This window comes from Winogradskyella schleiferi (genome assembly GCF_013394655.1).
GTDB lineage: Bacteria > Bacteroidota > Bacteroidia > Flavobacteriales > Flavobacteriaceae > Winogradskyella > Winogradskyella schleiferi.
The window spans coordinates 807,402-1,268,774 of record NZ_CP053351.1 but is presented as its reverse complement, the minus strand read 5'-3'; the positions used below and the strand labels follow the sequence as shown (position 1 = coordinate 1,268,774).

General features: G+C 35.0%; 379 protein-coding genes, 1 tRNA gene, 1 other RNA gene and 5 pseudogenes (2 of these 386 running past the window's edge). 192 read left to right on the top strand and 194 right to left on the bottom strand.

Annotated features, from left to right (window positions below; all coding sequences use genetic code 11):
- Positions 1 to 1,812 carry the 5' portion of an alpha-1,4-glucan--maltose-1-phosphate maltosyltransferase gene (locus HM990_RS05465; protein ID WP_178987969.1) on the bottom strand. Its footprint begins 126 nt before the window's first position, so the window shows 1,812 of its 1,938 coding nt (coding positions 1-1,812); it begins with the start codon at positions 1,810 to 1,812; its stop codon lies beyond the left edge, outside the window.
- A gap of 125 nt (positions 1,813 to 1,937) precedes the next feature.
- Entirely contained in the window at positions 1,938 to 3,737 is a 1,800-nt protein-coding gene (locus HM990_RS05460) for a glycoside hydrolase family 15 protein (protein ID WP_178987968.1), read from the bottom strand.
- Positions 3,738 to 4,009: 272 nt separating this feature from the next.
- Here HM990_RS05460 and HM990_RS05455 point away from each other — a divergent pair, with 272 nt between their 5' ends.
- Positions 4,010 to 6,196: a bifunctional alpha,alpha-trehalose-phosphate synthase (UDP-forming)/trehalose-phosphatase gene (locus HM990_RS05455; RefSeq protein WP_178987967.1), complete on the top strand. Its 2,187-nt coding sequence runs from the start codon at positions 4,010 to 4,012 to the stop codon at positions 6,194 to 6,196.
- Positions 6,197 to 6,280: 84 nt separating this feature from the next.
- Here HM990_RS05455 and HM990_RS05450 read toward each other — a convergent pair whose 3' ends face one another.
- The gene (locus tag HM990_RS05450) at positions 6,281 to 7,546 is read right to left on the bottom strand and encodes a glucose-1-phosphate adenylyltransferase (protein ID WP_178987966.1); all 1,266 of its coding nucleotides are present in this window, start codon (positions 7,544 to 7,546) and stop codon (positions 6,281 to 6,283) included.
- Entirely contained in the window at positions 7,543 to 8,754 is a 1,212-nt protein-coding gene (gene glgA, locus HM990_RS05445; RefSeq protein ID WP_178987965.1) for a glycogen synthase, read from the bottom strand. Before glgA ends, HM990_RS05450 begins: the two co-directional genes overlap by 4 nt.
- A gap of 259 nt (positions 8,755 to 9,013) precedes the next feature.
- Between glgA and msrB (HM990_RS05440) the strand changes: the two genes are divergently transcribed.
- Both msrB (HM990_RS05440) and HM990_RS05435 read left to right on the top strand, forming a co-directional pair.
- Positions 9,014 to 9,499, top strand: a complete 486-nt coding sequence (gene msrB, locus HM990_RS05440) for a peptide-methionine (R)-S-oxide reductase MsrB (protein ID WP_178987964.1) — start codon at positions 9,014 to 9,016, stop codon at positions 9,497 to 9,499.
- A gap of 132 nt (positions 9,500 to 9,631) precedes the next feature.
- Positions 9,632 to 10,186, top strand: coding sequence for a DUF1572 family protein (locus HM990_RS05435; protein ID WP_178987963.1), 555 nt, complete (start codon positions 9,632 to 9,634; stop codon positions 10,184 to 10,186).
- A gap of 60 nt (positions 10,187 to 10,246) precedes the next feature.
- On the opposite strand, the gene HM990_RS05430 is transcribed toward HM990_RS05435, so the two are convergent.
- On the bottom strand, positions 10,247 to 10,819 hold the full coding sequence (locus tag HM990_RS05430; RefSeq protein ID WP_178987962.1) for a hypothetical protein: 573 nt from the start codon (positions 10,817 to 10,819) through the stop codon (positions 10,247 to 10,249).
- A gap of 331 nt (positions 10,820 to 11,150) precedes the next feature.
- Here HM990_RS05430 and lpdA point away from each other — a divergent pair, with 331 nt between their 5' ends.
- Complete coding sequence (lpdA, locus tag HM990_RS05425; RefSeq protein WP_178987961.1) at positions 11,151 to 12,527, top strand: dihydrolipoyl dehydrogenase; 1,377 nt, start codon at positions 11,151 to 11,153, stop codon at positions 12,525 to 12,527.
- A gap of 60 nt (positions 12,528 to 12,587) precedes the next feature.
- Here the strand turns inward: lpdA and HM990_RS05420 are convergent, their stop codons facing one another.
- The 3 genes and pseudogenes from HM990_RS05420 to HM990_RS05410 form a co-directional block, all read right to left on the bottom strand.
- A complete protein-coding gene (locus HM990_RS05420; RefSeq protein WP_178987960.1) occupies positions 12,588 to 13,073 on the bottom strand; it encodes an outer membrane beta-barrel protein in 486 nt (161 codons plus the stop codon).
- An 89-nt stretch (positions 13,074 to 13,162) separates the two neighbouring features.
- Positions 13,163 to 13,585: a type II 3-dehydroquinate dehydratase gene (gene aroQ, locus HM990_RS05415; protein WP_178991846.1), complete on the bottom strand. Its 423-nt coding sequence runs from the start codon at positions 13,583 to 13,585 to the stop codon at positions 13,163 to 13,165.
- Between the two features lie 169 nt (positions 13,586 to 13,754).
- Positions 13,755 to 14,381 (bottom strand): annotated as a pseudogene (locus HM990_RS05410) (porin family protein).
- 218 nt (positions 14,382 to 14,599) lie between these two features.
- On the opposite strand from HM990_RS05410, the gene xerA reads away from it, so the two are divergent.
- Complete coding sequence (gene xerA / locus HM990_RS05405) at positions 14,600 to 15,508, top strand: site-specific tyrosine recombinase/integron integrase (protein ID WP_178987959.1); 909 nt, start codon at positions 14,600 to 14,602, stop codon at positions 15,506 to 15,508.
- 70 nt (positions 15,509 to 15,578) lie between these two features.
- Here the strand turns inward: xerA and HM990_RS05400 are convergent, their stop codons facing one another.
- The 6 genes from HM990_RS05400 to HM990_RS05375 form a co-directional block, all read right to left on the bottom strand.
- Entirely contained in the window at positions 15,579 to 16,463 is an 885-nt protein-coding gene (locus HM990_RS05400; RefSeq protein ID WP_178987958.1) for a pentapeptide repeat-containing protein, read from the bottom strand.
- A gap of 95 nt (positions 16,464 to 16,558) precedes the next feature.
- Entirely contained in the window at positions 16,559 to 18,232 is a 1,674-nt protein-coding gene (locus HM990_RS05395) for a C1 family peptidase (RefSeq protein WP_178987957.1), read from the bottom strand.
- Between the two features lie 186 nt (positions 18,233 to 18,418).
- Positions 18,419 to 19,996: a ribonuclease Y gene (gene rny / locus HM990_RS05390; protein ID WP_178987956.1), complete on the bottom strand. Its 1,578-nt coding sequence runs from the start codon at positions 19,994 to 19,996 to the stop codon at positions 18,419 to 18,421.
- 139 nt (positions 19,997 to 20,135) lie between these two features.
- Positions 20,136 to 20,282, bottom strand: a non-coding RNA gene (gene ssrS / locus HM990_RS05385) — 6S RNA.
- A gap of 57 nt (positions 20,283 to 20,339) precedes the next feature.
- Positions 20,340 to 20,627, bottom strand: coding sequence for a cell division protein ZapA (locus HM990_RS05380; protein WP_178987955.1), 288 nt, complete (start codon positions 20,625 to 20,627; stop codon positions 20,340 to 20,342).
- A gap of 21 nt (positions 20,628 to 20,648) precedes the next feature.
- Positions 20,649 to 20,939 carry a hypothetical protein gene (locus HM990_RS05375; RefSeq protein WP_178987954.1) on the bottom strand — a complete coding sequence of 97 codons (291 nt, stop codon included), beginning with the start codon at positions 20,937 to 20,939 and terminating at the stop codon, positions 20,649 to 20,651.
- 454 nt (positions 20,940 to 21,393) lie between these two features.
- On the opposite strand from HM990_RS05375, the gene HM990_RS05370 reads away from it, so the two are divergent.
- The 3 genes from HM990_RS05370 to HM990_RS05360 all read left to right on the top strand — a co-directional run bounded on the left by HM990_RS05370 (position 21,394) and on the right by HM990_RS05360 (position 27,807).
- A complete protein-coding gene (locus tag HM990_RS05370; RefSeq protein WP_178987953.1) occupies positions 21,394 to 23,082 on the top strand; it encodes a M23 family metallopeptidase in 1,689 nt (562 codons plus the stop codon).
- A 244-nt stretch (positions 23,083 to 23,326) separates the two neighbouring features.
- Positions 23,327 to 25,795: a TonB-dependent receptor gene (locus HM990_RS05365; protein ID WP_178987952.1), complete on the top strand. Its 2,469-nt coding sequence runs from the start codon at positions 23,327 to 23,329 to the stop codon at positions 25,793 to 25,795.
- Between the two features lie 158 nt (positions 25,796 to 25,953).
- Positions 25,954 to 27,807, top strand: coding sequence for a T9SS type A sorting domain-containing protein (locus HM990_RS05360; protein ID WP_178987951.1), 1,854 nt, complete (start codon positions 25,954 to 25,956; stop codon positions 27,805 to 27,807).
- Here HM990_RS05360 and HM990_RS05355 read toward each other — a convergent pair.
- Positions 27,797 to 28,942, bottom strand: coding sequence for a cysteine desulfurase family protein (locus HM990_RS05355; RefSeq protein ID WP_178987950.1), 1,146 nt, complete (start codon positions 28,940 to 28,942; stop codon positions 27,797 to 27,799). The genes HM990_RS05360 and HM990_RS05355 overlap by 11 nt on opposite strands.
- Positions 28,943 to 28,992: 50 nt before the next feature.
- Here HM990_RS05355 and HM990_RS05350 point away from each other — a divergent pair, with 50 nt between their 5' ends.
- A complete protein-coding gene (locus tag HM990_RS05350; protein ID WP_178987949.1) occupies positions 28,993 to 30,018 on the top strand; it encodes a hypothetical protein in 1,026 nt (341 codons plus the stop codon).
- On the opposite strand, the gene HM990_RS05345 is transcribed toward HM990_RS05350, so the two are convergent.
- Entirely contained in the window at positions 30,015 to 30,572 is a 558-nt protein-coding gene (locus tag HM990_RS05345; RefSeq protein WP_178987948.1) for a Smr/MutS family protein, read from the bottom strand. The two genes, HM990_RS05350 and HM990_RS05345, sit on opposite strands and share 4 nt — an antisense overlap.
- Positions 30,562 to 30,771, bottom strand: coding sequence for a hypothetical protein (locus tag HM990_RS05340; protein ID WP_229719382.1), 210 nt, complete (start codon positions 30,769 to 30,771; stop codon positions 30,562 to 30,564). The genes HM990_RS05345 and HM990_RS05340 overlap by 11 nt, the downstream gene beginning before the upstream one ends.
- 242 nt (positions 30,772 to 31,013) lie before the next feature.
- On the opposite strand from HM990_RS05340, the gene HM990_RS05335 reads away from it, so the two are divergent.
- Together HM990_RS05335 and HM990_RS05330 are read left to right on the top strand one after the other, a co-directional pair.
- Positions 31,014 to 31,313, top strand: a complete 300-nt coding sequence (locus HM990_RS05335; protein WP_178987946.1) for a DUF2752 domain-containing protein — start codon at positions 31,014 to 31,016, stop codon at positions 31,311 to 31,313.
- Positions 31,314 to 31,325: 12 nt separating this feature from the next.
- A complete protein-coding gene (locus tag HM990_RS05330) occupies positions 31,326 to 31,655 on the top strand; it encodes a CCC motif membrane protein (RefSeq protein ID WP_178987945.1) in 330 nt (109 codons plus the stop codon).
- A gap of 70 nt (positions 31,656 to 31,725) precedes the next feature.
- On the opposite strand, the gene rocD is transcribed toward HM990_RS05330, so the two are convergent.
- The 4 genes from rocD to HM990_RS05310 all read right to left on the bottom strand — a co-directional run bounded on the left by rocD (position 31,726) and on the right by HM990_RS05310 (position 34,734).
- Positions 31,726 to 33,003: an ornithine--oxo-acid transaminase gene (rocD, locus tag HM990_RS05325; protein ID WP_178987944.1), complete on the bottom strand. Its 1,278-nt coding sequence runs from the start codon at positions 33,001 to 33,003 to the stop codon at positions 31,726 to 31,728.
- 226 nt (positions 33,004 to 33,229) lie between these two features.
- A complete protein-coding gene (locus tag HM990_RS05320) occupies positions 33,230 to 33,616 on the bottom strand; it encodes a DUF6768 family protein (RefSeq protein ID WP_178987943.1) in 387 nt (128 codons plus the stop codon).
- Positions 33,617 to 33,678: 62 nt separating this feature from the next.
- The gene (locus HM990_RS05315; RefSeq protein WP_178987942.1) at positions 33,679 to 34,227 is read right to left on the bottom strand and encodes an RNA polymerase sigma factor; all 549 of its coding nucleotides are present in this window, start codon (positions 34,225 to 34,227) and stop codon (positions 33,679 to 33,681) included.
- Positions 34,228 to 34,734: a hypothetical protein gene (locus HM990_RS05310; protein ID WP_178987941.1), complete on the bottom strand. Its 507-nt coding sequence runs from the start codon at positions 34,732 to 34,734 to the stop codon at positions 34,228 to 34,230.
- A gap of 362 nt (positions 34,735 to 35,096) precedes the next feature.
- Here HM990_RS05310 and rlmD point away from each other — a divergent pair, with 362 nt between their 5' ends.
- The 18 genes from rlmD (at position 35,097) to HM990_RS05220 (ending at position 61,735) form a co-directional block, all read left to right on the top strand.
- Positions 35,097 to 36,551, top strand: coding sequence for a 23S rRNA (uracil(1939)-C(5))-methyltransferase RlmD (gene rlmD / locus HM990_RS05305; protein ID WP_178987940.1), 1,455 nt, complete (start codon positions 35,097 to 35,099; stop codon positions 36,549 to 36,551).
- A gap of 108 nt (positions 36,552 to 36,659) precedes the next feature.
- A complete protein-coding gene (locus tag HM990_RS05300) occupies positions 36,660 to 37,232 on the top strand; it encodes a DUF6452 family protein (protein ID WP_178987939.1) in 573 nt (190 codons plus the stop codon).
- Positions 37,198 to 37,956 carry a DUF6048 family protein gene (locus HM990_RS05295; RefSeq protein WP_229719381.1) on the top strand — a complete coding sequence of 253 codons (759 nt, stop codon included), beginning with the start codon at positions 37,198 to 37,200 and terminating at the stop codon, positions 37,954 to 37,956. Before HM990_RS05300 ends, HM990_RS05295 begins: the two co-directional genes overlap by 35 nt.
- A 144-nt stretch (positions 37,957 to 38,100) precedes the next feature.
- Entirely contained in the window at positions 38,101 to 38,646 is a 546-nt protein-coding gene (locus tag HM990_RS05290; RefSeq protein ID WP_178987938.1) for a DinB family protein, read from the top strand.
- Between the two features lie 162 nt (positions 38,647 to 38,808).
- Positions 38,809 to 40,389, top strand: coding sequence for a nuclear transport factor 2 family protein (locus tag HM990_RS05285; RefSeq protein ID WP_178987937.1), 1,581 nt, complete (start codon positions 38,809 to 38,811; stop codon positions 40,387 to 40,389).
- A gap of 385 nt (positions 40,390 to 40,774) precedes the next feature.
- Entirely contained in the window at positions 40,775 to 41,914 is a 1,140-nt protein-coding gene (locus HM990_RS05280; RefSeq protein ID WP_178987936.1) for an FIST signal transduction protein, read from the top strand.
- A gap of 15 nt (positions 41,915 to 41,929) precedes the next feature.
- Positions 41,930 to 42,238: an EthD family reductase gene (locus tag HM990_RS05275; RefSeq protein ID WP_178987935.1), complete on the top strand. Its 309-nt coding sequence runs from the start codon at positions 41,930 to 41,932 to the stop codon at positions 42,236 to 42,238.
- An 11-nt stretch (positions 42,239 to 42,249) separates the two neighbouring features.
- Positions 42,250 to 43,389 (top strand): FIST signal transduction protein, encoded by a 1,140-nt coding sequence (locus HM990_RS05270; protein ID WP_178987934.1) that lies wholly within the window; start codon positions 42,250 to 42,252, stop codon positions 43,387 to 43,389.
- A 13-nt stretch (positions 43,390 to 43,402) separates the two neighbouring features.
- Positions 43,403 to 44,563 (top strand): FIST signal transduction protein, encoded by a 1,161-nt coding sequence (locus HM990_RS05265; RefSeq protein ID WP_178987933.1) that lies wholly within the window; start codon positions 43,403 to 43,405, stop codon positions 44,561 to 44,563.
- Positions 44,560 to 45,606 (top strand): sensor histidine kinase, encoded by a 1,047-nt coding sequence (locus tag HM990_RS05260; RefSeq protein ID WP_178987932.1) that lies wholly within the window; start codon positions 44,560 to 44,562, stop codon positions 45,604 to 45,606. The genes HM990_RS05265 and HM990_RS05260 overlap by 4 nt, the downstream gene beginning before the upstream one ends.
- The gene (locus HM990_RS05255; protein ID WP_178987931.1) at positions 45,603 to 54,860 is read left to right on the top strand and encodes an ATP-binding protein; all 9,258 of its coding nucleotides are present in this window, start codon (positions 45,603 to 45,605) and stop codon (positions 54,858 to 54,860) included. The genes HM990_RS05260 and HM990_RS05255 overlap by 4 nt, the downstream gene beginning before the upstream one ends.
- 4 nt (positions 54,861 to 54,864) lie before the next feature.
- On the top strand, positions 54,865 to 56,214 hold the full coding sequence (locus HM990_RS05250; protein WP_178987930.1) for an ATP-binding protein: 1,350 nt from the start codon (positions 54,865 to 54,867) through the stop codon (positions 56,212 to 56,214).
- Positions 56,211 to 56,585 carry a response regulator gene (locus HM990_RS05245; protein ID WP_178987929.1) on the top strand — a complete coding sequence of 125 codons (375 nt, stop codon included), beginning with the start codon at positions 56,211 to 56,213 and terminating at the stop codon, positions 56,583 to 56,585. The genes HM990_RS05250 and HM990_RS05245 overlap by 4 nt, the downstream gene beginning before the upstream one ends.
- The gene (locus tag HM990_RS05240; RefSeq protein ID WP_229719380.1) at positions 56,582 to 57,625 is read left to right on the top strand and encodes an adenylate/guanylate cyclase domain-containing response regulator; all 1,044 of its coding nucleotides are present in this window, start codon (positions 56,582 to 56,584) and stop codon (positions 57,623 to 57,625) included. Before HM990_RS05245 ends, HM990_RS05240 begins: the two co-directional genes overlap by 4 nt.
- Before the next feature lie 52 nt (positions 57,626 to 57,677).
- On the top strand, positions 57,678 to 58,250 hold the full coding sequence (locus tag HM990_RS05235; RefSeq protein ID WP_178987928.1) for a Pycsar system effector family protein: 573 nt from the start codon (positions 57,678 to 57,680) through the stop codon (positions 58,248 to 58,250).
- Between the two features lie 66 nt (positions 58,251 to 58,316).
- Complete coding sequence (locus HM990_RS05230; RefSeq protein WP_229719379.1) at positions 58,317 to 59,498, top strand: DUF6265 family protein; 1,182 nt, start codon at positions 58,317 to 58,319, stop codon at positions 59,496 to 59,498.
- Between the two features lie 21 nt (positions 59,499 to 59,519).
- Complete coding sequence (locus tag HM990_RS05225; RefSeq protein WP_178987927.1) at positions 59,520 to 61,160, top strand: M1 family metallopeptidase; 1,641 nt, start codon at positions 59,520 to 59,522, stop codon at positions 61,158 to 61,160.
- Complete coding sequence (locus tag HM990_RS05220; protein ID WP_178987926.1) at positions 61,160 to 61,735, top strand: YdeI/OmpD-associated family protein; 576 nt, start codon at positions 61,160 to 61,162, stop codon at positions 61,733 to 61,735. Before HM990_RS05225 ends, HM990_RS05220 begins: the two co-directional genes overlap by 1 nt.
- Before the next feature lie 2 nt (positions 61,736 to 61,737).
- On the opposite strand, the gene HM990_RS05215 is transcribed toward HM990_RS05220, so the two are convergent.
- Both HM990_RS05215 and HM990_RS05210 read right to left on the bottom strand, forming a co-directional pair.
- The gene (locus tag HM990_RS05215; protein WP_178987925.1) at positions 61,738 to 63,195 is read right to left on the bottom strand and encodes a MoxR family ATPase; all 1,458 of its coding nucleotides are present in this window, start codon (positions 63,193 to 63,195) and stop codon (positions 61,738 to 61,740) included.
- A 118-nt stretch (positions 63,196 to 63,313) separates the two neighbouring features.
- Positions 63,314 to 64,450: a vWA domain-containing protein gene (locus HM990_RS05210; RefSeq protein WP_178987924.1), complete on the bottom strand. Its 1,137-nt coding sequence runs from the start codon at positions 64,448 to 64,450 to the stop codon at positions 63,314 to 63,316.
- Positions 64,451 to 64,573: 123 nt separating this feature from the next.
- Here HM990_RS05210 and HM990_RS05205 point away from each other — a divergent pair, with 123 nt between their 5' ends.
- Together HM990_RS05205 and HM990_RS05200 are read left to right on the top strand one after the other, a co-directional pair.
- On the top strand, positions 64,574 to 67,816 hold the full coding sequence (locus HM990_RS05205; protein WP_178987923.1) for a WD40/YVTN/BNR-like repeat-containing protein: 3,243 nt from the start codon (positions 64,574 to 64,576) through the stop codon (positions 67,814 to 67,816).
- Between the two features lie 28 nt (positions 67,817 to 67,844).
- On the top strand, positions 67,845 to 69,791 hold the full coding sequence (locus tag HM990_RS05200; RefSeq protein ID WP_178987922.1) for a S9 family peptidase: 1,947 nt from the start codon (positions 67,845 to 67,847) through the stop codon (positions 69,789 to 69,791).
- Between the two features lie 101 nt (positions 69,792 to 69,892).
- Here HM990_RS05200 and HM990_RS05195 read toward each other — a convergent pair whose 3' ends face one another.
- Positions 69,893 to 70,861, bottom strand: a complete 969-nt coding sequence (locus tag HM990_RS05195; RefSeq protein WP_229719378.1) for an App1 family protein — start codon at positions 70,859 to 70,861, stop codon at positions 69,893 to 69,895.
- Positions 70,862 to 70,925: 64 nt separating this feature from the next.
- Between HM990_RS05195 and HM990_RS05190 the strand changes: the two genes are divergently transcribed.
- A complete protein-coding gene (locus HM990_RS05190; protein WP_178987921.1) occupies positions 70,926 to 71,825 on the top strand; it encodes a diacylglycerol/lipid kinase family protein in 900 nt (299 codons plus the stop codon).
- Here HM990_RS05190 and HM990_RS05185 read toward each other — a convergent pair whose 3' ends face one another.
- Positions 71,826 to 72,461: a Crp/Fnr family transcriptional regulator gene (locus HM990_RS05185; protein ID WP_229719377.1), complete on the bottom strand. Its 636-nt coding sequence runs from the start codon at positions 72,459 to 72,461 to the stop codon at positions 71,826 to 71,828. It abuts the gene before it with no gap.
- 152 nt (positions 72,462 to 72,613) lie between these two features.
- Between HM990_RS05185 and HM990_RS05180 the strand changes: the two genes are divergently transcribed.
- From HM990_RS05180 to HM990_RS05135, 10 genes are all read left to right on the top strand, one after another.
- Positions 72,614 to 74,989 (top strand): heavy metal translocating P-type ATPase, encoded by a 2,376-nt coding sequence (locus HM990_RS05180; protein WP_178991836.1) that lies wholly within the window; start codon positions 72,614 to 72,616, stop codon positions 74,987 to 74,989.
- A gap of 73 nt (positions 74,990 to 75,062) precedes the next feature.
- Positions 75,063 to 75,248 (top strand): cbb3-type cytochrome oxidase assembly protein CcoS, encoded by a 186-nt coding sequence (ccoS, locus tag HM990_RS05175; protein WP_178987919.1) that lies wholly within the window; start codon positions 75,063 to 75,065, stop codon positions 75,246 to 75,248.
- A gap of 10 nt (positions 75,249 to 75,258) precedes the next feature.
- Complete coding sequence (gene ccoN, locus HM990_RS05170; protein ID WP_178987918.1) at positions 75,259 to 77,460, top strand: cytochrome-c oxidase, cbb3-type subunit I; 2,202 nt, start codon at positions 75,259 to 75,261, stop codon at positions 77,458 to 77,460.
- 5 nt (positions 77,461 to 77,465) lie between these two features.
- Entirely contained in the window at positions 77,466 to 77,651 is a 186-nt protein-coding gene (locus HM990_RS05165) for a CcoQ/FixQ family Cbb3-type cytochrome c oxidase assembly chaperone (protein WP_178987917.1), read from the top strand.
- Entirely contained in the window at positions 77,648 to 78,622 is a 975-nt protein-coding gene (locus tag HM990_RS05160) for a cbb3-type cytochrome c oxidase N-terminal domain-containing protein (RefSeq protein WP_178987916.1), read from the top strand. The genes HM990_RS05165 and HM990_RS05160 overlap by 4 nt, the downstream gene beginning before the upstream one ends.
- A gap of 12 nt (positions 78,623 to 78,634) precedes the next feature.
- Positions 78,635 to 80,059 carry a cytochrome c oxidase accessory protein CcoG gene (gene ccoG / locus HM990_RS05155; protein ID WP_178987915.1) on the top strand — a complete coding sequence of 475 codons (1,425 nt, stop codon included), beginning with the start codon at positions 78,635 to 78,637 and terminating at the stop codon, positions 80,057 to 80,059.
- A 146-nt stretch (positions 80,060 to 80,205) separates the two neighbouring features.
- Positions 80,206 to 80,652: a FixH family protein gene (locus HM990_RS05150; RefSeq protein ID WP_178987914.1), complete on the top strand. Its 447-nt coding sequence runs from the start codon at positions 80,206 to 80,208 to the stop codon at positions 80,650 to 80,652.
- Entirely contained in the window at positions 80,653 to 81,354 is a 702-nt protein-coding gene (locus HM990_RS05145) for a sulfite exporter TauE/SafE family protein (RefSeq protein WP_178987913.1), read from the top strand.
- A gap of 75 nt (positions 81,355 to 81,429) precedes the next feature.
- Complete coding sequence (locus tag HM990_RS05140; protein WP_229719376.1) at positions 81,430 to 81,846, top strand: hypothetical protein; 417 nt, start codon at positions 81,430 to 81,432, stop codon at positions 81,844 to 81,846.
- Positions 81,847 to 82,418: 572 nt separating this feature from the next.
- The gene (locus HM990_RS05135; protein WP_178987912.1) at positions 82,419 to 82,910 is read left to right on the top strand and encodes a hypothetical protein; all 492 of its coding nucleotides are present in this window, start codon (positions 82,419 to 82,421) and stop codon (positions 82,908 to 82,910) included.
- A gap of 84 nt (positions 82,911 to 82,994) precedes the next feature.
- Here HM990_RS05135 and HM990_RS05130 read toward each other — a convergent pair whose 3' ends face one another.
- A complete protein-coding gene (locus HM990_RS05130; RefSeq protein WP_178987911.1) occupies positions 82,995 to 83,828 on the bottom strand; it encodes a universal stress protein in 834 nt (277 codons plus the stop codon).
- Positions 83,829 to 83,900: 72 nt separating this feature from the next.
- Positions 83,901 to 85,265 carry an oxygen-independent coproporphyrinogen III oxidase gene (hemN, locus tag HM990_RS05125; RefSeq protein ID WP_178987910.1) on the bottom strand — a complete coding sequence of 455 codons (1,365 nt, stop codon included), beginning with the start codon at positions 85,263 to 85,265 and terminating at the stop codon, positions 83,901 to 83,903.
- Positions 85,266 to 85,517: 252 nt separating this feature from the next.
- Here hemN and HM990_RS05120 point away from each other — a divergent pair, with 252 nt between their 5' ends.
- The 3 genes from HM990_RS05120 to HM990_RS05110 all read left to right on the top strand — a co-directional run bounded on the left by HM990_RS05120 (position 85,518) and on the right by HM990_RS05110 (position 87,527).
- A complete protein-coding gene (locus HM990_RS05120; RefSeq protein ID WP_178987909.1) occupies positions 85,518 to 86,111 on the top strand; it encodes a superoxide dismutase family protein in 594 nt (197 codons plus the stop codon).
- Between the two features lie 89 nt (positions 86,112 to 86,200).
- Positions 86,201 to 86,731 (top strand): RNA polymerase sigma factor, encoded by a 531-nt coding sequence (locus HM990_RS05115; protein WP_178987908.1) that lies wholly within the window; start codon positions 86,201 to 86,203, stop codon positions 86,729 to 86,731.
- Position 86,732: 1 nt separating this feature from the next.
- Positions 86,733 to 87,527 (top strand): anti-sigma factor, encoded by a 795-nt coding sequence (locus tag HM990_RS05110; RefSeq protein ID WP_178987907.1) that lies wholly within the window; start codon positions 86,733 to 86,735, stop codon positions 87,525 to 87,527.
- A gap of 485 nt (positions 87,528 to 88,012) precedes the next feature.
- Here the strand turns inward: HM990_RS05110 and HM990_RS05105 are convergent.
- Positions 88,013 to 90,159 (bottom strand): annotated as a pseudogene (locus tag HM990_RS05105) (S46 family peptidase).
- A gap of 215 nt (positions 90,160 to 90,374) precedes the next feature.
- Here HM990_RS05105 and HM990_RS05100 point away from each other — a divergent pair.
- Complete coding sequence (locus HM990_RS05100) at positions 90,375 to 90,881, top strand: RNA polymerase sigma factor (RefSeq protein ID WP_178987906.1); 507 nt, start codon at positions 90,375 to 90,377, stop codon at positions 90,879 to 90,881.
- Positions 90,882 to 91,271: 390 nt separating this feature from the next.
- On the opposite strand, the gene HM990_RS05095 is transcribed toward HM990_RS05100, so the two are convergent.
- The 3 genes from HM990_RS05095 to HM990_RS19920 all read right to left on the bottom strand — a co-directional run bounded on the left by HM990_RS05095 (position 91,272) and on the right by HM990_RS19920 (position 93,926).
- On the bottom strand, positions 91,272 to 92,555 hold the full coding sequence (locus HM990_RS05095; protein WP_178987905.1) for a tetratricopeptide repeat protein: 1,284 nt from the start codon (positions 92,553 to 92,555) through the stop codon (positions 91,272 to 91,274).
- A gap of 89 nt (positions 92,556 to 92,644) precedes the next feature.
- Positions 92,645 to 93,226 (bottom strand): DUF4331 family protein, encoded by a 582-nt coding sequence (locus HM990_RS19925; RefSeq protein ID WP_178987904.1) that lies wholly within the window; start codon positions 93,224 to 93,226, stop codon positions 92,645 to 92,647.
- A gap of 28 nt (positions 93,227 to 93,254) precedes the next feature.
- Entirely contained in the window at positions 93,255 to 93,926 is a 672-nt protein-coding gene (locus HM990_RS19920; RefSeq protein WP_178987903.1) for a DUF4331 family protein, read from the bottom strand.
- A 146-nt stretch (positions 93,927 to 94,072) separates the two neighbouring features.
- Between HM990_RS19920 and HM990_RS05080 the strand changes: the two genes are divergently transcribed.
- Positions 94,073 to 95,248, top strand: coding sequence for an LETM1-related biofilm-associated protein (locus HM990_RS05080; RefSeq protein WP_178987902.1), 1,176 nt, complete (start codon positions 94,073 to 94,075; stop codon positions 95,246 to 95,248).
- Positions 95,249 to 95,250: 2 nt separating this feature from the next.
- Here the strand turns inward: HM990_RS05080 and HM990_RS19815 are convergent, their stop codons facing one another.
- From HM990_RS19815 to HM990_RS05040, 9 genes are all read right to left on the bottom strand, one after another.
- A complete protein-coding gene (locus HM990_RS19815) occupies positions 95,251 to 95,844 on the bottom strand; it encodes a Fic family protein (protein WP_229719375.1) in 594 nt (197 codons plus the stop codon).
- Entirely contained in the window at positions 95,808 to 96,194 is a 387-nt protein-coding gene (locus HM990_RS19810; RefSeq protein ID WP_229719374.1) for a hypothetical protein, read from the bottom strand. The genes HM990_RS19815 and HM990_RS19810 overlap by 37 nt, the downstream gene beginning before the upstream one ends.
- 54 nt (positions 96,195 to 96,248) lie before the next feature.
- The gene (locus HM990_RS05070; protein ID WP_178987901.1) at positions 96,249 to 97,004 is read right to left on the bottom strand and encodes a LytR/AlgR family response regulator transcription factor; all 756 of its coding nucleotides are present in this window, start codon (positions 97,002 to 97,004) and stop codon (positions 96,249 to 96,251) included.
- A gap of 29 nt (positions 97,005 to 97,033) precedes the next feature.
- Complete coding sequence (locus tag HM990_RS05065; RefSeq protein WP_178987900.1) at positions 97,034 to 97,348, bottom strand: 2TM domain-containing protein; 315 nt, start codon at positions 97,346 to 97,348, stop codon at positions 97,034 to 97,036.
- Between the two features lie 287 nt (positions 97,349 to 97,635).
- The gene (locus HM990_RS05060) at positions 97,636 to 97,974 is read right to left on the bottom strand and encodes a 2TM domain-containing protein (protein WP_178987899.1); all 339 of its coding nucleotides are present in this window, start codon (positions 97,972 to 97,974) and stop codon (positions 97,636 to 97,638) included.
- Positions 97,975 to 97,986: 12 nt separating this feature from the next.
- A complete protein-coding gene (locus tag HM990_RS05055) occupies positions 97,987 to 98,307 on the bottom strand; it encodes a 2TM domain-containing protein (protein ID WP_178987898.1) in 321 nt (106 codons plus the stop codon).
- Positions 98,308 to 98,393: 86 nt separating this feature from the next.
- On the bottom strand, positions 98,394 to 99,746 hold the full coding sequence (locus tag HM990_RS05050; protein ID WP_178987897.1) for a histidine kinase: 1,353 nt from the start codon (positions 99,744 to 99,746) through the stop codon (positions 98,394 to 98,396).
- Between the two features lie 87 nt (positions 99,747 to 99,833).
- Positions 99,834 to 100,457 (bottom strand): tetratricopeptide repeat protein, encoded by a 624-nt coding sequence (locus HM990_RS05045; RefSeq protein ID WP_178987896.1) that lies wholly within the window; start codon positions 100,455 to 100,457, stop codon positions 99,834 to 99,836.
- Positions 100,458 to 100,475: 18 nt separating this feature from the next.
- Positions 100,476 to 100,898 (bottom strand): DUF2141 domain-containing protein, encoded by a 423-nt coding sequence (locus HM990_RS05040; RefSeq protein WP_178987895.1) that lies wholly within the window; start codon positions 100,896 to 100,898, stop codon positions 100,476 to 100,478.
- A gap of 497 nt (positions 100,899 to 101,395) precedes the next feature.
- Here HM990_RS05040 and HM990_RS05035 point away from each other — a divergent pair, with 497 nt between their 5' ends.
- From HM990_RS05035 to HM990_RS05025, 3 genes are all read left to right on the top strand, one after another.
- Positions 101,396 to 103,207, top strand: a complete 1,812-nt coding sequence (locus HM990_RS05035) for a serine hydrolase (protein WP_178987894.1) — start codon at positions 101,396 to 101,398, stop codon at positions 103,205 to 103,207.
- 216 nt (positions 103,208 to 103,423) lie between these two features.
- Positions 103,424 to 103,819, top strand: a complete 396-nt coding sequence (locus tag HM990_RS05030) for a hypothetical protein (RefSeq protein ID WP_178987893.1) — start codon at positions 103,424 to 103,426, stop codon at positions 103,817 to 103,819.
- A 14-nt stretch (positions 103,820 to 103,833) separates the two neighbouring features.
- On the top strand, positions 103,834 to 104,214 hold the full coding sequence (locus HM990_RS05025) for a hypothetical protein (RefSeq protein WP_178987892.1): 381 nt from the start codon (positions 103,834 to 103,836) through the stop codon (positions 104,212 to 104,214).
- A gap of 47 nt (positions 104,215 to 104,261) precedes the next feature.
- Here HM990_RS05025 and HM990_RS19995 read toward each other — a convergent pair.
- The 5 genes and pseudogenes from HM990_RS19995 to HM990_RS05005 form a co-directional block, all read right to left on the bottom strand.
- A pseudogene (locus HM990_RS19995) lies at positions 104,262 to 104,388 on the bottom strand (IS110 family transposase); the annotation flags it as partial.
- Entirely contained in the window at positions 104,387 to 105,085 is a 699-nt protein-coding gene (locus HM990_RS05020; protein ID WP_229719373.1) for a peptidoglycan DD-metalloendopeptidase family protein, read from the bottom strand. The pseudogene HM990_RS19995 and the gene HM990_RS05020, both read right to left, overlap by 2 nt.
- A 96-nt stretch (positions 105,086 to 105,181) precedes the next feature.
- Entirely contained in the window at positions 105,182 to 106,792 is a 1,611-nt protein-coding gene (locus HM990_RS05015; RefSeq protein WP_178987891.1) for a YggN family protein, read from the bottom strand.
- 156 nt (positions 106,793 to 106,948) lie between these two features.
- On the bottom strand, positions 106,949 to 107,518 hold the full coding sequence (locus HM990_RS05010) for a hypothetical protein (RefSeq protein WP_178987890.1): 570 nt from the start codon (positions 107,516 to 107,518) through the stop codon (positions 106,949 to 106,951).
- Positions 107,502 to 107,996 (bottom strand): RNA polymerase sigma factor, encoded by a 495-nt coding sequence (locus HM990_RS05005; RefSeq protein ID WP_229719372.1) that lies wholly within the window; start codon positions 107,994 to 107,996, stop codon positions 107,502 to 107,504. Before HM990_RS05005 ends, HM990_RS05010 begins: the two co-directional genes overlap by 17 nt.
- A 276-nt stretch (positions 107,997 to 108,272) precedes the next feature.
- On the opposite strand from HM990_RS05005, the gene HM990_RS05000 reads away from it, so the two are divergent.
- The 4 genes from HM990_RS05000 to HM990_RS04985 all read left to right on the top strand — a co-directional run bounded on the left by HM990_RS05000 (position 108,273) and on the right by HM990_RS04985 (position 112,116).
- Positions 108,273 to 108,839, top strand: coding sequence for a DUF2911 domain-containing protein (locus tag HM990_RS05000; protein WP_178987889.1), 567 nt, complete (start codon positions 108,273 to 108,275; stop codon positions 108,837 to 108,839).
- Positions 108,840 to 109,176: 337 nt separating this feature from the next.
- Positions 109,177 to 109,893, top strand: coding sequence for a glycosyltransferase (locus tag HM990_RS04995; RefSeq protein ID WP_178987888.1), 717 nt, complete (start codon positions 109,177 to 109,179; stop codon positions 109,891 to 109,893).
- Positions 109,890 to 110,513 (top strand): lipid-A-disaccharide synthase N-terminal domain-containing protein, encoded by a 624-nt coding sequence (locus HM990_RS04990; RefSeq protein ID WP_178987887.1) that lies wholly within the window; start codon positions 109,890 to 109,892, stop codon positions 110,511 to 110,513. Before HM990_RS04995 ends, HM990_RS04990 begins: the two co-directional genes overlap by 4 nt.
- Positions 110,506 to 112,116 (top strand): ArnT family glycosyltransferase, encoded by a 1,611-nt coding sequence (locus HM990_RS04985; RefSeq protein ID WP_178987886.1) that lies wholly within the window; start codon positions 110,506 to 110,508, stop codon positions 112,114 to 112,116. Before HM990_RS04990 ends, HM990_RS04985 begins: the two co-directional genes overlap by 8 nt.
- On the opposite strand, the gene HM990_RS04980 is transcribed toward HM990_RS04985, so the two are convergent.
- From HM990_RS04980 to HM990_RS04960, 5 genes are all read right to left on the bottom strand, one after another.
- A complete protein-coding gene (locus HM990_RS04980; RefSeq protein ID WP_178987885.1) occupies positions 112,103 to 112,672 on the bottom strand; it encodes a phosphatase PAP2 family protein in 570 nt (189 codons plus the stop codon). The genes HM990_RS04985 and HM990_RS04980 overlap by 14 nt on opposite strands.
- A 75-nt stretch (positions 112,673 to 112,747) precedes the next feature.
- Positions 112,748 to 113,338 carry a phosphatase PAP2 family protein gene (locus HM990_RS04975; protein ID WP_178987884.1) on the bottom strand — a complete coding sequence of 197 codons (591 nt, stop codon included), beginning with the start codon at positions 113,336 to 113,338 and terminating at the stop codon, positions 112,748 to 112,750.
- Positions 113,339 to 113,353: 15 nt separating this feature from the next.
- Positions 113,354 to 113,581 (bottom strand): hypothetical protein, encoded by a 228-nt coding sequence (locus HM990_RS04970; protein ID WP_178987883.1) that lies wholly within the window; start codon positions 113,579 to 113,581, stop codon positions 113,354 to 113,356.
- Between the two features lie 209 nt (positions 113,582 to 113,790).
- Positions 113,791 to 115,167, bottom strand: a complete 1,377-nt coding sequence (locus HM990_RS04965; RefSeq protein WP_178991830.1) for an MATE family efflux transporter — start codon at positions 115,165 to 115,167, stop codon at positions 113,791 to 113,793.
- 132 nt (positions 115,168 to 115,299) lie between these two features.
- The gene (locus HM990_RS04960; RefSeq protein WP_178987882.1) at positions 115,300 to 115,818 is read right to left on the bottom strand and encodes a DUF3124 domain-containing protein; all 519 of its coding nucleotides are present in this window, start codon (positions 115,816 to 115,818) and stop codon (positions 115,300 to 115,302) included.
- A 392-nt stretch (positions 115,819 to 116,210) separates the two neighbouring features.
- Here HM990_RS04960 and HM990_RS04955 point away from each other — a divergent pair, with 392 nt between their 5' ends.
- Both HM990_RS04955 and HM990_RS04950 read left to right on the top strand, forming a co-directional pair.
- Positions 116,211 to 117,323: a hypothetical protein gene (locus tag HM990_RS04955; RefSeq protein ID WP_229719371.1), complete on the top strand. Its 1,113-nt coding sequence runs from the start codon at positions 116,211 to 116,213 to the stop codon at positions 117,321 to 117,323.
- Between the two features lie 26 nt (positions 117,324 to 117,349).
- Positions 117,350 to 120,358, top strand: a complete 3,009-nt coding sequence (locus HM990_RS04950; protein ID WP_178987881.1) for an FG-GAP-like repeat-containing protein — start codon at positions 117,350 to 117,352, stop codon at positions 120,356 to 120,358.
- 161 nt (positions 120,359 to 120,519) lie between these two features.
- On the opposite strand, the gene HM990_RS04945 is transcribed toward HM990_RS04950, so the two are convergent.
- Positions 120,520 to 122,337: a glycoside hydrolase family 2 TIM barrel-domain containing protein gene (locus HM990_RS04945; RefSeq protein WP_178987880.1), complete on the bottom strand. Its 1,818-nt coding sequence runs from the start codon at positions 122,335 to 122,337 to the stop codon at positions 120,520 to 120,522.
- A 516-nt stretch (positions 122,338 to 122,853) separates the two neighbouring features.
- Between HM990_RS04945 and HM990_RS04940 the strand changes: the two genes are divergently transcribed.
- On the top strand, positions 122,854 to 123,348 hold the full coding sequence (locus tag HM990_RS04940; protein ID WP_178987879.1) for a hypothetical protein: 495 nt from the start codon (positions 122,854 to 122,856) through the stop codon (positions 123,346 to 123,348).
- A gap of 125 nt (positions 123,349 to 123,473) precedes the next feature.
- Here HM990_RS04940 and HM990_RS04935 read toward each other — a convergent pair whose 3' ends face one another.
- The 5 genes from HM990_RS04935 to HM990_RS04915 all read right to left on the bottom strand — a co-directional run bounded on the left by HM990_RS04935 (position 123,474) and on the right by HM990_RS04915 (position 130,898).
- Positions 123,474 to 125,456, bottom strand: a complete 1,983-nt coding sequence (locus tag HM990_RS04935) for a monovalent cation:proton antiporter family protein (RefSeq protein WP_178987878.1) — start codon at positions 125,454 to 125,456, stop codon at positions 123,474 to 123,476.
- Between the two features lie 501 nt (positions 125,457 to 125,957).
- Positions 125,958 to 126,899 (bottom strand): NAD(P)H-dependent flavin oxidoreductase, encoded by a 942-nt coding sequence (locus tag HM990_RS04930; protein ID WP_178987877.1) that lies wholly within the window; start codon positions 126,897 to 126,899, stop codon positions 125,958 to 125,960.
- Positions 126,900 to 127,101: 202 nt separating this feature from the next.
- Positions 127,102 to 128,718 carry a S8 family serine peptidase gene (locus HM990_RS04925; protein WP_178987876.1) on the bottom strand — a complete coding sequence of 539 codons (1,617 nt, stop codon included), beginning with the start codon at positions 128,716 to 128,718 and terminating at the stop codon, positions 127,102 to 127,104.
- A 21-nt stretch (positions 128,719 to 128,739) separates the two neighbouring features.
- Positions 128,740 to 129,927: a tRNA 2-thiouridine(34) synthase MnmA gene (mnmA, locus tag HM990_RS04920; protein WP_178987875.1), complete on the bottom strand. Its 1,188-nt coding sequence runs from the start codon at positions 129,925 to 129,927 to the stop codon at positions 128,740 to 128,742.
- Between the two features lie 260 nt (positions 129,928 to 130,187).
- Positions 130,188 to 130,898 carry a toxin-antitoxin system YwqK family antitoxin gene (locus HM990_RS04915; RefSeq protein WP_178987874.1) on the bottom strand — a complete coding sequence of 237 codons (711 nt, stop codon included), beginning with the start codon at positions 130,896 to 130,898 and terminating at the stop codon, positions 130,188 to 130,190.
- A gap of 63 nt (positions 130,899 to 130,961) precedes the next feature.
- Here HM990_RS04915 and HM990_RS04910 point away from each other — a divergent pair, with 63 nt between their 5' ends.
- On the top strand, positions 130,962 to 131,963 hold the full coding sequence (locus HM990_RS04910) for a fasciclin domain-containing protein (protein WP_229719370.1): 1,002 nt from the start codon (positions 130,962 to 130,964) through the stop codon (positions 131,961 to 131,963).
- A 393-nt stretch (positions 131,964 to 132,356) separates the two neighbouring features.
- On the opposite strand, the gene yidC is transcribed toward HM990_RS04910, so the two are convergent.
- Both yidC and HM990_RS04900 read right to left on the bottom strand, forming a co-directional pair.
- A complete protein-coding gene (gene yidC / locus HM990_RS04905; RefSeq protein ID WP_178987872.1) occupies positions 132,357 to 134,261 on the bottom strand; it encodes a membrane protein insertase YidC in 1,905 nt (634 codons plus the stop codon).
- Between the two features lie 135 nt (positions 134,262 to 134,396).
- Positions 134,397 to 136,016 carry a CTP synthase gene (locus tag HM990_RS04900; protein WP_178987871.1) on the bottom strand — a complete coding sequence of 540 codons (1,620 nt, stop codon included), beginning with the start codon at positions 136,014 to 136,016 and terminating at the stop codon, positions 134,397 to 134,399.
- 268 nt (positions 136,017 to 136,284) lie between these two features.
- Between HM990_RS04900 and HM990_RS04895 the strand changes: the two genes are divergently transcribed.
- Entirely contained in the window at positions 136,285 to 136,959 is a 675-nt protein-coding gene (locus HM990_RS04895) for a DUF6794 domain-containing protein (RefSeq protein ID WP_178987870.1), read from the top strand.
- Positions 136,934 to 137,434, top strand: a complete 501-nt coding sequence (locus HM990_RS04890; RefSeq protein WP_178987869.1) for a hypothetical protein — start codon at positions 136,934 to 136,936, stop codon at positions 137,432 to 137,434. Before HM990_RS04895 ends, HM990_RS04890 begins: the two co-directional genes overlap by 26 nt.
- A gap of 8 nt (positions 137,435 to 137,442) precedes the next feature.
- Here the strand turns inward: HM990_RS04890 and HM990_RS04885 are convergent, their stop codons facing one another.
- The 7 genes from HM990_RS04885 to guaA form a co-directional block, all read right to left on the bottom strand.
- Complete coding sequence (locus tag HM990_RS04885) at positions 137,443 to 138,093, bottom strand: hypothetical protein (protein ID WP_178987868.1); 651 nt, start codon at positions 138,091 to 138,093, stop codon at positions 137,443 to 137,445.
- A gap of 11 nt (positions 138,094 to 138,104) precedes the next feature.
- Entirely contained in the window at positions 138,105 to 139,022 is a 918-nt protein-coding gene (locus tag HM990_RS04880) for a hypothetical protein (protein WP_178987867.1), read from the bottom strand.
- 186 nt (positions 139,023 to 139,208) lie between these two features.
- Positions 139,209 to 139,805 (bottom strand): hypothetical protein, encoded by a 597-nt coding sequence (locus HM990_RS04875; protein ID WP_178987866.1) that lies wholly within the window; start codon positions 139,803 to 139,805, stop codon positions 139,209 to 139,211.
- Positions 139,806 to 140,034: 229 nt separating this feature from the next.
- Positions 140,035 to 140,262, bottom strand: coding sequence for a DUF3820 family protein (locus tag HM990_RS04870; protein WP_178987865.1), 228 nt, complete (start codon positions 140,260 to 140,262; stop codon positions 140,035 to 140,037).
- Positions 140,263 to 140,336: 74 nt separating this feature from the next.
- Positions 140,337 to 140,873, bottom strand: coding sequence for a DUF922 domain-containing protein (locus tag HM990_RS04865; RefSeq protein ID WP_229719369.1), 537 nt, complete (start codon positions 140,871 to 140,873; stop codon positions 140,337 to 140,339).
- Between the two features lie 108 nt (positions 140,874 to 140,981).
- Entirely contained in the window at positions 140,982 to 142,889 is a 1,908-nt protein-coding gene (locus tag HM990_RS04860) for a LysM peptidoglycan-binding domain-containing protein (RefSeq protein ID WP_178987864.1), read from the bottom strand.
- Positions 142,890 to 143,121: 232 nt separating this feature from the next.
- A complete protein-coding gene (guaA, locus tag HM990_RS04855; protein ID WP_178987863.1) occupies positions 143,122 to 144,657 on the bottom strand; it encodes a glutamine-hydrolyzing GMP synthase in 1,536 nt (511 codons plus the stop codon).
- Positions 144,658 to 144,945: 288 nt separating this feature from the next.
- Between guaA and HM990_RS04850 the strand changes: the two genes are divergently transcribed.
- Entirely contained in the window at positions 144,946 to 146,730 is a 1,785-nt protein-coding gene (locus HM990_RS04850) for a tetratricopeptide repeat protein (RefSeq protein ID WP_229719368.1), read from the top strand.
- A 366-nt stretch (positions 146,731 to 147,096) separates the two neighbouring features.
- On the opposite strand, the gene HM990_RS04845 is transcribed toward HM990_RS04850, so the two are convergent.
- The 5 genes from HM990_RS04845 to HM990_RS04825 all read right to left on the bottom strand — a co-directional run bounded on the left by HM990_RS04845 (position 147,097) and on the right by HM990_RS04825 (position 157,091).
- Entirely contained in the window at positions 147,097 to 147,795 is a 699-nt protein-coding gene (locus HM990_RS04845; protein WP_178987861.1) for a hypothetical protein, read from the bottom strand.
- Entirely contained in the window at positions 147,792 to 153,461 is a 5,670-nt protein-coding gene (locus tag HM990_RS04840; protein WP_178987860.1) for a T9SS type A sorting domain-containing protein, read from the bottom strand. The genes HM990_RS04845 and HM990_RS04840 overlap by 4 nt, the downstream gene beginning before the upstream one ends.
- Positions 153,462 to 153,477: 16 nt before the next feature.
- A complete protein-coding gene (locus HM990_RS04835; RefSeq protein WP_178987859.1) occupies positions 153,478 to 155,781 on the bottom strand; it encodes a hypothetical protein in 2,304 nt (767 codons plus the stop codon).
- Positions 155,782 to 155,812: 31 nt separating this feature from the next.
- Complete coding sequence (locus tag HM990_RS04830; RefSeq protein ID WP_178987858.1) at positions 155,813 to 156,322, bottom strand: T9SS type A sorting domain-containing protein; 510 nt, start codon at positions 156,320 to 156,322, stop codon at positions 155,813 to 155,815.
- 121 nt (positions 156,323 to 156,443) lie between these two features.
- Complete coding sequence (locus HM990_RS04825) at positions 156,444 to 157,091, bottom strand: outer membrane beta-barrel protein (RefSeq protein ID WP_178987857.1); 648 nt, start codon at positions 157,089 to 157,091, stop codon at positions 156,444 to 156,446.
- Positions 157,092 to 157,421: 330 nt separating this feature from the next.
- Between HM990_RS04825 and HM990_RS04820 the strand changes: the two genes are divergently transcribed.
- Positions 157,422 to 159,131: a tetratricopeptide repeat protein gene (locus tag HM990_RS04820; RefSeq protein ID WP_178987856.1), complete on the top strand. Its 1,710-nt coding sequence runs from the start codon at positions 157,422 to 157,424 to the stop codon at positions 159,129 to 159,131.
- Between the two features lie 525 nt (positions 159,132 to 159,656).
- On the opposite strand, the gene HM990_RS04815 is transcribed toward HM990_RS04820, so the two are convergent.
- Entirely contained in the window at positions 159,657 to 161,027 is a 1,371-nt protein-coding gene (locus tag HM990_RS04815) for a pyridoxal phosphate-dependent decarboxylase family protein (protein ID WP_178987855.1), read from the bottom strand.
- A 3-nt stretch (positions 161,028 to 161,030) separates the two neighbouring features.
- The gene (bshC, locus tag HM990_RS04810; protein WP_178987854.1) at positions 161,031 to 162,635 is read right to left on the bottom strand and encodes a bacillithiol biosynthesis cysteine-adding enzyme BshC; all 1,605 of its coding nucleotides are present in this window, start codon (positions 162,633 to 162,635) and stop codon (positions 161,031 to 161,033) included.
- A gap of 300 nt (positions 162,636 to 162,935) precedes the next feature.
- On the opposite strand from bshC, the gene HM990_RS04805 reads away from it, so the two are divergent.
- The 4 genes from HM990_RS04805 to HM990_RS04790 all read left to right on the top strand — a co-directional run bounded on the left by HM990_RS04805 (position 162,936) and on the right by HM990_RS04790 (position 167,498).
- On the top strand, positions 162,936 to 165,425 hold the full coding sequence (locus HM990_RS04805) for a M14 metallopeptidase family protein (RefSeq protein ID WP_178987853.1): 2,490 nt from the start codon (positions 162,936 to 162,938) through the stop codon (positions 165,423 to 165,425).
- 509 nt (positions 165,426 to 165,934) lie between these two features.
- Positions 165,935 to 166,306 carry a VOC family protein gene (locus tag HM990_RS04800; protein ID WP_178987852.1) on the top strand — a complete coding sequence of 124 codons (372 nt, stop codon included), beginning with the start codon at positions 165,935 to 165,937 and terminating at the stop codon, positions 166,304 to 166,306.
- A gap of 29 nt (positions 166,307 to 166,335) precedes the next feature.
- Positions 166,336 to 166,929 (top strand): SET domain-containing protein, encoded by a 594-nt coding sequence (locus tag HM990_RS04795; protein ID WP_178987851.1) that lies wholly within the window; start codon positions 166,336 to 166,338, stop codon positions 166,927 to 166,929.
- Positions 166,930 to 166,955: 26 nt separating this feature from the next.
- A complete protein-coding gene (locus tag HM990_RS04790; protein ID WP_178987850.1) occupies positions 166,956 to 167,498 on the top strand; it encodes a DUF4287 domain-containing protein in 543 nt (180 codons plus the stop codon).
- Positions 167,499 to 167,501: 3 nt separating this feature from the next.
- Here the strand turns inward: HM990_RS04790 and HM990_RS04785 are convergent, their stop codons facing one another.
- Complete coding sequence (locus HM990_RS04785) at positions 167,502 to 168,623, bottom strand: M23 family metallopeptidase (protein ID WP_178987849.1); 1,122 nt, start codon at positions 168,621 to 168,623, stop codon at positions 167,502 to 167,504.
- A gap of 236 nt (positions 168,624 to 168,859) precedes the next feature.
- On the opposite strand from HM990_RS04785, the gene HM990_RS04780 reads away from it, so the two are divergent.
- The 6 genes from HM990_RS04780 to HM990_RS04755 all read left to right on the top strand — a co-directional run bounded on the left by HM990_RS04780 (position 168,860) and on the right by HM990_RS04755 (position 178,491).
- Positions 168,860 to 170,155, top strand: a complete 1,296-nt coding sequence (locus HM990_RS04780; protein ID WP_178987848.1) for a PQQ-dependent sugar dehydrogenase — start codon at positions 168,860 to 168,862, stop codon at positions 170,153 to 170,155.
- A gap of 28 nt (positions 170,156 to 170,183) precedes the next feature.
- Positions 170,184 to 172,475: a TonB-dependent receptor family protein gene (locus HM990_RS04775; RefSeq protein ID WP_178987847.1), complete on the top strand. Its 2,292-nt coding sequence runs from the start codon at positions 170,184 to 170,186 to the stop codon at positions 172,473 to 172,475.
- A 45-nt stretch (positions 172,476 to 172,520) separates the two neighbouring features.
- Positions 172,521 to 173,522, top strand: coding sequence for an alpha/beta fold hydrolase (locus HM990_RS04770; RefSeq protein WP_178987846.1), 1,002 nt, complete (start codon positions 172,521 to 172,523; stop codon positions 173,520 to 173,522).
- Positions 173,523 to 173,587: 65 nt separating this feature from the next.
- Positions 173,588 to 174,430, top strand: coding sequence for an aldo/keto reductase (locus tag HM990_RS04765; protein ID WP_178987845.1), 843 nt, complete (start codon positions 173,588 to 173,590; stop codon positions 174,428 to 174,430).
- A 454-nt stretch (positions 174,431 to 174,884) separates the two neighbouring features.
- Positions 174,885 to 177,308 carry a TonB-dependent receptor gene (locus HM990_RS04760; RefSeq protein WP_178987844.1) on the top strand — a complete coding sequence of 808 codons (2,424 nt, stop codon included), beginning with the start codon at positions 174,885 to 174,887 and terminating at the stop codon, positions 177,306 to 177,308.
- Between the two features lie 58 nt (positions 177,309 to 177,366).
- Positions 177,367 to 178,491, top strand: coding sequence for a PepSY-associated TM helix domain-containing protein (locus tag HM990_RS04755; RefSeq protein ID WP_178987843.1), 1,125 nt, complete (start codon positions 177,367 to 177,369; stop codon positions 178,489 to 178,491).
- Between the two features lie 58 nt (positions 178,492 to 178,549).
- On the opposite strand, the gene rimO is transcribed toward HM990_RS04755, so the two are convergent.
- Positions 178,550 to 179,857 carry a 30S ribosomal protein S12 methylthiotransferase RimO gene (gene rimO / locus HM990_RS04750; protein WP_178987842.1) on the bottom strand — a complete coding sequence of 436 codons (1,308 nt, stop codon included), beginning with the start codon at positions 179,855 to 179,857 and terminating at the stop codon, positions 178,550 to 178,552.
- Positions 179,858 to 179,982: 125 nt separating this feature from the next.
- On the opposite strand from rimO, the gene HM990_RS04745 reads away from it, so the two are divergent.
- Positions 179,983 to 181,062 (top strand): serine hydrolase domain-containing protein, encoded by a 1,080-nt coding sequence (locus tag HM990_RS04745; protein ID WP_178987841.1) that lies wholly within the window; start codon positions 179,983 to 179,985, stop codon positions 181,060 to 181,062.
- On the opposite strand, the gene HM990_RS04740 is transcribed toward HM990_RS04745, so the two are convergent.
- Positions 181,059 to 182,732: an amidase family protein gene (locus HM990_RS04740; protein WP_178987840.1), complete on the bottom strand. Its 1,674-nt coding sequence runs from the start codon at positions 182,730 to 182,732 to the stop codon at positions 181,059 to 181,061. The two genes, HM990_RS04745 and HM990_RS04740, sit on opposite strands and share 4 nt — an antisense overlap.
- A 106-nt stretch (positions 182,733 to 182,838) precedes the next feature.
- On the opposite strand from HM990_RS04740, the gene HM990_RS04735 reads away from it, so the two are divergent.
- Positions 182,839 to 183,522: a DUF6090 family protein gene (locus HM990_RS04735; protein ID WP_178987839.1), complete on the top strand. Its 684-nt coding sequence runs from the start codon at positions 182,839 to 182,841 to the stop codon at positions 183,520 to 183,522.
- A gap of 17 nt (positions 183,523 to 183,539) precedes the next feature.
- Here HM990_RS04735 and ftsY read toward each other — a convergent pair whose 3' ends face one another.
- The 8 genes from ftsY to HM990_RS04695 all read right to left on the bottom strand — a co-directional run bounded on the left by ftsY (position 183,540) and on the right by HM990_RS04695 (position 188,837).
- Positions 183,540 to 184,514: a signal recognition particle-docking protein FtsY gene (gene ftsY / locus HM990_RS04730; protein WP_178987838.1), complete on the bottom strand. Its 975-nt coding sequence runs from the start codon at positions 184,512 to 184,514 to the stop codon at positions 183,540 to 183,542.
- A 288-nt stretch (positions 184,515 to 184,802) separates the two neighbouring features.
- Positions 184,803 to 184,955, bottom strand: a complete 153-nt coding sequence (locus tag HM990_RS04725; protein WP_008271041.1) for a DUF4295 domain-containing protein — start codon at positions 184,953 to 184,955, stop codon at positions 184,803 to 184,805.
- Between the two features lie 9 nt (positions 184,956 to 184,964).
- Entirely contained in the window at positions 184,965 to 185,147 is a 183-nt protein-coding gene (rpmG, locus tag HM990_RS04720) for a 50S ribosomal protein L33 (RefSeq protein ID WP_020896723.1), read from the bottom strand.
- A gap of 27 nt (positions 185,148 to 185,174) precedes the next feature.
- Complete coding sequence (gene rpmB / locus HM990_RS04715) at positions 185,175 to 185,411, bottom strand: 50S ribosomal protein L28 (protein ID WP_178987837.1); 237 nt, start codon at positions 185,409 to 185,411, stop codon at positions 185,175 to 185,177.
- 170 nt (positions 185,412 to 185,581) lie between these two features.
- Complete coding sequence (locus tag HM990_RS04710; RefSeq protein WP_178987836.1) at positions 185,582 to 186,826, bottom strand: competence/damage-inducible protein A; 1,245 nt, start codon at positions 186,824 to 186,826, stop codon at positions 185,582 to 185,584.
- 13 nt (positions 186,827 to 186,839) lie between these two features.
- The gene (locus HM990_RS04705) at positions 186,840 to 187,181 is read right to left on the bottom strand and encodes an Hpt domain-containing protein (protein ID WP_178987835.1); all 342 of its coding nucleotides are present in this window, start codon (positions 187,179 to 187,181) and stop codon (positions 186,840 to 186,842) included.
- Complete coding sequence (locus HM990_RS04700) at positions 187,182 to 187,793, bottom strand: fumarylacetoacetate hydrolase family protein (RefSeq protein WP_178987834.1); 612 nt, start codon at positions 187,791 to 187,793, stop codon at positions 187,182 to 187,184.
- Between the two features lie 267 nt (positions 187,794 to 188,060).
- A complete protein-coding gene (locus HM990_RS04695; RefSeq protein WP_178987833.1) occupies positions 188,061 to 188,837 on the bottom strand; it encodes a 3'-5' exonuclease in 777 nt (258 codons plus the stop codon).
- 188 nt (positions 188,838 to 189,025) lie between these two features.
- On the opposite strand from HM990_RS04695, the gene HM990_RS04690 reads away from it, so the two are divergent.
- The 5 genes from HM990_RS04690 (at position 189,026) to HM990_RS04670 (ending at position 192,361) form a co-directional block, all read left to right on the top strand.
- The gene (locus tag HM990_RS04690; protein ID WP_178987832.1) at positions 189,026 to 189,568 is read left to right on the top strand and encodes an RNA polymerase sigma factor; all 543 of its coding nucleotides are present in this window, start codon (positions 189,026 to 189,028) and stop codon (positions 189,566 to 189,568) included.
- Positions 189,569 to 189,579: 11 nt separating this feature from the next.
- Positions 189,580 to 189,990, top strand: a complete 411-nt coding sequence (locus HM990_RS04685) for a hypothetical protein (RefSeq protein WP_178987831.1) — start codon at positions 189,580 to 189,582, stop codon at positions 189,988 to 189,990.
- Positions 189,971 to 190,222, top strand: coding sequence for a hypothetical protein (locus HM990_RS04680; protein ID WP_178987830.1), 252 nt, complete (start codon positions 189,971 to 189,973; stop codon positions 190,220 to 190,222). The genes HM990_RS04685 and HM990_RS04680 overlap by 20 nt, the downstream gene beginning before the upstream one ends.
- 211 nt (positions 190,223 to 190,433) lie before the next feature.
- Positions 190,434 to 191,075 (top strand): peroxiredoxin, encoded by a 642-nt coding sequence (locus HM990_RS04675; RefSeq protein WP_178987829.1) that lies wholly within the window; start codon positions 190,434 to 190,436, stop codon positions 191,073 to 191,075.
- Positions 191,076 to 191,338: 263 nt separating this feature from the next.
- Entirely contained in the window at positions 191,339 to 192,361 is a 1,023-nt protein-coding gene (locus HM990_RS04670; protein WP_229719367.1) for an NADH:flavin oxidoreductase, read from the top strand.
- A 113-nt stretch (positions 192,362 to 192,474) separates the two neighbouring features.
- Here HM990_RS04670 and HM990_RS04665 read toward each other — a convergent pair whose 3' ends face one another.
- From HM990_RS04665 to recR, 3 genes are all read right to left on the bottom strand, one after another.
- A complete protein-coding gene (locus HM990_RS04665) occupies positions 192,475 to 193,968 on the bottom strand; it encodes a dihydrolipoamide acetyltransferase family protein (RefSeq protein ID WP_178987827.1) in 1,494 nt (497 codons plus the stop codon).
- Between the two features lie 91 nt (positions 193,969 to 194,059).
- Positions 194,060 to 195,160 carry a glycosyltransferase family 2 protein gene (locus HM990_RS04660; protein ID WP_178987826.1) on the bottom strand — a complete coding sequence of 367 codons (1,101 nt, stop codon included), beginning with the start codon at positions 195,158 to 195,160 and terminating at the stop codon, positions 194,060 to 194,062.
- Positions 195,161 to 195,164: 4 nt separating this feature from the next.
- Complete coding sequence (gene recR / locus HM990_RS04655; protein ID WP_178987825.1) at positions 195,165 to 195,782, bottom strand: recombination mediator RecR; 618 nt, start codon at positions 195,780 to 195,782, stop codon at positions 195,165 to 195,167.
- 26 nt (positions 195,783 to 195,808) lie between these two features.
- Here recR and HM990_RS04650 point away from each other — a divergent pair, with 26 nt between their 5' ends.
- Positions 195,809 to 195,961 carry a hypothetical protein gene (locus HM990_RS04650; protein ID WP_178987824.1) on the top strand — a complete coding sequence of 51 codons (153 nt, stop codon included), beginning with the start codon at positions 195,809 to 195,811 and terminating at the stop codon, positions 195,959 to 195,961.
- 69 nt (positions 195,962 to 196,030) lie between these two features.
- Here the strand turns inward: HM990_RS04650 and HM990_RS04645 are convergent, their stop codons facing one another.
- A complete protein-coding gene (locus HM990_RS04645) occupies positions 196,031 to 199,027 on the bottom strand; it encodes a T9SS type A sorting domain-containing protein (protein ID WP_178987823.1) in 2,997 nt (998 codons plus the stop codon).
- A 76-nt stretch (positions 199,028 to 199,103) separates the two neighbouring features.
- On the opposite strand from HM990_RS04645, the gene HM990_RS04640 reads away from it, so the two are divergent.
- Positions 199,104 to 200,633: a sodium:solute symporter gene (locus tag HM990_RS04640; protein WP_178987822.1), complete on the top strand. Its 1,530-nt coding sequence runs from the start codon at positions 199,104 to 199,106 to the stop codon at positions 200,631 to 200,633.
- Positions 200,634 to 201,194: 561 nt separating this feature from the next.
- On the opposite strand, the gene HM990_RS04635 is transcribed toward HM990_RS04640, so the two are convergent.
- Complete coding sequence (locus HM990_RS04635; RefSeq protein ID WP_178987821.1) at positions 201,195 to 201,557, bottom strand: CoA-binding protein; 363 nt, start codon at positions 201,555 to 201,557, stop codon at positions 201,195 to 201,197.
- Positions 201,558 to 201,681: 124 nt separating this feature from the next.
- Here HM990_RS04635 and HM990_RS04630 point away from each other — a divergent pair, with 124 nt between their 5' ends.
- Positions 201,682 to 204,129 carry an outer membrane beta-barrel family protein gene (locus tag HM990_RS04630; protein WP_178987820.1) on the top strand — a complete coding sequence of 816 codons (2,448 nt, stop codon included), beginning with the start codon at positions 201,682 to 201,684 and terminating at the stop codon, positions 204,127 to 204,129.
- A gap of 357 nt (positions 204,130 to 204,486) precedes the next feature.
- On the opposite strand, the gene HM990_RS04625 is transcribed toward HM990_RS04630, so the two are convergent.
- The 5 genes and pseudogenes from HM990_RS04625 to HM990_RS04605 form a co-directional block, all read right to left on the bottom strand.
- The gene (locus HM990_RS04625) at positions 204,487 to 205,242 is read right to left on the bottom strand and encodes a DUF5995 family protein (RefSeq protein WP_178987819.1); all 756 of its coding nucleotides are present in this window, start codon (positions 205,240 to 205,242) and stop codon (positions 204,487 to 204,489) included.
- A gap of 176 nt (positions 205,243 to 205,418) precedes the next feature.
- Positions 205,419 to 205,724, bottom strand: a pseudogene (locus tag HM990_RS04620) (type II toxin-antitoxin system RelE/ParE family toxin).
- On the bottom strand, positions 205,717 to 205,968 hold the full coding sequence (locus HM990_RS04615) for a type II toxin-antitoxin system ParD family antitoxin (protein WP_178987818.1): 252 nt from the start codon (positions 205,966 to 205,968) through the stop codon (positions 205,717 to 205,719). The pseudogene HM990_RS04620 and the gene HM990_RS04615 overlap by 8 nt, the downstream one beginning before the upstream one ends.
- A 472-nt stretch (positions 205,969 to 206,440) precedes the next feature.
- Positions 206,441 to 207,754, bottom strand: a pseudogene (locus HM990_RS04610) (serine hydrolase domain-containing protein).
- Between the two features lie 162 nt (positions 207,755 to 207,916).
- Positions 207,917 to 208,921, bottom strand: a complete 1,005-nt coding sequence (locus tag HM990_RS04605) for a 3-oxoacyl-ACP synthase III family protein (RefSeq protein WP_178987817.1) — start codon at positions 208,919 to 208,921, stop codon at positions 207,917 to 207,919.
- Between the two features lie 278 nt (positions 208,922 to 209,199).
- Here HM990_RS04605 and htpG point away from each other — a divergent pair, with 278 nt between their 5' ends.
- The 6 genes from htpG to HM990_RS04575 all read left to right on the top strand — a co-directional run bounded on the left by htpG (position 209,200) and on the right by HM990_RS04575 (position 216,414).
- Positions 209,200 to 211,110, top strand: a complete 1,911-nt coding sequence (gene htpG / locus HM990_RS04600) for a molecular chaperone HtpG (RefSeq protein WP_178987816.1) — start codon at positions 209,200 to 209,202, stop codon at positions 211,108 to 211,110.
- Positions 211,111 to 211,214: 104 nt separating this feature from the next.
- A complete protein-coding gene (locus tag HM990_RS04595) occupies positions 211,215 to 211,949 on the top strand; it encodes a Tim44 domain-containing protein (protein ID WP_178987815.1) in 735 nt (244 codons plus the stop codon).
- 115 nt (positions 211,950 to 212,064) lie between these two features.
- A complete protein-coding gene (locus HM990_RS04590) occupies positions 212,065 to 213,717 on the top strand; it encodes a serine hydrolase (protein WP_178987814.1) in 1,653 nt (550 codons plus the stop codon).
- A 176-nt stretch (positions 213,718 to 213,893) separates the two neighbouring features.
- The gene (locus HM990_RS04585) at positions 213,894 to 214,571 is read left to right on the top strand and encodes a carboxypeptidase-like regulatory domain-containing protein (protein ID WP_178987813.1); all 678 of its coding nucleotides are present in this window, start codon (positions 213,894 to 213,896) and stop codon (positions 214,569 to 214,571) included.
- 12 nt (positions 214,572 to 214,583) lie between these two features.
- Positions 214,584 to 215,591, top strand: coding sequence for a transglutaminase domain-containing protein (locus HM990_RS04580; protein WP_178987812.1), 1,008 nt, complete (start codon positions 214,584 to 214,586; stop codon positions 215,589 to 215,591).
- A gap of 244 nt (positions 215,592 to 215,835) precedes the next feature.
- Positions 215,836 to 216,414, top strand: coding sequence for a Crp/Fnr family transcriptional regulator (locus HM990_RS04575; RefSeq protein ID WP_178987811.1), 579 nt, complete (start codon positions 215,836 to 215,838; stop codon positions 216,412 to 216,414).
- Between the two features lie 233 nt (positions 216,415 to 216,647).
- Here HM990_RS04575 and HM990_RS04570 read toward each other — a convergent pair whose 3' ends face one another.
- Positions 216,648 to 221,330, bottom strand: a complete 4,683-nt coding sequence (locus HM990_RS04570) for a choice-of-anchor Q domain-containing protein (RefSeq protein WP_178987810.1) — start codon at positions 221,328 to 221,330, stop codon at positions 216,648 to 216,650.
- Between the two features lie 217 nt (positions 221,331 to 221,547).
- Between HM990_RS04570 and HM990_RS04565 the strand changes: the two genes are divergently transcribed.
- The 7 genes from HM990_RS04565 (at position 221,548) to HM990_RS04535 (ending at position 230,545) form a co-directional block, all read left to right on the top strand.
- Entirely contained in the window at positions 221,548 to 222,183 is a 636-nt protein-coding gene (locus HM990_RS04565; RefSeq protein WP_178987809.1) for an MOSC domain-containing protein, read from the top strand.
- 221 nt (positions 222,184 to 222,404) lie between these two features.
- Complete coding sequence (locus tag HM990_RS04560; RefSeq protein WP_178987808.1) at positions 222,405 to 225,857, top strand: pyruvate carboxylase; 3,453 nt, start codon at positions 222,405 to 222,407, stop codon at positions 225,855 to 225,857.
- A gap of 12 nt (positions 225,858 to 225,869) precedes the next feature.
- Positions 225,870 to 226,655, top strand: a complete 786-nt coding sequence (locus HM990_RS04555) for a class I SAM-dependent methyltransferase (protein ID WP_178987807.1) — start codon at positions 225,870 to 225,872, stop codon at positions 226,653 to 226,655.
- 71 nt (positions 226,656 to 226,726) lie between these two features.
- Positions 226,727 to 227,404 carry an META domain-containing protein gene (locus tag HM990_RS04550; protein ID WP_178987806.1) on the top strand — a complete coding sequence of 226 codons (678 nt, stop codon included), beginning with the start codon at positions 226,727 to 226,729 and terminating at the stop codon, positions 227,402 to 227,404.
- 149 nt (positions 227,405 to 227,553) lie between these two features.
- A complete protein-coding gene (locus HM990_RS04545) occupies positions 227,554 to 228,291 on the top strand; it encodes an outer membrane beta-barrel protein (protein ID WP_178987805.1) in 738 nt (245 codons plus the stop codon).
- Positions 228,292 to 228,317: 26 nt separating this feature from the next.
- Positions 228,318 to 229,274 carry a 23S rRNA (adenine(1618)-N(6))-methyltransferase RlmF gene (gene rlmF, locus HM990_RS04540; protein ID WP_317166922.1) on the top strand — a complete coding sequence of 319 codons (957 nt, stop codon included), beginning with the start codon at positions 228,318 to 228,320 and terminating at the stop codon, positions 229,272 to 229,274.
- Between the two features lie 35 nt (positions 229,275 to 229,309).
- The gene (locus HM990_RS04535) at positions 229,310 to 230,545 is read left to right on the top strand and encodes a DEAD/DEAH box helicase (protein WP_178987803.1); all 1,236 of its coding nucleotides are present in this window, start codon (positions 229,310 to 229,312) and stop codon (positions 230,543 to 230,545) included.
- Positions 230,546 to 230,574: 29 nt separating this feature from the next.
- Here the strand turns inward: HM990_RS04535 and HM990_RS04530 are convergent, their stop codons facing one another.
- Together HM990_RS04530 and HM990_RS04525 are read right to left on the bottom strand one after the other, a co-directional pair.
- Positions 230,575 to 230,976, bottom strand: a complete 402-nt coding sequence (locus HM990_RS04530; protein ID WP_178987802.1) for a hypothetical protein — start codon at positions 230,974 to 230,976, stop codon at positions 230,575 to 230,577.
- Positions 230,963 to 231,547, bottom strand: coding sequence for an RNA polymerase sigma factor (locus HM990_RS04525; protein WP_178987801.1), 585 nt, complete (start codon positions 231,545 to 231,547; stop codon positions 230,963 to 230,965). The genes HM990_RS04530 and HM990_RS04525 overlap by 14 nt, the downstream gene beginning before the upstream one ends.
- A gap of 143 nt (positions 231,548 to 231,690) precedes the next feature.
- Between HM990_RS04525 and HM990_RS04520 the strand changes: the two genes are divergently transcribed.
- From HM990_RS04520 to HM990_RS04510, 3 genes are all read left to right on the top strand, one after another.
- Entirely contained in the window at positions 231,691 to 232,035 is a 345-nt protein-coding gene (locus HM990_RS04520; RefSeq protein WP_178987800.1) for a DUF6249 domain-containing protein, read from the top strand.
- A 111-nt stretch (positions 232,036 to 232,146) separates the two neighbouring features.
- Entirely contained in the window at positions 232,147 to 233,124 is a 978-nt protein-coding gene (locus HM990_RS04515) for a peptidase associated/transthyretin-like domain-containing protein (RefSeq protein WP_178987799.1), read from the top strand.
- Complete coding sequence (locus HM990_RS04510; protein ID WP_178987798.1) at positions 233,117 to 233,470, top strand: DoxX family protein; 354 nt, start codon at positions 233,117 to 233,119, stop codon at positions 233,468 to 233,470. The genes HM990_RS04515 and HM990_RS04510 overlap by 8 nt, the downstream gene beginning before the upstream one ends.
- 37 nt (positions 233,471 to 233,507) lie before the next feature.
- On the opposite strand, the gene HM990_RS04505 is transcribed toward HM990_RS04510, so the two are convergent.
- Positions 233,508 to 234,188: a M15 family metallopeptidase gene (locus tag HM990_RS04505; protein ID WP_178987797.1), complete on the bottom strand. Its 681-nt coding sequence runs from the start codon at positions 234,186 to 234,188 to the stop codon at positions 233,508 to 233,510.
- Positions 234,189 to 234,659: 471 nt separating this feature from the next.
- Here HM990_RS04505 and HM990_RS04500 point away from each other — a divergent pair, with 471 nt between their 5' ends.
- The 6 genes from HM990_RS04500 (at position 234,660) to HM990_RS04475 (ending at position 240,269) form a co-directional block, all read left to right on the top strand.
- On the top strand, positions 234,660 to 235,586 hold the full coding sequence (locus HM990_RS04500) for an alpha/beta hydrolase family protein (RefSeq protein ID WP_178987796.1): 927 nt from the start codon (positions 234,660 to 234,662) through the stop codon (positions 235,584 to 235,586).
- A 497-nt stretch (positions 235,587 to 236,083) separates the two neighbouring features.
- Positions 236,084 to 236,944: an SPFH domain-containing protein gene (locus HM990_RS04495; protein WP_178987795.1), complete on the top strand. Its 861-nt coding sequence runs from the start codon at positions 236,084 to 236,086 to the stop codon at positions 236,942 to 236,944.
- 68 nt (positions 236,945 to 237,012) lie between these two features.
- A complete protein-coding gene (locus tag HM990_RS04490; protein ID WP_178987794.1) occupies positions 237,013 to 237,513 on the top strand; it encodes a hypothetical protein in 501 nt (166 codons plus the stop codon).
- A 6-nt stretch (positions 237,514 to 237,519) separates the two neighbouring features.
- On the top strand, positions 237,520 to 237,699 hold the full coding sequence (locus HM990_RS04485; RefSeq protein ID WP_178987793.1) for an Arc family DNA binding domain-containing protein: 180 nt from the start codon (positions 237,520 to 237,522) through the stop codon (positions 237,697 to 237,699).
- Positions 237,700 to 238,256: 557 nt separating this feature from the next.
- Positions 238,257 to 239,471 carry a DUF819 family protein gene (locus tag HM990_RS04480; protein WP_229719431.1) on the top strand — a complete coding sequence of 405 codons (1,215 nt, stop codon included), beginning with the start codon at positions 238,257 to 238,259 and terminating at the stop codon, positions 239,469 to 239,471.
- An 87-nt stretch (positions 239,472 to 239,558) separates the two neighbouring features.
- Complete coding sequence (locus HM990_RS04475; protein WP_178987791.1) at positions 239,559 to 240,269, top strand: DUF4369 domain-containing protein; 711 nt, start codon at positions 239,559 to 239,561, stop codon at positions 240,267 to 240,269.
- Between the two features lie 151 nt (positions 240,270 to 240,420).
- Here HM990_RS04475 and HM990_RS04470 read toward each other — a convergent pair whose 3' ends face one another.
- The 6 genes from HM990_RS04470 to HM990_RS04445 all read right to left on the bottom strand — a co-directional run bounded on the left by HM990_RS04470 (position 240,421) and on the right by HM990_RS04445 (position 261,540).
- A complete protein-coding gene (locus HM990_RS04470) occupies positions 240,421 to 240,687 on the bottom strand; it encodes a hypothetical protein (protein ID WP_178987790.1) in 267 nt (88 codons plus the stop codon).
- 197 nt (positions 240,688 to 240,884) lie between these two features.
- Positions 240,885 to 241,295 (bottom strand): 6-pyruvoyl trahydropterin synthase family protein, encoded by a 411-nt coding sequence (locus HM990_RS04465; RefSeq protein ID WP_178987789.1) that lies wholly within the window; start codon positions 241,293 to 241,295, stop codon positions 240,885 to 240,887.
- Positions 241,296 to 241,297: 2 nt separating this feature from the next.
- Complete coding sequence (gene idi, locus HM990_RS04460; RefSeq protein WP_178987788.1) at positions 241,298 to 241,822, bottom strand: isopentenyl-diphosphate Delta-isomerase; 525 nt, start codon at positions 241,820 to 241,822, stop codon at positions 241,298 to 241,300.
- Positions 241,823 to 241,930: 108 nt separating this feature from the next.
- A complete protein-coding gene (locus HM990_RS04455; RefSeq protein ID WP_178987787.1) occupies positions 241,931 to 243,922 on the bottom strand; it encodes an OmpA family protein in 1,992 nt (663 codons plus the stop codon).
- A gap of 10 nt (positions 243,923 to 243,932) precedes the next feature.
- Positions 243,933 to 244,859 carry a PorP/SprF family type IX secretion system membrane protein gene (locus HM990_RS04450; protein WP_178987786.1) on the bottom strand — a complete coding sequence of 309 codons (927 nt, stop codon included), beginning with the start codon at positions 244,857 to 244,859 and terminating at the stop codon, positions 243,933 to 243,935.
- A gap of 28 nt (positions 244,860 to 244,887) precedes the next feature.
- Positions 244,888 to 261,540 carry a DUF7507 domain-containing protein gene (locus HM990_RS04445; protein ID WP_178987785.1) on the bottom strand — a complete coding sequence of 5,551 codons (16,653 nt, stop codon included), beginning with the start codon at positions 261,538 to 261,540 and terminating at the stop codon, positions 244,888 to 244,890.
- Positions 261,541 to 261,998: 458 nt separating this feature from the next.
- Between HM990_RS04445 and HM990_RS04440 the strand changes: the two genes are divergently transcribed.
- A complete protein-coding gene (locus HM990_RS04440; RefSeq protein ID WP_178987784.1) occupies positions 261,999 to 263,588 on the top strand; it encodes a peptide chain release factor 3 in 1,590 nt (529 codons plus the stop codon).
- A 140-nt stretch (positions 263,589 to 263,728) separates the two neighbouring features.
- On the top strand, positions 263,729 to 263,959 hold the full coding sequence (locus HM990_RS04435) for a (4Fe-4S)-binding protein (protein WP_178987783.1): 231 nt from the start codon (positions 263,729 to 263,731) through the stop codon (positions 263,957 to 263,959).
- 81 nt (positions 263,960 to 264,040) lie between these two features.
- On the opposite strand, the gene HM990_RS04430 is transcribed toward HM990_RS04435, so the two are convergent.
- The 10 genes from HM990_RS04430 to HM990_RS04390 form a co-directional block, all read right to left on the bottom strand.
- Entirely contained in the window at positions 264,041 to 264,196 is a 156-nt protein-coding gene (locus HM990_RS04430) for a hypothetical protein (protein ID WP_178987782.1), read from the bottom strand.
- A gap of 10 nt (positions 264,197 to 264,206) precedes the next feature.
- Positions 264,207 to 264,593, bottom strand: coding sequence for an endonuclease/exonuclease/phosphatase family protein (locus tag HM990_RS19800; protein ID WP_229719366.1), 387 nt, complete (start codon positions 264,591 to 264,593; stop codon positions 264,207 to 264,209).
- Positions 264,594 to 264,617: 24 nt separating this feature from the next.
- Entirely contained in the window at positions 264,618 to 265,001 is a 384-nt protein-coding gene (locus tag HM990_RS19795; protein WP_229719365.1) for an endonuclease/exonuclease/phosphatase family protein, read from the bottom strand.
- A 98-nt stretch (positions 265,002 to 265,099) separates the two neighbouring features.
- Complete coding sequence (locus HM990_RS04420; protein WP_229719364.1) at positions 265,100 to 265,948, bottom strand: glycerophosphodiester phosphodiesterase; 849 nt, start codon at positions 265,946 to 265,948, stop codon at positions 265,100 to 265,102.
- Between the two features lie 84 nt (positions 265,949 to 266,032).
- The gene (locus HM990_RS04415) at positions 266,033 to 267,637 is read right to left on the bottom strand and encodes a RagB/SusD family nutrient uptake outer membrane protein (protein WP_178987781.1); all 1,605 of its coding nucleotides are present in this window, start codon (positions 267,635 to 267,637) and stop codon (positions 266,033 to 266,035) included.
- A 20-nt stretch (positions 267,638 to 267,657) separates the two neighbouring features.
- Positions 267,658 to 270,657, bottom strand: coding sequence for a SusC/RagA family TonB-linked outer membrane protein (locus tag HM990_RS04410; protein ID WP_178987780.1), 3,000 nt, complete (start codon positions 270,655 to 270,657; stop codon positions 267,658 to 267,660).
- 376 nt (positions 270,658 to 271,033) lie between these two features.
- Positions 271,034 to 273,799 (bottom strand): helix-turn-helix domain-containing protein, encoded by a 2,766-nt coding sequence (locus HM990_RS04405; protein ID WP_229719363.1) that lies wholly within the window; start codon positions 273,797 to 273,799, stop codon positions 271,034 to 271,036.
- Between the two features lie 134 nt (positions 273,800 to 273,933).
- Complete coding sequence (locus HM990_RS04400; RefSeq protein WP_178987778.1) at positions 273,934 to 274,662, bottom strand: MIP/aquaporin family protein; 729 nt, start codon at positions 274,660 to 274,662, stop codon at positions 273,934 to 273,936.
- 221 nt (positions 274,663 to 274,883) lie between these two features.
- Complete coding sequence (gene glpK / locus HM990_RS04395) at positions 274,884 to 276,380, bottom strand: glycerol kinase GlpK (protein ID WP_178987777.1); 1,497 nt, start codon at positions 276,378 to 276,380, stop codon at positions 274,884 to 274,886.
- A 54-nt stretch (positions 276,381 to 276,434) separates the two neighbouring features.
- The gene (locus HM990_RS04390; protein WP_178991822.1) at positions 276,435 to 278,015 is read right to left on the bottom strand and encodes a glycerol-3-phosphate dehydrogenase/oxidase; all 1,581 of its coding nucleotides are present in this window, start codon (positions 278,013 to 278,015) and stop codon (positions 276,435 to 276,437) included.
- Between the two features lie 171 nt (positions 278,016 to 278,186).
- Here HM990_RS04390 and HM990_RS04385 point away from each other — a divergent pair, with 171 nt between their 5' ends.
- The gene (locus HM990_RS04385) at positions 278,187 to 278,942 is read left to right on the top strand and encodes a DeoR/GlpR family DNA-binding transcription regulator (RefSeq protein ID WP_178987776.1); all 756 of its coding nucleotides are present in this window, start codon (positions 278,187 to 278,189) and stop codon (positions 278,940 to 278,942) included.
- A 34-nt stretch (positions 278,943 to 278,976) separates the two neighbouring features.
- Entirely contained in the window at positions 278,977 to 280,512 is a 1,536-nt protein-coding gene (locus HM990_RS04380; protein ID WP_178987775.1) for a sulfatase family protein, read from the top strand.
- Between the two features lie 90 nt (positions 280,513 to 280,602).
- Here the strand turns inward: HM990_RS04380 and HM990_RS04375 are convergent, their stop codons facing one another.
- The 5 genes from HM990_RS04375 to HM990_RS04355 all read right to left on the bottom strand — a co-directional run bounded on the left by HM990_RS04375 (position 280,603) and on the right by HM990_RS04355 (position 287,371).
- The gene (locus tag HM990_RS04375) at positions 280,603 to 281,031 is read right to left on the bottom strand and encodes an FKBP-type peptidyl-prolyl cis-trans isomerase (RefSeq protein ID WP_178987774.1); all 429 of its coding nucleotides are present in this window, start codon (positions 281,029 to 281,031) and stop codon (positions 280,603 to 280,605) included.
- A gap of 178 nt (positions 281,032 to 281,209) precedes the next feature.
- Positions 281,210 to 285,265 carry a CheR family methyltransferase gene (locus tag HM990_RS04370; RefSeq protein WP_178987773.1) on the bottom strand — a complete coding sequence of 1,352 codons (4,056 nt, stop codon included), beginning with the start codon at positions 285,263 to 285,265 and terminating at the stop codon, positions 281,210 to 281,212.
- 3 nt (positions 285,266 to 285,268) lie between these two features.
- Entirely contained in the window at positions 285,269 to 286,252 is a 984-nt protein-coding gene (locus HM990_RS04365; protein WP_178987772.1) for a chemotaxis protein CheB, read from the bottom strand.
- Positions 286,253 to 286,349: 97 nt separating this feature from the next.
- Complete coding sequence (locus HM990_RS04360; protein WP_178987771.1) at positions 286,350 to 286,796, bottom strand: response regulator; 447 nt, start codon at positions 286,794 to 286,796, stop codon at positions 286,350 to 286,352.
- A gap of 14 nt (positions 286,797 to 286,810) precedes the next feature.
- Positions 286,811 to 287,371: an AraC family transcriptional regulator gene (locus tag HM990_RS04355; RefSeq protein ID WP_178987770.1), complete on the bottom strand. Its 561-nt coding sequence runs from the start codon at positions 287,369 to 287,371 to the stop codon at positions 286,811 to 286,813.
- 490 nt (positions 287,372 to 287,861) lie between these two features.
- Here HM990_RS04355 and HM990_RS04350 point away from each other — a divergent pair, with 490 nt between their 5' ends.
- The gene (locus tag HM990_RS04350; protein ID WP_178987769.1) at positions 287,862 to 288,788 is read left to right on the top strand and encodes a helix-turn-helix domain-containing protein; all 927 of its coding nucleotides are present in this window, start codon (positions 287,862 to 287,864) and stop codon (positions 288,786 to 288,788) included.
- Between the two features lie 156 nt (positions 288,789 to 288,944).
- The gene (locus tag HM990_RS04345) at positions 288,945 to 289,082 is read left to right on the top strand and encodes a hypothetical protein (RefSeq protein ID WP_178987768.1); all 138 of its coding nucleotides are present in this window, start codon (positions 288,945 to 288,947) and stop codon (positions 289,080 to 289,082) included.
- Positions 289,083 to 289,512: 430 nt separating this feature from the next.
- Here the strand turns inward: HM990_RS04345 and HM990_RS04340 are convergent, their stop codons facing one another.
- Complete coding sequence (locus HM990_RS04340; protein WP_178987767.1) at positions 289,513 to 293,121, bottom strand: metallophosphatase; 3,609 nt, start codon at positions 293,119 to 293,121, stop codon at positions 289,513 to 289,515.
- 197 nt (positions 293,122 to 293,318) lie between these two features.
- Between HM990_RS04340 and HM990_RS04335 the strand changes: the two genes are divergently transcribed.
- The 6 genes from HM990_RS04335 (at position 293,319) to HM990_RS04310 (ending at position 296,390) form a co-directional block, all read left to right on the top strand.
- Complete coding sequence (locus HM990_RS04335; protein ID WP_178987766.1) at positions 293,319 to 293,558, top strand: DUF7218 family protein; 240 nt, start codon at positions 293,319 to 293,321, stop codon at positions 293,556 to 293,558.
- A gap of 73 nt (positions 293,559 to 293,631) precedes the next feature.
- Positions 293,632 to 294,087, top strand: coding sequence for a peptide-methionine (R)-S-oxide reductase MsrB (gene msrB / locus HM990_RS04330; RefSeq protein ID WP_178987765.1), 456 nt, complete (start codon positions 293,632 to 293,634; stop codon positions 294,085 to 294,087).
- On the top strand, positions 294,084 to 294,623 hold the full coding sequence (msrA, locus tag HM990_RS04325) for a peptide-methionine (S)-S-oxide reductase MsrA (RefSeq protein ID WP_178987764.1): 540 nt from the start codon (positions 294,084 to 294,086) through the stop codon (positions 294,621 to 294,623). The genes msrB (HM990_RS04330) and msrA overlap by 4 nt, the downstream gene beginning before the upstream one ends.
- 30 nt (positions 294,624 to 294,653) lie before the next feature.
- On the top strand, positions 294,654 to 295,196 hold the full coding sequence (locus HM990_RS04320; RefSeq protein ID WP_178987763.1) for a peptide-methionine (S)-S-oxide reductase: 543 nt from the start codon (positions 294,654 to 294,656) through the stop codon (positions 295,194 to 295,196).
- A complete protein-coding gene (locus HM990_RS04315) occupies positions 295,189 to 296,145 on the top strand; it encodes an aldo/keto reductase (protein ID WP_178987762.1) in 957 nt (318 codons plus the stop codon). The genes HM990_RS04320 and HM990_RS04315 overlap by 8 nt, the downstream gene beginning before the upstream one ends.
- 2 nt (positions 296,146 to 296,147) lie before the next feature.
- The gene (locus tag HM990_RS04310) at positions 296,148 to 296,390 is read left to right on the top strand and encodes a DUF7672 family protein (protein ID WP_178987761.1); all 243 of its coding nucleotides are present in this window, start codon (positions 296,148 to 296,150) and stop codon (positions 296,388 to 296,390) included.
- Positions 296,391 to 296,467: 77 nt separating this feature from the next.
- Here HM990_RS04310 and HM990_RS04305 read toward each other — a convergent pair whose 3' ends face one another.
- Positions 296,468 to 297,451 carry a DNA topoisomerase IB gene (locus HM990_RS04305; protein ID WP_178987760.1) on the bottom strand — a complete coding sequence of 328 codons (984 nt, stop codon included), beginning with the start codon at positions 297,449 to 297,451 and terminating at the stop codon, positions 296,468 to 296,470.
- 100 nt (positions 297,452 to 297,551) lie between these two features.
- The gene (locus HM990_RS04300) at positions 297,552 to 297,770 is read right to left on the bottom strand and encodes a TolC family protein (protein WP_229719361.1); all 219 of its coding nucleotides are present in this window, start codon (positions 297,768 to 297,770) and stop codon (positions 297,552 to 297,554) included.
- 98 nt (positions 297,771 to 297,868) lie between these two features.
- Here HM990_RS04300 and HM990_RS19790 point away from each other — a divergent pair, with 98 nt between their 5' ends.
- Entirely contained in the window at positions 297,869 to 298,021 is a 153-nt protein-coding gene (locus tag HM990_RS19790) for a hypothetical protein (RefSeq protein ID WP_229719360.1), read from the top strand.
- 5 nt (positions 298,022 to 298,026) lie between these two features.
- Here the strand turns inward: HM990_RS19790 and HM990_RS04290 are convergent, their stop codons facing one another.
- The 5 genes from HM990_RS04290 to HM990_RS04270 all read right to left on the bottom strand — a co-directional run bounded on the left by HM990_RS04290 (position 298,027) and on the right by HM990_RS04270 (position 302,922).
- Positions 298,027 to 300,429, bottom strand: a complete 2,403-nt coding sequence (locus HM990_RS04290) for a protein-disulfide reductase DsbD family protein (protein WP_178987759.1) — start codon at positions 300,427 to 300,429, stop codon at positions 298,027 to 298,029.
- Between the two features lie 309 nt (positions 300,430 to 300,738).
- Positions 300,739 to 301,149, bottom strand: coding sequence for a rhodanese-like domain-containing protein (locus tag HM990_RS04285; RefSeq protein WP_178987758.1), 411 nt, complete (start codon positions 301,147 to 301,149; stop codon positions 300,739 to 300,741).
- Positions 301,150 to 301,242: 93 nt separating this feature from the next.
- Positions 301,243 to 301,560, bottom strand: a complete 318-nt coding sequence (locus HM990_RS04280; protein WP_178987757.1) for a rhodanese-like domain-containing protein — start codon at positions 301,558 to 301,560, stop codon at positions 301,243 to 301,245.
- Between the two features lie 150 nt (positions 301,561 to 301,710).
- Entirely contained in the window at positions 301,711 to 302,313 is a 603-nt protein-coding gene (locus tag HM990_RS04275; protein ID WP_178987756.1) for a thioredoxin family protein, read from the bottom strand.
- Positions 302,314 to 302,355: 42 nt separating this feature from the next.
- Positions 302,356 to 302,922, bottom strand: coding sequence for a TlpA family protein disulfide reductase (locus tag HM990_RS04270; protein ID WP_178987755.1), 567 nt, complete (start codon positions 302,920 to 302,922; stop codon positions 302,356 to 302,358).
- 102 nt (positions 302,923 to 303,024) lie between these two features.
- On the opposite strand from HM990_RS04270, the gene HM990_RS04265 reads away from it, so the two are divergent.
- From HM990_RS04265 to HM990_RS04205, 13 genes are all read left to right on the top strand, one after another.
- Positions 303,025 to 303,483, top strand: coding sequence for a MarR family winged helix-turn-helix transcriptional regulator (locus HM990_RS04265; protein WP_178987754.1), 459 nt, complete (start codon positions 303,025 to 303,027; stop codon positions 303,481 to 303,483).
- Positions 303,484 to 303,485: 2 nt separating this feature from the next.
- Entirely contained in the window at positions 303,486 to 304,055 is a 570-nt protein-coding gene (locus HM990_RS04260) for a YceI family protein (protein WP_178987753.1), read from the top strand.
- Positions 304,056 to 304,387: 332 nt separating this feature from the next.
- The gene (locus HM990_RS04255; protein WP_178987752.1) at positions 304,388 to 305,788 is read left to right on the top strand and encodes an anthranilate synthase component I family protein; all 1,401 of its coding nucleotides are present in this window, start codon (positions 304,388 to 304,390) and stop codon (positions 305,786 to 305,788) included.
- 320 nt (positions 305,789 to 306,108) lie between these two features.
- Positions 306,109 to 306,675, top strand: coding sequence for an anthranilate synthase component II (locus HM990_RS04250; RefSeq protein WP_178987751.1), 567 nt, complete (start codon positions 306,109 to 306,111; stop codon positions 306,673 to 306,675).
- A gap of 115 nt (positions 306,676 to 306,790) precedes the next feature.
- Positions 306,791 to 307,789 carry an anthranilate phosphoribosyltransferase gene (trpD, locus tag HM990_RS04245; protein ID WP_178987750.1) on the top strand — a complete coding sequence of 333 codons (999 nt, stop codon included), beginning with the start codon at positions 306,791 to 306,793 and terminating at the stop codon, positions 307,787 to 307,789.
- Between the two features lie 237 nt (positions 307,790 to 308,026).
- Positions 308,027 to 308,809: an indole-3-glycerol phosphate synthase TrpC gene (gene trpC / locus HM990_RS04240; protein ID WP_178987749.1), complete on the top strand. Its 783-nt coding sequence runs from the start codon at positions 308,027 to 308,029 to the stop codon at positions 308,807 to 308,809.
- Between the two features lie 207 nt (positions 308,810 to 309,016).
- Complete coding sequence (locus HM990_RS04235) at positions 309,017 to 309,631, top strand: phosphoribosylanthranilate isomerase (protein ID WP_178987748.1); 615 nt, start codon at positions 309,017 to 309,019, stop codon at positions 309,629 to 309,631.
- Positions 309,615 to 310,796 carry a tryptophan synthase subunit beta gene (gene trpB, locus HM990_RS04230; protein ID WP_178987747.1) on the top strand — a complete coding sequence of 394 codons (1,182 nt, stop codon included), beginning with the start codon at positions 309,615 to 309,617 and terminating at the stop codon, positions 310,794 to 310,796. The genes HM990_RS04235 and trpB overlap by 17 nt, the downstream gene beginning before the upstream one ends.
- Positions 310,797 to 310,935: 139 nt before the next feature.
- Positions 310,936 to 311,916, top strand: coding sequence for a class I SAM-dependent methyltransferase (locus HM990_RS04225; RefSeq protein WP_178987746.1), 981 nt, complete (start codon positions 310,936 to 310,938; stop codon positions 311,914 to 311,916).
- A gap of 16 nt (positions 311,917 to 311,932) precedes the next feature.
- Positions 311,933 to 312,616 carry a cell division ATP-binding protein FtsE gene (locus HM990_RS04220; RefSeq protein ID WP_178987745.1) on the top strand — a complete coding sequence of 228 codons (684 nt, stop codon included), beginning with the start codon at positions 311,933 to 311,935 and terminating at the stop codon, positions 312,614 to 312,616.
- A gap of 27 nt (positions 312,617 to 312,643) precedes the next feature.
- The gene (locus tag HM990_RS04215; protein ID WP_178987744.1) at positions 312,644 to 313,375 is read left to right on the top strand and encodes a class I SAM-dependent methyltransferase; all 732 of its coding nucleotides are present in this window, start codon (positions 312,644 to 312,646) and stop codon (positions 313,373 to 313,375) included.
- Positions 313,376 to 313,423: 48 nt separating this feature from the next.
- Complete coding sequence (locus HM990_RS04210) at positions 313,424 to 314,320, top strand: glycosyltransferase family 2 protein (protein ID WP_178987743.1); 897 nt, start codon at positions 313,424 to 313,426, stop codon at positions 314,318 to 314,320.
- Positions 314,320 to 315,240: a glycosyltransferase family 2 protein gene (locus tag HM990_RS04205; protein ID WP_178987742.1), complete on the top strand. Its 921-nt coding sequence runs from the start codon at positions 314,320 to 314,322 to the stop codon at positions 315,238 to 315,240. The genes HM990_RS04210 and HM990_RS04205 overlap by 1 nt, the downstream gene beginning before the upstream one ends.
- On the opposite strand, the gene HM990_RS04200 is transcribed toward HM990_RS04205, so the two are convergent.
- Positions 315,231 to 315,632 (bottom strand): sugar 3,4-ketoisomerase, encoded by a 402-nt coding sequence (locus tag HM990_RS04200; RefSeq protein WP_178987741.1) that lies wholly within the window; start codon positions 315,630 to 315,632, stop codon positions 315,231 to 315,233. The two genes, HM990_RS04205 and HM990_RS04200, sit on opposite strands and share 10 nt — an antisense overlap.
- A gap of 9 nt (positions 315,633 to 315,641) precedes the next feature.
- Positions 315,642 to 316,724, bottom strand: a complete 1,083-nt coding sequence (locus HM990_RS04195) for a glycosyltransferase (RefSeq protein ID WP_178987740.1) — start codon at positions 316,722 to 316,724, stop codon at positions 315,642 to 315,644.
- Positions 316,725 to 316,849: 125 nt separating this feature from the next.
- On the opposite strand from HM990_RS04195, the gene HM990_RS04190 reads away from it, so the two are divergent.
- A complete protein-coding gene (locus tag HM990_RS04190) occupies positions 316,850 to 317,983 on the top strand; it encodes a glycosyltransferase (protein WP_178987739.1) in 1,134 nt (377 codons plus the stop codon).
- Here the strand turns inward: HM990_RS04190 and HM990_RS04185 are convergent.
- From HM990_RS04185 to HM990_RS04155, 7 genes are all read right to left on the bottom strand, one after another.
- Positions 317,980 to 318,819, bottom strand: coding sequence for a phytanoyl-CoA dioxygenase (locus HM990_RS04185; RefSeq protein WP_178987738.1), 840 nt, complete (start codon positions 318,817 to 318,819; stop codon positions 317,980 to 317,982). The genes HM990_RS04190 and HM990_RS04185 overlap by 4 nt on opposite strands.
- Positions 318,797 to 320,101, bottom strand: coding sequence for an O-antigen translocase (locus HM990_RS04180; protein WP_178987737.1), 1,305 nt, complete (start codon positions 320,099 to 320,101; stop codon positions 318,797 to 318,799). Before HM990_RS04180 ends, HM990_RS04185 begins: the two co-directional genes overlap by 23 nt.
- A 314-nt stretch (positions 320,102 to 320,415) precedes the next feature.
- Positions 320,416 to 321,726, bottom strand: a complete 1,311-nt coding sequence (locus HM990_RS04175) for an O-antigen translocase (protein WP_178987736.1) — start codon at positions 321,724 to 321,726, stop codon at positions 320,416 to 320,418.
- Positions 321,727 to 322,956, bottom strand: a complete 1,230-nt coding sequence (locus tag HM990_RS04170; RefSeq protein WP_178987735.1) for a DegT/DnrJ/EryC1/StrS family aminotransferase — start codon at positions 322,954 to 322,956, stop codon at positions 321,727 to 321,729.
- Positions 322,953 to 323,930: a GNAT family N-acetyltransferase gene (locus HM990_RS04165; RefSeq protein ID WP_178987734.1), complete on the bottom strand. Its 978-nt coding sequence runs from the start codon at positions 323,928 to 323,930 to the stop codon at positions 322,953 to 322,955. The genes HM990_RS04170 and HM990_RS04165 overlap by 4 nt, the downstream gene beginning before the upstream one ends.
- Before the next feature lie 68 nt (positions 323,931 to 323,998).
- Positions 323,999 to 324,952, bottom strand: coding sequence for a glycosyltransferase family 2 protein (locus tag HM990_RS04160; RefSeq protein WP_178987733.1), 954 nt, complete (start codon positions 324,950 to 324,952; stop codon positions 323,999 to 324,001).
- A gap of 34 nt (positions 324,953 to 324,986) precedes the next feature.
- The gene (locus HM990_RS04155) at positions 324,987 to 326,750 is read right to left on the bottom strand and encodes a hypothetical protein (RefSeq protein ID WP_178987732.1); all 1,764 of its coding nucleotides are present in this window, start codon (positions 326,748 to 326,750) and stop codon (positions 324,987 to 324,989) included.
- 106 nt (positions 326,751 to 326,856) lie between these two features.
- On the opposite strand from HM990_RS04155, the gene HM990_RS04150 reads away from it, so the two are divergent.
- From HM990_RS04150 to HM990_RS04140, 3 genes are read left to right on the top strand one after another with little or no spacing between them, the layout of a single operon-like run.
- Entirely contained in the window at positions 326,857 to 327,480 is a 624-nt protein-coding gene (locus HM990_RS04150; protein WP_178987731.1) for a class I SAM-dependent methyltransferase, read from the top strand.
- An 11-nt stretch (positions 327,481 to 327,491) separates the two neighbouring features.
- Positions 327,492 to 328,793, top strand: coding sequence for a hypothetical protein (locus HM990_RS04145; RefSeq protein ID WP_178987730.1), 1,302 nt, complete (start codon positions 327,492 to 327,494; stop codon positions 328,791 to 328,793).
- The gene (locus HM990_RS04140; protein ID WP_229719359.1) at positions 328,786 to 329,937 is read left to right on the top strand and encodes a glycosyltransferase family 2 protein; all 1,152 of its coding nucleotides are present in this window, start codon (positions 328,786 to 328,788) and stop codon (positions 329,935 to 329,937) included. Before HM990_RS04145 ends, HM990_RS04140 begins: the two co-directional genes overlap by 8 nt.
- A 3-nt stretch (positions 329,938 to 329,940) precedes the next feature.
- On the opposite strand, the gene HM990_RS04135 is transcribed toward HM990_RS04140, so the two are convergent.
- Both HM990_RS04135 and typA read right to left on the bottom strand, forming a co-directional pair.
- Positions 329,941 to 330,495 (bottom strand): class I SAM-dependent methyltransferase, encoded by a 555-nt coding sequence (locus HM990_RS04135; RefSeq protein WP_178987729.1) that lies wholly within the window; start codon positions 330,493 to 330,495, stop codon positions 329,941 to 329,943.
- A gap of 96 nt (positions 330,496 to 330,591) precedes the next feature.
- Entirely contained in the window at positions 330,592 to 332,391 is a 1,800-nt protein-coding gene (typA, locus tag HM990_RS04130; RefSeq protein WP_178987728.1) for a translational GTPase TypA, read from the bottom strand.
- A gap of 210 nt (positions 332,392 to 332,601) precedes the next feature.
- On the opposite strand from typA, the gene HM990_RS04125 reads away from it, so the two are divergent.
- From HM990_RS04125 to HM990_RS04115, 3 genes are all read left to right on the top strand, one after another.
- Positions 332,602 to 332,961 (top strand): hypothetical protein, encoded by a 360-nt coding sequence (locus HM990_RS04125; RefSeq protein WP_178987727.1) that lies wholly within the window; start codon positions 332,602 to 332,604, stop codon positions 332,959 to 332,961.
- A gap of 304 nt (positions 332,962 to 333,265) precedes the next feature.
- The gene (gene kdsA, locus HM990_RS04120; protein ID WP_178991816.1) at positions 333,266 to 334,069 is read left to right on the top strand and encodes a 3-deoxy-8-phosphooctulonate synthase; all 804 of its coding nucleotides are present in this window, start codon (positions 333,266 to 333,268) and stop codon (positions 334,067 to 334,069) included.
- A gap of 12 nt (positions 334,070 to 334,081) precedes the next feature.
- A complete protein-coding gene (locus HM990_RS04115) occupies positions 334,082 to 334,555 on the top strand; it encodes a GNAT family N-acetyltransferase (protein ID WP_178987726.1) in 474 nt (157 codons plus the stop codon).
- Positions 334,556 to 334,597: 42 nt separating this feature from the next.
- Here HM990_RS04115 and HM990_RS04110 read toward each other — a convergent pair whose 3' ends face one another.
- Positions 334,598 to 335,197 (bottom strand): DUF1684 domain-containing protein, encoded by a 600-nt coding sequence (locus tag HM990_RS04110; RefSeq protein ID WP_178987725.1) that lies wholly within the window; start codon positions 335,195 to 335,197, stop codon positions 334,598 to 334,600.
- Between the two features lie 233 nt (positions 335,198 to 335,430).
- Here HM990_RS04110 and HM990_RS04105 point away from each other — a divergent pair, with 233 nt between their 5' ends.
- The 4 genes from HM990_RS04105 to HM990_RS04090 are packed head-to-tail and all read left to right on the top strand — an operon-like array spanning position 335,431 to position 338,503.
- Positions 335,431 to 336,636 carry an MFS transporter gene (locus tag HM990_RS04105; protein ID WP_178987724.1) on the top strand — a complete coding sequence of 402 codons (1,206 nt, stop codon included), beginning with the start codon at positions 335,431 to 335,433 and terminating at the stop codon, positions 336,634 to 336,636.
- Complete coding sequence (locus HM990_RS04100; RefSeq protein ID WP_178987723.1) at positions 336,633 to 337,010, top strand: VOC family protein; 378 nt, start codon at positions 336,633 to 336,635, stop codon at positions 337,008 to 337,010. Before HM990_RS04105 ends, HM990_RS04100 begins: the two co-directional genes overlap by 4 nt.
- A gap of 9 nt (positions 337,011 to 337,019) precedes the next feature.
- Positions 337,020 to 337,994: a YpdA family putative bacillithiol disulfide reductase gene (locus tag HM990_RS04095; RefSeq protein ID WP_178987722.1), complete on the top strand. Its 975-nt coding sequence runs from the start codon at positions 337,020 to 337,022 to the stop codon at positions 337,992 to 337,994.
- Positions 337,995 to 337,996: 2 nt separating this feature from the next.
- Positions 337,997 to 338,503: a hypothetical protein gene (locus HM990_RS04090; protein ID WP_229719358.1), complete on the top strand. Its 507-nt coding sequence runs from the start codon at positions 337,997 to 337,999 to the stop codon at positions 338,501 to 338,503.
- Positions 338,504 to 338,550: 47 nt separating this feature from the next.
- Here the strand turns inward: HM990_RS04090 and HM990_RS04085 are convergent, their stop codons facing one another.
- Entirely contained in the window at positions 338,551 to 338,991 is a 441-nt protein-coding gene (locus HM990_RS04085) for an Lrp/AsnC family transcriptional regulator (protein WP_178987721.1), read from the bottom strand.
- Between the two features lie 117 nt (positions 338,992 to 339,108).
- Between HM990_RS04085 and HM990_RS04080 the strand changes: the two genes are divergently transcribed.
- Complete coding sequence (locus tag HM990_RS04080; protein WP_178987720.1) at positions 339,109 to 339,504, top strand: hypothetical protein; 396 nt, start codon at positions 339,109 to 339,111, stop codon at positions 339,502 to 339,504.
- Between the two features lie 10 nt (positions 339,505 to 339,514).
- On the opposite strand, the gene HM990_RS04075 is transcribed toward HM990_RS04080, so the two are convergent.
- The 3 genes from HM990_RS04075 to HM990_RS04065 all read right to left on the bottom strand — a co-directional run bounded on the left by HM990_RS04075 (position 339,515) and on the right by HM990_RS04065 (position 344,460).
- Positions 339,515 to 339,904, bottom strand: coding sequence for a hypothetical protein (locus tag HM990_RS04075; RefSeq protein WP_178987719.1), 390 nt, complete (start codon positions 339,902 to 339,904; stop codon positions 339,515 to 339,517).
- A 19-nt stretch (positions 339,905 to 339,923) separates the two neighbouring features.
- Complete coding sequence (locus tag HM990_RS04070; RefSeq protein WP_178987718.1) at positions 339,924 to 340,532, bottom strand: DEAD/DEAH box helicase; 609 nt, start codon at positions 340,530 to 340,532, stop codon at positions 339,924 to 339,926.
- A 418-nt stretch (positions 340,533 to 340,950) separates the two neighbouring features.
- On the bottom strand, positions 340,951 to 344,460 hold the full coding sequence (locus tag HM990_RS04065; protein WP_178987717.1) for a methylmalonyl-CoA mutase family protein: 3,510 nt from the start codon (positions 344,458 to 344,460) through the stop codon (positions 340,951 to 340,953).
- Positions 344,461 to 344,605: 145 nt separating this feature from the next.
- Here HM990_RS04065 and purU point away from each other — a divergent pair, with 145 nt between their 5' ends.
- The 3 genes from purU (at position 344,606) to HM990_RS04050 (ending at position 346,596) form a co-directional block, all read left to right on the top strand.
- The gene (gene purU, locus HM990_RS04060) at positions 344,606 to 345,460 is read left to right on the top strand and encodes a formyltetrahydrofolate deformylase (protein ID WP_178987716.1); all 855 of its coding nucleotides are present in this window, start codon (positions 344,606 to 344,608) and stop codon (positions 345,458 to 345,460) included.
- 139 nt (positions 345,461 to 345,599) lie between these two features.
- Entirely contained in the window at positions 345,600 to 346,310 is a 711-nt protein-coding gene (locus HM990_RS04055) for a DUF4197 domain-containing protein (RefSeq protein ID WP_178987715.1), read from the top strand.
- A gap of 88 nt (positions 346,311 to 346,398) precedes the next feature.
- On the top strand, positions 346,399 to 346,596 hold the full coding sequence (locus tag HM990_RS04050) for a Lacal_2735 family protein (RefSeq protein WP_178987714.1): 198 nt from the start codon (positions 346,399 to 346,401) through the stop codon (positions 346,594 to 346,596).
- A gap of 118 nt (positions 346,597 to 346,714) precedes the next feature.
- Here HM990_RS04050 and HM990_RS04045 read toward each other — a convergent pair whose 3' ends face one another.
- From HM990_RS04045 to prfA, 3 genes are all read right to left on the bottom strand, one after another.
- Positions 346,715 to 347,515 (bottom strand): ABC transporter substrate-binding protein, encoded by an 801-nt coding sequence (locus tag HM990_RS04045; protein ID WP_178987713.1) that lies wholly within the window; start codon positions 347,513 to 347,515, stop codon positions 346,715 to 346,717.
- Positions 347,516 to 347,641: 126 nt separating this feature from the next.
- Positions 347,642 to 348,463, bottom strand: coding sequence for an orotidine-5'-phosphate decarboxylase (gene pyrF, locus HM990_RS04040; RefSeq protein WP_178987712.1), 822 nt, complete (start codon positions 348,461 to 348,463; stop codon positions 347,642 to 347,644).
- Between the two features lie 452 nt (positions 348,464 to 348,915).
- Positions 348,916 to 349,995, bottom strand: coding sequence for a peptide chain release factor 1 (gene prfA / locus HM990_RS04035; protein ID WP_178987711.1), 1,080 nt, complete (start codon positions 349,993 to 349,995; stop codon positions 348,916 to 348,918).
- A 318-nt stretch (positions 349,996 to 350,313) separates the two neighbouring features.
- Between prfA and HM990_RS04030 the strand changes: the two genes are divergently transcribed.
- Positions 350,314 to 350,601, top strand: a complete 288-nt coding sequence (locus tag HM990_RS04030; RefSeq protein ID WP_178987710.1) for a hypothetical protein — start codon at positions 350,314 to 350,316, stop codon at positions 350,599 to 350,601.
- A 55-nt stretch (positions 350,602 to 350,656) separates the two neighbouring features.
- Here HM990_RS04030 and HM990_RS04025 read toward each other — a convergent pair whose 3' ends face one another.
- From HM990_RS04025 to HM990_RS04005, 5 genes are all read right to left on the bottom strand, one after another.
- On the bottom strand, positions 350,657 to 351,661 hold the full coding sequence (locus HM990_RS04025; RefSeq protein WP_178987709.1) for a DUF3078 domain-containing protein: 1,005 nt from the start codon (positions 351,659 to 351,661) through the stop codon (positions 350,657 to 350,659).
- 10 nt (positions 351,662 to 351,671) lie between these two features.
- Positions 351,672 to 352,850, bottom strand: coding sequence for an AIR synthase related protein (locus HM990_RS04020; protein WP_178987708.1), 1,179 nt, complete (start codon positions 352,848 to 352,850; stop codon positions 351,672 to 351,674).
- Between the two features lie 43 nt (positions 352,851 to 352,893).
- A complete protein-coding gene (locus tag HM990_RS04015) occupies positions 352,894 to 353,568 on the bottom strand; it encodes a Curli production assembly/transport component CsgG (RefSeq protein ID WP_229719357.1) in 675 nt (224 codons plus the stop codon).
- Positions 353,569 to 353,812: 244 nt separating this feature from the next.
- Positions 353,813 to 353,950 carry a hypothetical protein gene (locus HM990_RS04010; protein ID WP_178987707.1) on the bottom strand — a complete coding sequence of 46 codons (138 nt, stop codon included), beginning with the start codon at positions 353,948 to 353,950 and terminating at the stop codon, positions 353,813 to 353,815.
- 225 nt (positions 353,951 to 354,175) lie between these two features.
- Positions 354,176 to 356,362 (bottom strand): glutamine synthetase III family protein, encoded by a 2,187-nt coding sequence (locus tag HM990_RS04005; protein ID WP_178987706.1) that lies wholly within the window; start codon positions 356,360 to 356,362, stop codon positions 354,176 to 354,178.
- Between the two features lie 179 nt (positions 356,363 to 356,541).
- On the opposite strand from HM990_RS04005, the gene HM990_RS04000 reads away from it, so the two are divergent.
- Entirely contained in the window at positions 356,542 to 357,570 is a 1,029-nt protein-coding gene (locus HM990_RS04000) for a glutamine synthetase beta-grasp domain-containing protein (protein WP_178987705.1), read from the top strand.
- A gap of 57 nt (positions 357,571 to 357,627) precedes the next feature.
- Here HM990_RS04000 and HM990_RS03995 read toward each other — a convergent pair whose 3' ends face one another.
- Positions 357,628 to 358,578 carry a calcium/sodium antiporter gene (locus HM990_RS03995; protein WP_178987704.1) on the bottom strand — a complete coding sequence of 317 codons (951 nt, stop codon included), beginning with the start codon at positions 358,576 to 358,578 and terminating at the stop codon, positions 357,628 to 357,630.
- Positions 358,579 to 358,758: 180 nt separating this feature from the next.
- Positions 358,759 to 360,717, bottom strand: a complete 1,959-nt coding sequence (locus tag HM990_RS03990) for an endonuclease (RefSeq protein ID WP_178987703.1) — start codon at positions 360,715 to 360,717, stop codon at positions 358,759 to 358,761.
- A 586-nt stretch (positions 360,718 to 361,303) separates the two neighbouring features.
- Between HM990_RS03990 and HM990_RS03985 the strand changes: the two genes are divergently transcribed.
- The 5 genes from HM990_RS03985 (at position 361,304) to HM990_RS03965 (ending at position 369,502) form a co-directional block, all read left to right on the top strand.
- On the top strand, positions 361,304 to 361,456 hold the full coding sequence (locus HM990_RS03985; RefSeq protein WP_178987702.1) for an SsrA-binding protein: 153 nt from the start codon (positions 361,304 to 361,306) through the stop codon (positions 361,454 to 361,456).
- 202 nt (positions 361,457 to 361,658) lie between these two features.
- Positions 361,659 to 362,237 carry an RNA polymerase sigma factor gene (locus HM990_RS03980; RefSeq protein WP_178987701.1) on the top strand — a complete coding sequence of 193 codons (579 nt, stop codon included), beginning with the start codon at positions 361,659 to 361,661 and terminating at the stop codon, positions 362,235 to 362,237.
- Between the two features lie 9 nt (positions 362,238 to 362,246).
- Positions 362,247 to 362,984: a tetratricopeptide repeat protein gene (locus HM990_RS03975; RefSeq protein ID WP_178987700.1), complete on the top strand. Its 738-nt coding sequence runs from the start codon at positions 362,247 to 362,249 to the stop codon at positions 362,982 to 362,984.
- Between the two features lie 30 nt (positions 362,985 to 363,014).
- A complete protein-coding gene (locus HM990_RS03970) occupies positions 363,015 to 366,257 on the top strand; it encodes a CHAT domain-containing protein (protein WP_178987699.1) in 3,243 nt (1,080 codons plus the stop codon).
- On the top strand, positions 366,254 to 369,502 hold the full coding sequence (locus tag HM990_RS03965) for a CHAT domain-containing protein (protein WP_178987698.1): 3,249 nt from the start codon (positions 366,254 to 366,256) through the stop codon (positions 369,500 to 369,502). The genes HM990_RS03970 and HM990_RS03965 overlap by 4 nt, the downstream gene beginning before the upstream one ends.
- Positions 369,503 to 369,581: 79 nt before the next feature.
- Here HM990_RS03965 and HM990_RS03960 read toward each other — a convergent pair whose 3' ends face one another.
- The 7 genes from HM990_RS03960 to HM990_RS03935 form a co-directional block, all read right to left on the bottom strand.
- Positions 369,582 to 370,040, bottom strand: coding sequence for an RNA methyltransferase (locus tag HM990_RS03960; protein WP_178987697.1), 459 nt, complete (start codon positions 370,038 to 370,040; stop codon positions 369,582 to 369,584).
- A 363-nt stretch (positions 370,041 to 370,403) separates the two neighbouring features.
- On the bottom strand, positions 370,404 to 371,420 hold the full coding sequence (locus HM990_RS03955) for a helix-turn-helix domain-containing protein (protein ID WP_178987696.1): 1,017 nt from the start codon (positions 371,418 to 371,420) through the stop codon (positions 370,404 to 370,406).
- A gap of 429 nt (positions 371,421 to 371,849) precedes the next feature.
- Positions 371,850 to 371,996 (bottom strand): DUF5670 family protein, encoded by a 147-nt coding sequence (locus HM990_RS19785; protein WP_229719356.1) that lies wholly within the window; start codon positions 371,994 to 371,996, stop codon positions 371,850 to 371,852.
- Positions 371,997 to 372,168: 172 nt separating this feature from the next.
- Positions 372,169 to 373,947 carry a CHASE3 domain-containing protein gene (locus tag HM990_RS03950; protein ID WP_178987695.1) on the bottom strand — a complete coding sequence of 593 codons (1,779 nt, stop codon included), beginning with the start codon at positions 373,945 to 373,947 and terminating at the stop codon, positions 372,169 to 372,171.
- A gap of 3 nt (positions 373,948 to 373,950) precedes the next feature.
- Positions 373,951 to 374,397 carry a response regulator gene (locus tag HM990_RS03945; protein WP_178987694.1) on the bottom strand — a complete coding sequence of 149 codons (447 nt, stop codon included), beginning with the start codon at positions 374,395 to 374,397 and terminating at the stop codon, positions 373,951 to 373,953.
- 14 nt (positions 374,398 to 374,411) lie between these two features.
- Entirely contained in the window at positions 374,412 to 374,972 is a 561-nt protein-coding gene (locus HM990_RS03940; protein WP_178987693.1) for a helix-turn-helix domain-containing protein, read from the bottom strand.
- Positions 374,973 to 375,153: 181 nt separating this feature from the next.
- The gene (locus tag HM990_RS03935) at positions 375,154 to 375,684 is read right to left on the bottom strand and encodes a lipid-binding SYLF domain-containing protein (RefSeq protein ID WP_178987692.1); all 531 of its coding nucleotides are present in this window, start codon (positions 375,682 to 375,684) and stop codon (positions 375,154 to 375,156) included.
- Between the two features lie 282 nt (positions 375,685 to 375,966).
- Here HM990_RS03935 and HM990_RS03930 point away from each other — a divergent pair, with 282 nt between their 5' ends.
- The gene (locus HM990_RS03930) at positions 375,967 to 376,932 is read left to right on the top strand and encodes a Gfo/Idh/MocA family protein (protein ID WP_178987691.1); all 966 of its coding nucleotides are present in this window, start codon (positions 375,967 to 375,969) and stop codon (positions 376,930 to 376,932) included.
- Positions 376,933 to 376,971: 39 nt separating this feature from the next.
- Positions 376,972 to 377,592: a DUF4403 family protein gene (locus HM990_RS03925; RefSeq protein ID WP_178987690.1), complete on the top strand. Its 621-nt coding sequence runs from the start codon at positions 376,972 to 376,974 to the stop codon at positions 377,590 to 377,592.
- Positions 377,593 to 377,699: 107 nt separating this feature from the next.
- Here the strand turns inward: HM990_RS03925 and rpsT are convergent, their stop codons facing one another.
- From rpsT to proS, 3 genes are all read right to left on the bottom strand, one after another.
- Entirely contained in the window at positions 377,700 to 377,951 is a 252-nt protein-coding gene (rpsT, locus tag HM990_RS03920) for a 30S ribosomal protein S20 (RefSeq protein ID WP_178987689.1), read from the bottom strand.
- Between the two features lie 23 nt (positions 377,952 to 377,974).
- Positions 377,975 to 378,046: transfer RNA gene (locus HM990_RS03915), tRNA-Glu, on the bottom strand.
- A 108-nt stretch (positions 378,047 to 378,154) separates the two neighbouring features.
- On the bottom strand, positions 378,155 to 379,633 hold the full coding sequence (gene proS, locus HM990_RS03910; RefSeq protein ID WP_178987688.1) for a proline--tRNA ligase: 1,479 nt from the start codon (positions 379,631 to 379,633) through the stop codon (positions 378,155 to 378,157).
- Positions 379,634 to 379,734: 101 nt separating this feature from the next.
- Here proS and HM990_RS03905 point away from each other — a divergent pair, with 101 nt between their 5' ends.
- Complete coding sequence (locus HM990_RS03905; protein ID WP_178987687.1) at positions 379,735 to 380,781, top strand: hypothetical protein; 1,047 nt, start codon at positions 379,735 to 379,737, stop codon at positions 380,779 to 380,781.
- Between the two features lie 36 nt (positions 380,782 to 380,817).
- Positions 380,818 to 382,326, top strand: coding sequence for an OmpP1/FadL family transporter (locus HM990_RS03900; protein WP_178987686.1), 1,509 nt, complete (start codon positions 380,818 to 380,820; stop codon positions 382,324 to 382,326).
- 465 nt (positions 382,327 to 382,791) lie between these two features.
- Here the strand turns inward: HM990_RS03900 and HM990_RS03895 are convergent, their stop codons facing one another.
- Both HM990_RS03895 and HM990_RS03890 read right to left on the bottom strand, forming a co-directional pair.
- Positions 382,792 to 389,685 (bottom strand): T9SS type B sorting domain-containing protein, encoded by a 6,894-nt coding sequence (locus tag HM990_RS03895; protein WP_178987685.1) that lies wholly within the window; start codon positions 389,683 to 389,685, stop codon positions 382,792 to 382,794.
- 22 nt (positions 389,686 to 389,707) lie between these two features.
- A complete protein-coding gene (locus tag HM990_RS03890) occupies positions 389,708 to 390,169 on the bottom strand; it encodes a hypothetical protein (protein ID WP_178987684.1) in 462 nt (153 codons plus the stop codon).
- A gap of 196 nt (positions 390,170 to 390,365) precedes the next feature.
- Between HM990_RS03890 and folE the strand changes: the two genes are divergently transcribed.
- From folE to HM990_RS03855, 7 genes are all read left to right on the top strand, one after another.
- Positions 390,366 to 391,043 (top strand): GTP cyclohydrolase I FolE, encoded by a 678-nt coding sequence (gene folE / locus HM990_RS03885; protein ID WP_178987683.1) that lies wholly within the window; start codon positions 390,366 to 390,368, stop codon positions 391,041 to 391,043.
- Between the two features lie 56 nt (positions 391,044 to 391,099).
- Complete coding sequence (gene cysS / locus HM990_RS03880) at positions 391,100 to 392,578, top strand: cysteine--tRNA ligase (protein WP_178987682.1); 1,479 nt, start codon at positions 391,100 to 391,102, stop codon at positions 392,576 to 392,578.
- A gap of 342 nt (positions 392,579 to 392,920) precedes the next feature.
- Positions 392,921 to 393,154 carry a membrane protein insertion efficiency factor YidD gene (gene yidD / locus HM990_RS03875; protein ID WP_178991810.1) on the top strand — a complete coding sequence of 78 codons (234 nt, stop codon included), beginning with the start codon at positions 392,921 to 392,923 and terminating at the stop codon, positions 393,152 to 393,154.
- Between the two features lie 65 nt (positions 393,155 to 393,219).
- Positions 393,220 to 394,047: a prolipoprotein diacylglyceryl transferase gene (gene lgt, locus HM990_RS03870; RefSeq protein WP_178987681.1), complete on the top strand. Its 828-nt coding sequence runs from the start codon at positions 393,220 to 393,222 to the stop codon at positions 394,045 to 394,047.
- Positions 394,047 to 394,550 (top strand): DUF192 domain-containing protein, encoded by a 504-nt coding sequence (locus HM990_RS03865; protein WP_178987680.1) that lies wholly within the window; start codon positions 394,047 to 394,049, stop codon positions 394,548 to 394,550. The genes lgt and HM990_RS03865 overlap by 1 nt, the downstream gene beginning before the upstream one ends.
- Positions 394,543 to 395,406: an alpha/beta hydrolase family protein gene (locus HM990_RS03860; RefSeq protein ID WP_178987679.1), complete on the top strand. Its 864-nt coding sequence runs from the start codon at positions 394,543 to 394,545 to the stop codon at positions 395,404 to 395,406. Before HM990_RS03865 ends, HM990_RS03860 begins: the two co-directional genes overlap by 8 nt.
- A 62-nt stretch (positions 395,407 to 395,468) precedes the next feature.
- Positions 395,469 to 395,819 carry a hypothetical protein gene (locus HM990_RS03855; protein WP_178987678.1) on the top strand — a complete coding sequence of 117 codons (351 nt, stop codon included), beginning with the start codon at positions 395,469 to 395,471 and terminating at the stop codon, positions 395,817 to 395,819.
- A 126-nt stretch (positions 395,820 to 395,945) separates the two neighbouring features.
- On the opposite strand, the gene secDF is transcribed toward HM990_RS03855, so the two are convergent.
- The 9 genes from secDF to asnB all read right to left on the bottom strand — a co-directional run bounded on the left by secDF (position 395,946) and on the right by asnB (position 408,614).
- Positions 395,946 to 399,005, bottom strand: a complete 3,060-nt coding sequence (secDF, locus tag HM990_RS03850; protein ID WP_178987677.1) for a protein translocase subunit SecDF — start codon at positions 399,003 to 399,005, stop codon at positions 395,946 to 395,948.
- A 181-nt stretch (positions 399,006 to 399,186) separates the two neighbouring features.
- Complete coding sequence (locus HM990_RS03845; protein ID WP_178987676.1) at positions 399,187 to 399,798, bottom strand: hypothetical protein; 612 nt, start codon at positions 399,796 to 399,798, stop codon at positions 399,187 to 399,189.
- 171 nt (positions 399,799 to 399,969) lie between these two features.
- Entirely contained in the window at positions 399,970 to 400,329 is a 360-nt protein-coding gene (locus tag HM990_RS03840; RefSeq protein ID WP_178987675.1) for a hypothetical protein, read from the bottom strand.
- 109 nt (positions 400,330 to 400,438) lie between these two features.
- On the bottom strand, positions 400,439 to 401,095 hold the full coding sequence (locus tag HM990_RS03835; RefSeq protein WP_178987674.1) for a DUF4412 domain-containing protein: 657 nt from the start codon (positions 401,093 to 401,095) through the stop codon (positions 400,439 to 400,441).
- A gap of 76 nt (positions 401,096 to 401,171) precedes the next feature.
- Positions 401,172 to 402,275 (bottom strand): acyltransferase family protein, encoded by a 1,104-nt coding sequence (locus HM990_RS03830; protein ID WP_178987673.1) that lies wholly within the window; start codon positions 402,273 to 402,275, stop codon positions 401,172 to 401,174.
- Positions 402,276 to 402,385: 110 nt separating this feature from the next.
- Positions 402,386 to 403,312 carry a malate dehydrogenase gene (locus HM990_RS03825; protein ID WP_178987672.1) on the bottom strand — a complete coding sequence of 309 codons (927 nt, stop codon included), beginning with the start codon at positions 403,310 to 403,312 and terminating at the stop codon, positions 402,386 to 402,388.
- A gap of 208 nt (positions 403,313 to 403,520) precedes the next feature.
- A complete protein-coding gene (locus HM990_RS03820) occupies positions 403,521 to 404,537 on the bottom strand; it encodes a DUF6588 family protein (protein WP_178987671.1) in 1,017 nt (338 codons plus the stop codon).
- A gap of 155 nt (positions 404,538 to 404,692) precedes the next feature.
- Positions 404,693 to 406,642 carry a DNA topoisomerase (ATP-hydrolyzing) subunit B gene (gene gyrB, locus HM990_RS03815; RefSeq protein WP_178987670.1) on the bottom strand — a complete coding sequence of 650 codons (1,950 nt, stop codon included), beginning with the start codon at positions 406,640 to 406,642 and terminating at the stop codon, positions 404,693 to 404,695.
- Between the two features lie 307 nt (positions 406,643 to 406,949).
- On the bottom strand, positions 406,950 to 408,614 hold the full coding sequence (gene asnB, locus HM990_RS03810; protein ID WP_178987669.1) for an asparagine synthase B: 1,665 nt from the start codon (positions 408,612 to 408,614) through the stop codon (positions 406,950 to 406,952).
- Between the two features lie 275 nt (positions 408,615 to 408,889).
- Here asnB and HM990_RS03805 point away from each other — a divergent pair, with 275 nt between their 5' ends.
- Complete coding sequence (locus HM990_RS03805; protein WP_178987668.1) at positions 408,890 to 409,441, top strand: DUF2911 domain-containing protein; 552 nt, start codon at positions 408,890 to 408,892, stop codon at positions 409,439 to 409,441.
- A 197-nt stretch (positions 409,442 to 409,638) separates the two neighbouring features.
- Here HM990_RS03805 and HM990_RS03800 read toward each other — a convergent pair whose 3' ends face one another.
- Complete coding sequence (locus HM990_RS03800) at positions 409,639 to 410,271, bottom strand: 7-carboxy-7-deazaguanine synthase QueE (RefSeq protein ID WP_178987667.1); 633 nt, start codon at positions 410,269 to 410,271, stop codon at positions 409,639 to 409,641.
- Between the two features lie 348 nt (positions 410,272 to 410,619).
- Here HM990_RS03800 and ffh point away from each other — a divergent pair, with 348 nt between their 5' ends.
- The 4 genes from ffh to HM990_RS03780 all read left to right on the top strand — a co-directional run bounded on the left by ffh (position 410,620) and on the right by HM990_RS03780 (position 414,155).
- Complete coding sequence (gene ffh, locus HM990_RS03795) at positions 410,620 to 411,951, top strand: signal recognition particle protein (protein WP_178987666.1); 1,332 nt, start codon at positions 410,620 to 410,622, stop codon at positions 411,949 to 411,951.
- Positions 411,952 to 412,029: 78 nt separating this feature from the next.
- Positions 412,030 to 412,401, top strand: coding sequence for a four helix bundle protein (locus HM990_RS03790; protein ID WP_178987665.1), 372 nt, complete (start codon positions 412,030 to 412,032; stop codon positions 412,399 to 412,401).
- A 141-nt stretch (positions 412,402 to 412,542) separates the two neighbouring features.
- The gene (locus HM990_RS03785) at positions 412,543 to 413,430 is read left to right on the top strand and encodes a bifunctional 5,10-methylenetetrahydrofolate dehydrogenase/5,10-methenyltetrahydrofolate cyclohydrolase (protein ID WP_178987664.1); all 888 of its coding nucleotides are present in this window, start codon (positions 412,543 to 412,545) and stop codon (positions 413,428 to 413,430) included.
- 5 nt (positions 413,431 to 413,435) lie between these two features.
- Positions 413,436 to 414,155, top strand: coding sequence for a YwaF family protein (locus HM990_RS03780; protein ID WP_178987663.1), 720 nt, complete (start codon positions 413,436 to 413,438; stop codon positions 414,153 to 414,155).
- Here HM990_RS03780 and HM990_RS03775 read toward each other — a convergent pair.
- From HM990_RS03775 to HM990_RS03740, 8 genes are all read right to left on the bottom strand, one after another.
- Positions 414,148 to 414,570, bottom strand: a complete 423-nt coding sequence (locus tag HM990_RS03775) for a VOC family protein (RefSeq protein WP_178987662.1) — start codon at positions 414,568 to 414,570, stop codon at positions 414,148 to 414,150. The two genes, HM990_RS03780 and HM990_RS03775, sit on opposite strands and share 8 nt — an antisense overlap.
- A gap of 23 nt (positions 414,571 to 414,593) precedes the next feature.
- Positions 414,594 to 415,544, bottom strand: coding sequence for a YybH family protein (locus tag HM990_RS03770; RefSeq protein ID WP_178987661.1), 951 nt, complete (start codon positions 415,542 to 415,544; stop codon positions 414,594 to 414,596).
- A gap of 63 nt (positions 415,545 to 415,607) precedes the next feature.
- Positions 415,608 to 416,375: a 23S rRNA pseudouridine(2604) synthase RluF gene (rluF, locus tag HM990_RS03765; RefSeq protein ID WP_178987660.1), complete on the bottom strand. Its 768-nt coding sequence runs from the start codon at positions 416,373 to 416,375 to the stop codon at positions 415,608 to 415,610.
- A gap of 21 nt (positions 416,376 to 416,396) precedes the next feature.
- Positions 416,397 to 417,224 carry an alpha/beta fold hydrolase gene (locus HM990_RS03760; RefSeq protein WP_178987659.1) on the bottom strand — a complete coding sequence of 276 codons (828 nt, stop codon included), beginning with the start codon at positions 417,222 to 417,224 and terminating at the stop codon, positions 416,397 to 416,399.
- Between the two features lies 1 nt (position 417,225).
- The gene (locus HM990_RS03755; RefSeq protein ID WP_178987658.1) at positions 417,226 to 417,600 is read right to left on the bottom strand and encodes a cupin domain-containing protein; all 375 of its coding nucleotides are present in this window, start codon (positions 417,598 to 417,600) and stop codon (positions 417,226 to 417,228) included.
- A gap of 39 nt (positions 417,601 to 417,639) precedes the next feature.
- Positions 417,640 to 418,197: a hypothetical protein gene (locus HM990_RS03750; RefSeq protein ID WP_178987657.1), complete on the bottom strand. Its 558-nt coding sequence runs from the start codon at positions 418,195 to 418,197 to the stop codon at positions 417,640 to 417,642.
- Between the two features lie 18 nt (positions 418,198 to 418,215).
- Positions 418,216 to 419,754 (bottom strand): helicase HerA-like domain-containing protein, encoded by a 1,539-nt coding sequence (locus HM990_RS03745; protein ID WP_178987656.1) that lies wholly within the window; start codon positions 419,752 to 419,754, stop codon positions 418,216 to 418,218.
- Positions 419,755 to 419,905: 151 nt separating this feature from the next.
- Complete coding sequence (locus tag HM990_RS03740; RefSeq protein WP_178987655.1) at positions 419,906 to 422,176, bottom strand: hypothetical protein; 2,271 nt, start codon at positions 422,174 to 422,176, stop codon at positions 419,906 to 419,908.
- Between the two features lie 104 nt (positions 422,177 to 422,280).
- On the opposite strand from HM990_RS03740, the gene HM990_RS03735 reads away from it, so the two are divergent.
- The 7 genes from HM990_RS03735 (at position 422,281) to HM990_RS03705 (ending at position 429,390) form a co-directional block, all read left to right on the top strand.
- On the top strand, positions 422,281 to 422,796 hold the full coding sequence (locus HM990_RS03735) for an RNA polymerase sigma factor (RefSeq protein WP_178987654.1): 516 nt from the start codon (positions 422,281 to 422,283) through the stop codon (positions 422,794 to 422,796).
- A 193-nt stretch (positions 422,797 to 422,989) separates the two neighbouring features.
- The gene (locus HM990_RS03730; RefSeq protein WP_178987625.1) at positions 422,990 to 423,388 is read left to right on the top strand and encodes a transposase; all 399 of its coding nucleotides are present in this window, start codon (positions 422,990 to 422,992) and stop codon (positions 423,386 to 423,388) included.
- 8 nt (positions 423,389 to 423,396) lie between these two features.
- Positions 423,397 to 424,233 (top strand): IS3 family transposase, encoded by an 837-nt coding sequence (locus HM990_RS03725; protein WP_178987653.1) that lies wholly within the window; start codon positions 423,397 to 423,399, stop codon positions 424,231 to 424,233.
- Positions 424,234 to 424,331: 98 nt separating this feature from the next.
- Positions 424,332 to 425,228 carry a FecR family protein gene (locus tag HM990_RS03720; RefSeq protein WP_178987652.1) on the top strand — a complete coding sequence of 299 codons (897 nt, stop codon included), beginning with the start codon at positions 424,332 to 424,334 and terminating at the stop codon, positions 425,226 to 425,228.
- On the top strand, positions 425,221 to 427,533 hold the full coding sequence (locus HM990_RS03715; RefSeq protein ID WP_178987651.1) for a TonB-dependent receptor domain-containing protein: 2,313 nt from the start codon (positions 425,221 to 425,223) through the stop codon (positions 427,531 to 427,533). The genes HM990_RS03720 and HM990_RS03715 overlap by 8 nt, the downstream gene beginning before the upstream one ends.
- A gap of 31 nt (positions 427,534 to 427,564) precedes the next feature.
- Positions 427,565 to 428,842 (top strand): acyloxyacyl hydrolase, encoded by a 1,278-nt coding sequence (locus HM990_RS03710; RefSeq protein WP_178987650.1) that lies wholly within the window; start codon positions 427,565 to 427,567, stop codon positions 428,840 to 428,842.
- A gap of 2 nt (positions 428,843 to 428,844) precedes the next feature.
- On the top strand, positions 428,845 to 429,390 hold the full coding sequence (locus tag HM990_RS03705; RefSeq protein WP_178987649.1) for a YfiT family bacillithiol transferase: 546 nt from the start codon (positions 428,845 to 428,847) through the stop codon (positions 429,388 to 429,390).
- Positions 429,391 to 429,442: 52 nt separating this feature from the next.
- Here HM990_RS03705 and HM990_RS03700 read toward each other — a convergent pair whose 3' ends face one another.
- Together HM990_RS03700 and argS are read right to left on the bottom strand one after the other, a co-directional pair.
- Positions 429,443 to 430,741, bottom strand: coding sequence for a carboxypeptidase-like regulatory domain-containing protein (locus tag HM990_RS03700; protein WP_178987648.1), 1,299 nt, complete (start codon positions 430,739 to 430,741; stop codon positions 429,443 to 429,445).
- Between the two features lie 300 nt (positions 430,742 to 431,041).
- The gene (gene argS, locus HM990_RS03695) at positions 431,042 to 432,820 is read right to left on the bottom strand and encodes an arginine--tRNA ligase (RefSeq protein ID WP_178987647.1); all 1,779 of its coding nucleotides are present in this window, start codon (positions 432,818 to 432,820) and stop codon (positions 431,042 to 431,044) included.
- 480 nt (positions 432,821 to 433,300) lie between these two features.
- Here argS and HM990_RS03690 point away from each other — a divergent pair, with 480 nt between their 5' ends.
- On the top strand, positions 433,301 to 435,355 hold the full coding sequence (locus HM990_RS03690; RefSeq protein ID WP_178987646.1) for a tetratricopeptide repeat-containing sensor histidine kinase: 2,055 nt from the start codon (positions 433,301 to 433,303) through the stop codon (positions 435,353 to 435,355).
- Between the two features lie 276 nt (positions 435,356 to 435,631).
- Here HM990_RS03690 and ctlX read toward each other — a convergent pair whose 3' ends face one another.
- Both ctlX and HM990_RS03680 read right to left on the bottom strand, forming a co-directional pair.
- Entirely contained in the window at positions 435,632 to 436,564 is a 933-nt protein-coding gene (gene ctlX / locus HM990_RS03685) for a citrulline utilization hydrolase CtlX (RefSeq protein ID WP_178987645.1), read from the bottom strand.
- Positions 436,565 to 436,642: 78 nt separating this feature from the next.
- Positions 436,643 to 437,011, bottom strand: a complete 369-nt coding sequence (locus tag HM990_RS03680; protein WP_178987644.1) for a DUF7793 family protein — start codon at positions 437,009 to 437,011, stop codon at positions 436,643 to 436,645.
- Positions 437,012 to 437,050: 39 nt separating this feature from the next.
- On the opposite strand from HM990_RS03680, the gene HM990_RS03675 reads away from it, so the two are divergent.
- From HM990_RS03675 to HM990_RS03645, 7 genes are all read left to right on the top strand, one after another.
- Positions 437,051 to 438,814 (top strand): M14 family metallopeptidase, encoded by a 1,764-nt coding sequence (locus HM990_RS03675; RefSeq protein ID WP_178987643.1) that lies wholly within the window; start codon positions 437,051 to 437,053, stop codon positions 438,812 to 438,814.
- A 164-nt stretch (positions 438,815 to 438,978) separates the two neighbouring features.
- The gene (locus tag HM990_RS03670; RefSeq protein WP_178987642.1) at positions 438,979 to 440,424 is read left to right on the top strand and encodes an MBOAT family O-acyltransferase; all 1,446 of its coding nucleotides are present in this window, start codon (positions 438,979 to 438,981) and stop codon (positions 440,422 to 440,424) included.
- A gap of 2 nt (positions 440,425 to 440,426) precedes the next feature.
- Entirely contained in the window at positions 440,427 to 441,377 is a 951-nt protein-coding gene (locus HM990_RS03665) for a hypothetical protein (RefSeq protein WP_178987641.1), read from the top strand.
- Positions 441,378 to 441,379: 2 nt separating this feature from the next.
- Entirely contained in the window at positions 441,380 to 442,282 is a 903-nt protein-coding gene (locus HM990_RS03660) for a hypothetical protein (RefSeq protein ID WP_178987640.1), read from the top strand.
- Between the two features lie 215 nt (positions 442,283 to 442,497).
- The gene (locus HM990_RS03655; RefSeq protein WP_178987639.1) at positions 442,498 to 443,943 is read left to right on the top strand and encodes a RimK family protein; all 1,446 of its coding nucleotides are present in this window, start codon (positions 442,498 to 442,500) and stop codon (positions 443,941 to 443,943) included.
- A 2-nt stretch (positions 443,944 to 443,945) separates the two neighbouring features.
- On the top strand, positions 443,946 to 445,172 hold the full coding sequence (locus HM990_RS03650) for a glutamate-cysteine ligase family protein (RefSeq protein WP_178987638.1): 1,227 nt from the start codon (positions 443,946 to 443,948) through the stop codon (positions 445,170 to 445,172).
- Positions 445,169 to 445,855, top strand: coding sequence for an N-formylglutamate amidohydrolase (locus HM990_RS03645; protein WP_178987637.1), 687 nt, complete (start codon positions 445,169 to 445,171; stop codon positions 445,853 to 445,855). Before HM990_RS03650 ends, HM990_RS03645 begins: the two co-directional genes overlap by 4 nt.
- A 118-nt stretch (positions 445,856 to 445,973) precedes the next feature.
- Here the strand turns inward: HM990_RS03645 and HM990_RS03640 are convergent, their stop codons facing one another.
- The gene (locus HM990_RS03640; RefSeq protein ID WP_178987636.1) at positions 445,974 to 446,555 is read right to left on the bottom strand and encodes an NUDIX hydrolase; all 582 of its coding nucleotides are present in this window, start codon (positions 446,553 to 446,555) and stop codon (positions 445,974 to 445,976) included.
- Positions 446,556 to 446,675: 120 nt separating this feature from the next.
- Here HM990_RS03640 and pyrE point away from each other — a divergent pair, with 120 nt between their 5' ends.
- Positions 446,676 to 447,320 carry an orotate phosphoribosyltransferase gene (gene pyrE, locus HM990_RS03635; protein WP_178987635.1) on the top strand — a complete coding sequence of 215 codons (645 nt, stop codon included), beginning with the start codon at positions 446,676 to 446,678 and terminating at the stop codon, positions 447,318 to 447,320.
- A 212-nt stretch (positions 447,321 to 447,532) separates the two neighbouring features.
- Entirely contained in the window at positions 447,533 to 447,928 is a 396-nt protein-coding gene (locus HM990_RS03630) for an SRPBCC family protein (RefSeq protein WP_178987634.1), read from the top strand.
- Here HM990_RS03630 and HM990_RS03625 read toward each other — a convergent pair.
- Positions 447,925 to 448,656, bottom strand: coding sequence for a biotin--[acetyl-CoA-carboxylase] ligase (locus tag HM990_RS03625; protein WP_178987633.1), 732 nt, complete (start codon positions 448,654 to 448,656; stop codon positions 447,925 to 447,927). The genes HM990_RS03630 and HM990_RS03625 overlap by 4 nt on opposite strands.
- A 95-nt stretch (positions 448,657 to 448,751) precedes the next feature.
- Between HM990_RS03625 and rsfS the strand changes: the two genes are divergently transcribed.
- From rsfS to HM990_RS03595, 6 genes are all read left to right on the top strand, one after another.
- The gene (gene rsfS / locus HM990_RS03620) at positions 448,752 to 449,123 is read left to right on the top strand and encodes a ribosome silencing factor (protein WP_178987632.1); all 372 of its coding nucleotides are present in this window, start codon (positions 448,752 to 448,754) and stop codon (positions 449,121 to 449,123) included.
- Between the two features lie 18 nt (positions 449,124 to 449,141).
- On the top strand, positions 449,142 to 451,085 hold the full coding sequence (gene ftsH, locus HM990_RS03615; protein ID WP_178987631.1) for an ATP-dependent zinc metalloprotease FtsH: 1,944 nt from the start codon (positions 449,142 to 449,144) through the stop codon (positions 451,083 to 451,085).
- Between the two features lie 105 nt (positions 451,086 to 451,190).
- The gene (locus HM990_RS03610; RefSeq protein ID WP_178987630.1) at positions 451,191 to 451,799 is read left to right on the top strand and encodes an LUD domain-containing protein; all 609 of its coding nucleotides are present in this window, start codon (positions 451,191 to 451,193) and stop codon (positions 451,797 to 451,799) included.
- Entirely contained in the window at positions 451,799 to 452,620 is an 822-nt protein-coding gene (locus HM990_RS03605) for a phosphatidate cytidylyltransferase (RefSeq protein ID WP_178987629.1), read from the top strand. Before HM990_RS03610 ends, HM990_RS03605 begins: the two co-directional genes overlap by 1 nt.
- Positions 452,610 to 453,263 carry a phosphatidylserine decarboxylase family protein gene (locus tag HM990_RS03600; RefSeq protein WP_178987628.1) on the top strand — a complete coding sequence of 218 codons (654 nt, stop codon included), beginning with the start codon at positions 452,610 to 452,612 and terminating at the stop codon, positions 453,261 to 453,263. The genes HM990_RS03605 and HM990_RS03600 overlap by 11 nt, the downstream gene beginning before the upstream one ends.
- Entirely contained in the window at positions 453,264 to 453,530 is a 267-nt protein-coding gene (locus HM990_RS03595; RefSeq protein WP_178987627.1) for an acyl-CoA-binding protein, read from the top strand.
- 183 nt (positions 453,531 to 453,713) lie between these two features.
- Here HM990_RS03595 and HM990_RS03590 read toward each other — a convergent pair whose 3' ends face one another.
- From HM990_RS03590 to HM990_RS03575, 4 genes are all read right to left on the bottom strand, one after another.
- Positions 453,714 to 454,550: an IS3 family transposase gene (locus HM990_RS03590; RefSeq protein WP_178987626.1), complete on the bottom strand. Its 837-nt coding sequence runs from the start codon at positions 454,548 to 454,550 to the stop codon at positions 453,714 to 453,716.
- 8 nt (positions 454,551 to 454,558) lie between these two features.
- A complete protein-coding gene (locus HM990_RS03585; protein WP_178987625.1) occupies positions 454,559 to 454,957 on the bottom strand; it encodes a transposase in 399 nt (132 codons plus the stop codon).
- Positions 454,958 to 455,071: 114 nt separating this feature from the next.
- On the bottom strand, positions 455,072 to 455,983 hold the full coding sequence (locus HM990_RS03580) for a dimethylarginine dimethylaminohydrolase family protein (protein ID WP_178987624.1): 912 nt from the start codon (positions 455,981 to 455,983) through the stop codon (positions 455,072 to 455,074).
- A gap of 63 nt (positions 455,984 to 456,046) precedes the next feature.
- Positions 456,047 to 457,333 carry a citrate synthase gene (locus tag HM990_RS03575; RefSeq protein ID WP_178987623.1) on the bottom strand — a complete coding sequence of 429 codons (1,287 nt, stop codon included), beginning with the start codon at positions 457,331 to 457,333 and terminating at the stop codon, positions 456,047 to 456,049.
- A gap of 173 nt (positions 457,334 to 457,506) precedes the next feature.
- On the opposite strand from HM990_RS03575, the gene HM990_RS03570 reads away from it, so the two are divergent.
- On the top strand, positions 457,507 to 458,265 hold the full coding sequence (locus HM990_RS03570; RefSeq protein ID WP_178987622.1) for a DUF481 domain-containing protein: 759 nt from the start codon (positions 457,507 to 457,509) through the stop codon (positions 458,263 to 458,265).
- A gap of 127 nt (positions 458,266 to 458,392) precedes the next feature.
- Here HM990_RS03570 and HM990_RS03565 read toward each other — a convergent pair whose 3' ends face one another.
- A complete protein-coding gene (locus HM990_RS03565; protein ID WP_178987621.1) occupies positions 458,393 to 460,705 on the bottom strand; it encodes a DUF7619 domain-containing protein in 2,313 nt (770 codons plus the stop codon).
- Between the two features lie 143 nt (positions 460,706 to 460,848).
- A protein-coding gene (eno, locus tag HM990_RS03560; protein WP_178987620.1) for a phosphopyruvate hydratase crosses the window boundary here: on the bottom strand, positions 460,849 to 461,373 show its final stretch. Its footprint extends 768 nt past the window's final position; 525 of the gene's 1,293 nt are visible here — the last part of the coding sequence; the start codon falls outside the window, past its right edge; it ends in the stop codon at positions 460,849 to 460,851.

The window sequence follows — 461,373 nt, the reverse complement described above, 5'->3', positions numbered from 1 at the left end:
AATTCCTAAATCAGCTAATGGCAATTGTACATGGCCTTGTTGCGGATAATATTGATCCAAACTAATAATGATCAATAGTTCGTTGGTTTTAGAAGCATTCCACTTATAAAAAGCAATTATGTTATCATTCTGAATATTCAAAAACTTAATATTATTGGTTTGCTGCAAAGCTTCATTTTCATGACGAACCGCATTAATTTTTGAAATTAACAACGTCAATTTACTGACTTTAAACCAATCGTAATGTTTTACTTCAAACTTTTCGGACATGTAGTACTCCTCTTTCCCAGGAATAGGGTCATCTATCATTTGTTCAAATACTGGTCCGTAAATACCAATGCTAGAACTTAAAGTCGCGGCTAATGCATATCGTTGTAAATATTTTGCTTCACTTGCACCTTGTAAATGATAAGGATTAATATCGGGTGTGTTTGGCCAGAAATTAGGTTGCATGTATTCGCGCTGCTCGGTTTGGGTTAATTCCGTAAGATATTCTATAAATTCCTGTTTAGAATTCCGCCATGTAAAATAAGTATAAGATTGTGTGTAACCTTGTTTCGCCAATTGCTGCATCACTTTTGGTCTTGTAAAAGCTTCAGCCAAAAACAATACATCTGGATGTTTTTTCTTGACTTCGGCAATGAGCCAATTCCAAAAATAATACGGTTTGGTATGTGGATTATCAACCCTGAAAACTTTCACGCCACAATCTATCCAATAGAGCATCGTATCCAAACACTCTTTCCAAAGATTTTTATAATCTTTACTCTCCCAATAAATCGGTAAAATATCCTGATATTTTTTCGGTGGATTCTCTGCGTATTGAACGGTTCCGTCTGGTCGCCATTTAAACCAATCTGGATGCGATTTTACCCAAGGATGATCTGGTGCTGCTTGTAAGGCATAATCCATGGAGATTTCAATATTATGCTTCTTTGCTTCTTTTATTAAGTTTTTAAAATCTTCAACGGAACCTAATCGTGATTCCAAATCTTTATGACCTCCATGTTTTGAACCAATTCCCCAAGCTGAACCAACGTCGCCTTCTTTAGCTTCGGTGGTGTTATTTTTACCTTTCCGGTTGACTTCCCCAATGGGATGAACCGGTGGAAAATACAGTACATCGAAACCCATTTGCTCTATTCTTGGTAATAATCGTTCGCAATCCTTAAATGTGCCATGCTGTCCTGCTATTTCAGATGCAGACCGTGGAAAGAACTCGTACCATGTACTGAACCTGGCTTTCTTTCTATCGACATAGACCTGAAGTTCTTTGGATTCGTTTGCGAGAAATTTTTCCGGATACTTTATAAAAATGCGCTGCAGTTGTGGACTTATGGCTTCCCTAATGGCATCATCATATTTGACGTCCTGTTTAAAACAATCAATACAATAATTCAAGTAGTCCTTTTCGTCTCTACTTGCTTTTTTAAGCAATGGCTCCAACAAGGTAACCCCTTCTAGCAATTCTGATTTTACGTGTTGGTTATCGTCAATCTTACGACGAATACCATGCTGCCAATTTAAGGCATAATCTACCCAACCTTGAACTTTATAACTGTAAAAGCCTTGTTTTTCAACTGAAAAAGATGCTTTCCATTCGTCGTTTCCAGTTTCGTGCATTCTGACTTCGCTCCATGTTTTGGCATTTTTATATTTAAAAAGCACTGATACAGCGATAATATCGTGCCCATCTCCAAACACATGAGCATCAACATTTACAATTTCATTTATGACACGTTTAATATAAAATTCACCACAATTAATCTGAGGAGATACATAATCTATGACAACACGTTCTTGCTTTTGCATTTTTAATAATAATTTTCTTTAGAATGTCGAATTTAGTAAAATTTAGTGTAATTAGTACTGCGTTATTACGAAATAAACAGTAATAGTCACCTTATTTCTTTACTTTAAAAATAAAGACAACTTTTTTAAGATAAAAAGTCTTTAACTTTTTCATCTTTGGTGATTTTAGAAAGGTTAATCGCCGTTTCTATCAAAGCTAAATGCGAATAAGCTTGCGGAAAATTACCTAACAACCGTTTGGTTTTAAAATCTAAATCTTCACTAAATAGCCCTAAATGATTACTGTAGGATAAGAGTTTTTCAAATTGTTCTACAGCACTTTTTTCTTCTCCTATTTTGAATAGACTATTGATATACCAAAACGTGCAGATGGTAAATGATGATGAAGGCAGTCCAAAATCATCTTTATTTTTATAACGATACAATAACCCATCATTGGATAAGTCTCGACCTATTGCTTTTACGGTACTCACATATTTTGGGTGTTTTGCGTCTATGAAACCATAAGATTCCATCAATAAAACGGAAGCGTCCAAATCTTCTGAACCATAAGACTGAGTAAATGCTTGAGCCTTATCACTCCAAGCATTGACCATAATATCTTCTTTTATGGCTTCCTCTAACAACTGCCAACGCGCAAGTTTGGAAGTTTTACCTAACAATTTAGCTACTTTTATGGCTTTATCCACAGCGGTCCAACATAAGACCTTCGAAAAGGTAAAGTGTTGATCTTCCGATCTAAATTCCCATATTCCTTTATCTGGTTCTTGCCAATGCTTATTAACAACCCAAACGATGCCTTTGGTAATATTCCATAAGGCTTCTCCATCTTCAATGTCATTACTAAAATTAAATATGAGTTGGTAAATCATATCCATCAAGATTCCGAAGATATCATTTTGCTTTTGCTTGTACGCGGCATTTCCTATTCGTACCGGACTAGAACCTTTATAACCTGAAAGATGCTCTAAGAACTCTTCAGTCAACTTCTTTTCACCATTAATGCCGTACATAATTTGAAGTTTCTCATCTTTATCTGGCATTAAATTGATGATAAATTTGAGATAACGTTTGGCCATATTTTTGTGTCCCATGGTTGACATTACTTTGATGACCATAGACGCATCACGGATCCAACAAAAACGATAATCCCAATTGCGCACTTCACCAATAGTTTCTGGCAACGAGGTGGTTATTGCCGCCAAAACAGCTCCTGTTTTATCGTAACTCAATAACTTAAGCGTCATGGCACTGCGTGCTATTTCTTTATTATACCGATTGAATGTCGTTGTACGCTCCATCCAATTGAGCCAATAGACTTTAGTTCTCTCGTATTCTAGTACAACAGTTTCAAGGCTTGGTACAAATAACTTTTCATGATAGCCTACTAAGAAGAACTGGTCTGATGTAATTTCTAACTCTTCACCTGTAACAATTTTATCCTTGTTAAAATCCGTATATAAAAATAAAGTGTCAAAAAGTTCATTATCAGTTAAACTCACCACAAAATCATTCTTCACATATGTTTTTGTGTCTCCTTTAGCATATTCCAGTTTAGGATTGTAATTGATCTTTACAGTAGGTTTACCAGAGATATATTTAATATACCTTATAAATTCTGGTGGCGCATGGTAAGAACCACTCTCCTTATAATACCTTGGCATAAAATCCCTTACCTCAAAAGCATCCAAACCATTACTAAATTTAGTGACCAAAATAACCGTATTCTCAATATATTGCTGAGATATTTGATAACTGTCATCGATTTCAAAAGCAAAGGATCCACCAATTTTGTCATCTAATAGCTTTCCGAAAACTGATGGAGAATCAAACTGAGGTAAACAGCACCAATCTACTGACCCATTTTTTGAAACTAAAGCAGCACTTTTGCAATTACCTATAATACCATAATCTAAATTATCCATATACTATTTGATTTTTAATGTGGAAGATTCTATAATGTGTTGTGGCTTTTGATTCATTTCATCAAATTCACCCTAAACCTAAAGGCAATAAAGAGGGAATTTTTGATTCATTCCCGTCTGTTAGCAGGCTAATTTTGGTTCCGATACTTCAGAAAAGGTAAATAAGCTAAAAATTTCGTCATTTTTGTTACAATTTGTAGCAAAATGCACAACTGTTAATCTATATTTTTTTTAAATTAACAAAATTATATTAGTTAACACAAATTATCCTTATGAATAAAACAATTATCGTCTCAAATCGTTTGCCGCTTCAAGTTTCAATCCATGATAATACTCTCGAAGTTACACCTAGTGTCGGTGGTTTGGCTACAGGTATGAAATCCGTGCATGCTGAAGGCAATGGAATTTGGGTCGGTTGGTCTGGTATTCCAGAAAATGAGCTTAGCCCAGAATTATCTGAGGAAGTACAGCACAAAATACAAAAAGAAAAATGCGTTTCTGTACCTCTCACTAGCGAAGATATTGAAGAATACTATGAAGGTTTTAGTAATAGAGCCCTCTGGCCTTTGTTCCATTATTTTATGGAATACACCGATTTTGAACAAAATGAATGGGAAGCCTACAAACGTGTCAATGAAAAGTTCGCTGAGGTTGTTGTCGAAAATTTGAATGATGGTGATACAGTTTGGGTACATGACTATCAATTGTTATTACTACCTCAACTTATTAAAGATAAGAAGCCCAATATTACTATAGGATTCTTTCTTCATATTCCTTTTCCTTCCTATGAGATTTTTAGAACCTTCCCATGGCGCGAAGAAATTTTGACTGGAATGCTGGGTGCAGACCTTTTAGGTTTTCATACTTATGACTATGAACGTCATTTTTTGAGTTCGGTTAAGCGAATTTTAAGATTAGAAGTTAATTTTAATGTCATAAATTTTGATGATAGAATCGTAAAAGTAGATTCTTTTCCAATGGGAATCGATTATGAAAAATTTTACAACGCAGCTTTGAAGCAACATAGCGATACCTACGAAAAATCAGAATTGAAAACACGATTAGAGGAACATCTCACAGATGATAAAAAATTGATTTTATCAATCGATAGAATGGACTATACCAAAGGAATTCCTAATAGAATAAAAGCTTTTGAATATTTTTTGGATACATATCCGCAATACAAAGAAAAAGTTCGATTGGTGATGTTAGCTGTTCCATCGCGTACCAATGTTCCTCAATATCAGAAATTAAAACGAGATACTGATGAGTTAGTTGGTAGGGTTAATGGCAAATTTGCTACTGTAAGCTGGACACCTGTTTGGTATTTTTACAGATCAATGCCTTTTGAGAACTTAATTGATTTATATATATCATCAGATGTTGCATTGATTACACCAATAAGGGATGGAATGAATCTCGTTGCAAAAGAGTATATCGCCACACGAACTCAAGGCAATGGTGTTCTCATTTTGAGCGAAATGGCCGGAGCGTCCAAAGAGATGAATGAAGCCTTACTCATTAATCCTAATAGTTACGAAGATTTTGCCGCAAGTCTGCATAAGGCATTAACTATGCCTTTAAAAGAACAAGAAACGCGTATAAATTGGCTACAAAAACGTTTGAAACGCTACGATGTGGAAAAATGGGCTACGGAATTCTTAAAAGCGTTAGATAATACCAAAGCCGCCAAAAGTGATATTATTACTAAGAAACTAACCACTGACTACGAAAACGAATTATTGGAGAATTTCAAAACTAAAAATAAAAAACTGTTGCTTTTAGATTATGATGGTACGCTTGTTGGCTTCAAAGACAATCCACAAGACGCTGCACCAGATGAGGAACTCTATAATCTTTTAGATCAACTTAATGAAAAAGCGAATTTAGTTTTAATTAGTGGCCGAGATAAAGAAACTTTTCAGCGATGGTTTGGGCATAAACCCTACAATTTAGTTACCGATCACGGAGTTTGGATATATCAAAATTCTAAATGGACTGAATTAGAGCGTTTGAAAACGGATTGGATGCAAAACATACAGCCAATTTTAGAAACTTTTGTAGATAGAACTCCAGGAACTTTTATAGAAACAAAAAAGTATTCTTTAGCTTGGCATTACAGAACTGCGGATCCAGAACTTGCCAAAATCCGGACTTTAGAGCTAAATACAGTGCTTACTAGCATGGTATCTAATAACGACTTATCTATTTTAGAAGGCAATAAAGTGATAGAGATTAAAAGCAGTAATGTGAATAAAGGACGTGTAGTCAATCGTTTGTTAATGGGAGAAGATTATGACTTTATCACCATAATTGGTGATGATTGGACTGACGAATACATGTTTGAAGAAGCACCAGAATCGGCTTATACCATTAAAGTTGGATTTACAAAGACCAAAGCCAAATATCAAGTGAAAGATTCTGGGCAAGTGCGTAATTTACTTCAAAAATTGATTTAAAAATCAAAGACCAAAATGTTTTCCTTTTGGTCTTTGGTTAAAGCTATAAAATTTCATTACAACCAATTCAACTGTCTCCTATTTTTAAATAATAGTACCAGAAGGAATAGTGGCATCTTTCTTTACCACAACGATACCTTCTTTGATAACATACGTATCTGTTTCGGCATCTTCAAGATGTTTTCCACCATTTATTCTAACGTCATCACCAATGCGACAGTTCTTGTCAATTATAGCATTTTTAATAAAACAACGTTCACCAATTCCCATAAGCACCTCAATCTTTTTAGACTCAATATCCTCTAAAGATTCATAAAGGTCGCTTCCCATCATATATGTATTTATAATTGTAGATTCCTTACCGATCCTAGATCTAATACCAATTACGGATTTTTCAATAGTTGCAGCATGAATAATGCAACCCTCAGCAATGACTGCTCTATTTAAATTGGTTCCAGAGATTTTAGATGTTGGTAATATACGTGCATTTGTATACACACGATTATCCAAATCGTAAAGATTAAACTGTGGTATATCGTCCGTTAAGCCAAGGTTAGCTTCAAAAAATGAATCTATATTTCCGATGTCCGTCCAATAGCCTTCAAATGGATAACTCATCACCTTGCACTTATCAATACTCTGAGGAATGATTTCCTTTCCAAAATCGACCGTACTTTTATCTTCCATTAATTTTACAAGTAAATCCTTGTTGAATATATAAATACCTGTGGACCCTAAATATTCACGTCCATCTCGTTTCATTTCATCACTTACCTCAGATTTCCAATTTACTATTTCTTCCAGTGACGGTTTTTCTGTAAATGATGTGATCTTATTGGTATCGTCTGTTTTTAAAATACCAAATGACGTTCCGTCTTTGGCATTAACAGGATATGTTCCAACTGAAATATCGGCTTTAGCTTCAATATGCGCATCAATCATTTCATTATAATCCATTTGGTATAACTGATCACCAGATAAAATTAAGGCATATTCAAAATCATGTTGTAAAAAGTGATGCATACTTTGGCGTACCGCATCAGCAGTTCCTTGAAACCATTCGCCACTGCTAATAGTTTGTTCAGCAGCCAATACATCCACAAATGCAGAGCTAAAAAAACTAAAGTGATAGGTGTTTTTTATATGTTTATTTAAGGACGCCGAATTAAACTGCGTCAACACGAACATGCGTTTTATTTCCGAATTGATACAATTTGAAATTGGAATATCCACTAATCGATATTTTCCTGCTATAGGTACGGCTGGTTTTGATCGTTTTTCGGTAAGTGGGTATAATCTTGAACCTTGACCACCTCCAAGAATTATACTTAAGACTTTGTCGTTTATCATTTTTTATCTATTAAAGATTTATATATAGCTTCTGTTTGTTTTGCAATGGCTCTCCAATCGAAATAATCTTCGACGCGTTTTCGACCGTTTTTTGCCATTCTATGTTGTAATTCCTTATCGTTAATGACTTTGTTAATTCCTGCTGCTAAATCCTTTGAAAACTGATCTGCGTTTACAGGCTCGAAGGGTGCGGATTTTTGTTGTTCTAATGAAATCAATAATCCGGTTTCTCCTTCAACCACTACCTCTTTTATGCCACCAACAGCACTTGCTACTACTGCTGTTTCACAAGCCATGGCTTCAATGTTTATAATTCCGAACGGCTCATAAATAGAAGGACAACAAAATACATCGGCATGAGAATAAAGTTGGATAACATCTTTTTTGTCGAGCATTTTATCAATCCACACTATATTATCCCTAGTTTTTGACGCTTCTTTTACGGCGTCTTCCATTTCTTTACCAATTTCCGGTGTATCTGGAGCACCAGCACAAAGTATTACCTGAGTGTCTTTATCAATATACTTTATGGCATTTACCAGATGAATGATTCCTTTTTGGCGCGTAATCCTGCCAACGAACAGCACATATGGTTTGTTTTTGTCAATGCCGTATTCCTCTAAAACCGATGTATCGTCAACCACAACATATTGCTCTAAATCTATACCGTTATAAACAACTTTCACTTTATGTTCATCGACATCGAAATGCTTTAGTACGTCTTCTTTGGTTTCTTCAGATACCGCAATTAAACTATCTGCCATTTCAATAGCCGTTTTTTCAATCCAAGACGAGGCGTCATAACCTCTTCCCAATTGTTCTCTTTTCCAAGGACGTAAAGGTTCTAACGAATGTGTTGTCACCACTAATGGCACACCATAACACAATTTCGCCAAAATGCCTGCGAAATGAGAATACCAAGTGTGGCAATGTACAATGTCTGCGTCAATGGGATCTGCACTCATTAACAAATCGGTGCTTAATGTTTTGAATATAGCCTTTAATTTGTCATCGGCATGATCAAAATCTGAATTTTCATAAGGAAGCCCTTTTACACTTAAATTTTTACTAGAACTGTCCTGATCTCCAAAGGCTCGCACTTCAACTTCCATTAATTTTGCCAGTTCTCCTGCTAGATATTCAACATGTACTCCTGCTCCACCATAAACATAAGGTGGAAATTCTCGTGTAAAAAAAAGTGCCTTCATTAAGATTTTATGTAAGTTTTTGGTTGGTTTTAAGACTAACTAAATGTTTAAAACAACATTTTTGTTTAGACTATCAATTTACGATTAAATATTAAAACGTTAATTTAAAAGTTAATTTATTTCCTTAAAAATAAAGATTTACGCCAAATTTTTCAAATTTCTTAAGACATTTAATTATTATCTTTATAAGATAGGAAAAATTACAATAATGTTATATCACAAATAGTTTAAAAATTAATTCAATATCAAAAAAAATACTATGAAAAAGTTAATTCCGATGCTTACAATCTGTTTCCTATTGAGTTGCAATTCGTCTGCTCAAAAAAAAGAGAATGAACAGAAAGAGACTTTTGAAATTACAAAAACGGAAGCGGAATGGAAAGCAGAACTTTCTGACAAAGAATATTATGTGCTAAGGGAAGCTGGTACAGAGCGGCCATTTTCCAGTCCATTAAATAAAAATTACGAAAAAGGGGTTTACCATTGTGCAGCTTGTGACACGCCTTTATTTAAGAGTGAACATAAATTCGATTCTGGAACGGGCTGGCCAAGTTTTGATCGAGAGATTGAGGGCAATGTAGCCTATGGAACTGATACTAAAATTGGGTACACTAGAGATGAAGAACATTGTGCAACTTGCGGTGGCCATTTAGGTCATGTTTTTAATGATGGGCCTAAGGAAACCACGGGAAAGCGTCATTGTATTAATGGTGTGGCTTTGAACTTTGTGCCGGCTCAAGATTAAAAACTTTAATTTTTTAATTGCCTTCGAGATTGGTGAATTAAAATTTGACAATAGCGCTATTAATTCTAACTCTATTTTTTCGTTGTTTTGGAATTTGTATATCGCTATTTTTATCTTCATAAATTACAGGTTATGGAAAATTCATTTTTGACAAGTGTCATAAAACAATTTGAATACTATAAATCCCTTGGCGATAAAACCATTGACCGACTTACGATTGAAGAGTTAAAAAAGGAGTTTGTTAATGATTCCAATTCTATAGCGATAATAGTAAAACATATTACAGGCAACATGCTTAGTCGCTGGACTAATTTTTTAACGGAAGATGGCGAAAAAGAATGGCGACAACGTGATGAAGAATTTATTGAGAATTTCAAATCGAAAGATGACTTATTAGACGCCTGGAATAAAGGTTGGATTTGCTTATTTAACGCTATTAAACCATTAAATTCAGCTGATTTAGAGAATGTTATTTACATTAGAAATCAAGGCCATTCAGTAACCGAAGCCATACATAGACAAATGATGCATTATGCCTACCACGTTGGTCAAATGGTACTTATTGGCAAATTGATTAAAGGTATCAATTGGGAAAGCCTATCCATCGCTAAAGGCCAATCCAAAATTTACAACAAAGATAATTTCGACAAAGACAGAAGCCGAAAACACTTTACCGATGACTTTTAAAAAAAAAGATCATTTGACAGTAGCCAAATGATCGTTTTTCATATCTGTGATTTAGTGAGTTTACTTTTTGTAAACTACATTTGCGTTTTTAACGGCATCGTCAAGATCGTTCATGGTATCGACATAAGTGTAGTTATTGTTAAATGCACGATCCACTTTTTTTCCTACAATGATATGCTTTACATCAAGATCTGGCGCATTTATTTCAACCTGATCTTGGATTCTCATTGTTTTTCCGTCTAAGTCGGTGTCCAACTCTTCTAGTGTGGAAATAACATACAATCTGTTTTGGCTAGCTCTGATTTCCTGAATTTCGATATCATGCTCATTCCCAGAAATCTCAGCTTCTACCGTAATAGAACTTTCCATTTTTTCTTCGCCAGGCATATCAAAATCCAAATAAGGAACTTCAACTTCCTCTTCTTCCATCACAACTACAACTTTTGGAATCTCCACCATTTTGGTTTTGGTTCCGACATCTATATCTGCCCATTCTACATCGTATTCAGGAAGTTCTCCCATGTCTCCATCAACGTCTACGTCTACAGTTGGTAATTCTCCACCTTCTTCTTTATCCATTTTGCAACCTACAGTAAGTAACGCCACAAATAATACTAATACTAATTTTTTCATTATAAAATATATTTGATTTTTAATTGGTTTAGGTTAATAACTTTTATATAACCTGTTCTGATAGCAATATACCATGAAATTACCAGCGTTCTTGACGCAATCAAATTTAACATTTGTTCATTTGCTGATTTAGATAATTGCGATGCATTGGAAATAGAATTTTAGTGTAGGAATTGATATTTCAGAAGTCATTGGTTTCAATTTCAAATTGAAACTTAGAAATGCATTTTACGCTAATCCAATTTATAGATTTGCTTTTTCTAAGGTCATTAATGTGAATTGAATTTCATATTTTTGTAACTTCAAAAATTCAACTAAAAACACCTTATTCATGAGTAAATACGATATTATAGTATTAGGAAGTGGTCCTGGAGGCTACGTAACTGCAATTAGAGCATCACAATTAGGATTTAAAACTGCTGTTGTAGAAAAGGAAAGTCTTGGTGGCGTATGCTTAAATTGGGGTTGTATTCCAACCAAAGCCCTTTTAAAATCTGCTCAAGTTTTTGAATACCTTAAACATGCTGAAGATTACGGGCTAAAAGTGAAAGATCCAGAGTATGATTTTGATGCGATTATAAAGCGTAGTCGTGGTGTGGCAGAAGGTATGAGTGGTGGTGTTAAGTTTTTAATGAAGAAAAATAAAATCGATGTCATAGAAGGTTTCGGAAAATTGAAAACTGGTAAGAAAATTGATGTTGACGGCAAAGAATATTCTGCAGACCATATTATAATAGCGACAGGAGCACGCTCACGTGAATTACCGAGTTTACCGCAAGATGGTAAAAAAGTGATTGGTTACAGAAAAGCCATGAGTTTAGAAACGCAACCAAAGAAAATGATTGTTGTGGGTTCTGGAGCCATTGGTGTTGAATTTGCTTATTTCTATAATTCGTTAGGAACTGAAGTTACAATAGTAGAGTTCTTAGACAAAATTGTGCCTGTTGAAGATGATGAAGTGTCTAAACAATTAGAACGTAGTTTTAAAAAATCTGGAATTAAAATCATGACATCTGCAGAAGTCACATCTGTTGACACCTCTGGAAAAGGAGTAAAAGCTACGGTAAAAACTAAAAAAGGAGAAGAAATACTAGAAGCCGATATTGTATTATCTGCTGTTGGTATTAAATCTAATATCGAAAATATTGGCTTAGAAGATGTTGGTATTGCTGTTGACAGAGATAAAATTTTGGTTAACGATTTTTACCAAACCAACATTCCTGGTTATTATGCCATTGGAGATGTTACACCTGGACAAGCTTTAGCTCACGTGGCTTCTGCTGAAGGAATACTTTGCGTAGAGAAAATTGCAGGTCAACATGTGGAAGCTTTGGATTATGGAAACATTCCAGGTTGTACCTATTGTTCTCCGGAAATTGCTTCAGTCGGTTTAACGGAAGAACAGGCTAAAGCCAAAGGTTTAGATATAAAAGTTGGTAAATTTCCGTTTTCGGCATCTGGAAAAGCAAGTGCTAGTGGCGCAAAAGACGGTTTTGTAAAAGTGATTTTTGACGCTAAATATGGCGAATGGTTAGGTTGCCACATGATTGGTGCTGGTGTTACCGATATGATTGCCGAAGCTGTTTTAGGTCGAAAATTAGAAACCACTGGACATGAAGTCTTAAAAGCAGTACATCCGCATCCAACCATGAGTGAGGCGGTAATGGAAGCTGTTGCTGCGGCTTATGATGAGGTTATACATCTTTAAGCTAGAAGCTAGAAGTAAAATATCAAAAAATGCGATTCAGATTTGGATCGCATTTTTTTATTACAATTTATAGCCCATACCGAGAAATATGCCATTTGGAGAAATCACTTCAAATCCTAAGGTGTATTTCATATGTAAATCTAAACTCGAAGATAGATTATAGGCAAACGCCAAATCTGCTCGTATTTTAAGCTTGACATTAAAAAAATCAAAAAAATAATTCAAACTTGGACCAAGGAGGATATTAAAATTGTGGCTGATATTATACTTTATATATATGGGCGCATTCAAAAAGTCAAAATCGCCAAGACTGATATATAGTAATTCGGGCTGAAAATGCAAATTATTTGTCATTTTAAAATCGACAAAGCAACCTATATAATACCCTGTTTCCACATTTGGATCTTCTCCAAAAATCCCTTCATTAACTTTGAAAAAGGTTAAATTAAGTCCGGCTTTAACACCAAGGTCGGTTGTTTGGGCTTGTGAATTAAATGAGCCGCAAATAGTTATAAGAATCAAAAAAACTTGACTAAATTTCTTCATATTATAATTGACCTATTTACACTTTTATTATTTATCCGAGTAAGAGTTCCTTCCTTAAGTTTGGGCTGAGACCATATGATTTAAGATGACTAGGATGATAAAAAACTTTGAATCGCCAATTCATAACTCTGCAAACCAAAACCCAATATTACGCCTCTAGCATTTGGAGAAATAAATGATTTATGCCTAAATTTTTCTCTTGAAAAGGTATTGGAAATATGAACTTCTACAACAGGGGTTGTAACAGCTTTAACTGCATCACCTATGCCAACAGAAGTATGTGTGTAAGCCGCTGCATTTAGAATAACACCATCATAAGAGAATCCAACTTCTTGGATTTTATCAATAAGCTCCCCTTCGATATTAGACTGAAAATGCTCAAGGGAAACATTCGGATATTTCTTAACTATGGCATCGAAAAACTCCGTAAAAGTTAAATTTCCATATATATTGGTTTCGCGCTTGCCCAATAAGTTGAGATTCGGGCCATTGATGATAATCAGTTTTTTCATGTTTTCGTTTTTAAAGCTTATCAATGCCATGAGCAGTTCGTTCATGAAACATGGGTATAAATATAATGGTTTTGCTTTTCGTTCGGGTCATGTATTAAATGTATTAAAATATGAGCATTAAAAAACCGAAGCGTTTGCCTCGGTTTTTAAATTTTTTATTTACTTAAAGTTAGAACATAAATCCAACTGAAACTTGAATAACGCTGTTTTTATTTTTAAAATCATCTGATCCTTCACCATCATAAATATTTGAAAGCCCCAAGTTATAACGTGCCGCAAAATTTAATCCGCTCTCCATTTTATAACCTAAACCAAATCCAACACCAAAATCAATACCTTTTGTTTCATCTTTAATATCAACTTCTTCAGATTCCGTTTCTCCATTAAAACTAGCCTCTCCATCTACTTTTGCCGATACTAAAACACCTATTTGAGGACCGGCTTCTATACTAAAACCTTCTACTACATATTATTTTGCCATAATAGGCAAACTAATATAATCTAGCTTATAAACTTCTTTAAATTCGACCGTTTCTCCAGCAAAACTTTCAGAATACTCATCTTTAGCTCCTATAGAAGTATATAATAATTCCGGTTGGACTGAAAAGTTTTCAGAAATCATAATTTCTGCTACACCGCCAACATGGAAAGATATTCGTGATTTAACGTCATCTGTCCCGTCTCCAGTAATAGATGCGAAATTAACACCAGCTTTAGCTCCAAATTTAACTTCCTGTGCATTTACGTTCGTAAATGCAAAAACCGCAACTGCGGCACATAATAATAATTTTTTCATAATATTTAAGTTTTAAAATTGATTAATACAAACTAAAGTCTTTTTTTTCAAAAAATAAAATTTTCCTACATAGTTATTAACAATCTTATACACAATTAAATATATAATAATGACTACCAGTACTTTACAATTTAAGTTATTAACAAAAACGCTATACTCTTGAGGAACTGTATTATGTTTCTATCTTTGATTCAACCAATAATTCGTTATTTTTAACCATGAAATGGGCACTAGCATTAGCAGATTATAAACACTATCTTCAAATAGAGCGTGGTTTATCTAAAAACTCCATTGTAAACTATAGCTATGACATCAAAAAACTAATGTTATATGTTGAAGAACATCAAATAAATGCATCTCCCATTTCCATTGATCATACCATTGTTAAAGATTTTATTTATTCAGTTTCCAAATCCATAAATCCAAGGTCACAAGCACGATTGATTTCTGGTTTGCGAAATTTTTTCGACTATCTCATTTTTGAAAACTACAGAACCACTAATCCACTGGATTTAATAGAGTCTCCGAGAATAGGAAGAAAATTACCTGATACATTATCTATAAAGGATATAGACAACTTAATTAATGCTATTGATTTAAGTTACCAATACAACGGTGTGAACCTTGGCGAACGAAACAGAGCTATTATTGAAACCTTATACAGTTGTGGTTTGCGTGTGAGTGAGCTTATAGAACTAAAAATATCGGATTTGTTTTTTGAAGAAGGTTTTATAAAAGTTACAGGCAAAGGAGATAAACAGCGTTTCGTGCCCATTGGAAAATCTACCCAAAACTACATAAAGATCTGGATCGACATTAGAAACCATATAGAAGTGCATCCCGATTCTAAAGATGTTCTTTTCTTAAATTACAAAGGTAAAAAACTGACACGCGCTATGATTTTTACCATCATAAAAACCTTAGTTGACAAAACTGGGCTTAAGAAAACCGTTTCGCCACATACCTTTAGGCATTCATTTGCGACACATTTACTGGAAAACGGTGCAGATCTGAGAGCTATACAAATGATGCTTGGCCATGAAAGCATAACAACAACAGAAATCTATATGCACGTCGATCGTTCTCATTTAAGTGAGGTGTTGAATAAATTTCATCCGAGGAAGTAGTGTTGGGTTAAGTGTACAGTGTTCAGTAAAATTTTTAAAGAAAAGTGCATTGCCTATTGCTGGTTTGGATTTATTTTGAAAACATCAGTTTTTCTGAATCAATATCAATTTTTGGAGTGTCCAACATGAAGTAACTATCCTTTAAACTAAAAGCGGATATAACTTCCAAATTATTAAATCTTACTTTTCCCAAGAATCTACAGTTGTTAAAACTCGTCGTATGGTTCTTTGTGTTGACAAAATCAAAATCCTGAACAAATATAGAATGGCTAAAATCTGCTTTATACCTAAACTCAGTATAATTAAAAAGCACTTTACCTCTGCAGTCAATCAATGCGAAATCAGTGTATTTAAAAAACTTCGCAGCACTGAATTGTAATTCGGAATTAAACAAGCTATTTTGAAAACTGGTGGAGTCATAAAACTCAGCACTCATAAAATTGGCCTTTTGATTAAAAAATGCATTTTGAAACCGCAAGGATCCTTCAAAAATACATTTATTGAAAAATGCATTTTCATGACAATTTAATTCTTCAAAATTAGCACTCTTATCAAACGTTGTTCCTGTAAAATCTATTCTACCGTTAATACTACTTCCTCTAAAATTCACGTCCTCTTCGAAAAAACAATCAATAAAAGTGACGTTTCCCTGAAAAGAAGTTAAGACAATACTTCCATTGTCCATTTTTCTAAAAGCACTTACTGGCTTTTTAAAAACGCATTTTTTAAACGTAACACCCGATTTTATATCGACTTGATAAACACCTTCACTAATTTGATGTGTCTCAAAATACGACGTAAAATCTATGGGCTCATCAATCGTTTTATTCTCAACGTAAACTGGCTCATCTGATAGTATTATTTTTTTTATGCTTTTATCTTCGTTGCTTGAAGAATTTTGGGTTGCGCAAGATAATTGAACCAAAGCAACCAATGCCAAAATGAAATGTTTCATGTGTTTGTATTTAGTATTATTTTAAGATGAAGTTTCTAAGCCTATGCGCAACAAATTATTGTACATAGGCTTGAAACATTCTTTATTATAAAAACTTAATTACCATAGTACTTATCCTTGGTACGTTGGATATGCTCATCAATCTTACTATCAATATTTCCATTTCTCTTTTCCTTTTTGATGAACTCTAAAATTTCCTTTTGGGTATAGGCATTTTTAAAGTTGTCCGTAACCGCAGTTTGACGCTCATTTTTCTTCAGGTTCTGTAGGTTTGGTTCAAGATTGTTAGCAAAATTAAACTGACTGATCTGGCTTCCATCACCTTGTTGGGAAGATGGTCTTGAACTATAACCGTAATCAAAATATTTTGGATCTAACGTCGTATAGAACAGGTTATTCATTTCATCTTGTTCGTTAAATTTATCTTCTGCATCAGCAATAAGTACCAAATAATAATACCCAGATAATTCTGGCATGTAATACGTTCTTATCTGACTTTCCTGTCCCCAAGCTGTTTGTGTAAAACTGTTACCAGAAGGAATATCAAGGTTAAAGACACAATTATCAGCAGTTGGACAATCGTACGTGTTCTGCGCAATTGAGGTGTTAAATTCATCGTAATAAATAACACCATAATCATTAGCGTTGAATGCATTAAAATAAATGTAATAGATAGACCAGTCGTCACTCGCAGAAGCGGTTTGGTTTCCAATATTATAGATATTAAAATCAATCACTCTTTCGGTTGGAATACCACTAAAATTATAATTCGAATAATCCGCAAAAACCCATGGTGCTAAATCAACACCTGTAGTAACAGGATCGACATCATCTGGTGGATTGTTATCGCCACCACCTTCTTGGTCTGATGCTATAAACAAAGGTTTGTCTCCGTTATAACTGGTACAAAATTCATTCATCATATAGTTATAATCTATCCAAATGTATCCAAAATCGCCCCAAGTATCACCCCAAGAATTAATAACTTTAAAGGCACCATTTGCCCCTTTGTTATCATCATAACCAGCAATGACCATGGCATGATAAGCATGCTGTCCGACATTATTATAAGAGGTGCTTGATGATAAAACAACGTCACTATTCCAGCTCATAAAGTTATCTGCTAATTTCGCACCAAGTATAACAGGTACGTTGTTTACCAAATTCTGCTTAATACTCTGAATACTCGCATCTATTTTTCTCCAATACTGTATTTTATTTTGACTCGCCTCAGTTGTCCAACTTGATTGCACATTGCTACTAGAACAGTTTCCTAAATTTGTATAAGGTACCGTTTGTGCAGTAGCAACACCTCTGTTCTGAAGTACGCCAAGCGCTTCTGTAAAATTAGTTCCGTTACAATCTGTACCTTTTTGGCTGTCTGGAATGGCCGTAAATAAGTCTTTAGCACTGAATTGATTGGACGGAGACGCTAATTGGGAAGAAGACAATCCATTACTCATTCCATTTAAAGCGGTTTTAATATTATAACCTACTGCCCACGACACACACGTACCATAACTTCCTTGATTGCCTATTGGCGGAAATTTAGGTACAAGATCTACCGAAGATGGCAAGCTGGAATTTCCGAAACTAAAATTGGTTGATGTAGGAATAGTACCTAAATCATCTTGTCCATTCCATCCTAGTGCGAATTCACTTTGTGGTTGCTCTTCTTCTTCAAAAGGTTCACTGTCTTTGTCACAGCTGACAAAAAAACATAATTGCAATGCTAAAATTGCAGACAAAAAGAAATTAATTTTTTTCATAATAATTGATTTAATAGTTCGATTTAATTGTTCGTATTACACATACATCGACATCTATTAAATATGTCATCATAAAAATTCAGAAAAATTTAACTTTATTTATCCTACCCTCATAATCATTAGAAAATGGCATAAAAAAATCCGGTATAAAACCGGATTTTAGTTATGATAAATATATTCGTTATTTTATTTAGCAATATTAACCGCTCTAGTTTCTCTAATTACCGTAACCTTTACTTGTCCAGGATACGTCATATCGGTTTGAATTTTTTGTGAAATCTCAAAAGATAAGCTGGCTGCTCTGTCATCCGTTACTTTTTCACTTTCTACAATAACTCGCAATTCTCTACCGGCTTGTATGGCATAAGCTTTCTTTACGCCTACAAAACCAAAGGCAACATCTTCCAAATCCTTTAAACGTTGTATGTAAGAATCCAGTACTTGTCGTCTGGCGCCTGGTCGTGCTCCAGAAATAGCATCACACACTTGGATTATTGGTGACAATAATGTTGTCATTTCAATTTCGTCGTGGTGCGCTCCAATCGCATTACAAACTTCTGGTTTTTCACCATGCTTTTCTGCCCATTGCATACCTAAAATAGCGTGAGGTGTTTCTACGTCAGTTTCAGACGATGGTACTTTTCCGATATCGTGCAATAATCCTGCTCGTTTAGCCAACTTAGGGTTTAAGCCTAATTCGGCAGCCATTACACCACAAAGTTTTGCGACTTCACGCGAGTGTTGGAGTAAGTTCTGTCCGTAAGATGAACGGTATTTCATTCGACCGACCATCTTTATTAATTCAGGATGTAAACCATGAATTCCTAAATCGATAACCGTTCGCTTACCAACTTCGATAATTTCTTGTTCTATTTGTTTCTCTGTTTTCCTAACAATCTCTTCAATACGTGCAGGATGTATTCTACCATCGGTTACCAATTTATGTAACGATAATCGCGCGATTTCACGTCGTACGGAATCAAAACAAGACAAGATAATGGCTTCTGGTGTATCATCTACAATAATCTCAACACCTGTTGCCGCTTCAATAGCTCTAATGTTTCTTCCTTCCCTACCGATAATTCTACCTTTAACATCATCAGATTCTATGTTAAAAACAGACACACAGTTATCAACAGCTTCTTCTGTACCGATACGCTGAATGGTATTGATTATAATTTTCTTAGCTTCTTGCTGAGCTGTTAATTTCGCCTCTTCCAAGTGATCTTGTATAAATACTTGAGCATCGGTTTTAGCTTCTTCTTTAAGCGATTCCACTAATTGTTCTTTGGCTTCTTCAGCAGACAAAGACGAAATGACCTCTAATTGCTTTATTTGACTTTTATGCGCTTTCTCTACTTCTTCTTGTTTCTTTTCAAGATGCTCCAACCTAAAGTCATAATCTTTTATTTTAGATTCTAAAGACTGGTTGGATTTTTTCGTCTTATTAAGCTCAGTGGAAACTTGGGATTCTTTGTCCCTAATGCGTTTTTCGGCTTCTGCCATTTTTTTGTCACGAGAAAAAATTACTTTTTCGTGCTCTGCTTTAAGCTCAATAAATTTCTCCTTTGCCTGAAGCATTTTATCTTTCTTGATGGACTCACCATCAGACTTTGCTTGTTTTATAATTGATTTGGATTCGTTTTCTGCATTCGCAATTAATTTAGAAGCCTTTCCTTTTTCTAAAGATTTAGCGATTACATATCCTAGTATTACTCCTACTATTCCGCCTCCAACTATATACATAATTGTGTTAGTGTCCATATTTACTGTTTAGTTTATTGGTGTTAGGTAAAACATTTAAAGTTTCCAACTGAAAGTTGGAATAAGCTCAACTAATTAGTTTTTACCAAAACTAAAGTTGCTATAAAAAAAAAGCCTACATCAGTTATCGGTTTTGTATAAACTCCTTAAAAACAAGTTTAGGGCTAACAAGCTGATCAAAAATCCGCCTGAGATACTTTGGATACTGAAACGAGTTCAGCACAAAGCACTAGCGGCACGATTTTACAACTTAAACTCACCCTTTTTAAAGAATTGATCGTTGAGTTTATCAAAAAATGTAACTAATGTAGGCAGTAACCTTTTATTTTAAAGAACGTACGAGTTAAATATGTGCTTGCAGCAACTCATTTAAAGCTTCTAACTTTTCCTGAACTTCTTCATTCACATACTCTTTATCTATTGACTTTTGCTCTACTTGAGCCGCAAACTGCAAAGCACACATGGCTAAAACATCTTGCTTATCCCTTACAGAGTAATTCTGCTCAAATTGTCCAATCATAGCCTCAATTTTTTTTGTGGCTTTTCGTAAACCTTCCTCTTGGCTCGGATTTATCGTTAATGGATAAACTCTATTGGCAATAGAAAGTTTAATTTTTAATTGTTCTGACATATAACGTCTAAATTTACAACTTTATTCTGATAGTTGCCCAATACAATGGTCAATATCCCTAATAAGTGCATTTATTTTGAGCTTTGTTTCTCGTTTATTTTCGTCACTACCAAGCATTGAATTTGCCATTTTGAGTGTATCATGTTTTTCAATCCAACCAGAAATCTCATCTTGTTGCTCCAGAAGTTTTTGCTGTTGTTGTTCTAATTGGTCTGAGAGTTTAGCGTTGGTCTGTTTTAAAACCTCTTGCTTATGTAAAATCTTACTGATTTTATTCTCTAATGCATCAACAATGTCTTCTATTTTACTCATTAAAACAATTCAATACTATTGAAACAAAGTTAACATACCTAACGACAAAACACAATTCTTTTAAGATTATTTTTTAAATTTTAAAACTAAAATAGTTAACTAAGATGTCAATAATTATAAAAGAACAAATTTAATTCTTTAAGCATCCAACTCTAGCGCTTTGCAAAGCTAAGGCCGTCGTGTTTATCCGCTTTCATTTATATGAAATGTTAGGTCATAGTAAAAAAGTGAAATCAAAGGTGTAGCTCTTAAAATTATTGTTTTAATAGACTTAAAATCAATATTTTCCTTTATATTTAAAATTTAATTTACTGACTATAAGCGCATTACTAGATTCACGTGAGAAAAGAAAACTATTTATTTCAGGTGATATAAATTGTAAGACCAGCGCTTCAAAATTTATAAACTAATTACATTTGCAAATCGATATCGAATTTATATTTTAGCTTATTATATGAAACAATTTTTGCTCTTCTTTTTACTCACATGCTCTGTTTATGGACAATCGGAATATCCGCAGGATTATTTTAGGCATCCATTAGACATTCCATTGGTGCTTGCTGGTTCGTTTGCTGAATTGCGTTCCACTCATTTCCATGGTGGGTTGGATATTAAGACGCAGCAAAGGGAAGGTTTAAAAGTTTATACAGCTGCTGAAGGTTACGTGAGTAGAATCAAAATTTCTGAATTTGGCTACGGAAAGGCACTCTATGTTACGCATCCAAATGGTTACACAACGGTTTATGGTCATCTTCAAAAGTTTTCCAAACGTTTAGAGGATTTTATTAAGGAGTGTCAATATGAAAAAGAAAGTTTTGAAGTTGAAGTTTTCCCTAATTCTGAAGAACTCTTGGTAGAACCCAACGAAGTGATTGGTTATTCTGGCAATACAGGAAGCTCTGGTGGACCGCATTTGCATTTTGAAATCAGGGATAATCAGGAGCGACCAATGAACCCTTTACTTTTTGGTATGCAAGTCAAAGATACCAAAGCACCTTATGTTTCTGCTGTATTTGCCTACCCTAAAGATGGAACTTCCACTATTAATGGTAAAAATGAACGCGTTGAATTACGTCTGATTCCAAAAGATGAAGGCGCATATGACGTTGAAAAAATAACAGCTTATGGCAATATCGGTTTTGGAGTGGTATCTAATGACAAGCAAGATTTAGCCCCAAATAATAATGGCGTCAGTAACATTCAGACCTTTTTTAATGGCAATAAAAGTCTCGAAGTCGATTTTAAACGCTTCAGTTTTGATGAATCCAAACACATCAGACGCTACGTGGATTACGACTATTATAAAAGTAACAAATCCAAAATTCAAAAGTTATTCATTGAACAGAACAATCCATTAAGCCTTTATAAAGATGCTTATGACAATGGTTTTGTTCTAGTGGAAGACAGTACAGCATCCGTTTATAAGATAAAAATAAATGATTACCATAAAAATGAGACTTGGGTTACCATTCCTATAGAGGGAAAACCTGAAACTATAGAGCAAGACGATTTCATAGATACCTCTGAAAAAGCTTTGGTCTACAGCAGTAAAGCAACGACTTTAAATTCTGGACTTATAAATGTAAAATTCTATGAAAATACGTTGTACGATGATACCTATATAAATTTTAGGGTGAATTCTGATACACTATTTCTAGACGAAGATAGAATTCCAATGCAAAAGAATTTTTATATCAATTACGATTTAAGCAACTATAAAAGCGAGCATCAAGAAAAATTATTTGTTGCCAGATATTATGGCAATTATTGGAAACCGTATTATGTATCTAGCTCACGTAAAGGCAATATATTAACAGCTAGGACCAAATCTTTGGGAACCTTTGCACTTGCTACAGATACCGTACCACCAACTATAAAGCCTATTAACTTTCAAGATAAAAAATGGATTAGTAAATATCGTTACTTAAAAGTAAAGATTGATGACGACCTTTCTGGAATAAGTAAATATAGGGCCACTGTGAACGGTAAATGGATTTTAATGGAATACGATTATAAAACCAATACCTTAACACATGATTTTAATGATAACATCGTTAAAGATACCAAGAACGAATTAAAAATAATTGTTACGGATAATGTTGGAAATAGTTCTACATTTGAAGCAACATTTTTTAGAAAATAGGAAATTAAGAATCAAGACCGCTTATGCTTCTAGAACCAAGAACATAGATGCTTATAGATGCTGAAAAATTTAAAGTATAAAATTAGCAAACTAGGAGGTATCTATATTTTGTGTCAGAAATAATGTGGTTATTCTATCCTCAAAATCACTTCGTTAAATTGTCCCCTTGATGGGACTTTAGTGGTGTTTTTTGAAAATAAGAATCTAAATTTCACGTTAACTGAACTAAGAAAAACTAAATTATTTGAAACGCTTACATTTTACTATCCTACTGAGCTTACTTTTTAGTCTGCTTTCCTTTTCACAATCTGCTACCATTAGAGGTGTTATTTTAGACGAAGCCAATATGCCGATTGAAGGCGTTAACATTAAGGCTAATACAGGCGAAGGTACAGCAACCAATAGCAATGGATTTTACGAACTTAAAGTGCCTTTTGATGTTGAAGTAACAGTTGAGTTCACTCATGTTTCCCACAAACGGGTAGAGCAGAAATTTAATTTAAAAAATGGACAGGAAATTGAATACAATCCTGTGATGCTAGTCGAAATAGAACAAATAGCAACCGTTGTTATTAATACGAATACGAGATTAAATGTTGAAGGCGTCGTATCCATTGATCCGTCAACTTTAAGAACTATAAAAGGCGCCCAACCTGGTGTTGAAAACATCTTAAAAACCTTACCAGGTGTTAACATTTCGAATGAATTAAGTACCCAATATTCCGTAAGAGGTGGAAATTTTGATGAAAATTTAGTTTATGTGAACGAAATTGAAGTCTATAGACCATTCCTTATTCGTTCTGGAAACCAAGAAGGTTTGAGTTTTGTGAATACAGATATGGTACATAATGTCGATTTTTCTGCTGGCGGTTTTCAGGCGAAATATGGCGATAAGTTATCATCGGTTTTAGATATTACGTATCGAAATCCTGTAGATTTTGGCATTAGAGCCGATTTAAGTTTGTTGGGCGGAAGCGTTACTGCCGAAACCGTTTCAAAAGATGGAAAATTTTCAGGGATTGCAGGTGTGCGTTATAGAGATAATAGCTTGTTGCTGAATAGCCTCGAAACGGAGGGCAATGTAGAACCCGTTTTTGCTGATGCGCAAACCTATTTGACTTATCGTTTTTCGAGCAAATTCCATTTGAATTTTTTAGGGAATATATCCTTGAACAAATACAATTTTCAACCTGAGAACAGACAGACCAATTTCGGGACTTTAGAAAATCCTGTGGCACTTTTGGTGTTTTATGACGGTCAGGAAAATGACCAATACCAAACCTATTTCGGAGCTTTTAAGGCCAATTATTTCGCTTCAGATGATTTAACGTTAAAACTTATTGCTTCGGCTTACCATACCACTGAACAAGAATATTTCGACATATTGGCACAATATCGATTAGGCGAAGTCAATACCAATATTGGAGATGAAAATTTAGGGGAAGTGGAGTTTAGTGAAGGTATTGGCTCCCAACTCACACACGCTCGAAACGATTTAGATGCATTTATTGTCAATGCAGAGCATCGAGGCGACTACAAAGTTGATGACGAAAGCACCATTGAATGGTCTGTAAAATATACACATGAAGATATTAGAGATCGTTTGGTAGAATACGAAGTCATTGATTCCGCAGGCTTCTCAATAAGACCACCACGATTTAGTGAGCCTAATCCGCAACCTTACGAACAGTTTACAGGACCATTAACGGCGTTTGAAAACATAAGAGCTTTAAATTTTATAAAGATTAACAGACTTCAAGCTTTTGCACAATACAGTAAACAAACGGATTGGAATGGACACGAAGCATTTTTCAATGCAGGTGTAAGAACACATACTTGGAATGTGAGTGGCGATGGAATTTCAGATAGTAAAACACAAACTGTGGTTAGTCCAAGAGCTCAATTTGCCATAAAACCAGATTGGGAAAAAGACATGCTTTTTAGAATCGCAGGTGGCTTATATTACCAACCACCATTTTATAGGGAGCTGAGAGATTCTTCCGGTACAGTGCAACCTAACGTAAAAGCACAACAATCCTTTCATATCGTTGTAGGAAACGAATACAGTTTTGAAATTTGGGAAAGACCTTTTAAATTGGTTACTGAAGCTTATTATAAAGGCATGACGGACGTGAATCCTTATACACTGGAAAACGTTAGAATTCGTTACAGCGCTGACAATAATGCCAAAGCATATGCTTATGGCCTGGACTTAAGACTGAATGGCGAGTTTGTGCCTGGCACAGAATCCTGGTTTAGTTTTGGGTATTTGAAAACTGAAGAAAACATTGACAATCGTGGGTATATTGCCAGACCGACCGACCAACGGTTAAAATTCGGTGCTTTGTTTCAGGATTATGTACCGAATATGCCAGACTTAAAGATGTATTTAAATTTGGTTTACAACACAGGAGTTCCTGGTGGTTCGCCTAGTTATGCAGACCCTTACGTTTATCAACTCCGCTTACGCGATTATCGACGTGCTGATTTAGGAATTTCGTACCAATTGGTCAACCCTGAAAAAGCCTATGATGCCAAATGGAAAAAATCAGTTAAGGAACTCTCCATTGGGTTTGAAATCTATAACATGTTCAACAACCAGAATTCCATAACCAATACTTGGGTAAGGGATGTTTATTCCAAAGCCCAGTATGCCATTCCCAATTATTTAACACCTCGTGTTTTTAATGTACGATTGTCTGCTAGATTCTAAATTTTCTTAAGAATTTGAATATAGTTTCTTGGTTTTTTAGTGGAACTACCAATTTCGACGATTATCGAACGCTCTATGCATTACAATTTCGTTAAGTTTGTAAATCACTAATTCACTTTTAGTTACCCTACTAAACTTTAGTGCAAAAATTTAAGAATATGAAACTTTCTTTCTTTGCCTGTTTAATGCTATTTTTTTCCTTTTCTTTCGCACAATTGAGTGTACGGAATGATGCATTTGTCTTTGTTAACGATGAAGTGCTTTTTGTTAACGACGATGTCAATCTTGAAGAAGCAGATTCAAAAATTTATTTAAGGGATGAATCCCAACTCATTCAAGGGACAGGTACGACTGGAAATTCTGGTGTAGGAGAACTTAGTGTTTATCAGAATAGTGAAGTGAATCAATTTGCTTACCATTATTGGTGTTCTCCAGTTGGAGGCGTACTATCTAATACACTTACAAATAATGCTTTTCAAATTAATCAAGTAGATGATCCTCTTTTAAGCACTTTAGATCCTATTGATAGCAATGATGCTATTTTTACTAGTGCTTATGATGGCTCGTCAAGTCCTTTAACAATTTCCACACGTTGGTTATGGATGTTTGTAACTTCTGATGAGTATAGTGAATGGATTCCAGCTACTAATCCTGGAAATCCAAATATAGATGTTACTACAGGTTTAGGGTTTACAATGAAAGGAATGGGACCTAATGGTGGAACAATTATTCAAAATTACGACTTTAGAGGTAAGCCTAATAATGGTACTATTACAAACTCCATTGCAGCAGAACAGTTTACACTAATTGGCAACCCTTATCCTTCTGCGCTTGATGCTGCAGATTTTTTATGGGATCCACAAAATACCAATTTAGATGAAGTTAATGCACCACCTGCAGGCACAACAGGTGCCATTTATTATTGGGAGCAAGACGTAACGAATTCTAATTCGCACTATTTAGACACTTATGTTGGTGGTTATGCATCATACACTTGTACAGAACCTGATGGCTCCGATAATATTGTAGAATCGTTTGTACCTGCAACCATGATTTTTTATTTAAGTGATGGTTCTCCTGCAGCAACGCCGCCTAATGGCACAGGAGGAAGAGTAGCAAGACGTTATATTCCAGTTGGGCAAGGCTTTATGGTAGAAGGTGCTGAAAGTATCGCACCTGGCTCATTAGTCTATGTAAAAAATAGTCATAGAGATTATGTTAAAGAAACCGCAGCAAACAGTCAGTTTTTTAGAAGTGCCAATGTTAGTACTTCAGATACAGATGCAACTAATCAGTATGATGAAAATGGGAATTTTATAGTACCAGATGATTACAAGAGATTCAGAATGATTGTAAGTTTTAACGAATTATATTCGAGAGAATTACTTGCCAACTTTCATGATTCGGCTTCTGAAGGATTTGATTATGGCTTAGAAGCAAAACGACCTAGTGAGGTTGAATCTGATGCATATTGGATTCAGAATAATGATGCTTATGTTATACAAGCTCATAGTTTTGATGTTAATTTAAAGATTCCATTGGTCCTTGAAGTTGAGGAACAACAACCAATCAGCTTTGGTATTTACGACATACAGAATTTTGATACCAATCAAAACATTTATATCCATGATATTGAAACTGATATTTATGTGAACTTAAATAGCCAGAATTACCATATTAACTTGGATGCTGGCAACTACACAGATCGCTTCGAAATTGTATTTACCACAGAAAGCACTTTGAGTATTGATGAATTAGATATCACATCTTTAACTATTCTTCAAGATAATGGTAAACATCAACTTACGGTTCAAAATCCGAATAGTTTAGATATTAAATCTGTAGAAATTTTTGATGTTGCCGGAAAACAAATCTTGAAAGGTAATTACAATGCTATTGAGGAGCAATACAATTTATCTACATTGAATTTGAGTGATGGCGTGTATGTTGTAAACGTATCTATGTACTCAAACACTAAAGCAAAATCTAAGAAGATCATCGTTAAGAATTAACAAATGTCTTTAAAACATTAATGACATAATCTAATTCTTTTTTAGTATTATAAATACTGAAAGAGAAACGGACAGAAGGCTGCTTTAATTTTTCTTCATTCAAAATTTCAGTCAACACATGCGATTGTTGGTTACTCCCGCTTTGGCACGCACTCCCCTTTGAGCAAGCAATCCCTTTTAAATCGAGTTGGAATTGAAGCATCGCAGCTTTTTCTGGAGCAATGGGCAAACACACATTAACCAAGGTATAAGTGCTATTAATCTCGTCTGAGCAACCGCCATTAAAACTTGCTTTTGGCATATGCGTTTTTAGCTGTTGAATGAAATAAGATTTTAAACCTGAAACATATTGCTTTTCTTTTTCAAGGTTTGCATAAGCAATTTTTAAGGCTTCATCCATACCAACAATATTATGGATGGATTCTGTACCAGCTCTATAGCCTCGCTCCTGTTCGCCACCAAAAATCATTGGTTTCAATCCAGATTCTTTCCTGATAAAACAAAAACCAACCCCTTTTGGCCCATGAAATTTATGAGCGCTTGCTGCTAGAAAATCTATAGGTATCGCTTGTAAGTCTATTTTATAATGACCAACGGATTGTACGGTATCCGTATGGAACATGGCATTGTATTTTTTGCAAAGTTCTGCGACACGCTTAATATCTAAAATATTTCCAACCTCGTTATTAATATGCATTAAACTAACTACAGATTTGTTACCCGATTGTAGTAATTCTTCTAAATGCTCGTAAATAATTACGCCACAGTCGTCAACATTTACAAATTTCAACGTTATGTTATACTCTTTTTGTAATTGTTCCGCTGTATGTAAAACAGCATGATGCTCTATTTTAGAGGTGATGATTTCGGTTACGCCTAAATCTCTAACGGTACTTCGTAGCGCAAGATTATCGGCTTCCGTTCCTCCAGAAGTAAATACAATTTCTGATGCAGCCACATTGAAATATGAAGCTATATTTTTCCGGCATTGTTCCAAAAGTGCTTTAGACGAGCGACCAAAACTGTGCGTAGAGGATGCATTTCCATAGTTATTCTGTAAAACTTTCGTCATACGGTCAATAACTTCTGGTCTTATAGAAGTTGTAGCTGCGTTATCCAAATATACTTGCTTCATATATAACTCGTCTTTGCTGCAAAAATATCGTAAATAAAATTATTTAGATAATGGAGCGTTATAATTTTACAAATCCTTTATTTTTGTTGAAAATTGAAGCTATGATACGTCGTTTTTATATCCTTTTTTGTTTGGTCTTTATGGTCGCCTGTGATGATGGTGATATTCTTACAGTTGAATTAGAATTTGATGAAGAATTGGAAATTTGCGATAATTTTGTAGCGTCATATTTAATTTATAACACAAAATCTGATCCTAATGAATCCTTAACCTTATTGCTTCCAAAGCCAGAATATGAAGATTTATTTTTGTTTCCCACACCAGAAGGAGACCCTGAAATAATACAACTCTCAGATTCGGATGTCCAATTTAATTATCGTTCATATAATATTAATCCCAATGCACTATTATGTGATGTCATTACAAATTCTGAATTAGTAATTACAGAGGATTACCCAGCAGATGCAGGTACCGCTGAGGTAACCGTGACAGTTTTAGATGATGATAATGATGGTGTTCCAAATGAGTTTGAAGGTATTTCAGGAGACCAATATGAAGATGGCATTTATTGGGATTCTCAAGATTGGGATGACGACGGAATCCCTGATTACTTGGATGAGGACGACGATAATGATAATGTATTAACCAAATTCGAACTAAATGACGAAGATGATGATGATGATGACCCAACTACAAATCCACTAAATTCAGACGCAGATGTACCAATAACAGGAGATAATTTTCCGGATTATCTTGACGACGACGATGATGGTGATGGAATTCCTACTTATCTAGAGGATGTAGATGGTGATAAAAATCCACGAAGTGGTTCAGTAGATCAAGTTGTGGATGTAGAAGGAATAAGTGTTTATCGTTATTTATATAATCATGAAGATTATATGGACCCATATCCAGATCCAGGAAAAAGAATTACAACATTCAGTAGAGTAGTAACCACAACATTTGTTGTGCGAGATATTGACTTAGAAGTTCTAAGAACAACATTTATTAGTTTAGGGACTTTGGGCACTTCTTTAACAATTACGCCTGACGTATTTGATGAAGACGAAGACTAAGGCTCAATATTCTGAAAAATCCGAACCTCAGTAGCACCTAAACCATAAGTTTTATAATCTGCATCATAAAACTTTACATTGTTATAACGCCCAAAAAGCGTTTCCAGCTCTTGGCGAAGCACGCCTTCTCCAACACCATGTATAAATACAACTTTAGGAATGCGTTTTCTGATGGCAAACTCCAATTGGCCTCTTGCGGTGTCTAATTGTAAATTGAGTATATCAAAATTAGACATCCCTTTCGAAGATTTTGTTAATTGATGAATATGCAGATCGACTTCAAACTTTGGAGCGTGTCGCTCTTTGGGTTTTACCGTTGGCGTTGATTTTCGTTTTATGGATTCCTTTTCTTTTTTTACTGCTTCAAAATCGGTGTTGTAAACGGCATTTTCAAGCGAATTTCCCGACGACGTCAACATGAGCTCATGAGCTTCAAACTGCAAATCGAAACCGTCGTCAGCCTCAACCGTAATTGTGTTTTCTGAAATCCTCGTTATAATTCCAGTGATATCATCATCAATGGTTTCCACCTTATCGCCTACTTTAAACTTCATCCTCTTTCTCTGTTTTTATGGAAGATTCTTCAGGTTTATCGTGCTTACTTGGAATATTTCTAGAGGTTCTATAAATCCCAAACATTAAAAGTACAATACCACCTATTAATAAATATACATTTTGCTCAGCTTCGGCTTGGGCGTAAAAGGCTACCAATCCGCCAACGATGATGCATATCAAATTTATAATTCTGGACATATTCATTTCAAATGGATTATTAATGAACTTGGTTAGACGTTTTTAATGAGTTATAAAATTGTCCTTTTTCGCCTTAATACAAAAAGTTTAAACAAGTTCACCAACAAAAGTAATATATCAAAGATTAATACATCTTTTTTTCGACAGGAATTACAGGTATTAACACAAATCCATTAAAACGTTCTGTAGATTTTTTCACCTATTTGATTAGAGTATAATATGCAATTTGTTAAATTAGCACTATGCTTATTATTGCTAATGGACTTGAAGATTATATGTTGCCATGCCTAAACAAAAAACTGTTAGGGTTTGAATGTATGGGATGTGGAATGCAACGTTCGATTGCCTTAATATTTAATGGGAAACTGATTGATGCCTTTTTTATGTATCCAGCGATTTATACATTAATCGTCTTTTTTGGGTTTTTAATTGTCAACAGTTTCTGGAATATTAAGAACAGTAATAAAATAATTATTATCTTGGCTTTAACCAACGTGTTTATAATTGTAACCAATTTTATAATCAAACTTTACTTAAAATAAATTTCAAAAATTATGGAACAACAAAAATTAAACCCAGCTATTGTTTATGTATTAGCTATTATTGGATTACTGTGCTGCTGTATTGGAGGCGCTGGAGTTTTCCTTGCAGGACCTGCATTTTTAATTGCCCAAAGTGGTTTAAAAAAAGCGAGCCTGAATCCAGAGGATTATGATCAAAGTAGTGTAAAAGCTATGAATACCGCCAAAATTGTGGCGCTAGTAATCTTAATTATAAATGTGGTTTACTTAATAATGACGGTCTATAGAATATATACTGTTGGTTGGGACGAATTAATGAGACAATCCCAAGAAATGATGGAACAATGGCAACAAAACCAATAGTTTAATCTTAATAACACAAAAAGCGATTTTCTCAATTGAAAATCGCTTTTTTTATGAATTAAATTTTCTATTATTCAAATTCCTCTAAAGTCTTCGTGATTATGGAAACACAATCCAGTAACTGATCTTTGGTCATTACCAAAGGTGGTGCAAATCGAATAATATTACCATGGGTTGGTTTTGCCAATAAACCGTTATCCCTTAACTTTAAGCAAATATTCCAAGCGGTATCACTGTCTTCTGAATCGTTGATTAAAATAGCATTCAACAACCCTTTTCCTCTTACCGCATTAACGATAGAACTCGTTTCAATAAACTTACTAAGTTCACTCCTAAACAATTGTCCTAATTCTTCTGCGTTGTTTGCTAACTCTTCGTCTTTAATGACTTCTAGAGCTGCTATTGCAACTGCCGCTGCCACAGGATTACCACCAAAAGTACTTCCATGGTTTCCTGGTTGAATAACGTTCATTATACTATTATTGGCCAAAACCGCAGACACAGGATATGCACCACCAGACAAGGCTTTTCCTAAGATTAGGATATCTGGTTTAACTTCGGGAGTTCCCGAACAATGTTTATCCGCACAACTGCAATTGCCGCAAGTCGCTAATAAACGACCTGTTCTTGCAATACCTGTTTGTACTTCGTCTGCAATAAACAAAACATTATATTTTTCACACAATGCCTTTGCTTTTGACAAATAACCGTCACTTGGTACAAATACGCCAGCTTCGCCTTGAATAGGCTCAACCAAAAAACCAGAAACATTAGAATTACTTTTCAAGGTATGTTCTAAAGCTTCAAGATTATCGTAGTCAATTTTAATAAAGCCTTTGGTATAAGGTCCAAAGTTTTTACGAGCTACAGGATCGTTACTAAATGAAATGATAGTTGTGGTTCTTCCGTGAAAGTTATTTTCGCATACCACAATTTCGGCTTCATTCTCATCAATCCCTTTGACTTCGTAAGCCCATTTTCTACAGATTTTCAAAGCAGTTTCCACGGCTTCTGCTCCTGTATTCATTGGTAAAAGCTTATCGAACTTAAAGGTTTCAGTTGCATATTTCTCAAACTTACCCAACATGTCATTGTAAAATGCTCTCGATGTTAAGGTCAAGGTTTGTGCTTGGTTTGTCATTGCGTTAACAATCTTAGGATGACAATGTCCTTGGTTTACTGCTGAGTATGCAGAAAGGAAATCATAATATTTTTTTCCTTCCACATCCCATACATGTACACCTTCTCCTCTACTCAAAACTACAGGTAGTGGATGGTAATTGTGCGCACCATATTTGTTTTCTAAATCTATCGCTTGCTGCGATGTTACTTGGTCTAAAACAGCCATTTTAAATAATTTAAGGTTTATGCCTTAGTAAAAGGCACCGTTCAACATTGCTAACAATGCAAACATGAATAATTAAATCTCGCTTAGCGAGTTCCTTATCTACCTTTTTCCTTTCAGCCTTTGCTCACAGTAACTTTAGTGAAGATGTGAAGACTGAAAATTCAGCGTGGGAAAGAAATCATCCTTAGAGGTGTGCAAATTACAAATAATAACGCTGAATAAAAACTTACTCCGAAATTTTTGAAGCCAATGACGACACTTGCAATTCCAATCGCTTTATTTCCCGATGCGTGGCGTTTTTATGCATTTGCATCCATGCATAAATCTTCATCATACTCATGGTAATAAAACAAACAAAAAAACCTGCGATCCAAAGCATTAAATCATTCGTGTTTTCCACTTCCATAGTTTGAATAAGGCAGTATATGGCTAACCCAAATGCGATAATATTTACAATATGCATGACTACCGTGAACCATACATTTTTGCCTTTATATAAACCAGCAATCATGGCGAATACACTTTGTTCTTCAAGCGAATCGTAAAATTTAGCTTCTTCCTTTGTTAAGGTTTCTTTAATTAATTGGTCTATGTCTTCTTTTTTAGTTTTCATTACAAAATTTGTTTTGTAATTCCCACGCCTGCCTGTCTACAGACAGGAACGTGGGAACCTTGTTAATACTTATTTTTATTCTTTAGTTCTGTTTTTAATTTTTCTCTAGCATGAAACAATCTCGATTTTGCTGTTCCTACTGATATATGTAATAAATCACTTATTTGTTTCAAACTATAAGCTTCAATGTAAAAAAGTTGTACGACCATTTTTTGATTATTTGGCAATGCTTTAACTGCTTTCAACAATCGCAGTTTTACCTGATCGCTTTCTGAATAAACGTGGTCTTCACTTTTAATTTCAAATTCATAACCAATACTTTGTTTTTGGTTCTTGGATTGTAACCTTAACCAATCCGTCGCTTTATTACACACAATTCGATAAGCCCAAAACTTGAATTGTTTAGGTTCTTTTAGACTTTCAATTTTACTAATAATAATCGTCCAACTATCTTGTGCAATATCTTTCGCTGCATCTTTATCTTTTACCAACCAATAAGCCTTATCACAAAACAATTTGTGCCAACGTTTTACCAAAGCCGCTAATGCCTTTTTGTCTCCACTTATATAAGCTTCAACTAATTTTTCATCTATACTTCGGTCGGTTTTCAATTAAGCGATTTTAGTTTGTAACGGTTTTCTTTTATAAATTTCTCTCAATAATTTTACCCAAAAATTATATGTTGCTTTCTTTTTAGCTTCAGTAAAGTAATTTTCTACTTTATTAAAAGCATCTTCAATTAAGGCATCATGCAACCATCGAATCACAAAAATCCATAATAAAGAGGTTTCAAACGTTGTTTGAATGTTAATCTCATGTCGGATTTCTGTTTGATTTTCGTTTAATGCTTCAATTTTAAACTCGTGTGTACCCATAAATCCTTCGGGTCTTGAAAATTGAAATTTAATATAATCATCCTCATTAAATTCAATAATAGTATATCTAATGCTGCCGTGACCACCTTTACTTCCAACATTCAATCCTTCTAAAAATTTTATGGCTGGCCAATTTTCGTAAGGCCAAATCAAATCGTTGGTAGTTGCTAAAGTTTTAAATAATTTCGAAACCTTTTCTTTAGGTTGATGGATTCTTCTGGTATGGACATTTGTAACTTTCATACTCTAAAGACGAAAGAATTCTGAAAAGGTTCAATTAATTTAACAAAAAAGAACCTAGACCGCTTACTGAAACAAGTTCAGCACAAGGCGCTTTTAAAATCAAGAGTAAAGACTTCACTCGTAAACATTCAAATTTAATTGAAATTTATAACATATATAAACAGATTGAAAGTCGTGTTAATTCATGAAATATAAACTATTCACTTAGAAAAACTATCAGTAATTACCGAACAGATTAGGGGAAATTAGTGAAAATCGTGTCAAAAAACTTTAATGGCCGAATCAACAATTATAAAAATGCATAGATTTATCTAAATTTAAAAATCAATAAAGATATCTTTGCATCCAAATTAATTGAAAACATGCCAAAAAGAGAACGGAACAAATTTGTAAAACGCGGACAAATCATTGATATCTTAATCGAAGATTACGCTTTTGGCGGCAAAGGCATTGGTCGTATTCGAAACGAACATGGCGAATTTGTGGTTTTTGTACCTAATACTTTACCTGGGCAATTGGTGAAAACCCAAATTAAAAAGACTAGCAAGAAATATGCGGAAGGAAAACTTTTTGAAGTCTTAAAGCCTTCAGAAGATGAAATTGATATGCCATACCAAAGTATTCCTGGCGCGCCTTATATTAATTTACCCATTGAAAAACAGCACCAATATAAAAAGCAAAGTACCTTAGAATTATTTAAACGTATCGGTAAAGTCGCTGATATTGAAGATAAGTTTGACGAGTTTGTAACCTCACCAAACACTTTCCATTACCGAAATAAAATGGAGTATGGTTTTTCTGCCATTGGTTATAACCACGAATTGAAAACTGATGTCGATGAATTTACATTAGGTTTTAAAAAACGTGGCACATGGTGGTGTGGCGATAATCTGAATAAAGATTCAGGCTTATTTGATGCCGAATTTGAAAATCATCTTAAAGACATCAGAGCGTATTGCATAGAAACAGGTTTAGCGCCTTGGCACGCTCCAAAAAAGAAAGGTTTCTTTAGATATTTTGTAGTCCGGAAATCATATAAAACCAATAAACTCTTATTTAATTTGGTAACCACATCTTACGATTTACCAAAATTTGATTTGGATGAATTCGCAAATTTTCTGGTAGAATTATTTGGCGATAGAGTTGCGGGATTATTACATACCATAAATGATGAAATTGGAGACAGAACCATAGCTACCACAGGAAGTATTTCACTAATTTATGGTAATGATAAAATAGTTGAAGAATTACTGGGTTTACATTTTGAAATCAGTATGAAAAGCTTTTTTCAAACCAACCCTAAATGTGCCGAAAAATTATATGCCAAAGTCGTTGATTATGCGTTAGAAAATAAAGATGCTGTTGATAATACCGTTGTTTTAGATTTATTTTGTGGCACAGGAACCATTGGCCAAATCATAGCCAACAAAGCAGACAACACTAAAATTGTTGGTGTAGATATTGTTGCCGCTGCGATTAAGGATGCCAAAGAAAACGCAAAAAGAAACAACATAGAAGGTTTAAAATTCTATGCTGCTGATGTTGGGAAATTTTTAAGTGAACATCCTGAATATACCAACAAAATAAGAACCATCATTTTAGATCCAGCAAGAGCCGGAATTGCGCCCAAAACTCTTAAAAAAATAATAAACCTAAATGCAGAACGTTTGGTTTATGTATCTTGTAATCCTGCGACGCAGGCAAGGGATACGGAGCAATTAATGGAAGCTGGTTATACAATTAAAAAACTCAGTTTGGTCGATCAATTTCCGCATACGGCACATATTGAAACAGTTGTGCTTTTTGAAAAAGAATGAAAGAAGACTTTAAGTATGAATAGAAATTTTTAAATAACCTAAAACTGAAGTCAGAAGACGGATGACCGAAGACTGAAGACTGAAGACTGAAGACTGAAATAAACAAATTTGAAAAGATCACTGATTTTAATAAGTTTTATCACTTTAGCAATAATAAGCTTTAATTGTGAACGCGATGATATTTGCGCGGAAACGACTGCTACTACACCTCGATTAATTATTGAGTTCTATGATGCTGATGATCTGGAAGTATTAAAAAACGTCCCGAGGATTACGGTTTATGGAGACGGTTTAGTAACAGATGAAGATGGTACGTCTATTGAACCCACAGAATCATCAGATGCCACATTACTATATAACGAAAATGCGAATACGGTGGAATTACCTTTAATGATTGGTACTGAAGGAGAAACTAATACTGTTCGTTATATATTTGAAAAAGACACTAACCTACGTGTTGACGAAACAGGAGACTCAAACATTGACGTTTTGGAAATCTCATACAAAACCGATTTTATTTATGTCTCAAGAGCTTGTGGGTACAAAAGCATATTTACAGAATTAAGTATCTCCAGAGAACCCGATGATGCTGAGCCATGGATAGCAAATATAATTATAGAAGAAAGCATTGAAAATACTGTAGAAAATGAAAACACAACACATGTACGCATCTATCACTAGAAGTGTAATTATATTGCTGTTGTTTTCTGCAATGGCTTTTGCGCAAGAGGATAAGAAAACGGTCAAAGACACTTTAATTTACAAGCAAAAGTATGGGCTTAGACTTGGAGCTGATATAAGCAAACTAGCACGAACTTTCCTAGATGATGACTATTCTGGTTTTGAAATCATGGGAGATTATCGTCTTACTAAACGTATCTATATTGCTGGCGAGATTGGTAACGAAGAACGCATCTTAGAAACTGATTATTTAAGTAACACTACAAAAGGCAGCTATTTCAAGGCTGGAGTTGATATGAATTTCTACAAAAACTGGCTCGATATGGAAAACATGATTTATGCAGGTTTCCGGGTTGGTGCAAGTTCCTTTAGCCAAACATTGAATAATTATACCATTTACGATGTTTATAGTCAATATTGGGGAGAGCAATTTACAGTTGACGAAGGTACAGAATATAGTGGACTATCAGCACTTTGGGTAGAGCTTCAAGTGGGATTAAAAGCAGAATTATTCAACAATTTTTTTGCTGGTGTTAACGTACAACTAAAAGTTTTACTTTCGGAAAAAGAGATTGATAATTACGAAAATCTTTATGTTCCCGGATTTAATAGAACTTTCGATAGTAGTGCATTTGGTGGTGGTTTTGGGTTTAATCTATCTTACTTAGTACCAATATTTAAGAAGGATAAGATTGTGATTCAAGAAAAAGAAGTGGAAGAATAAGAACTCAAATCACAAATTAAAAAATCCAAATTCCATTTTAGTAATAGTCTTGATTCTAGATTCTAATCAAAAGAAATAACTTTACTACTCCTCGCCTTTACTTTCAAGAAAAATCCCTATCTTTTCTTTATCAAAATCCTTCATATGCATAAAGACGATATTGCCGATTTAATTGACACTAAACATTCTGAATTGATTTCTTGGTTAGAAAACCAACCAGACGACTCATGGACGCAAGGACCAGAAGGGAAATGGACTACAGGTCAGCAAGTATTGCATTTATTACAAAGTATAGTTCCGCTTAACAATGCATTGAGTATGCCTAAATTTTTGTTGCGTCTTAAATTTGGAAAGGCGAATAGACCAGTAAGAAATTACGATGATATCGTAAAACGTTACCGAGAGCGACTAATAGATGCGAAAGGAAAAACTTATAAAGGTTCTCAAAATATGAAGATTCCGACTTTAGCAGACAAACAATATCTTTTAAACCGATTGCAAACCGAAGAAAAGAAACTACAATACAAAACCAGGCGAATTAGCGATAAGAATCTAGACACCGTAGTTTTGCCACATCCTTTAATGGGAAAAATGCCAGTTCGAGAACTAATTATGTGGACGGCCTATCATGTGGAGCATCATACTGAGATTTTGAAGACTAAATACGGTCAAGTTTCGGTCGCTCATTGAAAAAATGGTTTTATTGATTTAACCCTTTCATATTTTTATCTGTGTCCTCATATAGCGATTTCTTTATGAGTTACTGATTTTTTTTTGCGATACTTCAGCGTTTCAAAAAATTAGTCTCCAAATTATTTATTAAATTTCTATCTTTAAAAAAACTTTTCTTCAATGCGCTATTATTTATTACTTATCTCGTTTTTATTGCCTTTATTGGCTTCCTCGCAATCCTACGACACTGAAATTTTCTTATTTGATATAGAAATCAATAATTCAAAAATCCAAATTAAGAATGGTAAGAATATTTCCAAGAATAAAGGCTATGATAATCAACCTTCATTTTTAGATGATCGTTATATTGTATTCGCATCTGCCAGAGACGGTCAAATTGATATTGCTAAATACGATACACGTTACGATGCTAAAGTTTGGGTGAATTTTACGGAAGGTGGCGAATATTCCCCATTAAAAATCCCTAATCAACAAGAAGTTTCTGCAGTGCGCTTAGATCAAGATGGCAAACAACAATTGTACGCTTACAATTTAAGTAACGGTAATTCCACAGACCTTATTAATAATTTAGTCGTTGCTTATTATACTTGGTTCGATCAAAATACTATTGTATCAGCTGTTATTGAAAATGAAGAACTCAACCTTTATGTTACCAACCTCAAAACCGGTACTAACAAAAAATATGCATCTAATGTAGGTCGTTCTTTTCATAAAATTCCGAATTCGGATTTCGTGAGTTTTATTTCAAAAGCAAATGGCAATCAATGGCAAATAAAAGCCATAAACCCAAAAACCGGTAAGATTAAACTTATTGCAAACACCATAAAAGATGTTGAAGATATGTGCTGGCTTAATAGTAAAACATTGCTTTCAGGAAAGGATAACTTCTTATATAAATTAAGACTTCAACGTGATAACAATTGGAAGAAAATAGCAGATGTGTCCACTAAAGGTATTTTAAAAATCACACGGCTTTCAGCTAATTCCGCTGGCACAAAATTATTGATTGCTGGCGATATTATAGCTACTGAAGTAGAAGAGCCTACGAAAGAAACACCCAAAAATGTCAATGAAGATTTAGCTGCAAAAATTGTACAGAAGCATGTTGAACCTTTTAACAATAGACAATTAGATGAATTTGCAAATGCTTTCGACACCAATATAATTGTAAACCGATTTCCAAGGGCAAAAATGTATTCTGGCCGAACGACTTTAAAAGAACATTACCGACAGTTTTTCAAAAAAAACGAAACAACTAAGGTTAAAATCCTCAACAGAATGACCCTTAAAAACATGGTCGTCGATGAAGAATTGGTAACAATTGACAATACAACGAATAGACAAATTACCATTTATGAAACCGATGAATACAATATCAATACCATGACGTTCATTGAAAACTCTAAAACGGATACTAACCCTGAGTATATAGTGAATGAGCAACTAGAAGCTTATAACAATAGCGATATTAATGGATTTGTAAAAACCTATACGAACGACGTCATGTTATTTACGTTTCCTTATACATTAGATTCAGAAGGACAAGAGCCACTCAGAGCACAATACGATTCGTTTTTTAAGCGCACGCCAGATTTATATGCAGAAATTGTAAATAGAATCGTTTTAGGCAACAAAGTTATTGATAAAGAAAAAGTATTAATAAATGGTGAGACTTTTTATGCCATTGCCATCTACGAAATAAGAAATGGATTGATTTCAAGAGTAACATTTATTCAATAGTGTAACATTTCGATACATTGATGGACATATAACTATATAAGCAGTTATCCACTATTTGTAGTCCATATTTAAACAAACCAAACACAATAGGACTATTTTAGGAGATATAAGACTTCCCAAACTACCAAAGGCATTGTCCAATATCTTACAAAATGTTATTGACAAGTTTATTAGATTGAACTAACTTTAAATAAATTAAAATTGCAAGGCTAGTTTAAGTTTTAGACCTGTAAATTCAATTGCCTAAGGTTTTGATTTCGTTGAAAATAACTTTTAGCTGCTGATTATAAATTTAGCCTTTTTTTTTACTAAATTTAACAATCTCTTACCCTAAATTGATTAATAGCATTTAAACCTAAAATAATGTATTATTATTCATATATAAATGAAATCAAAATCTCTAAAAGGGAAATCCGCAAAGGAAATTCAAGATGCCGTTAAGCAAAGTCTATCTGATGGTTTTAAACCCACTCTGGCTCTAGTTTTTAGTTCTGTAAGTCAAAATTTAGAAGCCATAACAAAATCTCTAGATGAACAGAACATTACTGTTTTTGGAATCACAACCAATGGTGAGTTTATCGATGAAGAAACCGAAAAAGGCTCAGTAGCCATACTCCTGCTCGATATTAACAAAGATTATTTTCAAATTTATCTTGAAGAATATCCTGAGAAGAACTACGAAGAAGTTGCCAAAAAAATTGCTCAAAAAGCAAAAGAGAAGTTTAAAAAACCTGCTTTTTTAATGGGCACAAGCAATTCCGAAACCGATGGAGAAGAAATTTTAAGAGGTTTTGAAAAAATCATTGGTAATAATGTCACTGCATTTGGTGCGAGTGCAGGAGATGATTATCGGTTTGCGGAAACCTTTGTTTTTTCTAATGGAAAAGTAAGTAAAAATGGCTTGTTATGTCTTGCTATTGATGAAGAAAAAATAGCCATAAAAGGTATCGCGACCTGTGGTTGGAATGCGGCAGGAACAGAAAAAACCGTGACCAAAAGCAAGGGCAACCATGTTTATACAATTGATCATATTCCTGCACTCGATATAACCGTAAAATATGGAGGCCTTCAAAATATTACGCCAGAAAATAAAGATGTACTCATGGAACTTGCAGCCAATTTCCCATTACAATTACAACGGGAAAATGGAGACCCAGTAATGCGTCCAGCTCTAGTGGTTGATTGGACAGACAATTCTTTTTACACAAGTGGAACGGTTCCACAAGGCTCCAAAGTACGCTTTTCGCTACCACCAGATTGGGATGTGATGGACAAAGTAATTAAAGGTGTCGAAAAACTAAAGGCCGAAGAAATGCCAGAAGCCGATGCACTGATAGTGTTCAGTTGTGCTGGACGAATACTCTCATTTGGTCCCATGATGACAGATGAAATCGAAGGCATAAAAAATGTTTGGAACGTACCAATGATTGGTATGTTTTCTAATGCAGAACTAGCCAGAGCCACAGGTGGCAATTTAGAAATGCACAACTTAACAACCTGTTGTGTTGCAATAAAAGAAAGATAACAAAGAAAATAAGTCATGAAAAAAATCACAGTGCTCTACAAACATCCAAGCGATGCCGAAAAATTCAAAACCTACTATAAAGAAACCCATTTACCTCTCGTAGATAAAATTGAAGGCTTAGCCAAAGCTGAAATTACAGAGATACAAGGTGAACTGGGAGGCGAACCCTCAGATTATTTTTTAATGGCGGAACTTTATTTTAAGACTGAAGAACAAATGCAAGAGTCAATGGGTTCTACTGAAGGACAAGCGGTTGCGAACGATCTTTCAAACTTCGCCACTGGCGGAGTCACTATTATCATAGGAAATACAGTGAACTGGTAACATCCATCTAAATGAATGCAATCTCAATAAAAGGAAAATCGACCAGCAATATAGCTACGCAATTAGATAAAGTAATTGCTGAAAATTTTCAACCGACATTAGCGATTGTTTTTCTTTCCTTTAAACAAGATTGGAATGCAGTCAGCGAGATATTAAACAAAAAAGGGATTGCCGTTTTTGGAGCAACCACTTCAGGTGAATTCATTGATGGAGACATCGAAGAAGGCAGTATCGTTATGATGCTGCTCGACATAAATCCGGACTATTTCAAATTGATGTTTTTGGAAACAGGAGAACAATCGACCTACGAAAATGCTAAACAACTTGGAATTGAAGGAAAAAAGACCTTCGCCAATCCTGCATTTATTATTGCTTCAGGTTGGTTAAGCAATGAGGGCGAAAATATTATTGATGGCATTACAGAAGGATGCGGTAGTGAAGTCACCATTTTTGGTGGTATGGCTGGTGATGATATGGCTTTAGAAGGGCCAATAGCTTTTACCTACAACAAGAGTAGCGATAAAGGTCTAGTCGGGCTTATAATAGACGAAAATAAAATTGAAATGAATGGCATTGCCACCTGTGGTTGGAAAGCCATAGGAACGACGAAAAGCATAACAAAGAGTGAGGCGAATATCATTTACACCATTGATGACAAACCAGCTTTAGACATGATTATAAAGTACCTTGGAGTGGATTATGATTTTAGTACTGGTAACGAAATTGTTACACAAATTGGTGCTTATTATCCATTACAAATGGAACGCGAAGGTGTAGCACCTGTAAAGCGCACAGCCATGTTAGCAAATAAAGAAGACCGTTCGCTTATTTGTGCCGGAACTGTACCGCAAGGTTCTAAAGTAAAATTTTCACTTCCACCAGATTTTGATGCCATTGAAAAAGTTGTAGAAGAATGCAACGACTTAAAAACCGAAAAGCAACAAGAAGCAGACGCCTTAATCATGTTTTCCTGCATTAGCAGGCATTTATCCTTTGGAATTTTAATGAGTGAAGAAATCAGTCAAGTAAAAGACGTTTGGAACGCACCTTTAGTAGGCTTTTTTAGCTATGGAGAATTTGGAAAATCAAAAACAGGTAAGCATGAATTTCATAATAACACCTGTTGCGTTGTGGCTTTAAAAGAAAAGTAATTAATCATAAAAGATGAAAACAAAATCAATACACGGTTCAACAGTTTCAAACATCTATAAAGCCTTAACCAATGCTTTAGCAGATGGTTTCACACCAACTGTAGCTATAGTTTTTATTTCCGTAAAACAAGACAGAAAAGCTATTTGTAAGCTAATGGATTCAAAAAACATTGAGGTCTTTGGAGCTACTTCATGTGGCGAATTTATTAACGGTCATCAAACTGAAGGAGAAATCGCCATATTGCTTTTAGAGATAGTAAATGAAAATTACACGATTTTGTTCGACGAAATAAAAAATGGGAAGATAGCGGATACAGCATCTAAATTGGCAAATGAGGCTTTAAAAAAATTTACTAATCCTTCGCTAATTCTATGCAGTACAGGCATCAATCTAAAAGGGAATCACTTTGAAGGCGAAAAATTGGTAAAAAGCCTGACACAAAGCCTTGGTCCTGATAAAATATTCTTTGGTGGTATGGCTGGAGACGATTGGAAACTAAATGGAACTTTTGTTTTTACCAATGAAAAAGAAACAGATTGTGGACTTGTGGCGTTAGTACTAAATGGTGATAAAATCGCATTAAAAGGAATGGCAGTTACAGGTTGGAAGCCACTAGGAATTACCAGAACGGTTACTAAATGCAAAGAGAACCTACTCTATGAGATAGATGGTAAATCTGCAGTTGAACTATACCTGAAATATTTGGGACAAGAAGATAAATTAGTTGAAAACGATTTTAAAATATTTGAAGAATTATCAATGGAATATCCATTTATTGTAGAACGTGACGAAAATGAAACGGTACTAAAAACACCAATGAAAATTGATGCTAAGGAAAGTGCATTGGTCATGGATATGGAAATGCCTGAAGGTTCAAAATTTTGGTTTACAAGCCCTCCTGAATTCGACATTGTTGAGGAAGTGATTGACAAGGCAACAAAATATAAAGAAGATTCCAGAGAAGATGCAGATGCCTTATTGATTTTTTCTTGTGCTGGCAGACAACCAATTCTAGGTCCAATGGTAACAGATGAAAACGAAGGCCTCGCCAAAATATGGGATACACCAATGGCTGGTTTTTTTACCTATGGTGAATTTGGTCGTGTTTTAAATGGCAAGCAAAACTTTCATTCAGGAGCCTGTTGCTGGGTAACACTTAAAGAAAACGTATGAATCAACACCTACAACATATTCAAGATTTTATCGAAAGCTCAAACCATCTTTCAGAAAAAGAGAAAACGGATCTATTAAAATATCTAAAAAGTGCTGATAAAGATTTACTCATTTCAGATTTTAAACTAGAACGTACCGAAAAAGTAAAACGTACCACTGCCATTTTACTGGAAGAGACTATTGAGGAACTAGAACAAAAACAAAAAGCCATTGAAGATTCAAACATAGCATTACAAAAATCCATAAAAGAATTAAAAGCCACGCAATCGCAATTAATTCAATCTGAGAAAATGGCAAGTTTAGGAGAATTAACGGCTGGTATTGCACACGAAATCCAAAACCCCTTAAACTTCGTCAATAATTTTTCTGAAGTCAGTAAAGAATTATTGGAAGAAATGCTTGAGGAAATCAAAAATGGCGATATGGAAGAAGTCAACGCTATTGCACAAGATGTCATTCAAAATCTTGAAAAAATAAATCATCATGGCCAACGTGCCGATGGTATTGTAAAAGGCATGTTACAACATAGTCGCAGTAGTTCTGGAGCAAAAGAAGATACCAATATCAACGTTTTGGTCGATGAATACTTACGTCTCGCCTATCATGGTTTACGCGCCAAAGATAAATCCTTTAATGCCGCTTTAGAAACGCGTTTTGATGATACAATTCAGCCTTTAAGTATTGCACCTCAAGATATTGGCCGTGTGGTTCTCAACCTAATCACTAATGCATTTTATGCCGTGAATGAAAAGAAAAAATTACTAATTGAAGGCTATGAACCACAAGTCACTGTTGAAACTAAAAAAGTAAAAGACGCTATTGAAATTTCAGTCAAAGACAACGGAAATGGCATTCCACAGAAAGTATTGGATAAAATTTTTCAGCCATTCTTTACCACTAAACCAACAGGACAAGGAACAGGATTAGGTCTCTCATTAAGTTACGATATTATTAAAGCACATGGTGGAGATATTAAAGTAAACACCAAAGAACAAGAAGGAACAACATTCATCATTTCATTACCAACAACCAACAACGCATGAAACTGACTAAAAAACTAGAAACCGAAATCTGGCAAGTGTATGATACTTGGTTACATAGTTATCTTAATGGTGATGTTGAAACTTATAATTCATATTTAGATGACGACTATCATTTCATTGGTTCTGCAACAAAAGAAGAATTTTTAAACAGAAAGGATACCACTAAATTTTTTGAAGATACAGGCGATCAATTCGCTGGTAAAACCGAAATACGAAATGAATCAAAAATTATTGAACAATTTGGAGAACTTATTTTTATCACACATGTTTTTGATGCTTGGTTTCTTCATGAAAACGAATGGAATTTTTATAGCAGATTCCGTTTTTCTAGTATACTAATAGAAAACAAAGATCGTTGGCGATTTATCTATCAACATTTCTCGATTCCAGACCCAAAAACGGCCGAAGGTGAAACCATAGGTTATGACAAAATAAACGAAGAAAACCAAGAGCTTCGAGAGGCTATTCAGCGTAGAACTACCGAACTAGAGAAAAAAAACCGTGAGCTAGAAGTTGAGACTGCCCTAGAGCGTATTCGTGCGCAAGCAGTCGCCATGAAAGAATCGTCTGATTTGCTTGACATTGTCGTAACCATGCGTAACGAATTCATCAAATTAGGACATGAAGCACACTACTTCTGGCACATGATGTGGTTACCTTCAACATACGAAAAAGCCATGACCTCAGGAGATGGTAGCAAAATTGGTTTTGTGATGGAATTGCCACGACATATACATGGTGATATTCCACTGTTGGCAAAATGGGAAAAGAGTAAAAAAGCAACTGTCGTATATGCCATGAACACTGAAGAAGCTATCGATTATGTAGATAAAATGGTGAATTTGGGTGATTTTAAAAACATAGATCCCCAAGCACCAAGTCATAACGACATAAGACATATTGGTGGCTTAACATTTATCATGGCGCGCACAAGTCATGGAGAAATTGGCTATAGTTTACCAGGAGTAATTAAAAATCCACCAAAAGAAGATGTTGATATATTAGTGAAATTTGCAGGTGCCTTCGATTTGGCACATCAACGTTTCTTAGACTTACAAAAAGCAGAAAAACAAGCAAGAGAAGTTCAGATAGAATTGGCTTTAGAAAAAGTGCGAAGCAGAACTATGGGTATGCAACGAAGTGACGAATTGCGAGACACCGCCTTGCTTTTATTTCAACAAGTGGAAGAATTAGGAATAAATTCCTTCGCCTGTGGTTTTAATATCTGGGATGATGACAAGAAATTTGCTACGGCTTGGATGGCAGGAAAAGATCGACTTCAACCTCCATTTAGAACAAATTCTAATGAAGATGTATATCTACTTTTTCATGAAGCAGAAAAAAGAGGAGACGCTTTATTTGTATTAGAGCAGGAAGGTAAGAAACTAGAAGACCATTATAAGTATATGGTATCAATTCCTGAAGTGAAAGCATTGGCTAAAGCTGGACTTTCGTTTCCAACTTTTCAAATTATACATTGCGCTTATTTCTCTAAAGGTTACCTCATGTTTATTACACATGAACCTGTTCCGGATGCACACGATATTTTTATACGTTTCGCTAAAGTTTTCGAACAAACCTATACCAGATTTTTAGATTTACAAAAAGCAGAAGCGCAAGCCAGAGAATCAGAGATTGAATTGGCATTAGAACGTGTTCGGGCAAGAACCATGGCCATGCAACATAGTGATGAATTACAAGAAGCATCATTCTTACTAGATCAACAAGTAAGAGCCTTAGGTATTAAGACTTGGGGTTGCGCATTTAATATTTACGGAGAAAATGAATCTACGGAATGGTTTGGTAATGAAGCAGGTGTCTTACATACTTACAAAGTGCCACGAGAAGGTATATTTAATGACTATTTCCAAAAAGGTCAGAAAGGAGAATCACTAGTTATAAAAGAATTTAAAGGCAAAGAATGCGTAGCTCATTATGAGTATATGAGTTCGCTTCCTATTATTGGAGATGTATTACAAACTCTTAAGGAAACAAATGATGGATTTCCAACCTACCAAATAGACCACGTGGTGTTTTTTAAATATGGTTACTTATTGTTTATTACAAGAGAATCCGTTCCAGATGCACATGATATTTTCAAACGATTTGCAAAAGTTTTTGAACAAACCTATACACGTTTCCTTGATCTTCAAAAAGCTGAAAAACAAGCCAGAGAATCTGAAATAGAACTAGCATTAGAAAGAGTCAGGGCTCGAACAATGGCCATGCAACATAGTGATGAATTAGCAGAAACAGCAGCATTGCTTTTTCAACAAATTAATGATTTGGGCATTGAAACCTGGACAAGTGGTTTTAATATCTGGAATAAGAACGACACCTCATTTATTGGTTACAATCCAACTCCTTCAGGTGATATTACTGCTCCTTACCATATACCTTCAACCGAAGATTCTTTCTTTAAAAAAATATATGAAGCGAAAAAAAGTGGTGAAGATTTTTTAGTTTTTGAGGCAACTGGTAAATCTCTTGCCAAGACATACAGGTACATGAAAACGCTCCCAGTAGTTAAGGATGTATTGCAAGGAATAGAAGATTCTGGAATGCAATTGCCCAAATCTCAAATTAACCATTGCCCTTTCTTTTCTCATGGGTTTCTATTGTTTATCACGCTTGAGTCTTATCCTGAAGCACACGATATTTTCAAACGATTTGCAAAAGTTTTTGAACAAACCTATACACGTTTCCTTGATCTTCAAAAGGCGGAAGCGCAAGCAAGAGAATCACAAATTGAATTAGGATTAGAACGTGTTAGAGCCAGAGCCATGGCCATGCAACATTCCGATGAATTATCAGATCTTGTGGCTACGGTTCTCAATGAACTGACCAAACTCGATTTCTCATTGACATGGTGCATCATCAATATTATAAATGAAGCTGACCAATCTAATATGGTTTGGGCTACAAATCCCGAAGGTGGAACAGAGCCCGAGTCTTATTATATGAAGTTTGAGGACTATCCTTTTCATCATGCCATGATGAAGGCTTGGAAAGAACAAAAACTAAAATTTGTATATGTTTTAGAAGGAAAGGAAAAGAGAATATATGACGATTATCTATATCATGAAACAGAGTTTAAAAGGTTTTCCAATAAAGTCAAAAAAGCAAATCGTGCTTTAGATAAATATGTAGCGTCCTTTACTTTTTGCAATTTTGGAGGTTTACAAACAGTCGGCAGCGAAGCACTTTCCGATGAAAACCTTGATATTTTAGAACGATTCGGAAAGGTGTTTGATATGACTTATACACGTTTCAATGACCTTCAAAAAGCAGAAGCGCAAGCGCGAGAAGCCCAAATTGAAGCCGCTTTGGAAAAAGTACGTTCACGTTCATTAGCTGTTCATAAAAGTGAAGAGTTTAAAGAAGTAATAAGTATTGTTTTCGAAAAATTAAAAGAATTACAAATACCTGCAACAGCTGTAGGAATCGGTATCAAAATAGAAGGGTCCAAAGACCTTGATGCCTATGTTTGCGGCGAAAATGAAGAAGGTTTAGTTATCACCAATTACCGATTACCCTATTTTAATAATAAAATTTCTAAGGATTTATGCAATGCATATGAAAAGGAAGCCGATGTCTTTGTAGGACATTATACGAAAACAGTAAAAAATAATTTTTATAAATACGTACTCGATAAAACTTCTGAATTTAAAGATTTACCAGAAGATATTTTGGGTATGATCTTTAATAGCACATCTTACACCATCACAATGGTAACCTCAGAATATGTGGTATTCAATATCAATGATTTTGAGGGAAAGAAATTAACAGAACACGAAATAGATATCCTAAAACGATTTTTGAGAGTATTTAACCAAGCTTACATTAGGTTTTTAGACCTACAAAAAGCCGAAGCACAAGCCAGGGAAGCTCAAATTGAAACCGCATTAGAAAGGGTTCGTTCCCGTAGTATGGCAATGCATTCTAGTGAGGAATTAACGGAAGCTGGAGAATTATTATATCAAGAACTCTCAAAACTGGGAATTCAAAACCTAACAACAGGCTATACACTCTTTGATGAAACCGTTACAATGGGTTGGAACTATGGTGTAAACCCTTCTGATGGTAGCATTCGGCATAAACCTGTGGGAATGAACCACACTGAGAACAAGGTTATGAAGGCGATTGCTAAAAGCTGGAAAAAACAAGAACCCTTATTGGTCATACAATTGAACGAGAAGGAAACAATAAAACACCAAACTTTTATTGCAGAGGAAAGTATCGGTTTTCCCATTTCAAAAGAAAAATTACTGGCCATTTCACCAGAACGGTTAGTAGTACATACCTTTAATTTCAGACAAGGGTATTTGCTCATTGTTGGTGGAGAATTGTTAACCGTAGAACAGCAAGAAATGGTTACGCGTTTCGCAAAAGTTTTTCAACAAACCTACACACGTTTTCTAGATTTACAACGTGCTGAAGCGCAAATGCGAGAGGCCCAAATAGAAATGGCCTTAGAAAAAGTACGTTCTCGCACCATGGCCATGCAACATAGCGATGAGTTGCCCGAAGCAGCAAACACTTTGTTCCTGGAGGTACAAGAATTGGGCATTCCAGCATGGAGCTGTGGCTACAATATTCTGTCCGAGGACAAAAAATCGAGTATTTGCAATATGAGTAGCGAAGGCGAACTTCAAGACGCCTTTGTACTGCCATTAACAAAACACAAAAGTTTGAAACCTTGGCATAAAGCCATTTTAAATGAAGAAAAATTCTTTGTCTATGGACAAAAAGGAAAAGATTTGGTGGCCCATTACAAATACATGGAATCGCTTCCAGAACTTAAAGTTACATTTGAACAATTTGAAAACGCAGGCATAAAACTGCCAACACAACAATTCAATCATCTGGTAAGATTCAACGAAGGTTTTTTACTATTCATCACTTATGAAGAAGTCCCTGAAGCACATGATATTTTTAAACGCTTCGGAAAAGTTTTCGAGCAGACCTACACCCGTTTTTTAGACTTAAAAAAAGCAGAAGCACAAGCCAGAGAATCAGAAATTGAATTGGCATTGGAAAGAGTTAGAGCTAGAACCATGGCCATGCAAAAAAGTGAGGAAATTGGTGATGTCGCTTTTATACTCTTTCAACAACTAAAAAGTTTAGGTGGCGAACTCTGGGGTACAGGATTTGGTTTTTGCAAAATCGATTCTGATACTGATGAGTTTTGGTTTGCCAACGAAAAAGGCATCATGCCACAACTCTTAATACCAAACACCATAGATCCTGCTCATAAAGAAATGTACGAAGGTTGGAAGAATAATTTAGAATTTCATTCCATTGAAAAAGGCGGTAAAGACCTCAAAGCGCATTATAAATATATGCTCACGGTTCCAGATGTCCAACCTATTTTTCAAGGCATGTTAGATGACGGAATTGCATTTCCAAAATGGCAAAAGTGGCATGCAGCCTATTTTAAATATGGATACTTGTTGGTTATTACCACTGAAACCTATGAAAATGAAGATATTTTTAAACGTTTCGCTAAAGTTTTCGAACAAACCTATACGCGTTTTTTAGACCTTCAAAAAGCAGAAGAACAAGCTAAGGAAGCACAAATTGAAACGGCTCTTGAGCGCATTCGTTCTAGAAGTATGGCCATGCAAAAAAGTAGTGAACTTTTAGAAGCAGGAGAATTGCTATGGAATGAAATCACAAAATTAGGTATTGACTGTTTCACAAGCGGTTACGTTTTAATGGACGATATGGAAGACATTGGTTGGAATTACACACCGAATCCTTCCACTGGTAAAATTTTAGAGCAAGCTATTGGTATTCCACATAAACAAACACCACCAATGCGAGAGATTGCAGCGAGTTGGAAAAAACAAGAACCGTTGTGTGTTGTTGAACTGACCAGAAAACAAACCATTGCACATCAAACATTTGTAGCAGAAAAAGGCATTAATTTTCCTTTTTCCGCAAAGGAACTCGTAGAAATTTCACCAAAAGAAATAGTCATCCATACCTTCAATTTTAAGCAAGGCTATTTATTGATTATTGGTGGTGAAAAACTAGCCAAAACACAGATTGATGTCATGTTGCGCTTTACTAAAGTGTTTCAACAAACCTATACACGTTTCCTCGACCTTAAAAAAGCAGAAGCGCAAACAAGAGAAGCACAAATAGAAGCGGCTTTAGAACGTACAAGAACCCAAAGTATGTTAATGCAACATTCTAATGAGTTAGACACGACTTCAAAAGTATTTCACAACCAATTGCAATTGCTGGGCATAGATACCGAATTTTCATATGTATGGCTACCAGATGAAGCTAAAAACGAACATAAATTTTGGGTCGCTTGGAATTCAGATAAAAAAAGAAGTCCTGCAATTCACAGTAAAGCGATTGTTTATCCATTAGACAAAACCGAGCCCTATACGGCTGCATGTTTCAAAGATTGGGCGAGTGGTGTTTCTGTGCACATGCATCATATCGAACCTTCGGAAGTTAAAACCTTTTTTACCGCTTGGGAAGAACTGCTAAAAGATGCCAAAAAATTAAATCCGACATATTTTTCAAAGGGACTTTATTATGCCGAAGCTTTTATGAAATATGGTTGTTTCGGGATCAACATAAAAAGACCCATCAGTAATGAAGAACAGCAAATATTACAACGTTTCAGTATAGAATTTGAACGTACCTACACACGTTTCCTTGACCTACAAAAAGCAGAAGCACAGGCTAGAGAGGCACAAATAGAAACTGCTCTAGAACGTATACGTTCTCAATCTATGGGTATGCAAAGTACAGCAGATTTTGGTAATGTGACCACAGAAATGTTTAATCAATTAAGAAGTTTTGGAGAAGAATTATTTGCGACAGGTATTGTATTCTGTGATAAGCACGATGGTCATGTAGAACAATGGCACAGTATACCTGGAGCTGGTATGCTGAGTCCAATGATAGTTCCAGTAGACTTAGACTATATTCATCAGTACCGCTATGATCAGTGGAAAGCTGGGAAAGCGTTGTTCTCTATTGAAATACCAAGCGATTTTATTGAACAGCATTTTGAGGATATCTTTAAGTTACCTTCCGCACAAATTACGTTAAAGGATTTAGAATCCCGAAATGCACCAATGCCAGAACCTCCACCTTGGGAAATAGATTATGGAGCTTCGTTTAATCATGGTTATATACTTGTCTCATCACTTAAACAAATAGAAAACACCGATATCTTACCACGTTTTGCAAAAGTTTTTGAGCAGACTTATACACGCTTTTTAGATCTTCAAAAGGCGGAAGTACAAGCACGTGAAGCACAGATAGAAACAGCATTAGAACGTGTACGCTCTAGAGGTATGGCGATGCATAATAGTGAAGAACTTAAAGGTGTTGTTAAAGAGATCTTTGACCAGATGGCTAACCTTAACATCAATGCCGATCATGCAGGCATTGTTGTAGATTTTGAACCGAAGAACGATTTCCATTTTTGGGTAGCGGATAATCAAGATATTCCATCTAAAATTACAGTTCCCTACCTCGATCTGCCTTGGGATAGACTATTCACAGAAGCAAAAAAGAAGGGCAAGGATTTTTTCAAAATGCAATTAAATTTTGAAGAAAAGAATAGTTTTTATAAAAAACTACTTCCTCACATCAAAGGTCTTACTAAAAAGGCCAAAGATTTTTATCTCAGTTGTCCTGGATTGGCAGCATCAACAGTCTTACAAAAGGATATCGGACTCTATATTGAAAATTTTTCTGGTATATCCTTTTCTGATGAGGAGAATGATATTTTAATGCGCTTTGGAAAGGTATTTCAGCAAGCCTACACACGCTTCCTCGACCTCAAAAAAGCCGAAGAACAAGCCAAAGAAGCGCAGATAGAAATGGCATTAGAAAAAGTTCGATCGCGAACTATGGCGATGCAAAAGTCTGATGAGTTAGCTGAAACTTCAGTCATTGTTTTTAAACAACTCTTAGAATTAGGCATAGCACCTAATCGTTTATTTATAGGTATTGTTAAAGGTAAATCTAGTCAAATTGAATGTTGGGCAACTAATGAAGATGGTAGTAAATTGGCAAATAAATTTATCGCAGATGCGTCACAAAACAAAACTATAAAACGGATGTTAGCCGGTTGGAAAAAGAACAAACAATCGCTAACCATAGACCTAATAGGTAAGGAATTAAAAGATTATTTCGAGTACTTAAGTACAGAAATGAATATTCCTTTTATTCATGGTTTAGAGCAAAAAAGACGTGTGCAAACTGTAGCCTATTTTTCTGGTGGATTTATAGGCATGGCATCACCAGAAGATCAACCCGCAGAAACCACACAATTACTAGAACGATTTGCAAGCGTTTTTAATTTAACATACACACGATTTAACGATTTAAAAGTCGCTGAGGCACAATCTAAAAAAGCTGAGGAAGATTTAATAAAACTACAAGCTGCAAAAAAAAGTGCAGAAAAATCATTATCAGAATTACAGCAAACACAAAAACAACTTATTCAATCCGAAAAAATGGCGTCGCTTGGAGAATTGACAGCTGGTATCGCACACGAGATTCAGAATCCCTTAAACTTTGTTAATAATTTTTCAGAAGTCAGCAAAGAACTTTTGGACGAAATGTTGGAAGAGATTGAGGCAGGAGACATGGAAGAAGTTAGAGCAATTATGGCAGATGTTATTCAAAATCTTGATAAAATTAACCATCATGGAAAACGGGCTGACGGAATCGTAAAAGGGATGTTGCAGCATAGTAGAGCAAGTGGCAATAAAAAAGAAGCTACTGATATCAATTTACTTACAGATGAGTATTTTAGATTGGCTTATCATGGATTGAGAGCCAAAGACAAATCGTTTAATGCTAATCTAGAAACTGACTATGATGAAAACTTAAAAACATTTGACGTTATTCCTCAAGATATTGGACGCGTTATTCTTAACTTGTTTACCAATGCGTTTTATGCGGTGGATGAAAAGTCCTCTTCTGCTAAAGCTTCAGAGGGTAAAAAATATGCACCTACAGTTTCAGTCAGTACTAAAAAATTAAAAGACAAGGTCACCATTTCAGTTAAAGATAATGGCAATGGCATTCCGAAGCATATCATTGATAAAATATTCCAACCTTTTTTCACTACCAAACCAACAGGGAAAGGAACAGGTTTAGGATTATCCATGAGCTATGATATAATTAAAGCACATGAAGGAGACTTAAAAGTTGAAACAAAAGAAGGAGAAGGAACATACTTTATTATTGAATTACCACTAAAAAGTTAAGTAAATGAACGCCATAAAACGACAAGACCTAGAAGATACTTACCAAACTTTAATGGAAGTTTGTTCAAACGTAAATCCTAATGTAGAGGACCTCGACCCTATTTTATTACAGTCTATTGTTGCGTTTGGGACTACTGCTGATGAACGTATATTCTCCAAATCGGATTTCTATGCCTTCATCAAAAGACAAGAAGTGCAAAGCCAAGGTCTTGATATGCAATGGCAAACTTCACCAATTGTCCATAGAGTTTCAAAGGATGAAAATTCAGCAGTATTTATTGACGATTTGATAGTGACCTTATCTATAAATGATCAGCCACATAAATTGGAATTAAGATGCTCTGTTGTGTTTGAATACCAAGAAGGCAAATGGTTTGTCGTTCATATGCACGCATCAAAACCCGAAGAAGCGGAAAGCGAAACTGACACTTTCGGTATAGAACAATGGAAACAAAAAACCAAAGAACTAGAACAGATTGTCGCAGAACGAACGGCAGATTTAATTGATAAAAATAATGAATTGGAAACAGCCATTGCTACCTTAAAATCCACCCAAGCACAACTCATTCAATCAGAAAAAATGGCAAGTTTAGGAGAATTAACTGCAGGCATTGCACACGAGATTCAAAACCCACTCAACTTTGTCAATAATTTCTCTGAAGTAAGTAATGAGTTGATTGATGAAATTCTAGAGGAAAGAGAAAAGAAAAATGAAGAAAGAGATGAAGCACTAGTTGGAGACATTTTGGAAGACATTAAACAAAACCTCGAAAAAATAAACCACCACGGTAAGCGTGCCGATGGTATTGTAAAAGGAATGCTGCAACACAGCCGAAGTAGCTCTGGTAAAAAAGAACTAACTGATATCAACAGTCTAACCGATGAATATCTCAGATTAGCCTACCATGGCTTACGCGCCAAAGACAAATCATTTAATGCTAATTTGGAGACTGACTATGATAATGGCATTACAACCATTGACGTTGTTCCCCAAGATGTCGGTCGCGTTATTCTAAACCTCTTTACTAATGCGTTTTATGCCGTTGATGAAAAAAAATCCCATTCTAAATCCAATAATTATAAACCTACGGTTTCAGTAAGTACAAAGAAATTACAGGATAGAGTTGAAATTTGTGTAAAGGACAATGGTAATGGTATACCTAAAACTATCTTAGATAAAATTTTTCAACCCTTTTTCACTACTAAACCTACGGGTAAAGGGACTGGTTTAGGTCTATCCATGAGTTATGATATCATTCAGGCACATAATGGTGAACTTCAAGTAGAGACTGGAGAAGGCCAATTTACAGCATTCAAAATAATATTACCAATCACAAAAACCACAGTACCATGAAAATATTAGTTGTAGATGATGAACAAGACGTAAAAACGCTTTTTCTTCAAAGATTCAGAAAAGAGATAAGAAAAGACGAACTAGATTTTATGTTCGCGTTTTGTGGTGAAGAAGCTCTCGAAAAACTTAAAACCATGGAGCACGAGGCTGTACTAATTTTATCAGATATCAATATGCCTGGCATGAGTGGTTTACAGCTTTTGGAAATCATTAAGAAAGAATTTTTGGCACCACCTCCTGTAGTCATGATGGTTACGGCTTATGGAGATGAAGATAATTACAACACGGCGAAAGAATTGGGTGCAGACGATTTTTTGACAAAGCCAGTTGATTTTAAACTATTAAAAGAAAAATTAATACAAAGTATATGATGTCAAAAATATTAGTAGTTGATGACGAAGCCGATTTAGAGGTTCTTATAAAACAGAAGTTTCGAAAAAAAATTCGCGATAAGGAATATGAATTTCTTTTTGCGGAAAACGGTCGTCACGCTTTAGAAAAACTAGATAAAGACCCAGATGTCGATATTGTATTAAGTGACATCAACATGCCAGAAATGGATGGACTTACACTATTAACCAAGCTCAACGAGTTGAGCCCGTTAATTAAATCGGTTATTGTTTCAGCATATGGTGATATGGCAAACATAAGAACCGCTATGAATCGCGGTGCTTACGACTTTATTACTAAACCGATCAACTTTGAAGATTTAACGCTTACGATGGAAAAAACCATTAAACATGCACAGCACATTAAAGAAACACTTCAAGCTATAAAGGAGAATAATATTCTAAAAATGTATGTTGATGAAAATGTGCTGAACTTCATGGGTAATCGTGAATATGAATCTACAATAATGGCGAATGAAACCATTGAAGCTACCGTAGTTTTCATTGATATTTGTGGTTTTACTAAAATCAGTGAAAATGCAACAGCGAATACTGTTGTCAAGCTGATAAACACTTATTTTGATGAAATGGTAAAGGAAATCATGCAGCACAAAGGCTATGTAGATAAGTTCATAGGCGATGCTATAATGGCCGTGTTTAGAGGTGATTATCATCTAGATCGCGCTATTGATGCCTCGCTTGCAGTTTGTGAAAAAATTAATAAGCTACCAGCTCTGGATGGTAACTTAGAATTCAAACCAAAAGTTTCGATAGGCATTAAGAGCGGAGAAATGATTTCGGGAAATATTGGATCCGCTAGTTTAAAACGTTTGGATTATACGGTCATTGGAGATACTGTAAACACTGCAGCTCGATTACAAGATGCAGCAAAAGAAAACCAGATTATCATTTCTGAAGATTGCTACAACCAAGTAAAGGAATCTTTTAAATGTGAGAAAGTTGGAAGTATTACGGTAAAGAATAAGGCCGAGCCTTTAACTATTTATGAAGTAAAGGAATAACTTTTGAATGAACAACTCTACGACAATCAATAAAACAACCATTGTATAAATCATGGAAGAACAAAACCCAATTAAAAAACCAGCCTCAAAAAGAATAAGTCAAAGTAGTCATACCGAAGAATTAGTTGATCATTATTGGGGAACCATAAATTATTTAACCGATTTAATTAAGGCTTCTGAACTAAAAGCGGGTTTAATATTGTCCTTTTACGGTATTCTCTTGAATTTCATTTATCAAGGTACAGAAAATTTTTCGGGCCAATTAACCAATGACACCTATCTATATATTCTTATTGGTGCTTGGATATGCTGTACTACGGCTTCCATTTTTTTCTGTATCCGCTGTTTTATTCCAAAGATTGAAGGTAAGTTCTCTAAAAACATGTTTTTTTTTAAGGATATCATTTCAAAATTTGGTGATGTCAAAGAGTTTTCAACGACTTTTTTAACTATGAGCAAAGACGAGGACGCATTGTTTATGCAATTGGGCGAGCAAATATTTATCATTTCAAAAATCTCCGCTTGGAAATTTAAAAATGTAAAACGCGCCATTAGCCTTTTGGCTTTGGGTCTGATTATTTTATTTATCATAGGTTTGTACCACGTTATTTTTATTTTAACTTAGTTTCTTAGGTCACAATTAAATAATTGTAAAAGTTGTCCTATTTAATTAAATGAAAACGTCATAATAATGAACGCATTTAAAATTAAGAGTATGAAAGTATCTATTATGATGGCAATAATGGTTTTCCTAAGCTATACATCATCTTGTAAGGCTCAGAGTGAAAAAACCCTCGAACCCAAACTGGAAAACATTGCATGGCTATCTGGCACATGGCACGGTAAAGCTTTTGGAGGCATTACCGAAGAGATATGGAGTGACCCTTCTGGTGGTTCCATGATGGCAACGTTTAAATTAATTAACGACGGCAATGTCACCTTTTATGAAATTGAGGTGATTAGAGAAATTGAAAACTCATTGATTCTTCAACTCAAACATTTTGGTCCAGATTTAAAAGGGTGGGAAACCAAGGATGAAACGGTTGATTTTCCATTAGTAAAAATCACTGAAAACAAAGTTGTTTTTGAAGGCATGACTTTCTATAAAATCAGTGATTCAGAAATAAATATCTATGTGGACATCAAAGATGATAAGGGTAAAGTTGAGGTTGTAAAGTTCAACTATAAAAAGAAAATAGAGAAACCCATAAATCAATTCATAACGGTAAAAAAGGCAAAAACAAAACCTCTTATCGACGGAAAAGCCGATGACAACATATGGTCTGAGACCAACTGGTTGCCGTTGGATCAATTATGGCTTGGCGAGGCTTATTCTAAAGACGATTTTTCAGGTCGTTATAAATTATCTTGGTCAGAAGATGCCCTTTATCTATTGGCAGAAATACAAGATGATCAATTAATTGACAAGAATTCTGATCCGTTGGTCGCCTGGTGGGACGATGATTGCCTTGAAATTTTTATAGACGAAGACAATAGTGGTGGCGAACACCAATACAATCATAATGCCTTTGCTTATCACATTGCATTAGATGGAAATGTGGTGGATATGTCCACAGAGAAGAAAGGAAAACTTTATAATTCGCACCTAGAATCTAAGCGCATTACTACTGGAAAAACTTCGATATGGGAGGTAAAAATCTCAGTATTCAATGACACCTACAACGAAGTGGGAGAAAATCATCCTGAAAAGCTACAACTTGGGAAAAAGATCGGTTTTGCACTAGCCTATTGCGATAATGATAAAAGCAAGGAACGTGAAAACTTCATAGGTTCAGTGTTTGTTGAAGGCGACGATAAAAACAGAGGTTGGATAGATGCTCATATTTTCGGAACTTTAAAATTGATCGATTAAATAATTCAAGCTAAAAAATAAATGAAATTGAAATATATCCTTATCATAACGTTAGTTGTCTCAATGTTTTCGGTAAATGCGCAATTACTTCAAGATAAAGAATCATTTACACATCAAGATACGCTAAGAGGAAGTATCACTCCTGAACGCGATTGGTGGGATTTAACTTATTATCATTTGGATGTTGAAGTTCAACCTGATGACAAATTCATTTCAGGCAAAAACTTTATACAATATAAAGTTTTGAAACCTCATCAGGTCTTGCAGATTGATTTGCAAGCGCCAATGGAAATTACGTCTGTGCTTCAAAATGGCAAAGAACTTCAGGTTAAACATGATGGTAATGCACATTTTATTACGCTTACCAAAGATCAATATATTGGAGACCTCAATTCTATTGAAGTATATTATAAAGGCAATCCAAGAGAAGCCAAACGCGCACCTTGGGATGGTGGATTTTCATGGAAAAAAGATAAGAACGGAAATCACTTTATAGCGACATCTAATCAAGGTCTTGGCGCAAGCGTATGGTGGCCTAACAAAGACCACATGTACGATGAAGTGGATAGTATGCTTATTAGCGTAACGCATCCTAAAGGCTTAACCAATGTTTCCAATGGTCGATTGAGAGCATTAGTGGAGAATGATAACAACAATACTGTGACGTCACATTGGTTTGTCAATAATCCCATCAATAATTATGGTGTGAATGTAAATATTGGCGATTACGCGAATTTTTCAGAAGTCTATGACGGCGAAAAAGGTAAGTTGGATATGGACTATTGGGTACTTAAACATAACTTAGAAAAAGCGAAAATCCATTTTAAAGATGCACCAAAAATGATGAAAGCATTTGAGCATTGGTTTGGACCATATCCGTTTTATGAAGATAGTTTTAAGCTCGTAGAAGTGCCTTATTTAGGGATGGAACACCAGAGTTCTGTTACCTATGGAAACAAATATATGAATGGCTATTTAGGCACTGATTTATCCCGTACGGGTTGGGGTTTAAAATTCGATTTTATTATTATCCATGAAGCTGGTCATGAGTGGTTCGCCAATAATATCACAAATAAGGATATTGCAGATATGTGGATTCATGAAGGGTTTACAGCCTATTCCGAAAATCTTTTTTTAGATTATTATTACGGCAAGGAAGCTTCAGCCGATTATGTCATTGGCACACGAGCGAATATTCAAAATGACAAACCACTTATTGGACTATATGATGTTAACCATGAAGGCTCTAGTGATATGTATTACAAAGGAGCGAATATGCTTCATACGCTGAGACAGCTTATTGAAGATGATGAAGAATGGCGACAAATACTTCGTGGCTTAAATTCTGAATTCTATCACCAAACAGTAACCACAAAACAGATTGAAGATTACTTAAGCGAACAAACGGGAATTGATTTAACCGAATTTTTTAACCAGTATTTGAGAACTACAAAAATTCCAACACTGGAATATTCAATTAAAAATGGTCAACTGAAGTACCATTGGACTGAAATTGTCGAAGGTTTTGATATGCCAATTCAAATTGAAATTGGTAAAGCCACAGAATGGTTATTTCCAAAAGCGCACTGGCAAACAAAAAACCTCAAAGCTGATGACATCAAAATCGATAGAGATTTTTATGTGAGGTCTAAAAGACTGTAATGATAGAATTACCAGAACTATATTTTAAAACAGACATAGAATGGCGAGAATGGTTGCATAACAACCATAATGCTGCAAAAGGTGTTTATCTCATTTTCTACAAAGTCGCACACGAAAATGATTCCATGCGTTGGGAAGAGGCGGTAAAGATTGCACTTTGTTTTGGTTGGATCGATTCCACTGTGAAAAGTCTTGGAAATGGAAAACGCAGACAATACTTCTGCCCAAGAAAGCCAAAAAGCGTTTGGAGTGCATTGAATAAAACTTACATTAAAGAATTAAAAAAGCAAAACTTGATGCACCAGAGTGGACTTAACACCATTAAAATTGCAAAAGAAAATGGAAGTTGGTCTGCTTTAGATGATGTAGAAAATGGCATTATTCCCGAAGCCCTTCAGAAGGCATTTGACTACAATAAGAATGCATATGATAATTACCTCAACTTTGCGCCGAGTTACAGAAAGAGTTATTTGTATTATTTAAATCAAGCCAAACGGGAATCAACACGACAAAAAAGAATCGCAGAGATTATTGAACTCTGCGATGCTAATATTAAAAGTCGGGATACTAGATAATTCTATAACCCACTAATATAACTTCCATAAGGATCCTTAAACTGCATGCCTTCTGAATAACGATATTTACTCAATTTTTTAAATTGTGTTAAACCCCAAAGAATAAATTCTTTTTCAAAATAGACATCTTTTGAATCTATTTCGGGTTGGTAATCTGCAATTAGAGCGTCTAAAGGTTTTACCTCATCTAGTTTTGCTTTGTAAGTGGCATCGTCAAAATCATCCAACAATTCAAAACCTTCACCATTAAAGAACCAAGAAATTAAATCATCATAAGGGGTTTCTTCGCCTTGTTTTTCTAACTTTTCAACTTTCGGAAAGTATTTTGGAAACAAGGTTTGAATAGCACTATTCATTAATTCATTGGCAACGAAATCTGCGCCTTCTTGTTCGCCTTCGTAAACGAGCTCTACCTTCCCTGTTATTGCTGGAATAACGCCAATAAAATCAGATAAACGCACTGTTGTTTTATCATCACCAGCCAGTAATGCGCGTCGTTCTGCTGTACTTAAAAGATTTTCAAACGCTGTAATACTCATTCTAGCACTTACTCCACTCTTTACATCGACGTACTCACTTTCCCTCGCTTCAAAACTAATTTGCTCTAAAAGGTCTTTTGCTAAATCTGGTACGTAAACGGATTCTGATTGTCGAGCATCTAACTTAGCTTCTTGAGATGTAATCGTTCTCGCTGTATCAATATTTTCTGGGTAGTGGGTTAAAATTTGCGAACCAATTCTATCTTTCAAAGGGGTAACGATGCTTCCTCTGTTGGTATAATCTTCAGGGTTTGCTGTAAACAAGAATTGCATATCCAATGGTAATCGTAATTTAAACCCTCGAATTTGAATATCACCCTCCTGCAAAATATTAAACAAAGCCACTTGAATTCGTGCTTGTAAATCCGGTAATTCATTTATTACAAAAATACAACGATTGGCACGTGGAATCATTCCATAATGAATCACGCGATCATCGGCATAGCTCAATTTCAAATTCGCAGCCTTAATTGGATCTACATCACCAATAATATCAGCAACGGTAACATCTGGTGTGGCTAATTTTTCAGCAAAACGCTCATCTCTGTGTAACCAAGAGATTGGTGTATTATCACCTTTTTCTTTGATCAATTCTTTTGCAAATCTCGAAATTGGGTTCAATGGATCATCATTAATTTCTGAGCCTTCCACTACTGGAATGTATTCGTCCAACAAATTTACCATCATACGTGCTAAACGGGTTTTCGCCTGTCCTCGTAATCCCAATAAATTGATATTATGCCTTGATAATATGGCGCGTTCCAATTCAGGAATTACCGTATGTTCATAACCGTGAATCCCTTCAAATGTCGTCACTTTATTCTTAATATTTTCAATTAAGTTATCTCTCAATTCATCTTTAATAGATTTGGATTCGTAACCTGATTTCTTTAATTCGTCTAGTGTTTTTATGTTTTTCATTTTCCTATCCCTAACCCTTTCCTAAGGAAAGGGAACTGTTATGGGTGTTTAAGTTTAAATTATATATGATTAGCGGTTCACGTTCCGTCTCCTTCCCCTTGGGAAGGTTGGGATGGGATTATCCTCTTATCCGCTTCTTTCTATTATTTTCGTAATCCTCAAAAATCATTTCCCCAAGTCCTTTCAAACCTGTATAAAATGCTTTGCCTCTATTTGCTTGTGTAAATTCCCTAATAAATTGCATCAAGTATGGATCTTCAGCAATCATAAAAGTGGTTATGGGAATATGTAATCGTCTTGCCTGTTGCGCCATAGCGTAACATTTATTCGTTATGTATGGATCCAAACCATTGCTATTCTTATAATATTGACCGTCTGGCATTCGTAAACAACTTGGCTTACCATCCGTAATCATAAAAATCTGCTTGTTGGTATTCCGTTTTCTACGTAACATATCCATAGCTAATTGTAATCCTGCAACGGTGTTGGTATGATACGGTCCAACTTTAAGATAAGGTAATTCTTTAATTTTAATGGGCCATGCATCGTTACCGAATACTAAAATCTCTAAAGTATCTTTGGGATAGCGCGTGGTAATCAATTCGGCCAAAGCCATCGCCACCTTTTTTGCTGGCGTGATTCGATCTTCGCCATATAGTATCATACTATGGCTGATATCAATCATCAAAACCGTACTCATTTGACTTTTATGAAGCGTCTCTTCAACCACCAAATCGTCTTCCGTGAGACTAAAATCACCAATACCACTATTAATCTGGGCGTTTCTAATGCTTTCAGTCATGGACACTTTATCCAAACTATCACCAAATTGATAAGCTCTAAAATCTCCTGTATGCTCATCGCCAAGACCAACACCTTTGCTTTTATGATTCCCAGAACCACTACGTTTTATCTTTCCGAAGATGTGATCTAAAGCTTGCTGACGAATGGCACGTTCTGTTTTTGCGGTAATGGAGATTCCACTTCCGCCCTCGCCTGTCCCATTGGGATCAAGTTCTTCTCTGATGTAACCTTTATTCTTTAAGTCTTCAATAAAGTCATCGATGGTATAATCTGGCGTAGTCAACTTATATTCTTTATCGAGTTGACGTAACCAATCTATGGCTTCATCAAAATCTCCAGAAGTATATGTAATTAACTCCTTAAAAATTTCGAAGAGTTTTTCGAAAGGGGATTGATTTGGAGCTTCATACGTTTTAAAAACGAAACCCGATTTTTTTCTTATATCATTCATAGCTATGTAAAAATAATCAATTTCCGAATTAAAATACTGCTAGAGGGACAACTTAACAACACATTAAGAATTCTATCAATTCTTTTGCTTAATTTTAAGCATCAATCAACCAACATCTAAAAAATGAAGAATTTGTTATTTCTCGTTATACTATTCTGTGTAACGTTACTTTCTGCACAAGAATTTTCAATGAATTTAGTAAAAAACATGGCTCCAAGAAATATTGGTCCTGGTGGCATGTCGGGTCGTGTTACTGCCATTGATGTGGTGACGACAAATCCGGATGTAATGTATGTTGGTACGGCTTCTGGTGGTTTATGGAAATCTAATTCTGGAGGTATTACTTGGGAACCGATTTTTGACAAGGAAGTTACCGCTTCCATTGGAGCGGTTGAAATTCAGCAATCAAACCCAAGCGTCATTTGGGTTGGAACAGGCGAAGGTAATCCTCGAAATTCTTTGAATGGTGGTTATGGTGTTTATAAATCTTTGGATGGTGGGAAAAACTGGATGGCCATGGGACTCGAGAAAACCAGACACATTCATCGTATCATCGTAGATCCTACAAATCCAGATGTGGTATATGTTGGTGCCATTGGTTCGCCTTGGGGAGAACATCCTGAGCGCGGTGTTTTTAAAACTACTGATGGTGGAGACACTTGGAACAAAATTTTATACGAAAATAATAAAACAGGTGTTGCAGACTTAGTCATGGATCCTACCAACCCGAACAAATTAATTGCCACACTTTGGGAACATAAACGTGATCCTTGGTTTTTTAATTCTGGAGGTGAAGGTTCTGGTTTACATATTACCCATGATGGTGGAAAAACTTGGAAAAAAATAACTGAAGACGATGGGTTTCCAAAAGGTGATTTAGGACGAATAGGCGTCGCTATTGCAGCAAACAAACCAAATATCATTTATGCTTTGGTTGAAGCCAAAAAGAATGCACTTTACAAAAGTGAAGATGGTGGTTTTAAGTGGAAAAAAGTCAATGATAAAGATGATATTGGAAATAGACCATTCTACTATTCCGAAATTTATGTCGATCCCCAAAATGAAAACAGAGTTTATTCTGTTTTTACTTATGTGAATGTGTCTCAAGATGGTGGAAAGAATTTTAAACAATTAATGCCAGCATATGGTGTAAGTAACGGTATTCATCCTGATCATCATGCGTGGTGGATTCATCCTGAGAATGGTGATTTTATGATTGATGGTAATGATGGCGGAATGAATATTACCAAAGATGGTGGAAAAACATGGCGCTTTATTGGCAATCTTCCCGTGGCTCAGTTCTATCATATCAATGTCGATAATGAGTTTCCATATAATGTATATGGTGGGATGCAAGATAATGGCTCTTGGCGAGGACCAGCTTATGTTTGGCGAGCACAAGGCATTAGAAATAGTTATTGGCAGGAAATAAGTTTTGGCGATGGTTTTGATGTGATTCCAGATAAAGACGATGCTCGCTATGGCTGGTCCATGAGTCAGCAAGGCTATGTAAGCCGTTACGATTGGCAAACGGGAAATAATTATTTGGTACGGCCAACACATCCAAATCCCGAGGTAAAATTAAGATTCAATTGGAACTCTGCCATTAACATCGAGCCATTTGATAATAGCACCATTTACTTCGGAAGTCAGTTTGTGCATAAATCAACAGATAAAGGTGAAACCTGGGAAGTCATCTCACCAGATTTAACGACCAACAATCCCGAAAAACAAAAACAATCCGACAGTGGAGGATTGACCTTGGATGTAACTGGTGCGGAAAATCATACTACTATTTTGGTCATTGAACCTTCTCCTTTGGAAAAAGATATGTTATGGGTTGGTACTGATGATGGTCGTGTGCATTACACCAAAGATGGTGGACAAAATTGGACAGACGTTTCCGAAATAAAAGGTTTACCAAAAAATAGTTGGATTGCACAAATAAAAGCTTCCAACAAAAATAAAGGAGAAGCGCTTTTAATCGCTAATGATTACAGACGATTCAATTATACACCTTACGCCTTCAGAACAAAAAACTATGGAAAAACTTGGGAACGCATCGTTGATGAGAATGATGTAGAGAGTTATACATTGTCTATTGTTGAAGATATTGAAGAACCTAATCTCATCTTTTTAGGTACTGATGACGGCCTATATATTTCTATTGACGCGGGAAACAAATGGACGAAATGGACCGAAGGCTTTCCAACCACTTCCGTCAAGGATTTAGTGATACAACCAAGGGAACACGATTTAGTCATAGGTACTTTTGGACGTGCGGCATGGATTTTAGATGATATTAGACCTTTGCGGGAACTAGCTAAGAATAAATCGGTGATGTCTTCGAACATCAAATTATTTAATCCACCTACAGCGTATCAAGCATCTTACCAACAACCAACAGGAAGTCGCTTTGGAGCTGATGCCATGTATCATGGCGAAAATCGTGATGGAGGAGCTCGGTTTAGTTATTTTTTCACTAAAAAAGATATGCCAAAAGATGAGAAAAATGATGATGATGATGATGATGATGATGATGATGATGATGATGTCATTCAGAGCGATAGCGAAGAAGCTCTAGAGGATAAAGAAGAAGGAAAAGTCTCCTGGGATTCTTTGACTTTAAAATTATATGATGGCACTCGTTTAATCAGAACTTTAAAGACAAAGGCACCAAAAGAAAACGGTGTGCATAAATGGATCTGGAATATGGATGAAGCTGGAGTTGATAGACCGTCACGAAAAATAAGAAAAGCGAAAATAGAATTTGGAGGTGTCAGAGTAAAACCTGGAATATACAAAGCAATTTTACATTATGGCGACCAAACTTCTGAAACAACTGTAAAAGTTGCATCTGATCCAAGATTAGATATTTCCCAAAAGAACATCGATGAGGTTTATGCGGCTTCAAAAGAATTGGAACAATTACAGCAAACTGCTTTCAATGCCGTAAAACAATTAATAGAAAGTAAAACGATTGCCGAGACATATCAAAAAGATTTAGCCAAACTCGATAAAGAAGCTTATAAAGCACAAATTAAAAACTCAAGAGACATCGTAAAATCAATTGATAGCCTAATCGACAATTATTTGGGTAAAGTCGATAAACGCCAAGGCATTACAAGAAGTCCAGAAGTGACGCCTCTACAACGTTTGTATAAGGCGAGAGGTTATGTCAATGGCAGCCAGACAGGATTAACCGCCACAGAAACCACTTTAATTAAACAGGCTAAAGATGCTTTGAATGCATTATTCTCAGAAACTAACAGCTTCTATAATAAAGACTGGAAAGCATATCAAGAAGAAATGAAACAGGTTCAAATAGATCCCTTTAAAGACATCAAAACTTTTACAATTGACTAGAACCAATTTAACTTTAAAACCAAACCATATGAAAAAATCACTTGTATTACTTTGCGTAAGTACCATTCTGTTTTCTTGTAAAGAGGACAAGGACACTACAGTCGCTCAGCGCGATATTGAGAATTACACTATTGAACAGTTTATGGACAATGAAGCGATAAGTGGAGGAAGTTTCTCCCATGACAATAGTACGCTATTGATTTCTAGCAACCGCTCAGGGATTTATAATGTATATACCATTCCAACCAAAGGTGGTGAAATGACTCCGATTACTGCTTCTGACAGTACCTCTTACTTTGCAAATGCCTATTTTCCAGATGATAACAGAATGTTAATTAGTGCAGATGGAAATGGAGATGAAATCAGTCACTTATACGTTAGGGAATTAGATGGCACCATCACAGATATTACACCTATTGAGGGTGCAAAAGCCGACTTCTATGGCTGGTCTAAAGATGATAAGTATTTGTACTATGGCTCTAATAAACGCAATCCTAAATTTTTCGATGTATATAAAATGTCCATTGACGGTTACACTTCTGAGATGCTTTACCAAAATAATGATGGTATGAATTTTAGCGGTATATCAGAAGATGAAAACTATTTTGCACTTTCTAAAACCGTAAATACAAATGATAGTGACTTGTTTATTTACAACGCTACAACAAAAGAAACCACAAAAATCAATGAGACGCTGAGCAGTAATTCTGCTCAGGACTTTTCTAAGGACAACAATACCTTTTATTATACCACTGATGAAGGTTCTGAATTTTCTTATTTAATGTCCTATAATTTAGACACGAAAGAAAAGAAAAAAGTAGTTGAAAAGTCTTGGGATGTGGTAGGTAGTGGTTTTACTTCTGATGGAAACTATATGGTAGTTTATGTAAACGAAGATGGTAAAAATGCCATTGAAGTTTTAGATACCAAAACAATGAAACCAATAGAATTACCGAATTTTGAAGGTAAAAGTATTACCAGTGTGCGTTTTAGTGATGATGAAAAGTGGATGCGTATGTATGTGGGAGGATCTAATTCGCCGTCAGACTTATACAGCTACAATCTGGAAACAAAAGAGCAGCATAAATTGACCAATGTATTAAATGACGCTATAAATCCAGAAGATTTAGTGACCGCCAAAGTGATACGATATAAATCATTCGATGGCACCGAAATTCCAGCTATTTATTATTTACCTCATCAAGCTTCTGCTGAAAATAAAGTACCTGCAATGGTTTGGGTTCATGGTGGACCTGGTGGACAAACACGTCAGAATTTTAGTTCTTTGATGCAATATATGGTGAATCACGGCTATGCAGTATTGGCAGTTAACAATAGAGGAAGTAGTGGTTATGGAAAAACATTCTTTCAAATGGATAATAAAAACCATGGCGAAAAGGATTTACAAGATTGTGTTGAGGGTAAAAACTGGTTGGCATCACAACCGCAAATTGATGGTGACAAAATCGGAATTATAGGTGGTTCTTATGGTGGTTATATGACCATGGCTGCCTTAACCTATGCACCAGAAGAATTTGATGTTGGTGTCAATCTATTTGGTGTTACCAATTGGATGCGTACATTGAAGAGTATTCCACCGTATTGGGAATCGTTTAGAGAAGCGCTTTATGATGAATTGGGAGACCCATTTTCAGCAGATTCGGTGCGTTTAAAGCGTATTTCGCCATTATTTCATACCGATAAAGTTACTAAACCTTTAATTGTATTACAAGGTGCAAAAGACCCAAGGGTGTTGCAAGTAGAGTCGGATGAAATTGTGGCTGGTGTAAGACAAAATGGTGTTCCTGTGGAATATGTTTTGTTTGATGATGAAGGCCATGGATTTATCAAAAAAGAAAACCAAATAGAAGCTTATAGTCGAATTTTAAAATTCCTTGATACGCATCTCAAAAATGAGAATGCGCCTATTGATGGAGAAACCTCATCTGAAATGATTGAAAGTGAGACGAAATAACTATTGACTCACTTCAACTAAAAAATCCCATACAGTTCTTATAAATGTATGGGATTTTTCAATTTTAAAAGTCTTTTATGCCGACTAAAAGCTTACTTATCCTATATTATTTCTATAGATGCTGAATGTTCAATAGCCTCACGACTATATTCAAAATAACAGGTTTCAACATTGAGACTCGATATATTTAAAAGCACCTTACTTATTTTTTCAGACTTCGTAGAAGCTGTCTGCCGCATGTAAACAGCTTTAATATTTTTAGGAAAAAGTTTGCACACACGCTCATAAATATAGGCATCTTGCTGTGAGTCATCTCCTAATAATACGTAATTTAGATTAGGGTAAAACGAAATTATTTCTTTAATCTTTTCAAATTTATGATCGTGCCCACCTCTACCTGTCAACAAAAAATCAGAAATACCTGCTTTAATTTTTTTCAATTTTATAACCGCCTTTGGTAATTTATGAAGTCGAGCAAAAGCCACAATAAATTCGTACAAATTATATTCGCTACTAGAAACGTAAAAAAATGAGTTGAATGCCAAATCATTAGTTTGTCCCGCTTTACTCAATGCCTCATAATGTTGTACTACATCCGAAAATATTTTCCTTCGATTTACATTTCGAAGCAACATAACATAGAGTTTTTTAAAAAAACTATTACTATGGGAAATTAAAAATGTATCATCAATATCAGAAATGATACCCAATTTACCTATGTATGGTTTCAATATTTCACCACAATTAATAATACCAAATTCACCTATTTTGCATTGCACTTCATAACGATGCCAACCGCTTTCAAGATGGTCTTTATAGGGCAAGCTAAATTTAAAATAACCATCCTTAAGCGTTTTGGTGGTAACTTCTAAGTTCTTAAAACGTAGCGTAACTTCAATATTGGGATAAGGCTTAATTCTGAACATGTGCAGTACAGCAACGGCATGCTTAATTCCCTCACTGTCCAACCGATATTTATCTGGCGCCCACGATTTGAATACGTGACCTGTAACCACAAGTTCTTGGTCATTAACATAGCCTCGGTACAATTTTAAATCTAATTTTGGCACAATACGTTGGATTAAAGTTTATGAACTATAAATTAGTTAAATTTATACATAATTCAAAAAACAGATGTCTAGAAAACCTGAAATATTAGTAATTTTTAATCCTATTTCTGGTGATATCAACAAAAAACCAATACTTAATGATATCGCTTTAGAAGCTGAAATCAAAGGCTTTAACCTGAAAAAATATAAAACCACTGGTAACAATGATCTTGATAAGATAAAAAATATTCTTAATGATACATCTTTTAAACATGTCATCGTCGTAGGTGGCGATGGCACCTTGCAATTAGCTGCCAACGCTATAATGGAAAGAAACCTACCGCTTGGGATTATTCCTGCAGGATCTTCCAATGGATTTGCATCAAATTTAAATTTACCTACTCAACTTAGTGCGCAAATCGCTGTGACTTTTGGTAACCACAGTATTGATGTTGATATGCTATCCGTAAACGGTGATTTATGCCTTCACATATCAGATATTGGAGTTAACGCTGTACTTATTAAAAATTATGAGGATTCCAGAATCAGAGGGAAGCTTGGCTATGCTTTGCAAACCCTTCCTTCGTTGGTAAAATCGGATTATCCATATCAATTTGAAATTACCATCAACAATAAAAAGTTCACAAAAGAAGGTATTATGCTAGCCATTGCAAATGCCAAACAGTTTGGTACAGGTGCCACTATAAATCCTGATGGAGAACTCAATGATGGTCAGTTTGAGATTCTGGTTTTTAAAAAAATGGATGTTATACAAATTCTTCAAACTTTAAAAAATACGCCAAGGATGGATAAGGATTTTGTGGAATGTTTTTCAGCCGACAAAGCCAAAATTACGATACCAAAGCCTATTGAATTTCAAATTGACGGTGAATACTTAGGAAAAGTTTCAGATCTTGACGTCAAAATACTGCCAGAGAAACTCAAAGTTTTGGTGAACGGAAATAAAATGAAATATCTAACTTAATTATTCAATTCGCCTTAGACCTTCATAATCTTCAATTTTAATCCGTTTTCCTGAAGTTGAAATCAAGTCTTCTTTTTTGAATTGTGATAAAATTCTAATAGCAGATTCTGTAGCCGTACCTACCATACTTGCATAATCTTCTCTTGAAAGCACCAAGCTTAAATAACCTTTAGCATCGGCACCAAATGTATCTTGCACATAAACTAAGGCTTCAGCCAAACGTTGTTTTACCGACTTTTGTGCCATGGTAATTAAATCGTCTTCAGCAGATTTTAAATCGGAAGCTAAGTGTTTTAAAACTTCAAACGAAAATTCTTTATTTTTATGAATATTAGATATGATTTGGTCCTTTGGCACATAACATAGCTCAATATCATTAATAGCAACAGCACTAAGATTAGTACGTTCGTCACTTATAATAGAACGTTGGCCAATAAGTTCTCCTTTCCCTAAAAGTTTTACGGTTTGGTCCTTTCCGTTCGCACTTAATTTTGTGAGTTTACAAACACCGTCTCTTACACAGTAAACGCCGTGAAGCGTTTCACCCTCATCAAAAATCACATCTCCTTTTTTGTAAAATCGAGTCGTTTTGCAGGCCGAAACGTTTTTCAACTCTTCTTTAGTCAAAGACCGCATTGAGTTTAACTGTCTTGCAATACACTGTTCACATTTACTCATACCAATTCTATTATCGTCAAATTCAAAGTTAATCAAAACATGACAAATATCATATTTTAAATGTACAAGTTTTGTGACTTTTGCTACAGGTATAAATGAGCAAATTAATAATGGGAAACAACACTTGTTTTCACTGTGGTGATGATTGTGGAAATCATCCAATTACATTTCAAGACAAATCATTTTGTTGTAATGGCTGTAAGACCGTTTTCGAAATATTTAACGAGAACGACTTAACCTGTTATTATGATTTGCAAAATTCACCTGGTGCAATACCCAAGGAAATTGAAGGTAAATACGACTTTTTATCGCAGGAAAATATCATTGAAAAGTTAACGGAATTTAGAAGCGATACTATAGAAATTACGACGCTTTACATTCCTCATATTCATTGCAGTTCTTGTATTTGGATTCTTGAAAACCTCAACAAACTCAATCCAAATATTTCAGATTCGCAAGTTAATTTTGGTAAGAAAACTGTTCGAGTCACCTACGATTCTACAAAAACCAATTTAAAAGCCGTCGTATTATTACTAAGTTCCATTGGTTACGAACCGTATATAAGCTTGGATGATTTTAACTCTGGAGAAAAGCATATCAACAGAACCTTAATTTACAAACTTGGTGTTGCTGCTTTTGGATTTGGTAATATTATGTTTTTGTCTTTTCCCGAGTATTTTGAGGTTAATGAATATTGGCTGGAACAATACAAACCATTATTTCGCTGGTTAATGTTTGCCCTGTCCTTGCCTATTGTTTTTTATGCTGCACAAGATTATTTTATTTCTGCTTACAAAGGTTTAAAAGCAATGATTTTAAATATTGACGTTCCCATTGCTTTAGGCGTTTCTGTCTTGTTTATAAGAAGTACGATTGAAATTATGTTCGATTTAGGTTCGGGATTTTTCGATAGTCTCGCCGGATTGATTTTCTTTCTTTTGGTTGGTAAATTCTTTCAGCAAAAAACATATCAGTTCTTATCCTTTGAGCGCGATTATAAGTCTTATTTCCCTATTGCCATCACCAAAATAAATAAGGAAGGTAATGAAGAAACGATTCAGGTTTATGATATTGAAAAAGGAGACCGGATTTTAATCAGAAATGAAGAGTTAATTCCTGTTGATGGTATTTTAATTAACGGAAAAGCAAAAATAGACTACAGTTTTGTTACTGGAGAATCGCAAACCGTTTCAAAAGCATCAGGCGATAAATTATTTGCTGGTGGAAAACAGACCAATGGCGTTATTGAGATGGAAGCCTTAAAGTCTGTTGAACAGAGCTACCTTACCCAATTGTGGAGCAACGATGTTTTCAGTAAAAACAAAGAAGATGGTTTTACGACGATTACCAATACCATTAGTAAACATTTCACTATTGCTATTTTAACTATTTCTCTAATTGCTACTTCATTCTGGCTATTTGTAGATGCTAGCAAGGCTATGAATGTATTTACAGCTGTACTAATTATTGCTTGCCCTTGCGCCATTGCTTTATCAGCTCCGTTTACATTTGGGAATTTATTGCGCATTTTCGGAAAGTTAAAATTCTATGTAAAAAATGCTAGCGTTATAGAACAACTGGCACAAATAAACACCGTTATTTTTGATAAAACAGGAACGATTACTTCCAATAAACAGAGTCATGCGGAATACGATGGCGCTATATTGTCGGATTCTGAAAGTTTGGTTTTAAAAAACTCCCTTCGTGGTTCTAATCATCCTTTAAGTAGAACATTATATAACATTTTACAGGAAAACAATATTATTACACTAGATGCTTTCGAAGAACACATAGGTAAAGGTATTGAAGCTAAACACGACGCTATAAATATGAAGATTGGTTCTGCCAATTTTGTTGGGAGTACACTAGAAAGTTCAGTTTTAAACACTACAGTTCATATAAGTAGCAATAACATCTACAAAGGAAAATATACCTTTTACAATAGTTATAGAAAGGGGGTTTCAAAATTATTCAATCAATTGAAAAAACATTTTGATTTGGTGATTCTTTCTGGAGATAACGAAGGTGAACGTGAAAATTTAACAAAACTACTTCCAGCCAAAACGAAACTGATTTTCAACCAAAAACCAGAAGATAAATTAGAATTCATAAAATATCACCAATCTGAAGGCGCAAAAGTATTGATGATTGGAGACGGCTTAAACGATGCCGGAGCTTTAGCTCAAAGTAATGTTGGAATTGCCATTTCTGAAGATGTAAATGTCTTCTCGCCTGCTTGTGACGGTATTTTGGATGCCTCAAAATTCAAACAGCTTTATCAATTTATTAAAGCCTCAAAATCGGCTATAAAAATCATTAAATGGAGCTTTGTGCTGTCATTTTTTTATAATATTATTGGATTATATTTTGCTGTAACAGGTCAGTTAGAACCTGTAGTCGCGGCAATTTTAATGCCATTAAGTTCTATTAGTATTGTAGTGTTTACGACGATTGCAACTAACCTTTTGGGACGGAAACTAAAATAAATTAATCAACATGATAAAAGTCATGTTTTAAAACTGGGTTCAATATTATTTTTGACCCATAACTTCAGTAGGTATGAGTGTTATTTATATTTTATTAACGGTAAGCGTTGTTGTTGGCGTGACTTTCTTTGTCATTTTTATAATGGCTGTTAGGTCTGGTCAGTACGATGACGATTATACACCATCGGTACGTATGCTTTTTGAAGACGAACTTGTAAAAGAACAAACCAATACAACTAAACAAACAAAAACTGACTAATTTTTTTAATATGGAAATGCAACAATTCTATTACGATAATAAAATCGTTAAAAAATTCCTTTACGCTACCATTCTCTGGGGAGTTGTTGGGATGCTAGTAGGTCTAATTTTGGCCTTCATGTTTTTATTCCCAAATCTAACTGATGGTGTTTCTTGGCTTAGTTTTGGTCGTTTAAGACCATTACATACAAACGCAGTTATTTTTGCCTTTGTAGGTAATGCTATTTTTGCAGGTGTTTATTACTCACTACAACGATTGCTAAAAGCTAGAATGTTTAGTGATTTATTAAGTAATTTTAATTTTTGGGCATGGCAACTTATCATTGTTGGCGCTGCAATTACATTACCGCTTGGTTATACAACCTCAAAAGAATATGCTGAACTAGAATGGCCTTTTGATATCGCCATTGCTTTAGTTTGGGTGGCTTTTGGTGTAAATATGATTGCAACAATCTTAAAACGTCGTCAACGTCACTTATATGTTGCAATTTGGTTTTATCTGGCTACTTTTGTTACGGTTGCAGTGCTTCATATCTTTAATAGTCTAGAATTACCTGTAAGCGGATTAAAAAGTTATTCTGTTTATGCTGGTGTTCAAGATGCCTTAGTACAATGGTGGTATGGACACAATGCGGTTGCATTTTTCTTAACAACACCATTCTTAGGGTTGATGTATTATTTTGTACCTAAAGCAGCAAATAGACCTGTTTATTCTTATAGACTTTCAATTGTTCACTTTTGGTCGTTGATCTTTATATACATTTGGGCTGGTCCTCACCATTTATTATATACAGCTTTACCAGAATGGGCGCAGCATTTGGGTGTCGCATTCTCAGTGATGTTATTAATGCCTTCTTGGGGTGGAATGATCAACGGATTATTAACCTTGCGAGGCGCATGGGACAAAGTACGAACTGATCCTGTTTTAAAATTTATGGTGGTAGCCATTACAGGTTATGGTATGGCAACCTTTGAAGGTCCAATGTTATCCCTAAAAAATGTTAATGCCATTGCGCATTATACGGATTGGATTATTGCTCACGTTCACGTAGGCGCTTTAGCTTGGAACGGTTTCCTAACTTTTGGTATGGTATATTATCTTATTCCAAAATTATTTAAAACTAGGCTCTATTCTATAGGTTTGGCTAATGTCCATTTCTGGATTGGTACATTAGGAATTATGTTGTATGCTCTACCAATGTATGTTGCCGGTTTTGCACAAGCTAGTATGTGGAAACAATTTAATCCAGATGGTACTTTAGTTTATGGTAACTTTTTAGAAACCGTAACCGAAATTATGCCTATGTATTGGATGCGTGCTATTGGTGGTACACTTTATATTACAGGTATGTTAGTCTTAGTTTACAACGTTATCATGACTGTTGTAAAATCTGACCATAAAGTTACTGACGAGTTAGCAGAAGCTCCTGCCTTAAAGCGTGTATCAAAAGGCCGTATTGCAGGAGAAGGCTGGCACACTTGGTTAGAACGTAAACCTGTACTTTTAACCATATATGCAACTATAGCAATTCTGATTGGTGGTATTGTTCAAATTGTACCAACGATTGTTGTAAAATCAAACATCCCAACTATTAGCAGTGTGAAACCTTATACGCCTTTAGAACTTGAAGGAAGAGATTTGTACATTAGAGAAGGTTGTGTTGGGTGTCATTCTCAAATGGTACGTCCATTTAGATCTGAGGTAGAACGCTATGGAGAATACTCTAAGGCAGGTGAATATGTTTATGATCATCCTTTCCTTTGGGGAAGTAAGCGTACAGGACCAGATTTACATCGTGTTGGTGGAAAATACTCAGATAACTGGCATTTTAATCACATGTATGATCCTCAGACCACATCTACTGGTTCTATTATGCCATCGTATAAATGGCTTATTGTCGGTGAAGGTGCAAAACTGGATAAGTCCTTGACAGAAAAGAAAATGGAAACTATGGTAACGCTAGGTGTTCCATATACAGAAGAAGATATTGCAAATGCGCAAACTTCCATGTTAGAGCAAGGCACACAAATTGAGAAAAACCTTTATGGTGATCCAGATTTTGTAGCCTCTTATGAAGCGGATAAAGCCGCTTCTGGTGAAGGGTTCGTAGAAATGCGAAACAGGGAAATAGTTGCCTTGATCGCTTATTTACAGCGTCTTGGAACCGATATTAAAGTTAAGGATATTATTGAAGAAACTGCTCAAAACTAATTATCATGTTCAAATTTATAAAAGGCCATTTAGAGAGTATCACAGGAATAGAAATTTACCCAATGATATCACTACTAATATTCTTCTTCTTTTTTGTTGTATTATTTTATTGGGTAATCACAGCTAAAAAAGATTATATAACCACTGTTAGCAATATACCATTAGACAACCAAAACGAAACCGAAATATGAGACATTTAATTCCATCATACATAAGAGTTCCTGTCATCTTTTTAGCCATTGCAGGATTTATAGAGTACTTCGTAGATTCAGGAGACAAACCTGCATTTATGGAACAACCTATTATACTACTTTTTCTATTATTGGTATTATTAGTACTAATCGCTATAGAGGGTATTGTGAATTCAATGGATAATATTCTCTATCAGAGTTTAGATGAAGAAGCTAAAATTAGATATGATCTAAAACGAGCTGAATCACCAAAGTTTATACGTTGGATAAATAGAACTTATAACAAACTTTTAGGCTCAAAACCAGTAGAAGAAGAAGGAGAAATTATATTGGACCACAATTACGATGGTATTAGGGAATTGGATAATAATTTACCACCATGGTGGATTTACTCCTTCTACATATCCATTGTTTTTGCAGTTGTTTATATGTTACGATATCATGTTTTTAATGCCGACGATCAATTTGTGGAATATGAAATTGAATATGCTGAAGCCAATAGAGCCATTGAAGAGTACAAAAAAACTGCTAAAGGTTTAGTGGATTTTAATACTGTTGAGATATTAACGGAGTCTGCAGATTTAAATGCTGGTAAGATCATTTTTGAAACTAACTGTGTCGCTTGCCATATGGCTGATGGTGGTGGAGGTATTGGACCAAATCTCACCGATGAAAATTGGATTTTGGGTGGTGGCATTAAAAATGTTTTCAAAACGATTTCAGAAGGTGGACGAGATGGTAAAGGTATGGTTGCTTGGAAACAAAGTCTTAAACCTTTAGAAATGGCTCAGGTTGCAAGCTATGTACTAAAATTTCAAGGTACAACAGCTGCTAATCCTAAAGATCCAGAAGGCGATATTTGGATTGATGCGACCTTAAAAGACATGGATACAGGTGAAGCAGTACATGATGTGGATATTAAAATTGAAGACAACGTTTCTGATTCCTTAGTAAAATCAATAGATTTTTAAATAAACAAATAAATGGAAACGCCAGAAAATGAAGTTTTTAGGGATTCTATTGGCACCATCGATGAAGAAGGTAAACGTAAATGGGTATTTCCTAAAAAACCATCTGGACCCTTATATGATAAGCGAAAACTAGTTAGCTACTTTTTATTAGCATTTTTGCTGGCAGCACCTTTCATAAAAATCAATGGTAATCAGTTTCTATTATTTAATATACTAGAAAGGCGTTTCAACATTTTTGGTTTTCCATTTTGGCCTCAAGATTTCTATCTGTTTGTGATTTCAATGTTGATAGGTGTTATTTTTATAACACTTTTCACCGTAGGATTTGGTCGTGTTTTTTGTGGCTGGATTTGCCCTCAGACCATATTCATGGAAATGGTTTTTAGACGTATTGAATATTGGATTGATGGCGATAGAAATAAACAAATGCGTCTGGCTCGTCAAAAATGGGATGCAGAAAAAATTAGAAAGCGTGTCCTAAAATGGTTTATATTTTTGGTTATTTCTTTCATAATTGCCAATGTTTTCTTGGCCTACTTAATTGGAGGCGATGAGCTTATTAAATATATTGTTGAAGGTCCTTTTGAGCATACAGGTACGCTTATACCGTTACTCATTTTTACAGCAGTTTTCTATTTTGTATTTGCCTGGTTTAGAGAGCAAGTTTGTATAATAGCGTGTCCTTACGGTCGATTACAAGGCGTGCTTTTAGATAATAAGTCTATTGTCGTAGCCTACGACCATAAACGAGGAGAAGCTGAAAATGGCAGAAAAAAATTCAGAAAGAATGAAGATCGTGACGCCTTAGGTTATGGCGACTGTATTGATTGTTTGCAATGTGTTAATGTATGTCCGACTGGTATTGATATAAGAAATGGAACACAACTGGAATGTGTGAACTGTACAGCCTGTATAGATGAATGCAACGACATCATGGAAAAGATCAATCTTCCAAAAGGGTTGATTCGTTTTGCAAGTGAAAATGAAATTGAGAAAAAAGAGCCGTTCAAAATTACGGCTCGTATGAAAGGTTACATTGCTGTACTGACCATTTTGATTGGTATCTTAGCTGGTATGTTGTTACTACGTAGCGATGTTGAAGCTCGTATTTTGCGTTTACCAGGACAATTGTATGAACATAAGGACGACGGTATTATTAGTAATGTTTACACCTTTAAATTAGTGAACAAAACGTCTAAGGATATCGATGACCTCATATTTAAGCTCAGAGGATGGGACGGCACCATAAATGTAGTTTCTACGTCAGAAACCTTTAGTGTCGAATCCCAAGGTATAGCCGAAGGCACATTATTTATTGAATTGAAACAGAGTGATTTGTCTGGCGATAAAAATGAGGTTATGATTGACCTTTACAGTGATGGCGAAATAATTGAAACAACATCTGTTACCTTTATGGGACCACGTAGTTTTAATTAAAGAAAGTTGGCAGTGTTCAGTCTTCAGTAGGCAGTTCACTCGTCCCGACTTAGCAGGTTAAAATAAAAAAAAATAATAATCCTGCAAGGTTTCAGAACCTTGCAGATATAAAAACAGAGATTCCTGCTTTCGCAGGAAGTTGAGAGATGAAAATAAATTGGGGAACAGCAATCGTAATTGCATTTGTATGTTTTATTTCGTTTATCATGTACTTCGTCATTAGTATGAGTACAGATAAGAAATACGACCATGATTTAGTAGTTGAAGATTATTATGGCCAAGAGCTTCAATTTCAAACGGATATTGACCATGAAGAAAACGCCAAAAACTTAAAAACAAATATTAAATGGAAAAAGACCAATGATGGTATCGTTATTCAGTTTCCAGAAGATTTAGATATAAAAAATATTGAAGGAAAAGTGTTCCTATACAGACCATCTAACAAGCAATTAGATTTTGAAACTCCGATTTCACTATCTAACCATAATTTGCTCATACCTGACAAACGCTTGTTGGATGGTCGCTGGAACATTAAAGTAGATTGGAAATATAACACTAATTCTTATCTCTTTAAAACTGAAATCTCATATTAGATGTTAATTTCTGCTCTCATATTAGGCTTATTGGGAAGTTTGCACTGTGTTGGCATGTGTGGCCCAATAGCTTTTATGTTGCCTGTAGATCGTTCTAATTCTTTTAAAAAAGTGAGCCAAATAGGTGTTTACCATTTTGGTCGTCTATTAGCTTACAGTATTATCGGGTTGGTTTTTGGTCTGGTGGGAAAAAGTTTTTCCCTCTTTGGCATACAACAGCAACTTTCTATTATTATTGGGATTTTAATGATTGTTATAGTGCTTTTGCCTCATAAAACTATTGGCAAATACAACCTTTCAAAACCACTTTATAAGATTATTTCCAAAGTAAAATCGGCATTGGGAAAAGCCTTGAAAAAGAAAACCGCAGACACCTTTTTAACTATTGGATTCCTAAATGGCTTTTTACCGTGTGGCTTGGTCTATATGGCTGTATTCGGTTCCATAGCCACTGGCAGCTTGTTTGAAGGCAGTCTATATATGGTGTTATTTGGACTCGGCACCATTCCATTAATGACTTCAGCCATTTACTTAGGTAAATTCTTGAACAGTACGATCAAGCAACGTATCCAAAAGGCGATTCCTGTATTTGTGGTTATCATTGGTGCCTTATTTATTCTTCGTGGTTTGGGTCTTGGGATTCCTTACCTCTCTCCTGCTCCAATTGTAGAAATGGCATCTAGTGCTGTGGAGTGTCATTAATTATAAATCAATTCTTACACTATTATCCTAATTATTGATATATTTATTGCCTCAAATTTTATCAAAACTCAATCAGTGAAAAACATCTTTTTGGCATTACTATTTGGTGCTTCAACTTTAGCAACATTAGCTCAAGATGCTAGTGTAGAAAAATCAACATTTGGATTGCAAACTGGAATTTTAGGAATTTGGGCGCACAACGAAACTAAACTATCCAACTCAATTGCTCTGCGGAGTGAACTAGGTTTAGACGCTGGTCTTTTTAGTGAGAATTTTGAAGATGGTTCATTTTTTCTTTTTATTCCTGCAATTTCACTAGAACCACGATGGTATTATAATCTTAAAAAGAGAGTTAGAAAATCGCGACGAATAGATGGGAATAGCGGAAATTTTATTTCCATCAAAACCACGTATCATCCAGATTTAGTTATTGGTTCTATAGAAGATAATTTGAGTTTTATTAGTGACCTTACCATTATTCCTACTTGGTGAATTCGTCGTAATATTGGTAACCATTTTAATTATGAAACTGGTATTGGTATTGGGTATATTCATTATTTCAATGAAGACAACGTCCTTAATACTTTTGATGATGGCATAGCACTTAACCTTCATTTACGGATTGGATATCGCTTTTAGAAGTAAAACGTATAATTTTCAATAAGGACTTAATTTTCCAATGCATATATTTTAGTCTTTTTTTTAAGTACATGATAAAAATAGAATCAATGATTTTTTTGCCACAAATACACGAATCTTAATTTGCGATAGACTGAAAGTCTACATATTTTTGGAATAAACCACAGGTCTGTTTAATTTGTGACATAGATTGTCAATTATTTAATTGTTATTGTATCAAACGAGTGAATTCGTGTATTCGTGGCAAAATTTATAGCGGTTAAAACGATGTGCTTTATCGTAAATTCCCAAAAAATCCATTCGAAATGATATTATTAACACCTATTCTTTTCCCTTCGGGAAATTGAAAACATACTATACCAAAAAATTTTATCATGTAAACTTTGAGTCTTTTTTTTATACTTTAACAATAATCTTTTTGCTAAATGAACACAACCAATCAACCACAAACAAGTAAAGGTATATTAAGAAATCTGACCATTATTCATATGGCATTTTGTACCTCAATATTTCTATTTGGTATTGTTGTATTGTATGTAACAAAAAATCAGTTCATGAATTTTACCGATACTGAAGACCGTTTATTTTATGTCGTTCCTGTATTGGCAATTGTTGGTCCTTTAGTTAGTCAATATCTATTTAAAAAGACCATATTTAAGGCACATTCCAAATCTTCATTAATGGAAAAATTAATGCATTATCAAAGCTCCAAATTAATACAAATTGCTTTGATAGAAGGTCCTGCCCTTTTAGGAATAGTTGGATTTTTAACGACTTCTAATCAATATTATTTAATTTTTTCTGCTGCACTTTTAATTTATCTTGTAAGTCTTAGACCAACACCTTCGGATATTAGACCCAATCTGAATTTTAACGCAGAACAAGAACGGGAATTCAGGGATTTAACAAGGAAGTAATTTCAAAAAAAAAACGCCAAGGATTTCACTCCTTGACGTTTTCAACTTGATATAGAAACACTAACCAACAAATTACATCAAGTCTTATATTTTAAAGGTCATTACTGGTAATGTAGAATGATTTGCGATATCCTCAGAAACACTGCCTTCAAAAAAATGAGATAAGCCTTTTCTGCCATGTGTGGCGACCGCAATAACATCCGCACCAATAACATTGGAAAAATTTAAAATGCCTTTTTCTATAGAATAATCTGAAACTACATTGACCTTAGACATATTTTTTAGATCACCATCTGCTCTTTTCAAGAAATCAGCTATTTTTTTATCAATCTCTGAAGAACTTTTAAAGTTACCATCTGGAGAGTTCACATAAACTAAATGGATCTTAGCATCAAGTTTATCAAACGTGGCTCTTGCATTGAGATAAGGTTTCACTGCTTCCTCAGAAAAATCACAGGCAAAAACAACATCTTCAAAATCGAATAAAATAGGATTATGTTTAACCACTAACACCGGAATATCAGAATGTCGTACCACCTTTTCGGTGTTAGAACCGACCAGTACTTCTTTTATGCCACTAGCACCATGAGAACCCATTATAATAAGGTCAGCATTGTGCTCTTGGGCAACTTCATTGACCTCGCTCCAAACTTTAAAATGCTTAACAATTGGCGTCACTTTAATATCTTTTAAATAAGGCTTGTCTAAAAAGGTCTCAAATTTTTGCTCTGCTAATTTCAAATAAAAAACGGCTTCCTGGCTCAATGCTTCATGGGTTGAGGTTATAATCGCATTAGATAATTCCAACATATGCAACACGATAAGTTCGGATCCAAATTTTTGCGATAAACTCGCAGCAGCTTCAAGCGCAAATTCTGAATGCTCAGAAAAATCTACGGGTACAATTATTTTTTTCATTTTATTAGTTTATAAATTGTTGATGATGTTTAACTCTAAAATTATTCTTTAAGCCTAAATTGACATAACCACTTATATAGTCATGGAAAACAACTGTGTGTTTGGCTTTTTTCGTTGTAATAACAGATCGAATGCCATACATATATTTCTTATAAAGGGTTTTCCTTTTTCCATGACGGTTACGCCTTTTATTTCAAATTGAAGTAAACCATCAATTTCAAATTCTTTCAATTTCATGAGGACTTCCGGTAATTCTTCAAAGGTTAAACCTTCGTCTTTCCATGAGGTTTCAAAATTACACATCAGATTCAGGATGTGTTTTCTAATTTTTAAATCTTCCGAATTCAGAATATGGCCTTTAAACACAGGAATAATGCCTTCATCGATTAGATGGTAATACTCCTCAATCGACTTCACATTTTGAGCGAAACCATACCAACTATCACTAATTGAAGATACGCCCAAACCGATCATCGCTTGTGTTTTAGAGGCTGTATAACCCATAAAATTACGATGCAAAGTTTTGGTTTCCATGGCCTTGAAAAGTGAATCGGTTTTAAGTGCAAAATGATCCATTCCTATTTCAACATAACCCGCAGCTTCCAATTGTTGTTTTCCTGTTTCGTATTGCAAACGCTTAGATTCGGGAGATGGCAAATCGTTGTCATTAAATCCGCGTTGGCCGTTTCCTTTAATCCAAGGCACATGCGCATAACTGTAGAAGGCGATACGGTCTGGCATTAAAGCATTTGTCTTTCTGATCGTTTCAATAACATCGGTTTCAGTTTGAAATGGCAAACCGAAAATAATATCGTGTCCCACAGAGGTATAACCAATTTTACGAGCCAATTCGGTAACCCGTTTAACGTTTTCAAACGGTTGAATTCTGTGAATCGCAATCTGTACTTTTATGTTATAATCCTGTACACCGAAGCTAACACGTCTAAATCCTAAATCGAATAAAGTCTGTAAATGGGCTTCCGTAGTATTGTTAGGATGGCCCTCAAAACTGAACTCATAGTTTTCTGCTAAATCAGAACCTTTTAACAACTCAGAAATTAAAAAATTCAGATGTTCTGGTGAGAAAAAAGTCGGTGTACCTCCGCCGAGATGCAATTCCTTAATTTTAGGTTTGTGTTCCAATAGTTCACAATACAATTGCCACTCTTTTAAAACCGCTTTTATATAAGGCGACTCTACCTCGTGTCGTTTGGTAATGCGCTTATGGCATCCGCAAAATGTACAGAGACTTTCACAAAACGGTAGATGAATGTATAGACTTAAACCTTCAGAAGTGTTACTTTCTTCAAACGAGCGTTTCAATGACGCTTTCCATTGCGCCAAGGAAAAGGTATCCATATCCCAATACGGCACTGTTGGATAGCTCGTATATCGCGGACCCGCTACATTATACTTATTTATTAACGATTGACTCATACCCATGAATTATAGGTCAAAATTATCATTATAATTTCCCTTAAAATATGATTTTTGTCATGTAGACCATATTATAGTTATTGGATTAAATTATCTAAAGTTCAAAAATCGGAACTTTTATACCATTGGAACTTTTATTTCAAATTCTATTCAGGCTTAACTTAAATCGAAATAATATTATCACAAATACCTCTGTTACTTGCATAACTGCGTATATCTACTTACATTTAGCTAACTGAAAAAAACAATAAAATGAAAACTTTAAAATTATTCGTATTGTCTTGTGCGATACTATCTTTTATAGCGTGCAAAGACAACAAAAAAGACACAGACGCTACAGAAAATACCGAAATGAAGGAGGACATGGATAAAGATATGGACGACTCTTCAATGGAGAAAAAGCTGAGCATTACGCTTTCGCCTAAAAGCGACAGCAATGTAGAGGGCACTATTAACTTCACAGAGAAAAATGGTATGGTTACAATGGTAGGCACCGTTACTGGATTAGAAGAAGGCCAACACGCCATTCATATTCATGAGAAAGCCGACTGTTCTGCTAGCGATGGCACTTCTGCAGGTGGTCATTGGAATCCTACTGCACAACCACATGGTGCTTGGGGAGATGCTAGTGGTTACCATAAAGGAGACATTGGCAACATGACCGCAAATGCCAACGGACGTGCCACTATCACCAAAACTACAGATGAGTGGTGTATTGGATGTGGAGACGAGACTAAAGATATATTAGGCAAGTCCATAATAGTGCACATTGGTGTCGATGATTTAAAATCCCAACCCTCTGGTGCTGCTGGTGCTCGGATTGGTTGCGCAGGTATTATAGAATAACAAATTATAACTTAATAACAATTTAATTGTTAGAACTATTGCAGCAATTCACTTCCCCATTACTGTAAAAAATTCTAAGTGACATTTTTATGGTAAATATAGATACACTAGTGGATCAATTTCAGGCCAAGGACGAGATTGCATTCAAAAAACTCTATGATATGTATAGCAAAAGTATACATGGCGTGGTTTACAATATTGTAAAAGATACTGCAATTGCGGATGAATTGATGCAAGATGTTTTTATAAAGGCTTGGCATAAAGCTGATACTTACTCTTCAAAAAAAGGACGTTTCTTTACGTGGATTCTTAATATAGCACGCAATGCAGCTATTGACAAAACACGATCTAAGGCTTTTAAGCAATCAAAACAAAACCTACACGCCGATTATTTCGTAGATATAATAGCAGGTCATGATAATTTAGATGACAGCACAGATGCCATTGGCATTAAAAAATTTGTAACCCAATTGGGTGAAAAATGTAAAGCGGTTATTGAACTTCTTTACTTTAAGGGTTTTACCCAAAAAGAAGCTTCAGAAGAATTACAAATGCCCATTGGGACGGTGAAAACAAGAAACAGAAACTGTATTAAACAGTTAAGAGATATGGTATTATAACATGGATACAAAAACCTACATAGAATCAGGAATTCTAGAGCTATATGTAGCTGGACGACTGACTGAACAGGAAAATCAGGAGGTCTATGCACTCTTGAAACAATACCCAGAATTGTTACAAGAAGTATTAGAAATAGAAGGTGCTGTAGTAAAATTAACTGCAGCCGTATCGCCAAGAGCGAAGGGTTTTAATGCCATAAGGCCTCAAATAACTAATGACAGTAATGTTGTTGAGCTACCACCAAAAAAGCAAAATAATTGGATAGCCTACACAGGTTGGGCAGCTTCCATTTTATTGGCTGGCGGTTTACTCTGGACACTCAACCAGAAAACGGATTTAGAACAACAATTGAAAACGGCTGATATCGAAAACTTATATCTTGAAACACAAATAGAAGATGCCAGGACCGATTTGGCCGCGACCAAAAATCTATTGAATGTTATTAGAGATAAAGATATTATAGCCGTTCCACTTGGTGGTCAAGGCGATTATGCGTCATCGTTTGCAAAAGTCTATTGGAACAAAGCAGACAACACCATTTATGTTGATGGTGAAGGTTTGCCTAACGCACCAGATGGTAAAGTTTGGCAAGTGTGGTCGTTAACATTAAACCCTTTAACACCAACAAGTTTGGGTACTATTGACGATTTCAATACCGATGACAATAAAATATTTACCATTGCCAATGCGAACGAAAGTCAAGCGTTCGGTATTACTTTGGAACCAGAAGGCGGAAGCGAGTCTCCAACTATGGAACAGCTTTATGCGCTTGGTGTAGTTAGTGCAACTCCGTAGAAGTTAATAATAACGTTATAAAATAATTGAAACCACCTGGTGTAAGCTTGGTGGTTTTTTGTTTTAAGATATCCCAATTTAATTCTAGTTTTTTTCTGCGTATTTTGTATATCGTTTATTGCACACTACGTTCAATACCAGTTTTTTGCGCTTTCCTTTAACTATAATTCGCTCTTAAAGGTTGGAAACATACTATTTCTTGTATAGTCAATGCACTTGCTAGATTGAGAAAAGAAGAGCTGAAAAATTAATTGTTTGACCAAAGTTAAGTAAAAGAATGTGAGAATATACTCTTCATAATTCGGACTCTACTTTATTATACAAAGTTGAACTGATAGCTATAATTGAATAGAAAAAACAAAATGGCAATATATAGCAATATGCCATACTAAAGTCAAATTGAATCCATCTAAAGTACATCCCATAAAAAAAAAGCGACCTAAAAATTTAGGTCGCTTTTTTGATTATTTAAATGCTACGTATAACTACTTGGTAATAATTGTCAATTCATCTACAATATGCTTGGCGTTTGAGTATTTATCTATTAACCAAAGCACGTATCTAATATCTACATTGATGGTACGTTGTAAATCTTTATCAAAAATAACATCGCCAGCCATGGCTTCGATGTTTCCGTCAAAAGCCAATCCAATCAATTCGCCATTTCCATTGACAACAGGAGAACCAGAATTTCCGCCAGTAATGTCATTATCGGTTAAGAAGTTTACAGGCAATTGTCCATGTTCATTGGCATAACGACCATAGTCTTTCTTTTCATAAATATCCAACATACTCTGATCCAAATTAAATTCGCTATCATTTGGCTTATATTTTTTAATCATACCTTGCAAGGTGGTATAATTATTTTCATCGGCATCGTTTCTTTTGTCTGCAGGTAAAGCTCTCACTTTTCCATAAGATAATCTTAAGGTAGAGTTGGCATCAGGATATTGGATATCGCTCAATCCTGATTCGCGCAATCCTTTGACCAATAACCTAAAAGACGCTTCGAAATCATTTTCTGGTTGCACTAAGTCTTCTGGCACTTCTCTATACTTATCCAATAGTTGAGTCGATAATTTTAGTAAGGGATCGTTTTCTAAAAGTGCTTCATCTGGATAGTGTAAAAACGCTAATGCGCCTTCTTTGGAGGTAAAAATGCTCAGGTTAAAAATAGCATTAACATAGGCAGAAAAATCATTGTCATTTTTTTGTCCTACTTCTGCAACCAAATCTGGTAAGGAATAATTGGATTTAGATGCCAATAATCCCAATTGTTTGGCCAAAACTTCCTTTTCCAATGGTAAATAAAAGTCTTTATAAGAATCTTCTACAAAAGCCTCTAATCGTGGTTTCAGATTTTACGCTCCGCTTCTTCTGCACCTGCATATTGTTTAAATGCAGAACCAATTCTGTATGGCAAAACCGAAAACTTACTTGATCTCAACAAGCCTAATAAATAATTAGTCTGCTTTGCTTTTTCGTTGGTTAAATCGTAATAGTTATTGATATTTTCAATGACGTTACCGTATTTGGCTTTGTTATCTTTTTTATTTGCCCATTTTTCAAATTTATTTTCAATCTTGGTCTTTTTTTCAACAGTCTTATGCTCGGTCAGTGCCTTAATCATTCCTGCTCTGTTTTTCCAATAGTTCGCAATACTTGCATAAGATGAGGCGTACATTAGATTTACGGATTCATCCTTGTCCATGTATTTTTTCATAATATCCATGCTTAGCTTTGAGCCTTCTACCCAAGCAGGATATGCATATTTTACATTTTGCTCTACACCTTGGGCAGGCATCCAACGGTTGGTACGACCTGGATATCCTAAAATCATGGCAAAGTCGTTTTCCTCTACACCATCAATATTTACAGGCAAATGGTATTTGGCTTTTAATGGTACGTTGTCTTCAGAATAGGCTGCTGGTTGTCCGTCTTTATCTGCGTAAACCCTGAACAATGAAAAATCACCAGTATGTCTTGGCCATTCCCAGTTGTCTGTGTCTCCGCCATATTTACCAACATTTTCCGGAGGTGTTCCTACTAAACGAACATCCGAGTAATCTTCATAAACAAAATAGTAAAATTCATTGCCTTGGTAAAATGAACGTACGGAAACGGTGTATTTTCCACCTTCGTTATTTTCTTGTTCAATTTTGGCGATTTCTTTGTTAAGAGCCGCTTCCCGTTCTTTTTCGCTCATGTTATCATTAACTTGGGCCAACATTCGTTCAGAAACGTCATCCATACGGACAAAAAAGCGAACATATAGGCTTTCTGGTTTCATTTCTTCTTCCAATGAACCTGCCCAAAATCCATTTTTTAAATGGTTTTGTTCTGCAGTAGATAATTCAGCAATAGCATCGTAACCACAATGATGATTGGTTAATACCAAACCGCTATTGGAAACGATACTTGCAGTACATCCGCCATTGAATTGCACAATAGCATCTTTTAGACTCTGATTGTTAACACTGTAGATTTCCTCAGGCGTTAATTGTAAGCCCATTTTCTGCATATCGCGATAATTCAAGCGCTCAATATGCATTAAAAACCACATACCTTCATTTGCCATTGCTGACGAAAATGAAATTATAAAAGCAATAATTGTAAGGGATATTTTCTTCATGTTTTGTTGTTTTGATTTTAGCGCTAAAAATACTGAAATTTAAACTCTTTTTAGAAATGATAAGTTAAAAGGTTGCATTCATTTCCTACATTAATCTGAACTAAGAAAGTAACTCGTTCAGCATAAGAGTTATACTTATTAAAGTTAATATCTTATTCAATTGAGCAACGGTCAAGTTGGTATCTCAGTTATTTTTAAGTTATATAAAATAGACCATGCAAAACCTTAATAATTTAGTAGAACAATTTCAAAATAAAAATGAAAATGCATTTGAAAAATTATATGAGATGTATTCAGAAAGCATACATGGCGTAATTTTCAATATTGTGAATGATAGAGCTATTGCAGACGAACTTACACAAGACACTTTTATTAAAGCATGGAATAACGCCGCGTCCTATTCAACTGAAAAAGGACGTTTTTTCACCTGGATTCTAAACATTGCACGTAACACAGCCATAGATACATTAGGAACAAAATCTCTACAGCAGTCTGAAACGCATCTCAATTCAGATTCGCTTAAAAACGATTTTTCAAGTCCAGATAATCTTGACCAAAGCACAGATGCTATTGGTATCAAGAAATTTCTACCTAAACTATCTTCAAAACGATGTAAGCTTATTGAACTACTTTTTATAAAAGGCTTTACTCAAAAAGAAGTTTCAGAGCATTTAGATATGCCTATAGGTACTGTAAAAACCAGAAGTAGAGATGGCATTTAAGGGTTTACGACTTATGGATTTGTGAAATCTGATGATTCGTCGTACTAATTACAAACACTTCTCAACTACATTTTAATCATAAAAACACCCACTCTTTCGAGCAGGTGCTTTCCCTAACAAAAAAACTCAAAAAACATCATGAGCAACTCATGATACGATTAATCTTAATCAGAGATTAATCTTTTTTGCTAGTCACCAATCAACTAAACTTAATCTGCTTCCCCACAAATCAAGTGCTGAAAGTTTTTTAAAATCTATAGCTACATTGAATATTTATGCCGTTTCTAAAGACGGAATCAGTTCATTGAGCATTAATCCTTTTATATTTTTGGCAGTAACATTAACAAAGAACAACTCATCACAGAAGTGCTAAAATTTGCGCTGTCATCTTTATAATTGCTTGATTTTAGTTTTCATTAAAGGGCCTAATTCATAAAGACTAGCAATTAATTCTTCCTTTAAAGGCTTTATTTTTTCCGTTTTCCCTGCAGCTTTGTAAATCTCAGCTACATGATATAACACTGCTGGTTCAAAGGTTTTACCATCTACGTATGCTTCGATAATTTGATTTGCTTTTTCAATATTGCCTTGTTTAAAGTAACTCCAAGCCAATAAATCGTAAGATTGTGGTGTTGGTCTGTTCTCTACTTCAATTTTGGCGATTTCCAAAGCCATTTCTGGATTTAATAATTCATCCGTATAAAGTGAGACGTTATAACCATTGTACATATCACCATAGTGCTTATTATTTAATGCCGTTTGATAATTTTGAATAGCATCAGATTTTAAGGTTTCATTATTTTGAAACTCTGCAATTTCAGCTTTTAACAAATCATAATCCGGAGCGTTATAGTATGTGGTGACATGATTCAATATGTTCAAGGCTTCTTCAGGATTGTTCTCATGAGAATACACAATCCATGCAATACCTTTTTTAGCATAGGCGTCATCTGGATCTAATTCTAAAGCTTTTAGAAAATAAGTATATGATTTATCAATATCTCCAGCATGACCGTAAAAGTCTGCTATGTTGGTATAAGACCATTGTCTTAATGATTTGATTTTAGAAGACTCGGCAATTGCCATAGCCTTTTCCATGTTTTGAATAGCTCCATCTAAATTACCATTATGGTCTTCCCATTTTGATAATCGGATTAAATAATCGAAACTAGATTTGTTTTTAATGTCTTTTAAATAGACTTCAGCATATATGTAGTTGCCTAATTCTAAATGTACATCGAAGAGCATTTTTTTAGTGTTATTTAATTTCGCTCCATTTAATTCGGCTTTTTTGAGTAGCTCTAACGCTTCTTTAAAACGGTGTTGAGAAATATAATTTGCAGCTAAACTTCTTAATATGCTTGCCTTGTTGTAATTAGTAGCTTCATTAGCAGCTATAAGGTCTTTTTCGGCTTTTATTAAATAATCGATATTACCGGTTTTACTGAAAACTCCAGTATAAGCACCAGACCGACTTACGTAATAAGGAAACTGATTAGGTGCAGCCTCTATTTTATCTGTCCAAAAATCGACATCAACAAATAATTCTGAACTGTCTATTTGTGTAGTTAAATGACTGCTATAATCTAATGTATTAGTCACATTATCTGAATTGGAATTACAACTCAGTATTGTGGCTATTAATATAACGGGAAGTATGTTTTTGATATGCATGACTAATTGTTTTTTGAGATTTATAAAGTGTTAAAGAATAATCTGAAATGAGATTATATAATCTCATTCCAGAATACTATATCATTCGCCTACCATGGAGACGCTAAGTAAGGAAATGATGATAAAAAGTCTTTATCATTTCCATCTACATTATCAGTTACCAATCCAGGTACTTCAGGATTTGTTAATCCTTCTTCTCCACCGAATATGAGTATCAGTTCTACATCGATAACATCATCTGCTAAGGTTCTACCTGTTAAAGTGGCACCAGAATTCGGGTTAAAGAAAGTTGTTTCACCATCTAAGGAAACCGTAAGTACATCTGTAGCTAATACACCTGCAAATGCCTCAGCCGTAAGACCTAATGCGTTAGCGTCAGTAGGAGTTGCAGGATCATAAGCAGGACTCAAAGCTTCTAATTTGGCCTGAAATGGTCCAGCAAACATTGCTCCCATGTTCGAAGGGATTGTAGTGTTAAAGGCATCTTTCATTCCATCATTAACCAATACCGTATTAATTGCTGGTCTAGCCATTTGATCTTGTGTAACAAATGTTCCGGAAAAATCAGGACCTGTTGGAATGTTTATGCTATCATCGTCATTGTTACAATTAAGAGCTGTCATCGACGCTATAATTGCTACTGCGAATATTTTTATATTGTTAAATTTCATAATTTTTAAATTTTAAAGTTTTTTGAGATTATTGTTTTCTTTTTGTTTCCACCCAAGTATGTATAGAACCTGAACCACCAATCATAGATTTTGGTACTTCGACAACCACAGATAATACATTTGTACCCATAAAGCTGTCAGTACCTGGATCATTGAAACTAGTTGCGTTGCCCATAATGACTTCAGTATATTGACCAAAGTCAAAAAAGAAAGGATCATCTCTTGGTCCTGCAAAATACTTGATTCCACCAGACTCTTCTACAACTGTAGGTTGTCCATATTCTGAGATATCGACCACACCTTGATTTGCAGCAAGAGTATTGATAGTACTATTCAATGTTGTACTTCCAGCTGGATATGGTCCAAAAAAGTACATTTTTCCATCTCTTGGAATTGCTTGAATAACTAAATCCTCAACTGCATCAGCTGGATTGTTAGTATCAATGTTAATTTCGAACATTACATTCTCATCAAAATCAGCATTACCAGTTGTGGAAGGCGTTAAGAATCCTTGCACGTTAGCTACGAATGCTATACTGTTACCTGTTGAGCCTTGAAAGGCATAAAAGTCTGTGATGTCAGATAAACTACTTGTTCCACCACCATCAACTGCAGGCGCATCAATGTGATCTGCTGCAATGGCAACAAATGTCGCAATACCTAATATTGCTGTTGCGATTAAAATTTTTGTTTTTTTCATAATTTTGAGATTTTTTTTAATTAATTTGTGTCTCTGCTCTACTTACGAAAAAATGAAAGGGTCGGTTTTGTTAAAACTTTGTTAACGAAATTATTTCGTGGTTTTTCACTATAAAAAATTAACTTTGTAGCTTCAAACCAAACCTTATGAATCCATCAGCTAATGGCTGGATAAAAAAATTACTCAACCAGGTTTCTGAAACCAAGTATTCTGAGACGGATAACAACGAGTTTTACAATCGCCTAAAACAAGCTGGATTTATTTATGGAAGCAATATCAAGGTGGTTTTAGATATTGTTAAACCTTTCGATTTTACTGAAGAAGAACGCTGCAAAATCAATTTGCTACTTTCGTTTTACTTCATATACGTCAAGGAAAATCCTGATGATGATTTTATCGAGAGTTTAATCCTGTACTATAAAACGATCAGCGACCAAAAGCGCTCGTTTTTTGAAGAGTTATTTGGAAACAAAAAATCTGATTATCTTTTGGAACAGGTGATTCATAAACGTATTCACATTGACGATAATTTTATTTCCAAAAGTTTCAATTATTTCTTGATCAATGCCCTTTTATTCGTTGATATATTGGGATACCATCGTTTTCTAAAAAATGAAAAGGGCGTTAAATCTTATGTTACGAATCTTGAATCTGCCCTAGAAACGATTGTTTTCTCAGTTATAGATAATAAATCCGAAAAATCAGAATATGATGAAAACCTCATCAAATTGTTTGAGAGCTCTATAAGACATAAAAATTCGGAATTGCCCACATACGAAAAAGCAGTATCTTTTATTCATGAACCTTTAGAGAAATTGTATGTTATTGACTTGGTCTGTATGGCGTCTTGGACAGATAAGGTCATTGATATGGAAGAACGCGAATTCCTAGTCCGCTTAAAAGATGATTTGAATCTTGATAGTGCAAGCGTTGCGCAATCCGTTAATGACATCAATTTATTTTATGATGAACATAAAGATGACGTTGCCTTTTTAAGTTCTAAAAATTTAGCACAGAGTTTTTATGACAATAGCAGTAAAATTGTTTCTAAACTTATTACAAGAAACAGTAAACGACTCATTAAAGAATTATCGGAAAGTAAAGAAGCGATGTACCTTTTGGCACAATCCACAACACGAAACCTTACGGATGAAGAGCAAAAGAAAATTCAATCGCAATTAATGGATATTTTTAAGTCCATTCCAAGTTTGGCTATTTTCATGTTACCAGGTGGCATGCTGCTATTACCTCTGTTTGTGAAGTTTATTCCTAAATTATTGCCTTCGGCTTTTGATGAAAATAGAATAGAAGATAAAAAGTAATGTTACTTAGTCTTACCTTCTATATATTCTAAAACAGCCTCCTTAGTGGTGAACCAATTGCGCCCTTCTTTATGAGCATCTATTTTACCTTGGCGAGCCAACAAACTAATGTATTCTTGGCCATAAGGCACCTCTGGCTCTTTAACGATATCAGAAATAACCTGATATTCTTTATCTGCCCCAGGAATGGCACTTAGATAACTATTTAAGGTACGTTCTGCGGCCTGACTCATTAGCAACATCAGTTTTGCATAGTTACCACTATTGGCTTGGCTTAGTGCCGAATAATACTTAGCTCTATCATTAGTAAGGATTATAGCTGGCGGAAAACCAGAACGCATCAATAATAAATTCATTACAAGACGAATGGTACGACCATTGCCATCAAAAAATGGATGAATCCAGACAAACTTATGATGAAAAACAGTAGCGAGCTCTATTGGATTTAACCCTTGCGGATTAGTATTTATATAAGTTATTAAACTATCGAAATACTCCGATACCTTACGAGCATTTGGCGGGACAAAATTAGCACCTGAAATACGAACACCTGCATGTCTTAAACGACCTGCATACTCATCTTCAATAGAACGCAATACCAAACCATGAAGGGGATATCCTTAGCATTTAAGATATAATTTTCATCTACTAAAGTATAAAGTTTATGGATGGCAGTTTCATGGTTTTTAGCTTCAAAATGCTCTCTTAGTGATTTTCCTTTGATAGTAATGCCTTCTTGCAATACCATTTGGGTTTCTCTCAGACTAAGTTTATTACCCTGTATACTATTACTATTGTAAGTCCATTCTATGAGGAGAGCTTCCTTAATATTTTGCAAAACAATATTGGGCAACGGTCTTGCTGTATTTAAAATCTTGACCTTTTCCAATAACCGTAAAAATGTTTGCTCTAAATATTTTCTATATGTTATCTCTACATTCCACATACCACAAAGATGCAATTTTTATCGGGTAATTAAATATTTTAATCTATCCGATATTTATTCTAACCAGTTCTTAAAATCCTTTACACGCTCTCTTGCCACAATAATTTGTTGCTCATTGAAACGGTTCAATTTTATCTCGAGTCTGGAGTTGGTGTAACTTACGATATCCTTAATGGCATTGATATTTACATAGAATTTTCTACTAATCCGGAAGAATACGTCTGGCTCTAATTCATGCTCTAATTGATCTAAGGTTGCATCCAATAGATAATTCCGTCCATCCTTGGTAAAGGCATAGGTACCTTTATTCTCACTGTAGATGCATTCAATATCTTCAATATTAATCAATTTTAAATGCTGTCCGACTTTTACCGAAAAACGTTTTTTATACTCTCGTTCAATTGGGTTTACCAACAAGTTTTTTATGTCATTAAAATCTAAGGTTACGGATTGTTTTTGTGGAGTTCGTCCATTATATTTTTCAACGGCGGTTTTTAGGTCATCATCATCAATCGGTTTTAATAAATAATCAATGCTATTCAGTTTGAAGGCCTGCAGCGCATATTCATCATAAGCGGTTGTGAAAATCACAGCTGATTTAATATCAATCGCTTCAAAGATTTCAAAAGACAATCCATCACTTAACTGAATATCCAAAAAAATCAAATCTGGATGTTCGTTGTTTTGAAACCATTCTATCGATTCTTCAACCGAGTGCAACATAGTTTCAGCATTTATATCAATAGCCTTTAACATGCGCTGCAGTCGTCTTGCGGATGGTTTTTCGTCTTCTATTATAATAACGTTCATTCTATGATTACTTTTTTCTGATTATTAATTTATTCCCAAAAGGTGGTCTTCTCATCTTTCTCTTTCAAAAATTTCTCTACTTTTTTATCCTCCCAACTTTTTTTGAACATTCGCTTTTCATTAAAAATCTTGAATCCGTGCACAATTATAATTACCGTCCAAACACCAATAATACTCAGGTTAAGACTTATAATATTATCCTTATATGGTCCGGAAACAATATATAAATTATACAATAGAAGTGCTACAAAAACAAAATATGCTGCTAAATGAATATAGAAAAGCCTAAGCCGTCTTACTTTCTTTTTTGCATTTTCCAAACACTGTCTTTCGTCATCAGTCATTTTTATAATTATTTGATCTTACGAGAATACTGTTGCTTAAACTTTAAGAGCACTACCAATAGCTGCAATATTTTCTGGTGGAATGCCTTCAATTAGAAGTTAAGTATCTAAATATAAGAGTTTGTGGTATATGGTTTATATTTAAAAGTAAGTAAATTCACTTTAAACTTTACACGGAACACTTTTTACTTTTTACTTATTACTTTACACTTTATAATTCTTACTGAGACTGAGACCCGCCCGAACATCACTTTTCGGTAAGGGCAGGCTGAGACTGAAAACTAAAATCACTCCCAGTGTTCCTTTTCTTTCTTCATGTATTCGTTTATTTTCTTGTTTTCCCAATCCTTTCCAAAAAGAAAATTTGGTCCAAAAACTCCTAAAAAATGAAATATCAATCCTATGCCCCAAAAAATGGCTGTGGCATATGGCCCAAAACCTGTAAAACCGGCATTGACACCTATAAGTATGACTAAGAACAAATTCACAACGACATAAACCGCTAAATGCCAGTAAAATCCAACAATAGCATCTACCTTTTTCTTAGCTCTTAAATACGCCTCTTCTTTTCTATAATCCTTTGAGTCTTTATGCTGATCGTAAGGTTCTATACTATATTTTTCCATTAGACTATTTTTTTAATTGTTTTGTAATTCATCTTCCATGAACTTTTCAATTTTTCGCTCTTCCCAGTCTTCTCCTAAAATCATTGGAAGTCCAAATACTGAAAATGCATGTAAGGCAATTGCAATTCCCCAAATCATCCATGTGATTACAGTGGCAAAATCAAAAAATGCCTCATTAAACGTTTCTCCGTTATTGATGTTATTCATTATCTTAACGGCTGTAATCACAATGTTTATAACCATATAAACCGTTAAGTGAATATAAAAGGCCTTTAACTTTTCAACCTTATGTCGTGCTTTTATAAATTTTAAATTAGAATCCTGTGTTTTCATATTCATCTGTTTTAAATCAAATCAATTAACTCATCGGCATTCAATTTGAGTATGAGTTCCTTCTCTAAGGGAAGGCTAGGAAGGGATTAATTCCATCGCTCTTTTTGATCTTCTTTCTTCATGTATTCTTCAATTTTTCGTTTTTCCCAACCAGCACCTAAAGCACCATCATCCACAAAAACCCGGTAAGCCTGAAAAACCAGACTTAGTCCCCAACCTATCATGGGAAACCAAAACCATTGTATGGTAAAGCTAGAAAATTGATACCATATAAAAATTAGAAACGGTATTACTAAACAGTAAGAAATTAAACTATAGTAAAAGCCTTTTAACTCTTCTACGCGCTTACGAGCTCTTACATAATCGTCATTGAGCCGTGCTTGAGATTTTTGTGTGGTTCTCATGATTGATACTTGTTTTGTGAGCATAGGAATCGCAACCGCAAAATCCTTTTCTCGTTGATTGATGTGTACTTTTCTATTTGAAAGCAGTTGATAACGCTGTTTTATATTTTCCAATCCAACGCCACTACTCTTCTTTACGATTTGCTTGGGCTGAAGATTGTTCATTACAACTAAGTAATCGCCATCCTCATATATTTTAACATGCAATGGTTTGCTCGATGTGACCATATTGTGCTTTACGGCATTTTCTAATAGCAATTGCAAGGATAGTGGTACCACCTTACTCTCAGGGTTTGAGGCATTATCCGGAATTTCGAAAATAATACTATCCTCAAATCTCATTTTCAAGAGCAACATGTAGGTTCTGGCGAAATTCAACTCTTCGTCAACCGTTACCAATTCCTTACTTTTCTGTTCTAAAACATAACGATAAACCTTAGATAGAGAGGTTGTGAACTTCTGTGCATTTTCAGGATTTTCCTCAATTAAGCTGGTCAGTACATTTAGACTGTTAAACAAAAAATGCGGATCCAATTGGTTTTTTAGGGCATCAAATTTGGCACTTGCCGTACCAGCAATAACCTTCTGTTCTTTTATTTTATTCTTTTGATAACGATTGTAGAAATATATGATATGAAAAACAGTTATAATACTTAGTGTAATCCATAACCCAAAAGAATAACCTCTCCAAGATTCTCCAGCAATAAACCTTTCAAATTCTATATCATAAATAACAACAGCCGTGAAAACCCTTAAAAGGAAAAGTCCAATTAACGTAATTGTTGTAGCTCCTATGATTCCGATGATCACACGTTTTATAGTATCTCCAGTTTTCCAATTTTGCTTTTCCATATAATCGAAAAACGCCATATTACTGTAACCTAAAACAAAGGCATAGAGTTGATAAAATCCAAAGTCAATCAAAAAGTCATTTACTGATTTGAATTCAAAACCTTCGAAAAACAGATGTCCTACCAAAAATACAGCGGTTCCAATACCGAAGGTTAGAAAGATTCTCTTTAATGACTTTTTCATGGTTTATAGTTATTGCTTTTTGTTCCGATAGTTAGCGAAAACTAAAGCCTCATTGGCTAATTCATTTCTTTTGAACTTCAATATTGTTTAAGATTTACATTCTTTAGCAACCTGTTCTGCGCGTTCCTTTCCCCAATTTGGATGTAACGCACTCTCTGGCTTAAAGGTATCAAAAAGTTCAATGGATGCTTCTATGTCCTTACAAAATGGTGCTTTATCCTGCCCAAAATATTTGGCGCTTCCCATAGCCCATTCTGCTTTACCTAAAGCTGCTCTCGGATTTGTTGGATCCAATGCTGTAGCTTTTTCATACAGCTCAGCTACTTTTGCACCATATTTCATGCCGTAGGTCATGCCATCAAAAGCCACCCAATTCGTTAAGACTTGTGCTTGCATAACAAGTAATTCAGCATTATTTTCACTGATAAGCATGGCAGCATCCAAATGCTCTTGTGCTTTATCTAGTTGTGCTTTCAAAATCGTTTCGTCTTTTTCTGTCCAGCTCTTTAAGCTGTTAATCTGCGCGATGTAGTAATTAGGCAACCATTCTTTTGGTTCGGCTTTAGCAATGCGCTCAAACATGTTTTCGGCTTCGTCGGTTTTACCATTTTGCCAAAGTTCAAAGGCTTTGGTCATTCCTTTTTCAAAATTCGTTTGTGCTTGTGTCATTCCTGAAAGTAACAGAACAGCGATGATGATTAGATGTCTCATTATAGTGATGGTTTTTAATTAAAGTGTTATCGTTATTGATTTGTTTCCTTTTAATTCGAATTTAGCGTCCTTCCAATCTGGTGGTCCCATAAAACCTGTGGCTCCATTAGAACAACCGTAATCTTCTTTCGGAATTCCAAACATGGCAGTATCAAATTTACCATTGTCATTTTCATCATGAAAAATCGAAACTGCATAAGTTCCTGAAGGGAGATCTTCAAAAGTAATGGCACAAGCCTTATTTCTTATACTGCTTTTTGAAGCTTTAAAGGGTTTGCTTAAAAATCCTGATTCGGAATCATAAAGTGCTATAAATATGTGACCGTTGTTGTTATCGGCTTCTTCAACGTTTACGGTCATTGTAAATGTATCTTGAGCTTGTGTTTGAAAACTAAATAAGCTAATCAAACAAATTAGTGTAATTTTTACGTGTAAATTCATGGTCTATGGTTTTGTTTGATACAAATATCGAATACAAATGCGGCTTTGTAAAATTGAAATTACCGAAATGTATGTTTTTAATGACGAATTGTAATTTATTGAAATTTCTCTAAGTACATGTACAAAACAATAGTGTTTTAAATTTCAAGTTTCCAATGGGAAACGAATTCGTGGTAATTAATTGGTTTCAATTTCCTTGTTGGAATATTTATGTTAATGCATTTCGCTTTAACCACTATCAATTTCGCTACGAATACACTAATTTACTTGTTCTCATAAATACTGGAGTAAAACTGGACTATCCATATCACAAATGAAACAGACTGAAAGTCTGTTAAAAAAATAAATTCTCATTCCATATATAGCTATTTAACCTAACAACATAAAATTCGAGTATTCGTGGCAAAAAAAATTCCGCAAAAAACAGTAACTTAGTAAGCCGTTTCTCTACTAATCTTTGACAATACAATTTTTTCAACCAATAAAAGCCAACCAAAATGAAGCACATTAAATTTATTATTGCGTTAACCTTGCTATCAACCTTAGCCTTTTCGCAAACCGACAAACGATTAAAAGGTATTGAAAAGCAATTCAATTCCGTTTTAGAAAGCACAAAAGCACCAGGTTTTGCCGTAGCTATCGTCGAAGGCGATAAAATTATCTATGCCAAAGGTTTTGGTTATGCGGATTATGAAAACAAAGTTCCTGCTGATGCCAACACCCTTTTTGCCATTGGCTCTACTACCAAAGCCTTTACGTCTGCACTTTTAGGATTGCATCGCGAGAATGATGAATTATCGTTTGATGATAGTCCCAGAAAACACATTAAGGAACTCGAGTTTTTTAATAATGATATGAATAACCAAATCACCATTAAAGATCTGATGAGGCACAGCACAGGTTTGCCAAGACATGATGGCTCATGGTATTTTTTCCCGAGTCATGACAAGGATAGTTTGGTCGCCAAGATAAAATACCACGAACCATTTACTGGTGTACGCCAACAATGGTATTACAACAATTTTGGGTTTTTGTTACAAGGCGTCATTACCGAAAGAATCACGGGAAAAACCTGGGAAGATAATATTGAAAACGAATTCTTTGAGCCGTTGGGCATGAATCGTTCCAATACCACGATTGAAGCCATGAAATCTAGCTCTAATGCCGCTTTAGGCTACAAGCTCGATGCAGAGAGAAACATTGAAAAAACCGATTACTATGATATTGCTGCTATGTCACCTGCAGGAAGCATTAACAGTTCGGTCAATGATATGAGCCAATGGTTGATCACTTGGATTAATAACGGAAAATATAAAGACGAGCAAATTATTCCTGAAAATTATGTAAAAGAAGCGATGAGTTCGCAAATGGTTGTCGCAGCCGGATTGCCTTCAGAGGAATTACCAGAAGCGCAATTCGCCAATTACGGTTATGGTTGGTTTTTGCATTCTTACAAAGGGCATTATATGGTAGAACATGGTGGTAATATCGATGGCTTTTCAGCAAGTGTCGCCTTATATCCATCCGATAGTTTAGGCATTGTGGTCTTGGCCAACCAAAATGGTTCCCAAGTGCCAAAACTTATTAGAAATATTGCGGCCGATTATATGTTGAAAGTAAATAAAACCGAATGGGCGAAAAAGCATAAGGAAGATACCGAAAAAGCTTTGGAAGCATTAGAAGAAGCCAAAGAAGACATGGGAATTTCCAATGTAAAAAACACCAAACCGTCACATACTAAAATAGATTATACAGGCGCCTATGAAAACAAGGGCTATGGGAAATTTGACATTGTAATGGAAAACGATTCCTTGTTCTCTGAACTTAACGAAGACCGACAATACCTCAACCATTTTCATTATGATACGTTTGAATTTATCGATGTGAAAAACGGGAAAGTTGATACCACAGCCATAGGAAGTTCCATAAAAATAAACTTTAGTACCAACACTGCAGGCGATATAGATTATGGCCATATTGATATTGAAGGCCTATTGGATCCCATAGCTTTTAAACGGACACCAAACACCATAGATGTCGATGCCAAAACCTTGGAGCAGTACGTTGGGAAATTTGATTTGATGGGACAGGAAATAAAAGCCTATATAAAGGATGAAAATGTGCTTTATGTTTTTGTGCCAGGCCAACCAGAATATGCCTTAGTACCCACAGCAACGCACAAGTTTAATTTTAAAACTTTAGAAGGTTTTAAGGTTGAGTTTATTGAATCTGATGATAAAAGCATTAACGAAGTTAAATTCATTCAGCCCAATGGGACGTTTGTGGCTAAGCGGAAGGTTGAGGATTAGGAAAACCAAAAGCTTTAGAGCATTGCGTCTTAAAATTAAAAATGTATTTATTTAAAACTTTTTTGTAGTAGATAGAAGTCTTTTTTATGTCAAAGATTTCTAGAAAATTAAAAGATCACTTGACAATTTGTTAAATATGACTAACTTTATAATAGACAACCCAGAAGTATAGACTTAAGCGAAATAACGTTACTTTTATGGCTTAAGTAACGTTATATGGGTGTTGTACACCATTTGAGAAAAACATATCGCATAGAATTAAACGGAGTAAAAATCGGAACAACTGATTTTGAATTTGCGGATACACCAATGGGAGTTATCCACGGAAAAATCAATTTTGATGACGTGGAGTCGCCTTATGAACTTTTTAGAAATCATTGTAAAAAATATAAGGTTCAAATAAACGATGACGAACCGAAATTAAAGTTGATTGATACTGTTGTAATTCCCGAACTGAAAGTTTACTTGGAAAGCGGAACTGAACTGAATGGTTGGGGTGGAGCTATAACTGGAATGGATAACGAAGAATATGAAATCCAGTTTGGCGGAATTACTTCCGAGCTAATGCAAACTGAATTTAAACATCATTATGACGAATATTACGGAACTTAATAAAAAATATAAAAATGAGTTGGGACATTGTGCTTTTTAATTCAAAACAGAAAATAGAATCAGTTACGGAATTGGATGAAAACCAACTCGAATCGACTGATTTTGACGGAATTTTGGAAGCCTCATTTGACCGAATTAATAAAGATGATAATCACAGAGAAATAGTCGGAACTGATTTCACAATTGACTTTATTGTACATAATAAATCTGTGAGCAATACAGTGTTAAGTTTATATGGAGAAAATGGACTTTACGAACTAATTAAATTAGCAAAAAAACATAATTGGCAAATTTTTGACTCTGGAATTGGAGAAATGATTGACTTGGAAAATCCAGAGAAAAACGGATTTGAAAATCACAGAAAATATGTCGAGCAAATATTAAAACGGAAATAAAAACGGTGTACAACAAAGTACTGTGCTAAAAAACAGATAAAACTCCATCAATTTTTCACTAGCGTGCTTTTATATTCATGGTCAAATGTCAATCCTGATTTAGCGATTGCAAAAGCTTGTTTTAAGAGCTTGTTTTAAGAGCTTGTTGCATACTGCAATTAATGCCACTTTTTTACAATTTTAAAAGCAAATTAGGATCAGGACAATTCAATTGATAAAATTCCAAATCCGCTTTATTACAAACACCAGGATAATCTCCTTCATAATCCTGAATATCTTTTAGGATTTGAAAATGTAAATGTGGTGGATAATCGCCATTCACTTCAGCTGTTCCCAATGTTGCTATTTGCTCACCTTGCTTCACCTCTGCTCCGACTTTTATCTGCGTAATAGAATCTAAACTCAAATGACCATACAGGGTGTAAAATGTAAAATTAGAGATATCGTGTTTTAAAATCAGCGCTGGGCCATAATCACCATAATTGGTATTGTTTTTAAAACTATGAATGCTGCCTTCCAAAGGCGCAAAAATTGGGGTTTCAGCCTCTATCCAAAGGTCTAAACCTAAATGAATATTGCGTTCTAGTTCGGTGTTTTGCTGGTTGAAATAAATGCTGCGCTGATAAATGCCGCGTAGTTCTAAATAACCGCCGTAAGCGACTTTTGCATTATGGGCTGTAATGTGTTTCCAAATGAATTGCTCCAAATCATTTGACGATGAAATATTAACAGTCTTTAGTTCGTCATTGTGAATAGATAAATCAAGAGGAGTAAAATTGTTTGCTGTTATAATAAAATCAAACAATGACTCAGCTTGGAGCGATTTTAATAAGTTCTCAAAATTTGAAATAGGCATAAAAAAAATTTCCATAAAAATAGGAAATCTATGTTATGGAAAACAATATAAAAATGAGGCACTGAAAACGGCTAAATTTTTGTGCTAGAAACTGAGGCTTACAAAAGTGCTTTAATTTATAATCACATTACTAAACTTAGCATTAACTATAATATTTCGACTGGAACTTTGTCCTTCAGGATAATTACGAATGGTTTTTTGACCAGTAACTTTATTATTATACTTTGACCGATTGCCTTTAAAATACAAATTGTAATCTACATCTTTTGGCAAATTGATTAACGCATCACTGTTTTCCAAGACCAAATTAAGGTTTTTAAAACTTGCACTTAAATTAGAAATCGTTAAGTCTCCAAAACTACCATCAATAATGGCCGTATCATTCAAGTTTTCTACCGTGATATTAGACGATTTAGAATTGAGCACTAAATTCTGAGCCGTTTTAATCTGTGCCTTATCCACAAAATTTAGATTTAAAGTCCCTAAATTCCATGTATTTACCATAACAGGTGAATAAGACACATTGATGGAAGTGTCACTTCCATCAATGTGTTCTGCTACAAAAAATGAGTGCGAAATATCACCTCGTATTTGATGTATTACTGAGGATATTTTTAATTCTCCATGTCTTATATTAGTTTTCAATTTTGCCTTCTTCGGGATTTTAATTTTTATGACTTTTTTGACTTTATTGGTCTTACCAGATTCTAAACGTTCTACCAATATAGATTCTCTTTTATTTGCCAAACGTTCATGTCGCTTGGCGAGTTCCTCTTGACGCTTCTCCAAAGCTTCTCCCCTTTGTTCCATAGCCTTGGATCGCTGTTCCATTTCTTGACCAAAACGCTCGCCCCAAGCTTCCATTTTCATCTCCCATTCTTTGCCAAAGTTTTCACCAAACTCCTCTCCCCATTTTTCCATATCCGCGCCATACTTTTCGCCGAATTTCTCTCCCCATTTCTCCATATCTTTTGCCCATTTGCCTTCAAAACGTTTACCATATTCTTCTCCCCATTTTTCCATCTTTTCTTGGTAACCTGATTCACCAAATTTTCGAGCCCATTCTTCCATTCGTTTCTGAAGTTCCTTGCCGCCTTTTTTTTCATAGGTTTTACTCCACTCTGCTAAATAGGATTCGCCTTCCTCTTGGTACCTGTCATAATCAAAAGCAATTGTATTGACACCTTTTGGCAATTCTGGTAGCTCAGGCATTTCTGGCATTTCAGGCATTTCAGGCATTTCAGGCATTTCTGCCATGTGTGGCATTGCTGGCATCTCTGGTAGTCTTGGCATTTCTGGTAAATCTGCCAATTCAAATTCTAAATCTTTTAATAAAATGGCATAATCACCGTCGCCATATAAACCTACGGAAGGTCCTCCTGTTGACGAAATTACGACCTTATCTCTAGAGCCTTCCACTTTTAGGTTCCATGCTTCCAAGGCAAACTTCAATTCTTCTTCACTTAATTTATTGCCTTCAATATAGGCTTCCACCTCAACAACATCTTTGTTCCATGTATCTAATTCAATTTCAACATAGCTCGTATTTAATTCTACGACCGCATCCTTAGAGACCTTAATGGATTGTGATGTTTTAGTCATTTTTTTCTGTGCATAACCAAAAGTGGTTATTAGGCTGAGCAATAAAATTAGGATGGTTTTTTTACTCACAGATTTTCTTTTTTCTGTGTTGTGTTCGTGATTTTTCTTTGAAAAGTTCATGTTTTTTGATTTTTAGAAATACCCAGTCTAGCTGAATAAAATCTGTTCGTTTTTTGATTTGACTTTGTTTACCGAAGCCTTAGCTCTGGCAAATTGATTGATTTGATTGTATTAATAATTATATATAGCTTCGATTGGACTACGCATCATAAAGATCTAAACACTTTCTTGTTCAAATGTATCGTCACTAAATGCCGCGAGCTTTTCTTTAAGACGCATCACAAGATTGAGCCTGTATTTTAAATTTTCAATTAAAGCGTCTAAAGTGGCTTCATTCGGCCCGTTTTCGTTGAGCTCAATTATTAATTTTTTGTACTCGTCATTTAACTCTTTAAGCCTCAACACGTAACCATCAAACAACTCCTTGTTTTCTGGTGTGAGCTTTACTTTAGACAATTCCAAATTGATACTTGCCAAATAATAATCTTCCACTTTTTTTAAGTCTGGTGAAATGTCTCCCAATGTTTTTAAATTGGTATCTGCAACTTCAATGGAATCATTGGAGTGGTCAGGAGCTTGAAAAAACTGAAACGCTCCATAACTTAGACCTAACAAAACAACCACGCTTGCAGCAAAATTTAATAACCATGACCTATTCGATTTTTTATGTTCTTCCGGAAACTCTTTTTTCAGTTTTTGAAGAAATCGAGCTTCATGACCTTTAGACATTTTCAAATCTTTATTCTTAGGCTCATTTTCAAATAAATCTTTAATATTTTGTGCCATTTTTTTCTTTTTTTAATGCCAATTGTAATTTTTGCTTTCCTCGCGATAGTTGGGTTCTGGAAGCGACTTCAGTAATATTTAAAATCTCTGCTATTTCCTGATGGTCGTAGCCTTCCATTAAATATAACATCACTACATATTTGTATTTTTCTGGTAATGCTTCTATCGCCAATTTCACCGCTTCAAGTGTAATTCCATCTTCGACTGTCCATTCTTCCTCGTTATCTTCAATCACATTCAAATGATAATCCTCCAATTCCACTAGACGTTGTCGCTTCGATTTTAAAACGTCAATACATCTATTAATAACAATGCGCTTTAACCAAGCTCCAAAACTCACTTCAGCTTTATATTGTTCTAATTTTGAAAACGCTTTTATAAAGGCTTCTTGCACAATATCTTCGGCTTCCAGGGTATCCTTTACAAATCGAAACGCCACCATTAACATGCCATCACAGTACTGATTGTACAATTGCATTTGCGCATGTCGATCATTCTGTTTGCATTTTTCAACAATATGAATTTGAAACGTGCTGATTTTAATTTTGGTTTTTTGATTGGTTCTACTATAAAGACGAGGTAAAATTCTAAGTGTTGCAAAAAATATTAAAAAATTATTCTTTTTATAAGATTTACTTAAAATTAGACGTTAGATTTCTATAAAGTTAGGGATTTCAATTATCTTTAAATCTTGAATATCCATATTTGGTATATTTATTTTTAAATTAAAAATCCTTTAAGGTTATTATCCACTATGTTAAAACGCCTCCTCATTTTCTTGTCTATATTGGCTATAGGCTTACTTTTATATTCTGTATTTGTTGAAAATATTTTTTCCGAACGTTTAAGTCCTAAGGATTCGGCCGAAATCACGCTTAACGATTTAACATTAACGGTGGAATACAACAGACCATCCAAACGCGAACGTGAAATTTTTGGAGCGCTCGTTCCATTTGATAAAGTTTGGCGAACTGGTGCCAATGAAGCTACTACTTTTGAAACCAACAAAGATCTTTCGATAGATGGTCTACGATTAAAAAAAGGAAAATATACCATTTGGACAGTTCCGATGAAAGATACTTGGAAAGTGATGTTCAACTCCAAGCAATATAAATGGGGCGTTGACGAAAAAATGGAACCAATGTGGGATCCTAACTATGATGCGCTTGTACTTGAAGTGCCCACACAACAATTAGAGGAAACGGCAGAAAAATTTACGATCGCCTTTAACAATACTACAGGAAATTTAAAACTAACCATGGCTTGGGACGATACTTTTATTGAAGTTCCCATAAAAGAATATGTGGGAACGAAACCCTAATCTGTTCAATAAGCTTTAGTTAAACATCTGCTTTGCGCAAACGATAAAGAGCTGAACTACAAGCTTAAATTCAATTAGTGGAAGCCGAAAAATAGACATTTTTTGCTGCAGCTAAATATTTATTGTCTTTGTGAGATTTTAATGTTGAATGATGGGTTACAATATTGGAGAAGATATGCTCTTTAACATCAACTCAAATAAAATGGAATTTTCCTTACGGGATCCTGGCCGTTACTATTTTTCCATTTCCGAATTTCATTAATATGAAGGTTAAAGCGATTAAACGCATTGATATCAAAAAAAACAATATTTTTGTGCCGACTAAGTCATCAAAATAATGCCATATAAGTTTACAATCATAGTTCCTGTTTATAATGAGGAAGATAATTTAGAACGTGTGGAAACGGAACTTTCTAACTATCTTAACATAGCGACAGTTTCTACATCAATTCTTTTTGTGAATGATGGTTCTTCTGATAACAGTCAAACCTTAATTGAAGCCATCTGTAAGCGCAACGATGCTTTCGATTACATCTTATTTAAAGTAAACCGAGGTTTGAGTGCTGCTATAAAAGCTGGCTTTGATTATGTGGATTCTGAACTTGTTGGCTATATAGATTCCGATTTACAAACTGCACCAGAAGATTTCAATACACTTTTAGAACATATTGATTCGCACGAGCTGGTAACAGGTGTGCGCTCTAACCGAAAAGATTCATTTGTGAAGAACATGTCCTCAAAAATCGCCAATGGCATCAGACGTGCTTTCACGCATGATGGTATGGACGACACGGGTTGCCCACTTAAAGTAATTAAAACCGATTATGCCAAACGCATTCCCATGTTTAGAGGGTTGCATCGATTTTTACCAGCTATGATAATGTTACAAAACGGTCGTGTGGTACAAATTCCTGTTCAACATTTTCCTCGTATGGCAGGTACTGCAAAATTTGGACTTTGGAATCGGCTTCTTGGACCGCTTATAGATTGTTTTGCTTATTTATGGATGAAGAAAAAGTATATTAATTACGAAGTTTCTAAATCCAGTAAATGAAAGATTGGATCATTTACAGCATCGGATTTTTAGCTCAGATATTATTTTCATCTCGGCTTATTATTCAATGGGTCACGTCGGAAAAACAACGAAAGGTCATTACTCCAAAAACGTTTTGGACATTGAGTTTAATAGCCTCATTCCTCTTATTTATATATGGTTATTTGCGATTGGATTTTGCCATAATGTTAGGTCAGAGTTTAACCTATTTTATTTATATAAGAAATCTACAACTACAAGGGCAATGGCAGAAATTTCCGAAAATTGTGCAATACCTGTTGTTTTTTGTTCCTATTTTTATTGTCGTTTTTTATTTCAATAACAACAAAATAGATGTTGATTTGTTATTTAAAAATGTTGACATCCCAACTTGGTTATTAATTTTAGGTATAGTTGCACAAGTAGTCTTTACGTTACGTTTTGTATATCAATGGCTCCATTCCGAACGCAATAAAGAATCCACGTTGCCTATGGGATTTTGGGTTTTGAGTTTAATTGGAGCAGGTTTAATATTAACGTATGCCATTATCAGAAGAGATCCCGTTTTATTTATAGGCCATTTATTCGGTCTCGTCATTTATGCTCGTAATGCGTATTTAATCAGACAAACCAATGATTAAACTCATAGAAAAATATCCGATTTTAAGTCTCTTACTTTTCGTCATTCTGATGTTAGGATTTACGATAGACGCTATTCCTGTAACGATAATGGAAGCTCGCAATTTTATTTCGGCAAGAGAAATGCTCACGGATAACAATTGGATTTTAACCACAATGAATGGCGATGCTCGTTATGAAAAACCACCATTACCAACATGGATTACGGCAGTTTTCGGTTACTTATTTGGTATAAAATCAGTGTTAGCCTTACGTTGGCCTGCTCTACTCTTTTTAACGAGCATCGGCATATCGACCTATCTATTATCGCTAAAATTAGACCTTAAAAAAGCACACAGCTTAATTAATGGCTTCATAGTATTAACCTCATTTTATTGTATTGGAATCACCATTGAAGCGCCTTGGGATATATACACGCATGGCTTTATGCTCATGGCATTATATCAATTGTTTATTTTATTTAAAAGTGAAAACACTTCAGTTTTAAGAAGTTTGCTATTTGTATTGTTTTTAGCGGGTTCGGTTTTATCAAAAGGGCCTGTTTCGCTTTATGTCCTTTTCTTACCTTTTGTAATAGCTTACGGTTTTGCTTTCAAATTTAAAGGTAAACCAATTCATTTTTTAAAATTGATTAGCCTGTTAGTCTTTGGAATTGTTCTAGGAGGTTGGTGGTATTTTCATGTTAGAGTTGCCGATCCTGAAACATTTTCCAGAATTGCAGAACGTGAAACTTCCAACTGGAGCAGTTATAACGTAAGACCATTTTACTATTATTGGAGTTTCTTTGTACAAAGCGGTTTATGGACCATTCCGGCCATTATTAGTTTGTTGTACCCTTACTTGAAGTCAAGAGTTTCAAATTTGAAGGGGTATCGATTTAGTTTTTTCTGGACGATTTTTGCCGTGATTCTTTTATCCATTATTCCTGAAAAAAAATCACGTTATTTAATGCCTGTATTATTGCCATTAGCCATCAATATTGGATTTTATATCGACTATTTAATTCGTGAATTCAAGAACTTAAAGTCGAAAAAAGAAACAATTCCTGTTTATTTTCAATTTGGTTTAATAGGTGCTATTGGCATTCTTTTTTGGATTTCTGGATTCTTTTTACGGTCATCATTTACAGAATCCGCTTGGGTAAGATTTATTATTTCAAGTTTAGTTTTGGGTACTATAGGCTTTTTTATTTTCAAACATTTAAAGGCTAAAAACATGAAGGTTGTTTTTTATCTCATCATTGCTTTTATGCTCAGCATTGGACTTGTGGCTCTACCATTGGCAAAGTCTCAATCACAAGAGAATTACAAACCATTTTCTGAACTCTCATCAGATGATATTGCGCTTTACACGCTAGATGGTGTGTCACCTGAAACCATTTATAATTATGGCGATAAAATTCCGAGTATTGTTTCAGGAGACGGTATTCTAATTCCTAAGGAAAAACAATTCAGATTATTAACTTCAACATCACATCCTGAAGATATAGCAGAACTAACGAAGCTTTACAATATTGAGTTTATTGATACATATGACTTGAATTTTTCCACCAGAGATTATAAGTCGAGATTGGTAAATCATTTGTATGAGCTTACGCTGAAATAAAACGCTTGATTAAGTACTTGCAGAGCTTGTAAAATCCAAAACCTGAAATAGCTCCAAACGTAAGTCCGCATAAAATATCGAGTGGATAATGTACACCAACATAAATACGACTATAGGCTACAACTAAGCTCCAAATCAATAGAAAATATATTAAATTTTTATAGTAAGGTCGCAACAACAAACCTGCAAAAATAGCTGTGGACATTGAGTTTGACGCATGACCAGAGAAAAATCCATATTTTCCGCAACGTGGCGCAACAAAACGTGTTAAATCTACAATACCTTCGGCTGCGCAAGGTCTAGGACGTTGAAACGCATCTTTAAAAATATTTGTAATTTGATCCGTAAACGCAATCACGCCAGCAAAAAGGATCACAATGAGCAATAAAGCTTTCCATCCAAATTTCCTATAGATTAAAAATAACAAAGTAGCATATAATGGGATTGATGAATATAAATAAGTAATTGCTAACCATAAATTATCCCAAGATTCTGATCCCCAATTATTAAGATATAAAAAGAGATCTTTGTCGTATTGTATAATTTGGTCTAGCATAAATCGTAGTATCTATGAATTTCCCTACTGTAAAAAATCTGTTGTTTGCAGAATATAGTTTTCTTTTTCGCTCACTTAGGCGCCTTGGTCAACTTCCTTGAGGGTAAACCGAGATTGCAAATACTTGTCTAGTTTATAGAACATAAACCCTGAAAGACCACCAAATATCATACCTGACAGTACATCCAGCGGATAGTGTACACCAATATAAACACGACTGTAGCCCATAAAGAGTGCCCAAACAATGAGGATATAGACGAGGTTTTTATATTTATCCTTTAATATCATACCAACGAGAATTGCGACACCCATAGAGTTGCTTGCATGACCTGAAAAATAACCAAAGCGACCACCACACCAATCCCTAACCAAACGCATATATTCTTTTACGCCTTCTTGATGACATGGTCTAAAACGCTCAAAACCATACTTAAATAAATTGGTAATCTGGTCTGTAAAAGTGACCATAAAAATGGCAGTAATCAATGTTAGCACTACCATTTTGGTTCCTAGTCGTCTATATAATAAGTAAAGTAATAAAAGATAAAGCGGAATCCAATGCCACTTTGTAGTATATGCCATCCAAAACCAATCCCAAGTATCAGTACCTAATCCGTTGAGGTATAAAAATAATTCTTTATCAAATTCTATAATTTGTTCTAACATTCAATTCTATTTTTCTTAATCATCATATCTGGCAATTTCTCTATCGTAGAAATCGGTAGCTTGTTGAATATAGTTCTCCATTTCGGATTCCAGTTCCTTTTCATCATGTTGGTCGAATTCTTCAAACCATTCAACTTCATCATTTTCTAGATTTATGATAAAACGTGGAAATTCAGTATGAATTATAAAAATCGCATCTGGATAATCGGTATTGTCGCCTAATATGAATTTTGGTAGTTCCATTCTTTAAGTTAAAAAGTTATAAGTTTAAAGTGCCTTAAGTTATTCTTAAAAGTACTCAAAGTGCCTGAAACTAGAAGTACTGAAAGTTTTTCTTACTGTTGCGCAAAAATAGTAAATCCTATTGAGTTAATAGATATAAGTACTTTTTACTTTAAATACCTTTCACTTCAGAGTGAGAAAAATTTAAGGCACTTTTGATACTTATAACTTTAAGTACTCTTGCTAATCAACTTCTTAGTTAGATAATTAAACCTTATGAAGAGCAATATTGCCGCAACTGTCAATCCTGACAACAATCCTATCCATATACCTAAGCTCCCCATGGCTTCTTCTTTTCCTAAAAAATAACTAATAGGAAAACCAATTACCCAATAGGAAATAAACGTTATTAGTGTTGGCATCTTAACATCCTGTAGTCCACGTAATGCTCCCAGAGCAATAACTTGAAGACTATCGCTAATTTGAAAAACCGCAGCTGCCAACAATAATGTTGCTGCGATTTTTACCACTTCGGCCGTATCAACGGCATTTTTTGGGTCATCCAAATCGACATACAAATTTGGAAGGACGGTATGAAAAATCACAAATAATAAAGCAAAAATCACTGCAAATATAAAGCCGACTAAAAAAATAGATTCCGCAATTCGTTTTAAAGCTTTAAAATCTTTTAAACCTTTTTGGTTTCCAACCCTGACCATAGCTGCCACGCTCAAACCTATAGCGACCATAAATGTCATGGAAGATAAATTTAAGGCTATTTGGTTTGCGGCTTGTGCGTTCGCACCCAAAGTACCACTTAACCAAATGGCTGCCGTAAAAATCCCAACTTCAAAAAACATTTGCATCGCACTGGGCAAGCCTAAATGGCTTAATTTTTTAATGGGTTTCTTTTTTAGTTGAAAAAACTTAATATTAGTTACATATGCTTTAGATTTTTTACGTTTGGCAAGTAGCCACCATAAGTGAGCGACCATGATAAAACGAGATACCAACGTACCAACGGCTGCACCAACAATTCCCATTTCGGGAAATCCAAATTTTCCAAAAATCAATACATAGTTAATTCCCACGTTTAGAACATTGGCTACAATAGTGGCATACATAGGATATTTGGTCAATGACAAACCATCACTAAATTGTTTAAATGCCTGAAAAACTATCAATGGCACTAAAGAGAATGCTACTAAGTCCAAATAAGGAATTGCCAAATCAACCACTTCTTCCGGCTGATCCATAACATACATTAATGGTTTGGCAAATAAAAGCATCCCAAACAATACCAATCCCAAAACCGTACAAAGGAAAAGGCCGTGTTTAAAGACCGACTTCCCTTTTTCGAAGTTTTTCTCAGTATCTGCTTCTGCCACTAAAGGGGTTATGGCTGTAGAAAACCCAATACCTAAAGACATCGCAATAAATATAAAACTGTTACCTAAAGACACGGCTGCAAGTTCTGCTGCTCCCAACTGACCAACCATAACATTATCCACAAAACTCACAAAAGTATGTCCAAGCATGCCTAACATCACAGGCGACGCAAGTTTGAGATTGTATCTAAATTCTTTGGTGTAGTTGCTTAAAACCATGGCGCAAAAGTAGTGCTTAGGTTTAAGTAATTTCAATAATTTATAGATGAAATTTTAGTGTTTGAATTTGTTTTTTATCAATAAAAACAAGACATAATCACTGGTTACAAAAGAACAAGAAATAATGAGATTTTAACGAATCCGTCTAGCATGTGTAATAAATGACAATCCTTGCTGTCCGGCAGTTGATGTCATTACGCCTTCGAAAAGTGGCTCTGGAGACCCTTTTGGCGCTTTCCAATCGAATAGAAAATTAGAACCTGTGCCTCCCGAAGTATCAGCTTCATCGATAACAATTTCAATAGTTTCTAATGGTGCTAAATACACAGGTTTCTTAATATAGCTTCGTAAAAGTGTTCCGTGTGTGTCATAATAATCCACATTGGTTAAGTATATGGTGTCCTTCATACTCACATTTCTTAAACTTACCATTGCCGTAAGATTGTAAGTCTTATGTTGAGAATAACTATAAATCTGTGAATAAATTGACAAATAAGAATGACCTGAATCTAAAGAATCTACGGCAGAAATTGTTGCGACTCTTTTATTCCAATTAACCTGTATAGGATCTTCATCATTACCCAATTTTATTTTGTTTTCACACGCGTAAAAACCAAGAAGTATTGCCGTTAAGATTATTATTTTTTTCATTTCTTTAGAAATTATATGCTGTTGACTTGAGTTCGACCTAGTATCTGTTTTATACTTAAATTAATTTTTATTTAATTCTCAAGTAAATTTCTTAGGGTTCAGCAAATTAAATCCTTTGTCTAACTCAGATTATTACAAAAATAACAGTTTTATATGAAGTAAAATAAATAATTTTAAAACCTGAACTGTTATTATTTATGTGTTTGTGTTTCATAAAAAATTTAAGTTCGTTTGGGTTTTGTTTTATATTTCTCTCGTGCCTTAGAAAAAGCACTTTTCTTAATTTGAATATAAAATAAACCAAGAGGTAGGAAAAATGTAAGCTTATCTGTTCTATTGTAATAGTAACAAACTAATAATCAGTTTAACTGATTGATATTTTTGCTATATTCGTGTTTAAAACAAAACCATATATCATAAAAAAGCTACTATTATTTGCCGTTGCAGCGCTGTTTTTGGCTATTCTTTTTTCGTGTTCAAATGATGAAAGTCCTGCCCATGATGACGACTTCATTCCTGTTTCACAAGTCGTGTTGGACATGGACGCTTTTCCGTTCAACACACTTGCAGAATACAACTTTTTTGAAGGCGAAATGAAAGCTCAAGAGCCTGTTTTAGGTGTCATTCCATATGAACCAATTTCTACTTTATTTACAGACTACGCCAAAAAGAAACGTTTTGTTTGGATGCCAAGTGATGTAAAAGCAAATTATGTATCAGATGATACTTATCTTGATTTTCCCGTTGGAACGTTTCTTATTAAAACCTTCTATTATAATAATGTGCAACCCAGCAATACGACGCGTATCATAGAAACTCGGGTTATGTTAAAAAAATCAGACGATTGGTATTTTGCCGACTACATCTGGAATGATGATCAAACAGAGGCAACCTTTAGCCTTGAAGGCTCGTTTACCAATATTGATTTTCTGGAAAATGGTGTTGCAAAAAGTACTAATTACCGCATCCCATCATTCGTAGAATGTATTACCTGCCATAAGAGCGGAGACAATTCTGTGCCTATTGGCGTAAAACCACAAAATTTAAATAACGTATATTTATATGCTGATGGTTCTCAAAATCAATTGGAAAAATTAATAGCAGAAGGCTATTTAGAACCTAATTTGCCCACCACAGTAAATACAGTTGTAAATTGGAAAGATGAAACACAACCTATTGATTTAAGGGTACGTTCTTACATTGATATTAATTGTGCTCATTGCCATACAGAATTGGCTTATTGTGATTACAGACCTATGCGTTTTGCTTTTGGCAATACTGCTGACCAGACCAATTTAGGGGTTTGTGTTGAACCAGATACGGAAGTTCCTGGAATGACAAAAATTGTTGAACCATCGATAAAAGAACGTTCTGTGCTATATTATAGAATAAATACAGCAGCAGAAGAAATTAGAATGCCTTTGTTAGGACGGAATATTATCCATGAAGACGCCGTTGCGCTAATCGGCGAATGGATCGATGGCTTAACCACTGAATGCGAATAAATACCAACACATTAAAAAATTAACTTATGAAAAAAATCACACTAATTCTAGCCTTACTTCTATCCTATTTTATTGCAGGAGCGCAAACTACAGTAGATTGTTCAGTAGGTCCCGTAAACACAACCTATTGTTATAGTGATAACGATACCACAAGTTTTGTTTTTGTAAGTTCTGATGGATCAGATTTACGCGTGACATTCAATGCTGGTCGCGTAGAAAATACTTATGACGAATTGATTGTTCTAAACACGGATGGCAACGAATTATACAATGGCTATGGAAACAGCGGAGATTTAACTGGTCTTACCTTTCAATCAACTGGTAATATGATCACAGTATCTATAGATTCTGACTTTACAATCAACTGTGCCGAGAATGATTATATCCCATGGGATTTCGATGTCAGCTGTGCTACTTGTTCAAACCCAACGGCAACATATACAGTCGTAGATAATTGTGAAGCAAGTGGCGGTTTTTTGGTGGATGTCAACGTTTCTGATTTAGGCTCAGCGACATCGTTAACAATTTCTGATAATCAATCAAGTTCTACGCAATCATTAAGTGCGACTGGAACCGTTCAATTTGGACCGTATGCAAATGCTACTGCTATTGTTATTAATATTCAAAATGATCAAGATGTCAATTGTGCTATAAATAGTAGCTCAATAACACAAAGTAACTGTCCTCCACCAGGACCGGTTGGCGTTACCTGCGCATCAGGATCTTCATCTTTTATCTTTACTGAAGAGTTTGATTTAGCTTCTGGCTGGACAGGAGATTTAAACAATGGTAATGGAAGTTGGGAAATACCTGACGATTCGACCTCTGATGGCACTGGACCAGACAATGCTTATAGTGGTTCAAGTTATATGAATTTTGAAGCCTCTGGAGACACAACAGACTCAGCTTCTGCAATAAGTCCAGCGATAGATTTATCAACTGCAACAGATGGCGCTGAATTGTCTTTTTACATGCATGCTTATGGCGAAGACATGGGAACTTTAAATGTAAATGTTGGCACATCTGCCAGTGGTCCTTTTACAACACTATTTACTTATACAGGAGAACTACAAACCAGTGGAACTGAAGCTTGGATTCCTATAGGTGTTAATTTAGATGCTTACATAGGACAAGTGATTTATGTAGAATTTAGCCATACAGGAACAGGCACAGGTTTTGAAGGAGATATGTCCATAGACTATATTCGTATTGAAACGTGTGGATCTTTCTGTATTGCACCTTCAAGTATTGAAGTTTCTGCCATAACGCAAACTTCAGCAACGATTTCTTGGACTGCAAACAACGGCGAAGGTACTTGGGAGTATGTGGTGCAACTATCAGGAACAGGTATACCAATAGGAGCAGGAACTTCTGCAAACACAACCACTATAAACGTTTCTGACTTAGAGGCTGGAAGAATCTATGAAGTTTATGTTCGTGCTGTTTGTGGGTCAGATACCAGTCTTTGGAGTGGACCTCTAACATTCGCTACGTTGGCACCTCCTCCACCAGCAACATTTACAACATCAACGGTTTCAGTTACAGGTACCCAGAGAGCTGTTGTAGATATGAATGGTGACTTTTTAGATGATGTGGTTTCTATAGGTAATACCAATGTAAATATCTTCTACCAACAAGCAGGTGGTGGATTAAGTGCTACAGCAACAAACATCACCACAACAAGTGCTGCAAATTCGCCTTCATGGAGTTTGGCAGCTGCCGATTTTGACAGAAACGGATTTACCGATTTACTTTATGGTGGAGGAAGTGGTGTTACCTTTATGAAGGCCAATGCTTCAGGTACAGGGTTTACCCAAGTTTCCGGATCCGAATATGTATTCTCACAACGTTCTAATTTTGCCGATATCAATAATGATGGTCACTTAGATGCCTTTGTATGTCATGATGTAGATGCCAATGTATACTATATGAATGATGGCAGCGGAAATTTATCTTATGGACAAGGAAATTTAGGTCTTGTAAGAGGAAACTATGGATCTGTTTGGATCGATTATGATAATGATCGCGATATTGACATGTTTATTGCCAAATGTGGTGGCGGACCAATCAATCAACTATTCACTAACAATGGCGATGGCACTTATACAGATACTGCACCAGCCCAAGGGCTAGACGATGGTATGCAAACATGGTCTTCGGCTTGGGGTGATTTTGACAATGATGGCGATATGGACACCTATATTGGTGCGAGTTCTGGAACTTCAAAATTATTAAGAAATGATGGTGATGGTGTTTTCGTTGAAGTAACCGATACATCTGGAGTTTTGGAATTAACATCTACAGGAATTGAAAATTGTACCCACGATTTTGACAACGATGGCAATTTGGATATTGCTTCCCACGGAAATATTCTTTTTGGAAATGGTGATTTGACGTTTACACTTTACGAAAATGTTTTACCTTCAAATAACGGTTCTTTTGGAGACATCAATGACGATGGGTTTATTGATGCTGTTTCGGGAAGCACATTATATACAAATGATACGACCGCTAATAATTGGGTTAAAATTACCACGACAGGAGTTCAGAGTAATATTAACGGCATTGGTGCAAGAGTTGAAGTGCATACAGCTTCTGGTGTTCAAATTCGTGACGTGCGTAGTGGAGAAGGATTTCGTTTTATGAGTTCTTTAAACACCCATTTTGGACTTGGAACTGATGATGCCATTACCAATATTATTATATACTGGCCATCTGGTATTATAGATAATATCACAAATCCAGACATTAACACCCATCATATCATTCTTGAAGGGGAAGCATTGAGTGTAGGAGACGAAACGTTAGAAAATATCTCGATACACCCTAATCCTGTTGGAAACGAGATCAATATTAATAGCCCTATTAACTTGGTTGGAAAAATTGCAACGATTTTTAATATTGAAGGAAAACGTGTGATGAACTTAAAACTAGAAGAACATGCCATAGACGTTTCAAGTTTAAGCCAAGGCCATTATATTTTGCGTTTAGAATCTGAAGGAAGAGTGTTTACCCAGAAATTCATTAAACGCTAAAAACTAAAAGCGATTACAATACAAAACTCCGATACTTATTATAGTATCGGAGTTTTTTGTTTTATTTAATAGTTTATAAATTGCTTTTTGATATAGATTCTTTTATGTTTCAATTATCTAAATGAGAATTTTCGTGCCATAGTTTTTATCAAAATGTAAGCCTACTCAAAAACCACATTGTCTATCAAAATAATTTGACTACTTCCATAACTACTCGAAAAAATAGTAAAACCCGATCTAATGCAAGTTAAGTCTAGATTTTTTATATTGATAGCATATTTTTTCCACTTAGTAGTAAGCTTAATTTCTTTAGATTTTTTTGCTGTATCAGGAAAAGGTTTGTCATTACCAATAAGTCCAAAACCAAAAGTGGCTGTCACATTTTTTTTGTTAGCCTTTGCCCAAAAAGAAAATTTCTTAGCCCCTGAAATATTATAACCTCCTAGAATGTCACCCCAATCATTAGCTGGATTTACCAAGCCTAAACCATACCAATCATATTCTTGGTTATAACTAATTTTTAATGCTGCTTTACCTGAATATACATCTCCTTTATACTGCGTATCTACATTCATCACTTTATAATTTCCCATAAATGCTGAAGCAGTAAAAGGATCGTCCTCTCCATCCTTATACACATAAAAAGGTAAGGTTACTTTTGGCACCAAATATTTAATGTTTTTTGCTTCATCATCCAAAACAACAATTCCTGTAGAAGCAATACCAACATTGTTATAACTATCTTTTACAAGAGCATATATTTTTACGGAACCATCTTCTTTAGGCAATTGTATTTCGAAGCCGTTTTTAATATCTCCACGAAACTCCAATTTGTTTATTTGATCACGGCGCTTGCGGCTTCCAGTTCGTTGGTTATAATTAAAACTAATGCTTAAACTATCATTTTCTATGTCTAAAACGTCTAATTTAAGAGGAATCCAAGTACCACTTTCAGCTTTAGCACTAGTCAGCTCAAAGGTTTTGATTTCTGGTACATTATTAATTGGTTTTTTTCCTGTGTAAGCTTCGCGTATGGCCCAATATTGAGGACGTGTCATACTTTCATAATGCGTAAATAACCAAGGACCACTAAAATTGCCGCCGTTGGCATAATGAAAAACGAACACACCTAAATTCGCTGGTTTATTCTGTATCCAATTTACGTAACCATTGGCAATAGCATCGTATTTTTGAGTATCACTCGGTTCAACTTTTACGCCGTTAATTTCTTGTTTTATATCCCACTCACCAGTTACTCCAAACTCAGTCAATATATAAGGTTTATCTATCCCTTTTTTATTAAGTTCATTAGCTAACAGATCAGCTCCGGCTCCATAGCTGTTTAATCCATAAATATCTAGTGAAGGCACATATTTTTGCCACCAATCTAAACCAAATGTCCAAGCTTCAACAGATGTTATAGGGTGATTGGGGTCGTTTCCTTTGATTGTACTACAAATGCGTTCCAATAATTGAGAATATGCCACTTTTTCTTCATCTGTTTCTGTGTTTAAATACACTTCGTTTCCAATTCCCCAAGTAAGAATAGCAGGATGGTTCTTATAAGTCTTAACTACCTCAAGAGCATTTTGGTACATATCTTCTTTTCCTTCGGTATTCTTAAGATAGTTAAAGCTATCATCATCTTCCATTCCAGGTCGCCCATGACGCATCCATATACCAAGCATAACTTTAATACCATTTTCTTGCGCAGCATCTAGTAACGCATTTGTATTATTTCCTGTTGCCCAAGTTCTAATGGTATTTACGCCCAGAAATTTTAAATCTTTAAAATAGGCATCATAATTATCAATATCACTGTCATATCCAAATGTTACGCCTTTGATTTCATATGGTTTTTCATCAACTAGTAATTCCCAATTTCCATTAATTTTTTTAATAGTAGTTTGTGCATAACTAGTGCCAATAGCTATAGAAATAAGAAGAATGAACACTAATCGTATCTGATATTTACTCATATTTTAAATTTTAAATTGAATGCCAACCTTAATAACTTGATGGCGATAAGGGAAATTAGTTTTACAAGTTAAATAATCTCCACCACTATAGAATTACCATTTATTTATAAATAGCATCAAAATGCAACCCTGTTTTGCTTAGCTTCTTCAAACTCATTAACTATATCCTTCAAAAATCTCAGCAACCGATTTCAAATCATGTATCAAACTAGTAATCTGCCCGATTTATAATTCTTCATCGTCTAAATCGCCTTCAAAAATGGCATGTTTTACCTTGGCTCTTCCTAATAATTCAGTTGGACGCTCTGATGTTGGCACTTGCTCATACGACCTTTCAATTTCAAAAAATAATTTAATTTTAAACTGACTTAAAGGTATTCATTTTTTTAAGATCAATTAAGTTAATCACAATATGCATTTTATGGATTAAGTTAGTGATAAAATCATCTGAGACAATATATTAGTCCTAGAAATAATATTTTACATTAAGTTCAAAAATTTAAAAATTAATTAATTATGAAAAAACTATATGTATTAATAATATTATCTGTAATGGTCTTAAGTTGCGATAATGAAAAAAAGGAAATGATGGCTGAATACGATACTGTGGTTAAAAAAAGTGATAGTATAAGAACAGCACACCAAGATATGGAATCGCATCATAGCAAGATGATTGATGAACACAATAAGTTTTCGGAAGAATTACAAGGTATGGAAATTAAGGATTCTACTGTTTTAGAAGATATGAGACAACACGGTATGATGCTAGAACGTCACGATGCGATCTTAAAGAGTCATAAAGAGATTATGGAAGCGCATAAAAATACCGATTCAAATTTCGATGAATTAAGTGCTAACGAAATAAATGAGAAGATTGATAATATGAAAGAATGGCACGAAAGAATGAGGAAGGACCACGAACTGATGAAAAATGAGCATCAAAGAATAATGGAAAAACATAAGTCCCTAAAAGAGCAACTACTTATGGATGCTACAGAAGAAATGAATTAGAAAAATTATCAAACTTGATATTTATAAAACTCCAATATTATTAACTGATTTTGGAGTTTTTTTATATGCCAACTTAATAAAAACTACCCGTTATGGTCTACAAAGCTAATTCTAATTTAGCCGTATTATTTTATTAACTTTTGAAACCGCTCTACATTACTTTGTTCACCTAATATATATAATACATCACCTTGTTTTAAAACATCATCCGGCTGTACACTTTCTAACATTACGTTCTTTCTCTTAATACTCAAGATATTAATACCATATAGAGCTCTTAGGTCCAATTCTCTTATTGGTTTTCCCAAAAACTTATTACTATCAGATCGCACGCGTAAGCACGAAATATTAAAATCAGCCAATTCATTCTTGATGTAGGTTTTTGGGCGTTTTAATTCGCCTTTAAATAATTGATAATTGTCAGATCTTACCTTCTCAACAAATTGTTCAATATCGCCTTCTGGCACCAAGAAGTTGTGCAAAATATGTTCAAAAATCTGAATGGAGGTTTCAAATTCTTCAGGAATCACATCATCTGCACCCAACGCCAAAAGTTCTGATGTTTCTGCTATGTATCGAGTTCTAACCACTAGATATAAAGTATCAGATATAGCACGAATATTTTTAAGTATCGTTTTTGTGGCATGATTACCCGAAATCGCAATCACAGCTGCTCTAGCTCTATAAAGATGTACCGTTTCAAGAATATGGTCTTGTGTAGCGTCTCCAAAAATAATTGGTAATCCTTTTGCTTTTTCCTGTTTCACTATTTCAGCATTCATCTCTATTACAATAAAAGGAATGTTACTAGCTATTGCTGCTTTGGCTAAATTGCTTCCGTTAATTCCATATCCAATAATTACCAAGTGATTTTCTAAGCCAGAATCAATAGTTTCCCCAATATTCAAATCGGAATCCGTTTTATTATTGAACCCTAACTTTTTTGAAACTCCCACAAACCGACCTGCAATAGTCTCTGAGAAAATAATGACAAAAGGTGTTAATATCATGGATACAATAGATACGGATAAGAAATATTGGTTAGTTTCAGGAGTTAATAAATTATACTCTATACCTATTTTCGAAAGTATAAAAGCAAATTCCCCAACTTGAAACAATGACAAACCTGTTAATATCGCGGTTTTTGTTGGGTATTTAAGAACAGCTACTGCAATTGCAGTAATTAACGATTTGACAATTAAAACTATGACAACGATAAGTAAGATAATTAGAACGTTATGAATGAAAAAGTTTAAATCCAATAACATCCCTACAGAGACAAAAAAGAAGCTCGTAAAAAGCTCACGAAAAGGAAGTATAATGCTTGTGGCTTGATGGCTATATTCTGATTCTGATACAATAAGTCCTGCAATAAAAGCACCCAATGCCAGGGATAAACCTAGCTCAGATGTAAAAAAAGCAATGGCAAAGCAAAGTGTGATGGTCACCAATAGGAACAATTCTTTACTATTCGTTTTTGCCACCGCGTGCATCAGCTTAGGTACAATGTAACGCGCACTTATATAAGTAACCATTACAACAAATGCCGATTTTAAAACCAGCTTGAATATGCTCATGCCCAAATCATTATTTTCCCCAGCCATCATAGGCGTAATAAGCATCATTGGTACTACTATGATATCTTGAAATATTAATATTGCCAAGGCATTTCTGGCATGAGGCTCGGAAAGCTCTTGTCGATCTTGCAAGGTTTTTAAAACAATTGCGGTACTTGATAATGAAAAAAGGAAGCCTACAAATACGGATTCATTCCAAGTATTTCCCAGAAGGTTATAAACAAGCGAAGCGACACCAACAGTAATACCTACTTGTAAAAATCCACCAATAAAGACCGTTTTTTTTATGGAAACCAGTTGCTTTATAGATAATTCCATTCCAATGACAAAAAGCAAGAGGATGACACCAATTTCCGATAAAATTTCTACTTCCTCAACGGCTTTAATAAGACTTAATCCATACGGACCAATAATAACACCGGTTAATAAGAACCCTATTATAGATGGCAATTTTAATCTTTGAAGTACAAAAACTATGACAACTGAAAACCCTAAAAGTATAAGTATATCATTTAATAATGGGATGTGCATTGGTCGTTTTAAATTGTATTTAAATAGTTAAATCCTTGTTTTTCTTATAGTTTATAACATCACAAAAATAACAGTTTCTATTTGGTTTGGGAGATTCATTTTCAGTCTTTTTCCAAAAATAACGTTAAGGTATTCTTCAAATGTTTCTACACAAAATACACTTTAAACTGATGTCGACTTTGAAGACTTTTGAAATTGCTTTTTTAGTCTTGTGCCAATCTTTACGAATAAGCTATTGCTCAATTTAAGTCATTACCATCGTCTCTATTTGATTATAAGGCAATTGAATCTGTACAAGGATAACTTATTTTTATCCAATGAAGAATAAATTTTGGGCTTTTGCCTCAATTGTATAACAAAAAATTAAAAACGAAATCATGAGAGCATTCATAATATCTATTTAGCTTAGTTAAATACTTAGCTCTTAACCATATTAATTTAGTAAAAATTATAAATCCTTTATTTATATTCAGTCAGAACATATAACAGTTCCATCAGAGTTTACAATAAAGTCACGATTTTCTTAGCCTCCTCAAACTCAGCAACCATATCCTTCACAATCTCAGCAACTGGTTTCACATCATGAATCAATCCAGCAATCTGTCCAATTTCTAATTCGCCATCATCTAAATCGCCTTCAAACATCCCACGTTTTGCTCTGGCTCTTCCCAATAATTCAATAAGTTGTTCTGGTGTTGGTGATTGCTTGTATAGTTCTTGGATATCATTGAAGAACTTATTTTTAATCAGTCGTACAGGTGCTAATTCTTTTAAGGTCAATTGCGTATCACCTTCTTTGGCATCCACGACAACTTGCTTAAAAGCTTGGTGTGCTGATGATTCTACACTAGCTACAAACCGGCTACCAACTTGTACACCATCTGCTCCTAAAACCATACAAGCCAACATCGCTTGTCCTGTTGAAATGCCTCCTGCTGCAATCAGCGGAATATCAAGTTGCTCTTTTACCATTGGTATTAAGGTTAAGGTCGTCGTTTCATCTCTTCCGTTGTGACCACCAGCTTCAAATCCCTCGGCAACAATGGCATCGACTCCGGCTTCTTGTGATTTTAAGGCAAACTTTACACTACTGACCACATGCACAACGGTTATGCCTTTATCCTGTAACCATTTGGTCCATGTTTTTGGATTTCCTGCGGAAGTGAAAACAATCTTCACGTCTTCTTCAACGATAATATCCATAATTTCCTGAATATTTGGATATAACATGGGAACGTTAACACCAAATGGTTTGTCGGTTGCTGCCTTGCATTTTTGAATATGCTCTCGCAATACATCTGGATACATGGAACCTGCACCAATTAAGCCTAAGATTCCTGAATTACTAGCCGCAGAAGCTAATTTCCAGCCGCTGTTCCAAATCATTCCAGCTTGTATTATTGGGTATTTTATGTTGAATAGTTTTGTAATTCTGTTGGTCATAATTTGAGTACTATTTTATAAAAAGGAAAGTTAATTCTTTTCATTTTTCTTAGGAGTAGAAAAGTATTTTAATTTAATGTCACCATAAGTTTTAGAGGATGTTTTATATAGACCTTTCGCTACAATTCATTTCTTAAGTAAAATAATCTTAGGTCGAGTTCCTAACAAGCATTCATTTTAGAAAGAACAACTTGAGATTTTCTTAATTCTTTATAAATCTAAAAGTCTTCGAATCACTTTCGGTGGAAAGCTTTAGAAGGTAAATACCTGTAGCTAAATTTGAAACGTCAACTTTTTTAAAATCCATTTGAACTGCTTTTTGCAAAACTTGTTGACCCAAATTATTGAATATGGAAAGCTCTAATTGCGTTGCAACTGATGGAAACAACAGGTTTAATTCCGTTTTTACAGGATTCGGATAGAAATTAAACGCTTCTATAAAATCCTCCTCAAGCGATAATGCCAAGGTTCTAGCCAAATCCAAATCTGGAATACCGAAACCTAAAAATTCGTCTGGTGCTGTAAATTGCGACGCTGATTGTCTTACAAAATCCATCACTGCTGTTGGTGAGGCATTTGGAATAGCTTGCCACAAAGACGCAATGCCACCACACATTATGGGTCCACTAAAGGATGTACCATTATTCTGAACAATAGTATTAAATTCGTCAATAACAAAAGCCGCTCCACCTCTAGCCACCACATCTGGTTTTTGATAACCAACTTGAGCTGCACTTCCTTGGGAGCTGAATGCCACATAATTCCCATCAGCATCCACGGCACCAATAGACAAGACATCTGGCGAATCTGCAGGTGCACCAACCGTTTGCCATGACGTTGCACCAGCATTACCAGCACTTACAACCACCAAAATACCTTTTTGAACAGCAATTGATGCGCCTTTTGTGATGTAAGCGACTTGACCATTCATGTCTTCTGGTGAGTAATTATAATTAGGATTATCAAACATGCGATAACCTAACGAGGTATTTATCAGATCCACACCTAAACTATCTGCGCGTTCTGCAGCTTCCACCCAATAACTTTCTTCAACGGGATTTTCACTTCCCGAATCTTCAGTCCTGAATAAATAATAGGAGGCATCTGGTGCGGTTCCTACATATTGATTTTCTACAAAACCTGCCATGGTACTCAACACTTTTGTCCCATGGTTACTTCCTGAAAAGGCATAAACCTCTGAAGTCCCATCTACAAAATCATAACCATTCAACAAATCGTTGTTAGTTCGTAAACGTTGAAATGCATCCATAGTATTGACATTTGGGAAACCAGAATCCATCACGGCAATCGTTATACCTTCACCTGTAAAATTTGCCAGATGTAAATTGTCTGCATTTATCATGGCTACCTGATTTTGTGTGTTTCCATACATAAAATCGATAGTTTCATCTTCTATTTCAGTTTTATTTAAATTGGAAGCGTTTCTTGATAGGGTGTTTAAGTTTTCATCTGCAAAATCAACGGTTTCAACATAAGATAAGTTACTTAACGCATTGATATTTTCTTCTGTTCCTCTCACATGAACCGCATTAAACCATTTTGATTTTGCCATAACGGTAATTCCCGTTTGGTTTTTTAAATCTGAAATATACGTTTCGTTCACAGGAACATCGCGTTCGTCAATTGCAATATTGTGTTGTTGCTTTCTATCAATTGCTTTTTGCGTAAGGATGCTAATAGGATTAGCAATTGAAGCAGAAACATTTGATTTGTCCGTAAGGTAAACCCATGCGTCTTCTTGTGCATAGCTTTTTATTGAGAGGAAGAGCAATAAAAGCATGGTTAATTTTTTAATCATAGCTTTTTCTTTTAATGCAATTTAAGAAATAACTCCTGAACCTACTAATTCATCCTCAATATACCATGCTACAAATTGACCTTCAGTAATTGCGGATTGTTTATTTTCGAATTCCACATACAAGCCAGAAGCTACTTTGTAGAGCATTGCTTTTTCTAACGCTTGCCTGTAGCGAATTCTTGCCATTACTGACATAGTTTCGCCTTCCTTTAAAGCCAAATCTTCACGAATCCAATGTAATTCTTCGTTAGTTACAAATAGCACATTGCGATACAAACCAGGATGCTGCTTACCTTGGCCTGTATATATAATATTGTCTTTCACATCGGTATCTATGACAAATAAAGGCTCAACAGTACCGCCTACTCCCAAACCTTTGCGTTGACCTTTGGTAAAATAATGAGCGCCTTGATGTTTACCCACTACCTTTCCATCCTCTAAAGTATAGTTTGGTTTTTTGGACAGGAACTGGAGTTCGTTTTCTTTTGAATTAAACTCTGGTATTTTCTGGTTATAAGTTTCAAAGGTATCGTTTACCTCAACAATCACCCCTTCTTTTGGTTTGAGTTGTTGTTGAAGAAAATCTGGTAATCTTACTTTACCAATAAAACACAACCCTTGCGAATCTTTCTTTTCGGCCGTAATTAAATCTTGGGCCTTCGCGATGTCCCTAACCTCTGGTTTTAATAATTCACCAATAGGAAATAAAGCCTTTGCCAATTGTTTTTGTGATAACTGGCAAAGAAAATAAGATTGGTCTTTGTTAGGGTCTGTACCAGCTAAAAGTTGATGAATTTGTTTTCCATCCTTTTCAATGGTGCCTTTTCTGCAATAATGACCTGTTGCGACGTAATCAGCCCCTAACTCCAAAGCGATATCCATAAAGACATCAAACTTAATTTCGCGATTGCAAAGTACATCCGGATTTGGTGTTCTTCCTTTTTCGTATTCGTTGAACATATAGTCAACAATACGTTCCTTGTATTGCACACTTAAATCTACGGTCTGAAAAGGAATTCCTAATTTATCCGCCACTAACATGGCATCGTTGCTATCTTCCAACCATGGACATTCATCTGAAATGGTTACGGAATCGTCGTGCCAATTTTTCATAAATAGGCCAATAACCTCGTAGCCTTGTTCTTTTAAAAGATAGGCTGCAACGCTAGAATCCACTCCTCCTGAAAGTCCTACGATAACTCTTTTCATATTTACTACCTGTGAAATCAGGTACCTTTTATTTAGTTAACAATTAAATGTTACAAGAAACACCCCTAAGAGCTGCGCTCGGTAGTTTCAAAACAAAGAATATTTTGTTTTTCACTAATCCTCAAGGGGACAATCTAACAACTTAACAGTATTTGTAACGATATAATTTGGTCAAAAAAACCTCGGCAAAATTACAAAATAAAAAAGGCAATCTTATTAGGATTGCCATTTCAAAATTCTATTATCATGATAGTTTAAACCTATTCGTATTTCTTAATGACCTCATTATTTGTATGGTCTATTTCTTTAGTCATTTTTCCATCTTTGTAATATTTCCAAACACCCTTTTTCTGACTTTTAACATAATTGCCTTCAGACGTTTTTTTGCCATTGGCATCATAATTAATGGTCTTTCCTTCTAACTCGCCATCCTGATATTGTGTATGCCTTAACAATACGCCCTTCTCTGAGAACCATTTGGATTCGCCGTGTAGTTTACCATTTTTATAATTAGCACTTTCGGCAAGTTCTCCATTTTTGAAATACACATAGCGCTCTCCTTCTAGTAGACCTTCATCATTATAATTTTCTAAAATCATTTTTACCGAAGAATTTTTATGATAAAAAATCCATTTTCCAATGAAACGCTTACCGTTCATTTTGCCTTCACTAATTATTTTTTTAGTAGAAGCTAAAAAGGTAACATCTGCAATACTATCCTTAGCGTTAAAAACCTTTACAGCACTCAACACGCTTTTTCCTTCAGATAATGTGTAGAACTTAAATGAGTCAATTTCCTTACCATGCTTAAAAACACCTTCGTAGCGTTTTTGGTCGGTTTTATGGTAGTTTTTTGTCCAAAGACCGTGTCGTAGACCGTCTTTATCAAACTGATTAACCGTTTTTTGAGCATTCAAAGTTGTTAAAAATAATGTTAAAATGAAAAGTACGTAAACTTTTTGTTTAACCATATCGTATATTTGTTAGACAAACCACCTAAGGTTTGAATGTTGAACAATTTAAAACTCAAAAAAATGAAAATTATTTCAAAAAACTTAAAATTACTTACAGTATTTCTATTGGTTATAGGTTTAACTGGATGTAGTGATGATGACGATGCGCCAATTCTAACAACGACTACAGTAGTGGATGTTGCATTGGCTAACAATTTAACTTCTTTGGCAGCTGCATTAACTGCAACGGGTTTGGTAGACGATTTACAAGGTACGGGACCTTTTACCGTATTTGCGCCAGATAATGATGCATTTACAGCTTTGCTAAATGATACTGGTTTAGATTTAGACAATTTATCAACAGCTGAAGAAGCCTTAGTAAGAAATATTTTATTAAATCACGTTATTATTGGTAGTGCAATTCCTTCAACCGACTTAGTCACTGCAGGTTCTGGTTATACCAATACAATGGCAACGGGTCCAAACGGAGCAAATTTAAGCTTGTATTTTACGACCGCAAATGGCGTTGTATTGAATGGTGGAGCCGAAGTTATCGATGCAGATAATACGGCAACCAATGGAATTGTACATATCGTTGATGAAGTTATTGGCTTACCAACTATTGCTACTTTTGCTACTACAAATGATGCTTTAAGTACTTTGGTTTCTGCTCTAGCTTATGCCGATACGGGAGATCCAACAGTACAGCCATCGTATATTGATGTTGTTTCTGATGCTAATGCAGGTCCTTTTACGGTATTTGCCCCAACTAATACTGCTTTCGGAGATGTATTAACTGAATTAAACCTAAGTGGTTTTGGCGAAGGAACAGGAGAATTAAATGCCGAAACGACAGATGCAGTTTTATTAATGCATATTGTAAGTGGAAATATTCAATCGACCGGATTACCAAACGGTGCTGTACCAACTTTAGGCGGAGAAATAACTGCTGATAATACCGCATTTACCTTAACAGATGCAAACGGACGAGTAAGCAATATTGTGACATCATTAGTAGATATTCAAAGTATGAATGGCGTTGTACATGTCATTGACAAAGTAATTTTAACGCCACCTCAATAAAAAAATTAAAATTTAAGGCTGATTACCTTATTTATAATGGTTGATTTTTAGTTAGTGAAAAGCTCAAGCTGTGTTTAAGTTTGGGCTTTTCTTATTATCGTACTTTGAAATATTCTTCAATGACACCAATAGTTTAAGCCCTTTTTAAATCAAAGTCTACCATTTTGAATATCGAATTTATTAAATATACATCAACTTTTATATCAATCCTTAATGCTAATTTTTACAACAACAGATTTGCAACTTGCCTTGAGAAATAAGTCGCGATCTTTTCTTGAATAATCTTTATTTCTTCTTTGATAAAAGTTTAAATGTAAATCACAAGCATCATCAAGACATAAAAAAAGCCTTAGTAGTTAACTAAGGCTCATTATAATTATCATCTTATTCTAGTTACTTCTTCTTCTTCCCTTTTTGGGCTTGCTTTTGTGCTTCTGCTTGCTCCATCATTTCAGCCATTTTCTTCTGGAACTTATTTTGTTTCTTAGGCTTAGTTTTACTCACTTCTATCTTAGCAAGTACTTTATCTTCATCAATAATGTAGTTTTTAATTACCAACATAATTCCAATACTAATTAAGTTAGAAATAAAATAATACAAACTTAAACCTGAAGCATAGTTGTTAAAGAATACCAACATTAAGATTGGCGAGAAGTAAATCATATACTTCATCATTTTCGCCATATCTGGCATGCCTTCTTGTGTTGGCTGTGTTGCTGCTTGCTGACCAGTAGTCATTTTCATATAGAAGAAAATAGCGATGGCTGCTAATATTGGAAACAAGGCCACGTGGTCTCCATATAATGGAATTGGAAACGGCAATTCGAAAATAGAATCGTACGAACTTAAATCGTCTGCCCAAAGAAAACTTTTTTGTCTTAAATCGAAAGCCGTTGGGAAAAATTGAAACAAGGCATAAAACACAGGAATCTGCATTAAACCTGGCAAACAGCCACTTAACGGACTTGCACCAGCTCTACTCTGGATGGCCATGGTTTCTTGTTGTGCTTTTAATTTATTGTCCTTATACTTTTCTCTGACAGCGTCTAGTTCCGGTTTTAAGATTTTCATCTTCGCTTGTGACAGGAATTGCTTATACTGCACAAAAGACAATAATATTTTAACCATAATGGTCATCACGATAATGGCAATTCCATGTGGTAAATACTGAATTAAAAATCCAAATAACGGAATGAAAATAATTTTGTTTATCCATCCGAAAATTCCCCAACCAAAAGGAATACTCTCGTCTAAACCTTTATCATATGTTTTTAAAACCTCTGCTTTAGTTGGGCCATAATACAAGCCTAAATTTTCATTTAGTTCGCCTCCATTATATGCCAATGGTAACTTAGAGGTGTACGTTTTTGTGTAAAGTGTATCAACTTCGTCATCCTCTACCAAATCCTTGGAGGTCATTGCTACATTTTTAAATGGGCTATCATTTGAAACTAAAATAGAACTGAAAAAGAACTGTCTATAAGATATCCACTCTACATCTTCAACCGTTTCATCATCATCGCCATTTTGTGATAATTTATCAACCTTACCATCATCGTGCATATATGTTAATCTGGTGTAACGATTTTCATAACTAATGCTTTTTGCGTGGCGAAGTCCTTTTTGTTTCCAGTCTAAAGTAACAGGTTGAGACGTATTAAACACACCACTCAAACCTTGCGACCTGATTGAAAAATCAATCATATAATCATTAGGTTTCAACTCATAACGATATTCTAAAAACGCATTCTCGGAAGCCTTAAATTTCATGGAAACTACTGTGTTCGCTCCACTTTTAGTGACACTTGGTTGAAACGGTAAATCCTGTGTATTGAATGTTCGGTTGTCTGACGTACCAAACGTAATATTGAATGCGCTGTTATTATCCTTTACCAAATAAATGGGAACAGAATCATAATCTACGAAGTTCTTCAGTTTAACTTGTGCTAAATGACCACCAATTCGACTAAACTCAAGTTCGAAAACATCGGTTTGTACGGTTGTAACAGTTTCTCCTGGCAAAGTTGCCGCATAACCAAAAGCACCTAATTTATTCTGGCGTGCAACTTGCTGCGTGGAATCTAAAGCTTGTGTATTGGTATAATTTTCTGAAGTGGTAACCAAAGGTTCATCTTGCTTACTTTCCTTCTTTTCGGCTTCAACTTGCTCCTGCTCTGCTTTCTTCTGAGCTTCAAGTTCCTCTGGTGTTGGTTGATTCTGGTACATCATGAATACCAAAATTCCGAATATGAGGACAAAACCTATTATAGATCGAATGTCTAATTTCTTTTCTTCCATTTAATTTCAGTTTTAGACCTGTCCGATTTTTTTATGCTGAATTAGTTTCAGTATCTAACATGACAGGTCCTAATAAAGTAACAATTGGCTAAATCAAATAGCTAACCAAAACTTCATTTGCGCCAAAGTGGCATATTATTTTTTCTTCTTCTTATATTTTAAAGCCGCAGCTACAAACGCCACAAATAAAGGGTGTGGATTTCTTACGGTACTTTTATATTCTGGATGGTATTGCACACCTACAAACCAATTATTTTCAGGAACCTCAACAATTTCCACTAAGCCTGTTTCAGGATTATAACCAGTTGGTTTTAATCCTGCATTTTCAAATTGCGCTTTATAATCGTTGTTAAATTCAAACCGATGTCTGTGTCTTTCTGTTATGGTTTCCGTTTTATAAACTTTGAAAGCAATACTATCTTTTTCGAGTTTACAGTCCCAAGTTCCCAAACGCATTGTGCCACCTTTATTAACCACATTTTTTTGCGATTCCATTAAACTAATGACTGGATTTGGCGTCTGTTCATCCATTTCTACTGAATTAGCGTCCTTTATATTCAATACGTTTCTGGCATATTCAATAACGGCCATTTGCATACCCAAACAAATACCTAAAAATGGGATATTATTTTCCCTGACAAAACGAACCGCATCAATTTTACCTTCAATACCACGTTCACCGAAACCTGGTGCCACCAGAACACCATCTAAATGCCCTAATTTGAATTCGATATTATTTACAGATAAATATTCAGAATGAATCGGTTCTACCACCACTTTTACTTCGTTTTCTGCTCCTGCATGAATAAAAGATTCCAAAATCGATTTATAAGAATCCTGTAATTCTACATATTTACCAATCAGACCAATAGTAATTTCACTTTTAGGGTTTTTGTGACGTTTTAAAAACTGATTCCAATTTTTTAGATCTGGTTTATCACTTTTCAGTTGTAATTGATTCAAAACCACTTTATCCAAACCTTCATCCAACATTAAATTTGGCACATCATAAATGGTAGACGCATCAATAGATTCAATAACCGCTTCCTTTTTTACATTGCAAAAACGCGCTAATTTAGTTTTTAAACCTTCATTAAGCGAATGTTCTGTTCTACATACCAAAATATCAGCCTGTACACCACTTTCCATCAAGGTTTTTACACTATGCTGCGTGGGTTTGGTCTTTAATTCGCCAGCAGCAGATAAATAAGGCACCAAAGTTAAATGAATCACACAAGTGTTATGTTCTCCCAAATCCCATTCCAGTTGTCTAACGGCTTCAATATATGGTAAAGATTCTATATCTCCGACGGTTCCACCAATTTCGGTAATGACAATATCATAATCGCCAGAGTTTCCTAAAATTTGAATTCTACGTTTTATTTCATCTGTAATATGAGGTATCACCTGAACTGTTTTTCCTAAAAATTCACCACGTCTCTCTTTATCGATAACACTTTGATAAATCCTACCTGTCGTGACGTTATTGGCCTGTGATGTAGCCACATTTAGAAAACGTTCATAATGGCCTAAATCCAAATCGGTTTCTGCACCATCATCGGTAACGTAGCATTCGCCATGTTCATAAGGATTTAAGGTGCCTGGATCAATATTAATATATGGATCTAATTTCTGGATGGTAATTCTGTAACCTTGGGCTTGTAGGAGTTTAGCCAAAGATGCAGCTATAATGCCTTTTCCGAGAGAAGAAGACACGCCTCCTGTTACAAAAATGTATTTAGGGTTTGTGGTCATGGTACGTTGTTAAACGCAGGCAAAATTACGAAATAAAACGAGTAATCTATGAATTGTTTATGGTTTGTTAATATGTTATAGCTGAGATGGACAAACCTCTGTTTTATTGAGGCATACAACGGATATAATTTGCGAATTAATGAAAATAGTCGTAATTCGTAAGTGAATTAAAACCCTAAAATTTTTGAAATTCCGATTCCTTATCATTTTATTATTTTCTGTATGCGTTTCTTGCAAGAAAAAAATAGTGGTTCCGAATACCTTAAAAATGGCTTTTAATTATCTGGATGATCATTGGAATGACGAACAACGGAAAAAATTCAACACTTTAGAATATAAAGAATTTGCACCAGTATATTACGGTTATGCTATTGAGGATGATTTACAAAATCATCTTTTAAAAAATCACGAAGCTTCAGTAAAACTAAATTCATTTTTTGATTCTTTAGGTGTTTATAGACCTAAGGATAAATCTGGTTTAATACTCAACACTTATTTTAATTATACTAACCAAGAGCAGCTTGAATTACAACATCAAGTTGAAAACGTAAAAGCCTATTGGAAACCTATTGAAGATTGTGAAAAATCAATTAAAGCAAAAGCTATTAAAACTTACTCGAGTTTTAAAGTAAATGATGCCATAGCCATACGTCTTCCTGTTGACGAACACAACAATGCCATAGATTTTGAGTGTCCTGACAACTCATGGGTTTTTAGGGAAGGGGAAGATTTGGAAGTTACAGCGATTTTGATAGAAAAATCCATAACAAAGGATTCGCTCGATGCCTCATTCAAATTAAAATTACTCAATAAGAGCAATAATGATACAGAGATTCTTTATCAAGAAATATACGAGGGAAATTCTTTTACGATTCCTTTGAGCAACTCATGGAAAATAAGCCAAATAAAACCAACCAATGAAACAGAAACAATCAATCTATAACCCTATTCTTTGGGTATTATTTGGATTTGCGCTAATCAGTGCCGTACATGCCATTATTGAAACTTTAATTTATGGCTATTTCCATTATGGCCTTTCAGATGGTTTTATTGATATTCATTTTCGCTATTATATTCCGGCTTTTAGTCTTGTAACGACTTTTATCTTCAGTATAATTACTATGCTTATTCTTAAGAAAAAAATAACCACATTAAAGATTGAAACGTCAAAGCTGCCATGGCTAACATTTGTATCTCTTATTATAATTGCTTCAATAGCTAAGCCCTTAGTACAGATTTGGTCAGATAACAAAGTAATGTCACTTTACGATGACCTTTCAAAAACAGAATATTTAAGCCGTTTAAACCTTGTGAATATTTTCAATACTATAGAGTATAGCAGTATTGGCTCGCTGTGGCTTCTCTTTTTGCTTCTGGTTGTCTACTTCTTGTATTTGAACAGGAGGTCTAAAATTTAGAGCTTTTGCTAAACAGATATTCCGTAAAATGAATAATCCTTAATGTTGCCATGACAAGTACTTTTAAAAAGAATAAAAAGTATGATTAACAAAGCAATGGAAAACAAGGTGAATTTTCTAAACTTCTTTTCGTGTTTCCAATCGCATTTATTTGAATAGCTGAAAAGAAAAATGGAAAAGTATAAGAAAACAAACACCCAAAGTATATTGTAAGCTCTTGTCCCTATTAACTTGTGATGCACGTAGGTGTAATCTCCTTTACACAAATAATTCATCAACTTTATGAATCTGGATACTTTTGGCTTTTCTATGTAATATTTTTCGATTTCAAAACGCTCTAATAATCGCACCACTCTTTCATCGTCTAGGTCCACATATTTACTCGTGACTAGTTTAGTAAAATTCCTTGCCAAAGTAGCCATAAGGTTAACGCCTTTTTCTTTGATCTTTATATTGTTCTGATCATTTGACATCTTAACAGCAATAGCGACAGCGTTCGCATAATCCTCTATATTGTAATTTTTAAAAACATAGGACAAACTATCAACGGAAACGGTTTTAAGCGTATTTTCGATGCTATCTTGCTTCTCATGATTTTGAGAAAACCCAAAAGCAAGTTTAAAGATAAGGATTAGAAAGGTTAGTTTTTTGGGGCACATAAAAAGTAACTCTAAATATCGGTATAATACACCAATAGACTAGAAGCATTTTCAATTTTAGCAGATGATGTTAGCGGATTTGGCCTATGATTTTTTAAATAATCGCCTTCTAGAGCATACATAATGTCCTTACTTCCAGTATCTAAATTAATCATGGTATCAACTTCATAATCTTGACCTCTTAAATATATCAAGGCTTTTTGAGCAGAAGCCATCAGATAGTCATTATTTCTGCTATCTACAATTACATGGTATAAAACGTCATCTTTTTCACATATCGCTAAAAAACGTCTGCTTCTATCATTAGTGCCGTTGGTTAATTTTTTGAAATTCTCACTATCCGTTTTAAATTTGGTATAAACCAATTGCGTTTGAAAACTGGATATGTTCTGTGTTTCAATAGTATTTATAAAGGAAAAAGTTTCTGAAGGCTCGTTTCTTATGTTCTTATTATTAACGTAAGAATCACATTTTCCAGAATAACATTCATAGTTTTCCCTATCTAAATCGATAATCTTCATCGAATTAATTTCTGGGTGATTGTCGTGGATGATTACCAAAGCATCCATAAATTGATGTGGTAATTTATTGAGAACCACACCTTTTTCAGCACAAAAACCAACAGGTAAACTTCTTGATTTAGTAATTGAAGATGCATATGACGCTGAAGATGCAAATAAAATATGGGAACTTTCTTTTAATTTTAAGAACGATTTATAACAATCTTTAGCAAAAAAAGCTGACTTTATAGGACTGTTATTCGTGTCATTTAGGGCAAAGGAAAATATCTCAAATTTTAAGTCGGATTTACTATTAGCATCTTGAGATATGGGATAAAGTTGCCGCACCGAAAGTACTGATAAACATATAAAAATAAGAAGCGTGATTATGCCAAATTTTGCCTTCTTAAAATGTGAACTTAGTACCATACATATCCTTTTTTAGGGAAAGGATGGACAATATACCATTAACTTTTACTTAACATTATAAAAAACAGTTGTAACGGCTTTTTTATAGTTTAGTTGTTAATATTTACAAATAAAATAGACAAAACACATTTTGAATGTAGGGTTATAAATCATTCCATACATAAAATTTTACTTCATTTCTTTCTGCTATTTGGCCTTTTTTTTCAAAAACCAAGACATGCTAATCGCCAATGCAGTGTAAGCTGCTCCAATCCGCTCCTCTCTCTTAAATGGTGCTTCCTTTGCTTTTATACGTATTGGCGATTTTGATTCCCAAATTATCTTTTCTGGGCTTTCTACATCATATAGCTGAAGTCGTACTTCTATTTTTGCAGGCTGTTGCATTCCTACATTATAGCCAGGATACACCCACAAGGTTTCAACATGCAAATTGTATTTTGCTTCAGGATTGTTTCTTGAAACAGAGATTTTCCTTTCATCAGGTAAGGCGTGGTTCAGGTGCTTAATAAATAATGGTGCATATACGGTATCTCTGTCCGCAAACCATGAATCTCTAAACTGTTTACCAGTTCCTAGTTTATGATCTTCCCTGATTTTTACTTTATCTTTTATAAATTCTTCCTCTGAGTCAAAGCCGTGTATTTTTATATGGTCATAGCCAAAAGATACAGACAGTTCTTTTTCACCAGCCAAAACAGAAATATCTCCAGAAGCTGTTTTTATTTGACCAAAAATAGGAAATACACAAAATATAAAAAGCATGAAACTAAGTGCGTTTCTCATGGGTTTATAGAATTTAGGTTAAACAAACTTAGTAATTATCTGACAATATTAAGTGTCAAGGTTAGGGTTTTGAATTTTGTTATACTTTGCAAATACTAGTTTTTACTTGAATGACTTTGTGAAAAGTTTGAGCTATCTTAGTTTTATTATGCTAAGCTTGTGCACGTATCGTTGAAAAAAATAATGTTATACTGTTGTATTGACAATACAATTATCAAAGCTCTTAATATCACTTCCTAAAATCCCGACGAATCGTATAAATCAATTCTTCCAAACCGTTAATTTTAATATCGCACATCTGTGCCATCATGCGACCGAGCTTGCCTTCTGGAAATCCCTTTTGCTGAAACCAGATGTAGTAATATTCTGGGATATCAATCAAATATTGGTCTTTGTATTTGCCAAAAGGCATTTTGTAGTGTGCCAATTCAATTAAAACGGTACCGTCTAATTCCATTTTAGTTATGTATTGTGGATGTTAAAAAAGAACTTCCTGATGAAGTTTATCTTGAACTAGTCAAAAGTAGGCGTTTATGACTTAAATTCATCTAAACTTTTAAGCTCCTTTGCTATAAACGCCTCCCACTCTTTTTGCTTCTCTATATTCATGGAATGGTTGGTCTCTTTATCGTAGCGCTGTTGGGTTTCATTAACAGCTTCGTTAATGGTAACATGCAGTTTGTTCATTTGCTTTTTTACATTTTGATTCGCTTTAAGCTTTGTTAATTGCTGTCTAAATTGACGTGCATAAAGTTCGGTAATATCAAAATGTAATTGTTCGTGTGCCAATATGTGCGCATTTCCCTTTTCTTTTAAATACCAAGATTTATTAGGGTAAAATTGAGCCTCGACCGTTGTAGAAAAATCGACGATTTTTTCATCAGATGTTCTTACGGAATAGCCAAAGGTAATTCCAGACGCTGTTAAGGCAACAGCATCAGATTCCATATCAGGATTGGCTTTGAAATCTGCCCAAGTGAGCTTGGTTGTTTCATTCCAAACCATGGTTTGGTCGTTAGAAAAATTACCGACAAAAAAGAAGGTTAAAATAATAAGTAGGTTTTTCACGGGGTAATTATTTAAGTACTGATTTTAAAAGTAAAATCTTTTTATTAATAAGAATAAAAACTACGATATAAGACAAAAAATCATCTTTAACTAACATTTTAAAACCCATTAATTCGCATTGACAATTCGTAAATCATCAAATTTCACTACATAAACAGCCTGATTTACATAACCTCCAAAAAGCGCTTTGTTATATCGAAACTTATTCTCCACGTATTCCGTTTCAATCGATTCCATTGACGCTGCATATAAATTTTCTGCTGAAGCCAAGCGCATTAAAAGATCTAAAGTAATATCAAAACCACGAGACACATATTTACTTGGCGATACGCCGTATTCCTCTCGATATGTCTTAACAAAACCATTGGCTTTAGTTTCATCAAAATCCTTATGAATCGATGGATAGTGAAACTTTAAATTAGACAAATTATTATTGTCTATATCTTTCCCTTCAAAAGCTCTATTTTTATCTGTTGTCGCTAATATAATTTCAGTTTTCTCAATTACCAATCCATTGAGCATACTAATAACGCTAGACACAAATGCATTATTGTCGGTTTCTAAAAGCACATAGGTCTTACCAGCAGCAAAGACGTTCTGTAAATCAGCATGATAAATAAAATGAGCATCTTTAGTTTTATCTTTCTTATCCATTCTAGAAAGAATCAGTTTTGAATTAGGAAACTCTTTCTGCAAGGCTTCACTGGTCGTTTTATGGGCTTGATCTGAAATGATAACGACTCTGGTTTTTAAACTATCAGCTTTTATAAAATCGATCATCGCTTTGCGCAACAATTTTTCTTCTGGTATGGTTTGAAACACATTACTGTACACCTCTTTTGGTTTGTTCATAGCTGCAATAACAGGAATATTATCTGAGCGTAAAGCTAGCGCAACCCGATTGAAACTCTTTTCTTCCATAGGACCAATAACGGCATCATAGTCTGAAAAATCATTATCGTCCAATAATTCGCTTGTTGCCGAAACATGATAACGTGTATCCATCACCTTTAAATCAGTCGAAATCCCTAATTGCTTAGCAGAATCTAAAGCCATCATCACACCAACATGAAAATCCAAAACCACAGATAATCGTCTATCATCCTTAATTTTATCTTTGGTTTCCTCAACGGCATCCACATCAATTCTGTCGAGACGATAAGGCATCATTAACGCCAGTTTCTTCGTCTTAAAATTGCTTAAACTGCCCTTTAAATTGGTGGTTTCTACCGTTTCTAAACTGCCTGTTGCATTAACGCCCTCTGGCACTTTTAGAACCATTCCTGCTTTTAATCCTGTTTCTTTTAATTCAGGGTTTAATTGTTCTAATTGATCTTGTGTAAGGTTCAGCTTCACTTTCAGTCTGAAAAAACCTTCTTTTGGTAATACTTCATAATAACTGAACGTCGTGTCAATCGCTTTTTCTTCTTGATCTTTTATATTCGGTACATTAAGCTCATCACCTGGCTGAATAGTCTCGTTCATAAACGGATTTAAAGCTTCTAATTCCGATACGGAAATTCCAAACTTATAGGCAATTCTCCATTTTCCTTCTTTGGGTTGAACCGTATATTTTTTTATTGTATTACTCAAGGTTTGTTTGGAAACTACAGTTCTGTACCTTGGAATTCTAATCTTATCCCCTTTTTTGAGATTTTCTGAATATAGAAAGCGATTGGCCTTCTTAATTTCTTCTTCTGAAACATTGTGTTCTTGAGCCAAGCCATATAAAGTTTCTTTACGTCTTACCTTATGATTTTTATAACCGATAAGCTCTCTTCTATCTTCTACAATTGAATCATTCTTCACTTTAGAATTCGGAATGATCAAAACCGTATTCGGTTGAAATTTCCGTTTAGCATCCGGATTTAACGCATAAATATCATGAGGTGTAACCAAATATTTTTTTGCAATAGCCTGAATAGTTTCACCTGGTTCTACGGTATGCTCAATATAATTCTGGGCACTCAAGCCCATTGTAAAAGCAATTAATATGATGGTTAAGATGTTTTTCATGTATAATATATTACTGTAATTAGGCACTTCGACTACACTCAGTGACTAGATTCACTTTTCTATTTTTATTGTTAACTGCGATTGCACTTCGGCTTCGCTCAGTGACCAGTAGGTTTTTATTTTTTTACTGAACACCGTGACTGAACACTGCAAACTATTTTCACCACTTGATTAAATATTGAAGCTAGCCGAGCCTCTTATTTTGGCACTAAGAGATTCCTTACGCAGGAATTTATTCCCATTCAATAGTAGCGGGTGGTTTGGAACTGATATCATAAACAACCCTATTCACACCTTTTACTTTATTTATTATTTCATTAGAGGTTTTTTGTAAAAACTCATACGGTAAATTTACCCAATCTGCTGTCATTCCGTCTGTACTTTCCACAGCTCGTAAAGCTACACATTTTTCGTAAGTTCGTTCGTCTCCCATCACTCCGACACTATTTACTGGTAATAACATCGCTCCTGCTTGCCAAACTTTATCGTACAAATTCCATGAACGTAAATTATTGATAAATACAAAATCGACCTCTTGTAAAATTCGTACTTTCTCAGCTGTTATATCGCCAAGAATCCGAATCGCCAATCCAGGTCCTGGGAATGGATGACGACCTAATAATTGTTTGTCCATATTCATGGAAGCACCAACCCGTCTTACTTCATCTTTAAATAATGCTTTTAGTGGTTCTACGACTTTCAGCTTCATAAAATCTGGTAAGCCACCGACATTATGATGACTTTTTATCGTGGCACTTGGACCACCAGTTGCCGACACACTTTCTATCACATCTGGATAAATGGTGCCTTGTGCCAACCATTTCACGTCTTTAATATGATGTGCTTCATCGTCAAAAACCTCAATAAACGCATTACCTATCGCTTTTCTTTTCAACTCAGGATCACTCAATCCTTTTAAAGCATCCAAAAAGCGTGCCGAAGCATCTACACCTTTAACGTTCAATCCCATGCCTTCGTATTGCGTGAGGACATCTTCGAACTCATTTTTTCGTAAAAGTCCGTTATTTACAAAAATGCAATAAAGATTTTTACCAATCGCTTTATGCAATAGCATAGCGGCAACAGAGGAATCCACACCTCCAGATAAACCCAGAACAACTTTATCATTGCCAAGCTTAGCCTTTAATTCATCAACGGTTTCTTCAACAAAAGATTGTGGTGTCCAGTCTTGTTCTACCTCAGCAATCTTAACCAAAAAGTTCTTTAATAATTGTGCACCATCAGTTGTATGGTACACTTCGGGATGAAATTGAATGGCAAAAGTTTGCTCGTTTTCAATTTTATAGGCTGCATTTTCAACATCACTTGTACTTGCTAAAAGCACAGCATTGGTTGGTAGTTTTTTTATAGTATCACTATGGCTCATCCAAACTTGACTGCCTTCATGGATGTTTTCAAAGAAATCTTCATCAGATTTTACAAAACTCAAATTGGCTCTTCCATATTCCCTTGTACTCGACTCTGCAACCTTTCCACCAGAAAAATGTGCCAAATATTGTGCGCCGTAACATACGGCAAGCATTGGTTTTTTTCCTCGAATTTCATCTAAATTGGGATGAAGCACATCTTCTCCTCTTACGGAATTTGGGCTACCCGATAAAATGACCGCTTTAAAACTGTCTGAATCTGTTGGAATTTTATTGAAGGGATGGATTTCGCAATAGATGTTTAACTCTCTAACTCTGCGCGCAATAAGCTGTGTGTATTGCGATCCGAAATCTAAAATCAGGACTTTGTTGTGTTGCATGTGCAAAAATAGCAATTGATTTTGAGATTTACGATTTACGATTTATGATTTTTGAATTTTCTTCTTAACATTTGAAATTTACTGTAAAAACACATTATTTCAAGAATGTCCGCCTTTTGTCCGGTACTTATATGCTGAACCCTTTACCGAAATTCTTATATTTATATCATCAACCAAAGTTTTATCATAATGAATTTTAATTTCAACAATAAGAAACACTTAGGGCTAATATTAATTTTGATTTTTTCAATTGCCTTAAACGCGCAAAACACAAAACTTATTGACAGTTTGAAACTTGAACTTAAAACCAGGACTGTAGACGATTCCTTAAAGGTCAAAATTTTATCTAAGCTTCATGAAAAACTAATGTTTTCAAAACCAGAGGAAGCCAAAACCTACGCTTTAAAAGAACTGGAAATTTCACAAAAAATAGGTTTTAAAAAAGGCATTGCAACTGGGAATATGCATATTGGGGATTATTACGGTAATAGAAATGAAAATGATTCTGCATTGTACTATTTTAATAAAGCGAAACAATATTTTAAAGACATCAATAGCACCAGAGGCCTGATTTTTATAAACCATTCATTAGCAAGCATCAAAGAATCTACTGGTAACTTAGATGAAGCCATAGCCATTACCAAAGAAACCTTAACCTTGATTGAAGAACATGAAGAAGAAGGCGATTTAAAAACAAAATTCATCGGCGCGCAACACAATGCACTTGCCAACAGATACATAGAAAAAGGACAGTATAGAATTGCATTGATTGAGGCATTGAAAGCTTTAAAATGTTTCGAAAAAATAAATCATGAATCCAGAAAAGCCGATGTCATAAAACAAATTGGAGACATTGAATCTGGGTTGGAAAACCATGATAATTCCATTTCATATTACAAGCAAGCCATTGAAATCTATAAAAGATTAGATGAAAAAATGTATTTAGCGTACGCTTATAATTCCTTAGGTATTTCCTATCAAAATTTAAAGGATTACAACAAAGCGAGGACAGCTTTTAACAAGGCAATTTCCAACTCTGAAACGGTTGAAGATAAGTTGTCGTTGTCCAATGTGATGCACAATTTAGCAGAACTGGAAATACTAAACAAAAACTTCGCAAAGGCAGAAGAATTATTATTATCTGCCAAATCCTTGGCTGAAGAGGAAAATTTGCAATTAAGCTTGGCTAGTGCTTATGATGGTTTATCTAAGATTGATTACCACTCTAATAATTTATCAGCAGCCTTAAATAAAAACAATCAAGCCATAACGCTCACAAAAGAAAGTGGTGCATTACCTCATTTACAAAATCTATATAAGTATCGCTCTGAAATATTAGAAACCATGAACGACTATGAAACGGCCAATGATTACTTAAAAGCATCACATAAACTTAAGGACAGTTTATTTTCAAATAAAAAAACGCAACAAATTGAAGAATTAAAAACGATTTATGAAACCGAAAAGAAGGAACAGCAAATACAGATTCAAAAAAATGAAATTGAGCTTTTAAATGTAAGAGGCAAAGTCAACAACCTACATCGTTTACTTTTAGGATTCGGGTTACTGCTTGCACTAATTGCTAGCTACGCATTTTATCAAAAAAATAAGCGCAACAAACTAGATAAGGAAAAAGCCGAAGCCGAACTGGAATATAAAACCAAAGAACTTACCACACACGCCTTACATCTCGCCAAAAAGAATGAAGTCCTTAACGATATTAAACAAAAAGCCAAGGTATTTAAAAAGGAAACCAATGCCGATCCAGGTTACCAGATGCTCATACAAACCATTAATTTTGATTTACAGGATGATAATAACTGGGAAAATTTCAGCCGGTATTTTGAAGAAGTCCATAAAGGGTTTAATTCAAAAGCACAAGAGCAATTTCCTAAAATCACCTCAAATGATTTGCGCTTGATGTCCCTTTTAAAAATGAATCTATCTTCAAAAGAAATCGCCAATATTTTGAATATTTCAAACGATGGGATTAAAAAAGCACGATACAGACTTCGTAAAAAACTTGATTTATCTACTGAAGATTCTTTACAGGAATTTATTTTAACGCTTTAAGATGACTGCTATAAAAATCGAAAGCGTTTTATTATTGCAATTTCCCGAAGGGAAAAGAATTCGTGGTAATTAAATAATTTCTGATGCATTATTGAGTAGTTATTGCTTTCGCTTAAACTCTAAAAATTTCGCCAAAAATCTCACGAATTATCACGAAATTCACTCGTTCTTTTAAGTAGGGCAGTAAATTTTTGACTATCTATTTCACAAACCCATGGACTTTCAGTCCATAGCAGTATAGTAACACCTTTACGAAGTAAAATTCGTGCATTCGTGGCAAAAAAATCTTATGTTTTAATTTTTCCTAACAACTAATCACTTTATTTTATATTGATAAGTGCACAAAAATAGGGCAATTATGCTAATTTAGTCCAATACACTAAATTGATGCACTCCAGATTCCGATGTATTTCCTTCAGCATCCTTTGTTATAATATTCCAGTAATAAATAGTACCAGAAGCAACTGAAACTGTGAATTGATTGGCAGAAATATCACTTGCAGTTATACTTGGGTGAATTTCAGTCCCGAAATAAACATCATAACTCACAATGTCGTTATCAACATCGCTTCCACTCCATTCTAAGGTTACAGAAGTTGTAGAATTTAATGTCTGCGCCATACTTGGCGAAATTATTTCTGCGGGAAAAGGTGCATACGTCTGTACGCCTGGACCAGCGTTATAAAAATTCCAGATAGCACTTTCTTTAATTTCTCCTTGTAATTCATAGTTTACAAACCATCTATAAGCTTCCGCTCGGTCTATGGTTACAGGAAATATAAAATCTAAGGTGTCATACTGTTCGATAGTTCCTGTAGACAAGTTTTCTATGCTCAATGTATAAGTTTCTGCATTATCATTGGGCTGCCATTCAAAATAAACGGTACTTTCCGTTGGTGTTAAGTTCGTGCCTTCATTACATAGCGTGTCATCGGAAGGAAAAACCAATGTTACTCCAGTTGGCGAATCTTGTGGGCCGTTTATGTTATTGAAACCATCATCGGTTGTATTACTGCATCCGAACAAAACAACTACAGCGCATAATATGGTAACTACTTTTTTCATTTTTTTACAATTTTAAAAGTTGATGTCTCGCTTTTGGTCTGTATAGACATAAGATATATACCAGTGGCTAAATGTTCTGTATCAATTGCATTATAAACACCTTGATTTATAAATGTTTTGGTCAAAACTAACTGTCCAAACGTGGAATACATTTTTACTGTGACCTCATCTCCTGCGTTGCCATCGTAAATGTTCAGTTCATTTTTAAAAGGGTTTGGAAACAACAGCGGTTCATCAGCTTTAATAATTTGCTCTTCAAAAACCCCTTGACAGTCTAAATCCGTACTCACTTTCAACTGATTTATACCTTGTTGAAGCTGAAGTGAAAATGTTGAATTATGCGTGGTAAATGAATCATCGTTAAACTGAATATAATAGATAGTACTGCCAGACATATCTAAGGTTATATCACTACCTGAAGCAGGTCGGCTTGCAAAAACACTTAGTGGATTCGGTTCGGTAATTACTATGGTATAACAACTTTGGTAATCTGGCCATTCTTCGATGGTAATACACAGTTCATACGTGTCAGCCAAAAGATTGAAAATGTCAACATCATTGGTGAAGTTGTATTCTTGATAAAAAACCTCGCCTGTGCCGTCAAGAATATCTTCGCCGATTAGTGTCGCGGTATAATTATAAATTTCTTGAGCCGTTATGGTAATTTTACCGTTATTACTATTTAAGCAAGTTTCCCCTGTAATTAAAACCGTGAAGTTGTCATTTTGCAAATCTGGAATGGCGCATCCAAATAAATCCACAGCAGCACCGAAATCTGTATTAGGACAAAGGTCATCTGTGTTTGGAACACCATCATTATCGGCATCTTCGCATATACTTTGATACGAAGCCGAATCATCTTTTATCCAATTGTCGTAAATACCATCTACATTTTCTATGACTGCAATAGGATTATCAACTAAAATACATCCCAAACTTGGATTATTAATGGCATTAAACAATCCTAAATTCTCATTATTACCATTTTGAATATTGAGTTGATCTGCAAATAACAAATTTGATTGACAGAATAATAAAGTTAGATTCGGGTTTTGAGTGACATTTAAACTTGACAATTGATTTCCAGCACAGTTTAGCTCTTCTAAATTTACCAATCCGCTTACGTTTAAATTTATAATTGAGTTATTGGACACATTTATATCATCGAGACTTAAATTGGTATCGAAATTTATCTGAGACAAGCTATTGTTGGACACATCCAATTTGGTTAAGTTGGTCAGCAATGAAATTTCTAAAATATCAAGCAAATTATCTGAAACATCTAAATTTACCAATGATAGATTATTGCCTAAATCTACATTTGAAATCGTATTGTCTTCAACATTCAAAGTTGTTAAAGCCACAAACGCTTCTAAACCTGTGACATCTGAAATTTCACGACCACTCACATTTAAAAAGGTAATCTCTTCAATATTTTCCGTAAATACATAATCGTTTAAAGGCCCTGAATCATATCCTATGTCAATTAAAGCTTGCTCAAAATTATCATCTGGGACATAAGTTTCCCCAAAGAAACAGTTAACGGCAAATTGGGCTGTGGCATCTATGTTCCAAGTGGCACCAGTTGGTACTGTGCCATTATCAGTTTCAATACATAATAAATTAGGATTGTTAATGGCATTCAAATTCGTTAAAACTGCGTTTTGACCGTTTTTAATATTGAGTGTTTCCAATAGATTCGATTCGCAACTTATACTAGTTAAATTCTGATTTTGTTGAAAATCGAGTGTTACTATTGAATTGTTGTTACAATTAAAAACCTGTAAGGACAAAAGGTCACTTGGTAAAAACGACGTCAATGTATTATTTGAAATATTTAAGTCTGAAAGATTCGTGTTTGCCGTTAAATCTAAAGTGCTGATTGTATTAAAAGAACAATTAAGCGTTAGCAAAGCGATGTTATTTGTGAGGTCTAAATCGGTTAATAAATTATCTGAACAATCAACTTCCAATAGATTGGAATTTGAGCTTAAATCCAATTCAACTATAGCATTGTTAGAGCAATACAAGGTTTGTAAAGCGGCAAAATCTTCAATGCCTGTGAGGTCTATAATAGCATTACCATTGACTTCCAAACTTGCAAGATCAACTATGTTGGCAGTTAAGACATAATCGTTTAAAGGCCCAGAATCGTAGCCTAAATCGATGAGTGCTTGCTCGAAATTATCGTCTGGCACATAAGTTTCTCCAAAATTGCAATCTTCGCTATACGTTGTGGCTTCATCCTTAATCCAACTCGCATTGACATTATCTGCATCATCAACCTGAATACATTCCAAATTTGGATTTCCAGAGGCGTTAAAGCTTGCTATTTCTGTATTGATTCCATTTTGGATATTAACAAAACTCAATAGATTGTTAGACACGTTTATGGAAATTATTTCTGGACAAAACTCTGTTTGATTGGGTTGAAAAACGCAGGCCGAAATCGCCATAACAGTTAAATCCATATCGTTTTCAATTTGGTTGTTGCTGGCATCTAGTCGTTTTAAAAACTCCAAATTATTCGGTAAAATGACGCTCGATATCATATTTGAACTAAAATCAACTGCAATCAAATTTCCATTGTTGAGTAAATCCAGTTCAGTCAGTTGATTGTTTGAACAGGATAATGATTCGAGTGATGGATTTGAAACTAAATCCAATGCCGTTAGTTCATTGAAATCACAGTTCAAAAATTCTAAAAGCGTATTCGCAGATAGGTCGAGTGTTTGCAAACTGTTTTGAGATGCCAAAACCTCAACTAAATTGCCATTGTTTAAAAACGTTATTTCTGATATTTGATTATTTGTAATTGATAAAAAGACAAGTTCGGCATTATCGTCAACATTGAGCTGTGTCAATTCATTTGACGATACGTTTAGCGCTTCCAATGCTTGATAATTATTTACAGATAAATTTATGATGTCATTATTAGCACAGCTTAAATTGATTAGCGTCGTATTTATTGTTTCTAATGTTGTTAAATCGCTAATTTGATTACTATCGCAATTCACATCTTCCAATGCTGTATTGCTGCTTAAATCTAAAATGGTCATATTATTATTAGATGCATATAAAACTCTTAACAATGCATTGTTATTGACATTTAGGTCTGAAATATTATTATCCGCACAATCCAATATTTCGAGATTGGTGTTTTGGGATATATCCAAATTATTCAAATTGTTACCAGCGCAGTACAATGCTTTCAAACTTATAGTACCTGTTGTATTGAATAAACCAGCTTCATCGTTAATATCATTTGTGAGTAGATAATTTGAACTACAATTCAAACGTTCTAAAAACAACATATCGCTCACATCCAATGTATTCAGGAAATTACCACTACAATCGAATTCCACCAATGATTTAAAATCTTGAATTCCTGTTAAGTCTGAAATACTTTTGTCACTAACATCCAAATTCTGGATATGTTCAATGTTAGCAGTCTTTACTTCGCCATCCAAAACATCATCAAAGCCAAAGTCAATTAAACTTTGTTCAAAAAACCCATCTGGAATTGCCGTTACACGATTCGTATCACAATCGCCATTATAGGCTGCAAAATCATCTTTTTGCCAACTCCCAGGAATACTCCCAACAATAGCGTCATCCACATTTATACAATATAAATTGGGATTATTTGTAGCATTAAACGTCGTCAGTGCACCATTGTTTCCATTTTCAATATTAATGGTTAATAAGCTATTGTCGTTGCATAACAACGAGGTTAACGCGGCATTTAAGGTAAGGTCTAAATCCGTGATTTCATTATTTGAGCAATCTAAAATTTCTAAGTCTGTATTATTACTTAAATCTATATTTGTTAATATATTATATGAAATATTTAAGTCAATTAAATCTTCAAAATCTTGTATTCCGGTTAAGTCAGCTATGGCGAGATTTGAAATATCTAATGCTAACACAGAATTAATATCTGTAGTCGCCACAAAGTTGTTTAAAATGCCGTCAGAATCAATTCCTATATCAATTAATTCTTGTTCAAAATTATCATCTGGAATATAAGTACCACAAGCGACATTGTAGGATGCTCCCATATCTTTTTGCCAACCTGCAGTATCCGGAAAAGCTTCATCATCAACTTGAATACAGAACAGATTGTTATTATTTGTGGCATTGAACGTGGTAATTGAGGTATTGTTCCCGTTGTTAATATTTAAGGCAAACAAGTTATTATCGTTACACAATACACTTACCAATGCGTTATTACTGACAAGATTCAAACTTTCCATTTGGTTGAATGAACAATCAAAATTATTCAGCAACGAAATAGTACTGACGTCCAAATTGGTTAAGTTGTTATTGGAACAATTGAGTGTAGTCAGTGCTAAATTTGTGCTTAAATCTAGATGCTCAATCATATTACTTGCACAATAAATTGTCGTAACCGCTGTATTTGTGCTTAAATCCAAAACTATTAAATTGTTATTAGTAACATCTATTTGGATTAGTTCGGTGTTGCTGGAAACGTCTAAATTCTCAATGGAATTTGTACTACAATCCAAAATCTCCAAAGCTGAAAAATCTTCAATTCCCACTAAACTGGAAATAGATTCATTTGAAACATCCAAACTTTTGAGCACATCTATATTTTCTGTTAAAACCAAATTATCTAAAATATCATCATGCCCATCGTTAATCAAAGCTTGCTCAAAATTATCGTCAGGAACATAAGTGTAAATATCTTCACAGGTATTCTCGCTGAAATAGGTCCAATCATCCTTAATCCATCCCGAAGGTGTATAACCATTATCAATTTGAATACAGAATAAACCTGGATTGTCAGAGGCATTAAAAATTGAAAACAATTCGTTATAGCCATTATTAACAACCAAAGAGGACAACTGATTTCTGGATACATCAATTGTTGCCATATCTTGACAAACCGTTATCGGATCCGTTTGTGGATCTGGACAAACAACCGAATTGATAGTACTTAAATCTAAACTCGTCAGCTGATTATTTGATACATCAAGGTTTTTTAAAATGGGATTTGAAGCCAAGTTTAAAGTTAAAATTTGATTGGATGCACAAAACAAACGTTCCAAATCCGGATTGTTGCTTACCACGAGTTCTCCTGCAATTCTATTATTTGAAACGCCTAATAAGGAAAGTTCTGGATTACTAGAAAGGTCTATTGCTGAAAGCTGATTACCTGAAGCTGTTAAACTTTTTAAGGCCGTGTTATTGAGAATGTCTAAACTCTGTATTTGGTTATCCGAGCAATTAAGGGTTTCTAAACTTGAATTATTGTTGAGCATTAATTCGGTAAGGAAATTAGAGCCACATAATAAGGTTATTAGATTGGTATTATTTGAAACATTCAGCGTTGACAATGCATTATCACTACAGATTAATGTTTCAAGAGCCGTAAAATCTTCAGTTCCTGTTAGGTCTGAAATATCCAAATTACTAACATCGAGAATTGTAACGTTTTCTATTCGATTTGTTGGCACTGAACCATTGTTGGCAAAACCATCTCCCATGCTGGAAGCATCACCAATAGCTACAACAGTTCCATCTGCCGCATGAGTTTCTAAATAGTTTTCAAAATTAGCATCTGGAATTGCTGTATCTTGAGCATCAACAAAAGAAACCGTTAAAATACACGCTATAAAAACAATAAAATTATGTCGCTTCATGATGTTTAAGTTCTAATTAATCCCTTACAATTTTATAATCCTTGAAGTTATGTTCATATTTCTTGTGTGTATGATAACCCTTACTGATTTTTGAACTCAAAAATTGTATCACTTCTTCCTTATATGCAGCATCTTTATCCATTCGACTCCAGAAAGGATGATCTTCCATAGCGAGCAATGGCATGTCTTCAAATACTGCTGTTAAACCTTTATTGTCAGCTGATGATTTACCCAATCGCGTAAGAAAGCTTTGGTCTTCAAGTGCCTGTACATAGATGTCCCTTGCCATTGTAATAAAAGCTTCAATTTGTGCTCTAGACACTTCAAAATAGAGGATCTCATCTGCACCATAAGCATCATCATTTATAATATTTCCATAAGCGTCATCGCTGTGATTATCGTCCTCATGTTTTACTAAAGTATGGTCTTGTTGCCCATTTGAATTGGCACTATCAAAACCTGTCGCCTCAGCATAACCAGGCACTAACTTGGCCAAAACTGAATTGGACTTTTCCATTTGAGCTTGTAATTGCACAGCTTGTTCTTTAAGCGCGTTCATCTCTTTTTCCTGCTGGGAAACCACATCACTTAAATCATTGGTATTTATGCCAACGGCTACATTTACTTTACTTATTCCTGCTTCTTTACCGATAATGTTCCACGCCACACCTGCAACCCTTTTATAATCTTTTGTTTCCATATCCTTTGGGTTGACAGCTTTTGCTAAGCCGTCTGCCATTAAATGTGGTATGATATAATCTCCTGGTTCTACCTTGCCCATAACTCGTACGGGCACTTGTCCCATAAACGCTATTTTTACGGAATTAGCTTCCTCATTTGGTTGTGGCATTTTCCCCAAAACAATCGGTCTTGTCGAAACCACCATGACCTTTTCAGCTCCCCAAATATCTTTTGAGACTAAGCCATTTTTAATGCCGACCAATTCGCCAGGTATAAAATTGTCCGCATTATTTTCCTTAGATAAATATTCCGCATAATCACCAGCACCAGACATATAAGAAACGCCAATATTATCTTCTTCAACCTGTAAAAATTGCGCTAGTGCGTTTATTGCCAATCCCACTTCCAGCCCAAGTGTTACACCTTTCGCAACCTTAAGAACTGTTTTTACTCCTTTATTGGCTATCATCGAAGGAATTGGCAAGGTTACACAACCGCCTATTCCAATACATGCTGTAGAACTACTTAAGGCTCCTGCAACCTCTGCTGTAGAAAAAACAGCCTCTATAACACTTACTGTGGTACTTGTAACCGCTCGTGCAATTGTTAAGTCTCGGTTTTGTTTTTCTAAATCATATAGATAATTAATTTCCAAATCCTCTTCTCTTTGCCCTTCTATTCGTCCCCACATTTGATTATCATCATAAAAAGAAATATAGTTATTTGAAGGCGCTCTATTTCCATTGACCTTAATTGCCAATCCATTTTTCCCACCATCTATTAGAAGCGGATGGTTACCCATTTCTATGCCAGCATTTGGCAAATTAGAGGTAATTTTCACCTGAGCACCTTGTCCATCAATAATTGTAGTTCCGAATAAATTGGTGCTTTGGTTAACTATAAGTGTTTCCGCTGATAAATCGCCAAAACTCGCTTCCCCATTGACCTGTAAATCATTCAATGTGGTTTGACCTATAACATCTAAAGTGCCATCTAATGCGCTATTTCCGTTAACTAGTAAATCACCTGTGAGATGCGATGGACTGCTATTGTTTACATTGAAGGCATCGCTGAGATTTGTTTCTCCTTCAACGGTTAAAGTTCCAGAGAGGTTTGTCGCATTACCATTGTTTACATCCAAGGTACTATTCAAATTGGTCGGACCTTCAACTTGAAGCTCTCCATTTAAATATGATCTATCATCAACCGTCAATGTTCCCGTAGCGGTTATATTTCTGTGATAAGCATAAGGTAAAAATGTGAGTCTTTCCCTGCTCATTTCGGTAAAATTACTTCCTGCATCAAAATCGATTTCTACTTTTAAATCCTTTGGTGTGCCATCCCAATTCATTTCTTTAAAATAATCGTGATTTCCGTCACCAATTAATAAATTAATGCGCCCAAATTCATCAGTAATTGTAGTCTGTACTTCTTGAAATTCCAATTGATTTCCACTATCATATATGGTAAATCGAATGGCTATGTTGTGATTAGGTAGATAATTTCCAGGTGAATCTACTCCAGGCAACTCTAAATCTTCTGGGCTAATAATTACCGCTTGATAACTAATACCATCGGTTTGTGCAAAAGCTTGCAACATAGAACAAACGAAGAATGCTAAGGTTAGGACTTTTTTCATGTTTGGTGGTTTTATTGTTATTATTTCTATTTTAAATCTTAATTAATTTTGTGTTGAAGTGATGCTCACCAGATACTACTTTCAAAAAGTAAGTTCCATTTGCAACATCATTAATTTGAAGCTCCAACTCTTGGCTTGGTAAAAAGATCTGAGAGTGGATGATTCTACCATTAACATCGAGAATGCTAATAGCAATGTCCTTTGAAATTTTGGTACTAAACTCTATTATTATGTCGTTGACGAAAGGGTTCGGATACACTTTTGCCTCTAGCTGATAATTAAGCTCTTCAAAGGTTTTTACATTAACAGAAGGTTGTTGATAGCCTTGTCTTAAATAATACCCATTTTTGGTGTGGGTTCCGATAACGCTAGATTGCCCTATACTTTGGCTAATTTTATAAGTGCCTTTCGCCGTAACAACCTCTTGTGATGAACCACTGCTTCCTAAATTCGAGCTAATTATTCGATAACCTGAATTATCCTGCGCCTGAAGCACTTGCCCAAAGGAAAAAAGTAATAGAATATATGCTAGTTTTTTCATGTGTATCCTTTTTTAAATTTTAGTATTGACTCCTTATCTATTTAGAAATTTATAATTATATTTTTATTAATAACAGTATTTTGATTATTGTCCACCGTTTGTCCACTAAAACCCGATTTTTCTAATAACTACAATAACATCTTGGCAGATTAATAATAAAACCCAAGCCAAATTGGTGTGCGTTTAACTTCAGTGTTTCACTGTTTTCTCCACTACTAATTAAAACCGATTTTCCATAAGTATAACCCACAAAAATTGCTGTACTCCTAGAAACTGGATATTGCATTTCTATGCCTCCTCTAACGAAAAAAATCTGATTGTTGAATTCTTTCTCACCAACAAGGTTATATACATCGTTGTTTATAGTTTGTGTTCCTCGAATTAAGAATTCTGACGCTATAGAAGCATTCGCCAAAAATGTAAGATCCCTTAATTGAAATAGTCTTATGCCTAACCCAGCTTTTAGGCCTAAGTAACTGACGTCCCATTCAAAATAATTGTCTATGCTACTCTCACTACCAATGGCTCCATAACTATTATAAGATGCACCTACTGATAGAAATAAGGTTCTATTCGTGTTTATAGATTGCCTGTAGCCCATGCCATAGTAAGATTTCGATTGGGACAATAGATTGTCAAGTGGTCTACCTTGCGAATTCTCATAATTAAACGAGGACAGTGTTGTACCCAATTCAAAGTAGAGTTGTTGGCCTAAACATGACCAACCCATCAATAAAACAACTACGATAATTGTATAATTCTTAAGCATTTAACCAGTTTTTGTTGAAGCAATTTAGACAAAATAACACCTCGATTTCCATAAAAATTAGTTTGTCCACCTTTTGTCCACCTCTAAAAAAAACAACATTTTAAAATTTTGAGGATATTTATTATAGGTGGACAACACCTAGTACATTTTTTACATCTATTTGATTATCAATATTTTATTACTTAAAAATAATTAACTTTATCTGAGATAAGCTAACAACCAAAAATCATGAGTATTCCCAAAGTGTCAATTAATGTCCGATTTTTTAAATACAATAAATCTGTCTACCAGAAGGTGGACAATTTGTTTTATCTATTAGTTTTAATTTTTATGCTGAATTCATTTTCTGGACAAAGTCAGGATCATAAACGGGTAGATAGTTTATTGCAAGCCGTATCAACACAAACCGATACCACCCAGATTATTACTTATGCGATGTTATGGGCAGAATATCTTTATGTCGATCCTTTGGCATCAAAACCTTATTTGGATAGTACCATTGTGCTAGCAAAACGATTAAATAACAAAAACTTTATTGCCAGAACCACTAACTATTTAGGTGTCTACTATAATATGACTTCTGAATACGAAAAATCCTTACCAACCTTTGACAAAGTTATAACCAGTTATACTGAACTCAATGATATGGTTCAAGTATGTGCTGCCCTAAACAATAAGGCTATCGCATTGCGAAATTTAGGCAGATTCAACGAATGTTTGGAAGTCCACATGAAAAGTTTAAAGCTCAAAGAAGATATCGGTGACACAGCAGAAAGTCTTGCGGCAAGCTATTGGAATATAGGAAACATACAAGGTGATATTGGCAATTATGACATTTCAAATAATTACTATAAAAAGGCAAAAGTTATATATGAAAAACTAAATCTGATTGACGACATATCTAGCATCAATATGAACATGGCCATTAATTTAAAAGGTCAAAAAGAATATGAGTTAGCAAAATCACTTATGTTAGCAGAAGTACCTTATTACAAAGCACAAAACTACAATAACGATCTGGCTGGAGCCTACGATAATATCGGATGGATTTATGCCCAACAAGACAGTTTAGACCTTGCTGAAAATTACTATAAAAAATCTTTAGAAATTAGCGAACAATATGGAGAAACTTCCCTTATTGGATTGAACTGGCGCCATCTTGGAGAACTTTACAATAAAAAAGGAGATTACAGAAAAGCGTTGCGCTATATGAAAGGTGCTTTAGAAAACGCAGAAGAAACCGGCACACGTAAAAAAATGATTGGTGACTTATTAGAAATGTCTAAAGCTTATGCAGGCTTAGGGCGTTACAAAAAGGCTTACGAATATCACACCGACTACCATGAGCTTCATGACGAAATCTTAGGTGAGGAAAATATTGAACGCATGAACGAGTTAGAGGTTCAATACCAATCAGAAAAAAAAGAGAAAGAACTCATCATCAAAGCAAATGAAATCAAACTTTTAAATGAACGAAAACAAAAAGCTGAAAATGAGAAATTGTTTCTTATTATTTCACTTATTGGTTCAATTGCATTAGCTGCTGCCCTAGTTTACGGATTACGTCAAAAAATGAAGCGCAATAAAATAGAACGCGAAAAACTAGATAACGATCTAGAATTTAAAGAAAAAGAACTCACAACACATGCGTTACATTTGGCACATAAAAATGAAGTTTTACTCGATTTAAAATCACAATTAAAAGAACTTAAATCTCAAAATCCGAATTCTAGAAGTTACCAAAAGGTCATCAATACTATTAATCTTGATATTAATAATGATAATAATTGGGAACAGTTTAGAACCTATTTTGAAGATGTGCATAAAGATTTTAATTCTAAGGTAATGCGCAATTATCCAGAAGTAAGTAATAATGATTTGCGATTAATGTCGCTTTTGAAAATGAATCTTTCGAGTAAAGAAATTGCCAATATTCTCAATATTTCAGTGGAAGGTGTAAAGAAGGCTCGCTATCGTCTGCGTAAAAAACTCAATTTAACCACAGAAGACTCATTACAAGAATTGGTTATAGAGCTATAAATCAGCTATTTAATAAAAATAGTCCACTCATTGTCCATAGAGATACTTCAACTTGTCCACTTGTTGTCCGTACTTATTTTTCTATTCTTCAATACTTTAGATGTACGTTTGTCTTGTCATTGAAAAATGGCAAACCAGTTTTGTGGTGCCTTGCGCTGGATTAGGCTGCAGACATCCAGTTGCAAGTCACTTCAAAAACTAAATAACACTCTTTTCTTTAATAAAAACTGTTCTAATATGATAATTTACATCTTAATTACCCTACTTATCCGAGCTTACAAAAATCAAAGCACGAACCACGAATTAGCAACTGAGCTATAATTGGGTATAAATGACAACCTTTTTTTAGAAACCTGAAGGTTTTCTTCTTATAGTCCAATAAACTTTTAAATGTTATCAGCTTAATTAAGATATTTAAGCTAGCAAAAGAAATCTAATTTTCAAACATGGAAATCAATAGGTATTAAGACTGAGTATGAGTGTTAGAAAAAAGCGAATCTTACTGATAGCTATTGAAAGATTTTTTTATACCATACTTTCCAAAATCATTTCAATATCGCGTTCCGTAGTATCTGGATTTATAAAACAAAATCGCGAACAGGTTTCAAACGTATCTCCATTTTTCCACTTCGTTGGTGTTACCAAGGCAAAACCTTTACGATGGTTTTCGTAGGTCCAATGCGTATAATCTTCAGGTGTCCAGCCTATTCTTCGGTATAAAACACAAGATAAGCTTGGGTCTCTAACCAATTCTAAGTTAGGATGAGCTTTAATCATTCTTCCAGCTATTTGTGCCAATTCAAGACCACGTTCCACAGCCTCTTTATAACTATCTGTACCATGTGTAGCTAAAGAGAACCATAAGGGCAAACCTCTTACACGTCTTGTCAATTGAATTTGATAATCCGTTGGATTGAAACCATGTGCGCCTTCGTCCTTGAAAATTTCAAGATAAGATCCTTGTTGGGAATGTGCATTTTTTGCCAATTCCATATTTTTGTATAACACAGCTCCACAATCGTATGGCGAAAACATCCATTTATGTGGATCAATTGTAATACTATCTGCTTTTTCAATACCATTAAATAAGTGACGTACTGAATCGGCAACCAAAGCGCCTCCTCCATAAGCTGCATCCACATGAAACCATAACTTTTCATCCTCACAAACTTTTGCAATACTTTCCAAGTCATCTATAATACCAGCATTAGTTGTGCCTCCAGTGGCTACAACCGCAAATAAGCATTTCCGCTGATGTTCGGTTAAAGTAGCTATGGTTTCTTTTAAAGCGTCACCATCTAAATGTTCTTCGGAATCTACCAAAACGATATCAACATCAGCCACTTTAGCCATGGCTTTTATGGAGGAATGTGCTCCGATAGATGTGATTATTAATCCTTTTTCTCTTTTGTAATCAGGATTTTCCCTCCAATGTTCTCTAGCTGTTACAATGGCAGATAAATTCGCAGCTGTGCCTCCACTTGTAAATACGCCAAACGCACCTTCTGGCAAACCTGTTAAAGACACCATCCATCGCATCGCTTCATTTTCGCAAAAAATCCCTCCAGCACCTTCCATCCAATAGGCACCATGAATACTGGAAGCCGATGTAATTAGGTCAAACATTATAGCAGCTCGCGTTGGAGATGCTGGCACAAAAGCTAAATTCCTTGGGTGATCCACTGGTACATTGGCATTGGCCAAATGTTCTTTCCATAAATTAAAAGCATATTCTCCGCCAACTCCTTTGGCTGTAATAGTTTCTCCAACCGCTCTTTTTAATACTTCTGCTGTTCTTGGTTTTCCTATTGGATGCTCGGTAGCAGAAACTCTACCAATCACATATTTCATGACATCCAAAGTCATTTCTATTAACTCTATATCAATCTTATGCACTACTTATTTTAAATTTAAAATTAGGAATTCTCCTTTTAAGGGTGTTAAGGCATTCTTCAATTCAGGAATCAAATCCGCTCCATATTCCAAATACAATTCTGAAAAATTAATAGTTCGTTCTTGTAAACTCTGATTAGGAAATAATTGCTCTTGTAATTCTGTAGAGCGTTCAATTTGGTCTGCGAGTTTCCTTTTTTGGGCTTTAAGTAATCGCTTTTCAAGATGTTTTAAACCTTTAATCTGTTTTACTTCTTGTGCTTTTACAGCGCCATAAAACGATTTATCTGTTTGTTCTGCCAACTCAAAAAGATGTTTGAATTGGGATTCTAAATGTTCAATTTGCTCCGAAAAATCAATGTCAATATTTGATATTTTTCGGACTTTTTTATTGATAAAAGAATGTCTATCTAAAAACAGATCCTTATCTGATATATTTAATATTTCTTGTTTTTCAGCTTGCTTTTTAGATTTTACTAAAGCTGAATTACGTAATAATAACATTGGAAACGTAACATTCTGTGTTTCAAAATTAGATTTTAATTGTAACCAATAAATGAGTTCTCCGCCTCCACCAATGTAACAGAGGTTTGGTAAAATAACTTCTTGGTAAAGCGGTCTCATAATAACGTTGGGCGAAAATCTTTCAGGAAACTCGTCTAAATGTTGAAGCAACTCATCCTCGCTCCAACTCATGTCACTTTCCAAAACTTGATAGTTGCCATCAATTTCAACAATACGTTCCCGTAAACCGTCTTTAATATAAAACAGATTTATTTCCCTTGGGTTAACCTGAATTTTCAATCCTAAGGCTTCCAGGTTTTTATTAGTTTCTGAAACGGTTTCAAAAGCTACTTTTTCTAGCAATTCATTTTTCATCTGTGGAATGAACAAACGTTTCAATTCTTTATCATCAGCATCTAAAATCACCAATCCGTATTCGCCAAACAATTCGTTCGCTAAGTAGCGAGTGGCATCCGCCAAATCATCATGATTTAGATAAGCTTCTTTAAACCAAGTTTTTAGTTGTTCTGCATTCTTTCCTGCTCCAAATTCAGATGAAATAACATCGAAAACGTCCGCTAAACCTTCCGTATTAAAATGACCAACAGCACCAGTTTGCTCAGAATTCCACTGTATCTTCTTGCCTTTAAAGTTGAAATAATTGATTTCCTCAAAATCGTGGTCTTCAGAAGCCATCCAATAAATTGGCACAAAATTATTTTTAGGATAAATTTCCTTTAATTGTTCGGTCAGGTTTATTGTTGAAATAATTTTGTATAGAAAATAAAGTGGTCCCGTAAATAAATTCAGTTGATGACCAGTAGTAATTGTGAAGGTATTTTCAGAATTTAAAAGTTCTATATGTTCCGCAGTTAAATCTGAAGTTTCAAGATTTTTATATTGTGACTTTAATGTATTTACCAAAATTTTTCGATGTGATTCTGACACATGACCAGACTGGCGCTTTTCCTCGATTTGCGCTTCAAAATTTTCCAAATTAGGAAAATGATGATAAAAGTCCTTTAATTCAGGGTTTTGGTCTAAATAATCACAAATAAAATTTGAGAAATAATTCGTTTCTCTAAATGGAATATAATCGGTTGGCATACTAATCTCAAATTATGGCATAAATATAAGGCTCTTCAATTTTTTAATTACTAATTTTTAGTTAATTCAATTGCACTAACTATCTTTACTCACTGAACTCATTTAAATATTTTCAATTAGCTAAAAGATTACCCTTTTGCACCCAGTAATTGTCTTTTTTTCGTTCCGTAGCGATGCTATGCATCTTAAAAAAGCCTTCAATTGGTCACAAAATGACTAATTCCTGTCTGACGGCGAGGCAGGTTCGCTTTAACAAAAAACGTTTAAACGAGTTCGTTTTCAATCAAAATAATTTATTAAATGCAAAAAGTAGTTTTAGTGCTCTTGTTGGTTTTTGGTAGCTTCACCTTAACATCAGCTCAAAATATCAAATCTCCAAGTGACTTTTTAGGTTATGAAATAGGAACACAATTTAGTCGTCATCATCAAGTTATCGATTATTTTAAATCAGTGGCCAATACTGTTCCAAATCAGGTAAAACTCGAAACCTATGGAAAAACCAATGAGCGCAGAGGTTTGTATTTAGCTTATGTTTCAAGTGAAGCTAATATTGAAAATCTTGAAACGATTCGTGAAAACAATCTGAAAAACACAGGTTTGTTGGATGGAGAGCCAAGCTCAACTGACATCGCAATTGTTTGGTTAAGTTACAATGTGCATGGCAATGAGGCATCGAGCACAGAGGCATCCATGCTAACACTATACAAGTTGCTAACCGAACACCAAGATTTACTAAAAAATACAGTTGTAATTATTGATCCAAGTGTGAATCCAGATGGTCGCGATCGTTATGTCAATTGGTATAATGAAACAAAGAGTGCAGCTTACGATATTGACCGACAAGCCAGTGAGCACAATGAACCTTGGCCGAGCGGACGACCAAATCATTACCTTTTCGATTTGAATAGGGATTGGGTTTGGGCAACGCAAGTGGAAACACAACAACGTCTGAAAGTTTACAATAAATGGATGCCACATGTGCATGTCGATTTTCATGAGCAAGGCATCAACGAACCTTATTATTTTGCACCTGCAGCAGAACCGTTTCATGAAATTATTACGGATTGGCAACGCGATTTTCAAACACAAATTGGAAAAAATCACGCTCAATATTTTGATGCAGAAGGTTGGTTGTTTTTTACAAGGGAACGTTTCGATTTGTTATATCCCAGTTATGGCGACACCTATCCAACATTTATGGGAGCCATGGGAATGACCTACGAACAAGGTGGTCACGGTATGGCTGGATTAGGAATTCTGAATGATGAGGGACACGTTTTAACTTTAGTGGAACGTTTGACGCATCACACCACCACAGGAATTTCAACCGTTGAAATGGCTTCAAGAAATGCAAAAAAACTTAATTCTGAATTTGGGAAGTTCTTTAATAATTCCAACTTAAAATATAAAAGCTACGTGGTTAATGGCAATGAAGATAAATTGAATAGCCTAAAAGTACTTTTAAACAAGCACGATATTAGGTTCGAAAATCCAAAAAGCACTAAAGTTTCAGGTTTTAATTATGCGACAGGTCAACCAGGTAGCCTTTCTGTGGATGAAAGTGCTATGGTTATTCACAGCGATCAACCAAAAGGCAAAATGGTGAAAGTTTTGTTTGAACCCAACACCATGCTTTCAGACTCATTAACCTACGATATTACAGCATGGTCTTTACCTTATGCTTTCGGTTTGGACGCTATTGCGAGCACCACAAAAGTGAGCAGCAGTAAATTGGCCGAACGCAAATCACTTCAAATATTGAAAGATGCTTACGGTTATGTGAGCAAATGGAATTCCATAGAAGATGCTAAGTTTTTAGCTGAATTATTAAAGCAAGATTTCAAAGTTAGATTTACCGAAAAACCATTTACTTCAAAAGACAAAAAATTTGAACGCGGTTCTATAATCATAACAAAAGGCGACAATAAACACATTGAAAAAATGGTGTCGAAGTTAAATACCATTGCTCAAGACCATGCACAACCATTGACAGAAATTTATACAGGGTTTTCGCAAACCACTCCGGATATTGGTTCTCCAGACATTAAATTGGTAAACAAACAAAAGGTAGCTATTCTCTCTGGAGACGGCACATCCCCTTTAAGTTATGGCGAGATTTGGCATTTCTTTGAGCAGCAATTACATTATCCACTGACATCAATAAACACCGATGATTTTAGCAAAACCAAACTAAACAAATACAACGTATTGATTCTACCAAACGGCGATTATGAAAAAGTACTAACCGACGAAAACCTAACAAAATTGAAAACGTGGGTAAATGCTGGCGGAAAAGTGATTGCAGTTGATGGTGCCTTGAGAAGTTTTGCTGGTAAAGATGGCTTTAATTTAAACTTCAAACCATTTGACGTTGTTGACAATGTTGAAAAAAACAAAAATCTAACAGCATATGCAAATCGTGAGCGTGAATCCAGCAACGATCTTATTACAGGGGCGATTTTCAATGCCAAAGTAGATTACACACATCCTATGGCATTTGGTTATGACGATAACTATTTCACACTCAAATTAGGAAGTTCGGCATACAGTTTATTGGATAGTGGCTATAATGTAACGTACTTAAACGACACTAAGGTATATTCAGGTTTTGCAGGTAAAAATGCTTTACAAAAACTTGACGAGACGTTGATTTTTGGTGAAGAACGCATGGGCAACGGTAGTTTTATTTATATGGTAGATAATCCACTTTTTAGAAGCTTTTGGGAAAATGGGAAGTTATTTCTGGTAAATGCGGTTTTCTTGGTCAATAATAATACTTATGAGTTGTGAAAATAAAAAGACTTAAGACCGCTTCGCTTCTAGACCTAAGAATCAAGACTTAATAGTAACTAACTGATTATAATTCTGTTTTTTATTGAAGTATATAAATTTCCAACGCTCATTCTTACAGATATCCATCCAAAATTACAAATGCGCAACTAAGACATTACAAAAGTTTGCTACATCAATTAGAGCTTAAAGCATTTGGTTCTGAGGATTAGTACGGTTATTTAATGCTTAAAAAAGAACTATAAAAAATTCATCTTTTTATATTTAAAGACCTAATTCCCAAAGAGGATTATGGGCAAGTGTCTTCAAGAAGAGTTAACTATTATACCAAGCAGTATGAGACAAAAAAGCAGGCATTTATAACAATTGAAAATTGAAGCTAAAACCTTTTAGACACAATATAATTTTCAGTGGATTCAGACACTAATTAATTGACTTTTAGGCAAACCATATCATAAGTAAGGTTTAGTTTTATTATATTTAAAGTACTAACAAATAATCAAAACATTATGAAACTAGGAGCCTTCTCTATAAGCCTTGCCGTTAAAGACATTAATGCCTCAAAAGCATTCTACGAAACCTTAGGGTTTTCAGTTTTTGCTGGAGAGTTAGACAAAAATTATCTCATCATGAAAAATGAAACGTCACTCGTAGGACTTTTTCAAGGGATGTTTGAAAATAACATTCTAACCTTCAATCCAGGTTGGGATCAAGATGCCAATACGCTCGAAAAATTTGATGATGTCCGTAAGATTCAAAAGCATTTAAAATCAAAAGGGATTACATTAGAACACGAAGCTGACGAAACCACTACAGGTCCTGCAAGTTTTGTGGTACTGGATCCAGATGGCAATGCTATTTTAATTGACCAACATATATAAAAGTAAATCGCCTTTTATTTTAGCAACTTATGATACATCCAAACACGGAATTAAAATTTATAAGCGAAGACATTGGCTATGGTGTTGTAGCAACGGAATTTATGCCTGTCGGCACTATAACTTGGATTTTAGATAAATTGGATAGGGAATTTACACCTGAAACATTTAATGCCATGGATCCGATTTACAAATCTATTTTAGATATGTATTCTTACAGAAACAACAAAGGAAACTTTATTTTATGTTGGGACAACGGACGCTTTGTAAACCATAGTTTTAAATCCAATTGCCTAACCACTGCTTATGATTTTGAAATTGCAATTAGAGATATTCAGCCAGGAGAACAATTGACCGATGACTATGGTTATTTAAATATTACCGAACCGTTCGAACCTGTTGACGAAGGAACAGATAGAAAGGTGGTCTATCCAGATGATTTAGTGAACTTCCATAAGACTTGGGACACACAACTTAAAAAGGTTTTCAATAAAATTGTTGATTACAATCAACCGTTAAAAGATTTAATAAAACACGAATTATGGCAAAAAATAGAACGTATAGCGAATGGAAAAGAAGCCATGGATTCCATCTTTCATAATTATTACAACGAAAAATCTTTGTAAATTTAATTTAGCTAAACAATCTTCAAATGGAACAAGCACTACAAACCATGATTAATAATATGCCAGAGAAAACTGGTAAATCATTAGACCAATGGAAAAAAATACTGAAAACAAAAGCCTTTGAAAAGCATTCTGAAGGCGTCAATTTTCTAAAAAAAGAACATGGAGTTACACACGGCTTTGCCAATACTATTGTAAACCTCTCTAAAGACGGAAATGATTCTCCTGACGACTTGGTATCTAATCAATATAAAGGCAAAGAAACCTTAGTTCCTATCTATGAAAAACTAATTTCGGTCGTAGAGAATTTTGGAGACGATGTTACCATCACACCAAAAAAAACCAGTGTAAGCGTCATTAGAAAACGACAATTTGTATTGATAAAACCAGCTACAAAAACCCGAATAGATCTAGGATTAAAATTGCCAAACAAACCAACCACAGATAAATTAGGTAATTCTGGACCTTTTGGGACGATGTGCACGCATCGCGTTCAAATCACGTCAGTTGAAGACGTTGATGATGAATTGATTGGATGGATGAAAGAAGCGTATGAACTAGCAGACTAACCACTACTCTATTTCCTTTACCAAGGACTCATGCATAAAACCTTGCAAGCTGTCATTAACTCGAAGATGAAACCATCGTTCTGTTTTTCCTATTATTTCAACTTGGGTTTTCTGTTCTAATTCTTGAAGTTTATCGGTTTTGACAGCGGCTCCAATTCTGAGTTCATTTTTTCGCAGTCGTGTTTCACCTTTCATAAACAAAGAGTGGTTTTCAAACTCAATTCGGTCCGTTAGTTTTACAAATGGCAACGGATCAACAGCTCCTCCTTTAGTGTAAATTCCAAAATGCAAGTGCGGACTCGTGGTTTTGGCATTTCCTGTATTTCCAACAAATCCTAGAGTGTCTCCTACTTTCACTCGTTCTCCGGTAGAAACCGCAATACTATCCAAATGCGCATAATACAAGGACTGACCGAAAATTCCATCGCGCAGCCATACTTGTTTACCTCCCAAGCCTCGATTACCAGTATTGGAAATAAAACCATTGGTCGCAGCCACAACAGGCGTTCCACGTTTTGCAAAAATATCAACACCCTTATGGGAACGACTGCCACCACCTCGCGATGCGCCCCAAAAACTCTGTATAGCCTCATTGTCTTTTCCACTCACTGGAAATACTAAAGTAGATTCCGTAAATAACCTCAGTCCAAAGTTGCTACTATTATTTCGATTGGGAAGAATTACTATTTTGTATGATCCTGTTTTAGTGACATCAAACTCTAAACGATTTGTCATTGGTTGATTTGAAATGATTGTTTTTTTTGAAATAACCGAATCGTTTTCAAACGCAAATAAATCGATTGCCAATTGTAAACTATCCGCCGTGATATTTGATTCTATTTTGAAACGTTCTCCTCGCTTTAAGTTTAAAGTGTAAGCGAGAACCCTAAAATCCGAAGCATCGGACTTTGAATTTAAAGTAGACGGTAATTCTAACTTTAAATGATTTTGTTTCGCATTGGTATACGTTTCTTCATACCGTTTAAAAAGACTATCGTTATCATCTAAAGTACGCTCAAAAACTTCTCTTGCTGAAGGTTTCGTAATTACGTCAGAAACTTTCTGTACTTGTTTACAAGATGCTAAGAACAGAAAAAGGATTAGAATTTTAGAGTTGAATTTCATACTTAAAAATAAACACAAACCATACCAAGAATTGTTATAAAAAGACTAAAAAAACAGCGAATCAGAGTTTAATATGTAAATTGTTCTGGTCATAGAAATCTCAAAATGATGGCATCTCTAAACTCTAAATTTAAAATACTAGTTCTACCTAATGAATTGATTAGAGTTCATTCATAAATCTATAGAGGTAAAAGAATCTTAAGGAATGCCTTAGCTTTGAAAAAAAATCACTGTTTATGAAAACTCAAAAATCCCTCTTATTAATATTGACCATAGTCTTTTTGTTATCCTGTAAAACGAACAGAGAAAAAGAAATGGCTGTATCTGAAGAAAAAAAAGAGATGATCTCTGATAAATCACCCGATACCGTACAGACCGCAATAGGTCAATTGATATTACCTCCACCTTATGCAACAGAATCCGTAAGGAACGCAAATGATCTTATAGATTGGCCAGAAGGCAAATTACCAATGGCACCCGAAGGATTTACGGTCACAAAATTAGCAGACGGATTCCAAAACCCACGTTGGACGTACATTCGTCCTAATGGAGACCTATTTGTCTGTGAGGCAAATACAAAAGACAGTGCAGGACTTATTACGCTTTTGAGAGATAAAGAAAATGACGGTACGATAGAACTTCGAGAAACATTTCTGGATGACCTAAATCAACCTTTTGGAATGTTAATAATTGGAAATCATTTTTATGTTGCCAACACAGACGGCCTTTATAAATATCCTTATAAGGTAGGTCAAACGTCTTTAAACGCTTCCGAAGGCGAAAAAATAGTGGATCTTCCTGCTGGTGGCTACAATCATCACTGGACCCGAAATATCATAACCAATGATGCAGAAGATAGGATTTATATTTCGGTCGGTTCCGCTAGTAATGTTGGTGAATATGGCATGGAAGAAGAAATTCGTCGCGCCAATATTCTGGAAGTAGATCTCAATGGAAACAATGAAAAAATATACGCTAGTGGATTGAGAAATCCGGTAGGTATGGATTGGAACCCTGTTAACGGTGAACTTTGGACCGCCGTAAACGAACGTGATAAGCTTGGCGACAATCTTGTGCCAGACTATGTTACAAGCGTTAAGCAAGGTGGCTTTTACGGCTGGCCTTATGCGTATTATGGTGCCATTGAAGATCCACGATTAAAAGGCGAAGCACCAGAACTTGTAGCAAAAACCATAGTTCCCGATGTTTCTGTTGGGCCACACACGGCATCGCTTGGACTCACGTTTTACGACGACGGAAATTTTCCTGAGAAATATAAAAACGGTATTTTCGTTGGTCAACACGGCTCTTGGAACCGTTCCGTACTTTCTGGATATCGCGTGGTTTTTATACCTTTTGAAAATGGAAAACCTACAGGGAAACCTGAAGATTTTCTAACAGGCTTTATTGCAGAAGATGATGACACTGATGTTTATGGAAGACCAGTTTGTGTTGCCGTCACGCCTTCTGGAGATTTATTAGTAAATGATGATGCTGGAAATATCATTTGGAAAGTGAGCTATAATAAGTAGTATCTCGGAAGCCAGAAATTAGATTACCATGAAATTTATAACGTTGAAAATGATAGCAATTATGTTCTCAATGGGCATAATTGAATCTTCCTACACCCAAAATATAAGCGGTCGCGTGATAGATCATTCAGGCTCATCCATTTCTGGTGTCGCTATCCTTTTAAATGATGAAGTGATTTCTGAAACTAATGATAGCGGTATTTTTACCCTATCCGAAAATCTGAACTTACCTTTAAAAATAGAACTAAATCATCCTTACTATTATATTAAAACAGTTACTTTATCTGAAAACAATTCAGTAATCAAACTGTCTGCTTTAGAAAAAACTTTAGATCTTGAGGAGGTAATTATCTCTTCTACTTATCAAAAAGAAAGTCAGGTTATTATTCCTACAGTCAAAATTTCAGCACAAAAATTCGAAGAATATAGTCCCTTGGATTTGGTGGCCGCAATTAATGAAACACCTGGCGTTTATATTCAGAGTGGCGCTATTAACACCAATAGAATCGTAATTAGAGGTGTTGGATCACGTACGCTTTATGGCACCAATAAAATACGTGCTTATTTTAATGGCATTCCAATTACAAACGGTATTGGAGAAACGTCGATCGATGCGTTTGACCCTGAGGACATCGGAAATTTGGAAATCGTAAAAGGCCCAAAAGCGACGCAGTACGGCACAAATTTGGGTGGTACATTGCTACTCAACTCAAAACAAGCTACGGCAGGTGAATCTTATTTTAAAAGTAATCTTACAGTTGGAAGTTTTGGATTGCTAAAAAACAATGTTTCCATGGCTACTGCAGATGAAAAATTAGCGATTAATCTTAATTATGACCATTTAAAGTTAGACGGATTTCGTGACAACAGCAATTATAATCGAAAAGCGGTTTTCCTGACTTCCAATTATAAATTTAACGCTAAAAATGAATTGGGCATTTTAATAAATTATACGGATTACTTTGCCCAGATACCGAGTTCCATAAGCGAAACTGCATTTAATGAAGATTCTTCACAAGCAGCATTTACATGGAACGCAGCACAAGGATTTGAAGATAACAAGCAAGTATTAGTTGGCCTTAATTATACCCATCGTTTTTCGGATAATTTTAGTAATACCACATCTGTTTTCTACAGTTACCTCGATCATTACGAACCGCGTCCGTTTAACATATTGGATGAATATACAAATGGCTATGGCGCCAGAACGCTCTTCGCAAAAGATTTTAAATTCTTAAATCAGAAAGCCAATCTTAGTTTTGGAGGTGAATTTTATAGCGATCAGTACAATTGGAAAACCATAGAGAATTTATATGAAGATAACAATAACAAAGGAAGTCTAGAAGGACAATTACTTAGTGACAATATAGAAAACCGAAACAACCTAAACGCCTTTGCCACTGTAACCTTACCATTTTCCAAAAGACTAAAAGCTCAATTGGGTATCAATTTTAATACGACCAATTACAAATTTACAGATGAATTTAATAGCGGAGAAGACAAAAAAAATGCAGATCGTGATTTTGATCCGATAATTGCTCCTAATTTGAATATTTTATATCAATTGACTGCAAATTCTAATATATATGCCAATATAAGCAGAGGTTTTAACTATCCTTCTATTGAAGAAACATTGACGCCAGATGGTGTTATAAATCCTGAGTTAGGACCAGAAACAGGTTTCAATTATGAAATTGGAAGTGAAGCTTTTTTATTCAAAAGGAAACTAAGACTAAAACTTTCTGCCTATTTACTTGATATTGATAATTTACTCGTGGCAGATCGTGTTGGCAATGACCAATATATTGGTCGTAATGCAGGTAAAACTGAACATAAAGGTATTGAGCTTTCTGCTTCTTATACCTATAAATTCGCCAGTGAATTTTTATGTTCACCATACATCAATGCCGAATTAACAGATCACCGATTCATTGATTTTGTAGATGACCAAAATGATTATTCAGGAAATGAACTAACAGGTGTCCCAGATACTAAAGTGAATGGTGGTATTCAATTTGGGTTTAAAAACTTAAATTTAAACACTAATTTTATTCATATTGGAGAGATGCCCTTAACCGATGCCAACACATTATATTCAGAAGATTATACCGTATTTAATGCTAAAGTAGCCTATAAAAATGCAATTACTAAGCATTTTGATATTGAAATCAATGTTGGTATTAATAACTTTCTGGATGCAAATTATGCCTCGTCTATACTCATAAATGCCGTAGGTTTCGGTAATTCCGAACCACGATATTATTACCCTGGAATTCCACGAAATTGGTTTACCGGTTTTAAAATTGCATACGAAATATAGTTGTAGAAGAATGAGACCAAAATTGATGAATTAAACATATACAAAATGAAAAAACATTTCTTAGTAATACTGACATTCTTATCTGCATTTCAAATGACCAAGGCACAAACCGATAGTTTGCAATGGTTAGACATTGAATTAGCAAATTATAAATATCCATATGCTGTTTTTAACTTAGAATTGAACGTTCAAGAGCAAGAATTAAAGATGGCATATATGGACGTAAAGCCTGAAAATTACAATGGAAAAAACATTGTGTTATTTCATGGAAAAAATTTTAATGGTGCCTACTGGGAAACAACTATTGATGCGTTGACCAAAGAAGGGTTTCGCGTTATTGTACCAGATCAAATTGGATTCGGAAAATCTTCTAAACCGGAGCACTTCCATTATACCTTCCAACAATTAGCACAAAATACCAAAACACTTCTGGATACTTTAAAAATTAAGAAAACTACTATTTTAGGCCATTCCATGGGAGGTATGCTTGCCACACGTTTTGCATTAATGTATCCTAACACGGTAGAAAAATTTATCTTGGAAAATCCTATAGGATTAGAAGACTGGAAACTCAAAGTCCCATACAAATCCATAGAATGGTGGTATAACAATGAACTTAAAAAAACTGCTGAAGGCATAAAACAATACCAGTTGAATAATTATTATGATAACAAATGGAAGCCAGAATACGATCAATGGGTGAACTTATTGGCAGGTTGGACGTTAAATTCCAACTATATAACTATAGCATGGAATGCCGCTTTAACCTATGACATGATTTTTACAGAGCCTGTTGTTTATGAATTCCAAAACATTACTGTTCCGACGCTTTTAATAATTGGGACACGAGATAGAACCGCCTTGGGTAAAGGACTTGTTTCTGAAGATGTAAGAAAAACCATGGGATTATATGACGAATTAGGTAAACAAACACAAGAGAAAATTCCTAATGCACAATTAGTGGAATTGGAAAACGTCGGCCATTTACCTCATATTGAAAAATTTGATAAATTCATTAAACCATTGATTACCTTTTTAAATCAATAGTGTTATTTTATATGTATTGAACTCACTATCAGTTCAGCAACATTAAATTCAATAAAGATTAAATTATGAAAACCATACTTTTAAATGACGGGAATTCCATGCCGATTGTCGGTTTTGGAACCTATAAAGCCAAGGACCAAGAAGGCATTGACGCTGTTAAACATGCGCTCTTAAACGGTTATCGGTCAATAGATACAGCAGCAGCTTATGGTAATGAAGATGCTGTGGGAAAAGGCATCAAAGCGAGTGGTATTCCAAGAGACGAAATTTTTGTGACCACCAAATTATGGCGTGAAGAATTAGGTTACAAAACTGCTAAGGAAGCGTTTGAAAAATCCCTCAAAAAATTGGGATTGGATTATATTGACTTATACCTCATTCATTGGCCTGCCAATGCTAAAAATTATGATAATTGGCAACAAACGAATGCAGAGACATGGCGTGCTATGGAAGAGTTACAAGCTGATGGAAAAATAAAATCCATAGGTGTGAGCAACTTTTTTCAAGAACATCTTGAAGCTTTATTCGCGACTGCCAAAGTGAAGCCAGCCGTTAACCAAATTGAGTTTCATCCAGGCTATTGGCAGCAAGAATTGGTCAATTATTGCAAAAAACAAAATATTGCTGTCGAATCCTGGTCGCCATTAGGAAGAGGCGAAGTTTTTGAAAATGAACATTTAAAAGAAATAGCAAAAACGCATGACACCTCTGTAGCAAAGGTTTGCCTTCGTTGGATAGTACAACATGAGGTCATTGCAATCCCTAAATCAACCACAGACGAACGCATTGAAGAAAACATCAATCTATTTGATTTTGAGTTATCTAATGAAGAAATGAATCTCATCAATAATCTACCTGAATTCGGATTTAGCGGAGAGCATCCCAATTTTTGGCCAGATAGGGTTTGATTTCGTATTTTCAAAATATACTTTGAATTTTACGACTTTACGCTATATTTTAAGTCTTCCGCTATAAACTAGGTTGGCTTTGGCTGTACATAAAAATAAGCCCTTCAACTTCGCTAAAAATGACACTTCTTCTCCGTAAAAGTCGAAGTTTTCAGGGGCAACATCTTAAATAGTTGTAAACTCCTTTGCTTTCAAATAAGCATTCATCGTATCTATCAAAACGTCTTTATTTTATAGCTAAAACCTCACATTAACGAACGCATTGAAGTGCTCAAAATTCAATTAAAAACCTAAAATCTTGAAGAATTAAATGAAAAAATACATTTCACAGCATCTCATTATCAAGCCACTAAAAATTTTTATTTAGAATTGTTATAAATAATTTGTTTTATTTAAAAGACATAAATATTTTTGTCAAAAATTAACTATTTATATTAAGTCTAAATAAAAACAAATGACAAAACTAATAACAACCCTAGCATTTCTTATACTCATAAACATCTCATTTTCCCAATCTGCAGACGTAATTGGAAACGTTACCGATGCTAACATAGCATCGCTTTCAGGCGTCAATGTTTCTGTAAAATACTCAGATAAAGGCGCTCAAACCAATGCAAATGGCGAATTTAAAATAACTAACTTAGAGCATGGAGATTACATAATTTCATTATCTTACGTCGGATTTAAAACCAGAGAATTTTCTATTACAATTTCCAATAATCAAACTGTTGATTTAGGTACCATTACACTTTACGAAGGAAACGAAATTTTAAGTGAAGTCCTTGTTAATGGCGAACGTCGCAACAAATTTTCAAGAAAGAAAACAGCCTATGTTTCAAAACTTCCTTTAAAAGATATTGAAAACACACAAGTTTACAGTACAATAACCAACGAATTGCTGCAATCCCAAGTGGTGACAAACTTTGACGATGCTTTAAAAAATGCTACAGGTATAGAACAACTTTGGACCTCTACTGGTCGTGGTGGCGATGGCGCTGGTTATTATTCGCTTCGTGGTTTTTCTGTACAACCACAATTAGTAAATGGCCTACCAGGTTTGACAAATGGTACAATTAATCCTGCAAATATCGAGCGTATAGAAGTCCTCAAAGGCCCTTCTGCCACATTGTTTGGAAATGCCGTGAGTTCGTACGGTGGATTAATAAATGTAGTCACCAAAAAACCTTATGTTGGGACAGGCGGTGAACTATCTTTTACTTCTGGTACCTATGGCTTAAACCAAATAGTAGGCGATTTTAACACGGCCTTGAGTAAAGCGGACAATTTATATTTTAGATTAAATACGGCTTATACTACTGAGCAAAGTTTTCAAGATGCTGGCTTTAGAAAATCGTTTTTTGTCGCTCCATCGTTATCTTATAAAGTAAACAATAGGTTGTCCTTTTCTTTTTATGGCGAAATCACCCAAGCCGAGCAAACCAATCCAACATTTTTGTTTTTAAACCGATCTGCACCCACAGAAGCTGCAAATCTTGATGAGTTAAGCTATAACAATAAACTATCCTTTACCAGTAACGATTTAGCACTAGAAAATCCGACCCAAAATTATAGAGTAGAAATGGATTATAAATTGTCTGATACATGGCAATCGCAAACCTTACTTTCTAAAAGCAACACTTCTACAAAAGGTTATTATTCCTATTTATTTGATTATGGTGTTTTAGGTGGCAATACATTTTCACGGTATATCAATAAACAAAATGCCAATACGCAAACCACAGATATTCAGCAAAACTTTATAGGTGATTTTAAAGTGGCATCTTTAAGAAATAGAGTGGTCATTGGATTAGACTACTTTAATGAAACCCAAACCAACAACAGTACTGGTTATGTATTTTACGGTAACATCACTCCGGATAGTGGTGCCAATGGCGACAACCCATTTACGGCAGAAGTTGAAACAGACTTGTATCCATTATCCACATCTGGAGTAGATGCAGCTTTAGCTTCCCAAGGCGTTAGTAACGCTAAATCTAAGTACCACATTTATAGCTTATATGCTTCAGATGTTGTAAATATTACTGAAAAATTTTCAGTTATGGTTGGTTTACGTCTCGATCATTTTGATAATGAAGGTGATTTGGTAACTCCTGACGATGACTATAACCAAACGACACTATCACCTAAATTCGGAATTGTATATCAACCGATAAAAGGTAAACTGTCTGTATTCGGAAACTTCCAAAATGGCTTTACAAACGTTGCCCCACAATTGGTTGGTAATCCTGATGACGGTCCACAAACCCTTAAAACTTTTGACCCAGAACAGGCCAACCAACTAGAGTTTGGAATTAAAACGAATTTATTCAATAACCGATTGAATGCCACAATTAGCTACTATGACATCACCGTTAAAGATCGCGTCATTACTGATCCGTCATCAATTTTCAACAAAATTCAAGGTGGCGAAGTTGTAAGTAAAGGGTTTGAAATAGAAATTAATGCCAACCCAACTAAAGGCTTAAATATTAGAGCAGGTTATAGTAATAACGATAGTGAAACAACTGTATCTGACAACACTGAAATTTTAAATAAAAGACCTTTGGAAGCAGGACCTGAAACACTCTACAACTTTTGGGCAAATTACGAATTTCAAGAGGGCATCTTAGAGGGTTTTGGACTTGGATTTGGAGGTAATGGCGCAAGTGAACGCTTTGCCATAAACTATGAATCTACAGTTGAGTTTATTCTACCAAGTTACACTATTGCTAATGCATCTATTTTCTATCAAGGCGATCATTATAGAATTGGTTTAAAACTAAACAATGCCTTTAACAAAGCATACTATAAAGGTTGGACAACCATTAATCCACAAACTCCAAGGGCATTATTTGCGAATATTTCATACAAATTTTAATTATTAAAAACTAAATGAGCGACTCTGAAAAAGAGTTGCTCATTTAAATTCTAGGCTAATGACATTCAATAAATTTATTTTTCAATTACACAAAATATTAGGTCTCGTAACAGGCATTGTTGTTTTTATAGTTGCAATTACCGGTTGTTGCTGGGCTTTTAGGGATGAAATTGAAAGTCTATATGACGATTATACAAAAGTCATACCACAAGAACAATCCATATTAACACCTACTGAAGCAAAAGCTTTAGCTAAAGAAGTTTTCCCAGATAATTCTGTTCATGGTACACTTTTTAAAAAGGCAGATGATGCTATTGAGGTTATTTTTTATGATGCAGATCCAGAATTTTATCAGAGTGTTTTCTTGAATCCTTATAGTGGCGGCGTTATTCAAGTAGAAGATCATCTTTCAGGTTTTTTTGCTTTTACTCTAAAAGGTCATACGAGATTGTGGTTACCAAAAGCTTTTGGTGAACAAGTGGTGGGCGCGTCAATTCTTATCTTTATTTTAATTATAATTTCAGGTTTTATCCTTTGGTTACCCAAAAAACTTAAAAACTTAAAGCAACGACTAAAATTTGATTGGAAAAAAACCACACGTTGGAAACGTAAAAACTTCGATTTACATACTATTGTAGGTTTTTATATCTGTTCCTTAGCATTAGTTTTGGCATTTACGGGTTCCGTTATGTCTTACAATTGGTTAAAATATGTTGTATATAAATCTACTGGTGGAGAGAAAGTAGCTGCCTTTATTATTCCTGATAACAAAAGTAAAAATCAAAGCAGCACTGAGGGTTTACCTATGGATAGATTGATTGTAAAACTACAGAAAGAATCGCCTGAAGCAGAATCTTACGAACTACATTATCCAAAAAGTAAAGACGAAAGTATTTATGTGGAAGTATCTAATAGTAAAGGCCTATACTACGATACGGATTTCAGATTTTTTGATCAAAATACTTTAGAAGAAATTGAAATTCCAGGTATTTATGGAAAATATAAAGACGCCAAATTAGCAGATAAAATACTCCGAATGAATTATGACATCCATATTGGTGCTATTGGAGGTATTGCAGGCAAGATTCTAGCTTTTATAATTAGCTTATTAACGGCAACCCTTCCAGTTACCGGTATTTTATTATGGTATGGTCGGAATTATAAAAATAAGAAAACAGAATAGATTTTCAAACGTAATCTACATTACAAGCTCTCCATAAAAATCAATCCATAGACTTCACTTACGATGCCACTACTTCGCCATAAAGGTCGAAATCCTCAGCTTCAATAACTCTAATGGTAGTAAACTCGCCTGTTTTCAAATAGGTTCTGGTCGCATCAATCAATACTTCGTTATCTACATCTGGCGAATCAAATTCGGTTCTACCAACAAAATAATTACCTTCTTTTCTATCTATAACCACTTTAAACTCCTGCCCTATTTTGGCCTGATTCAGTTCCCAAGAAATTTGCGATTGAATTTCCATAATGGCATTGGCACGTTGCATTTTCAAATCCTCTGGCACATCATCCTCTAAGTTGTAAGCGTGTGTATTTTCTTCATGGGAATACGTGAAACAGCCTAAACGTTCAAAGCGCATTTCGGAAACCCATTGTTTAAGTTCTTCAAAATGGGCTTCTGTTTCTCCAGGATAGCCAACAATAAGTGTGGTTCTAATGGTCATTTCTGGAACGATAGCCCTGAATTCCTTAATTAATTTTGTGGTCTTCTCTTTTGTAGTTCCGCGACGCATGGATTTTAATAAGTCATCTGAAATATGTTGCAACGGAATATCCAAATAGTTACAAATCTTCGGTTCACGTTTCATAACATCCAACACATCCATCGGAAATCCTGTCGGAAAAGCATAATGTAATCGAATCCATTCAATACCTTCAACTTTGACTAAGTTCTCCAATAATTCCGCAAGATTCCGTTTTTTGTATATATCTAAACCGTAATACGTTAAATCTTGTGCAATAAGGATCAATTCCTTAACACCATTGGCTGCCAGTTTTTCTGCTTCGGTTACTAAGTTTTCAATAGGCGTACTTTTGTGTTTTCCGCGCATAATTGGAATAGCACAAAAACTACATGGTCTATCGCAGCCTTCGGCAATTTTAAGATAAGCGTAGTTTTTTGGGGTAGTTGTTAAACGTTCACCAATAAGTTCATGCTTGTAATCTGCACCAAGTGCTTTTAATAATCCAGGTAATTCTGTTGTTCCAAAATACTGATCTACATTCGGGATTTCTTTTTGTAAATCTGGCTTGTAACGTTCGCTTAAGCACCCTGTTACAAATACCTTATCAACTTCGCCATCCTCCTTTTTCTGCATATATTCCAAAATGGTATTCACACTTTCCTCTTTGGCATTATTAATAAAACCACAAGTATTAATGACCACAACGTTTCCTTCCTGTTCATGGACAACATCCTTTCCGCTTGCTTTTAGTTGTCCCATCAATACTTCGCTATCGTAAACATTTTTACTACAGCCTAATGTAACAACGTTGATTCTATTCTTTTTTATAGTTTTGGTCCTCATGCTTTTTATAAATCAGTTTGCAAAGATACGGAATGATTTACGATATATGATTGTAGATTTACGATTGTAAAATTCTTGGTTTTAAACCTTTTGTATATTTATAGGTCTTAAATAAAAACTTAACCATGAAACCACGTCAACTTACTTCAATCTTATTGATTTTATTCATTGTTTTATCCTGTTCAAGTGACGACAGTGCTCCAGAAGACCAAGACCCACAAAGTGAAGCGATTTACTTTCCACCCTTAAATTCTGATACTTGGGAAACCAAAACGGCTGCAGAATTAAATTGGAATGAAACTGAACTTCAACCTCTTTTAGATTTTTTAGAAGAAAAGAACACCAAAAGCTTTATGATGCTTCATGATGGAAAAATAGTTGAAGAGCATTATTTTAATGGTCATACAAGTTCTTCACCATGGTATTGGGCTAGTGCTGGAAAAACGCTTACCACAGCAGTTACAGGAATTGCGCAAGACCAGGGATTAATAGACATTAACAATAAAGTGTCAGATTATTTGGGTATTGGATGGACGAGTGCGCCAGTGGACAAAGAGAATCTCATTACTTGCAAAAATTTATTGTCCATGAATTCTGGTTTGGATGACACCTTGGGCGACGATGTTTCTCCAAGTAATTTGCAATACGTTGCAGATGCTGGTAATCGTTGGGCCTATCATAATGTGTATGTGAAATTACAGGATGTTGTGGCCCAAGCTAGCAACACAACTTGGGACGCTTATTTTGATGACAATCTTAAAAATAAAATTGGTATGTCCGGAAGCTGGATACCCATTGGAGGCTTAAGCGTTTATTGGAGCAATACCAGAAGTATGGCAAGGTTCGGATTATTAATTTCCGCAAATGGCAAATGGGAAACGGAACAGATTATACCAGAATCTTATTTGAACGACGCTACAAACACCTCACAGCCCATTAATGAAGCCTATGGTTATATGTGGTGGCTAAACGGAAAATCAACTTATCATTTACCACAATCTCAATTTGAATTTCCTGGTGAGCTCATCACAAATGCACCAACTGATATGTATGCTGCATTAGGTAAGAACGACCAAAAGATTTACGTGGTGCCAAGCAAAAACTTAGTGGTCATCAGAATGGGAGAATCTGCTGATGATGTGAATTTTGGATTATCCGATTTTGATGACGAGTTTTGGGCAAAGCTTAATGCGTTGATTGATTAATTATAACCTTTTGGTGCAATTCTAGCTTTAGATGCTTGTTCGTAACAATAAGCCCATTCTAACAACTGTTTTTCTTGAAATGGTCTCGCTATAAACGTTAACCCCTTAGGTTCTCCCTCATTCGTATATCCCATAGGAACCGTTAGCGCAGGATATTCCGCAACAGCAGCAAAACCTGCATGATTATTATTTATTGACAAGAATCCATCTAGATCTTTTGCAACCATTGGCTTATCGAAATACTGAATACCGTTAGTTTTCAAAGTGTCTTTAATGCGTTCTAAATAAGTAGCATCTCCCTCATCCTCTGCAATACCCTTAAATAAATTTTGGCCATAAGGCATTGTTTTTAGAGAGTCTTTAAGGTTGAATTCCATGACATCAGAAACTGTTCTTAGCTTAATATTTGTATTGGTATAACCTTCCATATATACTGGTAAATCCTTTTTCATATCAAGATTTAACAAACGAATGAAATTTGGAAGCTCTAATTTTTCTTCCTCTATTTCAACTATTTCAGCACCTTGATGTTTTAAGACTTTGAGCGCATTGGCATATAATGAATCTTCCAATAATCGTTTGGGCGCGCCGAAACGTTTTCCTCCTAAAGCCCTCATCGAAGGTTTTTTATAATAGCTTGGTGATATTTTAAAATCAGCAGATTTTGAATCGGTTTTATCATAACCATAAATGGCATCGAGTACAATGGCATTATCTCTTACAGTTCTCGTAATTGGTCCTGCTGTATCCAAAGTTGATGAAATAGGTACTATGCCGCTGCGACTCACTAAACCAACAGTGGGTTTTAATCCAACAACCGAATTCTGACTTGCAGGTGATAAAATAGATCCTGCTGTTTCACTTCCGATAGCGGCAGCACAAAAATTTGCCGCTACAGAAACACCACTTCCCGAACTTGAACCACCTGTGTCAAATATGCGCCTTCCATAAGGATTCAAAGTTTGACCACCAACAGCAGAGTAACCGCTAGGACAATCACCGCAAAAGAAATAAGCCCATTCGCTTAGATTCGCTTTGCCAAGAATTAATGCGCCTTTTGATTTTAGTTGTTTGACGATAGTAGCATCTTCCGCAAAATTATCTTGTAAAGCTATTGCGCCGGCTGTTGTTGCCATACCTGAGGCATTTACGTTATCTTTCAAAAGAATCGGCATGCCATGGATTGGATGTTTCATTTGTTTATTCAAAAATTCTTGGTCTCTATGCTTTGCTTCATCTATTATATCAGGATGAATGGCAATTACCGCATTTAATGACGACGGATTTTCTCTGTCAAATTTCCTAATGCGGTACAAATAGAACTTCGTTAGTTCTTCATAGGTAAATTTATTCCTAGTTCGATTGACTTGCAGCTCAGTAATATCCTTCTCTAAAATATAAGGTTTCAAGCACTTGTAGTCCGCTTCTGTAAAGTTTTCTAGTTGGGGATTTATAGTATACCAAATATCTGCATTAGTTAAATTCTCAGAATCCAATACTTTAAAGTCCCTGAAATCTTTAGTAGAAATGGCACTTATATCATCATCTCCAACATCAGTGTTATCAATCTTAGTTTTTGATGCTTCAATTGCAGTACGAGGATCTGAGGATTGGTTGTTTTTACAAGAACAAATAATTAGTAAAACGAGGATAAAAAGATAATTGCGCATGATTGATGTTTTTATAAAAATACTAATAATACCTTTTAATTAAGAAAATGACTATCTTTTAAAAATATAATTTCAAATGAAGCTATTCAGAAAATTCAGATTCAATATGTTATTAAAAAAACAGATTGGGAAATACTTGATATATGCCTTTGGTGAAATACTTTTAGTTATGATAGGTATACTATTAGCTCTAAAAGTAAATAATCTTAATGAAGCTCGCATAGCTAAAGTAGAAGAAAAAAGTATCCTTATACAAATCAAAAAAGATTTAACACAAGAACAACAAGCTTTTGATTTTTTAATAGGTTCTCATAATCACTCCAAGATTTACTTTGATAAGGTGAAAAATAATAGTATTCCTACATCCAGCTTGGATTCGCTGTTTTATAAATTAAATATATACCAAGGTTTTGAACCCAGAAATGCTGGTTATATAGGTTTAAAATCTAGTAATAAAATAAAATCCATATCTAGTGACTCGCTAAGATCTGCTATTATTAGATATTATGAAAATGGTTTAGGCACTTTAACTACCAATGCTAAATGGGAAGAAAATTTTGTTCTGAATTATATCGAAAAATATCTCATTGAGAATAATGTCCCTATAAACGAAGATTTTATAATACAAGACACAACCTTTATTACAGATGAGTTAAATAAAAAAAAATTGAATACTTTAATTAATTATAAAATAGCAGCACATAAATATTTAATTTCTATAACTAGTTCAATTAGAAATAGAAATATATCAATAGTCGAAAAAATTAATAATGAGCTAGTCGCATTTTAAAGCTATTCAAATTAAATCTACTTAAAAAAAGAATCCACAAATTCATACTTATTAAAGACTTGCAAATCCTCAATGCCTTCGCCTACGCCAATATATTTTACAGGTATTTGAAACTGATCGCTAATTCCAATCACAACGCCTCCTTTAGCTGTCCCATCCAATTTGGTTACTGCTAAGGACGTTACTTCTGTAGCAGCTGTAAATTGTTTGGCCTGTTCAAAGGCATTTTGTCCGGTTGAACCATCTAAAACCAATAACACGTCATGAGGTGCATCGCTGACCACTTTTTGCATTACACGCTTTACTTTAGTTAACTCGTTCATTAAGTTCACTTTATTGTGCAAACGACCAGCTGTATCAATAATTATAACATCTGCATTTTGGTTAACTCCAGATTTTACAGCATCAAAAGCTACGGAAGCAGGATCTGATCCCATTTTTTGTTTTATCATTGGCACTTCTACGCGATCTGCCCAAACCTGTAATTGGTCTATGGCTGCAGCTCTAAAGGTATCAGCTGCTCCAAGTACGACATTCAACCCTTTCTTTTTAAACTGATAAGCCAATTTACCAATCGTCGTAGTTTTACCTACACCATTGACACCCACGACCATAAGTACATAAGGTGTTTTAGAACCATCAGCTTGTTTTGGTAATTCAGGAATTGTATATTCGGTTTCTTCGCCAGATTTGGTTTCAGACAATAAGGCTGCGATTTCTTCTCTCAGAATTTGATTTAACTCAGAGGTTCCTAAGTATTTATCCTTTGAGACACGCTCTTCAATACGTTCAATAACTTTCAAGGTTGTATTGACGCCAACATCACTTGTTACCAAGATTTCTTCAAGATTATCTAAAACGTCATCATCGACTTTAGATTTTCCTGCAACGGCTTTGTTTAGTTTACTGAAAAACGAAGTTTTAGATTTCTCTAAACCTTTATCTAGTGTTTCTTTCTTTTCGGAGGAGAATATTTTTTTAAAAAAACTCATTTTGGTTGTTAGGTTATTAATCAGCACTTCGACAAGCTCAGTGTGAGACTATTATTTACAATTACCACATTACAACAATCTTGCCTCTAGTAATTTACTGTTAAGATGTCAGGTATTCTCAAATATAATTAATATTTTGGGTATATATGTAAAAGATCCCGCTACAATGGCGGGATTTATTCAATCAATGGCTTTAATGTGTTATATCACAACTTTTAAAACAAAATATAACAAAAAAACTGCTTTCAAAGGAAAGCAGTTTCGTAATCGCTGTAAATTAATTACAGCTTATTTTTTGTTTAAAAAGTCATTGACAAATTCTGGTGCCATTACTGATTCTACAAACATGTAAGCTCCAGTTTTAGGTGATTTTACCATTTTTATCGCTTTTGTCAAACGCTTTGATCCTGTCTGTAAAGACGCTACTGATTTCTTTGCCATGTCTCCTAATTATTTAATTTCTTTATGAACTGTCATACGCTTAAGGATAGGATTAAATTTCTTAATCTCCATACGGTCTGGCGTATTCTTCTTATTTTTTGTTGTGATATATCTTGAAGTTCCTGGTTGACCAGAAGTTTTGTGCTCTGTGCACTCTAAGATCACTTGTATTCTATTTCCTCTTTTTGCCATTGTAAATTGACTTAAGCGTAAACGCTATTATTTGTAAAATCCTTTTGCTCTAGCTTCTTTTAACATCGCTTCGATACCAATTTTATTGATAGTCTTTAATGCAGATGTAGAAACTTTTAATGTTACCCACTTCTCTTTTGAAGGAATGTAAAAACGTTTTTTGATCAAATTAGCATCAAATGTACGTCTTGTTTTATTCATAGCGTGAGAAACATTGTTTCCAACCATCGCTTTTTTCCCAGTAAGTTCACAAACTCTTGACATTGTTTTCTTTCTTTAGGTCTATTATTGTTTTTCTGCTAATTCCTAATTTTGTTATTGTTTTTTAGGGTAATCCTTGTAAACAGTGGTATTAAGAATCTAAAATCCGAACATGGATATTTTAAACAGGGTGCAAATTTAATAAAACTTTACGTTTCAACAAACATAAAACTCTACTTTTTCAAAAAAAGTTTCTGCAGCATTTCAAACGCTTTATTTGTAGCTCTGCCAATGACTTTTTCCCGATGATTTCCAAAGTTAAAAACTTCAGAATAAACCTTATCTTTTGTGGCAATAGCAATCCAAACGGTACCGACCTCAGCATCTGAATCTCCTTTTGAAGGACCAGCATTGCCAGTGGTACTTATGGCATAATCGCTATTGAATAAAATTCTCACATTCTTTGCCATGGCTTCTGCCACTTCTTTACTAACAACAGAATGGGTTTGAATGTCCGTTTCCGAAACGTTTAATAGTTTCACTTTAGTTTCCGTGGCATAAGTGACCACACTGCCTTTAAAATAGGCTGAAGCTCCTGCAATTGCTGTAAACGATTCCGCAATTCGCCCTCCTGTGCAACTTTCTGCTATGGCTAATGTTTTTCCTGCTATGGTCAATTGTTTTCCGATTACAGCTTCTATAGATTCGTCTTCTTCATAACCAACGAATACATCTTCTATTTGCGGTAATACTAAATTGACTTGATTTTGAATTTCGTCTTCGAGCATCTTTCTATCAAAAGATTTCCCTGACAATCGTAATCTTACACGACCCAAACTTGGTAAATAAGCTAATTTTATAAAGTTCGGTAAATTATCTTCCCATTTTTCAATACGTTCTGCCAATGAACTCTCTCCAAGACCATATGTCAACATAGTTTTGTGCATAATATAAGGAAACTTGAATTGCACTCTTAACTTTGGGATGACTTGCTCTGTGATTAAAGCTTTCATTTCATAAGGTACACCAGGAAGCGATACAAAAACTTTTCCATTTTTCTCTAACCACATGCCTGGTGCAGTGCCATTATAATTCATCAATACTTTTGATTGTGACGGCACTAGGGCTTGTTGTTTATTAACCTCTAAAAGTGGTATGTCATATTTTGAAAAAATAGCTTCAACATTTGCCAAAACGGCTTTGTCTTCAACTAATGTATCATTAAAGTATTCGCAAATAGTGTGTTTGGTAATATCATCTTTGGTAGGTCCTAATCCTCCAGTGATGATAATAATATCTGCATTTTCCTCAGCTTCTTTAAGGGCTTTTAGAATATGCGATTTGTCATCTTGAATAGAGGTTATCTGATAGATTGATATACCGACCTTATTAAATTCTTTACCTAAAAATGCCGAATTTGTATCTACAATCTGACCAATGAGAATTTCATCTCCAATGGTAATGATTTCTGCTTGCATTTATTAAACCCGTTTAAAGACCGAAATCGGCTTTAATTTCATTGACCGCATTATCTACCGCAGATAACACCGTCATGAGTTGTTGGTCTATATTTTTGTCCGTTTGCTCAAACTTTCCCCAATCTTGTACTTCGATCAACGTGTCTAAAACTCCAAGTTCGAACAAATCTATAGTTGGTTTCATTTTATGTGCCGCTTGATACACTTCTTTATAATCTTTTGCTGGTACTGCGGTTCTTAAACGTTCCGCATCTTCTGGTACTTCCTCTAAAAAAGCGGCTGCCAGTGCTGCGACGAAATCTTCGTCATTATCAGCCATTTCTCGCACGCGATGTAATTTATAATGTTGTGACATTTATTTAATTTTTATGGAGAACATTTCCTCGCTCTCAAGATAGCCTTTTAATTGATCATCTGCAAAAACTTTACCAACTCCGGCTGGTGTGCCCGTAAATATAATGTCTCCAATTTTTAAAGTGAAATATTTTGACACATATTCTATAATTTCATCAATTTTCCATAACATTAACTCTGTATTTGCATTCTGAACGATGGCTCCATTCCTTTCTAATCTGAAATTGATATGGTCTACATTCTCAAAACTAGATTTTGGCAACCATTTCCCAACTACAGCAGCGCCATCAAAGGCTTTGGCCTTTTCCCAAGGTAAGCCTTTGGCTTTTAGTTGCGCTTGAAGATCTCTTGCGGTAAAGTCTATGCCAAGTCCGATTTGGTCATAATATTTAGGTGCAAATTTCTTATCGATATACTTCCCTACTTTACTGATTTTTACCAAAACTTCAACCTCGTAATGCACATCATCAGAAAAATCTGGAATAAAAAATGGTTGTTTCTTTAACAAAATCGAAGTATCCGGTTTTAAAAAGATAACTGGATCTGTCGGTTTTTCGTTTTTTAGTTCATTGATGTGATCGGTGTAGTTACGACCTATGCAGATTAGTTTCATGTTGAAAAAGATAATAGAATCTAGACCGCTTCGCTGTTAGAGATTAGACGCTAGTCGATTTAAATTAATTTTTGCTATTGGTTTGTAGTTTGTGGTTTATAGTTCTTTAAACGGGAATGTTCATTAAAGTGTGTCATCATTTAAAAATCTATTTTCAAAGTAGTCTATAAGATCCCTTTTTACTTTTTACTTCTTACTTTATACTTTTTACTTCGTACTTCAAACTTCGAGCTTCAGGCCTCATACCTATTGCCCAATTCCTCATGCCTAACTGAGCTTATTATTAAACTGACGCAACTTTATGGCAGTCAAAACCTTCTTAGTGTACAATGGGAAATCAGCATTCAGCAACCACCCAAAATAACCAGGCTCTTTGTCCAACACATCTACTACTCGCTTTCCTTTATGCTTACCGAAAGAAAAACATTCCTCCCCTTCTTTATTAAATACCAAGAACCCTGCGAAATCCGCGAATTTTTTACGTGAGCTGAATTCTGCTAAAAACTTAGTGTCGTTTTCTAAATCTTCATAGCGATCTAATTGTGCTTTCAACACTTCATAAGTCGCTTTGGTATCTGCCTCTGCGCTGTGTGCATCACTTAAGTCTTTATCGCAGTAAAACTTGTAGGCAGCCACTAAAGTACGCTGTTCCATTTTGTGAAAAATGGTTTGAACATCTACAGATTGTGTGTTTTTCATATCGAAATCAACTTCTGCACGCAACATTTCTTCTGCCAATAGTGGAATATCGAACCGATTAGAATTAAATCCACCCAAATCAGAATCTTTAATGAGATTATAGATTTCTTTAGATAACTCTTTAAAAGTGGGTTTATCCGCAACATCAGCATCTGAAATTCCATGAATAGCTGTGACCTCTGCAGGAATTGGCATTTCCGGATTCACGACCCAAGTTTTGGCCTCTTCCTTACCATTAGGATGTACTTTTAGGATTGAAATTTCTACGATTCTGTCTTTTGAAATGTTGACACCTGTGGTTTCCAGATCGAAAAAACAGATGGGTTTTGCGAGATTAAGTTGCATTGGTTTTTGAATTTGTGCAAAGGTAATTAGAAATCTCTGAATTGACGATGTAGGATTGAAAAAGCTGACTTTAGCTAATACTATTGAAACATATTCAATTATAATTCGTCTTTAATTAATAAAGAAAAATGCAATAGATTAAAAAAGTTACGTCTTTATAAATGAGAGCTGCAAAAAAGCACTTTTAAATGAACCAATCAGAAAACAGTAAAAAGTTAAACACATTTTTTAATGAGGAATATACTTCTCTTAAAAATTATGTGAGCTCAAATCTTAAAGCCAGTGTCAACAAAGACCCTGAGGATATAATTCAAGATGTAGCTTTAAAACTATTTACTGGTGCTGATCGGTATTCACCTATAAATAACGTCGCGGGTTTTGTATATCGCGCTATTAAAAATAAACTTATAGATGTGATGCGAGCATCCAAAAGAACCAAAGTTGAATATGAATCGCAGAACGAAGCTAAATTGTTGGAATTTGCGTCCATGATTTATGATGGTCAATCAAATTTTTATTCTGAACACTTACAGCAAGAATTAAAAACAGCAATCATTAACCTTAAACCTAATTATAGGGCTATTATAATCGCTATAGACTTTGAAGGTTACACCTACAAAGAGGTTGAACAAGAGACAGGAATTCCCATGGGTACCCTAATGTCTAGGAGACACAGAGCTATTTCATATTTGTATAAAAATCTAAAATCAAAACAAGAAACAAACATTTAAAATAAAAGAACATGTCAAATTACTTTAAGCATAAAATGAGAGGCAAATCACCAGGGGAAATTATTGGAATGATACTTTTTGGTGCCCTATTTATTACAGGATTAGCCATATTGTTTGGCTTTATTATTATGTGGCTATGGAATTGGTTAATGCCAATGATATTTGGCCTCACAACACTTACGTTTTGGGAATCCGTTGGTATTTTTATTCTATTAAAAATTCTCTTAGGCGGTTGTGGTGGCTTTGGAGGCAAAGATAAAAAAGCATCCAAATCATCGAAATGTGACCACAATACTAAGGGTGAATTCTCAAAATGGAAACATTATGATGACTTTTGGAAAGAAGAAGGAAATCAAGCTTATGAAGCCTATATCAATCGTAAAACCTCTAAAGAAGAAACAAATGAGCAGCACAATTTATAAAACATCGCAAAACGACATGCAGATTCATATCTTTAAAACAAATATCGAAACTATGCTCGACTTAGATATGTTACAATTATTGTTTAACGCTAACAGAAATATAATTGAATGGTCCGTAGATTTAGAAGATATTGACAAAGTTTTAAGGGTAGATTCCCGTAAAAACTTAAGCCAAATCGATATTATTAATCAAGTGAAACTTATGGGGTTTTCCTGTGAAGAATTAGATTAACAGCTTCAAATACCCGAAAGGTCTGCACTTGAAACTCTACAGACTTTTTGACATTAAAGGGTAATAATGTTATACTCACGTTAAACTCATTTTTGAACCTTGGCTTTATGAAAAAAATAGACTAACTTAGTTTTAATGCCATAAAATTGGCGATTCTTGCTTTAATTTGAGTAATAAGACAAGAAATTAATAATCTTAAATTAAAAAAAATATGAGCACGATTAGACTAGGTGATGAAGCACCTAATTTTACAGCACAATCCACAGAAGGCGAAATTAATTTTCATGAATGGCTTGGTGAAAGTTGGGGAATTCTATTTTCCCATCCTGCAGATTATACGCCAGTTTGCACAACTGAGTTAGGAACCGTAGCCAAATATAAAACTGAATTTGACAAAAGAAACGTTAAAGTAGTTGCACTAAGTGTAGATGGTTTGGTATCACATAAAGGCTGGGTAAAGGATATTAATGAAACACAAAACACTGAGGTAAACTTTCCTATAATTGCAGATGAAGATAGAAAAGTAGCTGAATTATATGATATGATTCATCCCAATGCTGACAGTAAACTTACGGTGAGATCTTTGTTTGTTATAGATCCAGATAAAAAGGTAAAATTGACCATTACGTATCCTGCATCAACTGGACGGAATTTTGACGAATTATTGAGAGTCATAGATTCTTTGCAATTAACTGCATATCATAAAGTCGCGACACCTGCGAATTGGAATACCGGAGATGACTGTGTTATAGTACCATCTGTTGCGAATGAAGACATTCCTGGTTTGTTCCCAAAAGGACATACCGAAGTTAAGCCTTATTTAAGGATGACACCACAACCAAACCTGAAATAAAACGCAGCTATTTTACGCAGTTCCAGTAATGGTTTCTGGTGTTTTAGATCTGAAGTTTTCAAACAGAATAAAAAAAAAAAGCACAATCCTGAGATTGTGCTTTTTAAGTAATTATAATGAGATTCCATAACAAAACAGAAAGGTTTGACTTTAAAAACAAATAACCGAACTTCGCTCTCATAAAAACCCATCATTATTAAATGAAAAACGACCCTAAAGATTCAATTATATTTAAATGTGGTAAAACCCAAAAAAATCGATTTATGCTAGCACCATTAACCAACCGACAAAGCTATGAGGATGGGCAACTTTCCGAGGATGAATTTCGTTGGTTGACAATGCGTGCCAAAGGGCGATTTGGCTTAGTGATGACCTGTGCTTCACATGTGCAAGAAATAGGTAAAGGTTTTCCAGGACAGTTAGGCATATTTTCGGATAATTTGACTGAAGGCCATACCAAACTTGCCAAAGCCATTAAAGCTGAAGGTAGTTTAGCCGTAATACAATTGCATCATGCAGGTATGCGATCTCCTAAAGATGTTATTGGTGAAAAAGCCGTTTGTCCTTCTGACAGCGAAAAACATAATGCCAGAGCTTTAAGTCTAAAAGAAGTAAAAGAGCTAAAAAATGATTTTATAGCTGCAGCCGTAAGAGCTAAGCGTTGTGGTTACGATGGCGTAGAAGTTCATGGTGCTCATGGTTATATTTTAACGCAATTTTTAAGTTCAGAGATCAATAAACGAACCGATGATTATGGAGGCTCTCTTGAAAATCGCTCAAGATTATTATTTGAAATTGTAGATGGAATTAGAAACCAATGTGGTCTGGAATTTTTATTGGGTGTTAGATTATCACCGGAAAGATTTGGCATGAAACTATCTGAAATAAAATTGATTTCGCAACAACTGATTGATAGTAATCAAATTGATTTTTTAGATATATCGCTTTGGGATTGTTTTAAAAGGCCAGAAGAATATCCTGAAAGTGAACTTAGCCTATTAGAACATATTCTACAACTCGATTATAAAAATGTAAAACTTACTGTGGCTGGTAAAATAGAAACTGCTAAGCAGGTCCAAAAAGTATTAGATTTAGGAGTTGACTTTGTTACCATCGGTCGTTCAGCAATTCTACATCATGATTTCCCCTTGAAAGTTATGAACCACCCTAATTTTACGCCTATTGAAACGCCTGTAACTGAATCCTATTTGAAAAACGAAGGCTTAAGTGATACGTTTATCACTTATATGCGACGTTGGGATGGTTTTGTTGAGGAGAGCAACTAGAATTATATAGCAGAAAAAAAAGCACAGTCCTAAAACTGTGCTTTTCGCTTTTTGATTTATAATTTGAAAAGAGAGTATCTCTTAATGAGATCCCTTTTTTCAAAGGGATTTGTTTAAATTTCCCGATCAGAATCCCAAGCTTCCAAATAATCCTTGACCGCTTTTACAAACTGTCCACCGAGAGCACCATTAACCACTCTATGGTCGTAAGAATGGGATAAATACATTTTATAACGGATGCCAATGTAATCACCTTCTGGCCCTTCAATCACTGCAGGCGTTTTTCTAATAGCACCTAATGCTAAAATACCAACCTGTGGTTGATTAATGATTGGTGTTCCCATGATACTACCGAAAGTACCAACATTGGTTACGGTGTAAGTGCCTCCTTGTATATCATCTGGACTTAATTGTCCGGTTCGTGCTCTATTGGCTAAATCGTTAACACGTTTTGCCATCCCAAATAAATTTAACTGGTCAGCATTTTTAATGACTGGTACAATTAAATTACCGTCTGGTAAAGCAGCTGCCATTCCAACATTTATGGCTTTCTTTTTAATGATTTTATCGCCTTGAACGGAAATATTCATCATTGGGAATTCTTTTAAAGCCTTTGTTACAGCTTCCATAAAGATTGGAGTGAAGGTTAGATTTTCACCTTCCCGCTTCATAAAGTCGTTTTTTACTTTCTTTCTCCAGTTCCAGATGTTGGTTACATCAGCCTCAATAAACGATTGCACATGGGCAGACGTTTGCACCGAGTCTACCATATATTTTGAAATGAGTTTCCCCATTCTGGTCATTTCTATAATCTCGTCACCATTTGAAACTTCAATTGGTTTTTCTTTAGATTTCTCGGCTGATTTATCTACTGATTTTTCTGATTTAGATTTTTCTGTACTTTGACTATGCTCGGTGTCCACTTCTTTCTTAGGAGCTTCAATTGAACTTTGTCTACGCTCAGCATCCAAACGCTTTGTGTCATCATCTTTCGTAGCTGAAACAGGTTCTGCCTTAGGTGTTTCATCCGTTTCAGGCTGAGAAGTAGATGCTTGAGCAGGACTTGGTGCAGACCTACGCGATTCTAAATAGGCTTTAATATCGTTTTTAGTGACACGATTGTCTTTTCCTGTTCCTGGAATAGTGTCTAATTCGGATTGGGAAATACCTTCTTGTTTCGCTATGTTTTTAACCAAAGGAGAATAAAACCGATCTTCTGTAGACACCACTGGTTCAACCGCTGTTTTTGCTGCCACTACAGTTTGTGCAACATCAGCAACGGCCTTAGGAGCTTCTGGTTCAGCAATAGGTTCTGGTTGTGGTTCTGGTTCTGCTTCAGGAGCTTTCACTTCTGTGGTTTCTCCGCCTTCAGTTTCAATTATGGCAATAGTCTGCCCTACTTGTACTACATCATCAACATCAAATAGTTTTTCGACTAAAACGCCATCGACTTCACTCGGTACTTCGCTATCTACTTTATCTGTAGCAATTTCTAAAACAGCTTCATCTGCTTCAATTGTATCGCCAACATCTTTAAGCCATGAGGTTATGGTTGCTTCTGCAACACTTTCACCCATTTTAGGTAACTTAAGTTCGAACTTTGCCATATCTATAATTTGAAGGTCTTTATTTTAAAATCGATTGCAAAATTAATAAAAAAACAGATGAATCGTTGATTTTTATTCAATTAATACAACTTTAGAAATGTAATACTTTACCTCTATTGAGAGCGCTATCACTTCCGATGATAAATTTACTGTTTTTTGGTAGAAATCTAAAAACAATATTTTCTTGTTTCGATTTCTGTTTCATGTCACGGATCACGGTCGTAGTGTTCAGCATATTAAAATCGTAAACCACCATACTATGAGTTTCAATTTTATCTTCTAGTGAATCTAAAAACTCTACTGGTTTTGGTAATTGTTTTTCTAAAGATTGGTCTCGAGTTTTAGAATATACATATGATCTTTTCGTTGTTGTTTCCAATGTCTCTGGAGACTTACTCATCACATATGCCAATTTAATTCCTAGCCAAACGATGACATTAAAAAACAGATTTTGTTTGAAATGCTTTTTGTAAAAAATTTGCATCGCTCCATAAAAGCGTTTGGCGTATTTCGCATCTTTGAGTGTGCTTTCCCCTTTAAAATGTATAATGGTTGTGTCGCCATAATAATAATTATCGTAGCCAGCTTTTACAACCTTATACGATAAATCGATATCTTCTCCATACATGAAATAAGCTTCATCAAAACCTCCAACAGCTTCATATACGTCTTTTTTGAGCCACATAAATGCGCCCACTAAAATATCAACTTTACCCTTACTTTCAATTTGAACATCGTTTGCGTAGTAACCCTTAGTTCTTCCCAACATTTTCATTAAAGACACTTTTGGCGTTGGCACATTTCGTTTACTTTCTGGAAGAAATTGACCTTTTCCATCAATGAGTTGACAACCAATAATACCAAGATTCTCTTTTGAATCCGCATACTGGATAAGTTTAGTAAATGTATCCTCAGCGACAACCGTATCTGGATTTAGAATACAAAGATAGTCGCCTTTAGCGTGAGCAACACCAATGTTATTACCGTTCGAAAACCCTGAATTTTCGTTGTTTTCTATAAGTTTTACAGTAGGAAATAGTTGCTTTACCATAGCGCAACTATCGTCTTGAGAATTGTTATCTATCACAATTATTTCGGCATCGATATTGACAATGGCTTCTTGAACGCTTTTCAGACATAATTCCAAAAAGTAGCGCACATTATAATTTAATATGATGACAGATAACTTCAAAACATCATGATTTTAGTGATGCTTCAAAAGGCACACGATCAATTATGCTACGACCTAAAGTAATTTCGTCGGTATATTCCAATTCGTTTCCAGCTGCAACGCCTCTCGCAATCGTGGACATGGCTACATTGTAATCTTGTATTTGCCTGAAGATATAAAAATTGGTGGTATCTCCTTCCATCGTTGGACTCATGGCAAAAATCAATTCCTTGACTTTTCCTGATTTCACTTTTTCAACTAAAGTAGAAATATTCAAATCCTGTGGCCCAATCCCATCCATTGGTGATATCTTTCCGCCTAAAACGTGATACAGACCTTTAAAGGAGCTGGTATTTTCCACAGCCATTACATCTCTTATATCTTCCACCACACAAATTAATTCGCTATTTCTATTTGGGTTTTCGCAGATTTCGCACAACACTTTATCACTGATATTATGGCACGATTTACAAAAGTTAATTTCACGTCGCACCTTAGATAAAGCATCTGCCAATTGAAAGGTTTGATGTTCTGGTTGACGCAATAAATGCAAAACCAAACGCAATGCAGTTCGCTTACCGATTCCTGGTAACTGCGACATTTCGTTGACTGCGTTTTCCAAAAGTTTTGATGAAAATTCCATGACTGCGAAGGTACAGATTTTTGAACATGAAGTTATTTAAACTTTTAACATTTAAGCGAAAATTAGCGATTTTTTGGCTAGTTGAAGGCTTTTTTGATTTGCATAGCATTGTTACGGAAATAAAAAAAGACGAAGAATGGACGAAAAAGGGCGATTTTTTAGCAAACGTAAAAAGCTAAAATCACTTCTGTAAAAAAAGTCCAATTACGTATTCTTTGTAATTGGACTTTTTGAATCTATTGCAAGACTTATTTTAAAATCAATTTTTTGGTTATTTCACCATTAGAGGTATTTAATTTCACAAAATAAACTCCGGTTTCATAAGATGATGTTTCAATGCTATAAGCGTTCGCTAAGTTCACGTTTTTAGCATAAAACATCAATTTTCCCAGTGTACTATAAATTCGTACTGTAACATCTTCTGAAGTATTCCATTTTAAATTTACGCTGTCCTTAGTGGGATTTGGATATAAGGTGAAATTATCCAATTCGAAATCAGAAACACTTAAGGTTTCATTATACAGATCAGATCTCCACAAACCTCTTCCATAGGTGGCAGCGTATAACTTACCATCTACGGCATTAATTTCGAGTTCATTAATCCTTACATTTGGCAATCCATTATTGAACGGCGTCCATGTCTCACCCAATTGATTATCGGTGTAATATATGCCGTAGTTCATACCGACATAAAGACCATCTTCTCCATTATCTTGCCACGTTACCGCTTGTGCAGAGAAATTTGGTAGATTCCATCGTATAGATGTCCAGTTTTCGCCATTATCTGTACTTACATATACTTTTTGGCCGTTTGTAGTTGCAATAGCTATTTTATCTGGATCGGTAGGGTGTACAGCAATGCCATTAATTCTTCCGCCACCCAAATTAAGCGATGATTGTGTCCACGACGTTCCGCCATTAGACGTGTACCAAAAGGCGCCGTTAATGGATAAATACATTTTACTGTTATCTGTTGGTGCCACTTTAAAATGATCTACGTCGTTAGCAAATTCCTGAGAAATAGATGTCCAATTTATTCCACCATCAAGGGATTTATAAACCTCATCAAATGCACAATAAATGACATCTTGAACTATTGGATCTTGCTCATAAGGCACTATCCAATTCCAATTAAAATCGCCTCCTTTATCATCTGGTTGGGTTAGAAATGCAATGTTTGCTCCACCATTAAAACTCTTCACAAAAGAACCATATTGGGACGTACCGTAAATAACCTGTGAATCCGTTTTATCTATAAAGCCTTCCATACCGTCTGCGCCCCACCAATCAGTCCAATTTCCGTCAGTACCTAATATAGATGACCCATTATCCTGTGAACCACCAGTTACCAATACTGGTTCGGTTTGACTTACGCCTATTTTATAAAACTGTCTTATACCTAGTCCTGCAGTAAGATCAGTATAATAACTACTATTTACAAGTGTTGGATTATCTGCGCGATAAATTCCGCCATCGGTTCCCACCAAAAGTTTCGTATCAACTCCAGTGCCCACAAATTCCATGATGTCCACATCGGCATGACAATAGCCAATATTTTCATTATTAGCGCTAAAAGGAGTCCATTGTGATGTAATATTAAAATCGACGCCTCCATTAGTTGATCGCCACGTATTAATACCTGCAATATGAACATCATTAACATCATTTGGGTTTACGGCGATATCCATATCCCTTGGCGCTTGACCTCTTTCATCATCAGCTAAACTTTCGTACCCGAAAAAGTTTTTATCTGTATGATTCAAAATATTAAAATTCGAACCACTATCCGCAGATTTATACAACCCTCCAAACTTGCCATCTTCAGCTTCCAAAACATATACTGCTAAAGGATCATCTGTAGAAACCCCAATCATTTTTGGACCAGTACCGAATTCATTCGAAATAGTTTCAAAACCTTCAGAATAGACAAGGCCTAAAGTGCTGTCTTCAACCGAAACATCATCTAAAGTAACTCCTCTTCCATAATTTGCTGTTGCTTCAAACGCTACATAATAATCTGATGATGGATTTGGTAAGCTAAGTGTAATATCCGACCAACTTGTCACCTCGTCCGTATAATTTGCGAGTTCCGTCCAATCTCCTGAAGCTGATGTTTTATATAAAACTCTTAAGGCATCAATATCACCGTCCCAACTTACTTGCGTAAAAGAAAATTTTAGCTCTGGCGATACTGCGCCAGCTAAATCTAATGACGGACTAAGTAATCTTGTTGTTGGACTAGAAAAATTATCTATAAAGAAAAATGCCATAGCACTTCCTGTTCTTGGAGTTACGGAATTATTGCTATTTGCGTTACTTATGCTCCAAGAATTTGAACCGGTTACAAACTCTTGATTCAAATCGTCTGATGCACTAGGAGAACTAAAGGTGAGCCCGCCGTCTGTAGATTTATAAAAATTATTTCCCGAAGCATAAACCGTATTTGGGTCTCCTGGTTTAAATTCAAAATCGAAACCATTTGTCACAGTGGAATGAATTATAGACCAAGACGAACCTCCATCAACAGATTTAAATAGTCCGTTACCCTGGGCACTACAATACATTATAGATGTATCCGTAGGATGAATTAGAATTTTGTTTACAAATCCACCTCCAGGCAAATTACTATGAAGTGACCACGTCGATCCACCATCGCTAGATTTGAATACAGTACCACTGTAAGATCCCCAAAAATAGGTTGAACTATTTAACGGATCTATAGCCAATGCATATACATCCATATTGGCTAAATTATCGGTAAGCACTGACCATGTCGTTCCACCATCTAGCGTTTTCCAGACACCACCTGTTTGGCTACCTACAATCATATGATTTGGATTTCCGTTTTCTGTGGCGATTGATGTGATACGACCAACACCTGGATTATAACCAGAAGTTGCATTCCAATAGGTTGGTCCCATTTCTTCCCAAGTGCCAACAACTGTTCTTGCTGCTAAACCTTCATTATTCAGTCGTGCATTATAATTTTGAAGTTCATTGTAATAAAAGTCGGGGGATTTCAATTTTCCTGTTTCATCCATGGCACGTTCAGCAAAATACTGCCAACGTCTAAATGGCTTATAACCTGTTCCTCGCTCTCTTCCTACGGTATCAAAGTGACGTTCTGCAACCTCAACAATAGCTTCTACAGTAGTCGTTCCTTCGGCAATAAGTTCTTTATAATCCTGAGCAAAGAGTCCCAAGCTAAACATCATAAATGTAAATAAGCAGATAATCTTTTTCATAAATAATTCTTTTTTAAAGCACGCTTTTTTTTCAAAAGTACTACTTTTCAAAAATATTACTAAAAAGTTACACTTCATGTCTCCAACATCAATACTTTTATTAATTGCGTGTTATTTCGGCTTGCTTATTTTAATTTCTTATTTCACTGGTAAGGAAGATTCTAATGCTGCTTTTTTTAAGGCGAATAAATCCGCACCATGGTATTTGGTGGCATTCGGAATGATAGGTGCCTCTTTGTCTGGAGTCACTTTTATTTCTGTTCCTGGTTTGATTGCAGGCCAAGAGTTTGCCTATATGCAAGGCGTTTTAGGCTTTTTTGTGGGTTATTTTGTAGTTGCGTTTGTATTGATTCCGTTGTATTATCGCCTAAATGTAACGTCTATTTATCAATATTTAGAAGATCGTTTTGGTTTTATAAGTTACAAAACTGGTGCTTTTTTCTTTTTATTATCACGAGTGACAGGTGCTTCTTTCAGGTTGTATCTCGTGGCTTTAGCGATGCAATACATTGTGTTCAAAAGTTTGGGTGTTCCTTTTTGGGTCACTGTCGTTATCTCAATCTTACTCATTTGGTTGTACACTAATAAAGGCGGTATAAAAACCATTATTTGGACGGATACCTTGCAAACCATTGCTATGCTCACTTCAGTTGTAGTTGGAATTATTTTAATTCTGAATAAACTGGATTGGACTTTAGCCGAAACATTTACCAAAGAAACCTTTAAAAATAAGAGTCAGATTTTTTATTTCGATGATATCAATAGTTCTATTAATTTTTGGAAATATTTTATTGGCGGGATTTTTATAACTATTGCAATGACCGGTTTGGACCAAGATATGATGCAAAAAAACTTGACTTGTAAAAACGCCAATGAGTCTAAAAAGAACATGCTATCCATGTCGGTTCTACTCGTTATCGTCAACCTCGTGTTCTTAACGCTTGGTGCTTTATTATTCATATATGCTGAACAATTCAACATTGCGATTCCTAAGTTAGATGGTGTTACCAGAACCGATTTGTTGTTTCCTGAAATAGCAATGAATCAAGGGCTTGGCAAAGGTCTGGCTATTACGTTTATTATTGGTTTAATTGCTGCTGCATATAGTAGTGCGGATTCTGCTTTAACCTCTTTAACAACCTCTTTTTCCGTAGATTTTTTGAACATTGAAAAAAAACCGATTGAAGCGCAAAAACCGTTACGTAAAAAAGTACATATTGCAGTCTCTTTACTTTTAATAATTGTGGTTATTATTTTCAATTCATTAGAAGGTAGTGTGGTAAGTAACCTCTTTAAATTCGCCACCTTTACATATGGTCCTTTACTCGGGCTTTTCGCTTTTGGAATTTTAACGAAAAAATCGATAAAAGATAACTATGTTTGGATTGTTGGGCTCGTTGCTATACTCGCAACCTACTTTATAACGCTAGCACCAACCTATTATGCTTATAATCTTGGATTGTCATTGGATGACTGTACAAAATCAACTTGGGAATGTGCTGCTGTATATGCCCAAAAACATTACTATAATTTCCATTGGGAAATATTACCCTTAAATGGGTTGATTACCTTTTTAGGTTTATGGTTTATTAAGAAGAAAAAATAATCCATTAATTATTTGAGATTATACCTTGTTTATGACAAATTATTGCATACAAATTCATAAATGATTAAAATATCATTATTTGTTACAAAACACCTACTCCGAACATGCCAAAATTAATCGATTTTTAAATTGTCTAAAACATCGGGAAAACTGGAATAACCTACTATTAATTTAGTTGTTGCTTTTTTATTTGTTCATTTTGCATTGATGCAAAACGAACCAAAAAATCAAAACGATTTATTAGGAAATCGCTGAAGCGCCATTCGCTAATACATGATTGATATAGAAAATTAAATCACCAGTAATTCCAATCCTAGATTTATTTTTATAATTACCCTTCTTGCTCATTATTTCTGAAAATCGTTGTTTCCGACATTGTCGGAAGTTAGATGTTGAGTTCTAACTTAGTTTTTGATTTGCATATTATAATCTGAAATTCTTGGGCTTCAACTTTTCTTTATTGAACTTCTTGAAAACTCTAAACATCTCAGTTTTTGATTTTCTAACAAAAATGAATCCTTTTAAATTAATGAAATAATCCAAAAAATATCAAGCCAATTCCTAATACTGACCGGTACTCAACAGCACCAAAGTACAAGCTGCTTCATAATCAATATTATTTTGTTTTAAAAGATTATAAAATTCGGAATTTTCTGTGCCTGGATTAAAAATAACACGTTCTGGATGCAACCCAAGAATGTAATCATAATACGTTTTTTGCCGTTGCGGATTAAGATATAAGGTTACGGTATCTATATTTTTATAAGACATTAATTCCGTATCAATAGTAACGTCAGCAACTTTACCTGATTTTAGACCAATGGCTTTTACCTCATGGTTATGTTGCCGTAAACGTTTAATGGCTATATGGGAATAGCGTTGTGGCTTTAACGATGCGCCTATAACTAATGTATTTTTCTTCATGTTGTTAAAAAGATGTTAAGTTGTGTTAATTGAAGTAACATAATGTAAAAGTAGTCGTCTTACTACTAATTAACTATCAAATCAATCAAATTAACTATCAAATCAATCAAAAAATCAATCAAAAATGAAGCATTTATTCCTAATGCTTATGATGGTCTCATCAGCCATTTTAAGTGCACAACCCAATTCCAATTCAGAAATTAGAAGCGGTTCCATCTCTGGTCGTGTTATCGACGCAGAACTCAACGAACCCTTACCTTATGTAAATATTGTTATTAAAGATACGGACCATAAAATTATTACAGGTGGCATTACCAGTGCGGATGGCAGATTTGAAGTTAAAAATATTCCTGAAGGTAAGATTATAGTTTCTATTCAATTTGTCGGTTTTAAAACTATTGACCAAAACATCACTTTAGGTAAAGGCAATTACAAAGTTGATATAGGCGATATAAAACTTCGAGAAGAATCTACTGGTTTGGATGAAGTTACCGTAGTTGCGGATGTGTCCACCATTCAGCAAAAGGTAGATCGCAAAGTTATTACCATTGGTAAAGATCTACAAACCGCTGGTGCCACAGCAAGTGAGATTATGAACAACTTACCATCAGTTAGCGTTGATCAGCAAACAGGCTCTATCAGTTTACGTGGCAACCAAAATGTCCGTGTTATGGTCGATGGAAAATTGTCGAACATTCCAGCAGATCAATTGCTAAAACAAATTCCTTCAACGTCCATAAAAAGTGTTGAATTAATTACCAACCCTTCAGCAAAATACAATCCTGAAGGCATGAGCGGCATTATTAATATTGTCCTTCATAAAAACACCCAAATCGGTTTTAACGGGAATCTTAATTTGGCATTGGTCTATGATATTGAACCAAAATTCAACAGTTCCATTGATGCCAATTACCGTAATGGTAAATTCAACTTATATGGTTCTTATAGTAATGGTTTTACAAAAAATGTCAATTACGGACAGATTAATAGAATTGAACAAGAAATTGAGCAAAACTTCTATATTCTAAACAATAACAAGTCTCATCTCTATAAAATTGGACTCGATTATTACTTAAATGACAGGAATACGATTTCAGTGTTTACCAATCAGAACAGTTTTGATGGTCGGACAAAAGTAGATTCTGGCATCGACTATCTTACAAATCCATCGCTTAATGAATCACAATTTACGGGTGGTGATAATGAGAACGATTCGCAACAATACAACTTTAATTATAAGCACGATTTTAATGACGAAGGTCACAATATAGAACTCGAAGTCGATTATAATTTATTTGATGGCATTGGCGACACTAATAATATATTTTTCAGTTCGCAACGCCCAAATTTTATAGAAGATACAGATACGGAACGAAATCAAACTACGGTTAATTTAGATTATGTAAATCCATTATCCGAATCTGTAAAACTCGAATTAGGCCTCCAGGCACGTTTATTTGATACTAGTATTTTTTATGAATCGAATGCCAGAGAACGAAACGAAGCTGGCGATTACATCCCAACCACCACACGTTTTGATTATACAAGGGATATTTATTCCGCCTATGCCACCTATGGTAAAAAGATGGAGAAATGGAGTTACCAAGTGGGTTTAAGAGCAGAAACAGTTGCCGTGGATTCTGATGCTTTTAAAAGAGATTTGGCTGCCAGTGAAGCACTGAACATTCCATTTGAAAATGATTATTTTGAATTATATCCTTCCGCATTTTTTACCTACACACCTTCAGAAAAAAATTCGTATCAATTAAGTTATAGCCGTAGAATTGATCGACCTGGTATTGGGCAAGTTAATCCCTTACCAGAATGGAATACGCCCTTGATTTCACAATTTGGAAATCAAGAATTGCGTCCTCAGTTTACCAATTCCATGGAAGTAAATTATACCAGACAATTGGAAAAAGGTAGTATTACGGCAGGTGTATTTTACAGACTCATAGAAGATGAAATCCAACAGGCTATCTTAATAGATAGAACCGATCTTCACCGCTTAATCCTTACGAATTTGAATTTTGATAACACCTCAGCTTATGGTGTGGAATTATCGTCAAACTACAGACCGACTAAATGGTGGAGTATTAATGCGAGTTTCGATTTATTCTCACAAACCCAAAAAAGCGTTGCCGAATCTTTTGATACCAATCAAGATATTGTTTTGAATACGGTTGAAGTCGATAATGTATCTTATAACCTACGAGCGTTCAACAATTTTAAAGTAAGCAAAAGTTTAAGTTTTTCCGCTTTTGGAATGTATAGAGGAAAAAATAAGAACATACAGTTTGAAATGAGTGATATGCTTATGGTCAACTTAGGCATGCGCTACAGTTTTCTTGAAGATAACAGGGCTAGCTTTAGTCTAAGTTACAATGACATTTTCGATACCATGTACGCACAATTTGATGGTCAGAGACCTTATGCACAACGTGGACAATTTAACTGGGAAAGTCAACAAATTTCAGGACGATTGTCTTACCGTTTTGGTGGTGGAAAATACAGAGCGAAATCACGTAAACAACGTGATAACGATGTTAAAGAAGGTGGAGGGATGTTTTAACATGAGATTAGATCGCTTTGCTCTAAGTATCTAGAAACTAGAATTGGTTAAATAAAACTGAAAATAAAATTTAATAGGTATAACATTATTAGTTGATGGTTAGTGAACATGTTAGACTATTAAATTAAGAAAATCCTGATGCGTCTTCTTTTTGACGGTCAGGATTTTTGTTAAATACACGTTAAATGTAAAAAGTCATGAAATAAAACAGAACATTTTACGTCTATAGGTGTAATAAGTTTTAAGTAATAGTTATTGTAAATTAATTTTTACAAGAGTGTTAGTTAAGTTGGTTAATAGCTGAAAAGCCCAGATGCGTAATAATCTGGGCTTTTTTATTTTTTATGTAAGATTCGTTTAATCCGTTTTCAGTTTAGATATTATCTGCCCTACATTTTTGTTTTCAAATTTACTAATGACTTTAAGCAAAAAGCCTATGATTCGCGATTTAGGCGCTGCGATCATTCTACTAAGCTCTAATGTTACTTTATCAATAATATCTATTGAACTGACTTGATTTTCTGGTCCAAGTCCCCAAAGCAGATTGGAATTATTCCAAGATTGCTGACGCGCTTTTCGCATACTAAAATCTATGACCTTTTCATCTGAGTTTTTTCCAGCCCAATCCAATAAAAATAAAATCGGCGATACTCTGCTTAGTCGCTCTTGTATCTCATTAACTATACTAAAAAGAATAGCGTTGACTTTATCGAAGTCATTTTTCACGGATTGAATCTCTTTTCCTGTCATAACCTTGCTCGTAGCAATGGCTAAATCCAAGTTGATATGCGCATTCATGCCCAACATAACGTGTTGTAAAATAGTTAAAGACTTCTCACTATGCGTAAAGGCAAACAACCACGATTTACTTATAGGTTCATTGTTTTGATATTGCTTATAAGCATCGAGATACAAGTTAGCAAAAACCACATCCAATTGTTCTAAGAGTACGTTGTTTTCAAAACTTCCCTTTTGAACTTCTTTAAGTATTTCTGCCGTAGTTCTTCGATATACGTATGCAAATAACCCAAGTCGGCTGTTGCTTTCAATGGCATTATCTATTATTATATCTAACTGATTAATAACCTCTTGTATGGTGGTTGCGCGCGTCATTTGTATGTTTAAAAATACGAAATTATTGGGATAGTGGACTTTGTAATTTAGGTTGTGGAGGATTCTTAGCTGGTTTTTATCTTAACTCATATTTAAAATTAATTTGTGAGTTGAGTTGGAAAGTAACTCCCATCTTACAGCTGTTCGTTAGCGATGAGAGTTGATTGTTTTATTAGTTATCTTCGGATATATTCGGTTATTCTTCCTTTCAAATCCATCCTTTCGTGCAGTATTCTCGTTATTTCAATATAATTTTTGTTTAAAGTTCTGTAGAATATGATATGCCATTTTGTTTTCATTCCGAGAAGTTGCTTTGATTCGTAGTTTTTTCTTTAATTTAGATTTTCTGCTATTTCTTGGCAATTGGTAATTAACCCATCGTAATATTTGTCCGCTTGTTGTTCAGACCAGACCTCAAATGTATAATCCCAAATTTTTGATAAATCGGCAACAGCTTTGTTGGTCAACTTATATTCAGCCAATCGAGTGTTTTTTCGCTTTCAGGGATTCAAGATGTTTTTTAGGGTCAAAGTCGTGGGCCATTCCGCTGTCGACTCCTTCTTGGATTGCATTTTTCAAAGCAATCACTTTGATTTCTTCTTCCTCTAATAATCTTAATCCTGCACGTATAACTTCGCTTACATTCTTAAATCTTCCTTCGCTTATGCTTTTTTGCACGAATTGGTCAAAATAATTTCCTAGAGATATTGATGTGTTTTTATTCATTTGATTACTAATTTTATCAAATATACCAATAATTGGTATAAAAGTAAATTTTTCTCAAATTGCACATAACGGCAGTCTGTCTCAAAACTCATTTGTGAATGCCGTACTTGGATTTTTTTAAAGGTACTTGCCCGAATAGGCTAGCCAAAATCATAGCTTTTGAGACAGCCTGACGGTCTTATGTATGATTTTCTTACGTGTTTCAGCAACTAATTTAGCAAATACAAAGCGAATAGAAAATGTGAACCCTGTTATGGCAGCAGTGGTCGAAAGAGCAGTGATCCATTAGTGTTTTTTTAGTTATGTCTTGTGGAGATTTATACGAGCGAATTATGGCTAAGCGTAAGAGCAAAGCAGGCCTTTGCAATAGCTAAATCAGGATTAATATATATGGAGAATATAAAAGTAGGTTAGTGAAAAATTAACGGGTTTTTACTTGTATTTTAGCTCAGTATAACGCTATGCTCTGGTTTTATTTACTTTTTTGATTTTCTTCCTCAATTGCCCAAATCTGTTGATATAATGCACCACGAAACTTATCATTCAATTCATAACCTGGTTCTCTTACTTCATTGTTTTGAGACATAATAATTCCTACAAAATTTCGCTTTGGGTCTGCCCAGAAGTAAGTGCATTCATATCCACCACCAATCCAAAGTCCAGCTTCTCCTTGTTTTTTTGTTTTCATTGAATCACCGCTAATCCATAGATTATAGCCATTATACCCATAAGGGCTATCTTTTTGGGTATGAGGCGCATATATATCTTCCACAGTTGCTTTTTCTAAAAACCTATGTCCATTTAATTCTCCTCTTTTTAAAAGCATTCTCACAAAATCTGTATATCCATCTGCGGTAGCAACCATACCTTCACCACCTAAATATAATTGATGGTTGTAATCATAATCTGGAACATCGGGACCAAAAATATCTAACTCACCTCTTTTAGCTTTACGCAAAGTGGAATCTCTACCTGTAAATTTTGGCAGTAGTTTTTCACTTACTGGTAGTCTAAATTGTAACCCTTTGATCTTCATAGGTCTAGTTACTCTTTCCTCAACGAGTTGATTTAATTTTTTGCCCGTTGCTCATTCTGCCACTAATCCTAAAACAGTAGTATTTGTACCATAAAAATAATCTGTGCCAGAATGCTGAATTAAAAGTAGATTTGCCATTTTATTTATTAATTCATCAGAGTTTTTTGCCATTGGTAAATTCTGTTCAACAATCAATGAATCAATACAAGGGAAACCTGTGGTTGCATAATAAAATCCTGCTTGATGATTGATAAGATGTTTTACAGTCATTACAGAATCATTAGTAACTAATTTTACCGGACAGGCATCATTTCCTTCGCCCGCTTTAATTTCCAATAAACTCGTGCCATTATCAGAGATTGCAACTTTAAGGTTTTCAAATTCAGGGATATATTTTGCAACTGGGTCATCAATTTTTAATAATCCATCTTCTATCAAATCCAAAACAGTAGAAATGGTTACTATTTTACTCATTGACCAAATTCTAATCCAAGAATCTCCATCTATTTTAGTATTTGGAAGTAAATCGTTATTTACAGAACTATGTTCATAGAGAACATTCCCATCCAAATCTTCTAGCCTTGCATAGATAAAAGGGTAAAAGTCATTCTCAACGTAATCATCCAATATTTTATCTAAGTTATCTGTATTACCAATTGTTAAGGCTGGTGTATTTTCTTTTTTTGAGCAAGCTTGGATACTTAATATGATGAGAAAAAAGTAAAATAATTGATTGTTTCTGATTCGCATTATATTGATTTTAAGTTGTTCGTTTAACTTGAGCATAACTCGTTTCAAAACAACTTTTCCAAAAATAGCCATAATTTCATATCAATTCAATTATAAACATGGAATAAGTGGTTTTAAACAGTTATAGATGAGTACAAACACTTAAGAAGCATTTGTACCCCCTTAAAATTTCATAATCACACTTCCCCAAGTAAACCCACTGCCAAAAGCAGCTAATACAACCGTATCGCCTTCTTTTACCTTACCTTCTTCCCAAGCTTCAGTTAAAGCTATTGGTATTGAAGCGGCTGTGGTATTGCCGTATTTTTGGATATTATTAAAAACTTGGTCGTCAGTTAATTTAAACTTCTTTTGTATAAATTGTGCTATACGTAAATTCGCTTGGTGCGGAATCAACATATCAATATCCTCGCGTTTCAAATTGTTTTTCGCTAAGCCTTCCATGATGACTTCGCTAAATCTCACAACGGCATTTTTAAATACAAACGTACCATCCATATAAGGAAAGTACGATACATCGTCTTCGCCTGCTTCTATAATTTCCGGTACCCAATGCGCTATGCTTGGTGATGCTACAATGAGCTTATCGGCATATTTGCCTTCACTATGCAAGTGCGAAGATAAAATTCCTTTGGAAGTATCTTCTTCTCTTGTTAAAACTGCGGCTCCTGCGCCATCACCAAAAATCACCGAAACGCCACGACCTCTTGTACTTTTGTCTAAACCATTACTATGGTATTCAGCTCCAATAACCAAAATAGTTTTATACATTCCTGTTTTTATAAATTGGTCTGCCACAGAAATCGCATAGATAAAACCAGAGCACTGATTTCTAACATCTAATGCTCCAACGGTTGGCATATCTAACATATCCTGTATTTGTACACCACAACCTGGAAAATAATAGTCTGGACTTAAGGTCGCAAACACTATAAAATCAATATCATCCTTGGTTAAACCTGAACGCTCAATAGCAATTTTTGCAGCTTTCGCTCCCATTACGGAAGACGTGTCTTCAGAGCCGTCTTTAATCCAACGACGTTCTTTTATACCGGTTCGTTCTTGGATCCATGCGTCATTAGTATCCATTAGTTTAGACAAATCGTCGTTTGTAACCACGTTGTCTGGCAGGTATTTTCCTAAGCCTATTATTTTTGAGTTGTACATATAAACATTTGTTTTATTTCCCATGAAAATGGGAATCCTTTTATTTTAGTTTCCAATTCCGAAGCTTCGATAGGAAATCTTATTATTTAGTCTTGCGAATTTAAACTTTAAGGTACAATAAATTTTTAATCCATTTTATATTCGTTATGCACGCATAATAGTTGTGTCAGTTTGTCACATTTTAAGTCTTGGTATTTTATTTGAATAGAGGTTAAAGAGCAATTAAAACTATAATTAATCAGTTTCCCACCTTCATGGGAACATTTAATAAATTAAATATGACAAAAGGAAACATTAATGTATCGGTAGAGAATATCTTTCCGTTAATTAAAAAGTTCTTGTACAGCGATCACGAAATCTTTTTACGTGAGCTAATTAGTAACGCAACGGATGCGACTCTAAAATTAAAACACTTAACCAGTATTGGTGAAGCCACGGTTGAATATGGTAATCCAATCATCGAGGTTAAGGTTGATAAGGAAGGTAAGAAACTTCATATTATCGATCAAGGTGTTGGTATGACAGCTGAAGAAGTTGAAAAATACATCAACCAAATCGCCTTTTCTGGTGCTGAGGAATTTCTAGATAAATATAAAGATTCTGGAAAAGACACAGGCATCATTGGTCATTTTGGTCTTGGATTTTACTCGGCTTTTATGGTGGCAGAAAAAGTGGAGATCATTACCAAATCTTATAAAGACGAACCTGCAGCACATTGGACTTGCGATGGCTCTCCGGAATTCACATTAGAACCAGCTGAAAAGGAAACCAGAGGCACAGAAATTATTCTTCATATAGCGGAAGATTCTACTGAATTTTTAGAAGAAGCTAAAATCCGTGAGCTTTTGATGAAGTATAACAAGTTTATGCCTATTCCAATTAAATTTGGAACCAAGGAAATAAACGATCCTGAGTTTACACCAAAAACAACAAAGGATAAAGATGGTAAAGAAACCACGGAGCCGCACAAACAAATTACGGTTGATAATATCATTAACAATCCAAATCCGGCTTGGACAAAACAACCGACAGATTTAAAGGACGAAGATTACAGTAGTTTCTACAGAGAATTGTATCCTATGCAATTTGAAGAACCATTGTTCCATATTCATCTTAATGTAGATTATCCGTTCAACTTAACAGGAATCTTGTATTTCCCTAAGATGACGACGGATATGAACATGCAGAAAGATAAAATTCAATTGTACCAAAACCAGGTTTTTGTAACCGATAATGTGGAAGGTATAGTTCCTGAATTTTTAACGATGTTACGTGGTGTTATTGATTCGCCAGATATTCCATTAAACGTATCGCGTTCCTATTTACAAGCAGATGGTGCTGTAAAGAAAATTTCATCTTACATCACTCGAAAAGTAGCTGATAAGTTGAAATCCTTATTTAATGCGAATCGTGAAGATTTTGAAAAGAAATGGGACGATATTAAAATCGTGATTGAATATGGTATGTTATCTGAAGAAAAATTCTTCGAAAAAGCAGATGCCTTTGCGTTATACCCAACGGTTGATGGCAAATACTACACATTTGAAGAATTGACCAATGCTATAAAAGCAAAGCAGACGGACAAGGACGATAAAATGGTGATTCTTTATGCCTCTAATAAAGATGAGCAACATTCGTATATAGAATCTGCAAAAGCAAAAGGCTACGAAGTGCTGTTATTGGATTCACCTATTGTATCGCATTTAATCCAGAAATTGGAAACGACCAAAGAAAATATTTCTTTTGCTCGTGTAGATGGTGACCATATTGATAACTTAATCAAAAAAGAAGATACCACGATTTCGAAATTATCTGATGAAGAAATAACGAAATTAGATGAGTTACTTAAAGAAGTGATTCCTTCTGAAAAATTCACGGTACAATTAGAAGCTATGGATAGTGACGCCTCGCCTTTTATTATTACGCAACCAGAATTTATGCGTAGAATGAAAGAAATGCAGCAGACAGGTGGTGGCGGAATGAACATGTTTGGCAACATGCCAGAAATGTACAACCTCATCGTGAATACAAATTCTGAATTGGTTGGTGAAATTATAGGTACGAAGACCAAAAAGAAACAAGAACGTTTAATTAACCAAAGTTTAGATTTGGCACGTTTATCTCAAGGCCTTTTAAAAGGTGAAGAGTTGACAAACTTTATTAAACGTAGTTACGATATGATAAAGTAGACAAAAGACCGCTTCGCTTTTAGAGCCAAGAGTCAAGACTAAAAACCACTTAGAAATATCTAGGTGGTTTTTTTTATTAACTTTAGCTCTTAAAACTGAATGATATGAAACCGCTTCACAAAAAAATACTATTAACCATACTTATTATTGGCTTCTTATTCTATATCGATCCTGTTTATGCAGGTCCTGGTGGCACTATAGCCAAAGGTCTGTTTAAAACTTGGTGGGGAAAATTAATTTTGTTTGCAATTGTCATTGTGTTCTTTCCTTTAATCGTTTATACCTACTCCGTTGAATTTTTTGCGGTTAAGAAAACTAAAAAGCAGCTCAATCAAATTGGGCTAAAGCACAAGGATTTTTCATGGCTAAACCTTGATAAAAACGTACGTAATGTGTTTACACGCGTTTATCTGGCTTGGGACAACGAAGACATGAAAGAAGTTTCAGAATATGTTAATCATTGGTATTGGCAGAACCAACAGACCGTTCATTTAGATAAATGGAAACAGGAAAACCTAAAAAACGTCTGTAAGTTAGATAAAATCAAAAGTGTAAAACCACTCTATTTAGAACTAACAGAGAACGAAAATCTTGAAGGTTCAAAAATTGCATTCGTAATTTCTGCTAACATTAAGGATTATTTAAAAGACAAAGAAACACAACGTATTGTACAAGGAAAAAATGAATTTGGTGATGAAGAGAAAATCTGGATTATGGAATACACCAATGGTAAGTGGCTTTTGGACGATATTAGAGAAGGAAAATTCAGTTTGGCTTTTGCCAAAATGAAAAATGTAATACCAGAGTTCCAAACCACTGCGAACTTAACGACAAAATAATTTTTTTTCAACATTATAAATATCTTTTAATACCACTTTGAAATTCCAAAGTGGTTTTTTTGTAACTTATCCTTTTAAGAATCGTCATATAAGTAGTAATCAATCCACAGAAAAAATGAAAACCAACCACACCTTTGCCTTATTGCTATTTAGTTGCCTTTATATCACAACTAGCAACGCACAAGATTTAACTCAACAATTTGATGCTATTGTATCTGAATCTTACAAGCCAGATGAACCAGGTGCGACCATTTTAGTAGCCAAAGATGGTAAAGCCATTTACAGAAAGGCCATCGGAAAAGCGAGTCTAGAATTGGATGTCGATATGGTTCCTGAAAACGTATTTATGTTGGCATCAATTACCAAACAATTTACGGCAGTTGCCATTTTAATGCTCGAAGAACAAGGCCAGTTAAGTTTGGATGATTCCATTACAAAGTTTATTCCAGATTATCCAACGCACGGCAAAACCATAACAGTTCATCATCTACTTAATCACACCTCTGGAATAAAAAACTATACCGATAATGAAAATTTTAGGGATTTTGCACGTATCGATAAAACGCTAGATGAATTAATCGCGACTTTTAAAAACGAACCTATGGATTTTGATCCAGGAGAAGCCTTTAAATACAATAACTCGGGTTATATCTTACTCGGTAAAATCATTGAAGTTATTTCTGAAGACACCTACGAAAATTTTATTGAGAACAATATATTTGAGCGTTTAGGTATGACGAATTCAAGTTATGGAAACACCAGTGAAATAGTTAAAAACAGAGTTAGACCGTATGAACAAAATGACAATGGCTATGTCAATGCCAGTTATTTAAGTATGACCTTGCCTCAAGCTGCTGGTTCATTGACATCTACCGTTGATGACATGCTAAAGTGGCAAAATGCGCTAACCAATAACACATTGATCAAAGCAACAACTTTGGATAAAGCTATTAATGGCTCAACCCTTAATAATGGTGAGCACATTACTTATGGTTATGGTCTGGGCGAAATGAACCTCAAAGGGTCTAAAGGCTATACACATAGTGGTGGTATTTTTGGCACCTCTACCAATGGATTATATCTTATTGACGAAGGTATCTATGTTATAGGCTTGAGTAATTGTAGCTGCAAGGACATTGGCGCAGTCACTCAATCTCTCGCTGCAACGGCTATTGGAAAACCGTTTCCAACAATGAAGGATGTAGTTAAATTATCTGAAGCTAAAATGAAACAATGGGTTGGTGCTTATGAATTTGAAGATGACGTCATTCGACATATATTTATGGAAGATGGTCAACTTAAAAGTATGCGCGAATCAGAATCGAATACGGTTTTTGATATTTATCCACTTTCCGAAAACCGTTTTATGTTTAAGGATGGAACAATTGAGTACGAGTTTTCAAAATCCGAAAACGGAAAACGTGAAACCATATTTATCACAGGCACAGAAAGTGTAGGAAAGGAAGTTGACAAACCAATTCCTGAAGCCAAAAAAGAAGTGACGCTGACCAATGCGGTTTTACAATCGTATGCAGGCAAATACCAGTTAGGCCCAAATTTTAATGTTCAGATTACGGTTGATAATAATCAAATTTTTGCCCAAGCCACAGGGCAAGGTCAATTTGAAATCTTTGCGGAAAATGAGACTGAGTTTTTTGCGAAAGTTGCCGCGATAAAAATCAAATTTAATAAAGACACTTCTGGAAAAGTAGAGAGTTTTACAATTTATCAAAGTGGCAATGAAACACTTGCAAAAAAAATGGAATAGTCAACAATTTTGACCCAAAAGTACGACCACTTAGTTAGTTCTAAGTGGTTTTGTTTTTTACAAACTCAATACAAACGACATTACACTCACCAAAAAGCGGACTTTACTAATTTCTCATTTTTAATCCCTTAATTGATGATTAGGTTTGAAGTGTACTAACATTAAAACTTTATATCATGAAAAATCAATTTAACTTAGACATCAAAACGCCATGTTCAGAAAACTTCAATCAATTTAACCCAACTTCCAAAGGTGGTTTTTGTGGCGCTTGTGAAAAAGAAGTCATCGACTTTACAAAAATGAATACCGAAGACATAGTGGCGTTCTTTAAAAACAAATCCACTCAAAACACCTGTGGTAGATTTAACAGCAACCAGTTAAAAACCTACAAAGTAGAAGCTAAAACAAACAAAAGCATTAGCTTTTTAAGCGGTATAGGATTAGCATGTTTAGCAATCTTTACAAGTTTTACGGCTCAAGCACAGGAAATCAAAAAAAATATTGAACCTAAAGAAAACACCTCTGAAATTAAAGCTTCAAAATTCGAAAACAATATTATTGTAAATGGGACTGTAATGGAAAGCGATCTACCGCTTCCTGGTGCAAATGTAGTTTTACAAGGATCAACAATTGGTATTGCAACCGATTTTGATGGAAATTTTGAATTTCCTGAAAAATTAAAAATAGGAGATGTTTTGATTGTCAGTTATGTGGGTATGGCATCACAAAAAATTGTTATTGAAAATAAAGATTCAGCTTCAAAAATTGAACTCAACATAGATATGAAAGCCGATTCTTGTATCGTAATGGGGAAAGTTGCCGTAAAACAGGTCTATAAATCCAGAAGAGATTAATCTATCAATTTTATGAGAAATCTTTTCGTCCTTTTCATAGTTTTTTGCATTACTATTTCTAATGCTCAAATATCAGATTTTAAGACTATCGATTTTACAAAAGCAGATAATATCGCTAAACTGCATGAGGGTCAGAGTTTAGATAATTTACCTGTATTGGCGCATCATCTAACATCTAAACTTACGACTGATGTTGAAAAATTTAGAGCCATTTACACTTGGGTTTGCACCAATATTAAAGGTGATTCCAAGCAACATAACAAAGTAAGTAAAGCGCGTTTAGAATTCAACAACGATAGTACAGGTTATATGAAATGGAATGATGATTTCAAAAAAATAGCTTTTGAAAAACTCTTGAATCATAAAAAAACCATGTGTACAGGTTATGCTTACCTCATTAAGGAATTGTGTTTTATAGCCAATATTGAATGTGAAATTGTTGATGGTTATGGACGGTCTTTTGAAACTAATGTTGAAAAATTGGAGTCCATAAACCATTCTTGGAACGCTGTTAAACTAAATAATAAATGGTATTTGTGCGATGCCACTTGGTCTAGTGGTTATATGATTAATGGTCGTTTTTTTGTAGCAGACTATAATGATGGCTACTTTTTAACAGATCCTATACTCTTTGCTAAAAACCATTATCCTATTCAGAAGAAATGGTTTCTTAACGACACTTTGAAAACCATAAAATTCATAGCAGAACCGATTGTTTATGGAGAAACGTTTAAACAAAAAGTTATTCCGATTGGGCCAAAGACATTAAATTCCACAATTAAAAAGAATGACGAAATCATTTTTAATTTTAAATCTTTAAAAGCCATTTCCACGGATAAAATTTCGCTAATCCAAATTTCAGGAGAAAATAAAAAACATTATAAAATTTATGATCTTTTTAATGAAAATGGATTCATAACTTTTAAATACCGTTTTAAACGCAAAGGCTTTTATGACGTGCATTTAAAAATAGAAAATGATATAGTTGCGACCTACTCCATTGAAGTGACTAAAACGTAGTGCTATCTTTAGAACTCATTGAATCCTTTTAAGTTTGAAGTGCGTTTGTGATTCTTTGATATTCTAAATTTAAAAAGTAATTGTCTATACGCTTAACTTATTAAAGAACTATTAGGCATTTTCGGTTAACATGATTAAGATAATAATTACAGGTTAGCTGGTAATAAATTTATTATATCGAATTTAATATACTCATTTATAATATTTTAGGTATTTTATAGCTTCACAAGCTATTTCACGTAAAATGAATTCTGACCAAAAGTTAGTTCAAACCATATATAAAGATCTCATTTTTACTGAAAATGAAATTAAAACTATAGCGTCCGTATTTAAAAGAGTCGATGCAGAGAAAGGTGCAATACTGATTAAACCTGGAGACATTGTTACCGATATTTTTTTTATTTACGAAGGTTGTCTTAGAACCTTTTACACGGATAAGCATGGAAAAGAACACACGATACAAATTGGCATTAGAGATTGGTGGATTAGTGATTTTACCGCCTTTTTTTCAAATTCTAAGGCTATTATGCATCTTGAAGTTCTTCAAGACGCCACACTTTACCAACTTTCAAGTGTGGACAGGGAAGAATTACATATGCAATTTCCGAAAATACATAAATTTATCAGAAATAAACTCGAGAAAGCATACGCCGCCTTTCAAAAACGAATTTTGTCATCATTGTCAATGACTGCAAAAGAACGTTATTTAGAATTTATAAAGACCCATCTCAATATAGAGAAGAACGTAAAAAATTATCACATCGCATCCTATTTGGGTATGACAACTGAAAGCTTGAGCAGAATTAGGAAAGAATTAACATAATGTCTTCATTTATTATCATACATCAATTTTTTTATTCATTCATAGTGATATTTTTGCGCCCCTAAACAAGGTAAATAACCTCTTATTTTCCTGAGATTAATAGCTAAGAAGCGCAAGTTTTATAACCTTGCGCTTTTTTATGAAGTATTCACAGTTTCCATATATAAAATGAAAACACAAAAAGACCATCTTCCGATGGCCTTTTCTATTTAATAAGCATTTCTTATGTAACGTTATTCTAAAATTAATTTTTGCGAAGTCTGGCCTCTTTCCGTATTCACATTAACAATGTAAATTCCAGAAGACACACCACTAATATCCATCGAATTAATTCCATTACCTAAAGACAATTGTTTTACTAATTTTCCTGTCATAGATACAATTTGAACATTGATACTACCAGCAATGGATTCGTCAATTACAATATTGAACTGCCCCTTTGTTGGATTTGGATAAATATTTAAAACAGATATAGAATTAAAATCATCTATTGATAATGAAACTTGCGCTTCATAAGCACCAATATCTCTTGACACCCCAAATACAACTTGACCAATTTGATCCGTAAAAACATCATTTGGATCACCAGCATCAAAAGCTGGAGAATCATTTAATAGCTGATGTGTAAACGTTGCACCTCCATTGTCCTGTAAAGGTCCTACCATAGGATCTACATCTTCAATATCATTGGTTTGTGCAGTAAATACATTTAAATCATCTGTTCCGATCAAATTATAATCGTTAGAAGTGAACATACCAGAAACATCAGAACCAGAACTCGCCGTGTTCAATGCCACAATCGTATTCTTCAGTGACACATTACTAGCAGCATCTATTCCTCCACCATTTCCAGTGCTTGTGTTCATGGCAATGGTAACGGCATTAAAGTCTAAACTTGTACCATTATTTGTAGCACCACCACCAGACATTGATGCTGAGTTACCTGAAATTGTACTCGTCATAACGGTTGATGTTGCTCCCGAATTATTATAAACGCCTCCACCTTCAACGGCAGAATTACCAGATACTTCAGAAGTTGTAACCGTCATATCCGATCCTCCATTCCAAAGTCCACCACCTTCAACAGCGTCATTATTTCGAACTGTTGATAACGCAATTGTAGCTGTTGCAGCTCCACCTAAGTGAAGACCACCACCATTTCCCGGCGCAGCAACTGCCGGTGTAACACCTGCATTATTAGCACTTAAATCTGAACTTGTCATATCTAAACTACCAGCAGCTAATTCAATACCACCACCTGCTCTATTGGCACGATTGTTCGTAATTGTAGAACCACCTACGGTGACAGCACCACCAACACTCAATAGTCCACCGCCAGAACCAGAAGTTCCGTCAGCTATATTGTTATTTATTAGTGTTCCGTTAGTGACATTCAAAGTTCCTCCATTATTAAAGATACCTGCGCCTCCATCGTCAGCAGCATTACCTGAAGCAGTATTGCCATCAATAGTTGTCGCATCTGTAGTCATCGTTCCAGAACCGTTCCATAATCCACCACCTTCACGAGCTGCAATATTTCCATTAACAGTTCCTCCTGTAAATGTTGAATTCGCCATACCTGAAATATGAAGTCCACCTCCATTTCCTGGTGCTGGAGAAAAACTACCTGCATCATTCGCATCTAAGGTTGTATTCGTAACAAACAGCGTACCATCTATAACTTCAATTCCACCACCAGCTCGGTTAGCTTCATTAGTTGTGATTACTGCTCCATTTATCGTTATTGTACCATCCGTACTAAAAATTCCACCTCCAGAACCAGAAGTTCCATCTGCATAATTATTTGAGATTTGCGTTGTTGCATTCACATTCAATGTACCACCATTGTTGAAGATGCCTCCACCACCATTGTCAGCAGCATCACCAAAAGCAGTATTGCCATCAACCAAAGTACCATCAACGGTCATAGTTCCTCCGTTGTTCCATAATCCACCACCTTCACTGGCAGCTTCATTTCCAAATACTGAGCCACCAGTAAATGTCACCACAGCGGCACCTCCAGTGACATGAAATCCACCACCATTTCCAGGTGCTGGTGTCCCTGCCGAGCCATTAACGTCGTTGTTTAAAAGGTTCGTATCATTTAAAAAGTCCGCTGTACCGTCAACAATCTCAACGCCACCACCTGCACGATTTGCAGAGTTGAACTCAATGTTTGAATTATCAACTGTTACAGCACCTGAAATACTGAATATTCCACCACCAGAACCAGCAGTTCCATCAGCTATATTATTGCTTATTGTGGCTCCATTTTGAACTATCAGAGTACCGCCATTATTGAAGATTCCACCACCACCATCGGCAGCGTCATTACCTGAAGCAACATTCAAATTAATAGTGGAACCATCTACAGTCATTGTTCCTGAACCATTCCAAAGTCCACCTCCTTCAGTAGCTGCAGTGTTCATATTTACAGTTCCTCCTGTAATATTTACTGTACTGCTCCCACTGATGTGAAGTCCACCACCATTTCCTGGTGCGCCCATTCCGGTTACAACTCCTGTGTCGTTTGAATCTAAGTTAACGTTAGTAAGCGTTACCGCTCCACCTCCATTAGCCTCGATTCCACCACCTGCGCGGTTAGATGTATTATCCATGATTGTGATTCCATTTGCAGTCAGTGTTCCTGCTGCATTTAAAATTCCACCACCTGTTGATTGTGCGCCATCTGCAATGTTATTAGTAATCATGGTTGAACCAGATATATCAAGTGTTCCGCCTTCATTGTAGATACCTCCACCACCAGCGGCTCCTGCAGTTTCAGCATCGTTTCCAGAGGCAGTATTACCATCTACAGTATGGTCAATAACAGTCATTACACCTGAACCATTCCATAATCCACCGCCTTCATTGGCAGCGGTATTTCCGTTTGTTGTTCCACCAGTAATTGTTGCATTACCTGGACCAGTAATATGTAAACCACCGCCATTTCCAGGTGCAGAACTTGTAATATTATTATCTAAAGTAACATTTGTTAATGTTAATGTTCCAGATGCCATTGTAGAATTATCTTCAATTCCACCACCAGCTCTATTTGATGTATTTCCAGTTATAGATGAATCTGAAACAGACACTGACCCACCAGAAACATTTTGAATTCCACCACCAGAACCTGAAGATCCATCAGCCACATTATTGGTGATTTCAGTTGCATTTTGAACAATCAATGTTCCTCCATTGTTAAAGATACCTCCACCACCATCGTCAGCTGCTAGCCCACTTGCCGTGTTTCCATCAATAATAGTTCCATCAACAGTCATAGTCCCAGTACTATTCCACAATGCACCACCTTCTTTGGCAGCAACATTGCTATTCATATTACCACCTGTTATCATTGCAGTTGCAGTACCACTTATGTGCAATGCTCCACCATTTCCTGGGCTAGCAACCGCTGGCGCTACACCTGTATTATTATCACTTACATTGAAGTTTCCAGAAAATGTAATTGATCCATCAACAACCTCAATCGCTCCACCTGCACGGTTAGATCTATTAAAAGCAATAACTGCATCTGTAATTGTTACGTCACCATCAGTGCTCAATATAGCTCCACCAGAACCAGAAGTTCCATCGGCAACATTATTAGAAATTGCTGCGGCATTACCTACTATCAATGTACCACCATTATTATAGATTGCACCACCACCATGATCCGGATCATCTCCGGAAGCAATGTTAGCATCCATAAATGTTGAACTTACATCCATAGTTCCCATATTATTCCAAAGACCTCCACCTTCTGAGGCAGCGACATTATTTGAAACTGTTGAGAAACCTGATACTGTTGCATTTGTAGTACCCGATAAATGAACTCCTCCACCATTACCTGGATTTGCCATTGATCCTAAACCAATATCAACACCAGCAGAATTGCCTGTTAGTGTAACACCTGACAGCAGTAAAGTGCCATTTGAACTATCCTCAATCGCACCACCTGCTCTACTTGCGTAGTTGCCCGTGATCGCTAATCCATTGGCTAAGTTTAAAATTCCATCTGTACTATTGAAAATTGCTCCTCCACGTCCACCAGGCGTTGCTCCAATAGCCATGTTTCCTGTTAAGTTTGTTGTGTTATCTATATTAACAGTTCCTCCATTATTGAAAATTCCACCTCCACCAGTAGCATCACCAATGGCAGAATTTTCAGAAATAGTTGTTCCAGTTACTGTCATGATACCGGTTCCATTCCAAAGTCCACCGCCTTCTTTAGCAGCAGTATTTCCAGAAGCTGTTCCTCCGGAAATATTCACATCACCTGCTCCTGTAATATGTAAACCACCACCATTTCCTGGAGCAGCCGTTGCTGGTGCAACACCAGCGTTATTATTATCAAGAATTACATTATTTAACGTTATTGCCAGTCCTACACCAGAATTGTCTTCAATACCTCCACCAGCGCGATTAGCCGTATTGTTTGAAATTTCAGAATTATTAACTACCAAAATACCTCCAACATCATTGAAAATTCCACCACCAGAACCAGAAGCCCCATTTGCAGTGTTTCCATTAATAATACAATCATTTATTGTAACTGTTGCGTAGGTTATATAAATACCACCGCCATCAGCTGCAAGTCCATTAGTCAATGTTAAGCCATTTAATTCTAAAGGACCAGAAGTGACATTAAAAATTCTGCCATTGCCATTGGCATCAATCGTTAAGGAAGTCCCATTAATTATTAGTTCTTTATTGATCAACAGTTCACTCATCAAAGTTACTGTTGTTACAGCTGGATCAAAAATAATTGTTCCACCAGCTGGTGTATCTGCGATTTCGTTTCGCAATGTTCCGTCAGTTCCATCATCTGCTCCACTAGTAACTACTTGGGCAAATGAAGAGGTTGAAATAAAAAAAGTCATTGCGAATGCAATAACTAGCGTAATTCTGTTTTTCATGTTGATTAGTTTTTAATTTGAAGGTTAATTTTTGCGTCTTTTGGGCAAGACATCAATACCTACGATAAATTCTATAGTCGGGTTTTGAGAAAATTTTACTTTAACATTTTCTTAACAAATATTATCGTCAAATTGAAAATTTAATCAACAATTTATTATCGTTTCAATAACAAATAATAGATACTATTGATAATATTATTTTTTATACTTTTAAGGGATGAAAGTCATTTCCACCAACATAGCACAACCCACCAAATTCCTTTGGAATGGCGAAGAGGTTACAACTGGTATTTATAAAAAGCCAACTGACGTTCCAATATATTTAGGAAAAGATGAAGTAAGAGGTGATGAAGTTTCAGACCGAAAGGTTCATGGCGGTGAATTTAAAGCAGGCTATTTATTTTCTTCAAATCATTATCCGTATTGGCAAGAATTATATCCTCACTTAGATTGGACCTATGGTATGCTAGGCGAAAACTTAACGATTGAAGATTTAGACGAGAAACAATTATTTATTGGAGATATTTACAAATTAGGTAAGGCTTTGGTACAAATCACGCAGCCTCGAGAACCTTGTTTTAAATTCGCTTATAAATTTGGTTCAGAAAGTGTCTTACAACAATTTATAGACCATGGTTATTCTGGAACTTATATCCGTGTTTTAGAAGAAGGTAATGTCAAAACTGGAGATTCTTTTAACTTAGTTGAACGTTCTAAAGATAGCGTTTCTATTTTTCATTTTTTTGAATTGCTTTATGCTAAAAATAAGAACATGGATCACATTCGTCTAGTACTTGACAATGACGCTTTACCTCTAAGTTTAAAAAAACGTTTAAAGTTTTTTCTCCAATAAGCAGTTATAGACAGATTGCTTCCTGTTCTTATCGGATTTATTTGAAAAATGACTCAGATCAAGGACTTTATTCAACTTTTCAACTATTATATAAACATTTAAAACACAGCTTTTAATAAAATAATTAGCTTTCACGAAAACGTTATAGTAAGTCTTTCTTATATTTGAAAATCACTACAATAATTTAAAGTTTATAACACAACCATCATATAGTTCCAACCATGAAAATCAAAAAAATATTAGTTGCCAATCGAAGTGAAATTGCCATTCGTGTTTTAAGGGCGTGTGCAGAACTTAATATTGCTACAGTTGCTATTTACACTTACGAAGATCGCTATTCGCAACATAGAAATAAGGCTGACGAGTCCTATCAAATTGGCGAGGACAACGCACCACTAAAACCTTATCTGGATATTGAAGAAATTGTGGCATTGGCAAAAGAAAAAAATGTAGATGCTATACATCCTGGTTATGGTTTTTTATCCGAGAATTCTGAATTCGCAAGACGATGTGCCGAAAACGACATCATTTTCATAGGTCCCGATCCTGAAGTTATGGATGCACTAGGTGATAAAATTACTGCTAAACAAATTGCTGTAAAATGTAACGTTCCAATAATTGAAAGTAACAAAAAAAGCCTTACGTCTTTAAAAATCGCTATTTCTGAAGCTAATTCCATTGGTTACCCGTTGATGCTAAAAGCCGCTTCTGGAGGTGGAGGTCGTGGTATGCGTGTGGTTCGAAATAACTCAGATTTAGAACAAAATTTTGATTCAGCACGAAATGAAGCTTTAAACGCTTTTGGCGATGATACCATGTTTTTAGAAAAGTATGTTGAAAACCCAAAACATATTGAAGTTCAGATTGTAGCAGACAGACATGGCAATATTCGTCATCTTTTTGAACGTGATTGTTCAGTGCAACGTCGTCATCAAAAAGTAGTCGAAGTCGCACCTTCTTATAACGTACCCCAAAACGTAAAAGATGCGCTTTACAAATATGCGGTAGCCATCACTTCAGAAGTCAACTATAACAACATAGGAACAGTTGAATTTTTAGTCGACCAACAAGACAATATCTATTTTATTGAAGTCAACCCTAGAATTCAAGTTGAGCATACCGTTACCGAAATGGTTACTGGTATAGACTTGGTTAAGACACAAATATTCATTGCTGGTGGCTACAAATTATCTGACCAACAAATAAAAATTTACGAACAAGCCTCTATAGAAACCAATGGTTTTGCGTTACAATGTCGATTAACCACCGAAGATCCAGAAAACAATTTCACACCAGATTATGGAAATATCACAACCTATAGAAGTGCCTCAGGAATGGGAATTCGTTTGGACGCTGGCAGCATATATCAAGGCTATAATGTAAGCCCATTTTTCGATTCTATGCTCGTGAAAGTTTCTGCTCAAGGACGAACACTCGATGGAGCCGTTAGAAAAATGGTACGTGCCTTAAAAGAGTTTAGAATTAGAGGTGTAAAAACCAATATTCATTTTCTGCAGAATGTGATTTTACATGACACGTTCAAAGCGGGAAAAGTAACCGTGAATTTCATCCAGAATACACCTTCTTTATTCGAAATAAAACTGCCACAAGACCGAACTTCAAAGGCTGTTAATTTCCTTGCCGAAGTTATAGTCAATGGAAATTCAGACGTTACAAACATCGATAAAGACAAAGTATTTAGAACAGCAAAAGTTCCAAAGTACAAACGATCGGATGCATTTCCCAAAGGCACTAAAGATTCACTGACTGAACTTGGTCCAGAAGCCTTTTGCCAATGGTTAATGGATGATAAAAAAATACATTATACGGATACAACGATGCGAGATGCACACCAATCCCTTTTGGCCACACGTATGCGAAGTTACGACATGTTGAAAGTGGCTGAAAGTTTTGCAAAAAACCATCCCAATACCTTTAGCATGGAAGTTTGGGGAGGCGCAACTTTTGATGTGTGTTTACGTTTTCTGCATGAAAGTCCATGGACACGATTAAGGGAATTGCGTAAAGCAGTACCGAATATATTGTTTCAAATGTTGTTACGTGGCTCAAATGGTGTGGGCTATAAAGCCTATCCAGATAATTTGATTGAAAAATTCGTCGAAAAATCTTGGGAGAATGGTGTTGATATTTTTAGAATTTTCGACTCACTGAACTGGATAAAAGCCATGGAACCAAGTATTAATTATGTGAGAAACAACACACATGGCATTGCCCAAGCTGCCATCAGTTATACAGGCGATATTTTGGACCCAAAAGAAACCAAATACAATCTAAAATATTATACACAACTCGCCAAGGATTTGGAAAATGCTGGTGCCCACATGATCGCTATAAAAGATATGGCAGGATTGCTTAAGCCTTACGCAGCTACAGAATTGGTTTCTGCACTTAAAGATACGTTGAACATTCCTGTTCATTTGCATACCCATGACACCTCTTCTTTACAAACTGCCACCTATTTAAAAGCGATTGAAGCTGGTGTTGATGTCGTTGATGTCGCCCTTGGTGGACTTTCTGGACTCACTTCACAACCGAATTTTAATAGCGTTGTTGAAATGATGAAAGGCCAAGAACGCGCACATGATTTTGATATGAATTCCTTAAATCAGTTTTCAAATTATTGGGAAGATACACGCGAAATGTATTATCCATTTGAATCTGGTTTAAAAGCTGGAACTGCAGAAGTGTATCAACATGAAATTCCGGGTGGTCAATATTCAAATTTACGACCACAAGCCATTGCCTTAGGTTTAGGAGATCGCTTTGACGAGGTTAAAAAAATGTATGCTCAGGTCAATGCCATGTTCGGCAATTTAATTAAAGTGACTCCAAGTTCTAAGGTCGTTGGAGATATGGCTATCTTTATGGTAACCAACAATTTAACACCAGATGATGTGATGGAACGCGGCGATTCCATTTCGTTTCCAGAATCGGTGATTAATTTCTTTAAAGGCGATTTAGGACAACCTGTTGGAGGCTTTCCGAAGAAACTACAAAAAATTATACTCAAAAATAGAGACGCTTACACAGACCGACCAAATGCGCATTTAGAACCTGTGGATTTCACAAAAGAATATGCGGATTTTAAAAAGAAATTCCAACAAGGCTTTACAAGGGCTATTGAAATGGAAGATTTTTTATCCTATATGCTCTATCCAAAAGTTTTTGAAAAAGCTCATGAAAACTATAAGCGTTACGGTAATGTTGCCTTGATTCCAACCAAAGATTTCTTCTTCGGCATGAAACGTCAAGAGGAAACAAACATAACATTGGAGCCTGGAAAAACAATTATTGTAAAATTACTTTCAGTAAGTTACCCTAATGATGAAGGCATGCGAACCGTATTCTTTAAAGTGAATGGTGAAAACCGCTTTGTTGAAATTTTTGATACGTCTTTGAATATTAAAAAGGTAGAAAATGTAAAAATAAATCCCGAAGATAGCAATCAAATAGGTGCGCCTTTACAAGGGTCGCTTTATAAAGTTTTAGTTAAAAAAGGCACAAAAGTCAAAGAAGATGATCCTTTGTTTGTCATTGAAGCCATGAAAATGGAAACGACTGTAACGGCTCATAAATCTGGAAAAGTAAAATCGATTACTTTAAATGAAGGAAGTATGGTTAAACAGGATGATTTGATTGTTACCTTTGAGTGAGAAATTCAATTTATGTCAACCAAATACAACCAAATAGGAATCAATTACAACCAAACCAGAAAAGCAGATCCGTATTTGACGGAACAATTAGTAAAACATCTCAATCCGAAAAAAGAGGGTTTGTATTTGGATATTGGTTGTGGCACTGGTAATTATACGAATGCACTTCATAATAAAGGGTTTCATTTTATTGGAATAGATCCCTCAATCGAAATGCTTCAAAAAGCACAAGCCAAAAACCCAGCTATCGATTGGAAAATTGGTTCCGCTGAAAAAACAGATTTACCTCAAAAAAGTATCGATGGAATTTTAGCAACTTTGACAATTCATCATTGGACCAATTTGACAAGAGCATTTTCAGAATTAGCCTATATTTTAAAACCTGCTGGTAAAATTGTCATTTTTACTTCTACTCCAAATCAAATGAAGGGTTATTGGCTCAATCATTATTTCCCGAAAATGTTAAAAGATTCCATAACCCAAATGCCATCACTTGAAGCTGTTGAAAATGCGATGCAACTTTCAAATTTAAAAATTACAAAGACCGAAACCTACAGTATAAAACCCAATTTGAAAGATCAGTTTTTGTACTGTGGCAAACAAAACCCAGAATTGTATTTTGACGAAAGTATAAGACATGGTATTTCATCTTTTAGTGCTTTGGCTAATATTGAGGAAGTTGAAAAAGGTTTAACCGCATTACGAAAAGATATTGACAACGGAAAAATAGATGAGATTATAAAATCTTACGCAAATGAATTGGGCGATTACCTATACATCATAGGAGAATTGGCTTAGTTTTAACGTTTCATAAATTGTATTGGCAGGGCTTTTGAAAATCATGAAGTCAATTAAACAAACACATAATTATGACCATATTTAAATCATTCGCAATTCTTTCATTAATCCTTATGATGTCTTCTTGTGGCTCCACAAAACATACAACAGCAACCTATTGGGTCAACAGCGCAAAAGTATATTGTGATGCTGGCTTAGGAAAAGCAAAATGCCTGCAAGTCACAAAAGCAGACGACCACGAAAACGCAGATTGGTCTAATTTTTATTCAACAATAAATGGCTTCACTTTTGAACCTGGATTTCTTCAAAAAATTGAAGTAACAGAAACAGAATTGGATGCAAAAGAGGTGCCGGCTGATGCGTCTTCAATTCAATACGATCTTGTTGAAGTATTAGAAAAGAAATCAGATCCAAAAATGGCAATTCACGATATTTGGGTGGCAACACATATTAACGGCGAAGAAATTGCCAAAACCAATGCGCCAACGCTTGAAATAAACACTACAGAAATGCGAGTTTTTGGATTCAATGGTTGCAATAATTACAATGGACAGATTAAATCGATAAAATCGAACACTATTGAATTTGGTGCCATTGCTACCACAAGAAAAATGTGTGCTGACATGACGATTTCAGATCGTTACGATAAGGCTCTCAACGAAACAGCAAGCTACAAAAAAGACGGATTAACTTTAATTCTGCTGAATACAGATGGAAATGAAATATTACGTTTTAAGAAAGTGGATTAACATTTGGGTCGTTTAGTTAAAGTTCGTCTGAATAACTCAATAACCTAATATCTTTTTTTTTGCCATAATTTGAAATTACAATTAAGTATTATCATTTTCTTTTGGTTTACTTTTGTCGAACTCTTTGTCACAAATCGCAGAATCAAACTATGAAACAAAAAATTTTATTTATACTTCTAACCTGTTTATTTACCCAATTATATTCACAAGTTAATACTATAGATTTTCAATTAGCTCTAGGACCAACATTATCTGTTCCAAAAACTAGTGAGCTAACCAATTCAAACGTTTCTGGTAGTCCAGAAATAAAATCGTCCATAAATATCGGTGTTTTTATATTACCAAGCATAAACTATTCTATAAGCGAAAAAAGCTCAATAGATTTTGGTATTGGGTATTATCTGGATAGATTTTCAATTGAAGATAAAATAGGATATGTGACCTACAAAGGAAATAGGAATATACACCAAATTCAAACACCTATAAATTTCAACTTTCATTTCGGAAATGACAAATCTTATCAGTTCGGAATTGGAACATTTGCAAATTTTACAGTTTCAGCAAAAGAAAAAGGCGATAGCAATGTGGATTCATCAAGAATCGATTTCATTGACCCAAACGACCCACTTGTCTATAATAATATCTCTATTGACTATGAAAAAGACCTCAAGGATAATTATAATTCTGTAAGTTTTGGAGCTTTCTTACAATTAAAGAAAAGCATAACTTTTTCTTCCAGTAAAAAAGGATTCGTTCTTTTAAAAATTAACCAATACATCAAAGCTATTAAGAATAACGATACGAATTCTGATATTAGTCAATATGTGGAATTTAAGAATGAAAAAGAACCGATGACTGTTAATCTTGGAGTTGGTCTCATATTATAATGAGAGAACTCAAAAAAATTTTTAAGTTGGAAAAGAAAAAAGAACACCCTAAAGTAAAATCAGAACTTCACCCTAGAAGTCAGCATAGAGAACGTTATAATTTTAAAAAACTCATTAAGAGCTCTCCAAAATTGGCTGCGTATGTGGCGCCAAATAAATATGGAGATGAGTCTATCGATTTTTTTAATCCTGATGCGGTGAAAGCGTTAAACAAGGCGTTATTAATTCATCATTATGGCTTACAATATTGGGATATCCCTAAACATTATCTGTGTCCACCAATTCCTGGTCGTGCAGATTACATCCATAATATTGCTGACCTTTTAAAAGGCAATGGTTCCGAAATTCCGAAAGGCAAGCACATTAAAGGCTTGGATATTGGTGTTGGTGCTAATTGTATTTACCCAATTATTGGCCAGCACGAATATGGTTGGTCATTTATAGGCAGTGACACAGATGAAACAGCGATTGCTAATGCTAAAGAAATTGAACAGCGAAATTCCAGTTTAAAGTCGACTTTGGAAATTAGACGCCAAGAAAAATCCAATGACTTTTTCTACAACATATTAAAACCGGAAGAAAAAGTGGATTTTACAATTTGTAACCCTCCTTTTCATTCATCTGCCGAAGAAGCTCAAAAAGCAAGTTTAAAAAAACAGAAAAACCTTAAGGGCAAAAGACCAAACAAAGCACTTTTAAATTTTGGTGGACAACATAACGAACTTTGGACTAAAGGCGGTGAAGCGCGTTTTGTAAAAGACATGATTTACGAAAGCAAGCATTTTGGAAAACAATGCTTATGGTTTACGAGTTTAATTTCGAAAGAAACCACCCTAAAACCGACCTATAAAATTTTACAAAAAGTAAATGCAACCGACGTTAAAACGATTGAAATGGGACAAGGGCAAAAAGTCAGCCGATTCATTGCTTGGACGTTTTTGACTGATGATGAGCATAAGGATTGGAGAAATGAACGTTGGTAAAACTAATGTTCTACCTTTGTAAAAAAATAGTTTAAATGTCATTCAAAGACTTACACCTCATAAAACCATTACTAAAAGCGATTGAAGCTTCAGGTTATGTTGATCCCACGTTGGTACAGCAACGTTCTATTCCTTTAGTTTTAGAAGGTAAAGATGTCATTGTTTCTGCGCAAACAGGCACAGGAAAAACTGCGGCTTTTGCCCTACCTATTTTACAGCAACTTTTTGATAAACAAGATGCACCAAAAAAAGGCAAGAAAATAAGAGCCTTGATTGTGAGTCCTACGCGGGAATTGGCAGTACAGATTCAACAAAATTTTAAAACCTATGCTCAGTACACTAATCTGCGTTCTCTGGTTGTTTTTGGTGGAGCATCCATAGAACCTCAAATTGATGTGCTAAAAAAAGGTGTTGATATACTGGTCGCAACACCTGGTCGCCTACTCGATTTACATAAACAAGATTATATCAATCTCGATTATATCGAAACCTTCGTTTTAGATGAAGCCGATTTAATGTTGGCTATGGGTTTTATTGATGATATTAAAAAAATCGAACGTCTTTGTCCTGAGGACAAGCAAACCTTATTATTTTCGGCCACCATTCCTTATAAAATAGAGGAATTGGCAAAAACCATTCTTAAAAATCCTGAGCGTATTGATGTGACTCCGACAAAATCGGTTGCTCAAGATGTGAGTCAGGTGTTGTATTACGTCCCTAAACGCAACAAAATTGAGTTGTGTTTACATTTAATGCGAAATACGATAAAAGGCAATGTTCTTATTTTTAGACGTACCAAATTTGGGGTTAATAAACTAGAACAGACCTTACTTAAAAACGGCTATACCGTTGATAGTATTCATGGCGACAAAGCGCAAAGTGAACGGCAAAATGCTTTGAATAAATTCAAAAATGGCTATGTAAAAGTCTTAATTGCTACAGATGTTGCGGCTCGTGGAATTGATATTAACGAACTCGATAACGTCTTTAATTTTGATATGCCAAATGTACCAGAAACTTACGTTCATAGGATTGGTAGAACTGGTCGTGCTGGAAATATAGGAATAGCGTATTCCATGTGTTCTTCTGACGAGAAAAGTTATGTAAAAACTATTGAACAATCCATTAATGTTCAAATTCCTGTTGAAACTGAACACCCTTATCCTTTAGATCCAAAAGCGAAACCGATAGTGCATAAAAAGAAAGGGAGTAAGTATAAAAAAGGTCGTAAAAGCGAGGCTTCCAAAAAGAAGAAGAAACGCTGGTACTGATGTATTATTTTATTCTGGTACTATCATAACTAAAACGTCCGTTTATCAAGATAATGTTTTAACAAAGGCACTTGAATACTCACCATAATTGCTAAAAGCACAACAGCATACATCAGCGTTGTTGAGAAATCAATAGAAAGATTTTCTAAGGGATTAACCGTTATATGAGATAAATCAAAACGGTCAAACCATCCATTATCTGAGGTTGGTTTATTCAGATAAATATAACCAATCAAAGCCACAAAACTACCTAATATTAAAAACCAAACTGACTTTGGAATCAATGGCTTATAAACCGTGGTTGTTGAACTGGAAATCGCTTCAACCTTAGACATTACGTTATTCGTAAAATCCAAAGAAGGTTGCTCTAAACTCTCCGCGGACATTAGTTTTCCAATGAGTTCTTCTATTTTTTTATCATCCTTTTCCATAATTCAATCTGCTTTCAGGTTGTAAATACTGCTCTAAAATAACCGCCAATTTTTTTCGTGCTCTAAAAAGCTTCACTTTCAATGTGTTAGCTTCTATATTTGTAATTTGAGAAATTTCATCTAAAGATAAATCCTCAAAATAAAATAATGTGAGCAACGCACTCGTTTCTTCAGGGAGTTCGGCCACACAATTCCTTATCAATGCTTGCTTTTCATTCATAATCATGTTTTCCAAGGCATTATCAATAACATCTAATTTATTAAATGTAAACTCATCAATGGCAACATTATTTAAATATTTTTTATTCTTTTTTATGCGATCCAAACAGGTATTATAGGTCACTTTATAAATCCATGTCGAAAATTTAGAGTCACCTTTAAAATTATCCAATGACTTAAAAACTTTTACAAACGCATCTTGTGCCACTTCCTCTGCCTCTTCACGATGTTTTAACATACGTAAGGCCAAAGTATAAACCAAATCCTTATACAGATCCACTAACTGTGCATACGCATTTGTATCGCCATTTTTAATAGCGTTGATTAGTATGTGGTCGTCGTTGGTGGTCATTTTGTATTTAAGACGACATAAAGTAATACAAGGTTACACAAATACAATAAATTTATTTTTTTTGAAAAAAGTGTAACCAGAATTCAAACCTTGTCGTCATAAGCTATGAACAAATAAAATTAATCAATTAAAAAACAAACATTATGAACGAAGAAATTTTAATACCGCTTAGTCTATTCGCAGCAATTTTTGGAATGGTATATTTATATCTGTCCACTAGAAACAAGGAACGCTTGGCACTTATTGAAAAAGGTGCAGATGCAAGTATTTTTAACCTCGGCAAACGCTCTGGTTCCTCTTGGAAAGTTATTGTTTTAAACTTAGCGTTTCTATTAATGGGCATTGGGTTAGGCGTGTTTATTGCTAATATTCTAGAAACTTATACGGGTTTAGATGATAATGCTATTTATCCAGCTATGATATTCTTAATGGCTGGAGTGGGTCTCTATATAGGCTTTACCCAAACCAAAAAAGCATTAGATGACTAATAATTAAGAACTAATCAATCTTTAAAAAGCGTCTCTTCCGATAGTTATCGGAATTGAGGCGTTTTTTTATGCCCATAAATAATGTATCTTTAAAAAATTATAAGCTTAACCATGCACAAATTTTTATTTATCCTACTTTTTATTGGGCAATTATCTTTTGCCCAGATCACTATTAAAGACAGTATTTCAACTTATCCTGTGAGTTATGCCACTATTTCGTTCGGAAATGGTAACGGTATTTTTGCGGATGATGAAGGTCAGTTTTTCTTCACCAAGAAATTATATCCAGATATCGATTCGCTTTTTATTTCGGCTTTGGGTTTTAAAGATTTGAATGTTTCGACAAGCAGTTTGCCCAGCCAATTATTGATGCATCCTGAAGCTTCAGAATTAGATGAAGTTTTGGTTGGAGTTACAATAGATAGAAAATTCAAAGAAGAAAAACTAAAACCATACCTAGACGACGATTATTACAATTGTTGGCTACCAACCATAGAATCTGAGATTGCGGTTTATTTTCCTAAAACCACTAACCAAGATCAAAAGCTAAAAACGGTATTTTTTCCCATTGCATTAGAATCGAAGGATTGGGAAAAACGCAATCGTAAAAACAGTGAAAAGAAAAAATTTTCGACCTTATTTAAAGTAAAATTTTATGACAATAATAATGGTGTTCCCGGGAAAGTGTTGACCTACGAAACCATTGTTTTTAGAGCGACTGAAAAAACTGGAGATGCCTTTGAGCTGAATGTCGAAGATTACGACATTTACATTCCTGAAAATGGTTTTTTTGTGTCCCTTCAAGTTTTGGGTTACACTAACAAAGAGGGAAAGCTGTTACCTAATAAAAAGTACAAAGAGATTAAATCTAAATCTGGTGATATCGTAAAAATCCCGACCAACTTTAGACCATTATTGCCTTTTACAGATGAAGTGGAAGGCAAAAACACTTACATCAAACGCGTGTTCATCAATGGCAACAATTGGGTGAAGTTTGACAAAGGCAATGGTTTACAATCCAGTCTACTCAAACGGGATTTATTTAATTATGGCATTGGTTTAACCTATAAAACTTATAAAGATGAATGAACCAATTGGTCTTTACATAATGGCCGCAATTTATGTTTTAGCAGGCATTATGCACTTTATAAAGCCAAAAATGTATATGCGGATTATGCCAAAATATTTACCAAACCATAAAGCTTTGGTGTATTTGAGCGGAATCGCAGAGATGCTATTAGGTATTGGATTATGTATTCCCGCTATAAAAAATATGGCCATTTTTGGCATTATTGCAATGTTGGCGGTTTTTCTTTTGGTCCATTTTTATATGCTTTCTGGCGAAAAAGCATCTGCAGGAATTCCGAAATGGATTTTGATTTTACGGATTCCACTTCAATTTGGTTTGATGTATTGGGCTTGGGTTTATTTATAGTTTGGAATTTTAAAACTTGAATTTTGACTTCAATAATTTACTCCACCTCAAAATCAAAATAAGTCTTAGGAAAGGGTTCCCAACGCAAAGTAAAATGCCACCACTCTTTTGGGTAATTTCTGAAGTTATGCTTCAACATTACGGTTTGTAACAATTGGCGGTTTTGCTTTTGCTTTTCCGTTAAATCATCATGGGCAACCCAAGATGCCTCGCCAAAAAAATCGTAAGGACTTCCCATATCCAAAGGTGCTCCTGTTTCACCGTCGATGATTGTCAAATCTATTGTACTGCCTCTACTATGCCCAGAACGAGAGGCTATATAACCCGCTTTAAACAGGTTTCTTTTATTCACTTCAGGATAAAATTGCTGTTTATTAATGGTATCGTTCAAATCTTTTGCCCAACGGATAAAATGATTCACGGCTCGTTGTGGTCTGTAACCGTCATACACTTTTAAACAAAGATTTTGTTTTTGCAATTCATCTTGAACCAATTTCAACTTTTCGGCTGTGTTTTTGGTTAATATCAAACGATTGGAATTGTAACCATCTATAGTATCACCAACAAAATTGTTTTGGGAAAAATACCGTAGTTCCACATTCAAATCCGGAATTACGGATGTCACATACACAAAACCTTCAGGCAAAGTTTGCTTTTGTTGAAAACCAAATAAAAGCAAGACTAAACTTCCTATGTAAAATATTGATTTATAATTCATATCGAACTACTAAATTAATGAAAAAATAAAGGCGAAGAAAAGAGTGTTCGAATTATCACAACATTGATAGTTTATAGAAGTGAAAAAGCCCTAAACAACAAAAAACCGAGATCCCTCAATCTCGGTTTTCGTTTATTTGCTTTTTAACTATGCTGGTAGATTTAGGGTCTCTAAGTTAACACAACATAAGGCAAATATTAATTAATTAATCCATTGAACTAAAAACTAAATTTTAGTACGAGTCAAATATATAATTCATTTTGAATTGCGACGCTAAAAAACACATTTAATCGATGTATTGCATTTAATTTTAACATTTGAAGTTGAAATAATGCATTTCATCGATAAAATACATTGTTCCAATTGTATTTACACTTCATTTCAAAATACAAAATTGGTATAAAATTTGAATCAAAATTTAATATTCGAGGTATATAAAGTAACTTTAAACATCACAAAAACAATTTAAAAATGAAACAGTATATAATTCTTGCTTTATGTTTGGTTTGTTCCATTGGTTTGAGTCAGGACAAAACTTATACGGAAGAAGAATTGGCTATTACAAAATGGATCGATGGTACATTACTGAGTCCAAACGGAAATGACAAACCCAATTTAGCCATCATAATTGCAGGTTCTGGTCCTACAAACCGAAACGGCAATCAAAATTTCCTTAAAAACAACTCCCTAAAGAAATTAGCAGAAGGACTCACGGACAATGGTATTGCAACCTTTAGATATGATAAGCGTATCGTAAAACAGATTCTAAAGAATAACGTCGATAAGGATATAATGTTCGATGATTTTGTAAGCGATGCTTCCGAAGTTTTAGATTACTTCAAGGAAAAAGATAGTTATAATAAAATTTATGTCATTGGTCATAGTCAAGGGAGCTTGGTCGGCATGCTATCGGCTAAAGACAAAGCTGACGGTTTTATTTCATTGGCTGGAGCTGGTAATAATATAGGTGATGTTATTATTGAACAAGTGACCAAAATGGCACCAAAATTAGGAGAAGAAGCGCAACGCGTCGTCGGTTTGCTAAAGAAGGGAGAAAACACCACGGATTATCCTGATGCTTTAGGTTCTTTATTTGGTCCTAACATACAAGATTTTATGATCAATTGGATGACTTATAATCCGACCGAAATTATTCAAGATTTAAAAATGCCGATTCTAATAATTAATGGCACAAAAGATCTACAGGTTTCGGTTAAAGAAGCAGAACTATTAAAAGAAGCCAATGACCAAGCCAAATTGCTAATTATCGAAAAGATGAACCATGTGCTTTTTGAAATTGAAGGCGATGATTTAGAAAACTCAAAATCATATAATGAATCCTTTCGAAAGGTTTCTCCCATACTTATTGAAAGTATTACGGATTTTATAAAATCTTAATAGGCATTCATTAATCACAACTTCATAGGAAAGTATCTTAAAAAAGATGCTTTTTTTTATGTTGAAACTTCATAAAAAACAAAAAGCATCTCTTTCGATTATTACCGAAGATGAGATGCTTTTTCGACTTAACCAACTAAATAAAATGAAAAGCATTCCTCCCGATTACTATCGGGAACGAGATGCTACTTCTGATTAAATACCAAACAAAATGAAAAGCATCCCAACCACGAGATGCTTTTTCTAACTAACCAACCAAATGTAATACAACTACTTTGTAGTAATGTTACCAGATGGTAACTATCGTAATGTGTATTACGATTAGTATATTACAAACGGCGTGCCAAACTTTATTTTATGAAAACTTTTTATTTAAACTCATAAAACTGTAACAAATGAATTTAGTTGCATACTAATCTAATAAGTTATATCTTTATGATATCATTTTAATATCATATTGAATTTTAAATAGATTAACCAACTAAATTTTTGAAATCATGACAGAAGAAAAAATCATCGTCCCTGCAAATGGCTACTTAATGTTATTCCTATTTATAGCATTATTCTTTGGAAGTATCACTCTCATTCCCATAACACAAACGGTCTGGCCTGTATTTGGTATTGTCGTCGCAATTGTATTGGCATTCGGGTTTTTAATGGTACAACCAAATGGCTCCCGTGTGTTACTTTTATTTGGAAAATATGTTGGCACCGTAAAAAAGAACGGCTTCTATTGGGTAAATCCATTATATACGAAAAAGAAAATCTCCTTAAGAGCCAGTAACTTTGATAGCGAACGTTTAAAAGTGAATGACAAATTAGGAAATCCAATAATGATCAGTACTATTTTAGTTTGGCGCGTTCATAACACTTACAAAGCGGCTTTTGATGTTGATAATTATGAAAATTTTGTACGTGTGCAAACTGATGCGGCAGTTCGGAAATTAGCAAGCATGTACCCTTATGATAACTTTGCAGATGAAGGTGTGGTTGAAGATATCACGCTTCGTTCTAGCGTCAATGAAGTAAGTGAAGCTTTAGAAAAAGAAATAGACGAGCGCTTAACCATTGCAGGCATAGAAGTTCTAGAAGCCAGAATTGGCTATTTGGCGTATGCCAACGAGATCGCTAACGCCATGTTAAAACGCCAACAAGCGACAGCCATCGTAGCAGCAAGACATAAAATTGTTGAAGGTGCAGTAAGTATGGTAGAAATGGCCATTGAACAACTCAGTAGAAAAAATGTCGTGGATCTAGATGAAGAACGTAAAGCGGCAATGGTCAGTAATCTGATGGTGGTGCTTTGTGGAGATAAAGATGCTTCGCCAGTTTTAAATACGGGAACTTTAAATCATTGATTCAACTTATTAATTAAGGATTGATTTTTATTAATAGAGGGCTAACAAGAACTTTTACAACATTACCCATGCGAATTTTCAAGGAAGAACAACGTTTTAACCAATTATGGCTCATTATAGTAATGGCACTTAGTGTATTGGTTACAATTGGGATCATATTAGGTACTTATAGTAATGATCCCAGTAGCTTTTCTGGCTTAGAATTAATTTTGGTCATTGGTGTTACTATTTTAGCGGCTGGTTTAATATTTTTGTTTAAACTCAGCACGAGAATCGATGAGTTTGGAATACATTATAAATTCTTTCCTTTTCATAGGAGCTTTAAAGTCATTAAATGGAATGAGATACATAATGCCTTTGTGAGAAAATATAGTGCCGTAAGCGAATATGGTGGTTGGGGACTTAGAGGTAGTTTGCTATGGAATAAATCTAAAAGAAAAGCAATAAACGTATCTGGTACTATTGGAATTCAACTCATACTAAAAAATGGTAATAAACTTTTAATTGGAACACAAAAACAAAACGAAGCCGAAAGTGTATTAGCCACCTATAAATCAAAATTCAATTAATTTACCATGTCCAAAAAGAAAGCCTTTGCATTACGAATCAATGAAGACATGCTGAAAGCCGTTGAAAAATGGGCTTCGGATGAGTTTCGCAGTACCAACGGTCAAATCGAATGGATGTTAATGCAATATTTAAAAGAACATAACAGGCAACCCAAACAAAAAGATAAACCCAAAGACAAAGAGTGATCAGAGATGGTCACTTTTTTAGTTTTTAATTTTTGTATTTTGCGCATAAATTACGTCAGAACATGAAATTATTATTTAAAACATCATTAATACTATCTTTCTTATTATGTATTAATTTTTCTTTTTCTCAAACATTAACATTTGAAAAAGCTAATGCAAGCCATTCCGAACAGTTCACAATTCCCGTAAAAATAGATTCCATTAGCTTTAATTCTTTTAAAATTCAATTTACTGTAACCAATGGTTTGGCTGATGTTGTTCAGTTTATTCCCAACGAAAAACTCGCAAAAGGTACTTTTAGTTATACTGAAAATAACAAAGAACACACTATAGAATACAAAGGAAACTCTAATATTATTATTGAAAAAAAAGCATCTTTATTCGATATAAAGATGAAAACGGAAAACCGTTTTAAAGACATTGAACTGATTAAATTAACTTCTACAAATTTTCTTTCAGATCAAAACCTAATACCACTTAAAAAACACAAAATAGAAAAGGCCACAGGTAATCAATGGGTTTTATTTAAAAATGACGCAATTGTATTTGGATTACTAATGATTGCTTTAGGTTTAGTTTTTTTTACAGAATCAAAGAAAACTGGGTTTTGGCATAAATTCTACCGTATTGTACCAGGATTATTGATGTGCTATTTAATTCCTGCGATATTTAATTCATTTGGTTTAATTTCAGATGAAATCTCCGAAAGTTATTTTATTGCAAGTCGCTATTTACTGCCTGCTTCGTTGGTTTTATTAACTTTAAGCATAGACCTAAAAGCTATTTTCAATTTAGGTTGGAAAGCTTTAGTTATGTTCTTTACAGGCACAATAGGAATTGTAATAGGTGGTCCTATCGCTATTTTATTAATTTCTTCATTTTCACCAGAAACTGTTGGTGGAGCAGGTTTTGATGCTACATGGAGAGGATTGGCAACATTAGCTGGTAGTTGGATTGGTGGTGGAGCAAATCAAGCAGCTATGTTGGAGATTTACGAGTTTAATCAAGAACTTTATGGAGGAATGGTTTTGGTTGATATTGTGGTGGCTAATATTTGGATGGCAATTATTTTATTAGGTATTGGAAAACGAAAAAAGATTGACAAATGGTTTAAAGCAGACAATACAGCTATTGATGAACTTCAAAATAAAGTACAAGCGTTTAGTGATAAAATCACACGAAATCCATCATTAACAGATATTATTGTCATTCTAGCTTTTGCTTTTGGTGCCGTTGGAATTGCGCATTATGGAGCAGATAACATATCTGTATTTTTAAAAGATAATTTCGAAGCCGTAAGTAATCCAAAAAGTGCATTATCATCTTTTGGTAGTGGATTCTTTTGGCTTATTTCTATTGCCACACTTATTGGTGTTTTATTGTCTTTTACAAAAGCGAAAAATTATGAAGGTGCTGGTGCCAGTAAAATAGGAAGTGTATTTATTTATATTCTTGTTGCAACCATTGGAATGAAAATGGATTTGGGTAAAATATTTGAAAATCCTGGACTTATTTTAATTGGATTGGTTTGGATGGCAATTCATGCCTTATTATTGATTTTAATTGCAAAATTGATAAAAGCACCTTTCTTCTTTTTAGCCGTGGGCAGTCAAGCCAATGTTGGTGGCGCAGCTTCTGCACCAGTTGTAGCAGCCGCTTTTCATCCGTCTTTAGCAACTGTTGGAGCTTTATTAGCTGTATTTGGCTATGTTGTTGGCACGTATGGCGCTATTCTTTGTGCAGAACTTATGAAAATAGCAGCTACTGGTTAGTATTTGTAAAACAATTATAAGATATTTGCGCCTCAAATTTCAACGGTAGCATAAGTGCGAAGTTGTAGCCTAATAATTTACCCAAACATGACAAAATTAAACAAAGCCCTAAGTCTTATTATATTAGTAATGTTAGCCGTTTCCTGTGGAAAGGAAAGCGACAGCAATTTTACCCTAAAAGGTAAGATAAAAGGGTTAAAAAAAGGGGTGGTCTATCTTCAAAAAGATGGCGATTCCAGTGTTGTTAACTTGGATTCTATGGTTATTGTAGGTCAACCTGAATTTAATTTACAAACCAATTTAGACGAGCCTATACTACTCTATTTAAAATTGTTTAAAAATGATGGTGAAGAGCATTATATTCCATTTTTTGCGGATAAAGGTGTGACTGAAATTAATACCACTTTAAAACATTTTGATTTTGATTCTGAAATAAAAGGCTCCAAACAACATGAGCTTTTAGAGGAGTACTTAGGCATCATGTCACAATTCAACAATAAAAATTTAGACATCATTGAAGCGAGTTTTAACGCGCAAAAAGATAAGGATAGTACAGCAATTGATTCTTTAAATAAAATTACCGATCAGCTTATAAAACGTAAATATGCTTATACGATTCAGTTCGCCATGAATAATAAGGATAGCGAAGTTGCGCCTTATCTGGCCTTATATGAAACGCGAAATGCAAATCCTGTGTTCATAGATTCTATATACAACAATCTAACTCCTGAAGTTAAGAATTCATTTTATGGTAAAAAATTGGAAGAATCCATCGCAAACAGAAAATCGGCTGAATAACACTGAAAAACATTTTTTATCATACTTAAGAATCTAGAATTAAGATAAAAGTAAAAATCCAATCAAATAAATGATTGGATTCTGTGTTTTTAAACTAAAAATAAATTATATCCATTATTTTTTTTAAATAATCGAAAATAAGTTACGGTTATTATAATTTGTTGATTTTATCTATAAGTTCTCTTCCTTTTGTTTCAAGATCATTGTTAATGGCTTTAAAATGTGCTTTCTTATTTTCAACACTTCTATCATTAACACGAGCAATTAACTCATCAAACGTACTAATGGCTTCATCTATAATCGCTTCGCTTTCTTTGGTTGACTTTTCTGGATTGGTCAATTCCCAAACGTAAACTGCTTCAATAATATCTCCTAAAACGTAGTTGATATCCTTTTTTAAATCTCTTTTATTCGACATGATATTTATTCTTTTATATAACTGCAAAAGTACTAAATCCTTTTAGTTAATTAATTGATTTTTATTTGAAGTTTTTAAACGTAAATTTTCAAAGTTTTTGCATACTTCGAATTTAATTTGAAATCTATAATCGTAGCAGAAATCCATAGGATTTCTCCCTTGAAAATTTTAATTGCTTCAAAGTATTCTTCAAATAATTAGTCTCCAGAATAGGTGACAAAGTTACGAGGCGTTTCGTAAAGCGTAATTTTAAGTTGAAATTTTGGATCTAGCTTTGATTTCAGCTTGTTGTAAATAACAACTGCGATATTTTCTGCCGTAGGATTTAGATCTTTAAATTCTGGTACTTCAACATTTAAGTTCTTATGGTCAAAAGCATCCTCAATTTCAGATTTAATGAGGTCTTTTAAAATTTTTACGTCAATTACGAAACCGGTTTCAGGATCAATTTTCCCTGTTACACTTGCAATTAATTCATAATTATGGCCGTGAAAATTAGGATTATTGCACAAACCAAAAACGGCATCGTTTTTCTCAAAGCTCCAATCTTTTCTATATAATCGGTGTGCTGCGTTAAAATGTGCTTTTCTGTGGACCGTAACTTTCATTATTATTTTTTAATGTTTATGAATTCGTAAAACTTTTCAAAAATTATTTTAAACCAGGCGGTGTATAATTCTGAATTTGTAGCCATATCGGATTTTATAGCTTCAAGTGACATCCATTTCCAGCTCGCCACTTCATCTTTATTGATGTTTGGATCGTCGTTATAATACCCAATCATTATGTGGTCATACTCATGTTCTGTTAGACCATTTTCAAAAGGTGCTTTATAAATAAATGAGGTGGATTCTTCTAAATCAGTTACAAAGCCCATTTCTTCCTGCAAACGACGTTTGCCTGCTTGCAAATTGGTTTCACCATCACGTTGATGACTGCAACAGGTGTTCGTCCAAAGACCTGGTGTATGATATTTATGCATAGCACGTTGCTGTAGCATCAATTCATTTTTATCATTAAAGACAAAAACCGAAAATGCACGATGCAAAAGTGCTTTTTCGTGCGCTTCCATTTTTGGCATTAAACCAATTTTATTATCATTTTCATCTACTAAGATGACTTGTTCTTCTGTCATCTTGCTAAATTAATACCTTATGCTTAAATAAAAGTGAAGGATTTCATAAAAAAATAGCCGTTTAAAAAAATTTAAACGGCTAATGAAGTTTATATGCTAGAAAAATATTTATTTTTCTTCTATTTTATCATCACAGGTTTTACCATTTATACTCGTAATAATAAATTCACTTCGTCTGTTAAGTTGATGTTCTTCCTCAGAACAATTTTTTGAATTTTCAGCATCGCAACCACAATCATTTACTAATCTTGTTTCGCCATAACCTTTGGCTGTTAATCGCTCGCCTTCAACGCCTTTATCTATTAAATATTGACGTGTAGATTTTGCTCTTCGGTCTGACAATTTTTCATTATAAGCTGCTGGACCTCTGCAATCGGTATGGCTACGAATATCAATGTGCATGGTTGGATATTTGGTCAATACTGCTAATACTTTTTGAATTTCAATTTCAGCATCATATCTTATATTAGACTTATCAAAATCAAAATAAATAATAGGAATATCCAATACTTTAGCCAAATCATCACAAGGCTCTATCTGTTGCTCATCCTTCTCTATGAGCATTTCCATCTTCAATTCCTGATTTTTGTTTGGTGTGGTAAAACGTTTTTCGTCTGACGTATATTTATCTTTTTCAACTCTAACTAAGTATTCCTTTTTAGGATCTACTTTAAATTTAAAATACGCATCTTCTCCAACGGTTTGACGCGCTATTTCGTTTCCTTCTTCATCATATAAAATAACCGTTGCACCTGGTATTAATTCTTTAGTATTTATATCTTCAACGATACCTTCAACCAAAAGTTTTAATTCTGGGACTTCAAATGTATAAATGTCATCACTACCTTTACCTCCTTCTCTATTTGAACTGAAATAAACACGTTTAGTGACTAAGTTTTCGTAATAGCCAAAATCGTCCCATTCACTATTTACTGGTTTTCCAACATTTTCTATCGGGAAATTTCTATTGGAACCTTCTTTGACTTTTTTATCTATACCTTCAGATTTAAAAACATCCAAGCCTCCTAATCCCGGAAATCCTGTTGAGGAAAAATATAAATCTCCACTCGTATTAATAAATGGAAATGACTCTTGACCTTCGGTATTTATTGCAGATCCTAAATTTTCTGGCTCACCTAGAGTACCATCATCATTAACATCGACAACGAAAATATCGGATTGCCCAAAAGTACCTGGCATATCCGAAGCAAAATATAATTTAGTTCCTGTTACGTTTAGGGAAGGATGTGCTACACTATAATCTATACTATTAAAATGCACTTTATGGATATTTTCCCATTTACCATCGTCACTTAAAGTAGCTCTGTATAATTGTAGTCTATTAATTCCCGTATCGTCTTCTTTATATTTTAATCTGTGATAATTATTTCTTGTAAAGAACATGTATTTTCCATTAGGTGAAAACACAGCACTCGATTCATGGTATTTAGTATTTACATCGCCTTCTATATTTTTTACGTCACCAAAAGCTCCTTCTTCGTTTTTTTCTACGGAATACAAATCTAAATAAGGCTCTTCATTCCATCTGTATTTACGTCCTCCACCTCTTGCTGAAGCGAACACTATACTGTTTTCGTATTCTGTGGTGCCGAAATCAGATAACTCTGTATTGATCTCGAGGTTCATTGGTTCAATATCGTCTCTACTTAATTCTTCAATAGTCAATTTATAATCTACCTTAGATAAAAAAGCCTTTCCTCTTGAATCTTCTGGTTTCAGCTCGTTGAATTTAGCCATCCATTCATCTGAACCTTCGTAATCCTTGATCCCCTTTAGTGCTAAGGCATATCTAAAATAATACTCTGGATCAACGACTTCTCCCATATTTATTAATTCACCATACCATTTAGCAGCTTCTTCCATTTTATTCTGGAAATAGAACGAATTGGCTAATTTTTGAAAGAGATCCACTGATTTATAACCTTTGTTTGCTACTTCTAACAAAACTTCACTTGTTTTTACATAAGCAAAATCCCTATAGTCATCTTTAACACTTTGAATCTTTCCATTTTGAGCAAAAGTGGTTGAAGAGCATACAAATACGACTGTTAATAGTATATATTTTAATATTGTTTTCATAGTTCTATTTTTAGAAGAAACGTGGTGATAATATTCTACCTAATCTTTTAACTTCAAATCTTAATGTGAATTCGTGTGTACCACTATTATAATTACTGAGACCTGTTGTTGTTAAATCATAACTATAACCAACAAACATGCCAGGCGTTATCTGTAAACCTGCTAAAGCACTGACTGAATCGTCCCATCTCCAGGCCAAACCTAAGGTAACTTTCTTTTGAATCCAAAAATTAGCCGATACATCTGCAATCAATGGTGCTCCCGAGACTCCTTTTAATAAAAATGCAGGTTTTAATTCTGTAGTTTCACTAATGTTGAAAACATAACCACCAATTAAATAGAAATGCATACGCTCTGTGGCAACTGACTCCTCATAATCGTCATAATGTTTGGTCTCAATAAAATTAGGAACCGCCAGACCTACATACCATTTTCGGGTATGCATGTATAAACCAGCTCCAATCATTGGTGATATTAAATTTAAATCATTCTCAAATGCTGGATCCGTATCTCTATAGCGTCCTTTGCTCCAATCGGTATCCAACATATAAAACCCGCCTTTTGCACCAAATGATAATTTTAAGTCATTGGCATTTATAGGAATGGTGTAAGACACATTAGCATCTACAAATGTTTCACTAGCAGGACCCAAAGCATCTTTTACAATATTTAAGCCTAAACCAATGCGTTCGTTACGCAATGGCGTATGAGCACCTAATGATTGTGTTTGAGGTGCACCATCTATTCCAACCCATTGTGATCTGTGTAAACCAACGACACTCAACGTCTCTCTTTGACCAGCATAAGCAGGATTAACACTCAAAGTATTAAACATGTAATGTGTGTATTGAGGATCTTGCTGCGCAAAACTAACAGTACTAACTAGTATAAATACTAAAACTATTAATCCTTTTATTAGTGATGATTTATGTATCATTTTAATATATTTTATAATTCAGTATTTATTAGTTTCTCCTATTGATGTATAACCAGCCTACTCGAGGTTCTGAGCCATCACCTAAGTCGAGCACATAATAATAAGTACCAACTGGTAATTTATCAGATGGGTTGATAACTGCTCTTCCGTTTAGCGTACCATTCCAATCATTGAGATAGCCATTTGTGCTATAAACAATATTGCCCCATCGGTTATAGACCTCTAATTTATTATTTGAGTATTGTTCAATACAATCAATTATGAACGTTTCATTTACACCATCACCATCTGGGGAGAATTCGTTATATATCGTTAAACATTCAGGGGTTACTCTGGCTTCGTCCTCATCATTATTGGTATCAACATCATCTCCTCCTACCGAACTTTGAATGAAAGCGGTATTCAAGTACTCACCAAACCCTAGAACTTCTACAGTAATTTCTAGAATTTCTACTTGATCCGGATTTAATTGTGCTATTGTCCATTCGCCGTTAAGTTCTGAATATGTTCCCGAAGTTGTAAGTGCTGAAATAAACACATAACCATTCGGAATTTGTTCATCGATAATAATTTCCGTTGCAGTTACATTACCAATATTTGCTACTTCAATAATGAACGTAACTTGATCACCAACAACCGGATTCAGTTCGTCAACAATTTTGGTAACTTCTAAATCATAAATTGAAGTTACAAAAGTAACTGTCGGATCATCTGGATCACCATCACCATTCCCATCTTCATTTTCATTATCGTTTGGATCATCACTCGTATCTAAGATATCATCCGATGGATCATCTAAATCACCATCAGGTCTTTCTCCACTAACAGAAGCAGAATTGGTAACGCTACCTACGTCTATATCTGCTTGAGTAATGAGATATGTGGCAGTATAAGTTGTATCATCAATTTCACCAGAAAGTAGAACTGCTATTGGACCTCCAATTAAGTTTAAGTTTGGTAATATATCTTCTACTACAATATTAGTTAACGTTTGATTTCCTGTGTTTTCCACAATGAATATATACGTTATAATATCATCTATTCCACCTATTATACCATCACCATTCGTATCTTCTAAAGGCTGAGTAGTTTTAATTAAACTTATTTTAGGGTCTGGTTCAATAGTAATAATTGTTGGATCGTCATCTGAATTTCCATCCAAGTCATCACCATCATCACTTGTGTCACTAACATTAGTATCATTAGGACTATCACCACTAGCTTCTACACTATTCTGAAATCCTCCTGCATCAATAGCATCTTGTTCTATAACATAAGTGGCAGTATAAGTAGCTGTCTCACCTACTAATAAGTCTCCTTCTGCACTACCTTGATCTGAACTGTCGAATGTTGGACCAGAAGTTAATGTCAATGGATTACCATCTATATCTGTAAAAGTATCTAAGATTGCAACATTGTCTAAAGTTACATTTCCTGTATTTGTTACATTTATTGTGTAAGTAATCTCATCTCCTAAACTAGCTCCTATTGGATCTAAATCATTAGTAATGGTAAAAGTTTTAACTACTTCAATACTTGGATCTTCAGGAAGCAATGTATCTGTTGGATCATCATCACTAGTGACATCCGCTGGATCATCACTATCATCGGTTACTGGTCCTCCTAATGGATCGGTTCCGTCTGCTGTGGCCTGGTTCGTTACCACGCCTGCATCAATATCAGCTTGGGTGATGGCATAAGTTGCACTGTAAACAATCGTACCTGCACCCACAACCATATCCTCTAAGTCTGCATCGCCATCTTCATCGGTTCCGCCACTCACATAAACTGGACTTGGTAAAGTCCCTGTTCCTGTAAAGTTAGATGCGCTCTCATTGACACTGACGTCAAAGACGGTCACATCGCCTGTATTTGTTACCGTATAGGTATACGTGATAATATCTCCTACACTGACCGCACCATCTACGCCTAGGTCTAAGCTACTCGTTTTAATAAGACTCAATTCTGGAAGCTGAGCAATAGGTGTATTCGTAGGATCATCATCACTCGTCGCATCCGCTGGATCATCACTATCATCGGTTACTGGTCCGCCTAATGGATCGGTTCCGTCTGCTGTGGCCTGGTTGGTTACCACGCCTGCATCAATATCAGCTTGGGTGATGGCATAAGTTGCACTGTAAACAATTGTTCCTGCACCTACAACCATATCCTCTAAATCTGCATCGCCATCTTCATCGGTTCCACCACTTACATAAACTGGACTTGGTAAAGTCCCTGTTCCTGTAAAGTTAGCTGCGCTCTCATTGACACTGACGTCAAAGACGGTCACATCGCCTGTATTTGTTACCGTATAGGTATATGTAATAACATCTCCTACACTTACTACGCCATCTACGCCTAGGTCTAAGCTACTCGTTTTAATAAGACTCAATTCTGGAAGCTGAGCAATAGGTGTATTCGTAGGATCATCATCACTGGTGACATCCGCTGGATCATCACTATCATCGGTCACTGGTCCGCCTAATGGATCAGTTCCGTCTGCTGTGGCCTGGTTGGTTACCACGCCTGCATCAATATCAGCTTGGGTGATGGCATAGGTTGCACTGTAAACAATTGTTCCTGCACCTACAACCATATCCTCTAAATCTGCATCGCCATCTTCATCGGTTCCACCACTTACATAAACTGGACTTGGTAAAGTCCCTGTTCCTGTAAAGTTAGCTGCGCTCTCATTGACACTGACGTCAAAGACGGTCACATCGCCTGTGTTTGTTACCGTATAGGTATATGTAATAACATCTCCTACACTTACTACGCCATCTACGCCTAGGTCTAAGCTACTCGTTTTAATAAGACTCAATTCTGGAAGCTGAGCAATAGGTGTATTCGTAGGATCATCATCACTGGTGACATCCGCTGGATCATCACTATCATCGGTCACTGGTCCGCCTAATGGATCAGTTCCGTCTGCTGTGGCCTGGTTGGTTACCACGCCTGCATCAATATCAGCTTGGGTGATGGCATAGGTTGCACTGTAAACAATTGTTCCTGCACCTACAACCATATCCTCTAAATCTGCATCGCCATCTTCATCGGTTCCACCACTTACATAAACTGGACTTGGTAAAGTCCCTGTTCCTGTAAAGTTAGCTGCGCTCTCATTGACACTGACGTCAAAGACGGTCACATCGCCTGTGTTTGTTACCGTATAGGTATATGTAATAACATCTCCTACACTTACTACGCCATCTACGCCTAGGTCTAAGCTACTCGTTTTAATAAGACTCAATTCTGGAAGCTGAGCAATAGGTGTATTCGTAGGATCATCATCACTGGTGACATCCGCTGGATCATCACTATCATCGGTCACTGGTCCGCCTAATGGATCAGTTCCGTCTGCTGTGGCCTGGTTGGTTACCACGCCTGCATCAATATCAGCTTGGGTGATGGCATAGGTTGCACTGTAAACAATTGTTCCTGCACCTACAACCATATCCTCTAAATCTGCATCGCCATCTTCATCGGTTCCACCACTTACATAAACTGGACTTGGTAAAGTCCCTGTTCCTGTAAAGTTAGCTGCGCTCTCATTGACACTGACGTCAAAGACGGTCACATCGCCTGTGTTTGTTACCGTATAGGTATATGTAATAACATCTCCTACACTTACTACGCCATCTACGCCTAGGTCTAAGCTACTCGTTTTAATAAGACTCAATTCTGGAAGCTGAGCAATAGGTGTATTCGTAGGATCATCATCACTGGTGACATCCGCTGGATCATCACTATCATCGGTCACTGGTCCGCCTAATGGATCAGTTCCGTCTGCTGTGGCCTGGTTGGTTACCACGCCTGCATCAATATCAGCTTGGGTGATGGCATAGGTTGCACTGTAAACAATTGTTCCTGCACCTACAACCATATCCTCTAAATCTGCATCGCCATCTTCATCGGTTCCACCACTTACATAAACTGGACTTGGTAAAGTCCCTGTTCCTGTAAAGTTAGCTGCGCTCTCATTGACACTGACGTCAAAGACGGTCACATCGCCTGTGTTTGTTACCGTATAGGTATATGTAATAACATCTCCTACACTTACTACGCCATCTACGCCTAGGTCTAAGCTACTCGTTTTAATAAGACTCAATTCTGGAAGCTGAGCAATAGGTGTATTCGTAGGATCATCATCACTGGTGACATCCGCTGGATCATCACTATCATCGGTCACTGGTCCGCCTAATGGATCAGTTCCGTCTGCTGTGGCCTGGTTGGTTACCACGCCTGCATCAATATCAGCTTGGGTGATGGCATAGGTTGCACTGTAAACAATTGTTCCTGCACCTACAACCATATCCTCTAAATCTGCATCGCCATCTTCATCGGTTCCACCACTTACATAAACTGGACTTGGTAAAGTCCCTGTTCCTGTAAAGTTAGCTGCGCTCTCATTGACACTGACGTCAAAGACGGTCACATCGCCTGTGTTTGTTACCGTATAGGTATATGTAATAACATCTCCTACACTTACTACGCCATCTACGCCTAGGTCTAAGCTACTCGTTTTAATAAGACTCAATTCTGGAAGCTGAGCAATAGGTGTATTCGTAGGATCATCATCACTGGTGACATCCGCTGGATCATCACTATCATCGGTCACTGGTCCGCCTAATGGATCAGTTCCGTCTGCTGTGGCCTGGTTGGTTACCACGCCTGCATCAATATCAGCTTGGGTGATGGCATAGGTTGCACTGTAAACAATTGTTCCTGCACCTACAACCATATCCTCTAAATCTGCATCGCCATCTTCATCGGTTCCACCACTTACATAAACTGGACTTGGTAAAGTCCCTGTTCCTGTAAAGTTAGCTGCGCTCTCATTGACACTGACGTCAAAGACGGTCACATCGCCTGTGTTTGTTACCGTATAGGTATATGTAATAACATCTCCTACACTTACTACGCCATCTACGCCTAGGTCTAAGCTACTCGTTTTAATAAGACTCAATTCTGGAAGCTGAGCAATAGGTGTATTCGTAGGATCATCATCACTGGTGACATCCGCTGGATCATCACTATCATCGGTCACTGGTCCGCCTAATGGATCAGTTCCGTCTGCTGTGGCCTGGTTGGTTACCACGCCTGCATCAATATCAGCTTGGGTGATGGCATAGGTTGCACTGTAAACAATTGTTCCTGCACCTACAACCATATCCTCTAAATCTGCATCGCCATCTTCATCGGTTCCACCACTTACATAAACTGGACTTGGTAAAGTCCCTGTTCCTGTAAAGTTAGCTGCGCTCTCATTGACACTGACGTCAAAGACGGTCACATCGCCTGTGTTTGTTACCGTATAGGTATATGTAATAACATCTCCTACACTTACTACGCCATCTACGCCTAGGTCTAAGCTACTCGTTTTAATAAGACTCAATTCTGGAAGCTGAGCAATAGGTGTATTCGTAGGATCATCATCACTGGTGACATCCGCTGGATCATCACTATCATCGGTCACTGGTCCGCCTAATGGATCAGTTCCGTCTGCTGTGGCCTGGTTGGTTACCACGCCTGCATCAATATCAGCTTGGGTGATGGCATAGGTTGCACTGTAAACAATTGTTCCTGCACCTACAACCATATCCTCTAAATCTGCATCGCCATCTTCATCGGTTCCACCACTTACATAAACTGGACTTGGTAAAGTCCCTGTTCCTGTAAAGTTAGCTGCGCTCTCATTGACACTGACGTCAAAGACGGTCACATCGCCTGTGTTTGTTACCGTATAGGTATATGTAATAACATCTCCTACACTTACTACGCCATCTACGCCTAGGTCTAAGCTACTCGTTTTAATAAGACTCAATTCTGGAAGCTGAGCAATAGGTGTATTCGTAGGATCATCATCACTGGTGACATCCGCTGGATCATCACTATCATCGGTCACTGGTCCGCCTAATGGATCAGTTCCGTCTGCTGTGGCCTGGTTGGTTACCACGCCTGCATCAATATCAGCTTGGGTGATGGCATAGGTTGCACTGTAAACAATTGTTCCTGCACCTACAACCATATCCTCTAAATCTGCATCGCCATCTTCATCGGTTCCACCACTTACATAAACTGGACTTGGTAAAGTCCCTGTTCCTGTAAAGTTAGCTGCGCTCTCATTGACACTGACGTCAAAGACGGTCACATCGCCTGTGTTTGTTACCGTATAGGTATATGTAATAACATCTCCTACACTTACTACGCCATCTACGCCTAGGTCTAAGCTACTCGTTTTAATAAGACTCAATTCTGGAAGCTGAGCAATAGGTGTATTCGTAGGATCATCATCACTGGTGACATCCGCTGGATCATCACTATCATCGGTCACTGGTCCGCCTAATGGATCAGTTCCGTCTGCTGTGGCCTGGTTGGTTACCACGCCTGCATCAATATCAGCTTGGGTGATGGCATAGGTTGCACTGTAAACAATTGTTCCTGCACCTACAACCATATCCTCTAAATCTGCATCGCCATCTTCATCGGTTCCACCACTTACATAAACTGGACTTGGTAAAGTCCCTGTTCCTGTAAAGTTAGCTGCGCTCTCATTGACACTGACGTCAAAGACGGTCACATCGCCTGTGTTTGTTACCGTATAGGTATATGTAATAACATCTCCTACACTTACTACGCCATCTACGCCTAGGTCTAAGCTACTCGTTTTAATAAGACTCAATTCTGGAAGCTGAGCAATAGGTGTATTCGTAGGATCATCATCACTGGTGACATCCGCTGGATCATCACTATCATCGGTCACTGGTCCGCCTAATGGATCAGTTCCGTCTGCTGTGGCCTGGTTGGTTACCACGCCTGCATCAATATCAGCTTGGGTGATGGCATAGGTTGCACTGTAAACAATTGTTCCTGCACCTACAACCATATCCTCTAAATCTGCATCGCCATCTTCATCGGTTCCACCACTTACATAAACTGGACTTGGTAAAGTCCCTGTTCCTGTAAAGTTAGCTGCGCTCTCATTGACACTGACGTCAAAGACGGTCACATCGCCTGTGTTTGTTACCGTATAGGTATATGTAATAACATCTCCTACACTTACTACGCCATCTACGCCTAGGTCTAAGCTACTCGTTTTAATAAGACTCAATTCTGGAAGCTGAGCAATAGGTGTATTCGTAGGATCATCATCACTGGTGACATCCGCTGGATCATCACTATCATCGGTCACTGGTCCGCCTAATGGATCAGTTCCGTCTGCTGTGGCCTGGTTGGTTACCACGCCTGCATCAATATCAGCTTGGGTGATGGCATAGGTTGCACTGTAAACAATTGTTCCTGCACCTACAACCATATCCTCTAAATCTGCATCGCCATCTTCATCGGTTCCACCACTTACATAAACTGGACTTGGTAAAGTCCCTGTTCCTGTAAAGTTAGCTGCGCTCTCATTGACACTGACGTCAAAGACGGTCACATCGCCTGTGTTTGTTACCGTATAGGTATATGTAATAACATCTCCTACACTTACTACGCCATCTACGCCTAGGTCTAAGCTACTCGTTTTAATAAGACTCAATTCTGGAAGCTGAGCAATAGGTGTATTCGTAGGATCATCATCACTGGTGACATCCGCTGGATCATCACTATCATCGGTCACTGGTCCGCCTAATGGATCAGTTCCGTCTGCTGTGGCCTGGTTGGTTACCACGCCTGCATCAATATCAGCTTGGGTGATGGCATAGGTTGCACTGTAAACAATTGTTCCTGCACCTACAACCATATCCTCTAAATCTGCATCGCCATCTTCATCGGTTCCACCACTTACATAAACTGGACTTGGTAAAGTCCCTGTTCCTGTAAAGTTAGCTGCGCTCTCATTGACACTGACGTCAAAGACGGTCACATCGCCTGTGTTTGTTACCGTATAGGTATATGTAATAACATCTCCTACACTTACTACGCCATCTACGCCTAGGTCTAAGCTACTCGTTTTAATAAGACTCAATTCTGGAAGCTGAGCAATAGGTGTATTCGTAGGATCATCATCACTGGTGACATCCGCTGGATCATCACTATCATCGGTCACTGGTCCGCCTAATGGATCAGTTCCGTCTGCTGTGGCCTGGTTGGTTACCACGCCTGCATCAATATCAGCTTGGGTGATGGCATAGGTTGCACTGTAAACAATTGTTCCTGCACCTACAACCATATCCTCTAAATCTGCATCGCCATCTTCATCGGTTCCACCACTTACATAAACTGGACTTGGTAAAGTCCCTGTTCCTGTAAAGTTAGCTGCGCTCTCATTGACACTGACGTCAAAGACGGTCACATCGCCTGTGTTTGTTACCGTATAGGTATATGTAATAACATCTCCTACACTTACTACGCCATCTACGCCTAGGTCTAAGCTACTCGTTTTAATAAGACTCAATTCTGGAAGCTGAGCAATAGGTGTATTCGTAGGATCATCATCACTGGTGACATCCGCTGGATCATCACTATCATCGGTCACTGGTCCGCCTAATGGATCAGTTCCGTCTGCTGTGGCCTGGTTGGTTACCACGCCTGCATCAATATCAGCTTGGGTGATGGCATAGGTTGCACTGTAAACAATTGTTCCTGCACCTACAACCATATCCTCTAAATCTGCATCGCCATCTTCATCGGTTCCACCACTTACATAAACTGGACTTGGTAAAGTCCCTGTTCCTGTAAAGTTAGCTGCGCTCTCATTGACACTGACGTCAAAGACGGTCACATCGCCTGTGTTTGTTACCGTATAGGTATATGTAATAACATCTCCTACACTTACTACGCCATCTACGCCTAGGTCTAAGCTACTCGTTTTAATAAGACTCAATTCTGGAAGCTGAGCAATAGGTGTATTCGTAGGATCATCATCACTGGTGACATCCGCTGGATCATCACTATCATCGGTCACTGGTCCGCCTAATGGATCAGTTCCGTCTGCTGTGGCCTGGTTGGTTACCACGCCTGCATCAATATCAGCTTGGGTGATGGCATAGGTTGCACTGTAAACAATTGTTCCTGCACCTACAACCATATCCTCTAAATCTGCATCGCCATCTTCATCGGTTCCACCACTTACATAAACTGGACTTGGTAAAGTCCCTGTTCCTGTAAAGTTAGCTGCGCTCTCATTGACACTGACGTCAAAGACGGTCACATCGCCTGTGTTTGTTACCGTATAGGTATATGTAATAACATCTCCTACACTTACTACGCCATCTACGCCTAGGTCTAAGCTACTCGTTTTAATAAGACTCAATTCTGGAAGCTGAGCAATAGGTGTATTCGTAGGATCATCATCACTGGTGACATCCGCTGGATCATCACTATCATCGGTCACTGGTCCGCCTAATGGATCAGTTCCGTCTGCTGTGGCCTGGTTGGTTACCACGCCTGCATCAATATCAGCTTGGGTGATGGCATAGGTTGCACTGTAAACAATTGTTCCTGCACCTACAACCATATCCTCTAAATCTGCATCGCCATCTTCATCGGTTCCACCACTTACATAAACTGGACTTGGTAAAGTCCCTGTTCCTGTAAAGTTAGCTGCGCTCTCATTGACACTGACGTCAAAGACGGTCACATCGCCTGTGTTTGTTACCGTATAGGTATATGTAATAACATCTCCTACACTTACTACGCCATCTACGCCTAGGTCTAAGCTACTCGTTTTAATAAGACTCAATTCTGGAAGCTGAGCAATAGGTGTATTCGTAGGATCATCATCACTGGTGACATCCGCTGGATCATCACTATCATCGGTCACTGGTCCGCCTAATGGATCAGTTCCGTCTGCTGTGGCCTGGTTGGTTACCACGCCTGCATCAATATCAGCTTGGGTGATGGCATAGGTTGCACTGTAAACAATTGTTCCTGCACCTACAACCATATCCTCTAAATCTGCATCGCCATCTTCATCGGTTCCACCACTTACATAAACTGGACTTGGTAAAGTCCCTGTTCCTGTAAAGTTAGCTGCGCTCTCATTGACACTGACGTCAAAGACGGTCACATCGCCTGTGTTTGTTACCGTATAGGTATATGTAATAACATCTCCTACACTTACTACGCCATCTACGCCTAGGTCTAAGCTACTCGTTTTAATAAGACTCAATTCTGGAAGCTGAGCAATAGGTGTATTCGTAGGATCATCATCACTGGTGACATCCGCTGGATCATCACTATCATCGGTCACTGGTCCGCCTAATGGATCAGTTCCGTCTGCTGTGGCCTGGTTGGTTACCACGCCTGCATCAATATCAGCTTGGGTGATGGCATAGGTTGCACTGTAAACAATTGTTCCTGCACCTACAACCATATCCTCTAAATCTGCATCGCCATCTTCATCGGTTCCACCACTTACATAAACTGGACTTGGTAAAGTCCCTGTTCCTGTAAAGTTAGCTGCGCTCTCATTGACACTGACGTCAAAGACGGTCACATCGCCTGTGTTTGTTACCGTATAGGTATATGTAATAACATCTCCTACACTTACTACGCCATCTACGCCTAGGTCTAAGCTACTCGTTTTAATAAGACTCAATTCTGGAAGCTGAGCAATAGGTGTATTCGTAGGATCATCATCACTGGTGACATCCGCTGGATCATCACTATCATCGGTCACTGGTCCGCCTAATGGATCAGTTCCGTCTGCTGTGGCCTGGTTGGTTACCACGCCTGCATCAATATCAGCTTGGGTGATGGCATAGGTTGCACTGTAAACAATTGTTCCTGCACCTACAACCATATCCTCTAAATCTGCATCGCCATCTTCATCGGTTCCACCACTTACATAAACTGGACTTGGTAAAGTCCCTGTTCCTGTAAAGTTAGCTGCGCTCTCATTGACACTGACGTCAAAGACGGTCACATCGCCTGTGTTTGTTACCGTATAGGTATATGTAATAACATCTCCTACACTTACTACGCCATCTACGCCTAGGTCTAAGCTACTCGTTTTAATAAGACTCAATTCTGGAAGCTGAGCAATAGGTGTATTCGTAGGATCATCATCACTGGTGACATCCGCTGGATCATCACTATCATCGGTCACTGGTCCGCCTAATGGATCAGTTCCGTCTGCTGTGGCCTGGTTGGTTACCACGCCTGCATCAATATCAGCTTGGGTGATGGCATAGGTTGCACTGTAAACAATTGTTCCTGCACCTACAACCATATCCTCTAAATCTGCATCGCCATCTTCATCGGTTCCACCACTTACATAAACTGGACTTGGTAAAGTCCCTGTTCCTGTAAAGTTAGCTGCGCTCTCATTGACACTGACGTCAAAGACGGTCACATCGCCTGTGTTTGTTACCGTATAGGTATATGTAATAACATCTCCTACACTTACTACGCCATCTACGCCTAGGTCTAAGCTACTCGTTTTAATAAGACTCAATTCTGGAAGCTGAGCAATAGGTGTATTCGTAGGATCATCATCACTGGTGCCATCCGCTGGATCATCACTATCATCGGTTACTGGTCCTCCTAATGGATCAGTTCCGTCTGCTGTGGCCTGGTTGGTTACCACGCCTGCATCAATATCAGCTTGGGTGATGGCATAGGTTGCACTGTACACTATCGTACCTGCACCCACAACCATATCCTCTAAGTCTGTATCGCCATCTTCATCGGTTCCGCCACTTACATAAACTGGACTTGGTAAAGTCCCTGTTCCTGTAAAGTTAGCTGCGCTCTCATTGACACTCACGTCAAAGACGGTCACATCGCCTGTGTTTGTTACCGTATAGGTATATGTAATAACATCTCCTACACTTACTACGCCATCTACGCCTAGGTCTAAGCTACTCGTTTTAATGATGCTTAACTCTGGATTTTGAACAATCTCAAAAGGTGTCACATCATTCGTTGGATCTGCATCATTGTTATCTCCATTTACTCCATCGATATCATCCGTCTCTACAGTCTCTGGATCAACGACTGCTGTTATTCCATCTGACTCAGTACCTGTGTCTGACACATCCGTTACATCATCTGCTGTATTAACTAAATCTCCTCCTGGCCCTTCTGAACTTACCGTTGCTGTGTTCTCGACTCCCCCTGCATCTACATCACTCTGTAATACCGTATAAGTCGCACTGCAGGTTGTACTTGATCCTGGTGCTAAATTTGTCGCTACACACGTGACCGCTCCTATTACTGGATCATTAATTGCAATGTCTGTTAAGGTCACATTTCCTGTGTTAGTTACTGTGAAACTGTAGTTGATAACATCATCTACTAATCCTGCTCCACCTGCAACCGTTACACTTGCAACACTCTTAACTAATTCTATACTTGGGCATTCAATAGTATTTAAAGCAATAGGATTATTAGAAACAGCCAAACAATCTGGTGTTGCTTGATATCTTACCGCAGGTGTATAAGTATCTGGCGGTAAATTATTAAAAACATTAGAAAGTTGCCATGTTTGATCATTAGCACCACTTAAGCTATTAAGGCTATATTCTATTGTACCACCTCCATTATCTGTAGCATCAATTGTAATAGACCCCAGATTCGCTGGACACGTTGGCTGAACTGAGCTTGTTGTAGGATTAATCGTCGGTGGAGGTGTTAAAAATGCTGGATCATATACTATGAAAGCCTTACCGTCTCCGCCATCGCCAACTCCAGAACCCCTATACGTAATTCTGAATCCATAAATATCATTTCCCGAGCTTAAAAATGCAGTTAGCGGAAAAATGCTTGCAAAAATATTCTGACCAGAAACCGTCGTAGTAATCCCTGTATCTATATAGTTTGGTATAAATGTGGTTCTATTGGTTCCTATAAGATTTCCTGAGTTATCTAAAGCCTGAACAGTATATACGTTATTTCCATTACGCTCAGTAACTATAAGATATCTATTGGCTGCTGTCGTAATTGGTGCATCATAAGCGATTTCCAAAAAATCCGTGGAGGTAATCTGAAGGTCCGTAGAAAAATAATTCGTTAAATCCCTATCTGAAAACGTAGCCAATAAAGCTGGGTCGAATATCGACGGTCCATCGGTAATATCAGAGGTGAGCGTTGGGCCGTCATAAATATATTGATGCGCTGCATCTGGGTTTGCAAATTGATAATTTACACTTGATGGCACATAAAACCCTGTAAATGTATCAGCTCCTACTGATATAGAATTAAGTATGGCACCTGTTGCACTTCCTGTACCTGTAATATCGAAAGTGACACCTGTAGTGACAGGTAATACAGGACTACCTGTTGGAATCACATCGTCACAGGCATCATCACTACACTCAAATGGTGCCGTTAAAACATTGGTATCTTCTAGTGGACAAGTTAATTCATCTGAAAACGTTGCTATTAAAGAGATTTCATTGCCATTTGCTGGTAAGACCACATCATTAAAAGTATGTGGTGAAGTTAAACCTAAAACTGAAACAGATGCTGTTCCGTCTCCTGTTAAATCTAATGTACCAATAGTCGGCAAGCTATTAAATGTTATGGTAATATCAGCTGTAAATGTATCATCATTAATGTTTGATGGTGTACCATTATTAATACAAGCTGTAACATCACTAGAAACAATACTTACCAGATTACAACATGCATCATCAAGAGCAATTGGATTATTAGAAACAGCAAAACATGCTGGTACTGACTGGTATCTAACAGCTGGTGTATACGTATCTGGTGGTAAATTATTAAAAACATTAGAAAGTTGCCATGTTTGATCATTAGCACCACTTAAGCTATTAAGGCTATATTCTATTGTACCACCTCCATTATCTGTAGCATCAATTGTAATAGACCCCAGATTCGTTGGACACGTTGGCTGAACTGAGCTTGTTGTAGGATTAATCGTCGGTGGAGGTGTTAAAAATGCTGGATCATATACTATGAAAGCCTTACCGTCTCCGCCATCGCCAACTCCAGAACCCCTATACGTAATTCTGAATCCATAAATATCATTTCCCGAGCTTAAAAATGCAGTTAGCGGAAAAATGCTTGCAAAAATATTCTGACCAGAAACCGTTGTAGTAATCCCTGTATCTATATAGTTTGGTATAAATGTGGTTCTATTTGTTCCTATAAGATTTCCTGAGTTATCTAAAGCCTGAACAGTATATACGTTATTTCCATTACGCTCAGTAACTATAAGATATCTATTGGCTGCTGTCGTAATTGGTGCATCATAAGCGATTTCCAAAAAATCCGTGGAGGTAATCTGAAGGTCCGTAGAAAAATAATTCGTTAAATCCCTATCTGAAAACGTAGCCAATAAAGCTGGGTCGAATATCGACGGTCCATCGGTAATATCAGAGGTGAGCGTTGGGCCGTCATAAATATATTGATGCGCTGCATCTGGGTTTGCAAATTGATAATTTACACTTGATGGCACATAAAACCCTGTAAATGTATCAGCTCCTACTGATATAGAATTAAGTATGGCACCTGTTGCGCTTCCTGTACCTGTAATATCGAAAGTGACACCTGTAGTGACAGGTATTACAGGACTACCTGTTGGAATCACATCGTCACAGGCATCATCACTACATTCAAAGGGGGCCGTTAAAACATTGGTGTCTTCTAATGTACAAGTTACTTCATCTGAAAACGTTGCTATCAATGAGATAGCATTGCCATTTGCTGGTAATACAACACCATTAAAAGTATGAGGGGAAGTTAAGCCTGAAACTGAAACCGATGCGCTTCCGTCCCCAGTTAAATTTAAAGTTCCTGTCGCCGGAATATTAACAAATGTGACTGTAATATCTGCTGTAAATGTATCATCAGTAGTATCTGCAGGTGTACTATTATCATCACAGATAGTTTCATTTGAAGAAGTTATATCTGTAATCCCACAATCACATATGGTAATCCCAGTTGCATTTGTTACAGATGCATTAGTACCCAAGGAATAATCTACATCAGTCTCAGTCACTAGGCCGTTAGTTGAATTTACAGTTGCAGGATCTGTAGTACCAAATTGTCCGCCATCACCTCCATCAGCATTTGCATCATCGTAAGCCTCATTTGCATCTGAACAACTATCTAAATCACTATCTGTATTTTGGAAATCATAGCTTCCGTCGCTTAATGTGTCTATTGGCGTAAGACCTGTTCCCGCTGTTGATGGGATACCATTTGCATTAACGGTACCGTCTGCCAAACCATCGTCATTCAAATCCGTTCCTCCAACTTCATCGACATCGTAAATTCCATCATTATCACTATCTAAATCCAAATAATCAGGTACTGAATCGTTATCTGTATCAGTCGAATTTGTTAATGGATCATCATCTAAATCTAAATTATTATCTTCAATGGCGTCTGTAATACCATCATTATCACTATCCAAATCCGCCGAATCATATACACCGTCACAATCTGTATCAGTTTCAGAAACTACAAATGAATTATTACTAGTATCAGTATCTGATTGAGACGTATCAGTAATACTAATGCTATATACCATTGGTAATACTATGGAAGATACTCCTCCATTTACGGTCAAAGTAACACTTTCGCCAGCTTGTAAACCAAAAATCACCCATTCATTTAAGCTAGAATCGTAAGACGCTGTGCCGGATCCAGATGAAAAAATCGCAGAACTATTAGTGTAACTTATACCTGATGGCAACGGAGCTTGTATCACAAAACTATTACTATTATTAGCACTATTATTTGTAACTGTAGCAATTAAATCTACGTTAGTTGCAGTACACAAGCTTGTCGAAGACTCAATACGAGCATCAATACTTAAATCTATTGTAGTACTAAATCCAATACTATTAGAATTATAAGCTGTAAAAGCTATATCTGTGTTACCAGATGTTGTATGAACGAATTTTACAATTTGAGTTGAATTTCCTGCAGTAATTCCAAAATCACTTAAGAGAAATGATAAAACTCTGAAATCTCTATACGTGTTTATACCAAATGTCCCAACAACTAATCCCGTATTAGGATTAACATTATAAATGGTCCAATCTACCCCAGCAACGACAGGAGTTGAGGAGAAATCTACTACAACACTATTACCTACTGTGTTACCAAGGTTATCAACAAACTTAAAAATATCACTACCTCCAGGAGCACCAGTTTGATTCACAATTATATCAGGTATATTATCTGTAATATTAGCTACTGAAAGAACTGTCAAATCATCATATTCAATATCTTGAGGATCAATATTGAAAAAGTTTGTACTCATTTCTAAACCACTAGATCCATCTCTTACAAAATTGGTAGGGACAATAGGTGAAAAATTTTTAATGTAATCTGTCGGAGAATTTGTTTGGTTCACACCACCCCAGTTATAAGCTACACCCAATAATTCTGGGTTGCTGTAATTTATTACACCTGGCATAGGAAAAGCTCGAAAGCTAGCTGCTGTAAATGTTACCCCATTTGATGTTAAAATAGAATCATCTACACCTGTAGAGTATGTGATACCATCCGCTATAAAACCCAATAAATTATTTGAATCTGTAGCCGTAACTGTAGCGCCAGTGGTAGAAACATAAAAGCCGCCTTGATCACCATAAATAGTTGAAACATCTTCCTGAGCATTCATGGTTAAAAATGATAAAAGAAAACCAACGATTAAAATGGTTTTTATCCTAAACAAGGATAACTTTACAAAAACATTGCACAAGCATAAAATGTTAATAATATTCTTTGCAAAAGAGAATCGAGTAGAGATTTTCATATATAATATAGTTGATGTATAATGCTATTTAAAAAATAAAACACTTATTACTTTATCGACAAAGTGACAAATATATTCGATAAAGTGTAAAAAACAAATTTATTGTAAGATATTCTATATCGTAATTTTAAAATTAGACATGAGACGAAATTGGACTGTCTCGCAGTCCCATTTAAATTTTAAGTAAATGCATTATTTATTGTGAAGTGATTAGCTATTAATCAACTTCGGAAAATTAATCCCGTTACATTTATTGGGCTAAAATTACGAAATATTTAACATCTTTTGCCTACTTACGGACATAAGAACACTTTTGGTTTTTCTTTATGCCCATAAATATATTAATACAACTATATTTGCAATCGTTTATCTTGACACAATGATTTTTTGCCATTTGCCCGAACTTTTGAGGCAATTTGTATAAAAAATTCAAAACACAAAATGGGTTCAATTAGAATATGAGTTTTTTAAAAGAAATAAACAGACGACGCACCTTTGGGATCATCTCACATCCAGATGCAGGTAAAACCACGCTTACCGAAAAACTATTATTGTTCGGTGGTGCCATACAAGAAGCTGGTGCTGTAAAAAGTAATAAAATAAAGAAAGGTGCCACAAGTGACTTTATGGAAATTGAGCGTCAACGTGGAATTTCTGTAGCAACATCTGTCTTGGCTTTTGAATATAACGGTATAAAGATTAACATTTTAGATACACCAGGCCACAAAGATTTTGCCGAAGACACGTTTAGAACTTTAACAGCCGTAGATAGTGTGATTGTTGTTATAGATGTCGCCAAAGGTGTCGAAGAGCAAACAGAAAAGTTAGTTGAAGTTTGTAGGATGCGAAACATTCCTATCATTGTCTTTATTAATAAAATGGATCGGGAAGGTAAAGATGCCTTCGACCTTTTAGATGAGATTGAACAAAAATTGGGTTTAAAGGTCGTACCGTTAAGTTTCCCTATTGGAATGGGCTACGACTTTAAAGGTATATACAACATCTGGGAAAAAAACGTCAACTTATTTTCTGGAGATAGCAGAAAAGATATTGAAGAAACTATCGAAATCTCAGATTTATCGTCACCTGAATTGGATAAATTGGTCGGCGAAAAAGCGGCAGATACTTTACGAGAGGAAATAGAGTTGGTTGATGGGATTTATCCTCAATTTAATAAGGAAGACTATCTCAATGGCAACCAACAACCTGTATTTTTTGGTTCAGCATTAAATAATTTCGGTGTTCGGGAGTTATTGGATTGCTTTGTTGAAATAGCCCCAAAACCGAGACCCAAACAAAGTGAAGAACGCCTAGTGAAACCTGATGAAAAGAAGTTTAGTGGCTTCGTGTTTAAAATTCATGCCAATATGGATCCTAACCACAGAAATAGATTGGCTTTTGTAAAAATTGTATCTGGAGAATTTAAACGTAATTCACCATATTTACATGTAAGACATGATAAAAAGCTAAAATTTTCCAGTCCGAATGCCTTCTTTGCCGAAAAGAAAGAAATTGTAGATGTTTCTTATCCTGGCGATATTGTTGGCCTTCAAGATACTGGAAGTTTTAAAATTGGTGATACCTTAACCGAAGGGGAAATATTGAACTATAAAGGCGTGCCTAGTTTTTCGCCAGAACATTTTAGATATATCAATAATGCGGACCCAATGAAGGCGAAACAACTATACAAAGGTATAGACCAGTTAATGGATGAAGGCGTCGCCCAATTATTTACACTAGATTTTAATGGTCGAAAAGTTATTGGAACTGTCGGTGCGCTGCAATATGAAGTCATCCAATACCGATTGGAACATGAATATGGCGCAAAATGCACTTACGAAAACCTTAATGTCCATAAAGCTTGCTGGATTAAAACCGATAACGAAAAAAGTGAAGAGTTTAAAGAATTCTTGAGAGTTAAACAACGTTATTTGGCAAGGGACAAACACAATCAATTGGTGTTTTTGGCAGATAGTATGTTCTCATTACAAATGTCACAACAAAAATACCCTAGTATTACGTTTCATATGACTTCAGAATTTGAATAATCAAATTTTAAATTATATGAATAATACTTCATATTTATACTTATTAACGATATTTATTGCTTTTAATCGATTTTATAGTTTTAATTCCTAATGATTTAATACTTTCAAAATACGATTAACCCCAAACTAATCTACTTATTATGGAAAATAACGCAAACGTTTTCAGTAACGCTGAAATTACCGTTACCTACAATCCTCGCTGCTGTGCAAATGCAGAACTTTGTGCAAGACAATTATCTAATGTTTTTAGAAGATCTGTGATTCCATGGATTGATTTAGAAGGCGCACAAACTGATGTTATTATTAATCAGATTAAAAAATGCCCTTCGGGAGCATTGCAATATCATTTGAATAAAAAAGATGTTGCTTAAGTTAGTTTAGCAAAACGCTAATAAAAAACTCATCTTGATGCTTTTTAGTCTATATAAAAGCATCAAGATGAGTTTTTTTATCTATTTATTGTTGGTTACCGTTGTTCTTTTTTCTGAAAGTTTAGTTTCATTATTTTGATTATTTTCGTCAATTGAAGGTCTGCAGGTAGCCATAAGAATGACCACAATTTTTATACAAACAACTCCAATTAAAAGGGTTCTTTTAGTTATTTTCATAGTTCAATAATTATTCCAATTCAATTTCTACATAAACAGGAAAATGGTCTGATGGAAACTTAAAATCTATGGCGCTCGATAAAACAGCATATTTCCGAACTTTTAAGTTAGGGGATTTAGAAACGAAAATATAATCGATTCGTCGGGTTACAGGTTCATTATAATTGAAACCGTTGAAGGTTCCATCAGATCCAAATTCTACCTCTGCTATTTGTTTTGAGTCTAACATAACTTTTGATACGTTAGATATCACATCACTATTAGGTTCAACATTAAAATCTCCCATAAGTATTACAGGGTAATTTTCGGTATTTTCTGAAGTAATTTTTTGAAGAATGAGCTTCATACTTTCTATTCGAGATTCTTTACCAACATGATCCAAATGCGTGTTGAACACCCAAAATTTTTGATCATCCGATTTTTAGGAGAACAAACCGTAGGTGCAAACTCTTGGATAGGCAGCATCCCAATCTTTAGAGACTTTTTCTGGTGTCTTCGACAACCAAAAGGTGTGATGTTTTTCTACATAAACATGTTTCGAATTGTAATATAAGGCAGCGTGTTCTCCTTCGCCATTACCACCTCTACCTTCTCCGATAAAATTATAATCTGGCAAGGCTAAATTCAAATCTTCAATTTGATTGGGAAGCGCCTCTTGTACGCCAAAAACATCTGGGCTTAAAAATAAAATTTGATCGCTTAAAAAGTCACTTCGATTTGGCCAAGCGTTTTCACCATCCGACGCTGTATCCAACCGAATATTATAGGTCATTACCTTGAAGCTAGAATTTGAATTCTTGTCCATTGTATTTTCTTTTTCAGTTTTACAACCGAGAAGGAAAAAACACATTATACATAACTGAACTAATTTCACGTGGTTTACTTATAAAAAATCTTTATTGCCTAATTAGAGGTTGCTTTAAATCTCTCAAAAGCCAATTCAGGCTCGTCCGTAGTTATATAATCAAAATCTTGAGCTAATAACCAGTCAATATCCTCTTGCTTATTCGCCGTCCAAGCATTCAATTTAAGACCTAAGTCCTTCGCTTCTGTAATCCATTCTGGTTTTTGTCTCAGTTTCCAAACTAAATAATCCAAACCTGTAATGTTATCATTTTTTAGCTCTTGAGGTGTTTTTGAACCATCGAGATATAAAACTTTGGCCTCTGCATTTATTTCTTTTATACGCTTAATCAATTCATAACTAAAACTGATATAATAAGATACATAGGCTTCCGCCTTTAACTCTTTTACGAGAGCAACAGTTTTTTCTGCCATGAGCTTATTGCGACCTTCAATTTTCGAAGGCTTTATCTCACATACTAAGCCCGTAGATGAATTATTCGTCATTCCTGCTTTAATAAAATCCTTTAATGTCGGTAATGTTTCCCCATTTGGTAATTTATGTTTGGCAAGTTCCTCGTATGTCGTAGAGTCTATCACGAGACCGCCAAAATCGCCATCGTGTGTAACAATCAGTACTTCATCTGAAGTCATTCGTACATCAAATTCAGAACCAGTACATTTTAAGTCAATGGCTTCTTTTAATGCCGCAATAGAATTTTTCGGTAAACCTTTAGCTTTCCATGCACCTCGGTGTGCAATTACTGGATTATCAGCAAAGGCAATTTTAGGTTCCATGGCTGTAGTTGGGATGGCTTTTGTTGTTTCGGTCGTATCGTTTTTTTCTTGAGAGTTTGAATTGCAAGACACAAGACCAAGACAGCATATTAACATAATTACATAACGCATAAGTAAGGTGTTTAATGAAAAGGAAAACAAAAGGGCAAGCGAACTTGCCCAATGTTATTATAAAAAGACTAATTCAAATAATTATTAATTATAACCATCATTCTGAGGGTAATCAGGTCCTAAAAGGTCTAAATCGTTTTGAGATATTGGCCAATTGATAAAATGAGACATCCAGTTCTCTCTAGGATCTCTTGTTCCTAAGTTGTTAGGAAAATATTCACCATCACCTGCATAGTTGGTAATTTGAAAATCAATAACACTTTGCCCCATTCTTTTTAAGGTAAACCAACGCTGCCCTTCAAAAGCCAATTCCCTAGCACGCTCATCTAAGATTGTTTGTTGATTCACTGAAGAAACTGGATCGGCACCTGCACGTGTTCTAACTGCATTAATATAAGGTAAAGGATCACCTGAAGATCTCATAATAGCTTCTGCAGCGATTAAATAAGTTTCCGCCAATCTATAAACAGTAATGTTACCTCTAATTAAATAAGAATTCGGATCACCATCATCTTGCGCAAATTTGATACAGGATGGGTGCATTCTTTGATAATAAGATGTGTAGTTGCCGCTTGGATTATCTAAATCCGTTATTGGAGCATAGTTATCTACTTCTTCACCAGCTCTATCACCTGAAGTGTAATAATACTTTAATCTAAAATAAGTATCATCATCTCTAGTATCATTAGGATCTTCGGCTAAAAGGTCTAATAAATATAAATTTGGTAAAATTCTAGAAAAGCCTCTACCGCCTTGCTCATTATTCGCCTCTATTCCAGCAATCTGAAAATATTGGGTGACATAATTCGCATTCATCATAGTAGTACCACCACCACCAAGATCATCTTTAGACTGTATAACAAATAATGATTCAGAATTATTTCTATCACCTGCAAAAACGTCTGCAGTAGAACCTACTAAACCATGAGGCCCTTCGTCTATTAAAGATACCGCTTGGTTTTTTGCTTCTGTCCAATTCCCTTGCCACATTGCTACTTTGGCCTTTACATGTTTTGCCGTTCCTTTTGTAACACGACCAAAAGTATCTGTCCAGTCTAAATTCTCAATAGCATAGTTTAAATCACTATTAATAAGTGTAAAAATTTCTTGTTCAGATGATTTATCGTTAATAACATCGAAAGCATTATCAGGAGTTATAGTTTCTGTAGTAACATAAATATTATTATACATTCTATAAAGGTAAAAATAAGAATGTGCCCTAAAAAATCTTGCTTCAGATAAAACTTGCGCCCTTACATCGTCATCCAATCCCTCTAAAGTTTCAGCTGCATTTATTAAAGCAGTAGCCTTATTCGCAATATTGTAATAATGCTTCCAAAATAATGAAGACGCAAAATTGGTTCCTTGATCTACTGGAGACGTACCTCTTTCATATCTTCCCATTAATCCCGTGTAACCAGATCTTGAAAATGTTAAATCTCCTCTTGAGGACATAAGAACTGCTCCCATATAATCTTCAGTGCCGTTGTCATAGCGATCTCTTTCAAATTTATACAAACTCGTTACACCAGTCTTTAAACCGGCTTCAGTGGTATAAATATAATCTGCATCAATTAGCGTACTTGGTTGTTCCTCTAAATAATCTTCACAGGAAGTTACAATAAAGCAAAACGCCATGGCAAGCAGTAAGCCACTTTTTATTTTTGAATAAAAAAACTTCGTTTTCATAATACTATTCTTTTTTTTAATTAAAATTTAATTCTTATTCCAAATGTGAATGCTTTGGCATCTGGATAACCTGTATCAGCATTAGAAAAGGTAGATCTTATGTTTACCTCTGGACTATACCCAATATAATCTGTATTTGTAAATACATTTGTTGCGGTAGCATATAACCTAATCTGCTCAAAATTTAACTTAGACGTAAACTTTTCTGCTAAGGTATATCCCAAACTTACCGTTCTTAACCTAATGTAAGAAGCATCTTTAACTGCCATTGAATTTAAGTATTGATCGGCAGAATCTTTATTAGGACGCGGAAATGTGGTTGATGGATTTTCTGGTGTGTAATAATCTACTTTAACACCATTTAAATCTCCTCTTAACGTACCACCATTGTTGTACTCATTTAAAAATGGATTAATTTTTGTTGCCCCTTCCACAGCATAAAAATCTACAAATAAATCAAAACCTTTATAAGCAATTGTTGTAGATAGTGAACCAAACCAATCTGGATTAGGGTCGATAAACACACGATCTTCAGGAGTTATTTTTCCATCTGGACCAGGTATTGTATTGCCTTCATCATCAACACCGTTAACATCCTTTATTCTAATGTCACCAGGTCTCAAGTTATCTTGCGTATTTACCGATTCTGGATTCGCCTGAGGTGAATTTGCATAATCTTCCCCTTCTTGCCATATCCCGTCAAATGCATATTGATAAATAACACCAACTGGCTGACCAACATAATAATTAAATGAATTATCTTCTGTAATGGCATCACCATTCCCGTCATTATACAGTTCTAATAATTCGTTTCTGTTATTAGACCAATTGGTAGAAACAGACCATTTAAAATCTTCTGTATTGATAATATTTGCAGTTAAGCCAATTTCGATACCTGTATTTTGCAATTCACCAGCATTAAAGAATGTTGATGTATATCCTGTGACTGGTGGCACACCTCTTCTTAACAATAAATCAGTAGTTCTTGCATCATACCAATTTATGTTACCTGTTAATATTCTATTGAATATCGAAAAATCCAACCCAAGGTTTAAGGTCGTAATTCTTTCGAATTTTAAATTAGGATTAGGTAAAATAGTTGAAGGAGAATATCCTGAGGCAGATTCTTCATCAAAAATATACGGTTGAAAATCTGCTGTAAATAGCGATGTATAAGCACGCCCTAAATCGTTAACCAAAGACCCATAACTTGCTCTAACCTTTAATTCTTGTATAGAATTTACATCTTCTAAAAAGCTTTCATTATGTATTTTCCAAGCAAAAGAACCTGCTGGATTATAACTCCATTCGTTACCTTCTCCATTTAATGAAGCTCCATCAGCTCTAATAATACCCTCAAGTGTATATCTATTTAGTAAAGTATATCGTGCTCTAGCCATATATCCTAAATATCGAAATTTGTCTCCATCGCGTTCTACAGTTACCCGACCCGTTGCACTAGCAATTCCATTATAACCCAAATCTTCATTTAAGAACCCTTCACCTTGTGTAAATGTTCTAGAGAATTCGTTTTCTTGGGAGGATTGCACTAAGGTTACATTTAATCTATTATTTTCATTAATAGCTTTATCATACGTTAGGATATTTTCCAACAGATGAGACTCTCTTAATTGATTATCAATTCTTGCAATACCTCTAACATCATCACCCGCACTACTTAAAGACGATTGATATTGTCCCCTTTCTGAGGTTCTTCTAGTAAAATTTGCCTTAAATTGATATTGTAAATCTTTTGTAATTTGCCATATTGGAGTTACATTAATGACATAGTCATTTCCTTTTTCTTTGTTAGATTGCTCACGTAAATTCCATATAGGATTTACAGGTGATGATTCTTCACCACTTGGAAAACGCGTTAGACTGCCGTCTTCATTATAAGCAGTTCCTAACGGTGAGAAGGTAATAACATTAACATTTGCTGCTCTATTTGTATCATCATTTAATAAATTCAAATCAAAATTAACAGAAAACTTATCCGATATTTTTTGATCTACATTTAAACGTAACGTTTTTCTTGTATAACTAGAGGTAGGAATAAGACCATCTTCTTTAAAATAGTTTATACTACCAAAAACCTTAGTCATTTCTGTACCACCACTTATACTAATCGCTTGACTATTCACCACACCGTTTCTCAATAATTCTTCTTCCCAATCCACGAAACGATTGTTGATTAGGTTATCATATTCAACCTCTGAGAATACATTATCAATAACATCATCAGCATAACTGTCGTCGTTTCTTGTTGACCTAAAAGCCTCTCTTCTTAACTGCGCAAATTCTTGCCCACTATAAACATCGAAATTTCTCTCAATCGTTTTTGTTGTTAGAAAGCCATGATAGCTAACACTAACTTTACCAACAGAACCGCGTTTAGTAGTTATTAAAACCACACCATTAGCACCTCTAGAACCATAAATAGCCTGAGCAGAGGCATCTTTCAAAAATTCAACAGATTTTATATCGTCTGCGTCAATATCCTCAATACCGTCTTCTCTAATAATTCCATCTACAACGTAGATTGCACTTACATTACCTTCAATAGAACCTTGCCCTCTAAAAATAATGTCCGAAGTACCACCTGGCCTTAGTGTTCCACCTCCAACATTAACTTGTAAACCAGGGATCCTACCACGTAACATCTCATTTACATCTGAAGTAGGAGTTAAAACCGCATCTTCCATATCCACCGAAGCTACAGCATTTACGATATCGCTTTTCTTCTGTGTACCATAACCTACAACAACTACCTCACTCAATGCACTATCATCTTCCAATGTCACAGTAATTTCATTTGAAGCAAAAGGCACCTCTTGAGTTTTAAAGCCCACATAAGATACCACTAAAACAGCAGACTCATTTACTACATCTAAAGTAAATGCGCCATCGAAATCCGTTTGCGTTCCATTAGATGTTCCTTTCTCCACAACAGATGCGCCAGGCAAGGGCATGTTATCTGAAGCAGAAATCACTTTCCCTGTTACTGTGGTCTGAGCCATAAGGGAAAAAGAGCTACACAATAGAAAGAGACAAAAGAATATTTCAATTCTTGATCTTTGAAATTTTAATTTCATAAATATTGATTTGATTAATTATTTAGTTTCCAAAATTAGATAATACCTAAATTTACTTTAGACTTCCAATTTTATGATATTGTAAATTTAAACCCAATAAATTGTTAATTCCACAATAATCACCTCGATAAAAAACCGACATCATAAATTTTAACAAAAAAATATTCTATTACTGTTCTCGTAAAGTCTATAAACACTAGCTTTATTAAGTGCATCATTTTTCTTAACAAATTCTTAATATAGGCCATCTTAAATAGCTTGTCGTGGCAATGTCTAGGTAGAAAATGTGATTGTCGAGGTATTAGAATTTTAAGATATAATTAACTAAGCTATCATCGTGATGTAATTGTAATTTTTTGCGCAATCGATAACGTTTAGTTTCCACACTTTTTATAGATATATTAAGCAGTGGCGCCATTTCCTTAGAGGATAAATTCAACCTTAAATAGGCGCAAAATTTCAAATCGTTGGGTGTTAATTCTGGATGTTCAGCTTTAATTTTATCCATAAAATCTTTATCGGCATTGTTGAAAGCTTCTTTGAAGAATTTCCAATCTTTAGTATTGTTCAAATTATCATCTATTAACTCAACAGCACTTCCAATATCCGATTTATTTTTAGCCTTCTTTAATTCCTTTTTTATTTTACGAAGCATTTCATTTTTTTTGATAATGCTCATAGTAGAAATAGCCAACTCCCTATTTTTCCCTTCAATGTCCTGATTTAATTTTTCATTTTTAACTTGTATAATCTGTCTTTCATTCTTAAGATGCTCATGTCTTATAATTCGGTTGTAGTAAAATTTATAGGCTTTATGCACAAAAATGCCAATGGCTAAAACGATTAATAGATACACTATTATAGCTAGATTTGTGATATACCAAGGCCTGTCAATTGTAAATTGGTAATATACTATATTTCTTGTTTGCTGATTTCCGACTTTGGCTCTAATTTCCAAGTTATATTCGCCAAAAGAAAGATTTTCGAATTGAACACTTGAGCGCCCAGACCATGAGCTCCACCGTTCCATCTCGCCATTTAACTTGTACTGATAATTGACATCCAGAAATTTATTGTATTCCGGCACCGAATATTCAAAAAACAATGCGCCATGTTTGTGTTCAAAATCTCCCTTGTCTTGAATAGGTAACATTCTGACATTATCATTTTGATCCGTAATTTTCACTGCATTGAGATAAATAAAATAATCAGATTCATTTGTTATCTGCGATGCATTCAAGGTTAAATATCCATAAGAAGTTCCAATAACATATTTGTCTTTTTCAATATGCTGAATATTCTCAAAACCAAGCACCCCTTTTCTCAATTTTGAAGGAATCGAAATCGTTGTTAGTTCGGGTTTATTGGTAAGATTGTCATTATCAATAAAACTTATGTTTTGATCTGAAAACAACCAGAGCTTCCCCTTTTGATCTACTACCATTTTTGCAGATTCGTACGGCGAAACTTTTTCACTTAACTCATTGTTTTTTTCAAATTTTCCATCGTTTTTATTATAATCAAACACACCATCCTCAGACGTATATAAAATATGGCCTTTGTAACTAATTAATCCCGAATTCTTTCCTAATCTTAATTCCAATTGGCGTTTTATATCTACAACCTCATGCAACGTACTATCTAACTGAATTACAAAAACACCTTTGTATTCATTATTTACCAAGATTTGATTCCAGTCGTTGATTTCGAAAAAACGTGACGAATTTTTAAAACCTTCAATTTTATTGCGCACATCCCAAGAGTTGTTTTTCTTTTGAAGCACATACAAGCCGTCGTAATTCCCTTGGAGCAAAAGATCGTCGTGATTTGGTATTTTTTTAAAATTCCAAGCCCCTAAAATAGTACTGATACTTTTTGCAACGTCCACCTCAACAATAAAAGTTCCTAAGTGATGCCCACAAAATAAGTTTTCATTGTTATCATTATAAAGACTCCAAACCTGGCCCGCTGTACCTTTTACAAAACTAAAATCTTGATTTTTCGAATCTAATGCCCTATAAAACAAACCTTGATTTGTACCAACATAGAGATAATTGTTAAAAATTAGTGTCGTATAAACCGTACCAATATTTCCATAATAGTCTATAAATGTTTTTATTGACGAATTCACATTGATGCAGTTTATTCCATTATCCAAACCTGTCCATACGTTGTTTTCATGGTCTTCAAAAAGAGATAGAACCGTATTATTAGCTAATCCATTTTTTTGATTTATTTCATATTCAATTTCTCCTCTTGTATTAATTTTAATTAACCCATCGGAAATTGTCCCTAAAACAAAACTTTGATCGTTTAGTTGAATATTGCTAAACACATTTAATTCCTTCAGCCTTTTATTTGAAGACACATTCCATTCGCTTAACTTATCATCATCAAACTGAAAAAACCCTGAATTACGTGATAAAATAATCAGCTTTTCATTATGCATAAAAACATCTATAACTCTATCCTCCAAAACAATACGATCATTAATTACTAATTTTGGCTGACCGCCTTCTAAGACATAAATGCCTTCATTAGCCACATGGTAGTAAATTTGATTGTTGACATTAAAAACTTTGTAAATTATGTTCTCGGAATTTATAGTTTTAAAAGTCTCAGAAGTTTTGTTGTAAAAGTATAGTGCATGACCAGCTTGAAACAACACCCATTCCTCATAACTTAATATATCCCAAATTTGATCTTCACTTAATATTTTCTCGCCCAACTTAGGGATTAAAGAATAGTAGTCCAAAATTCCTAAATCATTGCGCTTCCAATAGCCAAATTCTTCATAACACCCGGAATATATTCTATCATCAATAACCTTAACAGCTCTAAGGACCGTATTATTGGGAGATCGATAAGGCATCCAATCAGAACCGTTAAATTCTAACAGGCCTAAATTATTAGCAACATAAATATAACCTTTGGAATCTTGGGAAATCATCCAGTTTTGATTCTCGCCACCATAATCAAACGCTGTATAAGTTTGTATAGGCGGCAACTCTTGACTGTTCAAAATCAAGACTAAAGACACACTTAATAAGAGCAGAATATTTTTCATTAATTTCATAAAGTTAGTATTATGTCTTTTTCACTTAAGGAAATAATTATAAAATGGAATTAAAAAATGAATACAGAAAATGCCAACCCTTTAAGAGTTGACATTCTCAAATCTAAACAAAATATAACTAATTTTTACAACAAAGCCATCATTAAAAAAGCCGCCAGTGCGCCTCCCACCAGTGGCCCTACAACTGGTATCCAAGCATAAGCCCAATCACTATTAGCTTTATTTTTTATAGGTAAAATTGCATGCATAATTCGTGGCCCTAAATCCCTTGCAGGATTAATGGCATAACCAGTTGTACCACCAAGAGACAAACCAATAGACCACACCAAGAACGCCACAGGCAAAGCACCTAAAGAACCTAAACCAATAACGGTTTCCGTTTCATTGATACTGGCATCTGTAAAATAGAAAATCGTGAACAACAAAACAAACGTTCCTAGCATTTCACTAAAAAAGTTTGAAAATGTATTCCTTATGGCTGGAGCCGTACAGAAGACTGCTTTTTTAGAATCTCCATCTTCCGTTTCTTCAAAGTGATTTCTATAGGTTAACCAAACTGTTGTTGATCCAATCATTGCTCCAATCATTTGGGCTAACACAAACAACGGTACATCAGTCCAAGGAAATTTACCTGCAACAGCTAAGGCCACTGTAACCGCAGGATTGATATGTGCGCCACTATGTGGGCCAGCAATAACGACGGCTACGTAAACCGCCAATGCCCAACCTGTTGTAATCACAATCCAACCGCTGTTATTTCCTATGGTTTTATTGAGCACAACATTGGCAACAACGCCTCCACCGAGTAAAATTAAAATCGCTGTGCCAATAATTTCTGCTATAAATGGTGTCATATCTTTTTACGTTGTTGATTATATTTAATTACAAATTCTAAGTTAAACAGAGTATTAAATTTTGTTATTAGTGAAAAGACCGCTTACTGAATCAAGTTCAGCACAAGTCGCTTTTAGACAATAGAATCAAGACTAAATTGCTATCTGCAAAAAGCAGTGATGACCAATAAAATCTTTCAAAATCGCCTTAAGACGTGGTTTTAAATTTCACACACAAAACATCACACATTTTTTGTCCAATATTCCAAAGCGTCAATCGCTCTATACCAACCTTTGATATGTGTTTTTATTTCTGTCCTATCTTTCATTGGGCTAAAGGTTTTATCCGTTTGCCAGATATCCTGAATTTCTTCAGGATTATCCCAATAGCCAACTGCCAGACCAGCTAAAAATGCTGCTCCCATCGCCGTAGTCTCCACAACTTTTGGCCGAATGGTCTCGGTATTTAAAACATCGGACTGAAACTGCATCAACATATTATTAATTGTTGCACCTCCATCGACACGTAATTCTTTAATTGATAAACCAGAATCCGCTTCCATCGCTTTTAAAATATCCATGGTCTGGAATGCAATAGATTCCAATGCCGCTCTTGCGATATGCGCATCTGTACTTCCTCTTGTCAAGCCGAACATGGTGCCTTTTGCATGCTGGTTCCAATGTGGTGCTCCAAGACCTGCAAAAGCCGGTACAAAATATACACCGTCTGTATGTTCAACTGACGAAGCCAAAGCTTCAACATCGGAAGAATTTCTTATGATTTTCAGACTATCCCGCAACCATTGTACAACGGCTCCTGCTATAAAAACACTTCCTTCTAGAGCATAAGTTGTTTTACCGTTGATTTGCCAAGCCACTGTAGTCAATAAATTATTCTTGGATACGATCGGTTTTTCGCCAATGTTCATCAACATAAAGCAACCTGTGCCGTAGGTGTTTTTAACCATTCCGGGTTTAGTACACATTTGTCCAAATAAAGCCGCTTGTTGATCGCCAGCGATACCTGCAATTGGAATTTTAGTATCATAAAAAGTGGACGTTGTATGACCATAAACTTCACTTGAGGCCTTCACTTCCGGTAACATACTTTCGGGAATCGTCAACAACCCTAATAATTCATCGTCCCATTCCATGGTATTGATGTTAAACATCAAGGTTCTTGACGCATTGGTTACATCAGTAATGTGCTGTTTGCCTTTGGTAAAATTCCAGACCAACCAACTGTCTATAGTTCCCAAAATTAAATCTCCAGCTTCTGCTTTTTTTCTGGCACCTTCCACATTATCGAGAATCCATTTTACTTTAGTTCCAGAAAAATAGGAATCAATGACCAATCCTGTTTTTTCTTTGATCATTTGTGCTTTTCCCTCCTTTTTAAGTTGATCGCAGTAATCAGAGGTTCTTTTGTCTTGCCAAACAATGGCGTTGTAAACGGGTTCTCCTGTATTTTTATCCCAAACTACTACAGTTTCGCGCTGATTAGTGATTCCTATAGCTGCGATATTTTCCACATTTAGTCCTTTACTAGCAATGGCTTCCGCAGCTACACCAGCTTGTGAAGACCAAATTTCCCTGGGATCGTGTTCTACCCAACCCGATTTGGGAAAATGCTGCGTAAACTCTTTTTGGGCTTGAGATATGATATTACCGTTTTTATCGAAAACAATAGCTCTAGAACTTGTCGTTCCCTGATCTAAGGATAGGATATATTTCCCCATATTTTGTTGTTTATATGTTACTTTTGCCGAAGTAGACGTTCGGTAAAAATTAGTTTATTTTAATATATATTGATCGGCAATCTCAATAAAATTTGATATTTGTTCTGCTCGCCAATCGATAGTTTGGTTTAATTCGGCTCTTAATAACTCGCCTACCATTGGTGTAATTTCCACGGCCGCTTTCGCATCTAAAAACAAAATACGCACACGTCTTGCCAAAACATCCTCTATACTTCTGGCCATTTCGTGTCGCACAGCCCAAATGACTTCAGCTTTTGTAAACTCCAGTCTCGCATGTAACTTTTCGCCTAAAACAGGATTCTCCTTTACCAACGCTGCAATCCCTTTTTGATCTGTACCATAAACGTAAAGGTGGTTCGTACGATCTACACTTCCATTTGATCCATGAATCAAAAGATCCTGGGTTTTACAATTGGCATCAGGCAGCTTGTTCATTGCAATCATTTTATTCACAGTATCTTGGGCCATTCTTCTGTAGGTGGTCCATTTTCCTCCTGTGATCGTAATTAATTCAGAATCTGAAACTATGATCTTATGACTTCGTGAAATTTCTTTGGTTTTTTCGGATTTATCTTTTGGTGCGGCTAACGGCCTAAGTCCTGCATAAATGCTTAACACGTCAGCTTTAACCGCTTTTTTGTTCAGATATCTGTTTGCAGTTTCCAATACAAAATCAATTTCCTTATCCAAAGGTTTTGGTTCTAAACTATGACTATCTAACAACGTATCTGTTGTACCAACCACAACCCTATTATGCCAAGGCACTAAAAACAATACACGGCCATCATCTGTTTTGGGAATCATAATGGCATCGTTTCCTGGTAAAAATGATTTATCAAAAACCAAATGAATACCTTGACTTGGACGAATACTATTTTCAGCCGTAGCATCATCCATTTGCAATATTTCATCTGAAAACACACCAGTTGCATTTATGACTGCTTTAGCATTTAAAGTATATTCAGTATTGGATTCCCTATCAATAGCTACAACACCATTTACAAGCCCTTTATCATCCTTCTGTAGGTTTTTCACCTCGAAGTGATTTAGAACCGTTGCATCATTCTCAATACATGTCTGAGCGATATTGACAGCTAATCTTGAATCATCAAACTGACCATCATGATAAACAACACCACCTTTTAATTTATCAGTTTTTAATGTCGACAATCTAGAAATAGTTTCACTTTTCTTTATTCTGACCGATTTTCCGAAACTTAATTTCCCTGCTAAAAAGTCATAGACTTTCATTCCAACCGTATAGAAAAAATTATCCCACCATCTGTAATTCGGAATAATAAACGATTGGTTACTCACTAAATGTGATGCATTTTTCAACATCAGGCCTCTTTCGTACAAGGCTTCACGCACTAAATCAATATTTCCTTGCGCTAAGTATCTTACGCCTCCATGCACTAATTTTGTACTTCTACTCGATGTTCCCTTGGCAAAATCAACCTGCTCCAGAAGCAGTGTTTTGTAACCTCTAGTCGTACAATCCAATGCCACTCCCAATCCTGTTGCTCCTCCTCCAATGATAATGACATCCCAATTTTTTGTGGACTTTAATTGACTTATTAAGGTTTCTCTTTTAAACAAAATGCTTTTATTTATTTCAATTGATTGTCAAATATATAAAAATAAATCAAATACGAAATAAAACGAAACTATTATTTCGCTAAATATGAAGTTTTTATAAAAAATACACTTCATTTACTTTCGTTTTGCTATATTTGTGAGCACTTAAACTTAAAGCGTTATAAAAAATCCTTCAGATCAGGACATATGAAGCGACATCAAGACATATTAGATAGACTCGCCAAAGAGAAACACCTCGAAGTGCTTGACTTGTGCGATATATTGAATGTTTCCGCAGTAACGATTAGAAAAGACCTCAAACTTTTAGAGCAAAAAGGTTTACTACACCGAACCCATGGTGGCGCATCATTGGAAAATCCCTATATTAATGAGCGAACCGTTTTAGATAAAGAGAAAATCTCGGTTGAGGAAAAAAACGGCATTGCACAAATGGCCGCAAGTCGCATCGTTGAAAACGACTCCATTTTAATTGCTTCGGGAACAACCGTTCAGGCATTTTCAAAATTTATCCAAGCCAAAAACAAATTAACGGTGATCACCTCATCACTTCATGTGGTCCTACACCTTATACACGATAAGAATATTGAAATCCTTCAGCTTGGCGGCTACATTAGGCACAGTTCAGCCTCTGTAGTTGGCAATTATGCAGAATATATTCTAAAAAATGTATCGTGCAGCAAACTATTTTTAGGTGTTGACGGTATTGATTTAGAATACGGGCTGTCCACCACCAACCTCGAAGAAGCAGAATTGAATAAAAAAATGCTAAAGGCAGCCCAAAAAGTAATTGTATTGGCGGATTCTTCAAAATTCGGTAAAAAGAGTTTCGCTAGAATATGTGACCTTTCCCAAGTCGATGAAATCATAACTGACAAAGGTATTTCTGAAATTAAACGAAAGAAATTAGAAGAAAAAGAAATTAAAGTGACCATTGTCAACTAATCTATATAAATAGATAAACTAAACAACTCATAAAATGAAACACTACTTATTTTTAATGGTATTTGCTGTATTATTTTCATGCCATTCAGATAAAAAGAAAAGTGATCCTTCTGAACAAGAGACAACACAAAATGAAAAACCAAATATTCTATTAATTGTTGTGGATGATCAAGGTTATGCAGATTTCACACCTTTTGATAATTATGACAAAACGGTTTCCAGTCCTAACATAGCACGTTTAGGCAAATCAGGAACCGTTTATACACAAGCCTATGTAACGGCTCCTGTCTGTAGTCCGTCTAGAGCAGGAATTATTACAGGAAAAAACCAATTCCGTTGGGACATTCCAGCAAGTTGGGGACCAGGATTACCAGATGACGTTAAAACACTTCCTGAGTATTTGAAGGAAGTTGGTTATCACACCGCACGAATCGGAAAAAATGATTTAGGTCGTAATTTTCATAAATATGATGTTAGGGAATATCCACTAAACCATGGTTATGATGAATTCTTGGGCTTTTCTGCCCATGCTCACGATTATTGGGCAAATTCCCAAAGCATCAAAGAGCGCACACCAGATCCTTATGGCACTAGTGCACTCTTAGGGCCATTGATGCATAACATGGGAGAAAAAAGTTATGAAGATGGTTATCTTACCGATATTTTAACGGACGAATCCATTGATTATCTAAAACGACATCATGACAAACCTTTCTTTTTAACCCTATCTTATAACGCCGTACACCACCTAATTCACGAAGTCCCTCAAAAATATTTGGACAAATATAACGTAAAGGCTATCCCTAAATATGATCCAGATAGTTTGGTGACCTATAGTTACCATAAACCAGGCAGCTATTCCGCGTACTATGATAAATATTCTAGAGTTGGCGCTATAAATACCGACGACCTGAGGAACTATTATTTAGCCAACCTTAATTGTCTTGATGACAATATTGGTCGTGTTTTAGATGCTTTAAAAGAAACAGGACTAGACAAAAATACGTTAATTGTATTTGTTTCAGACAATGGAGGTTCTCCGCTTACGGGTTCCAATAATGCACCATTAACAGGTGGAAAATACTCCCTATGGGAAGGCGGTATTAGAGTGCCAATGGCTGTGAGTTGGCCAGGACAAGTAGAAGCTGGTAAAGTTGAAAAACGCTATGTTTCTGCCTTGGATATCTTACCTACGTTAACCAAAGCTGCTGGTGTTAAGCTAACGGATACTTCTATTGATGGTATTGATTTATTGGAACCAAAAGCCGAACGTTTATTAGTTTGGAAATGGCAAAAAACCTGGGCTGCACGAAAAGGCAAATGGAAAATAACGAATGCCAAGGAAAACCACTGGAAAAGTGAACCATCTGCCCAATATATTGCTCCAATACGAGATGATTTAACCATTAAATTATTTGACATTGAAGCTGATCCTGGTGAGCGTAACGATGTTGCTGCCGAGCATCCTGAAAAAGTTAAGGAATTACAAGAGGCTTATGATGCTTGGGTTAAAGCCAACGTGGAAAAAGGAACTGAAACCGAAAAGGAAACCGAAACTGACACGCACTAATAAGTTTATTTGATTAATAGCTTATTTTTTAGATAAAAAAACCTGTGAAGCTAATTTCACAGGTTTTTTATATTTCTAAGTAACTATTACTTATTTGATCTCAACCAACTCAAGGTCAAAAACCAATTCTTGTCCCGCTAATGGATGATTTCCATCTACGATAACATTGTCTTCATTGACCTCAACAATTCTAAATTGGTGCTCATTACCTTGCTCATCCCTTGATGCTAAACCTAAACCAACTTCAGGCTTCACTTCCGGTGGCAATTGTGCTCTATCCACTTTATGGAATAATTCTTTTTTGACATCACCATAAGCGTCTTCCATAGGAATATCAACAGTTTTTTTATCATTCACTTCCATATCGATAACGGCTTTTTCAAAACCAGGAATTAGCATGCCTTTACCTAATGTAAACTCTAAAGGCTCACGCTCTAAAGAACTATCGAAGACTTGTCCGTTTTTTAATTTTCCTGTGTAATGTACCTTTACCGTATCATTTTCTTTTACTTGACTCATAAATTTTTGATTTCGTTTTAAATAGGATGCAAAACTATTGTTTATATGAGAAAATAAAGAATATCATGTAGGTTTTTCAGGTTATTTAAGAAAAACTTAACTTCTGGATTACATTTTTTTTAAAACCGTAATGAATTGATTTAGAGTTGGAACTCATTTAAAATTATTCAACTAAGTATTACTTTTTCTCATCCATGGGGAAGTACAACATAAAACTAGAACCTTTGCCTATTTCACTGTCCACATCCACACAACCATTATGCAAATCCATAATGCGCTTGCATATGGCCAACCCGATCCCAGTTCCTATATATTCGCTAGAGGAATTCAGTTTTTTAAAGGGCTTAAAAATATAATCTTTCTTATCTTCATCCAATCCAATGCCATTATCTTCGAATGTAATTTTCTTAAATCTTATCTTATGATTTGCTTTTAGATGTTTAGACATATCCTTGCCAACCACCTCTTCTAGGCTGATCTTGATTACTGGTTTGTTTTTGTTAAATTTGATTGCATTTCTTATCAGATTGGAAAATAATTGATACATTCTTGTTGATATGCCTTTGATTTCCCCTAGCTCTTCTTTTTGTATCTTTACGTTTTTTTCATCAATTACAACTTCTAGGTCCGAAATGACGGTTTCATAGATATCGTCCAAGTTTACGGTTTCTACTTTTACGTTATTATCATCGATTTTACTATAATCCATGATATCATTAACAAGGTTGGTTAAGCGTTCTGCCGAACTTTCAATTTTTGTAGTATATTTTTCAATGGAACCTTCGTCGTTATTTTTTACAAGAGAGTTAAACATTCTAATTTTTCGCAAGGGCTCTTTAAGGTCATGGCTTGCCATATAGGCAAATTCCTCTAAATTCATATTTAACTTTACCAACTCTTTATTGGCTCTTCTTATATCTCGTGTTCTTTCCTCAACTTTTTGTTCCAGTTCGTCCCTGAATACCCTTTGTTTATCAATATTTGTAAAAGAGCCGATGTAACCTTTAAAATTTCCACTATTATCGAATGTTGGAATGCCTTGATTCAAAAACCACACATATTTACCATCTTTACGTCTTGCCCGATATTCTGAACTGAAAGGTGCTTCTTCAGCATGCGCTTCAGCATAAGAGTTTGCAGCTACTTCTAGATCATCCTTGTGCACAAACTGTAGCCAACCCTTACCATAATTCTCCTTCATAGTGCTACCCGTGAAATCGAACCAGAAGTTATTGATATAAGTACAATTGCCTTCTGCATTGGTGATCCAAATGGTAATTGGCGCTGCATTGGCAATGGTTTTAAACCGCTCTTCACTTTCTTTCACTTTTTCCAGCAATACTCTATCATTGGTAATATCTATGAGCGTAGCAAATCCCTTTTTGGGATTTTTATCCTCGTCAAAAATCAGTCGTCCGGTAATCCTAATGTGCTTAAGTCCTTTGGCCAGTTGAACTCTAATCTCATGATGGATTTCTCCAGTCTCCAAAGCTTTTTTAATGCTTCTTTCCCTTGCCTCCAAATCATCTGGATGGACTTTGCTCATTACATCTTGCTGCGTAATTGTCTTTTTTTGATTCAGTTCTAAAAATTCATGCAGCGTTTTATCTGCATATAATCTATCCTCTTCAAAATCATATTCAAACACCATTAAATTAGAGGCTTTAATTGCAGTTTCTAGGATAATTTGATTTTGCCTAAGGGCTGTCGCCTCTTGCGATAAATATAAAATTCTTTCTTCGTTATCATAAGGCATAATAAAACGCACGGCTCTAATGTCATAAAATTTGTTGTTGTAATGCACTTCAATAGCTGCCGAACCATTTTTTAAAGTATCCTTGCACAATTTTTCTAAACGTTTTGCTTCTCTTTTAGTCGAATTAAGATCTGGCAGATATTTGCCTGTGAACTCATTAATTTCCGATTTATCAACGCCTTGTCCAGCTATATACTCTATGTTAAATTCTTTATCTAATATACCAACGGCACCTTCTGGGATATTTTCTGCAATGGTTTTATATATTAACTCGTTGCGCTGACTTATTTCTTTTGCCTCCTTGAGCTCTTGTTCTTTTTCTATCAATAAATCATTGGTCAACCTTAGCTCTTGGTTTGCCGTATTTAATTCCTCATTAGCCGATTGCAATTCTTCGTTACTGGTCTCCAATTCTTCATTACTGGATTTTAGCTCCTCGTTGGAAGATTGCAGTTCTTCATTTATAGTTTGAAGTTCTTCATTGGTGGCCTCTAATTCTTCAGTAAAAATTTGAAGGTGCTCTTTGGTAGATGTGAGCTCATCTTCCAATTCCTTTATTCGCAAATTGACGAAATCTGAGGTTTCCAGTTTTTTCTGAAGTTCTATATGGCCTTCGGTGGGTTCAACTTTTTCGAAAATAACCATGAAGTATTGCACTTCGCTTATTCTATAGACGAGTGGAATAATCTTGATCCGAACGTAATGTAACTGTTCGTATAAGTTAAATTTAACGACATGACTGGTATGTGTAACATTGGTTTTCTTTACTTGTGCTAAAACCGCTTTGACTATGGTAACCAGCTCTGAATTTACCATTTTGTGCAGGTTTACATTCATGGTCCCTTGGCTGATCTCTACATAGAGTCTTAAACTGCCATGGACTTCCTTGATCTCAGCACTATCATTTATGATTACAAAAGGATTGTCATATTTGTAATAAAGGGTTTCCTTTGCTACGTCCGCAATACTCATATTACGTATATTGTCTGCTTTTTCCTCCTCCTTTTTAATTTGATTTCTATTTCGTAATCGCGAAAATTTCAATTGATAATTTAATGAGGACTCTGCCTTTCTAAACATCTTCCCTTTTCCAATTTTAGAAAACAAATCTGCCGCTACACTTACACTTTCAGATTTACCTAGAAATAGTAATCCTTTTGGTTTTAATGAATAATGGAAAATTTGAAAACATTGTTTTTGCAACGTATTGTTGAAGTATATAAGCAAGTTTCTACAAGTGACCAGATCTAATTTTACAAAGGGTGGATCGGTAGTAATATCGTGCCTGGTGAACAACACATGTTGTTTGATTTCTTTTTTTATCTCATAATGGATATTATCACTCTTTTCAAAATACTTGGAAATAATTTCAGCAGGCACATTATCCAACAACTCTTTGTTGTACATGGCTTTTCTCCCAAAATTGATAGCGCGCTCGTCTATATCTGACGCAAATATTTGAATATGGTATTGGTTTACGGCACTTCCCAACAATTCATATAACAGAATCGCTAAGGAATAGGGCTCTTCGCCAGTGGCACAACCTACACTCCAAATACGTATGGCGTCTCCTGGTTCTTTGTCCTTAAGCATTTCAATAAGTTGTTCGCGCAAATAATCGAAAGCTTTTATGTCGCGAAAGAACTCCGTGACACCAATTAAAACCGTATCGAACAGATTGTCCAGCTCTTTAGGATTTTGCTTTATAAGTTCGTAATACTCTAATTTGTTACTTAATTGTAAGGACGCAATCCTATGGTTGATACGACGCATAATAGTCGTAGGTTTGTACATGGAAAAGTCTGTACCCGATCGTTTTTCGAGCAGTTCAAAAATAGCCTCTACAGAACCTTCTTTTATACCACTCGAAGCGATGGAACGTGTATTGGTAATGAATTGTACGATGTCGTCGTACATTTGCTCAGCAGGAATAATTAAATCGATATGACCTGTATCTATGGCTGCATTTGGCATATCTCTGTGTTCTGCCGTTTCTGGCAATTGAGCAATGGTAAAACCACCAAGTTCTCTAATATTGGTCATGCCTTTAGAACCGTCCTTTCCAAAACCGGATAAAATGACGCCGATAGACTTTTTTACTTTGTCCTTAGCCAGAGATTTAAAAAAATTATCTATGGATGGCGTAAAGGAATGCTCTGGCGATAAGTCTTCCAACACAAAAGAACTATTTACAATACGTATTTGCTTATTCTGCGGTGTGACATAGATATTGCCACTACTCAATTCCATATTGTTTTCTGCAGACACTACAGGCCATTTACAACGTTTATCTAAAATTGGTGCCAACTGGCTTTTGTAGTCTGGACTAAGGTGCATCACTATAACAATACAAATATCTGCACTGACGCCATTAAAATTCTTTAGAAATTTTGTTAAGGCATCAAGCCCTCCTGCTGAAGCGCCTACACCTACTACATATAAATCATCTTCTTTTTTAGTCAATTTTTTTTTACTCAAAACTTAATCATTTAATTGTAATACAGACCTAATGCTTTTTATTTGTTCTGATATTTCGTCTAGTTTATGGTTGTAGGATTTAATGAGTTGTTGCATGCCTTTACGCTTATAGTCGCTTATCATACTTTGCATTAGGGTTCGTTTTTCTTCTAAGGTCCTTACGGAAATCCACAGTGCTTCTTCCAATGCACCATCCTGACTTTTTAATAATGCTTCTTGTGTAAAGGCATGGCCAACATGGCATCGGTACCTTTTTTGAACGGGATCTCTCATTTCCCACAAAGGACCACCACAGCTTGCACAACTAATAGGCACCTGTTCGCCTAATTCTTCCTGTAAACCTATTTGACTTTTTATTCGCATGGCAATATCATTTTCCTTCACAATATTTTCCGGAATCCGTTTGGGTTTGGGCAATGTCTCATTGGTAATAGAAATGATAACATCAGCCATATCTTCAAGATTAACCACATAATCTATGGCTATACTTTCCTTAGCAAAGCTTGGCATACTGCTAAACTCAGCAGTATCGGGATTTTCAATAACCGTCAGTCCTCCACATTGTTGTATAGCACTAAGTCCGTTGGTACCATCATTTAAGCGACCTGTTAATAATATACCCACACAATTGATTTTATAAGCTACTGCAGCAGATCTGAAAAGGACATCTATGGCGGGTCTGAACATATTTTCTCGTGGCCCTTTGGATAGTTTCACTTTATTTTCGCGTACAAATAAATGATGGTCTGGTTTGGCAATTATGACCATATCTGGCTTAATCTCCATACCATCTTCGGCTGTGACCACTTTTAGCGCTACATTTTTCTCTAAGGATAATGCATAAGAGTTAGAAGCATCAAAAGCACTATGCAATACCACTAAGTAGGCGGCATTTAAACCCGTAGGAATGCTAGACAATATTACTTTAATGGCTCTAAAACCTCCAGCGGAACCGCCAATTGCAAAAAGTCTAAAATCATTTGTCATGCACTTTTTTATTTTTGAACACGTTGAATTGGTCTAAGCTAAAGACAATAAGCTCAAATCATTAACTGATTCCATTTTATTCCTTCCCCAATTGAAATTAAAATCTGAAAAGAAAATTATCCCTATTTAAAATGGACGTATGGTATTGCCAATCTATAGTAACTACTTTTTTGATGATCTTTTTAAGTGTTTCAAAATCAGATGGTTTATTGATATAAATATTTGCACCCTCCAAAAAAGTCGCTTCAATATCGCGCTCTGAAGATGAGGTGGAATAAATTGCCACTGTAATGCCTCTAAGTCCTGGATCTTTACGTATTTCCTTTAAGGTCTCCACACCACTTAAGTTTGGCATGTTGAGATCGAGAAACAATATATCGGGAAGCCTGGTTTCAGGCTGTCTGAAATAGTCTATAAGCTCCTGTCCGTTTTTGCACATATCAAACTGATGAGGGACTTTTAGTTCATTGACAGCGAGTTCAAACAATGCTCTGTCATCTTCGTCATCGTCTGCAAGTACGATATTTATTTTTTCCATTGCCATCCGCTAGGTGAAAATTAATTTTCTTTAGTTGCTGTTTTGATTTGTTTTTTAAGGTTGACAAAATAAGAAGGACTGAAACCAGTGGTTTTCTTAAATTGTCTGGAAAGATGCGATACACTACTGTAATTTAATTTATAAGCTATTTCCGTTAAACTTAGGCCATCTTCAATCAACAATTCCTTGACATAATCGATTTTTTTTAAAATCAAAAATTGCTCAATAGACATAAAGGTGGCTTCAGAAAACACTCTCGACAAATAATTGTAGGAATGTGGTAATTTATGTTCTATATAAGCCGACACTTTAAAATCATCGTTGTAATTATCCAATCTAATTATTTCCGCTAAGATAGTTTTCACGCGTTGCACCAAAATGCTCTGATGGTTGTCAATAACATGAATTCCCGACGTATTTAGTTCTTTATATAGTAGCTCTTTATCTTCAAGACTTAATCGTTCCAATATTTCAATTTCGCTACTGGAGTTCAGCTTATATTTAATGCCTAAGCGCACCAATTTTTCGGAAAGAAGGTTATTACAAATACTTAAAAAATCGAATTTTACTTGTATTTTCATTAGGCTACAATTATAAAATATCTACTACAATAGTATTAGGCAAAACTATTTAATAATGCGATAAAAGCACACCTTAAAAGTATTTTTTTAGTCTGAATCATTTCAAATATACTTTTTTTTCGCACGCATTGCAATTTAAAATGGGATATAAAAATAGGTTCTAAAACAGAATTATGCAACCCTTTAACCGAATTGTGTAAACGTTGAACTACAAAATTAACATAATTTTGAAAATTACAAGTGTGTTTAATTACGACCCATCACATTTACTTATACACAAAGTAACTTAGCTTATTAATCCATTTTAATAAATAATCATGTCAAAAATTGTAACTTTTAGTGTCGCCATATATTTACTCTCTTGGTGGACGTGCATCATTATGATTGAAGATTATGTGGTCATTAATTTGATATTCCTTTCGATAAGTATTTTGTTAGTTATGTTTTGCCTCATTTTTCGTGACCTAAAATTTAAAAAAGTGACTAAAAAATGAGGAAACTAGATTTATTACAAGGTCAAGGCGACAGCAAGGACAATAGATTTTTTGCCGATTTCGATATTTCCAATAAAAATATAATGTTGGCAGTCAATGACGTTGGAGTAAGTTTTGCCAATCTGACCTGTAACTATGATACCAGCAAATTGGTTAACTCAATTTTAAAGAAGAATGCAGTTCATTTTATATATCCCAATAGCGATGATGTCACCTTTCAAATTAATGGAAAGCGTAAAAAACGCATGATTTGCCCAGGTCAAAGGACCAGTATTTATATGAGCACAAAGCATGTGAATAGCAATTTTTATGTGCAATCCGGTAAGCAACAAGATATATCTATATTGAGTATGGACTTCCCCTTATTTGAGTCTTACAGGGAAGTTGATTTTAATAATTATCTCGAAAATTATTACAATTCCGATGCCAAGGAACAAATTGCCATGAGCGCACCATCGAAGGATAACAGAGTCAAAGAAACGATTGAAAAAGCAAAAAAATATTGTCAAGGTTCTAAACCCGATAGTTTATTGGTGAAAGCGGTGATTTCAGAGCTTCAATATATTTTTATACAACAATATTTGATATTGAACAATCATACGATTTTAGAGGATTCTGAGATAGAAAAAATAAGTACCATTCCTACATTGGTAAAAAACCAAATTGCAAAAAAAATTACTGTAGAAGATATTGCCAATGAATTAGACTTATCTATTCATAAACTGCAATTGGGTTGTGAAATTGTATTTAAATGTGGTGTGGTGTCTTTAATCAATGATATTAAACTAGAAAACATTGCGAATCTGTTGTTTACCACAACAGAGCCATTGCCTGATGTACTCTATAAAAATGGTTATTTGAATCGGAGTTATTTCTATAAGATTTTTGAAGAAAAATTTCAATGCACCCCTTTTCAATATTAAAGAAAGTTGTACTGTAGAACACAGGGATTTAAAATGTGAATCGAATTACACTGGCTTTTTGAAGTTATGATCTATGGTTAATTATACAATTTTTTATTAAAATTATGTAAGCTTATTTAACAAGGAACAAAGTATTTTATGAACAAAAATTACACTATGAATAAAAGTCAAAATCAACCTACAAATTGGACACCATTAAATGCCAGAATTGGCAAAACGGGAATGTCTTTTAGAATTTCTAAAAAGAAAAAAGGCGTATTAAATCATTCGGCAAAATCCAATACCAGCAGCTAATTATAGTTAATCTGCGACTGAGATAACTTGAAAGGGTTGATGCAATAAATTATGATGACTTTTAGATTATAGCATTTAGTAAATTAGAATTGCATTCAGTGTTTATGGTGAATGTGTTTTAAATATTCTAGTAAAAATTGGTATATATAAAAATACGTTTACCAAACTTGAAACTGAAGAAAAAGTCAAATCTGAAACTTATTATTAATCGATTGATTAATAGTTTATTTGATTAGATAGAAATCCTTTGAAATTATTTTCAAAGGGTTTTTTTATTATATTATTCTGAGAATGAAAAAAACAAATTATTAAAATAGTTTCAATTTATGAATTACAATAATTTTCGAAATCTATCTTAAAATGCTATTGAAAAGTGAATCACTAATTCTCATTCAAATAGAACATTTATTTTTTAAATGGTTTTTCAGTTTTAAAATCGAAAGCCAGCCGTAAAAATAATACGGTTATCTTCTGCACTTCGGTAGTAACCAATATTTGCCGTTAAGGCTTGAAATCCGTTTATAAAAATTGAGCCACCATAACTATTGTGCCACTTCTCGGAGTCTTCATTCTCATTCCATACACGACCAACATCAAATCCACCTGTAACACCAAATCGAAGCGGTACAAATCCTGTGCGCTTCTCTAGAAAACACACCCTAAGATCTGTGGTCTGAAAAAACGATGTTTTACCTAAAAAACGTTCGTTTCTATACCCTCGTAAACTTCTATTTCCACCAACTGTGGCAGCATGATAAAATTCGTAAGTATCACCAAGAATAAAATTCGCCTGGGCTTTAGTTGCCAAAGTAGCCAAACCGCTTTCGTGAATCGGGTATATAAATGACGCAGTTGGAGTTATATAAGACAGTTTATTGTTAAAATCAGAATCGACATTTTGTTTGTAGCCTGCCACGACACCTAACTCCATTCCTCTGCGAGGCAAACTTAACAGATTTTTTTTGTTATTGAATTTAATCCCAACTTCTGCACCTGCATAAATTTGATCTTCAAAAACATCATTATCAAAATTAAAAAAACCTTGAGTAAATCCGTTATCTGTATCATCCACTTTATTCGACTCTACACGAGCCGCAATATGTGCACTAACATTGCCGCTTGTTTTATAAATTAAAGACGGCTGAAAGTGCCATTGCTCAATCTTTACACGATTAAAATCCATATCTACAGCATCTTCATCATACCTAGTTTCATTGCCGACACCAAAGAAATTAGTTGCATAATTTTCACTTGTAATTCGAGCATCCAGAGCTAAATTCCAATTATAAAAAACATGGGCAAATTCTCCATTATAGGAAAATTCAAAACCTTGTGTGGCAGAATAATAAGACGCATTGACTGTGTGCTGCGTCGTAAATGGATTTCGAAGTAAACTATAGGTGGTTAAGGTATTTGTTAATCCTGCGCTAAAGCCTGCGTCTGGATCAAAACCAACAGTTGGCAACAGTACATTATTTGAATATTTACGTTTCTGGGGATCATAATTATTAATATCGTAAGAATCTGTCAGCACTTTATTTACTGAAGAATTAAATGTATTTTTTTTCGATTTGTAATCGTATACTTTAACTAAACGGTTGTTTTCAACGTTGTATATATCGTTTTCTTCTCCACCAAAAATTTTGATTTTTATATAGTCATTTCCGTCTCCAGTTACACTAATTTCATCATCACCATCTAAGGCATAAATCCATATTTCGTTCGTAATGTCTTTCGAATACGTATTATCAAGAATCACATAGTCTTTTTGTTTTATGGTAACTTGTGTCTTTCCATTTGGCATTCTTACAATATCAATGACATTGTCTTTATTAGTCGCTACAATAATTTCGTGTTTTTTAAAATAGTCATAGTAATCTTGGGCAATAGAAACTATATTTTCACGTCTTTTCTTTAAAGTTGATCTGATATGCTCAGTACTTTCATCTTTAGTATCCTCCAAAAGATTTGAAAACGCTCTATCGATTAACTCATCTGTTAAATTATTTTGAATTTGCTCTGCCTGCTTCTGCCATTCGCTCCAACTCGCCTTATTAATAAAACTTTTGTCTAAATAGTACGCCGCATTATTAAATGTTTTTATATTTTGAATTTCAGGGGCATACGTCTGCATATTTCTGGCCAATGGCGCTACCATTTTGAGAATCGCTGGAAAAACACCATCATATTTGGGAAACGCCTGATCCCGATCCCTAGGAATTGGTTTGTATTGAAGTGTTCCGTCCGCCTTCTCGTGTAATGCCCACCGCCATTGGTCGGCATGTCTATCCCAATCTCCTATAAGAAAATCAAATAAACGCGCTCGGATATAGCTAGACTCATCAATCTGTGCATCCTTATCATTTTGAAGTTTGAGCAACATGTCTTTAGTACTGATGATATCATCTGCATTTCCGAAGGTATCAAAACTCTTGTTCTCATCGCCAACGTGTTCTTCAAACATATAAAGTTTATCGCCATAATTTTCATTGAACCGACCCAACCGTTTTTGTTTTGGTAAGTAAACAATTTTTGGATTAGCATGAGGAATATCTATGGCATCCAAAAGTTCAGCAATAACAAATTGCGCATAAGGCTGTGCTGTTGTATAGTAGTCTTGAACAACTGATTCAACAACCGTATTATCTGCATATTCTATAACATAATGATCCTTAATCATGGATTGGATGAAACGCAGTCCACTTTTACGTAATTCCCTTACAGTATATTCATTTTCGTTATCATCAATTAAACGTAAACTTCTGGATTGGTTTCCGCCACCTTCAGTTATCGCCCTAACATTGTCTGGTAAACTATCCAAAAATAATACTGGAGCTTCTATTTTACGACCATAAATATCTCTATAGTGATCACCCCAAAACCACTCGTAAAATCCTGATTTATTTGTCTCCTCTTCTGTGTAAATGGCGTCTTTGTAGGTTTTGCCAAATTCATTATTTGTGTGGTAATCAAAATCCTCTAAAGTTCCCTTTTTTAATTTTATGTTAGAAGTAAACACTTTGGTTGATTGCTCGCCTTCGACCGTATAAATTTCAACTTCCGAACTACCGTCCTTAAAAACATTGAGTTTCACAAAACCAGGTTGGTCAGTACCATAATGACCATCTTCGGTATCAGGTTTGGATTTGGAAGTTTTCCCTACGGCACCACTTATAATCTGTGGTATGCCATCATCCATTAAATATTGCAAATTTCTATCGCTACCCGAAACAAAAATGACATCGTTAAACTGGCTCGCCAAAGTTTCCAATCGTCCTATTAAATATTGCATCTCATTATTGTAGCGCGCTTGCTTGGACAAACCTCCCATGCGCCCAATTAGTCCTTGCCTTGTCGCTGTAAGGACAGGATGGTGCAATGCCACAACAATGGTTTTATTTTGTTCGTCTTTAAGCTCGTCCTTAAATTCCACAAAAAATTGTTCCCGAGTTTTTATTTCGCATTTGTTATTAATGTAAGGATGTTTATCCCAATCTTCAAAATACCATTGCGTATCTACCATCACTAATTCCACCTCATCGCTTAAGGTTTCCCTTTCTAAAGGACAGCCATCATTTGGCCAAAATTCAGCTTTGCTGTTATCTTGTAAAAAAGACTCCAAATCATCTAAATTTTTATGACCACCTTTATTCCATTCATTTTTTCCAGGAATAAATATAACTTCGCCATTAAAATCTGAAAGTGGTTTCAAAAATTGAGACCTAAGAAATACTTCTTCGATTTGTCTATCCTCCTTATCTTTAGGGTAACCCTCAGGTCTTGTACTATTCCCTAAAGCGATAAATACAGCATTATCATCATCTTTAGAGGCGGTTATAATAGCTTCAAGAATTCCTTTTGAATGTTTCGCGTGATCTAAGCCCATATTGGCCGTTAGATAAATGCTTTTGGAAATCGCTTTTACAGTTTCCTTTTTAGCCTCTTGAGCATTAACCTTTGAAGAAAAGTTTGTACTCAATAGCGTCAAAAATACAAGTAGAAAACCTGATTTTAATTTAGAAAATAATCTATTTATCATATAGTATCGTTAATTGGTGCAAATTCTATAATTAATCCATATAACAGGTGCTGATATAAGAATAATTTTGAAGCATAAGATAATGAACGTTTTTATTAAAAATCTATCAAAACTCATTTCAGCAAATTTTTATAGTGATTGAATTAAGAAGTGATCCTATTATTACGGAACTTTTAGACTAATTTAAAATTAATATTATGGGAGAGCCAAGGATAAAAAACGAAGACCAATATGAAGCTTTACGCAACAAAGGCTATAGTAAAGAGAAAGCCGCTCGCATTGCAAACACACCAAATGCGGGCGAAAAAGGAGGAAAGTCAGACCCTTATGAGGAATGGAATAAAGACGAACTATACGATCAGGCCAAAAATGTTGGCATAGAAGGACGCTCAAAAATGAAAAAAAGTGAGCTGATTAGTGCTTTAAGAAATAATTAAAGCTGAAAGTCGTCACGGCATGAAAGTATTTTGATGAAATTTCGACTATTTTTATAAAAAAACAAAATTACCTATGTTAACTTGGAAAGATATTATCAACTTTTCCGTAAAAGGAAATCCAACTCCAGATAAGCGGGTTGAAAAACCGGAAGCCGAATGGAGGGCTCAACTTACACCTGAACAATTCAGAATCACCAGAAAAAAAGGCACAGAACGAGCGCATAGTGGCGCACTTTGTAGTATTTATGACGAAGGACAATACAATTGTGTTTGTTGTAATACGCCTTTATTTGATTCTACCATAAAATTCAGTTCCGGTACAGGCTGGCCAAGCTTCACACAGCCCATAAAAGAAAATGCCATTAAGTACGAAAAAGATTCCACTTTCGGAATGGTACGCGTAGAAGTGATGTGCAATACTTGCGATGCGCATTTGGGACATGTGTTTCCCGATGGTCCAGAACCAAGTGGATTGCGTTATTGCATCAATTCAGAATCCATGGTCTTAGATAAGGAGATTGCCGAATGACCACTAAAAATTTACAAACTGCCATGGTTGGTGGAGGCTGCTTTTGGTGTACAGAAGCCGTTTTTCAGGAAGTGAAAGGTGTCGAAAAAGTAGTTTCGGGCTATACTGGTGGAAAAGCGCCAGGACGGCCAACGTATAGGGAAGTATGTTCTGGATTAAGCGGATTCGCCGAAGTCGTGCGGATTACTTTTGATGCCAACGTGATTTCGTACGAAGATATTCTGATCATTTTTATGACCACTCACGATCCGACTAGTCTTAACAAGCAAGGCGCAGATCGTGGCACACAATATCGGTCGGTCATCTATTATTATAACGAAAACCAAAAGGACATTGCCGAAACTGTATTTAAAGAATTGGCTCAGTATTACGAAGATCCCATAGTCACTGAATTATCTGCAGCACAAATATTTTACGACGCTGAAAAAGAACATCAAGATTTTTATGAAAACAATCCTGATTACGGCTATTGTAGTTTTGTGATTGATCCGAAATTGGCTAAGCTTAGAAAATTACATGCTGATAAATTGAAATAATTTTTAGATTAAATGCAGTGATTTTAATAAATGGCTTACAAAACTAAAATAGCTCTAGGAGGTGGCTGCCATTGGTGCACAGAAGCTGTTTTTCAAGCGTTGATTGGTGTAGAAAAGGTTGAACAAGGTTACGTCGCTTCAACTGACGAAAATAATACATTTTCTGAAGCGGTTATTGTTCATTTTAATTCTGAAGTGATAACGCTTCAAACCTTGATTGAAATTCATTTGCATACGCACAAAAGCACCTCCCAACATGCCATGCGAAAAAAATACCGTTCGGCGATTTATTACTTTTCGGAAATTCAAAAGATAGAAGCTGAAGGTATTTTGAATACACTTCAAACTAAATTTGAAAATAAACTGGTCACAAAAGTGTATCCATTTTCAGAATTTAAACCGTCTCGTGAAGCCATTCGAAATTACTATCAAAAAAATCCAGAGAAACCTTTTTGCGAACGGTTTATAAATCCTAAATTGAAAATGCTTTTAAACCATTTTTCAGACCAAATTGATTCTGATTTTATTCCTGAGAAATTAAAGCTGATTGAAGTACCAATTAAAAATGAGTAACACAAAAATAGGATTAGGTCTTGCCGCCTTGGGACGACCGGATTATATAAATATTAGGTCAAAAACGGATATCGATAAATCCGTTGAAGCCTTTAAGTCCAATGCTTTTAAGGTCTTGGACGAAAGTTACCAACTCGGTATTAGAGATTTTGATGTGGCGCCTTCTTATGGTTTGGGCGAGCAGTTTTTGATGGATTGGAACACTTCTAGAGCTCACAAGGATATTAATCTCTCCACAAAATTCGGCTATACTTATGTTGCCAATTGGGAAATTGGATTTTCTGGTAAGCATGAAATAAAGGAGCATTCTATTGAAAAGTTGAATGAACAATGGGAAGTTTCAAAAGGTTTATTACCAAATCTAAAAATTTATCAAATTCACTCTGCAACTTTAGAAAGTGGTGTTTTAAGCAATACTGCTGTTTTAATGAGATTGCATGAATTAAAACATAAGCACCACATAAAAATCGGAATGTCATCTAGTGGAACTGAACAAGAAAGCATCATTAAAAAAGCGCAAAACGTTGTATTTGATGGTGAGGAATTGTTTGATAGTTACCAAGTGACTTTTAACATTTTTGAATCTTCTACTTTTAAAATTTTAAAAGCATTAATAGCTAAAGGCAAAACGATTATTATAAAAGAAGCTTTAGCAAATGGCAGAGTATTTCGAAATGAAAAATTTCAGAACTATCAAAAAGCTTATCAGTATCTCGAATCACTTTCAGCCAAATACCATGTAGGAATTGATGCGATTGCCATGCGCTTTATTATGCAATATTTAGAGCCAACACTTGTGCTAAGTGGTGCGTCAGATTTGCAGCAACTAAATCAGAATTTGAAAGCTATGGAATTTGAATTGAACGAAAATGAAATATTGAAACTCAAGTCACTCTCGGTGTCTCCCAAACATTATTGGCAGGAACGTAGTGATTTAAAATGGAATTAAATATGATACGACTTTACATCATTGGCTTGGCCATTCTAATTATCGCTATTCTAGCAAATGGTATTATCGGAAAATTGGGTTTAAAATCTTGGTATGGATTTATAGAATTACTTTCCAAGGATGGAAGTTCTGCGTTCTCAAAATTAAATATCCTTGACTATTTATGGCTCTTTATTGCCTATCCCCTCACTTTAGGCTTTGGCTATTGGCTTGGCGAGAAGGTCTCGAATTTAATGTTAAATTAATTATCCTCTAAAGTCATTCATAGTCATACTTAAAATTGGCTACAAATTGTAAAATTCGTCAAAATCGCTGTTGAACCTTATTTCAATTTTTTACTCAACATGCACAAAACCCCAACTTCCTCTCGTGAAAGATTTTCGTTTTCTTTTAAGAGATGTGAAATTTCCTTTTGGAAATAATTAATGGTTTTTCCATCAATGTATTCATCTATGACACGTGGATCAATGTAAGAACTTCGCGCAACAGATGGTGTATTGCCCAACCTTTCGCTTACCTTGATGACGGCTTCACGAATATTCTTATCCAGTTCTTTTTGGTCTTGCTTTTTGGAATAACCAATTTCATCCAAAGCGATGGCTGCAATCACGGTTCCTGCCCAAGTCCTAAAATCCTTAGCTGAAAACTCCTCGCCCATCACCTCTCTAATATAGTCATTGAGGTGGTCACTTTTTACGTCTTGCTTGTTACCGTCTTCATCTATAAATTTAAAAATCTCATAACCTGGCAACTCATCAATTTCCTGTACAATTTTTGCTAATTTCTTATCAACAATATGGCGCTCTTGCGCTTTACCAGACTTTCCTGTATAATTGAAAACAAGCTCTTCGCCTTCAATCTGAAGATGTTTACTTCTCATGGTGGTGAGTCCAAACGTTTCGTTTTCCTTAGCATAATAATCACTACCAGGTCGGAAATATGCCGATTCCAAAAGCCGCACCATACACGCAAGCACCTTTTCCTTCACTAATGTGCGTTTTCGAAGATGTTGACCAGTTACACGTCGCATATGTTCTAATTGATCTGCAAACTTGAGAATACGGTCAAATTTTTCTTGATTTTGTTTTTCCCTATATTTTGGATTGTAGATATATTGCTTTCTTTCCTTATCGTCGCGACCAGTAACTAAAATCTTGGCATTTTTCTTTGCATCAATTTCCACTTCTGTCCAAGCAGGTGGTATAACTAAGGATTTAAACCATTCCTTTAATTTGGCATCTTTGACCGTATTATTAGAGTTATCGATATAACGAAAACCTCTGCCATGTTTTTTTCTGTAGTACATGATTTGAATCCAATTAATAAAGCATAAAATAAATACTTTAACTGGAAACTCATTAGCTTAAAAGCCACAAAATGTACCCATATCAATTTTGAACTGTAAGTTACACTGCTCCTCTGTAATAATCCATGGCTTTTACGCGTAACAAATATTTATACTTAGCATTGGCTAGATTTACCCGAGTATTATCTAAATTATTTTTACTAGGAATATAATTTAAGAAATTAGAAACACCGCTTTTAAATCTGATGTCATTAATTTGATAAGATTCTTCATACGCTTCAACTTGTTTTTCTAAACTTTGATAACGTTTATAAGCCACATCCTTGTCAAAAATTAAAGTTCAAGCCTCACAAAACCCGAATAGAGACGTTGTTATTAAAGTTTACGACTATAGTCCTGAAACTCCATAAGACATAGTTGGAAACATTTTCGTGGCTTTTCTTTAACAACAAAGAGACTGGAAGCGGTATTGGCCTAAGCTTTTACAAGCAAATTATGCTACTTCATAAAGGCAGAATTATTGTAAAAAGTATTGAAGGCGAAGGCTCTGTTTTTAGTTGGGTGTCTTAAATTATTCAGTCCTCAAAATTCCCAATCCCTTCTTCCAACCAGGCATTATATTTTTCCGCATCTGGCGTGTAAGCCACAGGTTCGATTAGATTTTCTTCGTTATGATCCATCAAAACATAATAAGGCTGTGTATTCGTTTTATACTTTATAGTTTGCATTTCGCTCCATTTCTGGCCTTTATTTCTGAGTTTTTTCCCTGGTCTTAACTTAGAATCCGGAGCTTCGCCTTCAGGAAAATCAATTTGCTCATCCACGTATAAAGAGATAAGCACTACATCGTTTTTTAATTTGGACAAAACATCTGGTTTTACCCAAACATTCTGTTCCATCTTACGGCAATTGACGCAAGCCCAACCCGTAAAATCCAGCATTACCGGTTTACCAACTTCTTTGGCATATGCCAGTCCTTTATCATAATCATTAAATGCTAAAATATCATGCGGTGCCAATAAATGAGCTCCTTCTGGTAAATCGGCATGACTTACTGCACTGCCACCTCCTTTAGAATTTCCGACGCCATAAGGAGACTCTGAGTAATCTAATGGCGGCGGAAAGGCACTAATCAAATTTAATGGTGCGCCCCAAAGTCCTGGAATCATATAAACGGTAAACGACAAGGTTAACAATCCTAATAATAATCGTCCTACCGAAATGTGTTTTAAAGGCGAATCGTGAGGTAACTGAATTTTACCTAAAAGATATAATGATAAAGCTCCAAAAATAGCTATCCAAATGGCTAAGAATACTTCACGTTCTAAAATATGTAATTGTAGTACTAAATCGGCTTGGGACAAGAATTTAAACGCCAATGCCAATTCCAAGAACCCTAAAACAACCTTAACCGTATTCAACCAACCACCTGACTTTGGCAATGAATTTAACCAACCTGGAAATGCCGCAAATAAAGCAAATGGCAAAGCAATAGCTGATGAAAAGCCTAACATTCCTATTACTGGCGCAACACCTCCTTTTGAAGCGGCTTCAACCAGAATAGTCCCAACTATAGGTCCTGTACAAGAAAAAGAGACAATAGCTAAAGCCAATGCCATAAAAAAGATTCCGACTAGACCTCCTCTGTCGGCTTGTCTATCGGCTTTGTTTGCCCAAGAATTTGGCAGTACAATTTCAAAAGCACCTAAGAATGAAATAGCAAAAACCACCAATAATAAAAAGAAAATAAGATTAAACCAGACATTTGTGGCTAAGGCATTCAATGCATCTGCCCCAAAAATAGCTGTGATTATTGTTCCTAATAACACATAGATTACGATAATTGATAATCCATAAATAATTGCATTACGGATGCCTTTGGCTTTAGATTGACTTTGTTTGATAAAGAAACTTACTGTCATTGGTATCATTGGAAAAACACAAGGCGTCAATAAAGCTACAAACCCTGAAAAGAAGGCGATAATAAAAATAGACCATAAGCCTCTGCTTGACCCTTCATTTTCATAATCAGAATTATCATCAATAGCATTTTGAGCCGCTACAATTTCGGTTAAATCATATTCTAAATCTACATAAGTAGGTGCTAAACAGCGTTCATCATCACAAGCTATAAAGCTAACTTCGGATGAAACTGAAGTGGTGCTTTTATCTAAAATTTTAATTTTTTGTCTAAATTCAGCAGTATTCTTAAAGAACTTAATCTTCATTTCGAAGACTTTATCCATGACTTCTTTGCCCTTTTCTTCAGTGGTTTCTCCAACCAACTCAACACCATCTTCAACGGTATATTCAAATCCTGTTGGTATTGGACCACCTTCAGGCACTTTTTGGGAATACAACTTCCATCCTTCATCTATGGATGCTTTTGAGACCAAAACGTATTCAGAATCACTGATTTTTTCAACTGAGGTATTCCATTTTACAGGTTCAAATATTTTGGATTCCGAATTACTAAAACTCACAGCTTTATCTTCTGAATCAGCTTCAACTACTTTCGACGGTTTCAAATTAAATTTGAGATCAACATAAGTTGGCGGTAAACATTTTTCGTCATCACAGACCATAAGTTCCACTTCCCCTTCAACAATAGATAAATCCTTATTTAAAATCTTAATGCGTTGTCTAAACTCGGCCTTGTTCTCAAAAAACTTAATTTTCATTTCAAAAACCGGATCGTCAACGACATGTCCTTCTTCTTCAGATGTTTTGCCAATCAGCTCAAAATCTGGATTGGTTTTATATGAAAAGCCTGTAGCAATTGGACCTCCTTCCGGTACAATTTGCGAATACAAATGCCAACCCGAATCGATTGTTGCTGTAGAAATTAAATCGTATTCAGTATCAGAAACCTTTTCAACTTTAGTTTCCCATTTTACTGGATCATAAACTTGGGCAAACAAATTGAATGAAAAAGAAAACGCCAAAAGGCAAAGCAGAAGTACTTTTTTAAAATTCATAAACTACAAGTTAATTTGCAAATGTAACAGAAGTGTTTCTGTTTTTAATTTACAGTGGTCTAATTTATAAAAACCTTAAGAATTTAGGAAATGAATTGAGGCAATAAAAGGTAATAAACCTCTGGGGAAGTCTTGGCCGCTGAAAATTGACCCAAAGGTCGAGATTATAAAACGGAGATCCCGCTGTAAAAGCGGGATTAGTTCAACTAACGGTTTTGAATGCATTGCTTCGCAACTTTTCAATACAGAGTTTCACTAATAAAAAAAACCGAACACAAGGTTCGGTTTAAGATTAAATGTTTAGATAAATTATGATTTAACTTTAATATCTAGTTTGTCGGAATGTTTCCATTTGGAAATGCCACCTTCGAGGTCGTATATTTTTTCGAATCCAGCGTCTTTCATCTTTTTAGCACACTTGGCACTTCGTCCACCAGATTTACAATATAAAATTACAGGTTTCTTTTTATCGAGCTTAGAAATGTCCTCCTCAAAAGTTGGAGACATAAAATCTATGTTCTGAGCATTGGCAATATGAATTTCTTCATGTTCCTTTGGCGTGCGCACATCAACCAACTGCACGTCTTCCAGTTCTAAAATAGATTGCATTTCTTCTGCCGTCACCAGTTTTACCTCTGAGTTGTCTAGCTTACTATCGATACAACTGATGTTAAAGCCAAAGGCCACAAAGAGACAACAGATTAACACTACTTTTTTCATTCCTATCCTAACCTTCCCTTTGGGAAGGACTTTTTATTAAATTATACCATAGTCAGATAATAGACACAAATTCCATCACTTTTTTAACAACTATTATTCTTGATAGGCCACCTCGCCTTGCCATTGCATAAAACCACCTTTTAAATTATAGGCGTTATCAAAACCTAATTGATTCATAATTCCACATGCCTGACCACTTCTCCCTCCTGATCTGCAATACACATAATAGTTTTTGGTCTTGTCCAATTCCTCTAATTCGTCAACAAAAGCCTGACCTTTATAAATATCTAAATGAATTGCATTAGGGATAATACCTTCATCAACTTCTTCCTGTGTTCTAACATCCAAAACAACTGCATTAGTATCTTTTTCTAGTTGTTTTGCCCAATCGTCTTGTGATAAATCTGCCATTATATGTATTTAAATTTTATGCAAAATTAACATTTCCTTGTGATATAGACGAAAAAAAATCCGAAGTGTTACACAACGGATTCATTTTTTAACAGTTTATCCTGAACATGATTCAGGAACTAAGGATTATTTTACTTTATCATTGGTTACTTAAACCTTTATAGAACAACCAATTGCTCTCGTCTCTTTCACTTTAACCTCTTCTCCATTTAAAAGGGCATCGACAGCATCTTCAACATACGTCTCCTTTACGGCATCTTCATCCTTATAATTATCGTCTATGGCACCAATATATTTTACCACATTACCTTTATCGGTTTTTTGCAACACATACATATGAGGCGTTTTCGTTGCGCCATATTGTGGATAAACCTCCTGATTTTTGTCCATTAAGTATGGAAACGTGAAACCTTTTTCTTCAGCTCTTGTTTTCATGGCTTCCATATTGTCGCCAGGTTTAACCTCGGTGTTATTTGGCATAATAGCTATAACAGGAAAGCCCTTGGCGGCATATTTTTTATTTAAAGCTTCTATTCTGTCTTCGTAAGCAACAGCATAAGGACAAGTATTACAGGTAAAAGTAATGATGAATCCTTTTGCATCCTCGTAATCCGATAAGGACACCATGTTACCATCAATATTCTCAAGTTTAAAGTCTGTGGCTGTCTCACCAACTTTGTAACCTTGGGCATTTACAGCCGAAGCAGAGCATGTTAATATTAAAGTAATTGCCAATAATTTTAGTGTTTTCATGTTTTCTATTTTTTTTAAAATTGTTTTTTTAATGCTGAATATCTACCTATCGTCAGACAGGAATTTCAGCAATTCGGTTTCTAATTCTTCTTGTGTAAATGATTTTTCGTAAAACTGTCGTTTATCTCCTTTATATATAATAGTTGCTGGCAATGCTCCAGACCACTCTTCGTTAATTGCGGGAATCCATCTGTTTTGGTCCGTATCATCTAAAGCTACCACTTTAGATGTTATTGACTTCTTTTCTAAAAATGGCGTTAGTTTAGTTTCGTAATCCTTTGGGAAATCTAAGCTAACCAATAACACTTCTACCTCTTCATCTTCATATTTTGCATTAACTGCTTCAAAATATGGTAGCTCTTTTACACAAGGCGCACACCAAGTTGCCCAAAAGTTAACAACATGTACCTTATTGTTGTCCTTATTAATTAAAGGTTCTAAACCATCATAGTCATATACCTCAAATGCTCTATTAGTTTCTGGTTGCTCCATATTAGGGTCAACTTTATCTACCAATGATTTTTGGTTTGACTTCTCTATATCGTTGGATGACGTCTCATTTTTGCAAGACATTAATAACAGTACAACTATAAGTGATAAATACCTCATGCTATAAATTTATTAATCAAAATGTTTAACTTTTAATTTTTAACAAAATATTAGTGATTATTTCAAATAAAAAATATACATTTGTATATACAATTGTTGTATATGAAAGAGTTAAAAAAAAGATTACAAACAAATAAAGAATTACCGTTGCATAAAGCTACAGTAATCAATCTGTTTTTTTCTCATAATTACATTAAAGATGATTTATTACTAGAATTAAAACCTTACGATTTATCCTTAGAACAATTTAATGTACTCAGAATTTTAAGAGGTCAAAATGGTAACCCAATTAATTTACAAGATATACAAGAACGTATGGTAAGTAAAATGAGTAATACCACTAGACTGGTCGACAAACTAATAAAAAAAGGATTTGTTAAACGCAATATATGTAAAGCCAATAGAAGAAAAGTAGAAATTTTAATTACAGATTTAGGGTTAAAAACCTTAAAAATAGTTGATCCAATTATAAATACCACTGAAGAAAACTTAACAAAAAACTTAACTCACGAAGAGTTAATGCAATTAAATAACCTTTTATTAAAACTTAAAAAACAATAATTATGAAAAACAGAAATTCAAAAATTGGAATGCTAATTATATTAGCGCTATCATTTATGTCTTATACAGCAATTTCAGACAAAATAGTAGACATTGAAAAAAGCTCGGTAACATGGAAAGGTTATAAAGTTACAGGTCAGCACGAAGGAACAATTAATCTTGCTAGCGGCAAACTCACTTTTGATGGAGAAACACTTACGGGAGGAACATTTGTTATGGATATGACATCTATCAATACTACGGATTTAGAAGGTGAATATAAAGGTAAACTAGATGGTCATTTAAAATCTGCAGACTTTTTTGGTATAGAAAAATTTCCGGTAGCAACATTAGAATTTATAAACGTGTCTGGTAAAGATGGTAATTACAAAGTAAAAGCTAACCTAACTATAAAAGAAACTACTAAACCAGTAGAATTTTCAATGACCGTAAATAAAAATTCAGCTAAAGCATCTTTAGAAATAGACAGAACAGAATATGATATTAAATATGGTTCTTCAAGCTTTTTTGATGGATTAAAAGATAAAGCTATATATGATAATTTCGACTTAAATGTCAACTTATCATTCTAATTATTAGCACCTTGATTAATAGCGGTAAGTTCCTGTGGAGATGATAAATTTATCAATACAGGAATTTTTTCTGCATTTTAGTTTGAAATAAAACATTTGATATCTATCTTTGACATTCAATGAACATAAATACAAATCATACTTGGTGGTGGAATTTCTCAAACTTACGTTAGTGAAATCATCCTTGTTATGTAATTATATAAAAAAAGGCTTGTCATTCACGACAAGCCTTTTTTAATTCTGAATTTATTTCAGAATCAAAAACATGAAACACAGCTCTAATAAGAAGAGATGCAAAAAACAAAAGATACTGAAACAAGTTCAGCATAAACATGAAAACATTTAGTTTATACACACATTACAAAAAAATCCTAGCAGATACCATAACTCCTGTGAGCATTTATCTTAAAATCCGAGATAAATTCCCGAATAGTATTCTTTTGGAGAGTAGTGACTATCATGCTAACGATAACAGTTTTTCTTATATCTGCTGTAATCCCATTGCTTCTATTAAGGTTGAAGGTGATACGATTTACCAAACCTATCCAGATGGAAGTTCTAAATCCAATTTTGTTGACACGGTTGGTGTAGTTGAAGAAATTCACAAATTCACACAACGGTTTAAAGTCGATTCCAATGAAGAATTCAAATTTATCAATAATGGTATTTTTGGATATACCGCATATGATGCCGTAAAGTATTTTGAAGATATCGAAATCTCGAAAAAAGAAAATTCCGTCGCCATTCCTGAAGTTTATTATGCCGTTTATCAAAATATAATCGCCATAAATCACTTTAAAAACGAAGCTTATATTTTTGCGCATTGTTTTGATACCGAAAATAATATTGACGATATTCTTCAATTAATCCAAACCAGGCAATATGCATCTTACGATTTTAAAACCAAAGGCGACATTGCATCCAATCTTTCTGATAACGAGTATAAAAGTAACGTAGAATTGGCAAAAAAACATTGTGGAAGAGGCGATGTGTTTCAATTGGTATTGTCTAAAAGATTTTCGCAACAATTTAGTGGAGATGAGTTTAATGTCTACAGGGCTTTGAGAAGCATCAACCCTTCTCCATACCTGTTTTATTTCGATTATGGGAATTTTAAAATATTCGGAAGTTCGCCAGAAGCACAATTAGTGGTTAGCAATGGAAAAGCAGAAATTCACCCAATTGCAGGAACTTTTAAGCGAAGTGGAAATGACCTTAAAGACGCAGAACTCGCAGAACTATTAATTAAAGACAAAAAGGAAAATAGTGAACACGTAATGCTGGTAGATTTGGCACGAAACGATTTAAGCAGACACGGAAGCCAAGTTACGGTTGAGAATTATAGGGAAGTACAGTTTTTTTCGCACGTGATTCATTTGGTAAGTAAAGTGACAGGCACTATTCATAAAAACACGGATACGATGCAGGTTGTTGCTGATACATTTCCGGCAGGAACGTTGAGTGGCGCACCAAAGCATAAAGCTATGCAACTCATAGAAAAATATGAAAAAACAAGTAGAGGATATTATGGTGGCGCCATTGGTTTTATGGATTTTAACGGTAATTTTAATCATGCGATTATGATTAGAACATTTTTGAGTCAGAATCATAAATTATTCTGGCAAGCAGGCGCTGGATTAGTTGCAAAATCAAATCCGGAAAGTGAATTGCAAGAAGTTTATAATAAGCTTGGGGCATTAACAAAGGCGATTGAACAGGCTGAGGACATTTGAAAAATAGTTTGCAGTCGCAGTATTCAGTTCAAAGTTTTAAAAAGAAAAAATGAATATGAATTGGGATCTAACAAAAAATGGCACAGATTAATGTCCTTAATTTCGACGAAGTCGAAAACAACGATTTTCAGAAATAATGAGCGAAAAAGCGGAACTGCGAAGCGAAGCTTCAAGCATCCAGCTTTGAAAGCGAATGGTGCTTTAGCAATTTCCTTATAAATCGTTTTGATTTTTTGGTTCGTTTTGTATCAAGACAAAATGAACAGAAATAAAAAAGAAGTTTAATTAAAAGAAGTTTCTCGCTTTCACAGGAACTAAAGATGAAAAAAATATTAGTCATAGACAATTACGACAGTTTCACCTACAATCTAGTCCATTATTTGGAAGATTTAGATTGTGAAGTAACCGTAAAAAGAAACGATAAATTAACACTCGAAGACGTTGATGCGTTTGATAAAATTGTGTTATCACCAGGACCAGGAATTCCAGATGAGGCAGGATTATTAAAACAAATTATCGCTACCTATGCTTCCTCTAAGAGTATTTTAGGTGTTTGTTTAGGACAGCAAGCTATTGGTGAAGTCTTTGGCGGTACCTTAGAAAATTTAGATAATGTTTATCATGGTGTTGCAACGAATGTGACACTTTCAGTTGATGATGAAACCTTATTCAAAGGACTTGATAAAACATTTGAAGTTGGTAGATACCACTCTTGGGTGGTCAACATCAATTTACCTGAAAGCTTAGAAGCTACATCATTTGATGAAAACGGACAGATAATGTCGCTTAGACATAAAGTTTATGATGTTAAGGGCGTGCAATATCATCCTGAATCTGTTCTAACACCGAATGGAAAACGGATTTTGGAGAATTGGGTGAAGGGTTGATAGAGTAGTTTTCAGTCGCAGTCGCAGTATTCAGGTTCAGAGTAAGCAAAAATAAAATTTGAATTAATAATAAATACAACAGTTCCCTTTCTTTAGGAAAGGGTTAGGGATAGGAATGAAACAACTACTTAACAGACTAATCAACCAAGAAAGCATCTCAAGCGAAGAAGCAAAAAATGTCTTGGTTAATATTTCAGCAGGAAAATATAACCAAAGTCAAATTGCATCATTTTTAACCGTCTATATGATGCGAAGTATAACTTTAGACGAACTTCGAGGATTTAGGGATGCACTTTTAGAACTTTGTGTTCCTGTAGATTTAGAAGATTACAATACCATCGATTTATGCGGAACAGGAGGCGATGGAAAAGATACGTTTAACATATCTACCTTATCGTCCTTTGTAACCGCAGGCGCAGGAATCCATGTGACAAAACACGGAAACTATGGCGTATCATCGGCATGTGGATCATCAAACGTCATGGAAAGCTTGGGTATAAAATTCACAAATGATATTGATTTTTTAAAACGGAGTATCGATGAAGCAGGGATTTGTGTATTACATGCACCATTATTTCATCCAGCAATGAAAAATGTGGCACCCATTAGAAAAGAGCTTGGTGTAAAAACATTTTTCAATATGTTGGGTCCAATGGTAAACCCTGCATTTCCAAAAAATCAAATGGTAGGTGTATTTAATCTCGAACTATTAAGGCTTTACGGCTATTTGTACCAAGAATCCGATAAGAATTATGCCATAGTTCACGCTTTGGATGGTTATGATGAAATATCCTTAACAGGAAAAACAAAGGTAATTTCCAACACCTCCGAAACCCTCTTTGAACCACATGAATTGGGAGTTGATAGTGTAGAACAATCAGCAATATTTGGAGGAAGCACCGTAAAGCAAGCCGCTAAGCTTTTTACAAAAATCATAAATGGAAATGGTTCTAAAGCCCAAAACAATGTTGTATGTGCCAATGCAGGATTAGCCATAGCTACTGCAAAACAGATGTCCCATAAAGAAGGTTTTGATTTGGCGAAGGAATCCTTGTTAGGTGGAAAAGCGAAAGTGAGTTTGGATACGTTGGTGGCGTTGAGTGGAAAAGAGTAGGCAGTCCTCAGTAAGCAGTAAGCAGTAAGCAGTAAGCAGTAAGCAGTAAGCAGTAAGCAGTAAGCAAAAAAATAATTTTGAATTTAAAACGAAATATAGTAAACATGAATGTCCTAAATTTCGACAACGTGGGAATAGACAATTTTCAGAAATATAAAGTGAAGAAGCGGAACTACGGACTGCGAACTGTGGACTGTGGACTGTGGACTGTGGACTGCGGACTGAAAACTAAAAAACATGAATATATTAGATAAAATAGTTAAAGACAAGCACAAGGAAGTTAAACTCAAAAAAGAATTAATTCCTATTGAAGCTTACGAGCAATTGCCTTATTTTGGAATGAAAACGACTTCACTTTCAAACAAATTAAGAGCCAGCAACTCTGGTATTATTGCTGAATTTAAGCGTAAATCGCCTTCAAAATCCATTATCAACGATACTTCATTGGTTGAAGATGTTGCTATTGGTTATGAAAACGCCGGAGTCTGTGGCATGTCAATTTTAACCGATGAAATTTATTTTGGCGGCACTATGGACGATTTAATCAATGCCAGAGAAAGCTGTAGCTTACCCTTATTACGAAAAGAATTCATTATTGATGAATATCAGATTATTGAAGCCAAAGCCATTGGTGCAGATGCTATTTTACTCATTGCTGCAATTTTAACAAAAGCTGAAATCAAACAATTTTCAGAACTAGCAAAACGTTTAAATCTTGATGTTTTACTTGAAGTACATAACGAAGACGAATTACATAAATCCATTATGCCATCTTTGGATATGTTAGGCGTAAACAATAGAAATCTTAAAACTTTTGAGGTTAGCTTAGAAATATCAAAAGAATTAAGCACATTAATTCCCGACGATTTTGTAAAAGTCTCCGAAAGTGGCATAAGTTCAGTCGAAGCCATAAAGGAGTTGCAGCCTTTTGGTTATCAAGGATTTTTAATTGGTGAAAATTTCATGAAGACTGATAATCCTGGAGAAAGTGCGAAACAATTTATAAAGAGCTTAATATAAAAAAGCCTCCACTAGCTCCTCCAGAGGAGAAGAATTCTAACTCGGATGAAAAAAGGAAAGAACACATAGAATCGATAAGTGACCTGCGAGGTTTTTGAAACCTTGTAGATCTTAAATGGAAAAATAAAATTGAGCTAAATTGATTCTTGTTTTCGCAGGAATTATAAAAGAAAGAAGCGTGGTAAGATTCCCGCTTTCGCAAGAATTATGAAACTAAAGGTCTGTGGAATGAAATATGAGGATAATATCCAAGCTGTTGCTAAACTGCAACCCGACTTTTTGGGCTTTATATTTTATGAAAAATCGGTTAGACAATTCACCACTACTATCCCTAAATTACCAAATACAATTAAAAAAGTTGGTGTTTTTGTGGATGAAAAAATAGAAATCGTATTGGATACGATAAAGAAATTTAACTTGCAAGTAGTTCAATTGCATGGCCATGAGTCGCCAGAATATTGCGCCGCAATAAACCATGTTAACGTCATAAAGGTTTTTAGTATTAAAGACGAATTCAATTTTAACGTGCTTCAACCTTACGAAGAGGTATGCGATTTTTTCTTATTTGATACTAAAGGAAAATTACCTGGAGGCAATGGTTTCAGTTTTAATTGGGATGTTCTTAAAAATTACCCTTCCACCAAACCCTATTTTTTAAGTGGCGGTATTGGCCTAGAAGACATTGAAAAAATTAAAGAATTCAAAAAATATCCTGCTTCAAAATATTGTTATGCTATTGACATTAATAGTAAATTTGAAAGAGAGCCAGGATTAAAAAACATTGAAGAATTAGAAAAGTTTAGGTATGAGTTACAACATTAACGAAAAAGGTTATTACGGAGAGTTTGGAGGCGCATATATTCCAGAAATGCTTTATCCAAATGTAGAGGAATTGCGCCAAAATTATTTAAAAATCATGGCAGAACCCTCATTTCAAGAAGAGTTCAATGCTTTATTAAAGGATTATGTTGGCAGACCTTCTCCACTCTATTTTGCCAAACGACTTTCCGAAAAATACAATACAAAAATATATCTCAAGCGTGAAGACCTCAACCACACTGGAGCTCACAAAATCAATAATACCATAGGTCAAATCCTTATGGCCAAACGTCTCGGTAAAAACAGGATTATTGCCGAAACTGGAGCAGGTCAGCATGGTGTTGCAACAGCAACTGTCTGCGCATTAATGGGCATTGAATGTATCGTTTACATGGGTGAAATTGATATTGCAAGACAGGCACCAAATGTCGCCAGAATGAAAATGTTAGGCGCAACGGTAATTCCCGCTTTGTCCGGAAGTCGGACTTTAAAAGATGCCACCAATGAAGCAATACGTGATTGGATCAACAACCCTGTTGATACACATTATATTATTGGAAGTGTAGTAGGCCCTCATCCTTATCCAGATATGGTGGCCAAGTTTCAGGCTGTGGTTTCTGAAGAGATTAAAAGTCAACTTTTGGAAAAAGAAGGCACAGAAGATCCCGATTATCTCATTGCTTGTGTTGGAGGAGGAAGTAATGCTGCTGGCACTTATTATCACTATCTTGACAACGAAAATGTCCATATCATAGCCGTTGAGGCTGCTGGATTAGGCGTTGATTCTGGAGAAAGTGCTGCAACTTCGGTGCTAGGAAAAGAAGGTATTATTCATGGTAGTAAAACCTTATTAATGCAAACCAATGATGGACAGATTACAGAACCCTATTCCATTTCTGCCGGATTAGATTATCCAGGTGTTGGTCCAATGCATGCTAATTTATATAAAACAGGTCGTGCAGAATTTATAGCCATTACTGATGATGAAGCTATGAAGGCTGGATTCGAACTATGCCAGTTAGAAGGTATTATTCCAGCTATCGAAACTTCTCATGCTTTGGCCGTATTTGAGCACAAAACATTCAAACCAAACGATATCATTGTTCTAAATTTATCTGGTCGTGGTGATAAAGACTTACAGAATTATATTGATTATTTTAAGTTGTAACCAATTTTGATATTGGTTTGTAGCATATAAAATTTAATGCCCACCATATGTCTTGATTTGTATCTAAATTAGATTTATGGATTACGAAAAATATTAGTTTATAAGTCCTATTTTTACACACTTAAAAGTGATATTTTCCATGAAACGATTGATTACGTTCGATGATTTTATTGAAACCTACACAAAGCTCAAACAACGAGGCTTAAGTTTTATTTCTTCAAAATTTAATATCAATAAAATTGAACGTGCAAAGACAGCTTTTAATCATGAAAATATTCAAGCTGCCAATTGGTGGATTATTCCAAAGGTGAAAGAACGATGGCATGAGCTCATAACTGGAGATAAGGATTTAGGCATTGAAAAATTTACTGTTGATAAGTTTTTAAAAGATAAGCAAAACTTAAAAATGCTATCCTTAGGAAGTGGTGATTGTTCGTCAGAACTTGCGTTTGCTGAACATTCTATTTTCGAAGAAATTATTTGTACCGATATTGCCGATAAACCTTTTATCAAGGCCAAACAAATAGCAAAAGATAACGAATGGCATCATATTAAATTCCGGATTCAAGACGCAAATAAACTTTCACAATTAAAAACTAAGTTTGATATTATATATTTTAAAGCTTCTTTACATCATTTTACCGAAATTGAGTCGCTATTAGGACACCAAATAAAACAACTCTTAAAGCCCGAAGGATTTCTTATCATCAATGAATACGCTGGCCCTACAAGGCTTCAATTCCCAAAAGAACAAATTTCGGCTATAAATAAAGCTTTAAAATTAATACCTAAACCTCTTAGGAAACGTTATAAACTTAACGTATACAAAAATAAAGTTTATGGACCAGGACTCATTAGGATGATATTAGCTGATCCTTCCGAATGTGTAGATTCAGCAAGTATAATACCAGCACTTCGTAAAAATTATTCAACTGTATATGAAGCGGGTTATGGAGGGAATATCCTTGCACTTACCCTTAAGGATATAGCACATCATTTCATGGACCTCAACGATGAAAAGACTAATATTCTTAATCAATTATTTGAATATGAAGATAATTATTTGAAAAAACACCCAAGTGACCATATCTTTGGTATATACAAACCCAATACCATTTAAATTTTCTATTTAATATATGTCAGACTCAATTTTAAAACTAAAAGATGCAACTATCTACCAAGGAGACAGTATGGTACTATCTAAGGTAAACGTAGAAATGCAAAAAGGTGATTTTGTTTATCTCATAGGAAAAACGGGAAGCGGCAAAAGTAGTTTTATGAAAACGCTTTATGGTGATTTACAATTGACCGAAGGTGAAGGTTCTGTGGTTGATTTTAATCTAAAAACCATGAAGGAAAATGATATTCCGTTTTTAAGACGAAAATTGGGTATTGTTTTTCAAGATTTCAAGTTATTGCCAGATCGCACTATTATTGGTAATTTAGAATTTGTGTTAAAAGCCACTGGCTGGAAAGAAAAGGATAGAATTAAAGATCGTATTGATTCTGTTTTAGATAAAGTAGCCATGAAAACTAAAGGTTTTAAATATCCACATGAACTTTCTGGTGGAGAGCAACAGCGTATTGCCATTGCTCGTGCATTATTGAATGACCCTGAACTTATCTTAGCCGATGAACCAACAGGAAACTTAGATCCACAAACTAGTATAGAGGTTATGGAAGTTTTGCAAGACATTAATAAAAACGGTAATACTATTTTAATGGCAACCCATGACTATGCTTTGCTTTTAAAATACCCAAGTAAAACCTTGAAGTGCGACGAAAACAAGGTTTTTGAAGTTGTGCAACGTAAGAGTTAACTTAATGAACTCGTCTAAACTTTTTCAATGTATACTAGTTTAAAAAGAATAGCTAAACTAATTGTTCCAAAACAACTATTACAGAAAAATGAGTTCTTTTTCAGAAAACTCGTTAGCTTAAGATATAAAGGCGATAAGTATCAATGCAATATTTGCCATTTCAATCTAAATCGTTTTGTAAATCTCGATGATCACGATTTATTATGTCCAAACTGTGGCAGTAGGAGTCGCACGCGTAGACTATACAAATTACTAAATGAAGCTAATATACTCAAAGGCACTATTTTGCATTTTTCGCCTCCACGTTCGCTTTCAGAAAGATTAAGGAAGATTGAAGATATCAGCTATTATAGTTCAGACTATGAAAACGAATTTATTGCTGATTATAGTTACGATATTACGGCAATTGACAGTGAATCCAATTTTTTTGATCTCGTTATTTGTTATCATGTGTTAGAACATATTAATGAAGACCTTAAGGCAATGTCAGAATTGTATCGCGTTCTTAAACCCAATGGAATCTGTTATATACAAACACCATTTAAGAATGGAAATATTTATGAAGACACAAGCATTACATCCGAAGACGCTCGAAAAACAGCTTTTGGACAAGAAGACCATGTTAGAATTTATTCAATCAAGGGTTTACAAAATCGGTTAGAATCTGTTGGTTTTAGAGTTGAAATTATGACCTTTGAAAATAATAGTTCTGAAACCTTTGGATTGAAACCTGAAACTATATTAATTGGTAAAAAATAAGTTTGGTATCCAACTGATGTATTTCAAGTTAAAACCTTGCAAATAGTTATGATTTCTATATTAATCCCTGTTTACAATTATAATATTTTAGAGCTTGTTTCTGAAATACACAGTCAGCTATCTAAAACAACAAAACCTTTTGAAATATTGTGTTTAGACGACTGTTCCAGTAATCTATCAATTCAGGAAAACAATAAAAATATAAACGCACTTCCTTTTTGTAAGTATACTATTCTTCCTAAAAACATTGGACGTAGTGCCATAAGAAACAAGTTGGCTCAAAGTGCCAAATACGATTGGTGTCTTTTTTTAGATGCCGATGTCATGCCAAAGCATAAAAATTTTATTGACTTATACCTTAACTCTATTTCAAAAAAATCGGAGATTATATATGGAGGTATATTGTATCCTGAAAACCGCGTTAACGATAGCCATTTATTGCGATGGATTTATGGAAAAGAAAGAGAGGCACTAGCATATAAACAACGTAATAAAAACAAATATTTGAGTTTTTTAACCTTAAGCTTCCTAATACATAAAAGCGTTTTTAACAAGGTAAGTTTTAATGAAGACATTCCTAACTTGAGACACGAGGATACTTTATTTTCCTATAATTTAAAAGAGCGCAATATTGAGATTGAACATATTGAGAATCCTGTTTATCATCTAGGAATTGAAAGCAGTGAAACATTTTTACAAAAATCTTTAGATTCCGTAGCGGCCATAGATTTATTTGTGAAGCAAGATTTACTACCAACTAACTATACGCGTATCACAAAAATGTATGCTAATATTGAAAATAAAGGCATTTCGAAAGTGCTTTCCACTTTTTATATCAAATATCAAGGTGCCTTTAGAAAAAATTTATTAGGAAAAAAACCATCACTCAAGATTTTTGATTTCTACCGATTAACGTATTATTGTTATTTAAACTCAAAAAAATAATGGCTTTTTTCTCTGTAATCATTTCCGTTTATAATAAAGAAAAGTACATTAAGCATACTATTGAAAGTGTTTTAAATCAGACGTTCTCAGATTTTGAAATACTAATTGTTAATGATGGCTCTACTGATAAAAGTGAAGCGGTAATCAAATCAATTGAAGACCAACGGATTAGGCTCATTACCACTCAAAACAAAGGTGCATCACAAGCCAGGAACACGGGAATGAAAGAAGCATCATCAAATTATATAGCGCTTTTAGATGGTGATGACACTTGGGACACCTCATATTTGCAACATATGTATGATGCTATATGCAAATTTCCAGAAATTAAAATTTTTACAGCAGGTGTATCACAGAAATATAATGATAAAGTTGTTGCTGTTGAATACAGCTTTAATCCCACAGAACTTTATAGTAAACATAATTATTTTAAAGCGAGTAAGAAATATACACTTATTACAAGTTCGAGTGTCGTTTTTCACGAATCTATTTTAGTAAAAACCGGTCTTTTTGACACCTCGCTAATCAGCGGTGAAGATACTGATCTATGGATTAGATTTGGTTTACATTTTGACATTCTTTATATAAATAAGCGATTAGCAACTTATAATTATGATGTTTCCAGTTTATCCAGTACATCTTTTGATTTGAATAAAAAACCAAAGTTTGATAAGTATTTTGACCAAGAAAAAGAAAATCCATTTTTAAAAAAGTTCTTGGACAGAAATCGGTATGCCATGGCTATCCTTAGTAAACTACAAGATGACAAAGAGAATTTCTTGTATTTTACATCGCATTTAAATACGTCTAACATTAGCCAAAGACAAAGATTATTGATAAATACTCCTAAATGGCTCTTAATATTATTCCTTAAAATACAATCATTTAAAGGAGTGCGGATGGATTACCCTCACAGCTGATTGATAAAACCCTCATAATCACGGATATACTCAGACTCATCATATTCTGTTGAAGCCAAAACCAAACATACAGAACCTGAAGAAAAATCATCTATTTCCCTCCAAATGCCTGTAGGCAAATACAATCCTTGATTGGGTTTGTTGAGCATTATTCGTTTTTTGGTTTTGCCATCGTCTAGTGTAACCTCAAAACTACCACTCAAAGCAATGATTACCGATTGTTGCTCTTTGTGAGCATGACCTCCTCTATAACTATCGCTAGGCACATCATATAAATAATAAACGCGTTGAATGGAAAACGGAATGGTGTCTTTTTCTATTACTGCTAAAAATCCGCGTTCGTCATGTACTTTAGGGATTTCTAATATTCTAACGTTGTCTATAGTATTCATATTTCTATTTTACCTTAATATAGATTGCCATTGTTTTGCAATATTTTCCTCGGAAAAATGTGCCACACTAGATTGAGAGTTCTGTTTACAATGTAAGTATAATTCTTTATCCGTAACAAGTCGGTTCATAGCAGTTGCCAATGCGTCTAAATTGTAATTTTCTATCAATAAGCCATTATGATTGTTTTCAATAATCTCATTAGGTCCAGATTTACAATCTACGGAAATCACTGGTGTACCGAGCGCCAAAGATTCTATAATTGACCTAGGAAATCCTTCGTACCTACTGGTTAACACTGTAAATAATGCTGACTTAACGATTGAAGATGGATCTGGATTGTAAGATACAAATTCTACTTTAGTGCTTAATCCTAAAACTTCAGACTTCTTTTTTAGTTTATCTAAGTCTTCGCCATTACCTAAAATTTTAAGTTTAATATTTTGACTCGGTAATTTTGATTTTGAATATCCTTCTAGCAATAACGAAACATTTTTTACATCATCCTCTAAGCGTCCAAAAAACAGAATATAATTTCCCTTATCCTTTAGTTCTTTAACATCGTCTTCAAATTTAATAGAATTATAAATTGATAATACATTTTTTAATTTATAAACTGAATGAATCTTTTTAGCAATTGCTTTAGAAACGCCAACAATTTTATAAGCATTGGTATACAGTAATTTTCCTAAAAACTTATTTGGATGGATATAATGATCAATTTTATAACTATGTACACAATAAATAGTTCTTTTAGGATTATAGATGAATTTGGATATAATCAATTCCTTTAAAAAACCAATACGTACTCTGTTATCAATGACATAATCAAAATCGTGTTCTTTTAAATAGGCTTTAAAAACCCTTAATCGATTCAGTCTTCCGAAGATAGAATCATTTTCATCTTTTAGCTCTCCTAAATTGAGCATTTCTCCCTTGTAAGGAAATTCAATCGCATTGAGCACGCTAACCACATGAACATCATAACCAACATCATAAAGAATTTGAGATAATAGGCCAGCGCAACGTTCGGCACCTCCATCTGCCAGAGACAATGTAACAATACAAATCTTTTTATTATTGCCTTTTAGCATTAACTAGTATCTTTGAGAACAAATGTAAGGATATATATGAAACATACATATTTGAACAATGTCCACTCAAATATAAGGTTAATCAAATGCTTCAAATACATTATTAAAATCAATACCATAAACGCATGAAGGTTTTGTTAGTCGGTGAATATAATAGGTCACATCGCTATTTAAAAGAAGGGCTGTTGAGTTTAGGACATGACGCTGTTGTTGTCGGTCTGGACGATGGGTTTAAAAAAATTAATGTTGATATTGAGATATCCCAAAAATTTCGATTAGGATTATTAAAAAAAGTTAGATCTCTATTAATAAAATTATTTAATGTTGATTTGCATTTTCTTCAGGTAAAAAAGCAATTGCTAAAAAATAAAAAGCAACTTAGCAGCTATGATGTTGTCCAATTTATAAATGAATCTTCTTTTCTCTGTTTACCTGAAGATGAAAAGAAAATCTTTGATTTACTAAGTCGCTGGAATTCCAAAATTTTTCTGTTATCCTGTGGTACGGATTACCCTAGTGTAAAATTTGCAATGGAAAAAAAATTCAGGTACTCTATACTTACGCCCTATTTTGAGGGACGTGTGAAACCTGCAGATTTCTCGTTGGGACTAAAATATTTGACACCAGGATTTGTGAAATTGCACCATCATATTTACGATAATAGTGTTGGGGTCATCTCTTCTGATCTCGATTATTATCTACCACTAACAGGCCATAAAAAACATTTAGGTATGATTCCTCACGTTATCAATGTGGATAGCATTACTTATATGGAACCTGTAATAAAAGATAAGATAATTATATTTCACGGCATCAACAGAAGTAATTACTACAAAAAAGGAAATGACATTTTTGAAGCTGCTCTAGACCTCATTAAAACTAAATATGAAAATAAAATCACTATAATCCAAGTCGAAAATTTACCTTATAAAGATTATATCACCACATTTGATACTGCACATATTCTACTTGATCAAGTTTATGCCTACGATCAAGGTTATAATGCTTTAGAAGCAATGGCAAAAGGCAAAGTGGTATTTACTGGCGCAGAACAAGAATGGCTAGATTATTACCAATTGGAAGAAGATACTGTTGCCATTAATGCACTTCCAAATGCAAAGCAAATAGCCTCTGAATTAGAATGGCTCATTGAAAATCCGGAAAAAATTATTGAAATATCAAAGAATGCACGACAGTTTGTTGAAACGCATCATAATCATATAACCAATGCCAAATTATTCCTGAAAAAATGGGCTTAATTATTTTGCTTCGGAAAGCGTAGTTCTAAGGAAACCCGTGTTATATCAACATTTTCATTTACGGCAGCACCATGTATTAGAAATGGAGAAAACACTAATGCTTCACGTTCTTTAGGGTTAGGTCTTTTCATATTGATCACGCCTGATTTTGTTTCCAATATACAGGGCACATAATAAATATTGCCGTTAATTTTCGCACCCTTACTTTCGGTTCTTAAAATTTCATTTTCAGGAATCAAATGACTTTCTGGCATCACTGGTAAAGATGATTTTTCGTTACAGCCTGCAATGGGTAACCAAACATTTATAATATCTTCCCAATAACTCAAATAACCATCTCTGTGCGGCGGATTTATATCTAAAGAATTTGGTCTGCTAATTCGTATTTGTATATGTGATTTTTTTAGCTCTTCTACATAGGAAGTCAACTTGTAGCCCAAAATATCTCCAAACCGTTTAGCCAATTGGTCGATATCAAAATCAAAATCAGAAGTTTCAAGATTACGGGTTATATCTATCACTTGATTATGAAGCGCATTAGTGGTTACATATTTATGATAATTCTTTAAATCAAATTTTTCATCATCAACAACTATTTTATTAGCCGTTAAAGCGTCAATAATTATTTTTTTTACAGAATTTTGAAGTTTTAAAAAATCATCTTTCTCAAATGCTTCAACAATACTATAACCTTGATTCTCCCATGGCATTTTAGATAATACATTATCCTTTTCAGGATAAAGCAATTCTGGTTTTCCCCAAAAAAAATCACCTTCAACCTTAAATTCAAAGGGTTTATTATCAATATATAATTTACATATTTTCTCCATCATCATTTTTTTCCTTTTGGTTATCAAAGTAATTTTTAATAATAAATATAACCATTACAAAATATATGATATACCTCACAAAATGGGCAATCACAATACCTTCAGTACCGTAATATTGAATAAACACTTTTGAAAGCACAAAAAACAGCGCTAAAGAAATTATTTCAGTAATCACAAATCCTTTAACCATACGCTTGGCTAAAAATTGATGGGACAATACCAAAGCGCCCAACCTTATAAAATCACCCAACAATTGCCACTTGAATAAAGGTTCCATACCTGTAAAATCCGGATAAATAAGTTCAATAATGTAATGTCTAAAAACATAAACCAAAACCATTCCCAATCCAAAAATGGGTAAAATGGTTTTATATATGCTGACTACTTCGTTCTTAAATTCACGTTTCGTATGGATACTTGCGAATTTTGGCAGTACATATAAGGTAAACAACCCTGTGGCAAAAACCATATAATTTTTAGAAATAAAGGTTACCGCTGTCCAGTATCCAGCTTCATTAATGTTCAATTCATCCGTGATTAAGGTTCTTATATTTAACTCAATATAATTTAAAAGAAACGTGGAAATAAAGGACATCAAAGTAAATGCTAATAACTTATTCCTATAGATAAGATTAAGACTTAATGATTTAAACGGCACATAAGTTTTCAATATTTTGCCAAATACAAAAGCCAAAACAATCAGTTGAATAACTGGTGCAAAAGCAATGGCAATAAGCACACCTTTCAATTCTGAGCTGTAAAGTCCAATAATAAGTGCGACGGTTGCCAAAAGGTAACTGATCAATTCAATCTTAGCATAGCGTTTATAATCAGACAAACCGCTAACTACAGCATTGACCACACGACCAATGGCAATAAACGGAACAATAACGGCTAAAAGTTGAAAAATATAAATGTATTCCGACGAGTTAAATAAGTAATCGGAAAAAAATGAAGCTCCAATAAACAATACTACTGCAGAACACAACGAACCTAGAATAATAAAAACGGTAACCGTAGAAAATAGCTTGGAAAGCTCTGGTTGGTCTTTTTTAAATTCAGCGACATATTTAACAATTCCAGTAAACGTTCCTAGAGTTGCCGTACTCGTAAGCATTGCCATAACATTCCGTACTTGCCCAATACTTGCTATACCAGCTTCACCAACCATTACCGCCAACAATCGTTGCACAATTGCCGAAACAACTAACCGAACGGCAATTACCAAAGCGTTAAGCGATGTAATTTTAAGTACTATATTATTGCTAATAAATTTTGGAAGCTTCAATAAGTTGTTAGTTGTTAGTTGTTAGTTGTTAGTTGTTAGTTGTTAGTTGTTAGTAAATTATAGTCCTTAATCTTTTTTCTTTTTTCTAAAGTCAATGTTCTTTTATAATATCCTCATTATTCCGCATTCTTGGCTCTCAGTTCTATTCCTTAATCTAAGTTATTACACAAAAGACACTAAGCAGGCACAAAGTTTTATCACGAAAGTTCTTGGCAGTAAAAGTGCAAATTTCACCTTGAACGTTATGTCATACTTTTTACTTCGTACTTATTACTTATTACTTTACTTACTACTTCCAGTTTCATACTTCACGCTCAATATTTATCCAAACCTTTTTCGTCCAATACACCAAATAAGGAACTGCTAAATAGCAGTACTATAATTCCGAAATACATAACATAGCTCAAACAATGACCCATTACCGCTCCTTTAACTCCAAAATCGTCAATAAGATAAATACTGGAGACATACATGATGACGAATAAAAATATTTCTAAAATAATAAAATGGGTAAACATCTTTTTTGCCAAAAACTGATAGGCAATAACCAATGAGAGGACGCGAGCAATATCACCTAAAATCTGATAACCAAATAAATTTTCAACAGGTCTAAAATCTTCTGTAAATAATATAGTTATCAAAAATGACCGACTTAAATAAATAATCAGTAATAGTAATAAAAATACAGGCATAATAGTTTTGTAGAAACTAAATACTTCTTTTCTAAATTCTCGTTTTGAATTGATTTCAGAATACCGAGGCAAAATATAAAGCGCCATCAGCGAATTAAAAAACATGAGATAATAATCTGAAACGCGTGTCATGGCCGTCCAATAGCCTGCGGCTTTTATGCCTATTTCATCAATGAGATAATTTCTAATAATGATCATTACGATTGGCATTGCGATGGCGCTTACCAAAGCCATTATCATATAAGGTCCCAATTTATTCAAGACCGAAAAACTGACTCGTGTAATCTTAATAGAAGAGATTAAACTTTTTCTAAAGGCAATACCAACTATGGTTATGAGTAAATTAAGTGCTGGTGTTACCACGATAGCGAGCAACGCACCATCAATATTTTCATCATATATGAGCAGTAAGGTCACTAAAAGTCCTAAGATCTGACCAAGAATATTTATAAGAAGTAAATATTTGTGTTTAGAAAACCCATTCAAAATGGAAAAGGCAAACATATTTAAAGCATAAAACGGCAGTACAATAGCAAGTGTTTTTATGATATAGATGTAATTGTAATTTGAAGAAAACAATACATTATTAATCCACTCGGCATTATAGTAACATAGAAACGCCAAAAAAACAGAAGTGAAAAAACCGAAATAAAAAACCGTAGATAATGTTTTGGTAAGCTCTGCGACATCATTCTTAACTTGGCTTATCACTTTAACAACACCTTTATAAAGTCCAGAAATAGCCATAGACTGAATGGCACTTAAAAAATTCCTCAAATTCCCAATAAGTGCCATTCCTTGCGGTCCAATATAAACCGCAATAAACTTAGAAACAAGAATACCAGCCACAATTCTAAGACTAATATTAGCCATGTTTAGACTCGCTGCTTTTACTAAAACTTCGGTATTGATATAAGTAAAAAACTTTTTCAACTAGTAGGTGTTTAAAACGTCTATGACCGTTTGAATCTCTTTATCTGTCAACACAGGACTCATAGGCAAACTTATAATTCTTTTATGAATCTTTTCAGTAAGTGCAAAATTAAAATGCGAAAATGATTGTAAGGCTTTTTGCTCATGTGGTGGAATTGGATAATGGATTAACCATTCTATGTTATGTTTTTCCAAAAAATTTATAAAATGGTCTCTATCGGCAACTTCAATCACAAAAGCATAAAACACATGATTTTCTGAACCATCATAATATGGTAATTTTAATTTTGAATTGTGAATACCATTCAAATATGCTTTTGCAATTGCACGTCGTCTTTGGTTGTCTTTATCTAAAGATTTTAATTTAATGCTCAAAAAAGCCGCTTGCATATCATCTAAACGACTATTGAAACCAATTATTTTATTAGTGTACTTTACTTCACTTCCGTAATTACGCAATAGTTTTAAGACTTCAACTAATTCTGAATCGTTTGTGGTCACAGCACCTCCATCGCCAAGAGCTCCAAGATTTTTACTTGGATAGAAGCTAAAGGCTGCGGCATGAGAGAGGTTTCCGGCTCTTAGTGAATTTGAATTTGAAATTGAACCCGAATTTGAATTAGAATTTGAAACGTCTCGTATAGCTTTTGGCTTTTGGTTTTTGACTTTTGGCTTGGCGTCCTTATAGATATCGGAATTGGAATTTGAATTTTCAATCGTGGAATTTGCTTCAGCACCATGCGCTTGTGCCGCATCTTCAATTAAAAGGCAATTATAAATTTTTGCTATTTTATTAAAGTTTTCCACATCTGCCAATTGACCATATAAATGCACCATAACAATTGCCTTAGCGTCAACAAATATCGCTTTATCAGTATCAACAGAAATGTTATAAGTATCAGGATTGGGCTCTACCAAAACAGGAACTAATTCCGCATGTAAAACAGATAATATGGTTGCGATAAATGTATTTGCTGGGACTACTACCCTATCTCCCTTCTCCAATTTTCCTAAATGAATGTAACCTTTTAAAATCAAGGTTAGCGCATCCAATCCGTTGGCGGTACCCACACAATATGTTGTACCACAATAGGCTGCGAATTCATTTTCGAATTTGGTAACATTATTCCCTAAAATAAAATGGGCATCGTCTAAAGATTTACTAAACGCTGCTTGAAACGCATCACGAAAACGATTATTGATTTTATGTAGATCGAGGAATTTAATCATATTAAAGTATCGTCTAACAATTTATAATTTTTCGTCTCCATTTTATAAAATCCTTGTGGAATTGATCGTGCTCCAAAACCTTCTTTCCAAAATAGTAAGCCTTTATTGATCTGTTGACCTAAGTTGATATTGGACGTACCAAAATCGAAATACGGTTTATCTCCATAGACATTTTCAATAAGATGATGGTGTAAACAATCTAAACTTCCCAATTCGTTGTTATCTTCATTGCCGGAAATATATTGGCAATGTGCTACATTTTCAGTTTCAAAAATGGTTACTCCGGCGACAATCTTTTCATTATGAAACACATTAAACTGTCTAATATGGTTTGGAAATCTGGATTTTAAAAGTGTCATTTCTTCCAAACTATGAACGGGTTTCACGTTGTGCCTTGTTTCTAAATTCGGGATAAGAATTTGATTCCAAAATGATTCAAAAGCATCAGATTCTTCAACTTTTAAATTCGATTTACCAGCTCTTTTTACACCTTCCTTTCTACTGTTTGAATACGATTTGTAAGCCGTACTGACAACGGAGTGCAAATCAGTTCTTAATAATTCGGCTTTCATTTTAAATAATACATAAGCCAATGGATTATTAGACTGATTGTGCAGATATATGGCTGGAAGTTCTTTTAAGGTTAAACTGTTAATCTCACTACTATTTAAAAATTCCAATACAGCCCGAAACACTCTAATAAAATCGGTTGTTTTTAATTCTTTGGAATAAATGAGACTTCCATAAGTTAAGCCTTGATGGGAATAGACAGCGTCCTCAACCAAATTAGCAGGCAACATCGCCATTAGTTTATCTTTTTTATAGACCATCAATGAAAAATCACGAAAGGTATGGCTGTGATAATCCATAAAATCCCGCTGGAACAAAAACGTATCTTGATTGCTTTTTAGGGCAAAACTGTTCCAGGTTTCTTTTTCTGAAGATTTATATAAAGTGACTTTGTAATCTGCCATCAATCAAAAATAATTCTAATTATCTATTAAGCCCAATGAATTCAAAATGATTAAAAAATAAAATTGAGTTATTTTTCCTTTTTTACAGTTGGATCAATGTTTGTAGAATCCACAATATAAAGCGGTCTGTCTTTTACATTGACATTAATTCTACTAATATATTCGCCAATTACGCCTATCGATAATAGTTGAATACCTCCAATAAATGCGGCACTGATGATTAAAGAAGTCCAACCTGTGATGGTTTGTTCTAATATATAATGGGAAAATATGGCAAAAATAATCAGCAAGAATGAAAAGATAGAAATAATGAATCCCAAACGGCTTACAAAAAGTAAGGGTTTATCTGAAAAACCGGTAATACCATCGAAGGCTAAACGAAACATTTTACCATAGGTATACCCAGATTTTCCATGTTTTCTATAAGCCCTGTCATACAAAACATAAGCCTGTTTAAATCCTAACCAAGCAATTTGACCACGTAAAAATTTATTCTGCTCTGGCATTCTAATAATAGCCTCTACCACTTTTTTAGACACCAATCTAAAGTCTCCAGCGTCTAAAGGAATATCAAAAGTTACTATCTTTTTCAAAAGTCTATAGTACAATTTGGCCGTTAATTTTTTAAAAAATGATTCGCCTTTTCGCTTTTGTCGCTTTGCATAAACCACGTCAAATCCCTCTTTATGTTTGGCATATAAATCAGCAATTAATTCTGGTGGATCTTGAAGGTCTGCGTCAATAATTACGGTGCAGCTTGCATTGCTATGCTCCAATCCTGCGGAAACCGCTACTTGATGTCCAAAATTTCTACTAAAATCGATATAATAAACATCACTATCGCCTTGGGCAATTGTTTCTATCTGAGTCAGAGAGTCATCTGTACTTCCATCGTTGATAAATAGTATCTCGTAACTTAATTTAATTGTAGAAAGTGTTTGCTTAATCCTTCTATATAGCGTCTGTATATTTTCAGATTCATTGTAAACAGGAATTATAATGGAAATGTCATTGTCTTGCATAATCGTATCTTAATACGCATCTAATATAGTAAACTCATCTCGACTTATTCTTAGATCGATAAATATTAAAATAAGGGTTACTCCAAACAATTTCATAGTTATTTCGATTTAAAAATGCAATCATAATGGCATTTCGCTCATTACTATGAAAATCAGTGTTCTCTTTTTGAGTTGACATATAGTCTGGTATTGGCTCAGAAAAACTATAAATAGTTTCAAATTTTTGTTGCACAACGATTGGCAACACAGGGATTTCAGATTCCGCTTTATGCAACTTTTTTTCAAAAGAATTATAATCGTAAATCCAAACCCAAGGATTATACATATACGGTTTTGTTTCCGTTAAAAAATGGACCATTGGTATTTTATCATAGACCATTAAATAATCGTTTGGTTTTACAAATTTATTCAAATTCTGCAATAAGTCATTAACAATTTTGGCGCGTCGTTCCGTGGTGTAAATGCCTTTGGCCAAAGGGCTATTTATGGCATAGGTTTTTTCGAATCTACTTCCATTGTCAAAATATGCTTGTTGGGAAATATTATGCGTTTTAAGCAATAAAAAAGCCACAATAATTGCGTATAGAAATAAATGAACTGATTTCTTTGAAAGCTTTAGACTTGAGTTTATATTAAAATATTTTGAATTTGGAATTAGTAAATTTAAATTATCTATAGCATAGAAAAACAAAGGCAAACCAATCCAAATTCCCATATAGCCACTATTTTTTATGCCACCTCCTGTTCCTAAGGAAATAGTAATCAATGTGAAAAAAGATAAAACACTAATTATTTTTACTTCATTACTAAACTTTTTTATAAAAAGAATTGTTAAAGCACCTAATAAACAAAGGCTATATATTGGATAAATATTTCCTGTATTAAACCAAAAGACAAATAAGACGATTGAAAAAACAAAAATAAAAACATTGATGATTTTGTTATTGGGAATAAATCGTCTTAAAACATAAAGTCCCGTAACTATGGCAGCAAGTTTGATCGTTTCAACAGCAATACTCCTGTAATTATAATAAGGTGCCATAAATACCGATTTAAAATTATGTGAACTGTCCTCAGTATTCCCTAGGTCATTTATCGTAAAGAGGGCATTCTTCATTATTTCCAACTGCCCAAGCAAGCTTAAAGTTACATACACCATCAAAAAGCCAATAACAGATCCAAACCCAACAAATAAAAACGGCTTAATAGATTTCAAAATCGATTCTTTTCGTAAATAATATGCATATGGAACAACTAAGACCAATGAGAAAAGCACTAAGTTCGGAATACGGGTAAAAACATTTATACTTAAGATAATCCCAGACAATATGTATAAAAGCATACTGTTTTTTATGACAGCCTTATTTAACACATATATAATTATAACCGACATAAGTGCGGTCAAATAATTATGGTAATAGGTCAAAAACCCATAATCATTCACAAATAAAACCATGACCAATGCAAGGAGTAAAAATTCTTGTTTTATATAAGATTTTAATAATTTGTATGACAGATAAAAAGCTAGAGTGTTTACAATAATTCCAAGCAGCCTAAACCATAAAATGCCACCATCTTCATACAGCAGATACCATAAACCTCCTATAAAACCAGAAAACCAATACAAGAAATTATACTCTACACTTTCAGGATTTGAGAAAATTTGCTGATAAAACGTTAAAACGAAACCATCGTCGCAGACATCAAATCCTTGAAAAGCCACTAATAATTGTAAAAGCACGATAATTATTAATGTAATTTTGAATAGATTCTTCTGAATTTGTAATTCAAGCTTCATTAAGTTAAGCCTATTTAGTTAAAACGGTTTTGAGTAAAAATCAAATATAACATCTTATTTAATTGTTATTCCATTAATTTAGCGGCAATAAAAACAGATTTTAAAAGTGCCATTGAATCTCGATCCCAGAAAAATTCTCAGTCATCCTGTAATTTATACCTCCTATCAAAAAATTGTAGGTGGTTACAGAGCTCGTAAACTTTTTGTTGAAAATAACGTGAACATAAAACCTGGGCAAAAAATATTGGATATTGGTTGTGGCCCTGGAGATATATTAGAGTTTTTACCTAATGTTGACTATACAGGAATTGACTTAGACCCCAATTACATTGAACAGGCAAAAAAAAAATATGGAAACAAAGGTACATTTAAGTGTGCTGGAGTGGACGACTTAGATTTAATTGAGACTCACACTTTTGACATTGTTATTTCTGCAGGAGTCTTGCATCATTTAACGGATGAGCAATGTTTCAATTTGTTTAAAATTGCAGTAAAAGCCTTAAAACCAAATGGCCGTTTTGTATCGTTTGACGGTTGTTATGTTCCAAATCAAAACAAAATTTCCGCTTATTTCTTAAGAAAAGATAGAGGTCAATTTGTAAGAACCCAACATGAGTATGAACGTCTTGCTAAAATCCACTTCAACAATATAGATTCAACCATTGATGAATCCTATTTTTTTATTCCCTATACCTCTATTATTATGGATTGTAAAAACACGGCATATTAGTTTCAACAAAAATGAAAATTAATAAAATCAAATATTTTTACAAAGACCGTTCATTTTTTCTAATTGTATATTTCTGTGTTTTCCTGTTTTGCATTTTTAATGATCCTATATATTCTCCCGACACCTTCGGTTATTTAAGGGCTATGCCATTCCGTCAATTGGGCTATGTCATTTTCTTAAAAAGTTTTAGTTTCGTTTTTGGATCATATTTCGACATTGTGGCAGTAGCGTTTCATGCCCTATTTAGTTTGTTCTGTGTTCATTATTTTCATAAAAAAGTAGCTTCGATATTTAACTTGAACTACTTCCAAAGGCTTATTTTAACTGCGATTTTATTATTTCCTTTTTTCCCACCATTGCTTATTGCAAATAACTTATGTTCTGAAGGGCTAGGTTATGGTTTTTACCTTTTATTTATTGCTATTGGCTTAGACATTCTTTTTAATAATAAACGGGATCATCTTAAATATTATGTCATCATCTTTCTTGGCTTGGTCTTTACAAGAAGTCAGTTTATAATCTCCACTTTAATTTTCGCAGGCGTCTATTTTTTAATTTACAGGAAGTTTATCTTTCAAAGAAAACATATATCAACAATTATTGTTATGTGCGGTGTTGTGCTTATAGCAAGTCTAACGGAACGCAGCTATCATCTATTAAAAGATGGTTTTTTTAAACCTACTCCCTTAGGTTATACCAGTGCTTCAACAGCTCCGATCTATGTTTCTAACACCACGGATTATTCACTTATAAAACAAAAAGGTTACAGGGAAATTCTAAAAAGTACCTACGATACTTTAATTAAGAAAGACTTACTTTTAAAACCCAACCAAACACCAAAAGAAGACTATTTATTCTTTCATGAGAACCTATCAAAAATATGTAATCAAACTGTTAGAGAACAAGGCGTAGCCTATTATTTTAACCAACCAAGCCCTAAAGAGTGGAGTTCCAACCAAGTGGCTTCCTATCCATTTTTTGAAACTGAAGCTGCCTGTAAAACATATACTTTCACTTTAATTAGAGCAAATTTCAATAAATGGATTCAGCTGTTTTATACTAATATAACTTATGGTTTTTACACGCCAATTCTGTTTTTCTTTGTAGTGTTTATGTTCTTATTCAGTTTAGTTAAAACCACATTTTACGATCAAAAGCACTATGCCATTTTATTTCTATTATCATCTTTAATTTTATCGAATGCTCTTTTTATTGCCTTTGCAAGCCATTCTATACAACGTTATCTGTTTTACAATTATGCTTTGTTATTTTTGCTATTCATTAGTACACTCAAACTTTTAAAATGTGAGTAATAAACCTGAACTTTCCATTGTAATGCCATGCTTAAACGAAGCGGAAACTCTTGCTATTTGCATACATAAAGCGCAATCATTTCTTGAAAAGAATAATGTTATGGGCGAGATTATTATTGCAGATAACGGAAGTACGGATGGCTCAAAAGCTATTGCTAAATCTCATAATGCAATTGTAATCCATGCAGAACAAAAAGGATATGGAAGTGCGCTGAAGGCAGGAATTGAGGCAGCAAACGGATCTTATATTATTATGGGAGATGCTGATGACAGTTACGATTTTTCTAACCTTATGCCCTATCTGGTAGAATTGCGAAATGGAAAGGATTTAGTTATGGGAAATCGTTTTAAAGGTGGAATCGAAAAAGATGCTATGCCATTTTTACACCAATACTTAGGCAATCCTGTGTTATCTTTTGTAGGGCGTCTGTTTTTTAAAATTAATATTAATGATTTTCATTGCGGACTGAGAGGCTTTTCTAAAAGTGCCTACAAAACGATGAATTTAAAAACCTCTGGTATGGAGTTTGCCTCGGAAATGGTGGTAAAATCGAAGCTGAATAATTTATCTATTGCGGAAGTGCCAACAAAACTCCATAAAGATGGCAGAACTAGAGCACCACATTTAAAAACTTGGAGTGATGGTTGGAGACATTTACGTTTTTTAATGTTGTACGCACCAAATTGGTTGTTTCTTTACCCTGGAATTCTTTTAGCTTTAGTCGGTTTTGTGATGTCCTTTATTCTTGTCTTAAATCCTATTGAGTTTGAAAGCTTCACATTAGATGTACATACATTATTATACACTTCTGCGTTTCTATTAGTAGGGTTTCAATTTATCATATTCTATGGTTTGACAAAAATATTTGCTGTTGAAAATGAGCTACTTCCAAAATCCAACCGTTATAACAAACTTTTCAAATTTATCAACCTTGAAAAAGGCTTAATCTTTGGTTTTGTACTTTTAATAATTGGAGTATATTTAAGCTTTAAGGGTTTAGCCTCTTGGGAAAACACTCGTTTTGGGCCATTAGATACGAGCACTACGTTACGAATTATAATTCCTGCAATAACAACCTTACAACTTGGTATTCAAACGATATTATTCAGCTTATTTTTTAGTGTTTTAGGACTTAAAAAATAAGCCTTATTCTAGTTTTTCAAAAACAAATAAGTTATTCAGTCCTAATTGAAATCTTTTATGCTTCAAAAGTTTAAATTGTTTTGAATTAAAAATTAAGGGTACATCTTCCACCTTAAAACCATAGTGTTCTTCTAAAGACATACCATCTATTAGTCTTAATTTAGACAAAACCCAAAGTACATGATCTACAAATGGAGAAGGAACGGTAATAATAATTCGACCTTTTGTGTTGAGATAATTGTAACAATTATCTCTAAGTTGTTCTTGTTCTTCATTGGGAATATGCTCTAAAACGGCAAGCATGGTTATAGTGTCAAATGTTTTATCTTTTGGTAAATCGAGAGGAAATTTACCTGGTAGTAAAATGTAATTTTTATTTTGAATAGATTGCTTCAATAATGGATCTATACCAATACTATTCGAAATTGGCTTGGACTTCAGTTTCTTAAATAACGTATCATCAAAACAGCCAATATCCAGAACAGAGTCATTGGCTCTTACATAGGGTTTGGTCATTTTAATGCGCCAATCTCTTAAAACACGATCTACAAATTTCATTTATATATTGAAATATTTCAAGTTCAATAATACAAGAAAAAAAAGAGAAACACCTTTCAGTATTTCTCTTTTCAAAATTATATTTAAAATATCTTACTAGATATTCTTATTACGCTTACGATCCACTTCTTTTAAATAGATTTTACGCAATCTTAAGAAATTCGGTGTTACCTCAACATACTCATCTTTCTGGATATATTCCAACGCTTCCTCCAAAGAAAACTTAATAGCTGGTACAATTTTGGCTTTATCATCTGCACCAGAAGAACGTACGTTACTTAATTTTTTGGTTTTGGTAACGTTAACCGTCATATCATCTCCACGAGAGTTTTCCCCAATTACCTGACCTTCGTAAATATCTTCACCAGGATCGACGAAAAACTTACCTCTATCTTGTAACTTGTCAATAGAATAAGGAATTGCTTGGCCGTTTTCCATAGATACCAAAGACCCATTTTGACGTTCTGGAATGCCTCCTTTTAAGGGTTTGTAATCCGTAAAACGGTGTGCCATAATGGCTTCTCCAGCTGTGGCTGTTAACAATTGGTTACGTAAACCAATGATGCCACGAGACGGCACTATAAATTGGCAAACCATACGGTCGCCTTTGGCTTCCATACTTACCATTTCGCCTTTACGCATCGTTACCATTTCGATCGCTTTACCTGAAACATGCTCCGGTAAATCAATCGTCATTTCTTCAAACGGCTCACATTTGACACCATCAATTTCCTTGATGATTACTTGTGGCTGTCCAATTTGCATCTCATAACCTTCACGACGCATGGTTTCAATTAAAACCGATAAGTGCAATACACCACGGCCAAAAACCATAAATTTATCCGCACTATCCGTTTCTTCAACACGTAAGGCTAAATTCTTTTCCAGTTCTTTGGTCAAACGGTCTTTAATATGACGAGAGGTCACAAACTTTCCGTCTTTTCCGAAGAAAGGCGAATCGTTAATTGTGAATAACATACTCATCGTTGGCTCATCAATAGCTATGGTTTTTAAACCTTCAGGATTTTCAAAATCAGCAACTGTATCACCAATTTCAAAACCTTCTAAACCTACAATAGCACAAATGTCTCCCGTTTCTACCTCTTCTACTTTTAAACGACCTACACCTTCAAAGGTATGTAGTTCTTTAATCTTACTTTTAACTATTGAACCATCTCGTTTAACCAATGAGATTTGTTGGTTCACTTTTAAACCACCTCTGGTTAAACGCCCAATAGCAATTCGTCCTGTAAAGGATGAAAAATCCAAAGATGTAATTAGCATTTGAGTTGTACCTTCTTCGAATTTTGGTTCAGGCACATGCTCAATGACCATATCCAATAAAGGCTCAATATTTTCAGTTTCATTTTTCCAGTCATCGCTCATCCAGTTGTTCTTTGCAGAACCATAAACGGTTGGAAAATCCAGCTGCCATTCTTCTGCACCAAGTTCAAACATTAAGTCAAAAACTTTCTCATGTACTTCATCTGGTGTACAGTTTTCCTTATCCACTTTATTGATAACCACACATGGTTTTAATCCTAAATCAATCGCCTTTTGTAATACAAAGCGTGTTTGTGGCATTGGCCCTTCAAAAGCATCAACTAAAAGTAAAACACCGTCCGCCATGTTCAATACACGTTCAACTTCTCCACCAAAGTCGGCGTGACCAGGTGTATCAATTACATTAATTTTAGTGTCTTTATAAACAACAGAAACGTTTTTAGAGGTAATGGTAATACCTCTTTCACGCTCTAGATCGTTGTTATCTAGAATTAAGTCTCCTGTGTTTTCATTTTCACGAAACAGTTGACAGTGGTACATGATTTTATCTACCAATGTGGTCTTTCCGTGATCGACGTGTGCAATAATTGCGATGTTTTTAATCTTTGTCATAACTGATGCCCATTTTTAAGCGTGCAAATGTACGTCTTATTCTTGTCTTTTCGTTAATAATTTGTTATTATTTCATGTAGAAGCAATTTCAGTTGTATCTTTCACTAAATAATTGATTAACAGCGTAAAGCCTATTTTAAAAACCAATCGCTAATTGGGCCAAAATCGCTTCATTTTTGCAAACTAATTTGAACCCTCAAGAATTAACAAATGCATACGGTTAGCAAATTCACTAAATTTATCCCTTACCTCTATTTTTTGTCGGTAATTGCGTATTGGTTTACAACACTTAATAGACTTGAAGGCATTTCGGCCTATCCGATTTTACTTTTTGGAATTCCATTTTTATGGCAACTGATAAAACCGAGCAGACAATTAAACTTTTCATTAGGTATTGTGTTTGTCTGTCTGTCTTCCTATTTGATATTTGCTTATCTATTTGATATACTCAATATTATCCATTGGTCCGAATCGTCTAAAAAAATCCTTTTTTATGGTGGGCTTTTGGTCGTTGGTAATTTTGTAATGTCTCTTTGGATGGTGCGGAACAGTATTAAGAAGGAGTTTTGAAGTTAGATAATAGACCGCTTCGCTTTTAGAATCAAGAATCAAGACGAAGACCGAAAATTATCGACAATATTGAAAGTTTTTGGCCGTAGAGATATCAGGTGCTATAATTAAAAATAGTACTAGTAAGAATCTGAATTTGATGCGTCTTTTTACATTAAGCTTTTTACTTTCACTTTACACTTAATATTGATGATTGGTAGTACTGAAGACTAAACATTCAATAACCCAATAACTATATTTCCAACAAAGCAATCATAATCGTATCTTTGCTACCTAACAATTTAAGTTTAAAGCTTTGATCACTATCCCAAAATTAAAACACACCAATTCCAACAACTTCTTTTTACTTTGTGGCCCATGCGCTATTGAGGGCGAAGATATGGCATTGCGCATTGCTGAAAAAGTCATAAAAATTACTGATAAACTTGAAATTCCTTATGTATTTAAAGGGAGTTTCAAGAAAGCAAATCGAAGTAGAATTGATAGTTTTACAGGTATAGGAAACGAAAAAGCCTTAAAAATTCTGAGAAAGGTTTCTGAAACTTTTGATGTACCAACAGTAACAGATATTCACGAAACATCGGATGCTGCAATGGCTGCTGAATATGTTGACGTGTTACAAATTCCTGCGTTTTTGGTAAGACAAACCGATTTGGTAGTTGCCGCTGCCGAAACCGGAAAAGTGGTTAATTTGAAGAAAGGACAATTTATGAGTCCTGAGTCTATGAAACATGCGGTTCAAAAAGTAAAAGATGCAGGTAACCAAAAAGTGTGGATAACCGATCGAGGCACTATGTTCGGTTACCAAGATATGATTGTTGATTTTAGAGGCATTCCAACCATGCGTCAATATGCGCCAACGGTTTTAGATGTGACGCATTCCTTACAACAGCCTAACCAAAGTATTGGCGTTACTGGCGGACGACCAGATATGATCGAGACTATTGCCAGAGCTGGAATCGTTAACAACGTGGATGGTTTGTTTATTGAAACTCATTTTGATCCTGCAAACGCCAAAAGTGATGGTGCCAATATGCTACACTTGGATAATCTGGAAAGGTTGTTGGGTAATTTGGTGGCTATTAGAAAAACTGTTAATAGCTTATAAAACGAGTTATTTTTGAAAAACCCAATTGAAATAAGGCAAGCAACTGTAGAAGACATTCCCGAAATCACTAAGATTTTTAGGGACACGGTCACGCATATAAATTCCAAGCACTATTCCGAAAAACAGATTAAAGTTTGGGCCTCTGGCGCTGATGATATTGAAAAATGGGAAGAACGTATTAATAAACTTTATTTTATTGTCGCCGAAATTGAACAAACTATTGTTGGTTTCGCCTACTTAAAAAACGGAAACTGTTTTGATGGCCTTTTTGTTCATAAGGATTATCAACGTCAAGGTATTGGGTCTAAATTATTGCGCATTATAGAATCGCAGGTGATGATGAATGATTTTGAAGTCATCAAATCTGATGTAAGCAAAACGGCCTTACCATTTTTCGACAATAAATATTACGAAGTCATCAAGATACAAAAGAAGAATTTCAAAGGCCTTGTTTTTGAAAATTATTTGGTTGAGAAAACCCTATAAAAGGTTAGCTAAATCTCGAAAACTGCCTACTGAGACTGAACACTACTTTTTAAACGCCTTCACTCCAGCTTCAACTTCTGTAGGAATGTAATTTTCTCTTGGTACAATCGGACAAGAATACTTGGCATTATATGCGCAATATGGATTGTAAGCTGTATTAAAATCTATAATTAGTGTATCAGCTTCTGGTATACGTGCTTCTGTATATCGTCCGCCAGGATAACTTCCGTTGCCATTAGTATCGTCTAAAAATGGTAGAAAAAGATAATCCTCATAACCTTCCTCTTCTAAAAGTCCTAAATTTTGATAAATACTAAGTTCGTATGCTTTGTCTTTTAAAGTAAATGCAACTACGCCATACTTTACATAATCTGGTCGTTCTTCAGTCGTTGTTTTCATCTTGAAAGGTTTAGCATTTGGTGTTCTCTTCAACTTTGCTTTTACAACATAAGTAGAATCGAACTTATAGAAATCCAAACCCGTAAATTTCTTTCTATCCTTATCCTTTAGTGGCGATTTGGTAGCATCCTTGAAGTCTGCATTCATCTCCTTTTGCCATTCCGTTTCTTCGTTTAAAAGATGCTTTTCTTGAGCACAACCAACAAAAAAAACGATTAAAATAAGTAATACAAAATTCTTCATTTCAAAATATTTTAGAATTCAAAAATACAACTTACCTAATTTTATTGTAGTTTTGAGTTAGAAATAAAATAAAAACAATGTTAAATACAATTAGATATACAAAGCAAACCTGTGTGATTTCTTCGGAAAACATTCGGACACATTATCTATTGTAGCTATAAATATATACTATTAAACAATATTTAAAAGTCCGACGTTAACGTCGGACTTTTTATTTTATACCAACCATCAAAATGAAAAATTTATTCCAAAATTACCTTAGCACCTTTCATGGGCTTTCAAGAGAAGTATGGTGGCTAGCACTGATCACATTTGTAAATAGAGCTGGTACAATGGTAATTCCGTTTTTATCATTATACCTAACAGACAAATTAAATTTTACCTTTACAGATGTTAGTTGGATTATGAGCGCTTTTGGTTTAGGCTCAGTCGTTGGCACTTGGATTGGTGGGAAACTAACAGATACTATTGGTTACTATAAAGTAATGGTAAGAAGTCTTCTCAGTACTGGATTTCTCTTCATTGCCATGCAGTTCTTAAATACTTTTGCGAGTGTTTGTGTTGGTATTTTTTTGGTCATGGTCGTCGCTGACACCTTTAGACCAGCCATGTTTGTTGCTATGAGCGTTTATAGTAAACCAGAAAATAAGACGAGATCCGTAACTTTAATTCGTTTAGCTATTAACTTAGGTTTCTCGGCTGGACCTGCCATTGGTGGACTTATTATAACTACTTTGGGTTATGGTGGTTTATTTTGGGTAGATGGTATTACCTGTATCCTTGCCACTATTTTACTTATCAAAGTTTTAAATCCTAGAGTAGCAAAAGCAATAGATAACATTGTGGTAGAACATCCCATATCGGTATATAAGGATAAATTATTTTGGATATTTTTTGCCGCAATGGTATTATTCGGAATTATATTTTTACAATATTTTTCTACATTGCCACTTTACTATAAAGACATCCATCACTTAACAGAGCTAGACATAGGCATTCTCCTTGGTCTGAATGGTTTCTTTATTTTTTTGCTTGAAATGCCGTTAATTAAGTGGCTAGAACAAACAAAAAACACTAAAATAGGTCTCACGCTTTTGGGTCTACTTCTAACGATGTTAAGTTTTTATGTCCTCAATTTAACCTCGTGGATTGGTATTTTAGCTGTTGGTATGTTATTTATGACTATCGGTGAGATGATTGCTTTTCCCTTTTCTAATGCTTTTGCCATGGATAGAGCAAAAAAAGGAAAACAAGGCGAATACCTTTCCATGTATGTCATGGCGTTTTCTATTGCCCATATTTTCGGACATAGTGCAGGCTTGCGATTAATTGATAATTTTGGTTATAATAATACTTGGTATATTATGGTTGCTCTTGGATTTTTAGGAATTTTGCTTTTGCTGTATTTGAAACAGCAGCTGAAAAAAGAAATATTATGAACTTAAATCAAATAACCATCTCATCTTTAGATGCTAGAAGTGCTGTTAGCTTTTATAAAAAACTCGGTTTAAGACTGATGGTTGATGCGCTTCCGAGATATGCGCGGTTGGAATGTCCGGATGGCGATTGCACATTTTCAATACATCAAGTGGAAGATTTACCAATCAATAATAGCGTTACGCTATATTTTGAAGTCGAAAATCTTTCAAAAACAGTTTCGGAACTCCAACAAAAAGGTATTACTTTTAATACCGAAATTTTAGAGCAATCTTGGTTGTGGAGTGAAATTTATCTAAATGATCCTGATGGAAATACTATTATTATCTATCATGCAGGAAAAAATCGTAAAAATCCTCCATGGAGAATAAATTGAAAAAATTAAATGGAAACTATTTATAAAGACATTATAATTATTGGAGCTGGACCAATAGGAATAGCATGTGCATTAGAATGCAAAAAAAGGAATTGGGATTATACCATAATTGAAAAAGGCGCATTGACCAATTCATTGTTCAATTATCCGTTGAACATGACGTTTTTCTCAACGTCTGAAAAATTGGAAATTGATGAAATTCCTTTTATCAGCAATAACCCCAAACCCACTCGAAACGAAGCTTTAGAATATTATAGACGCGTTTCTACATCCAATAATTTGAATATTAATCTGTATGAGAAGGTATTGGATATCAACAAGGCAAAAAACGGATTTAAAATTGCATCTGATAAAGCCATCTATTATTCTAAAAAAGTAATCATCGCTACTGGCTTTTATGATATTCCAAATTTATTGAATGTTCCTGGCGAAGTTTTACCCAAAGTGTTTCACTATTATAAGGAAGCACATCCTTATACCTTGCAAAATATTGCGGTTGTAGGCGCCAGTAATTCGTCCGTGGATGCAGCACTCGAAATCTATAGAAAAGGTGGTAACGTTACCATGATTGTTAGAGGAAACACTATTGGCGAACGCGTAAAATATTGGGTAAAACCAGACATTTTAAACCGTATTGAAGAAGGCAGCATTAAAGCCTATTTTAATTCAGAAATCAAGGAAATTAAAGCCACAGAAATTATTGTAAAAACAAATGAAGGCGATATTACAATTTCGAATGATTATGTCGTGGCTCTGACGGGTTATCGACCTAATTTTAAATTTTTGGCTAACGCTGGAATTGAATTTTCAAAGGATGAAAAGCACATTCCTATTTACAATCCCGAAACCATGGAATCCAATGTTGAAGGACTTTATTTAGCAGGAGTCATCTGTGGTGGTATGGAAACCCATAAATGGTTTATTGAAAACTCTAGAATCCATGCAAAACTCATTGCCAACCATATAGAAAATAACAAAGAATAGTTTTGGAAGACGACTGGGAAAAACTACCACTATTTATAAAAGCAACAGAAATTAGTGAGTTGGTAGATCATATTGTTACAGCTGTTGAAAATACTGATATTGATTTTGAAGATGACATTAGAGCAGAAATGTTAGAAAGTAATTTGGATTATTTACGCGAAAATTCTTTAATAATTCCTGCAAAGATAGCTGGTGTTGCCAGTGAAGATACTCTCTACGATTTACGTATGGAAAATGCCGCAATCATAAGAAAAGCGGCACGAGAACTGATTACGAATGCTAGAGGATTGCAAATGCATGGCTACAAAGACACCGCATATCTTGACCTTTTAAGAACTGCGGTAGAAGAGTTTAGAATCCTTTTTGCCGAATGGGTGAAAACGTTTGACGAGTGGAATTATATTATTGATCGTTGGGGACTTTTTAATCCGCCAGGAGTGAATTACGACGACCACGATCCTGATGATGACATCCCGTTTGATCCTAATGATTTTTTTGATGAGGATTGATTAAATACCACACATTTAATGCGGTACGGACAAGTCGCGACTTGTCCCTATAAAGGCTTTATCTCCTTATATTTAACCACATGAGATAATACAATCTGTGTTTTGGTTTCCCCATAGCTGATTAACTGATCTATAAACGATTCCAGATGTTTTTGGTTTTTTAAAACCACTTCCATCACTATATTTTCGTTGCCTGTAATTCGATAGCAGTTCACGACCTCATCATAGGTTTTCACTTTTTCCAAAAATGGTTTTAACATGCCCATAAATGCTCGTAAAGTAATCAACGCTTTCAATTGATAACCAGCTTCAAAAGGCGACACAAAAGTGGTATAACCTTGGATAATTTCAGCATCTTCCATTTTTTTTATACGCTCAGAAACTGCAGGAGACGTTATTCCCACTTGTCGGCCAATTTCGGCACTTGACATTCGCGCGTTTTGCTGAAGGCACTTTAGAATTTTCCAGTTTAAATTATCGATTTTCATTTAAAGATATTTACCTATAAAAACATAATTATTAAAGCAAATATACTAAATGACTTTAATTATTAAAGCTCAATTTCAATTTAAGTCCTTAATTTCGTGTACATTGCTATTGAAAACATGAATTACAACTTACCATCACATTTTTCCGAATTGCCTGTTTACCAAAAGGCTATGGATATTATTATACTTTCCCGAAGCATTTCAACCTATCTAAATCAAGATTTATCCTATTTAAATCCTGATGGTTCCGAGGATGAACATATTTACTTTACAGGTGATATTGTACAACAATCCACAAATCTTGCGCCTAAAATCATAAGTGCTGAACAAGAACGTTGTTCTGACAAAAAAAGTAAGCATCTTGAAAGCTTAGATCGTTTAACAACACGACTATACAGTAATTGCAGAAGACTAGAAAAATCGAACAGTAATGGACGGGATTATTTACCTATCCTTCGTGGTGAGTTGAAAAAATTCAGAAAGCTGAAACATCACTGGATGATGACCTTGTAATTGATAAGCATTAATTACAAATATTAGTTTTAGCAATCCAAGGGGTAATCCACGTCGTTTCTTTCCCTAAAGTTATTTTAGTTTCAGGTTTTGAAAAGACCAAATGGAAATTCCCGTTTTTCTCAATGTAATTAAAAGTCAATTTAGTACAATAGGTACCCTTGCCATGATTTACAAGCATAGTAATTGTACTTCCTTTTATGTCAATATCCTTTACAGATTCCACCAAAATGAAATTCACATTAACATCTGGTGATAACTCTTCTGAACTATAACGATCTAAATCATTCATTTCAATCATATCAGCTACGATATCTTGAACCCAGTTTTCAACTGATTTATTTTGACTCTTCAAAGAAATTGAAGCCATTAGTAGAAGAATTGCGATAGAATATTTCATAAGACTTAAAAGTTCAACTTTATTTAATCACTTGTGCATTACTCATAAATGCATTTTGATAATTCTGTATTTTAGAATTCATAGTATCAGAAATAATCATAAACTGACATTTATGAAGACTTTCAGACAACCGTAAAATATGATTGTAGGCATTATTACGACCTAAATAATCCGCATCTTCTATAGCAAATAATTGAACTTCGCCTAAATGAATACCATTCAGAAAATAAATTTTGCTTAAACGCGCAGGTGTTGCTATGACAATATCTTGACCGTAATAGACTTCTGTTTTTTGCTTTTCAATATCGTATTCGTCATAAAGTGTATACACCCTTAAATCCGTTGTATTTGTAAAGCGCTCAAATTCATCTTTTAAATCTAAAGCACTTTGTTTGTCATTGACTACTATAATGGCTCTTGGCGAATCTTCGAAAGCCGCTGCTTTTAATTTATGGATGGTCGCTATAATTAGTGCAGTGGTTTTTCCACTGTCTTTTGGTGCAATCACATAAGCATCGGAACCACCTTTTAAAATTGGCAACACTTTTTTCTGAAATGCATTTGAAGTTTCAAACCCTTCATTTTCTAAGGATTCTTTTAATAAAGGGTGCAGTTTTTTGAATGACATTATCGCTATTTTTAAATAGCAAATTACAATAGTGCTATCTCAAGCAAAGATATCATTAATGACAGACTTTACAGTAAGCTTTATCTCGAATTTACCCAACTAAATAACCTTCATTATTCATTTTGAAGCCACAAGAACGTGAAAACATTTTCAATCTGTTCTTTTTCACCTTTTACTTGGTAGTTTAAGAAAAAGCAAAGGTTCTCTTAGATAATTCGGCAAACGTTATTGACTACTCTCTTAACTAAATATCTTTTGTTTCTCAGTAATGCTCAGCATAAGCCCTTCGACTTAGCTCAGGACAGGCTAATCAAACACTTTTTCAGAAAAAGAAAAAGTGGTTCTCTGAGATACTTCGACTGCGCTCAGCATAAGCGATTCACTCACTTTTTGCAAAAAGCAAAAAGTGGTTCTCTGTTTACATATTACGGCGATACTGACCACCAACCTCAAACAAGGCAGATGTGATTTGCCCCAACGAACAAACCTTACAGACCTCCATCAACGCTTCAAAAATATTCTCGTTATTAATGGCTTTGCTTTGCAAATTTTTCAATAATTCTTCAGTATCATGTGCATTATGCAGATGTTCTAAAGTTTTTATCTGAAACTGCTTTTCGTCTTCAGTTGCTCTAATCACTTCTGCTGGCTGAACCGCTGGCGAACCTTTACTACTCAAAAAGGTGTTCACACCAATAATTGGAAACTGTCCGTTATGCTTTAAGGTTTCATAATACAGGCTTTCTTCTTGGATTTTGCTGCGTTGGTACATAGTTTCCATGGCTCCGAGAACACCACCTCTTTCCGTGATGCGATCAAACTCCAATAAAACGGCTTCTTCTACCAAATCGGTCAATTCTTCAATGATGAATGCACCTTGGATTGGGTTTTCATTTTTAGCCAATCCTAACTCTTTATTAATTATCAGTTGAATTGCCATCGCTCGTCGAACTGACTCTTCCGTAGGTGTTGTAATTGCTTCATCATAAGCATTGGTATGTAATGAATTACAATTATCATAAATCGCATATAAAGCTTGAAGTGTTGTTCTGATATCATTAAAATCAATTTCTTGGGCATGTAAACTACGTCCAGAAGTTTGAATGTGATATTTCAACATTTGCGCTCTAGGATTCGCACCATATTTGTGCTTCATCGCTTTAGACCAGATCTTACGTGCCACACGACCTATAACCGCGTATTCGGGATCTATACCATTTGAAAAGAAGAAGGATAAATTAGGTCCGAACTTATTGATGTCCATGCCTCTACTTAAATAATATTCTACATAAGTAAACCCATTGGATAAAGTCAATGCTAGTTGTGTTATTGGGTTTGCTCCTGCTTCGGCAATATGATAACCGGAAATAGAGACCGAATAGAAATTCCGAACATTATTTTCAATGAAATATTCCTGAACATCTCCCATTAAACGCAGCGCGAATTCAGTAGAGAAAATACAGGTATTTTGAGCCTGATCTTCTTTTAAAATATCAGCTTGAACTGTTCCTCGAACTTGTGCGATGGTGTTCTTTTTTATTTCGGCATAAACATCGGAAGGTAAAACTTGATCACCCGTAACACCTAAAAGCATTAAACCTAAACCGTCGTTTCCTTCTGGAAGTTTACCGTTATATTTTGGTCGCTCATTATCTTTATAAATGGCTTCAATTTTCTTTTCTACTTCTTTTTCTAAACCATTTTCTTTGATGTAGATTTCACATTGCTGGTCTATCGCTGCATTCATAAAAAAGCCCAATAACATTGGCGCAGGACCATTGATGGTCATACTCACAGAAGTCATCACATTTGCCAAATCAAAACCAGAATACAGTTTTTTAGCATCATCCAAACAACAGATGGAAACACCAGCATTTCCAATTTTACCATAAATATCTGGACGTAAATCAGGGTCATTTCCATAAAGTGTTACACTATCAAAAGCTGTCGACAATCGTTTTGCCGGTAAACCTGCACTGACATAATGAAAACGTCTATTGGTCCGTTCTGGACCACCTTCACCTGCAAACATTCTTGCAGGATCTTCTCCTGTTCTTTTAAATGGATATAAACCGGCTGTATATGGAAATTCGCCAGGTACATTTTCTTGCAAACACCATCTTAAAATATCTCCCCAAGCCTGATATTTTGGCAAGGCTACTTTTGGGATTTGCGTATGTGAAAGCGATTCGGTGTGGGTTTCAATTTTAATTTCTTTATCTCTGACTTTAAACGCATAAACAGGATCTTTATATCGATTTACTTTGTCGTCCCAACCTGTTATAACTTCCCAATTGTAAGGATCAAGATTTAGTTTTACACGGTCGAATTCTTTAATCAAAAGATTCAACAACTGATATTGAGATTCCTTGTCAGTCGCACTTCCTTCTGTCGGAATGACATTACCTTTGTCATTCTGAGCTTGTCGAAGAATCTCATCTTCATCTAAACCTAATTTTCCAATGAAAGACTTTTCGACGGAATTTAAAGTGACATTTCCAACCGAACATATCGTTTTATAAATTCCATATAGTTTCTGAGCAACTTCTACCTGTTCGTTGGCCGTTTTATCATAACCTCTATTATTTTCTGCGATTTCTGACAAGTATCGTGTTCTTGACGGTGGAATCACAAAAATCTTCTCACTCATTTCCTTAGAAATTTCAAAAGTCGATTTTAATTCTGCATCCGCTTTTTCAACCAGTTTGTCCATAACGGCCTTATAAAGCGTATTCATTCCTGGATCGTTGAATTGCGAGGCAATGGTGCCATAAACTGGTAACTCATCTTGAGGAATATCCCAAAGATTATTATTGCGCATGTATTGCTTTTTCACATCTCGAAGCGCATCTAAAGAACCACGTTTATCAAATTTGTTTATGGCTACTAAATCTGCAAAATCGAGCATATCAATTTTTTCAAGCTGTGTAGCCGCTCCAAATTCTGGAGTCATGACGTATAAAGACACATCAGAATGTTCTATAATTTCGGTATCTGATTGTCCGATTCCTGAGGTTTCAAGAATGATCAAATCATATTCAGCCGCTTTTAAAACCTCAACAGCTTCATTTACATATTTAGACAATGCAAGGTTAGATTGACGTGTTGCCAAACTTCGCATATAAACTCTTGGCGAATTAATGGCATTCATACGAATTCTATCTCCTAAAAGTGCACCACCCGTTTTTCGTTTGGAAGGATCTACAGAAACCAAGCCAACCGATTTTTCGGGAAAATCAATTAAGAAGCGACGTACCAATTCATCTACCAAGGATGATTTACCGGAACCTCCTGTTCCTGTGATTCCGAGAACTGGAGTCCCTTTTCCCGTTTTCCCCAAAGAGGAAAATCTCTCAGCATTCGCATTTAATATAGTGCTGAATTTTTCGGGTTCGTTTTCAGCAACTGTTATTAAACGTGCTATTGTATTTACGTCTTTTTCTTTTAATTCAGTACTTATTCCCTTCCCTTTTGGAAGGGTTAGGGATGGGCTAGTATCACTCTGCTCCACCAAATCATTAATCATGCCTTGTAAACCTAGTGCTCTTCCGTCATCTGGCGAATAGATTCTGGTAATCCCATAATCCATTAATTCTTTGATTTCTTCAGGAAGAATAACGCCTCCGCCACCTCCAAAGATTTTGATATGACCTGCTCCTTTTTCCTTTAACAAATCGTACATATATTTAAAATACTCATTGTGACCACCTTGATAAGAGGTCAAGGCAATAGCATTCGCATCTTCTTGAATGGCAGTATTTACAACCTCCTCTACACTTCTATCATGGCCTAAATGAATCACTTCAACACCTGTTGATTGAATAATGCGACGCATAATATTAATTGCCGCGTCGTGTCCATCAAATAGGGATGCTGCAGTTACTATACGTACTTTATGTTTTGGTTTATAAGGTGTAGCTTGTTTCATTCGTAAAAAAATTACTAATTTGAATGGCAAATTTAAGGAATATTCAAAAATTTAAAGCAATAATCATTAATTATCTAAATCTTTAAGAAAGGGCGAATAGCTTACAATTTTAATTACTTTTAACAATTCATTCAATGTCAATTTTATGCAAAAAATAACGCTACTTATTCACTGTGAAGATCAACCAAATATTATTGCTTCAGTTACTAGTTTTATGGCTTCCAACGACGGAAACATTGTATATATAGATCAGCATGTCGATAGAGAACAAAACATCTTTTTTATGCGTTTGGAATGTGAATTTACTTCAAACGTATTTTCTATTGATAAATTTAAAGCCCTATTTAAAAATTCGTTGGCGGAAAAATTTAAGCTTAAATGGCGTATGTATGCAGCCGATAAGAAACCAAGAATGGCATTGTTTATTTCCAAATATGACCATTGTTTGTACGATATTTTAAGTCGTTATAATTCGGGAGAATTGTTTCTTGAAATTCCTTTCATTTTAAGCAATCATCTCGATTTAAAACCTATCGCAGAAAGTTTTAAAATTCCATTTTTTCATGTTCCAGTGACAAAAACCACAAAACATGAAGCTGAGCAGAAGCAATTAGAACTATTAGAAAAACATCAAATTGATTTTATAGTATTGGCAAGGTACATGCAAATTGTGTCTGGAACTTTAATCGATAAGTACCCGAACAAAATCATTAACATCCATCATTCATTCTTGCCTGCTTTTGTAGGTGCTAAACCTTATCATTCAGCTTACAAACGAGGCGTAAAAATTATAGGCGCCACAAGTCATTATATTACAGAAGAATTGGATGCAGGACCAATCATTGAGCAAGGTGTTACTCATGTTTCTCATTCACATTCTATTAAAGACTTAATTGCCAAAGGACGTGATTTAGAGAAAATTGTACTATCTAATGCCATTAAACTTCATGCTAATAGAAAAGTTATGGTGTTTAATAATAAAACAGTTATTTTTTCCTGATAATGTGACTTATTATTTTAATTAGGTCTAATGTCTAACAGAAACGCTTAAATAGGTTTTCAAATTTAGAAACAGCATAAATATTGAAACCTTTGCATATATAATAAATTATCTTTGCTCAAATTATAAAAAACAAATCATGATTAAGAAAATCTTTGCTTTACTTATTATTTTCAATTTAACAGCTTGTGCAGAATTACAACAGGTAGTTGATTCGTTACCTGAAGGTACGGGAGACGTGTTGGGCAATGCTGATATTGCTGCCGGATTGCGACAAGCCTTAGATTTAGGCATTGACAAACAAGTGACTAAGTTAACTGCTGAAGATGGCTTTTTTAAGAATGAATTAGTTAAAATCGTTTTACCAGATGAATTAAAGAAAGTCGATGAAACGTTGCGAAAAATAGGCTTAAGCAGTTTAGCTGACGAAGGCTTAAAAGTACTGAATAGAGCTGCAGAGGATGCCGTATCAGAAGCGACACCTATTTTTGTAAATGCTGTGAAAGGCATCACTTTTGATGATGCTAAAAATATATTGCTTGGCGATGATACTGCAGCAACCTCTTATTTAACATCCAAAACACAAACGGCACTTTACGATAAATTCAAACCAGTAATCAACAATTCATTTAGTAAAGTGGGTGCTGACCAAATTTGGACGAATCTTATTACCAAATACAATAATTTGCCTTTAACCAATAACGTGAATCCAGATCTAACGGATTATGTCACTGGCGAAGCTTTAAAAGGTGTTTACACCATGATTGCTGTTGAAGAAATAGAAATAAGAAACAAAGTGTCTTCTCGAACTACGGATTTATTGAGGAAGGTATTTGCTTTGCAAGACTAGAAAAAGTTAAAATATTTTTTTAGGCTTTAACATTCTTTTTAGATATAAATTACTAACTTTCAACGAGTAACTAATAACACATTCCGTTGTGGCTAATTTGAATCGACTTCTAAATAAAAAGAAAAAGCTAAATAAAAAATATAAGCAGCTTATTGAAGAGGCTTATAATTTAAGACAAACCGATCATGCATTAAGCGATTTTTCTGAGTATAAAGCCACCAAAGTGCTACATAAAATCAATAAGCTAAAATTTGTTGTTGGAGATACTGCCTTACAGGCTAATTAATCGATATTTAATACTTTCCTAATAGTAACATAACATTCAACTCACAGAATATAAGCATCTTTGTAATGCAAAAGATTGAGTTAGTTAAATCTCGAATTAGTTAGTTGAAGTCGGTATTTTAGATAGTATCGACTTTTTGCGTTTCATCATGTAGCGTTTTAAAATACGGATAGGACTTCAATAAACGGCTGCCATACCAAGAAAATAATTCGCCATCCACAATTTTAACTGTCTTTTCAGGAAATTTTGATTTCAATTCTAAAATATGTTCCGACTTAAAGGGAAACGGTTCGCTGGACAAGAAAATAAGATCTGCCTCTTTTAATTTTGAATTGTTTAAGTCGATTTCCGGATAACGCTCTTCTACTTTAAACGCATTTGTGAATCCGGCTTCCGAGATCATAGCATCGATAAAATTAATTGACGCTGCCACCATCCAAGGATTTTTCCAAATGAAATAAGCAACTTTTAATTCCTCTTTCGCTTTAATTTGGAGTTGAAATGCCTCACGTGCATTTCGAATATTTGAAATTAACTCTGAAGCACGTTTTTCTTTATGAAATATATTGCCATACATTTTTATCAACTCAAAACAATCTTCCAAATCGTAAATATCACTAATATGAATTGGCACAATAGTTTCAAGTTCTGCAATCATTTCTTTTGTATTCTCTTCTTTATTACAAAGAATGATATCAGGATTTAAATCCATTATTTTCTGAAGATTAACTTGCTTTGTACCGCCAACCACCTTTTTTGATAGTCGCAGATGTTTTGGATGCACACAGAATTTAGTCACACCAACGATTAAGTCTTCTATACCTAAATCGACCAACAATTCGGTTTGGGAAGGTACTAGTGAGATGATTCGTTTTGGCGTTTTCTCTAGTTGAAATTTTCTGTTGAGTTGATCCTTCATCTTTTTAGTTTTTAGTCGTAGTATCAGTTTTCAGGCTTACTCATATGAGAAACTGTAAACTGTGACTGAGACTGTAACTGTAACTGTGACTGTGACTGTGACTGTGACTATGACTATGACTGTTAATTAAGACTTTTCACTCAAAACAGCTTCCATTTGCACCTGCAATTCCTCAGCTTTTACAGCAGCAGCTTGCGCAAAATCTTCATTTTGGGAAGCGTAAATTATACCACGTGATGAATTTATTAATAAACCAACCGAACTATTCATACCATATTTACACACGTCTTGAAGATTGCCGCCTTGGGCACCAACTCCAGGCACCAACAAAAAGCTATCAGGAATAATTTTACGAATATCAGCTAAAAACTCCGCTTTGGTCGCACCAACCACGTACATTAAGTTTTCTGAATTCTGCCAAGATTTAGAGGTTTCCAAAACTTGTTTGTATAACTCTACGCCATCTACTGTTTTTGTCTGAAAATCAAAAGCGCCTTGATTGGAGGTTAAGGCTAAAAGAATGGTATGCTTATCTTTAAAAGCTAAAAAAGGTTCTACGGAATCCTTTCCCATATATGGTGCAACCGTTACACTATCGAAACCTAAATCCTCAAAAAACGCTTTGGCATACATGGTACTTGTATTACCAATATCGCCTCGTTTAGCGTCAGCAATGGTGTAAATTTCAGGATGTTTTTCGTTGAGATAGTCGATTGTTTTTTCTAAAGCTCGCCAACCTTTAATGCCGTAAGCTTCGTAAAAAGCGGTGTTTGGTTTGTAGGCAACGCATAAATGATGTGTTGCATCTATAATGGCCTTATTAAAAGCGAAGATGGGATCTTCTTCTTTTAATAAATGTTGTGGGATTTTATTTAAATCGACGTCTAAGCCTATGCAGAGGAAGGATTTCTTTTGTTGGATTTGTGTTGTTAGTTGGGTTGTTGTCATTTTTTTGCCACTAATTCACGATTGTTAATTTAAGGATTCACAATCAATTAACATGAAGTTGTGTTTGTAATCACCTTTACTTTAACCTGTTATAAACAAGGAGTATCAAGGGTTATACCACACGTTCTTTATTTCGTTTTCTTATTTTCTTTTAAACATTCTATATGAAATTCCTCCAATTATAAAAAGTGGTAAAATATACATTACAAGTTTATTAAGTCCGTTATTTAAAGTTTGACTTGCCTGTCCACCTTCTCCAAAAATCAAAGGAAAATTAACACTTCCACAAAATATAGAAATATTAGTAAAGCTATAAGTCCAATTATTTTTATTGTGATTTTCACTTTTCACGGGCTTATTTAAATTGGTGGCAACTTCTGTTATCGTTAGCTTTAATAAAATAAAACATAAAAAATCATTTATAATTCATAAGATTCCTGCCTTCGCAGGAACTAAATCAAATCATCACTAGCCTTCAACAACTCGGTGTTTTCAGCCAACATTAATTCGTCAATAATTTTTTGAATATCACCATCAATGATATTTGATAAATCATAAAGTGTTAAACCTGGCACTCTATGATCGGTCACTCGTCCCTGCGGATAATTGTAAGTTCTAATTTTAGCACTTCTGTCGCCAGAGCTTACCATGCTTTTTCGTTTTTCAGAATCAGCAGCTTGTTGTTTTGCTAATTCTAAATCGTATAAACGCGAGCGTAACACCTTTAAGGCTTTCTCTAAGTTTTTGTGCGATGATTTCTGATCTTGACAACTCACAATCATTCCCGTAGGTTCATGATGTAACTTAATTGCTGAATAGGTTGTGTTAACCGACTGCCCTCCAGGACCAGTTGACGTGGTGCGTTCTATACGCACTTCGGTCATATCTAATTCATAATCAAATTCTTCTGCTTCTGGCAAAACCATAACTGTTGCTGCACTTGTATGCACACGACCTTGAGTTTCGGTTTGTGGTACACGTTGTACACGATGTACACCAGCTTCAAACTTTAAGGTGCCATAAACATCTTCTCCTGAAACTTCAAATATTATCTCCTTAAAACCTCCAGATGTTCCGTCACTCTGGCTCACCACATCGACCTTCCACCCTTTATCACTGCAATATTTGGAATACATACGGTATAAATCGCCTGCAAAAATACTGGCTTCGTCACCTCCTGTTCCAGCACGTACTTCCACGACCACGTTTTTAGCGTCATCTGGATCCTTTGGAATCAGCATAAAACGAATCTCTTCTTCTAGCTTGTCTATGGTCTCTTTTGCTTCATCAAGTTGCAATTTTGCCATATCTAACATTTCAGCATCAGAACCATCCGCAATAATTTCTTCAGCTTCAGAAATATTATCTAAAGCTTCCTTATAAATTTCGCCTTTATCTACAATAAGTTTAAGATCCTTGTATTCTTTCATCAGCTTGGTGTAGCGTTGCTGATCGGATATAATATCGGGTTGAATGATAAGGTCATTTACCTCATCAAAACGTTGTTTTATAATTTGTATTTTCTCTAACATGGCTCTTCAAAAATTGGATTTCAAAAATACAATTTTTTTAGATTAAAGACCGCTTCGCTGTTAGATAATAGAAACAAGACTCTGAAAGATTACTTCATGAAAAACTTTAGTTCTTTTAGTTGAACAAGGTAGCAATCACACTTTTTAAAATTAAGAAATGGAAATTTAAAATGTTACAGTATTAACAACTTGAAACGAGTTTTAGTCTAGGCTCTAAAATCTATAAGCGCAGCGGTCTAGGTTCTTTTTATAAAATTTAAAGGAAATCAAATTTTTAATGTAAAAATAAATGACACCAAATAACGTTATTCATTAACTATGTATCGTCTCCTAGCTATACTATCCTTTTATAAACCATTTGTGATTTGGTCATTTCTGGTTACTGCTGTAGTCGCTTTTTTTAATGCGCAAATAGCACCAGCCATAGCGACCAAATTATTTCTTACGGTTTTTGCATGGTATTATATGAGCGAAACTCCGAATAAACGCAAATTAACGTTTTACAAGAATTTAGGCATATCGCCTTTTAAGCTATTTTCGATTATGTTTCTTATAGATTGTATTTTAACCGTTATTTATTTGACTGTTTTTAGGGAATTTACATAACTGACTTATGAAGATTTAATAAATCTCTATGCAAATTTCAGATTATAAAGATGAATTAAGAAGATTCATTGGATTTTATAATATTATCCAAATCCACAACGACTCCGACACCTAAAATTTGCTTCCACTGTAATTTTGGACCTTCAATAACGATTTCCTCGTTGGTCATGTCGTTGATTTCAACTTCAGCTTTTATATCGTCATCATATCTTAAATGTGAGCCTAAAGTGGCTTTTACATATTTATTGACTTTCATGTCCAAGTTCAATTCCCATTCTACATCAATATTTCCGAAACTATTGATATAATCCGTGTACAAGCGCAGAAGACTCGTCACTTTTATATTCTCGAACATTTCTTCTTCGTATTGGTTAGTCAATAAAATGCCCAATTCTTGTCTTACTTTACTTCCGTCCCTCAAAATGTTTCCTTCTAAATCATAAATTGCAGGATCGACACCAAACGCTCCCCTATTTGCCAAATCATCATCTAAAACGAATGTAGTTTTTAACGTGAATGGTGAAGCGTAAAACGATAAACGTTCAATATGTCGCCCATATTCCATACCCAAACCAAAAAACATATAACCAGGCGCTAGAAATTTTGATATGGGCTCATCTCTGTTGGGATAATTATAGCCGTTAGCCAATTGAGAATTAAAACTAAATTTTGCCGAATAGAACCAATTACTCATTGGGTTTTTCTCTAATCCAACATTAGAAATTACTTCAATAACATCTTCGGTCTTTCTAATGTCTCGATCTGCTTGCTTATTTAAACCATATCGCACATTGAAATTGGAATTCCAAAAGTATTTTTCCTTTTTGTATTTTGCGGTTGCTTTACCAGTCACGATTCCAGTAATGGAATTGGTTCCACCAGCGTTCCAATTGGTGAACGACACTTGATTAAGGGTTAAACCCACTTCTTTTTTTGTACGCCATCCCAATTCAATAGGAGCTTCCTTTTTTTTCAAAAAATACAAAGAATCTGGTTGTGCTGCTATGTCAGTTGACGAGAACAAAATGACACTAAAAATAAGCCACAAATAGTTTTTCATGCTATAAAAATTAATACTGAAATGTACCGTAATCACTTTTTATGGTCAGTTTCTTTTGTTTTGCTCGTTCCACTCTACCCATAACCTTAGCATCTACATTAAAAGACTTAGAAATCTCGATAATGGCATTTGCAACATCTGGTTTTACATAAAGTTCCATACGATGACCACAGTTAAATACTTGATACATTTCTTTCCAATCTGTTTTAGATTGTTCTTGAATCAGTTTGAATAACGGCGGAACTGTAAACATATTATCCTTTATAATATGAAGTTCGTCAATAAAGTGTAGAATTTTGGTTTGAGCGCCACCACTGCAGTGCACCATACCGTGAATAGAATCGCTCTTGTATTTATTTAAAATTGCTTTTATGATTGGAGCATATGTTCTTGTTGGCGATAAGACTAATTTACCTGCATCAATTGGTGAATTTTCAATGGTATCTGTTAATTTAGTTTGACCGGAATATACTAATTCTTCTGGCACAGCCGCATCATAACTTTCTGGATACTTATGGGCTAAATATTTAGAAAACACGTCGTGCCTTGCTGAAGTTAAGCCATTACTTCCCATTCCTCCATTGTATTGGGTTTCATAAGATGCTTGTCCGAATGACTCTAAACCGACAATAACATCGCCTTCGGTAATATTTGCATTGTCTATAACATCGCTTCGTCTCAGGCGAGCTGTTACTGTAGAATCCACAATTATAGTTCTTACCAAGTCACCAACATCTGCGGTTTCTCCTCCTGTGGAATGAATGGTAACGCCAAAGGATTTCAAATCTTCAATTAATTCTTCAGTTCCATTGATTATTGCAGAAATCACCTCTCCAGGAATCAAATTCTTGTTTCTTCCTATTGTAGACGACAACATAATATTATCCGTTGCACCAACGCAAAGCAAGTCGTCAATATTCATTATTAGCGCATCTTGGGCAATACCTTTCCAAACTGAAATATCACCAGTTTCTTTCCAATACATATATGCTAATGACGATTTTGTACCTGCGCCATCAGCATGCATAATCAAACAAAAATCATCGTCATTGGTTAAGTAATCGGGTACAATTTTGCAAAACGCCTTAGGAAACAAGCCCTTATCGATATTTTTAATGGCATTGTGAACGTCTTCCTTTGATGCAGAAACACCTCTTTGTGTATATCTCTTACTTACCGAATTACCCATGGAACAATAATATTAATAGTTGTTACAAAAGTAAGAATTGCTTTTATTTATATGGAATGATTTGGTTGGAATTAATAACAGTTTTCATTTTTCGGCGTAATGCTTCCTTTTTCTTATTACCTCCAAAGTAAAAATGGAGACCTAATCCTGCTCTAAATAAGACATCATCAGATTCACCACCCACTAGTCCATCGAGTTCATCGGTAAACAAATAATTATATTCCCCAAAAAGTTTTAGACCTAAACCTTCTGTGAAAATAAATTCAAAACCTGCACCTCCTTGGGCCTTTGTTGCTGTGTTTTCAAAATAATTAGAGGCATTATAACCACTTCCAGCATATAAAAATGGGGAAAACTTTGTGTAGGGACTGAACAGAAATTCTAAATTTAAATCGAAAGACATAAAACCTTCGTTATATATATCTTTGACCACCACGTTATATTTATGATACGAAAAGTTAATATTTAGATGACTCGTAATGTGATGTTTATAGCCAATTTTAAAATACACATCGAACTCAGTTTCTGGGTAGTCACCTTCTATCATTGCAGAACCTGCTGCTATATCAATAGCATTGGAACCTCTTAAATTGAAAAAAGCATATCTACGTTCAATGGATTTTTCACTTTTTTCATCGCTATCTTGAGAAAAAGCTGAATTAAAACAAAAAATAGTCACTGCTACACTTAGGACAATAGCATTGAATTTGAAAATCATATACTTCTAATTAGAAGATAGTTTATTGCATTGTAGATTGAATATCAAATAAACATTAAAATAAATTATATAATTTGTTTTAAAATTCATTCCATATAATGAGGGGCGGCAATATAGAAAAATATTTAGTATTTCATAAATATCAATCGCATTTATGTAAAACAAAAAAAGGATAAAACCGACCTATCGATTTTATCCTTATTATGTTAATGGTAAAAAATACCTTAATTAGTCATCTTAATTTTTAAGATTCTGCTTGTAACTTGGCTTGTACATTTACAACCTTTTCATTAGTCACTTTATTTAAATCTTCTGATTTATCTTGTGAAAGAATAAGAGTCGCACCAACAAGTATAGCTACACTTAGTAGTAACTTTTTCATTTTTACAAATATTGATTAATAGCCCTACAAAAATACGAAACAAACGTATTATTAAAATGACTATTACCAATTATTTATCATCAAAGCACCACCTTTTCGATAACTAGTTTGATGTTATCGACAAACGACACGAATTGCAATTTTCCAACCTTATTACGTACGTGAACCTACGTACATTCAACCCAAAAATCTGTAATTCAACAGACTTAAACTACTGCCATATCACTACTTAGTAAACAGAAGCTCTCTATATTTGGTTAATGGCCAGAGTTCGTCATCGATCATTAGTTCTAGTTTATCACAATGATATCTAATCTCCTCGAACAATGGTTTTACCTTATTACAATAACCACTTGCTTTGGTTCCTATTTCAGTTTGCTTATTCAAAACTTTACGCTCATCCGTCATTTTAGTTACCAAGGAATTAATAGCTTCTATGTGTAAGGATATTTGCTCTATTAAAAACAACTGTTCTTTGGCAAAGTCCTTAAACTTATCTCCATAAATAGTTTTGAGGCCTGTAACATTTTCAATTAGTATATTTTGATAGCGCACAGCAGTTGGAACTACATGATTACGGGCGATATCTCCTAATACGCGACTTTCAATTTGAATATGAAGGATATATTCTTCCATTTCTATTTCATATCGCGCTTCGGATTCCACCTTATTCATAACGCCTAAGTTTTCAAATAGCTCTATTGTAGATTTAGCAATCTTAACCTTAAGTGCTTCGGGAGTGGTTTTATTATTACTTAGGCCACGTTTTTTAGCTTCCTTTTCCCAAGCTTCGCTATAACCATTACCTTCAAAAAGAATTGCTTTAGACGTTTTAATATACTCTCTTAAGACATTAAAGATAGCATCATCCTTTTTCATTCCCTTTTTGTCGATCAAAGCATCAACTTCAACTTTAAAATCCATTAATTGTTTCGCAACTATGGTATTCAGAACCGTCATAGGATTGGCGCAATTTGCTGTGGAACCAACCGCTCTGAATTCAAATTTATTTCCTGTAAAGGCAAATGGCGACGTTCTATTTCTGTCCGTATTATCTAGAATGACTTCAGGAATCTTCCCAACCACATTCAGTTTTAAATCTGTTTTTTCTTTTGGTGACAATTTTCCTTTTGTAACTGTTTCCAATTCATCTAAAACATTAGTCAATTGCTGGCCTATAAAAACCGAAATTATGGCTGGAGGCGCTTCATTAGCACCCAAACGATGGTCGTTACTTGCGGATGCTATGGCCGCCCTCAATAGTTCTTCATTATTTTGAACCGCTTTTATAGTATTAATAAAGAAAGTTAGAAACTGAAGATTACTCATTGGCGTTTTTCCAGGCGATAACAAGTTAATACCTGTATCAGTACTCAAACTCCAATTATTATGTTTACCAGAACCGTTAACACCAGCAAATGGCTTTTCGTGAAGTAATACCGTAAAATTATGACGTTTAGCTATTTTTTGCATCACATCCATCAGCAAGGAGTTATGATCTACGGCCAAATTAGCCTCTTCAAAAATAGGCGCCAGCTCAAATTGATTAGGAGCGACCTCGTTATGTCTTGTTTTTACAGGAATACCTAATAACATACATTCGTTTTCCAAATCACGCATATAAGCCATTGCTCTATTTGGAATGGTACCAAAGTAATGGTCATCGAGTTGCTGTCCTTTAGCTGGCGAATGTCCTAATAATGTTCGACCTGTCAATACAATATCTGGTCGAGATGATGCTAAATCACTATCGATTAAAAAATACTCTTGTTCCCATCCCAAAGATGCATTTACTTTCTTTACATTTTTATCGAAATACTTACAAACCGCAACAGCTGCATTATCCACCACTTGAAGTGCTCGTAAAAGTGGAGTCTTATTATCTAAGGCTTCACCTGTGTAAGAAACAAACACTGTAGGAATACATAATGTTGTACCATATATAAAGGCAGGAGACGTTGGGTCCCAAGCCGTGTATCCACGAGCTTCAAAGGTATTTCTAATTCCACCATTTGGAAAACTGGATGCATCGGGCTCTTGCTGAACTAACTGGTTTCCACCAAACTTTTCAATAGCAAGTCCGTCTCCTATCGTTTCAAAAAAGGCATCGTGCTTTTCTGCAGTCGCACCAGTTAAGGGCTGAAACCAATGGGTATAATGTGTTGCTCCTTTGGCAATTGCCCATTCTTTCATTCCTGTTGAAATATGGTCGGCAACTAAGCGATTTATCTTCGTCCCTTTTTCAATAGCTTCCATTATACTACTTAAGGCTGTTTTGGTTAAATACTGACGCATTGCGGCTTCGTTGAACACATTCTGCCCAAAAATTTCGGAACGTCGTTTCTCTTCCTTAATATCTTTTGGTTTTCGTTTTAAAGATGCTTTTACAGCATGAAATCTAAGTGTTGACATATTGATAATATTTTGGAACAAAAATACAAAATCTTTAAAAATATCTATAACACCCATACCAAAATAGGGTTATTTATAATAATTGAATGGATTTCACCTAAAGTGCCCTATTTTTTTTGACCTAAAGAAAAAAATAACAATATTTGTATCTATATTTTTAGATAAACAAAATTTTTATTATGGCAAAAATTAAATTAGAATACATTTGGCTCGATGGGTACTTCCCTACTCAAAATATGAGAAGTAAAACCAAAGTTGAAGAGCACGAAAACTTTAAAGGTACCTTAGAAGAATTAGGTATGTGGTCTTTTGACGGATCGTCAACCAGACAAGCTGAAGGTGGATCTTCTGACTGTTTATTAAAACCTGTAGCGATCTATCCAGACCCAGACAGAATTAACGGTTACTTGGTAATGACGGAAGTTTTAAACGCTGATGGAACACCACACGTTTCTAATGGTAGAGCAACAATTGAAGACGAAGACAATGAATTCTGGTTTGGTTTTGAGCAAGAGTATTTCATTATGGATACTAAAACACAATTACCATTAGGTTTCCCTATTGGTGGTTACCCTGCACCACAAGGTATGTATTATTGTTCTGTTGGTGGACTACATACTCACGGAAGAGGTCTAGTTGAAGAGCATGCAGATTTATGTATCGAGGCAGGTTTAAATTTTGAAGGTATCAATCAAGAAGTTGCTTCTGGACAATGGGAATTCCAATTGTTTGCTAAAGGTGCCAAAAAAGCAGGAGACGAAATCTGGATTGCGAGATATTTATTAGATCGTTTAACAGAAAAATATGGTTACTATATAGAATACCATCCAAAACCATTAGGTAAGGATATGGACTGGAACGGTTCTGGTATGCACGCTAACTTCTCTAACGAAGTGTTGAGAACATGTGGTAGCAAAGAAACTTACGAGAAGATATGTGAAGCTTTTAGACCAGTGGTAAAAGAACATATTGAAGTTTATGGTGAATTTAACGATCAACGTTTAACAGGTGATCATGAAACGGCATCTATTAATGATTTCAGCTATGGTGTTTCTGACAGAGGGGCTTCAATCCGTATTCCAATTATTACAGTAGAAAAAGGCTGGAAAGGTTGGTTAGAAGATAGACGACCAGCTTCTAATGGTGATCCATATAAAATTGCAGGTAGAATTATCAAAACTGTAAAGAGTGCTAATATTTCTTCTTAATTAGTATACTCATAAAATGACAAAAGCTCCGAAATTCATCGGAGCTTTTTTTTGCTTTTATTTAAGGGCTATATAAATGAATACTAAATAAGCACCAAATAACAACATCCCTTTTAGTCTTCCAATTTCGAAGCGTTTTGGAACCATAATCAACGGAATTAAAATCGCAGCAAATGCAATCATCCACCAAATGTTTGTCGATAATATTTCTGGAGTTTCTGGATTAACTATAATTGGTTTGATAATTGCCGTTAAGCCCAAAACAGAGGCAATATTGAAAATGTTAGAACCTATAAGGTTTCCTAACGAAATAGCCTTTTCTTTCTTTAATGCAGCAATTACCGAAGCTGCTAACTCCGGAACACTTGTACCTATCGCAATTACTGTTACAGAAATAGCGTAGTCACTAATTCCTACTTGAGCCGCTAATTGTTTTGCGCCATCAACCAGCCAAAGCGAACCATAATATAAACCTGCTGCACCAATTAGCAACCACATTACAATTTTAAAATTAGAAACTTCGGCCAAAGTATCATCCACTTCTTCCATATTTGCCTTTGTCGATTTACGAGAGCTTCTAATCAAAATAATTAAAAACACAATTAAAGCAACAAACATAATCGCGCCTTCTATTGCTGTAAGCACCAAATCATTCTTCAGAAAATAATACAACACAAAAGACAGCAGCATCATCATTGGCCAATTTAATTTATAGAATTCCCTATCTACTGCCAAAGGTGAAATGATAGCTGTTATTCCTAAAACCAACCCAATATTAGCGATGTTAGATCCAATCACGTTACCTAAGGCAATATCTGAAACACCATCTAAAGCCGCCTGTAAACTCACTAATAATTCTGGCGCGGATGTAGCAAAAGAAACCACCGTCATACCAATAACTAGCTTTGAAATTTTCAACTTAAATGAAAGTCCAACTGAAGCTCTTACCAAAAAGTCACCACCAACAACCAATAAAGCCAAACCAGCTAAAACTAGAAATACACTCATTCCTTATCAAATTATTTATTACTTATTTTTCATTTAATGTGCGAAGATAATATTTCATATTAAGACCATCTAAAAACTATGCTTTTGCTTTGTAAATTCCATATAAAACAAATGAATTTCATAAAAAAAGCCAAACTAAAGAATTTCAGTTTGGCTTTAAACGTTCAAATTTATAATCTATTAATTCACTATTATTTTTTTAACAGCAATTTGTTCACCAGTTCGTATTTGCAATAGATATAATCCTGATGCCACTTCTAAATCTATATAATTTTCAACATTAGCAAAGCGCTTTAAAAGTTTGCCTTCAACAGAATATAATTCAACTTCAGTACTCGGCTTTAACCCTGAAATAAAAACTCTGTTATAAGTAGGGTTGGGATATATCGAAATATTCGATAAATCATTTCCATCAATACTTAAAGATTGATTCCAAGTATCTCCAACATTATTTCCCCAAATATATTCAACCATAAGCGGTTGATCTATAAATGGATTTCTATTTTTTTGCCAGTTACAGACCACATTATTTCTGTTCATTTCAAAATCATCTGGAGGATCGTTTCTATGCCAATCCAATAAGGTAGCCAAATCACCTAATTGCCCTGTTATATCCGGAAATCCATTGACCACTTCCAATCCATTATATCGAATTTCCATATACAACACACTTCGGGCCACGTCTCCTTTAAAACTACCTGCATTTCCGGATGGACCATTGTACTCTCCATAATGCTGATTGTTACGTGTGCTGTTCTCCGCAGCATCAGCCGCTCTCAGCGCATGTGCGTCCGAATTTCCATGACGTAGCGAATCTGCTTTGGTCGTCCAAAATATATTAATACCATCTGCTATTTCATCTTCTTCAATATCGAAAAAGCCACCTCTGGATCTTGGAAACGTATGTTCCCTATTCCATTTATCGGTATTATCTGATCCCGTCTGTATATCTAATTTTGCACGTCCTTCTTCAGAATACACTAACCAAACCTGGTTACTGTTGGCAGGATTTTGATCGGCTTCATTCAAAATAGCAATAATATCAGCATAAGTCTGTGCCCTAACCGTTGTTGGGTCTGCAATAATATCTTGTAATGCTTGTCTTAGTGCTATACCTGATAATCCATCTGCACTATCGTAATAACCTGTTGGCTGTGTACTTTGTACAATTCCTGTTGTTGGGTTAAGTGGTGTACCAAAAGGGGCAACCGTAAAATCATTGTCCACTATTCTAACCTCAACAAAATTGTTCGACGCCACAATTGGCTCTACCAAATCCAAAAAATGAATTTGCGCAACTTCATCACCTTCATCCAATGAATCATCTATTAAGGTAATCGTCGTGCTGGTAGAATTTTGACCAGCAGGTATGGTTAAGCTAGTATTTCCCGTAAAATCTGAATTGTTAAATCCGAAATTAGTTAAACTGATATTAAAGTTTAGATCTGAAGTCATATTTGTTTCTGTCGTAAAGGTTATATCAAAAACATCCCCTTCTCCATATTGGGTCTCGGCAACAGAAATGGCAATGGGATTTATTGGAATTCCAGAACCATCATTTTCCCTTCTTGGAGTTGGCGTCGCAGCAGAAAACGTCACGACATCAAATTCGTCAACAAAACGTTGAATTGATTTAGGATTAGCATTGGTGCCATTATCATTATGCTGAACACTTTGACCAAGTAACGCCAATAAATCAGTATCGTCAGCATCGTTTGTGCCATAAACCATTGCATCGATTAGATTGGTTTGCGTAGCAACAGTCTCTTCAGGGAAATCAATTACCGACGCTTGGTAAATACCAACAGCATCTGCTCCATTTTGTATTACATTCTCGGACATTAAAGCTTGAGGGAATGGCGACACATTAGAACTTCCCACTACCAACAATCCATTATTATCCGTTGAATAGCCATTTAAATCATATACAAAATAACTAGAATCATTACCACTACTCGAGCCATTAAAAAACACTAATATATAACCATCAGTAGAAAAATTAGGGGTTTGGGATTTCAACTCTATAAATTCTTCAGTATCTGTACTAGGATTATCGGCATCCAATTCATTAATCACTAAAACCTGTGACCAACCCAATCCCGAAATTAATAGCAATACTATAAACGTAATTTTTTTCATTTCTGCTTTTTTTTTACAAAGATAGTTTTAAAATTCAACTCACCTGTTAAGTCAGAATTAAATACGAAAAAAGCTTCATTTAAAACATGAAAATTATCATGTTAAAACAATTAGAAAAAAGATGAACTCTTAAAATTTGACACTTTGAAAGATGAAAGTCCTCTACGAAATCGAAAACGCCTTCAAAAATGCTCTATAAAAGTATTTAAATGAAACTATAATTGATTATTGTTATAATATTTTAAAACTTATATATAGGAAAGTCACAAATAATTAAAACACATATCATCTTTTTAGTTATAAATTAGAATTCAATTTCGCGGATTTTTACGGAAACGTTTGGAACATAATGTGTTGAAAATATATATTGAAAACTCAATTAAACAAACAACGTATTTATTAACCTCTAAAACCAAACTATTATGATGACCTTAGCAAAACTGATTATTGAAATTATTTTAGCAATATTCTAAATTCAAACCCAACCAAACCACCAATCAAAAAAAATAAGTAGGACTTAGTTCTAGAATAAGTTTTACTATTTTTGTTTTAAAGCTACATTAAGCAAAAAGTGTCTTTACAAGAAATGAAGAAATTAATCTTTAAAGCTTTGGCCAAAATTAACAAAGCCGTATTACCGTCTTACAGCAAGAAACAATTAGACCTTAGCAAAGCATCTAAATTTCAACTTGCTATAATAGGCTGGCGGGTTTATGTAACAAAAAATGCGCTTGGGTAAACAAACCTGTCATTTTATATTTTTTATCTTATTCTACTCTATCCGTTTCAGTAAATTTCCATATCTTTTTTTTCGAAAGAACATTATTCAATATTTGAAAACCGAAAAAATAGCATTGGACTATGACTTTTATCTTTAAAAAAACGTATTTAAACTAAATAGGTTGTAAAGTTCAATCCTTTCACATATCTTTCATTGTTATATGCAAGAGAAAAATCCAACCCTTTCTTTAAACGATAGCTTTATCGAAGCTGTTAAAAATAATGATCCACAAGTTTTAAAAAACCTGTACGTTAACAACTATCCTAAAATAGAAATTTTAGTATTAAGAAATAGTGGCTCAAAAGATCAAGCCAAGGACATTTACCAAGATGCATTTTTAGCCGTTTGGCAAAATATTAAACAAGACAAATTTATTCCAAAAAGTGAATCTTCAATCAACGGCTACCTTTATACAATTGCAAAGAATAAATGGTTGGATGTCTTAAGATCCAGCGGCTATAAAAAGACAATTGTGGCTTCACAATTAGGACATTTTGAAATAAAAGACGAAGAAAATAATGATATTGATGATGACATTTTAAAAGATAAACGATTAGAAGATGTAATGCTAGCCTTTAAGAATTTAGGCCAAGCATGTAAAAGCTTATTACGTATGTTCTATTTTGAAAAAAAGTCGATGAAATTAATTGCTGAAGAATTGGCATTAGACTCGGCTTCGACCCGAAATAAAAAATACAGATGTATGCAAAAACTAAAAAGTTTAGCCCTGAAAAATTGATTATTAGCAATGGATTTACAACACATAACACAAGAAGAACTAGAGTATATTGAGAAGTATCTCAATGGAAATCTAGATCCTTTAGATTTAAAACAATTTGAGCAACGCTTGCAAACAGAAGCCGAATTTAAATCTAAAGTTGAAGATATTAAAACGGTCTTAACTGGTATTGAAACCCAAGCCTTAAAAGAACAGTTAGATATTTTTCATGAGGATATTGATAACGTTTCAAATCCACCCGAAAAAGAAGATACCAAAGTGCATACTCTAAATTGGAAACGACTTTTAGTAGCTGCTGCACTTATTATTACCGCAGGTAGTTTTTGGTTTTTAGGAGGCAATTCTAACGAACGACTCTATGCCAATTACTTTACACCAGATCCTGGCTTACCAACAACAATGGGTAGTTCTGACAACTATGATTTTTATGAAGCTATGGTAAATTATAAACAAGGTGATTATAAAACAGCAATAGCCAAATGGGAAACTTTGCAAAAGGCAAAACCAAATAACGATACTCTAAATTACTTTATCGGAGTTGCTTATTTGGCGAATAAAAATGAAGAAATCGCAATTCCTCTTTTGGAAGGTGTAGCGCAAAATTCTGAATTTGCACTTATTAATGATGCTCATTATTATTTAGGATTGGCCTATTTGAAAGCAGATAATGTAGAAAAAGCGAAGGCTAGTTTACAAAAATCCAATGTAGAAAACAGTAAAGCCCTTTTGTCTGAGCTAAACGATTAACAACGAACCTATTTTAATAATCTATTGATTATGAGACGATTTTATAATTGTTCTAGGCATCCTATGTTTTATATTTTAGTATTAAGCTTATTTCAAATGAGTTTTGCTCAGCAAGATTCTATCTCAGGATTGAAAGTACTTGATAAATTAATTTCTGAAAAAAAACTTGATATTGCCCAACAAAAACTGAATTTTTATTTAGATAGATTAATAACTCAAGAATCTTACTATGAAGCAACAGACTACATTTATTTTATAGGCAAACTTAACTTTGAACTAAAAAACAGTTACACAGCAGAAAAAGCAGTTCTCGACTTTGGTAAGCGAATTAGCTCAAGCACTACTGACCCAAAAACATTAAGGCAATTAAAATTAGAAATTGGTTCGTTTTATGAGTTCTTAGGAGACGATAAAACAGCTAGCGACTATAATCTTGAGGCCATAGAATTCACTAAAAAAATGCCAGATAAAAATGGAGAGCTTTTTGGTATTATTTATAGTAATCTCGGTACGTTCAATATGAGAATGGGCAACCAAACTACGGCGTTAAAGTACCATAAAAAAGCATTGGAATTTTTCAATTCTTATTCTGATACAAATAAGCAACGATTATATATTACCAACAATGCACTTGGTGGAATGATGTGGTATGTATCTAAAATAGATAGTGCTCTAGTCTATTACAAAAAGGCAGAGCACATCTTAAGCAGTTTAGAGCAAAACCCTGACAATAAATACTTAAGACCTGCGATTTTAAATAATAATATGGCTGGCATCCACAATATTCAGGGAGATGTAAACGCATCCATAAATGCCATGCAAAAAACCATAACAAACCTTAATTTATTTTTAAAATCAGACATTACTGAAGCACGAAGAGATTATGCCCAAGAATTTTTGTTTCAAGCTATTGATAATTATGGAGGTATCTATAAAGACATTCGAGATTATAGAAAAGCAAAAGAATTGATTGAATATTCATTCCATCAAAAAAGAAGGCATTTAAGTCCAGAAAGCCCAGAAATTTCAAAAGGAAAAATCCTTTTGGGTCAAATAAACCTGGCTTTGAAAGAATATGATGAGGCGGAGAAATATCTTAACGAGGGAATTTTAGAGTTGAATGAAAACCCAAGTAATTATTTCAATTGGCTAGCAGATGCGTATTATTATAAGGCTAGAGTCCTTGAGGAAATTAAAGACATAGAAAGTGCTTTTGATTGTTATGAAAAAGCTGAAGAATATTACAAATCTTCATTAGGCGAATATTATGACGAACTTTATTTAGACTTTGTGGATACCGCTTCAGGTTTCTATGCAGAAAACGGTTATTCTGAAAAAGCACTGAAAATGGCTAACAAAGCACACGATTATATTGTAGCAAATCAAGGTGAAAAGACCTTGCTAGAATATCATCAAGTTGTAAATCTTGCTGGTATTTATTATATACTTAAAGATTATACAGCAGCTTTAGAAAAAAGTAAATTAGCCTTAAACCTTCTTAATGACGAAACATTTACAAAGAACACAAAATTAGGAAAATTAAAGATTGAAGTGCAGAAACCAAGAGCAACCATAATTAAGGTTGTATCTGAATATCAATTGAAAAAGACCAAAGACAGTATTTTCTTAAAAACACAATTGAAAGAACTACAAGACGCAATTACTATTATAGAAGAACAAAAATCCAAAATTACTGATGACAACACTATTTCTATGTTAATATCAGACCATATCGATATTTTTGAATTTACAAAAAAAATAGCCCTCGAACTTTACGAAATAACACAATCAAAATCGTATTTAAAGGTTGTTTTAGGTATGCATGAGTCTATGTTATACAATCGCATCAGAAATAGATTAAACTCAAAAACATTCTTAACATTTGATAATATTCCAAAAACTATCATTGAAGACGAAAAGCGCATTAAACAAGCTCTAAGTTCTTCAATCCTAAAAGATGACGCTTTAGAATCTTTTTTTCAAGCCAATAGAGAATGGGAAGAATTTTTAGTACTATTAAAAAAAGACTATCCAATGTATCATGATTTAAAATATGCTGCAATATCTAAATCAATACATGAACAAATAGAAAATAAAAATCTTGAAAACAAAACGCTTGTTAGATATACATTTATAGACGGTAAACTCTATGTATTTGTTATTCATAATCGAGATTTAGAAGTTTTTAATTTAGAAACAAAAAACCTGACTAAAAAAATTAATAGCCTTCAAAGTAACAATCCATTCAAAGAATTAAATTTTGAAACCTTAAATGATTTATACCTTACGCTTTGGCAACCTATAGCAGGTTCTATTAAAACCAATAAAGTAACCATAGTGCCTGATCAGGTATTATTTAATCTAAATTTTGAAATGCTAACTAAATCTTTGGTTAATTCCTATCAAGAGCTCGTTGACCATAGTTTATTAAATACGTACACCATATCATATAATTACAGTTTATTTTTAATAAACCAAAGCAGCATAGTGATAGATTATACCGATAATTTTATTGCTTTTGCGCCTGAGTTTAATTCTAAGATGAAAACCGATTATCAATTGACAATTACAGATTCTATTTCACTTGATAAAACTTATTTAACACTACTTCCGCAACCCTTTGCAACAGCTCTTGCCAAGCAATACACTAAATTATTTAATGGCAAATCCTTTCTAAACGAAAACGCTTCAAAACAAATATTTACAGAACAGGCCAAGGAACATAAAATTATTCATATTGGTACGCACGCAGAATCAAATAATATATCACCCGAATTATCACGACTTATATTTGCAAAAAATGTTAATGACACGATTTATTCGGAAGACAACTCACTTTACACCTACGAAATTTATAACCAAAATCTGTCTTCCAATCTCGCTATTTTAACGGCTTGCGAAACGGGCAAACCGACCTTTCAACCTGGTGAAGGTATGATTTCATTAGCGCATGCCTTTAATTATGCTGGTAGCGAAAGTATTTTAACAAGTCTGTGGAAAATAGACGAGCAGTCTAGTGTTGCCATCATTGAAAATTTTTATCGGTACCTTAAAAAGGGGTTACCTAAAGACGAAGCCTTAAAAAAAGCAAAATTAGATTACATAGCTACTGCAGAAGGACGAACGGTTTCGCCACAATATTGGGCAGGCTTGGTTTTAATTGGAGATACAGCTCCTATAAATTTAACAACATCATCAAATTTAGTGTTTTGGTTATTGGGAATTATTGGTATAATTATTATAATAGTAATATTAAGAAAATTTAAAAAATGAAGGCATTATCCCGTTGTAATAAATTTGTAATAATGATTGTGTGCATCATGAGTGTCTCTTTCAGTTTAATTGCGCAGACACATTCGTTATCAAATACTAAGCGTATTGATTCATTAATTTCAAACAAAGAATTCAAAAAAGCGGACTTCATATTAATTGATCATATCAATGAACTAAAACAGGAAAAAGCCTATCTAGAGTTAACTAAACGTATTTACTATGTCGGAAAAATTACTGCAAAGCTAGAAGGCGAAGCAATAGCCATAACGAAAGCAAATGATTTTGCAAATAGCATTACTGATTTAACTGATTCTTTGTCTGTTGCGAGGCAAAAGCACTTGGTACTCTCACGGTTTTATGTATACCTCCATGATTACAAAAATTCTTCAGAACAAAATTTAATGGCATTAGAAATCACAAAGAGAATGCCTGATGCGACTGGTGATTTATTTGGTATTATTCATCATAATCTAGGTGTAGATTATAGACGACTTGGCAATATTAAAGCATCCACGAAGCATAGCCGTATGTCCTTAAAACATTACTTGTCTTATCCCAAATCTGACAAAACTAAAATTCTAGATGCTTACAATTCTTTAGGCGGCAGAATGTGGGATGCTTACAAAATAGATAGTGCCTTGTATTATTTTCAAAAGGGAGAAGAGATCATTTCTGATTTAGATCCAAATCCAATGAACAAGCATTATCATACAGCCTCTAATCAAGCTAATATTGCATCGGTACATGCTACACTAGGTAACACAATGGAATCTTTAAAGTACAACGAGAAAGCCATAAAAAATTACCTTGACTTTCTTAAATCAAATACCGAAGGCAAGGACTTTTTCAAAGAAGAAGCGCGTAAATTTTTATATATATCAATAGAAAATTATGCTGGTGATTTTAGTAAACAAGGTAACCTGCAAAAGGCAAAGGAATTAAACACTTATGCACTTGAAGAAAAGAAAAAATATTTGGCTAAGGATGATCCTGAATTAGCCTATTCTTATTTGCAAGTTGCCAATTCGCACTTAAAATTAAAAGATTTCAAAACCGCAGAAAAGTTCATCAATAAAAGCTTAGATATTTATACCAACCAAGACCAAAAGGATTATTTAGGGGTTGCCGATGGCTATTACTATAAAGGCGTCGTAAACGAATCCTTAGGCAATATAGAAACGGCAAAAGAATGCTACGAAAAAAGCAAAAGCTATTATGAAAGTGTATTTGGAGATAGTTATGACGCTTTCTATTTAAGCGCTATGACCACACTCTCTGGATTTTATGCAAAAAACGGCTATACTGATAAAGCCATTGACATGGCAACTACTATTTATAACTACGTAGTTAATAATCAAGGTAAGAGTACGGTTTTAGAATATTCCCTTTTAGTAAATCTAGCAAGAATTCAGTATAAATCCAATAATTACCTAGAAGCCTCAAAACAAATAAATAAAGCATTAGCGATTTTAAGCGATTCTTATGCTACAGAAGTTAATGAACTAAATTTTTTAGAAAAACCAAGGGCTTTATTACTTAAGTCTGAGATAGAATTAAAACTAACCAAGGATAAAGACACCTTATTTCTTAAAGATCAGTTTAAAAGCCTTAAAGAGGCCATCACTATTTTAGAACAGCAAAAAACTATGGCTATAGAAGATCAAAATATTTCTATTATTCTTGCTGATAATGATCAAGTTTTCGAATTAGCAAAGGCAATAGCCATGGTGATCTATGAAGAAACTAAAGATAAAAAATTTTTAAAAGAAATATTAAGTATTCACGAATCAAAACTCTATAATAAGATTAGACAGCAACTGAATGTACAATCTGATTTTATTTTAGATGATATTCCAAAATCAATACTTGAAGCAGAAAAGCTACTAAAAGACGAATTTAATTCAACCCTAAACATTGAGGGTGGATTGGAGACATTTTTCGAAACCAATAAAAACTGGTCTGTTTTACTTGAAACCTTAAAGCGTGATTATCCTAAATACTACAACTTAAAATATGCCTCGATATCACAATCTTTAAACCTAAGTACTTCTAATTTTCCTGATAATAAGTCTATCGTTAGATATGTTTTCATTCAGGAAAAACTCTATGCTTTCCTAATTGAAAAAAATAGAATTGAATCCTATTTATTGGACACAGATAAGTTAAAAGATGAGTTAGCTTCCTATGAAAATACTGATAATTTATTAGATGATAATTTAAAACCTTATAGCAATTTATACAATATTTTATGGAAACCATTTGAAAATTCAATTACCAATAAAAGTGTTATTATAGTTCCGGATGGTGAACTCTTTAATTTAAGTTTTGAAGTATTGACAACGACTAAAGTTGATTCATTCAAGGAGTTGTATAAAAAGAGCTTGTTAAGTAAATACAACCTATCTTATAACTATAGTCTATTATTAATTGATAAAAACAAAACACCAAAATTTTTCGAAAATAATTTTGTCGCTTTTACTCCTGAGTTTACCGAGCAGATGAAAAACAATTATAAAATTGCCATAAAAGACTCTATCCTATTAGATATAACCTATCTTAAACTATTACCTCAGCCTTTTACAGTAGATTTAGCTAAAGAATATTCTCAGCTATTTAGTGGTAATTCATTTACAAATGAAAAGGCCTCCAAGCAAGTCTTTTCACAGCAGGCAAAAGAACATAAAATCATTCATATTGGAACACATGCTGAATCTAATAATGTTTCTCCTGAGTTTTCACGATTAATATTTGCGAAGAACCTGGACGACAGCGATAATACGGATAACAATTCACTTTACACTTACGAGATTTACAATCAAAATTTAGCATCTAATTTAGCCATTCTAACTGCCTGTGAAACGGGAAAACCAACATTCCAGCCAGGCGAAGGCATGATTTCTTTAGCACATGCTTTTAATTATGCTGGCAGCGAGAGTATATTAACGAGCTTATGGAAAATAGATGAACAATCGAGTGCAACGATTATCGAAAATTTTTATGGATACCTCAAAGAAGGGTTACCAAAAGATGAAGCCTTACAAAAAGCAAAATTAGATTATATAGCTACTGCAGAAGGGAGAACAATTTCTCCTCAATATTGGGCTGGTTTGGTGTTAATTGGAGATGCAGCGCCTATTAATTTAGAATCACCAAATTTTTGGTGGATATGGACTTTGCTAATTGTTACAATAATTTTGGCATTGGTGTTATTTATAAGAAATAAAAAAGTTTCAAAATCAAGATAGGTAGATATTTTTTTCAGCGACAACTTTCAGATCAAGACAAAGCTTAATTATCATTATTCCAATTCAACAAAAACATATTTTAAACACGTGGTTTATCAATACCACGATCATACATAACAATACTGCCAGCCACAGAAACATTAAGACTTAATTGAGACTGAAATTTTATTAAAAAATGACTATTCTCAATTGCTTGTTTAGATAATCCATGATCTTCTGCGCCCAATAAATATACACAGCGTCTGGGATGGTTAAAGGTTTCTAGCGGAACAGCTTCATCAGTTAACTCCACACCAACAAGCCTTGCTCCTTTTGGTAAATTGTTGAAGAAATCCTCAAAAGTTTCATAATGAAAATAAGGCATCGATTTTACAGCATTGTGCGTATCACAGGCTTGCTTGGCATAACGGTTGCCTATAGTAAAAATAAAACTCGCTCCAAGATTTTGTGCCGATCGCCAAAGTACGCCTAAATTTTCAGGTGTCTTTCCGTTTTGTATTCCTATCCCGAAGAATTCGTTTTTCAAATTATCATTCATTAATCAAAAATATAAATTTCAAATTATCTTCTCAATCAATTGAAATGAAAAAGAGCTTGAACAAATATTATCAGTAATATTTATTCAAGCTCCATTATTTATAGCATGCTGTTACAGCTAACTTAAAGTTTGGTTTAATCTTTCTTCTATTTTTGTGATTTCTACCAATAATTCCATAATCCCAAGCTGAATATTATTAGTAAAAAAAGAGATTGTCTGCTTGAGTGCTGTCAAAAACTAATTATTAATAGTGTTAATAAATTCTGACTGTTAACGTTGAAGCTTCAACAAAATACTTGAGCTCAATAAATCATTTATTTTCCCTTAAATTGACTTTTTCAGACAATCTCATTTAGTTATATACTATGCTGTTGCAGCTAATTTAATGTTTTGTTTATACTCTATCGGTGAGCATTTATATTGATCTTTAAAAATTTTAGAAAAATAACTTCTACTTGAAAATCCTAATGAATACACAATTTCTGATATGTTTAAATCCGTATTTTTAATAAGCTCTTCCGATTTTGTTACCCTTACAAATCTTATGTAAGTATTTAAAGTTTTACCATGCATTAGTTTGAAACCTTCTTGCACTTTTGCTGGATTTATGGAAACCTTAGCCGCCAATTCCGTAACATTAAGATTTGTTTCAGGAAAATTATTAATAAAGTCCGACAGTTCCTTTACCTGTTTCAACTCAAAAGTGGTAAGTGAACCTTTGGAATTTTGGGAACTTGCTATATCCACTGAATGCTGTTCTATCTCTAACGCCAATATCATGTTAACCAATCCTTGAATTAATAAAGTTCTCACAACACCTTTTTGCTTTATGGCTTTGAGTTGATTGATACTATCAGCAATTTTTAGGTTGTAAGACCCTACATAACAATAATCCGATTCGTTGTTTTCTATAAATATTTCAGAAACCATTTTGTTGATATGGTGTTCTGCAGAACTTAATTGAGATACATTTACAGAAATAAGGGTTGAGTTCACATACGTATCTTTGTAAAAATAAACATGATGCTCGTCTGAAACTAAGTTTGCCGATATTCCTGTTTGAAAAGTACCCACTGTTTTTATTTTACCTGAATCTGAAAATGAATGAGATAATTTGCCGTCAGCACAATACAAAAAATTAACTACTGATTGTTTAGGGCTTGCTAAAATAAATTTGACATCTTCTTTAAATTTAATATCAAACTCTAAAAAAACAGTATCTCTTTCTAGTTGTATACCTCTAATAATACCTTTACCCAAAAGATTATCGATTTGCAACTCTCCTTCATTAAGCTGTGTCGAGAATGTGCCGCCAATTTCATTTTTCAATGTATGGAACATGGATTGAAGATTGTGTGCTTTTATTTCTATAGTTTTCATGAGTGTTGATTTTTTGGTTAGACAATTTGTGATATTGATTTAGACTTTATATTGCGTCTACAATTTGCTTTTTAAATTGGTTCTAGAAGTAGTATTAAAATTGCTTCTCAATATTGGTTTTGGAAATATTCTTCCAACCTTGGCAAATTGTTTTTGGATGTGCTGTGATAGTGATTTCATGGTTGTAAATTTTGAGTTCAATTTTCTTTTAACAAAGTAACAACCTGAATACGCTGAATCTGTTATACAATTATTTTGTTTTGTTATATGATTACAGTCTTGTGTTAAACAAAGCTTAAAAAGGCCTAATATGACCTTTATTATAGATGCTTTAATTTTGCTTTGAGTAAATAGTAGATTAAAACTTTAAAAGTCTAAGGACAAGAAGAGAGTATATAGGAAAGCATTTATAACATGAGTCCAAATGCATTATGACTTTTTCATATGTATTGCGATGAGAACAATAATGGCACCTAATAATAATAAGTGGACTGCTGAAGACATATAAAAAACAAAATAACCGAGTGCCCAAAAAATTATGAGTAGTACCAAAACTATGTAAAGGAAAGATCTCATTATGTAAGGCATAAAATAAAGTTAGTTAGTACACCGTATTAAGCCATATTTAAGGGTAAGGGTTAATACGAGAATGGTCAAACATTCATTAACAAATATTAACAAATGTCAACAGAAAGTGTTATACAATATTTTATTTCCGTTATATTATTTCAAGTTCAGAAGACGACGATTATTTTAAAAAAGGGAGATAAATTGTGAAAGTTGCGCCAATATTAAGACTTCCTTCGGCCAAAATAATACCCTTATGGTTTTCAACAATTTTTTTGCATATAGCCAAACCAATTCCAGTACCGGAATATTCTGTTTTACCATGTAGCCTATTAAAGAGCTCAAAAATACTTTCGCTATAATTTGGTTCAAATCCAATGCCGTTATCTCTAAACGAGATTTTATGATGGTATTTGAATAAGGAATTTTTCAATACGGCTATGGTTTTAGATTCCACCTCTTGATATCTGATTTCTATTGTGGGTGCGATTCCTTCTTTTGAATACTTCAAAGAATTACTGATTAAATTAATAAACAGTTGTTCCATTTGAAACGAAATCACCTCCATTGTAGGTAAATCATCATTAATAATTTTGGCTTTTCTATTTTTAATACTATCTGAAAGTTCATTCTTAGAATGCTCCAATAGCATGTTCATGTTTGTAATCTTAAAATCACTCTCTACATTGGAAGTACGGGAATATTGCAATAAATCTTCTATGAGCATTCGCATTCTTGCCGAGGAGGATTTTATTTTTTCTATATAGAATTGTCCCTTTTCAGAAAGCTTATTATTATCTTGTATTTCTAAACGTGAAATAAAGGTCTGAATCTTTCTTAACGGCTCTTGTAAATCATGACTGGCAACATAGTTGAAATCTGATAGTTCCTTATTATTGCGTTCTAATTCTAAATTACGCTCTTCAATTAATTTAAAATTTTCAAACTCATCGGTAACATCCATAGTTACCCCGAGTAATTTTTTATATCTAAACCCCTTTTCTATAAGTTTGGCATACGCTTTTAAATGTCTAATTGTTCCATCGGGTTGCACAACACGATATGTTGTGAAGGGTAAATCTTCATGTTTGATCATATTATTTATTACCTGGCCTAGACCTTCTCTATCGTCTTCATGGACAACTCCAAAGAAATTCTCTAAATTGGCCTCAAAACTTTGAGGCTCTGTTCCAAATAGCCTATATAGATTATCCGAAAAATGATATTTATTCTTATCGACATACCATATCCAAGTACCACTTTTACTGACTATTTCTGCTTGCTCTGTTAATTTTTTAAATATTTTAAGATCTTCATTAGTTCTTTTAAAATGCGCTAAATCCTTATTAATTTTTGCATACGCTATAAGCAAAATAACCAATGTGATTATTAATATTCCATACAAGAGCAATGGTGTTATCCCTATTGCTTTTTCGTTCTTTTTCTGGTTGTCAATCAATAATTTATTTTCAAAATCAAGCATAACAGAAATGTCCTCGCGGATACGATCCATTCTAATTTTCCCTTCGTGCAACAACAGCAATAATTCTTGGCTAAGGATAGCTTTATCGTCGGCAATATTTAAAGATTTATTAAATATTGCGAAGCGTTTTGAAATATCTATTTCTAATTTTTCTAGGTTTTCCCGTTGAACTTTATTGCGTATTATTAGTGTGTCTAATTTAGTAAGATTGGCATTGATTTTCTGAAGGCTTTTTTGGTAGGGCTCTAAAAATAAAGAATCATGTGTAAGCAAAAATCCTCTATGTCCTATTTCTGCATCCTTAAGATTAGAAATTATCTGCTCTAACTCAATCCGCAGTGTAAACGTATCGTTAACAATTTCAGAGGTTTCAGAAAGAGACTTAATGTGTTTATAAGTAAACCCTCCGATACAAAGTATAACAAAGAGTCCTACACCAAATACAATCTTTAAAAGTTTACTAGGAGCTAAAGACATAGTTTAGAGACGCAATAAAAAGTTTTCTTTATTTAAACCATTAGTATGATACTGCCAATTCGTGGTTACCACTTCAGAAAGAACCTTCTTTAATTTTTCAAAATCATTGGGTTTTTTAATGTAGATATTCGCGCCCAAAACAAAGGTTTCTTCTACATCTTCTTCTGAGGACGATGTGGAATAAATGGCTATGACTAAATCCTTAAATTTTTTATTGGCCTTGATGTCCTTTAAGCATTCTATTCCTGATTTTTTCGGCATGTTCAAATCTAAAAACAACAGATCTGGAATTTCATTGTCAGGTGCTTCTAAATAATGCATCAATTCTGCACCATCCTTAAAGGTTGAAACTTTATTCGTTACTTTTAATTCTTCAAATGCTTCAGTAAAAAAGAACCTATCATCTTCATCATCGTCGGCCAAGGCAATATAAATATAATCTTCATTCATAATTTCAACGTGTTTTATGAGTCCAACTTATGTTCTTTTCGCTTTGCTATAATTCGCTGAAAAGCTGAAGGGGTAATTCCTGTAGTATTTTTAAATTGCTTGCTCAAATGAGCCACACTAGAATAATTGAGTTTATAAGCTATTTCGGTTAAGGATAATTCTTCATTTGTCAGTAACCTCTTAGTGTATTCTATTTTTTGCAAAATTATAAAATTCTCAATGGAGGTAAACGTAACTTCCGAAAATAAGTTTGAAAGATAACTATAACTTTGATTCAATTTTTCGGACAAAAAGACTGAAGTTTTAACGTTGATCTCATTCTTTTCGTTAAAAATCATATCCATTATAGTATCCTTAATCTTCTCAACCATTATTTTTTTAGCATCTTCAACAATATAAATACCATAGTCCTTAATGCTGTTCTTAAATGTTTCTAATTGCTGGCTAGAGACCCTTTCCAAAAGTTCAATTTCTCCGAAGGAAGTTTGCCGGTATTTAAAATTGCAAGCCTTCAATTTTTCTTCTAGAATAACATTGCTAATTTTAGTGAAATCGAATTTTAAAAATAACTTCATTCTAACAAGTATTATATTTAGATGAATTTAGTCTCAACTTATATTCCCCAAATTTAATATTAAAAAATTAAACTATTTATCCCAAAAAAGAAAATTCTGATGGAAACAAAACTCAACATATTAAAAACAAAAAAGTCGATTATGAAAATCGACTTTTCTATATTAAAATTTAATTCTTTATTTAAAATTCTGAATAACTAAATTTTTGGCCACCCACAGAAATATCAGCCATAGCTCCTGCTTTAGGTCTTACAAAGACTATGACGCCATCGCTATAATTGGCGTTTTTACTTGCGCCTTTATCTACCATTATCACTTTTGCTTCTGCCGAAAGCTCAAAATTGCCTTCTTTAAATTCGTTTAGCGCATCCTCTGTTTCAAAGAAAATAATTTCGGTATAAGCTTCGCCTCCTGCTTGCAGACCAATATCTAATTTTTTTAAACTGGCCATACCAATTGGCATTCCGTCGCTATATACCACTCCATTTCCCGATGCTGCTCCTACAATTAATGCACCTTCCCCTACATTAGGAAATACAACATAACCTGCAGCGTTATCCATAAATTTCTCTATACCTTCATCTGAGCTCTTAAGTAACTTAGTGGATTTTTCGGCATCCATCATTACACGCTTATCATCTTTATTTTGCCCAAATGCAAATACAGTTACAAACAGCAATGCCATTGTTAGTATTAAATTTCTACGTTTCATAATTTTTGATTTATTAATTAAACATTTTGTTTTAGAAAGTTCAAAAAGAATATTTTTTGATATTCCCGAATTTCTCTGTTATAAAATTATCGGTGTAAATTATTTCCGATTAGTCCATATCAATTTTTTGTTGATGCTATTAGTTATTAGATAAAAAAACTAAATTCTTGAGAACACAAGATTATAAATGAAAATTAATTGCTAAATTTTAAACAAGCATTGGCAATTAATACCTATGATTTTATGATATATTTGAAATACATAAAGACCAAATATCAAATCATGAAGACATATAATTGGGGAATTATTGGTTGCGGCAATGTAACAGAATTAAAAAGTGGACCTGCTTATCAAAAAACAGACGGCTTTAATTTATCTGCCGTAATGCGAAGAGATATATCCAAAGGGAAAGATTATGCCAAAAGACATAAAGTTCCGAAATTTCACGTAGAAGCTGACGACCTTATAAATGATTCTGATATTGATGCCGTTTATATAGCAACACCTCCAGATTCCCATGAATATTATGCCCTAAAAGTCGCTAAAGCAAATAAGATCTGTTGTATTGAAAAACCTATGGCGCCAACTTATGAAGCTTGTTTAAATATCAATAAAGCTTTTCAATCTAAAAATCTGCCATTGTTCGTGGCCTACTACAGGCGTTCCTTACCTCGATTTACGCAAATTAAATCTTGGATTGATGAACACAAAATTGGTAAGGTAAGGCATATCAGTAGGCAACTCTGCAAACCAGCCAGCGCCATCGATTTATCTAAAACTTATAATTGGCGTACAGACGCCAACATTGCTCCTGCTGGTTATTTTGATGATTTAGCATCACATGGATTAGATTTGTTCGCCTATTTATTAGGAGACTTTTCGCAAGCTCATGGTATAGCGATAAACCAACAAGGTTTATATTCAGCAATGGATGCTGTTACAGGAAATTGGCTTCACAAATCTGGAATAACAGGTTCTGGTAGTTGGAATTTCGGTACTGAAAAACGGGAAGACCTTGTCCAAATATTTGGAAGCGAAGGAAAAATTGAATTTTCAATCTTTGATGAAAACCCAGTCAAACTTGAATGTAATGGTAAATCGAAAAGTATAATGATTGAAAATCCTGAAAATATTCAGTTGCATCATGTGCAGAATATAAAGAAACATTTATGGAACCAAATCACGCATCCCTCAACCGGTGAGACTGCTGCACATACGGCTTGGGTTATGAATCAAATACTCAGGTAATAACATTTAATACTTCAATTATTTTAAGGCTAAAATAAAATGGATGATAGTGAAATTCCCGTTAGTAATGACATCTCAATAACTATTCCCGTAAAAGTAAATTTTACAGCTATTGAAAACTATTTGAATGAAAAATTTGCTGGGGAAATTATAAGTAAAGTAGATACTAAGGGAAAGGAAATTAAGTATGCTAAAATTATTGATATAAAAATAGCCAAGAGCAATTCTGAAACATACAACATTGAGATAATAATAAAATTACAAACGCTTACATTTCTTTACCGCAATAGAGAACTGAACATCACGATCTCAGCAGAGCTAATATTAAATGTTGACAAACAGAAACTATTTGTTGCTAATTATAAAATTGATAGCAAGGGTAAAAGCTGGTTTACCGATCAAATGCTAAAGTCTATTGTAAACACTTTTATCTATCAAAAAATTATTAAAAAATTAGCCTTTGACCTAAAACCCATTGTGAAAGATAATTTGAATTCAATAAATACCAAACTCGCTTCAAATTTTGAACTCAAGGAAGGTATCTCACTAATTGGATCTTTAGAAAATTTAAGCATTTCCCATATTAAATTAAAAGATGACCATTTATGGGTTCTCATAAAGATCAAAGGATGGGGAATTCTTAATATCGAGAATTTTTAAATTTCAATACTTCAACATTCAATAGGAATCGAAATTCAATTAAAATTAGAAGTAAAAAAAAGTCTCTCCAAAAGGAAAGACTTTAAATATCTTAGTAGAAAGCAAAACTATATTGCCGCAACATGTTTAGTTAACTTTGACTTTAAGTTACCAGCCTTGTTAGCATGAATAATATTTTTCTTTGCTAACTTATCAATCATGCTATGTACAGAAGGCAACATTGCTTGTGCTTCTTTTGCATCAGTAATTTCACGTAACTTCTTAATTGCATTACGCGTCGTTTTATGATAATACTTATTAAGTACACGTCTTTTTTCGTTACTTCTAATTCTTTTTAAAGCTGACTTATGATTTGCCATTGTATTTTTTCTTATTAAAATTGTAGCCCGTAGGGGAATCGAACCCCTCTTACATGGATGAAAACCATGCGTCCTAGCCGATAGACGAACGGGCCATTTTGGTTATATTATTATTTAAATGAACCTACAATGTTTCCATTGCGGATGCAAAAATACAACTATTTTTAAATTCTGCAACACCTAACTAATTTTTTTTAAATATTTTAATAAGCCTTTGCAAATAGCACGCGTTGGTTTGATGGTTGCCCACTGTAAACGCACTTGCCATCTTCCATTTTATTGTTCATAGGAATACAACGAATTGTTGCCTTGGTAAGCTCTTTGATCTTTTGCTCTGTCTCATCAGTACCATCCCAATGTGCCGAAATAAAACCTGTTTTTGTTTCTAAAACTTTTTTAAAGGTATCAAAATCATCAACCTCAGTAATATGCTCGTTTCTAAAATTCAAAGCCTTTTTAAATAGTTCTTCTTGAATAACTTCCAACAGATTCTTAACCTTAGATGTCAACTCATCCATTGGCACAATTTCCTTGGTGAGCGTGTCGCGTCTTGCCAATTCAATAGTATTATTCTCTAAATCTTTTGGACCTATCGCAATTCGTAACGGTACGCCTTGTAATTCGTGTTGCGCAAATTTTGCACCTGGTCTGTGTGTCGTTCTTTTATCAAATTTGCAACTTACACCTAATGATTTAAGCTCTTTTATTATGTTTTCAGCTTTTTCCGTAATGGCATCAAATTGTTCATCCGTCTTGTATATAGGGACAATTACGACCTGAGATGGTGCTAAATTTGGTGGTAAAACTAACCCTTTGTCGTCACTATGGGTCATGATCAATGCTCCCATTAATCGAGTTGAAACACCCCAGGATGTCGCCCAAACGTAATCTAATTTGCCTTCATTATTCGTAAACTTCACATCAAATGCTTTCGCAAAATTCTGTCCTAAAAAATGGGAAGTACCAGCTTGAAGTGCTTTCCCATCCTGCATCAAAGCTTCAATACAATAGGTTTCTATGGCACCTGCAAAACGTTCGCTTTCAGTTTTTACCCCTTTAATAACAGGAATGGCCATAAAGTCTTCTGCAAATTCCGCATAGACATCATTCATTTGCTCTGCTTCCACCAGTGCCTCCGATTTTGTCGCATGTGCAGTATGTCCTTCTTGCCATAAAAACTCAGCTGTTCTCAAGAATAGACGTGTTCGCATTTCCCAGCGGACAACATTTGCCCATTGATTAATTAAGATTGGTAAATCCCTGTAACTTTGGATCCACCCTTTGTAGGTATTCCAAATAATCGCTTCACTCGTTGGTCGCACCACGAGTTCTTCTTCCAATTTTGCTTCAGGATCTACCCTCAACTTCCCTGGATTATCAGGATCATTTTGTAAGCGATAATGGGTAACTACCGCACATTCTTTAGCAAAACCTTCTGCGTTCTTCTCTTCCGCCTCAAATAAGCTTTTAGGCACAAATAATGGAAAATAAGCATTCTCATGCCCTGTTTCTTTGAACATTCTATCTAGTTCAGCTTGCATTTTTTCCCAAATAGCGTAACCATAAGGTTTAATAACCATACAACCTCTAACCGCTGAATTTTCGGCTAAATCGGCTTTCACAACCAATTCATTATACCATTTTGAATAATCTTCAGCTCTACTAGTAAGATTTTTGCCCATTTTTAGTGTTTTGGCACAAATATTGTGCTTATGTTAAATGTATTAAATAATACAGCAAAACTAACTATTTTTGCTATGTTCAACAATAAAATAAATGAGATATGCGATTTAAAACTATTATAACCGAAAAATTGCCATTTGTTGTTGCACTTGGTTTAGCGACTGTGCTAACTTCTTGTGGATCTTTTCAGTATGCAGGATACGATAATGATGGTATCTATTCGTCCGAAGAATATGTAAACGAAACTGAAGAGCCTGTTGTTACCACTTCTACCAATGATTCTAATTATTACAAGAACTATTTTGCTCAAAACTCAGAGGAAGTTCAAGCTATTCAAGAAGAAAACGAAGTATTTACCGATATAGATTCTTACGAAAGTAATTATGTTGAGACCGTTCAAGACACCTTAGAACAACAACCAGCCTATGGTGGTTGGGGACAAAATACAACTACCGTTACTATCAATTATATTGATAATGGCTGGATAGGATGGAACGATCCTTGGTTATGGAATGGCGGATTTGGCTGGAATAACTGGGGTTGGGGCTGGAATCGCTGGGGCTGGAATAACCCATGGGCTTGGAACGCTGGCTGGGGCTGGAACGCTGGTTTGGGCTGGAACGCTGGTTTAGGTTGGTACCCAGGTTGGGCGTATCATACTGGTTGGGGCTGGAACAATGGATATTATGCACATAATAACAGATTTGCTTATAGCAACTCTAGACGAGGATCTTTACTTTATAGTAATAATTTGAGTCGTGGAAGTAGAAGCAATTCTGCCTTATCGAGAAGAAATTATTCCTCCCGTAGATCATCTAACGCTGCTATATCAAGAAATACGAGAAGCACTAGAGCTATTTCTAATTCCTCATCTAGAGCCATTAGAAGTACACCTAGTTCTCGGCCAACACTCCGCACTTCGAGATCGAGTTCAACTTCAAGGGTGACAAGACCAACTTCATCGCGGACAACAAGAACTAATACTAGAATCTCCACACCAACAACAAGAAGTTCCAGATCTTCTGGTTCTGTAAGATCCAGTAGCAGTTCACGATCTTCTTCCAGTAGCGTACGTTCTTCTGGAAGTTCTAGACGATCTAGTGGCAGCAGTAGTTCTAACCGTGCGGTCAGACGAAGCAGAGGATAAGCTAAATATTTGATTCCAAATTCAAAAAATTTACTTATGAAAAAATTACTTATACTAGCTATAGGCTTAGTAAGTTCATCTTATGTTTTAGCTCAGGATGTTACTGATGCCGTGCGTTATTCCATGGATGAAATTCAAGGTACAGCACGTTTTAGAGCTATGAGTGGCGCTTTCGGAGCACTTGGAGGCGACATGTCTAGTGTTAATATTAATCCTGCTGGCTCAGCGGTATTTAATAATAGTCAGGCCTCTTTATCCTTAGGTATATTTAACACTAAAAATGAAATTAGTTATTTTAACGGAAACAATTCCGCTTCTAATACAAATTTAGATCTAAATCAGTTAGGAGCAGCTTTTGTATTTAATAATATGAACTCAAACTCACCATGGAAAAAGTTCTCATTAGGGGTTGCTTATGATAGTTCAGCTAATTATGATGACGATTGGGTTGCAAGTGGCACAAACCCAATCACATCGATAGCTGAGTATTTTTTAGGAAATGCACAAGGTTTACGTTTAGACGAAATTTCTAGATTCAGTGGTGAATCATACTCAGAAGCTTATTCTGAAATTGGTTCATATTACGGTTTCCAAAATCAACAAGCATTTTTGGGTTATGAAAGTTTTCTAATTGACCCTGTCGAAGATACTGATGAAAACACAGCTTACATATCAAATGTAAATGGAGGAAACTATAATCAACGTTATGCCTACGCAAGCACAGGTTACAATGGCAAATTAGCCTTTAATTTTGCAACAGATTATAATGATAGATTATTCTTCGGAATTAACCTAAATAGCCATTTTATCAATTACGAAAAATATACTATTTTAAGAGAAACTAACTCAAATAATGCGTCAATGGTCAATAATATCTTTTTTGAAAATTTATTATCCTCAACTGGAAGCGGTTTTTCTTTTCAACTAGGAACTATCGCTAAATTGACAGATGATTTAAGAGTTGGATTGTCTTACAATTCCCCAACATGGTATAGAATCAGTGATGAGTTAGTTCAAGGTATAGATTCAAATATTGCGGATCCAGATATTGGATTTATTGGTAATATTGTTAATATCTACGAAGAGTACAAATTACAAACCCCTGGAAAATTTACTGGAAGCTTGGCCTATGTTTTTGGTATAAAAGGCTTAATTAGCTTTGATTATTCAATAAAGGATTATAGTAATACTAAATTCAAGCCAACTTCTGACATTTTATTTTCTAGTTTAAACAACGATATTAATAATAGCTTAGACTTTGCTGCTTCATATAGACTTGGAGGCGAATACCGTTATAAGCAACTGAGTTTTAGAGGCGGTTATCGCTTTGAGGAAAGCCCTTATATAGACGATACTTTTTATGGAGATCTTAATGGATATTCTCTTGGATTGGGCTATGCTTTTGGTAATCTCAATTTAGACATCGCTTTTAGTCAAGCGCAACGCGATATTAACTATCAATTATATAATGTTGGACTCACTGATTCAGCAGAAATACAATCAAAATTTACTGACGTCGTCTTAACTCTAGGCTTTAACCTATAATAAAAGTATAAAGCACAATAAAGGCCTAAATATTAAATAATATTGAGGCTTTTTTTATGTCTATTTCAGAACTACAATTTATTTCCACCTAAGTTCAATTATTTACTTTTCAAAGACTAATTCTTTAGCTTTTATTAAAGAATATCTTAAATAGATTTAACCTGTTTGTAAAATTTTACTTCTTTAGCATTTATTTCCTAAAATCCTTTACTCACAGTTTAATTTTTAAATCTGAAACAATAAGTTCGGATATCGTTATAACCTAATTCTTAACATGTTCAAAATTTAGTTCATTTTGATGTTGTTAGTTGAGTTAGCGGTTGCGCTAACTAAAAATCAAATTCCTCCTTTGAATTCTATGACTCAAAATTTTTGTTCTCGATTCTTTATTTCCCAGACAGCACAAAGAAAAAAGCCTGAATATTATTTAATATTCAGGCTTTTAATTTATTTAAATTTTATAAATTATCGTTTCAAGGTAAAATGGGCTCTAAATTCTTTACGTTCCCCTGTCAAAGGCTCGTCGTACTCCACTGTAAACCAATAGCCGTCGGTCGGCATAGCACTGCCATTGTAGGTGCCGTTCCAGCCAGTCCCGTTCGGACTGATCTGCTTCAACAGCTTCCCGTAGCGGTCAAATATATAAATTTTCGCACCATTTCCAATACTTTCTATGTTCCAAGTTTCATTTCGGCCGTCTCCGTTGGGCGTAAAGTACAGCGGGTAATCGATTATGAATGCCGGTTCGGTCGTGGTCCCACAGCCGTTCCTGTCCCTTGCCGTGATATGGTGCTGGCCGGGTGACACGTCAGTGAACAGGGTCCCGTCCTGCCATGGGCCATTGTCCAGGCTGTATTCATAGTCCCCTATCTCGTCCCCAGGCACCACTTCCAGAACGTGGCTCTCCGCAAAGTTCTGTGTCAGCACGTTGACCGTTATGCTCGGCGGTTCGCTTTCCATCACCACAGTCGTATCGAAGTTAGGGCAACTGGTCTGCGTCGAGGTACTTACATCGATAACATCCACACGGTAGTTACCGCCCTGTGTGGGCATGATGCTCGGCCCTGTCTCGCCAGTTATTTCCACGCCCTCATAACTCCACACAAAACCATAGTCCGTTGCCGATAGGCCTGTGTCAATGACCAATGGGTCCAGCACTTCGCTCCCGTCCGTGTTTACGCACAGGGTATAGCTCTCATCCAGGTCGAACTCCGGTAACGGGTTCACCTGCAGCGTAAGCGCTGCCAGGGCATAACAGATCGAAGTGTCCGCGGCCGTGACCGCATCTGGCGTATCGTTGTCTACCCTTGCATAGATCACCTGTGGGTTTGTTACATTTTCATATAAGGTCGGCAATGGGTTCACCTTGTCGTCCGCGTCTTCTTGGGTGGCATAGTAGGTCACGATGTAGTTCAATGGGTCCTGACCGTCCAATACCTCTGCGTCCATGTTCGTTAAATCAAATTGGGTGCTGTCGTCCAACGGATTGCCATCGGTCTCCATTTCATCGTCACACAGCTCGAAAACGATCGGGTCCATATCCGGATTGGCCTGTGCGGCTTCCTGTACCTCGATGTTGAAGCTCTGGGTGCTGATGGAACAGCCCGTCTCATTGTTGGTGATGGCCACGAATATCTGTTGCGGGTTCGCCGTATTGGTGTACGGGCTCACCAGGCCGTTCATCCCTTCTTCCGCATCCGTTAGGTTATCATGGTAACTGACCGTAAACTGGGCCTCGTCCTGTCCGTTCAATACTTCGGCGTCCTTGGTGCCAAGGTCAAAAGTGTCGGTGCCGTCGGTAAAGAGCTCGCATTGGATGAAGTCCGTTACCGCTATCACTTCCGGTAATGGGTTCACCACGATGGTAAAGTCCACAAGGGCATAACAGCCCGTGGCGTCCTTGGTCATCCTCACATAGATCTCCTGCGTCGGTGTTTCTATATTGGTGTACTGTGTTGGGTCTGGGATTGCGTCCGTGCCAGCGTTGGCAGCGTCCTCTGTCTCGTGATAGGTTATGGTAACTCCGTTCTCACCGTTGCGGATCAGGTCTTCGTTTTCCGTGAGGTCAAACATCTCTGTACCATCTCCCGTGTTTTCTTCGTCACAGCGTTCTATGTTGGGCAACAAATCGCTGGCCGTTGGTGTTGGGTTCGGTAAGACCCTTATCGTCAAGGTCGTAAAATCGACACAGCCCGTATCCGTATCGGTGACCACAACATACAGCGTTTGTGGATTGGCACCCAATCCATTTATTTCCGTATTGGTGTACTGTGTTGGGTCCGGTATGGCATTTTCCTGTGCCTGCGCATCTGCACTGGTCTCATAATAAGCTACTGACCAGCTGGCATTGCCCCCTGTGATCTCCGTATCCTTTACCCTAAGGTCGAAGACCGTGATCTCATCTCCCGGTACTTCCCCTAGGTCGTCACATTCGTTTAATTGTGTGGGCTGTACCGCTTCTGGCGGCAAGGCTACGATCAGCTCGAACATACCCGTATCAAAACAGGTCGTTATAGGGTCGTATAAACGTACATAGATCGTTTGTGGGTTACCGTTGTTGGTATAGTTGCCCACATTGATGATGGGGTTGACCCCTGTTTCTGCATTCGCTGCACTTACATGGTAGGTCAGTTCCACTGTTGTCGGTTCTTGTCCGTTGAGCACTTCTTCGTCCTTGGTGCTCAGGTCGAACTGCGCCGAACCATCATTGTCGCTATCACAGATCGTGTAAGGTTCTATGCTTGTCGGTACTTCCGGTGCCGGGTGCACAATAAGCTCCAGCGTGTTAAGGGTAAGGTTGTAGCATCCGGTAAGCGTGCTCTCCGAGCGCACATAGATCATCTGGTTATTGGCCACGATGTTAGTGTACAGTCCCGTGATCGCATTCTCCCCTTGTTCTGCATCGCTCTGGGTTTCGTGATAGGTGATCACGACATCGGACTCCCCATTGGTCACCTCTATTGTTCGGATCTCCAGATCGAACTCCGCAAAACCGTCATTGTCCTCGTCACAGACCTCTATGGGATCAGGGTTTGCTTCCGGTGATGGGATCGGGTTGACCCTCAGTGTTAGCGTTACCGTATTGTAACAGCCCGTGATATCGTTTTCTGCCCTTACAAAAACAGTCTGGGGGTTGCCCGTATTGGTATAAGGACTTTCGATTGGAACAGTGGCATTGTCCGCGTCCGATTGGGTCTCGTAATACGTTAGCGTAATTCCTGTTTGTCCGTTTAGTATTTCCGCATTGGCGTCTTCGAGCGTAAAGGCTTCCTGCCCATCGTCCAAAGTGATCGCGTCACACAGCTCTAATGGTGCCGGTGTTACCAAAACCGGTAAGGCGTTCACTATCAGCTCCAAGCTTGTTAGCTTGTAACAGCCTTCTACCGTAGTGTTGTCCTCTACACGCACCCAGATCGTTTGGTTAAAATCGTCCGTATTGGTATAGGCCAACGGGTTGCCGATTGGGCTCATCGCTAGTGCCGCATTCGCCTCGCTTTCATAATAGCTCAGGATATACCGTGTTGGGTCCTGGCCGTTCAGTATCTCGTCTGCCTTGTCCGTAAGGTTAAAGACCGCAAAACCATCGGCCGAGATATCGTCACAGGCCTCCAATGGTGTTGGCGCCATTAACTGTGGTGTTGGCTCCACTATTAACTCCAGCACGACTATAGTGGCACAGTCCGTTGCTATGGTGGCACTCTCTACCCTTACATATAGGGTCTGTGCATCTTGTACGATATTGTTATAGCTCACCGTGGTATCTATGGCGTCCACGCCATTGTCCGCATTGGTCTGTGTTTCGTGGTAGGTTACCGTGAGCCCAGAGGCTCCTCCCGTAATCTCGTTCGCCGTACCCGCAAGGTCGAACATCCCAAAGCCGTCGTTGTCTGGGTCGCAATATCTCAATGGTGACGGTGTAAATGCCACTGGTGCCTGCTCCACAACCAGCTCCAGCGTCGTGGTAGCGGAACAGCCCGTGTTGATGTCCTCCACATATACGATAACGACCTGGCCGTTGCTCGTATTGGTATAAAGTGTCGGTAAGGGGTCCGCTCCTGACTGTAGGTCCGCCAGGGTCTCGTAATAGCTTATCGAATAGTTCGGGTTGTTGCCCGTCACCTCTGCGTTCTTTAGGCTAAGGTCCATCTCGGTTATACCGTCAGCCGTGCCGTCGTCACAGACCTCCAAAGCCGTCGGTGACGTTATCGCTGGCAAAGGGTTGACAATTAATTCGAAGGTAGTAGTTGAAATACAATTGGTATTCGTATTGGTTAAAATGGCTACTACGGTCTGCGGATTGCTAATGTTTGTATAGGGTCCTGTTATCTCGTTTATTCCTGCATCTGCATCTGCTTCGTTGGCATAATAATTGACCGCTACATTGACTTGACCGTTTAATATCTCTGCTGTTTTTGTACTGAGATCAAAGTCTTCTTCTTCGTCTCCTGAAAGATTATCGTCACATAACTCATATGCTGTTACCGTTGTGATCAATGGTTTTGGATTAACGATGAGCTGTAATGTTGTTGTAGCATAACAACCTGTGGCACCATTTTCAATACGTACAGAAACCTCTTGTACTCCTGGAGTCGCATTTGTATATGTAGTTGGCAATGGGTTATCCCCTAATTCGGCATCTGCTGGATCAGCATAATAACTAACCGTCATGCCGCTTTGCGAACCTATAACTTCTGCGTCTTTTAAACTAAGATTGAACTCAGCAAATCCGTCTGCGTTATCGTCGCAGACTTCCAATGCCGTCGTAACGTTTGCTATTGGGTTTACCACAACTTCCAACTGAAGAGTATTTACATTGTAACAGTTTGTAGTGGTGTTTTCTAAACGTACAAATACCGTCTGGTTGGTCATTGATGTATTAACATAACCATCAAATATTTCTGCATCATCTGTCTCTGCACCCACTAAGCTTTCATGAAAAGAAACCTCTATACCTGTTTGGCCATTTAATAGCTCTGCTTCCCTTGTGCTCAATGGAAAGCCCACGAAACCGTCCATGTCATCATCACAGACCTGTAATGCCGGCACACCGACTAGTGCCGGTAAGGTATTGATAACTAAATCGAAACTTGTGGTAGTGTAACAGTCTGGATAAACAGGGTCATCTACTCGTACATAAATTGTCTCCTGGTTGGGTGTGACGTTCTGGTAACTTGTAGGCAGATTTGCCACACCATTTTCTGCATCATCTATGGTATTGTGGAACGTTACCGAGAAAGTTCCTGGATCTTGGTCGCCCAAAATAACCGCTTCTTGGCTACTAAGGTCGAAGGTCTCTAAACCGTCATTACCAACGGTGTCGCATTCCAGCATATCGGGAGGCGTGTTGGCAATGGCTCTTGCATTCACCACCAAGTCGAATACAGGATCCGTCGAGGCATTATAACAACTTACGTCGCTCGCGCTCGCTATCCTTACGTATATCGGCTGTGGGTTCATTGTATTGGTATATGACAATGGCAAAGCGTTATTGCCCATATCCGCTTCGTCGAAACTTAGATGATACGTAACATTAAAATCCGCAGCTACTTGAGTTCCCAAAACGACTAAGGTCTGACTATCTAAATCAAACTGCTCGGTTCCGTTATTGCTTACATCATCACATAGCTCCAAATCTGAAGCTGGATTAATGGTGGGTTGAGATGATGCAGCTAAAGTCACCATACTGGTAGAAAAACAATTTGTACCAGTAGCTTCCACTCTTACATAAATAATTTCACCATCAGTTCCGCTATACGGATTTGTTCCTGTAATGGCAGCGACAGCATTTTCAGCATCATCTAAATTATTATGAAAAGAAACCGTATAATCAGCTGGATCTAATGGACTTAATATATCAACTATCTCTGCATCCAAGTTAAAATCAGCTGTAGTTGCCGTTTGACCACATTCAGTAACTGAAATATCATTTAAACTGAATGGAGGAACAATAGCAATTTCAATATCATCTTGAGTAGAACATGGATCTCCAAAGACAGCATCTAATCCTTCAACAAGTAAAGTATATGTTCCCGATTCTGTAACTGTTAAGGTAGAACCTGTTTCACCTGGAATTGTCTCACCATCTAACTGCCATTCAAATGAATTAAAGGCACCATTGAAATCAGGTTCAATAGTATAACTATCTCCATTACAAAGTTCTTGATCTTCACCTAAATCTACCTGACATATAATATCACAGTTGGTAGTCGCATCCGAATTAGGATCTTCATTTAATTCTAAGTTAATATAACCAGCAGACTGACTATAGTTAGTTATCAATAGCACATAATATTGATTGGCAGGTGCATTAGGTATATCTATTTGTTCTGTTGCCGCAGCTGAGAAACTACAATCTACTTGGGTTGTAGAATTCAAATTTGCCGATCCGCATTCAGGTTGAGAAAAAGGTCCCCAGATAATAAAATCTACATCATTACCACCACCTGTACCACCTTGACCATTAGTTTGAGTCAAAGTAAAACTTAAATCGCCAGGAATATCACCTGTCTGCAAAAAATACCATCTTGGTCTAGGTTGCGAACCCAAACACCCATAATCAATACCAGACTCAGCTGCACCAGATCCAACAGGTGAAGGCACATCTTCAATGTCACCACAAATAGGCAAAGCACCTGCACACGTGTCATTATCTAAAACAACAACTTGGAAAGTGCTCGTAGAATCTGAACAACCCACAGGATTAGTATCTGTAGCCGTAAAAGTTACCGTATACGTACCAGGATTAGTATAAGCATAATTAACATCCTCACCATCAAGAGTAACACCATTACCAAAATCCCAAGTATAAGTTGCTCCAGTTCCATCATCTGAAAATGTAGCACTTCCTTCAAATGTAATTAATTCACTTGGATCTACCTCAATAGTTCCAGAAACAGCAGGTGGAATTGTAGCATCAATAGATGCGGTAATGGTTTGACATTGTACAGCACATATAATATTGGCTTCCCAACCATTAATGTTTATTACCCCATTACTGGTAAAAGCAAATGTTAAGCATCCTGAGGTATTACTTGCTGTTGCAGAGACCATACCAGGCGAATTGGCAGAATACGTTCCAATAACATCTGCGGTTATATCGTCACCGTCATAAACAGTTAAAAAATCGAAGTTCGGTTGTACATTAAACTGAGTAAAATCGACCATAATAAATTCACCTGCATTTTGCGGACATATAGTGGTAACCAAATTTTCATCATCTGAATAATTACCAAATTGTCCTCCTGAATCATAAAATTTATCGGGAGCACAGCGTGTGAAGGTGCCATTTTCCATTAATATATCTTGGGAGAAACTTAAACTTGTTAATATAAGCGTAACTAAGAGTAAAATATTTTTCATTATACTGATTTATCAGTTCGTATTATTTTTTAATTTTTCTATGTTGTGAAGTCACCTGAATAAAATAATCGGTATCGTCAACACGGTAAACGTAAGTTCCATTGGCAAAAAAATCCAATTGATATTTCAAAGGATTGAAATCTTCTACATCGAAATCAACATCCCGTTTTAAATCTTTATTATATTCATTAAATAAAGGTGCATCAGAAAGTAACATACCCTTTTTCTGAGTTTTAGGATTACTATCTTTGTAAATTGTAATTCTATTTCTTAAGAGGTGTTTTATATCTTTTAAAAATTGCTCATTATCATAAACCAACTCCTTGGTTTTAGATTGATATACGTCTTCAATCATAGCCTTTTCCTTCTTCGTAAGAGGAGCTTCAACATTTTCTGGATATTGAATTGAGGTGCCAGTTTTAACTTGACTAAAAGTCGCTATACTAAAAAATAATAAAGGTAGAATAAGGTGTAATTTTTTCATGGTAAAATCAAAATTTTAGAATTTCGAAAATTAATAAAATTAAAATCAAACAGGTGTTAATTCGTCAATGATATTGACACTTGAACGAGTTTATATATATAACAGTCTTAATTATAAAACTCCTACCTCAATGAAACTATTTTTATTGTTTATCTTTGCATTTCGTTTTAAAGAATAGATAACCAATTATTTTACAATGAAAATTGAAAGTGATTTTAATGATATTGATGCCCTAGGAGATGACCACATAGGTTCTTCTAGCGAAACCCCTTTGAGAGCTGATGCTTTTAAACTTTCTCGAAATGATAAAATTGATATCATTAAAGATGATGTTAAACATATTTTAGAAACTTTAGGACTAGACTTGAGTGACGATAGCTTAAAAGGAACACCTAATAGAGTTGCAAAAATGTTTGTCAATGAAATTTTTGGTGGTTTAGATCCTGATAAAAAACCAAGCGCATCCACATTTGACAATAAATACAAATATGGTGAAATGCTAGTTGAAAAAAACATCACGGTCTATTCAACTTGTGAGCATCATTTATTACCTATAGTTGGACGCGCACATGTGGCCTATATTTCTAACGGAACTGTTGTTGGACTTTCTAAAATGAATAGAATTGTTGATTACTTTGCTAAAAGACCACAGGTTCAAGAACGCTTAACAATTCAAATTGTAAAAGAACTTCAGAATGTTTTAAATACTGAAGACGTCGCATGTGTCATTGATGCCAAACATCTATGTGTGAACTCTCGTGGTATTAGAGATATTGAAAGCAGTACAGTCACTTCAGAATTTGGAGGTAAATTCAAGGAAAAAGAAACGAGAAGAGAGTTTTTAGACTATATTAAACTGGACACACATTTTTAGAGTGCTTATCCCAATTAGCAAATTCAATTAATTGATTCATTTTTCAAAAGCTCATCATGTCTCTATTTAATCAACAACAAATAAAAATATACAATACCCTTTCAGGAGAAAAAGAGATTTTTCAACCTATAGCTGACGGCTATGTAGGTTTGTACGTTTGTGGACCAACCGTTTATAGCAACGTCCATTTGGGTAATGTGAGGACATTTATGTCTTTCGATATGATTTTTCGATATCTTAAACATTTAGGTTATAAAGTGCGTTATGTCCGAAATATCACAGATGCTGGACATTTAGAAAATGATGGCGATATTGGTGAGGACAAAATCACGAAAAAAGCACGATTAGAAGCTATTGAACCTATGGAAATTGTACAACGTTATACGGTGGATTTTCATAACGTGCTCAACACATTTAATTTTTTACCACCAAGTATCGAACCCACTGCTACGGGTCATATCATTGAGCAAATTGAACTGATTCAATCAATAATTGATAATGGCTTCGCGTATATTGTTAATGGTTCAGTTTATTTTGATGTTCACAAGTACAATGAATCCAACGAATACGGTATTTTAAGCAAACGTAAGTTAGAAGATTTAATTCATAATACGCGTGCACTTGATGGTCAGAGTGATAAAAAGAACCCACAGGATTTCGCCCTTTGGAAAAAAGCAGAACCTACCCATATTATGCGTTGGCCTTCACCTTGGAGCGATGGTTTCCCAGGTTGGCATTTAGAATGTACTGCTATGAGTACTAAATATTTGGGTGACTACTTTGATATTCATGGTGGTGGAATGGATTTAAAATTCCCACATCACGAATGTGAAATTGCTCAAAACCAAGCCGCAAAAGGTCAAGCGCCTGTAAAATATTGGATGCATGCCAATATGCTAGAGCTCAATGGCGCTCGAATGAGTAAGTCAACTGGAAATTATATTAATCCGGCGGAATTACTTTCTGGCGACAACGATATTATGTCTAAAGCCTATAATCCAAGTGTCATTCGTTTTTTTATGATGCAAGCTTCCTATAGAAGTGTTTTGGATTTAACGGATGACGGTTTAGCAGCTGCCGAAAAGGGATTCCACAGATTTATGGATGCCATTGGCTTAATCGATAAGTTGAAAACCAGTTCTTCATCTTCATTTAATATTGCGGAATGGAAGCAGAAATGTTACGACGCGATGAATGACGATTTTAATACGCCGATTTTAATTGCCACATTATTTGAGGGTGTAAAATTCATCAATCAAGTGAAAGATGGAAGTGCGAGTATCACATCTGATGATTTAGAATTGTTAAAAGAAACAATTAAAACCTTCGTTTTTGATGTTCTTGGTTTGGTAAATATTTCGAAAGAAAGTACTGGAAGTGATAAATTATCTGGTGCAGTAGAAATTTTAATTAAACTCAGAAAAGAAGCAAGACTGAATAAAGATTTTGCTTTGTCTGATAAGATTAGAGATGAATTGGCTGAAGCAGGCATTCAATTAAATGATAGTCGGGAAGGGACGACGTTTACTTTCTAATAACTGTTAAGTTGTGAGGTTGTTTGTCGTTGAGATGTCGCTCACTGCTGTGAATTGATTTGTCGTTTCAAATAAACAATCAAAATAAACTTTATAATAGAAAAAAATTATATGAAAACGAAAGAACAAGAAGTTTTATGTTGCTTTTGTGGAAACTACTTGTTGCTTGATAAGGCTATAGAAATTACGATAAATATTGATAGAGAATCGGATGACAAACAGTCTGTTTGTGCACACGCTAAATGTCTTGATAATGTTCTACACAAAAGTATGCCGAGAGCATTTGGTCTATAACAAAACTCTCTAACGACTCAAAGAAAATCAATTAAACAGCTTTCACTCATCAAAAAAATTCTAACATATCCTTTCCTCTTCTTAATTAAAGTCTATCAGACCGTTATATCCCCTTTCACTCCAGCCACTTGCAGATATCAACCAACATGTTCTCATTATGCAAAAGAAGCTCTTGAAGTTCATGGTTTTTTTAAAGGCGGTTGGTTGGCCATAAAACGGATTTTTAGTTGTCATCCCTGGGGAGGCAGTGGTTTTGATCCTGTTCCTCCGAAAGAAGACTAATTTTAAGTTAATCCGGTTTTCAAAAGGTTTCAAAATATTATATTTACCGAATAAAGAGAATATCTATGTTTTTATTACAAATCGATTGGGATCCTATTAAGTTTATTGATTTAGGTTTTTTTAAACTTCACTTTTATAGTCTCATGTGGATTGTTGCCTTTATTTTGGGCTTTCAAATCACAAAACGTATATGGAAAAATGAAAATGAATCTGAGGAATCCCTTGATTCATTATTCATTTATTCTGTTTTAGGGATTATGCTTGGCGCCAGGTTAGGCCATGTTATTTTTTACCAACCAGAATTAATTACCGAAGATTTTTTAAGCATCTTTTTACCTTTTAAATTTGCAGGTGGTTTTGAGTTTACTGGCTTTCAAGGCTTGGCAAGTCATGGCGCTGCCATTGGTATGATTATTTCCATGTACCTCTACAATAAAAAAGTTTTGCACAAAACCGTGATTTGGATTTTGGATCGTGTAGTCATTCCTGTAGCTTCCGGAGCTGTATTTGTGAGAATTGGTAATTTTATCAATTCTGAAATTATTGGAAAAAAGACGGGAAGCGATTTCGGTGTCGTATTTAAACAATTAGGTGAAACGGAACCCAGACATCCTGCACAATTGTACGAAGCCTTCTGCTATATATTTGTATTCCTAATTCTCTTTTATTTCTATTGGAAAACAAAGAAATCGGAACAACAAGGCTTTTTATTCGGACTGTTTTTAGTGTTACTTTGGACGGTTAGATTCTTTGTCGAATTTGTAAAAGAATCACAAGGTGATGAATATATTAATTGGTTTAATTTAAATACTGGTCAGTGGCTAAGTATTCCGTTTATATTGATTGGATTATACTTTATGTTTATGTATAAACCCAAAACAAAATTGAGTTAATGCAATTTCAACGCTACATAATAATTGTACTTGTCATTTTTGGATTCGTTTTTCTTTCGTCTTGTAAAGAAGAAAAAACAACAAAGCCTGAAGATAAAGTCGTTGTTAATTTTAAGAAAGAAGGGACTTTAGATCTTATTAAAGCCGATTCCGATTCCATAATAAAAACTATAGACATTGAAATTGCGGATGACGAATACGAAACCCAAACAGGTTTAATGTACAGAACCAAGCTTGAAACCAATCATGGGATGTTGTTTATATTTCCTGATGTGCAAATGCGAAGTTTCTATATGAAGAATACCAAGATTCCCTTGGATATTATTTATATAGATGAAAATAAAACCATCGTTAGTTTTCAAAAGAACGCACAGCCAATGAATGAAACCTCCCTTCCGTCTGAAGCTCCTGCAAAGTACGTTTTAGAAATCAACGGAGGACTTTCTGATGAATGGGAATTGGCAGTTGGAGATCAAATAAGTTTTACCTCCACCAATGACTGAGCCACTAGGTTTAGATATCAACACGCCTTTAGGACATGATTTAAATCTTACCTTTTTTAAACCTCAAACTTCAAATAATAAGAGTATTATTATTTCTTCTGCGACTGGAGTTCTTCAACGTTACTATTATAAGTTTGCCTCCTATTTTTCAGAATTAGGTTATACAGTTTACACATTTGATTATTCTGGAATTGGAAAATCAAACCCAGACATTTCCCACCTTAAGCAAAACACTATTAATTTAAAAGCTTGGGGCGAAAATGACCAAACTTCAATTGTAAATTACGCTAAATCGCAGAACCCAAACCATAAGATAATAGTTGTGACGCACAGTATTGGCGGACAACTATTAGCTTTCAACAAATCGACGCCTCAAATAGATACTATAATTACCGTTGCTTCACAAAGCGGTTATTGGAAACATTGGAAAGGTTTTGAACGTTTTAGAATGTTTATGTTTTGGTATATTATGATTCCAACATTAACTCCGCTTTTCGGCTATTTTCCTGCAAAGACATTTGGGCTTTTTGAAAATCTGCCCAAACAAATGGCTTATCAATGGCGACGTTGGGGAAAACACAAGGACTATTTGTTAAGTGAGTTTAATTTTGAAGATCTTAAATTCAAAAATTTTGATAAAAATTTACTGGCATTAAGTTTTACAAATGATGAATTTGCATCGGAAGCTTCCGTAAATTGGCTAGCTAAGCAATTTGCAAATGCTAAAGTGGATAGACGTCATATTATTCCAGAAGAATTGGGTATTTCAGATGTTGGTCATTTTGGGTTCTTTAGACATCAATTTAAAAATTCATTGTGGAAGATGACGCAAGAGTGGATTGAAAAGCATTCTTAAAAAATTTAATCATTCATAATCTTAGAGTTTAATATAATTGCCACGTTAAAAATAGAAACTGAATGCCAAACTCAAACTTCAATATAAAACTACAAGACCATTATAAACTGTATATCTTACCGAAAGATCAAATAATTTTCGAATCTCAATTATTAAACAACAATATCAAATTCTATTATAACATCCACGAACAATCAAATCTGAGTGGTGGAATTAGATATTTTTTACTTGATTCCGATATGGATAAAATAAATGACATTATTATTAAAAAAAAGATTATTGCGAATGTAAAAACGAACCTTGTTTCAGATTTTGACGATCAAAAGAAAATATTCAAATTGATTGTTACATTTATTGCTGTAATAGTTGGAGTAATAATTCTTATCATAATTTTTGGAAATCTTATTGGCTAACTTTTATAAAAAAAATGCCTCTCTATCAAGAAAGGCATTTTTTATATTCTTAATCAACACTTCGACCCCCTGCCTATTCGGCAGACAGGCGCTCAGTGTGAGATTTATTTAATTATTTAAAGAGAATTAAGCCTCCTCAACATCTTCTTTCACTTTTTTCTTCAGTGCATCTGTTGCATCTCCTTTTTTAGCTGTATCGTACATAATAGGTGTTGCGATAAATACTGAAGAGTACGTACCTACAATGACACCAACGATTAATGCGAACAATAAATCTTTAAGTGAATCTGCACCAAACAAGAACATAGCCAATAACACCACTAAGGTGGTTAAGGAGGTATTTAATGTTCTACTGATGGTACTGTTAATCGATTTGTTGATTGTGGTATCGAATTTCCAACCTAAATTTTCATTGAAATATTCTCTAATTCTATCGAAAACAACAACCGTATCATTCAGCGAGTAACCAATTACGGTTAAGATTGCCGCAATAAATGTTTGGTCAATCTCCATGCTAAATGGCATAAAACGCCAAGTTAAAGAATAGATTCCCAATACAATTAATACATCATGGAATACAGCAGCTACCGCTCCAAGAGAAAATTGCCATTTCTTAAAACGTAATAAGATATATAAGAATACCACCACTAAAGATCCTAAAATCGCCCAAATTGATGACTTCTTAATATCATCTGCAATTGTTGGACTTACTTTACTCGATAACATCTTACCGATTTTTTGGTCTCCCGAACCATCTAAAAACTCTTGGTAGGTCATGCCCTCAGGAAGGTACTTTTGCAATGTTGTAAACAACATGGATTGTACTTTTTCGTCGGCTTCAATAGAACTGTCTTCAACTAAATATTTCGTAGAAATCTTCAATTGATTTGGCCCACCAATGGTTTTTACTTCAGCACTTTCAAATACTGCTTCCAAATCATTTTTAACTTCTTCAACACTCATATCCTGATCAAAACGCACTTGATACGTTCTTCCTCCAACAAAGTCAATTCCTTGATCTAACCCAGGTCCAACAAACAAAGACCCTAAACTTGCTACTATAAAAGCTCCAGAAATCACATAAGCAATCTTACGTTTTCTTAAGAAATCGATGTTAATATTTTTAAATAAGCCTTTAGTAATTCCTGTTGAGAAATCTAAACTTCCACCTCTATTAACGTACCAATCCACGAGTAAACGTGTAATGAAAATCGCGGTAAATAAAGACGTTAAAATACCAATGATTAACGTTGTGGCAAAACCTTTAATTGGACCTGTACCGAATACAAATAAGATTAACGCCGTTAAACCTGTAGTAATATTCGCATCCAAGATTGAAGATAATGCATTAGAGAAACCATCTTTAATGGATTCTTTTTGCGATTTACCTTTGGCTAATTCTTCCCTTATTCGTTCAAAAATAAGTACGTTGGCATCGACTGAAATACCTATGGTCAATACAATACCTGCAATTCCTGGTAAGGTTAATACGGCTCCTAAACTTGCCAATACACCAAAGATCAATAAGATGTTAAACAACAAAGCGACATCAGCAAAACCACCTGCTTTTCCGTAGTAAAATATCATCCAAAGCAATACAAAAGCCAATGCAATTAAGAATGATTTCATACCACTATCAATAGCTTCTTGACCTAAAGATGGCCCAACCTCATCTGCTTGAACAATCTGCGCAGAAGCAGGTAATTTTCCAGCTCTTAAAACGTTCGCTAAATCGACCGCTTCAGTTAATGAAAACGATCCTGAAATTTGAGAATTTCCGCCAGCAATTGGTCCAGTAGAAACACTCGGTGCAGAATACACAATATTATCTAGTACAATAGCAATATTACCTTGCGTCTCATAAGCCGTTTTGGTCATTTCTTCCCAAATTTTAGCACCTCTTGCATCCATTTGCATGCTCACGGCTGGTCGGCTTACTTGGTCATAATCTTGTCTTGCATCCGAAATCACAGCACCACTTAATTGTGGGACACCATCTCTATTTCCTTTAATAGCATATAGATCTACATATTCTGAATCTTCTTGTTGTATTCCCCAAGCAAATTTCACATAGCGCATATCAGATGGCAATGATGCTCTATTTTTTGGATCATTTAAATGCTCCATAACTTTCTCTTTATCCTTAGCCAAGAATACAGCGATCACCGGACCACCTCTTCCGAAGCTCTGAATACCAAGCGGATAGGCATTTTCAACCGAAGTTGAATCCGTTTCCATCTGACCTGTCAATTCATCAATGGCATTTGAAGTGGAATCTTGATCAACGATCGTTTCTTCCATCACTTCATCAGATGCTTCTTGAGTGTCTTCCTTTTTATTTGCTTCAACCAAAGCTTGGTTGACCTCCATTATATAAGGTGCCACTTCTTCAGTCTTATAAGTTTCCCAGAACTGTAATTGAGCCGTTTTAGTAACTAAATCCTTAACACGTTCAATATCCTTAGCGCCTGGTAATTCTAAAAGAATACGACCAGAGTTTCCTAAACGTTGAATATTTGGAGACGTTACGCCAAATTTATCAATACGTTTACGTAATACTTCGAAAGCCGAAACGATAGACTCATCAATTTTTGTTTCAATAATGCCTTTAACTTCATTATCCGACATATCGAATTTAATCTCGTCACTTAACGTACGATTCGCAAAAATATCAGGAGAGGCTAATTTTGTATCGCCTTTAATAGCATCAAATGCTCTAAAGAAAGATTCCAAGTAAGATTCCTGTGCATCTTTTTGAAGTTCTTCAGCATCATCCAAAGCCTTGTTAAAAATCGGATCTCTACTATTATTCGCTAATCCTTCTAAAATATCCCTTACCGAAATCTGAAGAATAACATTAATACCACCTTTAAGGTCAAGACCCAAATTCATGGCATTGTTTTCTACTTCTGTATAAGAATATTCTGCTACACCTAAATCATAAACCTCAATTGGCTCAAATTTTTCGCCGTCTTGTATTTTAGTGGTTTTTAAAGAATCTAAGTAACGTACTTCCTCTAGGTTTCGCTTAGACTGGTAATCCTCTTCGGTTTCTGGGATTTTGGCAACTGCTGCCTGTTCGGCAGTATCCTCAATTTGATTGGCTTTAAACGTAAATGATAATTGGTAAATACTTACCAAACCAAATAAAAGCGCAAAAAGCTTAATTATTCCTTTGTTTTGCATTGTGATTATTTTATTTAATGTCGAATATTTAGTTGATTCCGATAGCTATCGGAACTGGCGCGCAAATATATAGTTTACGCTATAACCCGACAATGTTTTTTATGAATTTGATTTTTAGCTTTTTGATTGATAAAAGCTTTAATGTTGAAGTAAGAATTATTTCAGATTTAAATAATCCTTTTTATAAAGTTGGTCCTGCCCTAACTTCAGGAATCTTATAGGAAATATTATCAATTGCAATGGCAACTGTATTATTAGCTAAAAGTGCAACATTTATGATGTTGTTGCTTTGTTTTGTATGAATTTGAACTCCTGAATAATCGACTTTAGTTGGGTTGGAGTGATCGGTTTTTTGATTGATCTCGGTAATTTGAACACTATTGAAATCCCAATTAACTTTACTACTCGTCTTAATTTCAGAAATATTAAGTTCGTAGTCATTTGAACTTTGGTTCTCGGGAAGTCGATCTGAAGGATTTTTAGAATCCTCGTATGCTATTTTGAAATTTTCAGATTTAAAAAGTACCGCTTGAATATGTGAAACCTCAGCATCGCTATGATAGGTTATTCTAAATTGACCATTTTCAGTTTGACCTATTTGAATTTGGGAAACACCAATGCTTTGTAGTTTATTTTGAATCGCTTCAATAGCATTTTCGGTATCTTCAGCTGTAACAGCTTTATCCGAAAACTGAATTACAATCTGCTGATTTGGTAGCGTTGTTTGCTCTATAAACGTTCCTAAAAACGCCAAGAGTATCACTATTATCCCAAAATGCAGTTTGGTTTTCATGCGGCAAATATAGGTAAAAAAAAGAGTGTCTCAAAAGTATACTCTAATGTCATTTTGTGCGCCTGTCTGCCGAACAGGCAGGCTAAAAATCTAATTATCTATATTTCATATAAACACAAACTCTTGGATAGTTGAATTTAATCCTTATTCTGAATGTCTCTTCTAGAGCATTTATAATTTCTGACTTTCTACAGAGTCAACATTGCCTTTATATCCAAAAATAAAACCCACCAATGAACCCACCAAAGCTGGCACATAAAAGAAAGAATATTTTAATTCGGTAAAATAACAAAACGTAAAAGTTACGAGTTGACCAACTACAACAAATAATAATAAGGCCAGTAATAGTTTGTGGCTTTTTATAGAGTCAAGATCAGGTTTATATCCAAAAATAAAGCTCACTAATGAACCTCCCAAAGCTGGCACATAAAAGAAAGAATATTTTAAGTCGGTAAAATAACAAAGCGTAAAAGCTACGAGTTGACCAACTATAACAAATAATAATAGCGCCAATATTTTTTTCTTCTTCACGATTCAGTTAAGGATTTAATAGGGTAGAAAAGTTACAAAAAAATACCCTCGTCAGCATACGAGAGTATTTCCAATAGTATATATATTTTGTTTAAACAACAAGGCCACTTTACATGCCTTCCATCTTTGTATATCCTTCTGGAGGAGTCATATCAAACTTCTCATCTGGTACATCTACTTGTTCTATACTTATAACCTCACTACTCACGGTCATAGTTACTCCCATTTGATTCGTTGTCATTGTGAAATACAGCGGAAATCCTTCTACCTTATCTCCCATAGCCGTTGTATTTGGACTAATTGCAGAAATTTTATCTGTTACAAACATTTGCATATCCATGTCTTGCCCATTTTGTTTCAAAGTAACAATTATTTGTTGACATTCATAACCAAGGATGGTTTTGGTTTCGTCCCCTATTTTTACGGTAACGTCCTCCAAATCTTCCTTATTTGGCTCAATAGATTGCATTGTATATTTCTTTCCTTGATAAGGATTTTCCATCAACATTAGCATTTGTTTGGTAGAACCATCAATAATCATGGTGATATCCCCAGACATTGGGTTACTGGTTTCATTTCTAGCTTTATCGCCTTTAAAGTACGATGTGGAATTGGTCTCGCCCATACTTTTCAGCTGCGTATTCATTTGCTCATTATCACTAGATATGGTTTGTGTCAAGGTCATAATACCTACTTCAATTTTCTCTTGTGCATTTATCATAAGACTTAATAGCAATGCAATACTTAGAATTAATATTTTTTTCATGTTTTTATTTATTTATAATTATTATTAAGACAAATACCTTACCAATAATTAGGTCAGCATGGTTTCTTGTCATTGTTTAATTTGTCATTAAACGTTTCTTTTTTTTCCCATAACCTACTAAAACCAAAGAATATTTAGGTAGAATTTTATTTACTATGACCGCAATTAGTGCACTCAACAAAGTAATGAAAGTAATCATTATAACGTATATGAGCAAATTATAATTTTCAAACTCTATTTTAAAATAACTCCTGGTTAAGGTAATACCCCTTAGAATGTAAACATGAAGAAAAAAAATGGCAAAACTCGTGTTTGCTAAAATAGTAATCCAAGTATTTTTAATATGTTCAAATCTATGTAACCATACCATCAAAAACAGACATAAAAAAACCATTTTAAATGCTAATAGATCGAATCCATTATAGGAGAATATGTCACTTTTACTATAAAGACCCACATCTCCAAAATAAAGTTGCAACAAAATAAAGAAAATGGCAGCAGCCAATAAATACACTTCCTTTCCTTTTAACTTAGCATATATTTTCTCTCTATGAATAGCACAAACAATTCCGAATAAAAAAGATGGCGTAAAATATATTAAGGTGTGAACACTCTGAAAAACATCTGAACGCGTATGTGGACGATGAACTATGGATGCGATTATTAAAAACACTAAAAAGATTATAATTTGCCACTTATGATTTAAGAGTTTTATAAATGCAATATGTAAAGGAGACATCAATGCCATTAGCAATGCAAAAGGTATATACCAATATGCTATTACGTGCGCACCACTAACTAGGTATTTCAAAACAGATATCGAACCAGACACAAATGGATGATGCCCTAGTATTGATAATGTAAATGAATGATCCCAAAAATTAGGTAATGTTAATATACTTATCACAATGGGTATAACAGATAAGACTAAATACGGTTTTAATAATTGATTAAACTTGTTTTTCACATAAACTGAATATTCAAATCGCTTATATATCACGATATAGAACAAGAAACCCGAAATAAACGTAAAATTCATAGTTGCTCCGGCAATACCATTAATGATAAATTTATTAATGAAAGTGCTAGAACCTAAATCTGCCATGGTTCTGGAATGAGCTGCAACAATCAGCACTATGGCTAACGCTCTATAATGGTTAAAAGAGTTTATATAAGGCATCTTTTAAGGTTAAAATCATAACATTTACAGTTTTGAGGACATAAAAATCTTTAAAATAAAAAAGAGGCTTGTTTGACAACAACCCCCTTTTTTTATATTGAAAAAAAGTTTTACAATTCCAATAAGCCATTAGTTTTCTTAACACCTTCTGCACTTGCTTGCATATGTTCTTTTTCAGCAGCACTTAAAGGAACATCTACAATCTTCTCGATACCTTTTCTACCTAAAATGACTGGAACACCAATACATAAGTCGCTAAGACCGTATTCACCGTTCAATAAAGTAGAACATGGATACATCTTCTTTTGATCGCATGCAATTGCCTGCACTAAGCCACTAACAGCTGCTCCAGGCGCATACCAAGCTGAAGTTCCCAATAATTTGGTCAAGGTTGCACCACCAACTTTAGTATCTTCCGCCACTTGGTTTAAGCGCTCTTCTGATAAAAACTCAGAAACTTTAATACTGTTTCGTGTCGCATGGGAAATTAAGGGCACCATACCTGTATCACTATGTCCACCAATTACCATACCGTCCACATCACTAATTGGCGCTTCTAACGCTTCTGCCAATCTGTACTTAAAACGTGCGGAATCCAATGCGCCTCCCATTCCTATAATTCTGTGTTTTGCCAAGCCTGTTGTCTTATGAACCAAATAGGTCATTGTATCCATTGGATTACTTACCACAATGATGATGGTGTTTGGAGAATGCTCCACTAAGCTTGAAGATACTGTTTTTACGATACCTGCGTTAATACCAATTAACTCTTCACGCGTCATTCCCGGTTTACGAGGAATACCAGAGGTAATGACACAAATATCACTGTTCGCGGTTTTGGAATAATCGTTCGTACTTCCTGTAATTTTAGTGTCAAATCCATTTAAGGATGCGCACTGCATTAAGTCCATTGCCTTTCCTTCTGCATAACCTTCCTTGATATCCAAGATTACAACTTCCGAAGCAAAGTTCTTAATTGCTATATACTCTGCACAACTTGCGCCTACTGCACCTGCGCCAACTACGGTTACTTTCATTTGTTTGATTATTTTAAATTAATGTTAAATGGAATTCGCCCAAAACTCTATATAAAAGTACGTAAGCCTATTCCAAAATTATATGTGTTTTTTAATATGAAACTACGTGTTAAAAACGATTACAAATTTACGAATAAAATTGCTGTAAACGAAGAAAGCACAAGAGTAAATCTTGTACTTTTATATGAATTTAAAACTTAAATAAATCTTATCTAAATCCAAAGTTGAGACCTACTGAAAAGGCATTAAATTCTGATAGATGATACTCCGCATTCAATCTAAAGAATCCTAATTTTAATTTTGTACCGATCGTTGCTCTTACCGCAGATACTTCGCTAGAGACTGAAAAAGGATCGACAATAGTCTGTGTAGTTAAAAGGCCGTCGGTTACTCTATAATTTCCCAATAAATCGGATTCTGATTTTCCTTTAATATAACCTACGCCTCCATAAAAATTAATGACTGGTAATTTGGTTGAAGCCAATACTTGAAACAACCATGTATTGGTATCATTCTCTAAGCGTTGATTTTCCCCTTCTATACCAGAAGATTCTGTAAGATTATAGGATCCATCTGTATGCGTATAGGCAACTACGCCTGAAATAGCGACGGGAAATAGATTATTTACAGGAATCCATTCTGTAAATTCCATCTGTAAACCCGCACCATACATGCTTAAACTTACATCGTCGTTTTCCACTTTTGGAACAAATCGTGCCTTTAGTTCCAGGCCACTGCTAATGCCCAATGCGCCTTGTAAAAAAGCCGTAGGCAATAAATTGGCACTTCCAGAACCGATTCCTTCTGGTAATTCTATGGTAGCGGTTTGACTTCCAAATATGATATCATCATATTCCACTTCAACAAATATTGCTGGATTATTTTCGCCTAATACGGAAGAGACCATCTGTGAACTTGGCCCTTGAGCGAACTCTACATTAGTATAGTCTTCAGTGTTTAAATTAAACATTTTATGCTCATCCTTAACCATAGACGCATTAGCTATTATTGAAATTTCAAATCCTCCCAAAGGTTTGACTTTGGCGGAATTAAACCAATTGGCATTCATACTATGCATTAATCCATTGGTACCTGGAGCTAAATAATCATTTGTAAAACGCTTTGCATCTTCAATACCACCTGCAAGCAATACATCGATATCGTTTTGTGCTTTGGATACTATAGTTGCAAAACATAGGATTGTTAAAAAAGCTAGTTTTTTCATGAGGCTAAGATTATAGTTGTTATAGCAAATATATTAAAATATGCATATAAACGGTATTTTATCGTTTTTTATTGCATTTTATCGTGAGATTGGATCAAAAAAAAGCAACTACATAATAATGTAATTGCCTTTTATTACTTATTAAAAATGCCTAATTAGACATCGATATTAGCATAAATAGCATTCTTTTCAATAAACTCTCTACGTGGCGGGACTTCGTCTCCCATCAACATTGAGAACACACGATCTGCCTCAACGCCATTATCAATCTGTACCAAACGCAATGTTCTAAACTCAGGATTCATTGTTGTATCCCAAAGTTGCTCTGCGTTCATCTCACCAAGACCTTTGTAACGTTGGATTTTTGAGTTATCACCAAACTCTTTCATAATAGCATCACGTTCTTTATCTGACCAAGCATATTCCTTCTTAGCCCCTTTCTTTACCAAATATAATGGTGGTGTTGCAATATATATGTGTCCATTTTCAACCAATTCTTTCATATATCTAAAGAAGAAGGTTAAAATCAATGTTGCAATGTGGCTACCATCAATATCGGCATCACACATAATCACGACTTTATGATATCTTAATTTTGACAGATTTAGCGCTTTACTATCTTCTTCCGTTCCGATAGTGACACCAAGTGCTGTAAAAATATTCTTGATTTCTTCGTTTTCAAAAACCTTATGCGTCATGGCTTTCTCGACATTCAGAATTTTACCTCTTAATGGCAAAATAGCCTGAAACTTTCTATCACGACCTTGCTTAGCTGTTCCACCTGCCGAATCTCCCTCAACAAGGAATACTTCACATTTTGCAGGATCTTGTTCAGAACAATCCGATAATTTACCCGGCAAACCACCAATACTCATCACGGTTTTACGTTGCACCATTTCACGCGCTTTTTGCGCTGCATGACGCGCTTGGGCTGCCAAAATCACTTTCTGGACTATTACTTTAGCATCATCTGGATGCTCTTCCAAATAATCCGTTAGCATTTCAGAAACTGACTGACTCACAGCTGCAGAAACTTCACGGTTTCCTAATTTGGTTTTTGTTTGGCCTTCAAATTGTGGTTCCTGTACTTTTACCGATACAATAGCGGTTAAACCTTCACGGAAATCATCGCCAGCAATATCGAACTTCAACTTATCTAACATTCCAGATTCGTCGGCATACTTTTTAAGCGTGTGTGTTAAACCACGTCTGAATCCTGAAAGGTGTGTCCCACCTTCATGTGTATTGATATTGTTTACATACGAGTGTAAGTTTTCAGCATAGGAGGTGTTATAAACCATAGCTACCTCAACAGGAACGCCATTCTTTTCACCTTCAAAGGCAATAACATCTTTCATTAAAGGCTCACGATTACCATCTAAAAACTTAATAAATTCCTTAAGGCCTTCTTCAGAATGAAATGTTTCCCCTTCAAATTCCCCATCCTCTTTTTTATGACGTTTATCAATTAAATGAATGGTAATCCCTTTATTAAGGTATGCCAATTCACGTAAACGACTTGCTAGAGTATCGTAGTTATATTCTAACGTCTGTGTAAAAATTGTTGGGTCTGGCTTAAACGTTACAATCGTACCTCTTTTATCCGTTGATCCCACTTTTTTTACGGGATACATGGCTTTACCTCGTTCGTATTCTTGCTCCCAAATCTCTCCCTTTCTATAAACCGTTGCTTTAAGATGCTCAGATAAGGCGTTAACACAACTTACACCAACACCATGTAATCCACCAGAAACTTTATAGGAATCCTTATCGAATTTTCCACCTGCTCCAATTTTGGTCATGACCACTTCCAGCGCAGAAACGCCTTCTTTTTTGTGTAAATCTACAGGAATACCACGACCATCATCTTCTGTGGTAATAGAATTATCTTCGTTGATAATTACGGTGATATTATCACAATGTCCAGCCAAAGCTTCATCAATGGAGTTATCAACCACCTCATAAACCAAATGGTGTAAACCACGTGTACCAACATCTCCAATATACATGGAAGGACGCATACGTACGTGCTCCATGCCTTCTAATGCCTGAATACTATCTGCTGAATAATTATCCTTATTAAACTCTTCTCTTTTTTCGCTCATTATCTTGAATAAATTTTAGTTCGATTTAAGGCATAAAAAAATGACACTAGTGTATCATTTTTGAATACTAACAAATATACGATTTTAAAGTGCTTCCTGAAAGCTTTTTACCGTTTGAAGCTGATAATTATCAACATTTGTTAATTACTTAAAAGTGGCTTAAAACGTCTAAAAAGTGGTTTAAAATTGATTTTGATGATTTTTTAATCTAAAAAAAACATGTTTAAAATACAAAATCTCGCAGAAGCGAGATTTTGATGTTTTCGTTTTAAATTATAGGACATTAAAAAGCTTTTTTATCGTTTATCTAATACGCTTTATCATGCACTTTAGCTACTGCTCTACCACTTGGATCATTCATGTTCTTAAAAGCCTCATCCCATTCTAATGCCGTTGCTGTACTACAAGCTACACTTGCTTCCTGTGGTACACTCAAAGCAGCCGCATCACTTGGAAAATGACCTTCAAAAATAGATCGGTAATAATACTCTTCTTTGTTTAGAGGTGTATTAATTGGGTATCGGAACTTAGCATTCGCCAGTTGTTCGTCGGTTACTTCTTCTGCAACCAACTCTTTTAAAGTGTCTATCCAACTGTATCCTACACCATCAGAAAATTGTTCTTTTTGTCTCCAGGCTACGCTTTCTGGAATCATGTCTTCAAAGGCTTTACGTACGACCCATTTTTCCATGCGTTCGCCATTGATCATTTTATCTTTTGGATTGATACGCATGGCCACATCCATAAATTCTTTGTCTAAAAATGGCACACGCCCTTCAATGCCCCAAGCCGCTAAACTTTTGTTAGCTCTCAAACAATCATACATATGTAACTTATCCAATTTACGAACCGTTTCTTCATGAAATTCCCTTGCATTTGGCGCCTTATGGAAATATAAATAACCACCAAAGATCTCGTCGGCGCCTTCACCAGACAATACCATTTTAATTCCCATGGATTTAATAACTCGTGCCATTAAATACATTGGTGTTGAAGAACGAATCGTTGTAATATCGTAAGTCTCGATGTTATAGATGACATCTTTTATAGCATCCAACCCTTCTTGGATGGTGAATTTTATTTCATGATGAACCGTACCAATATGATCCGCTACTTTTTTAGCCGCAGCTAAATCTGGAGACCCTTCCAATCCTACAGAAAACGAGTGCAATTGTGGCCACCACGCATCAGTAGTATCATCTGACTCTATTCGTTTTTGTGCATATTTTTTAGCAATAGCCGAAGTTACTGAAGAATCTAATCCACCAGACAATAAAACACCATAAGGCACATCACTCATTAATTGTCTGTGTACCGCATCTTCAAGTGCTTGCTTTACTTCTGCAATACTTGTTTCGTTATCTTTTACGGCATCGTATTCTGTCCAATCGCGTTTATACCATTTTACAAATTCGCCATCTTTACTAGACATATAATGTCCTGGAGGAAATAATTGAATTTTAGTACATATACCTTCCAAAGCTTTCAATTCTGAAGCCACATAAAAGGTGCCGTTTTTATCCCAACCGATGTATAAAGGAATAATTCCCATGTGGTCTCTAGCGATAAAATATTCATCTTTTTCAACGTCGTAAATCGCGAATCCGAAAATACCATTCATATCATCTACAAAATCTACACCTTTTTCTTGATATAAAGCTAAAATAACCTCACAATCACTTTCAGTCTGAAAATCGTATTTGCCTTCAAACTGCTTTCTAATAGCACGATGGTTATAGATTTCACCATTAGCTGCTAAGATTAATTTCTTATCAGGACTCAATAAAGGTTGTTTTCCAGAAGCAGGATCAACAATTGCTAAACGTTCGTGAGCCATTACCACTTTATCATCACTATAAATTCCGCTCCAATCTGGTCCACGATGACGAATGGATTTTGCCATTTCTAAAACCTGAGGTCTTAAGTCTTCAACTTTTTGTTTTATATCAAACGCACATACTATTCCGCACATAACTTTATTATCTTTTTAATTAGGCTATAAGATGTTCAGCCCATTGTTATTATTAATTCTGGTACAAATATGAATTAAAACTTTCATATTATAAACACAAATATCGTTATTAGTTACATATTGAAACAATAAAAATGATATTAACAACCAAATCAAAGGTTTTAGCTAAAAATCGATAGTTTAACTTTAAATCTGTAAATTTTAGTATTTAATTTTGACTAACTTATTTTATATCCGTTATTTTTATAAATCATTTTTAATAACTAACTCTAACTATGAAAAACTTAAAACTTATTGCAGCAGTTACTTTTGCGTTTACAATGTTTATTACATTTAATGCACAATCACAAGAATTTAAGGATTTAGACAAAAGCCCTATGGATGTGGCTGCTTTCCCATCAGACTATAAGGAGTCTGACAAACTGGTTAAAATCACTTATAGTCGTCCGCAATTGAAAGGTCGCCCTGTAGAGGAATTAGCAGAAAAAGGTAAAGTATGGCGAACAGGTGCCAATGAAGCTGCAGAAATCACATTTTATGAAGCGATGAAACTGGGAGATACAACCATTGAGCCTGGTACTTATACATTTTATTTAATTCCTGATGAAAACGAATGGACTGCAATTATTAGCACGGATATTAACGTTTGGGGAAGTTATTTTTATGACGAAAAAAATGATGTAGCGCGTTTTACTGTGCCGTTATTAAAGACCCGAGAAGCTCTGGAAGCTTTTTCAATTGCGTTTGACAAATCTGACAATGGCGTAACGATGCACATCGGTTGGGGAACTTTAAGAGTTGCTTTTCCATTTACCATAAAGTCGTGAGTCGTGAGTCGTGAGTCGTGAGTCGTGAGTCGTGAGTCGTGAGTCGTGAGTCGTGAGTCGTGAGAAAAATATTAAGTTCTTGTTGTATTCCTTACAATCAGAACTTTTTTTACAACTTTTTTTGACTGAGGACTGAGGACTGAGACCCGCCCGAACGTGTCTTTTCGGTACGGACAAACTGAGACCGTAAACTAATTTTACGGTATATTCAAATATTTATGTGCCTGTAAGGACACTTTCCATTTAGGATTCGCCATAACATAATCCACAATTAGTGGCATCATTTTATCACGTTTACTCCATTCTGGCTGAAGATATAAAATACAATCCTTATTTACTTTTGCAGCTTGTTCCTCAGCAAACCTAAAATCATCATTATTAAAAATAATGCATTTAAGTTCGTGTGCTTTTTCGTAAACTTCTTCTGTTGGTAATTTCATTTTTTTAGGCGAGAGACAAATCCAATCCCATTGACCCGTTAGCTTATAAGCTCCAGAAGTTTCAATATGTGTTTGCACACCTTTTGCTTTCAGTTGTTCCGTCAATGGTCCCATATCCCAAGTCAACGGCTCGCCTCCAGTAACAATGATAGTATCGCTATATTTCACCGCATTTTCAACGATTTTTTCAGTTTCAGTAGGTGGATGTAATTCTGCCAACCAGCTTTCCTTTACGTCACACCAATGGCAACCAACATCACAACCACCAATTCTAACAAAATAAGCTGCAGTTCCTTTATGGAATCCTTCGCCTTGAATGGTATAAAATTCCTCCATTAAGGGCAGCAATAGTCCCTTATCTATTAATTCTTGTCGTTCTCTTCTTGTCATAAGTTGCAAAGATAGTTATTTAGTTTACAGTCCCAATTGCAGTTTTTAGTAAAAAAGTGAAAATTAAAAATTCCAGTAAACACTCAAAATCTCAATTAGGTCTATTTTTTTGATATTTTTTAATCGAAATTATACATTTTTCATATCACTTTCATGTGTTACACTTTTCATTAGTATAACGTTATTTTCAAATATTTATATTTCAATTGCTGTGAGTCATTTGGCAATATTCTTCTCAACTCTTTTAATAAACACGTTCATAATTCCCTCTTAAATTCTTAAATTTGCACCTTAATTATAATGCCACAGACTGCCAACTTGCAGACTGAGGACTGAATACTGATAAATATGTTCAATAATTTAAGTGATAAGTTAGATAAAGCGTTACACGTATTAAAAGGTCATGGTAGCATAACGGAAGTAAATGTTGCTGAAACTTTAAAAGAAGTGAGACGTGCGCTTTTAGATGCCGATGTTAACTTTAAAATTGCAAAGGAATTTACCGTTCGTGTCAAAGAAAAAGCGCTAGGTCAAAATGTATTGACCTCATTGCAGCCAGGTCAGTTAATGGTAAAACTCGTTAAGGACGAATTAACCGAACTCATGGGAGGCGATGCCGAAGGTCTTAATCTTTCTGGTAATCCGAGTGTCATTTTAATGTCTGGTTTACAAGGTTCTGGTAAAACAACCTTTTCTGGTAAACTGGCCAATTATTTAAAAAACAAAAAAACGAAGAAACCTTTATTGGTGGCCTGTGATGTCTATCGTCCTGCTGCAATAGATCAATTACATGTTGTAGGTGATCAAATAGGAATTGAGGTTTTTAGTGATAGAGGAAATAATGATCCTGTTGCGATTTCGCAAGCTGGTATTGCTCATGCAAAAGCCAACGGTCACAATGTAGTGATTATTGATACCGCTGGTCGTTTGGCAGTAGATGAAGCGATGATGACCGAAATTTCGAACATTCATAAAGCCATTCAGCCGCAAGAAACGTTGTTTGTGGTCGATTCCATGACAGGTCAAGATGCTGTGAATACCGCAAAAGCCTTTAATGATATTTTAAATTTTGATGGTGTCATCTTAACGAAATTAGATGGTGATACTCGAGGTGGAGCAGCGATTTCCATTAAGTCTGTCGTTAATAAACCCATTAAATTTATTGGAACTGGTGAGAAGATGGAAGCGATTGATGTTTTCTATCCATCACGTATGGCAGATCGTATTTTAGGAATGGGAGATGTTGTTTCTTTAGTTGAACGTGCACAAGAGCAGTTTGATGAAGAGGAAGCAAGAAAATTACAGAAGAAGATTGCCAAGAACCAATTTGGGTTTGATGATTTCTTAAAACAGATTCAGCAAATCAAGAAAATGGGTAACATGAAAGATCTTGTTGGTATGATTCCTGGTGCAGGAAAAATGATGAAAGATATTGATATAGATGATGATGCTTTTAAAGGTATCGAAGCCATTATTCATTCCATGACGCCAGAAGAACGCGCTAATCCGTCGGTTATAAATTCAAGTCGTAAAAAGCGAATAGGAAAAGGTTCAGGAACATCGGTTCAAGAAGTGAATCAACTTTTGAAGCAGTTTACACAAATGAGTAAAATGATGAAAATGATGCAAGGTGGTGGCGGAAAACGTATGATGCAGATGATGCAGAATATGCCTAAATAAAGTTTGCGGTAATTAGTTTACAGTCGCAGTCACAGTTTTCAGATGTATCCTTTGAAGAGATAGTAAAAGATAAGATTTATGGATTTTAAGAAATTACTGGCTTATCAAAAAGCATTTGATTTAGCAATGTTAATTTTTGAAATTTCAAAGACATTTCCAAAAGAAGAAACTTATTCTTTAACAGATCAAATTAGAAGAAGTTCTCGTTCGGTTAATGCTAATATTGCTGAAGCTTATAGGAAAAGGAGATATCCTAAACATTTTATTAGTAAATTGACTGATGCTGATGGCGAAAATTCTGAGACCAATACATGGTTAGATTTTACACTGAACTGTGACTATCTAACAATTGAACAACATAATAATTTATCAAATCAAGGAATTGAAATAGGTAAATTAATAAATTACATGATTAATAACCCAGGTAAATTCGGAGTAAAAGAAGGGTAAATTGTTTTGAAGATGAGTTTAATTCTCAACAGTAAGTAACTGATCACGATAGTTATCGGAAGAGACTGCGACTTAAAACTAAAAAGCAAGATTAAGCAACTGAAAACTGCGACTGCGACTGCGACTGAAAACTTAAATAGCATGACCATTCTTGATGGAAAAAAAGTAAGCAACGACATTAAAAACGAAATCAAAGCGGAAGTCGATAAGATGAAAGCGAATGATGAAAAAGTTCCGCATTTAGCAGCTGTAATAGTTGGTAATGATGGTGCAAGTTTAACCTATGTGGGCAGCAAAGTAAGGGCTTGCGAACGTGTTGGTTTTGAATCTACAATGGTGCGATTATCTAACACAACCAGTGAAATTGAGCTATTAGATAAGATTGATGAGCTAAATAATAATGACGCTATTGATGGATTTATTATTCAGTTACCCTTGCCTCCTCAAATAAATACCCAAAAAGTATTGATGGCCGTAGATCCCAATAAAGATGTGGATGGATTTCACCCGATGAACTTTGGAAAAATGGCTTTAGATATGTCCACTTTTATACCAGCAACACCATTCGGGATTTTAGAACTGCTAGATCGTTATGGTGTAGAAACCAAAGGCAAACATACCGTTGTTATTGGCCGTTCGCACATTGTTGGTCGCCCAATGAGTATTTTAATGGGACGTAAAGGTTTTCCCGGGAATTCAACCGTGACTTTAACGCATAGCCACACTAAAAACATTACACAGATTACCTCACAAGCAGATATTATTATTTCGGCATTGGGAATTCCTAAATTTTTAAAAGCTGAAATGGTCAAAGATGACGTTGTGATTATTGATGTTGGAATTACAAGAGTTCCAGATGATTCTAAAAAAGGATATTATATTACTGGTGATGTAGATTTTGATAAAGTCAGCAAAAAAGCAAGTTATATTACACCAGTTCCTGGAGGCGTAGGACCGATGACGATTGCCATGTTGTTGAAAAATACTTTATTGGCTAGAGAGCAACACAGAAAGCATAATAGGTCATAATACATATGGAATTAGGATCCTTATTTATTGTGCTCGCAAAAGTTACAATAGGTAGTTTTCAACATATATTTCCTATTCTTATTGCTGCTGGCTTTACTATTATTCTAATAAAATATTCCAAAAAGAATTTCGGCTTATTTCAAAAACAGAGCGCTGTTCATTATTTAGGATGGTTTGTTTCTGTAACGCTTATTGCGTTTCATGCCTATCGCATGCTTTTCGATAATTATAATTTCAAAACAGATTTACCGCTTTATCTCTGTAGCTTATTAGCATTGTTGATTCCGATTTTTACGTATTATCGTAAGTATTGGATGTTCGAGATTTTGGTGTTTTGGATCATTGGTGGCACACTACAAGCCGTAATAACGCCAGATATAACTGACGGGTTCCCGAGTTTTGATTATTTCAGATACTGGATAATTCATTTAGGGTTGCTCGCTATTATCTTCTACTTCATATTTGTTTTCAAGATGAAACCGACATTGAGCAGTGTTTTTAAATCTTTTTTGGCGCTTCAGCTTTATGTGGTTATTATGATCGGAATCAATTACCTGCTCCATTCGAATTATTTCTACTTGAATGAAAAACCTAAGTCAGCCTCTTTGTTAGATTATTTTGGAGAATGGCCTTATTATATATTGATTGGACAGTTGATAATCATTCCTTTGTTTTTGCTGATTTATTTGCCGTTTCATCTTTCTAAACGAAAAAAAATTACTTAGCAAACAACTGACCAATATCCTTAAACGCTTTAAACTCCAAAGCATTGCCTGATGGGTCTTTAAAAAACATAGTAGCTTGTTCTCCAACTTTACCTTCAAATCTTATATAAGGCTCGATAATGAATTTGATGTCTTTCGACTTTAACAATTCTGCAAATTCCCAAAATTTGTTCCACTCTAAAACCACTCCGAAATGTGGCACAGGCACATCTTTACCATCAACAGGATTGGAATGTGAATCTTCTTCTATCTTTTCTTTATAATGAATAACCAACTGATGACCAAAGAAATTATAATCGACCCAATGGTCGCTACTTCGGCCTTCTTCAAAATTTAAAATATTAGTGTAGAAGTTTCTGCATTCTGAAAGATTATTCACAGGAATGGCCAAATGGAAGGGTGAAAGCTTAGACATATTATTTGCTGTTAAGATTTTAATTATTTAGTGACGCTGTTCCAAATATCCAAATATATTTTCCATTCTCCATTTAACTTTTTCCAAATAATCACATATTTGCCATGCCATGAGACTTCTTTTTTTTCTTTTGTTAAGGTTTTGCCTTCATAATAGCCGTAATCATATGCTATGTCATTTTCTATTTGTATTTCAGATGGCGTGACTTTATGGTGAAGGATCTTTACGTCTTTTGGTAATGCCCAGTAAGATTTCAGTTCTGTTTTACCAGACATAATCTGTCTATTATTAGGAAATATTTTTCCATCTTCGGTGTACATATCTACCAAAACATCAATATTTCCATTCATATAGGCTTTTGAAAACGCTTTAATATTTTCTTTGATTATTTCTAAATCTGAAGTAGATTTTGTTTCTCGTTTACAATCGATTTTCCAAGTAGGAAAGACAGTCTTCTCAGTTTTGTCTGTCCATGCTCCAATCCATTTGTAGCCTAAATCACTAATATCATAAAACGTTAATCTAAAATAACCATCTGCTCCATTTGGTGCTTTTTGGTCGCGATATAAGACAATTTTACCATCTTCTGATTTGTTGCCCTCCCAAGTTGGTAGTTTCGCAGATGGTGATCCACTTGAATAATAATGCACATACCATTTACTGCTGTCTGCAATAAACTGACGTATGCTACCCGAATGTTTTCCATCTGCCTTTATTGTCTCATCCTGAACTGCCATGCCGTTCATTATGTATTTCCATTCCCATGTCATATCTACGGGATCAGCCCAAGTTTGGTCTGGATTTCGAGATACGGATTTACAGTTACACTTACCTATTAAAGCTTGATAATCCTTAATTTGTTGCGGTGCTTCAGGATTCGGTAATCCATAAGGATTGGTGTCCGAATCAGCATAATCATTTTGAGAAAAACTGAGGATTGAAAATAGAAGTAGAATAGATAGTATTGGTTTCATATGGAGTTGGTTTTCCTAAAATTAAAAAGGATTTACTCCATATGTTGATTAATTAGGATTTAATTAACGTCTGCTTTTTCTAGGATTAAGTTGATCTGGATCGTAAGTTTTTGTAGACTCACTGATCAATTTTGTCAACGTTTTAAACTCTTCTTTAGTTAATTCTCTATAGTTTCCTAATGGCATATCGAGTTTAATATTCATAATTCGAACACGTTTTAGTGTTTGTACCTCGTAATTGAGATAGTCGCACATTCTTCGAATTTGCCTGTTTAAGCCCTGTGTTAGAATAATACTAAACGTGAATTTATCAATCTTTTTAACCACACATTTTTTGGTGCGCTTTCCTAAGTCTTCGAGATAAATTCCGCCAGCCATACGTTCAACAAAGGTTTGCGAAATCGGCTGGTCAACTGTTACAATGTATTCTTTTTCGTGATTATTGCTGGCACGCAAAATTTTATTGACGATATCGCCATCATCAGTCAATAATATCAATCCTTCACTTGGCTTATCTAATCTTCCTATTGGAAAAATACGTTTTGGATAATTGATGTAATCTATAATATTATCCTTTTCAACACGTGTATCTGTGGTACAAACAATGCCAACCGGTTTATTAAACGCTAAATAGACAAAGTCTTGTTTACGTTCGCCAATAATTTCACCATCAACTTTTACCACATCTTCCGATGCTACTTTGGTTCCCATTTCTGGTACCACATCGTTAATGGTAACTCTACCAGCTTCGATTAAACGATCGGCTGCTCTACGTGAGCAATAACCGGCTTCACTGAGGTATTTATTGAGACGTGTAAGGTTTTCTGACATGATGCAAAAGTACGATAAAGATTAGTCATTTATAAATTGAATAATCTTAGGCGTTAAAGATTCATCCTTCAGTCCATGCCCAAAACCTGTAGTAGAAATAAATTCAGAATTTTTATAGCGGCTAGCAATCAATTGCCCATCCTCGTAAGGAATAATCTTATCATTCTTATCATGAATAACTAAACCTTCGGCCTTAATCGATTCCGTAAAGTTTGCTGCAGAAAAGTAAGAGACGGGTTTTTCAAAACGCTTTAATACAATTGCATCTAAACCACTTGAAATCCTTTTGTTGTAACCCATCATATTTTTATAGCGGTCAAAAACACCTGTAAAATGGGCAGGAGCACCAAGTAAAATCATTTTTTTAACGGAAGGTAATTGATAATGATACATACAAAATACACTTGCCATACCTCCAACGGAATGTCCAATTAAAACCTCTGGTTGAAATTTTTTAGCCACCGCATTTATAAATTCAGAATATAAAACCGCATTAAATTGTTTGCCGTCAGACCTTCCATGAGCTGGTGCATCTAAAGCTACTATATTATAGTCTTGCGCTTTTAAATCGTTTAGAATATACTCCCAACGTGCTGTATTACTTTCCCAACCATGCATCAATAAAACAGTTTTGCCTTTGCCAACCCAACGATACGTGGCGATCTCCATATTGTTATAACATATGTCTTCAAAAAAAGCGGAATCAATGATGCGTTTTTGGTCATCATTATAACGTCCTTTTCGAGGTGAAGCAAATAAGTTTATAGCTTTTTTAGCTGCATATTTTGAAGAAATTAAACTCGTTGCATTTAGAGCACTTCCAATCGATTTGACAACGAAACTACTCATACTATTGGTCTTCTCTGTTAACAGCTTCGATTGAAAATGCAGGTAGGCAAATCGCTAAATACTCGCAAGGTTCCGTGAAGGGGTTTGAATATTGTAATCTGGTATTTTTTTCTACTTTAATGGAATGTCCAGCTTCTAAGATAATGGTTTCTCCTTCTATAATGAACTGCTTTCTACCCTTGATGATAAACGTGTATTCGTCAAATTCTGGTGTCTGGAAAGGCTCTGACCATCCAGGAGGAGCTACCATGTGTGCAATACTTATTTCGGAATTGCCGTCAGTGGCATTTCCAAAATGTTCTTTGATAATTTTACCATCATCGGTAGGAACTATAAAGGGCGAATTTTGAATTTTGTATTTTTTCTTTTTTTGCATTTTTTTACTGCTTACTGCTACTGAATACTGTTCACTGATCTACCAATGTACCATAAAATATTTAATCTTAGCTTTTTCTGGAATCTGAATGGGATCAATTACCATATCCATATCAAAACGCATACTTGCTGGTAGTTCCTTTTTATCAATAGTAAAAGACGCATTGATTTCATTAACAGAAACTACAATCACGTTAATTAAATTATCGACTTTCGAAATTTTATAAGCCTCTTTAACATCTTTAAATGTACTTAAGGTCGAAATATTCTTTTCTGTTTTATAACGCTCATCAATAATGCGAACGCTTGAAATTACCGAAGTCGAATCCAACGCTTCTTTTGGCGATAAATCCAAAAGTTTGTTACCATTTTTTTCAAAAACCTCAATGGTATTTACAGAACCGATAAATTCATCGCCTGCAATATACCGCACAACAGAATCATTACTAAAAATGGCATCCAATTCTTTCACTTTTGTGGAATCTGTTAATAATCCAACATGATGCTTTGAAATGGCAAATGGATCTGGTGGATTGTCTTTCGCACAACTTATTATTAAAAGTGCACAAACCATTACCGCAAATAGGTTATTTTTCATTTTAGATTTAGGTGTCATTTATTTGATCATTTTACTTAATATTCCCAGAACGCCTCGTATTACGGTTGCACTCGTCAAAACCTTTACAATAGGGTTCATTCGTGTACTTTGTCTTCTTGTAGTCCTTGTTCTTCTTTTGCTCTCTGCACGTTTTAAAGCTTCTCGCTCTTCTTTAGCTTTCTGCTTCGCTTCTTCAGCCTGTGCCTGCTCAATTTTTTCATTCAGCATTTCGTAAGCACTATCCCTATCGATTTCTTTATTATATTTTCTAGCGAGTTGAGATTGAGATAAAAGCGTTGCAAGTTCAGATTCAGATAAAATATCCATTCTGCTCATTGGTGCACGCATCATGGTTGCAGCCAAAGGGGTTGGTTTTCCTTTTTCATCCAAAGCTGAGACTAAAGCCTCTCCAATACCAAGTGAAGTCAGCACTTCTGCTGTATCGTAATATTCCGTATCAGGATAATTCTGAGCCGTTAATTTAATCGCTTTTCTATCTTTTGCCGTAAATGCCCTTAAAGCATGTTGCACTTTTAGACCTAATTGTCCCAAAACCGCCTCTGGAACATCCGTTGGATTCTGGGTCACAAAATAGAGCCCAACACCTTTGCTACGAATCAGTTTTACAATACTTTCAATCTGATTTAATAATGCATCAGAAGCTTCATTAAAAATTAAATGGGCCTCGTCAATAAACATGATCAATTCCGGACGTCCACTATCGCCTTGTTCCGGAAATGTAGAATATATTTCAGCCAATAAACTCAACATAAAAGTCGAAAACAATTTCGGTCGATCTTGAATATCCGTTAACCGAATAATATTGATATAACCTCTTCCATTTTCATCGATACGCAACAAATCTTGAGTATCAAATGAGGTTTCTCCAAAGAACAAATCGCCACCTTGTTGTTCTATTTCAATAAGTTTTCTAAGAATCGCTCCTGTTGAAGCTGTAGAAATACGACCATAGGATTCTTCAAATTCGGCTTTACCTTCATTAGTGGCATATTGTAAAATTTTCTTGAAATCCTTAAGATCCAGCAAAGGCAACTTGTTGTCATCGCAATATTTAAATATAACAGAAATAATTCCGGCTTGGGTTTCCGTAACATCCAATATTCTTGAAATTAAAACAGGTCCAAACTCACTGATTGTTGCTCTCAATCTTACACCATCTTGCTCAGACAATGTCATCACTTCTACTGGAAACGCTTTAGGTTCAAAAGGCAAACCTATTTTTTCGTGACGTTCATCAATTTTTGGATGTCCAGGACTTGGTTTGGCTAAGCCACTTAAATCGCCTTTAATGTCCATTAACAAAACAGGAACACCTTTTTCGGATAGATTTTCAGCTAATACTTGAAGTGTTTTCGTTTTTCCAGTTCCTGTTGCTCCAGCAATGAGACCGTGTCTGTTCATGGTTTTTAGCGGCACATTCACAAAGGTATTGGTTATCGTTTCACCATCGAGCATGGCAGAACCCAAGGTAATATAGTCGCCTTTAAAAGTGTTTCCTTCGTTGATGTCTTTTACGAAAGTTTCAGAATTCTTCATTAGTGAGAAAATTTGGATAAAAATAACTTAAATTTATGAAGATTAAAACCTAATTTTCCCAGAACCATCAATAAGAAAAAAGAGCCACTCATGGCGAGTGACCCTTTTCAATCAACTTAACTTACTAAAATTACTAACTTCTAGTGTTTTCTTATTCACAGGTTCTGTCTAGAACTATTTCGTTATTACTATCATTTACGTTATGTAGCACCAATTGCTCTGCCGTACATTCCACAACCAACCAGTTTCCATTTATAGCTTGGATATTTGGTCCGGCAACATTTGAAAACGCTATGACCACGCCATCATTGGCTTGTGATGTTGACCACCCAGCATCAATAGTTATAGTATCATTATAAATGACGACAATGCCAGAGTTTTGTTCAAAATTGAAATTATAGTCAAAAAGATTATCACTTCCATTGTAGCTAGATATATTCCATAAGCATTCAGCCAAAATACCATCGATATCGCCTTCTGTGCAATTTCCGGCATTACAGTCAATGATACTTAATTGAATTGGAAATACTTCATATTGATTGCTAATTTCAACTCTTACATATACGATTTGCATCACATTAACACTCGTATAAACCTCTGGATTGGAAATAGGATTTATTGCTGCTTCAGCGTCAGCTTGTGTTTCATGATAAGTGACCACATCAGCAGTTGGTGTACAATTGGCGAATGCAATTGTCAGGTTAAATTCATAAGGACCATCCGTAAAATTGTCACAGACTTCTAAAATAGCATCGAAACTCTCGAAACATTCAAAATAATTACAATTTTCTGTGTTTAAATACACATTGAATATTTCAAAATTACCACTCGCGGCTTCAATTCTTAAATAGACTTGTGCGGTCAATGTTTCGTAAGATTCCGTATTTGAAATTGGGTTTACATTATTATTTGCATCTGCTAATGTTTCATGAAATGAAGGTGTAAAGGAAGCGCTACAATCTATCAATCCAATAGTATTTGCGCTTAAGTTATAAACGGGAGCGTTGTTAGGCTGTTCACAGGTTAAAATTTCAAAATCACCAAAACAATTGAAGAGTTCATCATCATTTGGTAAATTACATTCCTGCTCTAAGTAGATATAATTATTGCCAATTACAAGGTGTAAAAAACCATCATTGCACTCCACAATCTGCCATTGTCCATTTAAAGTTTCAAATCCTTGCTGTAAGATAAACTCGATAAATTTTTCTGTTGAAACGGTCACTAAATCCCAAGTTCCGATTTGAGTTTCGGTATTGCCGTTATTAGACAATAAAACCTGTGCGTTTGGTGTAAAATAAACATAGATAGGAACCAAAGAATCCATAAGATTAGTTTGCAATTGCCAGGCACACTCAATAATATTTGCATTGATTTCTTCCTCAGAACACCCTAAATTACCTTCGCAATCTTGTTCTAATACTAAAGTTTGATTTACTTTGGTCAACACCATTCTATCAACATCACATTCAATTATCAACCAATCGCCTCCAAGACTGTCTTGAAAAGCTGTTAATTCTGAAAAGTTCAAAATAATACCATTTTCTGTAGCTGACAAATTCCAATTGCCACCAATAGCAGAGGTTGCCATTCCTTCAGAAATCTGTAATTCTCCATTAGGATTAAAAATCATTCTATCATTTTCAAAATTCCCAGAACCATCGCTAAAAGCCCATGAACATTCTATTAAGTTTTGTGCGACTTCATCTTCAAGGCAATCGTTTTCATCTTCACAAAATTGATCTGCAACTTCTATCGCTGCGGCTAATTCTTCATTGGTATCGACTTCAATAGTTTCGCCATTTGCGTACGCTATGGTTACAGGAAAGTTTAAGCTCACAATCACAGCATTCTCATCGTCTTCCAATTCATCTAAAAATATATATAAGGCTTCGTCATCTGAAATAACGACCGTATCTACTAAGTTAAATCCTGAATTGAATACCGAAAATGAAATTGGATACACAAAATCAGCACATGCAATAACATCGTTTTCATCCTCAACACATTCGTCTATGAAACTTTGCAACATGTTTGCATTTTCAATGATAATTTGGCTATAATCATTGAATATGATGGTAATCGGAAATACGAATTCCATTACATCCTCATCAACTGAAATATCATATAACACATCTTCTAGCGCTTCTAAATCAGCTTCACTTTCAATGATAATTGTGATATCGCTAACTTGAATAGTTACAGGTAATTCAACAGAAAAACAACTTGCGCCATCCAAAATATCATCAGCAGCACCAAAATTAGACGCTGTTCTGCTCATAAGACTTGCCAACGTAGAGTTGGGCACAATCGTTTCTTGCTCGTTCGGATTTTCAATTTGCTCAATTTCGTCTTGACAAGATGTGACGCACAAAAAGGCAAAAAGGAAGCTTATTAATAGGTGACTGATTTGGATTTTCATGGCGCTTAAGCTTTAACTCTTTATTATAAAACAGTTTAAACACAAAAAATCCTACCCAACATTATTAAAAAATTATTTATAATTTGTGGCACCTAATAATAGACATGAGCAAACCTTTACAAGATAATATCTGCGAATCACATCTGTTTGAACGTTTGTATAAGAAACACGCCAAGAACCTTCATGATTTTTTGTATTATAAATTCGGCGAGCACTTAAACCCACAAGATCAAGTTCAGGAAGCGTTTATTAAACTGTGGCAAAATTGTGGCAAAATTGCACCAGCTAAAGCGAAGAGTTATTTATTTACTACGGCAAACAATTTAATGCTCAATGCTGTGGCGCACCAAAAAGTGGTTTTAAAATTTAGTAAAAAACCTCAAAAACATTCAACAAACGAAACGCCTGAGTTTGTATTACAAGAAAAAGAATACCATCAAAAATTACAACATGCCATAAGTAACTTAACGGAAGCACAGCGTGTCGCTTTTTTAATGAACAGAATTGAAGGGAAACGTTTTAAGGAAATTGCAGGTTTGTTGGGCATTTCAGTAAAGGCGGTTGAAAAACGAATTTATGGTGCTTTAAAGAAGTTGCGGGAGGAAGTGGATGGACTTTAAATAGTTTTCAGTCTCAGTCTTAGTTTTCAGGGTAAAGTGTAAAGTGTAAAGTGAAAAAAAATTGAACAAAGAAATAAGACCGTTGACTGCAGACTGCATACTGAGGACTGCCAACTGCCAACAGCGGAACTTTGAACTTTGAACTTTGTATGTCCCTAGTATAGGTTGACCACTTTAAACAAAGTGTAAACTTATGAAAGCAAACATTAAACTATTAAAAAAGAAACGAATTTATTCTGAAGAATTTAAACGACAAATCGTAAAAGATTTTGAATCTGGTCAATTTAGCGTGCCTCAATTGGAAAAATTACACAACATAAGCAATACATCAATTTACAGTTGGATCCATAAATTTTCTACCTTTAACGAAAAAGGTTCAAGAGTTGTAGAGATGAAAAACAGTAGTGCCCAAAAGATGAAAGAACAACAAGCCCGAATAAAAGAGCTTGAAGCCATAGTTGGGCGTAAACAGATAAAGATAGATTATTTGGAGAAGCTAATTGATATTGCAGAAGACGATTTAAGTATAGATATCAAAAAAAATTCCAACACTCCGCAATCAACTGGTTCAGAACACATAAAGAAACACTAAGTTTTAGTATGAACCAGCTTTATAAAACCATAGGCATCAGTAAACAAGCCGTTAACCAGTATGCAAAGCGGCAAGCGGTTTTCGATAGTCGAGTGTCTCAATTAATATTAGAGGCAGATGATCTTCGGGAGGATCATCCTGGTTGTGGAGTAGAAAAGATGTACAATATATTAGATCCGGATTTTATAGGTCGAGACCGTTTTATAGAAACCATGATGGGTCTTGGTTACAGAATTAAAAAGAAAAGGAATTATAAACGCACAACAATAGCAGGTAAAAAGTTTTATCCCAACCTAATAAAAGGTCTAAGGGTAAACGCACCAAACGTGGTATGGCAATCGGACATAACCTATCTGCCGCTCAACGGAAAACACTATTACGCTGTGTTTATAATAGATGTTTATACAAAAAAGATTGTTGGGTTTATCGTATCTGATAACATGAGAGCGCAAGCGAATGTAGAAGCACTTAAAATGGCAATCAAGGAAAATAATGCACCCGAGATCCATAACTCGGACAGGGGAAGCCAATACACTTACAGTAAATACATAGACTTACTGGTAAGCAATGGCACTAAGATAAGTATGTCTTTAAGTGGACTGGACAATGCATATGCAGAACGAATCAATAGAACTATAAAAGAAGAATATTTAGATTATTGGAAACCAGAAACCTTCTTTCAATTAAAAAAATGTGTAGCAAAAGCAGTTAAGAATTATAATGAAAAAAGAACACATAAAAGTTTACCAAAAATGAGCCCAGACAATTTTGAGAAATATTGGTCAACCTTAAAACCAAAAAATAGACCCATAATTACTATTTTTAACAATGAAGTAAATAACTAAAAAACGGTCAACTCTATTCAGGGAAGTACACTTAAACGAGGTAGGGATTTTTAAACCGAAGCTGTTATATACTTGAAATCATATAGATGATTGAAAAAATGAAACGAAAAGAACTCATAAAAAAGTGGTTGAATAATAACCTAAATACTGAAGAGCAAAGGGCTTTTAAGCAACTAGCGGATTATAACCAACTCCTAAAAATGGATGCGGCTTTAAAGGATTTTAAAGCCCCTGAATTTTCTACTGACAAAACTTACGAAACCCTAAAACCAAATCTTAAATCTGAGAAAACGAATTCAAATCAATGGTTAAGACCGTTGCTTCGAATTGCGGCAATTTTGGCTATTGGATTTAGTATTTATTATTATACTACGAGCTTAGATACTGAAGTGGGAACGCTCATAGCACAGCAAACCACGATTGAATTACCTGATAATTCTACGGTGGATTTAAATGCCAATTCAACGCTAACCTTTAATGACCATAATTGGAGTGACAATAGAGAAGTCAAACTTAAAGGTGAAGCATTTTTTAAGGTTGCCAAAGGTCAGAAATTTGATGTGATTACAGCTGACGGAATTGTTAGTGTTTTAGGCACTCAGTTTAATGTAAAACAACGTGACGCTTATTTTCAAGTGACTTGCTACGAAGGTTTAGTTGGCGTTACGTACAATGATAACACTGTAAAATTAAAACCTGGACATACCTTCCAAATTATCGATGGGAAATTACTTGCCAATGAAAAAGAAAACGCTGCCCAACCAAATTGGTTGCGTGGCGAAAGTAGTTTTAATAGTGTTCCTTTAAATTATGTGATTGCTGAGTTTGAAAATCAATATGATTTCAACATAAATACCGATAATATTGATACGTCGCGTCTATTCACTGGAAGTTTTACGCATAATAATTTAGATTTAGCCTTGAAATCTGTTACAATACCTTTAAATTTAAGCTACAGCAAATCAGGAAAATCTATTCTATTAAAGCGTGAATAAAAAATTACGGTGTTTCTTTGTCTACTTTTTAACGATTGTCTTTTGTAACCTTATTTACAGTCAGGAGCAACAGGAGAAACAGCCACTTACCCAAATTCTATTAGAATTAGAAAATAAATACGATTTAAAGTTCTCGTTTGAGACCAAAACGATTGCAGGCATATCAATAAATCCATTATATCCGGAATTATCCTTAGAACAAGTTATCAATCAATTAAAATTAGAAACAAATCTTAATTTTGAAATTTTAAGTAACCGCTTTATTGCCGTCACTTTAAAGGAAATCTCCGAAATTGATAATGCGGTTCAACGTTTAGAAGAAGTGGTGGTTACCAACTATCTGACCAAAGGGATTTCTAAAACCAATAACGGCACTATAAAAGCAGACACCAAGGCGTTTCAAATTTTACCTGGTTTAATTGAACCAGATGTGCTTCAAATAGTGCAAAATCTACCAGGAATTATTAGTGCAGATGAGCGTATTTCCAATATCAATGTTCGTGGTGGCACTAACGACCAAAATCTCATCTTATACGAAGGCATTAGGATGTACCAAACCGGCCATTTTTTTGGATTGATTTCCGTTTTTAATCCTTATTTATCCGATGACGTTACCGTTTCTAAAAATGGAACAAGTGCCAGATTTGGTAATGCCGTATCGAGTACAATTGCTATTCAAAACACAGACGAACTAGACCAAAAAACAAGTATTGGAGTTGGTGGGAATTTGCTGAGTGTTGATGGTTTTGCAAAGATCCCATTGTCGGACAAAATAGAATTACAATTGGCGGCCAGACGTTCCTTTACAGATCTCGTAGTATCAAAAACTTATGATGCTTATTTTGACCGTATTTTTATTGATTCGGAATTAAATTCCTCAAATAGCAATACACAATTAGCTCTCGAAGAACGTTTTTTGTTTTACGATTTTAATGCTAAATTTTTATACGACATTGATAATTCGTCCAAGTTACGCATCAATGTAGTGAACATGTACAATGACTTAGATTACAATCAGGTTTTCACAACTACGAATAATAATTTTCAAGAAACACAAAGTGAGTTGAGCCAAGTTAGCTATGGTGCAAGTGCCAGCTATTCAAAAATGCTGAAAAACGAAATTAACCTATCCGCTCAAATCTATTATTCCAACTACGATTTGGATTCCAAAAACAATAACATTACAGATAGTCAAATTTTAAACCAAGAGAATAAAGTTGAGGATTACGGCTTGCGATTAGATGTATCAAAAGTGCTGAGTCCGAGTTTAAAAATAAATCTTGGTTATCAATTTAATGAAGTAGGTGTTACGAATTCTGAAAACGTTATCAACCCGAATTTCACGAGTTTAACGAAGGAAATCATGAGAACTAGTGCCCTATTTGGTGAAGTAGTTCGTTATTCCCAATCTCGAAATACGTATTTGCGCTTAGGTGCACGAATCAGTTATTTTGGTAAACTGCAAGAACTTATTATTGAACCTCGTTTTGCATTCAACCAAAAAATATCGGATTATTTTAGACTGGAAATTTTAGGTGAATTAAAAAATCAATCCATTACCCAAATTATAGATTTACAGCAAGATTTTTTAGGTATCGAAAAGCGTCGATGGCAATTAGCGAATGGAAATAACATCCCATTAATTAAAAGTCAACAAGTATCAGCTGGAATAAGCTATAATCAAAATAACCTATTGGTTTCGCTTGAAGGCTACTACAAAAACGTGAGCAATATTACCGCTCAAAGTCAAGGATTTCAAAACCAGTTTCAGTTTACAAACGACATTGGTTCATATACGGTTAAAGGCATTGACTTTTTAATCAATAAACGCATTAATGATTTTAGTACATGGCTGAGTTATACATTCAGTAAAAACGATTATCATTTTGAAAATTTGAACGACGGCAATTCGTTTCCAAACACTTTAGATTTACGACAGGTTGCCAATGCCTCTTTAACGTACAGCAAACACAATTTTAAAGTCGGTTTTGGTATCAATTGGCATTCTGGAAGACCATACACAGCGCCTTTAACATTGCAAGATAATAGCAATTCTTTTATTGAATACAACACACCTAACAGCTCTCGATTACCCGATTATTTTAGAACAGATATTTCAGCCATTTATAATTTTAAAATTTCTAAAAAAATAAAAGCGGAGGTTGGTGCTTCTGTTTGGAATATCTTCAATCAAACCAATATTATCAATCGTTATTATAGCTTAAATTCAGACGATTCTATAATTGAAATCGATAATCGCTCGTTAAAATTTACACCAAATTTTAGTTTTAGAATCAATTTTTAATTGTTTATTGTCGTACCAACCTATGTAACCAGTGTACACTAAGAACTATCAACGTTTCATTACGATAATAGCTTTTGTCCTTTTTTCTCAAAACGGTTTTACACAATCGGCAACTACGAATGACAGCTCATCCCTATTTTTCATTCCTGAAATTCTTGTTGGAAAGACCATGGAAGCCAATACGGATTTCCCTGAAACCAAACTTCAAAAAAATCTATTTCTTAGTATTGGACGCTACAATTTTAATGCCGAAAAGGAATGGGCAGCTAGACTAAATTATCCAAAAACTGGAATTTCTTTTGGTTATACAGACTTTGGAAATTCGGAAAACGTTGGTCGTGCTTATAGTGTATTACCCTTTATAGAATTTTCAGTTTTAAAAAAACAAATTCAAGGTTTAGGCTTGCAAATTGGGTTTGGCAGTTCTTATATGGATACGCAATATGACGAAATTACCAACGAGTTCAATAGAGCGATTACCACAAAATTTAATTGGTCGTTTCGTTCCTTTTTATATTATGATATTTTTAAAACCCATACAATAGATTGGCGATTTGGCTTGGGCTATTTGCACCATTCCAATGGGCACACCAATTTACCGAATCAAGGATTAAATTCTTTAGCAGCCAGTATTTCTGGAAAGATAGAACAGAAAAAACGTGAGGTATCTAAATTTGAAAAACCAGCTTTTAAATCAAAATCCCAAACTTACTTGTCCTTTCGATTTGGTTTAGGTCAAAATGTTTTATCTGAAACATTTAATTCAAAAAAAGAAGTTTATACCATTTCGGCTTCGGCAGGAAAAATTCTGAACAACACGTTTAAATTTGGAGGTGGATTTTACTATAGATTTTACGAACACTACTACGATTATATAAATAATAGTGAAACTTTAGTTGAAGAGCAATTCCCTCATTTTACAAAAAACCCTTTTGGTTATGCTACAGCTTTTGGGCTTTTTGCAACCTCAGAATTATTAATGGACCACGTTGGTTTTGAATTTGATCTTGGCCTCAACATTTACAAACCATTCTACAAAATAGATTGGCAGCTTAATCAAGGGTATTCTTATGAAAATGAAAATGGAGAAACGGTAGAAGTGTTAGGTGAATTGAATTGGTATTACGAGATAAAACGAACGGTTTCCGCCAAAATGGGATTAAAATATTATTTATGGAGCACCAACAAAGCACCAAAGCATAATATTTTCATTGGCGCACATTTAAATGCTAACCTTGGCCAGGCAGATTTTACGGAGTTGAGTTTTGGTTATGTATTTCGTTTTAATTTAAAAGAGGGAGAACTATAATTATGACAGAAAAAGAATTACAAAAACTAAAATTTCCTATTGGCGAATTTCAAAAACCTGAGGTCATTAATGCACAACATATTGAAAGTTGGATTCAGTCTATTGAAACCCTACCGAAATCCATAATTTCATTGACATCCAATCTTAATGAAATAGAACTCAATTACAAATACAGACCAAATGGCTGGACGGTTAAGCAAGTAGTTCATCATTGTGCAGATAGTCACATCAATAGTTTATTGAGATTCAAATTGGCGTTAACCGAAAACAATCCAACTATAAAACCTTATTATGAAGACCGTTTTGCGGAATTAATTGATTATTCAGAACCGATTGACGCGTCAATTTCTATTCTCGTTGGTGTTCATAAAAAACTTGGTGTTTTGCTAAAAAATCTTAATGATCAAGAATTAAAACGTGAATTTATCCACCCAGAACATGGTAAACGGTTTTCGCTTGAAGAAACTATTGGTATGTATGCCTGGCATAGCAATCATCATGTGGCACATATGAAGCAAGCCTTGTATTATAAAGGTTTGTTTAAATAAATAACCCTGAAATAAATTCAGGGTAATTATATAAAATTTATATGCCTTTAAACTAAGGAGTGCCAGCTACCGTTTTACTCTTTTCCTTTTCTTTTTGCTTTTCAATATTTTTTCTGATTTTATTTATAGCAGACTGAATAGATTTATCGGGTTCTATGAGGTTGTATTTACCCCAAAAGTTAGGATCTGAAAATCCTGAAATGGCATCAGTAATAATCACCGTTGGTCTCAATCTATCCTTGTTCCTGATTTTTTTACCCGTTACATTAACTTCCCAATCGGTTACCGCCATTTCACTGGCCAAAGTATAGACCTTATTAAAAAGTTGACGCTTTTTATTGACCTTAAACTTTAAGCTTAAGGTAGAGTAGCTATAATACCATTTATTTCCTTTGGCTTTATAATCGACTTTATAATTAGCTTCCAACGGATATACCACAACATCACGAGGTTTTCTACTCACCAACAAATTCTTCGTTTTGCTCTTATTACTTAAATCCAAATTATAACTTGCACTTACCAATGCGAGCGATTCCACATCAATAAAAAGCTTACCTATATAGTTAATTTTTAGGACTGAATTCTTTGGTCTAAAATTCACTACATAAACCGTTTTATTATTTATGGTTGTTGGTTGATCGAAAGAAAATTGATACGATTTAATACTTTCGTCAGTAAAAATATATTCTGGATACTTCATGATATCCATGTATAAGGTAGAAAATGGTCCGCCTTGTAACTTTACCGAAACCGTATCCAAACGTTTGTAATCTGTACTTTTACGCGCTTTTCCAAGCTGAATCGCATCACGTTGTTGAGATGTATTTGGTTCCTTTAAAATATTAACAATCGCTTCTGTTAAGGACACGTTTCTATTACGACGCTTTATAGTTTCACGATAAAAAGCGGTCATAAATACAGATTCTTCCTCTAAGTTTTTATTCTTATCTTCAAAAACCTTTCTAACTAAACTTCTGGCATCCTTAAATGTTGAGATACTCACTGCAGATAATTCGGTAATTGCTGGATATAATTTAATCGTACTCTCTTCATTGGATAGTTCCGATAAAGGAAGCACATAGGTATTGTAGCCCAATGATGAAACCATCAGTTTAGCATCCGAATAATTGCTAGGTACTTTTAGTTTGAATTCGCCTTCAGAATTTGTTATAGTACCAATATTGGTACCATTAATATTTAAGCTTACAGCTTCTAAAGATTTATCAGACTGTCCATCAACGACCCTTCCATTATACTCCTTAAAATCAGTTTGAGCATTCAGGGAAAAGGCTAAAAACAACATTGAAATAAATGTACTTGCGTAAATTTTTAAAGTGTGTAATTTTTCCATAACAGTAGTTTTTAATGCCAAAATTAGCCTTTCTAAGATACAAAAAAATATCGAAACCACTCTTTTCCAATATGTTAAAACATTAGGAAATAAAAGTTGAAATTACTTTGAAAAGTATATCAATTTCAAAGGAATAGTGAATCTAACTTTATCGAATTCTTAACTGAATGAATGACTTCTCTTACCGTTTTAGAGAGTTTAACTACCAAGAAATCACAGGATATATACGACCGTTCCTAGTAATTACTATTGGGAAGCTGTTTAGAGTAGATGCTCATATGTATCAGATACTAACAAAACCTACATACGCTCTGGAACTTCAATTCCTAAAACCTGAAACGCGTTTTTGATGGTTTGACTAACCAATCTTGATAAATCAACTCTAAAACGTTTTTCGATATCTGAATCCGCTCCAAGAATAGATACGTTTTGATAGAATGAATTAAATTCCTTTACCAAATCGTAAGTATAATTCGCAATCAATGCAGGACTATGCTGTTCTGCGGCATTTTGAATCACTTCTGGGAACAACTCTAATTGTTTGATGAGTTGTTTTTCTTTTTCATGAAGAGACACTTCGACTGTGTTCAGTGTGACGGTATCGTCAATATGAGCTTTTCTTAAAATAGACTGAATTCTGGCATAAGTGTATTGAATAAAAGGGCCTGTATTTCCTTGAAAATCGATAGACTCTTTTGGATCGAACAAAATTCGTTTTTTAGGATCTACTTTTAAAATGTAATATTTTAAAGCCCCTAAACCAATAGTTTTATAAAGTGCTTTCTTTTCGTCTTCGTTATAGTCTTCAAGCTTTCCTAATTCTTTGGAAATCTCTTCAGCCGTATCTGCCATTTCATGGATCAGATCATCGGCATCTACAACGGTACCTTCCCTACTCTTCATTTTTCCGCTTGGCAAATCAACCATGCCGTAACTTAAATGGAACAGATTTTTTGCCCAATCGAATCCTAATTTTTTCAAGATTAAGAACAACACTTTAAAATGGTAATCCTGTTCGTTTCCAACGGTGTAAACCATACCGCCAACATCTGGATAATCTTTTATGCGCTGAATCGCTGTACCAATATCTTGGGTCATATAAACCGCCGTGCCATCGCTACGCAATACAATTTTTTCGTCCAACCCATCTTCGGTTAAATCGCACCAAACCGAACCGTCATCTTTTTTGAAAAAGACACCTGTCTTTAAACCTTCGGCTACGAATTCTTTTCCTAAAAGGTAGGTTTGACTTTCATAATAGTATTCATCAAAATTGACACCAATATTTTTATAGGTCTCTTCAAATCCGTCGTAAACCCAATTGTTCATTTTTTCCCAAAGGGCGACAACTTCTTTATCTCCAGCTTCCCATTTAATCAACATCTCTTGGGCTTCTAATAAAATTGGTGCGTTCTTCTTAGCCTCTTCCTCAGATTGACCTTGAGCCATTAATTCTGAAATCTCTACTTTATAAGCTTGATCGAACTTCACATAATAATTCCCTACCAACTTATCCCCTTTCAAAGTTTCAGAAGGCGTTTCGTCGTTTCCAAATCTTTCATAAGCCAACATACTTTTGCAAATATGAATACCTCTATCGTTGATAATTTGGGTTTTATAAACTTTCTTTCCAGAAGCTTTTAAAATTTCAGCCACACTATAACCCAAAAGCACATTTCTAACATGTCCTAAATGCAAAGGTTTATTGGTGTTTGGCGACGAATATTCAACCATAATCGCTTTGTCATCCTTTTGTTCAACAAAACCATACTTAGTTTCATCTTTCACGGATTGAAAGAAATCGAGGTAGTATTTATCACTGATTTCGATATTTAAAAAGCCCTTTACAACATTGTAGCCTTTTACCAATTCCACATGATCCAACAAATACTGTCCAACTTGCTCGCCAATTACAGCAGGATTTCCTTTTACCACACGCAACATTGGGAACACCACAACCGTTATATCTCCAGCAAACTCTTTGCGAGTGGCTTGAAATTCTACCGATTCCAATTCCGATTGAAACAACGCTTTTATCGCTGCTTTTACATGTAATTCTAAAGTCTCTTGAAGATTCATAGTATACTTTGTTGTGCCAGTCTGTTGGAAGACAAATTATTTTAAAACGTTGGCAAAGATAGTAGTTTAATTGATTTATAGGAATTCAACGAACACATAATTATTAAACTTTACAAGTCTATGTATTTAACATTTATTTAACGCTAACTAACTAAGAAACAACATTCTAAAAGAAACAAGCATTTCATCGATAAAACAGTAATTCCCCTAAGATTTATGTTTTTTATCGATTGGCACATTTTAAATAATTTTATATTTACCCTTTCATCTAATTTATTGGTATTAAAACCCAATAATTAGCATATTAGGTTACATAATAGCACTTTTGGAAGGCTATTAATCAATGTCCCAAACATTAATGAGGCTTAATAATCAAACATTAACCGCGTTGTTATTGTTTTGTGTTAACTTACTTTTTTTATCCCTCTATAAAAGTTATTCGCACCAAAACAGCGTAATTCGTTTTAACGCTATTTTAAGATGAAGCAGTTACTAACATTAGCTGCTTGTCTTATGTCGTTTGCTCTCTTTTCACAGTCTGAAAAAATAGATGAACTCACGGTACAATTAGCCTATCAAAACGCAGACTCTACAAAAGTGGATATGTCGCTTGTACTCATAAACGAACTTTATGATATTGCGGATTATGACAAGGCTTTGCTATATGTTAAACAAACGTCAAAACTGTCAAAAGAATTAAACTACACCAAAGGACTTGCGGAAAGCAGCTACTTCAGGGCACTCATCTATAGCCAACAAAATGATTATTTTAACGCTATTGATAATTACAATAAATCTAGGGATTATTATTTAAAAATAAGCGATACACTCGGTGTCGCAAAAGTGAGCAACAGTATTGGCCTTATTGAAATTAAACGCGGCAATTATGCCATAGGTTTACAAAACTCATTATCTGCCATCTCAATTTTTGAGAAAAAATATCTTAAAGATGATTTAAGTGCTGCTTATAATAATTTGGCTGAAGCGTACTACAAAACCAATCAGATTGACAAGGCTATTGAATTTAATTTTAAAGCTTTAGAAGTTAGAAAACAGATACAGGATAAAGACGGCATAAAAGCATCAACTAAAAATATTGCAGAACTTTATTCTTTGCTGAAAGAGCACAGAAAGGCTATAGAATATTACGAAAAAGCGCTGGATATTTTAAACCCTAATACCGACCAGGATTTACGAGGCGAAATTCTGCCAAAACTTGGTAGCGAATATTTACGTTTTAATGAATATGAAAAAGCTTCGGAATATTTAATTGAAGGTTTAAAATACAATCGAAAACAAGATAATAAAGAAGGTATTTTAAGAGCTTTGAATGCTATAGGAAATTTAAATCTTCAAAATAAAAAGATAAAGTTAGCCGAAAGACAATTAAACGAAGCTTACGAGATTGCCCAGAAAATAGACAATAAAACGCAGCTTCTGGAAAATTATAAACTTCATATTGCATTAGATTCCACTCGTGGTTATTTTCAGAATGCATTTTTCTGGCAAAATAAATTCTACGGCTTAAGAGATTCATTGAATCGTATCAATCAACCTGTATTTCCAACAAATATTGATCCTTTAGATTTAAATGAAATCAAAGCTGATGCTGAAGATAAACCAACTCGTACAGCGCAAGAACCAGCTACTACCTCATCATGGTTTAACAATTCTTGGATTTTATATATAGTTGTTTTAGCTTTCGCTTTATTGTTAGGACTATTAATTTATAGCTTATTACAAACAAAATCGCATAAGGAAGAATTAGATAAACAAAAAGCCAAGTTTACGGAAGAGCAAGCTAGAACCGATGCTATCGTAGAACAAACACATCATTTGGAAGAAGTTAACCAAGTGAAGGACAAGCTTTTTTCTATTGTTTCCCACGATTTAAAAGATTCCATTTCATCTATTAAAGCATTTCTGGATTTGTTAAAAGAAGACAGTATTTCTAAAGACGAATTTTACGAACTGATTCCTGAATTAAGCGAAAATGCCGATAATGCATCGTCTTTGTTATTCAATTTATTGAACTGGTCGAAATCACAACTGCAGAATTTAGAACCAAAACCAGAATTGTTCAATATCCAAGATGTTTTTCATGCTAAAATCGCTTTGGTGGAACAAAAAGTAGAAGACAAGCGCATTGTATTGATTGACGAATCCCAACGCGATTTTGTTTTTGCGGATCGTAGTATGGTTGAAATTGTGATTCAGAATTTAATCACCAATGCCGTTAAGTTTAGTAGAACTGGTGACGTAATTACCATCTCTAATAACGATGTCAACGGCAAATCATTAATCTGTGTTGAAGATACAGGCGTTGGTATCGCCAAAGAGAATATTGAGAAACTGTTTGCAGCACATAAAAACTTTACAACTGCTGGAACTAAAAACGAAAAGGGAACTGGTCTAGGCTTATCCATTGCCAAAGATCTAGTGGAACTGAATAACGGTAGAATTTGGGTAGAAAGCACGCAAAATGTAGGTAGTAAATTCTTTGTTGAACTGCCAAAAGCGGAATCTAAAGCTTAATTTAGAATTTAGAATTTAGAATTTAGAATTTAGAATTTAGAATTTAGAATTTAGAATTTAGAATTTAGAATTTAGAATTTAGAATTTAGAATTTAGAATTTAGAATTTAGAATTTAGAAGATTAGCGAAGACGAAGCAACCTTACGACTAAATAGCGTAAAACTTATCATCAAATCTTTTCACAACAAATAATTTAAAAACCCCGAAATCACACTATTTCTTTAAAGTTTACGATTTAGTTATATCCGACTCCCGTAATTCAAAAATCGTAATTCGTTAATCCCTGGGCAAAAACACCTCTGCCATCATACAGCGTGCACTTCCGCCTCCACAGGTTTCAATGGTTTCTAAGGAACTCGAAAGGATAGGACAATACTTTTCAATAGTTGAGATTTGGTTTTGTGTTAAACTTTTATGCGCAGCTTCACTCATCACTAGATAACGCTGATCCTCCTTACCTCTTAGTTGCAACATATTTCCAGCAAATTGATGCATTTGAGCTTCAGTTATAGAAATGATTTCCTTACCATCTTGCTTTAAGTGTTTCACCACGTTTTTACGCTCTTTTTTGTCGTCAATAGAATCCAAACAAATCACGGCAAAGTTTTCCGCCAAACACATCATCACATTAGTATGGTATATTGGCAGTCGCTTCCCTTCCACAGTTTGGTTGGCGGTAAAAATGATTGGGGTAAATTCAAAATCTTCGCAGAACTCTATAAATAAATCCTCATCAGCTCTAGGAGATAATGCACAATACGCTTTTCTATTGACGCGATCTAAGGCCACACTTCCTGTACCTTCTAAGAAGTAACCTTCAAGCTCGGCAGAGGTGTAATCAACAATATTTTCAATTTTAAAGCCTTCATCTTCCAATCGAATGAACACTTCATCCCGACGCTCACGTCTTCTATTTTCAGCAAACATTGGGTATTTTGCCACATCGCCATTGGCATGAAAACTCACCCAATTATTAGGAAAAATTGAATCTGGAGTATCATTCAATTTATCATCGTCTTCTATAATAACATTAATACCAGCAGCTTTCAACTTATCTGCAAAAGCATCAAATTCGTCTTGGGCTTTGGCATTAATTTCAGCATTTTTTAAATCTAAATCTTCTTGAAAATAATTATTGACAGCGGTTTGTTCATTCATCCTGAAATTAACAGGACGAATCATTAAAATGGTATTTGTGGTTTGTTGCATGTAAGTTAAGTATAGGGTTATAAAATTTGCGCAAAGTTATAGTTTTTAAAGGTGAGTTATATTAAAACAATTATAAAATTAGTGTTGTTTTTCTAACCAATTTATAGCGTCATCTCTTAATCTAAAAGTTTTGATATTCCAATTATTACTTTTATTCATGCTAATTAAGAAATTAGTAGATACTTTAGCATTAAAACCCTCTACAACAACCGCCATAGCTTTTATTTCTTTAAGACTAGCAATTACCATTTGAGCTTTAAACGTATATGCATAAGCATATTTTTTATTAACCAAGAGCGAAAACGGTGCTTCTAAATGAGTAAGCAAAAATTCATGGTATTCTCTTACCATCTCTAGATCCATTAGGACTTCATCGTTTATTATAACTTCGGCAAGATTGTCCTTTAAGATTATAATTTCACCAAAGCTTAACTTATAAGTTTTCATATTAATAAATATAAGTAAATTTAGAGCAAATTTGCTGACATGAAAAAACTCTTCATTCTATGTGTTCTTATTTATGCTTGTAATGATAAAACAGAAAAACCAGATTTAGAGCCCCAAAAAGTCACCTTGGATTTTACAACGACTTTTGAGAAAAGTGACGGTTTAGAAACGGCAACTTACCAAGAAACTATCGGTTTTTATCATGATTTAGCAAAAACCTATTCTGAAATTTCAATCCAAGCCTTTGGCGAAACCGATTCCGGAAAACCGCTTCATCTGGTGACGTTGAACATGAATGGTTCTGGTGCTGATTTTGAAAACTTAAGACAAAACAACAGAATTTTATTCATAAATAATGGCATTCATCCTGGAGAATCTGATGGCATTGATGCGACGATGATGCTTTTTAGGGATATCGCAGAAGGAAAAGTTGAAGCTCCAAAAAACACGGTTGTGGTTACTATTCCTATTTATAATATAGGAGGAAGTTTGAATCGGAATTCCACAACACGGACCAATCAAAACGGCCCAAAGGAATACGGCTTTAGAGGCAATGCCCGAAATTACGATTTGAATCGGGATTTTATAAAAGCAGACACCAAAAATGCACGAACCTTTTCACAAATTTTTCATTTAGTACAACCTGATGTTTTTATCGATAATCATGTGAGCAACGGAGCAGATTACCAATATACGTTGACGCATTTATTTACGCAGCATAATAAATTAGGTGGTGCGCTTGGTTATTTTATGCAATCCAAAATGATGCCAATACTGGAGCAAAAACTACAAGCAAAATCTTGGGATATTACGCCTTATGTTAATGTGTACAATCGCAAACCAGACGCTGGATTTACGCAATTCTTAGATACGCCAAGATATTCCACTGGTTACACCACATTATTCAACACCTTGGGCATGATGGTAGAAACACACATGTTAAAACCATACAAACAACGTGTGGAAGGCACTTACCAACTAATGAAGAGCATGATTGAAATTATTGAAGAACAAGGCGATAAAATTGCTCAACTCAGAAAAGAGCAAGCTGGAATTTGGTCCGCTGGGAAACGCTATCCATTAATTTGGTCTGTGGACACCACAAAAACATCAACCCTAAAATTTAAAGGTTACGAAGGCGAAATGATTCCGAGTGAACTAACTGGAGCCAAACGCTTAAAATATGACAGATCGAAGCCATTTACTAAAGACATTAACTATAAAAATTTTTTCAAAGCTACAGATTCTGTCACTATCCCAAAAGCTTATGTCATTCCACAAGGTTGGCATCATATTATTGCGTTATTAAAGTTGAACAATGTGGAATTGACACCATTTAAAAACGATACCACGCTAACCGTGGAGACCTATAAAATAGGCGCTTATGAAACCCGAACATCGGCTTACGAAGGTCATTATCCACATTACAACACAACCGTAAATACTACAGAGGAAAATATACAGTTTAGAAAAGGAGATTATCTTATTTCCACGGATCAAAAAGCCCTTCGGTATTTACTGGAAACTTTAGAACCAACCGCTCCAGATTCATTTTTTAACTGGAATTTCTTTGATACCATTCTACAACAGAAAGAAGGCTTTTCACCTTATGTTTGGGAAGACAAAGCAGAACAGCTTTTAAAAGAAAACCCTAAACTTCAAATAGAATACAATGTAAAAATCAGCTATGATGAAGATTTTGCCAACAATTGGTATGCACAATTAGATTGGTTGCATAAGCAGAGTAAACATTATGAAGCGGCTCATATGGTTTATCCTGTTTATCGTGTGAAACAAAATTAAAATTATTAAAAAACGAGAGTAGCTTCCTTTATATTGGGCCTTAATTATTTCAGTAAAATCTGATCTAATACATAGGTCTTAAGATTGCTAAATGTTTTGAAATAAATTTCATCCTATAATCATTATCAGGTGCGCTAAGAACACTAATCAACTAGAATAAAAAAATGCTCTTTAACTCTATAGATTTTGCCATATTCTTACCAATCATTTTTATTCTATACTGGTTTGTCACTCACAAAAACTTAAACCTACAGAATTTACTCATTGTTGCCGCAAGCTATGTTTTTTATGGCTGGTGGGACTGGCGATTTCTGTCTTTAATTCTTTTTAGTACGCTAATCGATTATGTTGTTGGTATTAGTTTGAGTAAACAGAACAATGTAGCTAAAAGGAAACTTTTGCTTTGGACAAGTATTTTGGTAAATCTTGGATTTCTTGGTTTCTTTAAATATTACAATTTCTTTCTCGATAATTTTATAAGCGCTTTTTCATTTTTTGGCACCCAAATCAATGCCAATTCCCTGAATATCATTTTACCTGTTGGTATTAGCTTTTATACTTTTCAAACATTGAGCTACACTATTGATGTTTACAAACGAAAACTAGAGCCGACCAAAAACTTTATCGCTTTTGCGGCATTTGTTAGTTTCTTTCCTCAATTAGTCGCAGGACCCATTGAGCGTGCCACAAACCTATTGCCTCAATTTTACAAAAAACGTCATTTTAAATATACAAATGGCGTGGATGGCATGCGACAAATACTTTGGGGCTTATTTAAAAAAATAGTCATTGCCGATAATTGTGCACAATATGCAAATATAATTTTCGATAACTCTGCTGACTATTCAGGAAGTACGTTCGTTTTGGGTGCAGTTCTGTTTACGTTTCAAATTTATGGCGATTTTTCAGGGTATTCAGATATTGCCATAGGTGTTTCACGACTGTTCGGGTTTGATTTAAAACAAAATTTCGCGTTCCCTTATTTTTCAAGGGATATTGCCGAGTTTTGGAGACGCTGGCATATTTCACTTTCTACCTGGTTTAGAGATTACCTCTACATTCCATTAGGTGGTAGTCGTGGTGGAACTTGGATTAAAATCCGGAATGTATTTATCATTTTCCTTGTTAGTGGATTTTGGCATGGTGCCAATTGGACATTTATAGTTTGGGGCGCACTTAATGCTTTATATTTTATACCTATTCTTCTCACTAATAATAACAGAAAGCATTTAGATAGTGTTGCGCTAGGAAAACTATTCCCAAGCTTTAAAGAAGTCGCATTAATGCTGTTAACTTTTGGGTTAACCGTTCTTGGTTGGATATTTTTTAGAGCCAATTCTATGGAACATGCTGTAAATTATATATCAAGAATAGTCTCTAAAACATTATTTACCATGCCTGAAATACGTTCTAAAGACCTTATTCTAATTCTATTTTTTATTTGTGTTTTAATGCTTATTGAATGGTTGGGGAGAGAAGGTCACCATGCATTGTCACATATTTATAAAATTAAAAAACGCTATTTCCGATGGTCTTTTTATTTTTTGATCGCCTTAATGATTTTTATTTATCAAGGTAAACAGCAGGAATTTATATATTTTCAATTTTAATTATGGTAACATTTCTTAAACGTACTATTTTATTCATGTTCATTTTCTTGAGCTTAATTGTCTTGATTGTCATAGGAACGTCAATATTGGAAAGAAAAACAATAGATTTTCAGCTACAGCAAAAACCAAATTACATTGTTGTTGGCCATTCACACTCTGAATGCGCTTATAATGATTCTCTCATCCCAAACTTAAAAAACCTTTCTCAATCTGGCGATTCCTATCTCTACAGCTATATCAAAACGAAGCAAATTATAAAGCACAACCCATCAGTAAATGTCATTTTTATCGAATTCACAAATAATCAAATAGAACGAGACATAGAGGAATGGATTTGGAGCGACAAATTCATCACTTATAAATATCCAATGTATGCTTCATTCACCAGTATCAATGAGAACTTACTATTATTTAAACACAACCCTAAGGCATATACCAAAGGACTCGGACTTTCTTTGAAAATGAAATCTACCAGATTTTTTAAAAATGACGCTGACTATTTGAATCAACTTGGTGGTTATTTATATTTAGAAAGAGACAAAACAGATTCTATATTAAACGCCGATGTCGGTTCAAACAACAAACCGACAGTTATTTCCAAAGGAATTTCTGAAATCAATTTATCTTACTTAGATGCGTTAATAAAGTTTTGTAAAGCAAACGAAAAAAGAGTGGTGCTAATTAGAAGTCCACAACACGAAAAATACAATGAATATCAAAATGAAAAAACATATCAAGAACTTCTAAATACGAGATACGCGACTGTTGAATACTTAGATTTTTCAAATTTTCCACTTTCCAATTCAGAGTTTGGAGATTTACAACATTTAAACCATAAAGGAGCGAAAGTATTTTCAGAATGGTTTGCTACTTTGTTAGAAAATGGCCTTTTGGAAAAGCGAAACAAACAGGATTACATAGATGAAAACATGAATCAACATCTCAAGAATTAATTATGGGAGCTTGGGGAACAGGAATTTTACAGAATGACACAACGGCCGATATTTGGGCTGAATACAAGCATTTATATAACCTCGGTCATAGTAGCACTAAAATTAGAAAACAGTTAGAGGAACAATACCATCCAGAAAATGATGACGACGTGTTCGCCGATTTCTGGACAGGTATAGCGCATAGCCAATGGATGTGTGGCGCATTAGAACCCGAAACAATTCTAAAGGTAAAAGCGTGTATTAAAACTGGTAAAGGTTTAGATCTCTGGAAGGAAACTAAAAAAGATTATAAAAAACGGGTAGACGCATTAACCATCTTTGTTCAAAAAATTCAAACACCTCGAAAAACTCCTTTAAAGCGGAAAAAAATAATCTTCTGTCCAGCCTATTTTAATAGAGGCGACATTGTTTCAATTCAACTAAAATCTAATCAATTTGCCTATGGCTTGGTGTTTGAAAAAGATGACGATGACATAGATGGAGGTAACAGATTAGCCTTTAGTGCTCTTGTTAAAGACACCGAAGTTTCAATTGAAGAATTCATGAATTCGGAAGTCATGTATTTAGATATAGGAGGAGAAACCAGCTATAATCAAGGCTATTTTTGGTGTGATTTTCAAGCCCGAAACATGAAAAGAAAAATAAAGCAAACAAAGGTCATTGGTAATATTTCTATTGACGACTATTTAGAGCTTTCTAATACCATGCCATATGGAGACTGGAACAACATAAATGATTTATATACTGAGCAACTGAAGTTTCTAAAAGACAACGCCACAAAAAAGCCGTTTAGCATTTCGTTTAGGGATTTTATTAAAGTAGAAAATCGAGAGTTTCAATTAAAACTTGCCAAACATGCCAATGAACTTTGGCGAGCGCAATTAAAGAAATTAAATGCACAATGATTCTTAAAACTTACTTCTATGATAATGTTCTGTTTATTTTAAGAACCAAGTTTATTCCAAAAGCCTCTCAAAAGCTTTGCTAGTCATCTTTTGCAACGATCGCAAATAATAAATCTTCTCCAAAAAACATCTAATAATAATTTAATAAACTTTGTGAAACCAATCAAAAAATAGTATAATTTTGTTTAAAATTATAATAGCGTAACGCGCTCTAAATGAAAAAATACATTGTTGTAAATCAACCTGAAAAATGGAACTTTTCAATTGATAACATCACCGTAATTTCCTCCCAAGATTATCTTACAAATCCGAAGTATGCCCAATTAAAAACCGCACGAATATTTAATTTGTGTAAGGACTACTCCTACCAATCTAAAGGTTATTACGTCTCGCTTTTGGCAGAAGCCAGAGGTCATTTACCAATTCCGACCACAAAAAATATTGTTGATTTAAAGGCCTTGAAACTCGTTAGAATTGTTTCCGATGAGTTTGACGATGTCATTCAACAAAGCCTAAAAAATATAAAGTCACAAGATTTTACTTTAAGTATCTATTTTGGACAAAATGTGGCGCAGAAATACAAAAACCTGAGCGCGCTTTTTTATAAGCATTTTCAAGTCCCATTTTTGAGAGTAAATTTTAACCATACCACAAAATGGAACATACAGAGCATTAAGGCTATTTCAGAATCTGAAATTCCAGAAGAACATATGTCCAGTGTCCACGAATTTGCCAATCAATATTTTGCAAAAAAACGTTATGACACGGCCAAAGTTGCTAATCACGATTTTGATTTGGCGATTTTGGTCAACCCAAACGATCCTGCACCACCAAGCAACCCTAAAGCCTTAAAAAAGTTTATAGAGATTGCTGAAAAGATGAACATTTATGCCGAAATCATTGAACCTAAGGATTTATCGCGCCTATCCTCTTTCGATGCCCTGTTTTTAAGACAAAGCACCGAAGTAAATAACGAAGCTTACACCTTTGCGAGAAAAGCACAGCAAGAGGGCATTGCCATAATCGATTATCCAGATGCGATTCTAAAATGCTGCAATAAAGTGTACATGGCAGAGGCAATGAACAACGCAAATATTTCAACTCCAAAAACAGTCATTGTGCATAGTAATAACCGTAATGCTGTTCTGGAACAAACAGGATTGCCTTGTGTATTAAAAGCGCCAGATTCTACATTTTCATTTGGAGTGAAAAAAGCAAAAACTAAAGCAGAATTTGACGTCTTAGTTACTGAAATGCTTAAAGAATCTGACCTAATAATCGCACAAGAATTTTGCCCTTCGGACTACGACTGGCGAATCGGCATTATTGACAACAAGCCTTTTTACGCTTGTCGCTATTATATGGCAAAAGGCCATTGGCAGATTTATAACTGGAAAGCCGAAGACAAAAATGAACAAGATGGCAATGCAGATTGTTTGCCTATTGAAGAGGTTCCAAAAAACGTAATTGATATCGCTTTAAAATCGGCAAAATTGATGGGTTTGGGATTGTATGGCATTGACATTAAAGTGGTAGATGGCAAATTAATGGTTATTGAAATCAACGATAATCCAAACATCGATTTTGGTGTAGAAGATGACTACTATGGCGATTTGATTTATACCGAAATTCTTTCAGCATTAAAAAAACGACTCGATTAATTATGAAGAAGAAATTTCACCTTTTCGGGGTTTACGGTATTGAACTTGAGTACATGCTCGTTACAAACGACTCGTTTAAAGTGGCCCCAAAAGTAGATGAACTTTTAACGCTCAAAGCAGGCGAATTAAGAGCAGATATTGAAAATGGAGATATCGCTTGGAGCAACGAATTGGTTGCCCACGTCATTGAACTAAAAACCAACGGTCCAACAAAAAGCACGGATGATTTAGCCGTCAAATTTCATGAGAATATTCTGGAAATCGATGCACTTTTAAAACCGTTAAACCTCCAACTTTTAGGTTCTGCAGCGCATCCATTAATGAACCCAAACACAGACACCCAACTATGGAAACACAGTTATAGCGAAGTCTATGCGCTTTACAATACCATTTTTAATTGCAAAGGCCATGGTTGGAGCAATGTTCAGAGTACACATATTAACTTACCTTTTTATGACGATAAGGAATTTGAAAAACTACACGCTGCCATTCGTGTTATTCTACCGTTGTTACCTGGATTGTGTGCAAGTTCGCCTATTTTGGAGGGACAAATAACAGGGTTCAAGGATACGCGATTGGAATTTTACAAAACCAACCAAAAAGAAATTCCTGAATTAACAGGATTTGTAATTCCTGAACGTGTATTTTCAAAATTAGATTATTACACCACGATTTTTGAACCAATAAAACGCGCGATAAGACCTTATGACACCAATAAAATCTTAGATCAACACTTTCTAAATTCTAGAGGTGCCATTGCTCGTTTTGACCGTAACGCGATTGAGATTCGATTGATGGATATTCAAGAATGCCCTAAAGCAGATATTGCCATTTGTGCTTTGGTCATTGAGGTTTTAAAAGCCTTGGTCAATAAGGAATTCTGTACACTTCAAGCTCAAAAAGTATGGACCAAACAAGATTTGTTCCTTATTTTAAATGATGCCATAAAATATGGTGAAAATGCTAAAGTTGAAAACAAGCTTTATTTAAAATTATTTGGGTTGAATGGATCTGCAACCGTAAATGAGGTTTGGAAACATTTGTATCAAACGGTAAAACCCAAATTGCATCAATCACATCATGAAGCTATTGAAATCATTTTAGAAGAAGGCACGTTAGCGACACGCCTTCTTAAAGCTGTTGGTAACGATACGTCTGAAAAACACATCATTTCAGTATATCAACAGTTGAAAAATTGTTTGATAAACAACCATTTGTTTCACCCGTGAAACTCGTTTTAACCTGTGAGCATGGTGGAAATAAGATTCCAAATGCCTACAAAAATCAATTTACTGACAAAACGGTTTTAAAAAGCCATCGTGGTTTTGATTTGGGCGCGTTGGATTTGTTTGAACATCTCAAACCTTTGGCTGATGCCTCTTACTACAGTACAAAAAGTCGCTTATTGGTTGAATTAAATCGTTCATTATTCAGTAGACAGCTGTTTTCAGAATTTAGCATGCGTTTATCCAAAAATCAAAAATCAGAAATTCTCGAAAAGCACTACATACCTTATAGAACTGAAGTTGAACATCGAATCGCCACCTACATGGCATCCAATGAGCAGGTGCTACATTTATCCATTCATAGTTTCACGCCAGAACTGAATGGAGATTTACGCAATGCTGACGTTGGTTTGCTCTTTGATTCCCGTAATATAAAGGAACAAGAATTTTGCAAAAAATTAAAAGAAACGTTACTTCAACAACGTCCAAATTTGAATTTAAGATTCAATTATCCATATTTAGGAAAAGCAGATGGTTTTACCACATTTTTGAGAAAACAATTTCCTAAGAATTATTTAGGCATTGAAATTGAAATTAATCAGAAATTTACTTATAAGAATAGTATGGAATTAGAATTAAAAAATATTATTTATAAAACAATTGATGATTTGAAGTTAAAAAGCTAATTTTTTAAGAATCTTGATTGTATAAGCATATGAGGTCAGCTTGATTTCCTAGTGCTGAATTAGTTTCATCAACTTCTGATAAAAAGCATATAAGTAATCCCTTATCACTAAATTGAATTTAAACCAAAACCCGAATATTAGCATAACTATTTTCCAGAGCTTCCTGTGAAGACTTTTCATCCAACCATTCCACTTTAGTTATTCCTTCGTTCTCTTCAGGTGATAATTTACCGTTAAAGTCAGTTTTCATTTCAAACCAATAGGTCACTTTAATTTTATGTTTGCCGTTCCGCTTAAAAATATGATACGTAGTCGGCAATGGTTTAACAATCTTAAGGCCTTGAACACCTGTCTCCTCTTCCACTTCCCTTATCGCTGTTTCCTCAATCGATTCTTTACGTTCAGCTTTTCCTTTTGGTAAATCCCACTTATCGTTTCTGTAAATAAAGAGTATTTCATTTTTGGAATTATAGGCTTTGCCACCACCTGCAACCACATTGGGCAACAACTTCAAGAACTTTTTTAAAAGTTTGTCCGGATTTTTATGAATTAAATGTACCGCCTTTAAATCTGTATTATTCAAGGTTTTTATCACCTTACCAATATTTACGGATTTTAATAGAAAAGATTTAAAATCGGTTTCTTTCCTTAGTTCTGTAGTTAAAATTATAGGTTTATCACCTACATAAATAGTGTACATTGTTTGGGTTTATTTCAACTTTCCTTTTGTAAATTTATTAATTTTTACTAGAAAGTGTTTGAAATGAAATTTATTTTCAATTAAAATTTCCCAACCTTTAAAAATCCTTATTTTTACGTCATGATTTTTAACAAAGATACCGCTAAGCAAACCGCAGAAGTTTTATTGCAGATAAATGCTATAAAATTACAACCAAATGATCCATTTACGTGGGCTTCTGGCTGGAAATCGCCAATATATTGCGACAACAGAATTGTACTCTCGTTTCCTCGTATTAGAAACTATATTAGAGAAACATTAGCTAGAGAAATCGAAGAACTCTACGGCAAACCAGATGTTATTGCTGGTGTAGCAACAGGAGCTATTGGTATTGGTGCTTTAGTCGCCGATTATTTAAATCTTCCCTTTGTTTATGTAAGACCAGAAGCGAAAAAGCACGGTCGCCAAAACCAAGTAGAAGGTTATCTTGAAAAAGGACAAACCGTTGTTGTCGTTGAAGATTTAATAAGCACAGGAATGAGCAGTCTTAATGCCGTAAAAGCATTAAACGAAGCCGATGTACATGTAAAAGGGATGGTTGCTATTTTCTCTTATGGCTTTGATGTGGCTAAAAAGAATTTTGAAGACGCCAATGTGGAACTGCACACCCTTGGCAATTATGAAAATTTATTAGAACAAGCGGTAGACACCTTTTATATCACTAAAGATCAACAAGACATTTTAGCACAATGGAACGCTGATCCTAGCAAATGGAACGCTAATTGATATACCGTTGTTGAATTGTGGAGTTATTTGTTGTAAGTCGATTGGTAAAATGAAACTTCTCGTGAAATCATTAACTCAACAATGTAACGACAAACTACTTAACCGAAACGTAAAAAAGTAATGTTATAATTTGAAATAGCCGATCGTCATCAGCAAATACCATCATGTACGACAGCTTAACAACTTAACGACAAACAACTAAACATTAAACCATGAAATTAGAATCACCAAGAGTAACTCTAGATAAATCACCACAAGAAACCTTTAACTTTCTTTCCGATGTGAAAAATTTTGAAAGCTTAATGCCTGAAAACATAAGCAAATTTGAAGTTTTAGAAAACGATAAATTTCTTTTCGCATTAAAAGGTATGCCTGAAATTATATTGAAGAAAAAAGAGGCGATTCCGTTTAATAAAATCGTTTTAGGTGCTGCTGGTGGAAAATTAGACTTCGCCCTAATAGCGACTATAATGGACGTCGAAAATAATAAAAGTGATGTTAAATTAAATTTTGAAGGTGAATTTAATGCTATGATGGCGATGATGATTAAAGGCCCAATCAGTAAATTTATTGAAACTTTAGTTACGAATATGAAAACTGAGATTTAGTACAACAACTTAATTTCCTTAAGGTCAAAGGTTTTAACAATCTCATCTTCAGTCCAGACTTGCAATTGTCCGCTATCAGTAATTCCTTTTATAATACCTGGGAAACTTTCATTTTTAGAATCACTAAAGGTTGATGGTTTATCTTTTCTAAACAAGAGACTTTCGTATTCTGATTTAATATCAATATGATTCTTAGATTCTAAGATCTCAAAATATGCCTTCAACTGATTCAACACTTCAGAAAGCACTTCATCTTTATTATATATAACGCCTGATACTAAACTCATAGAGGATGCTTGAGGTAAATTGTTGAAGAATTTCTGATTCACATTTAGTCCAAAGCCAATAATTGAGCCTTGTAAAATGTTGTTCTTAATGACATTTTCAATTAAAATTCCGCATAATTTATACTCTGCTGACAAAATGTCGTTAGGCCATTTAATACGCAATTGAGGTATTTTAAAAGTATTTAGAGCCTTATAAATTGCCAAAGAAACCGCCATACTTATGTAGAATTGCTCATTTATATTTAGAAAACTTAACCGCTTAAACACACTTACAGTAAGGTTTTTACCCCTTTCTGCTTGCCATTTTGCACCCATTTGCCCTCGCCCTTTTTTTTGCGTTTCTGCCACCACAACCGTATAATCACTAGGTAACCCAACCGATACCATATCCTTTAGATAGCTGTTTGTGGAGTCAATGGCATTAAGTTTGATTATATACATTTAACAGGCAATTTTATTTTATAGTTTTCTTATGACAATTTAGGACTTACAAGAACTAAAAAAATAATAACTTTGCACAAAATTAATTCAATTTAATGACGAAAGAAAATACCAATGCTGACCAACTCATTACAACCATTATTGGTGGCATAGAAGAAGTTAAAGGAAAAGAGATTACAATTTTAGATTTAAGAGAAATAGAAAATACTGTTTGTGATTATTTTATTGTTTGCGAAGGTTCTTCCAATACGCAAGTCAACGCAATCGTCAATTCCATACAAAAACAAGTTAGTAAAACACTTAAAGATAAACCTTGGCATGTAGAAGGTACAGAAAATGCCGAATGGGTTTTAATGGATTATGTTAATGTGGTAGTACATGTGTTTCAAAAACATATACGCGAATATTACGACATTGAAAGTCTTTGGGGAGATGCTAAAACCACGCAAATAGAAACAAGTTACTAAAAACGAGAAACGCTACTAATGGCTAAAGACAATAAAAATTTAAACAAAAAACCGAAACTAAGTCCGTATTGGATTTACGGAATTATTATTGCTGTATTTCTATCTATTCAGATTTTTTCTGGCGGATTTGGAGGTTCAACAGGTACACAAACTACACCTGCGCAATTTCTAGAATATTTGAATCAAGGTGATGTTGCCAAAATTGAGATTGTAAACAAGAGAGAAGCTAGAGTTTACTTAACCAAGGAAGCAAAAGAGCAAGCGCCTCACAAAAAAACGAAACCTAATTCTATAATTCCTTCTGTAACACCTACACCAAATTACAAGTTTGAATTTGGTGATCTTCAGAATTTTGAAAAGGAAGTTAATGAGGTTATCAAAACGAATAACCTAGATACCGAACTGGTTTATGAAACCGAGCAAAATGTTTGGGGAGATTTCCTATTAACCTTGTTACCATTCATTCTCATCATTGGTGTCTGGATATTCATTATGCGTCGTATGTCTGGTGGTGGTGGCGGAGGCGCTGGAGGACAGATTTTCAATATTGGAAAATCCAAGGCCAAACTCTTCGACGAAAAAACAGATATGAAGACATCTTTTAAAGATGTTGCTGGTTTGGAAGGCGCAAAAGAAGAAGTTCAAGAGATTGTAGATTTCCTTAAATTTCCTGAAAAATATACGGCTTTAGGTGGAAAGATTCCGAAAGGTGCCTTATTGGTAGGACCTCCTGGAACAGGTAAAACCTTATTGGCCAAGGCTGTTGCCGGCGAAGCAAAAGTGCCATTTTTCTCTTTATCTGGTTCAGATTTTGTGGAGATGTTTGTCGGTGTTGGTGCGTCTCGTGTAAGAGACTTATTTAAACAGGCCAAAGAGAAATCACCTTCAATTATTTTTATTGATGAGATTGACGCCATTGGTAGAGCAAGAGGAAAGAATAATATGTCTGGTTCTAATGATGAACGCGAAAACACCTTGAATCAACTCTTAACGGAAATGGATGGTTTTGGTACTAACACAAACGTCATTGTAATCGCTGCAACCAACAGAGCCGATGTTTTGGATAGTGCCTTAATGAGAGCTGGTCGATTTGATCGTCAGATTTATGTGGATCTTCCAGATGTTAGGGAACGTAAAGAAATTTTTGAAGTGCATTTGCGTCCACTTAAAAAAGAAGAAACCTTAGATATTGATTTCTTAGCTAAACAAACGCCAGGCTTCTCGGGTGCTGATATTGCCAATGTTTGTAACGAAGCCGCTTTAATTGCCGCAAGAAAAGGAAAACAGGCTGTAAACAAACAAGATTTCTTGGATGCTGTTGATAGGATTATTGGTGGTTTAGAAAAGAAAAATAAAATTATAACACCTGCTGAAAAACGAGCAGTTGCTTTCCATGAAGCAGGCCATGCAACAGTGAGTTGGATGTTAGAACATGCCGCTCCATTGGTAAAAGTGACCATTGTCCCAAGAGGCCGTTCTTTAGGTGCTGCATGGTATTTACCAGAAGAGCGCTTAATTGTTCATCCTGAGCAAATGCTGGACGAAATGTGTGCTGCATTAGGTGGTAGAGCTGCTGAAAAAGTAATTTTTGATAAGATTTCAACTGGTGCTTTAAGCGACTTGGAAAAAGTGACCAAACAAGCCAGAGCCATGGTAACCGTTTATGGTTTGAGTGATAAAGTTGGTAACTTAACTTATTACGATTCTTCAGGACAATCTGAATATGGTTTCACAAAGCCTTACAGTGAAAAGACAGCAGAATTGATAGATATGGAGATCTCCAATATTATTGAAGAGCAATATCAACGTGCCATCGAATTATTAAAAGACAACAAAGACAAACTTACCGAATTGGCAGAAGTACTATTGGATAAAGAAGTCATTTTTAAGGATAATCTTGAAAAAATCTTTGGAAAACGTGCTTTTGAACAGCCAGTTGTTCTTAAAGAAGAGGAAGAGTAAATCTTTTTAAACAATCTTATAAAAAACTTAAATTGACCGAATGTTAATTTAAGTTTTTTTATATTTGGGAATCACACATATATCTAGATAAATAGCAATAATTGAATGAGCTTATTTCGTAAATTCTTCGGAAAAAAGTCTGATGAGACTGAAGAACACATACCTAATCAAGAGCGTGGCAAATACATGCCAGAAGTTAAGCTACCTGTAGATGAACGTTTTACCATAAACTTTAAAGCCAATGGCGGCAAATTTTTGTACTGTGAAAACTTTGATGAAGTAAAGGAAAGTTTTAATGCCATCCTTGATGAAAACAATTGGCAGGATGATAAAGTCTTCTTATTCGATCAACGCTTATCGGATTTATTTAAAGCGTTTGACCTAAATACCACCAAAAAACTTTCAGAAAGCACCTATTTTTTATCGACTTGCGAATATTTAATCTCAGATGATGGTTCGTTATTGATTTCCTCAAATCAAATTGCAGAAAAAAAATTAATAGAATTACCAGACCATTTCATTATTTACGCTACAACAAGTCAGTTTGTTGAAACCATTGGTGAAGGTCTCAAGGGTATCAAAGCCAAAAGTAAAGCGACCATACCAACCAATATCACTACTATAAAGCATTTTAAGACTGCTGACGACAAAGACTTTCTAACTTACGGAAGTAGTTCAAAAAATTTGTACCTACTGCTACTAGAAGATTTATAATGAAAGAATTAGCGATAAGAGCCTTTTCCGGTGCAATCTATGCGGCATTGTTAATAGGTTCACTTTTTTTTCAACTAGCGTCAATTATCTTAATTGGAGTGTTTGGTCTCATTTCCCTATCCGAACTTAGTATTCTTATAAAGCAAAAATCATACATTCAATACTTAATTTTTGTTCTTGTCTATGGTGGCTTTTGGTATTTCTGTTTGCAGAATCCAAATCTCATAGAAGGTGATAAGGCGATTCAAATTTTAATGGTCATTACTATATTTGTCAATCTTATATTAATCAAGGACTTATTTACCTCAAAAAAAATTCCACTATTTGAATCTAAACGCTATATCGTCTCTACCTTTTATTTAACTAGCGGTTTTGTGTTTATACTTCTTATTGCTAACTTCCACAGTGCATTTACACCCTTGTTGCTATTGGGAGGCTTAATACTGATGTGGGTCAACGATAGCGCTGCATATTTGGTTGGCAAGAATTTTGGCAAACAAAAATTGTTTCCAAGCATCTCTCCTAAAAAAACGGTTGAAGGCTTTTTAGGCGGTTTATTTTTTGCGTGTATATCAAGTTATTTTATTGCTGAATACACAGAAACACTAAATTTTAATTCTTGGCTAATTCTTGCAATTATTCTTAGTGTTTTTGGTACGCTTGGCGATTTAATCGAATCTAAATTTAAACGCCAAGCTGGTGCGAAGGATAGTGGCGTTATAATGCCAGGACATGGAGGACTTCTAGATAGATTAGATAGTCTTATATTTGCGGCACCATTTGTTTATTTATTTTTAAGAATTTCAGGTCATGTTTCATAAAGAAGGTCATAAAATTATATTCATAACCCTTGTCATTGTTGTGGGTTCATTTTTTTTAATCGATGCATTCATAACTAATGAGTGGCTTCGCAAAGGCCTAATGTTGGCTATTTTAGTGTTTTTCTTATTAATTCTACAATTTTTCAGAAATCCAAAACGAAATACACAATCCAATGAGAAGCAAGCTTTATCACCTGTAGATGGGAAAGTTGTGGTTATTGAAGAGGTTTTGGAAACTGAGGTGTTTAAAGATAAACGCATTCAGGTATCCGTATTTATGTCTCCTATAAATGTACACGTAACCCGTTATCCTATTTCCGGAAAGGTGAGTTACAGTAAGTATCATCCCGGAAAATATTTGGTAGCATGGCATCCAAAATCTAGTCTTGAAAATGAACGAACCACTGTAGTTGTGGAAAACGAGAGTTTTGGTAAAGTTCTACATCGCCAAATTGCAGGAGCGTTGGCAAAACGAATTGTTAACTATGCCGTGGTAGATACCAAAGTAGAGCAAGGCACAGATTCCGGATTTATTAAATTTGGGTCGCGCGTGGATTTATTCTTACCTTTAGATGCCGATATTAAAGTAGCACTTAACCAAAAAGTTAGAGGTGGCGAAAGTGTTATTGCAGAAATGAAGTAAATGACTTCCGAGGAATTAGATATAGAATTTAATACAGCAGTAGATCGTGTAAACGACCATACTGAACCTTTTCCTGCTGATTTTTTATTACGCCTCTATGCTTATTTTAAAAAGGCAACCAATAATTATGACAGACCTAGTAGTCGCAAACCCATAATTAATGCGTTTAAAACCAATGCCCTTTTCCAAGTAAAGGATATTACCGAAGACCAAGCCAAACAAGAATATATTGATTTGGTGAACAATTATTTTTTGTATCGGAAGTAAAATTCAGACTATAGACCGCTTCGCTGTTAGATATTAGACTTGATTGTGACAAACTGATAACCTATGGGTTTCTTCTTATTTAATCAAAAACCAAAGCTCAATACTTTAAACGGACCTATTTTTTTGTCTTACGACTTCACTTCTGAATCTTGATGTACTTCCCTGAATAGAGTTGACCGTTTTTTAGTTATTTACTTCATTGTTAAAAATAGTCATTATGGGTCTATTTTTTGGTTTTAAGGTTGACCAATATTTCTCAAAATTGTCTGGGCTCATTTTTGGTAAACTTTTATGTGTTCTTTTTTCATTATAATTCTTAACTGCTTTTGCTACACATTTTTTTAATTGAAAGAAGGTTTCTGGTTTCCAATAATCTAAATATTCTTCTTTTATAGTTCTATTGATTCGTTCTGCATATGCATTGTCCAGTCCACTTAAAGACATACTTATCTTAGTGCCATTGCTTACCAGTAAGTCTATGTATTTACTGTAAGTGTATTGGCTTCCCCTGTCCGAGTTATGGATCTCGGGTGCATTATTTTCCTTGATTGCCATTTTAAGTGCTTCTACATTCGCTTGCGCTCTCATGTTATCAGATACGATAAACCCAACAATCTTTTTTGTATAAACATCTATTATAAACACAGCGTAATAGTGTTTTCCGTTGAGCGGCAGATAGGTTATGTCCGATTGCCATACCACGTTTGGTGCGTTTACCCTTAGACCTTTTATTAGGTTGGGATAAAACTTTTTACCTGCTATTGTTGTGCGTTTATAATTCCTTTTCTTTTTAATTCTGTAACCAAGACCCATCATGGTTTCTATAAAACGGTCTCGACCTATAAAATCCGGATCTAATATATTGTACATCTTTTCTACTCCACAACCAGGATGATCCTCCCGAAGATCATCTGCCTCTAATATTAATTGAGACACTCGACTATCGAAAACCGCTTGCCGCTTTGCATACTGGTTAACGGCTTGTTTACTGATGCCTATGGTTTTATAAAGCTGGTTCATACTAAAACTTAGTGTTTCTTTATGTGTTCTGAACCAGTTGATTGCGGAGTGTTGGAATTTTTTTTGATATCTATACTTAAATCGTCTTCTGCAATATCAATTAGCTTCTCCAAATAATCTATCTTTATCTGTTTACGCCCAACTATGGCTTCAAGCTCTTTTATTCGGGCTTGTTGTTCTTTCATCTTTTGGGCACTACTGTTTTTCATCTCTACAACTCTTGAACCTTTTTCGTTAAAGGTAGAAAATTTATGGATCCAACTGTAAATTGATGTATTGCTTATGTTGTGTAATTTTTCCAATTGAGGCACGCTAAATTGACCAGATTCAAAATCTTTTACGATTTGTCGTTTAAATTCTTCAGAATAAATTCGTTTCTTTTTTAATAGTTTAATGTTTGCTTTCATAAGTTTACACTTTGTTTAAAGTGGTCAACCTATACTAGGGACATACATGAATCTTGAATCTTGAATCTTGAATCTTGAATCTTGAATCTTGAATCTTGAATCTAAACTATAAAACTATTCCCGAATCAAAGGCATCGTTGAACAACGCAGCAACCCTTCTTGCTTCGCAATTTCGGCATATGGGACTTCTTCGACTGTAATCCCTTTTTCTCGTAGCCACGTATTTAACCTTTTGAAGTTTGTTTCGGAAATAACGACATCTTCAGAAATTGAAAATACATTACTATTCATATGGTACATTTCTTCCTTGGTAATTTCGAAGACATTGTCTTTTCCAAAGAAATTCAATAACCATTCATATTCCTTTTCAACTAAAAAGCCGTTCTTATGAAGTATAGCCTTATCTTTTCCAACCGGCTGAAAACAACAATCCAAATGCAATGCATTTTCCTTTGGGTCTGTATTTGACTTTTTCAATTCGAATGCTTTCACGGTTTTATTTGGAAATAATTCTTGAATGGCTATAACCGCATCCATATTAGTACGAGCAGTAATATAATCTGAATAATCCTCGCCAGAATAGGTGCCAATAAAAATATAATCGTTCCATGGCATTACATCACCACCTTCTACATGGCATTCCTCTGGCAACACAATAATATTCTCCTCTCCTATTTTATCCAGCACATGCTGAATAGCTTCATACTCACGTTCACGATCTGGTAAGATATTTGCTTTGATCAATTTATCTTCGATAACAAAGGCGATGTCCCGAGAAAATATTTGGTTATAATCCTTTATAACTTTCGGTCTATAAACGGTCACGTCAAACTTTTTAAATACTGCTGCTACAGCCTCCATTTCCTTAACCATATCAGATTCCTTGGGATAGGTGCCAGCTTTGATATGCTGAATGGATTTAGGGTCATAGGCGTCTGCAATGGATGGAATAGCGCCAACACTTTCTGCTGTTCCCAGAATGACGGCTTTTAATCTAGAGGTTTCGTTTTGTATATTTAACTTCATAAAAATGATAATAAAAAAAGCTCCATATAAGGTATGAAGCTTTTATCGACATTTAAAATTCAATTATCTTTTATCAATGGCTTTAAACGGTCTTAGTGTTTCGCCAATATAGAGTTGTCTTGGTCGTCCAATAGGTTCTTTACGCATGCGCATTTCCCTCCATTGTGATATCCAGCCTGGTAAACGTCCCATAGCAAACATCACTGTAAACATTTCTACCGGAATTCCCATAGCGCGATAAATAATACCTGAATAGAAATCTACATTTGGATATAATTTTCTTTCAACAAAATACGGATCTTCCAAAGCTTCTTTGGCTAATCCTTTAGCAATATCCAAAATTGGATCTTCTACACCTAAATCTGCCAATACTTCGTCTGCAGCTACTTTTATAATCTTCGCTCTTGGATCAAAATTTTTGTAAACGCGATGCCCAAAGCCCATTAAACGGAATGGATCATTTTTATCCTTGGCCTTTGCCATATATTTTTTAGTGTCTCCACCATCAGCTTTAATGGCTTCCAGCATTTCTAAAACGGCTTGGTTAGCTCCGCCGTGAAGTGGTCCCCAAAGTGCAGAGATTCCTGAAGCCAGAGATACAAATAGGCCTGCATGCGATGAACCTGCAATTCTTACGGTTGACGTAGAACAGTTTTGTTCATGATCAGCATGAAGAATTAGAAGTTTATCCAATGCATTTACTAAAATAGGATTTTGTTCGTAATCACCACTTGGGCTTTTAAACATCATCTTTAATAAATTCTCTACATAACCTAATTTATTGCTACCATAATCTAACGGCAACCCATTCTTTTTACGCATCGTCCAAGCTACCAAAACTGGAAACTTTGCCATTATTCTTACAATAGCTTTATACATCTCCTCTTCTGAGCTGACATCTACAGACGATGGATAAAATGCCGTAAGTGCGCTCGTTAAAGAAGACAAAACTCCCATTGGATGCGCAGATTTTGGAAAAGCATCTAAAATCTTTTTAATATCATCATCTACAACGGAATGATCTTTAATATCCTTGTCAAATTTATCTAATTGGTCTTGCGTTGGTAATTCCCCAAAAATCAATAAATAAGCCACTTCTAAAAAACTGGCTTTTTCTGCCAATTCCTCAATAGCATAACCTCTATATCTTAAGATGCCTTTTTCGCCATCTAGAAATGTAATTGCACTTTCACAACTGCCTGTATTTTTATAACCTGGATCTAAGGTAATCACTCCTCCTGTTGAACTTCTTAAACTTTTTACATCTATGGCGACTTCGTTTTCTGTCCCTGTAATTATAGGAAAATCATAGGTTTTACCATTAATTTCTAATGTAGCTTTATCTGACATGCTTATTGTTGTATTTATAAATTAGTAAGAATCGTAAATTTACAAAAACTCAAACGATTTCGAAAGTAGATTTACGACGGTTTTAACATTTACAAAGACTTTCATTTTATTGTTTCTGCTTTTTGGCATGAAAGCTAAAAAATCATGTTATTTTTGCACTTATTTTTAAAATTATGAAGTCATTTATATTGTTAGTCATTTTCTTGATTACCAGTTTTAATGGTATTGATGCACAAATTGTGAATGTGGAATCCTTGAGACGGATCTCGGATACTTCAAAATGGTCTGGTGCGGCAAATTTGGATATCAGTCTTATAAAAAACACACAATCTATATTTAAGATTACCAACAAAATAAGACTTCAATATAATACGGAGAAAAACCTGTACCTCTTTATTAACGATTTAAAACTGGAACAAATTGAAGATAATTCTTTTGTAAACAAGGGCATTCAGCATTTAAGATATAATAGAAAAATCATAGAGCGTTTAAAACTTGAAATTTTTGCCCAAAGTCAATACGATGCTATTTCTGATATAAAATTCAGAGGCTTATTAGGTATTGGCCCACGTTTTAAACTCTCTAAAAGCCAGGATTATCGGCTTTATTTGGGCACACTTTTAATGTATGAACATGAAGAATCTTCCGATAGCGATACTGAAATATTACAGGATGTTAGAGGAAGCGCTTATTTTTCTTGTAGTCTTTATCCTTTGGAACATATATCCTTAGTGAGCACCACATATTACCAGCCGCTGTTAAAACAATTCTCTGATTTTAGAATTTCTAATGAAACCTCTTTAGGTATTAAAGTTTTATACAACTTACTCTTTAAAACCACTTTTACCTATAACTTTGATGCGAGCCCAATTATAGGCATTCCTAAAACACAGTATGAATTGACTAATGGCATTGTGTATACGTTTGATTGAAAAAGATATTAGACCGCTTTGCTTTTAGAATCTAGAAATTAGACTCCTTTGTAACTAACTAAACATAAGATTGTTTCATTTTAAAATTATGTTCTGTTTATCTGTGATTAAATTTTATCTATTAAATCTAGTTCTTTACAAAACGCTCCACCTTTTCTCCAATTGCTGTCTTCAATTTTATAAAGAAAATACCTTTTGAAAAATTCGAAACATTTAGCGTATAATTTGCATCGTCCAAAGCAGATTCAAATACCAAACGAGACATAGCATCATAAACCTGAATGGATTTCAAATTATGTTGAGATGAAAGAGTTACGATGTCTTTAGAAGGATTAGGGAAAATTGAAATACTATCATCGATTCCAAATTCATCAATTGACAATACTTGAAAATTGGTCGTTGCTATATTGGTTTCTATTGGGAAGTTATAATCGAAGAATATTTCGGCATCATTTTCCACGGAATCTCCAACAGTTAATGTGTTGTTTGTTTTTATTTTGAAGAGTACATTTCCTTTTTCATCTGGTCCTAGATTGATATTATCGAAAATGAATTCTATAGTATTGTTTGTTATTCTGGTCTGCATTTCATGCGATGCATACATAATCTGTAGAGAACCCATATCATATAAAGTCTCATCGATCACATCTTTTACAACCACAAAAGTGGCTGCTGCTGTACCTGTATTTTCAAAATTGATGTTGTAGTGTAGGTATTCGCCGATTTTATCTGGATTAACTGTGTCACCTTCTAAACATGTGATGTCGTTTGGGTCGAAAGAACCAACGACGGTTTGGTTCAATTCAAAAATGTTATCCTCTGGCAATTCATCGTCGGCAACAGGATTTACAGTTACTATAAAATTTAATACATCATCAATATTAACAGCCGGTGTTTCCATTGGTGAATTTACATTTAAAGTCAGCGCAATACTTCTGCTTTCAAAAGGCAATAAATCCGTATAAATCCAAGATAAATTTCCAGTAGTTTGTATGTCTGGACTTATAGACGCTGAAACATAATCTAAAACGGAATCATTAAAAGTAATATCTACAGCTCCAGAAAGTGTTTGATTGCCTTTGTTTTTATAGTTTACGTTATAAACAGCATCAAAACCTGGTTGTGCGGCAACGATTGGTGAAATTACGACTTTAACATCTGGATGCACTCCATTTGGTGTTATACAGAAATCTTGCGTTGTGCTATTATTATCAGCATCAGCAAAAGGTATAGTTGCTATAGTAGGAGACACAGTAAACCAAGTTAAACTTTCTAAGTTTGGTGTAATATCGAAACTACCAGCACCTGTATAAAAACTGTAGTTCCCTGAACTATTAGTTACTGATGTGCCTTGGTTTGTACCATCATTGATATCTACTCTAATATTTGGTTGCAGTACATCGCTAGCACCACAGCCATTTGAATTAGCATCTAAAGTTATGACACCAGAAATGGTGTTATAATTACCTTCTGGAGTAAACGAGCAATATGAATTTACAACAACGCTAGGACCAGCTTGTGCTTGTAAACTAGTTAATTGATCTTCATCTGCACAAATGTAAGTAAGGTTAGGATTATTACTAAAATTTAGATAACTTTCACTTTCGATACTGTCATTTTTAATGAATAAGGTTTCTAATTGATTGTTATGACAATGCAAACTCCAAAGACTTGTATTTTCTATAAGATCCAAAGTTGTTAATTGATTGTTATGACAACGTAAACTCCAAAGACTTGTATTTTGAGTAAGGTTTAAGCTTGTTAATTGGTTATCATTACAGTATAACTCTTCAAGATGCGTGTTTTGGGTAACATCCAAACTAGTTAATTGATTGTTATGACAACGTAACTCCCAAAGACTTGAATTTTGAGTAAGGTCTAAACTTGTTAATTGATTATCATTACAGTATAACCATTCAAGATTTGTATTTTGGGTAACATCCAAATTTGATAATTGATTGTTAGTACAGTGAAACCATTGAAGATTTGTGTTTTGGGTGATATTTAAACTAGTTAAATCATTATAATTACAATTAAAAACTTCTAAGTTTACGTTCTGAGTGATATCTAAGGTTGTTAAATCATTACTGCCACAACTTAAATATTTAAGGTTAGTGTTCTGAGTAATGTCTAAGATGGTTAAATTATTTCCTGAACAAGATAACTGCACTAAATTTGTAAAAGCTTGAATTCCTGTTAAATCAGAACTACCAGAATTCCCTACATTTAAATAAAAAACTTCTAGGGCTTCACTTACTTGTATCTCTCCATCATTATTGGCATCAATAGCAAAATTATTTTCATTTGAGTCTTTTGCTATTGAAAGAACTGTTGAAGAAAGTAAAAGCCTATCTTTAAAAGCAGTATCAGGTATATTTACAATTTGAGCATTTGTAAATGCTGTAACTAATAACAGTAGTAGTAGCAATTTTTTTTTCATATGTAAATGCTTTTTAATTGTAATTGTTGGTATCGCTAAATTTAGTTTTTTCTAGCTACTTAAGAAAATAATCATTGTGTAAATACAGAAAAATCCTGCTATTTTACAATAACAGGATTTTATTCAAAAAATTTATTCAACTTTTACTTCAACTTAAAAGCATTTTCTCCAGGAAAATAAGCCACATCGCCTAATTCTTCTTCAATACGTAATAACTGGTTGTATTTTGCCATACGATCACTACGCGATGCAGAACCTGTTTTAATTTGTCCACAGTTTAAAGCCACCGCTAAATCTGCAATCGTATTATCTTCTGTTTCACCAGATCGGTGAGACATTACAGAAGTATAACCAGCATTGTGTGCCATATTTACGGCTGCAATGGTTTCTGTTAATGTACCAATTTGGTTCACTTTAATTAATATGGAATTGGCAATACCTTCATTTATACCTCTTTCTAAACGCTCTACATTAGTTACAAATAAATCATCACCAACTAATTGCACTTTATCTCCAATTAATTCAGTTAAATATTTAAAACCTTCCCAATCGTTTTCATCCATACCATCTTCAATAGAAATAATAGGATATTTACCAGCTAATTCAGCTAAATATTCAGCTTGCTCTTTACTTGTTCTGATCACACCAGAATCGCCTTCAAACTTCTT

Coding starts and splice junctions, on each gene's coding strand:
- HM990_RS04380 (WP_178987775.1), top strand. CDS start 278,977: ATGAAACACTACTTATTTTTAATGGTATTTGCTGTATTATTTTCATGC.
- folE (WP_178987683.1), top strand. CDS start 390,366: ATGAAAATTGAAAGTGATTTTAATGATATTGATGCCCTAGGAGATGAC.
- HM990_RS05080 (WP_178987902.1), top strand. CDS start 94,073: ATGAATCCATCAGCTAATGGCTGGATAAAAAAATTACTCAACCAGGTT.
- HM990_RS05070 (WP_178987901.1), bottom strand. CDS start 97,004: ATGAACGTTATTATAATAGAAGACGAAAAACCATCCGCAAGACGACTG.
- HM990_RS05065 (WP_178987900.1), bottom strand. CDS start 97,348: ATGACTGATGACGAAAGACAGTGTTTGGAAAATGCAAAAAAGAAAGTA.
- HM990_RS03835 (WP_178987674.1), bottom strand. CDS start 401,095: ATGAAAAAAATATTAATTCTAAGTATTGCATTGCTATTAAGTCTTATG.
- recR (WP_178987825.1), bottom strand. CDS start 195,782: ATGGAATTTTCATCAAAACTTTTGGAAAACGCAGTCAACGAAATGTCG.
- HM990_RS05130 (WP_178987911.1), bottom strand. CDS start 83,828: ATGAAAAAAATAATTGTACCCGTAGATTTTTCTGAGCATTCAGAATTT.
- HM990_RS04490 (WP_178987794.1), top strand. CDS start 237,013: ATGCGAATTTTCAAGGAAGAACAACGTTTTAACCAATTATGGCTCATT.
- HM990_RS04440 (WP_178987784.1), top strand. CDS start 261,999: ATGAGTTTTTTAAAAGAAATAAACAGACGACGCACCTTTGGGATCATC.
- pyrE (WP_178987635.1), top strand. CDS start 446,676: ATGATTTTTAACAAAGATACCGCTAAGCAAACCGCAGAAGTTTTATTG.
- guaA (WP_178987863.1), bottom strand. CDS start 144,657: ATGCAACACAACAAAGTCCTGATTTTAGATTTCGGATCGCAATACACA.
- HM990_RS04350 (WP_178987769.1), top strand. CDS start 287,862: ATGAGGAAACTAGATTTATTACAAGGTCAAGGCGACAGCAAGGACAAT.
- idi (WP_178987788.1), bottom strand. CDS start 241,822: ATGACAGAAGAACAAGTCATCTTAGTAGATGAAAATGATAATAAAATT.
- HM990_RS04110 (WP_178987725.1), bottom strand. CDS start 335,197: ATGAAGAATTTTGTATTACTTATTTTAATCGTTTTTTTTGTTGGTTGT.
- HM990_RS03700 (WP_178987648.1), bottom strand. CDS start 430,741: ATGGAAAAATTACACACTTTAAAAATTTACGCAAGTACATTTATTTCA.
- HM990_RS04760 (WP_178987844.1), top strand. CDS start 174,885: ATGACAAAACTAATAACAACCCTAGCATTTCTTATACTCATAAACATC.
- HM990_RS05005 (WP_229719372.1), bottom strand. CDS start 107,996: ATGCAATTGTACAATCAGTACTGTGATGGCATGTTAATGGTGGCGTTT.
- HM990_RS04195 (WP_178987740.1), bottom strand. CDS start 316,724: ATGCTAAAAGGCAATAATAAAAAGATTTGTATTGTTACATTGTCTCTG.
- glgA (WP_178987965.1), bottom strand. CDS start 8,754: ATGAAGGCACTTTTTTTTACACGAGAATTTCCACCTTATGTTTATGGT.
- HM990_RS05285 (WP_178987937.1), top strand. CDS start 38,809: ATGCGCTATTATTTATTACTTATCTCGTTTTTATTGCCTTTATTGGCT.
- HM990_RS05185 (WP_229719377.1), bottom strand. CDS start 72,461: ATGCGGTCTTTGACTAAAGAAGAGTTGAAAAACGTTTCGGCCTGCAAA.
- yidC (WP_178987872.1), bottom strand. CDS start 134,261: ATGGAAGAAAAGAAATTAGACATTCGATCTATAATAGGTTTTGTCCTC.
- HM990_RS05270 (WP_178987934.1), top strand. CDS start 42,250: ATGAATGCAATCTCAATAAAAGGAAAATCGACCAGCAATATAGCTACG.
- HM990_RS04235 (WP_178987748.1), top strand. CDS start 309,017: ATGAAACTAAAGGTCTGTGGAATGAAATATGAGGATAATATCCAAGCT.
- HM990_RS04100 (WP_178987723.1), top strand. CDS start 336,633: ATGAACTTAAATCAAATAACCATCTCATCTTTAGATGCTAGAAGTGCT.
- HM990_RS04080 (WP_178987720.1), top strand. CDS start 339,109: ATGAATTACAACTTACCATCACATTTTTCCGAATTGCCTGTTTACCAA.
- HM990_RS05360 (WP_178987951.1), top strand. CDS start 25,954: ATGAAACTTTCTTTCTTTGCCTGTTTAATGCTATTTTTTTCCTTTTCT.
- HM990_RS04820 (WP_178987856.1), top strand. CDS start 157,422: ATGCTGAATTCATTTTCTGGACAAAGTCAGGATCATAAACGGGTAGAT.
- HM990_RS05265 (WP_178987933.1), top strand. CDS start 43,403: ATGAAAACAAAATCAATACACGGTTCAACAGTTTCAAACATCTATAAA.
- HM990_RS05015 (WP_178987891.1), bottom strand. CDS start 106,792: ATGAACTTTTCAAAGAAAAATCACGAACACAACACAGAAAAAAGAAAA.
- HM990_RS04885 (WP_178987868.1), bottom strand. CDS start 138,093: ATGTGCCCCAAAAAACTAACCTTTCTAATCCTTATCTTTAAACTTGCT.
- HM990_RS03590 (WP_178987626.1), bottom strand. CDS start 454,550: ATGAACCAGCTTTATAAAACCATAGGCATCAGTAAACAAGCCGTTAAC.
- HM990_RS03845 (WP_178987676.1), bottom strand. CDS start 399,798: ATGAAAACCAAACTGCATTTTGGGATAATAGTGATACTCTTGGCGTTT.
- HM990_RS04200 (WP_178987741.1), bottom strand. CDS start 315,632: ATGAATACTATAGACAACGTTAGAATATTAGAAATCCCTAAAGTACAT.
- HM990_RS05060 (WP_178987899.1), bottom strand. CDS start 97,974: ATGGAAAAATATAGTATAGAACCTTACGATCAGCATAAAGACTCAAAG.
- HM990_RS04970 (WP_178987883.1), bottom strand. CDS start 113,581: ATGGAACTACCAAAATTCATATTAGGCGACAATACCGATTATCCAGAT.
- HM990_RS03855 (WP_178987678.1), top strand. CDS start 395,469: ATGCCAAACTCAAACTTCAATATAAAACTACAAGACCATTATAAACTG.
- rluF (WP_178987660.1), bottom strand. CDS start 416,375: ATGTCAGAAAACCTTACACGTCTCAATAAATACCTCAGTGAAGCCGGT.
- lpdA (WP_178987961.1), top strand. CDS start 11,151: ATGAGTAAATACGATATTATAGTATTAGGAAGTGGTCCTGGAGGCTAC.
- HM990_RS03650 (WP_178987638.1), top strand. CDS start 443,946: ATGAAGAAGAAATTTCACCTTTTCGGGGTTTACGGTATTGAACTTGAG.
- HM990_RS03905 (WP_178987687.1), top strand. CDS start 379,735: ATGCGATTTAAAACTATTATAACCGAAAAATTGCCATTTGTTGTTGCA.
- HM990_RS05320 (WP_178987943.1), bottom strand. CDS start 33,616: ATGAAAACTAAAAAAGAAGACATAGACCAATTAATTAAAGAAACCTTA.
- HM990_RS04935 (WP_178987878.1), bottom strand. CDS start 125,456: ATGCACATCCCATTATTAAATGATATACTTATACTTTTAGGGTTTTCA.
- HM990_RS04415 (WP_178987781.1), bottom strand. CDS start 267,637: ATGAAAACGAAGTTTTTTTATTCAAAAATAAAAAGTGGCTTACTGCTT.
- ffh (WP_178987666.1), top strand. CDS start 410,620: ATGTTCAATAATTTAAGTGATAAGTTAGATAAAGCGTTACACGTATTA.
- HM990_RS05000 (WP_178987889.1), top strand. CDS start 108,273: ATGTTAAAACGCCTCCTCATTTTCTTGTCTATATTGGCTATAGGCTTA.
- HM990_RS03860 (WP_178987679.1), top strand. CDS start 394,543: ATGACTGAGCCACTAGGTTTAGATATCAACACGCCTTTAGGACATGAT.
- ctlX (WP_178987645.1), bottom strand. CDS start 436,564: ATGCAACAAACCACAAATACCATTTTAATGATTCGTCCTGTTAATTTC.
- HM990_RS04785 (WP_178987849.1), bottom strand. CDS start 168,623: ATGAAATTCAACTCTAAAATTCTAATCCTTTTTCTGTTCTTAGCATCT.
- HM990_RS05205 (WP_178987923.1), top strand. CDS start 64,574: ATGAAGAATTTGTTATTTCTCGTTATACTATTCTGTGTAACGTTACTT.
- HM990_RS04410 (WP_178987780.1), bottom strand. CDS start 270,657: ATGGCTCAGACCACAGTAACAGGGAAAGTGATTTCTGCTTCAGATAAC.
- trpC (WP_178987749.1), top strand. CDS start 308,027: ATGAATATATTAGATAAAATAGTTAAAGACAAGCACAAGGAAGTTAAA.
- HM990_RS04020 (WP_178987708.1), bottom strand. CDS start 352,850: ATGGGTAATTCGGTAAGTAAGAGATATACACAAAGAGGTGTTTCTGCA.
- trpD (WP_178987750.1), top strand. CDS start 306,791: ATGAAACAACTACTTAACAGACTAATCAACCAAGAAAGCATCTCAAGC.
- HM990_RS04770 (WP_178987846.1), top strand. CDS start 172,521: ATGAAAAAACATTTCTTAGTAATACTGACATTCTTATCTGCATTTCAA.
- HM990_RS03665 (WP_178987641.1), top strand. CDS start 440,427: ATGGTAACATTTCTTAAACGTACTATTTTATTCATGTTCATTTTCTTG.
- HM990_RS04795 (WP_178987851.1), top strand. CDS start 166,336: ATGATACATCCAAACACGGAATTAAAATTTATAAGCGAAGACATTGGC.
- HM990_RS04485 (WP_178987793.1), top strand. CDS start 237,520: ATGTCCAAAAAGAAAGCCTTTGCATTACGAATCAATGAAGACATGCTG.
- trpB (WP_178987747.1), top strand. CDS start 309,615: ATGAGTTACAACATTAACGAAAAAGGTTATTACGGAGAGTTTGGAGGC.
- HM990_RS05400 (WP_178987958.1), bottom strand. CDS start 16,463: ATGAAACATTTCATTTTGGCATTGGTTGCTTTGGTTCAATTATCTTGC.
- HM990_RS04690 (WP_178987832.1), top strand. CDS start 189,026: ATGAACCAATCAGAAAACAGTAAAAAGTTAAACACATTTTTTAATGAG.
- HM990_RS04435 (WP_178987783.1), top strand. CDS start 263,729: ATGGAAAATAACGCAAACGTTTTCAGTAACGCTGAAATTACCGTTACC.
- HM990_RS05240 (WP_229719380.1), top strand. CDS start 56,582: ATGATGTCAAAAATATTAGTAGTTGATGACGAAGCCGATTTAGAGGTT.
- HM990_RS05420 (WP_178987960.1), bottom strand. CDS start 13,073: ATGAAGAAATTTAGTCAAGTTTTTTTGATTCTTATAACTATTTGCGGC.
- HM990_RS03950 (WP_178987695.1), bottom strand. CDS start 373,947: ATGTCTTTAGCTCCTAGTAAACTTTTAAAGATTGTATTTGGTGTAGGA.
- HM990_RS03990 (WP_178987703.1), bottom strand. CDS start 360,717: ATGAAAAAAATTACGTTTATAGTATTGCTATTAATTTCGGGATTGGGT.
- HM990_RS03800 (WP_178987667.1), bottom strand. CDS start 410,271: ATGACAAGAAGAGAACGACAAGAATTAATAGATAAGGGACTATTGCTG.
- HM990_RS03945 (WP_178987694.1), bottom strand. CDS start 374,397: ATGAATGAAGATTATATTTATATTGCCTTGGCCGACGATGATGAAGAT.
- rsfS (WP_178987632.1), top strand. CDS start 448,752: ATGACGAAAGAAAATACCAATGCTGACCAACTCATTACAACCATTATT.
- HM990_RS04650 (WP_178987824.1), top strand. CDS start 195,809: ATGAAGTTATTTAAACTTTTAACATTTAAGCGAAAATTAGCGATTTTT.
- HM990_RS05380 (WP_178987955.1), bottom strand. CDS start 20,627: ATGTCAGAACAATTAAAAATTAAACTTTCTATTGCCAATAGAGTTTAT.
- HM990_RS04455 (WP_178987787.1), bottom strand. CDS start 243,922: ATGAAAACAATATTAAAATATATACTATTAACAGTCGTATTTGTATGC.
- HM990_RS03565 (WP_178987621.1), bottom strand. CDS start 460,705: ATGAAAAAAAAATTGCTACTACTACTGTTATTAGTTACAGCATTTACA.
- HM990_RS04895 (WP_178987870.1), top strand. CDS start 136,285: ATGGCTTTTAATTATCTGGATGATCATTGGAATGACGAACAACGGAAA.
- rpmB (WP_178987837.1), bottom strand. CDS start 185,411: ATGTCAAGAGTTTGTGAACTTACTGGGAAAAAAGCGATGGTTGGAAAC.
- ftsH (WP_178987631.1), top strand. CDS start 449,142: ATGGCTAAAGACAATAAAAATTTAAACAAAAAACCGAAACTAAGTCCG.
- HM990_RS05455 (WP_178987967.1), top strand. CDS start 4,010: ATGAATAAAACAATTATCGTCTCAAATCGTTTGCCGCTTCAAGTTTCA.
- HM990_RS04605 (WP_178987817.1), bottom strand. CDS start 208,921: ATGTACAACTCAAAAATAATAGGCTTAGGAAAATACCTGCCAGACAAC.
- HM990_RS03775 (WP_178987662.1), bottom strand. CDS start 414,570: ATGTCTAAGCTTTCACCCTTCCATTTGGCCATTCCTGTGAATAATCTT.
- HM990_RS04480 (WP_229719431.1), top strand. CDS start 238,257: ATGATTGCTTTAGGTTTAGTTTTTTTTACAGAATCAAAGAAAACTGGG.
- HM990_RS04145 (WP_178987730.1), top strand. CDS start 327,492: ATGAAAATTAATAAAATCAAATATTTTTACAAAGACCGTTCATTTTTT.
- rocD (WP_178987944.1), bottom strand. CDS start 33,003: ATGGCTGTTTTAGACCAAGTAACATCGCAGCAAGCGATAGATTTAGAA.
- HM990_RS19810 (WP_229719374.1), bottom strand. CDS start 96,194: ATGTGGAATGTAGAGATAACATATAGAAAATATTTAGAGCAAACATTT.
- HM990_RS05215 (WP_178987925.1), bottom strand. CDS start 63,195: ATGAAAAACATAAAAACACTAGACGAATTAAAGAAATCAGGTTACGAA.
- HM990_RS03740 (WP_178987655.1), bottom strand. CDS start 422,176: ATGAAAATCCAAATCAGTCACCTATTAATAAGCTTCCTTTTTGCCTTT.
- HM990_RS05100 (WP_178987906.1), top strand. CDS start 90,375: ATGCAAAACCTTAATAATTTAGTAGAACAATTTCAAAATAAAAATGAA.
- HM990_RS04065 (WP_178987717.1), bottom strand. CDS start 344,460: ATGAAACAAGCTACACCTTATAAACCAAAACATAAAGTACGTATAGTA.
- HM990_RS04755 (WP_178987843.1), top strand. CDS start 177,367: ATGACATTCAATAAATTTATTTTTCAATTACACAAAATATTAGGTCTC.
- HM990_RS04400 (WP_178987778.1), bottom strand. CDS start 274,662: ATGACACCATTTATAGCAGAAATTATTGGCACAGCGATTTTAATTTTA.
- HM990_RS04830 (WP_178987858.1), bottom strand. CDS start 156,322: ATGAAAAAACTAGCATATATTCTATTACTTTTTTCCTTTGGGCAAGTG.
- HM990_RS04135 (WP_178987729.1), bottom strand. CDS start 330,495: ATGAAATTTGTAGATCGTGTTTTAAGAGATTGGCGCATTAAAATGACC.
- HM990_RS03640 (WP_178987636.1), bottom strand. CDS start 446,555: ATGTACACTATTTATGTAGGTGATAAACCTATAATTTTAACTACAGAA.
- HM990_RS04980 (WP_178987885.1), bottom strand. CDS start 112,672: ATGCTAGACCAAATTATACAATACGACAAAGATCTCTTTTTATATCTT.
- HM990_RS03925 (WP_178987690.1), top strand. CDS start 376,972: ATGGATGATAGTGAAATTCCCGTTAGTAATGACATCTCAATAACTATT.
- rpsT (WP_178987689.1), bottom strand. CDS start 377,951: ATGGCAAATCATAAGTCAGCTTTAAAAAGAATTAGAAGTAACGAAAAA.
- HM990_RS04155 (WP_178987732.1), bottom strand. CDS start 326,750: ATGAAGCTTGAATTACAAATTCAGAAGAATCTATTCAAAATTACATTA.
- HM990_RS04315 (WP_178987762.1), top strand. CDS start 295,189: ATGAGTAACACAAAAATAGGATTAGGTCTTGCCGCCTTGGGACGACCG.
- HM990_RS03975 (WP_178987700.1), top strand. CDS start 362,247: ATGGATTTACAACACATAACACAAGAAGAACTAGAGTATATTGAGAAG.
- HM990_RS03785 (WP_178987664.1), top strand. CDS start 412,543: ATGACCATTCTTGATGGAAAAAAAGTAAGCAACGACATTAAAAACGAA.
- HM990_RS04805 (WP_178987853.1), top strand. CDS start 162,936: ATGCAAAAAGTAGTTTTAGTGCTCTTGTTGGTTTTTGGTAGCTTCACC.
- HM990_RS03760 (WP_178987659.1), bottom strand. CDS start 417,224: ATGAGTAGTTTCGTTGTCAAATCGATTGGAAGTGCTCTAAATGCAACG.
- HM990_RS04940 (WP_178987879.1), top strand. CDS start 122,854: ATGAAAAAACTATATGTATTAATAATATTATCTGTAATGGTCTTAAGT.
- HM990_RS04845 (WP_178987861.1), bottom strand. CDS start 147,795: ATGAAAAAAGTAGTTACCATATTATGCGCTGTAGTTGTTTTGTTCGGA.
- HM990_RS05225 (WP_178987927.1), top strand. CDS start 59,520: ATGAAATTGAAATATATCCTTATCATAACGTTAGTTGTCTCAATGTTT.
- HM990_RS03570 (WP_178987622.1), top strand. CDS start 457,507: ATGAAGTCATTTATATTGTTAGTCATTTTCTTGATTACCAGTTTTAAT.
- typA (WP_178987728.1), bottom strand. CDS start 332,391: ATGACAAAGATTAAAAACATCGCAATTATTGCACACGTCGATCACGGA.
- HM990_RS04210 (WP_178987743.1), top strand. CDS start 313,424: ATGATTTCTATATTAATCCCTGTTTACAATTATAATATTTTAGAGCTT.
- HM990_RS04405 (WP_229719363.1), bottom strand. CDS start 273,799: ATGAAAAATATTCTGCTCTTATTAAGTGTGTCTTTAGTCTTGATTTTG.
- HM990_RS05210 (WP_178987924.1), bottom strand. CDS start 64,450: ATGAATGATATAAGAAAAAAATCGGGTTTCGTTTTTAAAACGTATGAA.
- HM990_RS03725 (WP_178987653.1), top strand. CDS start 423,397: ATGAACCAGCTTTATAAAACCATAGGCATCAGTAAACAAGCCGTTAAC.
- HM990_RS04910 (WP_229719370.1), top strand. CDS start 130,962: ATGAAAATTATTTCAAAAAACTTAAAATTACTTACAGTATTTCTATTG.
- HM990_RS04545 (WP_178987805.1), top strand. CDS start 227,554: ATGAAACAAAAAATTTTATTTATACTTCTAACCTGTTTATTTACCCAA.
- HM990_RS03825 (WP_178987672.1), bottom strand. CDS start 403,312: ATGAAAGTAACCGTAGTTGGCGCAGGTGCAGTAGGCGCAAGTTGTGCA.
- HM990_RS05020 (WP_229719373.1), bottom strand. CDS start 105,085: ATGGAAATTTTTTTTATGCCTATTTCAAATTTTGAGAACTTATTAAAA.
- HM990_RS04520 (WP_178987800.1), top strand. CDS start 231,691: ATGAACGAAGAAATTTTAATACCGCTTAGTCTATTCGCAGCAATTTTT.
- HM990_RS05200 (WP_178987922.1), top strand. CDS start 67,845: ATGAAAAAATCACTTGTATTACTTTGCGTAAGTACCATTCTGTTTTCT.
- HM990_RS04225 (WP_178987746.1), top strand. CDS start 310,936: ATGAAACGATTGATTACGTTCGATGATTTTATTGAAACCTACACAAAG.
- HM990_RS04185 (WP_178987738.1), bottom strand. CDS start 318,819: ATGATGATGGAGAAAATATGTAAATTATATATTGATAATAAACCCTTT.
- HM990_RS05370 (WP_178987953.1), top strand. CDS start 21,394: ATGAAACAATTTTTGCTCTTCTTTTTACTCACATGCTCTGTTTATGGA.
- HM990_RS03600 (WP_178987628.1), top strand. CDS start 452,610: ATGTTTCATAAAGAAGGTCATAAAATTATATTCATAACCCTTGTCATT.
- HM990_RS04510 (WP_178987798.1), top strand. CDS start 233,117: ATGAATGAACCAATTGGTCTTTACATAATGGCCGCAATTTATGTTTTA.
- HM990_RS04475 (WP_178987791.1), top strand. CDS start 239,559: ATGACAAAATTAAACAAAGCCCTAAGTCTTATTATATTAGTAATGTTA.
- HM990_RS04945 (WP_178987880.1), bottom strand. CDS start 122,337: ATGAGTAAATATCAGATACGATTAGTGTTCATTCTTCTTATTTCTATA.
- HM990_RS04840 (WP_178987860.1), bottom strand. CDS start 153,461: ATGAAGCGACATAATTTTATTGTTTTTATAGCGTGTATTTTAACGGTT.
- aroQ (WP_178991846.1), bottom strand. CDS start 13,585: ATGAAAAAACTGATTATCATCAATGGCCCGAATCTCAACTTATTGGGC.
- HM990_RS04930 (WP_178987877.1), bottom strand. CDS start 126,899: ATGACCAACAGAATTACAAAACTATTCAACATAAAATACCCAATAATA.
- HM990_RS05430 (WP_178987962.1), bottom strand. CDS start 10,819: ATGAAAAAATTAGTATTAGTATTATTTGTGGCGTTACTTACTGTAGGT.
- HM990_RS04725 (WP_008271041.1), bottom strand. CDS start 184,955: ATGGCAAAGAAATCAGTAGCGTCTTTACAGACAGGATCAAAGCGTTTG.
- HM990_RS04005 (WP_178987706.1), bottom strand. CDS start 356,362: ATGTCAACACTTAGATTTCATGCTGTAAAAGCATCTTTAAAACGAAAA.
- HM990_RS03830 (WP_178987673.1), bottom strand. CDS start 402,275: ATGCCTTATATAAACTCTTTTAACCATTATAGAGCGTTAGCCATAGTG.
- HM990_RS04270 (WP_178987755.1), bottom strand. CDS start 302,922: ATGAGGTATTTATCACTTATAGTTGTACTGTTATTAATGTCTTGCAAA.
- HM990_RS04680 (WP_178987830.1), top strand. CDS start 189,971: ATGAGCAGCACAATTTATAAAACATCGCAAAACGACATGCAGATTCAT.
- HM990_RS04880 (WP_178987867.1), bottom strand. CDS start 139,022: ATGGTACTAAGTTCACATTTTAAGAAGGCAAAATTTGGCATAATCACG.
- HM990_RS04570 (WP_178987810.1), bottom strand. CDS start 221,330: ATGAAAAACAGAATTACGCTAGTTATTGCATTCGCAATGACTTTTTTT.
- argS (WP_178987647.1), bottom strand. CDS start 432,820: ATGAATCTTCAAGAGACTTTAGAATTACATGTAAAAGCAGCGATAAAA.
- HM990_RS04985 (WP_178987886.1), top strand. CDS start 110,506: ATGATTAAACTCATAGAAAAATATCCGATTTTAAGTCTCTTACTTTTC.
- HM990_RS05340 (WP_229719382.1), bottom strand. CDS start 30,771: ATGTCCAGAATTATAAATTTGATATGCATCATCGTTGGCGGATTGGTA.
- HM990_RS04285 (WP_178987758.1), bottom strand. CDS start 301,149: ATGAAAAAAGTAGTGTTAATCTGTTGTCTCTTTGTGGCCTTTGGCTTT.
- cysS (WP_178987682.1), top strand. CDS start 391,100: ATGTCTCTATTTAATCAACAACAAATAAAAATATACAATACCCTTTCA.
- asnB (WP_178987669.1), bottom strand. CDS start 408,614: ATGTGCGGAATAGTATGTGCGTTTGATATAAAACAAAAAGTTGAAGAC.
- HM990_RS04630 (WP_178987820.1), top strand. CDS start 201,682: ATGAAGCATTTATTCCTAATGCTTATGATGGTCTCATCAGCCATTTTA.
- secDF (WP_178987677.1), bottom strand. CDS start 399,005: ATGCAAAACAAAGGAATAATTAAGCTTTTTGCGCTTTTATTTGGTTTG.
- rny (WP_178987956.1), bottom strand. CDS start 19,996: ATGGACACTAACACAATTATGTATATAGTTGGAGGCGGAATAGTAGGA.
- HM990_RS05045 (WP_178987896.1), bottom strand. CDS start 100,457: ATGAGACATCTAATCATCATCGCTGTTCTGTTACTTTCAGGAATGACA.
- HM990_RS03580 (WP_178987624.1), bottom strand. CDS start 455,983: ATGAAGTTAAATATACAAAACGAAACCTCTAGATTAAAAGCCGTCATT.
- HM990_RS04275 (WP_178987756.1), bottom strand. CDS start 302,313: ATGAAAACACTAAAATTATTGGCAATTACTTTAATATTAACATGCTCT.
- mnmA (WP_178987875.1), bottom strand. CDS start 129,927: ATGAAAAGAGTTATCGTAGGACTTTCAGGAGGAGTGGATTCTAGCGTT.
- HM990_RS05115 (WP_178987908.1), top strand. CDS start 86,201: ATGGTAAATATAGATACACTAGTGGATCAATTTCAGGCCAAGGACGAG.
- HM990_RS04585 (WP_178987813.1), top strand. CDS start 213,894: ATGAAAAATCAATTTAACTTAGACATCAAAACGCCATGTTCAGAAAAC.
- HM990_RS04780 (WP_178987848.1), top strand. CDS start 168,860: ATGAAAACTCAAAAATCCCTCTTATTAATATTGACCATAGTCTTTTTG.
- HM990_RS03985 (WP_178987702.1), top strand. CDS start 361,304: ATGAAGAAATTAATCTTTAAAGCTTTGGCCAAAATTAACAAAGCCGTA.
- msrB (WP_178987765.1), top strand. CDS start 293,632: ATGTTAACTTGGAAAGATATTATCAACTTTTCCGTAAAAGGAAATCCA.
- HM990_RS05245 (WP_178987929.1), top strand. CDS start 56,211: ATGAAAATATTAGTTGTAGATGATGAACAAGACGTAAAAACGCTTTTT.
- HM990_RS04265 (WP_178987754.1), top strand. CDS start 303,025: ATGAAAGAGTTAAAAAAAAGATTACAAACAAATAAAGAATTACCGTTG.
- HM990_RS04015 (WP_229719357.1), bottom strand. CDS start 353,568: ATGATTTTCAAATTCAATGCTATTGTCCTAAGTGTAGCAGTGACTATT.
- HM990_RS05330 (WP_178987945.1), top strand. CDS start 31,326: ATGGAACAACAAAAATTAAACCCAGCTATTGTTTATGTATTAGCTATT.
- proS (WP_178987688.1), bottom strand. CDS start 379,633: ATGGGCAAAAATCTTACTAGTAGAGCTGAAGATTATTCAAAATGGTAT.
- HM990_RS04160 (WP_178987733.1), bottom strand. CDS start 324,952: ATGCAAGACAATGACATTTCCATTATAATTCCTGTTTACAATGAATCT.
- HM990_RS04775 (WP_178987847.1), top strand. CDS start 170,184: ATGAAATTTATAACGTTGAAAATGATAGCAATTATGTTCTCAATGGGC.
- HM990_RS03955 (WP_178987696.1), bottom strand. CDS start 371,420: ATGAAAACTATAGAAATAAAAGCACACAATCTTCAATCCATGTTCCAT.
- HM990_RS05235 (WP_178987928.1), top strand. CDS start 57,678: ATGGAAGAACAAAACCCAATTAAAAAACCAGCCTCAAAAAGAATAAGT.
- HM990_RS03625 (WP_178987633.1), bottom strand. CDS start 448,656: ATGTATATAATCAAACTTAATGCCATTGACTCCACAAACAGCTATCTA.
- HM990_RS04305 (WP_178987760.1), bottom strand. CDS start 297,451: ATGTACTACAGAAAAAAACATGGCAGAGGTTTTCGTTATATCGATAAC.
- HM990_RS03890 (WP_178987684.1), bottom strand. CDS start 390,169: ATGAAAAAATTACACCTTATTCTACCTTTATTATTTTTTAGTATAGCG.
- HM990_RS05280 (WP_178987936.1), top strand. CDS start 40,775: ATGAAATCAAAATCTCTAAAAGGGAAATCCGCAAAGGAAATTCAAGAT.
- rlmD (WP_178987940.1), top strand. CDS start 35,097: ATGCCAAAAAGAGAACGGAACAAATTTGTAAAACGCGGACAAATCATT.
- HM990_RS03960 (WP_178987697.1), bottom strand. CDS start 370,040: ATGAATGATAATTTGAAAAACGAATTCTTCGGGATAGGAATACAAAAC.
- HM990_RS03770 (WP_178987661.1), bottom strand. CDS start 415,544: ATGAAACCAATACTATCTATTCTACTTCTATTTTCAATCCTCAGTTTT.
- HM990_RS04280 (WP_178987757.1), bottom strand. CDS start 301,560: ATGGCAGATTTATCACAAGACGATTGGGCAAAACAACTAGAAAAAGAT.
- HM990_RS04705 (WP_178987835.1), bottom strand. CDS start 187,181: ATGTCACAACATTATAAATTACATCGCGTGCGAGAAATGGCTGATAAT.
- HM990_RS05050 (WP_178987897.1), bottom strand. CDS start 99,746: ATGAAAAAGTCATTAAAGAGAATCTTTCTAACCTTCGGTATTGGAACC.
- HM990_RS03755 (WP_178987658.1), bottom strand. CDS start 417,600: ATGCAAAAAAAGAAAAAATACAAAATTCAAAATTCGCCCTTTATAGTT.
- HM990_RS04420 (WP_229719364.1), bottom strand. CDS start 265,948: ATGCGTTATGTAATTATGTTAATATGCTGTCTTGGTCTTGTGTCTTGC.
- HM990_RS05025 (WP_178987892.1), top strand. CDS start 103,834: ATGAGTTGGGACATTGTGCTTTTTAATTCAAAACAGAAAATAGAATCA.
- rpmG (WP_020896723.1), bottom strand. CDS start 185,147: ATGGCAAAAAGAGGAAATAGAATACAAGTGATCTTAGAGTGCACAGAG.
- HM990_RS03605 (WP_178987629.1), top strand. CDS start 451,799: ATGAAAGAATTAGCGATAAGAGCCTTTTCCGGTGCAATCTATGCGGCA.
- HM990_RS04310 (WP_178987761.1), top strand. CDS start 296,148: ATGATACGACTTTACATCATTGGCTTGGCCATTCTAATTATCGCTATT.
- HM990_RS04290 (WP_178987759.1), bottom strand. CDS start 300,429: ATGAATTTTAAAAAAGTACTTCTGCTTTGCCTTTTGGCGTTTTCTTTT.
- HM990_RS04710 (WP_178987836.1), bottom strand. CDS start 186,826: ATGCAAGCAGAAATCATTACCATTGGAGATGAAATTCTCATTGGTCAG.
- HM990_RS04555 (WP_178987807.1), top strand. CDS start 225,870: ATGTCAACCAAATACAACCAAATAGGAATCAATTACAACCAAACCAGA.
- HM990_RS04550 (WP_178987806.1), top strand. CDS start 226,727: ATGACCATATTTAAATCATTCGCAATTCTTTCATTAATCCTTATGATG.
- HM990_RS05145 (WP_178987913.1), top strand. CDS start 80,653: ATGTTAATTTCTGCTCTCATATTAGGCTTATTGGGAAGTTTGCACTGT.
- HM990_RS03675 (WP_178987643.1), top strand. CDS start 437,051: ATGAAAAAACTCTTCATTCTATGTGTTCTTATTTATGCTTGTAATGAT.
- HM990_RS04625 (WP_178987819.1), bottom strand. CDS start 205,242: ATGACGCGCGCAACCACCATACAAGAGGTTATTAATCAGTTAGATATA.
- HM990_RS04835 (WP_178987859.1), bottom strand. CDS start 155,781: ATGAAAAAAGTCCTAACCTTAGCATTCTTCGTTTGTTCTATGTTGCAA.
- HM990_RS04745 (WP_178987841.1), top strand. CDS start 179,983: ATGAAACCACGTCAACTTACTTCAATCTTATTGATTTTATTCATTGTT.
- bshC (WP_178987854.1), bottom strand. CDS start 162,635: ATGCCAACCGATTATATTCCATTTAGAGAAACGAATTATTTCTCAAAT.
- gyrB (WP_178987670.1), bottom strand. CDS start 406,642: ATGAGCGAAAAAAGAGAAGAGTTTAATAAGGATAATTATTCAGCAGAT.
- hemN (WP_178987910.1), bottom strand. CDS start 85,265: ATGAGTCAATCGTTAATAAATAAGTATAATGTAGCGGGTCCGCGATAT.
- HM990_RS04925 (WP_178987876.1), bottom strand. CDS start 128,718: ATGATTAAAAAATTAACCATGCTTTTATTGCTCTTCCTCTCAATAAAA.
- HM990_RS04345 (WP_178987768.1), top strand. CDS start 288,945: ATGAATAAAAGTCAAAATCAACCTACAAATTGGACACCATTAAATGCC.
- purU (WP_178987716.1), top strand. CDS start 344,606: ATGCAAAAAATAACGCTACTTATTCACTGTGAAGATCAACCAAATATT.
- HM990_RS04590 (WP_178987814.1), top strand. CDS start 212,065: ATGAAAACCAACCACACCTTTGCCTTATTGCTATTTAGTTGCCTTTAT.
- HM990_RS05220 (WP_178987926.1), top strand. CDS start 61,160: ATGATAGAATTACCAGAACTATATTTTAAAACAGACATAGAATGGCGA.
- HM990_RS04565 (WP_178987809.1), top strand. CDS start 221,548: ATGAAAGTCATTTCCACCAACATAGCACAACCCACCAAATTCCTTTGG.
- HM990_RS04825 (WP_178987857.1), bottom strand. CDS start 157,091: ATGCTTAAGAATTATACAATTATCGTAGTTGTTTTATTGATGGGTTGG.
- HM990_RS03780 (WP_178987663.1), top strand. CDS start 413,436: ATGGAATTAGGATCCTTATTTATTGTGCTCGCAAAAGTTACAATAGGT.
- HM990_RS03970 (WP_178987699.1), top strand. CDS start 363,015: ATGAGACGATTTTATAATTGTTCTAGGCATCCTATGTTTTATATTTTA.
- HM990_RS04860 (WP_178987864.1), bottom strand. CDS start 142,889: ATGAAAAACATCTTAACCATCATATTAATTGCTTTTACAATGGGCTTG.
- HM990_RS03585 (WP_178987625.1), bottom strand. CDS start 454,957: ATGAAAGCAAACATTAAACTATTAAAAAAGAAACGAATTTATTCTGAA.
- HM990_RS04165 (WP_178987734.1), bottom strand. CDS start 323,930: ATGGCAGATTACAAAGTCACTTTATATAAATCTTCAGAAAAAGAAACC.
- HM990_RS04505 (WP_178987797.1), bottom strand. CDS start 234,188: ATGAATTATAAATCAATATTTTACATAGGAAGTTTAGTCTTGCTTTTA.
- HM990_RS03705 (WP_178987649.1), top strand. CDS start 428,845: ATGACAGAAAAAGAATTACAAAAACTAAAATTTCCTATTGGCGAATTT.
- HM990_RS04515 (WP_178987799.1), top strand. CDS start 232,147: ATGCACAAATTTTTATTTATCCTACTTTTTATTGGGCAATTATCTTTT.
- HM990_RS05230 (WP_229719379.1), top strand. CDS start 58,317: ATGAACGCATTTAAAATTAAGAGTATGAAAGTATCTATTATGATGGCA.
- HM990_RS04320 (WP_178987763.1), top strand. CDS start 294,654: ATGGCTTACAAAACTAAAATAGCTCTAGGAGGTGGCTGCCATTGGTGC.
- HM990_RS03935 (WP_178987692.1), bottom strand. CDS start 375,684: ATGAAACGTAGAAATTTAATACTAACAATGGCATTGCTGTTTGTAACT.
- HM990_RS04055 (WP_178987715.1), top strand. CDS start 345,600: ATGATTAAGAAAATCTTTGCTTTACTTATTATTTTCAATTTAACAGCT.
- HM990_RS05310 (WP_178987941.1), bottom strand. CDS start 34,734: ATGAAAGTTACAAATGTCCATACCAGAAGAATCCATCAACCTAAAGAA.
- HM990_RS05135 (WP_178987912.1), top strand. CDS start 82,419: ATGAACACAACCAATCAACCACAAACAAGTAAAGGTATATTAAGAAAT.
- msrA (WP_178987764.1), top strand. CDS start 294,084: ATGACCACTAAAAATTTACAAACTGCCATGGTTGGTGGAGGCTGCTTT.
- HM990_RS05295 (WP_229719381.1), top strand. CDS start 37,198: ATGAAAACACAACACATGTACGCATCTATCACTAGAAGTGTAATTATA.
- HM990_RS04495 (WP_178987795.1), top strand. CDS start 236,084: ATGACAGAAGAAAAAATCATCGTCCCTGCAAATGGCTACTTAATGTTA.
- HM990_RS03660 (WP_178987640.1), top strand. CDS start 441,380: ATGGGAGCTTGGGGAACAGGAATTTTACAGAATGACACAACGGCCGAT.
- HM990_RS19920 (WP_178987903.1), bottom strand. CDS start 93,926: ATGAAAAAAACAAAAATTTTAATCGCAACAGCAATATTAGGTATTGCG.
- HM990_RS04560 (WP_178987808.1), top strand. CDS start 222,405: ATGAAAATCAAAAAAATATTAGTTGCCAATCGAAGTGAAATTGCCATT.
- HM990_RS05150 (WP_178987914.1), top strand. CDS start 80,206: ATGAAAATAAATTGGGGAACAGCAATCGTAATTGCATTTGTATGTTTT.
- HM990_RS04870 (WP_178987865.1), bottom strand. CDS start 140,262: ATGGAATTAGACGGTACCGTTTTAATTGAATTGGCACACTACAAAATG.
- glpK (WP_178987777.1), bottom strand. CDS start 276,380: ATGGGGAAATATATCCTATCCTTAGATCAGGGAACGACAAGTTCTAGA.
- HM990_RS04340 (WP_178987767.1), bottom strand. CDS start 293,121: ATGATAAATAGATTATTTTCTAAATTAAAATCAGGTTTTCTACTTGTA.
- HM990_RS04675 (WP_178987829.1), top strand. CDS start 190,434: ATGAGCACGATTAGACTAGGTGATGAAGCACCTAATTTTACAGCACAA.
- HM990_RS04765 (WP_178987845.1), top strand. CDS start 173,588: ATGAAAACCATACTTTTAAATGACGGGAATTCCATGCCGATTGTCGGT.
- HM990_RS03575 (WP_178987623.1), bottom strand. CDS start 457,333: ATGTCAGATAAAGCTACATTAGAAATTAATGGTAAAACCTATGATTTT.
- HM990_RS03750 (WP_178987657.1), bottom strand. CDS start 418,197: ATGAAAAATAACCTATTTGCGGTAATGGTTTGTGCACTTTTAATAATA.
- HM990_RS04220 (WP_178987745.1), top strand. CDS start 311,933: ATGTCAGACTCAATTTTAAAACTAAAAGATGCAACTATCTACCAAGGA.
- HM990_RS04205 (WP_178987742.1), top strand. CDS start 314,320: ATGGCTTTTTTCTCTGTAATCATTTCCGTTTATAATAAAGAAAAGTAC.
- HM990_RS04450 (WP_178987786.1), bottom strand. CDS start 244,859: ATGATACATAAATCATCACTAATAAAAGGATTAATAGTTTTAGTATTT.
- HM990_RS04965 (WP_178991830.1), bottom strand. CDS start 115,167: ATGGTTTTAAGCAACTACACCAAAGAATTTAGATACAATCTCAAACTT.
- HM990_RS04670 (WP_229719367.1), top strand. CDS start 191,339: ATGCTAGCACCATTAACCAACCGACAAAGCTATGAGGATGGGCAACTT.
- HM990_RS04580 (WP_178987812.1), top strand. CDS start 214,584: ATGAGAAATCTTTTCGTCCTTTTCATAGTTTTTTGCATTACTATTTCT.
- HM990_RS04530 (WP_178987802.1), bottom strand. CDS start 230,976: ATGGAAAAGGATGATAAAAAAATAGAAGAACTCATTGGAAAACTAATG.
- HM990_RS04255 (WP_178987752.1), top strand. CDS start 304,388: ATGAAAACATTTAGTTTATACACACATTACAAAAAAATCCTAGCAGAT.
- HM990_RS04960 (WP_178987882.1), bottom strand. CDS start 115,818: ATGAAAAAAATAATAATCTTAACGGCAATACTTCTTGGTTTTTACGCG.
- HM990_RS04990 (WP_178987887.1), top strand. CDS start 109,890: ATGAAAGATTGGATCATTTACAGCATCGGATTTTTAGCTCAGATATTA.
- HM990_RS04125 (WP_178987727.1), top strand. CDS start 332,602: ATGCATACGGTTAGCAAATTCACTAAATTTATCCCTTACCTCTATTTT.
- HM990_RS03670 (WP_178987642.1), top strand. CDS start 438,979: ATGCTCTTTAACTCTATAGATTTTGCCATATTCTTACCAATCATTTTT.
- HM990_RS03655 (WP_178987639.1), top strand. CDS start 442,498: ATGAAAAAATACATTGTTGTAAATCAACCTGAAAAATGGAACTTTTCA.
- pyrF (WP_178987712.1), bottom strand. CDS start 348,463: ATGACAACAACCCAACTAACAACACAAATCCAACAAAAGAAATCCTTC.
- HM990_RS04575 (WP_178987811.1), top strand. CDS start 215,836: ATGAATTCTGACCAAAAGTTAGTTCAAACCATATATAAAGATCTCATT.
- HM990_RS03865 (WP_178987680.1), top strand. CDS start 394,047: ATGCAATTTCAACGCTACATAATAATTGTACTTGTCATTTTTGGATTC.
- HM990_RS03610 (WP_178987630.1), top strand. CDS start 451,191: ATGAGCTTATTTCGTAAATTCTTCGGAAAAAAGTCTGATGAGACTGAA.
- HM990_RS04355 (WP_178987770.1), bottom strand. CDS start 287,371: ATGAAAATACAAGTAAAATTCGATTTTTTAAGTATTTGTAATAACCTT.
- HM990_RS04645 (WP_178987823.1), bottom strand. CDS start 199,027: ATGAAAAAGATTATCTGCTTATTTACATTTATGATGTTTAGCTTGGGA.
- HM990_RS03745 (WP_178987656.1), bottom strand. CDS start 419,754: ATGAAGAATTCTGAAACTTTCGTAAAAGACATCAACGAAGGAAACACT.
- HM990_RS04025 (WP_178987709.1), bottom strand. CDS start 351,661: ATGAAAAACTATTTGTGGCTTATTTTTAGTGTCATTTTGTTCTCGTCA.
- HM990_RS05275 (WP_178987935.1), top strand. CDS start 41,930: ATGAAAAAAATCACAGTGCTCTACAAACATCCAAGCGATGCCGAAAAA.
- HM990_RS04170 (WP_178987735.1), bottom strand. CDS start 322,956: ATGATTAAATTCCTCGATCTACATAAAATCAATAATCGTTTTCGTGAT.
- HM990_RS04045 (WP_178987713.1), bottom strand. CDS start 347,515: ATGAAGGATCAACTCAACAGAAAATTTCAACTAGAGAAAACGCCAAAA.
- HM990_RS04950 (WP_178987881.1), top strand. CDS start 117,350: ATGAAAAAAATCACACTAATTCTAGCCTTACTTCTATCCTATTTTATT.
- HM990_RS04030 (WP_178987710.1), top strand. CDS start 350,314: ATGTATCGTCTCCTAGCTATACTATCCTTTTATAAACCATTTGTGATT.
- ccoS (WP_178987919.1), top strand. CDS start 75,063: ATGAGTGTTATTTATATTTTATTAACGGTAAGCGTTGTTGTTGGCGTG.
- HM990_RS05355 (WP_178987950.1), bottom strand. CDS start 28,942: ATGAAGCAAGTATATTTGGATAACGCAGCTACAACTTCTATAAGACCA.
- HM990_RS04735 (WP_178987839.1), top strand. CDS start 182,839: ATGTTATTAAAAAAACAGATTGGGAAATACTTGATATATGCCTTTGGT.
- HM990_RS03980 (WP_178987701.1), top strand. CDS start 361,659: ATGCAAGAGAAAAATCCAACCCTTTCTTTAAACGATAGCTTTATCGAA.
- HM990_RS04215 (WP_178987744.1), top strand. CDS start 312,644: ATGTATACTAGTTTAAAAAGAATAGCTAAACTAATTGTTCCAAAACAA.
- HM990_RS05290 (WP_178987938.1), top strand. CDS start 38,101: ATGCATAAAGACGATATTGCCGATTTAATTGACACTAAACATTCTGAA.
- HM990_RS05335 (WP_178987946.1), top strand. CDS start 31,014: ATGCTTATTATTGCTAATGGACTTGAAGATTATATGTTGCCATGCCTA.
- HM990_RS03630 (WP_178987634.1), top strand. CDS start 447,533: ATGAAATTAGAATCACCAAGAGTAACTCTAGATAAATCACCACAAGAA.
- HM990_RS04105 (WP_178987724.1), top strand. CDS start 335,431: ATGAAAAATTTATTCCAAAATTACCTTAGCACCTTTCATGGGCTTTCA.
- HM990_RS04445 (WP_178987785.1), bottom strand. CDS start 261,540: ATGAAAATCTCTACTCGATTCTCTTTTGCAAAGAATATTATTAACATT.
- HM990_RS04640 (WP_178987822.1), top strand. CDS start 199,104: ATGTCTCCAACATCAATACTTTTATTAATTGCGTGTTATTTCGGCTTG.
- HM990_RS05255 (WP_178987931.1), top strand. CDS start 45,603: ATGAAACTGACTAAAAAACTAGAAACCGAAATCTGGCAAGTGTATGAT.
- HM990_RS04685 (WP_178987831.1), top strand. CDS start 189,580: ATGTCAAATTACTTTAAGCATAAAATGAGAGGCAAATCACCAGGGGAA.
- HM990_RS03940 (WP_178987693.1), bottom strand. CDS start 374,972: ATGAAGTTATTTTTAAAATTCGATTTCACTAAAATTAGCAATGTTATT.
- HM990_RS04010 (WP_178987707.1), bottom strand. CDS start 353,950: ATGAAAAAGTTACTACTAAGTGTAGCTATACTTGTTGGTGCGACTCTT.
- HM990_RS05345 (WP_178987948.1), bottom strand. CDS start 30,572: ATGAAGTTTAAAGTAGGCGATAAGGTGGAAACCATTGATGATGATATC.
- HM990_RS04800 (WP_178987852.1), top strand. CDS start 165,935: ATGAAACTAGGAGCCTTCTCTATAAGCCTTGCCGTTAAAGACATTAAT.
- HM990_RS19795 (WP_229719365.1), bottom strand. CDS start 265,001: ATGGACAAGAATTCAAATTCTAGCTTCAAGGTAATGACCTATAATATT.
- HM990_RS05055 (WP_178987898.1), bottom strand. CDS start 98,307: ATGAAAACACAGGATTCTAATTTAAAATTTATAAAAGCACGACATAAG.
- HM990_RS03690 (WP_178987646.1), top strand. CDS start 433,301: ATGAAGCAGTTACTAACATTAGCTGCTTGTCTTATGTCGTTTGCTCTC.
- HM990_RS05165 (WP_178987917.1), top strand. CDS start 77,466: ATGTTCAAATTTATAAAAGGCCATTTAGAGAGTATCACAGGAATAGAA.
- HM990_RS04890 (WP_178987869.1), top strand. CDS start 136,934: ATGAAACAGAAACAATCAATCTATAACCCTATTCTTTGGGTATTATTT.
- HM990_RS04635 (WP_178987821.1), bottom strand. CDS start 201,557: ATGAAGAAAAATACATTAGTTATAGGCGCATCGTTAAAGCCACAACGC.
- HM990_RS03805 (WP_178987668.1), top strand. CDS start 408,890: ATGAAAAACTTAAAACTTATTGCAGCAGTTACTTTTGCGTTTACAATG.
- HM990_RS04470 (WP_178987790.1), bottom strand. CDS start 240,687: ATGTCGAATAAAAGAGATTTAAAAAAGGATATCAACTACGTTTTAGGA.
- HM990_RS04915 (WP_178987874.1), bottom strand. CDS start 130,898: ATGGTTAAACAAAAAGTTTACGTACTTTTCATTTTAACATTATTTTTA.
- HM990_RS05095 (WP_178987905.1), bottom strand. CDS start 92,555: ATGCATATCAAAAACATACTTCCCGTTATATTAATAGCCACAATACTG.
- xerA (WP_178987959.1), top strand. CDS start 14,600: ATGAAATGGGCACTAGCATTAGCAGATTATAAACACTATCTTCAAATA.
- HM990_RS04700 (WP_178987834.1), bottom strand. CDS start 187,793: ATGAAACTAATCTGCATAGGTCGTAACTACACCGATCACATCAATGAA.
- HM990_RS03735 (WP_178987654.1), top strand. CDS start 422,281: ATGAGCAAACCTTTACAAGATAATATCTGCGAATCACATCTGTTTGAA.
- HM990_RS04695 (WP_178987833.1), bottom strand. CDS start 188,837: ATGCAACTTAATCTCGCAAAACCCATCTGTTTTTTCGATCTGGAAACC.
- lgt (WP_178987681.1), top strand. CDS start 393,220: ATGTTTTTATTACAAATCGATTGGGATCCTATTAAGTTTATTGATTTA.
- HM990_RS03965 (WP_178987698.1), top strand. CDS start 366,254: ATGAAGGCATTATCCCGTTGTAATAAATTTGTAATAATGATTGTGTGC.
- HM990_RS04430 (WP_178987782.1), bottom strand. CDS start 264,196: ATGAAAATAACTAAAAGAACCCTTTTAATTGGAGTTGTTTGTATAAAA.
- HM990_RS04900 (WP_178987871.1), bottom strand. CDS start 136,016: ATGACCACAAACCCTAAATACATTTTTGTAACAGGAGGCGTGTCTTCT.
- HM990_RS04975 (WP_178987884.1), bottom strand. CDS start 113,338: ATGTTAGAACAAATTATAGAATTTGATAAAGAATTATTTTTATACCTC.
- HM990_RS05450 (WP_178987966.1), bottom strand. CDS start 7,546: ATGATAAACGACAAAGTCTTAAGTATAATTCTTGGAGGTGGTCAAGGT.
- HM990_RS04335 (WP_178987766.1), top strand. CDS start 293,319: ATGGGAGAGCCAAGGATAAAAAACGAAGACCAATATGAAGCTTTACGC.
- HM990_RS04250 (WP_178987751.1), top strand. CDS start 306,109: ATGAAAAAAATATTAGTCATAGACAATTACGACAGTTTCACCTACAAT.
- prfA (WP_178987711.1), bottom strand. CDS start 349,995: ATGTTAGAGAAAATACAAATTATAAAACAACGTTTTGATGAGGTAAAT.
- HM990_RS05040 (WP_178987895.1), bottom strand. CDS start 100,898: ATGAATTTACACGTAAAAATTACACTAATTTGTTTGATTAGCTTATTT.
- HM990_RS19925 (WP_178987904.1), bottom strand. CDS start 93,226: ATGAAATTTAACAATATAAAAATATTCGCAGTAGCAATTATAGCGTCG.
- HM990_RS05180 (WP_178991836.1), top strand. CDS start 72,614: ATGGGAAACAACACTTGTTTTCACTGTGGTGATGATTGTGGAAATCAT.
- HM990_RS04375 (WP_178987774.1), bottom strand. CDS start 281,031: ATGAGTCAAGTAAAAGAAAATGATACGGTAAAGGTACATTACACAGGA.
- HM990_RS04190 (WP_178987739.1), top strand. CDS start 316,850: ATGAAGGTTTTGTTAGTCGGTGAATATAATAGGTCACATCGCTATTTA.
- HM990_RS04070 (WP_178987718.1), bottom strand. CDS start 340,532: ATGTCATTCAAAAAACTGCACCCTTTATTAAAAGAATCCTTAGAAAAT.
- HM990_RS05160 (WP_178987916.1), top strand. CDS start 77,648: ATGAGACATTTAATTCCATCATACATAAGAGTTCCTGTCATCTTTTTA.
- HM990_RS03595 (WP_178987627.1), top strand. CDS start 453,264: ATGACTTCCGAGGAATTAGATATAGAATTTAATACAGCAGTAGATCGT.
- HM990_RS04740 (WP_178987840.1), bottom strand. CDS start 182,732: ATGCGCAATTATCTTTTTATCCTCGTTTTACTAATTATTTGTTCTTGT.
- HM990_RS05035 (WP_178987894.1), top strand. CDS start 101,396: ATGAAGCACATTAAATTTATTATTGCGTTAACCTTGCTATCAACCTTA.
- HM990_RS03820 (WP_178987671.1), bottom strand. CDS start 404,537: ATGAAAAAACTAGCTTTTTTAACAATCCTATGTTTTGCAACTATAGTA.
- HM990_RS03680 (WP_178987644.1), bottom strand. CDS start 437,011: ATGAAAACTTATAAGTTAAGCTTTGGTGAAATTATAATCTTAAAGGAC.
- HM990_RS04260 (WP_178987753.1), top strand. CDS start 303,486: ATGAAAAACAGAAATTCAAAAATTGGAATGCTAATTATATTAGCGCTA.
- HM990_RS03995 (WP_178987704.1), bottom strand. CDS start 358,578: ATGAGTGTATTTCTAGTTTTAGCTGGTTTGGCTTTATTGGTTGTTGGT.
- HM990_RS04525 (WP_178987801.1), bottom strand. CDS start 231,547: ATGACCACCAACGACGACCACATACTAATCAACGCTATTAAAAATGGC.
- HM990_RS04665 (WP_178987827.1), bottom strand. CDS start 193,968: ATGGCAAAGTTCGAACTTAAGTTACCTAAAATGGGTGAAAGTGTTGCA.
- HM990_RS04465 (WP_178987789.1), bottom strand. CDS start 241,295: ATGAAAGTTACGGTCCACAGAAAAGCACATTTTAACGCAGCACACCGA.
- HM990_RS05120 (WP_178987909.1), top strand. CDS start 85,518: ATGAAAACTTTAAAATTATTCGTATTGTCTTGTGCGATACTATCTTTT.
- HM990_RS05110 (WP_178987907.1), top strand. CDS start 86,733: ATGGATACAAAAACCTACATAGAATCAGGAATTCTAGAGCTATATGTA.
- HM990_RS05395 (WP_178987957.1), bottom strand. CDS start 18,232: ATGAAAAAAATTAATTTCTTTTTGTCTGCAATTTTAGCATTGCAATTA.
- HM990_RS04385 (WP_178987776.1), top strand. CDS start 278,187: ATGAAGCGACATCAAGACATATTAGATAGACTCGCCAAAGAGAAACAC.
- HM990_RS04085 (WP_178987721.1), bottom strand. CDS start 338,991: ATGAAAATCGATAATTTAAACTGGAAAATTCTAAAGTGCCTTCAGCAA.
- HM990_RS04360 (WP_178987771.1), bottom strand. CDS start 286,796: ATGGCAATGGAAAAAATAAATATCGTACTTGCAGACGATGACGAAGAT.
- HM990_RS05260 (WP_178987932.1), top strand. CDS start 44,560: ATGAATCAACACCTACAACATATTCAAGATTTTATCGAAAGCTCAAAC.
- HM990_RS04875 (WP_178987866.1), bottom strand. CDS start 139,805: ATGAGAAACGCACTTAGTTTCATGCTTTTTATATTTTGTGTATTTCCT.
- HM990_RS03720 (WP_178987652.1), top strand. CDS start 424,332: ATGAAACGAAAAGAACTCATAAAAAAGTGGTTGAATAATAACCTAAAT.
- HM990_RS05375 (WP_178987954.1), bottom strand. CDS start 20,939: ATGAGTAAAATAGAAGACATTGTTGATGCATTAGAGAATAAAATCAGT.
- HM990_RS03790 (WP_178987665.1), top strand. CDS start 412,030: ATGGATTTTAAGAAATTACTGGCTTATCAAAAAGCATTTGATTTAGCA.
- HM990_RS05350 (WP_178987949.1), top strand. CDS start 28,993: ATGGAGCGTTATAATTTTACAAATCCTTTATTTTTGTTGAAAATTGAA.
- HM990_RS04365 (WP_178987772.1), bottom strand. CDS start 286,252: ATGACAAATGATTTTAGACTTTTTGCAATTGGCGGTTCCGCTGGAGGT.
- HM990_RS05010 (WP_178987890.1), bottom strand. CDS start 107,518: ATGGCACAAAATATTAAAGATTTATTTGAAAATGAGCCTAAGAATAAA.
- htpG (WP_178987816.1), top strand. CDS start 209,200: ATGACAAAAGGAAACATTAATGTATCGGTAGAGAATATCTTTCCGTTA.
- HM990_RS04595 (WP_178987815.1), top strand. CDS start 211,215: ATGAAACCGCTTCACAAAAAAATACTATTAACCATACTTATTATTGGC.
- ccoG (WP_178987915.1), top strand. CDS start 78,635: ATGGAAACGCCAGAAAATGAAGTTTTTAGGGATTCTATTGGCACCATC.
- HM990_RS04790 (WP_178987850.1), top strand. CDS start 166,956: ATGGAACAAGCACTACAAACCATGATTAATAATATGCCAGAGAAAACT.
- ftsY (WP_178987838.1), bottom strand. CDS start 184,514: ATGAGTTTTTTTAAAAAAATATTCTCCTCCGAAAAGAAAGAAACACTA.
- rimO (WP_178987842.1), bottom strand. CDS start 179,857: ATGAGGACCAAAACTATAAAAAAGAATAGAATCAACGTTGTTACATTA.
- HM990_RS05460 (WP_178987968.1), bottom strand. CDS start 3,737: ATGGATAATTTAGATTATGGTATTATAGGTAATTGCAAAAGTGCTGCT.
- HM990_RS19785 (WP_229719356.1), bottom strand. CDS start 371,996: ATGAGATCTTTCCTTTACATAGTTTTGGTACTACTCATAATTTTTTGG.
- HM990_RS03895 (WP_178987685.1), bottom strand. CDS start 389,685: ATGAAAAATATTTTACTCTTAGTTACGCTTATATTAACAAGTTTAAGT.
- HM990_RS05030 (WP_178987893.1), top strand. CDS start 103,424: ATGGGTGTTGTACACCATTTGAGAAAAACATATCGCATAGAATTAAAC.
- HM990_RS04500 (WP_178987796.1), top strand. CDS start 234,660: ATGAAACAGTATATAATTCTTGCTTTATGTTTGGTTTGTTCCATTGGT.
- HM990_RS03930 (WP_178987691.1), top strand. CDS start 375,967: ATGAAGACATATAATTGGGGAATTATTGGTTGCGGCAATGTAACAGAA.
- msrB (WP_178987964.1), top strand. CDS start 9,014: ATGAAAAAGTTAATTCCGATGCTTACAATCTGTTTCCTATTGAGTTGC.
- HM990_RS04075 (WP_178987719.1), bottom strand. CDS start 339,904: ATGAAATATTCTATCGCAATTCTTCTACTAATGGCTTCAATTTCTTTG.
- HM990_RS03900 (WP_178987686.1), top strand. CDS start 380,818: ATGAAAAAATTACTTATACTAGCTATAGGCTTAGTAAGTTCATCTTAT.
- HM990_RS03730 (WP_178987625.1), top strand. CDS start 422,990: ATGAAAGCAAACATTAAACTATTAAAAAAGAAACGAATTTATTCTGAA.
- HM990_RS05250 (WP_178987930.1), top strand. CDS start 54,865: ATGAACGCCATAAAACGACAAGACCTAGAAGATACTTACCAAACTTTA.
- HM990_RS04535 (WP_178987803.1), top strand. CDS start 229,310: ATGTCATTCAAAGACTTACACCTCATAAAACCATTACTAAAAGCGATT.
- HM990_RS05190 (WP_178987921.1), top strand. CDS start 70,926: ATGTCTAGAAAACCTGAAATATTAGTAATTTTTAATCCTATTTCTGGT.
- HM990_RS04000 (WP_178987705.1), top strand. CDS start 356,542: ATGGCAAAAATTAAATTAGAATACATTTGGCTCGATGGGTACTTCCCT.
- HM990_RS04095 (WP_178987722.1), top strand. CDS start 337,020: ATGGAAACTATTTATAAAGACATTATAATTATTGGAGCTGGACCAATA.
- HM990_RS04615 (WP_178987818.1), bottom strand. CDS start 205,968: ATGAATAAAAACACATCAATATCTCTAGGAAATTATTTTGACCAATTC.
- ccoN (WP_178987918.1), top strand. CDS start 75,259: ATGGAAATGCAACAATTCTATTACGATAATAAAATCGTTAAAAAATTC.
- HM990_RS05435 (WP_178987963.1), top strand. CDS start 9,632: ATGGAAAATTCATTTTTGACAAGTGTCATAAAACAATTTGAATACTAT.
- HM990_RS04995 (WP_178987888.1), top strand. CDS start 109,177: ATGCCATATAAGTTTACAATCATAGTTCCTGTTTATAATGAGGAAGAT.